Here is a 461,373-nt window from a genome sequence, read left to right on the forward strand (position 1 = left end):
TTGATTTACAGACATGGTTAATGTATGCCGTCGGTAGTAGAAAATCTGTGGGCCACTGGAACGTGGTGGACACGACTTGAAGCTAATAATTTTACACTTCGTGCAAAATTATGGATCTCCAAGTTCGGTCTTCTGGTAACCTTGCTGCGCAAGCCAACCAGAATTTCACCACTGAGGGCCCACAGATTTTCTACTACCGACTATATCCTGATCCTAATATTACTGACTAAATTCACAGTGTTTGACTATTTAAATACCTATTTTTGAATTAAAAGTAATTTTTAAAATAGAAAGGATAGTGAATTAAATAATTCATATCAAAATAAATAAGTAAAGTGCTGTTTAGTCCGGAGCAAAAATTGGGAATGCGTTCAGCTATGAGATCATTGTTACCGGCTTTGCCGGTTACAATGAGGCCGACTTTGGAAATCCATTATTTTGCACGAAGTGTAAAATAATTAGTTCCAAATCGTGCCCATAGCGTTCTAACAGCATTCTCAATTTTTGCGGAGGACGGCAAGGATACACTATAACCGATTTTTGCTCTCTATTTTTTGTCCTTAACGATATAGATAGGGCGTTTTTTAACTTCAAGAAAAATTTTGCCGATGTATTCTCCAAGAATACCGATACTTAATAGTTGTATCCCACCTATGAGAAGTACGATGGAAACTATTGAGGCCCAGCCATTTACGCTACTTAATGGACTAACTATTTTTCTAATGATAATTGCAATAATAGCGACTATTGAGGTAATTGAAAAGAGTGTTCCCATCCAAGTGGCGAACATCAGAGGTCCTTCTGAGAAATCAACGATACCTGTAACGGCGTACTTGAATAGTTTCCAGAAATTCCAAGACGTACTACCAGCTACTCGTTCACGATTCTTGTATGGTAAGTACTTGGTCTTGAATCCAACCCAACTGAAAATTCCCTTTGAGAAACGGTTATACTCGGTCATTGATTTGATGGCTTCTACCATTTGACGGGTCATTAAACGATAGTCTCTGGCGCCAGGGATGATTTTAGTTTGCGACATTTTGTTGATGACTTTGTAAAAGCTATTGGAGAAGAAAGAGATGATCTTGTTTTCACCTTCACGGTCCATTCTAGCTGTACCGACGCAGTCATATTCCTTTTCTTCAAGGATATCGAACATCTCCGGCAACATTTCTGGTGGGTCTTGTAGATCGACATCCATAACGGCGACATACTCACCAGTGACTTCATTAAGGCCAGCATAAAGGGCAGCTTCTTTACCAAAGTTTCTGGAGAAGGAGATGAAATGCACTTCATCGCTATGATCTTTTTGAAGGTCTTTCAAAATAGAGTAAGTCTTGTCTTTTGAACCATCATCGATAAACCAATATTCTAAATTGAACTTATTGGTTTGTTCTTTGATTTTAGTCATTGCGTCATAATAAATATTAATAGATTCTTGTTCGTTGAAACACGGAACGATAATAGATATAGTTTTCATATTTTTTTCCACTTTCGCCAAATTATAAAGATATGTGATCATAACAAAAAGATCAAATCCATTTAGTATGAACTTGGTCTTTTCACAATTAAATGGAGAGATTGTGTCTATATCACACATTCATACTGTAGTTACAGTCCCCCAAAAATATTAAATTTTAAGTGATTCAGGAAGTGATAAAGTACCATTGCTTGCAGTGTTGATCACACTAACACTGATATCACGGTTTGTTTTGCTTTCAATGGCGTGTAGGTCATCTTCAGTTTGTACAAGAAGTTCGGTGATATTCTCTTGTTCATCTAACAACTTGATAACATCGTCGATCCTCTTGGCGACATTTTGAAGAAGCAGAATAGTATTCTTGCTGTCAATTTCGTTAACACTGACAATTAATTGATATAAGAGATCAGCGTGGTTACCAACGAAAACGGCATTTTCAGTATTAGGTTCAATACTCTTCAACCACCAAGTGATCAATTCAGATTTTTCATTGAAGTCATGTTCAAGTAAGCCATTCTTATCGAATAATTGGTAACTGACAGGTTTATTTTTATCGAAAATAACTGTTAGAACAATGGAGCCATCAGTACGGTAGAAGTTCTGTTCTGACAATTCCTTATTCTTGTTAAAGTTTTGCATTGAAGATAATTGACCCTTGCTGTTGTAAATATTAGTCTTCACAATTTGATCATTCTTGTAGTAGTTAATACGGTCGATCATCTTGTCGAAGTATTCAGCAGTCATCAATAAGTTTTGGTTCTTATCGTAGATAAAGGTATCTTGTGTTTCGACATCAGTTCTAGTTACCCAATCAGGATTTTCAGGAATAGCAACACGCTTGCCATCGGGATTAGGACTTGTCTGTAATTGGTCAAATAGGTTAACAACATTTGGAATTGAAATGTGTTGATCTTTAGCTTTTTTATCAATGATTTCATGAATATGATTGTCGTAGAAAGTTGATACGACAGTGACTGGTTTTTGTAATTTGGATTCAAGATAGTTGATCATTCCAAATAGATCGTTTTTGGCTGTATCAGAACCAAAATCATCGGCCGTTACGTAATATTCTTTGTCCTTATCAAGATAAACATCACGTACTAGATAAGCTGAATGGAAGACATCCTTGATGTATTTAGTTAAGTAATCAATATTGTTGTTAACTTCACCCAATTCATCATCGATCTTCTTGTGTTCTTCGCCAAGACTTTGAATGTGACGTTCTAGACCGGCAATAGTTTCGATACGATAATTGTGATCGCTCTTCATTTGGTCATCGATGTTACGAGCTTTTTGTTGCAAGTTAGCAATTTGTTTATTAATGTCGCTGATCTTGTTATTCAAATCAGCAGCCTTGCTGTTTAAGTTAGCGATATCTTCTTGAGAAGAATTGATTTGTTCCTTGAGGTCCTTACGTTCATCGTAAAGAGTGTTGATAGATTTCTTTTGCTTTTCCATCAAGACCATCATCTTTTGAAGGTCTTTTTCTTCCTTGATGGAAGTGGACATATCAGTTTCAGATTGTTCATTTTTTGCAAGATTTGTTTGAAGCGTTTCCAAACTTGCTGTCTTTGTGTTAATCTCGGAGTTAAGGTCGTTTAACTGTTCTTGTAATTCACTGAGTTTTTGCTCTTGTTCTTTGCGATCAGCGTTCACAACGGCTAAATGTTCTTTAGCAGCGTCATCGTTTTGTGCTTTTGTATCAGCTAGTTTGTCGGCTGATTCTTTTTCATCACGTTTTAAAGTTTTAAGATAATTATCTAGGGTTTCCTTCTTAGCTTCAAAATCGTCTTTTTCAGAGAAAAGGTTCGTTTTTAAATCATTTCTTAATTGAGCATATTGATGAGAAAGGTCATTCATTTGCTCTTCGATATTTACGCGCTTGTCATGAACTGACATGGGAAGTTGTTCCTCTTTTTGTTCGTTTTCAGTAGCAACCTCAGTTGATTCGCTGTCGTTAGATGCTTGAGATTGAGCGGAACTTTGGTCACTTTTAGGAGAATCTGGAACCGATTTGTCGGCCTCTGGTTTCTCATCAATTTTGCGTAGCATGTCTAAAAATTTCACGAATGAATTCCCCCATAAAAAGACTTATAATAGTTACTAAAGAGTAGCATTTTTTTATATCGGTGTAAAGTTTGATATAAAGCTATTTGTAGAGAATACCTAGACCCAAAAAAGGAGAGTTTTTGTATGAAGATCATGGCTATAAACGCAGGTAGTTCAACCTTGAAATGGAAACTTTTTGAAATGCCTGAGAAAAAAACAATTGCTTCTGGAATGATTGATCGTTTGGGAACACCCAAATCAATTTTTAAATTGAAGTATAACGGTCAAAAAATTGAACGTGAAGAAGCTATTAAGTCTAACGACATTGCGGTTTTATCTATTCTAGATGCTCTAAAAGATATGAATATCATTGAAAAATTCAGCGATATCGTTGCTTTTGGTCATCGTGTCGTTGCCGGTGGAGAGTACTTTAAAAAGTCAGAGATTATTACCAATGCTAACTTAGAAAAGATTGAAGAGTTGGCAGAATATGCTCCACTACATAACAAAATTGAAGCCTACTACATTGACGTCTTCAAAAAATTAGTTCCTAAAGCCATTCAAGTAGCTGTCTTTGATACATCATTCTTTGTCGATATTCCCGAAACAAATTACTTATACAGTATTGATCTAGAAGATTATAAAAAATACCATGTACGCCGTTACGGAGCACATGGTACAAGTCACCGTTATATCGCCCAACGGTTAAATGAAATCGTTGATGGTGGTATTGAGGATAAAAATGTTATCGTTCTTCATCTAGGTAGTGGTGCATCAATTAGTGCTATCAAGAATGGTAAAGCTTTTGATATCTCAATGGGCTTCACACCACTAACTGGTATTATGATGAGTTCAAGAAGTGGGGATATTGATTTTTCAGTGGTTTCATACTTGATGAAGAAATTAGGTCTCAGTGATATTTCAGATATGATCGATATTTTCAATCACAAGTCTGGATTGTTGGGAATTTCCGGAGTATCACCTGATATGCGTGATATTGAAGCCGTTGAAGACACTAACGAACGTGCTGAGTTGGCTCTACAAATGTATCGTAATCGTATTCTTAAATTTATCGGTTCTTACACAGCTGAAATGGGTGGCCTCGATGTCATCGCCTTTACAGCGGGTGTAGGTGAAAATTCTGCCGAGGTTCGTGAAGATATTATGTCAGGTCTTGGATATATGGGACTTAAGATCGATAAAGAAAACAATAAGGTAAGAGGTTCTGAAATTAAGATTTCAACCGACGATTCTAAAGTTGCTGCATATACGATTCCAACTAATGAGGAATTAATGATAGCCCAAGATACTTATGGATTTGCGAAATTATTGAATTAAAAATTAAAGATTACACCGAGAATGAATGTAACAGTTTCTGCCAAAGTGATCAGTAACAGATTCTTAATAATTAGAGGGAAAGTCTTCTTTTTGATAGGATTCTGGCTGAATGCTTTGGCATTTTTATATACGATGGGTGTTATCAAAAATGTAAGAAGCATCAATTTTGGCAATAGGCCTAAGATTACGGAACAAACTAAGGCTAGATATCCGAGAACATAAAGTGATTTGAGAATAAAGATCGAATTATCTTTGCCTAGATAATAAACCAGTGTTTTCCGTCCTAAATTGATATCTTCTTTTTGATCGGCAATGTTATTAGCAAGTAATAGGTTAGAAATTGCAAAGACGGTTAACAATGATGAAAGCAAGGCATCTCCGTAAAATTTAAAATCTAAAATGACATAAGGATTGTGTACGACGTTGATGTAGATGGCTATCAGATAAATAACGTATCCCATGGTAAATCCTGAGAAAAATTCTCCTAAAGGTCCACGGTTAATAGGCCAAGGACCACCAGCATAACAGAAGCCGACGGCAAAAGAGAATAGTCCTAAATAAAGTAAAGGTAAGCCGGTGCGATAAACAATAAAGAGACCGATAATGGCAGCGATAGCACTAAATGAAAAGTCTAACCAACCGACTAAATGTATATTAAGGTGGTTAACGCCGATGACATTAGTTTTTCTACGAAAACTTTCATCACCAGTGGCGTTTTTATAGTCCCAATAATTGTCATTGATATCAACGGCCATATTGAAAAGAAACATAGCGATAAAAAATAGAATCAAATCAAGAGCGTTAATAGAATGCCAGTGATAATATGAATACAAAGTTCCCATCAAGAAGGGGAAAATACTAGCAGTCTTGGCTTTTATTTCAACAAGCTCGAAAAATACTGAAGGTTTCACAGAAATCATTCCTTTGGATTTGATAGGTTCTATTATAGAATTATTTTGGAATACAACAAAGTGATACAGGGGTAATAAATATTTTATGGCGAACTCAATTTGGAAAAGCTATCCTCAACTAGGGGAGAAATTGGATTTAACGACGGATTATATTCATCAAATGGTGAAGATCAATAATCTCGATATCAGTTCAATGATTATAGATTTAACTTCGGGTGGCAAAATGTTGCGTCCAGCCTTCTTCTTATTGTTCAGTGAATTTGGCAATGAGAAGAAATCAACAAAAGAATTAGTTCCTTTGGCAGCATCTTTAGAAATTCTACATGTAGCGACTTTGATCCATGACGATGTCATTGACGATTCGCCAATGCGTAGATCTCAACCCACTATCCATACTAAATACGGCCGTAGAAATGCTATTTATGCTGGCGATTATTTGTTTACGGTTTATTTTGAATTGATCTCTAAACACTTGGAGCGCAATACTGATATTTTGCGTAACGCTTTAAGTATGAAGCATATTTTGATTGGTGAACTGGATCAAATGTGCATTAATTTTAACGTTAAAGCAACAACCGATATGTATTTAAACGAGATATCTGGCAAGACGGCGGAATTGTTCAGTTTAAGTGCTACTATGGGTGCTATTGTTAGTGGCGGCAATCAGGAATTAATTGAGCGTTGTAAAGAAATCGGTCATGATATAGGGATGGCCTTTCAAATTATCGACGACATTCTTGATTTCAGTAACTCCTCAGAAACGGGAAAGCCAGTTCATGAAGATTTGCGTAACGGTGTTTACTCGTTGCCATATATTTTAGGATTAGAGGCTGGGAATAAAAATCTAATTGCAATTCTATCTAAAGAGGTGTTAACTGATTCCGACGACGAGCAGGCCACTAACATCGTTATTGACGACGGCTATTTAAATCGTGCTAAGGAAATTGCCCAGGGATTTACGCAACATGCTTTAGACGAGATTGCTAAGTTACCTAAAAATACTAGTCGTCGCGTTTTAACGGAAGTAGTTAAACGCTTGGTAAATCGGATTAAGTAGTTTCGGGGAGAATTAACAAATGAATCAAGATAAGAAATTGGCTTTAATTGAAGATGTAAATGATCTTTTAGGAAAAATGAATAAAACAGTTGATACTGATGGTGAAGTGAAGGCTCTCATCCAGACGGCCTATAACACTATTAATAAGCCAGAAAAGACAACACAAAAGTACAATCAAATCTCAGACGCTATTAGGGAAATGAACGGTACTTTTCAAGAGTTGGCTGTAGCAAAAAAGTATCACTTTAGTGCAGAACAAAATGAGATTATTAATAAATTAAGAACTCTTTCACGTGAGCCAATGTCACAAAAGGGAATCGGAACTATCAATGGAGCAGTTTGGTAAAATATGCTTAAGTTTCCGTCCTCCACAAAAATTGGGAATGCTGTTGGAACGCTATGGACACGATTTGAAACTAATTATTTTACACTTCGTGTAAAATAATGGATTTCCAAAGTCGGCCTCATTGTAACCGGCAAAGCCGGTAACAATGATCTCATAGCTGAACGCATTCCCAATTTTTGCTCCGGACTAAATAGAGCTCTGATTGTTTGGTTGAAGATAAATTGATTTTAGTTCATTATTTTTCATTCAAAAAATAAAAAAAGGTGTTCATATCAGCCATTGATCTAGCCAATATGAACACCTTTTTAGTATTCTTAAATATTTTTGTAGCGTTATAACGATTATAATCCCTGATCCATTTGATAAAGTTCACGGAAATGTTGATTATTTTTATAGAGATCGGTTGGCGAGCCTTGCATCTCAATCTCCTTACTATTGATAAAGACAATTTGATCAACATGATTAACACCTTGTAAGTGGTGTGTTACCCAGATAATAGTTTTGTCGGCTAGTACGTCGAAAATGGTCTTTAATAAATCATTTTCAGTGATTGGATCTAGTCCAACGGTTGGTTCATCTAGCAAAACAATAGGAGCGTCTTGTAATAGGATACGTGCTAAGGCAATTCTTTCTTGTTCACCACCGGAGAAGTGGGAGCCATTTTCACCAACGATTGTATTGTATTTATCTGGTAAGGATTCAACTAAATCTTTTAGTCCTACACGTTCTAGGGCTTTTTTAACTTCAGCATCGGAACGGTTCTCATTTCCTAAACGAACGTTGTTCATCAAAGTAGTATTGAACAAAAATGGTTTTTGATTAAGAACAGAGAAAATCTTTTCTCGATTCTTTTGAACTTTATTAACGTCTATTCCGTTAAGAGTGATATGTCCTTTTTGTGGGGATAGATCGCCAAGAATCAATTGTAAAATGGTTGTTTTTCCGATGCCACTAGGTCCTAACAGAGCTAGCTTTTCTCCACGAGTGATTGTTTGTGAAAAGTTTTTGATCAGAATTGGCGAATCGGTATCGTATTCAAAATTTACATTGTCTAACTGCAATTCTTGAAAGTCTTCTGGATTCAAGTTTACTTGTTCAGGTAGATTATTCTTGATGGGTTTAAGCGTATTTAGACGGACAATGGAGTCTTTATACAGAGGCCACTCTTCGAATCCTTGGCTGACCGGAATAATAGCATCTGACAGTGGGAAAATGGCTAGAACAACGGCCGAAACAAAGTTAGCTTGTTCTTGGTTGTTAGTCATTGTCAGATTAGTAAAGATCAAGAAGCAAATAGCTAAAGCGACAAAGAATAACTGCAAAGCAAAATCACGATTACGTCTGAAAGCTTTGGATTTATTCTTGGATTTGTCTAAGTCGCCGATATTTTTAGCGGTTAGATTTTGAAAATCATTTTTACGGCCAGAAATAATCCAATCATCAACGCCCATGATGTTGTCAGTTAATTGAACATAGAGATCACTCTTAACCTGTTTTTGGTAAGCTCTTCTAGCACTTTCAATTGTTACCGAGAATAGTGGAACTAGGAAGACTTCAACAAATAGTAATAAGAAAACGAAGAAACCAAAGGACGGATTAAAAATTCCCAGGGCGACTGAAGCGATGATCGTAACTAAATAAGCGATAACGGAAGGGAAAATAGTTCTTAAATATAAATTTTGTAAATGACTGATATCCTCGGATAATAATCCCATGATATCACCAGTTTTGTGATGTTCATTAAAGAATGAAGCGTCACTTTCGAGGGTCTTGTAAAGTCTGGTTCGCAAATCCGAGGTAACGCGTAGAACCCAATTATGGCTCTTTAATCTTTCAACATATTTGAAGACTGGACGTCCGATACCAAAGGCTCTAGTCAAAAGAATTGGTACATAGATCAAGAGAATGTTGACTGGATGAGTTGCGGCCTTATCAATGGTGTATCCAGAAGTGAACATTAGAGCGGCAGCACAGAAAGAGGTCAGTAATCCTAAAAGTAAGGCAGTAATCAAAAGGCCTTTGTATTGCTTAATGTAAGGTTTGACCCAAGTATCATGTTTGAATGTTTTGAAGAAATTCATAGTTGGTCACCTCGCATATTCTTAATTAGTTGTGAATAGGCACCGTTATGATTACTTAACTCGTCAGGAGTACCTTGTTCAGCAATTGTTCCGTCATCCATAACGACGACATAATCCATTTCTTTGATCCAGTGTAGTCGGTGAGTAGCGAAAATGACTAAGTGATTCTGGAATAATTTTTCCATTGGTTGCTTAAGGGCGTACTCAGTTTCAATATCCAAGTGAGCAGTAGGTTCATCAAAAATTAAAACATGACGATTATTAGCTAAAAAGGCACGAGCCAGCATGATCCGTTGTTGTTGACCACCAGAGATACCACGACCGCCTTCACCAATGAGCGTTTCATAGCCATCATTTAAAGTGGCGATAAACTCGTCCAGACCAGCAGCTGAGGCAGCTTTTTCTATCTCCTCTTGTGAAGCTTCAGGGCGATAAAAAGCAATGTTCTTAGCAATAGAACCGGCAAATAAATATGGATCTTGTGGTAGAAAGGTTAATTTGTTCTGCCAATTAGCTTGTTTGAAATTAGTGACTTCTGCTTGATTTATTTTAATATCGGCCTTTTCAGGAGTGATGAAACCACCAATCGTGCGGATTAAAGTAGTTTTACCGGAACCTGATTTACCGATGACACCGATTTTTTGATAACCGTGTAAGCTTAATTTATCAATATCGAGGCTGACTTCATTCTGACCAGTTCCGTTATATGAAAATTGTAAATTATTGATATCAATTTGTGAGTCCTGATTCCAATCAAAAGCCTTGAGTTCAGTACTTTCGGATTTGCTAGGACGTTCTAAAATTTCAAAAATAGAGTTTAAAGCATTTTTACCATTTAAGGTAGCGTGATAGTCTCCCGAGAAATCGCGTAATGGTAAAAAGTATTCAGGTGCCAAGATCAAAGTAACCAAGGCAGGGAAAAGTGGAAAACTGTTGTTAATCAGTCCTAAGCCTAGGAAGACGGCCAAAATAGCGATACCTAATGTGGTTAGCCAATCGAGGGCGAAAGTTGATAAGATGGCAATTCTAAGGGTATTCATAGTTCGACGACGATATTCGTCACTGACGGTATAAATGTTCTTAGCATAGCGTTTACTTAGACCCAACATTTTTAACGTTGGTAGACCTCTTAAGGCATCTAAAAAGTGATTGGAAAGAATTGTATATTGCTTGTATTGGGAGTCAGCTTTGGCCTGAGCAGCCAGTCCTAAAATAATCATGAACAGAATTACTAGAGGTACGATAATTGTTAGCGTAATTCCCGAAGCAATATTTTGCATATAAATATAGACCAGTAAAACTGGCGGAATGATACACATATTCATCATTTTTGTAAAAATCAATTTGAAGTAGTTTTCGACTAAGTCGATCCCATCAAGAGATGAAGTAACTAAGTTGCCAGTACCCTCATCAGAAATCATTTCAGGTCCGGACTCATAGACCTTCTCAAGTAATTGGGAACGGATATTTTCAGAAGTTTTACTGGCATAGCTTTCAACGATTTTAGTATTAATCAATGTAAAGAGATGTCGCAAAATAAAGGCAATAGCAAACAAGATCATCGGATTAACGATGGTTTGCAAAGCTTTTTGTTCCCACGAATTAACTAGTGCTTCTGCTAAATACTTACCTTGGAATAAAACAACAAATGCTTGCAAGAGAGTTAATCCTGCAAGCATCAATAGAAGTTTTTTTGTTCCTGGTAAGCGAAATAAACGCTTATCAATCATTAATATTTCACCGCATTTTCCCTTGGATTTATTCTCTTTGTAAATAGAGAGTATGACCAGATGAAGTATATAGCCACAATTGGAACCAAGATACATGCGACAATCGTCATAATTGTTAACGTGTATTGTGAGTTAGCGGCATTTTTAATCAATATACTGTGTGCTGGATTTGTAGCAATCATGACACGTGGGAATAGTCCGTTGAATAATAAGACGATGACCATGCTGAGTGATAAACCACTACCAACAAAGCTCCAGCCCTCTCTATCCTTTAGGACTCCATAGTAACCTAATAATGAGAACAAAACAATTAGAGCTGTAATGAGAAGAGATGATCCAAATCTCTTAGTAAAGAAGTCTGTTTGTAGAAATACAAGTACAGCAAAGACAACTTCACCCAAGAAAAGAATTGGATATAGAATTTTATTTAATTTACGAGCACGTTCACGTAATGGTCCTTCGATTCTAAGTCTGATAAAGTTCAAACCATGTACGAGTGAAAGAAGTGTTCCGGCAACACCACCGACAATTGAAAGTAGGTTAACTACTTGGAAAAATGATGGTGTAGCGTTACCTTGAGCATCAATTGGAATACCTTGAACCATGCTCAAAAGGATCATACAGAGGAAGAATGGAGCCATGAGACTTCCACAGAAGAAAGTCCACATCCAAAGATTCTTTTCTGTTTTCGATTCGGCATGCTTGTGGAATTCAAATGATACTCCACGAAGAATCAAGCCAACTAAAACTAAAAGGAACAAGATGTAATAACCAGAGAACAATGATGCATACCACAATGGTAAAGAAGCAAACATTGCACCACCGGCAGTAACTAACCATGTTTCATTACCGTCCCAGTGAGGTCCGATCGTTGACATGATTGCGGCTCTTTCTTCATCGTCTTTGGCAAGGAATCTGGTTGACATTCCGACACCAAAGTCAAAGCCTTCAAGAAAGAGGAAGATTGAAAATAGAAGCCCAATTACGATAAACCAAAGTGTGCTGAGTGTCATTTTCCAAAGGCCTCCTTTGCAAATGGATCAACGTTTTGTTTAGAGTCAACTTCTTCATAGTAGGGACCATGATGAAGGGTACGACGACAGTAAGCAACCATAACGCCACCCAATAGTGTGAAGAGCAAGAAGTAAACAATATTACTGAATAATAGACTAGCCACAGTTGAAGTTGGTGAAACAGCTTGGGCGATTGTGAAGAGACCATAAACGATCCAAGGGTAACGACCAAATTCAGTGATGAACCAACCAGCAGAGTTAGCGATAAATGGAACCCAGATGCAGATTCCTAAGACAACTAACATCCACTTGTGACTCTCGATGGTATCTTTTCTCTTTCTTGAGAAAATCAAACCAACGATCGAAGTTAACATGATCAAAGCGTCAAAGCCGGTCATAACTCTAAAGCTCCAGAAGAGAGTCTTAGGTGGGACATAGTAGTTCATATCCTTGCCAAACTTTTTATCATATTTAGCATGTAATTCTTTGTTGATAGTGTTCATACCTTTAACAGAACCACTGAGTTTGTGGTAAGCCAAGATACTCAAGACACCAGGTACGTCAACTTGAGCGGAAGCTTTATGATTCTTAGCATCAATCAATTCAACAACTGTCCAAGGAGCTGGATCCTTAGTGTCTTTATAGATACCTTCAGTAGCAGCAAATTTCATTGGTTGATCTTTGATGATTTGTTGTGTTTGAAGATCTCCGGCACCGGCAGAAAGAATTGCAAAAATTAAACTAGCCCAAAGGCCAAAACGAAGTGATGTCTTGAAGAAGTGATTTTCATCCTTCTTCTTACGTAGTAGTCCCCAAGCACTCATACCTGTAATAACAACTCCAGCTGTCATAAAGGCAGCCAAGATGACATGTGGAAAGGCTCTCCAGAGTTGAGGGTTACTAATAACAGCCCCGAAGTCAGTCAATTGAATCCGACCGGTAGCATTGTTGATCTTGAATCCTGTAGGAGCTTGCATGAAACTATTAGCAGCCAAGATCCAAATAGCAGAAAGCATGGTACCTATAGAAGTCATCCAAATCATGAATGCATGAACGCCTGGTTTGAAACGATCCCAAGTGAACATCCAAATTCCGATAAAGACTGATTCAATAAAGAAAGCAAGAAGAGCTTCAATAGCAAGTGGAGCACCAAATACATCACCCATGAAACGTGAGTATTCCGACCAATTCATACCGAATTGGAACTCTTGAATAATACCGGTAACTATACCAACGGCAAAACTTAGAAGAAAAATCTTTCCCCAGAACTTTGCCATATCTAAATAAACTTTGTCTTTTTTAACGGCGTAAATTGTTTCCATGATAGCAACTAAAAAGCCCATTCCGATTGAAAATGGAACGAAGAAGAAATGGAATACAGTTGTCATTGCGAACTGAAAACGAGCCAAAGAGACAATGCTTAAACCCATAGTAAGCATGGTAAAAACCTCCTTAGAACATATAATAAAAACCCTAATATATACAGATTTATCATATGATTAATTAATATTATAAGCAACAAAAGTGACTTGTGAAAAAACCGTTTCCATTGTTGAAAACAGTGACATAAATTAAACTTTAACAAGCGATTATTACTTAAATAAAAATCCACATATCGGATAATATCCTAATTAAAATATAGTCCTTTGAAATCGTTTTTATCATCATTATTGGCAAGATTTTTTTACAAAAAAGAAAGTGATTTGGTCAATTACCGTTATAACGATGTGATGAATAAAAAATTTTGGAATTAGAAAGACATTGGATGTATTTTGGGAGCAACAATTGTTAGTTTTGAGGAAAGAAAGGGGAAACAATGGCATTAAATCAAATCTTACGTAAGAAACGCAAAGAATATCAATTTACTCAAGAACAATTGGCGGAGAAATTATTGGTTTCACCAAAAACAGTTTCTAACTGGGAAACAGGTAAAACTTTTCCTGATATTGAGAGCTTGATCAGAATTGCAAAATTGTATCACCTTTCTTTAGATAACCTATTGGTGGAAGGATCTGATGTTGTGAAGGATATTGAAAAAAAGACACGTTTAGCAACTTTAAAAAAGTATGTGTGGTTACCAAGTATTTTGAATATAATTTTGGTACTGGTGGTTTCGCAGCAAAGAATTTTTGGAAAATTATCGAACATAACGACTGGATTAATTCTTGTTAGTATAGTTTTGAATGGGGCCGTTATACTTTATTTTTCTAATGAGGTCAGTAATGAAAAAGATGAGAAGCCTGATTTTAGAAATAAACAGCAAGTAAAGGGCTTGCTTGTCTTTGCCATTTTATTCATCGCATCGGTAATTGCCGGATACATAATGAAATATGGAATTTAAAAAGAGGTGTTCATATTGATTATCAGTCAATTATGGACATCTCTTTTATTTTTTATCTATAAATGTTTTGCTAGCATCAATAGCGAACTTCCAAAATAACTCAACTATTTTGGAGGTATTATCATGTTGCTTCATAAATACTAGCTGGCTGTTGATTTTTGGTACGAGTGGGACGACTTTAATGTTGTCAAAGCCGGTGAGATCAAACGACTTATTCATTACTATTGAAATTCCAGTACCTTGGTTAAGCATCTCAAGAATTAAATCAATTCTTTGGCCGTTGTAAGTAACACGTGGTTGTAATTGCATGCTTTGAAAGGTCGAATAGAGAGGATTGCTCTTACTTATCGTGTTACTCAATAGTAATAAGGATTCTTTCTTGAGCATATCGGGAGTGACATAATCTCGGTTTGCTAAATGATTACTTTTGGGTACTAACACAACGAATCTGTCAGTTTCATTGACGATTACATCATAAGAAGGAAAATCATTATCAAAGATTCTTGTGAATACTATATCCACATTTTTTTGATCGAGTGAATGTTCTAGTTTATCAACATTTTCTTCACTAAATTGTAATCTTATTTTAGGGTAGCATTTTGCAAAAGCCGTTATGATATGAAAGGCTTCGTATTGGGATAAGGAAGGCAATCCTTGAATAACTAAAGGACGTTCTTCTAACCAAGCCTCATCGGCTATTAGTTGATTCAATTCAGCTTCTTTTTCTAAGACGTCTTTTACTTTAGGCAGGATTAATTTTCCGACTCTAGTTAACTTGATTTGACGATGGGCCCGAACAAATAATTGAACTTTCCAGCTTTTTTCCAATTCCATAATATATTTTGAAATTGTTGATTGTGATAAAAACATTCTTTGAGCTGTTAGACTATAATTTTGCGTCTTTGCTAGGTCTAGAAAAACTGCTAATTTTTTAGTGTCCACCGTATACTCCTAACTATTATTATTCTGAATAGTTTAACACTAAAACAGAATTGTTCTTTATCTTACCAGTTACTAGACTTTTACTTGTGAGTAATTTTATTCAATACAAGGAGTCTTTTTATGCCAATTGGAATTATAACGAATGTATGTGCCATTCTTTTCGGTGGAATTGTTGGTGCACTTGGCGGTGAAGTAATGTCCGATAACTTCAAAGAAGGTCTTAATATGACTTTCAGTATCTGTTCTATCTGTATGGGAATCTACGCTATTGCTCCCATGAAAAATTTAGCTGCGTTTGTTTTTGCTGTAATACTTGGAACCAGTCTTGGAATTATTCTTCATGTAGGAAAAGCCATTAACCGCGGTGCCAAAGATATGCAGCATTTTATTTCGAAATTTATTAAAGCACCATCTAAAATGGATGAGCAAGCTTTTGAAACCACGTTAGTGACCGTGATCGTACTTTTTTGTGCTAGTGGGACTGGAATTTACGGCACGCTTACTGAGGGTATTAATGGCGATGCAACAATCTTAATATCAAAATCAATACTCGATTTTTTTGCTGCAGTCATCTTTGGCGCTAATCTGGGGGCAGTTGTTTCACTGATTGCCGTCCCACAAATTGTTATTTTAATGATAATATTTTCTCTTGCTAACTTTATCGTTCCTTTAACGACACCAAATATGATTCTTGATTTTAAGGCGGCTGGTGGCGTTTTAATGTTAGCTAGTGGTTTTAGAATTACAAAAATAAAAATGTTTCCGACTGCGGATATGATTCCTATCATGGTTGTTATCATGCCAATTTCGTGGTTATGGACTAATATGTTATTACCGTTAATACATTAAAAAACACCAATTCTATATTCAGAATTGGTGTTTTTTAATTGTGACGATTGCTACGACTTCTTGAACCAACGTTGCCATTATTCTCTGGTCTTTGACCATAAGGATTTTGTGGTTGACCTAATTGCTGTTGTGGATTGGAATTTTGGTTTTGACCCTGATTCCCGTATCTCTGTTGCAAAGTAGGTCTAGGTTGATTGAAGTTTTGATTATTTTGTGGAGCAGAATTTTGACCATTGAATTGACGATTGCCATTCATTGGCTGTTGATTTGGAGTTTGTCCAAAATTATTTTGTGGTTGTTGGAAATTGCCACGACCATTTTGATTCATTGGTCTATTAGGCATTTGACTATTATTCATTGGTTGATTTGGAAATTGTTGTTGATTGTTATAACCGTTACCCATTGGTTGTTGTTGATTGTAACGACCATTGAAATTACCATTTGGATTTTGGTTCATTTGATTTGGAGCTTGCGGACCGTATCCTGGTTGATTCATAGGTTGTTGGTTATATTGTCCTTGATATTGATTAGGATTAGGTTGTTGATTAAAGTTTTGATTATTTTGACCTTGATAAGGATTATAACCATAGTTTTGTTGATTAAAATTGTTCGGTTGTGCATTATATTGCCCTTGGTTCATTTGATTCATAGGATTCTGATCATATGGATTATTTCCATATTGATTCTGATTGTCCTCAGGTTCATCTTCAGGTATTGGATGAATGATCGTATCGACGATAACGATGATCAAATCAATAGCACCAATAATAATACCAACCCAAGCCCAAATTTTTAGAAAACCTGCACCAGGCATGTTGGCATTGAAGAGTCCCATAAGTCCACCCAGAATTAAGATGATGAAACCTACGATATCAGGAACCATACTATAAGTACGGTTAGTTAGGATATAGATTGCAGCCGAGATAATATAAGTTATTGCCATAAGAATACCAGCAGCACCACCAATGGCACCTGTACCAACTAGAGCGGCAATAAAGCCTTCAAATCCGGACTTAACCATTAGGATAATAGATAGTATAAGCAATAAAATACCGGCAGAAATTTTTGTTATTCTTACCATAAAGAAACCTCCGATTTTACTAACAAATACTATTGTATCTCATCCTTTATAAAATGGTTAATAGGACCATATTTATGTCCGACATCAATTTCATTCTTGATAGCATTGTAAGTAAATGTTTTAGCGATTCTAATGGCATCTTCCATGCTCTTGCCCTTAGCAAGTTCAGCTACGATACATGATGACAATGTGTCACCAGTTCCGTTAACATGATCAGTTTTTACAAAGGGTTCAGAGATCCAGAAAGATTCGCCATCTTCTAGTAGAACATAGTCTTCAACTTCACTGATGGAGTCGTCACTATGTTCACCCTTTATCATAATATTTTTTGGACCTAAATTGCGTAATTTATGCGCAGCCTTAACAATTTCTTCTTTATTGTTTAGTTCTAACCCAGAAAGTTTTTGAGCCTCGTAAAAATTAGGCGTGATCAAGTCAGCCAATGGGAACAATTCATCGATCAAAGTTTGATAAGCTTCAGTTTCTAGAAGCATGGCACCATGCTTAGTAATGATGACAGGATCAAGAACAAAGTAGCCAAAAGGTTTGTCCTTAATAGCTTCTGCAATGGTATGAATAATTTCGGAATCAGAGAGCATTCCGGTTTTGAAAGCAGAAACTTTAAAATCGTCTTTGATATCTTTGATTTCACTGTTGATAAATGAAGCTGGCATGTTGATACTGTCATGAATACCGTAAGAATTACCAGCAACGGCTGCAGTTAAAACTGACATACCGTAAACTCCACGAGACATAAATGTCTTTAAATCAGCTTGTGCGCCGGCACTCCCATCAGAATCAGAACCAGCAATAGTTAGTACTTGAATAAACTTATTCAATTTTAGTCACCCACCCATTCATTGTTTCCTTTATAGTAACAGAAAACCCTGAATTTATGAGGAAGAATTAGCATATTTTACTTGACCTTAACGTTGCGTAATCCTTTAGAATCAAAATTGTTAGGAGATCAATTTATGAAATATACAATAAAAAAATTAGCGGATTTGGCTGGAGTTAGTACGCGTACACTAAGATATTATGATCAAATTGGCTTGTTGAAACCGAGTGAAATTAATGATAGTAATTATAGAATTTATAATGAAAAAAACGTAAATAAATTGCAACAAATCATGTTTTATCGAGCTTTAGATTTTCCGTTAAATCGAATCAAACAATTGGTCAATGATCCTGGTATATCTCGTTTAGAGGCATTAAAAGAGCAACAAAGATTGTTAAAAATCAAACGGGATGAACTCGATGGTCTTCTAACAAACATTGATGTAACAATTAAGGATTTTCAAGGAGAAATAAAGATGACAGATAGTGAGAAATTCCAAGCTTTTAAACAAGAAAAATTAGAAGAAAATGAACGTAAATTTGGACAAGAAATTCGTGAAAATTATGGTGAAAGAACTGTCCGTGATGCAAACAATAAATTTGCCAACTTAACTGAAGAGAAGTATCAAGAAATGAATGATTTGGAAGCACAATTGATTCAAAACTTAGTAGAATTAAAAAAACATCCTGATTTAGATTCAGATTTAGCGAGAACAATATTTGAAGAACACAAGCAGTGGTTAACTTATACTTGGTCTAAATATGATAAAAATATGCATCGTGGTTTGGCAGATATGTATTTGCAAGATGAGCGCTTTGCCAAATATTATGATGATAAGGCTAAGACAAAGGTAGTAAAACTTTTGAGAGACGTGATTTATCAATATACTAAATAATATATAACGCCGTTACAAAAAAGGAGCGAATCATTTACTGATTTGCTCCTTTTATATTTCTAAGCGTTATTAGCTTCTTTTTTATCAACTAAATCTTGATAGAAATTAGCCATAGTCAATTTGTAGTATGGATAGATCCAGATGAACCCAATTCCTAAAGTAATACTACCAAGAATCCACCAACCAATAAAACTCAATTGTAGTACGAAATAACGGCCTTTATTGCCAACCATCAATTCACGACTACGAGTAATGTAATCAGTTAAAGAGTAGTTATCAGCTTCACCACGATCGTTAAGATCTTTGTATACGAAGTAGGTTTGAGAATAAGCCATCAATTTGATGATTCCAGGTACAACTAGTAACAACATCCAGAGGAATGAGAAAATTCCCATAATGATGTAGATTAAAATTAATTTCCACCAATCAGGACTACGGAAATAAGTAAAGTTGCTCTTGAAAGGTTCAAAATCTAATTTTGGATCCTCAATCCAATCAAGTCCTCTAAATGATGCAGACAGTGTAACTAGTAGGATGATTAAGCTGACGATGTAAGAAATCAAGCCAGATGATAATAAGTTCGAGAAAATATTTCCGTTTCCATAAACAGCATCTTTCATGGCGTCAGTCGAATTGGAACGGTTCACGTTAATATTAATGATCATTACAATTACAGGGATCAAATAAAGTTGAATAGCTTTGCCCCAATTTCCCCGTAAGAGTGATTTTACTTCTGTTTTTAATTCAAGCCTTGATTTATAACCTTGCATAATATTAATTCCCTCCTAAAAAATTAATCATACATTAATTATGAAAATTTCGAAACTAATTAAGAATGGATATTGTTACTATTATAAATTGATTTTCGTTTATAATGAAAACAATAGACCTACAAAGGAGAAGATTTTTATGATTGGATTTATCGGAGCTGGTAGTATCGGTGGAGCCGTTATAACGGGTTTAATCAAAAATGGCTTTAACGCAGATGAAATAATTGTTAAGGGTGGTCATTCTAATCATGCAGCACTTTTAGGCGATCAACTTGGATTTAAAGTAGTCAAAAAAGTTAAGCAATTAGAAGACGCCGATGTTATCTTTATTGCAGTTGGTGCCAATGCCTTGGATGGTGTCTTAAAAGAATTAAAAGAGATTGCTGCTGGAAAATTGGTTGTGGCATTTACAGGTAGTGCAACAATCACACATTTGAAGCAAATATTGGGCGATGTTAAAGTGGCACATGCTATTCCTAACACACCAGTTAAAGTTGGAGCTGGTTTCACAGGAATCACTTATTCAAGTGACTTTGAAGATGCTGACAAGAAGAAAGTGGCTTCAATCATGGGTTACACTGGTCAAATTGTTGAAGTTCCTGAGAACCAATTAGGAATTCTTGGTACAGTCGCTGGCTGTTCTCCTGCCTTTTTAGATGTCTTCATCGAAGCTTTGAGTGATGCAGGTGTAAAGCACGGCTTGAATCGTAAATTGGCTTATGATGCTGCAATTGGTATGGCTATTGGAGCAAGTAAATTGGCTAAACAATCAGAATTGAATGTTTCTGCTTTGAAAGATGAAGTTACTTCACCAGGTGGTTCAACAATTCGTGGCGTGGCCGCTTTGGAAGAACATGGTTTTAGAAATGCTGTTATTAAAGCAGTTGACGCAGCAGAAGAATAGGAAAAAACTAAATAAATTTAAAAATAGAGATAGTAATCACACATTGATTATTATCTCTATTTTCTTTTATAGTTATTGTTTTGTTCTTTTATGATTAATCGGGTAAAATTAAGAAAATTGAATTAGGATGTGAAGACAATTGCAAAAAAGAAATGCTTATCGCACAGCAATTTTAGGAATTCTGATGGCGATTATTCTTGTGCAATCAATGGTGCCATTTTTAGGCTTTATTCCAACAGGTTTTATTAATATAACAATTATCCACATTACCGTTATCGTAGCGGCAATTGTGCTTGGACCTAAGAATGGAGCTATCGTTGGATTAGTCTGGGGAATTGGAACAATAATCCGTGCCTTCACCAGTCCAACATCAATTATTGATACAACGGTATTTACCAACCCTGTTGTAGCAGTTTTACCCAGAGTAGCAGTAGGATTGATTGCTGGTTGGATCTACTTGTGGTTTAAAAATCATACAAACAAAAAAGTGCTAGGAATGGCAGTGGCGTCAGGCGTTGGTTCACTAGTTAATACCGGATTGGTTCTAGGATTGATGCGTATGATGTATGCCAGCACAATGGCACAGGCATATGCCACACAAACGGATCTTTTAAATAAATTATTGTTAGTAATTGTAGGAACCAACGGAGTTCCCGAAATGATAGCGGCCATCATTATAGCGCCAGCAATTTCCAGTGCTATTTTGAAGACTAATAAGTTTTTGGATTAGAGAGCGTAACAGGGGCGGTCAGCCCACGAGGATTTGCCTAAGTCTTGGAATCGCACGCGTACTTTGCGGGCAATTTCAAGACTGTAGCAAACCGCAATAGGTTACCCCTGTGTAGCTCGTTTCCACTATAAAAAATAGAACAATGGTTATTTTGTTGAAGAAAAGCCACAATAAAAAAGCAGTGAGAGAACTTTGTAGTTTTCTCACTGCTTTTCTGTATTCTAGTTTTTATAACCATGGTTCTCTGCAATATAGTCAAAATGAGTTCCGTAGGCCAGATTCCAGTACTTAGGCAAATGCTCGGAATCTAAGCGGGCCTGCGCCACTCTCTATTTGGTAACTGCAGCCATGCGTTCTTTATGAGATTGGATAATTTTGTCGGCGATAGCACGAGCAACATTTTCATTCTTCAAAATGGGACCGTGAGAATAACTTCCAATAACGTTCTTGTAACGCATACCTTCTTGCTTTTCATCAGGGTTGTTACCGTAGCCTTCAATCATTGTACCGAAAGGTTTAAGCATCTTTTTATCATCAAAGTAAGTACGGCCACTGTGGTTCTCAAAGGCTCTTACAGTACCCCATTCAGTCTTATATTCTGTATCGCCGATCATACGACTATCGGCCTTGAAAACGGTGTGTAATGGAAGAATATCGAGGCATTGGATAGTTTCACCACCACTTGTTTGGTAATACTTGCCAAGAAATTGATAACCACCACAGATGCAAAGCATAGGTTTGTCGGCTTCGATATAATCTTTAATAGTTTGACGGTGTTTTTGAATATCAGTTGCGACAACTGATTGTTCGAAATCTTGACCACCACCGAAGAATAGGAAATCGTAGTCAAAGGCATTGAAGTCCATATCTAGACTGATGTTATCGACTTGAGTGTCATAACCTTGTTCTTTGAGAAGAAAGCTTAGGATTTTAACATCGCCGCTGTCTCCATATGTATTCATTAAATCTTCGTATAAGTAAGCAATTTTAATAGTATCAGACATAATTTCTCCAATTTTATATTAGAAACATTGTAATTTAGTTAAATAATTGTAATATAGTTTAATAACGAGGTGATGGAATTGACAAAAGAAATCAATAAAGAAATTTTAGCAGATTTTAACAAGAACTTAAATCAAGATGCAAGTAATAATGTTTTGAAGAATGCTGTAGCACAAAACGGTATTTACAAAGCTTCAGAAGATCCAGAGGTAAAAACTAAGTTGAACCCATCATTCAACATTATGGTTAACACCGGAAAAGTCTCCAACCAGAAGCAATCTGGACGTTGTTGGCTATTCTCAGCACTCAATACTTTGAGAACTGAATTTGCTTTGAGAAATAATATGAAAGATTTTGAATTATCTCAAAATTATTTATCATTTTGGGATCGTCTAGAAAAATCTAATGCCTTTTACCAACAAGTTTTAGAAACCGCTGATTTACCAATTGAAGATCGTAAGGTAAATGACTCTTTCAGTAGTCCTAATGGTGATGGTGGTTTCTGGAGTTCTGCCGTTAACTTGATCAACAAGTACGGAGTTGTTCCTAACTATGTAATGCCAGAAACATCTGCTTCTGAAAATACACGAGAATTCGATGCTGTTCTAAATAAATTATTACGTAAAAACGGAATTGAATTGCGTCAATTAGTTAAGGATGGAGCTGCTCAAGCAGATATTGATAAACGCGTCAACGAAATGTTGTCAGAAGTTTATAAAATTTGTGTCTACTCATTCGGCTTGCCACCAAAGAACTTTGAATTGTCATTACAAACAGATAATGACAAGTTAATTGAGGAAGCAAGTATTACACCAAAGGATTTTCTCAAGAACTACTTTACAACTAATGTGAATGATTTTGTAACAATTGAGAATTCTCCACAAAAGAGTAAGAAATATCATCAAGTCTATTCTATCAAGAATGCGAATAACGTTATCGGTGGGGAAGAACATAAATTCTTGAATCTACCAATGGAACGTCTTGAAGAATTAACAATCCAACAATTGAAGAACAATCAACTAGTTTGGTTCGGTAATGATGTTTTGAAACAATCAGATCGCAAGAAAGGCTACTTGTTAGGTGACCTTTATCAATATGACGAACTATTTGGTATTGATAGCCAAATTGAAAAAGGCCTTGCTCTAGATTATGGTGAAGCTGAAGTTTCTCATGCAATGACAATTACTGGAGTTAATTTATTGAACGGACAACCTAATCGTTGGAAAGTCGAAAACTCTTGGGGCGAAGATAACGGCGTTAACGGTTACTACATGATGGACGAAAAGTGGTTCAAAGATAACACCTATGAAGTTATTATCAATAAGAAATACTTAACTGATGAAGAATTGGCCGAGTTCAACCAAGAACCAGTCGTACTACCAGCTTGGGATGCCTTAGCATAAAAATAGAGAGCGAAGCAGGGGCGGTCAGCTCCCGAGGATTAAGACTACTTTCTCAGTCGGCAACGAAGTGCCGGCAGAGAAAGTTGACTTAACCGGAAGGAGTTGCCCCTGCGTAGCTCGTTTCGGATAGAGAGTGGAACAGGCCCGCTTAGATTCTGAGCATTTGCAGGACTTTGCGAATTGACTGCGTAGCAGGCGGTTTGCGAAGTCAGGCAAAGCACAGGAATCTGGCCTGTGGAACTCGTTTCCACTATAAAGCATAGAACAATGGTTATTTAACAATAAATAAAGCAGGTAACAACTCAAAACAAGAGCTGCTACCTGCTATTTTTATCTAAACCAAAGCGGGTTTGCCATAAAGATATCCTTGTTGAATATCGATACCATATTTCTTAGCTAATACCTGATCCTTATAATCTTCGACACCTTCAATTACCATATCTAAACAGTATTTTTCAGCTTGATCGACCCAAAAGGAAAGGTATCTGGGAATTAATTCTGCATGACCACTCATACGAAAATTTTGCATGGCAAACTTGATTCGATCAACATAGGGTAGAGACTTTTTAATATTCTCGTAAGTATTAGACCCAGTTCCTACATCATCGATAACTAAAGAGATATTATTTTGATGGAGTAGGACGCTTAGCTCTTTAACTTTATCTAAAGAAACTGCTTCAGTTAATTCAATAGTGAGAGATACAGGAGCAATTCGTTTTTTTAAAGAGATAATCTCACTAAGTGTGGTTGGATCATTGGCCTGATCACAATTGAGATTGAAGGAAATCATACGATCATCTTTACCAGTGTTTTTTTCCAAAGATTTTACAGTTTTTTCGAGCAGTTGAACTTGTTCTTCAATAGAAAGTTCTGTAAAGTCATCTGGCAAGTGCCAAGAACCATTGTCTTCCCTACGTAAAAGAACCTCATAACCGAAAATTGAATCATTATTTTTATTAATTTGGGGTTGAACAAAAAAACTATATCTCGTAATTCTTTCCTCCTTTATGTATATTTACGCGATGTATTACCTATCGACCTATTTTATGACTCTTTGAAAAATATGGCAATTAATCAGCAATTTAAAAAATATAACGGCGTTACAGAAAGAAAAAAGAAGAAATGCTTGCTAATAACCTTACGTAATAAGGTAAAAAGTAATTACAGAAAGAGGTGATAATCTATGTCAGAATATACAACTGGTGAATTGGCCAAATTAGCATCAGTATCTGTCCGGACACTACAATATTACGATAAAAAAGGTTTATTAAGACCCAGTAAAATCGTGGAAAGTGGTCGGAGAATATATACCGATATAGATTTGAGTAGGTTAAAGCTGATTCTTTTATTAAAAAAGTTAGGTTTGTCGTTAAAAGCAATCGATGAAATTCTTGATAGTAAGAATTCTATTACTGTTTTAAATTTACTCTTAGAACAGCAACAAAAAGCCATTAAAGATACATTGAAAGATTCACGTGAACAATTAAAAACAATAGAAGAGTTGAGAAAAAACCTACCTCAGATCAATCAAGTATCGCTTAAGACAATTGATGACATAGAGGATATTATGAAAAATAAAAAAGAATTGCGTAAAGTTCACTTGAGAATGGTTTTATATGGGATTCCATTCAATATTTTAGAATACGGCACATTAGCTTGGGGAATCATTAAAGGTCAATGGATACCATTTATCGTTGCAATCTTTATTCTGATTATTGTTGCAACATTAGTGACAAGATATTATTTTCATAAGACTAATTATATTTGCCCAAACTGTGGAGCTGAATTTAAGCCACGTATGAAAGATGCCTTCTGGGCCAAACATAACATCAGAGCTCGTAAGTTAACTTGTCCAGTATGCGGTCAAACGAATTACTGTGTTGAAGTTTATGACGATGGGCAACTAAAGAACTCTTAAGAGGATATGGATAGTGCTAGAATTGTCCACAACAAAACCGATTTTTAAGGAAGAAGCCAAAAGTATTCACAAACTAATCAAAGTTATGTTATATAATTAGTTTATCAAGAGAGGAAGATTTTGATGGATACTGTGGCAGTAAAGAAAGAACAGAAAAAAGTTGAAATTTCTTCAGCGGAATGGCAAATTATGCGAATCGTGTGGACTTTAAAACACGTAACTAGTACAGAAATAATCAATTTAATGCAACAAAAACAAGATTGGTCAGACTCAACGATTAAGACGCTAATAACTAGATTGACAAAGAAGCAATTTCTCAGTCGTAAAAAGAAAAATGGGCGTTACATCTATTCAGCAACGGTCTCCGAACAGGACACGATGGATGAATATGCTAACAGTTTGTTCAACGACTTTTGCGCACACAAGACGGGGTCAGTTTTGAATGAATTGATCAATTCGTTAGACATTAGTAAGAGCGATATAGAGTCGTTACAAAAAACGCTGGATACCAAATTAAAAACAGCACCGGAACAGGTAAGTTGTAATTGTTTACCTGATGGGTGCGAGCATATGTGCTAAGGATGAGTTATAATTAAGTTCCTTGGCAGGGGCAAATGAAGTGCCACTTTGAGTACTTCATTGAGTCAAAAAGAGCGATACATTTCACAAGTGTGATTTGTATCGCTTTTTGTTATAGCTTGAGTTTCATAATCAAGTCTTTTTGAAGCAGACCGTTTAATTTGAAAGGAACACTGCTAGCTTTCTGAAAACCAAATTGTTTATAAAAATGGAGTACGGAATCATCATGTTCCCAGACACGACTCCAAATTAGGTGTTGTTTGAGTTTTTTAGCTTTGTGAAGGGTAAATTGAAGTAGCTTTGTTTCTAAACCAATGTATTCAAAGCCTTTACGTAAATAAAAGCGATCAATCTCTAAGGCTTCTGCGGTAAAGTTCAATTTCAAATAACCAGCTAATTTGTGATTGTAGTAAACAAAATAAAATTTAGAATCTGGATTTAACATTTCCTGTGCTAGTTGTCCGTAGTTGTAATTTTTAAAAGTATAATTGGAAAAATCTTTCGAGGCCTTAAAATGACGAAAACTATCATTAAATGTTTCAATGCTCAACTTCTGCAGTTTAGGCAATTCGGCATAATCGATTTGCTCAATATTAATGGGAAGAGTAGTTATATTCATATATGATCACCTCTAATTGTTCTCTAGTAGCATGTCTAGATGCGGAATATTGTCTTCCAAATAGACTTCAGAAATGGCCTGAAAACCAAAACTAGCATAGAAATCTTGCAAGTATGCTTGGGCTTGGATCTGAATTGGTTTATTAGGAAATCTTCGTCTTATTTCATCAATGGTGGCTTGGACAATTTTTCGACCCAAATCATCTTTTCGATATTCTTTAACTACTAGTACGCGGCCAAAAGTTATATGGTCACCTTTGTCAATAATGCGGGTATAGGCCTTGAGATGGTGGTCTTCTATTAAGCAAACATGGAGATCATCAAAGTCATCGTTGTCAACTTCTTGATAAGGGCAATTTTGTTCAACAACGAAAACAGCTACTCTTTGTTTAAGAATCTCAATCAGTTCTTTTGGCGTAAGTTCATTTGTGTGTTTGACAGTTATCATGATTTGCCCCCCAGAATTTAAATTGATTTTAGTATATGATTTTATTGTTGTAAATGCAACTATATTTTGGTGAAACTTCTAGAACTCATCATTGAATTAAGTGTCTCATTAATATAGGATTAAAGAGTGTGAAACAGTGTTTCACGAGTGGAGGTATTTAATGAAACCGGAAGAATTTTTTGAAGCTTTAGCCCAAAAGGGTATTGAATTAAGCGATGTTCAAAAGGAACAATTTGCGACTTATTTTCATGAACTAGTTGAGACCAATAAGGTAATGAACTTGACCTCAATTACTGATGAAGACCAAGTTTATTTGAAACATTTTTATGATTCAATCGTGCTCGGTTTTGTTGACGAAAAGATTTTAAACGAAGAATTAACTTTGTGCGATGTTGGATCAGGTGCAGGTTTTCCATCTTTGCCATTAAAAATTATTAATCCTAAATTAAAAATTACAATCGTTGATTCATTGAATAAACGAATCAAATTTTTAGAGGGATTAGTTAATAAACTTAATTTAACTGATGTTAGTTTAGTTCACGGACGTGCTGAAGAAGTAGGCAAGAACCCACAATTTCGTGAAAGTTTTGACGTTGTGACAGCTCGAGCAGTGGCAGCCATGAATGTTTTAACTGAATTTTGTTTGCCATTAGCAAAAGTTGGCGGTCAATTCGTAGCTATGAAGTCTGAAAAAGCTCCTGAAGAAGTAAAAAATGCTGAATACGCAATTAAGACTTTAGGCGGAGAAATCAAACAACAAGAATCAGTTGAATTACCAAATGATGCTGGAATTCGTAATTTTATCTTCGTTGAAAAAATTTCTAAGACACCTAAAAAGTACCCTAGAAAGCCTGGTACTCCAGCTAAAAAACCGCTCGTGAAATAATTCCAAACTATTAAATAATATTGTAAAAATGATAAGATTGTATAGTTATGGCAAAAGCGCCAAAAAAGTGATTACCATAGATAATATTTTTTGAAATTGTCGAGCAATTTCTAGAGATAGGGGAATAAAATGGCACGAAAAATATCTGTTGCAAATCAAAAAGGTGGTGTCGGAAAAACCACAACCACCATCAATTTGGGAGCATGTTTAACTGATCTGGGCCAAAAAGTATTAATAGTAGATACTGATCCTCAGGGAAATGCCACTAGTGGATTGGGTATTAAAAAGGCCAACGTGGAAAAAGATGTCTATGACGTTTTAGTCAATGAATATCCACTTAAAAAGACCATTATTCATACCAAACATAAGAATCTTGATATCGTGCCAGCCACAATCCAATTAGCTGGTGCGGAAATGGAATTAACTTCAATGATGGCGCGTGAAACTCGATTACGTGCTGGACTTGAAGAAGTGGATGCTGATTATGACATTATCTTGATTGATTGCCCACCTTCATTAGGTCAGTTATCAACTAATGCTTTTACAGCCAGTGATTCAATCATTATTCCTGTTCAAAGTGAATATTATGCTTTGGAAGGTTTGAGTCAATTATTGAACACGATCCGCTTAGTTCAAAAACACTTTAATACAAACTTAGCCATTGAAGGCGTCTTGATCACTATGTTAGATGCTAGAACAAACTTGGGTGCGCAAGTTGTAGAGGAAGTAAAATCATATTTCGGCGATTCGGTTTATAAATCGATCGTACCTAGAAATACACGCCTAGCTGAGGCTCCAAGTTACGGACTACCAATCGTTGATTTCGACGACAAGTCAAGAGGTGCGCAAGCTTATCGTGATCTTGCCAAGGAGGTGTTAAAGCGTAATGGCATCAAGCAAAAATAAAAAGGGTTTAGGTAGAGGAATCGACGCTATCTTTTCTGAATTCGAAGCCATTGATGAAAATAGTGAGACTGTAGTTGATCTATCAATCGATGATATTCGTCCTAATCCATATCAACCTAGAAAAACTTTCGATGAACACGCTCTAAAAGAGTTGGCTCGTTCAATCGAACAAAATGGTGTCTTTCAACCTATCATCGTCCGTGAAAGTGTTAATGGCTTTGAAATTATTGCTGGTGAACGTCGTTTTAGAGCAAGCAAAATTGCTAAGAAGACAACGATTCCTGCAATCATTCGTCCCTTAAGCGAGTCAGGCATGATGGAGATTGCTGTTTTGGAAAACTTGCAACGTGAAGATTTAACACCGTTAGAAGAGGCTGATGCATATCAAACTTTGATAACCAAATTAAATTTGACTCAAGAACAAGTTTCTCAAAGATTAGGCAAGAGTCGTCCTTACATTGCCAATTACTTGCGTCTATTGAATTTGCCAGAAGCAACTAAGAAATTAGTACAGAATGGTAAATTATCAATGGGACAAGCTAGAACTTTACTTAGTTTGAAAGATAAAGAACAAATTGATAAACTCGCTAAACGTGCAGTGGAAGAGGATTTAACAGTTCGCCAACTTGAACAATTAGCAACTGAATCCAAACACGATAGCAAGAAAAAGAAACGTATTATTCAAAAATCACCTTATATCAAGGCGACTGAAGAAAAATTAGTCGAAAGATTTGATACTCCTGTTACTGTTAGAGAAAACAGAAGTGGTCATGGAAAACTTGAAATTGATTTCTCAAATACGGATGATTTGAACCGTATTTTAGACATATTAGGAATCCATTTAGATTAGAGGAATTGTATGTTTAAACTTGGAGATATTATCTTAATGAAAAAACCTCATGCTTGTGGGGTAAACCGCTGGGAAGTTATCCGAATGGGTGCGGATATTAAAGTTAAATGCTTGGGATGTGGTCATATCGTCATGATTCCACGTGCTGAATTTAAGAAAAAATTCAAAAAAGTATTAACACAAGCCGACCAGGTGAAAACGGAAAACGAGCAACATTATTTGACTAAAAATCAACTAATGCCACCTAATTTTATTAAAGGAAACGAGGAATAACTAATGGCTTTAACTGCCGGAATTGTAGGACTACCAAACGTTGGTAAGTCAACTTTATTTAACGCTATCACAAAGGCTGGTGCCGAAATGGCTAACTATCCTTTCGCAACAATCGATCCTAATGTTGGGATGGTTGAAGTACCAGACAAACGTCTATCAAGAATCGATTCTTTGATTCCTGCTAAAAAATTAATTCACACAACTTTTGAATTTACAGATATCGCTGGTATCGTTAAGGGTGCTAGTAAAGGTGAAGGACTTGGTAACAAGTTCTTGGAAAATATTAGACAAGTTGATGCTATCGTTCACGTTGTTCGTGCATTCGATGACGACGATATCACAAGTGTTACTGGTAAAGTTGATCCACTAGATGATATCGAAACAATCAACCTAGAATTAGGTATCGCTGATTTGGACAGTATCAATAAGCGTTACACAAGAGTTGAAAAAGCAGCTAAGAGTGCCAAGGATAAAGAGGCTCAAGCTGAATTTGCTGTTCTAGAAAAGATCAAGCCAGTTCTTGAAAAAGGTGGAGCTGTTCGCTCAATCGAATTCAATGAAGAAGAACAAAAGATTGTTAAGGGATTATTCCTATTAACTTCTAAACCCGTTTTGTACGTTGCTAATATTGCCGAAGACGACATGGCAGACCCTGAGGGTTCAAAGTACTACAAACAAATTGAAGATTACGCTAAGAAAGAAAACGCTCAAGTTATCGGTGTTTCAGCTAAGACTGAAGAAGAAATCGCTGAATTAGATGATGACGAAAGAAAAGAGTTCCTTGAAGCTGAAGGTGTTACAGAATCAGGACTTGATAAATTGATTAGAGCTAGTTACAAGTTATTGGGACTTAGAACTTTCTTTACTGCCGGTGGTAAGGAAACACGTGCATGGACATTCCATGAAGGTATGAAAGCACCACAAGTTGCCGGAATTATTCATTCTGATTTCGAACGTGGATTTATCCGTGCTGAAGTAATGGCCTTTAGTGATCTAGACGAATTAGGTAGTGAAAAAGCCGTTAAAGAAGCTGGTAAGTTACGTGTTGAAGGTAAGGATTATGAAGTTCAAGACGGCGATATTATCGAATTTCGTTTCAATGTCTAGTCCAGGGGGAGCAAAATGTCAGAGGATTTAAGAGAAAAGAATAAAAAGGCTGCTGAAAAGCAAAAAGTTGCTTCAGCTAAAAATGAGAAAAAAGAAGAAGTCACAAGCCAAATTTACAGCGCCGACGCTGACGATTTGAGTAAAAAGTTAAGTAACAAGAATGCAGAATATGTTTTCAAACTTAACAAACACTTGTTAGACGATGGTTTCAAAGAAGAAGAAGCCAAAGAAGTTATCGACGGTTTACTACCTGAAATGATTGATAACCAAATTAAGGGTATTCCAGCCAATCAACTTTATGGACCAGTTACTCAAAAGGCTAAAGAAATTGCTCATCCAGTTAAGAAGCCTAAGAAGACACCATTCTGGGGACTATGGATCGATACAGCTTTGTTATTCTTTGCTTTGTTTGGATTACTATACGGAGTCGTTGCCTTAACTTCCAAGAAGACAGATCCTAACAATCAAACAGGTATCTTAACATTGATCGTCTTGTCATTAATGTGGGGTGCATTGTTAACATGGTTCAACAACCAAATGAGACTACCAAAATCAGAGAGACCTGGTTGGGGTAAGACAATCGGTTACTTAGCACTAGGATTAGTACTAATGTTCATTTTCTTAGGAGCAATGGCATTCGTACCAACAACAATTAATCCAACACTTAATGCGGTCGGTTACTTCGTAGCTGCAGTAGTAGCATACGGAATTAGATTTGCTTTCCGTCGTTATATGGGAATCAAAGAAAAGACGTTCTTCTAGAGAATAGACTGTAAAAGAAGATGTGCTAAGAATGTCGTCTTCCACAAAAACTGGGAATGCATTGGAACGCTGTGGGCGCGCTTTGGAGCTAATTATTTTACACTTCGTGCAAAATAATGGATCTTCAAAGTCGGCCTCATTGTAAATGGCAAAGCCATTAACAATGATTTCACGGCTGAATGCATTCCCAGTTTTTGTTCCAGACTAAAGAGAGCTTCGACTTTTTGATTTAAAGAAAATTATTTAATTGAATATGTTTTAATTAAAAGAACAGCCTCTATTGGGTATTTCAAGACGAATCATTCGTACTTGAATACTTAATAGGGGCTGTTTTTATTTGTTATTTAAAGCTAAGTAACGGAGTAGGATTAGTTCATGCCAACGAACCTGAGTCGGAACGCGGATGCTTCTTCTGGGTAAAAAAATTTCTAAATCATAAAAGAAGTACTGGATTAAATACTCTATCTCAAATCAAACAATAGAAGTACTCTTTAGTCCGGAGCAAAAATTGGGAATGCGTTCAGCTATGAAGTTATTGTTATCGGCTATGCCGATTACAATAAGACCGATCTTGGAGATCCATGATTTCGTGCGAAGAACGAAATTATTAGCTCCAAGTCGTGTCCATAGCGTTCCAACAGCATTCCCAATTTTTGTGGAGGACGGCAATTCCACCGCTACTATTTAACTCTGAAAAACTGCACTAAACCATACAAACCATAACCACCAGCAGCGGCCTGCAAAATAGTCATGATCGTGCCAACTTTTTTAATATTCAAATTATGATCAAAATGTAATTCGTATTGAACGAAGGCAATCACGGCAACTGAAAAGACAATAATCAAAACAAACTTTAAACGCTTTTTTAAATAATCCATAAAAACTCACTTTCACGGTCTAATTAGTAATCTAGTTCTATCTTATTGTATAATACTAACTAGTTGTATACTTGTAAATATATGTACGCTTGAGAGGTCTATTAGATGAAAATCTTAGTGGTTGATGATGATAAAGAGATTGTAGAACTACTTAGTATTTATATTAAAAATGAGGGTTACGAGCCTATTACGGCTAACTCTGGTCAAGAAGCGTTGGACCAATTAGCAGCTCATAGCGATATAGCGCTGATGGTCTTGGATATCATGATGCCTGGAATCGACGGGATTGAAGTCGTTAAACGAGTTCGTAAGAATTCACAGATTCCAATCATTATTGTTTCTGCCAAAACGACCGATATGGATAAGATCCAAGGACTAATAACGGGTGCCGACGATTATGTAACGAAGCCGTTCAATCCATTAGAAATAATGGCACGAATTCGGTCACTACTACGTCGCAGTTCCCAACAGACAGCCAAGAATGTACCTGATAAATTGGAAGTGGGACCAATTACTATTTATAAGGATTCACATGAGGTAGTAACGGACTCTGATCAAAAAGTTCAATTGACGGCACTAGAATTTGGTGTGCTCTATTTATTAGCTAGTCATCCGAACCGAGTTTTCTCTGCCGACGAAATTTTTGAAAGAGTTTGGAAACAAGAAAGCGTCGTTTCGGCAAAGACCGTTATGGTCCATGTCAGTCATTTGCGCGACAAATTAGAAGAAGCAACCAATGGTGAGAAAGTTATCGAAACCGTTTGGGGTGTTGGCTACAAAGTGGAGGTTTGATTTTGAATAAACGAATCAAACTGAATGTAAAAGAAAAAGGTGTCCTCCTTTTTGAAGGAATAGGCACCTTTCTTTTATTTCAGATTATCAATCTTATTTTAATAGGAGCGGTCGGCAAAAATAGCTTTGTCGAAAATATCAAAACTAATCTGTCCAATCTTTTTAGTGAAAAACTTTGGATCTTAGTTTTGGTCCTTTTGATACAGCTGATTTTGGCGGTTATGATGTCTTTAACGATGTATCATCGCTTCGAATTGCACCAAGTTCAACAAATTCTTCAAAGTAGCGCCACAACTAATTTGCCCAAGCCAATTGAAGTTAAAGTTAATCAGAATTTACAAGGAATTATCGATAATTATAATTTATTGATTTCAAATATGAATCGTCGTTCTAAGGAACAAGAACAATCTGAGAAGAGTAAAGACGAATTGATCAGTAATGTTAGTCATGACATTAGAACGCCTCTAACCTCAGTTATTGGCTATCTAGGACTAATTGAAAGCAAAAATTATAGTGATTTGGGTCAAATTTTGAAATATACTCATATTGCCTATAAAAAATCTTTGGAAATGCAAAATTTGGTCAATTCGTTGTTTGAATTTGCTAACGTCCAACATGCGACAAGTCGTCTGAATATGACTCAATTCGACATGGCACAAATGTTAGATCAATTGTCAGCTGACTTCGAATTGGAAGCCAATAAACGTGGGATGGAAATTATCGTTAATTCACGTCCTGACAAGATAATGATGAAGGGCGATACTGAAAAATTAGGCCGAGTTTTCAATAACTTGATCATGAATGCCTTTAAATACGGTAAAGGCGCCACTCATATCTGGTTAACCGCTGAACAAAAAGAAAAAGAAGTCGTTGTAACGGTGGCTAATAATGGCCCAGCCATTCCTGAAGAGTCTTTGAAACATGTCTTTGACCGCTTTTATCGAGTTGAGGATTCACGTTCCAAAAAGACTGGTGGAACTGGCTTAGGCCTAGCGATTGCTCAAAGTATGGTTAAACTACACGGTGGGACAATAGCAGTTACATCTGATAAGGAAAAGACGTCATTTGTAAGTCATTTTCCGATAACTCAATAAAGATTGATTTGCGAGGTTTAATAATGAAAAAGTTCTTTAAAAAGTTAACATTGGTAATATCGTTAGTTATTTTGACGTTACCTTTGTTTGCATCAACTGTTCAGGCTGATTCACAATCTAGTTTGGACTTAAATGCAACTGCTGGAATGGCTTTTGATGAAAAAACAGGTCAGGTTATTTACAGTAAAAATGCAAATCAAAAAGTTGCTATTGGTTCGATTACTAAAATAATTACACTTTACTTAGTAACTAAGGCTTTAAAAGATGGTCAAATTACTGAACAAGATACACTCCAACCAACGCAAGCACAGGCTGATATGACTAAGGACAACGAATTGACTAATGTAAAACTTGATGTTAACCGTTCCTACACAGTCAAGCAGCTTTACGAAGCAGCATGGATCGTATCTTCCAATTCAGCGGCTATGATGTTAGCTGATAAAGTTGGGGGCAGTCAACACGCCTTCGTCAAAATGATGCGGAATACTTTGAAGGATTGGGGTATTAAGGATGCTGAAATTAACAACGTTTCGGGATTAAATAACTCTGATCTGGATTCAAGTATGTATCTTGGAAATGCTGACGGTGAAAATAAATTGTCGACGAACGATATTGGTGTCATTGTTAAACATGTTTTGGACCAGTATCCTGAAATTTTACAAACCACTTCTATGGCTAAATTAGATTTTCCCGCTGACAATGAAACTAAGACTTATAATTCGTTGAACTTATTATTAAAGGGTCAACGTGATTATCAAGAGGGCTATGAATTCGATGGTTTAAAAACGGGTACTACTAAACAGGCTGGAGAATCATTTGTTGGGACATTGCCGATGGATGGAACTCGTATCGTAACGATCGTAATGAATGCTCAAGGTGAAAGTGACGATGTCGATAAACGTTTTAGAAGTACACAAAAATTAGCTCACTATGTAAAAGATAACTTTGAATACAAAGAAACTTTGAAAAAAGGTTCAGAAGTCACAATTAACAAAAAAAAGTATGAAATTAATCAATCTAGTTATATTTGGGTGCCAAAGAATTTTAATGTTGAAAATTTAAGTTATAATGAAAGTAGTAACGACTTAGGTTTTACTGCGAAACGTAATAAGCAAACGGTAAAATTAATTGCTGCTAATACTGCTAGTGGTTATCTTCCGTTCAAAAAGGCAGATGTTAAAAAGATAATACACAAGAAGACTAGCCAGAAGTCTTGGTGGGATCAGATCGTTGAATTTTTTGATCATCTATTTAAACATCTATTTTAGGAGCAGGTGAAAGAATGAGTTTGAAAGTAAGTAAAGCTATTGAGATTTTGAAAAATCATGACTTACTAGTTTCTGATTCAGTAAGCGATGAAAATCTCGAAGTAACAAAGATCAGTTACAATTCTAGAGAAGACCAAACCAATGGAATTTTCTTCTGCAAGGGGAATCAGTTTAAAGCAGAGTACTTAGACCAAGCAATTAAAAATGGTGCCAAAATCTATGTTTCCGAAAAGGAATACAGTACTGACATTGATCGTTTAATCGTTAAGGATGCTTCAAAGGCTTTGGCATTATTGAGTGCAGAGTTTTATGGCAATCCTCAAAATGATTTATTTATCGTAGCCTTCACAGGTACTAAGGGTAAGACGACAACTTCATACTTTACATATGATATTTTGAATAGTGCTTATCCTAAGAAGGTTGCTTTGTTCTCAACAGTCGACAGAATTGTTGGACCAAAGCCAAGCGACGAGTTTAAGTCAGATTTAACAACTCCTGAATCAATGGAATTATTCCATGATATGAGAAGAGCTGTTGATAATGGTATGAAGTACTTAGTTATGGAAGTATCTTCACAAGCCTACAAGAAGAACCGTGTTTATGGTTTGAAGTTTGATATCGGTGGTTTCTTGAATATCACTCCAGATCATATCGGACCTAATGAACATCCTACATATGCTGACTATTTGAATTGTAAGAAACAATTAATGGTCAACTCGAAAGTAAATATTATTAATCGTCAAACAAACGACTACGATACAGTTCTAGCCGCTGCCAAAGAAACAAGTGCTGACAAGGATATTTACAGATTTGCTAAAAATGAAGTCGGTGACACTGACTTTAGTATCCGTAACAAAGAATCTAATCTAAACGACTCCGTCTTTACCTATACAGCTGAAAGCGACAAAGCTGAAGACTTACAAGATCATGGTGAATATACTTATCAACTAGGTCTTGTTGGTGACTTCAACGAACTAAACGCTGGTGCTGCAATTACTGCAGCTAAAATTATGGGTATTGATAACGAGGTGATCGCTGATAGTTTAAAAAAAGCGTTCGTCCCGGGGAGAATGGAACATATTAATACCAAGAACCACGGGACAATCTTTGTAGATTACGCCCACAACTATGCTAGTATGAATGCTTTATTAAGTTTTATTAAGCGTGAATACCCTGAATCAAAAGTTAAAGTTGTAGTTGGTAGCCCTGGTGATAAAGGGGTTTCTAGACGTGCAGGCTTTGCTAGAGTCCTAACGGAACTAGCTGATTCAGCGATTTTAACAACAGATGATCCTGGATTTGAAGATCCAGCTAAAATTTGTAAGGAAATCGATGATCAAATTGACCACGAAAAGGTTTCCGTCAAAACGGTACTTGATCGTCAAGACGCTATTCGTGAAATGATTACCTCAAGTAATGATGGTGACATTATTGTTCTTGCTGGAAAGGGCAATGATCCATATCAAAAGACTAAGGGTGTCGATGTACCTTATCCAAGTGATCCAGTTGTAGCTAAGAAAATTTTGAAGGATATCGAAGGTTAGAAACATGAGGAAATTCTTTACAGTAATTGGCGGTATGGGTAGCCTTGCCACTGAAAGCTATATACATTTGCTAAACGAGAGGACTCCTAGCAAGAAAGACCAAGATTACTTAGATTATATTTTGGTCAATCACTCAACCGTACCTGATAGAACCGCACATATTTTAGATCACAGTAAACCTAGCTTTTTACCTCCTCTAACAGAGGATATTAAGCAACAAAGCTTATTGAAACCTGAATTTATGGTAATTATTTGTAATACAGCTCACTATTACTATAAAGAATTGCAAGCAGCGACTGATATTCCGTTGATTCACATGCCACATATGGCAATCAGTGTGATGAAGAATAAGTATCCTAAGGCCAAGCGAATCGGATTGATCGCTACTAAGGGAACAATTGCTGACCACATTTATGAAGATGAAATTAAGAATGCCGGTTTTGAATTGAGTCTGGGTGATCAAGCCGTTCAAGATGAAGTCGAAAGTTTGATTTATGACGACATCAAAATTAAGGGTAAAATGAATGCTCCTAAGTATCACAAAATTTTACAAACGATGCATGACAAGTTTGATTGCGACGTTATTGTTTTGGGATGTACTGAGTTATCATTTGCCCAAGAGAAAGCTCCAGACCATCCTTACCAAGTTATTGATGGACAAGGAATTATCGTTGATAAATCAATCGAACTTGGTCAAAAGATTCGTAATGGCGAAAAAATTGATTATACGAAGATTTATGGATAGATGTAGGGCGGAATATGTTTAAATTGCCGTCCTCCGCAACAAATGGGAATGCTGTTGGAACGCTATGGGCACGATTTGAAACTAATTATTTTGCACTTTGTGCAAAATAATGGATTTCCAAAGTCGGCCTCATTGTAACCGGCAAAGCCGGTAACAATGATCTCATAGCTGAACGCATTCCCATTTGTTGCTCCGGACTAAACAGCACTTTGAATGTTTGGTTTGAGGTAAATTATTTAATCTAATGAATATTTTTGAGTTAAAGAGGTACTCATATCGATCGAATTCAATTGATTGATATGAATGCCTCTTTTATTGTTTCTTACTCAAACTTGGTTGTAGTGAAAAACTTGTCGTTTCGGACTAAGTTCAGCTTTTTTATCAATCGTTTTAAAATCTAAATACTAAATAGAAAACAGCTTCTATTAAGAAGTTCAGGCATATCTGTATGTCTTGAATACTTAATGGAAGCTGTTGTTTTTATTTAGAGATTTGATTATGTAGCACTAGAAAATCTCTAAACACTGTCATCTAATTCTTACGGTTCGGTAATGTTTCTCGTGGAACATTGCAAAAAAATACTTCGTTCCTATATAATGATTAATACAAGGAGGTACTTTTAATATTATGTTTAAGAGATTATCGCTTTTTACAGTGATTTTGTCAGGGGTTTTATTAGCGGGTTGCAGCAGTCAACAAGCTACAAGTACAAAATCAAATACTGGATCTGAACAAACAGAAAAGAGTACTAAGAAGTCAACTCCAGAGAAATCTGAGGGATCTGACCAATCAAGTTCTACTTCATCTTCATCGGATTCATCAAATGATGGTAAGCAAACAAATAGTGACAGTAATGACACTAATAATAACAGTAACAATAGTGGAACTACTAAGAGCAGTGACTCTACACAAACCGATCAAAGCTCAACAAGTAGCAATGATAGTAATAACAGTAGCAACACAAACAATACGAATAACAGTCAATCATCACAAAATCAAAATTCTACACAAGCACAAGGAGTTAACATTACGACATCTGACCAAGCTGTTTCTTTCTTAGCTGACAAGTTGAGTTCAACTTACGATAAAACTACTACACAATATGTAGCAAATGGTAAAGTTACTTGGAATAATGTTAATGGTTATCAAATAAATATTTATAGCAAGAATTCAGATTCACCAGTGGGAAGCTATTTAGTACCAGCTAATGGTCAATATTTCCAAATCTGGTAAACTTTAATCACTTGCCTTTATAATAAGAATTAGTTATATTTTTCAGAGGTCGGATCAAAACTTTGTTTTGTTCAGGCCTCTATTTTAGTTCAGTAATTATTTGAATAGAGGGAAAGAATGCGAAAAAGAAATTTCATTTTACTAGCTTTACTTTCGCTGTTGATAGTTTTAGGGGGTTGTAGTCGTCGCGATACTTCACAAAAGATCATTACGACCACAGTCAACACATACAAAGAACCGATAAAAAGTGTTGTTGGAAATAAATATCAAGTTGAATCGATCATCAAGTCAGTCAATGTTGACCCGCACAGTTTTTCGGCTTCAAGCAATGATGCTAAACAAGTTGCGGATTCACAATTGATTGTCGCTAATGGTTTGGGGTACGATGATTGGGTTGAAAAAATTGTCGCGGCTAATAGTCAAGAAAGCAACATGATCGATTTTTCTCGGGATGTTTTGAAAAAAGAAAATGGCGATAACGAGCATGTCTGGTTTGGCGTTAAGAACGTTCAAGAACTGACTCGAGCTGTTTATAAACATATGTCAAAAGTGGATCCAAAAAATCGTGCTTATTATCAAGCTAATTTTAAGGAATATAAATTAAAATTAAATCGTTTAATCCAAAGAGAAAAAGCATTGAAGAAGTACACGGCTGGTAAAAAGGCTTATGTAACTGAACCACTACCTTACTATCTCTTGAAAGATCTGGACGTGAAAATTGCTAATCAACATTTTGCCAAAGCCATTGAAGAAGATACGGATCCTTCTATTAAGGATGTCAAAAGTATGGAAAATGGTTTGAAGAATCATAAGGTTAGTTTCTTAGTTGTTAATAAGCAAGTTACTAGTGGAATCATCACTAAGATGACGACTCTTGCTAAGAAAAATCATGTACCAATTATTTATTTCACGGAAACATTACCAAGTGATTTAGGATATTATAGTTGGATGGATCAAAATATTAGTCAGATTGAAAGGATAGTGAAGGAATAATCGTTATTAAGGCAGTTAATTTAGCCAAGCGCTTTGGTAAGCAACTGGTTTTTCAAAATTTAAATTTTCAAATCAATGATGGCGACTTTATTAGTTTGATTGGGCCGAATGGTTCTGGTAAAACAACTTTAGTCAAAATGATTATGGGTTTGGAAAAGAAGTCTAGTGGTGAACTAATCGTTGATCACAAGCAAACTATCGGTTATGTACCACAATTTAGAAATATTGATATCGATTATCCTTTGAATATCGAACAATTTGTCCGTTTGAATCTTAAATTCACTTTAAGCCCTAAAAAGAGACACGCTGACAATCAATTGATTAAACGAATTCTGGATAAGACAGGTTTGATGGAATTAAAAGATCGTCCTTTGGGATTAGCTTCAGGTGGAGAGAAACAAAAAGCTTACTTAGCACAAGCACTTTTGAATGATCCTAAAGTACTGATTTTAGATGAATCAACGGCCAGTTTGGATGTTGAAGTTAAGATGCAGTTGATGGATCTAGTAGAGGAATTGAATCAAAAAGAGAAATTGACAGTTATTTTTATAACCCATGATTATGAGTTAACTAAGAAGTATACACATCGAGCTCTATTTTTCAGAAACCATGAATTACAAGAAGTCGATGTGAAAGATGTTTCAGAAGATATGTTTGAGATGGGAGGTTAAACATGTTTGAATACGAATTTATGAGGGAAGCCTTCATTGCTAGTACTTTCATCGCAATCACAGCCGGTTTAGTCGGTGTTTTCGTTGTTTCTAGAAATATGTCTTTTCTTTCTCATACATTATCTGAAATTGGCTTTGCGGGGGCTTCTTTTGGAATTTTAGTGGGAATATCACCTTTAGCGGGGATGATTATTTTCACTCTAATTAGTTCTGTAGCCGTTGGTAGTTTGAGTAGTGAATCGTCAAGGCGAGAGGCATCGATCAGTGCGATATCGTCATTATTCATTGGTTTAGGAATTTTATTCTTGTCGCTATCTTCGGAATCAAGCAGTTACGCTACCAATATTTTATTCGGTAGTATTGTCGGTATCAGTTCCAAAGAAGTTAATCAGTTGATGATTTTGGCCTTATTCGTCATTTTTGTCTTTATTATTTTCTATAAGCCATTGTCGTTTGATTCATTCGACCATATTGGCGCTCGTGCCGCTGGTTTAAAGACAAGACTATTATCTGTAGCCTTTTTAGTAACATTAGCTCTGAGTGTCAGTATTGGGGCTCAGATCGTGGGTTCATTATTAGTCTTTGTTTTATTGACTTTACCGGGAGCTACGGCCAAATATTTAGTACATTCAGTGCCAAAATTAATCATGGTTTCAGTAGGATTATCGTTAGCCGGAGTTTGGTTAGGTTTATACTTAGCATTTGTAACCAACTGGCCAGTGACCTTCTTTATTTCAGCTTTTGAAGTAATTGCTTACTTCTTAGGATTAAGCTATAAAAATTGGAAATTAAACCATTAAGGACGTTAGTGAATTATGAAAGAATTATGGAATAAATATAAAGATATGATTCCCTATGCTTTTTTCGGAGTCTTGACAACAGTAGTAAATTACGTGGCTTTCGCTTTATTGTGGCGCGTGATGGGAATGAATTCGCAAATTGCTAATGCGATTGCGTATTTGATCTCGGTTATCTTTGCCTATGTAACGAATAAATTATGGGTATTCAATTCTCATACAACGACATGGAAAGCTTTTTTCCAAGAAATGGGTTCGTTCTTCCTATTTAGGGGTGGTTCATGGGTCATTGATCAAGGTACGATGTTTGTCGGGATGATTTTACTGCATGGTAATGGATTTATCGTTAAATTGATTGCTAACGCCGTGGTCATTATTTTAAATTACGTATTTAGTAAGTTTATTATTTTCAGAAAAAGAAAGTAAACAGTGAAAAAGGTACTTTATTAGATAATGTTGTCTAATAAAGTACCTTTTTCATTTTCTGGCTGTAACGATTCGTTGATCACGACGGATGACTTCACATAGTCCAAATAGTAACAATAAAATTACAACGGCTATAATTACGGCTTTAGTATTACCAAAAATTAACTCATCACCACCGAAAGCATAAAGAAATGAGACTGGTAGTGATCCAATCAAAATACATAGAATTTTGTTTTTTAACGACATCTTTAACTCTAAGGATGCATAATTGACTAATAATGTTGGCAACATAGGAATGGCATAACCAATACTCAATCCGATTCGAGGGTGGTGCATATTTTTCAATTTATCAGTGAGATAACGAAAACGACTGGGCTTGATTTTGTGTGGGAATGATTCGAGAATATTAATGGCTAATAAATTACCAATAACGATTCCAGAAATATTGATACCAAAACCGATCCAACGTCCAAAAAGTACGCCTGATAAGATGGCAACTGCAGCAATGGGAACACCAGGAATGGCTGATCCAATCGCAATCACTGCCATGAATAAAACGGCGTTATGTTTACCTTGATGTCTCAAAAGATTGATCAGAGTTTTTCGGTCGAGGGTGTAGTTAAAAACATTTATAACGACGTTACGATAATTGAGCCAAAGAATAGCAAAAAGAATTATAAGCGCAAGCAAACCGATAGTAATAAAGAAAATTTTATGACGAAGTTTCATATAAACACCTCAGAGTTGGAGTGTGAAAAAATCCCAGTATGGACCATTGATGGTTTCCACACTGGGATTTTTAGTAATACATAAATTAATTATTCTTGTAATTCGCGGATAGCCAAGGCGAAATCACCTAGTGTAGCTGAACCGTTATTTTTAATTTCTGGCATTGTAATATATTTTTTCAAATCTGGTACTTCAACGTAATCGTTTAGTAAGTTTTTGAATTGGGCACGAACCTTATCTAGGAATGGTTCACTGACAACACCGCCACCAAAGACGATCTTGTCAGGTCTAAGGATAAGTGTAGCTTGTAGAGCTGCTTGAGCAACGTAATAAGCCATGATATCCCAAACATGATTTGTCAAAGGAACATCTTGTCCTTTAATGCCTAAACGAGCTTCGAATGTAGGGCCAGCAACTAGTCCTTCAAGACAGTCACCGTGGAATGGACAAACACCCTTGAAATCTAGATCGTCAGGATGACGTTTTACAAGTGTGTGCCCCATTTCTGGATGTCCAATACCACCAACAAATTTACCCTTATCAATAGCACCGGCACCAACACCAGTACCAACAGTGTAATAAACTAATGAATCAATCTTTTCATTAGATAGGGTAGACATGACATATTCACCATAAGCTGAACCATTAACATCAGTTGTCCAGAACATTGGAACATCAAAAGCTTCTTTCATTTTGCCAATGAAATCAGTATCTCTCCAACCTGGCTTAGGTGTAGATGTGATGTAACCATATTTTGGTGAGTTCTTACGTTGTTCGATAGGACCGAATGATGCAATTCCTAAAGCCTCAATATCAAATTGTTTAAAATAATCGATTGTTTTTTGCAATGTTTCTTCTGGTGTAGTTGTTGGAAAATGAACGCTATCCTTAATACGATAGTCTTCGTCACCAACAGCACAAACAAATTTTGTTCCACCTGCTTCAATACTTCCTACTAACACAATAATCTCTCCTCAATCTTGGTAATCGTTTTCAATACTAATAAGATACTATTAATTTTTTTCAACGTCAAATCAGATTAATGAAAGAATGAAAATATATTATTAAATAATTTGAAAATTATGAATATAAAATGACCAAAAAATACGTTTAGTATTAACTATAGATTTAAATAATCAATGCCATTCTTTTTGAGAAACGCCAATGCCTTTTCTCCTATTAGGTGGTTGCCTATGAATTTAGCAAATGAATAGGCCTGAATCGTATATTGAATAGCCTCAGAATGTTTACCTTGTTGTTCTGCCATCTCTGAAAGTAGGTAGTAGAATGATTCAACAAAATATGAGCTGCCATTTCTTTGGGCCAAATTTAAACCAGAAGTAGTAATATCTATACATTTTTCAAGCTTGTCATTATTGGCATAGTACATTCCCAAATTATCGTAAATTAATAGAGACCAAAAGAGATTGTCATTAGTATTGTAGTTTTTAAATAATGATGCAGTTTGTTCAAAATAAAAATTAGCCTTCGTAATATCGTTCTTTTGACTATAGGCTACACCTAATTCGCAGGTTGCAAGAATGGTAAATATGTCAGAGATGTCATCGTGAAGTAGCAATAACTGATTGAAACCAAATATTGCATCATCAGAGTTATTAGTGAGCCACATTTCGGCATCCGTTTTTAAGAATTGATAATGAGCTTGCTGGTCTTTATCGTCAGTTTGTTGAAAATTCTTTAATGAGTGTATAACCTCTTGATATTTATAATTCATGCTAAAATGGTCTGCCTGCATTAAAATCTGATCATTTTCAGTAGCAATATCGTTAATAACAACATCACTTAATTTTAAACCTAGACGATTCAACAGTTTAACTAGGATAGTACTTCCTGGAGAAGTAGAATTTCTTTCCAAGGAACTGATGGTTCCCTGTGTAGTAATATCTTTGGCTAAATCAGATTGAGATAAACCTATCTTTTTTCTGGTTTGTTTTATTTTATTTCCATCTATCATTTGAATACCTCTAAAAAAATATTAATTTTTAAATAGTTATATGTGAAAATATTGAAAGTGATATTGATAATAATTTAATTATATACTACTTTTTACTTTTATTTTTACAAAAAAGGTAAATTTATTATTCTAATAAACAAATAATACTAAAGAATCACACTTTAGTTTTTAAAAGGCAAAATTCATCATCAAAGTTTTAAATAATATAATACAATTAAAAAAATATTAGTATTCTATTGAAAATGGCTTTTTAGAGAGTTATAACTGATATTAACAAATTGATGTGAATGGGGTGGGTGCATGGAATTGGTGGAATCGGATACGACGAAGCAATTGATTAAAGCTGGAATTACGACAGTTGTTAATGATTTGGGGGCATCGATATTTAACTACGCGCTGTCTTTAAAATTGTTACAAGTTACCGGATCAGCAATGGGATATGGAACAAGTTTAATTATTGGACCATTGATTGGTGTACTTGTTGCTCCTTGGGTAGGAAATACTGTTGATAGTTATCAAAGAAAACATATTGCTTTGATTGCCGAAAGTGCACTTATTTTGACCCTCATTGTATATTTCTTTGTTTTTGAATTATTTCATACCAATATTCTCATCTCAGCGATTGTTGTTGTGTGTTTGAATAATATTACGGCTCGTTTTTTTACTATCTCATATTTGTCGTCGACCCCGCAGATTGTAACGGGGGATCATATTCAGAAACTTAATTCCATTGAATCAACTGCAGCAACGGTATCAAGCATTTTGGCGCCGGCGATAGCGGGATTTCTATTTGGTATTATGGATTTTAAATGGATGATTGTTTTACAAATTGTGACGGAAATAATGACTTTATTTTTAACGATGGCAACTCACTTTGATAGTAATCCGGTAGATAAAACTAAAAAGAAAATTCAAAACCTAAATATTTTTAAATCACTAAATAAATATCCAACAGTGCTTTTCTTTTTAATAGTAACGATGTGTCTCAATATTACTAGTACTGCTCTTGTTATAGGTATGCCTTATGTTGTTATACATACGTTGAAATATTCAACAACAATCAGTGGAAATATTGAAGGAATTTATTCAATTGGAGCTCTTATTGGTGGAATCATCATTACAATAGTTAATTTAAAAAATACTTTTGGATTTATAAGAAATATGTACTGGGCAACTAGTACACAATTACTTATTTTAGGTTTGATGTTATTTACCTTGCCACGCTATGTTTTATTCATTTTTGCATTTTTTGAATTTGTTATTGGCGTGTTGGACGCTATGTCTCAACCTCCAATGTTTACATACATACAAAGAACAGTTCCGGAGGGAGATCTTGGTAAAGTTAATACTTCAATGTATACTGCTGCGCAAATACTTACGCCAATTGCAGTATTCATATTCAGTATTGTATTTTCAAAAGTCAATTATCAAATGATTTTCTTGATTAATGGAATAATTAGTCTGCTTTTGACATTTTTCTTATTAGAAGTTATTGGTAAGAGAGTGGCAGAGTAGATATAAAAATACCTCATAATGATTAGGTTGGCTTCTAATTATTATGAGGTATTTTAAATTAATTAGTAAATAGTATGTGATGAATCCTCTTTAAAATTCTTAAAAGCCTTAATAGTAGTGTCTCGATCGTGTTGTTCAAGGTTTAAAACGTTCTTATCATTTAAACCATCAGATAAAAATTTGTAAATGAAATCGTCTCTAAAGCCTATATTCTTAGCGTCTTCGGCAGTATTACCGTAGTAACAAGTTTTGATATTTGACCAGATGATAGCTCCTAAGCACATTGGACAAGGGTAAGCATTGGTATACAATTCGCAACCTGATAGATCGTGTGTTCCAAGTTTTTGGCAGGCTTTTCTGATAGTTGTAATTTCACCATGGGCTGATGGATCATGATTTGCTAAGACGTGATTGCGTCCTTGAGCAATTATCTCGCCATCTTTAACTATCACAGTACCAAAAGGTCCACCGATTTGTGTTCCTACATTACTTTGTGCTTCTTTAGCTGCTAGTTCCATAAATTTTTTGTCGTATGCCATAAATAGTATCTCCTGATTAATAATATTTTGATACCCGATTAGTATACTTCTAATCATAAATTCATAAAAATAATGATTTTGTGAATATATTCCTGGTTATCAAAAATGTACAAATATTTTTGCCTGCTTTGAGTAATATTCATAGAACGGGTCATTTATAATTAATCATAATAATTATTCTTTATTTAGATAGGTGGAGGATATGAAAACCAAGGGAATACGACAAATAGTATGGACAATATTATTATTTCTGGTGGCGGTTTTTGGTGCGACTTCAATTCAGAATGTGAAGGCCGCTGAAATAAATGATGGGATAGATAACTGGTATGCACCGTCTGGACAAATGACGCAGGTCGGATTATTGCCAATGGGAGATAATTTGGATTTAGGTTATACCTTTGGCTTGGCTCAAAGCTATAATTCCAATACTAGTCAGCTGCCTTACTTCTTAAACGGTGGTGACGATTCAATCGTTAAGGATTCCTATGCATCAGGTAATTCCATTCAATATTCCAAAATGGATGTTTTTTTGAAAAAAGGCGATAAGTACGTCAATGCTCTTTTTCAGAACCGTGCAGGAACTAACGTTGAAACAAACCGTAGTTTGGCCTCGTCTTTATCTCCGGATTTTATGATCGTCCCTTCGGATTCGACGACAACTAAAGTCACAGCGGCTGAATATTCAGTTTTACCATCACAATTTGCCGGAACAGACCCAACTAATCGGTTATCGAATAAAAAGTATTATGTCGGAACTGATGCCAATGGCAATCCAGCCTACAAGATTGTGGGTGACTTAAAACGTAACAGTAAAACTTATGGCGTTTTCGATTTGAAAATTGAATTGTTAATGCGAGCTGATCCTAATAATTCAGCTATCGTGCAAAGAGAAATGTACGTCTATAATTCCAGTTCGACCACGCAGAAATTTACAACAATGTTCGCTGAAGATACAGCGCTAGGGTTGATGGGGAAAACCGATCAATCCTATATTTACGATATGGGTGAAAAACGTGGATTGATCATTACTTCAAGAGCTGATTCGACGGATAAATATACACTTTTGATCACTAATAAAGTTAAAGATGGATTTGACCAATATACCGGTGTGGCAAAGGATTTACTAACTACGCCAACCAATTGGTTGGATGGTTTCAAGAATAGTAAAAATCAAAGTAGTATCGATGGTGCTGGTGCTGAGGAAGCTGGAAATCCTTATGGAACTTCACTTTTCAAGACAAGTGACGGTTCTGCAAGAGTAGTTGATACTGCCTACGCTTTGAAGTGGAATCCTACAACGTTAGCACCAGGAGAAACGGCTCACTTTGTTTCTACAATGGGTGCGATGCCACAGTCAGCTGCTTCACCAGAGGTTTCAAAAACTTATACTAATAAAACTGATTCAACTGGCAAAAATGAAGTCGGTGATCGTTTGAAGTTTACGATGAAAGTAACAAATAATGGTTATGGTTCACAATGGTCTTACGATAAGTTAGTTGATGAAATTCCTGAAGGACTACAAATAGATACATCGACCATTAGAAAATCTCAAAATAATGGTGACTTTACGGAAGTTCCAGCAAGCAGTTATGATGATTCAAGCCGAACACTGACCGTTATGCCAGGTTATTCTTTAAAGGATAACGAATATGCAACGATAACTTTTGAAGCGATTGTTGAAAGTGGGGCTGGAACAACGATTAAGAATACAGCCCAATTCTTTGGAACCGATCAGAAGGTAACTGGAGCCACACAACAAAAATATCAAGCTTCAGTCGACGTGCCAATTGAGAAATTGAATTTTGATTATAAATTTACACGACAAGTGAAAAATGAGAGTAACAATGAAACTGACTACGCGGACCAAACTACTGCAAAAGTGGGAGACATTCTTAGCTATAGAACAAAATTTGAAGTTACTAACAACAGTACTCATTCATTAGCAAGTGCCACCAATTTAATCAGTAATTTACCAGATAGCTTAGGTACGCCATATGATACTTATGTTACAGGGGCCGATGGAAATGGGTATTATCAAAATGGGACTAGTACAGGTTTAGTTAAAGAGGTTAAAGCTGGGGAGTCAGTTACCGTCGAAAATAAAGCCAAAGTTACCTCAGCTGCGGTTGGTAAAATCACAACTAACGCCACTTTAAAAGGTGGAATTTCAGCTAATAAAGATCTAGGTGACCTGATTTCCAACAATGCGGAAGTCTCAATAGAGAACGTTGATGGCATAACCTCCGTACCTAATTTGATAGATTTTGGAACACATAATTTTTCCGGATCTAGCATAGAGACCAATAATGTTAAAACCGATGGCGAATTGATCGTTAACCATCCAACGAATAATCCATTTATGATCTCAGTTTCATACGACAATGATGATCCTGATTCTCGAATGAAAAATAATAACGGAGACACTTTAAGTAATAATTTGGAAAATATTTTATTCTTCCGTCAGAGACAAACAAGCGTCACTGATTCTGGAACGTGGCAACCGATTCTGCCAAACGGAACAAGGATTCAGTCGGCGGACTTCTCAGGCGGTCAAGATAATTTAGACTTATCTGAGTATATTGGTGCCGGATCGTGGAAATTAAAGATGGACAGTGGCACTAAATCAGGAAGTTATAGCGGTACTATAACGTGGCAAATGGTTGATTCAGAATAGAGCAATAAAAAAGGAAAACCGCTAGCGGTTTTCCTTTTTCTATATCATTATTAGTAAATTTCAGTATCACGAATTTCTTTAAGAATCTTGAGTGAACCATCTTTGTAACTGAGGAAGCCATAGACCAAAATACCGAGGATTCCACAAATAGCAATATCAATAATGGCACCAACCTTAGTAGCATCTGAAATGACATAAACAATTAAGAGGTTGGCGACTACCACAACGACTAACATAATAATGCCATCGATGAGAATATGAATCAGTTTCTTACCTAATTCCTTATCAACGATTTGGAATTCTTTGTTGATCAGTCTAAAGGCAAAGTGACTCATAATTACAAAGGCAATGGTTGTCGCAACAACGGGACCATACACGCCTAGAGCTAGTGTTAGAGGCAATTGAAGTACGATTTTTAGTAGGTAAGCAATTGCCAGGTAAATCATCGATTTCTTCATGTGATGAGTAACCTGAAGAATGTTTTCCAAAATCATGAATAAACAATAGAAGAAAGCTTCAAAACAGGATACAATCAAGACTTTGGAACCGAGAATACTTTGATCATAGAAGACGAAAGCAGTCCAGAGTTGACGACTGATAGCCATTACTCCAAATGTAGCTGGAAGAATGATGAAGACAGTGAATTGAACGATTTTACGCATGAAGTTTTGAATATATTCATTGGAAACTTTCTTGCTGACCATGGCCGACAGAGCTGGAATAACTGAAGCAGATACGGAGATGGCAAGGGAAACAAGGACCATGATGATCTTGTTAGCCTGGAAGCCAAACATCGCATAGAGATTGTCGATTGTTTTTTCACTGGCGTGAAGAATCAATTGATAGATCCATGTGAAAGTAGTTTGATCGAATAATTGTAGGACGGTCATGATGGTATCGACTAGTAGGAAAGGAATAGCCGAACGCAACATGGAACCGAAATTGATGTCGATCTTTTCGTCAGTTGGCAAATCATCCTTAGTCTTGAGGTCATCGATCGTAACAGAACGTCTAACTTTGATACGTATCCAGAGTAAGAAGATGTAAGCTAATGTGGCACCGATAAATGAGGCTAGGGTTGATTGATTGACAGCTGATACGTAATTACCCTTTTGCAAAATCATGATTGTGTATGTCGCATAAAGCATGTAAGCAACACGAGCAATCTGTTCGATAACTTGTGAAAAGGCTGAGTAAGAAATAAAAGCATATCCTTGAATATAGCCTCTTAAGATACCTAGAGCGGGAATAATCAACATTGCGATACTCAAGTATTTAATTGGCGTTACAACACGCATATCGCCCGCAGCTAAGACAATGGCAACATACTTGGCACCAAAGAACATAACGGCAGCACAGACAGCACCGACTAAAGTCATATAAATACTGTATTTTTTGAAGAGTTTCTCACTTTGATCAAAACGTCCTAAGGCATTGTGAGCGGCAACTTCTTTAGAAATAGCCGATGGAATTCCGGCTGTAGCAATAATCAAAAAGAGGTTGTATATGTTGTATACTTTCCCGTACATGGCATTGGCCGCATTAACAGCTAGAGGACCAATCCAGATATTCCAAGGAATGATATAAACAACCGCTAAAATACGAGAAATAATTCCACTAATGGAAATCCACAGGGAACTTTTTAGTAGTGAATCTTTTTTCATTTTTTTATCCATTCTTTATAAAATTACTTATATTATAGAAGCTTTTGATTAGCGGTAAAAGAAGAGTACGAAAATCAAAGCTATGAAAGCAGGCAATCCCTGTAGAAAAATAATCTTTCTAGTAGCGGTCATGGCACCATAAACGGCAACAATAATGACATAAAGCATTAATAAAATCATGATGATTTTCAAAGTAGTTCCAGTAAAGAAAAGAATCATTGCTAGAATTAGAACACCTAACAGGCCGTTGTAAATTCCCTGGTTGGCCAAGGCAGTTTGAGCGTGTTTGTCTTTGACAAAGTCTAAAGGCATGTCGAAAGCCTTAGCTTGTTGATCAGGTTTACCAAACATTTCTAGACCAGCAATACCGATGTGCTCTAAGGCAACTAGTGCGACTAAGAATAAAGTTAAGATTTGCATTTTAATCTTCTTTCTATATTAAAAAGTATAAGTATAATATTAGCTTGTTTTAAAATATCATACAATGGAAACAAAAAAGAAGAACCATAATCTTATGATTCTTCGTTAGTATTTATCATAGCAAACTTTTCAATAAATTTACCTTTTTGATTAATTTTAGCATGTCTAAGACTATCCATTTCTTCATAAGTAATGGAAGCATCATCAAGGATCGCACGAATAACTTCTTCCAAGTCCCCTAATTCTTCGACTAAGTTGGCGCGAGTGGTAGCGGCCTTTACTTCGGTAGCTTCTTCTACTACTTTGTCACGTAAAGAGAGACGGTAATCGTCATTTGAAAGTACTTCAAATTTAGAATCGTCATTGATAATAGTGGGTATTTTATCCCGAACCAATTTTCTCATAATATGAATTCCCCCTAAAACGTTGTGTAAAAGAATCTTACCACAGAAAGTAAATAGAAGCTGGGAATTTGATAACAATAATCTCGCCATGATATTATTTAAATAATTAAAATAAATATAAAAGTGTTGATTATTATGAGTATTTCCGGCGTAGAAATAACAGAAATATTTGGTGGTCTGTTATTACTAGTAATGATAATTATAATTATTTTGCTAGTAGGTAATGACCTAATCAGAAAGAGGATGGAGTTTGCTTGTCAGGATGCTTTGGTACATCATGAGGTAATTGATAATATAGCAGTAGACGAGAAAACCTCTTCTTATTTGAGGAGAAATAATAATCATGAACTACATCGACTAAATGAATATATTTCTAAACAAAACGGCGTTATAAAGTATAAGCTGTATTTGAAGAAACGTCGATTTGATTTTTATTTAAAAAAACAAAATTTATGGAATTATAAAGTTATTGCAATAAAAATGTATGAATGAGACTACCGTTATGACGATGGTCTCTTTTTATTTCACAAACATTGATTGACTATCAGAGAAAAATCAGATAACATGTTTATAAATTTTACCTATATTTAGGCAAAACAAATAATTAGGAGGAAGATCATGTCGGCATGGGATACAAAATTTGATAAAAAAGGATTCACTTTTGATGACGTTTTATTAATACCAGCAGAGAGTCATGTTTTACCAAATGAAGTAGATTTATCAGTTCAACTAGCCAAGAATATCAAGTTAAACACACCAATTTTGAGTGCAAGTATGGATACAGTTACTGAAGCACCAATGGCCATTGCGATGTCTCGTCAAGGTGGCTTGGGTGTCATTCATAAAAATATGAGTGTTGAGCAACAAGCTGATGAGGTATCAAAAGTTAAGCGTTCCGAAAATGGCGTTATTATTGACCCTATTTACTTAACTGCAGATGACAAAGTTAGTGAAGCAGAAAAATTGATGAGTACTTACCGCATAAGTGGTGTTCCCATTGTAACTAATACAACTGATTTGAAGTTGGTTGGTATTATTACTAATAGAGATTTGCGTTTCATCACTGATTTCTCAGTTAAAATCGGTACAGTAATGACAAGTGAAGAGCTAATTACTGCACCAGTTGGAACATCTATTAAAGAAGCAGAACAAATTCTCCAAGAACATAAGATCGAAAAGTTACCTTTGATTGATAAAGACGGTCGTTTAGGTGGCCTAGTTACAATTAAAGATATTGAAAAAGTTAAAGAATTCCCTAATGCCGCAAAAGATCAATATGGACGTTTATTAGTAGCCGCTGCTGTTGGTGTTACTAGTGATACTTTTGAACGTGCTGAAGCCTTACTTAAAGCTGGTGCCGATGCTATTATCATTGATACAGCTCATGGTCATTCAGCTGGTGTTCTAAGAAAGATTTCTGAAATCAGAGCTAAGTTCCCAGAAGCAACTCTAATTGCAGGTAATGTCGCTACTGCTGAAGGTACAAGAGCACTTTACGATGCTGGGGTAGATGTTGTTAAAGTTGGTATCGGACCTGGCTCAATTTGTACAACTAGAATCGTTGCCGGTGTCGGTGTACCTCAATTGACAGCCGTATATGACGCAGCTAGTGTTGCTCACGAATATGGTAAGACAATTATTGCTGATGGTGGTATCAAGTATTCAGGTGATATTGTTAAAGCTCTAGCAGGTGGTGGTAACGCCGTTATGCTTGGTTCAATGTTAGCTGGTACTGATGAAGCACCTGGTGAATTCGAAATTTATCAAGGTCGTCGTTTCAAGACTTACCGTGGAATGGGTAGTTTAGCTGCCATGTCACATGGTTCATCAGATCGTTACTTCCAAAGTGGCGTTAATGAAGCTAATAAATTGGTTCCTGAAGGTATCGAAGGACGTGTCGCAGACAAGGGTGCTGTTGGCGATGTAATTTATCAACTACTTGGTGGTTTACGTTCAGGTATGGGTTACGTTGGTGCTCATAATTTGAAAGAGTTACAAGATGCTCAATTCGTTCAAATTTCTAACGCTGGACTAAGAGAATCACATCCACATGATGTAACAATCACAAAAGAAGCACCTAATTATTCAGTTAAATAATTAGATAAAAAATAAGAATGGCCTCTATTAAAGGATTCAACATATTTTGAATACTTAATGGAGGTCTTTTTTTTGATTTAAGGTTTAAAATTTCTATTAAGGGTAGATTTTTTTATAGGAGGGGAAAAGATGAATAATCAAATGGGGCAATCTAGATCAGAAAACATGAAATTTGGCAGATACTCATATTTTGACGGGGGACTTTTTGAGTTAATTTTACTGAGTATAGGTGGATTTATTATGACTGTTTTTACAATCGGAATCCTTTATCCATGGGCACTATGTTTGGTTTACGGGTGGAAAATCAATCATACGGTAATTGAAGGTCATCGGATGCACTTTGATGGAACGGGCCTAGAACTATTTGGCAACTGGATCAAGTGGTTCTTATTATCGATCATTACGATTGGTATTTATTCCTTTTGGGTCAACATTAAATTGGAAGATTGGAAAGCTAAACATACAACTTTTGTAAATTAATCGTTATAACGATAAAAAGGCTAGTGTAGCAGCCATTATAGCTGTTGTACTAGTCTTTTTTTAAACTATGGGTCTATGTAATATAGTGGAAACGAGCTCCACAGGCCTGCTCTGCTTTCTAATAAAAACGAGCTACGTAGGGGCAACCTCCTGTGGTTTGCTACAGAACTGAAATTGTCCGTAAAGTACGCGTACAATTTCAGTTCTTAGGCAAATCCTCGGAGGCTGACCGCCTCTGCTCCGCTCTCTATGATAATAGCAAGTCGGCTAATGTTTCTGGTTCGATTTTACCTAAGTTAGCTGCCAAATCAACTTTTCCAAGTGCGGTTGTTAGGCTATCTTTAGTGAAGTCAGTACCTAGAAGAGCTTTTTCAATTAAGCTGATATCTCCACCTGTAATGAAGTCACCATAAATTTTAATGTTGGAAATTTTGTTATCTTTTAGTGAGAAGTTAAATGCGACGGTTCCAATGTCGTAATGTTTAGAAACATAGTTAGTGAAACCGGGATTCTTACCGTAATTCCAAGCATCTGTATCGTATTTGTCCTTTAGACGGGAATCGATGATGTCCCAATCATGATCATTCAAAGTATATGTCTCAATATCGGAAAGTTTGTCGACGTGGTAGATTCGTTTCAATAACTCTTCCTTAAATTGATTAGCATCCATACTTCTGAAGGGTTCATCGAGATATGGTTTGATGTTAGTGATTCGCTTGTTAACTGATTTAACACCTTTGGATTCAAGTTTATCTTGTTCAGGTGTTAGGACTTCGCTGGCAGTGTCCATGTCCAAATCAAACATCAAAGTACCACCGGCAGCGTAGGAGTCACCGACTTTAAACATTGTCATACCAGAGAATTTCTTGCCATCGACAACGATATCGTTACGGCCACGCATTTCAACTCCAGTAGCTCCCATATCGTGAAGGGCGTCGATGATTGGTTGAGCAAAATAAGCATAATCTCCAAAATGTTCGTCGTCACCGATAATAATATTTTCGAAAATTAGATTTCCATAATCGTGGTAAACAGCACCGCCACCTGAAGTTCTGCGGACTAGTTGAATCTTATTTTTCTCTAGGTAAGGGAAGTTGACCTCGGCGTAGGCATTTTGATGAACACCAACGATAACTGATGGATTATTGATATAAAGAATCAAACCGTGACCTGGCAAACGTAGATCATTTACTAGATAGTTATCCAAAGATTGATTCACTATGGCATTATAGACGGGTTTTCCATTTTTAGACGTATCGATAAAGAACATATACTTCACTCCTTCTTATTTGACTAACTTTATTGTAAGCCCTTTCGAAGAATGAAGATATAAAATTTCACAAAAAAAGCTCACCAACTAAATGGCAAGCTTTATTTGATTAAAACCATAATGATAGGCACAACGATCAAACTCAATAATGTAGTCTCAGTAACCATAATGGCCGCATAATTGGAGTCAGCATGGTAAAGCTTTGCTACAACTGGGGCGTTGGTCATAACGGGCATAGCTGCTTGAACGATGAAGACTTGTCTCATTAAAGGAGTGGCTGGAATAAATAGGAAGAGTGCAGCCATTAATAGAGGGGCGCACAAGAACCTTCCAAAAAGAATAGCCAAGTTATCTTTGTGAAATGAGATATTCTTCAGGCCGGCGTTATAGATAGAAATACCGATAAAAATCATGGATAACGGAATAGTCAAATTACCCAAATATTCAAAGTCTGACATCAAAAACTTAGGCAGTTGAATATGGAGCATGACTAAAATCAAACCGATAATAAATCCCATCAATGGTGGTGAAAAAATCTTCTTAAGGGTGGTCTTTAATTTGAATTTACCCTTGATCTCGCCATCCATCTGAATTAAGTAGGTACCTAGGGTCCAGAAAAAAGTCGTATTAGCCATGTAATAAACCAGTACGTATGGCAAACTTTTTTCACCGAATAAGGCCATATTTACCGGTAGACCGACAAAGACAGTGTTGGAATTGAAAAACATTGATGAAAATAGGCCTTTATGCTTAGGATCAATTTTCAAAATTTTGATTAAAATAATAGAAATAAAAATTAAAATGGTCATCGACAAAACAGGAATTGCCAAGTCGGGCAACAGTTTAACCAATTTTTCAGCCGTAAAATCCTTAGTGATAGTTGAAATCATATAGGTTGGTAAAGCAACCTGTGTGACCAATTTTGCAATCAAACGCGTTGAGTTTTCTGAAAACCAACCGAGATGAGATAGACCGTAACCAACAGCAATGAGACCAATGATGATTAAAATTCCTTGAATACTTGAGAAGAATACACTCATAGAAAACACCCTTCAATAATAAATATACTTTCTATACTACTCTTTTTTGAAAGTATCGGTAGATTTGGTGAAAAAACTAATCTTATTGCAAATGAATTGGTCCAGAGAGCAATTCGGTCAAGTAAGTTTCGGCTTCATCTAAGGTGACTTTATGTTGACCTAGATAGATCCAACGCAAAATTTCGATAATGGTTGTACTACAATGTTGTGCCACTAACTCTGATGGAGTGTGGGTATTTTGAGCATCAACATTTTTTTTAACAGAGGCGTAAATGACATCTGTAAAATGACGAACAAAGTGATTAACCAAGGGACTATCGATTGGATTGTTCTCGATGATACTTAATAGTAGAGATTGTTGATCTTTGAATAATTTATAGATCTGAGCAAAAGTTTCTTTGATGGTTAATTTACCCTTTTGGGTATCACTGACATCGAGGTGAGTGTCTTGCCCCAATTTGAACCAACAGAAGTTCAAGAGATCAAATTTATCATCAAAGTAGTTGTAAAAAGTGGCACGTGGGTAATCGGCTTTTTGGCAGAGCCCATTTACTGTAATTTTGTCAAAGGGTTTCTGTGCTAAGGAATCGAACATGGCGGTTGCAAATGCCCGTTGGGTACGTTCGATACCACGTGATTGTTTAACATTTGGATCATATTTCAAAATGTAAGCGCCTCAATTCTGGACAATTTTCATAAAGTGTCAAAGTTTAGACAAAACGACAATAGTTGTCTCTTGCCCAAATTCGTAATTAACCTTATCATTACATTTGTATTTTTACAACTGTCCAAGTATGGATAACTGAATTTGATTAAGGGAATGTGATTTTTATGAAAGATTTTCGTCGTAAACAGTGGCCAGCACTGATAACATGGCTGGTTGTAATCTTGATTGCAATCGTCGCTATGCCTAATGTATCAGAGTTAGTCAGAGAAAATGGTGGGATAAAGCTACCCAACACAGTGGAGAGTGAAGTAGCTAATAAGATTCAGAAAAAAGCGAATAACAATAAATCGGTTCGTACATATACGGCTGTTTTTAGTAATGGAAATCAAGAGCTTTCTTCCAATCAAACCAGAAAAATTAAAGATATTTTAGCTGATTTAGAGGATGAATCAGGTTTAAGTATCACAAATGTTATGGGACCAACTGATAATGCTGAAACAAAGAAGCAGTTGGTTTCTAAGGATAAGACAACTCAATTAGCTCAAATTACGGTTAAAGCTAATGGAACTGTCAAACATCAGGTAAAGGAGCTTAATAGTCAATTAAAGACATCTGGTATTAATACCTATGTCACAGGTAGTGATGCTTTAAATGATGACTTCTCAACCGTTACTGAAAAAGGTATCCAGAAGACCGAAGTTATTGCGGTAATCTTCATCTTTATCGTTTTGATTTTAGTTTTCAAATCACCAATCGTACCAATTATTTCCTTATTAAACGTTGGTGTGGCCTTTGTAACCAGTTTGAGTGTTGTTATGAATCTAGCTCAACATGCTGGATTCCCAATCTCTAACTTTACCCAAGTCTTCTTAGTTGTTGTCTTGTTTGGTATTGGTACTGATTACAATATTTTACTTTACGATTACTTCAAGGGAGCGTTGGCTGATGGACTAGATCCGGTTGATGCGATGAGGTCAACTCGTAAACACGGTGGTCGTACAGTTCTTTATTCAGGAATTTCAGTTCTAATTGGATTCTCTGTTTTATGGCTTGCTAAGTTCTCGTTCTATCAAAGTGCTTCAGCCGTTGCCATTGGTGTTCTTGTCCTATTGCCAGTTCTATTGACTTTGAACATGTTCTTCATGGCCGTACTTGGTCCAAAACTATTCTGGCCAAGCAAGATTTCAAATGGTAGCAGTTCAAGTCGTTTATGGCATGGATTGTCTAAGACCGCTTTAGCACAACCAGCTATTGTCTTAGGTGTAATTGCTATTTTAGCTATTCCATTCGTTATGACGATGAATGCTGATTTGAACTTTAACAATGCCGATGAATTACCAAGTAGCTATAAGTCAAAAGCAGGTTACGAAATAATTCAAAAGCACTTCTCTAAAGGTATGACAGCCCCAATCACAATTTATATTCAAAGCGATAAGAAATTGAATACTCAAGCAAAATTAGCTGCTGTCGATCAATTGACACAATATCTTCAAAAAGAAGATGGCGTTAAGACAGTTGCTTCTGTAACTGAACCTGGTGGTAGTAAGATTGGATCAATGTACTTAAAGGATCAATTAAAGACCATCACTAAAGGTTTGGATTCATCCAAGAAAGGTTTAAATACAATTAAATCTGGTTTGGATAGTGCCAATACTCAATTAAGTAATGCCAATATCAGTGGTAGCATGAGTCAAGTTCAACAATTGGCTGATGGTACTCAAGAATTACAATCTGGTACACAACAATTGCAATCCGGTATTAGTAACTATACTGCTGGTGTTTCAAGCGCTAATTCAGGAGCCCAACAATTAGCTTCAGGTAGTAGCCAAGCCGCTAGTGGTGCTAATACTTTGGCTTCAAGTACACAAACTTTGGCAAGTGGTGCTAGTCAAGTTGCTAGTGGATCAAATCAATTAGCATCTAGTGTCAGCGGTGCAGCTGCTAGTTTGCCTACATTAACAGGTCAAGTTCAACAATTGAGTCAAGGTAGCAATACTTTAGCTACTGAAATGAATCAATTGACAGCAACTGTTAATCAATTAAGACCATTACTTGTTCAATTACAAAGTAGTGGTGCATTGAATCAAGCAACTGGCGGTCAACTAAATGCCAGTCAAATTGCTACATTAGTAAGCAGTATTAATCAATTAAATAGTGGTGCCGGTACTTTGAATAGTGGCATCAATCAATTTACAGGTTCACTTCCAGGCTTAACAAGCCAAGTTAGTCAATTAACTAGTGGTACACAAACTCTAGCTAGTGGCGCTAACCAAGTTGCTAGTGGTGCCGGTCAATTGTCATCAGGTGCTAATAGTCTTGCCAGTGCTAATTCACAAATTGCCAGTGGTGCAAGTACTTTAGCTAATGGTACTAACACCTTGAATTCATCTAGTTCAACTTTGAATAGTGGTGCAAGTTCTGTTGCTTCTGCTAGTCAACAAGTTAATGCTGGTGTACAAACATTGAATACTAAGTTACAATCAATGTCTTCACAAGTTGAACAGTTGCAACAAGGATTAGGTAGTGCTTCTGACGGTCTAACAACGTTAGCCGACGGTAGTGATACGATGAATCAATACTTGACTGAATTACGTAAGTCATATATCGGTGACGATTTCTATCTACCTAAGGCAACCATTAAATCTAAGGCCTTCAAACCAGCTTTGGATACATACATGGCTGATCATCATAAGATCACAACCTTAACTGTTGTCTTGAAAGGTGATCCAAATTCAACTAAAGCTAATACACAATTCAAACGTATGCAAAAAGATTTGAAGTCTCAAGTTAAACATGGTGCTTTAGCCGGAACTAAGGTTGCTATCGGTGGTCAAACATCACAAGATAACGACTTGAGAACTCTTGCTAATGGTGACTTTAAACGTACAGCTATCATTATGTTGATCGGTATTGGACTTGCTTTGATCGTTGTTATTAAATCAATCTTGCAACCAATGATGATCATCGGTACATTGCTAACTGCATATGCCGTTTCAATGAGTTTGACAAGAATGATTTCAGCAACCTTCTTAGGCAGACCATTATTGAGTTGGAATACACCATTCTTCACATTCATTATGTTGATGGCGTTAGGTGTTGATTACAGTATCTTCCTAATGATTCGTTACAGGGATGATCATGATGATGCCAACTTGAAGAGTCAGATGTTAAGAGCTGCTACAGCAATCGGTGCGGTTGTTATCAGTGCTGCTATTATTTTGAGTGGTACCTTTGCCGCTTTGATTCCTAGTGGTGTTACAACCTTGATCCAAGTTGCACTAGGTGTAATTATTGGATTAGTTGTATTAGTCTTCATCTTACCAATGACTATGTCCAGTTTGATCAGTTTGGCCGAATGGCATGAAATGAGCGAACATGGTGATCTTAAGAAAAAGAAAGCTTCAAAAGAAACTAAATAGTTAAAAAATTTGATCCAGTGACTCGAAATTGAGTTGCTGGATTTTTTGTTTGGGGTTTTTATGGAAATAACCATGGTTCTATGTTGAATAGTGGGAGCTTGCCGTCCTCCACAAAACTTGGGAATGCTGTTGGAACGCTATGGGCGCGATTTGAAACTAATTATTTTACACTTCGTGCAAAATAATGGATTTCCAAAGTCGGCCTCATTGTAAGTGGCACAGCCACTAACAATGACTTCATAGCTGAACGCATTCCCAAGTTTTGTTCCGGACTAAATAGAATTTTGATTGCTTAGTTCGAGAAAATGAAAGATAGCGAATTACTAAGGTAAGTTTCATAAGTGAGACAATTTTCCCGTTGCTCTGGACCGGTTTATTGTTCTGATTTTTTATGTTTTAAATCATTAGATAGTGGACTGTATCTATTGAGAGTGTCGAGTACTAGCTTGTTTACTAATAATGTACGCTGATAAAACGGTGGTCATGCTATCTATTTTGCCAGATGATATTGAATTCAGAATTTATCTCTAATCTTTGATTTGAAGTATGGTGAATTAAAAATTAATTCTAAATAAGAAAGTAGAAGTACTCTTTAGTCCGGAGTAAAAATTGGGAATGCGTTCAGCCATGAGATTATTGTTATCGGCTATGCCGATTACAATAAGACCGGACTTGGAGCTAATAATTTCGTGCGAAGTACGAAATTATTAGCTCCAAGCCGTGTCCATAGCGTTCCAATGCATTCCCAATTTTTGCGGAGGACGGCAATTTAAGAACTTTAAACTCTATCTAAAATCCTTGTGAAAATGTTTACAAAGGTCAACTACGGCGGTAGAATTAAGTATGACAAAGATTTGGAGATGAAGTTTAATGGATGAAACAAAGAATTTAGTTAACAATAATTTTAAAGATATTATGTTCGATCGTCATTCATATAGAAAGTTCCAAAGTGATGTAAAGATTCCTCGTGAGGAAATCTCTGAAATGCTTGAGGAGACTATCACTGCTCCTTCTGCATGTAACCTACAATCATGGCACTTTGTTGTCTGTGATAATGAAGAAGGTAAGAAGAAAGCTCATTCAGTTATGATGCCTTTCAACTACCCACAGGTTGACAGTTGTTCAGCGGTTATTTTTGTTTTGGGTGACACTCAATCTCATTACAAGTATCGTGATGTTTGGAACAAGGCTTGTGAGAATGGACAAATTAGTCCTGAAGAACGTGATAAAGTTTTCAAGACTTTCTTGCCTTTGTATGAACATGCTGACAGAAGTTTCCTTGAAAAGGATGCAACAATTGATGGTAGTATGGCTGCTATGCAATTGTTACTAGTTGCCCGTGCTCATGGATATGAAGCTAATCCAATGTCAGGTTATGATTTTGGTAAAATTGCTTCAACCTTTGGCTTGGACAGTGAGAGATATATTCCAGTTACAGCTGTTGCTATTGGTAAACCAGAAGGTGACTATACTAAGTCAGTTCGTTACGACGTTAAAGAAGTTACCGATTTTATGTAGACACTAAAAAAGCTTAATGCACTACTATTTGATAGTAGTTGCATTAAGCTTTTTTTGATTAATCTTCATTTTCTTCAAAATCAGAAACTGGTGCTGCTTCTGCATCTTTAGCAGGAACTTTGCCACGTTCTTTAACGAAGTAAACAATCGACATTACGACTAAGAAAATAACTCCGACAAGTAGAGAAACGGTTGTTTCTGGGTTTAAGAACATGAACACTAGAATAACTAGTAAAGAGGCAATTGCTAAGTAGTTACTGATAGGGTAGAAAGGCATTTTGAAAGGATGATCTTTCATTTTATCTTTATTGATTTTTCTGAATCTTAATTCACTGAAGAGGATAACGAACCAAGGAACCATACCAGGTAGAACACTAGAACTATAAACGATAACGAAAATGTTACCGGAAGTGTGTAATAATACTGGCAATGTATAATTCAAAATCAGTCCGATTAGAATACCGATGGAAATGGCTAGGACTGGGATATATGGAACGTTATGACGAGATAGTTTAACAAAAGACTTAGGTAAGTGTTTTTCAATTCCCAATGTATAAAGCATTCGGCTAGAACTGAAAATACCTGAGTTACAACCAGACATTGCAGCTGTCAACATAACGAAGTTGATGATTTCAGCGGCAAATGTGATACCAACTTTTGAAAATGTTTCAACGAAAGGTGATCCGATAGTACCTAATTTATCCCAAGGGTAGATAGCAACGATAACAAAAATTGCTCCGATGTAGAAAATTAAGATACGGCCGACGATAGAACGAATAGCTTTGACAATATTTTCTTGGGGATTTTCAGCTTCACCAGCTGTAATACCAATAACTTCAATTCCTTGATAGGAAGCAACAACAATTGATAGTGCAAATATGAATCCTTTCAGACCACCAGTGAAAAATCCACCGTGTGTCCAAAGGTTACTGATACCAACAGGATGACCGTTATTACCAACTCCGAAGACGATAACGAAGAATCCTAAGATGATCATCATAATGATTGTTAAGACTTTGATTAAAGCAAACCAGAATTCCAACTCACCATATGCTTTGACAGATGTAAGGTTAGCCAGGCATAATGTAACAACAACTACCACACCAGCTATCCATTTTGGCATAGTTGGGAACCAAAATTCTAGATAGGTTCCGACCGCAATAACTTCACTAATTCCTACTACTAAGTATTGGAAGACATTGCTCCAAGCAGTTAAGTATCCAACAACGGGATGTAAGTATTCAGTTGCGTATTTGGCAAACGAACCAGTTGAAGGATCAACATACAACATTTCTCCAAGAGCTCGCATGACCATATAAAGAATGACACCGGCTAGTCCATAAGCTAATAGGACAGAGGGACCGGTCCATTTGATGGTTGAAGCGGATCCCATAAATAATCCAACTCCAATTGTTCCACCTAAGGCGATCATTTGCATTTGTCTAGACGAGAGACTACGGCTCAAATTTTTCTTTGCCATATTAACTTCACTTCTTCTTTCCATTCAATGTGTTCACAATTCATGAACAACTGTTTTTTTAACATGGACTATATGATACCGCAGTTTAATGAAATTGTCATTTATTTTTTCAGATAGATACTAATTGGTCATATATGGACAATTAAAGCAAAATATGAATTGTGTTATTCATAATTTACGATAAAAATTGATTAAATATGATTCAATATAAATATAATGATATGTATTTACAATTTAAGATATAAATTAGATAATGATAGTGTATAAGTAAAGGAATTTTTTAAATCTGATGATGTGCGGAATATAGGGTAGCTAAAGACCTTGATATCCCGCACAAAATATTTATAGATTTAAAAATAATAGGATGAGATTATGGATATTAATATATTTATTGAACGAAGAAAATCTCTGAAAATATCCCAAGTGAAACTGTGTAAAGGTATTTGTACACAATCAACTCTTAGTAAATTTGAAAATAATGGTCGAATACCTTCCTTGGCCATTTTAAGTAAGTTATGTGAGAGGTTGGGACTTTCTGTAGATGATCTATACAGGAATTCAATAGCTTCAACAACCCATATGAAATCAGTTTTAGACAGAACAGAAAGCGAACTGATGATGGAAAGCTATTCGAATGTTTCAAAAAGTTTGTCAGAGATTGACGCAGATGAAATTCATAATAATTCGCTGAAAATGCAATATTATTATCAATGGGGACTTTTCAATGCGTTAAAGAATGACAAAATAGAAGATTCTTTTTATAGTTTTGCACGTATTTTAGAAGATTTGGATGAGAAACATCAAACCATCTATACTTATTTAGCTTACGTTGGCCTAGGTTTGTACTATTCAAAAATGGATTTAATGAAAGAAGCCGACTTCTTCTTTGAAAAGGTCTGGGATTATATTAATATACACAAAGATGAGACTTTTCAAAAAGGTAGCGTCAACGTTTACTTAAGAATCTTGACAATTGTTTTTTATACAGCCGAATTCTATATAAAAACTGAAGACTATGTAAAAAGTAATGAACTGGTATTTAGAGGAATAAAGTTATGTTCTGAGCAGCACATCACTTATTACTTGCCAAGATTAAAATTCCTATCAGCCAAGATAGCTATTAATGAAAATAAACCGCATAAAGAGATTGAAGATTTGTTGAGTGAATCTTTGGCTTTCGCGAAAATTAATCATAATGTGGCTATTGAATCTAGGATAAAAACTTTGCGTGAGAAGTATGATAAAAATTCTAGCCTCGAAAAATAGTATTACTCATACTAGAAATAGAAAAATTTAATAAAAAACACTCCATCATGACTTATGAATTACATGATGGAGTGTTTTTTTATTTACCAAGATTTCATTTCAATAACTTTTTTGGCATATGTAGATTTTATGGAATTAAGCCCTGTCATAAAGGCATTTTTGGTAGACGTTGGCGAATCAGACTTATCTAATTCAACTGAAATTTTACTTTCAGTATGGGGATCTATTAATGTGGCAACAATAAAATCATCTGGATTGTGTTGTTGCCGAATGAAGGTCACCTCTGAATTCTTAAACTCGTCTTTGTTTAGTATTTCTACTAAGTATTTTTCCTTCAAGACGGAATATAACTCGCTAGTGTTTATATTCGAATCCAGAACCGCATTAGTGCGATTAGTGGATTTGTTGATACCTACACTTTCAAAATTATTTACAAAATAATCAAAATAGTCAGTTGCAGTTAGTTCTGAGATAGCATTAGCCACAATAATCAACTCCTTAATTAATTTGAACAATTAAGATAAGTATAACGTAGTTATAAGTATTTCTCTGCTTTAGCGGGTCGATAAGAATAAAAGTAGAATTTAGCTATCGCTATTTATTTTTAAACTGTCTTTTTGAATAATTTATAAAGTACTAAAGAAATAAGAACAAGTAGACCGACTAAACTAAGTATCCAAGTTGCTTGATTACCAGTTTGTGGTAGTGATTCTTTAGAAGATTCATTTTTTGTAGTATCAGGATCACTAGTTTTTGCTGGTGTTGTAGGATTATTTGGCAATAGGGATGTGGAATCAGTAGTGGTAGATTCGTTATTATTGCCTTCTGATGGAATTAAATTAGTATCCGTAGAAGAGTCAGGGGTACTTGGTTGAACCGGTATAACAGGAATTATAGGTTGAGTAGGCTCTGTTGGCGTAGTTGGTGTTGTGGGTTTATCAGGATTTATCGGAGTGTTGACTAAATGAGTATTAATAATAGAAACATTTCCATCTTCAACTTGTTTGATTTCCGTTGTATAACCGGGAACAGGAACTTCTTTAATAGAGTATTTAGTGTTTTTATCGAGGTTGTTCCATGTATAAGACCAGTGGTTGTCGTTATTTAGAATAATAGGATCACCGAAGACCTTGTCATTGGCCAATAATTGAACTTTAACTTGGCTAGGACGAAGATTGTCCTGATTGTTTTTATCGTTCCAAGTTTTTGTAACGGTCAATTTATCCTTATTATCTACCGGTGGAGTAATTGGAATCAAAGTATTAGTAATCGTTGCACCATCGTTAGTTTTATCGATATTAGTTGTGTAACCATTAACTTTGATCTCTTTTACAGAATATTGAATATCTTTGTTGTCACTTTGCTTCTTAAGATTTGACCAGGTATAGGTCCAACCGTTTTTGGCATTTAAAGTGATAGGAGTACCACTGTCCTGACCATTAGCAGTTAATTGCACTTTGATTTCAGTTGGACGAGTTTTATCAGCATTATTATAGTCAGACCACTTCTTTGTAACGGTGAAAGTACGCTTGTTGTCAGAAGGAGTAACGGTCTTTGGAGTATGTTTATTGATGATAGTTATATGATTAGAATCGATTGAATTGTAAGTGGCGTTATAACCATCTACGGATACTTCTTGAACAGTATAGGTGATGTCTTTATCGTTCACTCTTTTATCCAAATTGGTAAAGCTTTGTGACCAATTATTTGTTACGTCAAGAATGACAGTTTTGCCCGTATTCTTACCATTTGCAAGAAGTTCTACAGTAACACTAGTAGGACGGATTTGATCTTTATCGTTATCATCGTTCCAACTCTTTGTAACGGTTAAATTAGTCTTTTCAGTGGTTTGTTTAGGCGTATTCGTAATCGTAAAACCACCGTTAGTTGGCGTGATAGCTGATTCATATCCTTGCGGTGTATCCTCTTTAACAGAATAGTTGATACTCTTGTCTAAATCAGTGAAACTGTCACTCCATTTATTGCTATCACTCAATGTAACGGTCTTACCAGTATCTTTATCGTTAGCTAATAAGTGGACGGTAATAGGATTATGTGTTGACTTGTTGTCTTGCCATACTTTCTTGACGCTTAGACTGGTTGTTTCAGGTGTCTTTGATTCGTAAGTGTTCGTAATCGTTTCTTCAGTGTCATTGGAATTGATAGCAGTTTTTTGCGAGTAATCGGATGGAACCGCCACTTCCTCAGCGGAATAAGTGATTTTCTTGCCATTGTCGTCGTATTTAGGTAGCTTAGTTTCATTCGTGGAACCACCACCGAATTTATGTGACCAGTTATTGCTTTCATTCAATTCGACAGGATTTCCAACTGCTTTTTTAGTTTTATCAGTGTCAGTTTTTGAATAAAGCTGAACTTCTATTTTAGTTGGTCGTTTGGAAGCATCAGTATCGATCCACTTCTTGTTGACAGTAAAGGTCGTGGCTAAGGTATTAGTAACTACTTTATTATTTGAATCGCCATTTGGGTAGCTATCTGTGGAGATGTAGTCGGCGGGGGTGTCTAATTCGGAAACGTACCAAGTGATATCAGGGTCTAGTCCTGTATAAGTGTATGTCCAGTTATTTTTGGCAGATAGCTCTGCTTGATTGTTATAGTTTTTTGGGCCATAACCGTGTTCATCATATAAACCGATCTTAATTGGAGCGTGATCATTCTGATCCTTACCATCATTCCATTTTTTGGTAACAGTGAACTTGGTCATGGAGGACTTCGGAACATTAATTAAATCGTTACCACTGGTTGAACCGATAAACCCATCAACGGGATTTTCAGTTACGGTATATTTATACAAATTACCTTTATCATCATATTTTGGCAGATTATTGAAAACATATGACCAACCGGAAGCAGCGGTTACTATTTGACTTGGCTGGTTGGCTAAAGAGTGTCCGTTTTGTAATAAATTAACGGTAATACTTGTGGGAATTTTTTGATCAGTTGGAACATTTTTCCAAATCTTATGCCCCATTAGAGAAGTGATCTGTTCGCCAGAACTGGCGTCGCTTCCTAAAGTTGTTGAAGAAATATTAACAGGAACGTTTACTACTTCATCTTTATTAGAGAGTAAGTCACCGGTATTTCCGTAAGAACTAGAAATATTATCGTAGTTGGTGATCTTAGTGTAATAAGTAATGATAACAGGTTGATCGATATCACCTAAATTAACGGTAAAGCCATCCTTAGTTGGTTCTGCCGTGGCTTTAGCAAATTTATTATTAGAATCATTAGTGATGGTGCCGGTGGTGTGATCAGCCGTAGCCGAATTAACTGTTACCGGATGTTCGTCATCAATTAATAAAGCCTGATTTTTACCTAATGTATCTTTATAAACGGCGTCTTTTATTGCTACACCGGCATAGTTGATACGGACCGTCCATTGAATCGTATCGTGGATATAACTACCATATTTGAATAATTTTTCCTTAGTATCAGGTACTTGAGGATTCGAGACTGTCGCTGAACCTGTAGAACCAGGATCGTCGACAGTGGTACCATTCAAATTCCAATCTATTGGAACCTTTTGATTAACAGTTACGACGCCTAAATCCCAATGAGTCATAGCGTTGAAAGAACCAACCACAGACGAAGTTTTGGATTCATTGGCGGCATATTGATTAAATGTTACAGTGATTGTTCTAGTACTTTTTATCAAAGTAGCCGTACCGATCTCCCTGCCACCAGGAATTTCAGTAACTGGTTGAGGCGTAAGAATATCATTAGCAACTGTTAGTACTTTTGGAACGGTGACTGTCATAGTATCGCCGTTATGAATTATATGATTGTTAGTTGAAAATTCCCAATAAGCTTTGATCGTGTCATATTGACCAAAAGAAGCCTGAGGATTTCCATTTTCATCTTGTAATTGAGTCTTAGTTATCAACTGACTACCCCAATTAGTTTTGTCAGATTGATTTGAAGCAGTGGTAGCAGTGGTTTCAGGAGAAGAAGTTCCAGAAAGACTGTCGGCATTAACAATATTAGTTGTACTGGTCATGAAAATAGATAAAACGATGACTAATAGACTAAATATGTTTTTTCCCTTTTTAAACATATTCAATTCACCCTCAAAGAATAATTTATATAATTATAATACTACTTTTATTAGAAATATTATTGTATATAAAGAAGAGACCTAACAAAAAAAATATATTTTTGTATAGGCAAATTTAATATGAAAAATTCTCTGAAGCATTAAAGTGATTCAGAAAAGAGATAAACGGTAAGATATCGTTTATCTCTTTTTTTATGAATTTTATTCCATTCCATAATCATATAATCACTACATATGAATACGTTTATGAGCAAAATAATGAGTGCTATTCATAAAAAGAACATAAAAATCATAAAAGTATACATAATGTGCATAAAACGTCATTGAAAGCGCAATCATATGAACCTATCATAAAAAGCGTAAAGAAATATTATTAAATTTATTGGAGGCAACAATATAATGGCTAAGGCAACAAATATTAATGAAGTATCAAAAGAAAGTTGGATTCTAAATACATTCCCAGAATGGGGAACATGGTTGAATGAAGAAATTGAAAATAAGAAAGTTAAACCTAATACATTTTCAATGTGGTGGTTAGGTTGTACAGGAATTTGGTTGAAGACAGCTGAAGATACCAATATTTTAGTTGATATGTGGTGTGGGACTGGTAAACAAACTCATGGTAACGGCATGATGCGTAAGGGTCATCAAATGCAAAGAATGAGTGGAGTTCAAAAGATGCAACCTAATTTGAGAAACCAACCATTCGTTATTGATCCTTTTGAAATTAAAAATGTTGATGCACTATTTGTAAGTCATATTCACTCAGATCACTTGGATATTAATACTGCCGCTGCGGTTAATAAGAACTGTCCAGATGCTAAATTCTACGGACCAGAACAAGTAGTTAAGATTTGGCAAGGTTGGGGTGTTCCAGCTGAGAAAACTGTTGTTGTAAAACCAGGAGACTCCGTAAAGATTGGTAAGACAACTGTTAAGGTTCTTGAAGGATTTGATAGAACAGCTCTAGTAACAGAAGATGATCCTAACGTAACTCTTAAAGGTAAGATGCCTCAAGATATGAATAAGATTGCTGTAAATTACCTATTTGAAACAACAGGTGGAAATCTTTATCATGCAGCTGACTCACATTATTCAAATATGTTTGCTAAGCATGGTAATGAAAATGAAATTGATGTTGCCCTTGGTGCATATGGTGAAAACCCAAGAGGTATCACAGATAAATTAACATCTTCAGATATTCTCAGAATGGCAGAATCATTGAAGACTAAAGTTATTATTCCTGTCCATTATGATATTTGGACAAACTTTATGACAGATCCTAAGGAAATTGAAAATCTTTGGAAGTTCAGAAAAGATCGTTTGCAATACAAGTTCAAACCATTTATCTGGCAAGTAGGTGGAGAATTCACATATCCAGATGACAAAGACAGAATGGAATACAACTATGATCGTGGCTTCTCAGATGCATTTGCAATTGATAATGACACACCATTCCCTTCATTCCTATAAAACAAAGAAACGCGGTGTAAATAAATATGATGTTAAACGATATGTTAGATAAAGATTTAGTTGAAATTACTGATGAAGAACCAAAAGACTGGAGAGAGGCATTAAAGATAGCTGCTAGAAAACTGGTTGAACACGGATATATTAAAGAGGCTTATATCGATGAAATTATTAAGAATGTTGAAGATAACGGTCCATATATCGTCATCGTTCCCGGAGTTGCTATGCCACATGCTAATGCTAAAAGTGACAACGTACTAGGAACAGCAATTGGATTTACCAAGTTTAATAAATCAGTCAATTTTGGTCCTGATTCAAATGCCAAATTGTTCTTTACTCTAGCAGCACAAGATCCAGATGAACATTTGAAAAATATCGGAGAATTGTCTGACATGTTAATGACAGATGGTCTTATAGATAGATTATTGAATGTTGAGAGCATTGATGATTTGAAAGAATTAGTTTGATCTGACAAATAAGGGCAGGTGAGTATAAAGATGGATACCTTTGTAAGTGTTCTTCTGAAGATTTGGGATTACTTTGCTACAAATATTTTGACCCAACCAGCATACATGATTGGTTTTATCGTTCTATTAGGTTATATCTTGGAAAAGAAACCAATTTATGAATCAATTGCTGGTTTTATGAAAGCTGTAATTGGCTACATGATCTTGATGGTGGGTTCTGGGGGATTAGTTAATAGTTTTAGACCAATCCTTACAGGATTAAAAACAAGATTTCATTTAACTGCGACAGTTATTGACCCATATTTTGGACAAAATGCTGTTACAGATGGTGTTGTAAAGACTTTCGGGAGAACCTTTGGGGATGTAATGTTACTTCTACTGTTTGCCTTTGTCTTTAACATCATATTAGTAAGATTTCAGAAATTCACAAAATTACGTTCTGTATTTACTACTGGTAACGTACAAGTACAACAAGCGGCTACAGCCTTTTGGCTACTACTATTCTGTTTCCCTCAAATGGGCAGAATGGAAGTTTTACTAGTAATGGGAGTTATCCTAGGTTTGTATTGGGCCGTTGGTTCAAATATGACAATCAGATATACTCAGGATTTAACTGATGGTGGTGGCTTTGCCGTTGCCCACCAACAAATGTTTGGTATTGCATTAGTTTCTTGGTTAGCAGATAAGATAAAGAAACATGATGAAAAAACTCATAAAGAGCCTAAGAGACTTGAAGATATTGAATTACCAGGCTTTTTGAAGATATTTAATGAGAATATGGTTGCTACCGGTATTCTGATGCTATTCTTCTTCGGAATTATTATGTTGGTCTTAGGACGTCCATATTTCAATGAACTTTATATAACCAGTAAAGGTGTTTCAGGACTAGCACCTAATGGTAGTTTCTTATTCTATATTTTGACAACATCCTTAGGATTTGCTGTTAACTTAGCAATCTTGCAATTAGGTGTTCGTACCTTCGTTGGAGAACTAACAGAAAGTTTCAGTGGTATTTCAGATAAACTATTACCTGGTTCAGTACCTGGTATTGATGTTGCTGCTACGTTTGCCTTTGGTGAACCTAATGCTGTAACAATTGGATTCTTGTTTGGTGCTTTAGGACAATTCTTAATGATTGGTGCTTTGATTGTATTCCATTCACCAACAATCATTATCGCTGGATTTATTCCATTGTTCTTTGATAATGCAGCCTTTGGTGTATATGCCAATAAACGTGCTGGAGCCGTTGCTGCTATGCTTCTACCATTTATCAGTGGTATGGTTCAAGTTCTTGGTGCCGCAATTATTGCTAGCTGGGTTGGCTTGGCTAAATTTGGTGGTTACCTTGGCATGTTCGATTGGGACACATTATGGCCAATATTCACAGCAATCATGAAGTACTTAGGTATAGCAGGTATTGTAGTAGTTATTGTTATTTTGGTTGTTATCCCACAACTCGAATATAGAAAAGATCCTAAGAATTATTTCTTAATGGTTACTGATTACGACAAATATAAAGAAAACGTTAGCAAAAAATAATTTATAATAACATGGAGGCTTACTATGAAAGTTTTAGTATCTTGCGCAAATGGATCAGGAACAAGTTTGATGATGATGAGAAGTGTAAAGAAGGCTTTTGAAAGATTAAATATCCCTATTACTAATATTGAACATACAAGCATTGCTGAAGGAACAAGTACAGCTAAACAGTATGATGTTGTATTTACTCCAATGAACTTCGTAAATATGTTTGATGATGCAAAAGCAAAAGGCGTTGTAGTTGTTGGCGTAAAAAATGTTTTGAGTGATAAAGAAATTGAGCAAAGAGTTAGAGAAGAAACTGAGTTTGCTAAATAGGGAGAAAAATCATGAAACCAAATTTACAAGTAGCTTTGGATAATAATACTTTAGAGAGTGCTTTGGCCGATGTTAGAGAAGTTGGTAATATTGTCGATATTGTTGAAGCAGGAACAATCTTGATTCTTCAAGAAGGGACTATTGCAGTTAAATCATTAAAAGCTCTATTCCCTAATAAGACAGTTATCGCTGATACAAAGTGTGCTGATGCCGGTGGAACAGTTGCTAAGAATATGGCCGATGCTGGAGCCGATTGGATGACTTGCATCTGTTCCGCAACGATTCCAACTATGGAAGCAGCTAATAAAGAGATTGGCGAAATTCAAGTTGAGCTCTACGGCAACTGGACTAAAGAAGATGCTCAAAAATGGTTAGATGCTGGAATTTCACAAGCAATCTATCATCAAAGCAGGGATGCACTACTTTCAGGTGAAACTTGGGGCGAAAAGGATTTAAATAAAGTTAAAATGCTTGTTGATATGGGCTTTAGAGTTTCAGTGACTGGTGGATTAAACGTTGATACGCTTAAATTGTTTAAAGGGGTAGACGTATATACGTTCATTGCTGGTAGAGCAATAACCAAAGCAGCCGACCCAGCAAAGGCAGCAACTGATCTCCAAAACGAAATCAAACGCATTTGGGACTAATAAAAAAGACGTTTTGAGGATGATCATATGAAAAATTCAATTTCGAATGTACAGGAGAGAAGAAGCGAACTTCTAAAAATAGTTAACAAAAAAGGCTCTATGTCAGTGGAAAATCTGGCGGGGAAACTTAGTGTTTCCGAGATAACAATTAGAAGAGATTTGAAGATATTATCAGAAATGGGAGTAATTGAATGGAGAAGTGGGATAGCTACGTCTGCTGACGGTAAATCACTTTCTTCAGATCCATTAGATGTGAATGCGGGCAGTAGAGTTGATCAAATCAAAATGAAAATTGCTGCCGCTGTTCCGGGCTTCATATCGGAGTCTAGCACGATATTCGTCAATTCAAGTTCTCTATGCTGGTTGGCAATTAATCAATTAGCATCTAAAAGATTAACTATTATTACTAATAATGCACATGCGATTGAATCGGTACATCATCCTCAGACAATAATTATTTTGACTGGTGGAGAAATTAGATATCCTAAAGAATCATTAGTTGGAGGCGTTGCGATCGAATTATTATCTAGCATGCAATCTGATTATACGATCGTAGGACTTGATGGTGTCAGTGTAGATGGTGGTTTGACCACGCATAATCTATACGAATCACAAGTTAATGCAACGATGATAAAACGAACGAAGAAGAAGGTAATTTGTTTAGCTGATTATCGAAAGATAGGAGTTACTAGTAATTACCATGTAGCCGATATTGATGATATAGATATCTTAATAACTGATAGTTTTGCGAACGAGAAGGTAATTAAATCGTTTCGTAAACGAGGTATTGAAGTGGTTCAAATACAATTAGGTCAATAGGGAGACATGATTATGAATTCATTAGGTATATACGAAAAGGCGCTACCAAAAGATTTAAATTGGCATGATAGATTAGCATTGGTACACGAGTTAGGATTCAATTTTTTAGAACTTTCGATTGATGAAAGTGATGAAAGATTGGCAAGACTTGACTGGACTAAGGAACAACGTGAAGAAGTTCGAAATGCGATTTGGGATACAGGAACACGTATACATACCATAATGCTGAGCGGTCACCGTAGATTCCCATTGGGTTCATATGATGAAAAGACAAGGAAACAATCCCTTGAAATGTTGTATAAAGCTGTTGATTTAGCCGTTGATTTGGGTGTAAGAAATATTCAAATGGCTGGATACGATATTTATTATGACAAGAAAAGTGTTACTTCAAGAGAATACTTCGTAGAGAATTTGAAGAAGTGTGTAGCTTATGCTGCTAGTCATGAGGTAATGCTTGATATAGAAATAATGGATGATCCTTTCTTAAATTCTATTGAAAAAGTCGTACATATGAAAAAAGAAATTCATAGTCCTTGGTTGCAAGCCTACCCTGACTTGGGCAATATCAGTGCTTGGCCGGAAAATGATATAGGAACAGATTTAGAAAATAATATTGATTCTATTGCAGCAATTCACTTGAAAGATACTTTACCAGTTACTAAAGATTTTCCTGGTCAATTTAAGAATGTTCCTTTTGGCAAAGGGACGGTCGATTTTAAAGGTTGTTTGAAAGAATTAAAACGTTTGAATTATAACGGTGCTTACACGATTGAGATGTGGAGTGAAACTTCAGATGATCCAATCGAGCAAGTTAAAGAAGCAAAGAAATTCTTTGATAATATTTTTGCAGAAGTTGGCGTAGAACAGGAGGCTATTAAATGCTTGAATCTTTAAAAAAAGAAGTATATGAAGCAAATATGCAATTGCCTAAATTGGGTTTGGTAACATTCACATGGGGCAATGTATCAGGCATTGATCGAGAAAAAGGATTATTTGTTATAAAACCATCAGGCGTTGAATATGATAAGTTAACTCCTGACGATATGGTTGTCGTTAACCTTAAAGGTGAAGTTGTTGAAGGTGATTTAAATCCTTCTAGCGATACGCCAACACATACGGTTTTGTACAATAAATTTCCTAATATAGGTGGTATTGTACATACACATTCTCCTTGGGCAGTATCATTTGCCGAAGCGGGAATAGATTTACCAGCTTTAGGAACAACACATGCCGATACATTTTATGGTAAGGTTCCGGTTTCCGATGCTTTGACAGAAGAAGAAATTGAGACAGCGTATGAAAAGAATACAGGGGATGTTATTGTCAGAACCTTTAAAGAACGTAATATTGATCCAGAAGCTGTTCCGGGAGTTTTGGTAAGACAACATGGGCCATTTACGTGGGGCGCAACGCCTGATAAGGCCGTATATAATGCTAAGGTATTAGAGGTCGTCGCTGAAATGGATTATCATGCATTACAATTAACACGTGACAATATTGAAGTTCCACAGTATTTATTGGATAAACATTATTATCGTAAGCATGGTAAAAATGCTTATTATGGTCAAAAAAAGCAAAAGACCGGAGTTTAAAGCTCCGATCTTTTTTTATTAAAAACATAACTTTATAAAATAAAAATACTGTAAACGTTTAATAAATTTCCTTAATATAGCTTGAAACATATGTTTGACTCAACTAATATTTAAGGTGTTTAGTACAGATACTATGGAGGGATTATTTTGAAAAAAAGTACATCATTACTACTTAGTGGAATTTTAGTTTCTGGAATGGTTCTAGGAACAATTGTGACTCCTGTAACAGTCAATGCTGCTACTCAAGCAACAACACAAGCAGATCAAACAGTTACTAATTATGTCACATTCGTTAATGCTGATGGCAATACTGTTAGATCATCACAAGCACTTCAAGGAACAAAGGGCCAAAAGATTACATTTGCACCAGATGGTTATACAAGTGCTGATAGCAGTAAAGCAGTTTTCGGCAATAACGGAGATAGCAAGACTGTAACAGTTGCTAAGATGATTTCTGTTAAGGTTAACTATGTTGATCAAAATGGTAACCTAGTTAATTCAGAAACAGTTAATGGCGGAGAAGGTAATGATTACAAATTAACTAATTTACCTGCTGGCTGCACATGGAACAATGACGCAGAACAAACTATTAACTTAGTTGACGGTAAAGAATATAACGTTCCCGTAACGAAGAAAGTTTCTAATACAGTTATCTTCAAGACAGCTGATGAAACTGAAGTTGGTAGAACACAAATCTTTGGTGATAAGGCCGGAGTTAAGGTTTCACTAACAGATGCTCAATTGCCAGAAGGCTACACAACAACAAGTAAGGACTTAACTTTACAAAACGAAGGTAATACTCAATTTGTTACTGTTACAAAGAGCGCTACTGATGGAATCACACCTATTAAGGGTGTTGTAAAAGTTAACGTTACAATGGCTCATTTGTATGATAAAGATGGAAAAACTTTGAGTCGTTCATTGGGTAAAAACTCAAGATGGCAAACAAATAATAAGATGGTTCTAAACGGAGTAACTTATTATCAAGTTTCAACAACTGAATGGTTGAAGGCATCAGATATTATCGTTGAAGGTTCAACAAATACAACACCTGATAAAGATAACAATGCTACTGATACAACTGCTCAAAAGCCAGATGTTAAAGCTGTTACTACAAAAGACAAGGGTATGGCTCAATTGTATGACGATAACGGTAAAATTATTGAAAGTCTTCAATTAGGACCAAACACACCATGGGCAACTGATTTAATGAAGACCTTGAATGGTGAAAAGATGTATCGTGTTGCAACTAACGAATGGGTCAAAGTTAGCGAAATTAAGTAATTTATAGTGATACCAAAAGGGACAATCCGTAATGGATTGTCCCTTTTCTTTTAGAAATATTGTAGTAAATCTTTCTCTTTAACTTTATCTTTTTCTTCTTTGTTTAAATCAAGGATTATTTCACCTTTTTTCAAAACAATCAGACGATTTCCGTATTTCATAGCATCAGATAAATCGTGCGTGATCATCATGCAAGTTAATTCTTTTTCAAGGATGATTTTGTTGGTTAATTCCATTAGATCCTTACTAGTTTGTGGATCTAAGGCAGCTGTGTGTTCATCTAAGAGCAGTAGCTCAGGTCTTTGTATGATTGCCATCAAGAAACTTAAAGTCTGTCTCTGACCACCAGATAACTTTTCAGTGAAGGTGTTAAGGCGATTATCCAAGGTAGGCAAGTTAGAGATTAATTTTTGAAACTCTGGAAGGTTTTCTTTTAGGTGACGTAAATGTAGTCTTCTAGGTAATCCACGACGTTTAGCCAATAATAAATTTTCAGCAACGGTCATTCTAGGAGCGGTACCAGATTTTGGATCTTGATAGACACGACTGATATTACGACTACGTTTAGCCAAGTTTTCATCGGTGATATCCTTGCCATTCAATAGAATTTTTCCAGAGCTTAATTCGTTGGTTCCGGTAATAGCATCGAGTAATGTTGATTTCCCAGCACCATTCGTTCCCAAAACTACTAAGAAATCTTTAGGGTTGATTGTTAAATTGATATGGTTAAGAATATTTAGATTTTCATCGTCATTATAAATCGTTTTGACGGCATCTTTTATTTCTAGTAATGGTTTCATTTAGTTTTAACCCCATTTCTTAAAGTTTTTAGAAATTGTTCACGAATTGTTGGTAGAGCAAGACATAGCGCCAAGATAATTGCTGAAATCAGCTTGAGATCATTGGTATTGAATCCTAGTTGAAGTACGACCATCAAAATCAAACGATAAGCAATACTACCAATTACGATAGTGATTAAACGGATACTTAACGGTACATCGGGATAGATAACTTCACCGATGATAATGGCAGAAAGTCCGATAACGATGACGCCAATACCCATATTTACATCGGCAAAACCGTTTTGTTGGGCAATTAATCCACCTGTTAAAGCGACGATTCCGTTAGAAACCATCAATCCGATAAATTTCATGACAGTAGTGTTGATACCAAGTGAAGCGGCCATGGTCTCATTGTCACCTGTGGCGATAACGGCTTGACCTTTTTCAGTATTAAGAAAGATTATTAATAGGAAGATAATTATTGCGATGATAATTATTCCCAAAACGATTCCGTTGAAATTAGTAGGAAGTTTATCCAGACCAAATTCAGTGAAAATATTGTTCGATTTGGTCAATGACATGTTAGCTTTGCCCAGAATTCTTAAGTTGATTGAGTAAAGAGCTGTCATTGTTAAAATACCAGCTAAAAGAATAGGAACATTCAATTTTGCGTAGAGAAAGGCTGTTGCAAATCCTGCAAAACAACCAAAGATAAAGGCCATAAGTAGTGCAAAGAGTGTTGAGTGGCCGGCTTGGATCAAACTAATAGCGGTAACAGCTCCAAGTGGGAAGCTTCCTTCAACGGTCATATCAGGAAAATCAAGAATTCTGAAGGTGATGAAAAGACCAATGGCCATTATTGACCAGATGAAACCTTGACTGATAGTAGATACGATTAAATTCATTTTATGATCTGTCCTTTCTTTTCAGCTTCTTTAACTAATGAGTCAGGAAATTGGATATTCAATTTCTTGGCCATTTTTTCGTTTAACATCAAATGTCCTTTTTGCATGAAGGTAACAGGGGTTGTGGCAGTTTTTTCTTTGCCTTGTAAAATTCTTACAACGTGTTCACCAGTCTTTTGTCCCAATTCGTACTGACTTAAACCGACGGTAGCTAATCCACCATCTTTAACCATGGTAGTTGCGGCTGGGAAAACAGCAATATTCTGTTTAGCAGCGATGGAAGATAACAATTTCATACCACTGGCAACGGTATTGTCAGTTGGTACGTAAACTGTCTGGACCTTTTGAGTTAAAGCAGTTGCAACTTGTTGTAGGTCGTTAACAGAATTGATACTGGAAACTTCTACTTTCATACCATTTTGTTTAGCCAACTGTTTCATCTTTTTCATTTGACTAGTGGCAGAAGCATCGCTAGAAGTATAAATAATACCAATAGTATTCAAATTTGGAACTACTTTTTTCATTAAATCAAGTTGAGCTTTTAAAGGTGCTTGATCGGAGACACCAGTGATATTGCCACCGGGTTTCTTGTTGTTAGAAATAATTCCGGCACCTTCTGGATCAGTGACAGCTCCCATGACAATGGGAATCTTACTAGTAGCATTCTTCAATGATTGAACTGAAGGAGTAGCAATACCCACCGCTACATCAACGTTATCCTGAACGAATTGTTTACTGATAGTTCTTAAATTACTTTGATCCCCTTGAGCATTTTGAAATTCGATTTTGACGTTCTTGCCGTCAATATAACCGTGCTTTTTCAAAGTGTCGTCAATACCCTTATTGATCTGGTCCAAAGCCGGGTGTGACATCAATTGTAAAACTCCGACTTTTGGAATGGTATTCTGTTTTCGGGCATCAGCGTGTCCAGTGTAAAAGAATGAAAAAATTAGAAATGCTGCTAAGGCAACTAGTGTCGCGTAAAGTCTTCTCGTATGTTTCATCGTTTAAATTCCCCCAAATTAAAAAGGCAACCCCAGAGTTTGTGGGATTGCCTAAAAAAACAAAATACCCACATGGTTTTTTATACAAAATTCCATGTGGGCTCTAAAATTATCATAGTTTAATAAGCCGACATGGATACAATCCTTTCAGATTGAATCCATATCGGACCAATCTGAGTTATCGGCTTTGCCAACGAATATTCGCGATGTTGAGAGAGTATGATTTATTCATAATGAAATCTCCTAACGAATTTGATGTTTCAAATATATTTCATAAACCAAAGATTGTCAACTACAAAATATTCATGAAAAAGTCACAAATATTTTTCTGAAAAAAACATATAATGTAGATATAAGCAGAAATGCGAGGAATTTCTTATGAAAAAAAATATACGTCTGCTCATTATTGTGGGTTTGATTGTCTTATTAGCAACCGGATTAACTTATTTTGACAGTTTTTTGTATCATGATCCAGTTGTAAAGATTGAGAAGATTGCAATAACTAACAAGCAGACATCAACGGATGAATATAAGAATACCGATACTGAATACACTCAGAAAATTAGTGCCAAGCTATTGAACACCGATAAAAGAGGACAAACGGTACGATTTAGAAATACTTATTACAATTCACAATTGACTGATACTAAGTATCGTGTTGGTCAACAAGTAATTCTGACTAAGAGTGGCAAAGGGTATACAGCTAAGAATATCAAACGTGATACACCGTTAGTATTTACCTTTGGCTTAGTAACTTTCTTGTTATTCTGTATGAAGTTCGATCGTCGAAAATTGTTTATCAGTGTTTTGATTAATGTGGTAATTTATTTTGGATATTTACAGATTATTATTGGGACACACAATAGTATTTTGCTTCCTTTAACCGTTGTAACGGCATTATTAATATCTGCAACGGCGCTATTAGTAATTTTAGGACCGACATATTCAGCGGTGATGGCTTATTCAAGTACAGTCATATCAACGACTGCTGCAATTTTATTAAGCGTTTTTGTCTTAAGTATGACAGGTTACAGTGGTATGCACTTGGAGTTAGATGATTTTGAATTACAACCTTATCTGGGAGTCTTTCTTTCTCAAGTCTTATTCGGTGTTTTAGGAGTCATTCTAGATGAAACTATGGATATTTCTTCTTCATTGATTGAAATGAAAAAAGAAGTAGTAGATGTTTCAACTAAAACTTTATTTAAATCGGGTATTAATATTGGCCGAGAATTGATTGGTCCACTAATCAACATTTTGCTTTTTATCGTTATAGCGCAAAATTTAAATGTTGTTTTGCTTTACTTGAGTAATGGAAACTCAGTTAGTTATACCTTAAATATGACTCTTAGTTTAGGGATTGCCCAGTTGCTGATCAGTGCGATTGGGATTGTTTTAACGGTTCCAATAACTAGTTTTATTTCCAGTAGAGTAATCACGAGGAGGTTATAGTCATGCTATATTTATTTGCAACTTTTGTAGTTTTATTGTTGATGGTAACTGGTACTCGTGGCTTAACCTTATTATTCGGTTTAGGTATTAACGTTATATCGGTAATTGCATTATTAGTTTTAATAGCTGACGGCTTTAATATTCTGATTACAACAGGAATCATTGCCATTGTGATATTAGTGGTAGCCATTTATATGAATGTTGAAAATGGTGACACCGCTAATACGGCCTTTCAAACGTCACTATTGATTATGATTTTTATCTTGCTGATTACGATACCTTTGGAATACTGGGCTAGTGCGCAAGGAATGGGCCCCGAAAATCAAGATGAGTTGGAGTCATTTTCTCTGGCAGCGGGGATTTCGTTTCCACAATTAGCGATTGCTATCATCGTGATAAATAGTTTGGGGGTTATTTCGGAAACTAGTGTTGCCATTACTAGTGGCTTGAATGAGATAGTATTAAATAAACCCACTTTGACGCCGACAGAGATTTTTAATGATGGATTTTCAGTGGGGAATAAAATTCTTAACACACAGACAAATACATTATTATTTAACTTCTTTTCAGCGACATTTCCATTGTTCTTTTTAATACATTCATTGGGATACAAATTTACCGATATTTTAAACGATAAATTAGTTGTAGCCGAAATTTTAACAACATTGATTTGTACGATTGGTGTCATTTTAACGGTTCCCATTACATCCTTTTTGGTCTACCACAAAGCTGAGAGATTGAAACTAAAGAAAACCGATAATTAAATTTTATAGAATAGTAACAGAATGTTGATATACTCGAAAAATCATGCCATTGCTAGCATGATTTTTTTTGTTTGAATTTGATTGCTGAAAAACTAATTATTTTAGTAAAATTTTCCCATAATCTAAATGAATAAATCATCGAGGAGAATTTTTTCATGGCTTATAACGATTGGTGGAAGAAAACAGTAGTTTATCAAGTTTATCCAAAGAGTTTTCAAGATAGCAATAATGACGGTATTGGTGATCTACGAGGAATCACTAGTCGTTTGCCATATATTAAGAAATTGGGTGCTGATGTTATCTGGTTAAATCCAGTTTATAAATCTCCTGATAAAGATAATGGCTATGACATCAGCGATTATTATGCAATCCAACCTAATTACGGAACGATGGCCGATTTTGACGAAATGTTGGAAAAAGCTCATTCACTAGAACTAAAAATAATGATGGATTTAGTAGTTAATCATACTTCTGACCAACATAAATGGTTTCAAGAAAGTCGTAAATCAAAGGATAATCCGTATCGCGATTATTATATTTGGCGTGATCCAGTTGATGGCCATGAACCAAATAATTGGGGATCTCGTTTTGATGGATCAGCTTGGCAATTTGATGAAACAACAGGCCAATATTATCTTCATCTCTACACAAAGGAACAGCCTGACTTAAATTGGGAAAATCCTAAGGTTCGTAAAGAAGTCTGGAATTTGATGCGTTTTTGGTTAGATAAAGGAATTGATGGTTTTAGAATGGATGTTATCAATCTGATTTCTAAACCGGAGGGATTGCCAGATGGAAAGAAAAAACCAGGTGCTATGTACGGGGGAACAGGTCTAGTCGCTAATGGATATCGATTAAGTGAATTTTTGGAAGAAATGAACGCTGAAGTTCTATCTAAATATGATGTGATGACAGTTGGTGAAATGCCAGGCTCATCACCCAAAGATGCTATTAAATACGCTGGCTTAAAAGAAAATAAGTTAAATATGGTTTTCCAATTCAATCATATGAATGTTTCTTCTAATCCAGATAAGCGTTTGGGTCATTGGAATAATCAGCCGATTGATTTAGTAGAGTTAAAAAAGGTTTTGAGTAAGTGGGAAATTGCTTTAAACGGTAAGGGTTGGAATAGCTTGTATTGGAGTAATCATGATCAATCAAGGGCAGTTTCAAGGTTTGCTACGGATGATCCCAAGTATCGTGTGCTGGCGGCTAAAATGTTAGGGACTACTTTGCATATGTTGCAGGGAACACCTTATGTTTATGAAGGTGAAGAGATTGGTATGACGAATGCTCACTTTACTGAATTGTCACAGTACGAAGATATTCAATCATTGAATGCCTATAAAGAGTTTGTCGAAATTGAAAAAATTGTTGATAAGAAAACCATGTTGAAATATTTGGCTTATCGAACACGTGACAATGCTAGAACACCAATGCAGTGGGATAATGGCACAAATGCCGGATTTACTGAAGGAACGCCGTGGTTAGCCTTGAATCCCAATTACGAGCAGATTAACGTTGAGGAAAATTTGGTAGATAGTGACTCTATTTTTTACTATTATCAGAAATTGATTGAACTTCGACATAACAGTGATTTGGTAGTTTATGGAGATTATGCTGTAATAGATATGGATGATGAGGAAGTTTTTACTTATAGACGCCGTTATAACGATGAAACATTACTAGTTATTAATAATTTCACGTCTCATGATGTAATAAGAGATTATGGTCAAGAGAATGGAGCTCTTCTAATCGGCAATTACGCAGATGACAAAAATACTAGGTTACGCCCCTATGAAAGCAAGGTTTATTTATTGAAATAAAAAGAGCTCGATCTCTATTTGAAATCAAGCTCTTAAAATTAATCTTTTGCGGATAATCTTTGTGCCAACTCCTTATCAGGGTTGACTGTTAGGGTATCGGCTTTGCCATTAAACATGACGAGTCCTGATTTAGCTCCCTTAGGTTTAAATAATTGGCCTACTTTTAAAACATCAACAGGAACTTGTTTGAGACCACGGCCTTTGCTGTAATAAGCAGTAAGGTTGGCAGCTTCTAATAAGGTCTGCTTGCTAGGATTGACACTATGTACAACTACATGAGAGCCAGCCAGTTCACTGACGTGCATCCAGTAATAATCTTTATTGGCAGTTAATGTTAAATGATCATTTTGATCACTATTTTTTCCAACTTCCACTAAAACATGATCGGTTGTATAGAATCGACGAGGATGTGCAGGTTCAGGAGCCTTAGATGAGTGTAAAATCCCTGTTTTTATAGCATCTTCAGCAATTAGTTGTTTTTTAACCAATTGAACTTGTTCAGAATCTTGTGGATCAAAGTTTTTCTGACGTGTGATTTGCTTTTGTAGATTTGTCTTGGTTTTATTCAAGTTGTCCTGAATAGTTTTTAAACCACGTTTATCTCGATGATATTGATGGAAATAAGTTTCAGCATTATCAATAATTGATTTCTTAGTGTCTAAGTAAATAGTTACTTTTTCTTGATTACGGTAATCGGGTAAAATGACATATCCCTTTTTGGTATCAATTTGGTTAGCGTAAGTTTTAAGTAAAGTGCCTTTCATATTTAATTGTTCGACGTCACCGATACGTGTGATGGCTTTGTTAAGTGATTCGATTTGTTTCTTTGTATGGTGTATTTGCCATTTCATAGCTTCAATAACTTTGGTAGACTCTGATTCAGTTTCCATTGATAAACCTCGATTTACTTATTAATGGTTATAACGATATGCATTAATAATAACACTAACTAATGGTTAGCAAAAAGCTTCTATATCCTTGATTAATAGGGTATAGAAGCTTTTTTGTTAGAATTCTTTAGCTGCTTGTTCGGCTCTTTCGAAGGCTGCGTTTAAAATCTTTTCAGCATTTTTAGGATCATGATCCATTCCTTCAGCAAAAACGCCTTGGTAGTCATCGATACCCATGATATGAAGAATAGTACCGATATATTGATGGCCAAGATCTAAAGAACTTGCATCTGGGGCACCATTTGATCCGTGATAATTCCCACCAGTAGCTTGTAAGTGAATAGCTTTTTTATTGTGTAAGTTACCTTCAGGAATGCCCTCACTTGTGTAATGGAAGGTATCAGGGACCTGCATAACAATGTCAATGTAGCTCTTCATTTCAGCGGGAATAAAGAGATTGTACATCGGATTTACGAAAACATACTTATCAGCATTGACAAATTCGTCAATCCATTTTTGTCTTGAGTCCTTGAAACGTTCTTCATCGGCATTAAGTGGTTGGCGAGCCATTGATTTATTGTAGATTGAAATAGCAATTTTGTTTAACGGGAAAGGCATGTATTCAGAAACATTGTGTTCAATAATTTTGTCATCTGGGTGACTGGATTTATAGGAATCTATGAAATGGTTATAAAGGGCCTTGGTAGATGATTCTTTGTCTGATTGTGGATGTGCATAAATAACTAATACTGTTGACATGAGGAGATACCTCTTTTCTTTTAATGATCAGTACCATTATATATCTTATTCAAGAAATCGGTTGCAAAATAAAAAAGCAAACCTGCATGAGGCTTGCTTTTTTAAAATTTTAAGGCAAATCATTACCAGCAGCAAAGTAAATGTCATACCACTCTTGTTTAGTAAGGTTGACATCCCCACCCTTAGCACTATCAGCAATGTGTTCAGGGTTCATAGTACCAATAATAACTTGAATATCGGCTGGATGTCTAAGAATCCAAGCGGCAGCAATGGCGTTCTTACTTACGCCGTATTTGTCCGCTAATTCTTGTAATTTATCGTTTAATTCAGGGAATTTATCATTATTGATAAAGGTTCCAGCAAATGTTCCGTATTGGAATGGTGACCAAGCTTGAATAGTTACGCCCATACGTCTTGAAAAGGCTAATAAACCACCGTCATGATTAATTGAACGGTCGTCTGCCATATTGGTATGTAGGCCAAAATCAATCATCCCAGAATGCATGATACTAAATTGCAATTGATTGATAAGAAGTCTTTGATCAATATTTTCTTGTAAAAATAGAAATTGTTGAGGATTGAAATTAGAAACTCCGAAGTGACGTACTTTACCTGATGTTTGTAGTTCGTCAAACGCTTCAGCAACATCATCTGGTTCCATTAATGGATCTGGTCTGTGAAGAAGGAATGAATCCAAGTAGTCAACGCCTAATCGTTTCAAAGAACCATCAACCGCATCAATTAGATGTTGTTTAGAGAAGTCATATCTTTTTCCAGATACAATTCCACCTTTAGATTGAATAAATAAATCTTCTCTTTTAACACTACTTTGTTTCAAGGCTTGACCGAAAACTTTTTCAGAATCTCCATCGCCATAAATGTCAGCGGAGTCGATAAAATTGATACCACTGTCGTAAGCAGTGTCAATGGCCTTGGCAGCTTGTTCTGGACTTAAACTGTTCATACGCATGATACCTAAAGCCACGGCAGAAGTTTGCCAGTTGGTTTGACCAATATAACGTTGTTTCATATGATTGCCTCCAATTATTCAATAACACCTTAATTATTAGTGGCTTGAAAGGATAAGTCAACGAAAAAGATTACGCTTACAAAAGATTGTATTAAGTGTTGTTATTTTTCCGCAATAAATGTTTCTTTTGTGAAATAATATTTTATATTTCTAAAAATATTACTGATTATCTTGAAATTTTATTTTAACGTTGTATGATTTATTTGTAAGCGGTAACAAAAATATTTGGGGGTAATTATTATGAAATCATGCGTTAAAAGATTTTTAGTTATTTTATCCGGCATAATTGCAATGCTGGGAATAGCTACTTTTACCAGTTCTACTGTGCAAGCTGCTGCTACTAAAGTTTCACCAATTAGTACAGTAACTACAACAACGATGTATTCCAAGAAATTGCATCTTGATTGGAATTACGATGTTTATCTACCAGGCGGATATAATCCAAAGAGTAGTAAGAAATATCCTGTCGTTTACATGATGCACGGATTATACGGAAATCATAGAAATTTATTGGAAAGATTCAATTCTCAACAAATGCTTGATGGAGCTATGAAGAGAAACAATCAAAAGGCAATCGTGGTCTTTATTGATGGTTTTAACAGTTTCTATGTTAACCAAAAAGGTGGCATGCAAATGGAAAGTGCCATTATGAAGGATCTAGTACCAAAGATTGATTCGACTTATAAGGTATCATCATCAAGAAGTGATCACGCTATTGGTGGTATTTCAATGGGTGGTTACGCTGCTGCCAGATTATCATTGAAGTATTCTAATTATTTCTCTAAAGCATTATTGATCTCACCATCTGTTTGGTACAGTTTACCAAAAGATAATCCTATTAGAATGAACATGCACGCCTTTACTAATGGTAAGACTAATTGGTCTGATAAAGTTTATGACGGCTTGTTCCCAACAAAATATATCAATAAAGATACAAAACCAGTTAAATTCTATGTTGAAACAACATCAGATGATACAACTGTTCCAATTAAGAATGTTAATAGATTCGTTAAGACTTTGAAGAAAGATAAGTATTCGGTCAAATATGTTAAAGATACTGGTGACAACCATAACTGGACATATTGGACTAAAGCTACTCCAAAATCATATAACTGGTTGATGAAAGAATTCAAATAGGGGGTAAACAAACATGGACGCAAAGAATATAGCTAAAGAAATTCTTAAAGATGTCGGTGGTAAAGAAAATGTTAGTGCCAACGTCGCATGTATGACTAGATTAAGACTAGGCATTAAAGACAACGATAAAGTCGATGTCGATGCTTTGAAACGAATTGATGGTGTCCTAGCTGTCGTTCAGGCTGATACTCTTCAAGTTGTTTTAGGACCAGGAAAAGTTAACAAGATTGCAGAACCATTTGCTGAACTTACTGGAGTTGCTTTAGGGAGTGACAGTGATGATGGGGATGTTTCATCTGATTCACAATTAGATCAAGTTAAAGATATCGCTAAAGAAAATAAAAAAGAGAATAAAGCCAAGCACGACAAACCATTACAACGTGGTTTACAACATATTGCTAATGTCTTTATTCCATTATTACCAGGTATTATTGCTGCCGGATTAATCAACGGTCTTGCTAATGTTATTGATTATCAAACAGGACAAGCTTTTGTTACTGATTGGTGGTACATGACTATCAAAACAATTGGTTGGGGACTATTTACTTTCCTACCAATCTTTGTTGGTATGAATGCTGCTCGTGAATTTAAGGGTAGTGCCATCCTTGGTGGTATCGGTGGTACGCTTTGCTTAGGTGTCACAATTACAGGTTCACCATTAAGTACACAGGCTATTTCAATGCCATTCACACATGCACCATATACAGTTGGTGTTGGTGGTTTGATTACCGCTTTGTTAATGGGTATCTTCTTCGCTTTCTTGGAAAAGAATCTTCGTAAGATCATGCCTAGTGTTCTAGATACATTCTTTACTCCATTATTGACAGTTATTATTGGTTCATTGCTTGCCGTTGTCTTCCTACAACCAGTTGGTGCATGGTTAACAACAGCTATCTATCTTGTCATGGACTTCATCTACACGAAGTTGAGTGTCTTTGGTGGATTCCTTCTATCATCAACATTCTTGGCTTTAGTATCTGTTGGTTTGCATCAAGCTTTAACACCAATCCATGTTCTATTGAACGATCCTACAGGTCCAACAAAGGGTATTAACTACTTGCTACCAATCCTAATGATGGCCGGTGGTGGTCAAGTAGGTGCCGGATTTGCACTTTACTTCAAATCAAAGAATAAGAGATTTAAGAAAATGGTTATGAGCTCAATTCCAGTCGCTATCTTGGGTGTTGGTGAACCATTGATGTACGCTGTTACATTGCCACTTGGTAGAGCCTTTATCACAGCAAGTATCGGAGCTGGTTTTGGTGGTATCGTTGCTTCACTATTCCATTTAGGTGCCGTATCACAAGGTGTTTCAGGTTTGTTTGGACTATTGATCATGCAACCTGGACAACAATGGGTATACTTGTTAGCTCTACTTGTAGCTTACGCTGGAGGATTCATCGTAACTTGGTTCTTTGGTGTTGACGAAGATCGAATTAACGAAATTTATCCAGAATAAAGGAGAATAATATGCTAGGATTTTCAGCTTATCTGCACAGTTCATTGACTAAAAAAGATATAGATATGTTCAATCAATTTGTTAAATCCGGATTTAAAGGAGTCTTTACATCTATTAATTTGCCAGAAGATGATCCTGAAGTTTTATTGAAGAATTTGAAGGCTTTGGGGAAATTGTGCGATGACAATGGTTTGGAGTTAACTCTTGATATTGCATCAAGTTCATTAAAGAGATTGAATTTAAATCTAGATAGCGATTTATCAATTTTCAAAGATTTGCATGTTACTATGCTAAGAATCGACGATGGAATCGATAATGCTGGCATTGCAAGACTTTCTAATGGTGTGAAAGTTGCTTTAAATGCAAGTACAATTGAACAATCAGATATTGATGAATTAAAAAAAGCTAAAGCGGACTTTGAGAATTTGGAAGCCTGGCATAATTATTACCCTCGCGAGAACACGGGATTAGATAAAAAATGGTTCTCTGAAAAAAATAAGTGGTTAAAAGATAATGGATTTACAGTAATGGCCTTCATTCCGGGGGATGCAAATTTGAGAGCTCCCGTCTATAAAGGGTTACCAACTTTAGAAGAACATAGGTCTCAAAATCCACTTTACGCCGCTATAGATTTTAATAAAATGAATGTTGATCGAATTTATGTTGGTGATCCAGCCTTAAAGGATTCAACATTCGAACAATTTAAAAATTATTTTGTAAATAATGTTTTGCAATTGAAAGTTCAATTAAATAACAATGCTCCAACATATATGAGTAATATTTTCCATCAAAGAGCTGATGTAGCAAGAGACGTTGTTAGACTTAGAGAAGGTAGACCCCTCAATAAGTCAGAGATAAAACCTGATAACAATACTTTGAGAAAAGTTGGTTCTATTACACTAGATAATAGTTTATCAGGACGTTATCAAGGTGAATTACAACTGATTAAGTACCAACTTCCAGCTGATGCGTCTGTGAATGTAATAGGAAGAATTATTGATTCCGACGTTAAGCTATTAGACTATTGTGAGGCTAATCAAGCAATCCAACTGGTTGATATTAGAGATAAGGACTGAGTTTAATATGGACATAAAAAAATTATCAACAGAGAGTCGTAATCCGGCAACAATGAACTTGGACGAAATGAGTGCCGAAGAAATTGTTACCATTATGAATAGTGAAGATAAAAAAGTAGCTGTGGCCGTTGAAAAACAATTACCTCAAATATCAGCAGCTGCAAATAAAATTGCTGAATCATTTAAAGCCGGAGGGCGTCTATTCTACACTGGAGCAGGAACTAGTGGTCGTTTAGGCGTATTGGATGCAGCGGAGTGCGTTCCAACCTTTGGAATTGAACCAGAAATGGTACAGGGATTGATTGCTGGTGGTGCCAAGGCTATGACGATTGCCGTTGAAGGTGCTGAAGATAGCGTTCAAGAGGGCGCTGATGATTTAAAGAGTCATAATTTGAGTGATAAAGACGTAGTAGTCGGTATTGCAGCCAGTGGTAGAACTCCATACGTTGTGGGAGCGTTGGATTATGCTACAAAAGTAGGTGCCGATACGATTGCTTTATCATGTAATAATGATGCTATTATTAGTCAACATGCTGAGACAGCGATTGAAGTGGTTGCAGGTCCAGAAGTACTATCGGGATCAACTAGATTGAAGTCAGGGACAGCACAAAAAATGGTTTTGAATATGCTATCAACAGCTTCAATGGTTAGAATTGGTAAAACGTATGGCAACTTGATGGTGGATGTTAAACCTACCAATAAAAAGTTAGTTCAACGTTCATTGAATATCATTACGGAAGTTACAGGAGTTGATGAGAATCTTGCTTTAAAGACTCTTAAAGAAGCTGACTATTCAGTCAAAGATGCCATCGTTATGATTGCAACAAAGACTGATAAAGAGGCAGCTCAACAAAAATTATCTGAAGCAGGTGGATTTGTACGTCAAGCAATTAAGTGAGGAAGCAATATGACTAATAATACGATTTTACTAACAATTCGAACTAGTATGGAAAATGCGAGTAAAGCAGAAAAAATTTTAGGCGAGTATATTTTAAAGAATTGCCAAGAGATTCCTAATCTAAGTGTGGCCGATTTATCGAAAAAAAGTGGTGTCAGTCAAGCTACTATCGTTAGGTTTTCTAAAAGCTTAGGACTCGATGGATTCAAGGGCTTAAAAGTTGAATTAGCACGTTCATCAAATGATGTTGATACGGGGCTATATGATGAAATATCCCCAAATGATGGTGTTGATGAATTGAAAGACAAATTAGCGCTCAAAGTTCAACACACGTTGGACAGTACTAATAAGGATTTAAATTCTAAATACTTAAATCAAACAGTTGATGCATTTAAGGATGCCAATGTAGTCTTAGTTTATGGTTTAGGTGCATCACACTTAGTAGCGGAAGACTTTACTCAAAAATTTTCACGAATTGGTAAAAACGTAATTAATACACCAGACACTCACTTGCTGGTATCAAATTTATTAACGCAACAAAATAAACAAGTACTGTTTCTAATTTCTGATTCTGGTGAGACACAGGAGACTGTAACGATAGCTAAACTAGCAAAACAAAATAATGTAAGGGTTATTGGATTGACTTCTAATGGACATAGTAGATTAGCTAAAACATCAGATATTAGTATTTTGACAAGTAATACAGTACCTAGAGATCAAGTAAGATCCGCCGCAACAACTTCCTTAATAAGCCAATTATATGCAGTTGATTTGATTTACTATCTCTACTTGCAACGCGATTATGAAAGTAATATACAAAAGCTAAAAGAATCCCATCTTTTAGTAGAAAAATATTTCTCCCCGAAAAAATAGAAAAATACTGTTTCCTATATAAGAAGATAAGATTAGGAAAATTTAAAGAGTCCTGAGCAAAGAAGATATTCTTTACTTGGAACTCTTTTTTCTGTCTAGACCATTGCAAATATCATCAATTGGTTTATAGTAAACGTAAGTAAACAGTGAGGTAAACAGATGGCAAGTATAAGAGATATTGCAAAAATGGCTGGTGTTTCGGCGGCAAGTGTTTCGCGAATTCTTAATAATGACGAGACCTTCAGTATCAATGAGAATACTCGCAAAAGAGTGATAGACATCGCCAATCGTTTGCATTATTCAAAGGAAAAGAACATTCGTAGTCCTAAAAGTGCAAATTCAGATATGTCGATTGGCTTAATCTTGCGTCACAACAGCGATTCGGAATTGAGAGATCCTTATTTCTTGGCTATTCATCGCGGAATTGAAGAGGAAGCGGCTGAATGGCGTCTACAAGTTACTAAAGTCTTTGGAATGCGTGATGAAAAGAAAGATTGGGATCAATTATCGAATTACGGAGCCATTATTATGGTCGGTCAGATGACTGATACAGCAATGGATATTGTTATGGATAAGAATCCCAACTTAGTATTAGTAGATAATTATATTAGTGATGAAAAATACGACCGTATCCAAACTGATTTTATAGCCAAGACTTATAAGGTTTTGGATCTTCTCTATGAAAAAGGTCATCGTAATATTTCTTTTGTTGGCGGTCGTAGCAGTATTGTAGATGTGGATGGCAGTCGTATCAATAGTAGACATGAAGTTAGAGCTGATGCCTATAATAGCTGGATGCATTTGCACAATTTGTCAAAATATACGGATATCAATATTGGACAGTGGTCGGCTGAAGATGCTTTACAAATGACAAGTGAAATTTTACAAGGAGACGATCTACCAACGGCTATTGTCGTGGCAAGTGATCCGATGGCGATGGGTGTTTACAAAGCTATTAATAACGCTGGTTTAAGAATCCCTGATGATATTTCGGTAGTTAGTTTTGATGATGTGGAGATAAATCGTTATCTAACACCAACACTCTCGAGTATTAAAATGGATTCCGAGGAAATGGGCCGTATCGCTGTCAAAGTTGCACGCGAGAAGATGATTGGTGATCGTAAGATGCCTATTCAAATAGTCTGTTCAAGCGAGTTGAAGGTTAGAGATTCGATTCGTGATTTAACTGAAAAAGAATAAATATATTTGAAATATCTGTTATTTGGGAAAAATAATAGGTATTTTTTTATTTAGGGTTGTGTAAACGTTAACTAAACAGTTATAGTAGTTCTTGTAAACGTTTACACAATAGTGAAGAGGGGAATCATGAAATGAAAAACTTTTTAAATGCATTTCAGAAGAAAATGGGACCAATTTCCGAACTAATTGGTGCCAATAAGTATCTTCTAAGTTTACGTGATGGCTTTATGTTAGCTTTCCCAGCCACAATGTTTGGCTCCATCATGGTTATTTTGCAAAACTTGCCCACAACGTTTGGTTTTAGAGGTTTCTTGCCAAAGTGGTTTAATACCTTTTTGACAGACTTCTTTGGACCTGTTGGTAACGCAACAATGTCAGTTTCAGCACTATTTATTGTCTTTGGTATCGGATATCAATTGGCCGGACACTACGGTCAGCAAAAGATTTTCGCTGGTGCTATTTCACTTTCTAGTTTTTTGATGTTACTACCTATCGGTACTGATAAAAAGATGGGTGCATTCATTGCTATCAATGATTTAGGTGCCCAAGGTATGTTCGTTGGTATTATTGTCGCCATTATTGCTACAAAGATTTATTGCGCTATCAGTGCAGCACATATCACGATTAAAATGCCTGATTCTGTTCCTCCAATGATTGCTGAATCATTCGTTGCCATCATTCCTGGTGCAGCACCATTACTACTATTTAATATTATTCGTTACATTTTCACATTCACACAATGGGGAAATGCAGTTGACTTTGTTTATGAAATTTTACAACAACCACTTATGGGATTAGGTGGAACACTTCCAGCCGTCCTAGTAGCTGTCTTCTTTACACAACTATTCTGGTGGTTCGGTGTTCATGGTACTTTGCTTGTTAACTCAATCATTGATCCTATTATGGGAGCTTTAGCTATTCAAAACTACAACGCTTATAAAGCCGGTGCAGCTCACCTTCCACATATTATTAACACAACATTCATGGGTGTTTTCGTTAACCAAGGTATGCAACTAGGTTGTGCGATCGTCTTTGCTTTCTTCTTGGCTAAGTCAGTTCGTATGAAGACCACTATGAGAACTGTTTTTGCTCCAGCTATCTTCAATGTTTCAGAACCTATGACTTATGGTCTACCTATTGTTTTGAACCCTGTTTTGCTAGTTCCATGGATTTTAGCACCACTTGTTTCAACAACAATTTCTTACTTTGCCATTGCGGTCGGACTAGTTCCAAGACCAATTGGTGCGACAGTTGTTTGGACGACACCTATTTTCTTAGCTGGATGGTTAGGTACAGGATCAATTGCCGGTGCTATTTTGCAAATTGTCGATGTTGTCGTTATGACTTTGATTTGGATTCCATTCTTGAAGTCAATGGATAATGAGTTCTTGAAAGAAGAGCAAGCAGCTGCTAATCAACAAGAAGCAGGCGCTACTGATAAATAAAAGGAGTAATAACTATGAGAACTGATACGTTGAAATATAAATATTCATATAATGCTAATCAAGCGGATTTGTACCAAACTTTAGTCAATGAACAATTGAAGTATTTTCAACGTACAGATCCCAGAATTAGACACTTAGAAAAGGGCACCAAGATTCAAGCCCAATTAACAACGAAAATGAAGAAATTTACTACGACAAATACGATGACTGTCAAAGATATCGTCAAAAATAAACTGTTTCAGTTTGAGACCAAACAGCCTGATGGCGAGATCTTGCAGACTTACAAATTTGAAACAAATAAACGTGGTAAAAAAGTTTTAATTTATTCAGAACAAAACACTTTTAACAATGCACGTAATCAAACTAATTTTATCTTTATTGAAATGTTCTACAAATTCTTTTATAACCGTGGCGTTAAGAAAAGAATGCAATATTTAGATGATTTGGCTATTGGTTAAAGGAGTACGAGAGTAGAAGGGGACGTTTCTCACATGATTGATGTAATCTCAAACAAAATATTTCATTTGCACAACGACAAAGTTAGTTACTTATTCAATGTTATGGAAAATAAGCAATTAGGACATCTTTATTATGGAAAAAACCTAGGTGACCTTGAAGAAGACGATCTTGATTACTTATTGAAGCATGACAGTAAATCAGCGGGAACAGTAAAATATTCTCCGGAGATTAAAAACTTTACTTTAGCTGATCATGAGTCGGAATATCCCGTTTATGGTTCCTCAGATTATCGTGAGGGTGCTATTGATGTTTATCGTGCAGATGAACCTTGGTATTTGGACTTTCATTTTGAAAATTACACAATTAAAAAAACAAAGACACGTGATTTAAAGTTTCCAGCTAGTTATGCTCAAGGTGACAATGACGCCGAAACTTTGATAATTACTTTGGAAGATCAAGAGCACAAATTGCGTTTGCTTGAATACTTCACTATTTTTGCCGACTACAGTGTTATCGTCCGTAGTCAAAGATTGATCAACTTGGGTGAAACGACCGTTCAAATTCACAATATGATGAGTGGAGTTTTAAGTTTGCCAACGGCTGATTATGATTTTCTTAGTTTGTCAGGTGCTTGGTTAAAAGAACGTCATATTAAGCGTCGTCCAATTGAACAGGGAATTACTTCAGTTGAATCGCTTAAAGGAGCATCTAGTCATCAACAAAATCCTTTTGTGGCGCTGGTTGATAAGAATGCCGATATTAATCAAGGCAATATTTATGCTGCCAACCTCATTTATTCAGGCAACTTTTTGAGTCAAGTCGAGGTTAATGAGTGGGACAAAGCTAGATTATCGATCGGTATCAATCCGAAATATTTTGAATGGCAACTGGCTAAGAATGAAGAATTCACAACTCCAGAATCAGTCTTCTATTACAGTGATCAAGGTTTCAATGGTCTGATTCAAGAAACTAATGGTTTTGCTGAAGATCACGTGATAGCCAAGAAGTGGAAAGAAAACTCACGTCCAATCGTCTTTAATAATTGGGAAGCTACTTATTTTGATTTTAATGAAGATAAATTACTCTCCTTAGCTAAAGAAGGTCAAAAGTTAGGCATGGAATGCTTTGTCTTAGATGATGGTTGGTTTGGTCATCGCGATGATGATCGTTCTTCTTTAGGCAACTGGGCTGTCGATCGTCGTAAATTCCCTAATGGTATGGGAAGTTTTGCTAGAAAGATTCACGATATGGGCTTGGAGTTTGGACTTTGGTTTGAACCAGAAATGGTTTCGCCGGACACTGATATGTATAAAGAACATCCTGATTGGGTCGTTCGTCATCCTTATAAACGTGTCGGAATTGGTCGTGGGCAATATGTACTCGATTTTGCTAATCCTGAAGTAGTTGAAGCAGTCTATCAACAAATGAAACCAACGATTGCGGAAACAAATTTGGATTATATCAAATGGGATATGAATCGTAATATTACTGAAGCTTATTCGCCATATTTGGCTAAAATCAATCGTCCACAGGGTGAATTTTTCCATCGTTATATTTTAGGAGTCTATGACTTGTATCAAAAAATCTTAACAGACTTTCCTAATATTCTAATCGAAGGTTGTTCTGGCGGTGGCGGTAGATTTGACTTAGGGATTCTCTTTTACAGTCCCCAAATTTGGCCTAGCGATGATAGTGATGCCGTGGAAAAACTGGATATTTTGACGGGAACAACGTTAGCTTATCCGCTATCTGCCTTTAGTAATCACGTTTCGGCAATTCCTAATGATCAGGTTAAACGTAATACGCCATTGGCTTTGAGACAAGATGTCAGTGACTTCGGACCTTTAGGTTACGAATTGGATATTACGGAATTAAATGATGAACAGAAACAAAAAATTAAGAGCAATATCGAATTTTATAAGCAAAATCGACAACTGCTTTTGTACGGTAGACTGCAACAACTAGTTTCAGTTGATCCTGCCAGCAATGTGGTGTCATGGGGCGTAACTGACAATCAGAAGAATGAGTCATTTATCGGCTTTTACCGAAAAGTTGCCCAACCTAATTCGGCAGTGGTCAGACATATTACGGTTCCGTTCTTGGATGAAACTAAGCATTACACAGTTGATAACAAACACAAAATTTCTGGACGAGTTTTGAAAAATGTCGGTCTCTTAGAACCATTTGAATTTAACGGAGCTAACTTAGAAACAGCTCAAATCAGTGGCGATTATCAATCCTGGATGTATCATTTGGTAGCTAAAGAGTAAAGAAGGTGAGTTAGTGAAAACCACAGATAAATTTTTATACGGTGGCGATTATAATCCTGAATAGTGGTTAGATCGGCCTGAAATTTTAAAGCAAGACTTAGAATTAATGAAACAGGCCAAGATAAACACTGTAACGTTGGATACTTTCTCCTGGGCAACGATTGAACCACGTGAAGGTGAATATAACTTCGAATGGTTGGATAAAATTTTTGACGATATTTATCGAATTGGTGGTCACGTTATTTTGGCAACACCTAGTGGCGGACGTCCCCAATGGATGAGTCAAAAGTATCCTGAGGTTAATCAAGTTGACGAATATGGACGTAGACATACTCACGGTTTCAGACAGAATCACTGTTACTCTTCACCGATATATCGCCAAAAAACCCGTCAAATCAATACGATTTTGGCCAAGCGTTATGGTAAACATCCAGCACTATTAATGTGGCATGTCTCTAATGAACTAGGTGGTCAATGTTTCTGTAACTTATGTCAGGACAATTGGCGTCAGTGGCTAAAAGATAAATATCATACCTTGGATAATTTGAATCAAGCTTGGTATCTAAAAGTTTGGAGTGGCCTGTATAGTGATTGGAGTCAGGTATTGCCGCCTAATCCGCTTGGTGAAACAAAGGTTCACGGGATGGATTTGGATTGGAAACGATTCGTTACTGATATGACGATGGATTTTTATGAAAATGAAGCTCAGCCTCTAAGAGAAATTACGCCAAATATTCCGATTACAACTAATTTTATGGCTGAAGGATTAGATAAAGGTGATTATTATCCAATCACAGGGCTAGATTACAGTCGTTTTGCTAAAAAAGTTGATATTGTTAGTTGGGATAGCTATCCTGCTTGGCATAACGATTACGAAACGCTGGCTGACACGGCGATGAAGTCCGCCTATACACATGATTGTTTCTATTCCTTGAAGCATAAACCGTTTTTAATTATGGAGTCGACGCCTAGTTGTATTAATTCGCAACAGTACAATAAGGCCAAGCGACCTGGGATGAATATTCTCAGTTCCTTGCAACAAATTGCCCATGGATCTGACAGCACACTGTATTTTCAGATTCGACAAGCTCAAGGAAATTCAGAGAAATTCCATGGTGGCGTGATAGGACATGATAGTTCTGGTCAAAATCGTGTTTATCAAGAAGTAGCGCAATATGGTCAAAAATTGAATAACATTTCGGAAATTAAAGGTGCTGTCAAACAGCCTAAGGTTGGTATTTTGTATGATTGGGAGAGTAACTGGGCTTTCAATCGTGGTGGAGCCTTCGGTCGGCCAACTAGATTAGGTATTCAGACTTTGCAAAAACACTATTCCATCTTTTGGGGGCAAGATATTGCCTGTGAAATAATTAATGGGAACGATGATTTTTCCAAATATGATTTGATCGTGGCGCCAATCTTGTATATGGCTAAGAAAAAAACGGTCGACAAGCTGACTGATTTTGTAAAAAGTGGTGGCACATTGATTTCCAGCTATTTCTCAGGCATGGTGGATGAATATGATCGTGTAATCTTAGGAGGCTTACCAACTAAATTACGTACTTTATTTGGAATTAACACTAAAGAAATTGATACGCTATATCCTAAACAACACGGTCACGTTGAGTTCAATGGAAAATCATATGAAACTAAGGACTACAATCAGGTGATCGAAGCTACGACTGCAAAAGTATTAGCCAAATATCAAGATGATTTCTATCAAGGGACACCTGCAGTAGTAAGCAATGAGCTGGGTTCCGGTAAAACTTATTACTTAGCCACAAGGTTGGGAACTGATTTCTTAAAAGAGTTTTATCGTCCAATTATTGATCAGTTACATTTAGCTAATGATTTCATTGTTAAGCCTATTTATGAAGTTTCTTGTCAGACTAGAAAGAAAAATGGTGTGAAATATCACTTTTTAATGAACTTTTCTGAAGATGAACAGGAAGTCTTGACTAGCCGAGAATCAATCAATGTTGAGAATGGGTCGACTGTTGGCAAGAGGATTGTTTTAGGTAAGTATGGAACTTTAGTTGTTAAAGAGAATTGATATTAACTGATTTGGCGTAAGTATGCCCGTCGGTAGTAGAAAATCTGTGGGCCACTGGAACGTGGTGGACACGACTTGAAGCTAATAATTTTTCACTCTGTGAAAAATTATGGATCTCCAAGCTCGGTCTTCTGGTAACCTTGCTGACGCAAGCTAACCAGAACTTCACCACTGAGGGCCCACAGATTTTCTACTACCGACTATATCCTTGGTTTTAATGTTATTGAATGAGTTGCAGCAGTGAAAAACTTGTTAATTCTGTATAATCAGATGGTTTATAAGAAATAAACTTCTAAAACAAAAGCGTTCATATTTCCTTATAAGGTTGATATGAACGCTTTTACTATATTGGATTGATGTTAGATTTGAGATGGTAGAATTTCTGACAATAGTCTTTACGAAATTCTATCGAAGGATAAAAATAGCGCCTATTCAGAATCTTCACACAATATATGTAGTGAAAATTTGAATAGACGCTATTATTCTTAAAGATTTAGAAAGGCAAATATTAAATAGAATTACTATTTAAGCCCGGAGCAAAAATTGGGAATGCGTTTAGCTTCGAATCGCGCCCATAGCGTTCCAACAGCATTCCCAATTTTTGTGGAGGGCGACATATTTAACTTCTCTAAAACTCTACTTAATAAAGTAAATTCCGTAAGTTCTAATTTCTCCTGGCTTGAAATCATTAAGTTCAAACTCAGTAGTAGATGTTTCTAAAGTACTTAGAACTTCTGAATTAAGGTTTAGACTATCAACGGCTGCTTTCTTGGCAAGCTTAACAATTCCAGCGTGTTCAACTGTTTCATTTGTTGGATTGTAAACTCTTAAAGCGTATCCGGAAGAATCTTTTGTTAAAGCTAAACTACTTAAAACTAACTTATCAGTATTTAAGTTGATCAATTGCTCAGTTTCGTCCTTGAAGTCAACGGCTTTATTTACCATGAAGTATCTCAAAGGATTAGTAAATCTATTGAGTGACTGTTCTTGATAAAACAGGGGAGTTGAAGTTAATAGTAAATGTTGTTTTTGTAGGTCGGCAACGTTGAATTCATTTCCAACGACGATACCGCCTTTAAATGTATATTTACCTTGTAATTGACTATGAGGAGTTTCAACATATTTTGACTCTAATCCAGAAGCATCTGAAGGTCGACGTAATAAGTCTGGTCTGCCTAAGTAACCGACGCCTCTGAACATTGTAATAGCTAGTTTATTGAAATCTTTGCCAACTACTTGGAAATCTTTGCTACCTAATCCAATAAATGACCAACTAGAACCATTTGAATGAATATTGGCAAAGTGAATCATGGGTCTCATAGAAGTTGGTTCTTCATGATAGCCGATATCTTGCCAATCATTTAGATGTGGGTCAACGACCGGACGACTAATGAAGCCGAATGGTGTATCCGCAAAGGATTCTTTAGCATTTACATCCGTGTTGAGAATTAATCTCAAACGATGATCAAGAGTTTGATTGTCGGTATCTAATTGATACTTAATAGTTTCGGAATCTTTTTCCAAAGTTAGAGTTAATTTGTACTCTAAAGTTGAATCGAGCATCTTTTCTTTTCTTGAATCCAAATCATGCGGAAGTTTCCAAGTACCTTTAAGGGAGATCTTGTTTGTATATTTCCCAGAAATAACTTTTACGTCAGCATCTGAGAAGTCTAAATTGATGATCCAATCGTGGAATGAAGGTGAGTAGTCATAAGTATCACCAGCATCTGCGCCGTCTTCGAAGGAAAGAAAGTTCGTATATGTTTGATGATTTTGCTTATTAGTTAGATCAAGTTGACCGTCATTAAAAGCAATTTGGTAAAAGTTATTTTCAACTGAATCAGAAGTTGCTGTCACGCTTGTTTGTTTTGCGTTGTCAGTCTCTTCAATGTTTAGCCCGGTCCAACTGGTTGCATTGATGGCAGCTTTAATAGAGATAGTTGAAATGTAGTAAAGTTCTTGTTTTCTCTCTTCAACATTTCGACGAAGAGGAGCTGAATTTTGAACTTCTTGGTTCAATAAATCGTAGTCAACGGGTTGACCACTAGCATCTAAAATGTTGAAATTCTTTGATTTTGTGGAAATTTGAATCGTTTGGACTTTATCCATCTCGATTGGAAGTGGATTCCAGAGATAAATATCATATGGTGAATTTTCGGAGATACTTAATTTTCTAACTAAGTAATCGATAATTGAGTACGATAATTGATCAGCCACTTTGGCACGATGAAGGATATCGTCATTGGTCTTATCACTGTTGCAGCCCCCAGAGCTGTCATGAGCTTGTCCACGGAAAATGGTTTTCCAGATGTCATCGACAAGTCCTTGTTTTGGTTCAATACCATATGATTTAGCTAGAGCCATTAATGGTTCTACTTGATAAGTCATACGACGTTCTAAGCGGTCATAAATTTGTTTGAGATCGGCTCTTGAAGAGTAAATTCCACGATGAATTTTTGAAGCTGAAGGATCAATGAATTCACCATCGTAGTCAGGCAGATTCTTGACCTTTCTCAAGTTTTCGAAGTATTGGGGATAGTTACTTTCACGAATAATATATTCATCGGATAATTTCTCATTAGCCAAATTTATTCTATCTTTAAGATTGTAATCAACTGAACGTTGATCGCCACCAATAGGTAGGACTAATTCGTCTGATTCAGTATCGGTACTAACACGGTCGAGTAAATCTTTGAAATCGTCATTCTCAACTAGTTGGACGCCGGCGTAGTAACCATTCTTGATGTTGGCAGTAAGGACTTTGGAACCATCGTTACTGTTCCAATAGAAGTAGCGAGCGTTCTTTTCTTTAGGCATTCCTCGCCAGAAGACGGCACTGTAGATGTCGAATCCGTTATAGATTTTAGGCATATCTTGACCTTGTCCAAAGGAGTCAGGAAGATAAGCTACCTTCATTACGCCACCTAAATCGTTAGCAATTTGCGAACCAATGGCTAAATTATGGACAATTGATTCTCCAGAAGTAACCATTTCGTCGATCTGTGTATACCAAGGCCCAATAAATAATCTTTTTTCAGTGACAAATTTTTTAATAGTGGCCTTTTTTTCGGGAAAACTACTCAAGTAGTCATCCACGATAGACATTTGACCATCTAATAGATAGTAATTTAAATCATTATTTTCTAGGGCATCTAAGACTTCATCCATATGGTAAGCAAACTGGACACGAGCTTCTTGCCTAGTAAAATACCATTCGAAATCCCAATGCGTATGTGCGATTGCATAAACTTTTTTCATTTGAAATTAACTCCCTTAGGCTGCTGCAGGTTCAGCATTCTTTAGTGCTTGTTCACGTTCATTTCTTTGGTTGATAATTACAAATGGTGAGTAAAGAATAACATCCAATACTACAAGGACAAACGTTAGAACAACTGGACTTAGATGGAAGGCACCTAAAATCCAAGTACTGATAAAGATTGGTTCGTTACCAGAATTTAGAACAACAAGTGGAACTACCCAACCGATTTTTGTTACTACATAAGCGATTACGGCGTTTGTAATTGGAACAAGGATCCATGGAATGAACATGATTGGATTTAGAACGATTGGTAAACCGAAGATAATAGGTTCATTGATACCGAATAGTCCAGGGATAAGTCCAAGTTTAGCAACTTCACGTTCCTTTTCACCTTTTCTGGCAAAAATCAACATGGCGATAATTAGACCAAAGGTTGCACCAGAACCACCGATCATGGCATAAACGTTAGTCATAGTGTTAGGAGCAATAGAAATACCAGCAAAACTTTGTGTCTTAGCAAATTTAGCAACGTCTTGTAGGAATAGAGGTAGCCAGAATGCTGAAACAACACCCCAAACGATATTGAAACCGTGAAGGCCAAGGAACCAAAGAATTTGTTCTAGTAAAATAACAACGATGATAGCAGGTAATCCAGTACCAACACTCAACATTGGTTTGATAATTACAACGGAGATCAATTCGATTAGAGATGTGAAACCAAGTGATTGAATAGCAATTCTAACAACACCGAAAATCAAAAGTACTTCGGAAATTGGAATTAGTGAGAAGAAAGAATCAAAGACGTTCTGTGGTACGTTTCCGGGCATTTTGATAGTGAATTTACTATGTGAAAACTTGTTGTACATGAATACGGCAAGCATACCAACGATTAGAGCTGTAAACATACCTTCATAACTGAAGAAGGAAGTAGCGAATCCTTCGACAATTTTTGCTTTAGGATCGGCAAAGTTAATATTGTTTGGAACCATGATGAAGTAAGCAGCTAAAGCTAATAATGTCGCTAAAATAGGGTTAAGGTTTTTGTTTGCAGGTTTGCGTTTCAATTCATTAGCATAGGAGTAAGCTGATGATAGGACAACGATCAGTGCAACAATACCTAATGTAGCAGTACCAAGATAACCGAATAAGTTACTTGTATTTGTTAACCAGATGTTGTCGATTTTTTGTGCTTTGATCAAAGCATCGATTTGCATTTTGATCAAATTTGAGAATGAACCAACAACGGTAAATGGAATAGTTCTAATAAAAGCATTCTTTATGGCTTGAAGAATGGTATTTTTTTCTACCCAAGAGGACATCTTTAGCAATGGCCCTTGGAATTTATCAAGATCAAATTTCATGGTAATCCCTCCAGATTTTTTAAGTAAGCGCTAACTTTCAAAACCAATTATATATGCTAAATAAAATTTGTAAAGGAAATTTTATTAATTTGTATAATCAAATTATCAAATATGATATAATTTGAGTAAGCAAATTAGTACAAGAGGTAGTTTATGTATAGATACAAAGAAATATATTCAGATATAAAAAATAGCATCTTAACGAATCACTATAGAGCGGGTAAACCTCTGCCTACTCAAGAAATGTTGTCTAAAAAATATGACGTCAGTAGATTAACTTTGAAGAAAGCTCTCAATCTTCTTTTGGATGAAGGATTAATTGTTAGTAAGCAAGGTTCAGGAACCTATGTAAGGAATCAACCATTGTCAAAAAGCGATGAGTTATTGCCTTTGGATATGCCCATAGGTGTTACATATTCTCATCGAGGTCAAAAAATAACTAGCAAGGTTATTGAGTTTGGGGCCAGATTGCCGACTGAGGAAGAAGCCAAGAATCTGTCTATAAAGGCGAATGAACCTGTTTACGAGATAAAGCGAGAACGATTTGTAAACGGAAAAACCTATAGTTATGAACACACGATTATGCCTACTAGTGTTGTACCTTTGGATGAAAAAGTTGTAGAGGGTTCGATCTATGATTTTCTGGGGGAACATAAGATTGCAATGACAGATGCTCGCAGAATCGTATATGCACAAGGTGCGGATGAAGAAATAGCTCAGGGATTGGGTATTAATGTTAAGGATCCCGTGTTAACGATTGAACAGGTTGTCTTCGATCAAGATGGCAGAGCTTTTGAGTATTCGCATTCCAGCTTCCTAAGTGAGAAGAGCAAGTTTGTCTTTGATGTACACCGTACAGACCAATGGTAATTTTAGATTTTGTTGAGGTGTAAAACTGCCGTCCTCCGCAAAAATTGGAAATGCTGTTGGAACGCTATGGGCACGATTTGAAACTAATTATTTTACACTCCGTGCAAAATAATGAATTTCCAAAGTCGGCCTCATTGTAACCGGCAAAGCCGGTAACAATGATTTCATAGCTGAACGTATTTCCAATTTTTGCTCCGGACTAAATAACACTTTGACTATTTAATTTGAGATAAATGTATTAGTTGATATATTAGGTACGACTCGATTTTTGGACAAAAACTGGATTGTTTGGAGGATAAGATTTTGGAAGAAAAAACTATTTCACCAGCTGTAAAAGAATTCATGGACGAAGTCACAAAAAAAGCCAGTCAGAATCATGCTGACTGGGCTAAAGTTTTTAATGTGACTTATGCAAATACTTTGGAAACAACGGTTAAAAAGATTTCTGACAATGACATATTTATTTTGACAGGGGATATTCCTGCTATGTGGCAGAGGGATTCAACTTGTCAGGTACGTCCTTATCTAGTGATGGCACAAGAAGTACCAGAGATTTCTGATTTTATTAGAGGTGTAGTTAAGCGCCAATTCTTCAATATGAATCACGATCCATATGCAAATGCTTTTAACAGTGAGCCTAATAATGCCGGTCATCACAAAGACCATACTAAGATGACGCCTTGGATCTGGGAGCGAAAGTTTGAAATAGATTCACTCTGCTTCCCAGTTCAATTGGCTTACTTACTCTATAAGAATACCGGTAGAACAGATCAATTTGATGAAGATTTTGTAAGTGGAATTCAAAAGTTATTGAATGTATTCGAGACGGAACAACATCATACTACAAAATCAGAGTATCGATTTGAACGGGATGAAGATAGACCGGAAGATACTTTAACTAACAATGGAATGGGTTCACCTGTTGCGGAAACAGGAATGATCTGGTCTGGATTTAGACCTAGCGACGACGCATGTGTCTATGGATACTTAGTACCTGCTAATATGTTTGCAGTCCTTATTTTGGACTATATTCAGGACATCTTCAGTACTGTTCTTGATGATGAAAAGATTGTAAATAAAGCTAAAAAGATCCAAACGGAAGTTAAGAATGGTATTGAAAAGTACGGTACAACGACAAATAAAGCTGGCGAGAGAATTTATGCTTATGAAACTGACGGCTTAGGACACTATTTGATTATGGATGATGGGAACGTCCCTAATTTGTTGAGTACACCTTATCTACACTACACAGCAATGGATGATCCAACCTATTTGAACACGAGAAGAACAATTTTGAGTTCAGAAAATCCATATTATTATGCCGGAAAGTTTGGCAAAGGCTTAGGTAGTCCGCATACACCAGAAAATTATATTTGGCATATTGCACTTGCTATCCAAGGATTGACGCAACCAGATAAAGCCGAAAAAGAGCGTCTTCTAAATAATATGGTAGCCACAACTGCGGGTACTAACATGATGCATGAAGGTTTTGATGTTGATGATCCTAACAAATTTACTCGTGAGTGGTTCTCATGGGCTAATATGATGTATTGCGAATTATTTTTAAATTATTTCGACTATAAAATTAAAGAATAATGAGGGATGATAATGCTTAAATTTCCTAACAACTTTCTCTGGGGTGCAGCAGCGTCCGCACCACAAACAGAAGGACATAGTCTTTTGAACGGTAAATCAGCGACAACTTGGGATAAATGGTTTGAAATGAATCCTGAGAAATTTAACAACAATCAAGGGCCAAGTGACACTTCTAATACTTATGAAATGTATCATGAGGATGTTCTCGATATGAAGAAAATTGGGATGAACTCGTATCGAACATCAATTTCATGGGCTAGATTATTACCAGATGGAAAAACATTGAATCCAGAAGCGGTCGAGTTTTATCGGTCATACTTCCAAGATATGTTGGACAATAATATTAAGCCAATAATTAACCTTTTCCATTTTGATATGCCTTGGTGGTTGATGGAAAAAGGTGGCTGGGAGAATCGTGAGTCTGTAGATGATTTTGCCTTTTACACAAAGACGGCCTTTGAACAATTTGGAGATTTAGTTCATGATTGGACAACTTTTAATGAACCAATGGTGCATGTTGAATGTGGATATTTATACGGATTCCACTATCCAGCTATTGTTGATATGAAAAAGGCTGTTCAAGTCGGTTATCATACTTTGATGGCTCATGTTATGGCTACAAAAGCTTTCAGAGACAGCAAAGTTAAAGGCAAAATTGGAATAATTTTGAATGTGTTGCCGGCTTATGCAAGAAGTGAAAGTAGCGAAGATTTAAAAGCAAAAGCAGCTTCGGATTTATTGAATACAAGAAGCTTTTTAGACCCAGCTGTTTTAGGAAAGATTCCTGAAGAATTGGTTGATTTATTAAGAGAAAATAAATTATTACCACAAGTGGAATCTAGTGATCGACAGAATATTAAAGAAAATACTGTTGATTTCATTGGAATTAACTATTATCAACCAAGAAGAGTACAAGCACCAACCAATCCTAAGGTGCCAGCTGAAATGCCTGAAGATTTGTACGAACCATATGACTGGCCAGATAAGAAAATCAATCCGTATAGAGGTTGGGAGATCTATCCTAAGGCACTCTATGATATTGCAATTATGATGCGAGATGACTATAAGAACATTCCTTGGTATGTGAGTGAAAACGGGATGGGTGTCGCCGATGAAGAAAGATTTATGAACGATGACGGCATGATCGATGATCAATATCGAATAGACTTCATCAAAGAACATCTGGAGCAATTACATAAAGGAATTGAAGCTGGAAGCAACTGTTTTGGTTATCATATGTGGACGTTCAATGATTGCTGGTCTTGGCTAAATGGCTATCGAAATCGTTATGGCTTTTACCGAGTTGATTTGGATAATCATTTTAAGAGAACCGTTAAGAAGAGTGGTTTGTGGTTTAAAGAATTAGCTGAAAATAATGGATTTTAAGTAAAAGAAGAAATTAGAAGTTGAAGAATTCCAGAATTTTGGAATTCTTCAACTTTTTTTTATGCGGAATTTTTTAAATTGACAGATTTAACTGAAAATAGTGATTATTTAAATAATAAGAGAATTTGAGATTTCAGAGGTGTTCAGATTTTTAATAAAAAAACTGAATTTTTTTGGTCTACTCCGTACAGTATCGATATACTACACTTCTAATTGAAGGTGATAACTTGAAAGCAGAACAAAATTTAAATAGTAAAGATCGTAAGTATGTTATTTTGCTCCGTTTACTAAATGGCGAACATCTAAGTTATCAACAATTGTCAGATGAGTACTTGGTTTCCAGAAGTAGTATTGCTAACGATATCGTTGGTATAAAGAAAATACTATCTGAAGACAATATGGTACTGACGTTTGATAATTCAGGGTCATATTTAAATGGAGGTGAGATACCAAAACAGCGAGTCTTAAAGCGTTTGATTGTAGATTTTATAAATGATTCGAACATGGATAAGAGTTTACTGCCATTATTTTTAGACGAAAAATTGTATGGAAAAATAAAGAAAATTTTCCAAAATATTTTACAGCAATCCAGTTTAGAAGTTCCTGAAAGTTACTTGCAAGATATACTAATTTCTACTGTGATAGTAATCCAACGAGGCAAATTAGGACTTCATGTCGAGTTACCTGATAAACGCCAATTTGGAAAGCTATTTTTTCAGTTTGATAAATATCCGTTAGTTTATGAATTGTTAAAGGCTATAGAAACAAACAATATATATAAATTTATTGAACCAGAATTTAGATATTTGTCGTATGTAATTTTAGGTAATGGATTCAAATATTTTATGACAGATGCCAAGATTCCAAACGAATTCAGAATCAAAGTTAGAAATTTGATTTCTAAAGTTGGTAATGGAATAAATGTTGATTTTAAACAGGATAGTCAATTGGAATCAGATTTGTTAATACACCTTTATCAATTGGTACTTAGGTTACAGGCACATACCTCAGTAGTAAATCCTCTGTTACCCGATATAAGAAAAAACTATAGGAAATTATTTGGAGTTGTATGGTATGCACTAAATGATTTCGGTAATGAGAATGATTTAAAGATATCTGCTGATGAAGTTGGGTTTGTTACGATTCATTTTCAAGCTGCTTTGGAACGAAATAAAAAGGTCAAGAAAATCTTATTTGTTTGTCCTAATGGAATTGGAACTAGTTCATTCATTACTGCAAAATTAAGAAGAATATTACCTGATGTCACGTTGATAGAGATAGTTTCAATTCATAATTTGGCAAAACAAGATTTATCAGATGTGGATTTAATTATTTCAACTGTCGATATTCAGAATAAATCAATTCCAATTGTTAGAATTTCTCCAATCATAACGGACCAGGATATAAAGCGAGTTATGAGTAAATATATTGATATAACCTTAGCTCAAAGTAATAAAGAAATTATAGAGAATGACGGATCTTTGATTCCTACAGTGGATAGTCTAAAAGGTCATGTTTTCTTTGGAAGCGTTAAGGATTCCAATGAAGCAATTGATTTTTTACAAAAGAAAAATCATTGGAATACCAGGGAACGTGCTGAAGAATTTAAAGAATCAGTTATTAAGCGTGAAGAAATTCAGTCTACATATTTAGGAAATGGTTTTGCAATCCCACATGGGAAACCAACGTTAGTAGATAAAACAAATATTTCAATTTTAATTTTGGACAAACCAATTTTATGGGGGTCATCACAAGTTGATGTGGTGGCACTATTAATGATACGTAAAAATGACAGCGCTTACATAGAGCCGTTTATGAATCTTTTAATGAAAGGTATCGAGGATAAAAGCTGGTTTGTGTCGAAAATGATGGAGGTTAAATAGATCGTGTTAAAATCAATTCTTTCAAAAAACTCAATTCAAGTTGTCGATTCGGTTTCTGATTGGCAGGATGCTTTAAAAAAAGCTAGTCAACCGTTACTAGATTCAGGAGTAATAACTGGAGAGTACGTGTCTAACATGATAAAAAGTGTGCAAGATAACGGGCCATACATGGTTCTTACTGACTATTTTGCATTGATGCATGCTCGACCAGGTGAAGGTGTTTCTCAAAATGGTATGTCGTTATTAGTTACCAGAAATCAAGTTGATTTAGAAGGTAAACCAATCAAAATATTTTTGGTTATGGCGGCTACAGACAATACAAGTCATCTAAAAAGTTTACAAAATGTTATGAGCGTTTTTATGGATCAGAAAGCTTATCAAACAATATTGGATGGCAATCGAGATAAAATTATTGAACTTTTCAATTAGGAGGGAATTATTATGAAATTTTTAGCAGTATGTGGTTTTGGCGTTGGTAGTTCAATGGTATTAAAAATGACTTTAGATAAAGTGGTTAAAGAAATGGGAATTGATGCAACTGTAGAGAATACAGATATTGCAACAGCTAAGGCAACAGATGCCGATGCGTATTTCACTAGTCAAGAATTATTACCTGATTTGAAATCATCAGTAAAGAATCCTGTTTATCCAGTGAAGAAATATATGGATAAAGAAGAAGTTGGTAATCAGGTTAAATCTTATCTTGAAAGTGTAGGGGGAGATAAATAATGATTAATTGGATTGCAACAAATATTCTGCAAAATCCACCTATTCTATTAGGTTTGATTGCTGCATTAGGTTTAGCAATTCAGAAGAAACCATTTGCAGATATTATAAAGGGAAGTTTAACTGCTGCCTTTGGTATGCTGATCTTGACTGAAGGGGTCAATATGCTAACTGGTATTATTTCTAATATTAATACTGCTGTTCAAACTCAAATGGGTTTGACTGTTTCTAAAGGTTTATCAGATATATCATTTACTGCTGATTATGGTGGGGCCGTTGGTATGGCCATGTTCTTTGGCCTAATCATCCATCTATTAATAGCTAGATTTACACCTGTTAAAACAATCTTTTTAACAGGACATATGCTTTGGTGGGTTCCATTTGTTATTATTGCCGGCTTAGTTGAAGGTGGCGTTCGTGGACCTTTGTTAGTTGGTGTAGGTGCTCTTATTTCAGCATGTTATTGGTCATTTATGCCTTGGATCATGCGTAAATATGTTTGGGATGCAACCGGTGACGATTCATTCCTAATTGGACATCCGACAGAAATTCTTTCAATGATTTCTGGATTTGTGGCTAAAAGAGTTGGTAATAAAGACCATTCAACCGAGGATTTAAATATTCCTAAGGGACTTTCTTTCTTCCGTGAAATATCCATTACTGGTGGATTGGTAATGTTTCTAGTTGATATTGTTGTTGGAATTATTGCACCATCATTGATTCCTAAGGGTAGTAACCTAGTAATGTTTTCTATTAATCAAGGTTTAACTTTTGGTGCAGGACTGTTGATCTTACTTTATGGTGTAAGACTATTAATCAATCAAATTGTTCCAGCCTTTCAAGGAATTGCTGAAAAGGTTGTTCCGGGTGCTAAACCAGCATTTGATGTTCCTATTTTATTCAATTACCGTCCTAATGCTGTTATTATTGGATTCCTAACAGCCATGATTACTTCTACAATCTTAGTTATTGTAGCAAATTCAATGCATCTATTTAGTGTTTTGATTGTTCCGTTAGTAATTACTAGTTTCTTTGAGTGTGGTGGTGCTGCCGTTATTGGTGAAGGCCAAGGTGGTATTCGTGGAGCTATTATTGGTACAGCTGTTGCATCAATCGTAATGGTTGCCTTAGTTGGATTATCAGCTATGGTATTAGGTTCTACAATTCGTAATTGGATCTTGATATTTGGTGGTAATGATTTGTCATTATGGTCAATGATTTCAGCAGGTATCGGTAAGTTGTTAGGAGGATTATAATGTCATATCAATACATGAATAAAGTACGTAACCTATTAGATATTGTGGAAACTAAAGAGAAGAATAATATTGATGAAGCTATTTCTTTATTAGTTAAAACAAATCTTGATAAAAAATCCGTATATATATTTGGTGCTAGTCATGCCGGAATTTTGTCTGAGGAAATGTATTATCGTGCCGGTGGAATGATGACTATTAATGCCATCTTTGGTCGTGAGGTTATGTTAGATCGTAAGCCAATTACTTTTACTAGTAAGATGGAAAGACTTGAAGGTTATGGAACAGCCTTGGCAAGTACGGTTAACTTTAAAGAAGGGGATGTATTAATTTTACATTCCGTTTCTGGACGTAATCCAGTTATTATTGATTTAGGATTAGCAGCCAAAAAGAAAGGCGTTAAAATCATAGCACTAACAAATTTAACGTATTCCAAGTCTGTAACAAGTAGACACTCTTCTGGTAAGAGATTGTTTGAAATTGCTGATATTGTTATTGACAATCATGGAGATATCGGAGATGCAGCCTGTACGATTAAAGGTGTTGATCAGAAGGTTGGACCAACATCGACTGTTATTGGTGCGTCAATCCTGAATTCTATTGTTGTAGAGGTTAATCAACAACTTGTAGAAAGTGGAATTAAGAATCCTCCAATATTTTACTCAGCTAACCTAGATGGTGGAGATAAACTAAATCGTCAACTTTATGATGAATATAAAAACTCTATTCACTATGCTTTTTAATTTTATTAAGTAAAAAAAGATGTCAAACGTAAAATTGTTTGACATCTTTTTGCTATTTATCTGAGAAAAAGAAGAACACCCATGCCGGCGAAAGAAAGTGCAACGGCAATAACAGTGCTGGACCACAATGTTGCAAGGGCAAATGGCGAAGGATCTTTATCGTTTCCTTCTTTTAATCCTTTAAAAGCGTGGACGGTTTGATAAAATTGATAAGCCGATAAAGTAATGAATAATGACCCTAATAAAATACCAAGCAACTTGATCAACCCCTTTTAGGAGATTTATTGGTTTGATTTTATACCCGATGTACCTAAAAATACGAGTTGCCAGTTTTGTAAATGACTAAATGTAAATATTGACTTATGTTACGGGGATTGTTATTTTTAGAAAATACGCAGCATCATTTTAGAATTCGCTTTCATAAATAAGAATAACGGGTACTATAATAAATACTATAATGAAAATAGAAATATTAAAAATGGAGAAATATTTATATGGCAATGCAAATTTTATATCAGAAAGTTGCTGACGATATCAAGAAGAACATTTTGTCAGGTGACTATGAGGTTGGAACCTTGATACCGACTGAAAATGAATTAGAAACAAAATATGAAGTTAGTAAAATAACCGTTAGAAAAGCTGTAGAACAGTTAGTATCTGAGGGTTATTTAGTTAAAAAAAGTGGTATTGGAACTCGTGTCATCAGTAACAATCTTTTTAACAAGTTATCTAAAGCTAGGTCATATAGTTCAATCGTTAATGAACAGGGAAATCTGTCCAAGAAGATTCTTGAAGTTGAATTATTAAATGCGGAAGAAACGCCATTAAAAGAAAACTTCAAGAATCAGAGTATTTTGTATATTAAACGTCTATATTCATTGAATAACCAACCTTTTATTGTCGTTAATCATTACTTGCCTACACTCAGTGCCCCAGACAAAATAGAAGAACTTGAAAATCAATCCCTTTACACATTTTTGAAAAATAGTGGACGTGAGATCAGCAATTTTAAGGATGCTTTTAGTGCTGTCAATTTGAATTCAGAAAATCAAAAATTGCTGAATAAAACAGAATCCTTAGCGTTGAAGCGTGTAAGACGTGGTTACGATAATAAGGGGAATTTAATTGAATATACAATTTCTATATACGACAGTAATAAAATGCCATACGAGATTGAATACGAAATTTAATTCTCTTTATTTAAGCGTTTACATCATAACATTATAATGTTATGATGTTTTTGAAAAAAGGAGGGTACGAAATGGACAACCTAGTAAGTTTTTTAAATGCCAAGATTCTACCGTTTGCCAATAAAATGGGCAACCAACGTCATATGACAGCTATCAGAAAGGGTATTATTTCCACACTACCACTAACTATTGTGGGTTCATTCTTCACATTAATAAATAATATTCCAATCGAATCAGTTGCTAATATGCTATCGCCTTATAAAGAAATATTAGATATACCTTTTCGGTATACGGTCGGGATTTTAGCTCTTTATGCCACATTTGGAATTGCTTCATCACTAGCTGAAAGTTATAAATTGGATAAATTAACTAATGGTGTTTTAGCAGTTTTAGCATTTCTTGTTTCAACAGCAGCACCAATTCACGTTACAGATAATGTAAAAGGTGTAATTGATGCTGGTAGATATATCAATATCGCCAATCTGAGTGCTTCATCGCTATTTGCTTCAATTGTTACTGGACTACTGACAGTTGAGATTTATCGTTTCTTCAAAGTAAAGAACATAACTATCAAAATGCCAGATGGAGTTCCACCAGAAGTTTCTAACTCATTTGTAGCGTTAATTCCAGCTGCGTTTATCTTACTTTTCTTCTGGATCGTACGTTACTTGTTAGGTTTCAACATTGCCGAATTCTTAAGCATGATTCTAATGCCACTAAAAGGTGTCTTAGTTGGTAACAGTCTCTTCGGTGGATTACTAACAATCTTCTTAATCACAGGTTTCTGGACATTAGGTATTCACGGTGCTGCCATTATGGATCCAATCGTTAGACCATTCTGGGAAATGTCAATTGCTCAAAATATGACAGAATTCGCTTCAGGTACTAGTGCACATCATCTTTCAACAATCTTCACTGAACAATTTCTACAATGGTTCATCTGGATCGGTGGTGCCGGTGGTACTTTGGCACTTGTAACATTGTTCCTATTCTCAAAATCAGCTTATTTAAAAGATTTGGGTAAATTAGCTTTCTTACCTGGACTATTCAATATTAACGAACCAATCGTTTTCGGTGCTCCTATCGTTATGAATCCAATCTTAGGTATTCCATTCATCGTGGGACCATTGGTAACCGGAACGTTATCTTATATCTCAACTATCACCGGAGTTGTACCGATGATGATGATGAGATTGCCATTTACAGTTCCTGGACCATTAGGAGCCTTGATGAGTACAAACTGGAGTATCCCAGCGTTCATCTTAACTTGTGTCAACTTCTTGATTGATCTAGCAATTTACTATCCATTCTTCAAAGTCTTCGAAAAACAACAATTAGAAAAAGAATAAATTCAGAGGTGATTATATGATTATTTTTCTATTCCTTTTAATATTTTTTATTGCGAGCGAAGTATTAGTTCAAAAAGGTATTACACCTAAATTCATAAAAAAATTATCGGCTGGAAAATTAATTTTATTTTCACTCCTGACGATTCTAGGATTTGCGGTTGTTAGTTTCTTAATCAAACAAGCTGTTATCTTAGTACTTCTAAGTACGATTTACTTATCAATTGTGATTTCAAATTACTATATGAACGGATTTACCAAGATGGAAAGAGGGAAAAAGATATGACCAAACGAACTTTAGGTGTTTCGCTTTATCCAGATCATAGTGATTTGAATGAAGATAAGAAATATTTGGAATTAGCTAGTAAATATGGTTTCAGCAGAATTTTCATGAGTATGCTGGAAGTTTCTGAAGGTAAAGAAAAAGTAGCTGCTAAATTCAGCAACCTGATCAATTTTGCCAAAAGTTTAGGCTTCTCAACGACCCTTGATATTGCTCCTAATATTTTTGATCAATTGGGAATTTCTTATGATGATTTGTCATTCTTCCATGAATTAGGTGCGGAATCATTGCGTCTGGATCAAGGATTCGATGGACAGAAGGAAGCATTGTTATCATTCAATCCTCAAAAAATGAATATTGAACTAAATATGAGTAATGATGTGGCCTATCTAAATAACATTTTGAGTTATTCGGCTAATAAACCCTTTATCCAGGGATGTCATAACTTCTATCCTCAACGAGGAACAGGATTGCCACTAGATTTCTTCATCAGTGCTTCACAACGCTTCAAGAATCAAGGTATTGATACAGCCGCCTTTGTAACTTCACAAACAGGACAGATTGGACCTTGGGATATTAATGATGGTTTACCAACCTTGGAAATGCATCGTGACCTACCAATCGAAATTCAAGCTAAACATTTATTCGCAACCAACTTGATTGACTGTGTGATCATCGGAAATGCCTATGCATCAGAAGCCGAATTGCAAAAGTTAGGTGCCTTGAATCGTTATCAAATAACTTTCGATGTTGAATTGGCAGAAGATATCAATAATGTTGAACAGGAAATCCTTTTGAATAACCAACATGTCAGACGTGGTGATATCACTGATTTGGTGATTCGTTCAACTGAAGTTCGTAAGAAATATAAAGATTACGACAATCCAGTCGTGGCAACACATAGCTTTGAACGTGGTGACGTCGTGATCGGTAATAATGATTTTGGTAAATACAAAAATGAGTTGCAAGTTGTATTGCAAGCTCACAAAGACATTCGTAAAAATAAAGTTGCTGAAATTTCCAAAGACGAATTATTCTTATTGGATTACATCGGACCTTGGGACAAGTTCCAGTTTGAGGGGTAGAAAAATTGACTAGTATATATATCAAAAATGGGAAAGACGTCGATAATAAACCGCTAGAAGTGTATATCGTGGACGACAAGATTAAAGAAGTTGGAACTCACTTGGATGTAGAGGCTGACTCAGTTGTTGATCTAAAAGGCGAATCTTATATTAGTGCTGGCTGGATCGATGATCACACACATTGTTATGAAAAATTATCGTTGTACTACGATGATCCTGACAAAGATGGCTACACGACAGGTGTAACGACTGTTATTGATGCGGGATCGACTGGTGCTGACAATATCGGTGATTTTTATCAAATAACCAGAAGTAAAAAAACCAATGTTTACGCCATGATCAATATCTCAAAGACTGGTATCTTGGCTCAAGATGAATTAGGCGATATGAATCGGATTCAATTTGAACCCTTCCAAAAGGCAGTCGATGACTATCCTGATTTCATCATTGGTATGAAAGCCAGAATCAGTAAATCAGTCGTGGTTGGAAATGGCGTTAAACCCTTAATTGAAGCTAAGAAATTTCAAAAGCAGCTGGACAAAGATTTGCCACTGATGGTTCATGTAGGAACTAATCCACCAGATTTATCTGAAGTCATGGAAATAATGGAAAAAGGCGATATCATGACTCATTGTTTCAACGGTAAAGAGAATGGAATCGTAAATTCTGACGATGCTATCAAACCATTCGTCAAAGAGGGCCTAGCTAAGGGAATTATTTTCGACATCGGTCACGGAACAGATAGTTTTAACTTCCACACTGCCGGAATCGCTACTGAAGATGGTATAACTCCACAAAGTTTGAGTACCGATATTTACCACACTAACCGTGAAAATGGTCCAGTTTATAACATGGCTACTTGTATCGAGAAAATGCTTTACGTGGGTTACGATTTAAAACAAGTTTTGCCTATGATCACAACCACTCCCGCTAAGAATTACAAATTGACAGCTAAAGGTGAATTGGCTGTTGGTAAAGATGCGGATGTCACAATTTTCAATGTGAAAAAAGGTAAGAAAGAGTTAACTGATTCTAATGGAAATAAACGTACGACGGATACTTTAGTAGAGCCAATTTACAGTGTTGTCGGCGGTCAATTATATTCAATAGGAGATTAAGATGGATATTTATGAGAAATACAATCTAAAACACGTAATTAATGCCGATGGAAAGATGACCATTTTAGGAGTTTCCAAAGTTTCTGACGACGTAGTAGAAGCTCAAAAATTAGGTGCTCAAAATTTCTTTGAAATGGCCGATTTATCAGTTCAAACAGGTAAATATTTAGCCAAATTGATTGGTAGTGAAGATGCTTTAGTAGTTAATTCTGCATCAGCCGGAATTGCGGAAACTATTGCCGGTATCATCGGTCAAGGTAGTGAATATCACTTATATCACCCTTACACTGAAAAAATTACTAAACGTGAAGTGATCCTTCCCATGGGACACGATGTCGATTATGGAACACCAGTAGATGTCATGCTTGGTGTGGCTGGAGCTAAGATGGTTCAAGCTGGTTATGCCAATATGTGTAAACCAGAACACATCGAGATGCAGATAAATGATCAAACTGCAGCCGTGTTGTATATCAAGAGTCATCACACGGTTCAAAAGAGTATGTTATCAATTCCTGAAGCTATCGAAGTGGCACATCGTCACAACTTACCTTTAGTTCTAGACGCTGCAGCTGAAGAAGATATGTTGAAATATATCAAGATGGGTGCCGACGTAGTGATTTACAGTGGTGCCAAAGCCATCGAAGGTCCAGCATCAGGGGCTATTTTTGGAAAAGAGAAGTACATCCGATGGGCTCGCATGCAAGGTGCTGGAATTGGTCGTTGTATGAAGATCGGTAAGGAAAATATTATCGGATTGACCGCCGCAATTACCAAGTATCTTGAAGAAGGTACAGAAACCGGTAAGCAAATGATTCAACGACTAGAACCATTTGTTAAAGATTTATCTGAACTACTCGATGTTGAAGTTGAGATTGTTCAAGATGGAGCCGGCCGAGACATTTATCGTGCTGACGTCAAACCGGTTGGTAAGTTGACTGCCAAAGAAATCTGCGACCAATTGCGTAACGGTAAAATTGCTATTTATGCACGTGAGTATCGTGTTAATGAAGGTATTATCGAATTTGATATCAGATCCGTTAATTCAGAAGAAATGAAACAAATTATTTCAAGACTAAAAGAAATCCTCGGAGGAAAATAAAATGACTTTACTACCAAATTATTTAGAAAACGGAATTTGTTTAAATGTTTTAGCTAATTCAGTTCAAAATGCCAAAGACTGTTATGAAGCAGCTGAAGGACACGTCGTTTTAGGAGTATTGACTAAAAATTATCCTAGCGATGAAGCCGCAATTGAAGATATGAAATTGTATAAAGCTGAAATCAATAACGCTGTTTCTGTTGGTCTTGGTGCCGGTGATCCTAAACAAAGTGGCATGGTAACTCGTGTTTCTAAAGTTATTCAACCTCAACACGTCAACCAAGTTTTCACAGGTGTAGGCGCAACTAGAGAAGCACTTGGACAACATGAAACAATTATTAATGGTTTGGTTTCACCTACTGGAAAAGTTGGTGTAGTCAACATTGCTACTGGTCCTTTAAGCAGTCAAACAACACCAACCGAAGTACCGATCGAAACTGCCATTGCTTTGCTAAAAGACATGGGTGGATCATCTATTAAATTCTTCCCAATGAAAGGCTTGGCTCACGAGGAAGAGTTCAAAGCAGTTGCCAAAGCTTGTGCCGAAAACGACTTTGACCTTGAACCAACTGGTGGTATCACTTTAGACAACTTTAAAGAAATCGTTAAAATTGCAGTTGATGCTGGTGTAAAGAGAATCATTCCGCACGTATACAGTTCAATTATCGACAAGGAAACAGGCAATACTAGACCAGAGGACGTTGCTAAGCTCTATGAAATAATTAAGAAATTCTAAGAGGTTGAAAAATGCATATATTAGCTTTTGGTGAAGTCATGTTGCGCTTTACTGTGGCTGACAAAATGATGTTGGAGCAATGTGATAATCTGCACCTGACGACTGTGGGGACGGGCGTTAACTTGCTAAGCAGTTTGGCTCATTTCGGCTATGATACTTCTATTTTGACGGTTCTTCCGGATAATCCTATCGGTAAAAAAGCTGCCGCAGATTTAAGAAAAATGGGAATCTGTGACAAGAAAATAATGTATCAGGGCAAGAGTATGGGTAGCTTCTTCGTAGAATTAGGACAGGGAGCACGACCAGAACGAGTAACATATCAAGATCGATTATCTAGTTCCTTTAGCCAGATGCCAGCACAGAATTATAATTTTGAAAAAGCTCTAGCCGGGACTGATATCGTCCATATTTGTGGAATTGCCCTCAGCTTAACGGAGCAGACCCGTACAGCAGCACTAGAACTTGCTAAAATGGCTCATGAAATGAAAAAAATCGTTTGTTTTGATTTCAACTATCGAATGAGTCTAAATGAAAATAATACCCATGAAACAATGAAAGCACGTTACCAAGAAATATTGCCATACGTTGACACTGTTTTTGGTAGTAAGAGAGATCTAACTGATTTACTAGATTACGAGGAGCCTGACGAAACCAAGTTGTATCAACAATTTTGTCAGGATTACAAGATCAGTTTCTTTGCCGGAAGTAAGAGGACTTTTATTAACGACAAGAAGTACTTTGAGGGTTTCATTTTCCATCATGATAAGATCTACGAGTCATCCCCAAAAGAATTGAATATCTTAGATCGAATTGGAAGTGGGGACGCATTTGCCAGTGGTGTTATAACCGGACTGTTAGAAAAATGGGATTTTGTCGACACATTAGAGTTTGCGATAGCTAATTCAGTATTAGCCCAAGCTTCAATGAACGATGCACCAATTTTTGAAAAACAGGATGTTTTTAATTATATAGATAGTAAAGGTAACAATGATTTGATTCGTTAAAAAAGCCACCAATTTTGGTGGCTTTTTTATTGTAATTTTTTTCACGAGTCAATGGACAAAGCGTAAATAGAACCTAAAGCCTTTGAAACCGTATACATCAACTAGTTATTCCCTTATCATCGAAGTATAGAAAATGAAAAGGGGATAAGAGAATGGCTAAAAGAATTGTTGCTGTCACCGCGTGTGCTGCCGGGATAGCTCATACTTATATGGCTGCCGAAGCAATCGAAAAAGCAGCTAAAGCAATGGGTTATGAAGTTAAGGTAGAAACTGATGGTGCCATGGGTGCTGAAAATAAATTGACAGCCGAAGATATTGAGAATGCTGATTTAGCAATTATTGCTGCGGATATCAAGATAGATCCAATTCGTTTTACCGGAAAAAGATTATTAATTGCTAGTTCTAATGATGCAATCAATGATGGGGAAGCTCTAATTAAGAAGGCCGAAAAAGAGGCTACCGTTTTTGGTAAGAAGGGTAGCAAAGTAGGTAAGATTCAAATCGGTAACAACAAAGAAAAAACAACTTTCTTTACACATGTTATGAGTGGTATTTCCTATATGATTCCTATGGTTATTGCCGCCGGACTTATTTTAACTATTGCGAACTTATACGCTTTCCAAAAAGATGATTTGGGAAGAATTGTTAAATGGGGATTTGATACAAAAACTTCAATGGGAATGTTGATGTCTAACTTGTTCCAAGTTGGTCAAGTTGGATTCAAATTGATGATTCCACTATTTGCAGGATTTGTTGCAATGTCAATTGCTGATAAACCTGCCATGGCTCCAGCAATGATTGGTGCTTATATTGCCAATGATGCAGAACTATTACATGCCAAAGCTGGTGGTGGTTTTATTGCTGCCTTGCTAGTTGCTTTTATTGTTGGATACTTTGTTAAATTATTGAAGAAGATCAAATGGCCAAAGTTTATTCAACCAATTGTTCCCATTATGATCATTCCAGTTATAGCGACATTATTTATTTCGTTAGTGGTATTTTATGTAATTGGTAAGCCAATTGCTGCAGGTATGGATGGACTATATTCATGGCTAAATTGGATTAATGAGAATTCAAGTAGTGCTCCAATTATATTAGGTGCTGTCATTGGTGCCATGATGGGATTTGATTTAGGTGGTCCTGTTAATAAAACTGCTTTGATTTTCGGTACAGCCGTATTTACAGATACAATGGCAAAATATGGCCCTATGCATGCAAACTTCGTTCCACAAACAGCTTCACAGGCTGCCATTTCAGTTGCCCCATTAGGTGTTTGGTTAGCTTCAATTATTTGGAAGAATAAATTCTCTAAGGATGAAAAAACAGCCGCTAGTGCTGCTTTAGGTATGGGTCTAGTTGGAGTTACAGAAGGTGCTATTCCATTTGTTGCCGCAGATCCTATCAGAATGATTATTGCTAACGTTGCTGGATCAGCTGTAGCCGGTGGATTAGTTGCCGCAACAGGATGTAAGTTCTACGGAGGAATTGGGTCTCCATTAGGAACATTTATTGGATATATTGAACAACCGATTCCTTTTATTACGTGGATATTATGTGTATCTGCCGGAATTGCTGTAACAGCGTTGATAATTGGTCTTACTAGAAGTGATGCCGTTATTGAAGCTGCAAAGAATGCTGAATAGTAGGTGTAAGTATGGATAAAGAAATTTTTAATAAAGAAAATATATTTTATGATCAAAGTAGTGCAACACAAGATGATGCTTTTAAAAATATTGGTAAATTTGTAGCTGAAAAAGGTTATAGCAATTCAGCGGATGCTTTTTATGAAGGTTTAAAGGCACGTGAGGTGGAATCAACAACAGGTTTTAAAGATGGAATCGCTATCCCACACAGTAATGATGATAGTGTAGAAAAACCAGGACTATTTTTGATCAAGTTTTCTAACGGTATCGAATGGAATGCCTTAGATAATAAACCAATTAAAGTGGCCTTTGTCTTGAGTATTCCTAAAAACGGATCAACAGAACATTTAAAATTATTAAGCAAAATTGCTAGAAAATTAATGGATGATGAGTTTAGACAAAATATTCTTGATGGTAATGATCAAGACGTTTTATCTGAAGCAATTAATCAAATTTAATTTCAAAAAGGGAGATTATTTGATTCTCCCTTTTTTACTAGGAAGGTAAATTATGAAAAGAGTACATGTAATTCAGCATACACATTGGGATTTCGAATGGTATTTCACCCGCAATGAAGCTATGGTTCAGTTTGTTTATCATATGGATGAGGTGTTTGAAGCCTTAAAAAATCAAGTCGTTGACTATTATTTATTAGACGGTCAAATGAGTATTTTAGATGATTATTTGGACGCATATCCAGAAAAAAAATCAGAATTAAAAAAATGGGTCAAAGCCAAAAGACTATTTATTGGTCCTTGGTACACACAAACTGATGAGCTTATAGTTACTGGTGAATCGATTATAAGAAACTTAAGTTTAGGTATGAAACTAGCGGATGATTTGGGTGGCAGTCAACGAATAGGATACTTGCCAGATTCATTTGGACAAGGCGCCGATATGCCTAAAATTTACAATGGTATGGATATTCATGATGCTCTATTCTGGAGAGGACTTCCTAAAGAAAAAACTAGTAATCGCGAGTTCAATTGGCAGTCAGAAGACGGATCTGAAGTCACAACAATCAATATAAAAGATGGTTATTTTGTTGGAGTTGGATTAATTGATGATGACAATGCTGAGAATGTGATGAAGACAGTTATCGCTGATGCGTCTCTAGATGATATTGCTTTGCCAGTTGGAGGAGATCAGAGATATGTTGACTATAATTTAAAAGATCGAATTACGTTATATAACGATGAATTAAAGGATAAAAATGTAAAGTTATTTGAAAGCAATTATCCTAAATTATTTGAAGCGGTGAATAAAAGTAAAGCTGAATTGGATAACATTTCAGGTGAATTTATTACTAGTTCCGTTTCTAAGATACATCGGTCAATCTATTCTTCACGATACGATCAGAAGTATTTGAACGATAAAGTCGAACGTCGCATGATTTATCAGTTAGAGCCCCTAATGGCAATGGCAGATAGATTAGGAATACCATATAAAAAGTCGTTATTGGACAAAATTTGGAAACTTATTGTTCGAAATCACGCTCACGATAGCGCGGGTGGGTGTAATAGCGATAAAACCAATCAAATTATTTTGGAAAGACTTAGAGAAGCAGACCAACTATCTTACTCCACGGTGGATTATTTAGTTCGTAAGATATCAGAATCAGAAAAAAATAAACAAGCTAATGATTTAACATTTTTCAATACCCTACCTTTTGCAGTAAAGAAAAATATTCATTTTAAAGTATCGTTAAAAGAGAAGAATTTTAGAATTGTTAATGGCAATAAACCAGTTGATTACGATGTAGTCGGCATTACAAGAAAGTATTGCGGTCAAATAAAGCGAGACGAGAGTCAGTATGAGGATAAGGATTATTACTATATTTTTGATTGTGTAGCTAATATTGAGATACCTGCTTTGCAGTGGATCAAATTATCCATTGAATCCTTAGGTGGCGAGCATGATTTAGTAACTGAAACTACAAAAAATAAGATTGAGAATGATACTCTTCAAATAGAATTTAGTGACGGAACTTTGAATCTAGTGAATAAAAAAACACATGAGAAAATAGAAAACTTCTTAGAGATTGTTGACGACGGTGATGAGGGCGATACTTATGACTACTCGCCAGCTTATAATGACATGACACTTAAATTAGATTTCAATGATGCACAAGTGAAATGCAATAAGGGAAATCAATTTCAATCAATGCGATTAACTGGTACTTGGAATTTACCAGTAAGTCTAAAAGAACGTGCTACAAAAGAATTAAACGGTAAGATATCCTATGAATTAACTTTGACCTTAGATAAAAATGACAATCTGATTAAGAACCATCTGCTAATCAACAATAAGGTTAAAGATCATCGTATGCGAGTGGTTTTCAATTCTAATATGAAGACGCAAAAATATTCATATGCAGATACAGCCTTTGGCTATATTCAAAGACCAGTAGTAGATGAACATCTTTCTGATTGGAAAGAGGCTGGCTTACATGAAGAGCCAACTTCGATATATCCAATGTTGCATTGGACTAACCTACATGATGATCAACAGAGTTTTACCGTTATGTCTAAAGGGATTAAAGAATACCAAATGATTGGCACAGAGTTTAACAAAGTGGCATTGACTCTATTCAGATCGGTAGGATTCTTGGGACGCCCTGATTTAATTAGACGTCCAGGTGTCGCTTCAGGAAATCAATTCACATATATTCCGACACCTGACAGTCAGTTACAGGAAGAATTACATTTTAAATTTGCCGTTTCTTGGGATGAGATATTTGAACCGGCTCAAATTATGAGACAATTTCAAACTTATGCCATCTCTAATCCTTATTATCAGGTGCAAGGAATCAATCAATTTACTAATACATTGAAATACTTTGTTATGCATCCTTTGAATAAACAACTTCAAAGTAAGCCTTTCTTAGAAATTAAAAACGGTCAGTTAATATTTAGTAGTTTAACGGAATCTAAAGACAATGCTGGTTGGTTAGTACGTGTTTATAATCCTAATAAATTTAAAATTCAGGGTGATAGTATAATTAAATTAGATAGTGAAAGCACTATCAGTTTAACTAACTTTACTGGTGAGTTAATTGAAGACTTAGGACTACAAAGAGATGTTTCCGTGGGTAAGTTTGCACCAGGTGAAGTTAAGACTATAAGGATAGAGAAAGGATTTTAATGTCAGATAAAGTAGATGATTTATTTCTTTTAATTGAATCAAAACGCAATACGTTAACAGCAGTGGAACAGATTATTGCGGATTACTTTATTAGTAAGAGAAAGATTCTAAGTATAAGTGAACTGGCGCGAAAAATATCGGTATCACCACCATCGATTACTAGGTTTAGTAAAAAGCTGGGTTTGAATAATTATAAGGAATTAGTTTTCCTATACAAGATGTCTTTGAGTGATCAGACGAAGGATGCCAGCTTAATTTCTACTCCAGTAACAGCCAGTTATCACGCTTTGGCTACTCGTAGTGATGCTTCCTATAGAAGTGAAGCAGTTAAGAATTTTTGTGACATGATTTATTCAACTAGAATTATATTATTCTGGGGATTAGGATTTAACTCCTTTGCAGGACAAGACTTTGAATTTAAATTTACTCGTTTGGGAAAGTTCATTCAGGTGTATAGTGATCAACATTCCATTTCACTTTCAGCAAGCTCACTAAGAAAAAATGATGTCGTATTAATATCTTCTTTGAGTGGTGAAGATCCTGATATTTTGGAAGCTATTAAACAGGGGAAAGAGAAAGGTGCTCATTTTCTATTGATTACAACAAATGAAGATTCACCATTTATAGATTATTGTGATGAAACGATTTATGCAGCCAGTTTTTCTTCGAATGAAGCTTTGGGAAATATTTCTCCACAAATTCCAGTATTAATTCAATTGGATATTATTTATTCAAAATATGTTAGTATGCATCGAAAAAGTGTTAATAGATGGCTATTATCTGAGAACATCTTAAAAGGATAAAAAAAACATCAAAACCAATTGGCTTTGATGTCTTTTTATTCTGTTCTGAAATATTTGAGAATATTCGTATAATTTTTTTCGATGTCAGTCTGAGAGACTTGTTTCTTGTTGAGAATTTTATATAAGTAGTTGAAAAGCTGCTTGTAATCATCGTTTTTGTCATTAACTATCACTATTAAAATAAGATAAATATCCGTTTTATTTAATTTTAAAGGTGTCTTTAGATCAACAGCAAACATTCTACTAAAATCAGTTTCATTAACTGCGTGAGGTAAAGCAACATGATTGATCATAAGCTGATTGCCCTCTTCTTCACGATTCAATAGTTTTACAGACATCTTTTGATCTAGTTGGCCTTCGTCAATAAAGTACTTAAGAACATTCTTTAGTACTTTGAAATAATTGTCAGATCTATTTTCATAGAATAAATAATTTTCCTTGGGCAACATTTGAGTAAGATTATTGTGAAAATAGTTATCACTAACCAGTTTTTTAAGTCGAGAAATAGTTGCTTCATCGATTAAACCATTGATAACAACATCTGGGGCATGTTTAAGGCCGTCATTGAAGCCGTTGGTAACTAGAATATCATACGATTCATTTGTAACTTGCTTATTGAATTCATCAATATTGAATATACTAGTCATAGATATGTTGCCGACGGCATCGGTGATTAAATTCTCATTGATATACGCAATTGATCGTTGTGCTGTATACATTAAAATTTTTACAGGTTTAATGGAGGTCTTGATTTCCATACAATTAATAATGTAAAGAGCCAGAAAATCACTATTTATTAAAATTGATGGATCATTCTTTTCTATTTCAGCTTGTAAATTTTGAGCCATTTCGAAAGCAAAAGGTTCTTTTTGTTTTAAATCGCTCATTTGTTTCAATAGAAGGTTAGAGATAAATGTTGGGAAAAGATTGTATCTTTTTAAATGTGTGGCAATATTTTGAGCCAAACGCTTTTTGGAAAGTTTGATAGAAAAATTCTTTGAAACTAATTCAATTTGATTTTCAATCGTTGATTCTTTAATATTTCTGAGTAAATCCCGTTTATGATTATAAAAATCATCAAAGTTGGCTGAAGAAATTAAGGATATTGCCTGTAATTGTGCAGTTGATTGATTGTCAGTTAGATACTCTCTCAAATCTTTTGGAAAGGTATCCTTCAAGGTGTTCGAGTCGGTGTCTTTAGGGATTACTGATATTAAATAGGCTAATAAATCAACTTTAGTGGCAAAATATAAATCAACAAAGTAACCTAAGCCTACTTTAGATTTTATCTCGAGAATGTCTTTATTGCGTTGATTAATTCTATCAATGCTATTGGTAATATCAGTTTTTGATAAAAATGATTTGTCCATTAATTCATCGATACTCAAAAAATCGTTTATTAGCAAATAATACAGAATATTGCGTTCTTGATTTTCAAATTGAGTAATTAGTTCCTGGAATTGAGAATAATTGTGAATTTCCAAGCTGTATTTTCCTTCAGAATTGATAACAGCCGTATTTTTAATAGATAGTTCCTGATTTAATGCGCTTATATCTCTAATTATTGTCCGTCGAGAACTATTAACCTCTTTGGACAGGTATTCTCCACTATGATCTTGATTCCAGAGCAGTAGCAATATTTGTACTTGTCTAGCATTAAGCATAATTTTTAGTTGAAACTATTCTTCAACCGTTTTAATCCCTCCTCTAGTTTTGATTTAGGGCAGGCGATGTTCATTCTAAGATAATTGGAATCACCGTAGGTAGAACCGGCCATAATTCCCACTTTCCCAACATTGATCATTTTGTCCTGCATTTCTTTCATATCCATATCCACATTAGAAATGTCGATCCAGGCCAGATAGGTTGCCTCAGGTTTAGTAAATCTGAAATTAGGTAAGTTTTTATCTAGAAATTCTTTTACCATATCCATATTTTTATCAGTGTAATCGACTAATTGTTTTACATAATTGAGACCATCTTCACTATACGAAGCCATTTGTGCGTACATACCTAAAATGCTTACTGATGATAGAGCATTTTTAGACTTTAGTTCGACAAGAAATTGTTCTCTTAATGTCTTGTCAGGGATTAAGATATAAGAACCGATTAGTCCAGGAGTGTTAAAGGTTTTTGATCCTGAACAACATAAGATTGTACTTTCAGTTGTGACGCTAGTGATTGGTGTGTATTGAGTTTGAGAATAAACAATATCCTTGTGAATATCGTCAGATATTAAGAATACATTGTTTCTTTTACATATGTCATTAATTCTGTTCAATTCAGTTTGAGAAAAAACTTTACCAGTCGGATTATGTGGATTAGTTAGTAAGAAAATCTTGGTTTGTTCTTGTGATAAAACTGTTTCAAGGCTATCCCAGTCAACTTGATAACCTTGTTGTGCGCTGCCTAATCTAACGGGAGATAAGTTACGTTGATTTGATTCAATTACTTTGTAAAAAGCGTCATACATTGGTGTGAATGTGGCCACGGTTTCATTAGGCTTTGAGAGCATTCTGATAAAGGTACCAATACTGAAAACGACACTGGGACTATAAACAATCCATTCTGGATTGATGTCTACATTATTCATTGTTTTGAACCAGTAAACAATACTGTCTTTATAGTCATCATGATTCCAACGGGAATAACCATAGATGGGATGTTCAATACGTTTTTTGAGAGCTTCTTGTACGGAATCGGGAACGGCAAAATCAGTGTCGGAAATTGAGAAGGGAAGTATATCATTTCTGCCAAAACGGTCGGCAATATAATCCCATTGGGTGCTGTAAGTGTTCTTTCTATTAATTACTTGATCAAAATCGTACTTTTTCATAATCTGTTCCTTTCAAAAGCTTAATTAATAATAAAAATCCCATCAATTCAAACTGCGAATTGATGGGATTCTTTTCATTTTAAGAATGATATTATCCCTTTAAAACTAATACTATGCAGCTTGTTTTTCTTTTTCTTCTTTACGTTTTAACCAAATACCTTTAAAAATAATTATGAAGGAAACGTTTAAAACTAAGCCAATAGCTACACATAGATAGAACCAATACCATGGTGATTCAAGACCTAGCAATGGATCGAAGATACCAATACCAGGAGCAGTACGTTCTACGTTTAAAAGAATTGTTATAGCACCAGTTATACCACCGGCTAATGTATTTGCTGTGATCATTGGAAGTGGAGCAGCTAGAGCGTATGGAATTGCTGGTTCTGTGGCAACAGTACTACCAACAATAAAGGCACTCCAACTAGCAGCACGTTCTTGTTTGGTAAATAGATTTGGTTTGATCCATGTAGCAATAGCAGCGGCCATAGGTGGTAGCAAAGTTACAACACCAACAATACCGTACCAGTTGAAGACATGGGAACTTAGAAGTGAAAAACTAAAGAACCAAGCAGTTTTGTTGATGGGACCACCCATATCGAAAGCCAACATGGCACCTACGATAAATCCGCCGACAATCTTCATTGAAGTAGGAATATTTTGTAGGAATGATAGTAAGACTGACATCAACCAAGCCATTGCTGGACCTAATAGGTAGTAGGTCAATAGTCCGAATATTAATAGCGTAACGAATGGAATAATCATGAAAGGTAAGATGGATTGGAAATTCTTACCCAATTTAATTTTCTTGAAGTACTTAACAAAGTAACCAATAGATAAACCAATAACGATGGCACCTAAGAAACCGGCACCTGATTTTGTACCAAGTAAATCGGAATCATTTGCTAAGAAGGTTACAAGAAAAGCTGGAGCAAATGCGGGTTTGTCTGAAATAGCGTAGGCGATGTAAGCACCCATGATTGGAATCATGAATTGGAAGCCTAAATTACCAATGCTAGTGATAACCCAAGCAATTGATGGAGATGTGCCCTTTGCTAATGACGTATTTGGCATCCCAAATTGAACCATCAAACTACCAATAGCAATAAGAAGACCACCACCGATAACAAAAGGCAATGCTGCAGATACACCAGCCATAAGGTAGCTCATGATACCTTCGGTAACTACTTCTTGATCTGAACCTAATTTGACTTTAGAAGATGTCATTACATGAGAATTACCCTCTAAATCATCAAATAGTGTGTCGATATGTTTTAGAGCTTCAGATACGGGTAGTTCTACGACTTTCTTTTGATCAAATCTAGCTTTATCTGAATCAGTAAGTCCTTTTCCGATTGCTAAAATTACGTAATCAGCTTCAGCAATTTGTTGTGGTGTTAATTCGTTTTCAACACCACTCGCACCTTGAGTTTCAACGTGTACTTCATAACCAAGTGACTTAGCTTTTTCTTCAATTGCTTCTGCAACCATGTATGTGTGAGCAATACCGGCTGGACAATTAGTTACGGCAACAATTTTAGTCATAATAAATCCCCCTTATAAACTAATTTTCTAGGACATTGTTAATAGCTTCAAAAACTTCTTCTTTAGTGCCAGTCTTTAAAATTGATACGAAATCTTTATGTACTAATTGACGGCTTAACTTAGCAAGTAATTTTAGATGTGTATCTCCTTGATCGTTAGGAACTAATAAGCTAATAAAGGTGTTAACAGGTTTTCCATCTAGAGAATCCCATTCAACGTCTGAACTACTTCTACCAAATAGGATGGCTGTAGTCTTTACATTATTTGTACGTGCATGAGGAATAGCAACTCCGTTACCAAATCCAGTTGTGGATTCTTTTTCTCTTTCTAGATAATCCTGAACTAGGGTATCTTCATCTGAAACAATATCTTGACTCTTTGCAAGAGAAGCAAGTGAAGAAAGTATTTCTCTTTGAGTAGTACCATTTAAGTTCATATTTATGTGATCGATATTAAACATAGTCATTTTTTTGACTCCTCTCATCCTTGATTGCAAACAAATTATATTTGAAAACGATTACAACATTAATGATCAATTTGTCACATGAGAGTGACAAAAGGCCACATTCTTAATATTAAGAATGTGGCCTTTTAGTGAGATAAAGTTTTTTTAGTTAAAAGGATCTTGCATTTGAGTGACATAAATTGTCATACGTTCGGAATAACTAGATTTATCGAATAAACGATGAATTTCACCATTCAATTGACTTAGATTATCCGTTATAACGCCGTCAGAACCTAGGAAGATCATGCGATCCATTGATTCCTCATCATTAGCAGTCCAAGCATAAACTTTCTTTTTCTGTAGGTGAGCTCCTTCAATGAATCTGGAATTCAAAGTCGTATATTCCATAGTAAAAGCATCGGCTTTAGTGATAGGAATACCAGCAAGATTGAATGATAAGATGTAGCTGGCTTTGACATTAGGCATGTCTTCTTTACTTTGTTCAATATAGTTATAACTGAGTGAATGAACCATGTCTTTGTTCTTAGCTAAACGAGTGCCGTATTTTTGAGCAAAGAGTTTAACGAAACTCTTACTGTTGCCGGAAACGGGCTTCAATTCAACTAATAATCTTTGATTCAATTTTTCAGAAGCTGTTAGGTAATCATCAAAGCTAGCAATATTAGCTGTTTTACCGTTCTCATGGATCTGAGTAGCGGTTAACTCATCAAGTGTCATCTGACTAGGTCTCTTATTGACACCAGCTAAATTGTTTAAAGTGTTGTCATGATAGACTACAAATTGATGATCTTTAGTTTCTTGAACATCCATTTCAATATAGTCTGGTTTTTCTTTGGAAGTTGCCTGCATAGCAGATATAGTGTTTTGAACGCCATTACCATCATCGACACCACGGTGTGAAATAGTTACAGGTGGTTCAAGTAGCCAATCGTTAAAGTAAGTTACATTGTAAGTTACAAAACTGACTACCACGATTACTCCTAAGATACCCCAGAACCATTTGTGTCCACGATGGTCTCTCTTGGGATAGAAGTAGTGAGTATGTGTATGACTCAACATAATTAAAACGGCAACGCCAGAGGCATAGATACTAACGACAATGTTGATAAATTGGATCAAGGTCATATTGATAACAGCCATGGTAAAGTCAATTTTAACTAAGAAGGCTGCCTGATCAATCAACCATTGGAACATAATAACGACACCGGTTAGAACGGTTGCCATGATAGAAACAACTGCAATTAATACTAGGAAAATACCTAAATAGTGAAGTGTTCGGCCACGAGTCATTTCCCAACTGCGGTTGATAGCAAGTTTGATTGGTTTATTCTCAAAAATCATCAGTGGCAAGACAAATAGCCAGCGTAAACCAATGTAGAGAACGAATAGATAAATTATTCCCAGTAGAATGGCTAAAGGAAGGTGTTCTTGCAATAACCAATCTAAGATAAATTGTGGAATTTTTACTTTATTTAATAAGGTAGAAGAAATACCCAAACTACCGAATGGCGTAATGATCAAAAAGTAGAGTAGGAAGAAACCAAAAGCTTTAAATGGCAATCCAAGAACGTTTTTGGAAACACGTTTTAAATAATCCCACCAGCTTAAACTGGCTTTGGATTTGATTGCTTGAAAACTAATTAGCAGTAACGTGAATTGCGTGAATACTAACAAAAGTATCAGCAGTAGAATAATTATTAAACCAATGACGACTAATGGCTTTTTAGTAATTAGATAAAGCACATTAGTATAGGAAATATATTTAACATTTCCTAAGTAAGTTATTCCGTTAGCCAAGTAGTTGAGAACTGGTACTAGAACGTAGGTGATCATCAGTTGAATCAAGATGATGATTTGACTGTACTTCCAGAAGTAGCGCCAAAAGTTGCTATTTTGTTTCCGAAATTCGGAAATTATCCCCATGATAATTTTTCCCCCAAAGAATTGTTGTGTACTTCGTTATTATATAATTAATAGTATTAATTGAAAGAAGGAATTGTGATATGCAAATGAGTTTGTACGACCAACCGTTTGAAGCCATCAAATCAGGTGAGAAGACTATTGAAGTTCGGTTGAATGATGAAAAGCGTTCACAGTTGCGGGTCGGTGACTTGATTGAATTTACAAACTTGACCACCGGAGAAACTTTAAAAGTTAAAGTGTTAGGTCTAGAAAAGTTTCCCACTTTCAAAGATCTATTTGCTAAGTACTCCGGTTCAATGATTGGAGCGCCTGAAGATGAATCAATCGAAGCACTGGACCAGGAGAACCAAGCCATATACTCACGTGAACGTGAACAAAAGTATGGTGCTTTGGCTATAAGAATTGAAAAAATCACGCATTCATAATAGATGAACGCGTGATTTTTTAGTTGTCTAGCATGAAAGAAACAGGATTAGCATCGTTTTGATCATAGAAGATGAATTTGTCTGGTCGATGATGAGAAACCGTATATTCAAACATGGTTCCGTCATTAGTGAAGGAATAGTTTGTAACGATAGGAACGGCGTTATAACCATTCAAATCTAAATATTTTTCATCTTGTTTGTTAGCTAAACCAAAGGTTAGAAGCCTTTTCGTAGTGGCAATTGGCTCATTTAGAACCTCAGTTAAATATTTATAAATCGAATCTTCGGCAATACTAATAGTTAAATCTTTAACGACTTTTTGCATGAAATAATTTTCTTCAACAATGTAGTTTTCGTCATCAATAGACCGAAGACGTTTGATGTAATAGACGGGAGTCCCTATTGGAAACGTACTCTCTGAGGCTAATTTTTTATTTACCTTGATTTCATCAAATAAGAGAACGCTAGTCTTGAACTTGATTTTATTACGTTCGGCCATTTGACTGAAAGAAGGACTGCCTTTTTTTATCAAAGTATTCTCTAGACTAGCGTTATAAAGTACTATAACGCCTTTTCCTCGAATGCTTTGCACATAACCGTCGGCACCCAGTTTTTTAATGGCACGACGTAAGGTGTTTCTTGAACAATCGTATTCCAAGATTAGATTGGTTTCTGAAGGTATTTTATCTTGGTATTTATATTCTTCATTTTTAATTCGTTTCTTCAAATCCTCATAAATCACATCATATTTGTTATTTGCGATAAAGATCACCCCTCCAGAAATCGTTATATTTATAATTATTACTGTTTTGATGCAATTTTACAAATGCAATTCGTTAGCAAAATAAAGGAAAGCACTGGCTGTCCATGAAAATGATTTATCACGTAATCCAACACCAGTTTTAGCATTGAAATTTTCAGCAAAACCGTATGCCTTCACAGTTTTACAGAAACTTTCGGCAATCTGGTGAGCCAATTCTTTTTCACCAACGTCTTTTAAAGCCTCATACATGATAACTGAGGAAGGTCCCCAGATCGGTCCGCGCCAATAGGCGTCATCTTGATAAAGAGGACTATCGATAGCTTCAGTTGCGATACCAAATTCAGTAACGAAATGCTCCTTAATAGTGGAGAGAATAGTTTTAATCTGTGATTGAGTTAAGGCGTTACCTGCAATCAGTGACACTAGTGGCAGAAGTCCCTGAGATTCAATTTTTTTACCAGTGAACATTTCCCTAGCAAAAGGAAGGTTATCTTCATCAAAGAAATAGTTCTCAAATTTGGAAGTCAGGTTCGTCTTTTTCTTTAACCATACTTTTGTGTCAGTGGGTTGATCAAGTTGTTTACTTAGTTTAATCAAGTAGTCCATGGCAAAAATCAAATAAGCGGAGAGATCAGGTGAATCAATCACAGTATTTTGAGCGAAGACGGTGCTGTTATCCTGTCCACTATCATTGCCATGGTCGTATTCACAGATACCATCTTCGTTGGAGTCTTTATAGTTTAAATAGAATTCAACTTGTTTACTGATCCAATGGTAAATTTCTTTTAATTGTTCATCAGTAAAAGTCATTTTTTGAGCCATTTTGGCAAATGTATAAGCGTGAATTGGTGGTTTCGAGAAGTTCCAGCGAATAGTTGAATCGCTAACTGAACCAGGTAATTGTCCGAATTCGTCTTGATGCTGGAAAATAACTTTCATTTGATCCCAAGCTAATTCATTATCAACCCCAGCTAGAGCCAAGGCCATGAAACAGTGATCCCAGCTCCAAACTCCAGGGAATTTATTGTTAGAAGCATAAATAGCGGGAAGTTTTAAGTTACCATCAGGAAAGACTGTAGCCGACCAGAGGGTATAAATAGCATTCAATTGAATATCTTTATAACTTGATTGAACAAGTTGAAATTGTTGAGCAAAATTAGAAAAATTCTGCTCGGCATTTTTTTTGATATCCGAAAAGTTTAATACTTCTTGATTAGGCTTTTGCATATTAGTTGGTATATCTTGAATGACGGCAATAGTGGCTTTATCGCTCTTTGGCATTACATCGATAAAGGAACTATTATTGGCCGTTTTGTTGCTACCGGTACTATCGACAGAGAGTGACTGAACTAATTGGGAGGGATTAGTAGGACTGTAAACAAGATACTTAGTTAAGTTCTTATAACTATTAATTACGTAGTAGGGAGCATCTTTTTTACCCAATTGAAAGTTATATTCAAAATTGAATTTTGGATGTGAGGCAAAGCGGATGCCCAAGTTGTCATCACTATGAAAGACGATTTTTTGAGCAGTATCAAAGCATATTTCGACGGTTCCGAAATCGGAGATCAATTCCAATAATGTATGATTCTCCACCACTTTGAAAGGAACGGGATCACCATTGTGCGTAATTAAAATTTCGATACTGTCCATATTTGCTTTTGATTTTCCATGGAGCGATTGCAGCCATAACTTGTCATCATGCCTAAAAAGAGACATGTAGGAGCCATAATAGCTAAAAGGAACTAAATCAATATTCATCATATTATTCACCAACTAATTTAAACATATTTTTATTATAATACTTATTTTACAAGGATTTAAAATGTAAATACATTATACCTTGCCAAACTAGTTTAAACAAGATATACTAATTTTGTTCTTTGAAAGTATACAAATAATAGGGGAGATGATCTTATGGCTGATATCAAAAGTGATGTTACGAAAATCATCGAATTAATCGGTGGCAACGATAATGTCGAATCAGCAACTCACTGTATTACCAGATTAAGACTCATTCTTAAAGATCAATCAAAAGTTAACGATAAAGAATTAGAAAAGCTTGATATTGTTCAAGGTACTTTTTTAGCAGGTGGACAATTTCAAATCGTGATAGGACCAAGTGTGCCGAAAGTTTATGATGAATTCATCAAGCAAACGGGCGCAAAAGAAGCATCAGTAGAAGCAGTTAAAAAAGAGGGTCGTAATAAACAAAACTCTTTGCAACGTCTAGTAAGATTACTGGGTGACATCTTTATTCCTATCATTCCGGCAATTGTAGCTGCTGGTTTATTGATGGGTATCAACAATGTTTTAAGTAACAAGGGAATCTTTTACCCTAACGCATCATTCATTCAAATGCACACAGAATGGCAAGGGGTCAATGATATTATTCAATTGATCGCCCAGACGTCGTTTGCGTTTTTACCAGCATTGATCGGTTGGTCAGCTGTAAAAAAATTCGGTGGGAATCCTCTATTAGGTATTGTTTTAGGATTGATTTTGGTTAATCCAGCCTTAACTAGTGCTTACGATTTCGCTGCACATCCAGCGGCAACTCCAACATGGAATTTGTTTGGATGGCATGTATCGCAAGTTGGATATCAAGGTCAAGTTATACCTGTACTCGTGGCGGCTTGGCTGTTGGTTAAGCTACAGAAATATTTTGAAAAACATATTCCTGATACACTGCAATTGATTTTAGTAGCACCATTAACGCTTTTAATTACCGGATTCGCTTCTTTCTTAGTAATCGGACCAGTGACAATGGCTGGAGCAAATTTGATTACTGATGGAATTGTTTCACTTTTCAATGCTGTACCAATTCTCGGTGGTGCATTGTATGGATTTATCTGTGCACCGTTGGTTATTACTGGTATGCATCATTTATTCTTAGGTGTTAACCTACAAATGGCCGGAACTCTTGGTTATGTGACACTTTGGCCTGTTGGTGAACCAGTAACGATGGCGCAAGGTGCTGCGTGTCTAGCTATGGCTTATATTTTTAGAAAAGATGCAAAGAAGAAAAATGTTGCCTGGTCTAGTGGCTTGTCTTCTTTCTTAGGCATTACAGAACCAGCTATTTATGGTGTTAATTTGAAAAATAGATATCCTTTTATAGCCGTTATGTTGGCCGGTGCCTTTGGTGGTGCTTGGATGGGATTCTGGCAAGTACGTTCTTCAAGTGTCGGTGTTGGTGGAGCTTTAAGTTTTCTGAGTGTCTTCCCTAAACAATGGGGACTCTACTTGATTGGCGAGGTTATGACTTTCGTTCTAGCAATTGTTTTAACCTTTGCTCTTTCTCGAACCAAATTGAATGCAGATAGAAGTATTGGCAACGATGAAATAGCTCGTGATTTATCAGCTTTTGCCTCTGGAAAAACTGTAGCAATCGAAGATGTTCCTGATGAAATGTTCTCCAAGAAACAGTTAGGTGATGGGATTGCTATTATTCCTACAAGCGACAAATTAGTTGCGCCAGCCGATGGTCAAGTTACTGTCGTTATGCAAGGCAGTAATCATGCAGTTGGTTTAACTTTAAATGATGGTACAGAAATATTACTTCATATCGGTGTTGATACCGTTGATATGAAAGGTGATGGTTTCAAACCATTAGTTGAGGTTAATGATCACGTTAAATCTGGACAGACTTTGATTAAGTTTGATAGTAAAAAAATTAAAGCTGCTGGACATAGTAATATTGTAATCATGGCAATCACTAAGCAAGGTGACGATATTGATACGATTACTTATATGAAAGCAGATCAAGAAGTAGTAGCAGGTAAAAGTGTTGTCGGCGATATTGATTATTTAGCTAATGATGCAAAAATTGTTACTCCATAAAAATAAGGTCAAACTCACATTCGAGTTTGACCTTATTTTTTTGCTTATTTTGTACTATCAAGAAAGTCGATAAACAATTTTTCGTAGATATTGATGAAGTTGAAATACATTTGTTTATCAACGTGTTCGTTAACTTGATGGGGTGTGTCGTTACCGGGTCCAGTAATTAAGAATGGTAAATCCTTGGGCTTGTTTTTAACCAAGTTGGAGGCGTCAGTGACTGGTGAAATAGGACTTACGTGGACTTCCTCATCAGTATATTGTTCCATTAATTTTTTCATTGGTGCTACAAGAGCATTCTTAGGATCCATCAAGACAGGATACTCGTTCATGTATGGATCAAAACTAATTTGAGCACCGTGACTGTTATATTTCTTGATTAAATCATTCAAAACATCAATAATTTTTTGATTGTCGTATTCAGGGATTGTTCGAGCATTGATTTCAGCTTCGGCGTGGTCTGGAATAGAATTGACCTGATCACCGCCACTGATCAAAGTTGTATTGAAAATCAATGGGCCAACAGAATCGTGCTTAATATTTTCATCACGGAAAATAGTATTAGCTTCAATTAAAAGATTCATCAATGGATCGATGGCGTTAAAACCTTTTTCAGGCATAGAACTGTGACTAGCTTTACCCTTAGAAATAAATTTGATATCCATTGAACCCTTTTCAGCATAACCGATGTTGTAACCGGAAGGTTCGCCAATAACTAAACCATCAACATCATCCATTGAGCCATCTTCAAGAAAGTAACTAGAACCCTCTTCGCCGACTTCTTCACCCATAGTAGCCATCAGACGGATAGTACCTTGCTTGGGAAGGCCTTGATGATGCAACTCGATCATTGTAATCACTAGAGCGGCTAAACCGGATTTCATATCGGTAGCACCACGACCGTAGAGTTGACCATCTTTTTCGGTAAGCTGATAAGGATCACTGTCCCAGTCGTCAAGATTGCCAGCAGCGACTACGTCCATATGACCTGAAATACCAAGAACTGGTTTGCCATGACCAATTTCCGCAACCAAATTAGCACGGTTACCACGAATAATTTTAATTTCCGATTCAATATCGTATTTAGCTAGTAAGTCCTTGAGATAAGAAGCAACTTTTAATTCATCGTCGTTATCTGATTTGATTGCGACTAAGTTCTTTAAAACGTCTAAACTTTGTTCCTCAGTAAAAAATTTCATGCCGATTTCCCTCCAAATTGTAATTTACTCAATAATATCGATATATTTTTCAATATCTTAATTATTTCACGTTGCTATAATTTCATGGTAACAGAGTTCTGTGCCGAAAGTTTGAAGAAAGACTTTAACAGCGGGATTTTAAAAATAGATAATTAATTTTAAATTAGATTATTTAATCTATAGTGTTGAGGAGACGGTTTTTAAGTTTAAATTACGAAAATTTAATGATATTGGGTTTGAAAGATTACTTGAGCAATACCTTTTTCTCTAATTTTTCAAATCCAGATATCTGGTAAGATGCTAAGTGAAAGAGGTGTAGTCGATGATTCAACCCAAAATTTCCGAAGATTATTTAGAAAAAGGTTCTTTTTTCGATATTTACGAGGAAGAGGACTTTTATTTAACAGGACTTTTGTTAAAAGGAGAGTTCTTAGAAGATCAAGAGATTCAACATCCGATGATTGAAAAAACAGTTTTTGATCATATGACTTTTAGCAACTGCCAATTTGAAAAAATTGAGTTAACCGATGTGATTTTCAAGGGATGCGACCTATCTAATTGTGTGTTGGATGAAGCCAGTTTATATCGAGTCGAATTTCGTAACTGTAAATTAGTAGGAACCAACTTCGATCAGTCGTATTTAAATAATGTAGAATTCAATAATTGTTTGATGGATATGTCAGTGTTAAATCGAATGAACTTAAAAGATGTCAGTTTTATTAATGCCAGTTTAAAAGACGTTAGTTTCAATGAGAATAAACTGAAGAAGACGCTCTTTGATAACTGTGAGTTGAATAAGATGAATCTCTTAGGTACTGAGTTAAAAGGCGTGGACTTGAGCAGTTGTCGTTTTGAATCAATTGATATTGATGAGTTTTCAGCTAAAGGTTTGAAAGTTAACAGTAACCAAGCCAGCTTCTTTGCTCGGTATTTTTTGGGACTAGTTATTAAGTACTAAAAAACGGGATTGATATCAACTGATGTAGTGGAGGTATACCGTCGGCAGTAGAAAATCTGTGGGCCACTGGAACGTGGTGGACACGGCTTGAAGCTAATAATTTTACACTTCGTGTAAAATCATGGATCTCCAAGTCCGGTCTTCTGGTAACCTTGCTTCGCAAGCTAACCAGAATTTCACCACTGAGGGCCCACAGATTTTCTACTGCCGACTGTATTTCAGTTTCTAATATTATTGGTTAAAATTACGATATTTGAATAGTTATTTATGCTATGTAATGAAATAAGGATAGTGAGTTTTGGTTTAATAAAAAAGAACAGTGTTTTTTAGTGAGCGTAAAGTATGCGGAAATCTAGTAATAATGCTATTTTACGATCCGATATTTTAAGAGTATACAAATAATAGAACAACAAACTAGTCCGGAACAACAAGCTCGATTGGTCTCAGCCGTGAGATTATACTTAGCGATTTATCGCTTAGTATAAGACCTGTATTTGAGACAATTGTGAACTTCAATTGGCTCAAATCAGTGTCCACAGCGTTCCAGACCAATCGAGCTTGTTGTGGAGGACGGCATACAGAACCCCAAAAAAATATTTTTCTCTCAAAAAGGCAGTAAATTTACCCACTACAACGCTATATATCTAATATAGGAATATTTTTTTGAGCAAACGTAATCGTCTGAACCGTCAATCATTGCCATTCATGTAACGACGATTTGTGAACGTGCTCAAGTGATGATTTTACTGAATTTGAAATAAGACTACCAGATATGGTATTGATGTGTTATATATCACAACATCTAGTATTTGGTAGTCTTATTTTTTTTATTATAATTTTGTAAAATGATACCAGTATTTAATTAATTAGGGGGAAGATTATGACTACTGAATTGCAAAAATTAGTTTCGATTCCTGTAGAAAAAAGAAGTGGGGCAGTGACTAGTTTTTATCCCTATAAAATAGAATTTGTTTTGGACAAATTACAATTGAATGATCACCAAAAAGAATTAGTGACTTCAAAATTAGTTGCTGAAGTGGCTAGTTTAGAACGTCTGACAACTACTCAACTCCATGGTCTTATTTTTCGTGTCTTGAATGATAATGATATGGAGGAACAGGCTGAAGCTTACGAACGTTACTTCCAAGAAGATCAAGATAAGTTTTCACGTGCAACCAATGTACAACTAAATATTGAACGTTTGTTTAATCGTAATGAGGATGTTGTGCACGAAAATGCTAATAAAGATAGTAATATTTTCAATACCCAACGTGATCTAGAAGCTGGAGTTGCCAGTCGTGCGATGGGTTTAAAAATGTTGCCTGAGTTAGTTGCTAAAGCTCATTTACGTGGTGATATTCATTGGCATGATTTAGATTATTCACCAGTCACACCAGAGACTAACTGCTGTTTAATCGATTTTGATGAAATGTTGAGTAACGGTTTTAAGATTGGAAACGCCTGGGTTTCTTCACCACGTTCTATCCAAACTGCTACAGCACAGATGTCACAAATTATCGCTAACGTTGCTTCATTACAATATGGTGGTTGTTCCGCTAATCGTATCGACCAACTTTTGGCACCTTATGCGGAAATCAATTATCAAAAACATCTTAAAGATGCACGTAAATGGATTGCTGAAGATAAGCAAGTTGAGTTTGCTAAGGAAAAGACTCGCAAGGACATTTACGATGCCATGCAGGCCTTGGAATATGAAATCAATACACTTTACTCTTCTCAAGGACAAACGCCGTTTACGACGATTAATTTCGGTTTAGGAACAACTTGGATCGAGCGTGCTATTCAAAAATCAATTTTAGAAATTAGAATTAAAGGTTTAGGTAAGGAACACCGAACAGCTATTTTTCCTAAGTTAACTTTTACCATTAAACGTGGCTTGAATTTGAATCCTGGCGATCCTAATTACGATATCAAAATGTTGGCTTTGGAATGCTCTACAAAGCGGATGTATCCTGACTTATTAATGTACGACAAGATCAAAGAACTTACAGGTAGTTTCAAAACTCCAATGGGTTGCCGTTCTTTCTTACAAGGTTGGAAAGATGAAAATGGTAAAGAAGTTAATTCTGGCAGAATGAACCTCGGCGTTGTAACGGTCAATTTACCAAGAATTGCCTTGGAATCTCAAGGAAATACTGACCTATTTTGGGAAATCTTTGAAGAAAAGATGCAAATTTGTCACACCGCTTTGGCTTATCGAATTGAACGTACTAAGCAAGCTAAACCAGAGAATGCACCATTGTTGTACATGTATGGAGCTTTCGGCAAACACTTGAAGAAGGATGACAGCATTGATGAGTTGTTTAAGAACGAACGTGCAACGGTATCACTAGGTTATATCGGCTTGTACGAAGTCTGCACTGCCTTCTTTGGCGACAAGTGGGAAAACAACCAGACCGCTCATGACTTTGCAGAAAAAATTGTTAAAGCGTTACACGATAAATGTGCGCAATGGGCTAAAGAAAGTGGCTACCACTATAGTTTGTACTCCACACCAGCTGAATCGCTGACGGATACATTTTGTCGCGACGATTTGGAAAAATTTGGTTCCATTCCTAATATCACAGAAAAAGAATACTACACTAATAGTTTCCATTACGATGTTCGTAAGCATCCTAATCCATTTGAGAAGTTAACTTTTGAAGAAGTCTTTCCTAAGTACGCTTCTGGTGGATTCATTCATTACTGTGAATATCCTAATTTACGCCAAAACCCTAAAGCACTCGAAGCAGTGTGGGATTGGGCTTATGATCACGTTGGATATTTGGGAACGAATACTTCCATTGATCAATGTTTCAAGTGTGGGTTCAAAGGTGAATTCAATGCGACGGCACGTGGATTCGTATGTCCAGAATGTGGCAACCACGACCCTCAATTTTGTGATGTGGTTAAGAGAACTTGTGGTTACTTAGGTAATCCTCAACAACGCCCAATGATTCATGGACGTCACGTCGAAATAGCTTCACGTAGAAAAAATATGACTTCGGAGATGATAAAACATGCGGCAGAACATGAGAGAGCCAAACAATCCGACTCCCAAAGAATGGTTAAGCAAGGACCACAGTCTTAAGAGAATCGCTGACTATAAACCATTTAATTTTGTTGACGGTGAAGGAGTTAGGTGCAGTTTGTACGTCTCAGGCTGCTTGTTCAGATGTCCGGGCTGTTATAACGTAGCGGCTCAGGATTTTCGATATGGAAAACCCTACACGAAAGAATTAGAAGATAAGATCATCAAAGATTTGGGACAAAGTTATGTCCAAGGACTGACCTTATTAGGTGGGGAACCATTTTTAAATACGGAAGTCTGTATATCGTTGTGTAAAAGAATTCGAAAAGAATACGGTCATACGAAAGATATTTGGTCATGGACCGGCTATTCTTGGGATGAAATGATGAAAGAGTCAGACGACAAGTTAGAATTACTATCATTGATCGATATCTTAGTTGATGGAAGATTTCTATTAAGAAAGAAAGATCTAACCTTACAATTCCGAGGCTCTTCAAATCAAAGAATCATAGATGTACCTAAGTCACTAGATAGTGGTGAAGTTGTTATTTGGGATAAGTTAGTTAAATAAATTCCCGACCTCCACAAAAACGGGGAATGCATTGGAACGCTGTGGGCGCGATTTGAAGCTAATTATTTTACACTTCGTGCAAAATAATGGATCTCCAAAGTCGGCCTCATTGTAAATGGCAAAGCCATTAACAATGATTTCACGGCTGAATGCATTCCCCGTTTTTGCTCCGGTCTAAATAGTACTTTGGTTATTTGATGGAAGAAAACTTATTTAATCAGTTAATTTCTTTTCGAAAGATATTTTCAAGCTTGATATTATTAGTTAAATTTGCAGTGTTTTAAAGTTTTTTTGTTTTATATAAGTAGGGGATTTTTATTTAGATGAAGACGAATATAGTAATATCTGAATCTCTTAAATAAGTATTATTTACTATCCAATATTCTAAGAGAATAAAGAATAGAACAAGGTATTAGTCCGGAGCAACAAGTCCGATTGGTCTCAGCCGTGAAATTGTACTTAGCGATTTATCGCTTAGTACAAGACCTGTATTTGAGACAATTGTGAACTTCAATTGGCTCAAATCAGTGTCCACAGCGTTCCAGACCAATCGGGCTTGTTGTGGAGGACGGCAGTTTACCACTATAAAATATAAAACTACGGTTGTTTAAAATAGAATACCAACCCAAGAATCGCGACAAAATCAAAACATTGTCGCGGTTCTTTTTAATATTAAAGTTGACAAACGTAAACTCGGAGAATAATATAATAAGTGAAGTTTACAAGTGTAAACAAAAAGATGAGGGATTGAGGAGAGATAGTTATGACAAAGGTGATCGTACTAATCGTTGGTTTAGCAATTATAGGTTTTATTCTTTGGTGGTTCTTCGGCAATCATCAAGTAGCCCAAGAAACAGCTGATGTGAAAGATAACAGTCAAAGTATTGATGTTGAAGTTAACGGTGGATACTCACCTGAAGTCGTTACTTTGAAAAAAGGTGTTCCCGCCACAATCAATTTTACGAGAAAAGATGCTTCTAGCTGTTTAGACCGAGTGGTCTTCTCAGACTTTGGTATCAATCAAGAATTGCCACAAAATGAAAAACAAACAGTAGAAATCGATACTAGCAAGTCTGGCGAATTCAGTTGGGCTTGTGGTATGGATATGTTCCATGGAAAAGTAATTATTAAATAAAGAGGAGAAATTATTATGGCTGAAAAAATTCAAAAGGTTAACGTTACAGTTGCAGGAGGATATGATCCAGCAGTTGTTACCTTGAAAAAAGATATTCCCGCAGAGATAACTTTTACTAGAACTAATGCTCAAGGATGTTTGGACGTGGTTCACTCTAAAACTATGAATTTTGAAAAAGAATTACCATTAAATACTGCTCAAACCGTTTCCGTTGCGACTGATAAAGCAGGTGAATTTGAATTCAGTTGCGGTATGGACATGTTTTCTGGGAAGGTAGTGATTCAATAATGACAATTACAAAACGTTTTTGGATTGCTTTGATCTTTTCGTTGCCAATGCTAGTCGGGATGATCTTGATGCCTTTTGGAATCATGATTCCCGGTGGTGAATGGACACAATTTATTTTGACGACTATCGTTATGGCGGTAGCTGCACGTCCATTTATCCAAAGTGCTTGGGCTTCTTTTAAAAAACACCATTCTAACATGGATACTTTGGTAGCAATTGGTACTGCTACAGCCTATATCTACAGTATTTATGCAATGATCACTCATCAAGCCGTCTTCTTTGAAAGTGCAGCCTTCGTTGTAACGTTTGTTTTGTTGGGACAAGTTTTTGAAGAAAGAATGCGTAATAACGCTTCGAATGCAATTGAGAAATTGGTTGATTTGCAGGCCAAAGAAGCTGAAGTTGTGCGTAACGGTAAATTAGTTAAAATACCTTTGGCTGAAGTTGTTGCGGGTGATTTGATCAAAGTTAAACCAGGTCAAAAAATTGCCGTTGACGGTGTAATTACTGAAGGTAGTTCAACGGTTGATGAATCAATGGTTACCGGTGAAAGTATGCCTGTAACTAAAAAGATTGGCGATAAGGTTATCGGATCGACTATCAACAGTAACGGAACATTCATGTTCAAAGCTGAAAAAGTCGGTAGCGATACTATGTTGTCACAAATTGTTGAATTAGTTAAAAAAGCTCAAAATAGTCATGCCCCAATTCAAAATTTAACTGATAAAGTTTCCGAAATTTTTGTACCAGTAGTTTTGATTCTTTCAATTTTAACGTTCTTAGTTTGGTACGTATTCTTAGGTGCCACAATTGCTCAAGCCTTGATCTTTGCAGTTTCCGTAGTTGTAATTGCTTGTCCATGTGCTTTGGGATTGGCCACACCAACAGCTTTAATGGTTGGAACTGGCCGTGGAGCTAAAATGGGTATTTTGATCAAGAATGGTGAAGTTCTTGAAGAAGTTAACGATATTAAAACAGTCGTAATGGATAAGACAGGTACAATCACTAATGGTAAACCAGAAGTTACTGATGTTGTTGGTGATGCACAAAAGGTTTTGAAAATTGCCGCTGCTTTGGAAGAATCTTCAGAACATCCTTTAGCCACAGCCATTTTGGATAAAGCTAAAGCAGATAGTATTCAAGCTGATAAGGCTGAATCCTTCCAAGCTATTGAGTGTAAAGGTGTTGAGGCCATCATTAATGGTCAAAAAGCTTTTGTTGGAAATGATAAATTACTGAATGATGTTAAAATTACTGCCGACTTAGAAAATAAGATGGTGGAATTACAAAACGAAGCTAAAACAGTTGTCTTCGTTGGTTTGAATCAAGAAGTTATCGGTATGATTGCCATTCAAGATGCTCCTAAAGCTACCTCTAAAGAAGCCATCGCAACATTGAAGGCACGAGGTTTGAGAACTGTTATGTTAACTGGTGACAATGAACGTGTTGCTCAAGCTATTGCTCAAGAGGTCGGCATTGATGAAGTTATCGCTGATGTTTTACCAGGTGATAAGGCCGATCATGTTGAAGAATTACAAAAACAAGGCAAAGTCGCCTTTGTTGGTGATGGTATCAATGATGCCCCTGCTTTAACGATGGCTGATGTTGGGATTGCCATGGGTTCAGGAACTGATATTGCGATTGAATCTGGTGGAATCGTTCTAATGAAGAACGATTTACGAGATGTTGCTAAAGCTCTTGAATTGAGCAAGAAAACTTTCAACCGTATCAAACTCAATTTGTTCTGGGCTTTTATCTACAACGTTTTAGGAATACCAGTTACGGCCGGTTTGTTCTTTGCCGTTGGTTTAACCCTAAGTCCTGAGTTAGCTGGATTGGCTATGGCTTTCAGTTCCTTGTCAGTTGTAACTAGTTCTGTCCTACTCAACAAAGCTAAAATCGATACTAAGGTTAAAATAGCTTAATGTTTACAACAAAAAGCGACGTCCTTAATTAAAAGGATGTCGCTTTTTTGATTGATCATTAACTTAATTACCTTCGACTCCGCCAAGTTCTTTATCAAAATGATCTTTAGGTTGATCTTGATCGACCCAGTGCAAATCGGCATGTAGATCGTATAAGAAATCTAGAAAGGCAGAATTGATACCAAGTGAATCTAATTCTGTTTCGGATAAGGTGTAGTTGATAGAGTTTTCTTGACCCAATTCAACTTTTTGAACCCAATTAGGTTCTCTGATCGACTCACGACCGATGGCAGCAAAATCGATGCCTGCATCCATAATTTTTTCAGCATCAGCAGGCTTTTCAATTGAACCTACAGAGATTATTGGTAGACGATTGTTGACCACTTGCTTGATTTTTAGAATGATTGGTTCAGTGTCCGACTTATCATTCAATGAGGTTCTCCAAGCATAGCCCATTGAGATGTGAAGATAGTTGATTGGTTGCTCAGCTAAGAGATCAATAAACTTCAAGGTGTCATCTAAACGAATACCGGGCTCTTCAATTTCCTCAGGGGAAATTCGATAACCAACGATAAATTTCTCATCAGCATATTTTTCAACGGCTTGATGAACACTCTTGATAATTTCTAGGGCAAAACGAGTTCTGTTTTCAAAACTACCACCCCATTTGTCAGTACGGCGATTTGAATGTGGAGAAAAGAATTGTTGCATCAAATAGGTATTGGCACCATGTAATTCGATTCCATCAAATCCGGCTTGAATGGCACGACGAGTTGCTTCGCCGAAGTCCTTAATGATCTGTTCAATTTCATCTTCAGTTAACTCACGAGGAGTTTCAGCATTAGGACGTAAGGCTGCTACGGCACTGGCGGAAACAGGTTGAGTTCCGCGCAAAATCTTAGAATTAGACATTCTACCAGCGTGAAAAATTTGAAGAATAGCTTTAGTACCATCTTGTTTCATGGTATGAGCTAATTTAGTTAGTCCAGGAATGAATTTATCGTCAGCAACAGAAGGTTCACCCTCAAAACCTTTGCCATCGGTTGATACATTCATAGTTGGGGCAATAAACATACCGGCGCCACCAGTGTGAATATCAAAATAACGTAATTCATCACGAGAAATCGCACCGTTTTCTAGGGCTGCTGCCTCTGTCATTGGTGGAATTACGATTCTATTTTTCACTGTAACGCCGTTTTTAAATGTATAAGGCTTTAAAAATTTATATTTTGTTGTCATAAATAAGGACCTCACTCTTATAAGTTTTAACAAAATCATTTTAAAGTCTTATATGCTAGAATCATAGTACGCACTTTTTAGTAACTACAAATTTGAATGAGGAGTCTGGAAATGGCAGAGAAAAATTATCATATGAGTCTTGATCTTACAATGTCGATTATTAATGGAAAGTGGAAATCCTTAATTCTCTGCAAATTAGGCATGAAGTCACGTCGTAACGGAGAATTATTACGTAAGATCCCTGATATTAGTCAGAAGGTTTTGACACAACAGTTAAACGAATTGATAGATGATGGGGTAGTGAAACGTGTCAGATTTCCAGGACTGCCTTTGCACGTGGAATATTCTTTGACTGATGAGGGTAAGTCATTACGAAAAGTTCTGATCGATATGTCAATTTGGGGTGAAAAACATGCTGCCAAGTTACAAGAAAATGGTCAACAAGTTTCGTTTGTATCTGATAATTTTAATGGGTATATAAAGATGAATCAAAACGAAAAGGATGTTAGTCAGCAATTTAGCTGAATTGGTTTAGCTTTGATCATTAAACGTCATGAACGTGTAAAAAATGATGCTCCAGCTGTTAATTTAGAAAATTAATTTAAACAAAAAAACTCTCAAACGATTAGATATTTTGAAATCTAACCATTTGAGAGTTTTTCTTTAATCACGATTTTTGAAAATAAAGAACTTAGAAAGAATATAGTTACCAACAATAGCTAATATTTGTCCGACAACTTTTGAGCCAGTACCATTAGCACTTAATAATGAAATACCAATCCAAAGCGTAGCACTTTCAATTAAGAAAGTTAGGATACGAGTACCATAGAAAGCCAACATTTCTTTAAAAGCTGTGTTGGATTTATGACGGAAGACAATAATTCGATCAACCCAGAATCCAACTTGGACCCCTAAAAACCAAGCGATAACATTGGCAATCTGGTAATTAGCCTTGAGTACACGATAAAGGATAAAGAATGTACCAAAGTTAACGACAACTGAGAGCAAGCCCCAAAGTAGATAACGAACAGCTTGTTTACCATCGCTTTCGGTATCAGAAGCATAGTCCTCAGTAGTGAATACAGGACCAGCATCATTAATACCCTCAGAAACGTCATCGACAATTTTTGTTAGTGAACTTTCTTCTTCATTTAAATCAGTTTTTTTATTCATAGCGTCAACTTCTCCTAGAAATTGTGAATATAATACTATCTTAAACCTTTTTGGGTATGGAAAAGCAAATATTATTGTTTTAGGGATCCTAAATGTAGATTAAATATCTAAGATTCCTAATTTAATTACGTTCGATATCAACTAAGAGATGCGCTAAGTATGCCCGTCGTCGTCGTCCGTAGAAAATCTGTGGGCCACTGGAACGTTGCGGACACGGCTTGAAGCTAATAATTTTTCACTCTGTGAAAAATTATGGATCTCCAAGTCCGGTCTTCTACTAACCTTGCTTCGCAAGCTAAGTAGAATTTCGCGACTGAGGGCCCACAGATTTTCTACGGATGGACTATATTTCTGTATCTAGTATTATTGGTCAACGTTGCTGTATTTAGATATTTATTTCTAAAAATAACAAAAGTGAAGATCATAAATTTCTTATAGAAAGATTTTCCAAATGATATTCTGAGCTTTCGTATTCAATTAACTTGGATTTAAACTTTCTTTTTTGAAATGAACGTATTTTTTCAAAGCAGGAGATAGTGTCTTAAATAGTTTTATTCAGAACAAAAAATTGAAATACTATTTAGTCCGGAGTAAAACTTGGAAATACGTTCAGCCGTGAAATCATTGTTAATGGCTATGCCATTTACAATGAGGCCGACTTTGGAAATCCATTATTTTGCACGAAGTGTAAAATGATTAGTTCCAAATCGTGCCCACGGCGTTCCAACGTATTTCCAAGTTTTGCGGAGGACGGGAATCAAATCATATCCCGGTCCTGAATAACGATGTTTTAGAATTAAAACAAAAGAAAACTGGAACACAATATATGGTATTAAGTGAGTATCTGAACACTATATGTTCCACATGAAACAATTTGAATTTCCATAGAGTTATTTGAAGAAAACAGATAATCCTATAACTGGAAATGTTTAAACATCATGAAGTATAATTCGAATAAAGATGATTTTAGAGGTGACATGATGAAAATTGACGTGGACAAATTAAGGTTCGGCCTGGATACTTTCGGTGATGTTGCGTATACGGATACTTTCCATACAAAGATGTCGTATCGTGAATCTTTACAAAACCTGATTAAAGAAGGGCAATTGGCTGATCAACTAGGATTGGATGTAATAGCTTTAGGTGAACATCATCGAGAAGAGTTTTCGATTTCTAGTCCGGAAGTAGTTTTAGGTGCTTTAGCCAGTACAACAAAAAATATTCATTTAAGCACTGGAGTTACGGTTTTGAGTTCCGATGATCCAGTACGAGTTTATGAACGTTTTGCGACAATTGATGCTATATCAGATGGACGAGCTGAAATTATTTTAGGTCGTGGTTCTTTTACGGAGTCATTCCCACTATTTGGCTATGATTTGAAGGATTATGATGATCTGTTTGTTGAAAAAGTTGGTTTGTTCAATGCTTTGCTTACTCAAGATCACGTCGATTGGGAATCAAAACACGTTCAAAAATTAGAGAATGTGCGCACATATCCACGTATTGAAGGACATCAATTACCGGTTGCCATTGGTGTCGGTGGTACGCCAGAATCTGTTCTACGAACTGCTTATTATGGTTATTCTTTAGTTTTAGCAATTATTTCGGGTGATGCCGATCGTTTTGCTCCTTATATTAAACTTTATAAAAAAGCTGCCGAAGAATATGGAACTAAGGTTGGTGAAATCGGTGTTCATTCTCACGGAATTATTACAGAGGATGACGACGATGAAGCTTACAATATCGGTTGGAAATACATCAAGAGTAGTATGGATCGAGTGGGTAAGGATCGTGGCTGGCCGGAAATGACTCGAGAACGTTATAACTACGAAGTTATCAAAGGTGCTTTGTATGTTGGTTCTGTGGAGACGGTTGCTAAGAGAATTGCTACAACTATTTCGGATTTAGGCATTGATCGTTTTGATCTTGTTTACGGAACTGGCGGACAATTGGAAAGTGATCGGATGCGTACAATCGAGCTTTATGCTACGAAAGTAATCCCACGTGTGAAAGAAATTTTACAGGAAGCTAATGAAAATGAGTAAATTAATCGTAGGAATCCTTGGAGCAGGAAAATTAGGTATGACTTTAGCCAAATTAGGACTCGATGCAGGTTATCAGGTCAATATCGCTGGTTCGAAGGATCCCGCTAAAATAGTTTTGGCAACCAGTGTTTTAGCTCCTGGAGCACAACCGATGTACGTTCAAGATGTTATTGAAAAGTCCGATATTATTTTTCTGGCTTTACCACTCAGCAAGTATCAAAATAATGATGCTAAATGGTTCGCCGGTAAAACGGTAGTTGATTCGATGAATTACTGGTGGGAGATTGATGGCAAAACTAGCAGTTATTACTATGATGAACAACAGACTTCTTCTGAAAAAGTTCAGGCCTACTTATCTGACAGTATCGTGGTAAAAGCCTTTAATCACATGGGCTATCATGATTTGGCTGACGGAGCTCATAAAGACCGTGTAATTGTTTATGCAGGAACTGATGAGACCGCCTTGGCAAAAATTAAACAGATAATTATTGATTTTGGTTTCGTACCTTACTATATAGGTGATTTACATGCTACATCACAACTACAACCAAGTGGTGTTTTGTTTGGCGCTGACGAAGATATGGCCGGTATAAAAAGATTATTAAACAAATAAAATTCCACCTCTTAATTGAAGTGGAATTTTTAGATAGTGGTTAATTATTTATCATAATAACCGGCTTTAATTGCCAATCTGACGTAATTATTTTCGAGATAATCATAACTTTGGGTGCGATTTGATAAATCCATATGTTCGATATCAAAGGGATCTTCTAGTGGAAAACCGTGATCTCTTAGTAAATGACTGTAGTCAAAGTAATGACGAATAGAGTTATCGATCATGCCAAACTTAAAAGAATTTTTCTCTTCAACGTAAACGAGTAAATAATACATATTAGTGGGTACGGAAACAAAGCTACCAAGTAAACGGACGATGCCAAATTGTACATATTCAATTTGATCGAAAGGAATGTCCATGATTGGCTTATGAACATCATTGATATGAATACTATCATTAATTTCAACGTTCAATTTGTAAGTCATCCCTAGAACCTCATTGGAGTACTTATAGACGGTATCACGGAAAGCATTACTGTTGTTGAGACGTGTCTTAAAAAGCTTGTTCTCAATGCGACCATCGTCAGTGTAAAAGTTGTCAAAGTTTAGAAGCTGTTTGTCGATTTTATGCATAATTAACACCTGCCTCTTTGAAGTTAGGCTCATTATATAGCCGATTGAAATAAAAGCGTCTTTTGAGGATTGCGTCAAAAACCAACTTTGAGTAAGGATGTGATATATTTAATTCGATTAACAGTAAGGGGAAATTCTTATGGAACTAATGGTTTCGTCGTTCATTTTGATACTCACATCAGTTGTCAGTATTTTTTTAGCACAAGTTTTTTCAAAAATATCGGTTAATTATATCAGTATGGTTATCGGTGCCATCATTTTTTTCATCCCTGTTATGGGAAAAAATATAATGACTTTTAATTCAGATATTTTCATCGGCCTGATTGTAGCGCCGTTGCTATTTTTTGAAGGTCAAGCCACACAGCTAAATGCCGTTGGTAAAGAATTCAAACATATCATTCAGATGACGGTATTCTTAGTTATTATCTGTATGATTTTGGCCGGCTTCGGAGTTAGAGAAATTGCTGGAATCAGTTTGCCCCTGGCTTTCATTTTGGCTGCAATCAGTACACCAACCGACGCCACAGCGATGGAATCAGTAACTAATGGCTTGAAGATGCCAAAAAAAGAAGGAACTCTCTTAAAAATGGAGTCGCTGTTTAACGATGCATCCGGAATCATCCTTCTTAATATGGCAATACTTTGGTACATCAATGGCTATATCAATTATGGAGAAACGTTGGGGAATTTCCTTCTATCAGCCGTTGGTGGCGTATTGTTTGGTTTTGCATCGGCTTGGGTGATGGTGTTGTTCCGACAGATCCTTTTACGCTCATCTTATAATTCGTTGAATGCGCAGAGTCTAATTTATATTCTGACACCGTTTGTTTTGTACTATGCAGCTGAAGGATTGAATGTTTCAGGAATTATTGCAGTCGTCTGTGCTGGATTAGTTCACAACGCAGAATCGCAGCGAAGTCGTTTGATCAATGCACCACAGGTTCACTTAGGATTTGATTTGGTTTCAATGATCACAGAAATTTTTAATAGTACCGTTTTCGTGATTTTAGGGTATATGTTTACCAAAATTATTTCGGAAGAAAAATTTACAAATGCTTCGTTAACTTGGGTGATGATCGGGATAACGCTTTATCTAGTCAATGTCTTAGCCCGTTATGTTTATGGTCGATTACGTCTAGACTTCAATAATAAGTCAGCCTTGATTTTTTCACTAGGTGGTGTTCACGGTGCCGTAACCTTGGCATTAGCTTATACGTTGGCTGAATTCCATGTCAAAAGTGGTGACTTCAACCTCGTTTTGATGTCAGAAAGTGTCCTCATCATTTTAAGTTTGATAGTTCCTACCATAGCATTCCGTTTTCTGCTGGAAAAAGATGTTACGGATGAGGATGCTAAAAAAGAGGTCGACACAATTCGGGTAGCAATGGTACATCGTGCTATCGAATCTGTTAATAAGATGTATTTGCCGGATAATGTTAAGAAGTCCGTTATCTTTGACTTGATGGCACAGAAACAACGTACCAAAACTAGAGATTTCATCAAAGCTTGGGTCGATGTAGTTCGCCATCCTGAATTTACCGGAGCTGAGAAAGAATTGGAAATGCGGGCTTTTATGAACGCATTTGAACAAGAACGAGATTACTTAGATATGATTTCTCAGAGTGAAGTTAAGTATCAAGATTATGTTTTTGAACTCTACAACGAAATTCTTTTGGCGGAAACTCTAGTTATAGGACCAACCGTTTCGGAAAGTGAAGAAGAAAAGAATTAAGTTATTTCCTTTTTGTCTACGATAAATGTAAAATTATAAAGCAATCATCGAAGACTGGGAGGGATTTATCATAGATAAGAAAGCTTTGAGACAACAACAAATTCAAAAGTTAAAGGCCAATCAAGCAAAAACTAAAGTTGAGGGTGCCAAGTTATTAAAGAAGTTAATGGCAACAACTGAGTGGAAAAAAGCTAAAAGTATTGCGACAACTGTCAGCAGTCCGATTGAGGTACCAACACCAATTATTGTTGAAGCAGCACGAAAAGAAGGCAAGAAAGTTTATCTACCAAAGACAATGCCACATCGTCAGATGGCCTTTTTACCATTTGCTAGTCGTGAAGATTTAATTACCAGTAAGTTTGGAATTCCTGAACCAGTGTACGATGAAGACTTGGTCAATCAAGAACCAGATCTCGTTATTGTGCCAGGATTAGCCTTTGCGCAAGATTCAAATTATCGAGTTGGCTTTGGTGGTGGATATTACGATCGCTTTTTAGCGCAATATTCCGGTGCCACTGTAGCTTTAGTTCCCTCAGCAATGCATTTTGATACAGCTGATTGGGAGATTGAGGATCATGATATTAAAATACAAAAATTGATTTTAGCTGATTAAATAAAAATAGTTCACCCTGGATAAAAATCTGAGGTGAACTATTTTTTTAGGAATAAGTAGGATTAAATTTTTGAAAGAGATTCTCTTTTTGGACCAAAGCAAGGAGGACTTTCTCTGGATCATAAACATCAATACCTTGGTAATTAAACTCGATAACTAAGTCTGGAAGATTTCTTTCCAAAGATGCATTGATATCGATTGATAATCTTTGATTATTTTTTAAAGTACAAACTAGTTGAAAAATATCGGGATTAATATCAAAAGGACTATTACGAATCCTTTTTTGATAACTAATGTTGATGTGATCAATTTCTTGATAAGAAATCTCCTTTTGTGAGGTAGGTGTTAAATGGAGTAATTGTGCAAACTTAGTAATACCGAAAGTACTAAATTCAATTATCTTGATACCATTTTTACCAATTAACCAATAATTATTAAAGCAACTAGGCAGTGTTATGAGTAGGCCTATTGATAAAACTAATAGAAACACCCAGAAAGGCTGATATCCAAAACCGGTGAATAGAAGACTGACAAAAATAATGAAGATAATGGAAATAATAACTCGACTTAATTTGATTGGATAATTTCCGATCAGAAAGATTGGATGTTTTTAAGATCTCACTAAAATCTATCAACATAATAAATTCCTCCAGACTAATCGAAACGTTTATATCTGTAAGCATAAATTAGAACGACAGAAAAAATAATGAACCAAATAATCAACACACTGATGTCGGAAATGCTCCAGATAAAATTATGTTTGAGTAAACTTTGATTAATGAATTTTGTAATTATTCCCGAGTATAGAAAATCCGATATGGTAGAAATAGTCTTATTGAAGCCTTTAAACATTGGTATAAAAGTAAAGATGATAGTTGGTAATAGACTCAAAACACCGGCACTGGTCTGATTACGAGAGAAAATGCCGACTGTAAAACCAACTAGAATACTGATGATCGTACAAATAGTAGTAATGATCAAATAGTTAACAATAGATATTTGCTGCCAAGAAGTACCACTTAACGGTACGAGAATAATACTAGTTAAGGTAAGAATTAAAAGTGCTGGTAACAGAGTACCAATGAAGTATTCAACTGCATTGACTGATGAGGTCATTAGGACTCTTAAAGTGTGATGTTCTTTTTCCTCAGCCAAAGGGTAAGAACCAAACATAATTCCTCCCATGGTTATATTTAGAACGATACCCATATTTAAAGTTAGGGTTCTAATAGTTATTAAATTGGAAGGAAAGAAGTTCTTAAAAGCAATAACGTAGCCGATTGCCATCAGTGGCGCCATAAGTAAGGAAAAATTCTTTAAAGTTAGTTGTAATCTCAGAATGAAGATTGCATTTATTTTTCGCATTGATATGTTCATTTTAAATTTCTCCCCGTTACTTCTAAAAAGACATCCTCTAAAGTGGGTTCACAGGAATGAATCGTTTGTAACTCCTCATTTTCCATCCACCAGTTTATTTTGCCTCGTGTCTCTTCGGAATCAATTAATTTCATTGCGGTGTTGTTTTTTAAAAGAATCTTGTATTGAATTTTTTTGTTGTACTTCAAACTTAAAGCTTGCGGTGAACCTATTTCAGCAATTTTCCCATCATTTAGTAGAGCCACTCGATCACAGAGCTTAGCTGCTTCATTCATGTTGTGGGTAGTTAGAAAAACGGTAGTACCAGAATCTCTCAATTCTAAAATCAGTTGATGAATCTCCTGAGTCGTTCCTGGATCAATACCGTTTGTCGGTTCATCGAGAAAAAGTATCTGGGGATGATTGAGAATAGCTCGTGCCAAGATGAGACGTTGTTTCATACCCTGTGAGAATTTTTTGACCAACTTTTTTTTATCGTTATGAAGATTGACACGTCGTAATAGGGTATCAACCATTGATTTATTAACTTTAAAAATACGAGCGAAGGTAATAAGGTTGTCATAAGCAGAAAGATTCTCATATAGGCCACTATCATGCGTTACGACACCGATATGCTCATAGATATTTTCCTTTAAGTGTTGACTATTGTTGCCAAGCACTGTGGCGGTTCCTGAGCTGGCAACAAGTTGTCCAGTAAGAATCTTGATGGTTGTAGTTTTACCAGCTCCAGAAGGACCTAGGAAACCAAATATTTCACCAGCTTGAATTGAGAAATCGAGATTCTTTAAGGCCGTTTGATTGTCGAAGCTTTTATAAAGATGCTTAACTTCTATTATTGGTACGGATACCATTTTGTTCTCCTCCTTGTTTTACAACTACAGAATACAAGGAAAGTTTAAAGAAGTTTTCAAAAATCAGTGAGTTGTGGATGTGAGGGGCTGAAATGTACCCACGTTATTGAAGCAAGTCCTTGAGTTGATCGAGTTTAGCACGAGATAAGGGGAGAGTCTCCTTACTATCTTTTAGAATTAATGTGTAACTGTTCTTAGAGTAACTGATCAGTTCAGAGATGCGTTGCAAGTTCACGAGATAAGAGCGGTGGCATCTGAAAAATCCGAAGTGAATGAGCTTTTTTTCTAGTTCTTCCATTGTTAAAGAGGACGGGAAATATTCAGAATTGACAGAAAAATTACTGACACCATTGATACTTTCGATAAAGTCGATCTCATTAGGACTGAAGAATATCGTTTTATCATCGAGATGACTAGAGAGACGGAAGATATTTTGTGGTTTGATTGAATCCTTACCCAGTTCCAAATCAACTTTTTCTAATTTTTGATCGACGCATTGATAGATAGTGGTGCTTAATTGTAAAAGTTCTTCCATGTATGAAGAAATCACGACAACAGTCGACTTTTGACGAATAACTTCGAGAGCTTTGAGATAGAGTTTGCTACCTTCATTGGATAAATCACGGAGAGGACTTTCAATAAAGACTAAATCAGGCTGAAAAAGGGCAATACGAAAGAGATGCAATCTTTCAATCTGATCAGTGGTCAAAGTATTAGTTTTCATATTAAGGTTGTCTCCCAAAGCAAATTGAGGAGCCATTTTCTCTATCTTAATGTGGTTATTAGCTAAGCAATTAAAGAAATTGAGATAACTTTTAACGGTCATTTTCTGATAGACATTATCGTTATGACGCTTGATAGCCATATTATGGGTGCTATATTTTATTGAACCACCACTGGGGAGTGTTCTTTGTTCTACTAAATCAAAGAAGGTATCTATTTCAGTGTGGGTCATCTGCAAACCTATTTTTTCCTGTGAATCAATTTTTAACGAAAAATTACTGAGGATGCTTTGGTTCTCTATTTGTTTAGTCACATTTTCAAATTCAATTAAGCTCATTTGCCGCTCCATAAGTAAGATTTTGTTGTCAGTTCAATTTTAGCAAATACCGTCTTTTTAAAATTCCATTTCGAATAAAAAATCCCACTTTTCAAAATTAATTGAAATAGTGGGATTACAGTTTTAACTAGCTTTTTTAATTGAATCGTTAAATGGCCCTTTGATTTTCACCTTCGTGCCACTTGTAATAGATTTTGATCCGTCCTTAAATACCGAATCATTTTCGATAGTTAGATTGAGCAGATCATTCTCGTCGGGAATCTGGTTGACGGTAAAACGGTGATATCCTCGAACACCGTGAAATGAAATCAAATAGAAGTCACCAATTTCAGGTACGGCCTTTAGGCTATCCAACTTAATATATAAGTTGTTTTGAGAAGCAGATACTGGTAAATTATCGATAACAAATCCTGTCTCAATTTGTTTGGAACCTTGCTTGCGAAACTTTGTTAATTTCATGAATTATCCTCCCCTCGAGTAATAATTAATATTATATTAATACCTAAAGTGGGGATTAAGTCAATATAAATTTAGAATTATTTTCATTTTATTAAAGGAAACATTACTTCTGGAAAATCGATAAATATTTGAAACGTCAAAGTCCGGCAAGTACCCATGATTATCTTTTCGAGAGGTACCCAATGACGACGAAAGATGTTGGCATAAATTTCAATTGAAAATGAATGCCTTGCTATGTAATTGAAATAAGTGTTAACATAAATAGCTGTGAAGAAAAAAAGACACTAAAAAACCGATCATGATTTTCATCATAATCGGTTAAGCGATAATTGCTATGGGTGGTTGGGGGATCGAACCCCAGACCCACGGATTAAGAGTCCGTTGCTCTGCCAGCTGAGCTAACCACCCATTGGATTTGAATTGATTGATAAGTTGTTTCCCTCTCAACCAACGAGATATATCTTACCATAAGCTCCAAATTTATGGCAAGTACTTTTTTCAAAAAAGTTTAAAAAATTTAAGGTGGATTTATGGGTATTTTGTTTTAATAGGGAATAACTAGTATAATAATTGTGTCAAGGAGATATAAAATGGCTAAAAAAATTCTAGTAGTAGATGATGAAAAACCAATTTCCGATATTGTTAAGTATAATTTGGAAAATGAAGGCTACGAAGTCATAACTGCTTTTGATGGACAAGAAGCTTTGGATAAAGTTGATGAGGATAATCCAGATTTGATTTTGCTAGATTTAATGCTTCCAGTTATTGATGGTCTCGAAGTAGCTAGAACTATCAGAAAAACTAAAGATACTCCAATCATTATGTTAACAGCTAAGGATACTGAGATTGATAAGGTCATCGGCCTAGAACTTGGGGCTGATGATTATGTTACAAAACCATTCTCAAATAGAGAATTAGTTGCTCGTGTTAAGGCACGTCTTAGATCGCAAAGCCATATGCAAAGTGATGATAAGAAGAGTAGTGAAATTAAGATCGGCGATTTAACCATCCTTCCCGATGCATATACAGTAACTAAAAATGGAAAAGAAATTGAATTAACACACCGTGAGTTTGAATTATTACATTATTTAGCTCAACATATTGGACAAGTTATGAAGCGTGAACACTTACTTCAAACTGTCTGGGGTTATGATTACTTTGGTGACGTTAGAACAGTTGATGTGACTGTAAGACGTTTACGTGAAAAAATCGAAAATAATCCAAGTCAACCAGAATGGTTAATGACCAGACGTGGAGTTGGATATTACTTGAGAGATCCTGATGGAGAATAGAGAGGGCGCAGTGAGGGTGGCCAGCCCACGAGGATTTGCCTAAGTATCGAAATTGCACGCGCACTTGGCGTGCGATTCCGATACTGTAGCAAACCGTAATGGGTTACCCTCACGGAGCCCGTTTGTACCACAACTTTCAAAAAAGTAAGTAAATCCTTCCAATCAAGGATTAAAAACATAAGTTTCAAGAGAAATTGAATAATTTCATCATTGAAAATCGAAATAAAACTAAAAAAACTGATTGGCATGGGAAATGTCCGTCAGTTTTTTTGTTGTAAATATAGCTGTATAATAAAACTAAGTCTGTATTGTTTAGGTGGAAATATTTTGAAAAATAGATTTGCTTTTTTACATTCAATTAATTTCAAAATCGGATTATCCTTTATCCTGATTTTGATAGTCACAATTGAAATCATTGGGGCCTATTTTGTACGTCAGTTGGAAGATCAAAATGTTGCAAACTTTGAAACTTCCGTCTCAATTCCGGCGTATACATTAAACCAGATTTCAGAAAATTTGACTGATAACGATGACCATACACGGGATAATATCAGCAATGCGATTCAGGATTATTCTCGAGTCAGCACGGATATTACTGATGTTCAGGTTATCGATCGTAGTGGAATCATTGTTGGGGCCAAGGATTCCGAAAGTAATAGTATTATCGGTACACAAACTTTGAAAGATAATATCAAACAAAGTATTCGAACTGATAAACGAATTACACAGATTTACTACGAAAGAGATAACGGTAGTTCTTATGAATCGATCGTGCCAGTGACATCTACAGATAATAGTACAGTTGTGGGAGCAATTTATGTTCGTGCCAGTATGGAATCAGTTTATACCGGCATTAATAACATTATCTTGATCTTCCTAACAGCTTCACTAGTAGCTGGGCTTTTGGGTGCGGTGATCGCAATTTTCATCTCCCGAGCTATTACGAGACCGATTGATGAAATGAAGCAACAGGCTGTCCGTATGGCCGAAGGAGACTATTCTGGTCAGGTTCGTGTTTATTCACCGGATGAGTTAGGTCAATTGGCTATGGCTGTTAATGATTTGTCAGTTAAAGTTGAAGAAGCGACCGAAAACTCGGAATCTGAGCGACGAAGGCTAGATAGTGTCCTGACGCAAATGTCTGATGGTGTTATTGCGACGAACCGTCTCGGTAACATAACGGTTATTAATGAAATGGCTCAGGAATTCTTGGATCGAGATGAAGACGAAGCTATCGGTCAACCATTAGTTGATGTATTGGGGATTAAAGATCGGACGAGTTTTGACGATTTGTTGGAGAATCCTGATCCAATGGTAATTGAAACAAATGATTCAAATGAGGATTACGATGACGCCAACGGTGATAATTCACTGATTTTAAACGCTGATTTCTCGTTAATTCAAAGAAACAGTGGGTTCATTAGTGGTATGGTTTGTGTTCTACACGATGTCACAGAACAACAAAAAATCGATAGTGAACGTCGCCAATTCGTTTCCAACGTTTCTCATGAGTTGAGAACACCATTAACAAGTATCAGTAGTTATATCGATGCTTTAAATAATGGCGCTTGGAAGGATCAGAAGTTGGCACCCCAATTCTTGGGCGTTACAGCTGAAGAAACTGATCGTATGATTCGTATGATCAAAGATCTATTGAGCTTGTCACGTATGGATCAAGGTCGTTCGAAATTGGATAAGGAGCTAGTTAACTTTAACGAATTCTTCTCTTATATTCTGGATCGTTTTGATATGATGTTGAAAAAAGAGAAGGCCGATGCTAAAGAAAATGGTTCTAAGATTGCCAAAAATTATCGCATCAAACGTATTTTTACTAGCAAAGATCTATGGGTAGAAATCGATACTGATAAGATGACACAAGTGATCGATAACATTATGAATAATGCTATTAAATATTCACCTGATGGTGGAGTTATCACTTGTCGTTTGTTGGAAACTAATAAACACATTATTATTAGCATCTCTGATGAAGGATTGGGTATTCCTAGAAAGGATATCAAGAAGGTCTTCGAACGTTTCTATCGTGTTGATAAAGCACGTTCTAGAAAACAGGGTGGTACTGGACTTGGACTTTCTATCTCCAAAGAAATCGTTGAACAACACAAAGGTAGAATTTGGGTAAATAGTGCCGAAGGTAAGGGATCTACATTCTACATTTCCTTACCATTTGACCCTAACGAGACAGGAGGAGAATGGGATGAAGTTTAGTCGCTTGATCATTCAGATCTTATTAGTTATCGCCGTTATAACGAGTATCGTACTCTCCTTCTTTATATGGACGAATACAGCCCGTTATCAACGAGGACGCAACATCGACGTTACATCGACACAATCGAACAAAAATGAAGTACCAATTAATCAGGTCATCAGTGCCACATCAGTAATTTGGCATGATGATGATAGTCAAAAGTTAATTTATAACAGTAATGATAGTATTGCTTTGAGCATTCAAAAAATTATGCAGGACTGGAAAATTGATAGTCCTAAATTAGTTTCTAAGAAAGATGGAGCTTACTATCAAAAAGTCATTCAATCAAAAGATGTTATTCAGCTGGTTTATCCAACTTCAGTTTCAAGCAGTATTTTGGGTTATTTATTGAACAATAACAGCTTGCGAAATGACAAATCGTATTCTTTCAATCGAATTTTAATTAATTTGAAAGATAAAAAGGATAGCAACATCTATCTAGCTAATGATAGTAATTATGCTGTCTACAAGGCATCGGTTAGAAACGCGACATCCGCACCAATTTCTAAGTTAGTTAAGAAAGCTAATATCAATTTGAAGATTCGCTTGAATATCATGAAGCATGGTGTTTTCACTTTCTATACTGAGCCTATCAAGCTCAAGTCGTACTCATACGTCATCAGCAGCAAGGAAGATGGCGAGTATACAACGGCGTTGTTCGATTCAAATACCAATGGCTTGGTAACATCTGAAGACAATGGCGTCTATACCTATAATTATGGTGAGTCGAAGCGTCTGGTTTCTGATCATAATTCAGGAGAATTGAGTTTTGAAGATTATACGGATACTTCGGTTCCAAAGACGCAGTTGGCTTTCCTACAACGTGGTTATCAAAAAGTAGTTAATCTGCAAAATTCAATTTCCAATTTACGCTTGTACAGCGCTGACTGGAGTAATAAGAATCTGATCTTCCGTGAGTATGTTGAAGGTTTCCCAATCTTTAAGAAGAGTGAATTTGGTTCAATCAGAATCAAATTTAGTCGTAAAGGTAGTACGGAACATTTCTTGAATAAAGTACTAGAAGTCCCAGTCCCATCAGATCAAGCTGCAACTAAGTTGAAGTCAACCAGCGATATTTTCAAAGGCTTGGAGAGAGCCGGATATTCACCTAATGATGTCCAAAATATTGAAGTCGGCTATCAATGGGAAAGTGAGGCTGATAATGAAAAAGTTGTCGATTTGAAGCCAACCTATTACATTAAGATTCAAAATCACTGGAAACCATATAGCGACTGGGCAAATGATACGGCGGAGGATAAATAGATGGATTTTAGAAGAATTGAAGTAATTTTCTTAATCGTTTTTTTCTCATTAGATATCTTTTTATTCTTGTCTTTTCGAAACAGTCAACAATTGGTCAGCAGTTCTAGCACCAATACGTCGACCGTTGCAGAAATGCGAAAGCGTAATATCAGTTTTGGAACCTTGGATACTAAGAATGGGAGTGCCTATTATTTAGGTTCCCAACCTGATAATTCCTTGGCTCAAAATGTTAACAAATTGCGTAATCAAGAAGTCCAATATGATGAAAATGATCGTAAGATCACAAGTAGTTTGAACAGCACAATTGCTGTGACAACCGCTGACAGACAAAAGATCATGGATAAATTTATCAAAAAAGACTCGAATGTATTATTCGGCAGTGATTATAAGTATGCGCCACAACTGTCGACCACGTCGCAAATGGTTTATGTCGGTACAGGTAGTTTAGGTGAAATTTATGATAAAACCTGTGAGCTGACCTTTACAATTGAAAGTGGTCGCGTTGTTAGTTATACTCAGACTCATGTTAAGTCAATGATCATTTTGCACGAAAGTCAGACGATTAAGAGTGAAAAAGAAGTCATTACTAACCTTTACGCTAACTCTGAAATACCGAATAATTCCAAAATTTCTTACGCTAATTTAGCCTATACGAAATTGTTGGTAGCAAAGAATAGTACGATCTATATTCCAGTCTGGTTTGTAACGATTAGAAATAAAGATAGTAAAGTTAGTTCCGTTAAGAAGGTTAACGCCTTTACGGGCAATATTATAAAGAATTCAGCAAATGGAGATAGCAGTTACAATGCCCAATGATGATGAAGATGATTTAAAAATTAGTGTGCTTGCTAGCAGCAGCTCAGGTAATGCTACATATATTGAGACCCCTAAACATCATGTTTTAGTTGATGCCGGGTTATCAGGGAAAAAGATTAAAGAGGCAATGGAGAGTATCGGCAAAGATATCAATACAGTTGATTCTTTGTTTGTGACGCATGAACATACCGACCATATTAAAGGTGTCGGCGTGTTGGCGAGAAGATACAATCTAAATGTTTATGCCAATGAAAAAACGTGGCAAGCAATGTTGCCAAAAATTGGCAAGGTACCTGAAGATGAAATCAATGTCTTTGAACATAATAAGATTATGTTCTTAGATGATTTAGATATTGAGAGTTTTGCGGTTTCTCATGATGCGGCAGACCCACAGTTTTATAAGTTTTATCATAATGGCAAAGAATTTGTTATTTTGACGGATACCGGTTATGTCTCTGAACGTGTCCAAAAGACGATTGAGAACGCTGATGGTTATTTGTTGGAATGTAACCATGATGTAGAAATGTTGCGCGAGGGCTTTTATCCTTGGCCACTGAAGCAACGTATCTTGAGTGAAAAAGGCCATCTTTCTAACGAAGACGGTGCTCACACTTTAATGGATGTCATCGGTAATAATACTAAGCAAATTTATCTAGGTCACTTGAGTCATGAAAATAACACTAAACAAGTTGCCCGAACAGAGGTAACACAAGTGTTAGAGGACCACGATTTTGCAGTTGGCCATGATTTTCAGATCAACGATACTGACCCAGCGATTGCCGATCCGTTGATTGCATTGTAGTTCTTTATAAATAAATCATATGTCGTTCATAATTTTTTCATAATTGAAAGTTATATTATAGATAAAAAATATGGGGAGTGAATATTACATGAATAACGATGAAAAAAAGGACAAGTCTGAATCAAGAGTAGAAGAAAAAAAGCGTAATTCCAATGGTAAGGAATCAGGCGGCAATTCTTTACTTAAGACAGGTATTGTAGCTTTTATTTCAGCCGCTTTAGGTGTTGTTATTGCCTTCGCAGGTTTCACTTACTTTGGTGGTGGTAATAACTCCTCAAACTCAGCTGCGGTTGGTAATACCGCCGGAACGACTCAAGTAAGCAATACTAAAGTAAATACTTCTAGTTCAATGTCAGGTGCTTACAAAAAAGTCAATGGAGCGGTTGTTTCTGTAATTAATCTTCAAAAACAAAAGGAACAACAATCTAGCGATGGCAGCTTGTCATCAATTTTTGGAGATTTGTTTGGTGATAGTGGAAGTAGCGACAGTAACTCTTCTGACAGTTCCCAATCTAGTGACAGCAATTCTTCAGATTCCAATTCATCTGATTCTAATTCAAGTAGTTCTTCTAGCAATAGTAACCTGCAAGAATACAGTGAAGGATCAGGTGTGATCTACGCTAAACAAAATGGTAAAGGTTATATCGTAACTAATAATCACGTTGTTTCTGGCTCAGATTCTTTGGAAATCATTCTTGAAGATGGTACAAAAGTTTCCGCTAAATTAGTTGGTACTGATTCCACAACCGACTTGGCTGTTTTGGAAATACCTGGAAGCAAAGTGCCAGCCACAGCTTCATTCGGTAACTCAGATAACGTAACACCAGGAGATCCAGTAATCGCTATTGGTTCACCATTAGGTAGCGAATATGCTACAACAGTTACACAAGGTATCATTTCTGCTACAAACAGAACTGTTACAACACAAGATCAAAATACCGGACAAGCAACCGGTGAAGCTACTGTTCTTCAAACCGATGCTGCAATTAATCCTGGTAACTCAGGTGGTCCTTTGGTTAACGCCGCTGGACAAATTATTGGTATCAACTCAATGAAACTAGCATCAAGTACGGATGGTTCATCTGTTGAAGGTATGGGCTTTGCTATTCCAAGTAACGAAGTAGTTAAGATCATCAATCAATTAGTTGAAAATGGTAAAGTTGAAAGACCTTCATTGGGTATCAAAGTACTCGACCTAGATCAGATTACTGATGATTCACAATCAAGTTTGAAGTTACCAAGCAATGTAACCAAAGGTGTAGTTGTTTATAGTACAACAAGTGGTTCTGTAGCTAAGGCCGCTGGTATGAAGAAATACGATGTTATCGTGAAGTTAGGCGATAAGACAGTAACATCCGTCGCTGACTTACATACAGCCTTATACTCACATTCAATTGGTGATACCGTAAATGTTGAATACTACCGTAACGGTAAGTTGAATACAGCTAAGGTACACTTAACTAAGAAAACTTCAGAATAGAATGAAAAGACGTGAAAACAAGTGAATGCTAGTTTCACGTCTTTTTTTGAACATTTTTTTCAATATAATAGATTTTCTTCGGTAATAGAGATGACTAATGAACAAGAGTTATCCACAAGTGTTGATAACCTGTGAATAAGTCGATAAAAAATTGTTATATCGTTGTAGAAAAGTTTTCCACAATTTTACCCACAGCTGTTAATAACTTTTAACTATACAAAATATCTATTGACTAAAAAAGCCTTACACCAGTAAGGAAGAGTGTTACACAAGTATGGACAAACTTTTATTTTTCGGTGCAAAAATAAATTGTCATGATAATTCGTAATTTAGAAAAATTTGGCAATTGGTCATTAGTTTCGTATGATATTTAATTGAGGAGATTTTTTGATTATGAATATAAAAATGGTTACTGTTGGTAAATTAAAAGAAAAGTATTTTAAAGCAGGAATTGCAGAATACGCAAAGCGTTTAGGCGCTTTCTGTAAGTTTCAAATAGTGGAGTGTCCGGATGAAAAAGCTCCTGAAAACCTTAGTGAAGCACAAGATGAAAAGGTGAAACAAATAGAGGGAGAACGAATATTAAGTAAAATCAAGGATAAGGAATATGTAATTTTACTTGATTTACGTGGTAAAGAATTAACCTCAGAGGAAATGGCCAAAAAGATTGACGACTTATCCACATATGGAACAAGTGATATCACTTTCGTAATCGGTGGATCACTAGGAGTTAGTCCAGAAGTAACGAAACGTGCTGATTATAGTGTTTGTTTCGGTAAGTTTACTTTGCCTCATCAGTTGATGCGTTTGGTTTTAACGGAACAGATTTATCGTTCATTTATGATTATCAATCATCGTACGTATCATAAATAAAATTACGTAAATAGTTTGGATAAATATCAACTGATGTGGTGGAAGTATGCTCGTCGGTAGTAGAAAATCTGTGGGCCACTGGAACGTGGTGGACACGGCTTGAAGCTAATAATTTTCCACTTCGTGAAAAATCATGGATCTCCAAGTCCGGTCTTCTACTAACCTTGTTTAAAGAAAAAACGGCATTTATTAAGAGTGAGAGATTCAGATATATTTTATATATCTGCTCGTTTAATAGATGCCGTTTTTTTGCTGTCTGAAATTCTAATTAAAGACAATATTCAAAATAGAAAGGATATCGAATTAAATAATTTATCTCAAATTAAATAATAGAAGTGTTGTTTAGTCTGGAACAAAAATTGGGAATGCGTTCAGCTATGAAATTATTGTTATCGGCTTTGCCGATTACAATAAGGCCGACTTTTGAAATCCATTATTTTGCACGAAGTGAAAAATAATTAGTTCAAAATCGCACCCATAGCGTTCCAACAGCATTCCCAATTTTTGTGGAGGACGGGAATCAAGCACTATCCTTCCTCTCTTTATTAAGAATTTGTTTTATTTTTGAATAATATATTGTTAATAAAATATTTTCTCTTAGAATTAAAGTTGAATAAATAGAAACTTAGGTAATTTCCTTTGGGGATGTAAAAAACAATGAAAAATAGTAAAAAGATTTTAGCAGCTTCTGCTGTAGCAATTATGTTGGCACCAGCCGCAATTTCTGCCATTCCACAACAAACAATTCAAGCTAGTGGTTTGGTTGGATTAGTAGGAACAATTAGACGTGATGGTGGACAAATTGTTGACGATAACGGAAATATCACTAAATCAACTTTGCCTAACTTTAGTTCATGGAAACTAGGTCAAACAAAACAATTACGCGGTAAAACTTATTATCAAGTTGGTAATAACGAATGGGTCGCTTTTGACTCAATGGATATCGCTGTAAATGGTAATAAATTAAATAGTTACGCAACTAATTACAACGCTGACGTCCGTAATGTTGCCACAGTTGCCGGTAATACAAAGATTGTTAATAGTAATGGTCAAAGCACTGGTCGAGTTTTGCCAAAGGGTAGTCAATGGCAACTAGGTGATATTGCTACTATCAATGGCACTGCCTATTATGAAGTTGGCACTGATCAATGGATTGCTGCTAGTTCTGTAACTAATATGGTTTCTAGTGATACTAGTAATCAAGCCGCTGGTAAGCAAACTCAAACAAATACAACGACTACAACTACTAATACAGCAGCTAAGAAAATTGGAACTTTGAATTCAACGGCTTCAATTTATGGTTCTGATGGAAAACCAATGGGTATGACTTTACCTCAAGGCAGTCAATGGCAATTAGGTGCTTTAATTACGGTTGGTAGTAAAAAGATGTATCAAGTTGCAACTAATGAATATATTGACGCTTCCTTAGTTAATGTTGCTGGACAAACACAAACGCCAACAACTTCTACTGACGATAATAGTTCGGCTGGAAAAGTTGGTACAACAACTTCTAGAGTTAATATTGTTACTGCAGATGGAGTAGAAACAAGTATGACTTTAGGTCAAGGTACACAATGGAAGCTCGGCAAGACTATTAAGATCAACGGTGTTTCTTATTATGAAGTTGGAACAAATGAATATGTCGCCGCTACTAGCTTTACGTTTAACGGTGGCAATACTACAACTACAACTTCAAAGCCAAGTAATACTCAAGTCACAATAACAGCTAATCCCGATGCAGGTGAAGTTGGTACAGCAACAACTGATCTAGGTATCGTTAATGATGCTGGAACAAGTACTGGTTCTTCACTTCCAAAAGGTAGTCAATGGAAATTGGGCCGTATTATGAATGCTAACGGTATGGTTTATTATGAAGTTGGTAATAATGTATGGATTCCTGCCAGTGATATAACAATCACTAGATCAAACGGTTCAACAAGTACTTCAACGACAACAAACACAACTACGAATACAACAACAACTAATCCTGGAATCCCAACTCCAGGTAATGGTTTGATTGGTACTACAACAGTCGCTCAAAAGACTTATGATCCATCAACTAATTCCTATGGACAAATCTTGCCAGTTAACTCATCATGGAAAATTTCTAAGTTAGTTGTAAATAAATATGGCTCATACTGGGGTCAAATTTCATCCAACGAATGGGTTTGGATCAGTACAGTTAGATTGAACAGTGGTCTTAATTTGAAGACATATGCTGTCAGTGAACCTGAATTTGCTGTAAAAATTAATAAGTGATTATAAAAATACCCTCACGAAAAATCGCGAGGGTATTTTTGTGGAGATTTACTTTTCATAACTTTGAATTGAATTAAACAGGAACTTGACGAAGGCTTCACGATCGACGTCCTCGAGAACTTTAATACTGTTCTTTTGTGGAGCATCGGTTCTGCGGTCTGGATACGTCATTCCACGGTATTGATCGTTACTTAGAGAAACATCCATTGAATAGTTTGTACTCTTAGTGAACAATTCAGGAGCAATCAAACTCATGACAGCACAAGCATCGTGAATAGGAATCTTAGTCATTCCTTTTTCTAACTCAGCCTTTGTATAGAAATTAAGTATCGAACTTGCCATAACGCCGACATGACCTAAATCTTTAATCTTATTGATCTCATCCATAGTTAGATAGGCTTTATTTTCAGTCAGATTGAGTCCGGAAAGTGTGATTGGTAATCCGGAATTAAAGACAATATCCATTGCTTCGGGGTCAACATAGGCGTTAAATTCAGCAGCTAAAGTAATGTTACCTTGTAAAGTTGAACCACCCATAATATAGATATGCTCGATATTCTCTTTGACGTCAGGGAAAGTCTTCAATAGTAGGGCGACGTTAGTCAATGGGGCCGTAGCGACAATGTTGACTTTTTCATCACTTTTAGAGATACGGTCGTACATGTATGTAACGGCGTTATGACTAGTTAATGGATAATCTTGGCTGTTTTCGGGAAAATCATAACCGTCCATTCCTGTCTTACCGTGAATTTCACCCGCAGTTTCAACTTCTTTAACTAAAGGTGTTGCTTGTCCGGAAGCCAATTCAGCGTGTGACCCTAAGAAAGTTAATAATTTCTTGGCGTTCTTAGTCACGTAGTCTAATTTTACATTGCCACCAACAGTCGTTACTCCGATTAAATCGGCTTTCTCGGGATGGGCTAGTAGAACTGTCAATGCAATGGCATCATCAATTCCGGGGTCACAGTCCATAATTACTTTTGTCATTGGTTTAAACCTCACTTTTTAGTTTTTGGGGAATCTTTTTCAGTGCATGAACGAAACTACGACGTTCTAAAGTTCCTAAGGTTGATAAAATTTTCTGATTATTATCTTCAATAAATTCATCAATCACTGGTAATAATTTTTTTGCTTTATCAGAAAGGACAATGGTTTTTAACCGTGAATCGTTTTTAACTGGTACACGAGAAATTAATTCGTCTTTTTCCATAGTTTTAAGAATATTAGTAGCCGTGGGACGACGGATATTGAAGTCTTCTTCAATATTTTTTTGGTAAGTGTCAGTCTTGCAGTGAGCTACAAAATGAATTATTTGAACTTGTGTACCGGTCAAATCATACTTATGCGCAAAAGTATTGATATCACGGGAGATTTCGTTGGATGCAACTTTGATTAAGTGAGCAACATCGTTCGTCATAAAACCCCTCCTTTGAGATTTAGAATACGAAGCAATTATAACATTTCAGAGCACTTGAAATATTTGATTAAAAGTCATTTATAGCTGATATTATTTCAATAATATTTATATTTTTAAAAAATCATAATTATTCTGACTTAGCGAGAAACATTTTTTGTAATAATTTCAAAAGAACTCTATATTGGATTATGGAAACTAAAAACAGGGGGAAAAATAAATGGCTAAAGTTTTGATTTTAGGTGCTAACGGTAAAATTGCTCACTTAGCAGAACATATTTTTGTTGATACGACGGATACAAGTTTGAAGCTCTATCTTAGAAATGCAGAGCGTTTGGATGATTTCGTCGATTTACATGACAAGTTGACTGAAGCAATCGAGGGTGACTCAACTGACGTTCAAAATATGGTTGAATCAATGAAAGATGTCGATCTTGTTTATGCTAATTTAGCCGGTAATAATATTACAGAACAAGCTAAGGCTGTTGTTGAAGCAATGCACACTGCTAATAAGACACGTTTAGTTTGGATTTCAACACTAGGTATTTATGATGAAGTACCTGGCAAATTCGGTGACTGGAATAAGAAGATTTTAGGTGACTATATTACAAATTACGCAGCCGCCGCCAAAGTAATTGAAGATTCTGACTTGGATTACACAATTATTCGTCCAGCTTGGTTGACTGATAAGCCGGAAGTTGATTATGAAGTTACCCAAAAAGGTGATGACTTTAAGGGTACTGAAGTTTCAAGAAGATCAATTGCTCAAATTGTCGTAGATATTTCTCAAGATCCTGACAAATTTAAGCGTGAATCAATTGGTGTTAATAAACCTAATACAGATGGTGACAAACCAGCTTGGTATTAATTTAAAGAAATAAGTCGAAATCAAGAGGTGATTTCGACTTATTTTTTTGCAATGTTACATACAAAAAAACAAATTCCTACCGTTATGATAAATTTTTAACAACCTTTGAAATAGCCGTTGGAGTGCATGAAGTATTGGCGTTATGCGATACTTCTTTTTTTATGAGAAAAATTAATTCGTCAGTACTAATATTTTTATAAAGTATAAAAAATATTTTTTCTAAAAAAACAAGATGCTATTGAATGGACTATACCACCATGTTATGGTTCTTCCTGTAACCGGTTGCAAAAAATTCTGAGGGAGCAAATTATTATGGCTAACAGTAAACAAGGCGGAGGTTTTACAGCCTTTGTTGAGAAACATCTAATGCCAATCGCAGTTAAAATGGGACAAATGAAACCATTGATTGCGATTCGTGATGGTATTGCGATTTCGATGCCACTTATCATTATTGGTTCTGTATTTATGATTGCTAACAGTTTTCCTATCCCTGCTTGGACAACATGGCTAGCTAATACTGCTATCAAAGGGGTAACAATTTCCGCTATTTTTGCCAAGATCGTCAATGGTTCATTCGGTTTAATCGGACTTATCAGTGCTTTCGGTATAGCTGCAAGTTATGCTGAACAATATAAGACAGATGGTAAGTCAGCTGGTGTCATTGCCGTTGCTTCATTCTTCGTCGTAACACCAAGTATTATGAGTGGCGACAAAGTTCCTCTAGAAGGAATGCCTTATGGTTTCTTAGGAAGTCAAGGATTATTCGTTGCTATTCTATTAGGTCTACTTACAGGTTGGATTTTCCAATGGTTTATTAATCATGATATCCAAATTAAGTTACCTGAATCAGTACCACCTGCAGTTGCAAAGAGTTTCAGTGCTTTGATTCCAGGCGCTCTTATTATTACAATCTTCGGTGCTATCTATGCTTTCTTAACATGGACAGGACTAGGAAATATTCACGAAATTTTAATGCATGTCCTATCAAAACCATTAGGTCTATTAGGTGATACTTTAGGTGGTACACTTGTTGCCATCATGCTTAACAGTCTATTCTGGTTCGTTGGTATTCATGGTGGAAATGTTATTAATCCTATTATTTCACCTATTTGGTTAATGAATACTGATGCTAACCGTGTACTTTTCCAAGCTGGTAACTTGGATTTAGCTCATCATGGTCACATTATTGCTCAACCATTTATCGATAACTTTGTATATATGGGTGGTGGTGGTGCCACTATCGGGCTTGTATTCTGTATTGGTATTTTAATTATGATGCACAAGGCAAGTAAACAATCACAAATCATGGGTCCTTTGACAATCACACCTGGTATTTTTAACATCAATGAACCAACAATGTTTGGTTTGCCAGTTGTTTTGAATACTACTTTGATTATTCCATTTATTATTGCACCAATGGTTAATGCCATTACGACATATATTGCTATGTCAACAGGTTTTGTTCCTCTATGTACCGGTGCCGTTGTTCCTTGGACAATGCCACCTATTATTTCAGGATTTTTGGCTACAAATAGTTGGACAGGTTCACTTATTCAAGCTATTAATATTGTGCTTGATGTCTTAATTTATATGCCATTTATGATTACAATGAATAAGCAACAAAGAATTCAAGAAAGTGCAGATGAAGCTGCAGCAGCAGGTATTAAGGAAAACGATTCTGGTATAGATACTAGCGCTGCCAATGCAACAGTCTAGCTTTTATTAAAAGGAGAAATTTTCAATATGGTGAAACGATTAATCAGTGCAGATACTAGCGACATGCTAGCAATGGACGGAGCTGAACTAAAGCAAAGTATCAAAGCTAGTGAAGGCCGAGTAGTTCTGAGCGAAAACGTTGTTGGACATGAACCAATGGACGGTATCACAACTTCAGAAATTGCAGCTGCATTTGGAGCTGACTTGATTCTACTCAACGGTTTAGATGTTTTAAATCCTATTATTTTAGGACTTTATCCTGGTGAGGAAACTTTGGCAACAGCTAAAGCTCATCATGATGGTGAAAGTATTCACCATCTTCAAAAATTAGTAGGACGCCCAATTGGTGTTAACTTGGAACCAGTTGATCCTAACGCTAAGATGGCCGAAGATCGTTTGATCATTCCTGAAGGCCGTATGGCAAGTGAAAAAACTTTGCAAGAAGTAGAAAAATTAGGTTTCAACTTTGTTGTCTTGACTGGTAATCCAGGAACTGGTGTTACTAACGCTCAAATTGCTGCCAACATCAAAGTTGCTAAGAAGAACTTCCACGGACTAGTTATTGCAGGTAAGATGCACGGTGCTGGTGTTGATGAACCAGTAGTCAGTGAAGAATCTGTAACAGCCTTTCTAGAAGCCGGAGCTGATGTGATTTTAGTTCCCGCAGTAGGAACTGTTCCAGGATTTGACGATGACGAACTCAAAGCCGTTGTTAAATTAGCTCATGACAAAGGTGCACTAGTTATGAGTACAATTGGAACAAGTCAAGAAGGTTCAGGTAGCAGCTACATCGAAAACGTAGCAATCAGAAATAAAGTCGATGGCGTTGATATCCAACACGTCGGAGATGCTGCTTGGGGAATTCAATCACCATTTGAAAATATCTTTGCAATGAGCAGAGCTATTCGTGGTGAACGTCATGCAATCGTACGTATGGCTCGTTCAATCAATCGTTAGAAACTAACTCAAATAGGGATGTTATTAGGTTTTGATACCTAGTAACATCCCTATTTTGATCAATATTATAATTGCCCATGAAAGGGATTATAATATTGATATGAATAAAAAATATTGGTTGGTCTGGAGATGGTAAGTATGACAATAAAAGATTTCTCTTCAAAGATAAGTGTTAGTAAAAAGTTTGGATATGATTATTTAGTAGAGCTAAAAGATGTAAATAAGCTGAATGATTTGTATAACACATTAAAGAATATTGGAACTTATGTGATTCCTTATGGAACAAAAGGTTACAGACTTACATCAAAAAAATCTAAGGACTTTATTACTCAATATATTTATGAAAATACCAATTTGGAAAAAAAGGATTATACAGTATTGTCGACACTTGAATTCAATTCACTTAGAATGTGAATTTAAACTTTATTAATCAGGGATGCAATTAGATTTTAACGTCTATTTGCATCTTATTTTTTCGCATTTTTACCTATTTTAAATGAAAAATATAAAAAAATTTCAGAAAACACTTACGAAGAAAATTTTTTTCTGGTATATTAATCCACTGTTGCAACAATTTGGAGGTAATTATGAGTCAGTCTCAAAAAATTAATACAAGACCCGAACATCCAATCTTGTCACTATTGGGTGTCTTAATCGGTGGATTTGTAGGAATGTTTAGTGAAACTTCATTAAATATTGCCCTTCCATCAATCATGAAAGCTTTTAATATCGAAACAGGAACTGCACAGTGGCTAGTTACAGGTTATATGCTTGTAATTGCGATTGTTTTACCACTTTCAAGTTTATTAACAAAACATTTTTCAACACGTGGATTAGTTAGATTTGGTTTGTTAGACTTTATCGTCGGTTCAGCAATCTCTGCATTAGCAATGAACTTCCCAATGCTTTTGGCAGGTAGAATGATTCAAGGTATCGCTACCGGAATTATTTTGCCACTTATGTTCTCAATTGCTATGAGAATTTTTCCACCTGATAAATTAGGTGCCGCTTTAGGTATGGCTGCCTTAGTTATCATGTTTGCCCCAGCTATTGGACCTACAATTTCAGGTATCATCTTGGGCGCATTATCATGGAGATATATTTTCTGGTCATTCATCATCTTCCTATTGATCGGTTTGTTCATTATGGAAAAGAATTTGACTAACGTTTTTGAAGTAACTAAGCCAAAAGTTGATTGGTTAGCTATTGCTTTATCAACTATAAGTTTTGGTTTGATCGTCTTTGGTATCAGCTTCTTGAGCAAAAACATCGCCACAGCCTTGATTGCTTTAGTTGTAGGTATCATTTTCTTGATTGTCTATATCAGACAACAGTTACATGCTAAAACTCCAACCTTGGATTTCTCAGTTTTGAAGACTCCAGAATTCTTAACAGGTTCCGTTCTAGTTATGTTGAACTTTGGTATTACATTGTCAGCTATGTATTTGTTGCCAATGTACTTACAAAATGGTTTAGGCGTTGCTGTAGCTTTAACTGGTGTCGTAATGTTGCCAGGTGGTGTTATCAATGCCGTTGTTTCATTTGGTGCAGGTCGTGCCTACGATAAAATTGGTGCTAAGATGATGTCTCGTTTAGGCTTCCTAATTTCTATCGTCGGTTCAGCGATGTTCCTATTCAGTAATTCAAATAGTTCCTTAGGTTATATTATCGTAGCCCATATCATTTTAATGATCGGTGTGCCATTAGCTATGTCACCATCACAAACATATGGACTTAATTCATTGGATGCATATCAATCCGCAGATGGTTCTGCCATCATCAATACTTTCCAACAAGTTATTGGTGCCGTAGCAACTGGTATTGCCACAATTCTGTTGAGTACAGGTCAAGCTAACTACTTCGCTAATGGCGGACATTCAGCTAAATTAGCTTTCACAAATGGTGCTCATTATGGATTCATGTTTACATTGATTTTAGCTGTCTTCGGATTTATCTTGGCATTCCGTGTTCACAATAAGAGCAAAGAAACTGTCACAGTTGAAGAGACAGAAGAAGCAACTTCTAAAGACAAAGAAGCTGTCACTGAGTAATTAATAAAATAGAAAACAATTGATACTTGTTTAATCTCGGCTATGCGCTTGCTTAGTCGAGATTTTCTATTTCAATCTAAATTTGTGAAATATTTCTGATGATTTTACTTGAAATTGAACGCAAAAAATGGTTGAAATATCTCAATAATTCCTTTACAATAATAGGGTTAATAAATAAGTTAAATTGTAACGGGAAGGAGGGTTTTTAGATGTCACAAAATACACATAAAGGTATGACTGGCCACCGCCGTCCTGTAAACCAAAAAAATGGTGCAGAAAAACGTGCCCATACACAAGCTGTTCTTGACTTCCTAAGAGGTCGCGACGCAAAAGAATCTAAATAATTAGATTAAAAAGAGCTAACAGACAATCGTCTGTTAGCTCTTTTTTTATATAATAGTAATTTCTTTACGACCATTACGTTTGGAATGATATAAAGCTTTGTCGACTCTAGAATAAAAGTCATTAACGGAAACATCTTTTTTACTGATTTCAGAAACTCCAACTGAGATAGTAATGTGAATTCTTTCTTGGCCGACGTCGACTTCTGTGTGATTAACAGCTTCGAAAATTTTCTTAACGATAACCTGAGTATCTTGAACTTGATAGTGGGGGAAGATGATATTGAATTCTTCACCACCGGTACGATATAACTTAATGTTCTCATCATTATCAGCGAGGACATTTTGAACGACATCAACAATTGTTTGTAAAACTTTGTCGCCTGCTAAATGGCCATAGGTATCGTTGATATGTTTGAAATGATCAATATCAAACATCATCATAGTAAATTTTCCATCCGAAAGAATATTATCTTTAAAGAGTGAACGAAAATCGACATCGAAGGCATCGTAGTTATAAGCGTGTGTCAGTTTATCGTGAGTGGCGTCCCGAAAGAGTGCAGCTCTGGATTCCACATCCGTATAAAGGATTGCGATATAGCCAAAAGTAAACAGTTCGATGATACCGAGATAAATGACTTGTTGAAAGAATGTCGGAGTATTGATTGCATATTTAATTTTGATGAAGAACCAGTAAAGAAAGCCGGAAATAAAGCTGACGGTAAAATATAGGAAAAAGGGAAATTTGCTTTTGGTGTTATTTTTGATGTAATTCAGTGAATAGTAGAATATTAATAAAACAATTCCTGAACACCATGATTCCCAACTCGTGAAGGATGAATTGAAGAACATAAACGCGATGACGATTGGCGTAAAAAGATGATACTTAGATGGAACGCTCAAAATAATAGTGTAAAAAATAATGGAAACTAATTGAAAATTGATATAGATCCAAGATTGACCTCTACCACGGATGGTAATTTGCATGATGAGTAACAGAACCAAGATATAAATGATTCCTAAAATTGAGCGTAATACGTATTTATCAATACTTTTTTTCAAAACTTTAAAGATTAACCTAACTCCAGCAAAAAGTATTTGGAATACAACGAAGGCTCCCATAATGAAAAAGAGGCTAGTGGTTAATGGTGCACTATTTAGAAAAATATTAGTTAACAAATTTATGTCTCCTCCTGGAACCTTTCTATTAGTAGCTGTCATAGAATAATTATAATCATTTATTATCAATAAATTAATAGACAGATTTAGTAAATTATTGGAAATTCTTACGAAAAATAATAGCACCTATTCAGAGTCCTAAGGGATTTTGGATAGGTGCCGTTTTAAATTGTATATCGGTAATTAGTCGAAGTCAGGACGATGTAATTTGTGTGTCATGATCAAGGCGACGATTAAAAATCCTAAACAGGCTAGGAAACCAGCTTGAATACCAGTGGCTTGGTTAACAGTACTACCGTTCATGATCTTATCAGCCATAGTGATGACGGCAATGATGATTGCAGTTCCAAAGGATGCAGCTATTTGTCTTAAAGTATTAAAGGTTGCTACACCGTCAGAAATATATTTTTTAGGTAGCGAACTTAAAGCGTGAGTTTGAATTGGAATTAAAATCAGAACTAATCCTAATTGACGAATCGTTTGTCCGACCGTCAACATTAGAACAGAAGCATTAACGTCAATAACGGCTTGCATAAAGGTACCAAAGCAGTCGATTAAAACCCCAGTGACGACGATTCGTTTAATAGGATATTTATCAAACAATTTTCCACTGACAGGTGACATAAAGCCGGTCAAAGTTGCTCCGGGTAGTAATGCTAAACCTGATATTAAGGGGCTTTTATGCAGGATAGTCTGAATCATAAGCGGTAAAAGAATAGTATTACCATACATAGTTAAGACGATTAACATATTGATAACAGTCGCAAAGGTAAATTGTGAATGCTTAAAAATTTCGAAATTAATAATCGGCTTACTAGATTTATTTTCCATGACGGAAAAGATAACAATCAAAATTAAACCAATAACGGTATATCCGAGGACGTTGAAGGTGAAGAGATTTGATTGGCCGATGTTGGAGAAACCTGTTAATAGGAAGAGAAGTCCAAAACTGATTGTGATTAGACTAACGGTGTCAAATTTTGGATTCTCGGTTGTCTCAATTTGTGGTAAGAGAAAAATTGATAGGAGCACAACGGCTATAATGAATGGCAGGATCAAGATGAACAGGTATTGCCAAGCAAAGTACTCTAAAATGACTCCAGACAGGGTTGGTCCAATGATAGGGGAGAAATTAAAGGCTAAGCCAATAATCCCCATAACCGCCCCTTGTTTGCTTCTATCGGTATATTGCATGGCTAGTACGTTGACCAAAGGCATCATCATACCAGTACCGATAGCTTGAATCATTCGTCCAACGATAACGAGGATAAATGAGTTAGCCACGGCACCTAGTAGAGTTCCGACTAAAAAAATAGAAGAAAAGGCAATGAATAAATGTCTAAAAGAAAATTTCTTTATAAAATAGGCACTAGTTGGAATCATGATGGCATTGACTAAGGTATAGCCATTGGTCAACCATTGAACGGTGGAAGAGTTAACGTTGAAAACTCTCATAAAGGTTGGGAGAGCGGTATTCATCAAGGTTGAACACAAGACACCGAAGAAGGTTCCAAAGACCATGATGTAGAGAGATTTTTTGATTTGTTTTGACATAATTTGAGCCCCTAAAAGAAAAGTAGTAACTTATCCATTTTAGTTATCAAATTTGTTAAGGTCAAATTGAAGATGGATGTCGTCCTCCACAAAAATTGGGAATGCTGTTGGAACGCTATGGGCACGATTTGAAACTAATTATTTTACACTTCGTGCAAAATAATTGATTTCCAAAGTCGGCCTCATTGTAACCGGCAAAGCCGGTAACAATGATTTCATAGCTGAACGCATTCCCAATTTTTGCTCCGGACTGAAGAGTACTTCGATTATCTTGTTCAAAAAGGCTTCCAAATAGCGCAATATTTATTCAGTCTGGAGTGACTAGATTCCTGGCTCTAATATTATCGAGGGAAATTGCAGTGTTTAGAAAATTTTTAGCTCTATATAATCAAAATAATCAAATGGAAATTCTAATTCTTAAATAAAAATAATAGCGCCTATCTAGTATTCTCTTGTACATCTGTTGTGTGTATCAATGGAATACTAGGTAGGCGCTATTTTGATTTTTATAAATTCAATTTAGTGTAGACATCGCTAGGCATGTCTTTTTTGAAGACTTCTTTATATGAATAGACGTAACTGCCTTTTGTATCAAGTTTTAGGTAGTGGCCTTGTTTTAATTTGCCCATACCCATGAATTCGATGGGATGTTCTTTGCCATCTTTGTCGTAACTCTTCAAGTTGTACGTGTAATTGCCGTAGCCATCTTTATCCTTGGCATCTTTGTTATCAATTTTGACATATCTAGGTTCACGTTTGACCAAGATGTTGTAGTTATTGAATGCCTGTGAAACTTGACTGGTGCTGTCTTTGGTGTAGAAACATGCACCTAAATATCCTAATCCTAAAATAACAATGCCTAAAAGAAAAACCCTTAGAAAACTTCTCATTTGCGTTACCTCCTGAGAAATATACTAAAGGCTTTAGTCATTTTTTTACATTTGATCTACTTACATTATTCTTACAGATTTGTAAGCCGGTTTACCACCAATCAAAGTGAAGTGTGTAGTCTACAATCCTGTTGAATAAGTCTGCTAAAATTTTCATCATAATCAGCACCTCCAACACAGATAAACTTTATTTCTTACTTATATTATAGTTCTTGTTGAAAGCGCTATCAATAATTATTAACCCCAAACTTCGTCTTGAATGGATTTAACCAATTTTAATTTGGCCCATTCTTGTTGTTCGGTTAAAACGTTGCCTTCTTCAGTTGAAGCAAAGCCACATTGAGTTGATAGCCAGAGTCGATCAAGTGGCAAATATTGGCTAGCTTCTCTGATACGATTAATGACTTCTTGGCGGTCTTCGAGTTCACCAGATTTAGTAGTGATCAATCCTAAAACAACTTTTTTATCACCAGAAACTTTTGCTAGTGGTTCGAAATTACCAGCGCGTTTAGAGTCATATTCCAAGAAGTAGGTATCAACGTTCTCTTTAGCAAATAAGGTATCGGCGACAGGAGCGTAACCACCAGAAAAGGCAAAGTCAGAATGATAATTGCCGCGGCAAACGTGGGTATTGATTGTTAAGTCCTCAGGAAGGTTCTCAATGGCTTTATTGTTCAAGTTAAGTAAAATATCTTGAATACCAGAATTGGCGTAGGCTTTACCGTCAGGGGTATTTAAAAAACTTTCATCTAGGAATAATCCCCATGAACAGTCATCGAGTTGGATGACACGGGCACCTTTATCGTAAAAAGCTAAGATGGCGTCATGATAGGACTTTTCGATGTCTAAATATAAGTCGTTGATGTTGGGATAGAATTCTTTGATTTTTTCATCGTTAGTACCACGAATTAATTCGATATAGAGTTGTGAAGGGGCCGGAATAGTCTGTTTAGGCTCGATACTTAGATCGTCAGTTAATGATTTGAGAAATTCGAAATCCTTAATGAATGGGTGAGTTTCAGGATTGAATTTGATATGACCGGATAGGATAGCTGTATCATCACGAGTTTCTTCATGTGCAAAATGATAGCCTTCTCCGTAATGAATATGACTGATACCTTCAAAGCCCCAGAAGAAGTCTAAATGCCAATAAGAGCGACGAAATTCACCGTCAGTAGCGTAATCTAGTCCGGCATTTACTTCTTTGTTAACGAGATCTTTGATGGATTCATTTTCAACGGTTGTCAGTTCTTTTTGAGTGATTTGGTTATTGAAATAATCTTTACGAGCTTGTTTGAGTACGTCTGGTCTGAGAAAGCTTCCTACATGTTGGAATCCGATTTTACTTGCTGTTTTTACTGTCATATTAAATCCTCCTGAGTCTGTTTAATCTTTTTTGTGGTAGTTGGTTGATGAGATTGGGATTAGGGCATGGATGGTAAGTGTCCTTTGGACACTTGCCTAATGGAATCTAAGCGACAGAGTCACTAAGATTCCATAAAGAACGACTACGTTGCGAAGAAATAAAGGAATGCGAACGTCTGGGACGTTCCCATAACTCTCTCTACAACGACGAAGTCGTTGAGAGAGAGTAAAAAAAATAATCGTCCCTACAATACAGAATTTACCTGCACTGTAGGGACGATTACTCGTGGTACCACCCTAATTTATATCTTGCTTACACAAAATACCTCAACGACACTGTCATGTCCGGGATGATATCGCATCCTTGCGTATTCCTAGCTCGCACTGGGATATAGACTCCAAGCTCATCTTCAATTAATCTTTCGTTCCGTCTTTTCACTAGTTGGCGGTCACTGATAAACTACTAAATCAATCTACTCTTCTCTTCAACGTCTAATTAGATTAAATAGATTTTAATTATTTGATTGGTGAATAAGTTACACCTAGGATTATTTTTTGTCAAACACTTATTTAATACTGTTAATGACGTCCCATTTAACAGTCCCATTATATTTACCAGCTTCACTTGGGCCGGTTTGTTTTAATAGGGGACCGGTATTGTTGGTCCAATCTTTTGAAATGGTTGTGGTAACTAATTGATTACTGACAACATTGTTTGTAGCAATAGGGACTTCGTCGGAAGTAAGGTCATAAGTGGTGCCATCTTTCCTTTTATAGATTAGGACGCCGTTAAAATCGACGTTACCTTTTTTTATTTTTGAAGTGGAGACGGACAAGGTCCAAGCGTTACGTAAACTTGTAACGCTAATGGAATAATCACTTTTCCGTTTTAATATCTTATCGCTAGAGAAATAATTAACATCTTGAAAATTTAAATATTCTGATGCTTGCACATTTAAGTATCTGTCTTGGAGCACATTGATCGTGTACGTAACGGTGTTTGATTTTATGTCGTCTTTGTCCGTGGCAGTGACGGTGACTTTTTGGGTGGTTTTTTCTTTAAAGATGTCCCAAAAATCATCACCAATAATACTTTTTAGAGGGATGGTCCCTGTTGCGGAAGTATCAGTCGAATTGGCTTGAGTGCTTGCAGTATAAGTTTTACCACCAACACTGATGTCATAACGGATAGGGTCGTCTTCTTTAAAATGATGATTCTTGTCGTAACTTAATTGTGTTGGCAAATTTAATTTCTCGTCGGCATCGTTATAAACAATGTCAATTGGATCAGGATCTTTGAAGGTCAGTAACCAATTTTTTTGATAAGTAACAGTGAATTTCGGTGTACTAGTTGTTGAAATTTGATTTTCACCTGAGAAATTAGCTGGTTCTTCAGGGACGTCAATGTCGTGGTCAGTCGTGTTATCGGCGACACCGTTAATTATGATATCGGCACTCGTATAAGCGGTATTACTAACTTTACCAAGATTCTCAGCTAGGGCAAATTTTAATTGTTGGGCGCTTAGATTAGAACCGCTGACGTATTCAGTTTTAGTGTTGTCATTCAAACTATTCTTGTAATTGATCGTAGCGATATTTCCGTTCGTGTCAGACGTATAGTTGATATTTGTTGGTAGGTCAATCTTAGCTGCAATCTTATTCCAATCAGTACGACTATTTTCAGTATCATAATCAAGATTGTAATCAATGGTCAATTTATCGCCATGGGCAACAGTTTTATCTGTTGAATCATCAGTAATGACTTTTCCCAAAGTGTTATCGGTGATAGAAGTTTTTGCCTCAGCGTGAACTAGGGCAGGGATTGATTCAAACACGACTAATTTACTGTAGACTTTGGAGGACTTTCCGTTTGCTCCAGTGAAGCCCCAATAAAGCTTATTATCTTTAATATTACCGAAAACACTTGGATCGACATCGACGGTTTGATCAACTCGAGGATATCCCCCAAGGCTACTAGTGTCTTGGTTAGTTGTTCCGTCTAGATATTTGTCATTAAAGGCATATTGAATTTGTGCAGATTTACCGTCGCGAGCATGTTTCCAAGTGAAAGTAACGTGGTGCCAGTAAATAGGATTCTGATATGTTCCGGCATCAACAAGTTGTGCATCTTTGGCCCCCGAATGAATAATGGAAGCCGCTGTTTTGAATCCTTTCCAAGCAGAATCAGACTGGTTAGCACTTCCTAATGGCATTAAAGCGTAGCTGCTTGCTAAACCGGGATAAGTAACTGCAATGTGTCCATAACTACCACCAGCTCCAAATTTAGAGTCCGTTGGATAATTGGCAGGAATCTTATTTTCACTTCCAGTATACTTAGTATCATAACCATTGAGTGTGTAGAAAATAGTTCCAGGTTTAGCTGGAACTATTTGTCCAGGGATGAAGTTGACCTGTATTGGAGGTTCATCTTTTTCTGATGTTACGTCATTTTTTTGACTATCAAATTCCAAGGCCATGCTATTTTTTACAGAGGTACTTGCAATATAGGCAGTATCGAATGTGGTAGCGGAATCCTCAAATCCACCATAATAATGCGCGGTGGTAGCCTTGTCATAACCATAAACTCCGAGACCCTGATAACCAGCACCCATAGCTTTGGGTCCACGAGGATCGTTTTGAAGAACTAATGCCATACCTTCGCCGTTCAAAAGAGGATCATCAACGGCAGCCCCAAAATATAGCCAAGCGGAGACGGTTTGATCTTTGTTGATATCAATAAAGTTTCCAGAATCTAAATTTGACCAAACAGCGCCATATTTTCCAGAACCATCGGCGAGATCTAGAACTTGATCTGTAACTTTCCGAGCATCGTTGGCTATAAACGGATCATCACTTACTGGTCTCTTATCGGGCGCATAAGTTGTGAAGAACTTATGGATATCTAGACCTGTGGGAGCAGTGTCAATAGCTTGCTGGACATCAGTTGAGTCAGCAGCTGAAGTAATAGTTGTCGTTGTAATCAAAGAAAAAATAATAAGGCTGAATAAAAAGGTAGACCAAATAAAAAAGTGTGATAGTACCTTGAGTACATGCATACAACTTACTCCTTCCCTCAAAGAATTAAATGCAAATGTAAAGGTTATCACACTGATTATAGCAACGTTATAAGCAATTGATAGTTGTTCAAAATCATAACGACGTTATAAAAATAGCAAGAATTCTACAGATACACTAGGTAGAGAAAAAATAAGCAAGTATAAATTTATTTAATTCTATAAAACAAAAATATTATCTATAAATGTTGCTGTAATAGGTTATAAAACTAATATTAATATGCAAATTTAAATTATTAATGAATAGTATAATAACACTTGTGATCACCATCATAAATTTCATAACGCTACACAAAAATGCTTAGACGTTACAAAAAAGGGGACACTATCTTGATTAAGATAGTGTCCCCTTTAAATTTCAATCTTATTTAGTTGTATCGACAATATTATTTGGTTTAAGACCCTCAATTAAGGCCTTGTTGGAATCAAATGAAGTCGTAATCATATTATGAATAGCAGTTTCTGTATAGAAAGCACTGTGTGGAGTAATGATAACGTTGATTCTCTTAGCAAGATTCTTGATCTTTTCGTCGGGAATATTTTCAGGACTACTCCAAACTTTACCAAAGACAGAATTTTCATTATCAAGAACATCAAGTCCAGCGCCGGCAATTTTACCACTGTCTAAGCCCTTAATTAAGGCATCAGTATCGATTAATTCTCCACGAGCACAGTTAATAATGTAAACACCATCTTTCATTTGTGAGATGGCTTTGTCATTGATCATATATTTATTGGAATCAAATAATGGTACATGCAAGGTAACGATATCTGATTGCTTGTATAATTCTTCCAAACTATCAACGTATAAACCTTGTTTTTCGATGTCGTCATTATGATAAACATCGTAGGCAACAACTTTAGCACCGAAGCCTTGCAAAATCTTGATCACTACGCGACCGATATGGCCAGTACCAACGACACCAACTGTTTGTTCACGGTATTCCTTACCAATGGTAGGAGCCCAAGTGAAGTCTCCGTTATCGAATTTTTCATCGAATTCGGGTACACGACGTAGTAAACGACCCATCAAAAGAACGGTATGTTCAGCGATGGCATTTGGTGAATAAACAGGTACATTTGTTAAAGTAAATCCAAGATCATTGAGATCCTTGAAGTTGAAGTTATCGAAACCGACGTTACGGATTGAAATATACTTAATACCTAATTTATTAAGTACTTCCAAAGCCTCTCTAGTGTATGGCGAAGTTTGAAGTGTTACGACACCGTCAGATCCTTCAGCCAATCTAGCTGAGTCAGCTGTTAAAGTGTATTTTGTAAAGCCCACTTCAACGTTAGGGTTAGCTTCTTCCCATTTCTTTAAAGATGGTTCTTCGTCTTCACGAATACCATATGCAAATATTTTCATCAGCAAATCCTCCTTTTAACTCACAACTCCATTAAAACAAAATTGTGAAAAAAAAAGAAGCCGAATCCATTATTCGACTCCAGAAAAATATTATTCAGTATCGTAGCGATTAAGTACATAGATAGCTAGGACGACGATAATAGCACCGATAACTTCGGCAAAGTTAACTGCATAGTGTAGGAAAAGCACACTAAGAACTAATGTTGTAAAAGGCTGTACTGCATCAGTAATACTTACAATAGCGGCGGTTGTGTATTTAGTACTGATAACCATTAGCAGGAAGGCTAGAACAGTACCAAGCAAGATAACTGTTCCGATTCCCAAGATACTTCCAGTGGTCATCTTGGGTGCGTTAACCCAAATTGGATTGAAAATATTAGAAATCAATCCTGCAATCAACATACCCCAGCCGGTAATTAAAATCCCATGATATTTGGCAATTAGTTTTTGTGGAATTGTAATGTAAAGAGCAGCGGTGATACCACTACCAATTCCCCAAACAAGGGAAATAAATGGAATTGAAAGGTGTCCTAAGTCCCCACGAGTAATCATAAGAACAACCCCGATTAAAGCGATAACGAAAGAAATAACATCCACACGAGAAGTTTTCTTTTTAGTAAAAATTATGGCACCAATCATGATGAACAATGGTGATAGATATTGCAAGATCGTTGCTGTTGATGAATTACCAGTTTTAACAGCGTGAAAAAAGGTAAACATATTAGCTAATAAACCAAAAACGGAAAAACTAAGTAGAGTTAGAAAATCTTTTTTATTTTTAAATACAGCAAAGAATTCCTTTTTAGGTAAAACGACTAAGCCAACTGCTAGTAAAAGGATACCAGCTATAAGAGTTCTGGTACCAATGAACCACATTGCGGGAATATTCAAGTTTTTAGCAACGAATTGCAAAACAGTACCTGAAACTCCCCAAAGAGCAGAAGCACAAAATGCCAACCAGAAACCACGGTCAAGAGTTTTCTTGGCTAACTTTTTACTTTCATCCATTAAAAAATCTCCTCCTAAAAAATCAATACTTTATTATACCCGTGCTTACAAAGGTTTGACTATTCTTTTTTTTATACCATGACGTTTATCAAGAATAGGTATGCAATCCATCTAGCGGAGAACAGGCATTTCTTCAAATTGGTATGTACCATATTTAAATTATTATAAAGTTACTTTATTTTGATTTCGACAATTTTGACTTGATAAGAGCCAGCAGGTGCACTGACCGATACCACATCGCCGACCTTGTGATTTTCCAAAGCACTACCAATAGGAGAAGCAAAAGAAATCTTATTTTGATCCAAATTAGCTTCCTGTTTACCAACTAATTGATAAGTAACTTGATCGTGATCATCCAAGAATTCAATAGTAACGAATTTACCAATATCTAAGATGTCATTATCGGCAGGTACTACAACATCAGCGTATTGTAACTGTTTTTGAAGAAAACGCAGACGCCCCTCCAAATGACCAAGATCTCTTTTAGCAGTTGAGTATTCAGTGTTTTCCGAACGGTCACCCAAAGCAGCAGCCGCAGCCAGTATTTTGATTTTTTCAGGACGAATGTCCTTTAAATGACGAATTTCCTGTTCAATAGCCTTGTATCCAGCAGGAGTCATCTTGTTAAAAGTTGGTTCCATTTTTATCAAACCTCACAGAGAGCGAAGCAGGCCCGGGAATTTCCGAGGATCAAGACTACTATCTCAGTCGGCAACGAAGTGCCGGCAGAGATAGTTGACTTGACCGGAAGAAATTGGCCTGCGCAGCTCGTTTTTACTAGAGAGTGGAACAAGCCGTTTAGATTCTGAGCATTTGCAGGACTTTGCAAATTGACTGCGTAGCAGGCAGTTTGTGAAGTCAGGCAAAGCACAGGAATCTGGCTTGTGGAACTCGTTTCCACTATTCAGCAAAGAACAGTGGTTATTTTAAAAGAAAGTTTAGTTATCTTCATACGCAGACACTATAAAACATAGCATCCCAGTAATCAACAAAACAAAAATCCCTCCAACAGTATGTCAGGGGGATTAAAACTATTTAATTAGCAGTGACTATAGATTAGCATCCATGTTAAATGTAAGTTTTGAAAGGTTGATACCCTTTGTATAAAGTTCGCCAAAGAATTCATGAGTCTTTTCTCTCATTTCCTTAACAACCTTTTGGTTTCTATCAGTTAAGAATTCAACTAATTCATCACCAGAGTAGTTAGCTGCAAGCTTGTCAGTTTCAGCAACTGAGGCACGTAATTGTTGACGGATGTCTGTTAAGTAGTCGATATCGTCTTGGATGAATTCACTGTAATTTGATTCAACAAGTACTGATAGAGCGTTATACATCCAGTATGCATCTTTGAAGTTGAACTTGAGTGAAGCGTCGTTATATGAATCATCTGTTTCATTCATGTTTGTATAGAATGGAATGTATGGAGTAAATGTTGGGAATCCGATACATAACCACATGATAGCGGCAAATTCTTCAGGAACGTCGTTTCTGATTTGAAGAACGTGTGAGTTTTGTGTTCTGTTCAAACCGATTGGACGGTAACGATGCTTGTCGTCTTCTGAGGCATATGGGCTATATGGATCGTAAGGTGTTTCGTTATAGTGTGAACCTAGAACGTATTCAATATCATCAACTGTGATCTTGTGATCTGTCTTCATGATGAATGGTAATTCACCATCTTCTGGATCTTGTTGGATCTCAGGGTTAAAGTATTTTTGACCATACCAAACACGTGGTGTGTTGTAGTGACGATCTTTAAGATTGTCTGTACCAAAGATATGTCTGAAGTTCCAGCCAGTCTTGTCTGTGTTCAAGTGGTTTGTTTCAACAAATTCTTGAATTCCTTCGGACCACATGAATTCATCAGGGTTGTTGAAATCAACTTGTTGGATAGATACACGGTTAGCACAAACGGCGTAACTGTCATCAGGGATTCTTTGAGCTACCCAGTGATGACCTGTAACGATTTCCATGTACCAAACATCGTTGTTATCACTGAATAAAACTGAGTTACCAGCAGGTGAACCAAACTTTTGAATAAGTTCACCAGTACGTTGAACAGCACCTTTAGCTGAATCAACATAAGGAAGAACCATACGAACAATAACGTCTTCGTCCATACCATCTTTAACAAGTGGATCAAAAGCTAGGGCACGTTCGTTACCATAAGTACTTTCAGTAGCTGACATAGCAACGTTCTTACCATTGATACCACTTTCGTCGTAGTAACCGAACTTCTTGTAGTCAACGTTAGGAACTGCAGGCCATTTGTAGCCATTTTCGGGAACTTCAGATTCGAAGCCATTCAACCAAGATTTAACTTTACGCCCCTTTTCGCCTTTAACAGCAGGGTTTAATACGAAACTGTGTGGGGCAACGGCAAAAAATGTATCGTCATTTCTGGCAATCATTGTGGAACCGTCGATACTGGCGTCTTTACCAACTAAGATAGTTGTACAAGCGTCATCTAAATGATTTTTATTCATCTCTTAGAATTCCTCCTAATTTTATACTGCTTTTATTCTATCATAGTTAAAGTAGTAAATAATCTAAACTTCGCCTTTAATAACTTTCAGAAAAGATGTTATAATTTTCTAAATATAGGAGGGGCAATAATGGATCTTAATATGAATGATAAGAGCGATTCGTTTTTTAAGAATCTGCTATTAGGATTTCAACATTTACTAGCCATGTACTCGGGAGATATTTTGATACCGATCTTGATCGGTGCATCTCTTGGCTTCAGTGGCAAGGAAATGACGTACTTAATCTCAGTAGATATTTTTATGTGTGGGGTAGCCACACTCTTACAGATTAAACGAACACCCTTGACTGGGATTGGATTACCGGTTGTTTTAGGATCAGCCGTTGAATACGTAACGCCGTTACAGAATATAGGACATCACTTCGGAATAGCTTATATGTACGGTGCAATCATTGCGGCTGGTATTTTTATCATGTTAATTTCGAAAGTATTTGCCAAATTAAAGAGATTTTTCCCACCAGTCGTTACTGGTTCTTTAATAACTTTGATTGGGTTTACTTTGATACCTGTAGCTTTTCAAAATATTGGTGGCGGAGATGTCGCTGCCAAAGGGTTCGGTAACCCAACTAATTTGATTTTAGGATTTTCAACAGCGTTGATTATCGTAATTGTAAGTATTTGGGGTCGTGGTTTCATTCAACAAATCGCAGTCCTAATTGGTATCGTAGCTGGATATTTGATGGGAATTGGAATGGGACAGATTGGCTTTGCAAGTGTTAGCTCAGCTCATTGGTTCCAAATTCCACGTCCATTTTACTTTGCAACGCCTAAGTTTGAATGGTCATCAATCATCGTTATGCTGTTAGCAGCGTTGACATGTATGATTGAATCAACTGGTGTTTACTATGCTTTAGCTGAATTGACAAAACGTGATTTGGATGAGAATGATTTGCAACGTGGTTACGCTTCAGAAGGATTGGCTGCCATTCTTGGTGGGATTTTTAATACCTTCCCATACTCAACTTTCTCACAGAACGTTGCGGTTGTTCAATTGTCAGGAATTAAAAAGAATAAACCAGTTTATTTTTCAGCCTTTCTATTGATCATCTTAGGGTTGATCCCTAAGGTTGGAGCCGTGGCTGAATTGATTCCTAACGCCGTTTTAGGTGGAGCCATGTTGATCATGTTCGGTACAGTTGGTATCGAGGGAATCAAGATGCTCTCTAAAGTTGAAATGAATAACAATAATATTATGATTATGGCTGTTTCAATCAGTTTGGGACTTGGAGTAACAGTTCAACCAACTTTGCTTCATTTCCTACCATCAACATTACAAACTATTTTAAATAATGGTTTAGTTGTCGGAAGTTTTTCTGCAATTATTTTGAATTTACTTTTGAATTCTAATAAAGAGAAAGCTTAATTTTTTTCACAAACTTTGGTCATATTTTCATCACATTTAGTACGTATACTTATCGATAATTAGATGAGCATACGTATTTTTTTTACACAAAGGAGTGAAGTTATATGACTGAACATAAATATATGAGTACCGTTTTAAATAAATTCGATTTACCGCTGGAAATCAAGCTGGCAGTGCCTAAAGAAGCAACTTTTGATAAAATTATTTTGGATCAAACAGTTCAACAGATTGATCTTAAGCTTAAGGAATACGATGAATTATTCTCTGTTGAAAATAAAGATTCTCTTTTAAGTAGATTTCAAGATGGCGAAGAAACTGCCCTGATGATTTCACAGACTTTCAGAGATGTTTATGAACAAACAATCACCGCTGAACAGATGACGCAACACTATTTTAGTTCTTACTACAATGGTAAATATGATCCTGTCGGCCTATTGAATGGATGGATCATTGATCAAATTTTTAATCAATATCTTGTTAAATTACTTAGTGTCGACGGTATCGATGGCGTATCTTTGAGATGTGGTGAAGACGTTCGTCTTGCAAGTCGTCCTGACATTGATTTTAATTGGCGAATTGCTATCAAAGATCCTAACAATCTGGATATTCTTTTAGCAACATATTTTCTACAAAATGGAGCGGTTTCTACTTCTAATGAAATCCACAGTTTACGTAGAGAAAGTAGCAATATTGAACAAGTAACGGTAGTGACGAATAGTGCACTGGATGCGAAGATCTGGTCTTCGGCTGGAATCTCATCTGGTACGAGTAAGTTTCCTGAGTTTATTGAGAGATATCATTTAACAGGAATGATTGTTGATAAGAGCCTGGGAATAGAGAATTTTCGCGATGGGTTCATGGATAAAGTAGCTTTGAAGTGAGACAAGATACATAACGACGTTATGTATCTTGTCTTTTTTTATTTTTAGTCTAATTTTGGTCATAAATAATTCAAATATAATCTTTATACTCAGCTTTAAAATAAAATTAAAGGTGATTTTAATGATTAAAAAAATAGTCGGCGTAACATTATCATTTGGTGTGGCCGTGGCTATTGCCATTGATGGATATATCGTTTTTTTCAAAAATCAACAAACAACCAATGGAACAACTACAACCACTGCAAGTAAAACTACTACTAAAAATACGAATTCTGATAATAAAACTGAAACGACATCTACAAAAAGTACTTCAACTAGTAAATATAAAGACGGAACGTATACAGGAACTTCGACGAGTACTCGTTGGGGTGATGTTCAAGTTAAGGTGACCATTTCTGGTGGAAAATTGACACAGATCGATGTTTTAAGTTCACCGGATTCACAGCAGAAATCAATACAAATCAATGAACAAGCTCTTCCAACTTACAAGTCTGAAGCTATCAGTGCACAGAGTGCTGATATTCAACAAATTTCGGGAGCTACTGAAACGTACAAAGGTTTCACAGGCTCACTACAAGATGCTTTAAATCAAGCAAATAATGAGGTGTAATTGAATGCAAGAAATTAAATATTTTTTCCCTAATAAAGTAATCAACCAAATGAATATTCCTTTTACAATTAAAATTGCCACCAATAATCCTGATGAAGTGGTAATGCAGGAACTGGAAGAGGTAACAGAGAAAATCGATAAACGGTTGGCTCAAATTGATACGGATTTTTCTCCATTCCGATATGATTCATTAGTTTCAAGATATCAACGGGGCGATAGGAGTCCTATCTTAGAATCAACTGACTTTCAAGCTATTTATGGCCAAACAATTTTGGCTGAACAAATGACTGATGGAATCTTCACACCATTTTTCGCTGGTCGTTACGATCCAACCGGATTAGTCAAAGGCTGGGCTATTGAACAAGTTTTTGATGAATATTTAAAACCATTGTTAGAGGACATCAATATTGACGGTGTATCACTCAATGGTGGTGGCGATATTAAATTTGCTACTAAAGATAAATCAAATTTCAATTGGGGAATTGGGATTGAAGATCCTGATAATCTCGAAAAAATTCTTGCTACTTACTATTTAAAAAATGGTGCTATTGCCACATCTGGTAACAGTAAGCGTGGAGAACATATTATTCGGAAGTATCCTAACGATACGAAACAGGTCACAGTAGTTAGTGACAGTTTAGTTGATGCCGATATTTGGGCTACTGTTGGTGTATCCGCTGGATTGGAAAAGTTTGCCGAGTTTGTTGAAGAGCATGATCTTTCTGGAATATTAATTGATGATAATCATTTACCTATAAGTTTTAATAAGGGGGCGGTCTCTAATGCTCAAGAGACACCGTTATAGTTATGGGATTTTTTGGCTAATTGCTATATTCTTAGTACCGTTGCCATTTCTGCAAACTTTATCAAATGGATTACCGATAATTTATCAAAGCGAATTTAGAGCTATCTACTATGGAATAATTGCCTATACTTGGATGTTATTTGCCATTTATCTGAGTACAAAGCCTAAGTGGTTGGATCGATTAGTCGGTTTACCAGAAATGTATATGGTTCACGGAATGTTGAGTATCGCAGCCATTGTTTTAGCTTACTTGCATAAAAGCGGCACCGTATCAACAGGCTGGATCAAAACGACAGGTGATTGGGCTTTTGACCTGTTTTTAGGCTTGATGATCTATTCGCTGATCTTTATGGCAGGCTGGTTAACAAATCGAGTTCCCCTTCTAAAAAAGATAAAAAGAAGTTTGGAAAAATTTTTTAAACACGAATTGTCAATTTGGATTCATCGTCTAAATATTGTGGCTGTAGTATTGGTTTTTATCCACGTACAATTGATTAGTTACGTGACTGCTATTAAGCCATTTATCTATCTATTCGATGCAGTCAGTGCGTTAGTTTTAGGACTTTACTTGTTCAGTAAATTTGTTAAACCATTAACTTATGAGCAAGGGATGTTAATCTCCAATCGAACCGTAGCTGATAACGTACAAGAATTGACCATCAGATTGCCACGAAGTTCGCATATTAAACTTTTAGCCGGAGACTATGTATTTATGGCATTTCCAGATTCTTCTGGACTAAAAGAGATGCATCCATTTTCAATTGCTAATACGCCAGATGAAAATAGAGAAATCGTGCTATTGATCCGTGGCGATGGTGACTTTACTAGAAAGTTAGCCGATGTACCTCTAGAGTCACGAGTGAATATTGATGGAGGATATGGCCGTTATCAAGCCTTTTTAAATGACCAACCTTCAGACGTAAACATTGTTATCCTAGCCGGAGGTATCGGTGTAACGCCGTTATTGTCGACAATAGCCGATAACTTGAATCGAAATATGACCATTTTCTATACAGCGCATCGTCAAGATGATTTGTTGTATTTGGATAAATTTGATCAATGGCAGCAACGAGATAATATCAATGGAACCATTCAAGTTGGCAGATTTAATGATGATCAAGTCTTGAATAATTTGCCGAAAGATTGGACCAAAAATACAGTATTTTTGATAGGCGGGCCTAGTTCAATGATGCACCACTGGAATCGTTTCTTGAAAAAGCACGGTGCCGGTAACGGTCAAATCTATTTTGAAGAATTTAGTTGGTAAAAAATAAACGAAAAAAGAAGCCAGAGAATCCAAGCAAGATTCTCTGGCTTTTTCTTTGTTTAAGGCGATTTTTGACTCTCACTCGTTCTTGTTGTTTTGATTGGAAAAAATTACAACAAGTTCAATTTTGTACACTGATTCCAAAATTGTAAGACAAAAGACGAAATGAAAGCGCGTTCCAATTTGCTATTTTCTGGTCTAATCTATAAGCGTGGAGCGGAGGTGAAACATTGGATGACAGGGAAACAGTTGTTTTAAAGCAAATAATTCATTTTCAAGTCAATAAGAGTTTTGAATTGGAACGTAAATTAAATTTAACACCTAGACAACTTTCTTATTCGTTGAAAAAAATAAATATTGAGTTAGACAGAAATAATTTGGCTTCGATTACCAGATCTAATGCAGGACAGTTTTTTATTCCTAATGAATCGAAAAGCTTTTTAGAAAAACAGATACAAAGTATTCCTGATACCAACAGATATTTTAATGAAAATCAACGAATGTATTTAACCATCTTGTACCTTCTCACAAGTGGGGAAATCGTATCGCTTGTTCATATATATGAGTTCTTAAATGTAAGTAAGACCACAGCTACTTCAGATTTAAAGAACGTTAAAAAGTATCTAAAAAAATACAGTTTAAAATTAATTTACTCAAGAAAAGATGGTTATAGAATAACCGGATCAGAATTAAAAGTTAAGCAAATTATAAATGAATTGGTTGCAACAATTTTACATTTTGAAGACGGAATGGAATTGATCGTAGAAATATCTAATATTTCGGTAGGCTCAATAATTCATTACACACATAAAATTGAACAGTATTTAAATATTACTTATTCAGATCAATCGTTTAATCAATTAGTTTATTCTCTGATGATTTTAATAGCTAGAAATCGTTCATGTCAGGTGTCAAAGGAACCATATTTCAAAGCAGATATTCGTGATACCAGTGAGTATGACTTTATTTCTAATGTAATTCCGGAGAAGTGGATCGCTAATAAGGATGATTATAAGTGGATTTTGTTGTTATTTATTTCAGCAAATACCGTTGAGGGACAGATTCAATATCAAAATTCTGATCTATTGGAAATAGTCCATGAAATGGTACAGCAGTTTGAGTCTTTGACATATGTGGAAATAAAAAATAAACCTGATTTTGAGAAAAGATTAGTGGCACATATTCAACCTATGATTTTGAGAATTAGGTATGGATTGCACCTAAAGGATTCTGGAATCAAATCAGCAGTAAAGAATGTTAAAAATCATCAAATGTTCGTTGATACAGTGAGTCAAATAGTAAAGCCTTTGGAAAAAGAATTAAAATCTAGCTTACCTAAAGATGAAATTGAGCTGATATCATTCTACTTTGGTTCTGAACTTGAGAATTGGAAACCAGAGGAGAAGAAAAGAGCAGCAGTTGTTTGTAGCAACGGGGTAATCGTATCTAGATTGATGTTTAAGAAGTTAAGAGAGATGTTTCCTGAAATCAGTTTTGTCTCAGCTTCCTCTGTTAGAGAATTTCAAAAGTTTAAGAATGATTTTGACATAGTTTTTACGACCGTACATTTAGAAACAGATTCTAGACAGTATATTATTCATCCAATTATGACTACAGATGAGTCATTGAATTTAAGATATCGCGTACTTAGAGATATTGGCTTTGGAAATTCCGAAGAAATGTTAGATGGAATAATGAATATTATTAGTCGCCATGGACAAATAGATGATGAGATTCAATTACGGAAAGAGATACAGTTATTTCTTTTAAGAGGTCAGGATGATGGAGTTAAAGAAAAAGAATATTTACCTGATTTATTAAGTTATATAAAGCCAGAATTTATTAGTTTCACTGATCAAACTCTTTCATGGACGGAAGCTCTGGAATTGGCAACGAGGCCACTTATGAAAAAGGGAATCGTAACTGATAAGTTTTTGAAACAAATCATCAAAGAGAGTTCATCAATGAGTAACTACAGTTATTTTGGAAAGAATATGGCCATTCCACATACCACTCCGGACATGGGAGTTAGTGGAAATGGATTTGGTTTTTTGATTAGTAAAAAGTCAATAAAATTTCCAAACAATGATGATGTTCATATTATTGTTCCACTGGCTGTAGGAGATACAACAAGTCATTTCAAAGCTGTAGAACAATTAGCCAATATTGCAGCTAATTCAAAGGCAATGAAGTCATTAATCAATGCAGATTCTAAAAATAAAGTAATTAATGAAATAAAAAGAAGAATTAAGGAGTGATTTATTTATGGATTTAAAGAATTATCCTAAATTTACAATCATTATGCGTGGTTATACTCAAGATCAAGCCATGACAATCATGGAAGCGATGGATGGTTTTGAAAATGATTTTGGTATAGAAGTGACAATGAATACTGAACATTGTCTTGACATCATTAGAGATGGATATCGTAAGTTTGGTAATAAATATCAGATTGGTGCCGGTACGGTTATGGACTTGGAAGATACCAAGAAAGCTATTGAAGCCGGTGCAAAATTTCTTTTAGGACCTCAAGCATTTACTAAAGAAATGATTGATTATGCACATGATCATGGAGTAGTGACAGTTCCTGCTGCAATGACTCCTACAGAAGTGACAGAGCTATTTGATAAGGGAGCAGATATTGTAAAGATTTTCCCTGCTTCGACAGTAAGACCAGATTATTTCAAGGCTATTCAAGCACCATTAGGTAAATTACCCTTAATGGCAGTTGGTGGTGTGTCTTTAGAAAATGCCGGTGAGTTCTTAGATAACGAATGTGATTATTTAGGAATGGGTTCGAAATTATTTAATAAAGAAGATATTAAAAATAAGAATATTGAAGGATTAGCCAATTCCTTAGCTACATTTGTTAAAGACTTTAAGAAAAGAGGAGCACTCGTTTGAAAGTAGATCTTGATTTAGATAAAAATTTATTTGTTCCACATTTAGAATCCAACGATAGCTCTGATGTTATTGAACGGCTTTCTTCACGGCTTTATGAAAGCGGTTACGTTAAAAAGGAATATATTAATGCAATAAAGAAAAGAGAGCTCGAATATCCCACAGGGTTGCCATCAGCAAGTCCCGCGGTAGCAATCCCCCATGCAGATTTCAACCTTGTTAATAAGACAACAGTGGCAGTAGCAACATTAAGTAATCCAGTAGATTTTCACGACATGGAGGATATCAAAAAAACAATTCCTGTTCAAATCGTTATTATGTTGGCTATTGGTGAGCCACATGGTCAAGTTGAAATGTTACAGAGAGTTGTTGGAATTATTCAAGATGAAAAATTGAGAAAAGATATTTTAAATGCCAATACTTCAGAAGAATTATTGAATCTAATTGAACCATCATTATTAGGAATTTTAAATTAAATATTTGGAGGAATTATATTATGTCAGCACGTATTTTAGTAGCATGTGGAAATGGAATCGCAACATCAACAGTTGTTGCTTCAAAGATTAGAAGTTTCATGGAAGATAAAGGATTACCTGTAGAAACAACACAGACTAAATTAATGGAAGTCCCAGGCAAAGTTGAAGGATTTGATTTATTGGTCACAACAGGGGAATTTGATGGAAAGACACACGGAGTACCTTACGTTAAAGGGATGCCAATCTTAACAGGTATTGGTGCAGATAATACATTTAATGAAATTTATGAAATCATCAAGAACAAAGAAGGCTAAGTAACTATTAATTATTAGGGGTGAATAAACATGCATATAATAATGGATGTCTTTAACTGGTTGATTGCTGCCGGACCGACAGTATTGCTACCAGTGATTATCACAATTATTGGTCTTATATTTGGATTAAAAATTACTCGTTCATTTAAATCTGGATTAACGCTTGGTATTGGTTTTGCTGGTATTAAACTGATTTTGGATTTTATGACAACTAATGTTGGACCTGCTGCCAAAGCGATGGTAGACAGGACTGGTGTACATTTGACCGCATTGGATGTTGGTTGGGGATCAATTGCTGCTGTTACATGGGCATCTCCAATTATTGCTATTTTGATTTTTGGAATTCTTTTAGTAAATATTGTTCTATTGATTTTAAAAAAGACACATACCCTAGATGTTGATATTTGGAATTATCATCATATGGCTATTGTCGGAGTAATGGTTTATTTCGTTACTAAAAACATTTGGCTAGGTATTGGTTCATCAATTTTAATGGCTTTGATTACTTTCAAACTAGCTGACTGGTCCCAGCCAATTGTTGAATCGTTCTTTGGAATTCCAGGGGTATCTTTGCCAACTGTTTCAGCCTTGTCATCATTGGTTATCGCTTGGCCTTTAAATTGGATTTTGGACAGAATTCCTTTTATGAGAAACAATAAATTCTCTATAAAAGATGCTCAAAAATATTTAGGATTCTTTGGAGATTCAATGATCATGGGATTAATTATCGGTATGGTCATTGGATGGTTAGCTGGATATGATCTAATGAAAGTTATGCAATTAGGTGTTTCAATGTCAGCTGTTCTGGTATTGATTCCAAAGATGACTTCATTGTTCATGGAAGGATTAATGCCAATTTCAGATGCTGCACAAAAATGGTCTGAAAAGAGATTCAAAGGTAGAAAACTATTTATTGGTTTGGATGCTGCCGTTGTCGTTGGTAATCAAGATGTTATTACTACAGCTTTGATTATCATTCCATTAACAATTGCAATGGCTTTAATTTTACCCGGAAATTCTGTTCTACCATTTGCTGATTTAGCTGTTGTTCCATTCAGAGTTGCTTTGGTTGTAGCACTTACGAATGGTAATTTAATCAAGAATATTATTATTGGACTAGTTGTAACGGCCTCACTTCTATGGTGTGGTACTGCGACTGCTCCAGTATTAACAGCAATTGCTAAATCCGTTGGTATTAAATTAGGAGCAAATTCACTATACATTAGTTCATTTGCTGCTACATCAATGATTCAAAGCTTCATTGTATACTTTGCATTCACATGGCATCCACTTATTTCTATACCAGTATTAATTATTGCTTTCGCCGGAATTTGGTACTTCTTTGACGGTGTAAAACATGTCAATAAGAATATGGAAATGCAAGATGCCGTAACTGACTAATAGATTAAGGGAGTAGATATTTTGAAAATTTCTGATATTAAAATTTATAAAGTAAAGCCACGTTGGATTTTTATTAAGATCTTAACTGATGAAGGCATTACCGGTTGGGGCGAAATGATTTCAGGAACTAAGACTGAAACAGTAGTGGCCGGTGCCGAAGAAATGGGTAAGAAGATTATCGGACGTAACCCATTTGAGATTGAACGTATTTGGCAAGAATTGCATCGTTCATTCTTTAGAGGTGGTCCTATTAATGGAACTATCATTTCAGGAATTGAAATGGCTCTATGGGATATTAAAGGAAAGGCTTTGAATGTTCCAGTTTATGAACTGTTAGGTGGAGCCGCTAGAGACAAGATCAGAGTATATTCATGGATTGGTGGAGACCGTCCTAGTGATGTAGCTAAACAAGCCAGAGAACGTGTTGATAAGGGATTTACTGCAATTAAAATGAATGCAACTTCAGAATTGCACTATGTTGATTCTTACAAGAAGGTTCAGGCAGTAGTTGATCGTGTTGCTTCAATTCGCGATGAAGTCGGAGATGATCTTGAAATTGGAATTGACTTCCACGGTCGTGTTCACAGACCAATGGCAAAAGTTTTGGCAAAGGCTTTGGAACCATATCATCCTATGTTCTTAGAAGAAGTTGTTTTACCAGAAAACTGGGAATCATTTGATGATATTGCTAGAGAAGTTTCGATTCCGTTAGCTACTGGTGAAAGACTCTACACACGTTGGGCCTTTAAGAATCTATTCAGACAAGGTGCAGTTGATATTGTTCAACCTGATGTAGCTATGTGTGGAGGTATCTTAGAAACTAGAAAGATTGCCGCTGAAGCGGAATCGTTTGATATGGCTTGTGCACCTCATGCACCATATGGACCAGTTTCATTGGCTGCAACTTTACAAGTTGATGCATGTACACCAAACGTGTTTATTCAAGAACAAAGTTTAGGCATCCACTATAATCAAGGATTTGATTTATTAGATTTTGTTAAGAACAAAGAAATCTTCCAATACAAAGATTCATATGTTCAATTACCTAAGAAACCAGGATTGGGTATTGAAATGGACGAAGATATGATTAAGGACGTTGCCCAACAAGGTTTGGTTTGGAGCAATCCTTCTTGGAAGAACTATGACGGTACAATTGCCGAGTGGTAATTAACAGGAGGTAACAATAATGGGAGAATCTATCATAATGATAGTTTTAATAGGTGCTTTGTTAGTGTTCGAATTTCAACAACAAGCATCAATTAAAATAAAAGCCAAGTCATCAAATATGAAATACTTAATAGCAATCGTTGCAGCAATATTAATCGTCGCTTTATTTTGGTCACACTCCATGCAATCAAATATAAAATTAGTTTTAATCGCTGTATTATTTGCTAGTGTCGCATTTTACAATCAGGGACTTGGAAATGATAAGGTCGTTACTTATGGTTCACTGTCAAAGGCGTCTGATTATGGTAGGTACGATCAAATTATTGTTGAACCTGTAAAAGAAGATACCATGGTGACCTTTGCATCCAAAAAAGGTGGTAGTTATTCTTTGATCTTTACGGCTAATGAAGAAGAAATTAGACATTTTATTCGTAAACGTGCCCCTAAAACTGTCAAAGTGTTAAGTGGCGAAGAATATCAAAGACAACTGGATGTTAAAAATAGGAAACATAGAAGCTTAGAATCTAAACAACTTGAAATGATTAGGAATAGACCCAATAGAAATAAATTTGTTGCGATCAGAAAAAAGAGCTAAGTAAAAAAATAAGCTAGAAAAATCCATAACAGATTTTTCTAGCTTATTTGAGTTAATTTACTTTTCTGAGTCGTCCCATTCTTCAACAGAATCAACGTAACCATCAGGGTTACCGCTCCAGAAGAAGTCACCATACCAAAGACTTCTCTTATCGTTATCGAAGCCGTTGATTTCTTTCATATCGGCATCACTTAATTCGAAGTCATAAACATCTGAATTTTGAACAATTCTTTCTTCGTGAACTGACTTAGGAATAGTAATAATACCATTTTGTAAGTCCCAACGAAGAATAACTTGAGCAACTGATTTGTTATACTTGTCAGCAATCTTCTTCAATCTAGCATCACCTAAAACAGAGCCACCACCAAGTGGAGACCATGCTTCAAGTAGAATATTGTTCTCGTCACAGAAGTTCTTGATATCAACTTCTTGGCAAAGGGGATGATATTCCATTTGATTTACGGCTGGTTTGATTGAACCGTTCTTAAGAATGTCCTTTAATCTTTCAATATTGAAGTTAGAAACACCAATAGCACGTGCTTTACCTTCTTTGTAGATTGTTTCCAATGCACGCCATGTATCCAAGTATGTGCCGTCTACTGGCCAGTGAATCAAGAGAAGATCTACATAGTCTGTTTGTAATCTCTTTAATTGACCTTCAAAGTTGTCGAGTGTTGATTGATAGCCTTGGTCGCCATTGAAAATCTTTGTTGTTAAAAAGATATCTTCACGTTTGAGACCATTATCTGCAAAGCCCTTTTGTAATCCTTCGCCAACACCAGCTTCATTACCATATTGTTTTGCAGTATCAATAGCTTTATAGCCGTGTTTCAAAGCCCATTGGACAGATTGGGAAGCACCCGTATTGTTTACTTTCCAAACACCCATACCTAATTGGGGCATTTCAACACCATTATTCAAAGTTACAGTAGAATCCAATTTTAAATTCATATTCTAACCTCCTATAAGTATAATTTTAACTCAAATATAACTGGGATACTTGGAATATTGCACATCGTTTGGTATAGTTCAATTTGAATGCGCTATCATTAATATAGAACGCATTGCCTTTGGGGGAACATATTAATGAGGAATAAATTTACAAATACAGTCGAAAACGAAAATGAAATCAAATCTAAAATTATTAATTTATCTGCTACACTAAATTTGCCAAAGGGGACAGAAGCCTTTATCAGCGACGTCCATGGTGGCTATGACCGCTTCTCACATATAATGCGAAGTGGTGCTGGTAATATCAGTAAAAAGGTGTCAGAAGTCTTCTCTGGTAAGTTGATGCCGGTCAATCAAATGAAGTTATCCTGTTTGATTTATTATCCATCAGAGGTCCTAAAAGAGACGAAAAATAAGATTACTGATGCGGACGAATTAGAGCAATGGTATATGGACTCTTTCAACAATTTGATTGAAATGTTGCGTTATGTGGCTAATAAATATCCTAAAGATCTTGTGCAAAAAGCTATCCAACCGGATTTTTGGAATATTACTGAGAACCTATTAATGATCGACACTAATTTCAAAGATAAACGTCTCTACTATCAAGGTTTATTGTCGAGTATTGAACGTCTGAATATGGCTGATGATTTTATCATTGCTATCAGTCATGCAATTCAGCGGTTGGCTATTGAACGAATTCATATTGTCGGAGATATTTACGATCGAGGCTCACATCCCGATTACGTGATTAATTATTTGATCAATCACTGGCAAAATTTTGACATTGAATGGGGTAATCACGATATTCTGTGGATGGGAAGCATGGCCGGATCAAAATTGTGCATGCTTAACTTAATTCGGATTTGTGCTCGATATGACAATCTGAAATTATTGAACGAAGCCTACGATATTGATATGACTTCAATGATCAAGTTGGCTCGTCACAGTTATCGTCCTTTACCAAATTTTGATCCTAAAGTCGATTTAACCCAAATATCAGAAGAAGATCGTATGACCGATAATTGTGTTCAGCAAGCTGCCGCCATCATGCAATTTAAGCTTGAAGGACAAGCAATCAAACGTCGTCCAGAATTTGAAATGGATGACAGACTATTATTAGACAAATTGAGTCAAGATAAGAAATCAATTACGATTAATGACAAAGAATATCCGATTGATAATGGCTGCTTCCAGTTAGTTAATCCTGGAAATCCATATCAAATATCACATCCCGAACAAGTAGTTTTGATCGATTTGATCAATCAGTTTATCCACTCCAGTAAGCTAAATGAGCACATGTGGTTCATGTACGATAATGGCGCAATGTATGTGAAACATAACGGTAACCTCTTACTCCATGGCTGTGTACCAACGGATGAACAGGGTAACTTTGTTAAGTGGCAGATCGATGGACGCAAATATTTAGGTAAAGATTTGAGCGATTATTTCCAAATTATTTTACGGGATGCAATGCGCCATCCAACAACAGGAGACTGCTTTAATTCCGATGTATTATGGTATCTCTGGTGTGGTAAAGATTCGCCACTATTTGGAAAAGATAAGATGACTACATTCGAACGTTACTTTATTGACGACGAAGACCTGCAAAAAGAAACCCTGAATCCTTTTTATGAATTACGCAAGAAAGAATGGTTCGCTGACAGAGTTAAAGATGAGTTCGATATCGAAGAAGAGGGCCATATAATTATTGGACATACACCAGACGAAAACGAAGAGAATCTTCCCATTATGTCGAAAGGAAAGATAATTCAAGTCAACGGTGGACGACCAAAGATGGAACATAACGGTGGATTCACATTATTGTACGATTCTTATGGAATGCAGTTGTTACAGTTGAAACCATTTATTTCCCTATCAACATCATTGAAAGATTTAAACGATGTAATTTTGAAACGAAAGATCGTTGAGAATTCAGTTGAACGAAAAGTAGTCATGGATACAGACCGTGGCGATAAGATAAAACAAAGAATAGCCGATCTGTCCGCAGAGCTAAATGATTAGAGAGCGTAGCAGGGGCGCCCAGCTCCCGAGGATCAAGACTACTATCTCAGTCAGCAGCGAAGCGCTGGCAGAGATAGTTGACTTGACCGGAAGGAGTTGCCCCTGCGAAGCTCGTTTTAGGTAGAGAGTGGAACAAGCCGCTTAGATTCTGAGCATTTGCAGGACTTTGCGAATTGACTGCGGAGCAGGCAGTTCGTGAAGTCAGGCAAAGCACAGGAATCTGGCTTGTGGAACTCGTTTCCACTATAAAGCATAGACCAGTGGTTATTTAGAGTAGGAACAAGGACATCTATAAAACATAGACCAATGGTTATTCCAAAATAGAACCACAACCCCAAAAAAGCCCAATGCAGCAACTATCCCACAAAAGGAATAGCAGCCAACATTGAGCTTTTTAATTTACATCAATTACAGAAGAGAACCAATTAAGCGTCCTCTTTTTTCTTCCAATCATCTTGTTTTTCATCCCAGTTTTCTGAGAGAGCATGTTTAGGAAGAATCAAGTTAAGAACGATACCAACAACTGTGGCAACACCAACTCCAGTGAATTGGAAGGAGCCCATTTGAAGATAAGCATTACCAATACCGATAACAAGGATAACAGAAGCAATCATTAAATTACGTTTTTCATTAAAGTCAACTTTGTTATCAACCAAGATTCTCAAACCACTTGATGAGATAACACCGAAGAGCATGAAACTGATACCACCGATTACAGGTCCGGGGATAGTTTGGATCAGGGCACTTAACTTACCAACAAATCCGAACAAGACAGCGAAGACAGCGGCACCGATAACAACGTAGACACTGAAAATCTTATTAACAGCCATAACACCAATATTTTCACCGTATGATGTGACAGGAGGACCACCAAGGAAGGCAGCCACGATTGAAGCTGTACCATCACCAGCTAGAGTTTTGTGCAGGCCAGGATCTTTGAAGAAATCACGATTAGTTAATTCATCTAGCACCATGATATGACCCAAATGTTCGGCCATCGTGACAAAGGCAATTGGGGCAAAACTCAGAATTGCACCCCAGTAGATTTGATGAGGCATGTAGTTAGCAAACATAATATCAAAAGCTGGTAGTTTGAACCAAGGCGTTGTAGCAACCTTAGAAAAATCAACGATACCGCAGAAGACGGAGAGAATGTAGCCTCCGACGATACCTAGAAGAATAGCAATGTTACTCCAGAAACCGCGAAGATACATGTTTAAAAGCACAGTTAGAAATAGAGTGAACATAGCGATTCCAAAATACTTCAAGTCATAATGTGAACCATTCATCATGGCATTGTCAGCGGCACTTCCGGCAACAGACATACCAATAACAACGATAATAGGTCCAACAACGATAGGTGGTAAAGCTTTATCGATCCAGTCAGAACCGGCAAAACCAACGATAATAGAAACAATCAAGTATACACAACCAACGGCAATGGTACCTTGAGCGACACCTGGATAACCGACCGTTTTCATCAGCGAAACCATTGGAACAATGAAAGAAAAACTAGAACTCATATAAGCTGGAATTTTTCTGTGTGTGATCAAAATGTGAAGCAAAGTTCCGACACCGGAACTGAATAAGGCAATACTTGGATCCAAGCCTACCAATAAAGGCACTAGGACAGTGGCACCAAACATTGAGAATAAGTGCTGTAATGATAAGAAAGCCCAACTGCTTAATGGTGGCTTTTCATAGACATCCAAAACGGCGTCTGGATTACGATATTGTTCTTCGTCTTTACTCAAAAAAACATCCCCTTAATATTTTTTTTGCAAAAAAATAGTCCTTTACCCCGTGTATGCGAAATAAAAGACTGAACGTGTTTCCTTATTAGCCTCACGGGACCAAAATTTAAAGGATCATTTATTTAATTACACTTAATATAATTGAGTTGCATTGTAAAGTCAATAATGAAATACTAAAAGGAGAATTTAAGCGGTAACAAAGAGGAGATTTTTATGGTTGAATTATATATTGTAAGACATGGTGAAACGGACACTAACTTTGAAGCTCGAATCAACGGAATGTCTACTGACAAGCCCCTAAATGCCAAAGGTATCAAGCAAATTGAGGAATTAGAAAAACATATTGATATCACTGATTTTGATGAAGTTTATGCAAGTCCAATGAAGCGTGCATTGCAAACAGCTGAAATTTTAAATCAAGGAGCTCACGAAATTCAACAGGACAAACGCCTAGTTGAAGCTGACTATGGTTCATGGGATGGCTTAAAAGAGGAAGAATTGATCGTTGAACATCCTGATGCTTTCGACGAAAATAAATATTTACTACCAAATTACACTAAATATGCGGTCAACGGTGAAGAGTACGCTGACGTCTATAAACGTGTCGAAGATTTCATGAATGATATGGCTAAAAAAGGTGACGAGAAAATTTTGGTAGTTTGCCACGGATTTGTTAGTCGTGCATTTGTCAAAGTTACAACTGGCGCAGAAGATATTTCAAGTATCATTCAACCTAACAATGGTGGTGTATCGAAGTATATGGTTTCTGCTAGCGGCAAGAAATATCTCATGTATTATGGACGTTTAAATAATATCGACTAGAGGTAAGACTATGAGTCTGACTAATAAAGTTCCCGAAAAGGATGTTCAGAAGACTTTTAATAATATTGCGGGAAACTATGATAAATTAAATTCCATTATGAGTTTAGGAACTCATCAAAAGTGGCGTAAGAAAGCAACTATTAAAATCGTTAACCGTCCCCAAAAGATTTTAGATCTTTGTTGTGGGACAGCCGATTGGTCCATTATGTTGGGTCAAAGATTTAGTCATGCACAAATTGTGGGTGTCGACTTCAGTCAAGAGATGCTCAAATTGGCACAACAAAAAGTTGCTAACTCCAAACTAACTAATGTCATCTTGGAAACTGGTGATGCCATGCAATTAAATTTTGCCGATAACAGTTTTGATGCTGTTACGATTGGTTTCGGTTTACGAAATGTTCCAGATGCCAATAGGGTATTGCGCGAAATCTATCGGGTTTTGAAACCTGGTGGACAGTTGATTTGTTTGGAAGCCTTTAAAGTGGAAACACCTATCGTCAAAATTGGTTGGAAATTGTATTTTAATAAATTAATGCCTATCATGGGCAAAGTTTTTGCTAAGAATAAATCTGATTATCAATACTTGGATGATTCAGTTAATCGTTTTGTCAGTATCAAACAATTGTGCCAGATGATGCAGGATGCTGGATTCAAAGACATTGAAGTTACCGATTTAATGATGAAAGCAGCAGCTATTCATTCAGCAATTAAGAGTATTTAGACAAAACAAAAAGAACACCCGGGGAAGGTGTTCTTTTATTTTTTAGGGGATTAAATATATATGTTATAGGGGGGATGAGATGAGATATCTCTCATCTACAAGTAATACTATAACCAATAAGTGTGAACCAATTATATTGAAAATGTGAAGAATTTGTGAAGTTCTACTTTTTTAGAATTATAGAATTATTAGTGCTGTAGCAAGCTAACAATCAAAAAGGGGTGCGTAAAATGTCAAATATCAGAGATGTCGCCAAACTATCTGGTCATTCAGTTTCAACAGTTTCACGAGTTATTAATAACCAAAGTTACGTTGCCACAGATACCAAAAACGAGATCCTCAAGGCCATGAAGGAACTGAATTATCATCCCAATGACATTGCCAGAGCCCTAAGTACTGGTAAAACTTACCGTATTGGCGTCGTTATGCCATACAGTAATCACCCATATTTCCAGAAGTTAGTTTCAGCAATCACTCAGGCCGCCTTCAAAGAGGACTATCAAGTGACGTTACTACCATCGCATTATAACGTTAAAAGTGAAATTAAATATTTAGAGATGTTGAAACATCAAGCATTTGATGGCTTGATTTTTACTTCCCGAGCAATTTCATTTGAAAAAATAGCTGAGTATCAAAAGTACGGTTCAATCACATGTTGTGAAGATACATTAGAATATTCAATATCGTGTGCCTACACTGACCGAGAAAAATCGTATGTTGATGGATTCAAATTATTGAAGAAATTAAATTTTCAACATATAGGCGTTACAATCAGCCGTAACGAACAAACAAGCCGCAGTGCTAAATTAACTGTAGCTTCCTACCAAAAAGTATTTGGCAAAGATTGTCCAGAAAAATTGCTAGTGAGGAATATGCAGTTTTTCAAAGACGGAATTAGAGCAGCCAAGGAATTGACGACAAATAATTCAGATTTAGATGCTATTCTTGCCAATGGCGATCAAGTTGCGGCTGGAATTATTTATCAATTGAATAAATTAAAAATAGATATTCCCGTTATTGGACAAGAGAATTTGGATTATAGTTACTTGATGAACTTTTCAACGATTGATCATAAATTAAGTGAGATTGGTGAGTATGCTTTTTGGTCCATTTTTGAAAAAGAGGTAGTGAAGAAATTGATTCCTTCCGAATTTATTCTTCGAGGTTCATTATTAGAAAAAAATAAGTAAAAATAAAAAACACCCTTTTTTTGGAAAGGGTGTTTTTCTAGGGGATTAAATATTGTTTATAGGGGGGAGATGAGAGAAGAGTATACGCTCTTGTCTACAGTTTATATGTTGGCTTATCAGAAATTTATAGTTGTTCGTAAATCATAAAACGTTTTGGATAGCCCATTATTGATAAGTCTTTTTATATTTTTATAAATTCTTTGTCCTTTTGTAACTCTTAAAGTTACATCCCATGAGAGCAGAAAAAACTACTCTGCAAGGAATAGTATATCGTATTTTACGTCCAACTACTACCAACTGATACGTAAAAGACAATAAAAAAAGTACCTCGGGGAAAGGTACTTTTTATTTAGGGGATTAAATATATATATGTTATAGGGGGGTGAGAAAAGGGATTACTTATATCTCTCATCTACAATTTATATAATACTCAACCTTTATGAATTAAATATTTATAAAATGTGAAGATTTTGTGAATTTGTATAAAAATTCCTATTTTAGGATAGTGAATGTGGTGGATGCCGTCGTCCGAAAAATCTGTGTGGGCCGCTGGAACGTGGCGGACGCGGCTTGAAGCTAATAATTTTGCACTTCGCGCAAAATTATGGATCTCCAAGTCCGGTCTTCTACTAACCTTGCTTCGCAAGCTAAGTAGAATTTCGCCACTGAGGGCCCACACAGATTTTTCGGACGACTAGATTTGTTTCTTAATTTGATTCTTGGAAATTGATGCTGTATCTATTAACCATAAAAAGGACATTTACAGTCTGTGAATGTCCTTTTGAAATCAAACTATTTTATCAATCAAAAAATTGAAATGAAATTTAGTCTGGAGCAAGAATTGGGAATGCATTCAGCCATGAAATTATTGTTACCGGCTTTGCCGGTTACAATAAGGCCGACTTTGGAAATCCATTATTTTGCACGAAGTGAAAAATAATTAGTTCCAAATCGTGCCCATGGCGTTCCAATGCATTCCCAATTCTTGTGGAAGACGGGATCATAATCTATCCCCTGTCTTAACCATCAAAACCTACTCAATATCAATATGGTGCTCTGAGTTAGATTTCTCTTCTAACTTAGGGAGGATAACTTTCAAGACACCATTATCGTAGTTGGCTTTGATATTCTCAACCTCAGCTGCTGGCAAATGGTATTGTCTCATGAAACGACCACTTGAACGTTCGGACATGATCATATCGCCGTTCTTATCATTATGATCATTGAAACTGTCACGGTGTCCACTGACTGTCAAAACATCATCTTGATAATTAATATCAATGTTCTTCTTATCAAAGGCAGGCATATCAATATGTACTTGATAATCCTTGTCTGTTTCCTTGATATCAGTCTTCAAATTTGAACCTTCAAGAGCATTGTCTTCAAATAATGATGGAAAACTGTTCATCCATTTGTCTCCATTGAAAAAGTCTCTCATTAAATTGTTACGATTTGTAATTTCATTTACCATAAATACTTACTTCCTTTTTAATTAAATAATTCACTTGTTGGCACTCGATATGATGGAGTGCTAATTGAATTTCAAAAAAATAAGCTTAAAACTTTAGTCGATTTCGATGTGATGTTCGGAGTCAACTTCCTTATTTACCTTTGGAAGGGTAATTTCCAAAACACCTTTGTCATATGTAGCTTTGATATTATCTTGGTCAACTTGTGGCAATCTGTATTGTCTCATGAAACGGCCGCTTGAACGCTCAGACATGATCACGTCGCCATCTTTATCATTATGATCGGTGAAACTGTCACGGTGACCACTGATTGTTAGAACATTGTCATTGTAAGTGATATCAATGTCTTTCTTATCAACTGCTGGAAGATCAACGTGTACTTCATAATTTTGATTATTTTCTGTAATATCTGTTTTTAATGTTGAATCTTCTGGGAAATTATTGTCAAATATAGATGGAAAATTATTCATCCAAGAGTCACCATTGAACCAGTTTCTCATTAAATCGTTACGATCCATAATTTCATTTGCCATATCTCGTTACTTCCTTTCCCTTCATTACAAATACAGTATAGAACCTGAATTTTGGAAGTTCAAGAATTTAGCACTCTTAATTGTCGAGTGCTAATTTTGGCAAAAAGTAAGTAAAATGTAACCGTATATTATGTGATACAATTAACTTGGTAAAGAAGAGGATGTTAAAATGACTAAATTAGTTATGAAACGTATTTACGACAAGGACCTACCAGCAGGGTATCGGGTTTTGGTAGATCGACTTTGGCCACGTGGCATGTCTAAAGTACGTGCAAACCTTGATTTATGGGCAAAAGAGATAGCCCCATCAGCAGAATTGCGTAAATGGTTTGGACATGATCCAGAAAAATATTTAGAGTTCAAAAATAAATATTTGGATGAGATTAACAATAATCCATATACAAAAGATTTTTTAAAGGCCTTAAAAGAGGCTCTTCAGACACAGGATGTACTGATATTATATAGTGCAAAAGATGAAGAACATAATGACGCTGTAGTGCTAATGGAATATCTAAATTCAAATATTTAAATATTGTAGATTGGTTGGCTAACAATTATGGAAGAATTTGATTTGCAGTCTTTATTATCTAGTAGTGATAAGTTATTGATCCATCTGTTGCAATCATATGCACAGACTAATGATATAGCTATTTTTGTGTTGAACAATGAGGATCATTTACAGGCTGGAATTTTTGGTAAGCTAACAAAAAAGAGTGAACTGACGAAGGCGAATAAAATAAAAGATTTGTCAAAGTTGAGTGTCAATAAATATAAGTATGATATGGAGTACGCCGATGCCCCATTACGAATAGCTGTGATCAACCAACGGATAGGCAAGATTGGAGTTGCTCGGGATACAATTAACTCTGATCCGAGTAATATCGTGGTAATGCAAAAGCTGAGGCAACAGGCTGAGTACTTACGATACTTATTCGAAAACGTTTCTAAATTGATCATCAAAGAGAGAGGTATTGATGATTTTATCATTAAATATTCGTTGGATGTCGATGAGGCCATTGATGATCTTGATAATGATGAGAGTGGCGCATTGAAAAGAATCAGACACTTGTCGACTTCAAACGAATCAATCATTTCTGCAATTGAATTTATTGATAATAATTTAGATAAGCGCCTGACACTGGATCAGGTCGCAGGAAAAGTCTATTTGTCAGATTATTATTTCAGCAAACTGTTTAAGAGGGAAACAGGTTTGAGTTTTTCAGTATATTTAAATGCTCGGAAGATTCAAAAAGCGATGATTCTACTAAAAGAGTCAGATGATAGCATTAATGAAATTTCAGATGCACTCGGTTTTACGAGATTGAGTTATTTTAGTCAGACCTTTAAAAAGTATACCGGCTATGCACCAACAAAATATCGTATTGACGGCAAAGATTGATAGCAAAAATGTAGGAGGGACATCTATTACTTGATGTTTTCCTACATTTTTTTGTTTGGCTAATCATTATTTTTATGTGTAAGCGACAACTATACTTGTGTATAGGATTAGTATACAAATAATCTTTTTTTATGAAAAAAATTGTAGTAAAATTTAGGCTTAATGTAAATTACTGTTCTATTTTAGGTAATTTAAGGAGCGATATTTATGAAGAATGTCTTTAAAAAAGAATCCGTCGACACATATATCAAAGCGGATTCGAGACTAACAAGAAGTTTAGGTGCAAGAGATCTCTTGTCACTTGGGATTGGAGCTGTAATCGGAACTGGTATTTTCATCTTACCAGGACATGAAGCGGCGTTACATGCTGGTCCAGCAGTAGCAATTGCCTTCTTGATTGCAGCGTTAGTTTCCGGATTAGTCGGCATGGCTTATGCGGAGTTTTCTTCGGCAATGCCTGTCGCAGGTTCGGCTTATTCATTCGGTTGTATCATTTACGGTGAAATAGTCGGCTGGATTCTAGGTTGGGCTTTAATTTTGGAATACTTCTTAACTGTTTCCGCAGAAGCAGTTGGTTTTGCATCCTACTTTAACAACAATATTTTGGGAGCTTTTGGAGTACATCTACCAAAGTTCTTGTCAGCAGGTCCCATGGAAGGTGGCGGAATCAACATTTCTGCGACGCTAATCGTTTTGTTGATAGCAATCATAATTTCTCATGGTGCCAGTCTTTCTAAGAAAGTCGAAAACGTGGCTGTTGTTATTAAGGTAGCGATTATCGTACTTTTCGTTGTGGTCGGTTTCTTCTATATTAAGACCAGCAATTATGTGCCATTTTATCCTAAAGAATTCCACACATCGCCATTTGGATTAGGTGGAATTTCCACAGCCTGCGCCACTGTCTTCTTTGCTTTCGTTGGATTTGATGCATTGGCAGCCAATTCAGCGGAAACCATTAATCCTAAGAAGGATATGGTTAAAGGGATTTTGGGAACAGTTATTGTCGCAGTGATCTTGTACGTTTCCTTCTCACTTGTTTTGACCGGAATCGTTAATTATAAAGACTTAAATGTTGATGATCCCGCAGCTTATGCGTTGAAAGTCGTACATCTGGATACTTGGAATAAACTGATTACCATTGGAGCCTTAGTCGGTATCTTCACATCATTGTTGACGATGTTCTTTGGTGGCTCTCGTCTAGTTTATGCTTTGGGCCGCGATGGTTTATTGCCTAAAAAGATGGGTGAAGTAGACTTCAAATACTCAGTTCCAAAGAATGCAATTTTAGTAGCGACAGTCGTTCAAGCATTCTTTGCCGGATTAGTTCCGTTAACAGAACTAACATCATTGATCAACGCCGGAACCTTATTGGCTTTCGTCTTTATTTCTTTTGGTATTATTCCGTTACGCCATCGTAAGGACATTCCTAACAATGGATTCAAAATGCCTTGGTATCCATTCCTACCAATTTTTGCCGGAATAGCAAGTTTGTACTTCTTATTGATGTTACCAGCTATTTTCAAAATTAGTGTTGGAGTTTGGATCTTAATTGGAATTGTTGTTTACTTCACTTACAGTTTGAAACATTCTAAATTACAGAATAAAAAATAGCTTCCTGACGGAGGCTATTTTTTATTGCTCTTGGGAGCTCTATTATTGTTGATAACATGAATAATTAGGGTAACGATGATAGCACCGATTAAAACGCCTACGAAGACTAGATTAGGTATTTCGATATCAATTGCCGGGATCGACAAGAATAATTTTACCGAAATGAACATAATCAGGAAGTAAGCCATTCCGTTTAATTCTGGGATCTTGCTCATTAAGCCCATAATCAATTCGGCGATCCCTCTCATGGCTAAGATACCTATCATACCACCAATTAGAACGATTACTGGGTTGCTAGAAATGGCAAGAGAAGCTAAAACTGAGTCGATTGAGAAGACAATATCCATCAACTCAATTGAAATAACAACTTGCCAGAATTTGGAAATGTGTAGGTGCTTTTCAAACATGTTTTCCTTTTTAGGTTCAGTTGGAACTTCCACTTTTTTATTCTTACTGAAAAAGAAATGGTTCAAGAAGAGATAGAATAGGTAAGCAGCACCGAAGACTTTGATCCACCAGAAATTAATCAGGTAAACTCCGACACCGATAACTAAAAATCTAAAAATGTAAGCACCAAAAAGTCCGTAGAATAATGACTTCTCCTGTTCCACTTTGTTAGGTAGTGACTGTGTTTGGGCAGCTAAAACCACCGCATTGTCGACTGACAACATACACTCCATGACTACCAATGATAAGATAACTAACCAATCTTCCCCCGATTCAATAACGGTTGCCCAGTTATGAAGATCAAAGAATGGACCATACATATTTACTAATGCATTCAATCAGTATTCCTTGCTTTCTATTTGTATTGTTGGGTAAATGATACCAGATTAGGGGATTGATTTACAATTGAGTATTGAAAAAGAAAATGGAAGTATACTTCCATTTTGATATAAAGAGTAACCAAAAAAGCAGTTTCTTCATTTTCGAAGAAACTGCTTTTTTATTTTTAAGCTGTTGGTACAAATGTTGTATAGATCAACCAAATGTTTAAGATGGTTAGAACTATCGCAACAAAGTAACCTAGATATTCAATAAATTTGTTATTGGCAAATTCACCCATAAGTTTCTTGTTACTGGAGAATTTGATCAATGGGAAGATCGAAAATGGTAGGGCGACACTCAAGAATACTTGCGAGAATGTCAAAAGTGATTCGATCTTGGCTTCGTTACCGTGGAAAATAATAGCAAAGGTGATAACTGGAATGATGGATAGAAGACGAGTAATAACACGTCTTGCCCAGAGCTTCATCTTCATGTGGATGAAACCTTCCATAACGATCTGTCCAGAAAGTGTACCAGTAATAGTTGAGTTTTGACCAGATGCCAATAGGGCAACGGCGAACAAGATACTTAGTACAGGACTGGCAACAGCACCGGCAACTTTTGGATCTTGGAGGGCATTGAACAAGTCAACGAAACGACCTAGATCACTGTTTGTTCCATAGAATAATGCGGCACCTAGTAGTAATAGCAATGTATTAACAACAAAGGCCAGTGTTAATTGGATATTTGAATCCCAAGTTGAGAATCTAACGGCTTGGTGAACACTCTTTGGATCATCGCGGTCGTATTTTCTAGCTTGTGAAATGGATGAGTGCAAGTACAAGTTATGAGGCATAACCGTTGCACCAACAATACCTAATGATAGGTAAAGCATACTTTGATTTTGTAAAATCTTAGGGTCGGGAACGAATCCAACCATCATTTGACCAACATCTGGTTTAGCCAAAATAACTTCGTACAAGAAAACTAATAGAATAACCATAATAAGTGTGGCTACAATAGCTTCAATTTTTCTGAATCCTAGTTTCATCAAGACCAATAATAATAGAACATCAAAGGCCGTGATGATAACGCCCCATAGGACCGGTATATTAAATAGCAATTTTAAGGCAATCGCTGAACCAATGATCTCGGCAATATCGGTTGCCATGATAGCCAATTCGGTAATGATCCATAAACAGAATCCTCCGACTCGACTAGTTCGATCTCTCGTTAGTTGTGCCAAATCTCTTCCGGTCACGATACCTAGTTTAGCTGACATGTATTGTAGAAGCATCGCAATTAAACTAGAAATCAGGATAACGGATAGTAATTTGTATTTGAATTGGGCACCACCGGCGATGGATGTAACCCAGTTACCGGGATCCATGTAACCCACGGCGACCAAGGCACCTGGTCCACTATATGCTAACAATGTTTTAAAGAAACCTGCGTCTGTCGGAACATCAACGGTATCATTAATTTCTTCCAAGGAAGGGCCGTTAGCGTAATGAATTAGGCTTTCGTGTTTTTTATTTTTTTCACTCAAGCTTTTCTCCCCCTTTTTATTCTCAACATATAATATCATGTTAGAGGTGTCTTTTAAACCCAGTAAACTTAATAATTAGGACAACTTAACAAAAGAATATTAAAAGCGGTGTTTTCTAGGGTTCGGTGTCAATTTAGGTTAATAATTTGGTGCCAATAATGATATCAATAAACAATTATTTCTGTACAAATGAACAATTTTTCGTTTCTCGCACGCAACTTCATGTATTTGTCACACGGTTACGATACAATATAGGGGTAATGGAAATGGTAAGGAATAATATTTTAAATTTTTAAGAAAAGGGATAAAGTCAAATGAATGTAATTTTAATAATAGTTGATATCATCTTTTTCCTTGGTGCAGCCTTCAATGTGTATTGGCAGTCCCAAATTGAAATCAAATCAATTTATAAGGTTTCATCGCTGATCTTCGCTGCCTTCATTGGAGCTTGGCTACTTTTCTCACCAACAAATCAATTATCTTACATCATCATGGTTGCTTTATTCATGTTACTTAATATTATGAATGGTGTTGGAGGAATTGGTTCGAAGAAAATCGTCATCAACGGATTCTATTCGGGTGTTTTGGATTACTCCCAGATCATTCATGTAACCTTGATACCAATCGAGTTGCAAGGTAGTAAGCCAAAAGTAGCAGTTATTTTCAACACAAAGAGACCACAACAAGTGGAAATGAATTTCAATATGTCTTACAAAGATATTCAAAAATTTTTAGATACCAAGTTATCCAACGAAGTTTCAGTTGATGTTGGACAAATATAGAAAATAGAAACAAAAGAAGGCCTCAGTTTTGGGGTCTTTTTTAGTTGGTAAAGTATATAAAATTGTTGGAAATATGCCGTCTTCCGCAAAAAATCTGTGGGCCGCTGGAACGTAGCGGACACGACTTGAAGCTAATAATTTTACACTTCGTGCAAAATCATGGATCTCCAAGCTCGGTCTTCTACTAACCTTGCTTCGCAAGCTAAGTAGGATTTCGCTACTGAGGGCCCACAGATTTTTTGCGGAAGACTAGATTCTGTTTCTAAACCTAGAATTAAAAACGACGTCTATTCAAGAATCTCAATTCACTCTAAGTTTTGTGGATTGGGTAATCTGAATAGACGTCGTTTGTTTTAGTAACCGTATCTTATATTTGATAATTGAGTTAATTGTTGTAGTTTTGCTTGTTGCTCTTTAGTTAATGAAATTTTGTTTTTATGAAGAGCGTTAGAAATTGATATGTTCATTCTACTTAAAATGTAGGGAACGGCCGATTCTCTTTTTTCTAGTTCATCTTTGAATTCGATTAATACCTCTTGTAAAGGTTGTCTGGTGGTGTCGTTGTCTATGTCATTGAGCAAGTTATCAATGATAGAGATTGCTTCGTCACCACGATCTTTGCCAGTTGCGAACCAAGTTAGTTTACCCATTTGTTTTGTCACCTCCTTATGATGCTTCATTTATAGAAAGAATAAGATTGTCGATATTACATTTAGTAGTTGGTGTGAAAGAATATTACTGTAAATATTTTTAGTTTTCTCGAAGATAAAGGTTAAAAGAATACTAGTGATAAAGTAATTTATTGAAAGTATTATTCCTTCGTCATGGAGGAGAGCAAAAACAATCGAAGAAATGATTGCACCAACTATTCTGGAATTAAAGATATCGGCTGAATATTGAAAAATTATTCCTCTCATAGTCAATTCTTCTAGGATTGGTCCAGTTATGTTGATCGTCAACATGGTTACAATTATGATCCAAATGGATTTGTTAGATAAGCGTGCCATGATTAGGGGATCGGGTTGTGTTTTGGTGACTAATTGATTGAGGTAGTTGAGTAATAATGAAATGACCTCACAGATTACGGTTAAGAAAATGGTAAGTAACAGTGCTCTCCAATCAAACTTCCTACGTATCAATGGTAACTTGTATTTCTTGATAATCCGCATTAGCACATACAAAATAACACCAAACATAATTAATGAAAAGACTATGTTACCCGATTTGCCAATCATTGGTAGAGCGTTTAATTGAATGAAAATTGGTAATAGTAGAAATAGCATTAGCTGTAATACTTTTTTCGGCATTATTACGTCCTTATGTAATGAAGATTTAGAACCAGTTGAAAAATGCTGCAAGTCCAATGAAGATGAAAATAATTGATAGAACTAAGGAGAACCAAAGTGCTATGAGTGAAAATGGTGAGGTAGTTTTATTGCCATTTGTTTTGATTTCCTTAAAGTACTTTGTTGTGGCAAACATTTGCCAAATACCGATAATAATGAATAATGTTCCTAAAATATATTTCATGATATTCACCCCATATCCATAATAATTGCTTCTTTATACTGACAATTCTAGCAACTGGATAATCAGCTAGGGGTGAAATGTCTTGGATGGGCTGATTTTATGTCTTAAGCACCGTGATATAAAGCGGATCTAATTGAAGATTTTATTTTTCTACTTTTGCCTAATGGAAATTTATATGTAGATTCGTTTTTGAATGTGATTTTTCTACTGGGAAAATCGGCTTTCCTAATGTTTAATGGATTTATTAAACAGGAACGATTTAAGCGTAGTAGAAATGGATACTTTTTTTCTAAGTTAGCGATTTTATCATAGAACTCATAATTTCCATTGATTGTTTCCAGGTTTAATCTATGTGGAATTTGCGACGTCTCTATCAATATGATTTCTGACTTGTCGAAATTAAACATTTGATTACCAATTTCGAATGTAAAATTAGTACTCTCTTGTATCATTGATCGGTTAGTTATATTCTCAGCATACTTTAATGCGCTGTATATATTGTCGCGGTACGTAGTTAGTTCAACATCTTTATCGATAAAATCAATAGCACCGACTCGATTTTTTAACGTTATTGGAGCCATTTCATCATGTGTAGTTGTGAAAATAATATTTGCTTGGACATCAATCTTTCTGATTTTCTTAGCGAGTTCGATACCGTCTATTTTTGTACCTAAATCAATATCTAAAAAATAAATACCTCGAGATATTTTTTTATTGATAAGATGAGTAATTACTTGATTAGGAGTTTCGGCGGATAATTCCATTATCAATGGTTCGTCGTGAAACATAATATAATTCTCAAGCATGACAGTAATGTTTTTTAATTGAGTTTTATCATCCTCACACACAATTATTGGATAAGTCATAAAATTCTCCTATTCATTCGTAAGTATTATTTGGACATGAAAGTAGTTGTCTTCTCTCTGGTAGTTAATCATCAAATTGGAATTTTGCTTTTTTAATTCTTCAATATTGGATAAACCCAGTCCTTCATGCTTTTTCTTTGTAGTAAATCCAGAATTCTTCATGAGAGAAATATTGGTTTTTTCAGAATTCCTGATAGTGTTATCGATTAAGAAAGTTATTTGGTTGTCATTGTTTATCGACGTTATTTTAATTTTTCCGTGACGTTGGTTTTGAACTTCTTCAATTGCATTGTCTATTATGTTTCCCAGCAGTCTAACAAAATCAAATATATTTATTTTTAATTGATTTATTTCTGTTTTGCATTCAAATTTGTAGTCTATATTGAGAGTTTTCATTTCTTTGAATTTACTAATGAATAAGCTCTTTATATATGGATTAGAAATATATTCTAAATCTTTGTAAAAATTCATGGATGTATTTTCAAAATAGTCATTGGAGTAAATATTCAATTTGTTTAATGTTTCTTTTAATTCATCATTACTTTCGGATTTAGTAAGTTCCTCGAGACTAAGAATTATATTTCTATAATCGTGTTTGAATTTATGCATGTTTTTCTGATCGACATCCAGCTGATTAGTGTACGACCTTAGATTATTTATTTGTTCGACAAGTAATTCCCTTTTTTGATTTTCTTTCTGATTCTTAATCTCAGCGGATGTATATAGAAAGGTCAATATTGTCTGTATTATCAAAAATAGTATAATCGCAATAATTAATTCTTTGTAAGCTTTAAAATGCTGAATTAGAGTCATAAATAGAAATAACGATATGTATAGATATGCCAGTAAGAAGCTAAGTTTTAAATCCTTTTGTTTTCCTATAAAATTAGAGAGTTTGAAATATCGGAATAAAAAGATAAATAAGGATGCCAGTAAAAAACAAGTTATACAATCAATTAAAATTAATAGTTGTTCATTTAAAATAAATATTCTATTAAGATAAATAATCACTGATGAACTAATCACCGATGATGATAATGCTAATGAGGCAGTTATTATAATTGTATTTATAAGGTAATAATTCATTGCTCCTTTTTCATTAAGTAATAGGTACATGATGATAAAAAGAGAAACAATCATCCAATTAGGTAAAAAATATTCCACAAAGAGAGCGTATATAAAGAGAAAAAGAAATATTAACGACTTTTTCCAAGTAAAAATCTGTTTTTCATAGTAAAGACTAATGAAAATATAGAAGAGGATTAGACTGGAAAAAAAGGAATCAATTATAGTTCCGATGATGCTTATTACTATCATGAAAAATGTCTCCCATTGGTTATATTAAATTTATGATTCTGAAAAAATTGAAGGAAGAATCTCCTTATTTGTTTAAAGTTGTAAATAGCAATTGTTGATCTATTAGTAAGATATTACAAAATGCAGATATTTTTTATCAAATGTCATAATTATGTTCAAATCAACTCTTGAGTAAAGCTATTAGGTTTTAAATCCTGTTTAAGACATCAAAAGAGACGGTTTAGGAAGAAAGCCCATAAAAAATATTCCTTGGAGTAATTCAAATTAAGGACATTAAAATATTGAATATATTTAGTTTTCCATTCAGGACACCGAAAACTATTGATTGAGACATTGTTAACAAAGTTGAATTGAATCTTGATAGAATACAATTAGAAAGATATATATCAGAGCTCTTTAAAAATATTGTGGAGGGATGACTATGCTTAGTAAGATCAAAAAGATGAGTATACCCATGAAAGATTGGATAAGTATGGCTATTGTGATTCTTATAGATGTTGTGACAGGAATTGTTTTTAACTTGATTGATGGTTTGCCGTTGTTCGATTTAGATTACGCTCAATTGTTTAAGGTGATGTTTTCGATGTTTATGATTGCTCCATTTGTTCAAATATTTGGACTCTATATTAGTCCCAAACTTTTAGACAAAAATAAATGAAAAAAAGAGATTTGAGTGTAATTGCTCAAGTCTCTTTTGTTTAGACATTGGTTATTGATTGGAGTTTTTTCTTTAATTTGGTAGCTTTACCCATGGAAAATTTTTTAGTGGTGCCATTTTTTAGTAGTGTCTGACGGGATGGAAAATCAATCTGTCTGATATTAGTTGGATTAATAAGGCAGGAGCGACTGATCCTAAATAGAAAAGAATACTTTTTCTCCAGTTCATTGAGTTTCCCATAAAACTCGTATTGCCCATTATTAGATATGAAAATTAATTGATGAGGAATTTTGGAAGACTCAATTGAGAAGACTTCAGTTTGATTAAAATTGAATATTTGTGTACCAATTTCAAAAATGAAATTCTGTTGGTGATATTCAACTGATTTTTTTATCAACTTTTCGATATAAGCAAGTATGTCATAAATATTATCACGATAGGCTTCAAGCTTTTGTTGTTTCTCAATAAAAGCAATGGCGCCAACTTTTCGTTTCAATGTTTCGGGAGCCAATTCTTCATGTGTAGTAGTGAAAATAATACTGGCTTCTATATCGGATGCACGGATTTTTTCGGCTAGATCGATACCGTCAATATTGGCCTGTAAATCGATATCCAAAAAGTAAGTTCCACGATGTGGTTGGGATGTTTGCAAGTACTTTAGGACATCTTGTGGTTTTTGAGCAGTACATGCAATATCAAAAAAATTATTATGAAAGAGGAGGTAGTTCTCAATTAAGGTATTAAGTTGTTTTAATTCAATTGGATTATCTTCACAGATAACGATGGGATAACTCATTTTTTGCCTCCTAATTTTGTGATAGCAATTTGCATGCTGAACCAATTGTTGATGGTATTGTAATAGATCAACAGGTTATTGTATTTCTTCTTGATATCTTGAATATTGACCATACCCAGCCCGTCGTGATTTTCTTTAGACGAAAAGCCATATTGATCAATTTTGGCAACAGCGATTGGTTTGATGATGGTGTTTTTAATCGTAATTTCCAATTGTCCGTCAGTATTGATTAAAATAATTTGGATTTTACCGTCATTTTGCTCCTTAACTGCTTCAATAGCGTTGTCGATGCTGACCCCCATTAACCTTATTAGGTCAAAAATATTGATATTCACATTACTGATATTAGTTTTACATTCAAAGTAGCAGTCAATATTGTTCGCTTTAATCGTCTTTAACTTGCTGATCAAGAGTGACTTGATATAAGGATTGGAAACATATTCTAGATCCTTAAAGTCATCCATGGAAATATTACTGAAGTATTTGGTTGAATAACCTTCTAATTCCTTTAAAGAATCTTTTAAATCATTGTTGTCATTGGCAACAGCAATTTCATTTAAACTATTAAGAATATTTTTATAATCGTGTCGAAATTTGTGCATTTCCTTTTGGTCACTGTCGAGTTGCTTGGTATAATCGCTTAAATTGTCTAGCTGTTCGGACATTAGTTTCTTTTCGTAAATTTCTTTTTGACGATTATTTTCATGAATAAAAATGAAGGTGATTGCAATTCCTTGAACGATTAAAAAAATCAGAATACCTGTTGTCAGATCTAAATAGGCTTTGAACTTTTGTATGAAGTACATGAAGGCAATTATAACCATGGATGAATAGGTCAGGATGATGGTCAGTGATGGTGAGTTAAAATTTTGAACGATACGATTCAAATGTGATTTCTTGAATATAAAAATAATTGTTAGCAATATAATGAGCTGAATTAAAAGCATACCAGTCATTAATATTAAATCGTTCATTTTGTGAATAAGATAAATTTTTGTAAGAATTACAGAAGCAACCGTTGAGGAAGTGAATTCGAATAATAGTGCCAATAGTATGGAATTCACGAGATAGTATTTGTTGGAGTTTTTGTTTTTCAGAGAGAAGTAAATGACTGTCAGTAGTACTAAATAAACAGTATCGTTGAGAAATGTGGCAATTAGAATGGCAGCAAAATAAAAAGTGGGAAGAAAGAGTATCTTTTTATAAAGTGGAATTAACTTCATATTGTAAATAGTACTGAATGCCAAAAAGTAAAATAGATATGATAAGAATATCTCCAAGATATACAATCGAGTATCCACAGTAATCATTGCCATCACTCCCCCAGTGGAAAAAGTATATTTATATCCTAACAATGAAAAGATGAGTTGACCAATACCAATTTTTTCATTGAGGATATTAAAAGATACATTCGGGGATGTTTTTCACAGAAAATTTGAAAATAGAATTACAATTATTATGTGAAATAACTAAGAAAGAGGAGTCAACCATGTCTAACAAGAATGAAGAAGAGCAAGTTTTGTTAAGTGAGCTTTATGATTTTGTCTTGAATCCCAATATTTCAGATGATGAACGCAAAATTGGTCTCTTGGCCAAGGCAGATTTAGAAAAGGGCAGATATACTGTGGCCGTGCTTAATCAAATAATTGTTAGTTTTCAACAATTGGATTTGAGAAATAAGGGTTTAACGCCAGATGCCTCTCACTTCTATGATGTGGTCAATCCGATTTTGATTAAAATGAAACCTATCGGTACTAACTTAGGATATATAGGTTTCAACAATAGTTATTTGAACTAAGAATTGGGGGATATTGATGTTAAAAAATCGAAAATTGAAGTTAGAAGATTTAATAACTACAGCTTTGGATGATAAGGCTGTACAAAATGATGGGGAACTAACAGAGATTTTACGAAATGCGCAAAGTAAATTAGATAAAGGTAACGCTGAAAATATAGTAGCTACTAAATTGGAACACTCTATTAGTACTTATACACTTACACATAATTTGAAAGCACCTAAATCAATTGTTGAACTATCACAATTTTTACAAAACGATGCTAACAAATATAAAGGATTCATGTCGATACTGACTTGGTTCGCCAATTAATTTATAAAAGGAGATGCTTATGTTAGATATAGATAAGACAAGGAAAGTCATTCATGAGTTGTATGATTCTCTACACAAACACCCAGACCAATCACCTTATTTGTTGAATATAACAGATGTGTTAAGTCAGGTTTATGTGAAACTGGACATAGTTGATAATCCCGAAGCTTGGTTGAGTAGACTAGTAAATTACATATACATGGAAGCTTTTGGTCGCGTTCATTTTTCTAGGGATGAGGATAACCTTTTAATTGAATTGGGTGACCTTTCGAAGAGATCAGGACTTAATGGTAGAAATCGAGCTAACTTTAATGACAAATCTCAGTTTTATAGTTTGTTTGAAAGAATGCCTCGTCGTTAGTTAAGTAACAATATTCAAAAAAGCTCTTAAAGTTGTTAGATTAATCCCATCTAATGATTTTAAGAGCTTTTTTGATTTATTTTGTTCATTATAAGTTGGTAACTTCCATATTCTTTTGAATTAAAAGATAAAACAAATTTAATTGTTGTGGAGTAAGAGATGAATGATATTAAAAATATTTTGAGGAAACCATGTATAAGATAAATTTTGAAGAATATATTGTTTATTTGATTTTCTATAGTTTTCGATAATATGAAAAAATCTAACGTTAATATTTTTTTGAATCTATTTTCCTATAGATTCTTATAATGAAGTTGTGGTAAGGATATTATCATAAAAAAGCATAGATTGGAAGCGCTATTATGGAGAATGTCAAATTTACAGCTATCAATGAATCTCAATTGAATAAGGTAATTGGTGGAAGAGGTAAGAAACAAAGTGTTTGGACACATATTGGGGATGCCGTTGGAAGTTTTGTTCAGGGGTTTATAGGGGACTAGGTATTAATTCTTAATATGAAAAAAATACAATTTACACCATATAGTAAATTAGATAACAAACATAGAATTGTAGCATTAGTATTGGTGGTTTTTAAACTTTTAACATTAATTTTTTGATTAAAAAAGGAGAGAATTAAAATGATGAATAATTTGAATAAGTACGAAATCGTATCTAATAAAGAATTAGGTAAAACAAATGGCGGATTTAATAAGCTTGCTCATACTCTTGGAAGAGCTACGTTAGTTGGGTTAACTTTTGTTCCATTTTTCTTTTAATTAAGAAATTGAAAATGAATCGAGGATATTATCAATGGATAGTCAATTTGGTAGGAATTTGAATATGTTTAATGATATTGATGATCAGAGACTTTTGTCAGTAGTCGGAGGACATTGGTATAATGATTTTATTAAGGGATTTAATGAACATCATAGATTTTGGTAAATAAAATAATATGGCTTCAAAAAGTATCAATTTTTTGAAGCCATATTATTTTTTGTAATTAAAATTGATATATTAAATTTATCGTAGTATATTTATAATGCTTATTTTCAATGGGAGGAAAAATTATATGTTTAAAACAATATCAATAAAGGAATTAAAAAATATTTCGGGTGGAAAATTACAAGAGAGCGTATCTTCTGAATTTATTAATGAACTGTCTGAAGAGAAAAGTTTTGGAAAAAGGTCCAATGCCTTTATAAAAAATTTGCTTAATGAATGGATTAAGAAATAATTTAAAATGATTACGTTACCGATACCAGTTGAATATTTTATTGATTCAATATTTATTTTTTTATGTTTTCTACTGTATCAACAGTTGATCGCTAAAAGTAATGTACATTTAATGAATAGATATGCTATATATTCGTTATTTTGGGGGCTAATAAGCCTACTATTTGAAGATTATAGTTATATTTTATTTTTAATGTTTTTTATTATATGGAATTCAATTAAACAAAAAAAGATAAATTTTGATAAAGGAAATATAAACTTAATTATATTTTCTGTCGTTATTCAAATGATGTTGTCTTTATTATGTGAAGTCTTTACGAATTTGATTTATTTAATCCTATCAAAATTATTTAATATCAGTTCTTTCTTTGTTAGTCATAGTTTTAGAAGCATTTTATCTTCATTTGTTAATATTATATTTGTTTTAATAATTGTTAAATTGATAAGAGAAAATTATACAAAGGTAAATGAAGTTGAGGAAAAAATATTATCTTTAAAATTAAATAATAAGTTTTTTCTAATGTTAATGTCCATTTTTTTGTCTTTTGAAATTATACTTTTCGTTGGTAATATTCAAGGGATTACTTATTTAATGAACGTGACAATATTATTTTCTTTTATGTTTTTTGCATTTCTTTTATGTTGGCAGATGGTTGAACTAGTGCAGTCATTTTCTATTAGGCAAAAAACTATTAATGATATTGAGCAGAATAGACAAATGCGTGAATATCTTACTAATATTCAAGAGCAATATGATGATTTGAGAAAATTTAAACATGATTTTAAAAATATAATGCTTTCTATAAATACCAATTCTAAAAAAAATATGAATAAAGATTATGATGATATTTATAAAGGGCTTATTCAGCAAAAGGAATTTGTTTCGGATTTAGATGGAAAGGCCATCTTGGGATTGAAAAGAATTGCAAACGAGCCTGTAAGGGGATTGATTATTCAAAAGTTTTTTAAAGCAAGATCTAATAATATTAAAATGAATATAGAAATAGTAGATGATTGCATAAAGTTTACTAAAAACTTGCTGGAGATTATAAGAGTGGTCGGAATTCTTTTGGATAATAGCATTGAAGAAGCTGTTAGTGGCGATAAGAGGGAAGTTAGAGTCGCCTTTATAAAAAGCCAAGATACTATTGAAGTTTCAGTAGAGAATCCAATCAATCACCTTATAGATATAAGAAGCATGTTTAAAAAAGGATATTCAACAAAAGGAAAGAACCGAGGCACTGGCTTAGCTAATGTTTCTGAAATCATAAATAGAAATTCTAATCTTTTTTTAGATACGGAAATAAAGGACAAATTTTTAAGAATTACTTTAATTGTATTGGAAGTGTAGTTAAAATGTTTTCAATATACCTATTCGAAGATAACGATAGTCAAAGAGAATATTATAAAAATATCATTAATAATATTATTATGATTAATGATTATTCTATTAAGCTAATTGAGACTAGTAGTGTTGAGTCATTTAATCGTGCTTTTGTGAAAGAGCAATATGGATTATTCTTTTTAGATATGGAAGTTGGAGATGATATTAAAGCTGGATTAAAAATTGCGGAAAACGTTAGAAAAAAAATGCAAGATGCAAAGATAGTTTTTCTAACAACTCATGAAGAACTTTCTTTTTTAACATTAGAAAGAAAGATATCACCAATGGATTATATATTAAAAGATAATAAACTGGATTTTGTGAAGAAACGTATTATACAAGATATTGAATTGGCAAAAAATTATTATGTGAATTCACTTTATCAAAGGGAGAAAATTTTTGGATACAAGATTGGATCTAGATATTTTTCTGTTCCTATGAAAGAAGTAGTCTTGCTATATACTAAAAAACAATTTCCGGGTAAAGTAAGTTTAGAGGCTGACAGTCGTAGCACTTCTTTTCCAGGAAATTTGAATTTATTGGAGTCTAAATATAATAATTTATTAAGAGTAGATAAGAGCTATTTAATTAATAAGGATAGAGTAGTGTCATATGACCTGCACAATAGGATATTGTATTTAGATAATAATATTCAGTGCAATGTATCATACAGAAGGTCCTCAGAAGTGAGTAACCTTTTTAAATAAATATGTGTAAGTCCTGATACTGTGTAAATAGTGTCAGGACTTTTTTAGGTCTAGTTGAGAGCACTAAAGCGTGCGAAACAAAAACCACCTGCTGTGCGGAGGCTTTTATTAACGTTAATACCATATAGTTAACGTTAATATTTAAATTATTTATTAAATGTTAATGAATGAGAGAATATAAAAGGATACTAAACAAGGGAATAGATATTAATGTTTAAAAAAAATATATATATAGCACAGGTTGATGAAAATGATTGCGGTGTAGCCGCATTGGCAATGATTTTAAAAAACTATGGATCTAAATATTCTATTGCAAGGTTAAGGAATATCGCCAAAACAAATAAAGAAGGAACAACAGCTTTAGGTTTAGTGAAGGCGGCCCAAAAGCTTCATTTTGAGACTAAAGCGATTCAAGCAGATATGCGTTTATTTGAAGAAAAAAATATCCCATATCCTTTTATAGCCCATGTAATAAAGGATAAAGCGATTGAACATTATTATGTGGTTTTGGGGTGTACTCAAAAGTATATCTTGATTGCAGATCCAGATCCAACAGTTAAGATAAAAAAAATGAGTTATAACGATTTTGCTTCTCAATGGACTGGGGTAGCATTATTTTTTGTACCTACTTCAGAATATAAACCTGAGAAGATTGATAAAAATGGATCTCTTTTCTCATTTGTCCCTGTTCTTTTTAAACAAAAAAGATTAGTAGTCAATATCATTTTGGCAGCATTTTTGATAACCATTATTAGTATTCTAGGATCCTATTTCTTACAGACTGTCATCGATACATATATTCCTAATAATATGAACAATACCCTAGCAATCATTTCTCTAGGATTAATTATTCTTTATATTTTTCAGTCTATGTTTACTTATTCTAGAGATTTTCTATTATCAATACTGGGTCAGAGGCTTTCTATCGATATTATTTTGGGGTATATTCGTCATATTTTTGAGTTACCCATGGATTTTTTTGCTACTAGAAAAACAGGAGAGATTGTTTCTAGGTTTAATGATGCCAATAAGATTATTGATGCTTTAGCAAGTACGATAATTTCTATATTTTTGGATGTGGGAATTGTAATTATTATGGGAACCGTTTTGGCAATTCAAAATGGAACATTATTTTTAATAACTCTTATTTCTTTACCCGTTTATGTAGTAATAATTTGGGTATTTTCCAAACCTTTTGAAAGGTTAAATCAAAAAGAAATGGAAAGTGGTTCAGTTTTGAATTCTTCAATCATTGAAGATATTCATGGAATTGAAACAATCAAAGCCCTAACCAGTGAAAATCAGCGTTACTCTAAAATCGATAGTGAATTTGTGGATTATTTAAAGAAAAGTTTGAGTTATATAAAGGCCGACACATTACAACAGGCATTAAAGCTATTTATTCAATTAGTTTTAAGTGTAGTTGTATTGTGGGTTGGAGCTCTTATGGTAACTAAGAATCGATTGTCCGTTGGACAATTGATGACTTATAATGCGTTACTTACATATTTTGTTAATCCTTTACAGAATATTATTAATTTACAACCCAAATTACAATCAGCCAAAGTTGCTAATAATAGGTTGAATGAAGTTTATTTAGTTAATTCTGAATTCAAAGAAAATCGTTCGGTTAAAAACTCTACCCTATTAGTAGGAGATATCAAATTGAAAAACGTTGATTATAGTTATGGATATGGAGAGAATGTTTTAAATGATATTAATTTAAATATTCATTCTGGTGAAAAAGTAACTATTGTAGGAATGAGTGGGTCTGGTAAATCAACGTTAGTTAAATTATTGGTAGATTTCTTCAAACCTAACAAGGGTGAAGTTTCTATTAATGAACACAATGTTCAGAATATTGATAAACATGTACTGAGAGGATTTATTAATTATATACCTCAGTCACCATACGTTTTTTCAGGAAGTATTCTAGAGAATTTAACTTTGGGAAATAGAGAAAATATTAGTAATGAAGATATTTTAGAAGCATGTAAAATTGCCCAAATAGATGAAGATATTGAAAAAATGCCGTTGCAATTTGAAACTGTTTTGGACGAAAACGGTAATACATTATCTGGTGGACAAAAACAAAGAATCACTATTGCTAGGGCGTTACTGTCTCCAGCCAAGGTATTAATATTTGATGAATCTACCAGTGGGTTAGATTCGATAACCGAAAATAATATTATGAATAATTTGATGAAGATCAAAGGATTGACAGTTATTTTTATTGCTCATAGACTGTCCATCGCAAAAAAGACAGACAATATTGTGGTATTGGATAAAGGGAGAATTGTAGAAAAAGGAAATCACCAAGAGTTAGTAAATAAGAAAGGTTATTATTTTGATCTTTTGAATAATTAGGGGAAGTTATAATGAATAAAAAATTTTTAGAGAGCAGTGAATTCTATAATAAAAGGTTTAATAACTTTTCCAGTTTGTTGATAATTCCCATCTCTTGTTTGTTTCTTTTAGTGGTTGTCTTTTCTTTTTTCATGAAACGTGAAGTTACAATTGAATCTTTTGGAGATCTTGGCAGTAGACAAAATATACCTATCATTCAGTCACCTTCTAATAGTGCAATTCAAAAAAACTATTTATCTGAAGGAAAATACGTAAAAAAGGGAGATATTTTACTTTCTTATAAGAATACTGGGAATGATATTAAGATTAATAATGTTCAGGATCAACAAAAGGATATAAATGATCAAATTGCCAGTCTACAAATCTTTCAAAGGGGTGTTGAATCTAATCAAGATACTTTTGATGGTGATGATAAATTTGGATATCGAAATTTATTGAAAAGTTATATAAATCAAAGAAATATTTATGGTATTGAAAGTCAGATGTTACAAGATAAATCTTCTTTTTCCAACGGAAAAATTAAGCAGCTGACGAATTTATATGATAGTAATTTAAAGCAAAAGGAAAATGAATTAAAATCCTATCAGAGTATTTTTGATGCCATAAAAAATGGTAAAAGTTATGCTTCTAATGCTAGTTATGGTTACTTGTATGATGGTTATAGTGCCGAATTAAAAAGTGCTTCTGATACTGATTCTAAAGCATCTGTTAAGAATAGTTACTTAAATAATTTGCGACAACAAATTGATAGTATCAATGATGAAATAAGTAATGTCAGTGAACAGAAAGATTCTTTGAAGGATTTCGATGATAGTAAGTATAATGTTGATTCGAATAACACCAAATTAGAGTCTTTGCAAAATGAGCAGTTAAAAAGTATTTCAGAAGAATTGGTTAAATTAAAAAGTCAAAGTAGAAATTTGAAATCTAATTTAAAAGAACTGGATGATTTAAAAGATAACTCATATATTAAGGCCAAAAAGTCAGGTGTTATCCATATGAATAATCAATCGGTAAAAGGTGCTAAATATGTTGGAGCTGGTTCTGAAATAGCTGAAATATATCCGATTTTGAGAAGAGGTAATACATTAAAACTGCAAAGTTATGTCTCTTCTAGAGAGATTTCATCTATAAAAAAGGGTCAACATATGCGGTTAGAAATAACTCGTAATGTACCGAGACCAATCCTTATTGATGGAGTGATTAATAATATCAGTGTTGCTCCTGTCCCAGTGAATAAAGGAACATATTATATTGTGACTGCAGAGGCTAAAAGTGAGCCTAGTATTGCTCCTCAGATCCATTATGGAATGAGCGGAAAGACAACTATTATTACAGGAAAAGAAACTTTCTTTAAGTACTATAAGGATAAGTTGTTGGATAAAAATTAATTATGAGTTTAGTGATTGATTATAATAAAAAATAGAAACATTTTATTTTGAACTCTAACTATATATAATTGACTTATATTTTAGTAGAAATCGAAAATTATTATTTGTGTTGTCTCATAAGGGCATTCTAAAAAAGCCTTTAAACCTCCAACTAAGGTTTTAAGGCTTTTTTGTTATTTTCATAATTTTTAAAATCTGAATTCAAATTAAAAAAATTCATCTGTCAAGTTCCAATTTGATGGATGAAATGGTCTTAATACAATGATGGCTAGAACTACATAAGTAGTTAAAGGAAGAACAAGTCCGATTATTAGATCAATTGGGTCTGTTGAATTATTAGCAGTTGAGTTAAAAAGAGAGATGGAATAATCGATTGTAAAGTGGATAAAGATGGGGAGCGCTAAACTGCCTTTTCGAACATAAAGACTGCAGAACATAAGACCCATTCCAAAGGTTTGTACGACTTGAATCAAAGTTAAAGTGAGACTATGCGTACGAAGATTCTCTAAATGACAAATGCTAAATAAAAATGAAGCTATAATTATACAGAAGAGAACATTTTTAGTCGTTAATTTATCTTTGAAAATAGTTAGTAAACTAGTTAAAACAATGCCTCTGAATATATATTCTTCTGGGATTGCTGCTAATATTCCATTTAGTAATGAAAGCGGAATGCGCTGAAAATGACTGACCGATAATAGTATTAAAATCAGTATGATGATTGAAGCAATAAAAATAGTTTTTTTGCCTATATTTAATTTCCAGTAAATTCTTTGATGAAAGAATAAAAGATTGGCAATAATGCCAAAGGCCAATTCGGTTGTTTTGAATAAACTAAGATATAAAACCTTATCTAAATTCAGCTGTCTTAAAATTGACCCTGATATGAGAAGGTCAAAAATGATTAATGCTATAGCTAGTAGGAACAATTTTGTTATTGGTAATATTTTGTTTTTCATAAGATACCTCGCGTAATTATTTTCAATAATTAATTATAATGTGGCATTAAGAAATGAATTAGAAAGAATATTAACGTTAGAAAACTCTGTATGAACGTAAATTTTTTAATATGTATAGAAAATAGAATTGGAGTGTGAGTATGGAAAACAAAAAGTTATTTAATTTAATTGATGCTGCATATAATGAAAACCTTTCTGAACAGCCGAAGGAATACAAGGATTCTCTCTTGAAAGCTGCTCAAAAATTGGTGGTTGGTGCAAAAGAAGTCGAGGTATGTGTTGATATTTATCAGAGCTATCACGATAATCACATTGTTCCTATGGGATTACCCAGAAATAATAGGGTTCTCTATCAATATGTAAAAGATAAATTGAATGATCCTACTCAAAAGGAGTTACGAGATTTAAATATTGGATATGGATTAAGTGCAACTCACTTTACATTTGGTCCTCTAAACTAAAAAGGCAAATCCGTAGAGGTTTGCTTTTTTTTATTCTATGCATGATTAAAATAAATTTAATATAGTTGTTTTAATTCTAATTATCGAGTAGTAGAATGTATAAATAAATCAAGAAAATATTTATATATTAATATTTGTGGGGATATCGATTATTAGATATTTTTAATACTTGGTTGTTGAATAAAGTGGAATATCTCTCGTCATGATATTTGGAAAAGGGGAACTATGGCAAATTTATCATTACGATTTACTTCCAAAGGTAAACTGATATTGTATTTCTTGTTATCAATCGTGTATGCCTTTGGAAATGTAGTCATCGCGTATATTACTAAGATTATGTTGAATATGGCTCAATATCGTCAGGGAAGTATCAAACAATTAACAGCCGTTGCGATTGGTGGTGCTCTGGCAATCATTTTAATTATGTTTTTCAACTTTGCCTATCGTTACCTCAAATTTGATATTGTCAAAGATATCAAGATCCATTTGAAAGCAAAGACGATGGCTTATCTTATTGAGCAACAGGATGACTCACAAAAAGATGGCTTGAGTCTGATGACTAATGACGTTAAGCAAATCGAAACTTTAAAAATTCTAAACGAACTAACTATCGTTACCGAGTTTATGTCCTTTGTAGTCTCAGTCGCAGTTGGTTTGCTTAATTCCTGGATCTTAACCTTACTTTTCATCGTTACAACGATAATACCAGGATTTGTTCAGAAATTTTTCACTAAACAGATTCAATCTAAATCAGAGATTTGGGAAAAAGCTAATGCTAGCTATACTCAAAATGTTAGTGATGGCTTAAATGGTGCCGCAACCGCTGATTTGTACGATGTCCAGATTCCAATCGTTGGTAGAGTGGTTGATGGCGCTAAAAGAATGGAAACAGCACTGAAAAATCTGAATTACACTCAGGCCGTTGCGGGTGAAATTATTATGGCAGTCGCAGAAATATTCAGTTTCATCGTTCCATTTTTAGTCGGAGCCATTCTAATGTTTCAAGGTCAGATTGGTGCTGGTACTTTGGTTATGGTCGTTCAACTTTCCAATGATTTTGTAAATCCAGTAATCAATATTTTCCAACAGATTAATTCAATTAAATCAACTAAGCCCATGTGGGATAAAATTGAACAGGCCTTGGAATTTAATGAGACGAAGCCAACTCCAGCAAATAATGCTGAATTCACTGGTCTAAATGTTGATAATCTAACTTATAAGTTGCAGGATAAGACTTTATTCTCGAACTTAGAGCTTTCAGTACAACCGAGTGAAAAAGTTTTATTGATGGCGCCAAGTGGTTGGGGGAAAACCACACTGTTGAGATTGATTCTTGGGAAACTCCAACCTAGTGATGGAGAAATTTATATCGATAAGAATGATGTAACTGGAAATTGGCAAAAAGCCCATGATAGTTTTAGTTATGTAAATCAGAAACCGTTTATTTTCGATGATACATTAAGATTTAATATAACTCTGGGGAGACAAGCAGATGATTCAGAATTAGAACAAATAGCTGAACAGGCTGGCTTAGCTGATTTAGTTCAAGAAAAAGGTTGGAATTATCAAGTTGGGGAAAGTGGAGCCAATCTTTCAGGTGGACAAATTCAAAGAATTGAAATAGCCCGCGCATTATTATCCAAACGTCCAATTCTGTTGGCAGATGAGGCAACCAGTGCCTTAGATCCTAAATTGTCATTAGAAGTCCACAATACGATATTGAAGAATTCGCAAGTCGCCGTTATTGAGGTGGCACATAAGATTTCCGAACAAGAGAAGTCAATGTTTGATCGAATAATTCAACTTGATAGATAAAAAAATTGTGGCTAAAACAAATAATAGCAGGTAATCAAAATATGATTACCTGCTATTATTTTTCTTAATATTCTATTTTTCTATTGAAGAATATTTGTGATAGCTGCTACTTCATCACTACTGAAATCAAGATTATCTAGTGCTTTGAGGTTATCATCTAAGTGATCAACATTAGTTGTTCCAATGATAACACTGGCAACTACAGGATCTCTCAACAACCAAGCTAGTGATAGCTGACTAAGAGTTTGGTTACGGTTATTGGCAATGTCGTTAAGCTTATTCAACTTTTCAACTAGTGCCTCTTTACCATTTGCCAAAAGTTCTTCATTAGTAGGGTGAATCTTGAATGTATCGGGAATGCCATTAAGGTATCTGTCTGAAAGTAATCCTTCAGCTAGAGGACCGTAAGCAATAGCACCGGCACCAGCATCTTCAAGGGTATCTAGTAGGCCACTATCTTTAACATGATGGTTCAAAATATTCATACTCATTTGATCCAACACGAATGGTGTACCTAGTTCTTTAAACATTTTAATGGCTTGTTTCATTTCGGGAACTTCAAAATTAGAAACTCCAACGTATAAGGCTTTTCCAGATTTAACGATGTCGTCTAGTGCTCTGACGGTTTCCTCAACTGGAGTTGTATCGTCATAACGGTGAGCGTAGAAAATATCAACATAATCTAATTGCAATCTTTCAAGAGAGCCATCAATGGCTTGCAACAATGATTTTCTTGATGTACCAACACCATAAGGACCGTCGTGAATTTCATAGCCAGCCTTAGTTGAAATAACTAATTCATCACGATAAGGTTTCAAATCACTACTCAAAATTTGTCCCAATAAGGATTCTGAACTACCTAAGCCATCTTTAGTACCATCGCCATAGTGATTAGCAACGTCAAAATGAAAGACACCCTTGTCGAAAGCATGCAAAATAACTTGCTTACGTTCACTCAATGGGTCAGCACTACTGAAATGGTGCCAGAGTCCAAGTGAGATTGGTGGTAACATAAGGCCAGTTTTACCAGCATGACGAATGTGATTTCCTTGATAACGATTATCTGAAGCTTTGTACATAAAATCATCCTTTCGTAAAAAGATTCGTTAGCTCAATAATATGTCACTGGAAACGTTTACGCAAATATAGACTACATCCATATACAATCCTTAAATATCTGTTTAATTGATGATCAGATCTCGACGACGATATCCTAAGTAGCCAACGATAATCAGAACTACTGCTAATAATAGCTGCCACCAAAAAGTGGCGGGATCAAAATTCTTAACGGGAACTTTAGTGATATATCCAAATGGTGTCAATTTGCTTAACCAACCTGGTAATTTGAGTAGTTTTCCAAAGTATTGAATGAAGAAAGCTGCAATCAAATATCCGTAATTTAAACTGATGAGTTTTGGCAACCAACCGACCAAACAGATTGAAATCCCTAAGAAAATCATGAGTGCAGGTAAGTAACCCCAGAAACCACGCATGAAAATACTCCAAGTTAAATGTTGCTTCATAACGGCGTTACCGCCAGCGTATAAACCATAGTTTCCGGCTAAAAGGACTAGTAAACTGGTAATGGTAGCGAGAAGAACAGTTGAGAAAAAGAGTCTAAATCGACTAGTAGAGGTAGAGTGAATAATTTCTAAGTAGCCCTTACTTTCACCAGTTTTGAGATAATTGATCAATGATATTCCTGGTATCAAAGCTAAAACGGCGAAGACAATCATCAGGATTGCGAGAAACTGTTTGATAATCAAAATATTCGCAGCGTTAATGGCTTTAGTATCAAGCAGTTGTTTGAAAAGTGGATTAGTTTTGACAATATCACCGATGGTATTGAAAACAGAACCGTAGGTTGCCCCGAGAATCATCACACCGAAGATCCAGACTAAAATACTTAGTCGATTTAAGCGCCACAGTAAGGAAAGTGGACCACGTAATAAGGCACTAGCTTCTTTTCGACCAGGTTTAGTAGCAATCAATCCTGAACCGATATCACGGCGTTCGTTAAGTGTGAAAGCAATTAAAATTAAAATAATTGATAGTAGCAACATCAAGAGAACTGGGAGCCAATTATTATTTTTGTAAGTTGAAAATTTTTCTACCCAACCCATGGGAACGAACCAAGTATAACTGGGTTTGGTTACATCAGTGATCATACGTAAAATGTACATAATACCAAAGACACCATAAGACAACATAGTGGCTGTTCGAGCATTATCGGTTAACTGAGCTAGCACTGCCGCAATGCTAGCAAACATAAATCCGCAAGCACCGAGTCCCAAACCTAATAGGAAATTACCATTAGTATCAGTACCAGTCAGGTTGGCAAATTGGAGACCTAAAGCATAAATCAATCCAATTCCAAAATTTAAAATGAAGCTCTCTAATAAAGTTGCGAGCAGATTTGATAGACGTCCCACTGAGTGGGCTTGAATCATTTCGAGAATCCCTGATTCTTCTTCGCCACGGGTATTACGAATGACGAAATAGTAATTCATGATTGCTGAAACGATAGCCATAAAAACAGTCATTTCTGAAGCGAAAACATCAGCTGAAGTATAAGGACCAGCCGGCATTTTTCCAAAGAGAGAGACCATAGCCGGGGACTTCAGAGTTTTAATAATTTGGTCAATTGAAGCTTTGTCACCATAGAGACTAGTGAATTTGCTAGCAACACCAACAAATAATCCAATGAGAACAACTGCCCACAATAAGAGCTTGGCCCAGTCTCGTTTGAAATTAAAACGGGTTAGAAATACCGTTTTTTGAAATTTATTACTTTGCATTATCAGATACCTCACCAGAATCATAATAACGAAGGAATAAGTCCTCGAGTGTAGGTGGCGTTACTTGAAGGGAGAGAATCTGTCGCTGTGTCAGGAAGCTCATAATATTGTCCAATTCTTCAGAATCAACTGACAAAGTTGTAACGCCGTTATCCTCGGAACTGACATTATGGACACCGGTTAAATTCTTGATATTATTCAGAGGATTCTTAGTTTGAACTTTAATGATTGTTCGAGTTAGATGTCGCATTTGTTCCAAAGTACCAGTTTCAACAATCTTACCCGTGCGAATGATTCCGATACGATCACACATCTTTTCAACTTCAGAGAGGATGTGGCTAGATAAAAGAACAGCCTTGCCAGCAGCCTTTAGTTTGAGAACTTCTTTTTGAAAAATCTCTTCATTTAAAGGATCAAGACCACTAGTTGGTTCATCAAAAATATAGAAATCAGCATCCGTTGAAAAGGCCGCAATTAGCGCCACTTTTTGACGATTACCTTTAGAGTATGTTCGAGCCTTTTTAGTGGGATCTAGTTGGAAATCCTTAATTAATTGATCAGTTTTTGCAGAATGATTAGTGTGGCTCAGTTTTAAAAAGAGGTCGATGATCTCGCCACCACTGAGATTAGGCCAGAGATAAACATCACCGGGTACATAGGCTAAACGTTTGTGAATCGAAACGGCATCTTTAAAAACATCTTGCCCAAAGATAGTTGCTTGTCCACCACTTGCACGTAATATGCCGAGTAGTGTACGAATAGTAGTCGATTTACCAGCACCATTAGGTCCAATAAAGCCGAAAACCTCGCCAGGATAGATATCAAAAGTGATATCCTTTAGAGCTTGAAATTTACCAAAGTTTTTTTGAAGATGTTCAATATGTAAAGTTGGAACATTTGCATTATTCATAATAATTACCCCTAAAAATGAAATATATATCTTGAATAGTTCATTATTTACCGAGTATATTAGAGCTAGGGAATAGCCCTGTCAACAAGAAAGAAAGCGGTAAATGAACTATTATAGCAGCTTTTTTACAGAACCTTGGTGGGGTACTTTAAAAACTGAACTATTTGATTAAAAAAATTGAGGAAATTATTATGACTAACAATTTAAAACGAAAAAAAGATAAAAAAGAATCGATTTTGAATGCGGCTATGATTGAATTTACTCGTAATGGATACAAAAAAACCTCTATAGCAAAAGTCGCTAAAGAGGCACATGCGTCGCAAGTAACACTGTATAAATATTTTCCCAGTAAGATTGTCTTGGCTAGGGCGGTCGTAACTCAATTGATCGTTGGCGGTTATCAACAATACTATGATGCATTGGACAATTCTCAAAAGAGTTTTGTCGAAAAGATGAAAGATATGATGAATAACAGTACCAGTTTAGCCAATAGTATCAGTGATGATTTTGTGGTTTTTATGTATGACGAATTCAGTGGTAAAAATGGTGACAACACCGTTATGAAAGCTTATAACGATTATAAACGCCGTTTTTGGAAGAAATTGTTGGATCAGGGACGTCGAGAAGGTGCCGTTAGTCCAGACGTTACTGACGAAGGGGCAATGTTATTTTTGGATATGTTCATTGATTATGCAATGAATCCCAGTCCCTATAATCCCCACAGTGCTGTGGAAGTGAAACGTCATGAAGATGATATTATTCACCTATTTTTTTACGGTATTATGGGCCGTTAGGTAGGGTAAACGTAATTCATAATCGTCGAAGAAGTCACTTTTGAGTTTACCAAATTCATCAATTAGAGCATGGAATTCCTCTGCTTGAGTAGAAGTGAAATTGAAATCATGTTCAACTGCTTCTTTCAATTGCATGTAAGTCGGTTTTTGCGTGAAGGTATGCAGACTACTGAACAGTTTCATCGCATAATTATCGGAAACGAAAACAGGACGATGAAAGTAGTAAAGTAATAAGACATCGGCCGTCTCATTACCAATACCTTTGAGGGCAATTACTTTTTTCCGTAATAGATTGGTTGGTAATTTTTCCCAGTCATCGAAATTGTCCCGATAAGCAGTTAACAAGGAACGGATATAGATGGCTTTGTTGTGGAAGAAGCCACTAGGTTTAATTAATTCCTGCAATTGTTCTTGGGTCAAAGCCAGAATCTTGTCTATCTGAAAATTGGTAGCTTGTCTTATATTGTTTAGAGATCTATCGACATTTTTAGAATTAGTATTTTGAATTAAAATCATCCCAATTAGCATTTCCTCAGGATGATCAGCGGGCCACCAATGTTGATTGCCCATCTTTTGGTGCAAAATATTAAATAGGTCATAAATTGTAATTTGCTTATACAAGGTTAAGTTCCCCCTTAAAGCATATTATCCACTTGATAATGAAATTTGTCTGGAATTATTCCTTGGAGACGTTTTCATGGACATATGGTTTTATTTCTGAAAATAAATTATGTTATCATAATTAGCGCTGAGTTAATTATGGGGGTGTAATTATGTTAGGGGTAATTTTTGTAATTGGTTCAATAGCCTCCTTGATTCTTGAGAAATATGTTTTAGCAAATAATTCACATGTATGGTTAGGTGCTATCGAACCAGTATTATCGATTGTTTTCATAATTTGGTTGATGTTAACTGATCTAATGCAATTCAACGCTTTAAATATTTTACTTGCGATCATCTACGTGTCGCTAAGTTTCATTTTCTGGGGACAAGGAAACGACTTATATCATCAAAGAGTCGTTCATAAAATTTTTGAATCTAGTAATTTATAGGAGAGAAGTTCTGAGCAAATTTTTGCTTGGGGCTTTTTTTGTTCTTGTCAAAGTTTGGTTAGATTGAAAAATATGTTTAAATTCCCGTCCTCCACAAAAATTGGGAATGCTGTTGGAACGCTATGGGCACGATTTGAAACTAATTATTTTACACTCCGTGCAAAATAATGGATTTCCAAAGTCGACCTCATTGTAACCGGCAAAGCCGGTAACAATGATCTCATAGCTGAACGCATTCCCAATTTTTGCTCCAGACTAAAGAGTGTTTCTATTGGTTTGTACGTTTTTAAATATTAGATAGTAAGACAGCAAATTACAGTTATTTTGTTAATATGTATTTTAACCAAATTTTTTAAGAATCACTTTTTTGATTGAGTAAATCCGTTCTTGAATTATTGTAGTATACTTAATAATATTAAAAATGTTTTAATATTATCAAATGGATATGATAATAAGATTTCGGGGCTAAATATGTATAAAAGGTTATTCAATCAATTAAATAAGATCCTCCTAGTGAAATTTGCGGGGACATTTGGTAGTGAAATGCTACAATTTGCAATCAGTCTTTATATTCTGAAACGTACGGGGTCGGCTCTTAGTATGGGTGTTTCATTGATTACAGGGCCACTTGTTGATGTGGTTATAATGCCATTTGTTGGCTATGTGGTTGATACGTTCTCTCATAAAATGATTATGATCGTAGCTCAAATTGTTACTATTGTTTCACTACTAGTATTCAGCCTTTGTTTCAATTTATGGCCTGCGGGATATTTCTACATTTTGATTGGATTGATTATCATGTTGGAGATTACAGATTGTTTCCTAAGTACGACAATTCAATCTAGCTTAATTCAACTTTTTCCTAGTGATGAGTTACAGAAAGTAAATTCATTAAGTCAGTCAATTACATCATTGGCAGAATTCTTAGCACCGATTCTAGGTGCAATGCTCTATACAATGGTCAATATTGTTATATTTGCTGATTTAGAAATTATTTTTGAAGTGGTTGCTTTATTGGGAATTCTAGTCTTGAAATTTGATTATAAGAAAACTGAAAAAATAGCGAATGAGGAAGCCTCCGATGAAACTGTTAATAAGACCTCGATAATAGGAAACTTTTTAGATGGCTTCCGTTATATGTTGAAGCAAAAACTGATTTTTCTTTTGACGTTATCTTCGGGAGCGTTAAATTTTTTCTTTGCGTCGATGAATATTGGATATCCATACTTGTTAGTTAAGACATTAAAGCTATCCAATGTACAATATGGTATGACTGATTCTGCGATGGCCATCGGAATGATACTTGGTGGTTTGATTTTAAGTAGAATCCATCTACGTTTCAATCCAATCATGTTTTCTTATGTGGCACTGATAATATTTTCCATCATCGTGTCAGCAGTCGGATTATCGACAGTAATGAACTTCGAGACTCAAATCATCACGATTATTTTCATCATTATCAATGCTATCAATGGCTGTCTATTAACATTTATGAATACACCGCTAGATACTTTCTTGCAAGAGAATGTACCACCGGATATGCAAGGACGAGTATTCAATATAGATGAGACCTTAAGTACTGTTTTAATGCCCGTTGGAACAATGTTCTTTGGGGTGTTATTTGATCATTATAATGCCGTTGTAATATTCTTCATGGCAGGGGCAGCTATGTTGTTGTTGGCAATAGTTACGATTGGAATAATTCTGAAGAAAAATTACTTAAAAGGTAATGCAGATACTAATGAGTAGAAAGATAATTCTGAACTTTATTAGTTAAATTTGTAAACTTTGTTTAGGACAAAAGGCAACTTTCATAAAATGGCTTCATCAAAGAGGGATATCTAATCGTTGCATTTTTTTCGATAATATAAGAAACTGGTGTCTAGTCGGTAGTAAAAAATCTGTGGGCCCTCAGTGGTGCCATTCTACTTAGCTTGCGTAGCAAGGTTAGTAGAAGACCGGACTTGGAGATCCATGATTTTTCACAGAGTGAAAAATTATTAGCTTCAAGCCGTGTCCACCACGTTCCAGTGGCCCACAGATTTTTTGCGGACGACGGCATATTTCAACTACATCAGTTAGTATTAATGCTACAACCAGGTTTGAGTAAGAAGCATTCCAACACATTTCCAATTTTTGTGGAGGACGGCAACATTAATATTTTAATCGCCTTTTTGGATAATCTAATATCAAAAAATTTACACGGTTATTATCCAGTTGGTATCATTCTCATAACCAGACAATGTTGGAGATGATACTATGGACAAGAATTCAACTTACACATTAAATAATGGTTATCAAATTCCTATTGTAGGTTTCGGAACGATTATCCCCAAGGGTGTGGAGACGGTCGATGCTGTTAAGAATGCGATTGCGAGTGGTTATCGCTTGATCGATACAGCCACAGCTTATGACAACGAAGAAAGTGTTGGTCAAGGAGTTCGTGAAGCCATAGATGAAAATGGTTTGAGTCGTGATGATATTTTTGTAACGACCAAAGTTTGGAATGATCACCATGGTTATAAAAAAACTAAGCAATCGATTGAAGATTCATTAGAACGTCTGGGGCTAGATTACTTAGATATGTACTTGATCCATTGGCCAGCCAACAAAATGTGGCATGAAGATTGGCGTGAAATCAATGCTTCAACTTGGCTTGCTATGGAAGAATATTATAAAAAAGGTTTAATTAAAGCTATTGGGGTTTCTAATTTCGACGGTTCACAATTGAGTTCCTTGATCGTGGATTCTGAGGTCAAACCAGTGGTTAATCAATTGGAATATCATCCCGGTTTTGCTCAAAGAAAAGCTGCCGATTATAGCCGTGATTTAGGTGTGAACGTTGAAGCCTGGCGTGCTTTTGGTGGACCAGGTAGCGGTGTTTTACATGATTTAGATATCATCAAGATTGGTAAAAAGTACAAAAAAAGTGCTTCTCAAGTTGTGATCAGATGGCTAGTGCAAAAGGAAATTATTCCACTGGCTAAGTCAACGAATCCTGATCATATTTCAGATAATCTGGATGTTTTTGATTTTGAATTAAATCCAGAGGATATGCAGATAATTGATGGAATTTCTTATCGAAAGACGACCTTTTTTGATCCAGAAACTTATCATTCATAGAAAAATAAAAATAGCGACTAACTAGAAAATTCAGTTAGTCGCTATTTTAGTGTGGTTAACTCAAACTTCCACCGATAACTTCAATATCATTTTTCCCATCACGTTCAACGATAGCTTTTATAGCAGCGGTGATTCCTTTGATATCATCTGCTAAAGATAAACAAGGGGTGTTTGGACGTTTTAAAACTTGATTGGGTAAGAAGGGAATGTGTATGAAACCGGCTTTTAAATCGGGAAATTCTTTATCAATCATATATTGAACTTGGTACATGATATGGTTGCAGACGTAAGTTCCAGCGGTTGTGGAAACGTAGCTAGGAATACCCGCTTCAATAATAGCTTGAGTCATGGCCTTAACCGGCAATTGCGTGAAATAAGCGTTTTGTCCATCTGCATGGATCGTTTGATTGAGTGGTTGGTAACCGGCATTGTCTTTAATACGGCCGTCATCGAAGTTAATAGCAACTCTCTCAGGAGTCAATGCAGAACGTCCGCCAGCTTGGCCGATATCCAAAACATAATCGGGTTTGTAATCAATAATAGCTTGATGAACGACTTCGGCACATTTGTTGAAGATGGTCGGAATCTCTACTTTAATAATTTCGGCGCTGGAAATGGTATCGGGTAATTTCTTTACTGCCTCGATGGCTGGATTAATTTTGTCAGTACCGAAGGGGTCAAAACCTGTTACAAGAATTTTCATAGACAACTTCCCAACTTTACGAAAAAACACAACCAAGAATGATTGTGTTTATCGTAATTTAATTTTAAAGGATAGGCGATAACAAACGAGAGAAACGTTGTTTGAAGTGGAGCCACATTCCTTGTTCTTTAATAATTTCTGGTGTTAGTAATAGTGAGTCGTTCATATCTTTTTCAAATGAACGAGCAACCTGATGGGCAACTTTGGCGTCGTAGATAAAGGCATTGGCTTCAAAGTTTAATGAGTAACTTCTGAAATCATGATTCATAGAGCCAACGGAACAGATCTTGCCATCGAAAACGGAAGTCTTAGCGTGTAAAAATCCCTTTTGGTAGCTGTAGATCTTAATGCCATAAGTTGTTAACAGATTGGCATAATATTGCGTTGCACGGTAAATGAAGGGATGATCAGGCATACATGGGATCATGATCCTGACATCGACTCCAGATCTGGCCGCAATTGTTAAAGCTGTGAACATCGCATCGTCTGGAACTAAGTAAGGTGATTGAATCCAGACACTCTTCTTAGCACTGACGATCATATCGATGAATCCATCTTTTAAAATTTCCTCACGGCTATCGGGACCATCAGAAATAATCTGAATTGGTAAGTTAGCATCGGAATTGAATTTGTCAGATGGAAAGTATTTTTCCAAGAAAGCTAGTGGCTCAGCGTTACGGTCGAGCGAAGCATTCCAATCACGAAAGAACCTCTCTTGCAAAAGTAAGGTAGCGGCACCAAAGATTCTAGAATGGGTGTCACGCCAGTAACCGAATTTTTCAGTGGTATTAACGTATTGATCGCCAACGTTGAATCCACCGATCCAACCAGTTGTACCATCAATAACAACGATCTTTCGGTGCAAGTGATAGTTCAAACGAGTTTTAGCAATGACATTTTTGGAAGTGATAAAAGGTAGGACTTCACCGCCAGCAGCCTGAAAGTCTTTGAAGTATTTTGGCTTAGTTCCACCAGAACCCCAAGGATCGTAAAGGATACGAACTTCCAAACCTTCTTTAGCTTTTTGTGTCAAGAGATCAAGAAACTTGTCCCCAATGTCACTTTTAATAAAGGCATAGTATTCGACATGAACGGTTTCTTTAGCTTGACGGATATCTTCGAACATACCTTCGAATTTTTCTTTTCCGTCGAAGTAAAGTTTTATTTCGTTATGACGAGTTAACGGTGCTTCCTCAGTCTCATTGAAAAATCTAATTATATGGTCCGCATAGTGTGTTTCATCGTAACGTGAAGCATTCTGTGGCCGTTTTTGAGCAGCTATCGCCATTCTTTTTAACTGACTTAAACTGTAATGCTCTTGTTTACTGATATTAAATATCTTTTCTTGAGCAATTCCACGTCCCAGAAATGCGTAGATAAGGAAACCTACGATTGGTAGTAAGACAAGGACTAAGATCCAGGCCCAGGTAGTAACAATATTACGAGGCCTGTGGAAGACAGTTATAAGTGCCGAGATGGTATTGACCGTTAAAATTATGAGAATTAGCCAGATGATCCAAGTATCAATCATAAAATAAATTCCCCTCTATTTATTTATAAGGAAAGTTTACTTCAAAATACTAATAAAATCTAATTTTTGCCTATTTATTTTGAAAACAAAAAAAGCCGCTTTCGCGACTTTGGCTTAATTTCTATGATCACCGAAAATCAGAATCAAACGTAATAGTTGTAGAGCAGTTGAGATTACAGCAGCTACATACGTTAAGGCAGCGGCGAAAAGAACTTGTCTGACCATCGGTATTTCATCACTATCAACTAGTGTACTGCCACTCAAGATCTTAACGGCACGGCCAGAAGCATTGAATTCAACTGGCAATGTAACAACTTGGAACAAAACAACTAAAGCGAATAACCAAATTCCGATTTGAATTAAAGTTTGGTTAGCACCTAAGATTACGCCTAATAGAATCAAAGGAATAGAGAAGTTGGAACCGATATTTACGGCAGGAACCAAAGCTGCTCTCAATCTCATTGGTGCATAACCTTTTTGGTCTTGGATAGCATGTCCACATTCATGGGCCGCTACACCGATGGCAGCGACAGACGTTGAATCAAAAGTAGATTCAGAAAGATTCAACGTTTTGTTGGTAGGATTATAATTATCGGTTAATTTACCGCCAACTCTTTGAATTTGAACATTTTGAAGCCCAGCGTTATCAAGAATAAATCTAGCAGCATCAGCACCACTAGTTCCGTGGTGACTAGGAACTTCATCATATTTTTGGAAATTATGATTTACATACCATGATGCCCAGAGACTGATAACAAGACCAATAATTATCAGAAAATAGCTGGGACCGAAGAAACCATATGTGTACATATATTTGTTAACTCCTCTTTATTAACTTGTTGTTAGAGATAGTATAACCATTATTTGTGAAGTTTTCTTGAACTAAGCGGTCTAAATCGTTAATTGAAATCTCTGTTAAAAGGATTTGGTCACGTAAGAAGACTAGTAATCTATCAGCGATTTCTTTTTTACCTGCGTCATCTAGATATTCATCTTTGAAGGTTACTAATAAAGCCCCGGAATGCTCACGTAAGTTAATGTCACTGACACTAATCAAAGCAGAAAGTTGTTCCATACCCTTTTTCTGAACGAACCAGTAAATACCGTTGTTCTTCATGATGACTTTTGCAGTGTTAGAAATATATTGGGTTGTCGGATCGATATCCTCATCGAGAAATTCACTAACCTCTTTTAGACTATAGCGGCTAGGGAAGTCCCAGCAGAAGTTGTTAGTGAAAAAAGGTCGATAGTCTCTCAATTTTTGATTTGTCATTAAAAAATTTCGTACGAGGACTGCTCGTATTACTTCTCTCCCTTTTTTTATATTTTTTGGATGGGATTCTGGATCTACGGGAATTTAGTTTGGTGGTTCTGTTGGTTTATAACCATTGTTCTATGTTGAATAGTGGAAACGAGCTTCGCAGGGGCAACTCCTTCCGGTTAAGTCAACTTTCTCTGTCGTCTGCTTCGCAGCCAACTGAGAAAGTAGTCTTAATCCTCGGGAGCTGAGCGACCCTGCTACGCTCTCTATTCAATAATCATGCTCTTTTTAGCGCTCTTATGTAATTTATGCATAAATGGTTTCAATGGTTCTGTACATAGCAATCCTAATAGATAGAATCCGATTCCGAATGCTAACAATATAATAATATCTTTGGTTGCATTAGGCCAATATATTCCACCAACGGCTTCTCTTATTAGATTTACCGCGTATGTGAACGGTAAGTAAGGGTTGATGACTCTGAAGAATCCGTCTGATAGTACTACTGGGAAGTTTCCTCCGGCTCCGGATATTGATAGCACTAGTATGATGATTCCTAAGCCTTTTCCGACGGTTCCGAACATCTGGACTAGTGAATACAATATGGATATGAAGACGAAGCTGACTAACATACAGAATACGATTAGCCAAATCTTTTCCTTAGTGTAAGCATGCAAGATGAAGAGGTTACCTAAAGCGGCTGAGATGGCTTGTAATTGGTTTAGGAAGCCAAATGTTAAGTAACGTCCGTTGAATCTTTGTCTGAATGTATAGAGATACTTCTGTTTATCATCTAGTTTGAAATGGACGGTGAAGACACTGGATAGCAATAGTGCTCCGACCCAAATACAGAGGGCTAGATAGAATGGGGCACTGGCTGATCCGTAATTTGGTACGTCATAAAGATTGTCTTGCTTCAACTTAACTGGGTTAGAGAAGAAGTCGGATTCCTTGTTGGCATCGGATTTCATTAAACGAATAATGGCACCGAGGTCAACGTCTTTCTTACCTTTCTTCAATAAGGTAGCAGAGTGATGAATATCTTTCTTCAACTGTGGCCAGTCGTTTTCGGCAAAGTCATTAGCAGTTGATAGAGCCTGTTCTAGTTCTGGCGTCTTTGAGTTAACTAAATTCAAAGTAGTTGTTAATTCATTTTCGATTGATGGCAATTCATATTGAACGAAGAAGGTAGCTTTGGCTAACTTGTTCTTCAATGTTGGATAGTCATTGTCGTAAAAGTCGTTCAACATACCAATTCCGGTAACAATATTGTTCATGTTACCGTTCAATAGTTGGTTGGCATCGTGAATCTCATTTCCAACGGCAGGCAATTGTTTTTGATACTTTTGTAGATAGCTGAGGGCAGTATTTAGAATGCCTTCGGTATTGTTCAAAAGTCCTGGGATTGTTGGGATGATGTCCGTGTTGAATGTTCCTAATGTGGAGCTGAGTTCTTTAAGGAAACTGTTGATATCGGAAATAATTGTAGAAACAGAACTCATGATATCAATGTTCTTGATTGTATTTACGCCGTCAGCAACTTGGTTTGCATGTGTTTGTAAATCAGTTAACTTACTTTGTAATTCGGTCGTATCTAAGCTGTCATAATTGTTCAAAATGTCATTAGCTTTAGCAGCTAAAGTATCATTTAACGTAGCTAAATCGTTTAGATGTTGAATAGGTGTATCGAGTAAGGTCAACTTATCTTTGCCTAATTGTTCAGCTAAGCGGTTGAAGAAGTTTTGGAGATCAGTTAAGGCTGAAGCTACCTGACGACTGACTTTTGCCAAATGGGTTGAGTCAGTGGCAATATTTTGAATAACTGTCTTCAATTGTTCTTTAAACTGTTGATTAGTTGGATCTTCTTTGATCTTGTCGATTAAAGTATTGATCATTTCGGCAGAAGAACTGATTTGCTTACCAAGGTTGTAAACCATTGATAAACCAGTATCGATAGTTGTCTTGATAACTGGCAAGGCTTGTTGAATCTTAGGAATCAATTCAGAAGTTGTCTTGTCAGTAGCGTTCTTAGCGTCTTCACCAAGTTTTTGAACTTCAGGCATGACGTTTTGAACTTTTTGAATAACTTGCAAGCCGTTTTCGACTTGGGTGATACTTGTGCTCATTAAGCCAGAAATCTTACTAAAGTCGGAATCGACCTCATTGATCTGAGTACCGGCATTTTGGATTTCTGGAATCTTATTTTTAAGTTGTTTAGCAGCTGTGCCACCAACATCGGCTAATGGCAAAACATTATTGACATTAACTAGTTTGTTAGCATCTTCGTTCAATAATGGCAAGTAGCCGTACATATCATTAACTTGATTCAATTTTTGATTCAAGTTAGGAACCAAAGTATTAGCTTTTTGTACTTTGTCCATGATGTCTTGTAATTCGGGCAGATTGTCATCAGTGGTTACTAATAGAGACTCGAATCGTCTTAACATTGGAAGGTTATCTTTGATATCCATTCCCGACTTATTCAAAGCTTGTGTAATAGTTTTACTGATGGTTCCTACGAATTCAGAAGAAATCGTATTCTGCAGCGTCGTCGCCCCGGTTTCGGTCAATTTCGGGGCTATCGCATTGATTTTCTGGTTTACCTTAAATACCAATTTCGGTTTCTTGATCGTTCCAGATAAGAAACTGATGATATCCTTAGAAAAAGTTTTTGGAATATAAATTCCAGCATAGTAAGAACCATCTTTGACACCTTGGTCTAACTCTTCTTTAGAGTTGACAAAAGTCCAACCTAGTTTATGATTCTTTTTAAGGTTGTCGATTAATTGATCACCAATTTCAATTTTTTGACCTTGTACTTCAACTGGTGTATCGGCTGAATAAACAGCAACTTTTAGACCACTAGTGTTAGAGTAAGGGTCCCATAGGGCCCAAACATTAAACCAGCAGTACAGACATGGCAAAATAACCAAAGCCAGCATCAATAACGTTGCAGGCTTGGATTTTAACGTCCTCTTTAAATCTAATTTGAATAATTCCCAAGCTTTGATAGAAATCCCCTCCAAATCTCTGTTAAAACTGTAGTCGTAATGTAATTATATAACGTTATGACAGCGGATTATAATAAATAAACCCGTTGACCATATTTAGAATCTCTGAATCATCGTGAAGCATTGAGTGTTCTGCATTGGAGCCCTTAATAAGATATTCGGTGTATTCTTTTACTCGCGGTTTGAGAATGTAAGAAATAGACTTAGCAGATGTAACGGAAATGTATTTGTCAGTATTAGAATGATCATCAACATTTCCAAAAATGTTCAAAACGCGTAAATCGTCTGAAATACTTTTTTCATTCATAAAAATTCTAAAGTAGGTTGGACTCATGAAAGCTGGACGTCCATTCGGCTTGATTCGGTTGATGTTGGGAAGATCTCCCAAACCAATAATGCCGTTAAATGGGGCAGCGATGAGTACTAATTTTTTCAACCTAGGCATATAGGGACGCATTTTCTCTTTCAAATTGACCAGTACCAGTGAAACGGCACCTAGAGAATGGCCAATTGCATCATAAGTTGTGAACTCGTGCTTTAAGCGCAAGTCAAATAATAGCTTGGCTAACCAATATGCCATTTGGTTACTACCAACCCATTTGTTTTGAAAAACAACTTGAACAATGGGATGTTCATCCTCAGTCCAAGTCCCTTCGTATGTGATTTTTCCCTTCCAATCAATGATTGCTTTGAGAAACTGACTTTTATCCTTACCGTTACACTTTAAAGCAGATTCGATCATTTTCTTGGTCGTATAGTCTCCACCACGGAATCCGTGGATGTAGAGAATTGGCCATTGCCCTTTTTTCATAAATTCACCCCAACAAGATATTATTATATAATTATTATTGAGAAAAATTAACCAAATGAGGTATGACATTGCAAAAATATTATGCAGTACGACGCGGTAAAAAACCAGGAATCTATTTAACTTGGGCTGACTGTAAGGCTCAAGTCGATGGTTTTGCCGGAGCTAGATATAAAAGTTTTCCAGATAAAACACAAGCACAAGCTTTTCTAGATGGAAAAGATTCTTATAATAGTAGAAAAACAACCACAAAGAAAAGTTCCAATAAAGTTTCGAATATTGAAGATTTTGACGTAGTTATTTATACCGACGGTGGTTCCAGAAATCATGGTAACTTTAAGGGTGGTCATGTTAAGAGTTCTGATAAAGCCGCTTGGGCCTATCACATCAGTAATCATGACCAGACATATGAAGGAACTGGTGGAGAATTCGGAGCGACAAATAATCGCATGGAGATAATGGCCCTGATTCAGAGTATTAAACGATTAAATGAGCTTAAAATCAACCAACAAAATGCGATATTTGTCTTAGATTCTCAGTATGTCCTTAACGCTATCACTCAGAATTGGCTCAATGGTTGGAAAAGGAGAGGCTTTAAAAAAGCTGATGGTAGTACGCCGGTGAATGTCGAATTGTGGCGTGAATTGGATCAGCTTTTGCCAACCGTTCCTAAGAAGACTTTTGAATGGACTAAAGGTCACGCAACTAATGTAGGTAACAATCGTGTTGATGCTTTGTTGAATAAAACTATGGATAATATGTAAAAGGCAATTTAAATGGTAGAAATACCGTTTAAGTTGTTTTTTTATTTGTAAACCACCTTATAAACTTCACAGACGCAGGGAAGTTCCTCATTGAAGGGATGATGCTCATCGGCATACTCTTGTTTGAAGAATTTCCAATGATCTTTACGCCATTCATCCAAACCCCGAGTTCCTTCACCTTCGTGATAAGCGTGTTCAGCTGAGACTTGTAGGAAGGGAACGATTTCTACGACAACTGTTTTAGTGATGCAGGTAGGTTGATTGTGACCATCTAAAATGATTCCGTATTCACCTACTTGAGGTAAAGGATCAGTTTTGTCTTGTTTATAAAGATCATAGGCTGATGTTGTGGCAGTTTTAATGCCATTTTTAATTAGGTTGGCTAACAAGTCCTGTTCCTTAATATCGTCTTCGCCACCTAGTGAGAAGGCTTCGTAATCGTTGGTTGTGACTTTTGGATGTTGTTTTTTGAAATTGTTCCAGTAAGTTTTAATATCCATGAATTTGTACTTCCTATACTTGTATTGATGTAATCATAGACTTCACGGGTATAAAAAAACAACATCTTCTAAATAAGAAGATGTTGTTTATAAATTATTTAAACAAACCGCTGAAGAATGAAACGATACTGTCCCAAATTCTTTGTAAGAAGTTACGATTTTCTTGAGTGTTTAGGTTGTTAAATACGTTTTTAGCCTTACTCATGATATCGCTACTTAGTTTTTGAGCTTGTTCCTTAAAGTTTGAATTCTTCAAAGCACCAGAATCTCTGATTTGTACCATTAAGTTAATGATTTGTTGCTTTTGGTTGTTGTTGATAATGTTTTGTAGATTGTTCTTTTGTAAATTATTATTAACGATTGTTGTGATTTGATTTACTGTGACGTTATCGCCTTTATTTGCTAAATCTGATTTCATACCAGCAACGGCATTGTTCAATTGTTTATCTGAATATCCATCAGTACCCTTATTCGCATCAGTAATATTACTTAAAACATTCATTTCCTTTTGCGCAGCGTTGACTTGGCTTTGATTTAAAGCGTCGCCACTATTTGCGTAGGCTGCGTAGATTCCGGCTAAAGCACCAGAACCGTCGATTGGTGTAGCTGAAGTTACATAGATATTAGCATCGCTGATACCAGCTGTAACGGCGGCATTACGATATTGATCGGCTGTAATAGTGGTAATGTTGTTCTTTCCATTATAATCGACGATCTTAACATTAATACCAGAACCGGATGAAGTCTTTTGAATCAAGGCTGATGACCAAACTCCGTTAGTACTTGTGAAATTACTACCACTAGGGTTCAAATATTTCACCAGAGTGTCACCGGTAACAGTGATGGTCTTATAATTTCCACTGACTTGTGAAGAAAGAGCATCAATTGTTCCTTGTCGCTGACTTGATGTTAATGAAGTTCCTAAAGTCATTACAGGCTGATCATTTAAATCATCCGCTTTGACGTTCTGAGTTGAGAAAATTCCAACTGTGATTAAAGAAACTAGTCCTAATAAAATGATATTTAACTTTTTCAAGGTTTTAAATCCTCCTTAAGTCCATATTAAACCAAATATGTATGAAGAATTCGAGAAGTTAAGAATAATTTTTGAAAATTTATGCGAATTTATCAGGGAATCATCAAAAAATGGAAGAATAATGAATTCATTTTGAACTAATATATATAGTTTAGTAAATTTGGTATATACCTATTGAATAATAGCGCTTACAAGAATATACTTTCTCTGTTGCAAGATCGTTCTACAACGGAAAGAGGGGTACGGACTTTTGAAAAACTTCATGGATTGGCTACAAAATACGATTATGCCACCGATGTCAAAAGTCGGTAATAATAAATATTTAGTTTCTATACGTAATGGGTTAGTGCTAACACTTCCAGCTATTATCAGTGGTAGTATATTCCTAATTGTTGGTAACATTCCAATAACGGCGTGGGAAAACTTCATTAAACCATATATGAATATGATTGGAGTAGCCGTTAACGGTTCTTTTGGAATAATTTCATTGCTTGCTGCTATCGGAATTGGTTATGAATTAGCTAAAGAGCTGGGGGTTGATGCTATTTCAGGTGCCGGACTATCAACGATGGCGTTTGTGATTGTTTCATTCAATGACAAGTTCAAATTAGATACCAATAATTTCTCATCATCTGGATTATTTACTGCTATTATAACTGCTATGATATCCGTCACAATTTTAAATTTCTTTATTAAAAAGAATATTATTATTAAGTTACCAGACGGAGTACCAACAGCCGTTTCCAATTCATTTGTTTCATTATTACCAGGATTCGTTATTTTAGTTCTATTCTGGTTTATCCGTATGCCATTGCATATTGATATTAATTTAGTAATTCAATCAATTTTCCATCCATTATTGTTTGCGATGAACACATTGCCAGGTATCTTGGTTTACACATTCCTAGTAAGTTTGCTCTGGGTCTGCGGTATTCACGGTGATATGACTTTGGAAGGAATTGCTGATCCAATTTTTCTACAATTTTTAGCTGCTAACGGAACTGCTTTTGCACATCATCAACCACTTCCTTATGCCACAGCTGCTGGATTCTCCAGTTTGATGGTTAATGTTGGTGGTACTGGTGCCACAATTACTTTAGTTGCATTAATGCTATTCTCTAAAAGTAAAACTTATCGAGATCTTGGACGAGTTGCTTTCCCTGGAGCCTTGTTTGAAATTAACGAACCAGTTATTTTCGGATTCCCTATCGTTATGAATCCATTGACAATGATTCCATTTATCGTAATTCCTTTGATCTTAGCTACAGGAAGTTATCTCCTAATTCAATTAGGTTTGATGAATGCACCTGTTGCCATGGTTCCTTGGACAATGCCTCCAATTATTGGACCATTGATGGCTACTGGTTGGGATTGGCGTGCTGCCGTTTGGTCAGCTGTCGAACTAGTTTTGGCCGGAGCTATGTACTATCCATTCTTCAAAGTTGCTGAAAAAGGTATGCTTGCTAAAGAAAAAGCTTCTACAGATGAACAAGTTGCTGAAAAGTAATTTGCATAATGTTATTAAGTTAAAAAGAACGATGATCAGTCAAAAGAGGCTGATTATCGTTCTTTTTGTTATCTAATTTAAAAGCGTGCGAATTGCTTGCTTTTTCGCACGCTTTTCGCACGCTTTTTTTATTTTAAATTATGCCTTACGCCAAAACACTTGGTATCTATGAATTTTTAACTTATATTAATAATTTGATTGCGAAAAACAATTGCTTGTTTTTTTACTTATCTTTTTATTTTAAATTATGTCTTGTAATAAGGTATCTTGTCTTAACTGATTTACCAGTTCGTTTGATGATGCCTTGATTTATTAGTATGTTTAACGATTTTCTGATATTATAGTTCGACATATTAAGATTTTGTTGAATTTCTTTTTTTGATTGACTACCATTCTGTTTAAGAAATTCAACAATTAAATCTTCATTAGTCTCTAGGCTGCTATTAGTCATATTAGATACGGTACTATTACTCCAATTAAGGTTAGGTAGTGTAACTTTGAATGAGTTAGGGCGCACCTCAAATATGGGCTTTTTATCAGTTCCATCGTAGACATTATACATTCTACGGATTCTAGTTCCATAGTTTTCAATGTATTTTAATTTATCCAAAATGTGAACCAACTGAGGATTTCGTACAGCCGTCATACCGTCCGTGATTTCTTCTAAAGATAAGCCATCAGGAATGCCACCAGGGGATAGGATTTCCATTCGATCATCAAATATTTCGACCTTTATAGTTGAATGAAGTAAGTAATCTCTATGAGCAAATGCATTTACTACAGCTTCCCTAACTGCAGCTTCGGGGTAGTCTTTCGTCTCATGACGCTGGGGAGCACCATCAATCTTTATTTTAGTGTGATTATTCAGACTAATGAAATATAACAATTCGTCAATTTGTGAAGTTAAGGCACCTTTGATTTCCCTTTTATCTTTAAACACCATTACGTTGGTGCCTTGATAAATGGCCACCTTAGTAATGATGTCATTTTCATCACTAACGAGAAATGCAGCATTATTATAGATGCTTGATTCCTTTAACATATGAAGAGCTTTGATACTGAAACTCACATTTTTAAGTGAAGATCTTTTCTTTAGTTCAGAGAAATTTAAATTTTGATTTACAGACATTTCCGAGTCAAATTCGTTATTATCACTGTTTTGTTGTAACATTCTTTTGATTTGTTCATTAGTGGCTTTAACTGCAGAACTACCATACCTGATATAAACACCTTTAGAAGTATATCCTTCACTGTCAATAGCATAAGGGACGTGTCGACCTGGTCTCACTTTAATTGTAAAAACTTTTTCATTCGGGAGAATATCAATGAGGCTAAATGGAGTAGGATAAAATGCATTCATATACCAATGGTTTAGTTTTTCTTCCCACTCATGTTTTTGAGATTCAGATACAGGTAATGGATTGTGTGTCTTGTCGTCAACACCTAAATAGATAGTTCCACCATTAGTATTTAAGAAACTAACAATTTCACGTTTTAGTTTATTTGTGAATTCACTTTTGTATTCGACGTTTTGATCTTCATTCATAGTCCAAGATTCACTTTCATCAATTTATATTAATTATACTAAATTTTTATTATTATGATATTCTAGATGGTTAGTTTTGAAAGTTACTGAAAAAATATATTTGCCAAAGGAAAAACTTTCACAAATCAATTTTATTTTTTCCTATTTATTTAATGATAAAAATGGAATTCAACGTTGTTTTATGCTATTCTGTAGGTTCTAGGATTACGCTTAAGTATAATTAAATAAAAAGGATTAGGTGAAACACAATGAAAATTGTCGTTCTTTCAGGTGGAAGAAGTACAGAAAGAAATGTTTCTTTATCTTCCGGAGTTAAAATCACCAACGCACTACGTAGTAAAGGTTACGAAGTAGCTTACGTTGATTCATTCTTAGGTAAGGATATTGAAGAAGATAAAATTGATGATCTCTTCACTACTGAACCTGAAGATGAAGGAAAATTAGTCATTGATGACGAAGTTCTTACTGATGAGAAGATCAATGCATTGAGAACTGATGGCACAAGAGGTCTTTTAGGTAGAAACGTTCTTAATATTTGTCGTCACGCCGATATTGTCTACATGGGACTTCACGGTGAAGATGGTGAAAATGGTAAGATGCAAGCGGTATTCGATGTCTTTGATATCAAATATACAGGTAGTGGTTCATTAGCTTCAGGACTAGCTATGGATAAGAAATATTCTAAAGAAATTTTTGTACAAGATAACATTCCAACAGCTCAATACACAACAACTAAAACTGCTAAGATTTTGTCAGAAGATATTCCATTCAACTACCCAATGGTTGTTAAACCTTCAAATGGTGGTTCAAGTGTTGGTACACATATTGTTAACAATGCTACAGAGTTGAGAGAATCAGTTGCGGATGCTTTGAGATTTGATGACGAAGTCTTGATTGAAGAATATATCAAGGGACGTGAATTCTCAGTTGCTATCGTTGATGGATTAGTTCTTCCAGCCGTTGAAGTTACGGTTGATACTGGTTGGTACGATTTCCAACACAAATTCCAAGCTAACAACGTAACACACTTCATTACTCCCCCAGATAACTTGGATGATAAGATTCATGCAAATATGCAAGCATTGACTAAGAAGACTTTTGAAGCCTTGGGTATGAGCAATTACGGTCGTGTTGATTTCTTATTACGTGACGGTCAATTGTATGTAATGGAAGCTAATACTTTACCTGGTATGACACCATTGTCATTGATGCCAAGAGAAGCCGAAGCTGCTGGTATTTCATACGCTGACCTATGTGAAAGAATCATTAAGAGCAAAGTTAAGTACTACGAAAAAAGAAAGTAATAATTAGTTTAATTCAAAGGCCATCTTCCTTAATTGGAGGATGGCCTTTTTTGTATAGATTTTTAGACTGGTTAAAGCGATTACAAATATAGAGTATAATCGGGATATGAACTATTCTTAAAAAATTTGATTGCGAGGTATGATTCATGACAAGAAAAATTGGAATTGTTGGAATGGGAAATGTTGGTGCTGCTTGTGCACATTATATTGTTGCCGGCGGATTTGTCGATGACTTGGTACTAATTGATAAGAACGAGAAGAAAGTTAAGGCTGACGCTTTAGATTTTGAAGATGCGATGGCTAACTTACCAACACATACTAATATTTATGTAAATGATTATTCTCAATTAGATGATGCCGATATTATTATTTCAGCCGTTGGACACATCAAGTTAATCGGTGGAGAACATCCAAACCGTTTCGGAGAGTTGAAACCAACTGGTGACTCTGTAACCGATGTTGCCAATAAGATTAAGCAAACTAAATTTAATGGCATTATGGTAGTAATCAGTAATCCAAATGATGTTATGACTTCAATGTATCAACAAATTCTTGGCTTCCCTAAGGAACGTGTAATTGGTACAGGTACATTACTAGATTCTGCCAGAATGAAACGTGCTGTGGGTAAGGCTTTTGATGTCGATCCACGCTCGGTTTCAGGTTATAACTTAGGAGAACACGGAAATTCTCAATTTACAGCTTGGTCAACAGTAAAAGTCATGGATCAGTCAGTAAAAGATTTGGCTGAAAAGAATGGCCTAGATTTAGATCAAATTAATGAAGACGTAAGAATGGGTGGTTTCACAGTCTTTGATGGTAAAGGATATACCAACTATGGTGTATCAACCGCTGCTGTAAGACTATCATTAGCAATTTTAAATGACGCTAATATTGAACTTCCTGTATCTAACTATCGTGAAGAATACGGCGTTTACCTATCATACCCAGCTATTGTTGGTCGTGACGGAATTGAAAAACAATTACAATTAGATTTGCCACAAGATGAGTTAGATAAACTTCAATATTCAGCTGATTATATCAAAAAAAATCTAAAGTAATTTAGAGGTATAAGTCATGAAAAGAACTATTGCAAATAACGCTCCTGCAGCAATTGGACCATACGTCCATGCCACAGAAGCTAATAGTATTATTTTTACTTCGGGACAAATTGGTCTGAATCCTCAAGATGGTAAATTGACTGAGGGAATTGAAGGACAAACAAAACAAACTTTGGAAAATTTAAAGAATATTTTGGAGTCTGCTAACAGTGATTTTGAACACGTTTTGAAGGCTACAATTTATTTAGATGACCTAGCCAATTTTTCTAAGGTAAATAATATTTACAAAGATTATTTCAATGGAGAATTTTCTGCTAGAAGTGCAGCAGAGGTTTCCAAATTGCCTATGGGTGCAAAGGTAGAAATAGAACTGATTGCGGAAGCTAAATAATAAATGTAAAGGGGAATTCAGAAATGTGAATTCCTCTTTTTACTTTTATAAAGCCATTCGCAATGTAAAATTTTAGATAAGTCGTCCTTTTTAACAGAAATTTTTGCTACCATGTAACTGGTACAGAAATGTATCATCTTTTTGTTAATAAAGTAACTAATCCATGTGGTATAGACCGATAAACAATGCTATAATGAGATTGTTAAAATTAGTAAGGAGACTAGATAATGTCATATTATATTCATGCTAAGAAGTTCTTTTTAAAAAACACTACTGAAAATGGCGGCTACTTAGAAGTTACTGATGACGGTAAGTTCGGTAAGTTCGGTAAGTTCTATCATGCTGACGAAGAAAAACCTGAAGGTAAAGTTGTTGATTATTCAGACAAATTCATCGCCCCAGGTCTAGTTGACACACATATTCATGGTCTTGTAGGTCATGATGTTATGGATGATGATTTCGAAAAATTAAACGAAATGTCAGAAGGTCTACTTAAAGCTGGTGTTACTTCATGGTTGCCAACAACTTTGACAGCATCACACGACCAACTAAAACATATTTGCCAAACAATTGGTGATAACTACAAGAAGGCTACTGGTGCTAAGATTCAAGGTATTCATTTTGAAGGACCTTTCTACACAGAAAAGCACAAGGGTGCCCAAAATCCTAAGTACTTCAGAGATCCAGATGCCGAAGAATTCGAAGACTGGCAAGAAGCTGCTCACGGCATGATCAAGAAGATTTCTATTGCTCCTGAAAGAAAAGGTTCAGTTGAATTCACTAAAGCTGTTGCTTCAGATGATGTTGCTGTATATCTTGGACACAGTGATGCTACATTTGAACAAGCAAAGGCTTGTGTTGAAGCAGGTGCTACAGGATTCACACATACATACAATGGTATGAGTGGTTTGAACCACAGATTACCAGGTATGGTAGGTGCAGCTCTTTCAATGCACTTAGTAGATGATGAATTAATCTGTGATGGACATCACGTTAACCCATTCGCAGCAAGAATCGTTGTTGAAAAGAAGGGTGCAGAACACGTTGCCCTAATCACTGATTGTATGCGTGCCGGTTTGATGCCAGATGGTGACTACGTACTTGGTGAATTGCCAGTTGTTGTTGCTAACGGAACAGCCAGATTAAAGGATGAAACACACAACTTAGCCGGTTCAATCTTGATGCTAAACGAAGCTATCAAGAATGTTGTTGACTGGAACATTGCTACAGACGAAGAAGCCGTAGAAATGGCAAGTTATACAGCTGCTAAGAGTTCAAAAGTTGCCGACAAGTGTGGTATTATCGCTGACGGTAGAGATGCCGACTTCATCGTACTTGATGATGATATGACATTATCAGAAACATACCTTGACGGTGTATCAAGATATAAAGCTTAGAAAAAGAGAGTGTAACAGGGATTGCCCCTGTGCAGCTCGTTTTCACTATAAAACATAGAACATTGGTTATTTACCAAACAAAGATAGCTAATCAATAATAAAACCAAAACTAAAAAACTGAGGCAACCAATAAAGTCACCTCGGTTTTTTGGTCCCTTGCATGGCTGTTGTATACTCTACATATCGGGAGGATTACTATGAATAAAAAAATTGTTGCTCATAGAGGAATACCAACATTAGCACCTGAAAATACTATGGCCTCATTCAATGAGGTAGTAAATCATGATGTTAAATGGATCGAGACTGATTTAAGCATCACTAAGGATGAAAAGGTTTTTGTCATTCATGATGACAAATTAGATAGAACGACAAATCAATCTGGTTCAATCGAAACTGTTGATAGTGAAACAGTCGCAAGTGCTGATGCTGGATATTGGTTTGCGGAGAAATTCCGTGGTGAAAAAATACCAACTTTAGACCAACTAATTGATTTTCTTAATATCCACAAAATTAATGCCAATATCGAGTTAAAGGGTGTTGTGGGGGACAATGCCAATTATTTAGCTGATAGATTGGTTGAAGAGTTTGTTAAGGCGTTGGATCGATTGGATGAGCATGTTGAGTTAATTATTTCTAGTTTTAATCCAATTATGCTGGAAAAGATGTACAAGTTAAGACCAGATTTGAAATACGCGGTCTTGTTCAGTCGAGCAACGCTTGGTGATGACTGGAATCTAGTTATGCAAGCATGTCATGCCAAAATTGTTCATCCAGATGGGGCTTCATTAACTGAGGCAAAAGTTAAAAAGATGAAGGATTATGGTTATGAGATCAATGCTTGGACGATTGATGATGTTAATCGTGCTCAAACACTTCTCAAGTGGGGCGTTGACGGAATAATTACTAATATTGCTGATAGAATGAGTTTCTTAGAAGAATAATACAAAAACAGCCTCGTAGAAGTTAACGCATTGACTTCTACGGGGCCCTTTTTGTCTAGACTAAGTTATTGTATCAGAGGATTCATCACGATGAATGACAATTCTGTAGTTCTCCAAGGGAAAAGAACTATTCAAACACATGGTACATTTAAAATCATTTATAGATACAACAAGATCTCTCACAAGTTTGATCTTGCGTCATCTCTATTTCAACCCATTCTCTTAATACTATCCCATTCAATTTACAAGTACCTTGACTACGATTTCTTTAAATCGGTGATGTTTTGGTAGATGTAAGCTCACAAATACTATGTGAGACTTCGAGAAATGAGGAAACAGTTTCTTTCCATTTCTCTTACCGATAAGTATAAACAGAATGAAGACTAATCCAAGAATGTACTGCTATTCATACCCTTTGTATAATGGGTTATTGGTTATGAATACTGTCGCTAAATTGCCAAGTTAATGCTGCACTGTATTTTCCCTCCATGAGATTCCCTTTATTTACATGTAGAAGTGGACCCTGGTTTTTGTGCCATTTAATGGATTTGAAAATTTCTCCAGGTGTAGTTTCATGAACAAGAACTGTATTATAAAGTGATTTAAAAGAATCTCCCTCATAATAACGTAAATCAACTGGCAGCTCCGTTGTACCATTTATGAAACTAGTATTTTGAGTTAGATAGAGTGCGATATGCTTTCGATCACGTCTTTGGTCATCAATAGAAATCATCTCATTGGGATCATTTTCTTCAGGTAGACGATGCTTTAAAGTATTCTGATCAAAAATCGTAATTGGTTCGAAATTCAGACTTTTAAGTGAAAAATTCAATTTATTGTTGATGTAATTAATATTTAAATCTTTACCCTGGCTAGTATATTCATCGGAATCAGGGTCTAAGCCGAAGAAATCGACTCTGGAATCAAATGACTCACGTTTATTGATGTTTTTAACAGTTGTTGAAATAAAGACTTTCTTTTCTTTATGAGAGTTGTCAAAATCACCTAATTTGATATTCAATAGTTGATTCTTTTCGTTTGTAGTCAGTGAATAATCAGAATTAGCGATTTCTATGCCATCAATTTTAATATTCTCAATTTGAGTATCTAAATGAAGTGGCAGAGTGATGTAAGAGTTGTGAATATCTCGTTTACTATTATTATATAAATCGATGTCATAATTTAACTCGTCATCATTAATTACATCATTTAATTGAGTATCAGTATTATTTTGAGACGATGTTTTATTAATCAAAGTGGTTGAAACTTCCAATCTGGGATCATTTGGTGGCAAAACTTTAAGTGTTGCTGGGCCAAGTAAAACGTTACTACTATTTTTTCCTTGTTTAGCAATGATTTCAGCGTAGTATTTTTTTCCATTATCTTTGGGATGAACGCGGGGAGTTTCATAGAAAGCCTTGTCAGTAGGGTTTGTCTGAGTTTTGACTAGTTTTTTTTGCTGCGAACCAATTTGTTCGTACCAGTTAACCACTACGTCGCCGACGGTATCTTCACGCTCATCATCATTTGATCCTTGAATTTCAAAATAAGTTTTTTTACCCTCGGGTACAGATTGGTTTAGTAAACCATTACCAACAATTATTTCTTTAGAGGCAGATACCTTAGTATTATCTTTGTTATAAATTGTTCCAGTAATCTTAGCAATACCAGAGTTGCCTTTAGTATTGGCAAAAACATGACCATCTTCGTCAACGGTCGCCAAATCTTTTTTATCGATATTCCATTGAGGAGATTCTGTTGCGTTAAGAGGGTCTGAAATTGAGTAGGCAAAAGTAGTATTGCGAGTAATATTGCTGTCGATGTTGAATAAATAATTATCTCTGGTATTAATTTCCATTCTTTTAGCAGCTACAGGTTGAGGTGAAACGTCAACAGTCGCTACTTTTGAATAAAAAGTACTTCCAGCAACGGTGGTATAAGGAATAACATAAGATGTGTCTAATTGGTAATATGCTCGACCTGTTCTGGTAGGAACAAAATTAAGTGAAGATTTACCATTTATTCCTTTCTCAACTACAAACCATGTTTCCCCATCGAAGGATTGCCACCAATGATAACGTGGCGAAAGTAAAAAATTAGACCAAGGTGTTCGATCAACTTCAGTTTTAATATGAAGTTTGTCACCAGATGTGATGTAGTAATTATCTCTAGGTTGTTCGGAGTAACCACTAACCCTTGTTATTCCTAGAAACCTTTTGAGATCAGGACTAGGATTAAACTTATGCGGTGTGTCAGGGTCTTCTGTCCCGGCGATTGTAGTCTGCTCATTGGTAATTAAAGAAAAACCAGCTGTGAAAAGTACAATGAAACCAAATAATAACCTGATTCTAAAATTTGTATAAATCATTATAAATTTCTCCCTGTTGTTCTAAACTATAATCCATTGTATAGAATGTTGAATTTTTAATAAAGCAAAATTTGCAAGTTTTTAGCACTGAAAAGTGATTAAAAATAATTATAATTAGGTATAAAAAAACACGGAACATTATCCGTGTTTTTTTATTGTTTAATATTTATAAACTAATCAAAATTTATTTGATTCTAGGACGTAATGAGTATGACATCAATAATGAAACAATTGATGTAACCAAGATTACGTAGAAACTAGTACCAAAGGAACCATTAGTTGTTACGGCAACTTGTCCGGTAATAGCAGTTGAGTTTACCAAGCCGGCATAAAGGGCTCCGTACAAAGCTGCATATAGGATAGTTGGTAAAACGGTAAAAATTCTTACTAATCTGATTGTGCCACGTTTTCTGAAGTTGGCGGCAATCAAGGTAATGATTGGCGACAAGAAACAGATAATACGGATGGCGGAAAATCCATTAGTGATCCAAATAGATTGAGCACCAATATTAGCTGTGTAATTAGCAGCGGTTGAAATAGTACTTGTTAGTGAAACTCCATTTAGGAATGGTCCACCGATAGAAGCAATAAAACCGATAATTGAAGAAATAATAATAACTTTTTGAGCAGTTGTTTTCTTATTAGTTTGAAGTTTTTCAGCCGCAATATCCCTCTTATTATGAGCAGGTTTTTGATATCTATCTTCAGTGTAATTATCGTCAGCACTGTCAGGATTCTTTTTCTTTAAAGAAGTTTCGCGCTTTAAAGCCTTATTGGCACCAGTTTCGTTACCATGACGTAATTGTGATAAGAGGAACCAAGCAATAAGGACGATGGCTAAGGCGATGAATCCATAGTTTCGTTTGAAAACTAATAGAATAGCCACAATAATAATAGCGATGATACTTACAAAAGCATTGTTCTTCGCAAATTTGATCATATTATGGATAAAACCATCGTTAGGATCTTCTTGCTCGGCCGCTTGTTTAGCCTTAGCAGCACGTAGTTCGCTTTCAGTAGGTTTGAAAGGATCACTTAATGGTTCTTTGATAGGATCATCAAAGGTATTAGCATTAGCCTTATATGGCTTTTGTGAAATAGGATTGAAATCATTTTTATTATAAACTTGTGTCCGGTCATCTAAAGGCTCGTCATTACTAGTGTTATTAAATGATGAACGGTCAGATTGTTTAAAAGTTTTCATCTCTGGTTCTGAATGTGGAACTTCTTGTTTGTGAGGTTCGAACTCAGGTTCAGACTGATTATTATCGTATTCACGTTTTTGAGCAGGAGCTTGTTGTAATACAGGTTTTTCCTCAGCTTTTTTAGTTGAGGGATCTTCCTGATTCAGTTCTTTTTCAATTTCGGACAAAGAACGGATTGAATCATCGTCTTTAGTCTCAGTTGTTTCAGCATTATTCTTTTTTAGGGCCCAACCACAGTTATCACAAAATTTCTGATCTGGATCAACTTTGTGGCCACAATTTGGACAAAACATTATTCGCATTCCTCCATTATGTTGACAAAATAAGTATACAAGACACTGATATGGATATGAAGACATTTGGTGAAAGTTCACAAAAAGGTCACATGTTATATACATCCGAACCTTAATTATACAAAATATTTTTAAAGTTTGCTTAAAAACATCCTAATCATCCATATTATACTCATTTTAAAGAAAAGCTAGTTCGAGAAAATTTGATAGTGGAAGGATGCCGTCGGTAGTAGAAAATCTGTGGGCCTCTGGAACGTGGTGGACACGACTTGAAGCTAATAATTTTGTACTTCACACAAAATTATGGATCTCCAAGCTCGGTCTTCTGGTAACCTTGCTTCGCAAGCTAACCAGAACTTCACCACTTAGGGCCCACAGATTTTCTACTACCGACTAAAGTTTTGATTCTATTGTTAATTCTTAGTATTGCAGTGTTTGAATAGTATTTAATCCTCTTATAATTAGGTGAAAATTATGAATTTGGGTCTAAAAGAAGAATTAAAAGCATTGTTATACCAAAATATCTCTCATCACACACTATTTTTACTATTTAACATTTGATAGTGTACAGACAAAAGAACAGGATTTAGTCCGGAGCAAAAATTGGGAATGCGTTCAGCTATGAGATCATTGTTACCGGCTTTGCCGGTTACAATGAGGCCGATTTTGGAAATCCATTATTTTGCACGGAGTGTAAAATAATTAGTTCCAAAACGTGCCCATAGCGTTCCAACAGCATTCCCAATTTTTGTGGAGGACGGGTATTAAAAAGACGTTCATATCAACCATAATGGTCAATATGAACGTCTTCTCTATATAAAATTAAGCTTCAACTTTAGTTTTAATCTCTTCAAGAACTTTATCAGCACCGATTCCTGTTAATAAAGGAACACCGTTGATAACTTTGCTTTGAATTGAACTTGGAACCATTGTTGTTGAAACAACGATATCGTATTCGTCATTGCCGATAGCACTAACTTCGTCAGCAATCTTTGATTGTAGGAAGTGAACTTCGGAACTTAATCCTTGTTCATCCAAATAACTTTTAATTTTACCTGTAGCAACTGTAGAAGTAGCAATACCAGTACCACAAACGACCATAAGTGACTTTGCCATGTTTTAAACCTTCTTTTTAATTATTTTCTGCGGCGACTTTCTTGTCATGGAATTTGTTGAGCCAAATCATCAAGGCAAGAACGATAATACCTAAACCTATTATACCTGTCCAAGTTAGTAATTTACCAAGACCAACGATCATTAATGTTGTCCAAGTACCACCATCGGAAAGAATAGAGATAGAAGTTGCACCTTTCATTGCAAAATGAGCTGATTTAGCAGTAATTGTTAACAATGGAGCAGCCCATGAAGCAATCAATAGGGAAATGGCGATATCAATAATACCACCGATAACGATTCTAAAGACGTTACCACCAAAGACGGCAGCCATAACGGCAACCATGAATGGAATTGTAGCCAAATCACCGAAAGGTAGAACTCTGTTACCTGGTAGGATAACGGCGATTAATAGTGAAAGAGGTACAAGTACTAGGGATGCAGACAAAACGGCTTCTTGACCAACGGCCAAAGCTGAATCCATTCCGATGTAAAGACTGCGTCCAGGGAATTTCTTTTGAACCAAAGCATTAGCAGCTTCAGAAATAGGTTGTAGACCTTCCATTAGAAGTGCAACCATCTTAGGCATCAAAATCAAAACAGCAGCTGTTGACATACCTAAGTTTAAAATCTTTGTAACGCTGTATTGAGCTAGAGCACCGATAACAATACCAATGATTAGACCCATAACGGCGGAATCACCGAAAATACCAAGTCTCTTTTGAATTGTTTCAGGAGTCCAGTGAATATTTTTAACACCAGGGATACGGTCTAGCAACCAGTTAATAGGTAAGGCTAGAACGAATCCAGGGGCTGAAGCACCTTGTGGGAAAGAAATACCAGCAAGGCCATAATGTTTTTGAATTGTTGGAGCAGCAAGATCAGCTAGGAAGTAGATCCACATTGCGTGAACGACCATTGTAGCAAGACCTAATCCAAATTTGTTTGTTGCGGCATAAACTAGTGAACCAGTGAAGGCAATATGCCAGTAGTTCCATAAATCGACATCTAGTGTCTTTGTAAGTCCGAAAATCAAGAGAACAACGTTTAAAGCAACTCCGATAGGAATAGCCAAACTTCCTAAGGTAGTACCGTAAGAAATTGCGGAAGCAGCTGGCCAACCAACATCAATAGTGTTCAAACTAAGATGGAAGTTTTTAACCATTGCTTGAGCGGCAGGTCCAAGATTATCAGTCAACAATCCGATAACCAAGTTCAAACCGATAAAACCAATACCAACCGTAATAGCGGCCTTGAATGCACGACCCGGTTTAATTCTAAGAATCAACGCGAAAACGAATAACAACATTGGCAAGAATACTGTTGGACCAGCACTCAATAACCATTTAATAACAGCCATAATGACATCTCCTCATAATATTTAACCCTAAAAATTAAAGATCATTTTCTTTTAATATATCAATGATGCTTTTTGAATCTTTGGCAGCAATTAATTCAGATACAGCAGTTTCGTTTTGAATTAGTGCTACTAATTTTTGCAATGTTTCTAGTTGAGCATGTGGTTCTTTTAAAGCTAACATGAAAATTAATTTAGCTTCGACATCAGCTCCGTCCCCCATTTGCAAGAATTTAACTGGTTGAGCCAATCTAGCAATAGCAATCTGTGGTTTGTTAACGTGAATAGCATCAGTATGTGGAATAGCGATACCAAGACTTGGTGCATTTAAACCAGTAGGAAACTCTTTTTCACGTTTAATAACGGCGTCTTTGTAACTTTCTTTGACGACATCTTTTTTGATCAATTCGTCAGCGACCATTCCTAAGGCTTCAGTGCTATCCTTTGGTGCAATATCAAGTAAAACAATTTCTTCGTCGAACATTTTTTTCACTCCTCTACGATTTTTTGTAAGTCAGCGGTGTTTCTACAATTGCGTAATTTATCCAATCCTGCATCATTTAAAATGCCACCTAAGAATTTTTCCAGATCCTTATCAAGATAGACAACGTTTAAAATTATAAACAAAGATGTGGCATAATAATAATTTATTTTGTAATTTACCAAAATAATTCCCTGCATTTGGCCATCATACTCAATGTGTGGTAGATCAAAGTTATCGCCGATTTGCACAGAACCTAACTTTTCTCGTTCAGTAACTTTAGTTAAAACTTCGTCAGCCTGAATATTGTAAAGCGAGGCAACCTTTTTACTAATGATGCGATTCAATTCCTGTTTTGAGTCTACATTGTCGATTTGGTAGTAATTGTACTTAAACATTTAAGAACGATTTAACCCTTTGTAAATCTAATTCATTTAATAAAGGACTGACTACGACGATGGGGACTTTACTTTGCTCAGGAATAGCAACGGTACTGATGATGAGATCCACTTCGGCATTGTATTTGGCCATATCTTCACGATAACTGTAAGAGGAAATCACATCAGTGATATTTAGATTAGGTATGGCATTCAACAACTTAGTTCTAAGCAATTGAGCCGTTCCGATACCGGTGGTACACATTAGTAAAATTTTATTTGTTTTAGCGCTTTCTTCAATAGACTTAACCACATACAGAGTAATGAAACTAATTTCATCTTCCGATAATTTCAATTGGTACCGCTTCGTTGTGTAACTATCAACTATCTGTTTCGTTTGTTGGAACTCTTGACTGTAACTGTCTTTTATTTCATCGACCAGGGGATTTACAACGACAAGACTTGATTTCAAACGATTGAGCATTGGTTTGATGTGGGCGCAAAGATCAGTTAGCAAATGTTGCTTATTGATGATTTTCTGGAAAGGATAACGGTTGATGATTTCGTTAGCAAAATCAATTACCGGCTTCTCAAATTGAGTAGTAGGCGCGGCGTTATTGATTTGCTGAATATCATTACTGTGCATGTATCGTAAGGATAACAGATATTGTGATAGGTATATGATCTCGCTGGCATCAATCGTACGATTCGTATAACGGGAAATGTTCTCAATAATCAACCGTGCGGTTTCGTAAAACTGATCGTATTTAATATCAGTTGTCTCAATTTTCTTAGGCTTATCCGCATGAGCTACTGATCGAATTCTTCCCATTAAAATGTATAAGTGAGAAAAAATATTTAAAGTATAGGGATCGACTAAGACAACGTTTAACTCATCTTGAATTAATGTTAATTGGGTAATCAAGAAGCTACGGTCGTTGTTATTGATGGAAGGGAAGATTTCTGAGATGGAAGTAAATCCTTCAGAAACAGCACCCTTGCGAATTAAGAAGAAATTCAGAGCCTGACGAATATTGATTTCACTACCATTGACGATTAAATGGGCGCTTTTGCGAGTGATTTTAATTTTAAATTTGTCGACGATTGAATTTATTTTTTGAATCTCTTTATTTAAAGCTGATTCGGAAAGATAGAACTTATCAGCCGTGTTGAAAAATTTTGGTCCAACTGGTTGATTAAAAAGAATGTAAACACCGATGGCATAAGTACGTTTCTTATTTTCCGTTAAGTCGTCAAAATTCTCAGCCCATTCGGAATCGTTGCCAGGTTCAATAGTGTAACCAAGACCACGTTGGGAAGTAATGATTTCTTTGTCATTATTTATCTTTTTAATGGTTCGATAAATTGTTTTAGTGGATACATTCAATTCTTTGGCTAAATCTGTGGATTTAATATAGCCAGTATTCTTAGAAAGAAACATGATAACTTTCTTTGCGAGTGGATCCATGGTAGCCCTCCTTCTTAACTATAAGTATATGACGATAAGTCTAATTATCTTATAATAGAATGTCCATTGGAACGGACATTTGGTCCCTCTTTAGTCCTTCTTTAGTCCCTCTAAGTGACAAAGTCAAAAAAGGAGCGTATGTGTTCTTCGAACACATGCATAAGTCCCTCTAGGTGGTGAAGCCACTGAGAGGGACTAAAAAAAACCTCATACATTTTTATGTATGAGGGAAACGATGTTTTGGTTTTGTTATTCAGTCAAATAAAGATAGATCATGCACGGGAAGTCTGTAGGATTTGTAGTCAGATAAATCAGTGAGGTTACGTCTTCCCACAAATATTATAACGAAATTTGTTTACTTCTCGCCAACTTAGTTTGATATAAAAAGATATTAGATTTATTTTTACTCAGTATAAATTCGTTTGAGTTCTTCTAATTTAGCTTGATCAATTCCTAAGGCTTTATCTAGGTAGTTCTCGAAGCTGCCGTAGTAATGTTCAATGGCCTCAAAAATGGAAGTGATACTTTCCAAATCACCTTTGGTCATGTTCATTTTGTTGATATCTTGATCACCATTGGCATCGTTTAAAGTGGCTTCAATTTCGTCACTGTCTTGATACATTAAGTTAGTTAATAGGTAGTCTCTGGTAATTGTTTCGTCATCAACGCCTAAAGCTTTTAGAATCAAGAGGGCACCGATACCGGTTCTGTCTTTTCCAGCAGCACAGTGGAAGAGTAGGGATTGATGTTCTTTATTATTTTCTAAAAGACGGTCGAATAGGAATTTATAGGCTTGTTGTCCGTGTTTGTCCAGAACAACGCTTTGATAAATTAAACCTAAATAGGAATAATCGCCACGGTTGATAGCTCCAGCTAGTTTATCGCCGTTACCGGTTAAGGGGTAGACGGGATCAGAATAGATGCGGTAAAAACTGGAAGGGATGTCTGACCATGCTTGTTGTTCGCGTTCAGAACGAAAATCGACAACATATTTTAAACCATAGTTTTTAAGGTAGTTTAAAGAATTAGTTGTTAGATTACTTATATCCCCTGAACGAAGAAGCTTATTATATTTAATTGTCGTACCATCCTTAGTGGGATATCCACCAAGTTCACGTAGATTTATGGCACCTTCAAGATTTAAGATACGTTTCATTTTTATCCTCCCCTGTCTTGTTGCGTATTTTGGGTCATTAGAAGTAAAATAATATTAAGGTGACTTATGGTGAAAAATAAACTTTCAATTATTATGACGGCTTATAACGTAGCTAGCTATATTTCTAGCTCGATTGAATCGGTAATCGCTCAGACTAATCGTAATTTTGATTTAATCATTGTGGACGATTGCTCCTCAGATCAAACTCAGAAGATAATTCGCTCCTATGAAAAAAAGTATGATTGGATCTCTGTTGTTTGCCACGAACAAAATGCAGGTGTTTCGGCTGCCCGCAATACTGGATTAGCCAATGCCGACGGTAACTTAGTAACTTTCATTGATGGAGATGATTGGGTCGAACCTGATTACGTCGAACACTTTCTTTCCAAATTTGAAGATTACGATGTAGATATGGTTACCTGCGGATTCTTTAATGAAGGCGAAAATGGCAAAGTAAAAAATAAAGTATCGAATCGTCAAACCTCAATTGTAGGGCGTGATGAAGCTGTTAAACAAATAATCAAAATGACTGGCACAGTGATGGGTTATACCTGGAACAAAGCCTATGTCCGTTCGATTATTGCTGATAACAATTTAAGATTTCAAACTGATTTAGATTTAATGGAAGATCAGGTTTTTAACGTTGAATATGCGACTGTTGCGCGTCAATTTTATTTAGACAATCTTCCTTTGTACCATTATATTTCTAGGAAAGACAGCATTACCAAACGTTTTGCCGTAGAAAATGTGCGTGACGTTGGAGTCGCTAGAATGAAAGTTTATAAAACAATTCGAGACAGCACTCGAAAAGAAAAAGATCAAATGCAGTAGTCGAGCTTAGCTCGGCTTTTTTTGTCCGAATTACAATTAAAGAATAGCACTTTAGTAAAGATTATCTGCGCTATTTGGCAATTTTGTAGTACTGAATAGGATAAAATAATTCTTCATTTTTTAGAATGTCTTTATTATAATCTTTTAAAAATTTTGGGGATGATTCCTCAGATTGCAATATACTATATATCATTAAGTTTCTTAAAAGAAATGCAGGATTTGTTGGGATTAATGGGATTTTTTTTGCTGGAAGGGTCATAAAGATTTTTTCTAAAGAACATAGTAATTCAAATTTTGTTGTTTTTGTAAGTTCTTGATTGGTTCTGTTGAACTCGTACCATCTTAGGAAGAATAGTTTTGCAGTTTTACTTAGTTTTAAGTTTTGTGAATCGTTAATATCTTTAGTAATAGAATATTGCGATATTAATTTTAAAAAATCTTCTGATGATTTTTTTGGAAGCAATAGTGTAGATTCTTTCTCACAGATATTGTAATTATTCCAGAATTCCAACGGAGTATTGCAATTTGATAGTTTGATAATTTCTCTGCCTAAGATTCTATAAAGTTCCTTCTCCTCATTAGTCATGGTATTTTCTTTAAGAAAGTAATCCATACTTTTGTTAAAAAATTGGGAAAGCAAATAACAATGTTTGGGCGATGGCAGATTTTTTCCAGATTCCCATCTTCTAATAGATTCCGTGGAAACTTGTATCTCTTCCGCAAGTTGAGCTTGTGTTAATTTATAAAATTTTCTGTTTTTCCTTAATTTTCTAGATAATCCCATTTTGAAATTTCCATTCCTTTCAAATTACTATTCTCTATAAACATTGCTAGGTCTTCGAGTATGTATTCTTTATTTTCTAAAATGTGTGTTATTTTTATTGGATCGCGTTTATCTTTTATACTTAAATGACCTGACGAATCAGTATATAAGTTTTTAATAATTCTATCTTCCTCCGACTCACCTTTAGAATTATATTCAGTTTGCTTCATCCATATTCTAGAACTTTGGTAGATAGAATCTAAGGTAAAGGGATTACCATGATCTACATTTAGGAGATAGTCGTAATAGATTCTAAATATAAAATCGTATTTGGGAGTTGCAATCCAATTTATTTTGTTAAAAATTGTATATCTTTGAAGAAAACCAGTTATGTCATGAATTCCACAAAGTTGTGATATTTGATATCCAAATTTTTCAAATTCTTCGTTCAGATCAATTTTTGGATCTACGTCTGGGTTGTAGAGATCATCAATACTTATACCATAAAAGTTGCTGACATCAATTAGTGCTTTGGATGATATTTCATGATTTTTTATTTCCCAAGAATTAATTGTTGATTTTGTATAATGATGATTAGTTTTTTGTTCTATTAGCTTTTGTAACCCTTGAATTGAGAGTCCGAGATGGATCCGTTCGTATTTTAATTGTTCGTTTAATTTTATATGTGTTTCCTTTCGTTGTTTATATTGATTATTATGATTAATGTTGGGTGAACATAAAAGGAACACAATTGGTACATTTCGTAATAATAAGGTTGTTATATTTATAAAGTGAATATTTTGCTTTCAAAAAAACTTTGAAACTATCCCTTGACTGTAACGCAACGTGACAGTTTAAAGTATTTAATTGTTGAGAGATAAATACATTAAGTACACGAGGAGATATTAAATATGAAAGCAGTAGTTATTCGTAAGGCCGGTGGCCCAGAAGTTTTGAAGATTGAAAAACGTCCTATTCCTAAGGCAACTGAAAAGGAGACTGTAATTCACATTCGTGCCTTTTCCGTTCACCGTTATGAAGTTTTAACTCGTGAGGGTGGTTCTCCTTCAGTTAAGTTCCCAAGAGTTATTGGAGTTGAAGCTGTTGGTGAAGTTTTCGAACCTTCAAAGAACAGTGATTTAAAGAAGGGTCAAAAAATCGTTATCATCAATGGTGGCTTTGGTCGTGAATTTGATGGTAGTGAACAACAATACGCTTTAGTACCTGACGACATCGTTCGTCCAGTTGAATTCGATGGTTCATGGGCTGATTTCGCAATTTACCCTGAAACATTCTATACAGCTTTTGGTGCTTTGAAGACAACTAAATTACAAGCTGGTCAAACACTATTAGTTCGTGGTGGTACAACTGGTGTTGGTATGGCTGCAATGGTTTTGGCTAACGCAATGGGTATCAAAGTTACTGCAACAACTAGACGTGAAGAGCGTCGCCAAATGTTACTAGATATGGGTGCAACCGATGTTGTGATCGATCAAGATGGTAAACTAGAAACTGAAAAAGCTTATGATGGTTTACTAGATATGGTTGGTGCTCCCGTTGTCAGTGATTCATTAGCTCATGTTAACCGTGGCGGTATTTACACAGTCGTTGGTTTGTTAGCTGGTGAATGGTTATGGAAGAACTTCGATCCATTTGAAAATATTGGTGGCAAATACATTACAGCCTTTGATGGTGTTGATATTAGTAATGAATTAGTAGCTGATATGTTCAGGTTGATCAATGACAATCACTTAACAATTCCCGTTTCTAAGGTCTTTAAACTTGATGACATTCAAGCAGCACAAGAATATGTAATGAAACATGATCGTCCAATGGGACAAGTTATTGTTACAACAGACTAAAAAGAATTTATACATCTCGTGAGAGGTGTATTTTTTTTGCTAATTTAGCATATAATTTTAGTAATATGAGGAAAACGAAATGTTAAAAATTAGTGAAATGGCACAATTGGCAAATACAACAAGAAGAACTTTGATATTTTATGATGAAGCAGATGTATTTCATCCTAAAGAACGCAGTGATAATGGCTATCGTTATTATGATTATGATCAACTGTACGATCTATTATTTATTTTAGGCATGAAGAATCTAGGCCTACCGTTGGAAAAAATTAAAGGATTGCAAAATAATTCAAGTACTGAAGTCATGGATGAATTATTAAATATTCAGAAAACAATAGATGGGAAAATTACAGAATTGTCTAAAATCCAATCAGTAGTTTCTAAAAAAGTTGGCGAGGGCGAACAACTTTTGATTCAACCTTATCAACCAGTAATTGTTAAACGTCCTAAGATTTCATTTTGGTGCTCGCAAAAATCAGTTTCCTGTACAGATGAAGAGATTGCGGAATTGTTTGGCTCATTTTACAAGGAACTAGATGCTCTTGCTTTAATGGATGGTAATCAATCAGGCTTTTTAACTGATTTACCTGATGCAAATGCTAAGGACTATCCAGATGCTTCTTTTCGAGTTATCAAAGAATGCTCTACTAATAATAGTGGTAAGGCTATGCCAATGATTGAAAAACCAGCCGGCGAATATGCAGTTGTTAAAGTTGGCAATGGTACTGACGAAGTCTGTCAGGGATTAGAAAAGCTGGAAGATTTCTGTCAAAAAGGAAATTTGAAGATTAATACTGATTTATGGCAAATGAATGATAACAGCGTTTTAACAAATCGTGGTGGATCAGATTTTATATTTTTGGAATATCAATTAAAAAATAAATAAAATGTTTTTTGCGGTACCTCTCAAATGTCATAATGTGGCGACCCTCAATGCTAAACTTTGAATTGTTATGAAGGTTAGGAGAGGGGGCCGACTGTTGACTAATAGCAAGGATAAAAATAGTCAAGAACGAGTGTTAACTATCATGGGGAGAATGATGCTCGGAGAAAAAATTGATATCAACAATGACGCTGAAAGATATGGTGTCTCTAGGCGCACAATTTTACGCGATTTGAGTACAATTAAGCATACGTTAATAGATAAAGAAGTAGGGAATTATCAATTACAGATCAAATATAACGAGAAGCAAAACAATTATAGTATGTTTGATCATGGAAAATTATCTTGTACAGAAGCAATAATCACACTTTTGCCGTTATTAGGTAGTGAGTTAAAGGCAGATAATAAGTTAATTAATAAAATACAAAAGAATATAATATCGTTAGTAGCAACTGATGAAAGAAAGGCTGTAGGCACTCTACTGGCTAGTTCTTATGAGTCTAATGGCTCAGCAAAGCGTAATAAGGATGTCTTAAAACTGATTCATCAATTTATAGATGCAATAATTAATCGAAAAACTGTTCAATTTACATACAATGGTCAAACGCAGGTATTGAAGGGTGTGCCAATATCGATATTTTCCAAAAGAGATCATTATTATATATTGACGTATGTGGAGAGCGGACTGAGTAAGAACGTTGTTTATCAAATAGATCAATTCAAAAATATCAAAGTATTAAATAACGAGATAAAAGTACCCCGAGAGAAGCTAGAGGATAGAAGTCAGATTAGCAATAAAAACTATGTTTCTAATAGCGGTGAAGAAATACACTATCGTTTCTTGTACCTTGGAGATCCGCAAGACGCTTTAAACAGATTGCCCGATTTTCATATTTCGGAACATAAAGAAAATGGAGTTATTATTGAGGGGAATATAATTTATGCTAAGGATTTAGTTTGGGTATTGGATCACGGCAAACAGGTGAAGATAGAAAAATAAATATATTTTGGAGGATATTTTCAATGGACGATGAGTTAACAGAAGAAGAAAAGCGTATTAAGGAATACGGAAGCCGTTATCGAATTGTAGAATTACTTCTTCAGTTGCTTTCTGGCGAAACCTTTAATATCGATGAAGCGATGGAACATTATGGGGTAAAGAAGAAAGCCATTCAACTAGATTTGAAATATATGAGATTTTTATTAGATAGATATATGCCTGATCGAAAAATTGTTTACGATCCGAAAGAACAAGTTTATCGAGTTGAAAATAAAGGCGTGGTCACATCGGCCGAGGCACTGATGGTCTTGAAAATGATTATTGGGACACGAACTTTCAGTAAAGATGAGCTAGAGGATGTTGAAGAAGGAATTCTTGACTTAGTTTCTTATAAAGAACGTTCAAGTGTGAAGACGTTGTTAGCAACGACTTTAGGTAAGTATTATCCCGTTAAAACAGAGGATAACTTAATAGAACGAATTGATAAATTTGCTAACTGGATTCTCAAACATAAGACGATTGAATTCACATATAATAGTAGTAGAAAAGACAGTGATCCCGATAAAACCTTTATAGGTGTACCAATCAATCTGTATTTTGATACTTCATTTTATTATGTGATGGTTTATTTGCTAGAGGATGAAGACGATAAGAGCAATCCACGTGTCTTTAGAATCGATAGATTTGATTTTCCGATTATGGAAAAACGTAAATCTTACAACATACCATTTAATAAAAAAGTCGATGAAGGCGAAGAACTTAAAAAGACTTATCTACTAAGAATGGGCAATGACGTACACTATAAATTTCAATATTGGAATTATCCTCAAACGGCTTTGGATAAGTTGCCAGGATCAAGAATTGTTGAAACCAAAGATGATGGTAGCGTAATTATTAAAGGTGAAATCTTTTCAGAAGGTGCGTTGTTATGGATTTTTAGTCAGGGAGATGGATTAAAGGTTCTAAAGCCTGAATCATTAGTTCGAGAAGTTAAGGAACGCTTGAAAAAGGCAGTTGAATTATACGATAACTAAAAAATCGTTTGGAAATTAATCCAAACGATTTTTCTAGTTGTTCAGGATATCTTCGATTTGACCGTGAACTTTTTCAGCTTTCCACCAGCCATTTGATCTTGAGTAATGATAGATTTTTTTAACATCACGTTTAGCAAATTTCTTTAGTGCGTCAAATGTCTTTGTGCCTAAGGCAATTATAGTAACATCGTCAGGAATGTTTAACTCGTCAAGATGTTTTTCAAATTTTTCAACATCATTTTGAGTTATTTTGACTTTGTCACTTTTACTTTCTATTGTAGAGGAAACATCGGTCATAAATGAGCCCCAGATCTCAGTATTGTAAAGAGCAGCTGCTAAGCGATAGTCAGCACTCTTTTTAGCACCATGAAAATTTGAAAATGGTTCGGCTGGCTGTTCAGAAGCCGCATTACCGGGATTCATTCCAGCAATAACATATTTTGAAGACTTAAGTTTGGAGTCTAAATCCTTATTTAGTTTTCCAGATGGGAAATGATTTGGTTGATAATTATCACCAAAAATACGTTGGCGTTCATCAGGTGTTTTATTTGTAAGATCAACGTCTGGAATATCCCAAATTGCCCAACTGTCCATAGAGTTAAATTTTGAATTTTTCATAGTAATACCTCTCTCATAAATTTATTTAAAACCTTTGTTATCATTTATAAATAAAGAATATCACTGATAGCCGTCATAATATGTCACTCTTTGTGTCTTCAAAATAAAATTTGTTTTTTATTAAAAAGTTTCATTGGTATGTAAAAGGTACATGCTATAATATTCTCATCTTGGGCAGTTGCAGGCGATACCCAGTCAAACATTGCCGTTGATGTGAAAGGATTTATATGAGAATCAATGTTTTACAGCACACTCCAAATGAAGGTCCAGGGATGATTCAGGACTGGTCGCAGTCACATAATCATGAAATGTACACCTATCATCCTTATCAATTTGGATATTTGCCAACCGCTGATGAGACTGATATGTTAGTCATTCTAGGTGGCCCAATGAGTCCCAATGACGATTTACCTTGGATCAAACAAGAGCGTGAATTGATTGCTAAAATGATTGAACAGGATAAGCCAATTTTTGGTGCTTGTTTTGGAGCTCAACAGATTGCTAAACAACTTGGCTACAAAATCAGTAAGGCACCGGCTAAAGAAGTAGGCTGGGCACCAGTTTATTTACAATCACAAGTAATTCCTGATTTGCCTCAACAAATGAACATTTTACATTGGCATGAGGAAATGTTTGAAATTCCTGATAAGGCTGAATTACTCTTTTCCAGTGATAAGGTTAAGAATCAGGGTTTTGTGATGAATCATCGAATTATCGGACTACAATTTCACTTTGAACCCAAAGCGGATAATGTCCGTGAAATGGTGGTAAACGATTTTCCATATATCAAAGGTTCAGTTTTGAATCAGACGGCGGAAGATATATTGCAAAGGCCCGTTCCAGTTGAGAATCGTGAAATTCTATTTAAATTGTTGGATTATATTAATATGAATTAAGTTCATATAAGTGAAGATTAGATTCTTCACTTATTTTTTTTGAGAAAAATTGAAATTAATCCTTGTCCTGAAGTCAACTCCAGGATATAAAATGACTTTATTCTTAAAAAAGAGGACAAAAAATTATGAAAACAATTAATTGGTCTACAGACTATTTACCAGGAAAAACAGATAATTTTGTTTCTAATGAAGTTATCACTGACAAAGTTAATATTGAGGATATTTGGAATAATCTGGTCGACACTTCCAAGTGGGAACAATATTACGACAATGCAGCAAATATTGATTTAAGTATTAAAAATGACTCTAAACTTCATTTTGCGGAAACATTTCATTTTGATACTTTTGGATTTCCAATTGACGCTCAGGTTATGGAATTGGTGGAGCCTAATGATGGGAAAGTAGCACGTTTAGCATGGCATGGATGGCAAGATGGCGATGCCGATACACAATTTGACGTCTATCATGCTTTCTTAATTGAAAAATTAGACGATGGTCGAGTTCGTTTGTTAACTCAAGAATCACAGATCGGTAAACCGGCAGCGGAACTGTCACAACAAGACCCTAATCCGATGCTCAATGGACATCAAAAATGGTTAGATGGTCTAGTCAAATTTACCAAGAATAATAATGTGGAGGAATCTAAATAATGAAAAAGACATGGTTAATAACAGGTACTTCTAGTGGTTTTGGAAAAGAATTGGCTAAAGTAGTCGCAAGTCAAAAAGACACTAATCTGGTTGCAGCAGCAAGAAAAATGTCAGATTTGGATTATTTGAATCAGTTTGATAACGACAAAATTGAAAAAGTGATCGTAGATGTGATGGATAAATCGGAAATTGAGACTGCCGTTTCGAAGGCAAAGGATAGATTCGGAACAATTGACGTTTTAGTGAATAATGCAGGACTAGGCTATTTTTCCACAATTGAGGAAAGTGATATGGATCAAGTTCGCTACATGTTTGAAGTTAACGTGTTCGGACTGGCCAATATGACTAGTGCTGTCTTACCAATTATGCGTTCACAAAAATCAGGTGTTATTGTAAATCTTTCATCAGCATTGGCATTGACGACTTTGCCTACAATGGGCTTTTACAGTGCTACCAAGTATGCAGTGGAAGGTTATGCGGATACTTTACGACAAGAAGTAGCCGATTTAGGTATTCAAGTTATGAATGTTGAACCTAGTGGCGCCAGAACCGATTGGTCTGGTCGTTCATCAAATAAGGTCACTCCTAAAATTTCTGATTATCAACAGTTTGGGGATTCAATCTCACACGTATCTGATTCCGTCACAAATGCACCTGGAGATCCTCAAAAAATTGCCGAAGTGATTTATAATCAAGTTACAGATAATGAAGATATTCCTAATCATCTGCCTTTAGGTCAATTTGCGTATGAAGGTGGTTTGAAGAATTTAGAAGGAATAACTTCCGAGATAAAGAGCCGTCAAGCAATTTCTTTATCAACAGATGACTAATAATGGGAGAAAATTATGAGTTATAGTATAGGACAGGTATCAAAAGAGTTAGGTGTCACGATTGATACAATTCGTTATTATGATAAATCGGGCTTATTGCCATTTGTTAAAAGAAATGATATTGGTCGACGAGAGTTTACAGATAATGATATCCATTTAATGAGAACGATTATTTGTTTGAAAAATGCCGGTGTTTCAGTAGCTGATATCTCAAAATTTATTGAGTATCGTCTACAAGGGGACAGCACTCTAGAAAAAAGATATCAATTATTGGAAGAACATCGTCGAGACCTGCAGCAACAAATTACGGATCTAGAAGATACAATGAGTTATTTAAAGTTTAAAGAATGGTACTATCAAACTGCTGTCGAGGCGGGAACAGAGACGATTCATTTTGTTCCAGGTACGAATGAGGTTATTCCAGATTTAGATAAAGAATATAGTCAGCATTTGAAGAATGAGGGAAATTTAAAAGAATTACAAAATTTTGCCAATGTTAAGGACTATCGTAATCGAAATAATTAAAATGAAGAAAAGAGTTTTTGTTGGAGGCCAAAGTTTGAGAAAAGTCATTATTTACGTTCACGGCAAAGGTGCGAGTGCGGCCGAAGCTGAACGTTTTAAAAAGATTGTTCCAGATTATGACATTGTCGGAGTGGACTATCAGGAATATTTGCCTTGGATCGTGGAAAAACAGATTAAGGAAGTCTATGATCAAGTGCGTCCTAATTACGATCAAGTTATGATATTGGCTAACAGTATTGGTGCTTATTTCTCAATGTTGACTAAAGGTATGAAGCTAACGAAAGCTTTGTTCATATCACCGTTATTAAATATGGAGAAATATTTATTAAATTCAATGGAAGAAAATGGTATTTCCGAAGATGAATTACAAAATAAAGGCGAGATAACTATTGGTCGAGAAAGATTTTCTTGGCAATCGTTACAGTATGTGAGAGATCACCCGATCGATTGGCAGGTTCCGACTGAGATTCTCTATGGAGAACGTGACGATCATACTTCAAAGGCAGTATTGAATGAATTTGTTCAGCATCATAACGTTGATGTAACGGTAATGAAAGATGGGCAACATAGATTTCATACCAGACCACAGGTGGCTTTTCTAGATAACTGGTTAAAAGAAAAATTAGAGAAATAAAAAAAGTCGAATCATTGCGATTCGGCTTTTTGTGTCGTTAAAGTCCTGATGTGTAAGGTCGAGTACTGTCAGCGAGAACTTCAGAATTATCGTCAAAGTACCAGGTGATATTTTCAAGATCAGGTTCAAATTCATTAACATTGAGATTAGATTCAGCAACACCAATTGTTGGAGCAGAACTGGTAGTTTTTAGAAGTTGACCAGTGACTTTTGAATTATTCAGAGCGTAGAGTTCGCAGAAAGCTTGGTTGTCATTGGAGTTGATGGTGAGATCAACAAATTTAAGCGTACTGTTATCGTCTAAATAAATTGTGTCATCGATAATTGCATTTTTCACGGAAGAATCAGTTTGTTTAGTAATCAGGCCAGCAACATGGGTGTTTTCAAGATAAAGTTGGCAGTCATATAAATCGAGGCTAGAGGAATTCAAGTTATCAATGTCGATTTTAGAATCGACTAGTGAAATATGAGCACTTTTACCATAGACACAGTCCCATTTGTCTTTCGAAGTGTGGGAAATGTGAAGATTACGACCAAATAATTCAGAATTATCGTACATCGCAATCGTGTTAAAGTGTTCACCACCGAAAGATAAAGCAAAGTTTTGAGCAATAAGAGTTGCGCCTTCGCCTAAAAGAAAGCCAAGGTTTAATTGGATAGCGTCAGGATTGTGCGTTTGACCAATTATAGTTAGATTATGTTTGATGGTAAAGACACATGGGCGAGATTGTGAAAAGTAAGTTCCAGGTAGAAGTTTGATAGTGTCACCCGACTTAGAATTTTCGATAGCATGATATAATTCAGTTTCATTGTCATTTTTGTTACCAATCGTAATAGTTGTCATATGACGACCTCCAATTAATTTATACCTTTATTCTAATCGGCTCAGTGTCAGAATATGGCATTTTGGAGGAGTGCAAAGAACTAAATGGAATAAAATAAAAATAACAGTTTCCATTAGGCATTCAAGACATATATATGCTTGGATAATTTTACGGAAACCGTTATTTATTTTGGTATTTAAACTTTACTTCTATCTGTTATATTTTCTTTTTCAAATGATAAGGAACTACACTCTTATCAGAGTCTTTAACGTTTGATTTCTCGTCTTTTGCGAAGTATACGACAAAAGATTTATTGTCACTAACATCCTCAGCAACGATAAGGGATGATTCATAAGGATCTTTAGCTTTGTAAATTTGTGCTCCACGGACGGCCTCACCAAAGTCTTTAGAGTTGGCAATGGCATCGCCTGGGTTAAAAAATACCATCTCATCCATAAGTAACACATCCTTTCTTTACACACATTATACAATTTTACGTGTCGAGTAAGGAAGAATTGTCATTCTTTTATATTATTACTTTCTCCGCTATACTATGACGTATGGAGGGTAAAATATGACTAACGTTGAAGATTATATAAAAAAGAATATTTTTGGCAAGCCACAGTTAAAGCCTGATGAGAAGAATAAGTTCTTGGGAAACTTTGCTGAGAGGGTAGCGATTGCTTTAACCGTTTCACAAGTGAAAAATCCAGACAATGTAAATATTGTTGAAAACGTAATGAAAAAGTATCCGGACTACCATTTGTATTTAAATGGAAAAATAGATTCATATTTACTGGATAATTATCTCCAATTGAGTGTAAAATTAAAGTATAAGTTTACAATAGTTTCACAATCGGGAGTTAGGACTAAAAATAAGTCATTGTCTGAAAATGACATGGGCTTAGTAATTGCTGACGAGAGTAAACCTGTTGGTAGACCAGTACTTATATAATTTTTTGGAGGACAAATATGTCTAATAGTACATTAGATAACGTTGCTTTACTTTCTTTAAATGGTAATAAACCATTAGCTAAGAGAATTTCTGACTACATGGGTATTCCATTATTGGATGCAAGTGTTTCACATTTCAGTGACGGTGAAATTAACATTCAAATCAATGAAAGTATTCGTGGAATGGACGTTTACATCATTCATTCTGTTTCAGATCCCGTAAATGACAATTTTATGGAATTGATGATTGCTGTAGATGCTCTTAGACGTGCAAGTGCACAAAACATCAATTGTGTATTGCCTTACTTTGCATATACTCGTTCAGATAGAAAGTCTCGTTCAAGAGAACCTATCTCTGCCAAGTTATTTGCAAATATGTTGGAACTAGGCAAGGTTGATCGTGTAATCGCCCTTGATATGCATGCTGATCAAATTCAAGGATTCTTCGATATTCCTGTTGATCACCTACGTGCTATGCCTATTTTCGCTAGTTACTTTGAAAAGAGAATCAAGAATCCTGATGATTTTGTTTTCGTTGCTCCAGATCACAATTCAACAAAACGTGCTCGTGCCTTAGCCGAAGTGTTTGGCTCACAAATTGCTATCGTTGATCAAAGATCTACTGAAGATAATAGTGTTGTTCCTGACATCATTGGTGATGTTGATGGTAAACAATGTGTTATCGTTGATGATTTGATCGATACTGGTACAAGAATGATCAATAGTGCCGAAGCTGTTAAAGTAGCTGGTGCTAAGACAATTTCCGCTGTCGCAACACATCCAATCTTTTCAAAAGATGCTGCTAAGAGACTTGAAGCCTCAGACCTTATGCAAGTTCTAGTTTCAGACTCAATCGTGGTACCCGATGATTGTAAGTTCGACAAGTTAAAGATCCTTTCTGTAACTGATCTTGTTGGTGACGCTATTAGAATGACAGAATTGAATGAATCAATTGATTCATTGTTTACCGTTCGTGATAGCTACACAGAAATCTAAAAAACTTAATAATAGATCCAATCGTAATTGACGATTGGGTCTATTTTTTTTGGATTCAATTGCTATTAAATAAATAAAAAATTATGATTTAAATATTAAATATATACGATTTGTATAGAATCATGAATAAAAAGGGAAAAAACTTGTCTAGTTTTAGTTTGGTTAAGCTCTCGGCGTTTGTAAACAACTTGTCTAGGTTTTTCCATAAATGCCTTTAAAACGTTGATGTAAGCGCTTTTTATTCATGCTAGTCTTAGGTCGTTGGAGGTCATATGAAAAAGTACTTGGTAATATATCACGATTTGTTAAGTGGTATTCAAACACAGAAATATCAATCTGGAGAACTTCTTCCCAGTAATCAACAGTTGGTCATGCGTTACCACGTATCCCGGGAAACAGTGCGTAAATCAATGCAGTTACTAGCGGATGAAGGATATATCCAAACCATACGAGGCAAAGGGAGTTTAGTTTTAAGTACGAAACGGTTTTCCTTCCCAGTCTCATCGATAAAAAGTTATAAAGAAATAGTTAAAGAGAATGGCATGGATTCCAAGAATAGAGTGATTAAGATTCAAAATCATGTTTTAGTGCCAGAAAACCTACTTTTTGGATCAGATCAAATTTATGCACAATTAATTGTCCGTGAAAGGATCGTTAATGGGATACCTACCATTCTAGATTATGATTATGTGAATGAAGACATAGTAAAAGATATTCCTGTGGAAGAGGCTGAGAATTCGTTGTTTCACTATTTTGAACACAACTTGGGATTAACAATTGATTATGCGATTAAACATTTAACCGTTGAGAACCCCGAATACGATGATTGTAATCAATTAGGAATTTCATCATCTGTACCAATGGTTGTGGTTCGAAGTGAAACACATCTCACAGATAGCCGGATTTTATCATATACCGAGTCAAGACATCGGGCAGACAAATTCAGCAGTGTTGAGTTTGCCAGACGTCATCATTAAGTACCAAAAATAAAATAAGTTTGAGGGAGTAAGAACAATGGCAAAGGGGAAAGATTATTCAGAGTTAGCTTCTCAGATCATCACTTATGTCGGTGGACCTGAAAATATTAATAAAGTCATTCATTGTATTTCACGTTTGAGATTTTACTTAAAAGACGAGAAAAAAGCTCAAACAGAGAAAATCACCAATTTAGATGGTGTTGCCGGTGCCTTATATAACGCCGGTTTAGGTCAGTACCAAGTTGTCATTGGACCAGCTGTTACTGATATTTACGATCAAGTAATTGCCCAATTGGGTGAAGAATTTTCTGATGAGGATGCTACTGAATCAGCTGTTGAGGAAACTAATGGTCAGGCCGAGTCTGAAAAGAGACCGACGAACCTTTGGGGCTGGATCTCTAAAGGGTTCCAAGTATTAATTGGAACTATTACTGGTTCAATGATTCCTATCATTGGATTATTAGCTGCTTCAGGTATTTTAAAGGGATTTTTAACATTATTTACATTTAACTTGAATTTGATCGATACCAAATCAACAACTTATATCATTATTAACGCTATGGGCGATTCAGCCTTTTACTTCTTACCAATTTTAGTTGGTTACACCGCTGCTAAACAGTTACGTTCTGATCCAATTGTTGTGGCTGCAATTGCCGGTGTATTGGTTCATCCTACGATTGCTGCATTATGGGCAGCACCAACTAAGGGAATGGCTACTTTCTTAGGTATTCCAATGAACGCTGAATTCTTTGGTATGCCAATCCATATCCCACAGTACACATATTCAATTTTCCCAATTATCTTTGCTGCTTGGTTAGCAAGACCAGTTGGTAATTGGCTCAAAAAAGTTCTACCACTTAGTTTACGTTCGATTTTCCAACCATTATTTACGCTATTCATCGTTTCCGCTGCTGTTTTAGTTATCATGGGACCAGTTATTTCCTTGATTTCAAGTGGATTAGCCGCTTTGATCAATCTATTAGTAACAGCTAATGAAGCCGTCGCTGGATTAGTAATCGGTGCTTTCTATCAAGTCTTAGTAATCTTTGGCTTGCATTGGATGGTCGTTCCTATCGTTTCAAACGATATTGCTATGACAGGACATTCAGTTTTGAACGCTTTGATCAACTTTACAATGATTGCTCAAGGTACTGGTGCTTTGGCCGTTTGGGCTAAAACAAAGAATGCTAGTGTTAAAGGTTTATCATTAGCTGGAGCTTTATCAGGTTATGCCGGTGTTACTGAACCTGCTATGTATGGTATTAATTTGAAATATGGACGTGTTTTCTGGATGTCTAATATTGGTGGTGCTGTCGGTGGTTTCTTAGCCGGATTAATGAAGATCGATATGTTTGGTTTCACAGGTTCATTGATTGGTTTCCCATCATTCTTCTCAAAGACAAATCCTAATAATATTTGGGCTTTCGTAATCGCTAGTGCTGTAACAATCGTTATCTCATTCGTTTGTGTTTACCTATGGGGCTTCAGCGATGCTGACTTGAGTAAAGTTAAAGCAGCACAAAAGAAGAACGTCTTTAAAGATGCTGTAAACTAGGAGGTCGTTATGACAGAAAACTGGCAAATAATCTATCAAGATACGCCAAAGGGCGTTAAATCCTATGGTCAAGAAGCTTTGTTAACTCTGGGCAATGGCTACCTTGGTTGGCGGGGTGCTCCATTGATGAGTCGTTATAACGATAATCATTATCCCGGTTTGTATGTTGCCGGAATTTTCAATCAAACAACGACTAAAGTTAATTCTCGAGATATTGTGAATGAAGATCCAGTTAATTTTCCTAATCCTCAATTGTTAAAAATTAAAGTTAATCAAACTGAAATTACGGTTCCGTATGACCAACGTAAAGCCGTGCTGGATATGCGCGAAGGTAATTTAACAGAAGAATTAGTTTATCCAGTTGATTCAGGACATTTATTCGTTAAGACAATAAAAGTTTGTGACCCAGTCTCATATCATCGTTTGGCTCTAAAAGTGGAAATATCACTAGATTTTTCAGCTCAAGTGAACGTTGAAATGGTATTGGATGGTAAAATTCAAAATCAGAATGTTGCTCGTTATCGCAAGTTTAACAGTCAAGAATTCAAAGTAGTCAAGACGTCGGACCATATTTTGCAGGCAAAAACTTTACAATCAAATATTAAGTTTGCTGTAGGAGCTAAAACTACCAGTCCCAATGCTGATTTTGAAACGACTTATAATCAGGATTCAATTGTGGATCGTACGACGTCTAAATTATCTGCTAAAGAAATTTTGAGCGTTGAGCGAGTTATGACAGTAGCGACTGACTATGAAAGTTCGAACTATTTAAAGATTGTCAAAGATGCTCTTGATCAAGGAACCTTTGATAAAGTCAGTCAAAATAGCCATGAGCATTGGTCAGAATTCTGGAAAACTGCCGATGTCGAAGTGAAAACTGATGATAAAGATATTCAAAAATTGATTCGATTAAATATTTTCCAATTACATCAGGCAGCACAAAAATTGGCCAATCCAGATTTAGACGCCTCAGTTGGTTCACGTGGATTAACAGGTGAAGGCTATCGTGGTCATATTTTCTGGGATGCATTATTCTTTGTTCCTTACTACACGACTATTGAACCCGAAACGGCTAAAGCTTTGATGAAGTATCGAATCAAACGTTTGCCAGCTGCTAGAAGAAATGCCGAATTACAACGAGAACATGGTGCCATGTATCCTTGGCAGTCAGCTAGTATCGGGGATGAACAAGCACAATTGATTCATTTAAATCCCATGACTAATGAGTGGTATCCGGACAATTCACGATTACAACGTCACGTATCTTTAGCTGTCGTGTATGATATTTGGAGTTACACGCAAATGACTGGTGATAACAGTTTGTTGAAGCAAGGCGGGTTAGACGTTCTTTTACAAACAAGTAAATTTTGGCTAGAAAAGGCTCAATACGACGGTGAAAACTATCATCTATCCGGTGTTATGGGACCAGATGAATTCCATGAAGCTTACCCTAATACGAATCAAGGTGGTTTGTCAGATAATGCTTATACTAATTTGATGGTGGCCTGGTCATTGACCTGGCTATTGAAATTACGTAAAGAAATGCCAGAAACTTTTAAAAAAGCTTGCGAGGAATCTAATTTTGACGAAACATTAATTCGTAAAGCTGATGAGATGTCTCATAAACTGAAAATCTATATCAATGATCAGGGTATTATCGAGCAGTACAATCACTATTTCGAATTGAAAAATTTGAATTTAGCTGACTATGAAAAAGAGTATGGCGATATTCATCGAATCGATCGAATTTTGACAGCTAAAAATAAGTCGGCTAATGATTATCAAGTTGATAAACAAGCTGATTCATTGATGATGATTTACAATTTAGGTCCACAAGTGATGCAAAAAACTTTAAAACAGTTAGGCAATAATTTACCAAGTGATTGGTTGAAAAAGAACCGTGACTATTATTTAGCCAGAACGGTACATGGTTCAACGGTTTCTAGACCTGTATATGCTAGTATCGATATTGCTTTAGGGGATGTCGATAAAGCTTGGAACAAATTACAAGTAGCAATCCGTTCCGATTATGACGATATCCAAGGCGGAACAACTGCTGACGGTATTCATACTGGTGTCATGGGTGCAGTACTAACTGTGATCATGCGTGATTTTGCCGGTGTAAGCTTTGTGGATGGTAAGTTGAATATTGATCCGCAATTGCCAAGTAAATGGCAGAAACTATCGTTTGCTCAACAATTTCAAGGTATAACGTATCGACTGACTTTTGAAGATAATACAATAAAGGTCAAAGCTGACCGTGGCTGTGTTGTGAAAGTACGTGGTCACGAATATCAGTTGGAAGCTAATAAAGAAGTTAACTATTAAAAAATATCCAGAGATCATTAAATTGATTTCTGGATATTTTTTATAGGATACATAATAATGGCAAAATTAAATACTTATTGTTAGAGTGAAGTTACTCGAGGAGGTATTTGTAATGAAAGTACTTATTATTGGTGCCCATGGTAAAGTGGGACGCTTATTGATTGATGAACTTCAAAACAAACAGATTCATTTTGTGGCTGGCTTGCGTAATGAAGAACAAATCAAGGCCTATCAAGCAGAGGATATTGCAACACAATATATTGATTTAACTGCACCGATAGCAGAAATCAAGAACTCGATTGAAGCTTCTGGAGCTGATACAATCGTATTTACCGCTGGTGCTGGTGGAGCTGGATACGATTTGACGATGGAAATCGATTTAGATGGTGCCATCAAGACAATGGATGTCGCCCAAACATTAGGAATCAAGCGTTATGTAATGGTCAGTGCCGTTTACAGCGATGATCCTAGTAAGTGGGAAGCTTCCGGAATCAGACCATATTACATTGCTAAACACTATGCGGACAAATATCTTCGTAGCACAAACTTGGATTACACAATTGTTCATCCAGGAATGTTAACGAATGATGATGCTGTTGGAAAAATCAATATTCAAAGCAATTATGAAGGTGGCAGTGTTCCAAGAGCCGATGTAGCTAAAGTTATTACACAAGCTTTGGAAACACCTTCTACAATTAAGAAAGATATTAACTTTGTTACTGGCGATGAAGATATCGTTAGTGCCGTTAGATAAATAATAAGGTCCAGAAATCAATTAAGATTTCTGGACCTTATTTATGTCCTAAGCGAGTAAAGTTTCTGGGACAGTGGTTGTCTTCTTTTGAAGACGACGAGAGATATTTCTTCTGAGCTGTTCATTTTCAAAAACAACTTGATCATAGTTGTTCTTAAGCAAGTAGCGGGCAACTTGTTTAGAGAAATAGTTAGCTTTGACAACGTTCTGCTTATTTGAGCGTTTCATAAAAGTATTGAAAAAGTTGTTCATCATTGAATTGAGAACATTTGTTAAAAAGGGGATTCTAATCTGTTTAGTGTTGGCGGTGTACCAAACTTTTTGATTATCGAGTGTGATGATAAGTTCATTACCACCGACATAGGGAATCTTCTTGGTATTCATAGCTACGACAGCAATTTTCTTTGGCATATTCAAGACTCCTTAGTTTGTTTAATTATTAGCATAATATCATGATAAAAAATATATTAATAAAAAACGATTTTTTTGCTTGCTGATATGATGCCCTAAGCCCTGTTAGGTCAAGTATAACGAAGTATCTGGACAATTTGTAGCGTTTATTCAATACTTATTAATTGACAACGTTTACATTATATTTGATCAATTTTTTGACCAAGATTATCTAACCAAAGTAAGTTTAAATGTGCCTTAAAAAATTCACTTTTTACAATAATATTTGATACTTTTATAGCTTAATTTCAAAAAGAGACTTGACGTCTTATAAAGAAACCGCTATCATGGTTCCTGTAAACGATGTGTGTTACTGATTCGATCAGGCATAAACCTACTAATATTGTGCATATTTTAGTGTGCAATTAGTGGGTATTTTTTTTAGGAGGGTAAGTCATTGAAATTTATAAGAAATTATAATAATAATGCGGCCCTCGTAGTTGATGACCATCATGTTGAATGGGTAGTTATTGGCAAAGGCATCGGATTTGGCAAGAAAACGGGTGATTTGGTGGACGCATCAAAGATAACCCAACGTTTCAAGTCGGAGAATACAGCAAACATTGATAATTTAGGGGAATATGATAAATCTATCATTGATGTAACTTCTGATATAGTTAACGATGTCGAATCTTTTTTAAAGGTTAAATTTAATGATTATCAATATTTAATTTTGGCTGATCACATCAATTTTGCTTACGAACGGGCAAAAGAGCACATTGAGTTTACAGATAGAGCAGTTAACTGGGAAGTAAAAAAATTATTTCCTAAAGAATATCAAGCAGCGTTAAGGTCAATTAAAATTATCGATAAGGATTTGAAAATTAAGTTTGCTAAGGATGAATTGGTCTTCTTGACTTATCACTTTGTTAATTTGGAGAATGAAAAAGAATCCCTTCAGGACACGATCCAAGTTTCCAAGATAATTGCCGATATCATCAATATTATTCAAATCAGTTACCACAAGACTTTGGATGATGAATCATTCAGCTATAGTCGTCTGGTATCGCATTTGAGATATTTCTTAATTAAAAAAATCAAATCCAACAAGCCTGCTGGTGAACAATTGGACCCTAGTTTGTTGAAATTAATGATTGCTAAATATCCTCAAGAGAATCAAACTGTTCAAAAGATTTCTACATTCTTACGAAATACTAAAGGGTGGGCGTTGTCGTCAAATGATCAAATGTATTTGATCTTACATGTTTGGCGAGTAACCCATCGGGAAAATTAAATACTAGCGTGTTACTGTTCGGCAGGCATTAGCTCAAGAAACCACATTACTATTGGTGAATAGTAGTGTGACCTCTTGAGCTTTTTTGTTTGCCTGGTAAAGGAGAAAATATTATGAAAGACTACGATAGTTTAGCTAAAAAAATTGTTAAATTAGTCGGTGGCAAGGATAACGTTAAAAGTGTTGTTCACTGTGCCACGAGATTACGTTTTAAATTAAAAGACGAAAAGAAAGCTAATACTGAAGAATTGAAAGATACTGACGGTGTCGTAACAGTTGTTCAAAGTGGTGGCCAATACCAAGTTGTTATTGGTAATGAAGTTGCTGATGTTTACGATCATGTCGTCAAAGTAGGTGGTTTCCCAGATGGTGGAACTGTTCCTGACGATTATGGCGAAGACGATGAAAAAACTAGTTTGTTAGATAAATTCATTGATCTGATTTCAGGAATTTTTGCCCCAGCTTTAGGTTGCTTGGCTGCAACTGGTATGATCAAAGGCTTGGCAACAATTCTAGTAACAACAGGATTGGTAACTAAAGCTTCTGGTACCTACGTTATACTTTACGCAATTGGGGATGCTTTCTTCTACTTCCTACCAATTATCTTAGGATTATCAGCCGCTAAGAAATTCGGCGTTGATCAGTTTATTGGATTATCAATTGGTGCAGCACTAGTTTATCCAACCATTGTTGCTTTGAATCCAACTGCTGTAACTGGTAAACCATTATTCACTTTATTTGCTGGTACAGCGTTATCTTCACCAATTCACATTACTTTTCTAAAGATTCCAGTAATCATGATGAACTATACTTCATCAGTTATTCCTATCATCGTAGCTATGTGGATTGCTTCTAAGGTTGAAAGATACCTGAAGAAAGTTATTCCAAGTGTTGTTAAAACTTTCTTAGTTCCATTCTTTACTTTGATTGTTGTTGTTCCATTGACACTTCTAGTTGTAGGACCAATTACTTCATGGATCAGTGACGGATTAGCCGCTGGTGCTTCAGCTCTTTACAACCTAAGTCCAATCATTACGGGTGCTGTTATTGGTGGTTTGTGGCAAATTCTTGTCATCTTTGGCTTACACTGGGGACTTGTTCCATTGGCAATGTTAAATATTCAAAATCTTCATTATGATCCAATTCTTGTTTTAACTGGTGCCGCATCTTTCGCTCAAATTGGTGCTGTTCTAGCCGTTATTATGAAAGTTAAGAGTAAGAAAGTTCAAGGCCTTGGTTGGTCAGCTTTCTTGTCAGGTATCTTTGGAATTACTGAACCAGCCATTTATGGTATTACTTTACCTCGCAAAAAGGTTTTCGCAATGAGTTGTATCGGTGCCGGTATTGGTGGTGCTTTAATGGGACTATTCGGTACTAAGTCTTATATGGTCGGAGGACTTGGTGTCTTCTTATTCCCTAGTTATATTGGTGCTAGTGGTATGGACATGTCAGTTTATGGTGCTCTTATTTCATGGGTTGTTGCCTTTGCGATTGCACTTGGTCTTTCATTAGTCTTTGGTTTCAGCAAAGAGGATCTTAAGAACGAAAATTCCGTTAAAGAACCAGTTTCAAATGATGCAGAACCACAATTAGCCACTGCTATGGCTAGTTCAGCAACAGCTACAACAACTGCTGCTCCAGAAACAGTTGAAAAAGAAGCCGTTGCACCAGAAACAATTATTAGTCCTATTAAAGGTTCGACAGTTCCATTAAGTGATGTTAAGGACGAAGTGTTTGCTTCAGAAGCACTTGGTAAGGGAGTCGCAGTACTTCCTGATGAAGGAAAAATTTATTCACCAGTTGATGGAACAATCAGTGTTGTTTTCCCAACTAAACATGCTATTGGTATTAATTCAAAAGGCGGCGCCGAATTATTGATTCATATCGGTATGGATACCGTTCAACTAGAAGGTAAAGGCTTCACTAGTCACGTTGAACAAGGTCAAGAAGTACATCAAGGTCAACTGTTAATGGAGTTCGATGTTGATGGAATCACTAATCAAGGTTATGACGTTACAACGCCAATTATTGTTACTAATTCGAAGAACTATAACGATGTTAAAGTCTTGGTTGATGGTCATGTTGAACCTGGTGACAGTATCATTGATTTAAAATAAACTTTAATTTTTATGCCAGAAAGCGTTAACATATAATTATATTGAAAATGAAGGAGTAAGGACTATGACAGAATTTCCAAAGAACTTTTTGTGGGGTGGAGCTACTGCCGCCAATCAATATGAAGGTGCCTGGGATGTTGATGGTAAAGGAGCTAGTACCGCTGATCTTTTGCTAGGTGGAACTTATGAAAAACCACGTACATTTACTAAAGAGTTACAACCTGATGGCTATTATCCATCACATGAGGGTAGTGATTTTTATCATCACTACAAGGAAGATATCAAGTTACTAGCCGGTATGGGCTACAAGACTTACCGTATGTCAGTTGCTTGGACAAGAATTTTCCCTAATGGTGATGACGCTGAACCTAATCAAAAAGGTTTGGATTTCTATCGTAATGTTTTTGAAGAATGTCGCAAATACGGCATTGAACCATTAGTTACAATTTCACATTACGAAATGCCTTATCATTTAACAGAAGCTTATGGTGGCTGGGATAATCGTAAGGTTATCGACTTCTACGTTAAGTATGCTCAAACTTTGTTTACAGAATATAAAGATTTAGTTCACTATTGGCTAACATTTAATGAAATTAATATCGGTATGATGTTCGGTGGTTATATGTCATTAGGATTACCAGTTAAAGATGGTGCTGCTCCATTTAACGGTGAAATGACTGATGAAGATATTCAAAATAATCTTCAAGGTTTGCATCATCAATTCGTTGCCAGTGCTTTAGCTGTTAAAATTGGTCACAAGATCAATGCTAAAAATATGATTGGTTGTATGATTGCTGGTAATGTTAACTATCCATTGACATCAAATCCGGATGATATTTTGAAGGCTCAACAAGCTAACGAAATTAACAACTATTACTGTGGTGACGTTCAAGTCCGCGGTGCTTATCCACACTTTGCACAACGTTTCTGGGATGAACACAACGTTAAATTGAACATCACAGCTGAAGATAAAGAAGTTCTTAAAGAAGGAACTGTTGATTACTACACATTCAGTTACTACTCATCAAACGCTTTGACAGCAGATCCAAGTAAAGCCGAAGCTGCAGGTAACTTCAGTACAGGTGTTAAAAACCCTTACCTCAAGTACAGTGAATGGGGCTGGGCAATGGATCCTAAGGGACTTCGTTGGTATCTAAATGACGTTTATGGACGTTATGAAATTCCCGTTATGGTCGTTGAAAATGGCTTAGGTGCTCGTGATACTGTTGAAAAAGATGGATCAATCAACGATGATTACCGTATTGAATATCTCAAGGGTCACATCGAACAAATGAAAGAAGCTATCAAAGATGGTGTCGATTTGATTGGTTACACTCCTTGGGGCTGTATTGATTTGGTATCTGCAGGTACTGGTCAAATGGCAAAACGTTATGGCTTCGTTTATGTTAACCGTGACGATAATCAAGAAGGTGACTTCAGCCGTACACCTAAGAAGAGTTACTACTGGTACAAGAAAGTTATCGAATCAAATGGAGACGATTTGGCAAATTAACAAGCGTCTTAATTGCGTAACTGGAAATTTGCTTTCATAATTAACCTAGAAGTTCAAAAGAGGTATGACATTATGAAAGATAAAGTTCCCAGAGTTACTTTAAGAATTTCAATATTAGTTTTAGTATTGTTAACAATTTTGTTGCTGATAATGAGACAGCCACATGCTGTTTTAGCAATGTTTGCCGTGATAGTATTGTCCATCGTCTATTTGATGGGAATGCAAAAGAATCACAGTGAGTTTATGCAACATCATAAACATGAAGAAGAATTTAAATAAAAATAGAATAAAAAAGGGAGACACTTTTCTGAAAATGTGTCTCCCTTTTGCTATCGTAACTGCTATTCTAGAGGTGTAGATTCATATAAGAATATCAGGGAGATATGTTTTTATGAAAAAATATGAAATGGTAGCTTTAACTGGGGTATTGCTATCCGCAACAATTCTGGGTGCTAATACTTCAGTCGTTGAGGCTGCAAGTAAATCAAAGGAAATTCATGTCAAAAATGAATTGAAAGAAGACCCCGTAATTGAGGCAACCAGTTCTTTATCGGATGCGGTAACGACGGGTAAACAAAAGTTTTCTGATTTGAAAGATGGACAGACACTTGAGGTTTCACCAATCTTTCAAGAAGACGTCGATAGCAGCAATGAAAAATATGAGACTTTACTGCAAAATAAATTGGGAATTGTTGATGATAAGGGAAATCCATTAACAATGACAATTGAACAACGCGATAAAAAAACTAACTTTGCATCAAAAGTCAGTTATAAAAATGGCGAACAAACTAAAACTTTCAATTTGAAATATAATTATTTCAAACCAGAGTTAATTTCAGGACGAGCAGATCCGATGAACTTTAAAGGAACCAGTTTGCCAAGTTCATTTAATGATGCAATTACTAGTGGGGATCATTTAAATGATTCCAGCACTAATGTTTCCAAGTTATCGCGTAACAAAACAGACCTAAATGGACATAAAGCTGTTGTTGAAACTAAAATAACCCAGATAAGTCCGGATATAGATACTAAAGGTGGAGAAATTGTATTTGTTCCAACTGATACAACGTATAACGTGGAAGGTGCTCCTTTAATTCGTCATGTAAAAATTTTTCAAGAACCAAATTGGCAACAATTGAGTAATAGAACTTTACAGTTAAATGATAAAACTGGATTAGCTAAGCCAGTTACGATTACTGATTCTAATGGCAATAAGTACTCCGTTACTATAAAATCGGGTACGGTCGATATCACTAAGCCTGGAAAATATACTGTAACTTATGAGGCTACTGGAATTGATGATAATGGAACTCCAGTTATCGACGAAGGTAATCATGTTGTTGGACAAAATATTATTTATACAAAACAAAACCAATCAATAACTGTTTCAGGTGATACAACACAGGTTAATTACAATTTTATTATTAAGGATAAAAATACTGGTGATGTTATCGATACACAATCTGGCCAAGCAGCAGATGGTTCAACCATAACGGTAGACACATCTAAGCTTCCTAGTGGTTATACTTTGAGTAACGCTCAAAAGACGTTTAAAGTAGATGCTAAGAATCCATCTAAGACTATTGAAATTGCCAAGAGTGTTAATTACGATATTAAATATTTAGATAAAGATACTAATAAACAAATTGGTAAAGATGTAACTGGTACAGGGGATGAAGGAAGTTCGATTGTCTTACAGGTTCCAAGTGGTTACGACTTTGCGAATGCTTCAGATATGATGCTCACTTTGAACAGTAAGACTCCTCAGAAGACTATTTATTTAACTAGAAAGTCGATTCCTAGCATTCCGGCTGAAAGATTGGATTACACGATTCAATACAAGGATTCAAAGACTAGTGAAGTAGTTGATAAAACTACAGGCCAGGGCAACCTAGGCGATTATATCAACGTTAAAGCGCCAGATGGTTATAGTTTGGCCGACTTATCTTCATATGGGTTTTTGCTCAATAAGGAGAATATGACCTTTACTAGCTATGTAACAAAGGCTGATACTTCGTATAGAATTTCTTATATTGACGAGAATACTAATAAAGAAGTAGGAACTCAGACGGGTGAGGGTGCAGTTGGCTCAAATCTCAATTTGAAAGTTCCGACAGGATACACATTAATCAACGCTGATGATGCCATTTATCAGATTAAGAATGGTAGTAAAGATGTCCAAATCCTTGTGAAGAAAGCAGAAGACAGTGATGATTTAGGCTTAGTTTCAACCTATCCTGATGGTGGTTCCGTTCAAGTTTACGATGCTAACGGTAAAGCAATAGATGTGGATTTAGCACAGGCTAGCGATTGGGTAACCGATCAGCTAAAGAGTATCAACGGTGTTGAATATTATCGGGTGGCAACTGATAAGTATATCAGGACAGATAAAGCTTATAAGTACGTGCCATTCAGTGATGTAATTGTAACTTCGAAAGAGACACCAGTTTATGATTGTAAGGGCAAGTTGAATACTGAAAAAGTACTAGGAAAGAATACACCTTGGTATACAGATCGAATTGCCGAGATCAATGGAATTAAAATGTATCGAGTCGCCACTAATATGTGGGTTAAGGCCGGTGAAGTAAAAGATTAATAGTGGTAACAAAAAATCTCAGTCCAAAATGGATTGAGATTTTTTTACTTCCAATTAATTTTAGAAAATACTCTTCGACCTAAGACTTCACGCATGAACATGAATAGTGGCCAAGCAATCAAGAAGATGGCTACAAAGAGATATGCGTATTTCAAAGTCAAAATACTTTGCAATCCGAATGGTTTGTTTCCAAAGATAAAGGTAATAATGAATAAAACAAACGAGATAGCAATCATAACTTTCTTTCTTACAATCAATGGATTACTAATTGAGATCAAGGCACAGTAACCGATAATACCGATTGTGAAGACACAAAGAGTTGAAGTTGTCGCAAAATTATAATTAAAGTGTCGACCTAAAATTGAAATGGCCACGATGAAAATAATATTACAAATGGCAGACGGTAAAGCTATTTCCATAACGTTACGCATGAAACGTCCAGCTGGTGGTGTGTAATTTGGTTCCAAAGCCAGAATGAACGTCGGAATACCAACTGTTAGTGCATTGATTGGTGTCAGTTGTGATGGTTGGAAAGGATAGCCAGTTCCTAAAATAATGAAGAAGATCGACAAAACAACGGAATAAATTGTTTTGATCAAGAATAGTGAAGCTACTCTTTCAACATTATTGATAACTCGACGACCTTCATTCAACATGAAAATCATTGAATCGAAGTTGCGGTTTAATAAAACAAAATCAGCTGAAGCTTCAGCGGCATCACTTTCACCAGCAATGGCAACACTACAATCAGATTGGCGCATGGCCAAAACATCGTTGACACCATCCCCAGTCATACCGACAGTAAGACCATTGTCTTGCATGGCTTTAATTAAATCGGCTTTTTGATTAGGACGAACACGACCGAAAACTTTATACTTTTTAACCAAATCATGATAGTCTTCATCATCTTTGACACTGCTCATATCAATGTAATTATTCCCTGTGGAGATGCCAGCTTGTGCAGCTACATTGGCAACTGTCACGGGATTATCACCAGAAATGATTTTTAAATCGATTCCCTGGTTCTTAAGATATGAGAAGGTAGAAGGCGCTTGAGGTCTGACTTCATCAGAAATCAATAACAAACCTAAAAGGGTCTGTTGAGAAGTTTCTTTAAGAATAGCAATCACACGAAAGCCCTTTTCAGCAGCTTTCTCTACAGTCTGAGTAACTTCGGGAGCGGGGTTCTTGATAATGAATTCAGGAGCCCCCATAATGTAACGAACGTTTTCTTCATCTATAAAGCCAGAATATTTAGTTTCGGATGAGAAAGGAATAACTTTTTTAACTTCAGTCTTAAATACTTCAGCGTCTAAATTTTTAATCGCCAAGGCAGTCGCGTTAGTTTCCTGGGTTGCTTCGACAATTTTACTTACGATGGCCTGAACTTGAGCGGTACTGAAGCCGTTATAGGTGATGGTCTTTTTAACCGTCAACTTACCAGTTGTGATCGTACCGGTTTTATCGAGGCATAAGGTGTCGACTCGAGCCAGAGTTTCAATTGCACTAAGTGATCGTACCAAGATATTACGTTTGGATAAGTTGTAAGAACCAGTTGCCAATGCCACAGCAGTTAATAGAACTAAACCTTCAGGAATCATCCCGATAACGGAAGCGGAAGTTCCTAAAATTGATTGGGAAACATCGCCATTCTTTAAGAATGAGCGGAAAAATAAAAGAAGTCCAATAGGGATGATAGTGTATGTTAAAATTTTAATAATGTTATTAATTATTTTCATTAAAACGCTAACAGAACGTTTTTCCTTACCGACGGCTGATGACAATTTAGAAACGAAGCTCTCATGACCGACTTGAGTCAATTGAATTTTAGCTTGTCCAGCAATGGCAAAGCTACCAGAGAAGACTTCATCGTCAACTAACTTGTTGATAGTATCTGATTCACCAGTGATACTTGATTCGTTGATCTGTAATCCGTTAGAATAACGAACAATTCCGTCAGCAGGAATCGTATCGCCACGTTTAACCAAGACGATGTCATCTTCAACTAATTGATCGATAGTAATTTCTTGTTTGTGTTTGTCACGGATAACGGTGAAACTTTGAGTGTTGACGAGGCTTATTTTATCGACAGTGATTTTAGCTCTGATTTCTTGATAGCTACCGATAATAATGTTAGCAATTACTGGTCCTAAGAAGAATAAATTCCGATAAGAACCAGTCCAAAAAATCAAAATAGCGATGATTAAATTTAGAAGATTGAATAATGTGAATAAGTTATCGGCCAAGATTTTTGGTATTGGACGCGATAATTTTTTGATTTGTACGTTTGTCAGTCCCTTTTGAGCTTGGGTGGCGACTTGCTGACCCGTGAGCCCTTCTTCGAGGCTGGTATATGTTTTCGGTTTTTTAATTTTTACCATACTCTACCTACGACTGTTAGTTATTTTTAATTGAATGCTATATAATCTTTACATAACTTAAATTTAACATAAAAGGATGAATTTAATTTGAACAATTTATTTTTTGATCTCGATGGAACCATTATTAATTCTGAAGCAGGAATTATGAAAAGTTTGAGATATATGTACCAACATACTTTGGGATATATTCCTCATGATGATGAGACATTACATACTTTCATTGGACCAACTCTGGGTGCCTCACTTCAAAAATACGATCATTTAGCACCAGATGATCCGATGATTAATCAAAGTATAGCCGCCTTTAGGGAATATTATCAAGAAGAAGGCTGGATGCAGTACACTGTTTATGATGGTGTTCTGGATATGCTTAAGGAATTAAAAGAGGCTGATAAGCAACTGTTTATTGCCACTTCTAAACCTGAAGTTTTTGCTAAAAGAATTATTGACCAATTAAATATGAAAGAATATATCAGACATGTTTTCGGTGCAGCCGAAGATGAGTCCGTTCGTTCATTAAAAGAAGATGTTATTTCTTATGGAATCGACAAAACTTCCGTTGAATTAGATACAAGGAATCTTGTTATGGTTGGGGATCGTAGCAGTGATATTGTAGGGGCACATAAAAACAATTTGAAAGCTATTGGCGTTACATATGGATTTGGCGACTATGACGAATTAAAGGCCGCTGACTCTGAATGGATCGTCAACAAGCCTCAAGAGATTGTTAATCTAGCTATGGAGAAATAATTATGAGCAAGTCATTGTCTTACAATAGGCACGGTTTTACATTAATTTTGTTATCAATTTGTCTAATGGTAATTGTCTTTTTGGGTATCACTCTGTCTACTGTTCTGAATAGTAATTATGTGAAGAAAGTTGTCAGCAGTGAAGCTAACGTAACGTTGATCAAGAATTATACCAATCAGCGATTGGGACGACTAGTCAACAGTTACTCCATTTCGGCTAATTTATCATCTGTTAACTTAACTAATAAAGATGTCAAAAAGATAATCAATACCTCCGTGGATGAGGTGTATAGCGATGACTCGCAATTAACAATTGGTAGTGCCATCTTGGCTACTATCAGTACTAAATTAAAAGCTGAAGCACAAAGTTACGGTCTGAATATCGATAATGAAATCGATACGGTGATAAAAAGTAATGAAGATATGATGAACCAAATTGTCGATAACGATTTAGGGCCGATAGAGTCGGTGATCGTCAGAATTCAAACAATTAAAAAGTTGATCAAGACCGTTATGGTAGCGGCTGCCGGAATTTTTCTGCTGTTGGCGATACGGTTACGTTCCAAGGTTAGCTCGAATATGTTGTTCTTCCATCATTTGGGAACAGTCGGTATTTGTACCTCAATCTTGTTAGCAATCGTATTAGGTTGTATTTACTATCCGTTACAAGATATTATCGTAAGCAATATTGACTATAATGTCAGGGATGTATTATACAATGTCCTCAATGGGATATTTTTAAGTTACATAACAATTATATTTATGGTATTTATTCTCAGTTTGATCGATTGGGGAAGTACGATGAAGTATAAGTATTGAGTTGAGGTCGCTAATGAAAATTGAATTAAGCAATGAGGCACAAATTAAATTAAAAAAATATTTTGACGCTGGTAAGAATCTTTTGCTAGATTTAGATGATGGATTTGGACGTTTTTCAGATGAGGGTACTTGCGCACTCTTAACCAAATTTCGAATTATCGTGGTCGATTCAAATGAAGATTTATCAGATTATACAGTCCATTTGGACAGTGCTTTAGGAACGATTTATTTTAAAGACAGTGCAAAAGATTTTCTGGATGAACACTTATCATTGAAAGTTGATCCTAAAACACAGCTGTTAACTTTTAGTAATTCAAAAGAGTTAATCGATAAGAGTGTCAATATTATTGAAGAATAGAAAAATATCTTGAGGGAGTTTGAAGACTGATGTCTTTGAACTTCCTCTTTTTGTTTTAGGTATGAAACTATGAAAAAATTCTTTGAACAGCACAAAATGATTTCTATCTGGGTCTTATTTCTCGTTATGAGCGTGGCAATTATTTATACAACGGACTTGAAGAATGGTCATATTTGGTCTTATTTGGATATTGATACGGATGGTCGTTTTCACGTGTTGAGAATTGAAGGTTTATATCAAGCTCTTAAACAGGGACAATTATTTCCAGTTGTGAATATGGCATTCATGGGTGGATTTGGTTATATTTCTAATGTCTTTTACGCTGACTTGTGGCTCTATCCAGCGGCTATTTTAAGATTGATTGGTTTGACCACAGCCCAAGCTTTTGTGACATATTATGTCATCCTTAACTTTGCTACTTTTTTGATTGCTTTTTATGCTTACCGTTATGTTAGTCATAACGATGGTAAGAGCTTATTGTTTAGCTTTATTTATACGTTAAGTGCCTATCGGATCTTTGACATGGTACGACGTTTTGATATCGGTGAAACGCTAACTTTGACATTTTTGCCGATCGTTATTTTGGGAATCTATGAGATTTTTTACGACGACTCTAGTAAGTGGTACTTTCTAACTTTGGGAATGGTCATGGTAATTTATGCTCATGCCTTATCACCAATATTGATTGGAATGTTAATCTTTTGCGTAATTTTATTTAGAATCAAAATTTTAATTCGAGAACCACGGCGGATTTTAAGATTAGTCTATTCGGGATTACTAGCTGGAGTGTTCAGTTTGGCATACTTTTTGCCAATGTTTGAGCAACTTAATCAAACTAAATTTAAATTAACTTCGCCATTGGTGGATGTGGCACAGAGGAGTAATTCTCTTAAAGATATTTTCACGTGGAGTTTTAATAATGATCTCTATCAGGAAGGCATCGGTCTGGTTCTGATTATTGTTGCTATCGCCATTCCGTTTGTTGTTTGGAAAGTGAAGAATCCGGCTGTTCGAGATTTTGCCATTATTGGAGAAATATTTTTAATAATGACTAGTAAGCTGTTTCCATGGGGAATGTTGGAAGATACACCTTTGAGGATAATTCAATTTCCCTGGCGTTTGAATATGTTGATTACAGTGTTATTCAGTATTTTTTTGGCAGCCGATCCGTTACATCTCTTTGCTAAAAAGCAGTTAAAAGTTATTCTCGTCGGTTTTATATTAGTGTTGACGTTAAATTCAGAATTATTGTTAGTCAAAAATTATCCTCACGAATATGATACCTATACTTCGTTTAATCACTTAGATTCTTATAGTATTGGTAGTGGGGAAGAATATCTGCCTAAACAAGCTAGTTTGAAGAAATTAGAGGGAATGGCACACGTTCCCACTGTTGAAAAAGGTACCATTGAAATTACTGGATTTAAACAAAATGCCTCTAAAATTAGTTTTAATTTTAATGATGCAAACAACGCTAGAATCAATCTACCGATAATTGGTTATTATGGATATTCGGCTAAAAATTCACTTGGCAATGTGTCAGCTTTAAAAATGAATCCTCAAACTGGCTTAGGACAAGTAACACTGAACGGGAAGGGTACTGTCAGAGTTGATTATTATCAAACGTGGATTCAAAAAAGTAGTAGAATTATTTCGATATCTAGTTTGTTGATTTTCTTTTTGACTTTTTATAGTAAGAAAAAAAGAATGAAAAAATGAGTATCTTTTACAGGAAGCTAGTTAGTATAATAAACGTATTGTGTTTATTACTAAGAAAGGTATTTTGTTATGCAATTAACATTTTTGAATAAAAAGAACTGGAAAAAGATAGCAATTGTAGTCGCTACTATTGTTCTTTTCCTACTGGTCAGCATTTTGGCCGTCTATCAAGCACAGATTTTTCAAGATAAGATTTGGTCGTTTTTAGGAACAAGTGATGATCGGTTCCATAATATGCGAATTGAGGGACTATATCATTCGCTACTGCGCCACCAGTACTTCCCATTTATCAATATGTCGTTTATGAATGGTTTTGGATATATTGTTAATATCTTTTATTCTGACTTCTTGCTTTATCCAGCCGCCTTTTTACGTTTGATGGGTTACTCCAGTGCTCAAGCAATTATTAGTTTGAACATTTTATTAACCTTTTTGACGATGGGCGTGTCGTTCCTTTGCTTTTATAAAATTAGAAAAGAATATTGGAGCAGTCTAGTATTCAGTTTCGTCTACACGTTATCAACTTATCGAATGATTGACGTCTTGTATCGTCATGACTTAGGCGAAATAGGGGCTTTTGTCTTTCTACCGATAGCATTATTAGGTATTTATGAAGTCTTCTATGGTGAACATAAGAATTGGTTGTATCTAACTTTTGGTATGACGGGAGTAATTTATTCACACGCCATCACACCATTATTATTGGCTATTTTGATTGTTATAGTAGCAATCTGCCAAATTGCTGAATTACGAAAAACGCCAGCGCGTCTCTTATCACTTTGCTGGGCTACGATTTGTTCATTACTTCTAACGGTGGCTTATTTCTTACCAATGTTGGAACAGATGAAACATACCAAGTTTTTCTTAACGCAATCGAATCCAAACTTAGTAGCAACCGCACCAGATTTTTCTGATATGGCTCATGCTAGTTTGAATAATATTTATGATCAACCAAATCCGGGAATCGTAATGTTATTTGCGGCAATAGTGGTCTTTATTTCCTTAACTAAAATTGAGAATAAAGCCGTTCGTGATTTCTCATTGATTGGTGCAGGAATGCTGCTCTGCAGCACTAAGTTGTTCCCTTGGGAATTATTGAATAAAACACCACTTAAGATGATCCAGTATCCATGGCGTTTTTACATGATTGCTTCATTATTATTAGCAGTCTTTATTGCGGCTGATCCATTGGGATTATTTAAGAAACGTACGATGAAAGTTGTCTTGATGCTATTCGTTATGCTGATAGCAGTTTCGTCTGAATACCGTTTAGTAAATAATTCACCGCTTCAAAGAAATACTTATGAGACTTACAATCAAGCCGAACCTTATAGTATCGGCGGTGGTCAAGAGTATCTACCTGTTGGCACTAATTTAAGTAAGTTACAGAGAAGTAAACACAAGCCTAAGGTAATGACAGGTAAGGCTAAAATTACTGATTTCAAACAGTATGGAACACGTTTAAGCTTTAACTTTAAGAATGCAAAGAACGCCAAAGTCGATCTACCAATTATCGGCTACTATGGTTTCCAAAGTACGCAATCGAAGGGTAAAGTATCAGAACTACGTGTTGATAAGACCAATAATAACTTGGCCCAAGTAACTGTTAATGGTAAAGGTAAAGTAGTAGTTGATTACTTTGAAACGACGACGCAAAAAGTAGCTCGTCGAACTTCATTCTTATCATTACTTGTAATTATTGCAATCTTGTTTATTAATAAATTGAACTTGATCGATTTCAGTAAAATTGAAGGTTTGAAAAGTAGTAAAGAAAAATAATATTTAAGTAACCAGTCGACGCTATGTTGGCTGGTTATTTTTGTTGTTATAGGAGAATATTAATTCTATAATTATAGAAATTTTACAAGTGAGGGTAAAGCCAATGGATTATACAGATTTCAATTCGAAAATTATTGATCAGTGGGTTAAAGAAGGCTGGGAATGGGGCACACCTATTTCTCATGAAGAATACGTTAAGGCACAAAAGGGCGAATTCCGTATGGTTTTGACACCTAATCGAGAAATACCACGTGACTGATTTCCAGAATCATTAGTTGGCAAAAAAGTTTTAGGATTAGCATCCGGTGGTAGACAACAAATGCCAATATTTGCGGCGTTAGGTGCTGACTGTACAGTCTTCGATTACTCACAAAAACAATTAGATGCCGAAGAATTAGTCGCCAAGCGAGAAGGATATGATATCGAAATTATCCGTGGCTACATGACTAAACCTTTGCCATTTGCGGACGACAGTTTTGATTTAATTATTCAACCAGTCGCTAACTGTTACATAGAGGACGTTCAACATGTCTGGAAAGAAAGCCAACGTATTTTGAAAAAAGGTGGTCGCCTGCTAGTAGGGATGGATAATGGCATCAACTATATCTTTGATAAGACAGAAACTAAACTCTATCATGCTCTGCCGTACAATCCGTTAAAGGATGATAAGATCAAAGAAGAGTTCCCACTTGAAGAAGAAGGTGTTCAATTTTCACATACATTGGATGAACAATTACGCGGACAAATCCAAGCCGGTTTTCAAATTGTTGATTTGTATGAAGACACCAACAGTGAAGGTAAACTTCATGATTTCAATATTCCAACGTTCTGGGCTAGTTATTCTGTAAAGAAATAATATCAACCGATATGGTATAAGTATGCTGCCGGCAGTAGAAAATATTCAGATTCTATTATTATTTGCTAAAATTGCGGCAGTTAGATGGTTATATGTAATTAGGTGAGGATTATGAATTTTGGTTTAAGAAATGTTTATTAATTATAGGAACTTACCTGAAATCCCTAGTAGATGTTATCTTTACTATTTAATATTTGAAAAATATACAAGCAATAGAACAGGAAACTAGTCCGGAACAAAAATTGGGAATGCGTTCAGCTATGAAATTATTGTTATCGGCTTTGCCGATTACAATAAGGCCGACTTTTGAACTAATTATTTTGCACGAAGTGTAAAATAATTAGTTCAAAATCGTGCCCATAGCGTTCCAACAGCATTCCCAATTTTTGTGGAGGACGGCAAATTTATACTATATGGATTCAAAAAAATAACCAGCAACTCATAATTGAGCTACTGGTTATTTATCTAGTTTTAATCTTTTAAATCATCAACATCAGTAAGTGATGCTAAATTATCTTGCTTGGTAACGGCCGTTTTATCAACAGTAACTTTAAACCAGTTAACGAATCCGTGATCGAATTCAGCAACCTTAAACTTAAAGTTATCCATTTCGAACTCAAAATCCTTTTGAATGTTAGGATACTTTTCAATGATATAACCACCAACGGTGATAATATCGGAATCCTGGAATTCAGGAATATCGGATCTGAAGTAACGTTCAAAGTCATAAAGCGTTGTCTTACCAGAAACATTGTAAGAGCCGTCAGGATTTTTGACGATATATTCATCAGAAACATCATCAATTTCATCCTTAACAGTACCGAATAATTCTTCGTAAATATCCTTATCGGTAACGATACCACTGGTACCACCATATTCATCGACAACGATGACGATAGGTGTCTGTTTCTTGATCATCTTAGATAGGATATCTTGGATTGGCATTGTTTCAGGAACGGTATTAACTGATCTTAAAATACGGCTGATGCCAACGTTACCGTCAACTTGATTCTGACGGACAATATCGTAAGCATAAACGTAACCTAAGACTTTATCTTTATCGTTATCGGCTACAACAGGGAATCTTGAAAATCCTTGTTGTAAGTAATCCTTGATAACATCTTTAACTTTATCGGTAATATCGACAACGTAAAGACTAGTTCTATCAACCATGATATCCTTAGCAACTTTGTCGTTTAATTCGAAAGCACGTTGCATGAAGATAACATCGTCAGGTTCCATATCGCCACCCTTAATAGATGACTTGGAAAGTCTAAGAATTTCTGATTGGGAGAAAACCTCGTTTTCAGAGTCAGCGGGCTTCATTCCCATTAAACGGACGATACCTGAAGCAGATACGTTTAGTAACCAAACGAATGGATAAACGGCAATGTGGAAGAATCTAAGCGGTGTAACGACAAGCATTAACATCGTCATTGGCATATCGATTGAAATGTTTTTAGGAACGATTTCCGTTAAAACAACTTCTAGATATGTTAGTAAAAGCACACCGACAATGGAACTAACAGCATGCAAACCGCTACTGCCACCAGCTGAGATATGGGCGACACCCAATACTTCAACCAGTAGATATTCGATTGTACTTTCACCGATCCAACCTAAAATGATACCAGCGATACTAGTACCAACTTGAGTCGTTGATAGGTACTCATTGAGGTTATTGACCATCATCAGAGCACGTTTTAATTTTTTGGTATTACCATTGCCCTTGGAAATTGCATCTTCCAGTTGACTAGATCTGGTTTGAACTAAAGCAAACTCAGCAGCAACGAAGAAGAAGGCAAAAATGAAAGTAAGCAAAATGATAATGAAATTTGTTGTAATTGTAGAACTTGACAATATATGATTTCCCCTTCTGTTCTTGTAAGATGAATTATACACCAAAGAAAAACCGACTGTGTCGGCTAAGAGTAAATATTTTTGTTATTACGTCTTTAGTATATCCAATTTCAAGGTTAAAATATAGCAAGGATGATTTAAATTTGAACTACATTGATTTTGTAGTTGAACTTCACAATTATTATTTTTATAATGAAGAGAATGAAACAACCTTGGGGGAATCCTTTTGACTAAAGTAAAAAGCAACAATTTATTAACTCCTGCACAAGCTGCCAAAGATTTAGGGATAAGTGTAGCCACACTGCGTAAATACTCTTTGATCGTTGAACGCACGACTGAGAATAGTAAATATTTTGAACGTAATAGTCAAAATAATCGTTTGTATACGCAAAAGAACATCGAAGATTTTAAGGAAATGGTTAAGTTGAGCCATGGTCCTAAAATGACTCTGGAAACATCTGCAATGCAAATTTATCCAACCTCTGAAGTAAAGAAAGACAAGGCTGAAGTTGGACAAGACGCAGAAAAAGTTAAGGAACTACAGGTAACTGTTGCCAAATTAGAGTCTGAAAATAAAAAACGCGAACTTACAATTAAAGAATTGCAAGATGAGCTTAATGACGCCCAAAAGGCTAAAGAAGAATTACAAGTTGAGTTAGATACTTTGAAGCAACAAGATGCAGAAAAAGTTGAAACTACAACTTCTAATAACAGTGAAAATCTTAAAGAACGTGTTAATGAAAAAGTTAACGACGATAAAAAAGGTCACTGGTGGAACAAGTTCATGGGCTAGACAGCCAATTAAGTCTATGATATCAACCTTTCTAGCAATCGGGTCGTACCAAAATGTTGTTTTTGGTGCGGCTTTTTTATGTATAATTAATCCTTGTGATAACAAATTAGGAGGATTTATTTTGAAATTAGCAATGATTGGGTTAGGCAAGATGGGAATCAACTTAACAGAGAACTTGATTCGTAATGGAAATGAAGTAGTAGCGTTTGATTTAAGTGACGCTGCCAGAAATGATGCCTCAACACTAGGTGCACAAGTAGAACAAACTTTGGAAGATGCTATCAAACAATTGCAAGCTCCACGTATTGTTTGGGTAATGTTACCAGCAGGAAATCCTACAAATGAAACAATTGATAAGCTTAGCGAAATTCTTGATCCCAATGATATTGTAATTGACGGTGGCAATTCATTTTTCGAGGATTCATTGAAACATAACCAAATCTTGAAAGATAAACAAATTAAATTCTTTGACGTCGGTACTTCAGGTGGTATGAGCGGTGCTAATCGTGATGGTAACTTCATGATCGGTGGAGACGATGAAAAAACTTTTGAATATATCGAACCAATTTTCAAAGGAATTGCTCAAACAGACGGATACTTGTATACTGGTAAAGCCGGTAGCGGTCATTATTTAAAGATGGTTCACAATGGTATCGAATACGGAATGATGCAAGCAATTGCTGAAGGATTCGATGTCTTGGAACACAGTCAATTTGATTACAACAAAGAAGCAGTTGCCAAAGTTTGGGAACATGGTTCAGTTATCCGTGGCTGGTTGATGGAGTTAACACAATCTGCCTTTTCAAAAGATCCTAATTTGGACGAAATCAAAGGAATAATGCATTCATCAGGTGAAGGTAAGTGGACTTTGGAAGAAGCCTTGAAACTACAAGTACCAACACCAGTTATTGCGGCGTCATTGATGATGCGTTATCGTTCTTTAGAAGATGATACCTTTACCGGTAAAGTTGTGGCTGCCTTGAGAAATGAATTTGGCGGACATGATGTTGATAAAAAATAACAATTGAGGAAGCTTGCCAGTGACAAGCTTTTTTTGTTCTTGAAGGTGATTTTTTATGATGAAGGAAAAGGGAAAAGTATTCTTACTCCTCTTGATAGGGGCATTTATCGGGAGTAATTTGCGTTATGCAGAGAGTCTGATTTTCAAAACAAGCGATGGTTTTCCACTGGGGACCTTAGTAGCTAATCTGAGTGGGGCATTATTACTACCATTCTTGATTCACTATTTACAGGATAAGTACAATTTGTCATCGCAAGTTGTTTTGACATTAAGTACTGGTTTATTAGGATCTTATACAACTTTTTCAACATTTACAGCTGATACTTATCGACTATATGAGAATGGACAATGGCATCTTTTGTTGATATATCTGACATTTACACTTGTTGGAGGATTTTTGTTGGCACTATTAGGTAATTATTGGGCCGCAAGTGAGGCATTTAATGATTATGTAAGGAGTCGAAAACGACAATGAATTTTTTAATCGTAGGCTTTGGTGCTGCCATTGGCGCCTTCATCAGAAATGAGTTAACCTTATTGCAATCCAAAATACCAGTTGATTTTCCAGTAATTACACTATTGATCAATATCTTTGGTGCCTTGTTATTAGGAATCTTCACTGCACAAATTCATAATGGTGCGATATTATTACTGTTAGGTACCGGATTTTGTGGAGGCTTCACAACATTTGGAACCTTTAGTATGGAGTTAAGTCAGTTATGGTTTCAACATCGATTTGTTAGATGCTTGCTATACTTTGTCTTAACATACATTTTCGGAATTTTAGGATTCATTATTGGTATTCACATTTAGGAGAAATCAAATGCAAATGAAAGAACAAGTATGGAATGAAAGTTTTCATCCAGGAATAATTTCTTCCACAAAATTATATTTTCAAGATCTATTCGTAGGTGCAAAAAGAATGAGCCGTAAAGATTTCTGGTGGGGATTATTAGGAATGAGCATCGTATCCGGAATCATCATGGGAATTTTGACCTTAATAATTATAAAATTGCCAGTAACAGACTTTTACTGGAGTTCAATAGCAGGCGTAGCGCTAGCCATAACGATGGGATACTATATGATTTCCGTATTTACAGCCGTTATTAGAAGACTACATGATAGAAAAATGCGCGGATGGTGGGTATTGTTACCAATAATTCCATTCGTCGGCGATATAGCGTTATTAGTTTTATTGTGCTTACCACAAAAAGACTTTGGAAATTCTTGGGCAAAACAAATATAGAGAGCGAAGCAAGGGTGCCCAGCCTCCGAGGATTTGCCTAAGAACTGGAATTATCCGCCGAACTTGCGGATGATTTCAGTTCTGTAGCAAACCGGAAGAGGTTACCCTTGTGTAGCTCGTTTCCACTATTCAGCAAAGAACCATGGTTTTTTCGAATAGAACAAAGCAAATTATCAATCCAACCTAAAAAAATTCAATTCGAATTGGAATTGAATTTTTTTTAATGCATAATAAGTGAAAGATACAAGCAGGAGGAAAATTATGTGCGGACGATATATGTTTCAACCAGATAAAAATCCTGAAATAAAACGAATCTATCAATTAGCAGTTGACGCCGGCTATAATCCCAAAGTTGGCGAAGTTTTCCCTACCGATGAAACAGCTTTGATTGTTGCTGGAGAAAAGATGGTACGAGTAGTCGGTATGAAGTGGGGCTTTCCAGGGTTCAAGACAGGACAGTCCCTCATTAACGCACGTTCAGAAACAGTTCAACAAAAGCAAATGTTTGCGGACTCGTTTCAAAAGAGACGTTGTGTTTATCCAACAACGGGATTTTTTGAATGGAACAAGTCAAAGCAGAAATATAAATTCAATTTCAGTAATGACCCTGAAACACTTTTTATAGCTGGCTGTTATAATTATTTTGATAACGTTCCACAGAGTATTCTTTTTACGACTCAACCCAATGAATCAATGGTTCAAATCCACGACCGGATGCCATTGATCTTAGCCAAGAACCAAATTAACGCTTGGATATATAACGATGACTTTGCGCGAAATTTTTTGGATAGTGCAATGCCTCAGTTGATATCGAAAGCAGAAGAATAGGTGCTTTTTAATGAATGACAAGATTCAAAAATTTAACAACAGCAGTAATTTTTTTCAGTGTCCACTTTGCGGTGAAAAATTAACTTTAAATGGCAATAGTTTAACTTGTGATCAAAATCATACTTTCGATATTTCTAAAAAGGGATTCGTCGACTTCGTTTTGAACAGTAAACAACAAAAAAATTATGACTTGGAATCATTTGAAAACCGACATTTGATTTTGGAACACGGAATGTATGATCACATCGCTGATAAAATTGTGAAATTAGTGGATCAACTCAAGATTAAAAGTATTCTCGATGTCGGCTGTGGTGAAGGTTATTATTCTAAGAAAATTGCGGAAATGGAAAGTAAAGATGTCTTTGCTTTTGATATTTCCAAAGATTCTATTCAGTTAGCAGCTAAGGGTCCCAATACACCTGTAGAATGGTTTGTAGGCGATTTAGCTCATTTACCAATTCAGGATCAAACAATTGATGGAATCATCGATATTTTTTCACCAGCCAATTATCATGAGTTCAATCGAATTTTACAGCCATCAGGATACGTTTTGAAAGTTATTCCGAACGAATACCATGTTCAAGAACTTAGAGAGCAAGCTAAGGATCAACTAAAACAGGAAAAATACTCCAATCAGAAGGTTTTAGACTACTTCGAGGAGCATTGTACGCTGGTGGATCAAATCGACGCTACAAAGACGTATAACGTTACTGAGGAAGAACGCACAGCCTTTATCAATATGACACCGTTACTTTTTAACGTTGATAATAGTTTGATTGATTGGAATCAAGTAAAACAAATAACAGTGGGTTCGACAATCTTAGTTGGACAAATCAAAAACGCCAATTCCTAGGAATTAGCGTTTTTTTTAGATTTATTTACTATGTGGTGCTTTAGGGTGCAAGATTGATTCCTTGTGTGGAACGGTCTTGTCACGGCCTAAGTACATTGTGTAATATGGTGGGATATTATTTACATAGTGTAATAATTCTTCTGTCACAGCAGGGAGTTGATCTGGAGTTAACTGTGGCAACATATCAGGTGTGATCTTGCCTTTGATACCATTGAAACGTTTAACTCTTTCTAGCAAGTATCTGATATCGAATCTTGAAGGGTTAACTTCAAGGACATCTTTATCGATATCAAGTAGTTCGTAGACACTTTCCAAACCAGTTCTAACTGAAGTTTCAACGGTGAAGACAACATCGTCGTCTACTTCAACGAATTGACCTAAGAATGCTAGGTTCGTACATCCTTCAGGAACAACCTTAGGACGGTCGCCCAACTTACGAGGCATGAATTGGCTAGTTGCATAAGGCATCATAGCTGTAGACATGTAAGTATGTTTTAGTACCTCGTCTTTGATGTCGAGCATACCCAAGTGGTAAAGAAGTTCAGTCATAATTTCATCACCGGTACAGTCCCACATGCGTTTCTTGATGTAGTTACCAACATTTTCGCCGTAGAGACCATAGCCCCAACCAACTTCCTCATCATCAGCTTGGTATGGGAAGAATGGTTTGTGGTGAATTTCAAATGACATATCCCAATTGGAATCTTTAAATGTCATCAAACCACCAGTACCGGCTTTACTTCCAGATAACTCTTCGATACGTCTGAAGAATTCAGGATAACCTTTTACAGTTGGGAAGAATGAGATCCATTTTGTTTGGTCAATCTTGCCTAAGAACTTATCAGGATGACCAAATTTATCATCTTTTTTAGCCAAATTCTTCCAAATTGTGAAGGTTCCCATGTCCTCAGTATCAGTGTTAGTTTTAGCAACGGTGTTGTTGTCACCGAAGCAACTGTTTTCACTGATAGAACCACTAGTTACGAAGACTAGATCTTTGTTTGAGACAGGGACAGTCACGTCTTGACCGTTTTGATGAGCTAAGATTGCTTGAACAGTGTCGTTCTTCACATCAAGAGTTAAATCGTAAACAGAGAAGTTGTTAACGAAGTGAACTCCATGATCAATCAACCATCTTTCGATAGGTAAAATAATTGCGTCATATTCGTTATATTTAGTATGGATAAATCCTTCAAGATATTCATGACGGTTGATGAAAGTAAATCTTTGCCAGTAACGACGGCATTCAATGGCACTGTGATAATGTTTGAAGGCTAATTGACTGTGGAAGCAAGTCCAGAAGTTAGTCTTGAAGAAGTCTTTGTCGAAAAACTCATCGATACGTTTGTCAGCTAATTCTTCTTCTGTAGAAGAAATGATTTTTGCCATAGCGGTAACATAACGTTGAGGCATCTTGTAGTTATGATATTGTCCATCGATTTCTCCTTGGTTGACGATAACTCTAGCTTCAGTATGAATAGGTTCGTCACGGTTGAAGTCAACGACATCATCAAGAACGGTTCTACCTTCATTTTCGAGTGAAGGAATCTTACTGCATAGATACCAGAGACATTCCATGTAAGGCTCTAGTTCACGTTCAGCACGGCAAAGGTAACCTTCATTACCTTTAGTTCCGTCCATTGAACCACCCATAACAGGTTTTTTCTCGTAAATAGTGATATTACGAGCTGGCATTTTAGCATCGTCGATTAGAAAAGCTGCGGTAGCTAGTCCGGCGATACCACCACCGATAATGTTGGCCTTGCGGTCATCGATACCAGCTGGTTTATGAGGATGATACATTGTTTTATAAATGTTCATTGTTGTTGCCTTCTTTCAAAAATGTAAAAGGAACTTCGTCCTTGCATCCAAGATAAGATAAACTCAGTTGATGAACAATTGACAAAAAAATAGAAGTGTAAACATTATTTACACTTCCGAAAATTTGTAAAATTATTTGGCATACTTATTTAGTGCTTTTTTGAAATCGCCATGTACCAACACGCCAATCTGATCCACAATTTCTCTAGGATCATCTTTCATGTCGTTTCCGATCCACTCAAAAATAATGGCAATGAAGGCAAGACTGTAGAAATGAGCGATAAAATCCTTGTGTTTTTGTGAAACGGATATACCTTCGGCCTGTTTTTCAACAACCTGAATAATATATCCATAGAGGACGTTATAAATGTATTTTTCCATTAGATCACGATAAATTGAATGGTAAACGTTTTGTGCAATGGACTTGTTTTCTTTGATTTTGATCATGATATTGTAAAAGCCTTCTTGCCAATTGTCGTAATCGGAGGCCTTATCTAAATATTTTTTAGCATTTTGACAAGCGGAGTATTCCACTAATGCGTAAATATCAGAGAAATGATTGTAAAATGTTTGTCTGGTTAAGTCACATTCGGAAACGATGTCTTTTACAGTGATCTTATCAACCGATTTACGTTCTAAAAGTTTGTTCAGTGAATCAATCAAAATATCCTCGGTACTAATTTGCATGAAATACATCCTCAACTAAATTGATGATATTAATTATATTATTTTTTGATTATAAAAAGTTGCTGAGAAAGGTCAATAATTTAGCGAATCCTTATAAAATATTTACAGACAAAATCGAACGTATGTTTTACAATGTTAAATAGTAATTTACAGGAGGTAGTCTATGGCAACTAAAATTGGAATTCGACAGTTAGTTGAGTTTGTGCTGCGTAGTGGCGATTTGATGGAAAATAAGAATAGCCAAAATACAGCTCAAAACGGTTCACGAATCCACCGTAGACTACAAAAAACACGTTCAAAAAATTCTGAGTACGAAAGCGAAGTCTATCTAAAGACCGAAGTTACAATGAACGATAATCAGTATGTCATTTCTGGACGTGCTGATGGAATAACGACATCTGATAAAAACATCTTAATAGAAGAAATTAAAACTTCTGATCAACCTTTTGACGAATTGAGTGACAATACTTTGGAGTTGTATTGGGGTCAGGTCAAAGTTTATGGATATATCATTTTAAAAGAACATCCAAAGTTAGACCATGTGAACTTACGGTTGACCTATTTTCAAGTCAGTACCGAGGCAGTTACTAGTGATGATAAAACTTTTGATCGCGACGAATTGAATGAGTTTTTTCAAAATTTAATTGATGAGTACGAATATTGGCTGGTGTTACGAGCTAAATTACGTAAAACTCGCAATCAATCGATCCAACAATTGAATTTTCCATTTGATAATTTTCGGGCTGGTCAACATGAATTGGCCGCAGCTGTTTACAAAACTGTTTATTATCAAAAACGTTTATTCGTTGAAGCGCCGACAGGAACAGGAAAGACAATCTCTACTCTATTCCCAGCCATCAAGTCGATGGGAGAAGAGAAAATCCAGCGTTTATTCTATCTGACTGCCAAACAGAGTACTCGCCGAGTCGCTGAAGAAACGATTGCTTTGATGTCCAAGAAAGGCCTGCAACTAAAGAGCATTACGCTGACAGCTAAAGATAAAATACGTTTCAAAGAGCAGGATGTACCACCGGAAAAAGATCCTTATATGATTGGCTATTATGATCGACTAAAACCGGCTTTAGCGGATTTGCTGACGAATGAAGATGCAATTACCCGTGAAGTTGTGGAAAAATACGCTAAGAAACATACAGTTGATCCATTTGAATTTTCCCTCGACGCTTCATTGTTCTGTGATGTTATTATTTGTGATTACAATTATCTATTCGATCCGCTAGTTTATTTACAACGATTCTTCGTTGAAAAGGATACGGATAATTTCTTCTTGATCGATGAAGCCCACAATTTGGTCAGTCGTTCACGGTCAATGTATTCTGCAGAAATAAGTGACTTTAAGATTGCCCCATTATTGAAAGCAGCCAAAAAGATCGAGACTAAGGCTAGTAAAGACTTTCAAAAACAATTAAAAAAAGTTCGCCGTGTTTTCAACCAAATCAAGAAGCAGTTACAGGTTGATGATTTAGAAGAAAGAATAACTTCAGATGCACCGGATGATCTTATAAAAGTTTTAGGAAAATTCGATGACTTTATGGGCGAATGGATGCAGGATCAACAGCCTTCAGATTTCTTGGATAACGCTAAAGATTACTTCTTTGATTGCTTAACGTTTGTGAAGATCGGTGCGTTATATAACGATGCCTATAAGACGCGAATTGTTATTGAAAATAAGCGTTTGACCGTCAAACAGTTATGTCTCGATCCGAGTCATTTCATTGATCAGTCATTGGATCTAGGATTAGGAGCAGTTCTGTTTTCGGCCACATTATCGCCAATGGATTATTATCAAAGTGTTTTAGGTGGTGAAGACAATAGCTTAGCCTATCAATTGCCATCACCGTTTCCGATTAATAATCAAGCCATTTTGATAACGCAGTATATTCAGACCACTTATCGTCAACGTGAATTCAATGAAGAGAAAATCGTCAAAAGTTTAAAGACCTTGATTGATGGTAAAAAAGGCAATTATCTCTTTTTCTTCCCGTCATATGGGTATTTAGAACAAGTAAGATCAAACTTTGAAAAAAGTTATCCACATGTTAATACAATCGCTCAAACTGGTGAAATGGATAACACAGCTCGCCAAGAATTTTTGGATCAATTTGATAACGAGACAGATGAGACTCTAGTTGGTTTCTGCGTTTTAGGTGGTATTTTCTCTGAAGGAATTGATTTAAGAGGCGATAAATTAATCGGTGTAGCTATTGTCAGTGTCGGTTTACCAGGATTGAGTGCTGAAAATAATTTAATTCGAGATTATTATGATGATAAGAATGGTCATGGATTTGAGTATGCTTATCAGATGCCAGGGATGAATAACGTTTTACAAGCAGCTGGTCGTCTGATTCGTAGTAGTCACGATCACGGGATCGTAATGTTAGTAGATCAACGTTTTGGTAGTATGCGGTACACAAAACTTTTTCCACAGCATTGGCAAAACTATCGTCGGATTGCATCGTTACAACAATTAACAGGCACGGTGGATAACTTTTGGAAGGAACAAGATGAAAACTAAGTTAACGAAAAATTTAGAGAGTACGCTCTATCAATATTGTAAGGAACAAGGTTCTTACGTTGTTGAAGAAGTCTCAATGCCAGACGATAAAGGAATTGTCGACACCTTGAGTTATCAACAATTGAGGGATGGCCAGATTGAGTGGCGTTGTTACGAATTGAAGGTTACTAAGTCGGATTTTCATTCAAAAGCCAAGCTGTCTTTTATCGGTAATTACAATTATTTCGTATTACCCCAAGAATTATTTGAAGAAGTTAAGGATGAGATTCCTAACCACATTGGTGTATTGATGTATCGACCTTTTGATGAAAAAGCTATGGAAGCATCTCCACAGACGTTAGTGGCTCCAGGCTTTTTAACAGTGGCTAAGAAGGCCCAATTTCAGGAGTTACAAGTTGATGAAAAACAATTAACTAGCCATTTTGTGGCTTCATTATTTAGAGAAGTCGATAAGGCTAAGAAAGTTGAAAAAGGCTTGCAGTTGTACTCTGAGGATCGACTGTTTAAAGAATTAAAGAAGCGTCAAAAGGCTGGTTATGACGTTTATAATCCAGATCATAATTTATATGATCGTTTTATTGAAGAGCTTCAAGCAGATGCCGTAACGGCGTTACAAGATGAACTAGATGCTAGAAACGCTGAATATCAAGAATTGAAATTACAATTACAAAAGTTAAAGGAACCGAATTTGGAGGATAAGATATGATCTATTATCCTTATTTTCGTGGCCGAATGTATGATTTATTGGCCTTAAAAGAGTTGTGTGAAGGTAATTGGTTTAATTCGCAAATCGTACCAATAATTGAACCAGTGCGAGATTCAAAAGAATTACAAAAGACGGTACAAATCTTTATCGATAAAAAACAACCGTTCAGTGTGATTGCTAATCCGCAGGTCAGCGTCTATGGATTGAATGATACAAAACTTTATCCACTACCAGATGTGTATAACTTAGATTTTTATGTACCGAGTGCAATTTTGGCAGCGGATTTTCGAAGTGATTTCGTTAAAACCTTGCCGCAACAACAATCACTTTTGATCGCCAACAACTATGAATTGCTGAAAGCATATCAAGATACTGACGTTTTAAATAATGTCGATAGAGTATTAATTCCAAATGTCGCAAAAATGCATCGTTTAGTAAAAGACAAGGCAGCCAGTTTAACTGATCCGTTCACCTTTCATCATCATGTAGAAGATTATAGCCAGTTAGATGATGAATTTTTTGAAGCTGCCGAGTGGTATGAACAGGTGGATAACTTTCAAGGCTTTGGCGACTATTCAATGTTGGGCCATGTTTATTTTGATAAAGGAATGTTTTCCAGAGCGATTGCTATTCATATTATCTATGTAACTAAAGACGGCAGTTTACGAGTGCACCATTTTGTTTCTGACAGTAATGAAAGCATGCGTGGACAGAAACAAAAATTCTTTGAAGCTATGAATAAAATGGTTATGTGGGTGGATAAAAATATTAATGGACTTAATTTAACCCCTGCATTAGAAGAGCTACTAAAATACAGTCAAGGAGATAAGTTTCCAGGATTAGGAGTCGTAAAGAAACTCTCAATCATGCATCATTTGGAGTTAATGAGTTGTTTATCGGAATTAAAGTAGGTGGTGTAAGGATGCCGTCGGTAGTAGAAAATCTGTGAGCTTGGAATGCGGTGGACGCGGCTTGAAGCTAATGATTTTACACTTCGTGCAAAATCACGGATCTCCAAGTCCGGTCTTCTGGTAACCTTGCTTCGCAAGCTAACCAGAACTTCACCACTGAGGGCCCACAGGTTTTCTACTACCGACTAAATTTCTGAGTCTATTATATATTTACTATATTGCAGTATTGATGGTTCCTGATCTTCTTCCTTTAATGGTAATGGTCTAAGAGAGGCGTGAAATTTAAATTGAGAGTACAGATATATCTAGATATATCTGATTAAATGCCATTTAACAGTTAATGGTGTATGAGCAATAGAACGGAATATTAGTCCGGAGTAACAAGCCCGATTGGTCTCAGCCGTGAAATTTTACTTGGTGATTTATCACCTAGTAAAAGACCTGAATTTGAGACAATTGTGAACTTCAATTGGCTCAAATCAGCGTCCACAGCGTTCCAGACCAATCGAGCTTGTTGCGGAGGACGGGCAAGTAAAGCAAATTTAACTAGCTATTTGTATTTTTAGACATCAAAAATAAAGAACCTAATAACTGACTAAGTTATTGGGTTCTTTTCTCTAGATTATTAGTTTGTAAGTATTACCACCACAATTTAATGAGACCTTGAGTGCCGTCGTTGCCTAAGTCCTTCTCATCAACAAGCGTTTCATATAATTTTTTGGCCTGTTTAGTAGCAGGTAAGTCGAGATTCATTTTTTCACTTTCATCCAAGGCAATTCGTAAGTCTTTCAAAAAGTGTTTGGAGTAAAATCCGGGTTTGAAATCACCCTTCAAAATACGAGGTCCGTAGTTTTCTAGACTCCAGTTATCGCCACTGCCACCACTAACTGTCTCTAAAACAGACTGTAAATCGAGACCGGCAGCCTTAGCGTAAACAAACATTTCCGTTAAACCAGTCATTGTGCCAGCAATCATAATTTGATTAGCCATTTTAGCATGTTGGCCAGCACCATATGGACCAAAGTAGTGATTGGCTTTACCAATGATTTCAAAAATTGGTAGCAGTGTCTGGTAAGCCTCTTTGGAGCCACCGACCATAATTGTTAATTTACCATCACGGGCACCGACATCGCCACCAGAAACAGGTGCATCCAAGGCTTGTACATCAATTGTTTCAGCCTTTTTACCAATTTTCTTAGCTAGTGTAGGTGTGCTAGTTGTCATATCGACAATAATTTTACCAGTTGATAAGCCGGCAAAAATACCGTTATCTTTGAAATAAACATCTTCAACATCTTGTGGGAAGCCGACCATTGAAAAGATGATATCAGCACTTTCAGCCACGTCTTTAGGATCAGCGTACCATTTTGCGCCACTGTTAATTAGTGGTTCAGCCTTTGACTTTGTTCGTGTATAAATATCGACAGGATAGCCTGCCTTTAAGAGATTGTTTATAACGCCACTACCCATGACGCCAGTACCGATGAAACCAATTTTTTGCATCATTAACATCCTCCAATCGTTGGTTCAATTATAATATATACAAAAAATTTGTCAGTAGTGATATATTTGACCTGTTTTAAGTAGGATTAGGTCTGCTATAATTCATATAACATATAATATGAATATATATTTACAGAAAAGGAGGGGGAGTTTCATGAAATTTGTTAAAAACTATTATAAAAGTATCTTTGCAGCTCTTTTCTATGGAATTACCTCGGCTTTAGGAATTCAATTATTGCTACAGCCGGCAAAGCTTTATACCAGTGGTGTCACTGGTGCAGCACAGTTGATCGTCAACTTGCTCAATGAATTTGCAAAAACGAGTACACCAGTTTATTTCTGGTATGCCTTGTTGAATCTGCCATTGGTAATCTTGGCTTGGTTTAAATTAGGTAAGAAATTTACAATCTTGTCGATTATTTCCATCGTTTCGGCATCGTTATTCATTTTAATAATCCCATTACATCCGTTGACAAAAGATCCACTATTATCAGCCGTTTTTGGTGGAATTCTTTCTGGATCAGGTATTGGCCTTTGCTTCCGTTATGGATTCTCAACCGGTGGAACAGATATCATCGCTTTGATTGTTCAAAGAAGTACTGGTAGAACTGTTGGACAAGTTAGTTTTGCAGTTAATACTGTTATTATCACGATTGCAGGATTTACATTTGGTTGGGAATTGGCTCTATATACAATTATTTCTATCTATATTACAAATATGGTTATCGATAAGATGTACATTCAGCAACAGAAGATTACCGTTACCGTTTATACGCACAAAATTGATCAGATTTCTCAAGAATTACTCAAATCACTCAATCGTGGTTTGACCCTGGATTATCATTTGAAGGGTGCCTATTCTGGTGAAGAAATCGGTTCTATTACGATGGTTTTAACGAAGTATCAATTATTCTTTGCCAAAAAGATAATTCTTGACGTCGATCCAAGTGCCTTCATTAATATCCAACCAACAATGTCAATTGCTGGTAAGTTCAATGATAATTAAAATCAAATTAGAAAATAAATTTAGGTATTAATTGATGACTAAAATCTCCTCAGAGATAATATACTGGAACCAATAAATCATGAGGAGATTTTAGAGATGAAAACAATTATTTATACTCATCCGAGTGCAAGTAGTTTTAATCATGAGATTCTAAATACATTGTCGAACTATTTTTCCCGAAATGATGCAGAATTTCAAGTAATCGACTTGTATGCGGATAAATTTGATCCGATTCTTTCAGCTGGGGAGCTGAAAGTTTATAGTCAGGGACAAACAGATGATGAACTAGTAAAGAAATATCAACGTCGAATAAATAATTCTGACGAATTGTTATTTATATTTCCAATTTGGTGGCACAATATGCCAGCTATGTTGAAAGGATTTTTTGATCGTGTAATGTTGAGTGGCTTTGCTTATGATGAGAGTAACGGTTGGAAAGGCTTATTAACACATATTAAGCGTGTTACCGTAGTCACAACTTCAACAACGACTAAAGAGTATTTGATCAACAATTGTGGTGATCCGATTCAATCAGTTTTCATCAATCGAACGCTAGCTGATGTAGGGTTAAATCCCGCTAATACAACTTGGATTCATTTTGGACAAGTTAACGTTACAACCGATGAGGCTCGGCAAAAATTCTTAGTAGATTTAATAACGGAATACGAAAGTGCAAATTCATGAAAGTGAGTTTGCACTTTTTTAGTTGGCATTAGGTGCCAACTGTAGTACCAAATCAAATAATAAAAAATGAAATTAAAAATTATGACTGTTTTATAATGAAAATAAGGATTAAAAAGTATATCGAATAATTTTTTTTTGAATTTAATTCAAGTTAAACCTAGATATAAATGTAATTTGGTTTAATATATAATGTAATTATATTGAGGGATATTAATGAGGACATTTTAAATGCAAAAGAAATTTAACATATTGGGGATAGTGCAATTTGTTTTCATAATTGCATCAGCTTTTTTGGTCGGCTTTATTTTGAATTACGCCCAAACTGGCGACATTGTTTTCTCCAAACAGATTGTTTTTCAAAGTAATTTGAACACCTATCTATTAACGGTGTTGATTCTATTTTTAATTTATTTAGGTTTGTATGGTATATGTAACCGCTTCTTTTATGCTTCAGCCATTTTCTACGTATTTTTTGCAATTTACGCAGTCGCTGACCGTTTAAAGGTTAAGTCTCGTTCTGAACCGATTTTACCTAGTGATTTGAGTATGTTGAAGAATATTAAAGGCTTGTTGTCGATGGTGACTCCTAAAGTAATCACTATTGTCGTGGTGCTATTAGTATTCTTGATTGTAGCGGCCATCTTGTTTGAAAAGTTTTTAGGCAAAAAGATGCTTCGCTTTGGTTACATAACTAGATTGATTTTTATTGCTTTAGCAGCTGTCAGTATCGGTTGTTTTTACACGGCTAGTGATAATAATTCCTTTACCAATAAGGTTTTAGCCAAGGCAGGATACACTAACTATGCCTCTAATATCAATCAATCGGCTAACAGTAACGGACCGATGTTGACCTTCTTAGGTAATATGTATGTCGATGTGATGGACAAGCCTAAAGGTTATAGCAAGCAAAGTATGGAAAAAATTGTTAAAAAGTATCAAGGTGTTGCGGACGATATTAATGAAGATCGTTCTAACAATAACTTGAGTAAGCAGACACTAATTTTTGTTCTGAGTGAAAGTTTTGCGAACCCTAATCGAGTTCCCGGCGTGAAATTGAATCAAAATCCAATTCCCAACATTGAAAATATTAAACAGAATACCACCTCCGGTTTGATGATGAGTTCCGGTTACGGTGGGGGAACTGCTAATATGGAATACATGGCTTTAACAGGTCTAGCCATGAACCAGTTCTCGGATTCTCTGCAATCACCTTATACGCAGGTCGTTAACAAGCAAGATAATCCAATCAATATTGCCAATAGTTTCAAGACAAGTGCTGCTATTCATCCGTTCCATGGTAATTTCTACAATCGTAATTCGGTTTATAAAAATTTTGGTATTCAATCATTTAGAAACTTGGATACTGCCAAAACTGAACCTTTGAAATATACTGATACCTTGCCAGAAATGGAATATGTCAGTGATGAATCAGCTTATAAAGATACTTTATGGCAAATTAATCAGGCTAAGGGTGGTCAATTTATTAATTTAGTCACGATGCAGAATCACATGCCTTACACCAATAACTACACTAATAATCCATTTAAGGCCAGTGGTTCAGGTGTCAGCGATACTTCTCGTACACAAATTGAGAATTTTGCTAAAGACATTAATATTACTGACAATTCAACTAAAAACTTTTTGGCAGAGTTAGATAACATCAAGAAGCCAATTACAGTTGTTTGGTATGGTGATCATTTACCAGGTATTTATGATGGAGTAGATATTTATAAATATAATGTTGAAGAACATCAAACTGATTACTTTATTTATAGTAATAAGTACGCTAGAGAACATGGTCAAGGGACGACTAAATTAAATAAAGCTACTAAGGTAACTGATCCAAATGGTTTCATTCCATTAGCCTTAGAACAAATGGATCAAAAAGTGACTCCTTACTATGCTTTATTAACGAAGGTTCAACAAGAAGTACCAGCGATGGCTAAGAGTATTGATGAAGGTACTAACAATCTCTATGTCAATCAAAATAGTAAGAGTGTAGATAAGTTAACGAAGAAGCAACAAAAAATCGTTGATGATTACCGGATGGTTCAATATGATTTGACCGCCGGTAAAGGCTATTCAAAATCCGTTATTAATAAGTAAAAGGCGAGAGAGCGAAGCAGGCCTGCGTAGCTCGTTTCCACTATAAAACATAGAACCATGGTAATTAAAAAAGACAGCTACTAACTCAGCAGAGTTATTAACTGTCTTTTATTTTCTAAAATAATAAATGAGTTATTATTAATATAATGTTATATATCTACTAAAGGGATGTTTTTTTTATGAAAAAGAAAAAAATTGCATATTTAGGGCAAGGACTATTTATTGTTTTATCAGTTTTCTTGATGGGCTACCTATTAGATTATGCACAATTATCGTCAGTTTCATATAGTGCTCAGATGGTCTTTAAAGATAATCTACCAGTATATCTGATAACAGTCATAGTTTTGTTGATCGTATATTTAGGACTATATGGCCTAACCAATCGTTTCTTCATTTCTACAACAATCTTCTATGTCTTTTTTGGTATCTATGGCATAGCGGATCATTTGAAAGTTCAATATCGTTCTGAACCAATTCTACCCAGTGATTTAATGTTTTTGGGTAACATTAAAGAACTGTTATCAATGGTTAAGTTGAGCTTGATTATTTGGGTTATTGCCATAATTTTAGTATTAGCGGCTCTTTGTTTCGTACTGGAAAAACAATATGGTAAAAATCTTATTCGTTTTAGACCAATACCTAGAGTTCTACTGGTCTTATTAACAATTTTAAGTTTAGGTAGTTTCTATACGTCTAATCGTGAGGGAACTTTTAATCATTTCGTTCTCAACAAGGCTGGTTATTCAGACTTTGCGGCCAATATTAATTGGTCGGCCAATAGTAATGGACCATTGTTGACGTTTTTAACGAATATGCATATCGACGTTATGGGCAAACCTGCAGACTACAACAAAGTAACTATGCAACGCATCGTTACAAAATATCGTAACGAAGCAAATAAAATTAACCAAAATCGTCCTAATAACAATCTACAAAAACAAACGTTGATTTTTGTTTTGAGTGAGAGTTTCTCTGATCCTAGTCGAGTTCCCAATATTAAGATGAATCAGGAAGTAATGCCTAATATTAAACAAGTTAAGAAGAATAATACCTCTGGTTTAATGATGAGTTCTGGTTATGGTGGGGGAACAGCCAATATCGAATATATGACTTTAACTGGACTAGCTTATAATCAATTTTCCAAATCGTTGAGTTCACCCTTTACGCAATTGGTTATTAAACAAAAACAGCCACTCAATATAGCCAACAGTTTCAAAACTACTGCCGCAATTCACCCTTATTACGGTAATTTTTATGATCGCAGTACAGTCTATCAAAAATTTGTTATTCAAACTTTTAGGAATATCAATACTTCGGGTAATCTTGGCCTTCATTACACCGCTACGGCCGATGGTGGCCAATATATCAGTGATGATTCCGCCTATAAAGAGGCTTTGTGGCAAGTTAATAAGGAAAAAGGTGGTCAGTTTATCAATCTTGTAACGATGCAAAACCACATGCCCTATACCACTAATTATGCTGGTAACCAGTTTAAAGCCAGTGGTAAAGGTGCCGGCAAGAATTTACAACAAGTCGCTAACTTTGCCAAAGGTTTGAATATGACTGATGAAACGACCAAAAACTTTTTAGATCAGATTGATAAGCTTAAGAAGCCAATTACAATCGTTTGGTATGGTGATCATTTGCCTGGTATTTATGATGGGAACAAGATGTCGCAATATAACGTTCAACAACATGCAACCGATTATTTTGTTTACAGTAACCGTTATGCTTTGAAACATAATTATGGTACAAAGAAACTTTCCAATGCTACTGAAGTCACAGATCCAAATGGTTTTATTCCATTAGCTTTAAGACAAATGAAGCAACAAGTTACACCTTATTACGCCTTGTTGACTAAAGTGCAAGAAGACGTTCCAGCCATGGCCAGAAATAGTGTTGGTGGAAATGAGAATCTTTACGTTAATAATAAGGAAAAACAAGTTACGCCTAATAATTTGACCAAGAAACAAAAGCAAATCATTCATGATTATCGTTTAGTTCAGTACGATTTGACTGCTGGTAAAGGTTATTCTCGAAATGTTATTAATAAGTAGATTAAGAAATGCAGTTCTTATTTAAGTTTGGTTGTAACGAGATGCTACCAACTGAATCCTTGGCTCTATAGAAAATAAAACGATAGTCTCTATTTGTTATTTAAGACACATATATATGATTGAATACGTATGTTGTAGAAAAGATACTGGATAAATAAGCAAAGTACTCTTTAGTCCGGAACAAAAACTGGGAATGTATTCAGCTATGAAATTATTGTTATCGGCTTTGCCGATTACAATAAGGCCGACTTTAAAAATCCATTATTTTGCACGAAGTGTAAAATAATTAGTTTTAAATCGTGCCCATAGCGTTCCAATACATTCCCAGTTTTTGTGGAGGACGGGAATTTAAGCACATTCTTTTTTTAGATTGGAAACACTTTCATTCAAATAGACCCCAAAATCAGGAGTACACTTAGAATATTGACTTGCAAAATTGGGGGATGAAATTAAGTTTTGAATTTAAAGAGTTTCTTTTATATATTGATACCAACATTTCTATTCAGTTCTATGGAAATTGCCTTGAAGATCGCCGGAGGCCAATTTAATCCTATTGAATTGAATTTTGTCAGATTCTTAATTGGTGGTTTGGCATTGTTGCCTTTCACTCTGATGTACATGAGAAAGCACAGTGTTAGATTATCCAAATCTGATTTTGGACGTATCGCTCTAACTGGTTTTGTTATTGTAGTTTTGAGTATGACGTTGTATCAATTATCTATCGGGATGACCACTGCTTCTGTTATCGCTATTATGTTGAGTGCTAATCCTATCTTTGGTTTGATTATTGGTTTCGTGTTCTTAAAAGAAAAGCTATCTAGAACTAATGTCTTAGCTTTGGTTCTAACTTTGATCGGACTTTTGATCATTATTAATCCGCTACATTTAAGCGGTGCTATGGGTATCATGTTAGGATTATTGTCATCAATTCTTTTCGGTGTTTATGGTGTTATGTCACGTGTAAATGGTGGAAAAATTGGTTTAAATGGTCTTTCTATGACTTGCTTATCATTCCTATTCGGTTCAACTGAACTAGGTATCTTGATGGGTCTAAGTCATTTACCAATTGCACAAAATATTCCAAGTAACTATTCTGAATTTGTTAACATTCCTTTCTTCAAGGGAATTAGTTTACAAACATTGCCATTGATTCTATACATTTCTGTTTTGGTTACTGGTGTAGCTTTCGGATTGTACTTCCTATCAATGGAAAAGGTTGGTATTCTTCAAGCTTCATTGATCTTCCTAGTTAAACCAGCCTTGGCTCCAGTCTTGGCTTTAATCATTTTAGGTGAAGCTATGAAAGTCAATACCATCATTGGTATTGTTGTTATCTTGTTAGGTTCATTCGTTACTCTTATGGGTGAAAAGATTGCTTACAGTGTTATGGCTATTTTCAGACGTAACAACCCTGAAGCACACCAAGAAGTCGATGAATTGGCTAAAGTTAAAGAAGAACTTGAAAATGGTGAACTTGCTAAACGTGGACGTGCTACTGAAGAAGCAGTTCGTGAATCAATTGAAGAAAAACGTCAGGCACATGAGTTACCATCAGAAAATTAAAATATAAATTTATCAAAAATAAGATTACTAATTAGACGTAATCTTATTTTTTTTGGCATAATTGAGCTATTATAAAGGTAACGGTTTCAGAACAGCGAGGTGAACGTATGACTGATTTAGTAAAAATTGGTAGCACAGATGTAGTAAGCAAAAAACTTGGCTTAGGAACTAATAAAGTTGGCGGCCATAATATTTTTGCGGGTTTAAATGATGAAGACGGTTATGCGGTAGTAAAAGAAGCTATCGAAAGCGGAATTACTACTTTGGATACTGCTTATATGTATGGCTTGGGCCGTTCTGAAGAAATTATTGGCGATGTTATCCAAAATTATGATCGTCATAAATTGATTATTGCTACAAAGGCAGCACAGGATTCTAGTAATGGAACGATCAATAATAGTCCTGAGTTTTTAAAGAATGCAGTTGATGAAGCTTTAAAGAGATTAAAGACAGATTATATCGATATTTTTTATATTCATTTTCCAGATGAAAAAACACCTAAGGATCAGGCAGTTCAAGCTTTGAATGAATTGAAAAAAGCCGGCAAGATCAGAGCAATTGGTGTATCTAACTTCTCATTGGATCAGATCAAAGAGGCTAATAAAGATGGTCTCGTTGATATTGTTGAGGATAATTACAGTTTGCTGCATCGTGATGCTGAAGCAGAGTTATTCCCATATTTGAAAGAAAATAAAATTTCTTTCGTTCCGTATTTCCCACTAGCGTCGGGCTTATTGACTGGGAAATACAGATTCGGCGATAGTAATAAGTTCAATCAATACAGTCGTGAAAGATTTGGTGATATCATCACTTCATTGGAAATCGTAGAAAAGATTGCCGATAGATATGAAGCGACAGTTGCTCAAACAATTTTAGCTTGGTATATGCAAAATCCTAACATTTCAATCGTGATTCCAGGTGCAAGAAAACCGGAACAAATCGAGCAAAATGTTAAGTCATTAGATATTAAATTAAGCGATAGAGACTATCATACAATTGACGAAACTTTTAAAGATGTCGAATCAACTTTTGACTAATTGAAAGAGGGATAAATTATGACTAAAAAAGCAGTTATTTTAGGAGCAAACGGATTCGTGGGCGGCGAATTTGCCCAACAATTATTGGAAGATGATTATACAGTTACAAGTATTTCTAGAACTGGTGAACCGGTAGGTAATGATGCTTGGCACCGTAAGGTCGACTGGAAGATTGGAAATGCTCTATCAAAGGGATTCTGGACACAATATTTGAAAGATGCCGACGTAGTAATCGATACAATTGGCGAATGGCGTGAAGACCCTAATGAAAATCTTACTTTTGAAAAAGTTAATTATGAGAGTGCTGTAAATATTGCCAACGCGGCAGAAGAGAACAAGGTTCCGGTATTTGTTTACTTCTCAGTTGATGACATTCCTAACGCCAATAAGAGATATATTCAAACAAAACGTGACGCTGAAGAAGATATCAAGAAACGTAGTTTCAGACACGTTATTTTAAGACCAGCTACAATGGTTAGTGACGATGATGCAGTTGATAGTGATGCGCCACACAGAAGCTTACCTGTCAGCATGGTTGTTCTAGCAGCTTTAGATGCTGTTGATAATGCCAAAGAGAGTGTTACTTTAGGTATTGAAGATATTGACCAATAAATTAGAACCACAAAACAGGCAAATCAAAATGGTTTGCCTGTTTTTTGTGTTCAAAAATAAACACCTTAACAGTCAATTATGACCACTTATCGACAAATTAAACCACAAGAAAAATTTTCTGGTTATAATGACCTCACTTAATTAAGGAGGTCGAAATCATGTTCTTACAAGTTCAAAATCTTACTAAAAAATTCAACCATAAGACAGTTGTTAATAATATTAATTTATCAATCAAAAAGGGTGACTTAGTAGCTTTTTTAGGACCAAATGGAGCGGGGAAATCAACTACGATCAATATGTTGATTGGCATTATTCAGGCAACTCAGGGACAAATTTCTTTAGATGGATTCACCCCTCAGGATAAACAGTACCATCAAAGGATTGGTGTTGTTTTTCAAAAGAGTATTCTGGATGATGATTTAACAGTCAAGCAGAATTTAACGATTCGTCAGGGTTTATATCAACATTTAAATCGTAATTTAAATTATTGGATTGAAAAGTTTTCTCTACAAAAGATTATTAATCAAAAATACAAAACCCTATCCGGTGGTCAAAAGCGCCGCGTAGATATTGTCAGAGCTTTATTGCATGAACCAGAGGTCTTGTTTTTAGATGAACCAACGACGGGATTGGACATTCAGACACGAGAATTGATTTGGGGAGTGCTTAATGAATTACGCCAAGAAATGAATTTGACCATAGTTTTGACAACTCATTATTTGGAAGAAGCCGAGGAAGCTGATTTTGTCTACGTTATTGATCACGGAAAAATTATTGCTTCAGATACCGTGGAAAATTTGCAAGCTAGATTTGCCCAAAATTGCTTAACGATGCAAGTTAAATCCGCAGATGTTCAGTTGCCAAGCGGTTATCAATTTCAATGGGAGGGAGATAAGGTTTCTGTATTTGTTTCGACAACGGACTGTTTAAAAATTTTAAATCAGTTGGCGGACCAGATAGTTACCTTTGATTATCGACGGGGCAATATGGATGATATCTTTTTGAATTTAACGGGAAGGGAAGTTGAATAAAATGAAAAGTTTAATTGAACGTAATCTAAGATTGTTTTTCTCTAGCAAAAGTAAGATATTCTTTTCGCTGTTAGGAGCATTGATTTCATTTGTACTGTACTTAGTATTTTTAAGACAAAGCATGGAACAGAGTTGGTCTGCCATTAAAGAGTCACAGAAAATACTGGATTACTGGTTAATTGGCGGAACTTTGACGGTTACCGCAATAACTACTACCGGCGGGGCAATGACCAATTTAGTCAGTGATCGTGAAAGCAATCGATTGGCTGATTTAGTTTTGACCGATACATCCTATACAAAAATCACGTTGTCGTATCTATTGAGTGCCTGGATAATTGGATTTATTATGCAAGTTTTCATGTATGCTATTATGCAGATCTACTTTATGATTCAGGACCAGATAATTTTTGATGGAATAATTTTCTTAAAACTATTGGGATTAATGATCTTAAGCAGTTTATTGTGGTCGGCGATTAACCTTTTGATCTTTACCTTTGTGAAGACTGCCGATACTTTTGGGAAAATTAATACCATTATTGGTACTGCGGCCGGCTTCTTTGCAGGAGTTTATTTCCCCATCGGGGCGATGCCTGACTTTGCAAAATCTCTGATTAAATTAACACCAGCTCCATATAACGCCGCAATGTATCGTCAGATAATAATGGGTAAAGCACTAAACAATTCACTGAAAGGATTACCTGTGGATAAAATTTTAGATTTCAAAAAAACTATGGGAGTCGTCATTGGCAAAGGATTTTCCACAGAAACATTGAATATGGGGATAACTTTTATAATCGTATTGGCCTTTATTCTGGGATTTTACCGATATAATAGGAGCATAGTTCTAAATAAAATCTGACGGGGAAACTCATGAAAATAGAGATTAATTATCAACAGAAAGATGATATGCCAACCGACAAAGCCAAAGTAATCGTTGAAGCACGGAGCTTTTCTGATGATGTGCAGAGTTTATTGAAGACAATCGAAAAGTTGGATAGTCACACTGATGTTGTGCCGTTAGCGGTAGATGATCGTGTAGTGATGATTCAATTGGATGAGATTATTGCGATTGAAGTATACAAAAATGAATTAACCGTTTATACACAGACTAAGGTGCATAAATTAAAGGGAAAGTTAAAAGAAATATATCAGCGCCTGAATAATGGTGACTTCATTCAGATTTCTAAAAGTGCACTGATAAATTTGAATCATTTGAGCTCGTTGGAAGCATCGTTTTCAGGTAACATGCTGGCATTTATGGATAATGATGAGAAATTAACCGTTAGTCGCAAGTACTTGCCACAATTAAAAGAAAGTTTGGGGATGTAAGGATGCTTAGAAAACTTTTTCGTCATGGTCTGATTGGAATTCTGATTGGATCATTAACTTATTTAGCAATTCTCGTTATTCAAGGCACTACCACAGTTACGCCTCAAAATATTATTAGCATTTGGCTGATGAGTCTCTTTATTGGATGGATATCGATGATATTCGAATACGATTGGAATTTTTGGCTAGAAATAGCGATTCATTTTGTGGTGACATTAACGTTAGTAATATCGATGACTGCCTACAATGGCTGGCTTGATAATTTATCCAAGCATAGTTGGGTTAATCTGTTTAGATTCGTTATTATCTACCTCTTTATCTGGTTAGGAATATATCTCAATCAAATGATTGATGCTAAAAGATTAACTAGGTTAGTAAAAATGCGTAATAAAAAATCTTAAGCGTAATGATTTAAGTTGTTACTCGAATTTGGTTGTAGCGTTAATAATAACTGATATAGTTGAAATATGCCGTTGTCCGCAAAAAATCTGTGGGCCGCTGGAACGTGGTGGACACGACTTAGAGCTAATAATTCCGCACTTCGTGCGCAATCATGGATCTCTAAGCTCGGTCTTATACTAACCTTGCTGCGCAAGCTAAGTATAATCTCACCACTGAGAGCCCACAGATTTTTTACTACCGACTAGATTCCTAGTTCTAATATTATCGGAAAAAAATACAGCAATTAGATATCATCTAACCTCACATGGTAAAAATAGCAACTTTTAAATTCTAAACTAAAAACAGACCCATTAAGTATTTCAAGACATGCAAATATGTCTGAATCTCTTAATAGAGTCTGTTTTTTAATATTTAAATTTTACAATAACTGATAAATAGAACCGGATTTAGTCCGGAGCAAAAATTGGGAATGCGTTCAGCTATGAGATTATTGTTATCGGCTTTGCCGATTACAATAAGGCCGACTTCGGAGATCCATTATTTTGCACGAAGTGTAAAATGATTAGCTCCGAATCGCGCCCATAGCGTTCCAACAGCATTCCCAATTTTTGTGGAGGACGGCAGTTTTACACCACAACATGTTTGAGAAGAACTATTTAGTTACTTTCTTCAATTTACCATCCTCAATTTGCCAAAGCGTATCGACTAAATCGAGAACACGTTCATCGTGCGTTACCATTACGGCAGCCTTGTTTTGTTCATGAACGGTTTCTTGAATAATTTGGACCACTTCACGGCCACGTTTTGAATCTAAACTGGCTGTTGGTTCGTCGGCTAAGATTAAATCTGGTTCATTGATAAAAGCTCTAGCAATAGCGACACGTTGTTTTTCCCCACCGGATAGAACGTTAGGATAGCTGTCTAAACGATTGCCGAGGCCTAACTTTTCCAAAATGGCGATGGCGTCAGCGGGTTTCTTTTTGGAAATTTTTTGAATAAATTGCAGTTGTTCAGAAATTTTTAGATATGGAATCAAATCAGAGTTTTGAAAGATAAAGCCGATTTCATTTAACCTAATTTGTGTTTGTTTCTTCTTAGAAAAATTACTGATATCTTGATTATTCAGTAGAACGGTTCCGGAACTAGGTGAAAGCAGAGCCCCCATAATTGTGAGTAAAGTACTTTTACCAGCACCACTGGGTCCCATGATAGCCGCAAATTCACCTTTTTCTACTTGAAAAGAGATATCTTTTAACACTTCATTGATATTTTGTCCGTCAGGATAATTCTTTATAATATTTTTCAATTCTAGAACTGACATTATTTGTTACCTCCAATAGCGGTGATAGGGTCAATTTTGACAACTTTGATGAGCGACAAGAGAGCACTCAGAATGGCGATGGCGAGAAATAGTAGCCCAGTACCTAATAGTGTCGTTAAACTGAGACTGAACGGCATTGAAGCCGGCATCTGTAGTTTTATCAGATAAGTTACTAAGAATGAGACGAGGATAGCACCAGCCGACAATAGTCCCATTTCTGTAAGAACGTGTCTAACTAAGTAAGAAGTAGTAGTTCCCAAGGCTTTGAGTGTTCCGAAATCGCTGATTTTTTGTAGGTTGATGATATAGAAGAAAACCGCGAGAACAAATAGTGAAATGAGATATAGGAAGCCAATCATCAGGTAAAGGGAGCTTTGTTCAGCTGAGTAACCGGGAATATTGTTGATCAATGTTTGTTTGCTGATGACTTGGTAGCCGGATCTCTTAGTTAGATTCTCCTTGAGTGCGACAGCGTTGAAACTTTGAGAATCGGGAAGAATATTTTGCGCCTGTTTGTTGTTCAAGTAAATGACAGGAGAGTGAGAATAGGATTCGTTACTAGTGAAACCAGCGATTTTAAAAGTTTTGCCACTGTTGGAATCTTTGAAGTTATCACCGACTTTGTATCCGTCAGCTTCTAACTTACGACTGACATAGACTTGATTGCCGGTCATATTTTTAACAGTGTTAGGAGCGAGAAAACTGTTCTTATCAATTACAAAATAAGCAATATCGGTTTTCTTACTGGCATTATTTTGTCTTTGGATCGTCATTTGCGCAATACTTAGTTTTGTAGCGGCGTTATGATATTTATTTTGAAATTTTTGCCAATCTTGGTTAGTTAATTTAGATCGATTTAATCGAGCTTGTGAGCCTTTTTGTAGAATGAAGGTTTCGGCGGGAGTCTCTTTAATGGCAGAACCACTGTCGTTGGCTAGGCCATTGGCTAATCCTGTGATAAAGAGCACGAGGAAAACAATCAAAAAGATGATCAATCCTAACGCACCGAATTTCCATTTATCGTGTCTGAGTTCTTTTAAAGTTAAATACATGATATGTACCTCCTTGACTAATGGCTATATAATATTAAGAAGATGCTTTGTGAACAATAAACAAAGTTATTAATTTCGTGTCTTAATACACGAAAACAACAAAGTTGTGCAGTAAAGGAGGGGACAAATTGAACGAAAATGATCGTCGAACTAGACGAACACAGAAATCGATCCGTGATAATTTTATTGATTTGATGTCAGTCATGCCAATTGAAGAAATAACGATTCAAAAACTCACAGACAAGGCTGATATTAATCGTCGTACTTTTTATCTTCACTATGAAGATATTTACGATCTACTCCACAAGACCGAAGATTTTGTCATGAACCGATTTGGTGAAATACTGAAGGATTTTGAACCTCCCAATGAAGAGCGTGATATAGGGCCTAAATTCTTTAAGGTCGTCATGTCTTACATTGAAGACAATCAGAAAATGATTGGTGTCTTATGCCGCAACCCTGATTCAGAATTGATGCAAAAATTGATTCAGTTGACAGTTACCAATGGTGAACAAATAATTCCTTTTTCAAATCAAGAGGAAGCCGAATATATTTTGAATTACTGCTGTTGGGGAATGGTAGGAGTATTGCACACGGCGATGCGTAAAAAAGATTTTGATATCACTCAGTTGTCGAATTTGGCAGATAAATTATTAATGTCGACGATTGAAATTGATAAATAATAAATAATTTAATTAAAGAAAACGTTTTTAGGCTCTATGTATATAAATTGAAAAGTGTAAAATATAAAATTGTGCTTAATATGTATATAAATTTATAGGAGCTTATTATGGAAGATTTAGAACCAAAAAAGAACTATATAAGCTGGCCTATTCTTGCCTTAATGGATTTCGTTACCGTAATCGGTTTTGATGACTTAACTTATAACTTCCAAAACCAAGGTATGGGTGTTATCACTTCTTGGGTTATCATGCTATTTCTATATGTTATTCCATATTCATTAATGGTTGGTCAATTGGGATCAGTTTTCAATCATGAAGGTGGGGGACTTACTTCATGGGTTCGTGGTACAAGTGGCGAATTTCTAGGTTACTTTACTGCGTGGACTTACTGGGCAGCTTCAATTCCTTATGTTGTTGATACTGCTAATTCAATCGTTGTTGGACTCGGATGGGCCTACAACGGTAATGCCAAGATGCAAAGCCAAATGTCAAACGGCTGGTTCGCATTTTGGACATTAGTAACTTTTATTGTCTTTATTTTTGTACAATCTCGTTTCAAACGCTCACTCGAAGTTTTGAGTACTATTGGTGGTATCGCCATGTTTGGAATGACTGTATTGTTTGTGTTAATGACTTTTGCCGGACTTGCTGCTGGTGGTCATATTGCAACACAACCAATGAATCTGCATACAATCGTACCTAAGCTCGATTTGCATTATCTAACAACTATTGGTTTGTTGATTTATGCGGTTAATGGTGCGGAACTTATTGCACCTTTCGTTACAAAGATGCGTCATCCTAAGCGTGAATTCCCTAAAGCTATGATCATGTTAGCCGTTATGACGGCCTTCTTGACTATCTTTGGTTCATTCTCATTGGGTGTGTTCTTTGATGGATTTAACTTGCCAAATGACTTGAAGATGAACGGTTCTTACTACGCCTTCCAAGCATTGGGTAAACAATATCACATGGGTAATACTTTGATGTACATCTTTGCTTGGACCGAAGTATTCTACCTAGCAGCCTTGTTAGCCGTTCTATTGGACGCTATGACAAGAATGTTGATTTCTGACACGGGTGCTAAGTACATGCCTAAGGTCTTACGTAAAACTAATTCCAACGGTCTACCAGTTAATGGTTACTTACTAACTTGTGGTTTGAGTGCTTTCATTATGTTACTAGGTATTTTCTTACCAAGTATGAATGATATCTTCAACTGGCTATTAAACTTGAACGGAATTATTTCACCAGGTGTTACTTGCTGGATCTTCTTTGCTTTCATCAAGATCAGACAAGACAGTCAAAAATTCCCTTCAGACTATGTCTATATTAAAAATGATAAATTAGCTCTAGCTGTTGGTTGGTGGTGCTTGATCATCACAGCCGTAGCTACGATCTTTGGTATCGGACCTCAAGATGTTAAGTTTGCCTCACCAACATGGTGGTACGAATTAGTAATTAACTTCGTTGCTATTATCGTCTTGATCGGTTTAGGTGTCGTCTTGCCATACGTAACACGTCGTGAGGGTAGAAGTACAACTGGTTCGGCCTTTACACGTCTACAATGGACAGGAATCCTAGCAGCTTTGTTCCTAACAATCGTTGGTGACTTGGCTCTAGGTGGTTCTAATTACGAACATAATATCGTTTCAATCGTGCTTATCAGTATAATCGGAATTGCTCTGGTTATTGCATTCGGTTGGAAAGAATATAATCTGAAAGAATCATAATAAGGATTACGGATTAAGTTTGGTTAGAGGAAAAATGGATTTAAAATTCCGCCTTCCGCATTTTCAATTTTTACTCCAGACTAGTAAACATTTCTACTTATTATCTTCTTTCTAAATTTTTAAGATAAAAATAAACGGTTTCTGTTTAGATAAACGTATTTATACGTTTCTAACCAGAAGCCGTTTTTCATTTTTGAATAAATGATATTAGATTAATTCAATATGTTTATTAAATTTTTTTAGAACAGTTTGATCAATGCTGTGAGTTATTACAAATAAGGTCAGTTTAGTGTTGCTGGTCAAAATGTTCATAACTTGTTCCGCATTCTTTTTGTCCAAGGCTGAGGTACCTTCATCGACAATTAGAATCGGCTGTTGACGGATAAAAAATCGAGCTAGAGAGACCCTTTGGAGTTCACCACCAGAGAGAACGTCACTATCATTACCGATTATTGTATCTAAACCTTGAGTTAAAGAATTTACCTTTTGATCTAGTTGGGCTGATTTAATAGCAGTTATTGCTTGATCCTTGCTGAAATCTGGATTGTGCAAGGTGATATTGTTGAGAATCGTGTCGTTAAAAATGTGATAGTGTTGCGGTTGCAATCCGATGATATTGAGGAAGGCATTTTTTGAAAAATCTGTGTAGTCGTGATTATTGAGTTTTAAAGAGCCTTGATAATTGGAAAGATGACCAGTTAGAAGATTGATAAGAGTAGTTTTACCACTACCACTAGGGCCGGTAATTAAAACTTTATCGCCAATATTAACCGAGAAATCGGGATAATGAATAGATTCACCATTTTGATATTTATATGATAAATTTTTAGCCTCAATGGATTTGAAGTTATTTAATTCCAATTGATCGACGTTAATATCTTTTTTATCGGTTGGCTTAATTGCGGTGACAATTTTATCACGTAGGGAAGTTCCCGACTGTAACATGATAATACTGTCAGTGGCGACGGAAACAGCGCCAAACATTTGAAAGGCAAAGTTACCAGCACTAACAACGACACCAAGTGAAACAATATTTTTAATAGCCAAAATACCGGCTAGGGCTATCACCGCAGCTTGAGAGGCCACATTGATGTAGGCTTCAAATTGGGAAACATTTTGTTGAGCCTTTTTTTGTTCGATGTAGGAATTCTCCAAATTATTAAAAGCGGGACGTGTTTGATTCCATATCTGGGTTAATGCCTTATTCCAAAATAAATCTTGATAACCTTTGAACCAATCATTTAGAGTGTGTAACAATTGGTCGTTGTTGTTAGAAATATTTTTAGTGGTTCGTTGAAGTCTCTGCCCCATCAATTTAGGTAATAACATTAAAGCAACCGTCATTATGACTGACAGTAAAAAGAGGGACCAGTGTAAAGTGATTAGAGCAACAGATGAAAAGACAACACTGAAAACACAGTTAAACAGTTTGAAGAAACCTTTTAGGTATTGTTGGTCGAACAATAAAATATCGTTAGTTAGAAGGTTGATGGACTTATCAGGATTGATAGTGCCATTCATGGCTAGCCGTTCCTGCTTTTGAATATAAATTTTTCTAATGTGATGGTTTTCATTTTGAATCAGCTTTTCTTCCAACACATTGGAGAAATAACCAGCAATCGAACAAACTAAATAAGATACCAGCATCCCTAAAATCAGTAGAATAAACAAACTAAGTTTTTTATCAGTAATGGCATTGATGGCATAAATCAGAATTAGATTGGCGAAGGTTGTTAAGGCGCTTGTAGCAACTGCCAAAATTAAAGTCAATAAGGTTAGTAGTTTATGTCGATTGATGAGATCTTTGATCATAATTTTTCTCCCAAATTAAACATCTTTAATTACATTGATAATACTCTAATGACTGTTGAAGGAAATGTTTTTGATTGGGGAAAATTTTGTATATCCAGCTGATGGCTTTTATGGTAGAATATTTCGAGTTGCTAACTTTCCAAATTGTACACAAAATAGGCAACAGTTACTGTTGCGGTCATGTCGGGGAAGTAAGCGCTTAAATTTTTTTATATTTTTGAATCATTTTTTAATTTATTTCGCAAAAAATATTGTATATTTTAAGTAGCCGTTTGGTGAGTAAATTAAGAAAGTATGATTTATTTTCACTGAGGAAAACGCCATGACAGATTTGGGAACAAAGAAGAAGTATATCAGCTGGCCAGTGCTAGCTTTAATGGATTTTGTAACTGTGGTTGGATTCGACGATCTAACCTACAATTTCCAAAATCAAGGGATGGGCGTAATTACGTCCTGGATCATTATGATTCTACTGTATGTTATTCCATATTCATTGATGGTAGGCCAGCTGGGTTCGACCTTTGATGATGACGGTGGTGGATTAACATCGTGGGTCAGAGAGACTAGTGGAGAATTTTTAGGATATTTTGCAGCCTGGACGTATTGGGCCGCTTCGATTCCTTATGTCGTTGATACAGCTAATACGATTGCTGTAGCTATGGGCTGGGTCGTTAACGGTAGTGATAGAATGCAGACACAGATGTCGAACAGTCATTTTGCACTATTTACATTATTGATTTTTATTTTCTTCATTATCATTCAATCAAGATTTGAACGTTCGTTGGAAGTACTGAGTACAATTGGCGGAATTGCCATGTTCGGTATGACTGTTTTATTCGTAATAATGACCGTTACTGCTTTAATGATGGGAGGCCACATTGCGACTAAACCATTAACATTCCATACAATTGTGCCATCGTTCAATCTACATTATCTAACGACTCTAGGATTCTTGATCTTTGCTATTAATGGAGCCGAAAGAATTGCGCCATTCGTTACAAAGATGCGTAATCCTAATAAAGATTTTCCTAAGGCTATGATTATGCTGTCAGTAATGACTGGCTTTTTGACAATCTTTGGATCATTCTCTTTGGGAGTGTTCTTTAACGCTTATCATCTACCAGACGACTTGAAGATCAATGGATCATATTATGCCTTCCAAGCTCTAGGAAATAAATTTCATATGGGTAATACGTTAATGTACTTATTTGCCTTCACCGAAATTTTCTACCTAGCAGCCTTATTGGCAGTCCTATTGAATGCGATGACTAGAATGTTGATTTCTGACACTGGTAATAAATACATGCCAGAATTCTTGAGAAAAACTAACTCAGCTGGATTGCCTATTAATGGTTACCTACTAACAGTTGGTTTGAGTGCTTTTATCATGTTCTTAGGCATCTTGTTACCAAACATGAAAGATATTTTCAATTGGTTATTAAATCTGAACGGAATCATTTCACCAGGAGTCACTTGTTGGATCTTCTGGTCCTTCATCAAAGTTAGAATGAGGAATGATATCTATTCGTCAGGATATGTTTATATTAAGAATAAAACCATGTCATTGATCGTTGGCTGGTGGTGCCTAGGATTGACAGGAGTAGCTACAATCGCTGCTGTAGGTCCACAAGACGTTGCTTTCGGATCATCAATGTGGTGGTATGAATTAGTTATTAATTTTGTTGCTATCTTTGTATTGATTGGCTTAGGTTTTGTATTGCCATACATAACTAAGCGTGAAAAGAGAAGTCAAACCGGAACAGCCTTTACTAGAACTCAAAGAATTGGTATTTGGGTCACAGTTTTAGGAACTCTCTTGGGAGACTTGTATCTTGGAGATACCAACTTCAGTAGAAACGTTGGTTATATCGTCTTATTGACAGCGATTGGCATTATTATGACCGTTGCTTTTGGTAGACGTGAATATAATTTGAAGGAAAGTCTTGAGTGATTTAAATTCTTGCTCCAGACTAAATCCAAATACTAAATGAAAACAGCCTCTATTAAGAGATTCAAGCATGTCTTGAATTTCTAATGGGGCTGTTATTTTTTTACAATCCGATATGGTCCCAAATCAAAATATGATATTCTATGACTACTAGGGAGGGGATTATTATGTTTTATGATTTTTTGATTTTGACGCTGAAATTTGGAATACTATCGTTCTTGCCAATGATTTTAGCGATAGTTTTTGATAAGAAACATACAGCTTTTTATGTTGGCTTACAGTTAATCATTTTTTTGATCCAATATCTATATGTGTTTATATTCTTACCAGGAGCTTATTTGTATAATATAATTTTTTACAATCTTATTAATCTATTACTATGTACAATTATCTTTGGATTACTATTCTTAATCTTTAGTCCAAATAAGGTTAGTGTCAGAAGTGCGCATGGTGGATCGACGGTAAATCTTAAATATATTGCTAAACCAGGGTTCGGTATTATTTTGGCCTTAGTTATTGTGGTTGCACTGGGTACTATCGTCAATATGGGACCTTTTGCAAAAGCAATTGCTAAGACAACAAACGTCCAACAGTCGCAACAAGTAAAAGATGCACCGATGCCGGTAATCAGCTCCAGCAAGAAGGAAGTTCCGGTTGTTAATTCGAACAAGACTGTCAGCAGTCAGTTGCAAAATTCTCTTTCCAACGTAAAAAACTCAAACGTTTATAGCTTGAATCATTTAAGAGTTCAGTTTTATCATGGAAAATTAGTTTACATTGCACCACTAGACTTTGAAGGGGATTTCTTTAGGTATGTACACTATAAGAAAGTACCTGGATATTTTATTGTCGACGCAACTTCAAAGAATTCTCATCCCAAATTTGTAAAAAAAGATATGGCTTATACACCGTCAGCGTATTTCGGACATGACGTTAACAGACGTATTTATTCAGCAATTAAAGGTTCTAACTTAGTGCTGACAGGCGGGGATGCTCAACTAGAAATCGATGAAAAAGGTAAACCATACTATGTAAAAACACTTTACAAAACGTATGGAATCACTAGATCGCCTAACTATAAAAAAACTTGGTTAGGTATGGTTGACGCAGAAACGGGAAAAACACGAATCATTGAACAAAAGAATGCACCTAAATGGTTAGATGTAACATTTGATCCCGGCATTGCCTCAAGCAAAGTTGAATCCTTTAGCAGCGACAGAAATGGTTGGTGGAATGCTCATGGAATCGGCGGTTCAAGAACCGGAGTTATGGAAGCCGTTGATGATGTGGGAACAGAAGGAGTAAATAAAGAATTTACACCGATTTCCTATAAAGGTCAGGTATATTATTTTGCTTCAATGACAAGTAAGAATAAGAAACAAACCTCAGTATTAGGCTACATTTATGTTAATGCTAGAAATGGTAAAACGTATTTCTATCGTGAAAAAGAAGATGCGATGACACCAAATAGAGCCAAGAGCCTCGCTGAAAATAGAATGAAACAGACCCAATGGAAAGCAAGTATGCCGCTACTTTATAGAATTGACGGCAAACCAACCTGGATCGTTTCAATGATAGATTCAAATGGTGCCTTCATGTCGTATGTTTATCTTTTAGCAAATGGTAACGGAACTCAAAGCAGCGTTTCCGTAGGCAACGATGCTAAAACCACTTTGACAAAATATCGTGCATTAGTTTCCAACGGACTGACCACAGCCAGTTCGTCCGATACAAGCGTTGAAAAGACATTTAGTGGAACCGTCAAACGAGCAGTTATTGATGGCGACAATATCATTTTCTTATTGACCAATAGCGATAAAGTTTTCTATGCTTCAAGTAAGAATGATTCTAAAAATATCTTTGTGAGAGACGGAGACAATGTGAAATTCTCAGGGTCAGTATCAGGAAATACAGTTAATATCTCATCGTCAGTAACAATCAGTGGATTGGATGATAAGTAAAAGGATTGTGGCAAAAAAGAATCATTGAGTACTAAAGAAACGTTCGTGTTTACCTATATAAGGTGATACGGACGTTTTTTGATATGGAAAATAAAGCATTAAGATATTTATTCCAAGTGAACAATCGAATTACTATTTAGTCTGGAACAACAAGAAAATTAGCTCAGCCATGAGGTTTACCTTAGCAATTTATTGCTTAGGTAAAGGCCGAGCTTGAAGATCCATGAATTTGCACAAAGTGCAAATTTATTAGCTTCCAGGCCGCCCTGCGTTCCAGCCAAATTTTCTTGTTGCGGAGGACGGCAATAGAACACTAACTTTACCCACTCATCTATCTAGTTTTGATTACTAGATTGCATAGTTTTAATAATTATGATAAATTATATTGGTAATTACAAAAGGAGTGCGTGTTCATGGATGAGTTACAAGAATGGTTAGATAAACTAGAAAATTATCGATTACCAAGGTTTGAGGATCTACCCGAATTGGACCTGTATCGAGATCAACTACTAACATTAGTTGATAAGTACATTGGACCAATTTGGTTAGAAGAAGGACCAGTTGTAACAACATCGATGGTCAATAATTACGTCAAAAATGGCCTATTGCCACACCCCGTCAAGAAACGTTATACACGCGAACACTTGGCATATTTGATTGCAATAACTTTTTTGAAACAAGTAGTGTCGATCAATGAAATTCAATCAGGTTTGGAAGTTCAAACTAATTTGAATGGGGGCATTGCCAAAGCCTTTGATTTTTTCTGTGATAAACAAGAATTAGCCTTAAAAATGCTAAATCACCGTGAAGAGGGGCAAATCCTCTCAGAAAAGAATCAGTCCTCAGCCTATTTAATGGTTGAAATGGCAACAATGGCTTTCGCAACGAAATTAATTACTAAAAAAATATTAATGATTGAATGTAATAATCAAGACGAAAAGAGCGAATAAAATGGAAAAGATTGCTGTATTGGTAGATTCTTGTTGTGATTTACCGAAAGAATACCGTGACAAAAATGGCGTTTATGAGTTACCAATGCAAATCGCATATCATGATAAGACTTATCTTGATCGTGTCGACATTTCCGCCGAAGAAGTTTATCAAGGCCTCTCAGTTGAAATCCCAAAGACTTCATTGCCTTCAGGTGAATCAATTCAAAAGACCTTAGACCAGATTGCTGAAGATGGTTACACACACATTATCTCTATATCCGTGTCATCGGGATTGAGTGGAACCTTTAACTTTTTGAAAGTCTTTTTAGATGATGATGACCGTTTTACGGCTAAGTATTTTGATACAAAGCAAGTTGCTATAGCTTCAGGATTAATCGCTGTCGGAGCTAAGAACCTAATTGATGAGGGCAAGAGTTTTGATGAAGTGGGCGCTCAAGTAGAAACTATGATCAAACACGCTGTCGTTTACTTCTGTATTCCCACACTAACTTATTTAAGAGCGGGTGGTAGAATCAGTGCTGCCGCTTCAGTCGTTGGAGGGATGTTGAAACTAGCACCAATCATCAGTTGTAAGGAAGATGGTTCTTACACAATTGCCGCTAAGGCTCGAGGTATGAAAAAGGGTCAAAAGATGATGTTAGATTTTGCTCAGAAATTTATTGAGGAAGACGACAACTATCTTATCGGTATCGGTCATGGAGCTGACGAAGTCGGTGGCAAGAAGATGTTAGACTTGTTGCACGACAATGGCATCCAAGGAAAACAAGAATTTACAGAACAAGTTGGACCAGCCTTAGGAGTACACACAGGTCCTGGTTTGATTGGCGTTGCAGTAGTTAAAATATAAAACAAAAGCGATAGATCATCATTTTGGTGACCTATCGCTTTTTTGATGGAGATGATAAGCTTAAAGAACAAAAGGGGAGCTGTAAATGGATAAAGTAAAGAAACTACCAGAAGATATCAAAATGATTTGGCGCTTAAATGCACTGATAGATTGCATGATTTCGTTGATAATTGCTGTGGCAATATTCATTGGTAAAATGTTTGCACCAAAGGGGATGCAGACATTTTTGTTAATAGCCGGAATAATTTTTTTAGTATTAACCGCTCTTGTACCTCTAATTGAAATATTATTAATTAATTATCACTGGAATTATTGGACCTATTACATAGATGATCAACAAGTTGAATTGCATCATGGATTCTTCTTTAGAAAGCAGATTATTATTCCTATTGCTCGAATTCAAAATGTTACTTTGAAGCAGGGTCCCATTTTAAGATGGAAAGATCTTCAGAAAGTTATTGTCGAAACAGCTGCTGGGGCCAGTGATATTTCAGGAATTAAAAGTGCTGAAGCCGATGACCTCAAGAAGTTAATCATGAGATTAGCACGGGAGGCTCGCAATGACCTCTAATCCGCAGCGAATGCATCCCATATCACTGTTAATGTTTGTCTATGAATCAATCAAGAAAATGGCTTTTCCACTAATCATTGTACTTTTGGGGATTGGCAGATCATTACCACTAGTTTGGATAGTTGCCGTCATAGTAGGCTTAATAGTTTTGATTGTCGCGTTAAACCTTCTCAGTTATTTGATGTTTACTTACCAAATTCTGGACGATGAGATCATTATTAAATCAGGCGTATTCGTCAAAAAAATCAATCACGTTCCTTATGACCGAATTCAGAATGTAACGACGAATCAGTGGTTCTTTTTGAAGCCCTTTGGACTAGAAGAACTGGAAATTGAGACGGCAGGACAATCAGAAAAAGCTGAGGTTGCATTAAAGGCTGTCCCAGATTCACTCAAAAAAGAAATCAATCAGTTGCGGAATAACGATACCGTAACGGTGAATAGTGATCGACCACAAGAGAATATCTATACGATTGCTTGGCGTGATTTGTTGAAATTTTCGCTAACTTCACCAGCTTTTTTTAGTGCTTTGTTAGCGGTAGCTGCTGTGTATGGAAAAATAAAAGATGTCATCAATGACGATCTTTACCAGAATGTGACGAGTCAAATGACTCATTTAGGAGTTCTATTTATAACGGTGGGTGTTTTATTGATATTAGCTGTTTTCTATCTGATTTCAACGTTGATTCTGATTTCAAAATACTATCATTTTCAGTTAGTAGAACGTAACGGGCAATTGGAAATGACGCGCGGATTATTTCAATCGATAAAGACTAGTATTTCAATGAAAAGAATTCAAGCAGTTGTGATTAAACAACCGTTATTGAGAAGCTTCTTGAAGATTGCCACGATTCAGTTAGTAATAGTTTCCAATTCGACAGAAGGCGACACTGAAAAAGATATTGTCATCATGCCAGTGATTGCGACTAACCGGATTGAAAAATTTCTGAAACAATTTTTGCCACAGGTACCAGTGACGAAGATAACGTCCAAACCACTTGGCTGGACTTACTATTATGAATTACGTAACGCTACTCTTTGGGCTATCCCGACAATTGGTTTTCTTGTTTGGATTGCCTTTCCCAATCCTTGGCTTGTCACGGGCGTAGTTATTCTAGGATTGTTCTTTTGGTATGTGCCTGCAATTTTGGTGGCAAAACGTTCTAAAGTGCAAATTTTAAATGAGGAGTTTTTAGTGCTTCAGAATAATAGGTTTATGACTAAGGAAGTTAATTATATTCCCAAATCCAGGATTCAATATATGGAGCGACGTTCGAGTCTTTGGTTGGATCATAAGGGACTTGCTAGCTTATTGATTTATGTTCGTTGCGGTAATAGTCAGCGTACTTTTGCCATTAGTTATCAGGATGAAAGGGACGTCTCTTCAGTTTGGAATTGGTATAAATCTTAGAGAGTGGAGTAGGCTGTTAAGATTCTGAGCATTTGCCTAAGTACTGGAATCGTACGCGTACTTTGCGTACAATTTCAGTGCTGTAGCAAAGCACAGGAATCTAGCCTGCGGAACTCGTTTTGACTATGTTGCAAAGTATTATGGTTATTCAGAAGAGTATACAAAAATAGCAGTTAGACAACTTATTGAATTGTCTGACTGCTATTTTTTTGTGTTTTCTTCTTTATGTGAATAACCATGGTTCTATGTTTTATAGTGGAAACGAGCTGCACAGGGGCAACCCATTGCGGTTTGCTACAGAACTGAAATCATCCGCAAGTTCGGCGGATAATTCCAGTTCTTAGGCAAATCCTCGTGGGCTGACCGCCCCTGCTTCGCTCTCTATTCTGATCTTAAAGCGGTGGCTGCATCTTTTCTTGCTGCCATTCTGGCTGGAATATGTCCACCGATAACCGTCAAAATTGTACTGATAACTATTAAGACTATCGCATGGACTGGGTTTAATTGAGCTACGCCGTTAAGATCGGTTAGTCCTTTCAAAATTGCATTGATAGGGAAGGTTGCTAACCAGGCTATTACGATACCTAATACACCTGAGGAGACTCCTAAGATGGTTGTTTCGGCATCGAAGACGCGGGTGATATCTTTCTTTCTAGCACCTAAGGCTTTCAAGATACCAATTTCTTTAGTTCTTTCAAGAACGGATGTGTATGTGATAATACCGATCATTATCATACTTGTTACTAATGAAATTCCGGCAAAGGCTACTAAGACATATGTGATAGCGTCCATTAGACCACCGGTAAGGGTTGAAACTTGTCCGGCTAAGTCGGTATAGATGACTTTGTCTGCTTTCTTCTTACCCTTATTGTATTTATCAAGATAACTTAGAACTTTATCTTTAGTCTTGAAGGTACTTGGGTAAATTAGGATGCTGGATGGTGTAGCAGAACCACCTAGGTAACTAACTAGGCTTTCTTTTGCAGTAGCATCATCAATACTTGCACCGGTTAAGACGTTGTTATCGCTACTCTTTTGAGCAGTAACGATATCAGAATTTTTGTTAGTGTCAACGATATCCTTAGTTAGTTTGTCACTATAAGCGATACCAGATGAAAGAATATTTTCTGATGATTTAGATTTAACTTTTAAAATACCTGAGATCTTCAAAGTCTTGTTATTGGAATTGTCGTAAAGGCTTGTAAGGTCAGAGTTTGGTGTGTAGAGGTTAGTTGTTACTTGTCTGTAGTAATCGTTGTTAGAAACAACTTTGAATTCTTGTCCAACAATCTTGTTGAAATCTAATTTTTGATTGTCCTTAACTTTCATACCGATATTCTTCAAAGCATTGATATTAGTAGAATTATCACGATCAACGATTAAGACAACATCATTCTCACTCTTAGGAAGTGAGCCAGAAATCACTTTGTAGTGTTTTTTTAAAAAGTTAGTTCCGTTGTTATTTGAAGAAGGGTAAACAGAACTGCCAATTCCTGTGGATGAAGCCATAGCGGCGGACATGCTACTCATTGAGTTTGAACTGCTTGTATTTGAGAATTGAGCTGTTTTGACTTTGCCATCAACTTTACTTAAAAGATTCATCCCAGTTGAATAATTGTAAGTGATATCCTTACTCAATTCGGGGTCAAGTTTCTTAATGTAGTTGACGTAACTCTTATTCAACTTGTTAGTGTGAGTCGATTTTTCTTGTTGGCTAAGTTTAGCAGTGACTTTTTTCGAATTAGAACTCTTGACCTTAGTGTCTGGAGTTGTTTGCTGAGAAGCTGTCTGTGAAATAGTTACCGGGAACTGTGCCAAAGTATTACCTTGAGTCTTATCGATTTGTTTTTGAAAACCAGAAGATAAGGCTAAAACGATGGCGATACTGATGATACCGATACTGGAAGCAAAGGCTGTTAAAGCTGTTCGAGCCTTTTTCGTCTTTAAGTTAGTGAAGGATAATTTCAAAGCGGTCCAGAAGGTCATCTTAGTTTTCTTAAGTTCGAAGTTATCTTTAGTAGTATCTTCAACAAAAGGATTAGAATCGTCTAAAATTTTTCCATCGGCGAAGTTGATAATTCTATCAGCATATTCTTTAGCCAAAGTAGGATTATGAGTAACCATGATGACAAGGCGTTCTTTTGAAAGTTCCTTGATCAATTTCATGATTTCTTCACTGGTCTCAGTATCTAGGGCACCGGTTGGCTCGCCACAAAGCAGAATTTCAGGATCATTAGCAATAGCACGGGCAATGGCAACACGTTGAAGTTGACCACCAGATAATTGATTAGGCTTCTTGTTAATGTGAGGACCTAAGCCAACTCTTTCCAGTGCTTCACGAGCCTTACGTTTCTTTTCATCCCCGTTAACACCACTAAGTGTCATTCCCAATTCAACGTTATCGATAATACTTAAATGACCGATAATATTGTAACTTTGGAAAATGAAACCAACGGAATTATTACGATAGGCATCCCAATCGGATTCGGAAAAATCTTTGGTAGATTTACCATTGATGACCAAGTCACCAGAATCGTAAATATCCAAACCACCGATACCGTTCAGCATAGTAGTTTTACCGGAACCACTAGGTCCCAAAATAGCGACGAATTCTTGTTTTCTAAAGGAGACGGAAACATCGTCTAAAGCTTTAGTAACTGAATCGCCGACATAGTAATATTTTTTAATATGTTTTAATTCCAGCATTTATTGAACTCTCTCTAATCTCTAAATTTTTAATGGCATTAAATAAAATTTCTGTTAGAATGTCATTATTGCAACACTATGTTTCATATAATAAAAACAATTTAATAGATTTTCAATCATCAATTTGAGACAAAGTGTCATTAATTAAACGAAAACTATTTATTTGTTGCACTTAAGGAGAAGTCATGGTCGGAATAAAGAATAATCGTCGGGCCCAATATACCAGAAAGATCATTAAAGAAACAGTTTTATCACTTTTACAAACAGAATCGATCGATTCTATAACTGTTACAGAAGTATGTAAGGCTGCTGATGTTAATCGAACTACTTTTTATCGTTATTATGATGATGTTTATTCATGTGTTGATAGTATTGAAACAGATTTTTTAGACAACTTAAAAATCCCTCAAGGCACTTCAATGATAGAAGGTTTGAAAATCATGCTTGGGGAATTTTATAAAAGTCCGGCTTTGAGCAATTTAGTTTTTGTGGAAGGCAAAACGAAGTTATTGGATCGTATGAGTCATTTCCATGATCATGCAGAACTAGTCAAGTCGACAACGGATGAATATGAGGCCACCTACATCATGTTGGGTGTGCAAGGAATCATGAAACATTGGGTTAAGCGAGGAATGAAAGAGTCACCAGAACAGTTAACCAATATTATTGTCAAAGTTGTTTTTGCGGATAATTTACAGGATAAAAAGTCTCTTTTTGATTTGCATGAAGTTAAAGAGGAACAGACTGATTTCTCTGAAGCTTAGTTGGAGTGAGAATAGATCTAAATTCCCGTCCTCCACAAAAATTGGGAATGCTGTTGGAACGCTATGGGCGCGATTCGAAGCTAATTATTTTACACTTTGTGCAAAATAATGGATCTCCGAAGTCGGCCTTATTGTAATCGGCAAAGCCGATAACAATAATCTCATAGCTGAACGCATTCCCAATTTTTGCTCCGGACTAAAGAGTAATTCAATTGTTTGGTTTAAGATAAATTATTTAATCTAGTATCTTTTTTATTTTGAATGTTACTTTTAAATCAAAAGGTAGCTACTGAATCTTAGGTTTCTAATGTCATTGACCAGGGGTGCATTATTTGGGAATTCTTATCCACAATAAAATAGAATTTTTAAACTAAAAGGACGACCACTATTGGGTATTCAAGATATAAATGTATGTTTGAGTATCTTAATAGAGGTCGTCCTTATTTATTATTTAAATATTACAATAATTAATCATTAGAGTTGGATTTAGTCCGGAACAACAAGAAAATTGGCTCAGCCATGAGATTTACCTTAGCGATTTATCGCTTAGGTAAAGGCCGAACTTGAAGATCCATGAATTTGCACAAAGTGCAAATTCATTAGCTTCTAGTCGGCCCATGGCGTTCCAGCCAAATTTTCTTGTTGTGGAGGACGGCATTTTTAGTGCTACAAATTCTTTGATTCAGAACGCCAGAGTTTCAAATCTGATTTCTTGTTGGAGAGTTCTTTTTGAATGATCAATTCTCGTCCGAATTGTTCGGGATGATGAACTACTTCGGTCAATTCCAACTCTAATTGTGCTACTTCTAATTTTAATGTCTGTTGTCGTAACTCTAGTAGTGGTTTCAAAATGTCGGTATGTTCCTTGCCTAAAAAGTGAAGGCGTAAGATGAAATCGTCGTTGTTTAATTGAGTTACTTCCGGTGCTAATGGTAGTTTTAGCCATGCTACAAAAGTATCAGTTCCTAATTTAGTTAGTTGATAAACTTTTCTCCGAGAATTGTCTTCGGTTGGTTCTACTAGACTGATCAATTCCTTCTTTAGGAGTCGATTCAATTCGGGATATATCTGACTGAAGGGTGCAGTCCAGAATTCAGCTTTTTCTGTATCAAAAATTTGTTTGATGTCGTAACCGGTCATTGGTTGGCGAGTTAATAAGCCTAAAATCATATATTGCAGAGTATTAGAACGTGCCATGGGATGCTCCTTTACAAATTTTAACTATGTATTAAACTATATATATTAATATATAGTATAGAGGATAATTATGGAAACTGTTCAAAAAAAGAATTTAACGATGATCCTGATTGGTGTCGGGATCGTTATTTTTATGTCTACTCTTGATAGTAGCATTGTCACTGTGGCGCTACCAGTCTTGAGTAAGGCACTTAATACTAATATGAGTTTGATCAATTGGGTCGTGACGATGTATCTGATCGTGATGAGTAGTACTCTGATGATTTTTGGTAAATTGGGTGACAAGTACGGGAAAATTAAATTTTTTCAGTGGGGGACTTTGTTGTTTGTCGTCAGCTCAGCATTATGTGCGTTATCTGTTAGTTGGTTGACTTTGATTATTGCCAGAAGTTTACAGGCAATTGGAGCCGCAATGACAATGGCTACTTCCAACGGTATCATTGTCGAAGTTTTTCCTGATGATCGTCGTGGTCAAGCACTAGGCTGGATGGGATCATTCGTTTCCCTAGGTGGTATTATCGGACCAAGCTTGGGTGGTATCTTGTTGAATTTCTTCCCTTGGCATATCATTTTTTGGTTGAATGTACCGATTGGTTTTATTGCTATTTTTATTTTATTTAAGTATTTACCAAGTAGTTTGGATAAAAAGTTTGCCAGTGCTAAATTTGATTTGTTTGGCTCAGTCTTATTGATTATCGGATTCACTAGTATGTTTGTCGGTATTCTCTTGAGTCAACAATTGGGCTGGGGTGACTGGCGTATCTTAACTTTAACGGTTGTTGGAATTATTTTGTTAACGTTATTGTATCGTTATGAAACTAAACAGAAAGAACCGATTTTGCCAGTAGAATTGTTTAAGAATAAGTGGTTCTCAGTACAATTGTTAACTTGTTTCATGGTCTTTATCATTGATTTCTTCTTTGATGTGATCGCACCGTTTTACTTACAAAATGCTCGTGGATTCAGTCCACTATTCAGTGGCTTTTTCTTATTGATATTCCCAGTTGTGCAATTGTTTGTAGCCCCAATTTCCGGAAGTTTAGCTGACAAACATGATCCGTTCAAGATTACGTTGATTGGTTTAGCAATTATTAGTTTTGGTCAAATATTCTACGTTCTCAGTGGATTACAAAATACCGTCTTGATTTTTGCTTTCGGAGCCGCAATGGCTGGTTTAGGAAATGGGTTGTTCCATTCACCAAATAATGTATTAGTCATGAGTACCGTCGATGAAAAAGATTATGGGTCAGCTGGTAGTATTTATAGTTTAGCCAGGACAGTAGGGATGGTAGTAGGTTCTGCCATGTCGACAACCTTGTTATTCGGTTCAATGTCGATATTGAAGGGCTCACGAGTAACGTCTTATTTGCCAAGTGATCCACAGTTATTTATAGATGGGATGCATTTAACCTTTGGATTATCTTGTGCTATCAGTGTTCTATTGTTAGTCGGTATCTTTTTGTGGCATCAGAAAGTGACAAAAGAAAATCCATCAATAAAATTATAATTATTAGAGTTAGAATTAAGGCAGCCACTATGGCTGCTTTTTTTGAATAATGACAAAAGGATGGAAAGTATGATACTAGAAAGATCCAATACTATTAATTTGCGGGAATTAAAGTCACAATTAGGGGATTTGGATAACCGACCTGATGTACAGGAACTATCTAAAATGATTAAGATGTACCAACTTTATCAATCAGGTCAAAAAGAAATCAGTACTAAATTGGAGAATTTGGATTCAGAATTTCAAGTTAATTACGACTACAATCCGATCCATCATATGGAATCACGTATGAAAAAGATTCAAAGTTTGCTTCAAAAGGCTGAGCGTAAGGGGTACGATTTGACAGCCGAGAGCATTCAAAAAAATATTTATGATATTGCCGGTATTCGTGTGATCACCAATTATATCGATGATATTTATAAAATTGAAAAGTTGTTAACTAGTCAGACGGATGTCACGCTACTAAGACGTAAGGATTACTTGAAACATCCTAAGGAGAGTGGATATCGCAGTTTGCACATTGTTGTTAAGGTACCAGTTTTTCAATCTAAGGGACCAATCGACGTACCAGTCGAAATTCAGATTAGAACTGTTGGTATGGATATGTGGGCTAGTTTGGAACATAAATTACGTTATAAGACTAATAGCGATAGTAATTTGGTTGATAAGTACGGTGATCAATTGAAGGGTTACGCTGATGAATTAGAGAATATTGAACGTGGTATGCAAGATATTCATAAGGATTTGATTTAAAACAAAAGCAGGTATCTACTAGTTGTTTGGGCTAGTGGATACCTGCTTTTTTTGTGGTTGTTCTTTATGTAAATAACCATGGTTCTATGTTTTATAGTGGAAACGAGCTCCGCAAGGGCAACTCCTTCCGGTTAAGTCAACTATCTCTGCCAGCGCTTCGCTGCTGACTGAGATAGTAGTCTTAATCCTCGGGAGCTGACCGCCCTTGCTCCGCTCTCTAAACTGCGGGTTCTTGTTCCGCTAAATTCCATTCTTCTTTATCTAGGGCATAAGCCATGATATAAATCTCATCTTCGGTATCTGCGTTGCGTGTTTCTACGATACCTAATTTGTGCATGCCCATCTTTTCCATGACCCGTCCAGATCGTGGGTTTAGATGAGCATAGTGGGCTTCTATTTGGTCAAAGTGTAAAGTGTTGAAGCCATATTCCATCATTGCACTGCCTGCTTCGGCTACATAACCGAATCCCCAAGCATCTTGGCTGAGCGCATACGATAGGATTCCGACACCATTTTCGGGATGAAATTCGTAGAATCCTATTAGTTTATGACTTGTTTTTTCCTCAATTCCAAAGGTGAAGCCGAACTCCTTTAGGAAATGATCTTTAAATAGTATTGCAAAGTTAGAGGGAGTCTTGACGTCACGGTATCTCATATATTTCACGATAATTGGATCTAAAATAATTGCTTGTAGTTCGTCGTAATCCCTCTGATTAATCGGACGTATGATTAATCTCTCAGTAGTAATTTGACGCATCCTCTTGTTCTCCATTATTTAAAGTAGAACAAAAATATAAACTATTTTTTTGCGAAAGTAAAACATTTTATTTAGAAAAAATCGTTGACTTTTTAAATTTTTACGATTAATATAGTTCGCATACGAACAAAAGAGGAAACGAACATGTTAAATTTTAAAGAGACGATTGTTTACAATGTTAGAGATTTATCGATTCATATTTCCCACTATATTAAAAACAATGATGAAGAGAAGGTCGGTGAGAATGTGTTTGCTACACATGGAAGTGAACGTATTTCACGATTACAAGGCATGACAGCGGGCTTTTTGTACACTCATCAAGATGGACAAGTCATTCAAAAGGATTTAGAAAAAGCAATGTCGATCAGTAAATCAACTGCTAGTGGCTTGGTACATCGTATGGTCAAAAATGGATTGATCTATACGACGCCTTCACCTGATGATGCTAGAGTTAAATGTCTTAATCTGACAACTTATGCCAAAAATGCTATGGAAGCAATTAACGCTCAAGCTGAAAATACGGAAGAAGTACTGAAACAAGGCATCTCACCAGAAGACTTAGCAACATTCTTTAAAGTTATCGATCAAATACGAAAGAATACAAAGTAAAAAAATTTATAGTTATAGTTCGTATGCGAACCATAGGAGGAACAATGATAAAATTATTTAAAAAACTTAATAAAAAAGAATATTCAATGATTTTTATTAGTCTAATTTTTATCGTCTTGCAAGTTGGCTTGGAACTAGAGATTCCTAGTTACATGTCAACAATTACGGAAAGATTGGAAAAACAAGGAACAACTATCAACCAGATTTTGCAACCAGGGATGATGATGATTCTCTTATCAATTCTGAGTGTAGTGGCTTCAATTATTGTTGGTTATTTGGCAGCACATGTGGCAGCTGGATTTACCGCGCGTTTGAGAAGTCAGATCTTTAATCAAGTTATGGATTACTCGACACAAGATATTAAGAAGTTTTCCGTTTCAAGTTTATTGACACGTTCAACGAATGATTTGACCCAGTTACAACAATTTATCGCCATGGGTCTTCAAGTTATTATCAAAGCACCGATCACAGCTATTTGGGCAATTACTAAGATTGCTAACAAAGGTTGGCAATGGACGACTGCAACGGCTGTAGCGGTCATCGTTTTAATTGTAATGCTGACATTTATTTTGGTTATGGTCCAACCCAAGTTCAAGATGGTTCAGAGTTTGACTGACCGTTTGAATTTAGTAACAAGAGAGAACTTATCTGGTATTCGTGTAGTTCACGCTTATAATGCTGAGGATTATCAAAATGATAAATTCAATCAAGCCAATAAAGATTTAACTGATACCAATCTGTTTGCCAACCGAGTTTTAGCTTTAATGAACCCTGGAATGAGCTTCATTTCTAGTACCTTAACCTTGTCAGTTTATGCTATTGGTGCAATTATCATCAATCAAGCAACCGCCAGTGCCACTAGATTGACGCTCTTCAGTAATATGATCGTGTTCTCGTCATATGCCATGCAAGTTATTTTAGGATTCTTACTATTGTCGATCATCTTTATTCTGTTGCCTCGTGTAACAGTTTCAGTTTCCAGAATCAACCAGGTCCTAGATGTAACACCATCAGTTGTTAGTGAAAAGGAGACAACTGAAGATGTTGAACAAGCGGGAACAATAGAATTTAAAGATGTAAGTTTCAGATATCCACACGCCGAAGCCGATGCCATTCACGATTTGAGCTTCAAGGCAGAACAAGGACAGACTATCGCTATTATCGGATCAACTGGTAGTGGTAAATCAACCGTGATGAATTTGATTCCTAGATTGTACGATACAACTGCAGGTCAAGTTCTCGTTGATGGTGTCGATGTAAAGAACTACGCTACCGAAGATTTGAATAATCGTTTAGGTTATATTCCTCAAAAGGCTGTGTTATTCAGTGGTTCGATTCGTTCCAACATTGATTTTGGGCAAACAGATGCAACTGGCAAAAAGTCAGACGGACAGATCAATCAAGCTTTGGAAATTGCGCAATCACGTGATTTCGTTGATCAAAAGAAGGAACAACTAGATAGCAAGGTAGCGCAACACGGTGACAATTTCTCTGGTGGCCAAAAACAACGTTTGGCTGTTGCCCGTGCTATTGCTAGAAAACCGGAAATTCTGCTTTTTGACGATTCATTCTCAGCTTTGGATTATGAAACTGATAAGAAATTGAGAACAGCCTTGAAAGAAAAAGCTGCCAAGACAACTAAAGTTATCATTGCTCAAAGAATCAGTACCATTATGGATGCTGACGAAATTATTGTTCTAGATAACGGAAAAGTCGCCGGACAAGGTACTCATCAAGAACTACTTAAGAATAATAAAGTTTATCAAGAGATTGCTTATTCACAATTGTCAAAGGAGGAACTCGCTTAATGGGAGTAATTGAAGGAATTAAGAAGTATGGTTCTGAATACATCAAGCCACTGATCATCGCAATCATTTTTGCCATGGCTGGTAGTATTTTCACAATTGTGGGCCCTAGCCAATTGAGCAAGATCACGGATTTGATCAGCAAAGGTCTATTTGGAAAAATTGATTTAACGCAAGTAATGCATATTGTGGTGATCCTGGCCGCTATCTACGTAGCTGCAGCTGTTCTGTCATATGGTCAGGGCTACATTATGGCTACTATTACACAACGTTTTACACAGAAATTAAGAACGAAGATAACTGAAAAAATTAATAATTTACCGTTACAATATTTTGATACACATAACGAAGGTGACACTTTAAGTCGAGTAACTAACGATTTGGATACGGTCGGACAGTCATTGAACCAAAGTTTAGGCCTATTAGTTTCAGCCGTAACTTTATTGTTGGGTAGTATCGTTATGATGTTTACAACGAATGGAAAATTAGGATTGACAGCTGTTTTGTCAGTACTATTGGGATTTGCTTTAACAATTCTATTGATCTCGAAGTCACAACGTTACTTCTATAATCAACAGAACAAACTAGCCGATGTTTCTGGTTACTTGGAAGAAATCTATGCTGGACATGACGTTGTTAAAACCTATAACTACACAAATCAAGCCAAGCAAGAGTTCACTCAAATGAATGATGAGTTACAGACTAATGTTTGGAAATCTCAATTCTTATCAGGAATCATGCAGCCACTGATGAATTTCATCGGTAACTTTGGTTATGTAATGGTCAGTGTTGTTGGTGCCTTATTAGTTTTGAAAGGCCAGATCAGTATTGGTGTGATCGTCGCCTTCATGATTTATGTGCGTCTATTTACACAGCCTCTATCACAAATAACCCAGGCTTTTACAAGTTTGCAGTCAGCTCAAGCCGCCATGAAACGAGTTTTTGATTTTCTTGGTGAAAAAGAAGTTGAAGAAGAAAAGAGTAAACAAACGTTGGACGGTACTAAAGGTAATGTCGAATTTGATAACGTTGAATTCGGATACTTACCAGGCCAAAAGATTATTAAAAACTTCTCTATGAAAGCTAAAGCTGGTCAAAAGGTTGCCATAGTTGGACCAACTGGATCAGGTAAAACAACGACAGTTAATTTATTGATGCGTTTCTATGAGACAAATGCTGGGAATATCAAGATTGACGGTGTCGATATTAAAGATATGAAACGTTCTGATGTCAGAAAACAATTTGATATGGTACTTCAGGAAGCATGGATCTTTGAAGATACAGTTAGAAATAATTTAGTTTACAATCAAAAGAACATCACAGATGAGCAAATCAAAGCCGCAACTAAAGCAGTTGATTTGGATCACTTTATTGAAACACTACCAAACGGTTACGATACCGTTTTGGACGATTCTGTGAGCCTCTCCGTGGGACAAAAACAATTGTTAACAATTGCGCGGGCCTTGATCAGAAATGCTCCTATGTTGATTTTGGACGAAGCAACCAGTTCTGTGGATACCAGAACCGAGGAACAGATTCAAAAGGCAATGGATGTTTTGACAAAAGGCAGAACTTCATTCGTAATTGCGCACCGACTTTCAACTATTAAGAATGCTGATTTGATTTTGGTGGTTAAAGATGGTGAAATTATTGAACGAGGAACACATGAAGAATTAATGGCGGAAAATGGTTTCTATACTAATATGTATAATAGTCAGTTTACTAAATAGGAATGGTTCAGTTCTCTAGTTTAGCTAGTGCTGGATGCCCGTCGGTAGTAGAAAATCTGTGGGCCGCTGGAACGTAGCGGACACGGCTTGAAGCTAATAATTTTTCACAAAGTGAAAAATTATGGATCTCCAAGTCCGGTCTTCTACTAACCTTGCTGACGCAAGCTAAGTAGAATTTCGCTACTGAGGGCCCACAAATTTTCTACTACCGACTATATCCTGGTTCTAATAGTTATAATTGGAAATACAAGATGGTGATTTGTCTCTAAATAATCAAAAAAGAGGGAACTTGATATATAAAGTTCCCTCTTTTTTGTGATTTTATGGTTAATAAATGAAATTAGATGAATAAAATAAGTGAATCACTTCTATTACTTTAAAGATTTAGAAAACAAAAATAAAGAATAGAATAAGGATTTAGTCTGGAGTAAAAACTGGGAATGCGTTCAGTTATGAAGTCATTGTTAATGGCTATGCCATTTACAATGAGGCCGACTTTTGAGATCCATTATTTTGCACGAAGTGTAAAATGATTAGCTCAAAATCGTGCCCATAACGTTCCAATGCATTCCCAGTTTTTGCGGAAGACGGCATATTAAACACACCAAATTAATCTAATTTCTATAAAAAAACAGAATATATATAAATTAATTTTTCACCTGAAAACAGTGCAGGAATAGTCATGTTTGCTATATTCCATTATTCCATCCGGTATAGAACAATTGACAGATGTATAAACATATTATAAAATTGCGTCGTTAAGTGAGGACCTATTTAATATTGAGGAGTATTAAAATGAAGGAATGGCAAAAAGAAACTGTTTATCAGATCTATCCGCGCAGTTTTCAAGATTCTAACGGGGACGGCATCGGTGATATCAACGGTATTATTTCGCGTCTCGATTATTTAGAGAAATTGGGCATTGGTTTGATTTGGTTAACGCCAATGTACCTTTCGCCGGGAAATGATAACGGCTATGATATTGCTGATTATTATAAGATCGATCCTGTTTTCGGAACGATGGATGATTTTGAAAGATTGTTGTCGGAAGCACATAAACGAGATATAAAAATTATCATGGATATGGTATTGAATCATACTTCAAATGAGAACCCATGGTTCCAAGAGGCTTTGAAGTCAAAGGACAATCCATATCACAATTATTATATTTGGCGTGATCCAGTTGATGGACATGAGCCTAATAACTGGGTATCAAAATTCAGTGGTAGTGCATGGAAATATGTACCGGAATTAGATCAGTATTATTTGCATCTCTATGATGTAACGATGCCTGATCTTAATTGGCGTAACGAAGGTTTGAGAGCTGAAATCTTTAAAATGTTGAAATATTGGGCTAATAAGGGGATCGATGGTTTCCGTTTGGACGTCATCAACAATATTTCTAAAGATAAAGATATGCCTAACGATACTTTTGACACACCTTTAGATGATGGACGAAACTTCTATACTAATGGACCACATGTACATGAGTATATTCATGAAATGTACGAAAAAGTCTTTGGCCCTAATAACTTCGTGACGGTTGGTGAACTATCATCAACCCCTATTTCGGAGGCAGTTAAATACACTAATCCTAAACGTCAGGAATTATCGATGGCTTTTACGTTCCATCATGTGAAAGTTGATTACACTAATGGTAAGAAGTGGACATTGGGTCATTATAAGTTAACTGATTTGACTGGTATTTTGAGTGAATGGCAAACACAAATGCAACGTCATGGCGGTTGGAATGCCTTATTCTGGAATAATCATGATCAACCTCGTGCTATTTCTAGATTCACTAATGATGATAAATATCGTGATGAATCAGCTAAATTATTGGCAATGGTAGAATTCGGTCTTCAAGGGACACCTTATATTTATCAAGGTGACGAAATAGCCATGAAGAATGCGTATTTTACTGATATCAAACAGTACAAAGATCATGAGTCGATCAATGCCTATCATGCCATGTTGAAAAATGGGATGTCTGAAGATTTAGCAATTAAAATTTTGCAACAGAAGTCACGTGAGAATTCACGACTACCAATGCAATGGAACTCTAGTAAGTATTATGGGTTTACTACTGGACAACCATGGTTGAAGCCACAACATCATGATGACTATTCAGTTGAAAAAGTTTTGAAGACGAAGAATAATATTTTTGATTTTTACAGAGCTTTGATTTTTCTACGTAAACATAAAACAGTACTTGTTGATGGAGAATATAAGTTATTGAATCCTAATGATAATAGTGTTTACAGCTATGAAAGATTTAATAATAAGCGTAAAATTTTAGTAATGGCTAATTTTACTGAGCAAGCACAAAAACGTGATATAGCTACTGGTTTCGATTTAATTTTGGGGAATTATGGGGATATGCAGCTTAATCGTGGAGAAGTAACTTTGCGTCCATATGAATCAGTCATGTTAGAAAAGAAGTAATCTTCAAATAGATGAGGTTATTGCTTGTAAGCAATTATATTGAGGAGAAATTATGCCAAAAAATTTATATTCAGACATATATCACATATTGAAAGGTGAAATTGATAGTGAGGTATATCCGCCTAAAACAATTTTGCCTGGTGAAGAAGAATTATCCGAACGTTTTAGCGTTACCAGAAATACGATTCGTCGTGCTTTGAAGAAATTACAATCCGAGGGTCTGGTTTATACAGTTAAAGGACGTGGAGTCGTCGTATTAGAACCAGTTACTGATAATCGAATGGTTTTCTCAGCCGCTAATCACTTTGGATTCCAAGATTTGATGAGTTTTCCACAAAACAAATCAATTAGAGAACTAGCTACTAAGGTTTTGACCTTTGAGGAAGTTGAAATTGATAGTGACCTATCCGAACATACATCCTTTAGTTTAGGTGAAACGGCTTATCATATTGAGAGACTAAGAATGGTAAATGGTAAAGCTATGGCATTAGATATCAGTTATTTTAGAAAAGAAAATATGCCTAACTTAACTGAGAACGATGCCCAAAAGTCAATCTATCAATACATACGTGATGGTAATTTATTCAAAGTTGCGGCTGCTCGTTCAGTTGCGACAGTTGAAACCGTTGATGAAAAAACAAATGAATTGTTAGATCTAGGTGAGGCCAACTGTGTTGGTGTATTGAAGAAGTATGTTTATACCGACCTAGGTAGTTTATTTGAATGTACCGAAACTAAATATATTCCTAACAACTTTTCATTAGTTGGATTTGAATCATATTAATTGAAATCAAAAAAGTGCGTATCCGCTATTGGGTACGCACTTTTTGTTTGTTATGATTAGAACTTGATGATCTGATTAAAAATAAAGTTGTCAGGGATGAAATGTGATTCAGTATATTCGAATTGTTTACCATTATCATTGAAGGCAAAACTGATCATGTTACCGACACAATTGTTAATTCCTAGATTGAGATGTTCGTAATCGATTTGTGAAGCATGCTCAATTCGTAATTGACGCTTGACGACAGCAATTTTCATTTCCAAATCATTTTTAATGTAATCGTAGATGGAACCTGAAGCAATTTCAGGTGTAATGTCAGGAACAATCTGAGCATTGAAATAATTGATGTCTAATACTGCACTCTTAGTATTGATCCTTCTAATACGTTTGATTGCATAAACTGGGACACCAACAGAAAAAGAAGTTTTACGATGGAGTTTTTCGTCAACAATGACCTGCTTAAAGTCGGCGATAATTGTTTTATGGTCGATCTGTTGATCACTATTGAGAGATTGAAGACCGTTTATTTTTGCCAAACTAAGATTGATCTCTTTAGTTTGAGGAGTCTGTTCTAAAACGACTACTCCCTTACCTTTAACACTGTAAACAAGGCCCTCATTGGCCAACTGTTTAATAGCTTTTCTGATTGCATAGCGACTAACGTTGAATTCTTCAATCAGAGCATCTTCAGTTGGCAAACGCATCTTAATGTTATATTGCCCGTTTAAGACACGCTCTTTTAATACCGTATAAATATCATTGTTAGTAGTTTCAACCATTATTAAATCTCCAGTAACTATAATTGATCAATATATACTATTCATATTACATTATATTAAAAATGATTTAAACATATTACCTAAAAACTTAATTATAAACATAAGAATATATTCCAAAAATTGGTGTGATTTATATATCATGGAATATTAGCTAAATCATTTTTTTACGGATCAATTGCTCTTCTACGAATTTGGCAACTTGCTTGCCGCCTTCTTTAGATATGTGCACATGATCTCCGTAATCAAACTCTGCTTTAAGCTTATTATCTTCACCAACGAAACTAGCAATATCAATTACATTGGGCAGTTTTAAAAGTTCATGGTTGACTGCTAAACGAATTTTTTCCTTCTCGTCTGACCATGCAAAGACACCACCATTGATATTTCCAAAAGCTGGGGTAATGGTCATTGGAATAAAGATAATACCGTGTTTTTTACACTTCTTCTTAAGCAGGTGTATGGCCTTGATCAGAGCCTCTGCACTTGGTAATTCACTAACTGGTGAACCGGTACCGGGATGAAGCAGGTCGTTGACACCTTCCATAAAAATCACAATGTTGGGTTGGTAATCCGCAATCATATGATCAAAACGTGTAAAGCCAGCTTCTCCAAAGCTAGTCGACCATTGAGAAGTACTGTGGCCAGGGTGAAGAAGACGATTTCCCGAAATACCATAATTGGCAGTTACACAGTGAAATATTGTTTCCAAGTCAGTTGATAGTGGAGCAGCATAATTACCTTGATTGGTTAAAGAATCACCAAATAAAGCAATTCTTTTATGAGAATGTTCAGTCTTGACTTGAATTTCAGAAACTCCAAAGAAATATTTCGTTTCTACAGGGTCAGTGTTTTCAGTTCTTATTAAGTCGTTAGAAATTGTTAAACCCAGAGTATGGATACCCTTAGTGGGAGAAACAATGTCAATTGAAAGAAATGATTCTGCTGGTAAGTTGAAGTCTATCCAGTCAGACCATTCGACTAATCGAGGTTCGATGGTAAAAGATTCTTTTCCATCTTTCGTGACCAGAACTTTTTTCTTGGAATCGGTATAAATTTCTAAACTTTCGATTTCTAGTGGTTTTTCGTCGTATAAGTTATTTAGCTGTAATCTGATTTTCTTGCTAGCGAAAGGTTGGAATATTTGTAAGTGTTGATGACCGTTAGCATTAATGTGATCAAGGTTGATATAGTTACTGAAGTTATGTTTCCATGTGGTAGTTTTGATCATAAGGAATCCCTCTTTTTCTAGTACCTTTTAGTATTATCATAGCATGTTTAAACAATTATAGTTACAGATAAATTCGAGAAATCAAATGGTATAGATGAATTATTAGACTTATCCATACCGTGAGTTATAATTACTTATAGATCAAGTAAATATTTGTTATGACAAATATTGGATTTAGTTCGGAGGCAAATACATGAAAGAGACGCCCAAATATGTGATTGTGGCGAATCGTTTGAGACAGCAGATTTTAGAGAAAGAATATCAAATTAATGAGCAGCTTCCTCAAGAAACATCCATTGCAAAGTCATTAAATGTAAGTCGTATTACTGTTAGAAAAGCGCTAGATATTTTGGTAAATGAAGGGTTGATTTATCGGATACAAGGTTCAGGAACTTTTGTCAAGGATAATCAACCGGGCGAGGGCGTTCAGAATAAGCAATCTCTAGAAATATTTGATTTTAATAAATATTCCGTAAAGTTAATCAATTTTGGTGTGAGTAAGCCTAGTCCAACGGTGATGGATCAGATGAATATCAATCAGTTTGATTTAACTTATGAAATTGAACGTTTGATTATGAACGGCAAGACTATCGTTGCTTTGCAGAACATTTTTATGCCAGTAAAGATTATTCAAGGTATGCAGATGGATTCTTTAATGGGCTCAATGTATGACTTTGTTGAGAAAGAGTTAGATTTGAATATTGATAGTGCCATTAGAACCGTATCATCGGAAATATCAAATGATGATACATCTAGATTATTGGACCTAACAAAACCTGAACCCTTGCTAACAGTGGAACAGCGGTCGTTTCTAGACAATGGGCAAATCTTTGAATATGCGTATACTTACATTCGATCATCACAATTCTCGTTACATGAGTCAATTTAAGACAAATATTAAATATTAGAAAGTGCAAATCTTCCAAATGAAGTTTGCACTTTTTTTGTCGCGTATATAATAGACCCCTTGGTAATAGTATCTTTACGGACTAATGCTGGGAAAATAAAAGTAAATAGGGATCTATTAAATGAGAATGTTAATCAAATATTTGTTATAACAAATTTAGAAATGGTATTGACTTCAAATGTATATGCTTTTATACTGAAAGCGTTAACAAATGAAGGGGGTTTCATTATGAAACAATTAAAGATTGCGATTTTCTGTAGTGGAGGTTTTTCCACAAGTCTAATTGGCTCAAAGATGCAGAAAGTTTATGACGCCGAAGGTGCCGATGTAAAAGTTGATGCCTACGACTTCGGTATGGTTGATGAAGTTGGAGATGATGTTGACGTTATCTTGCTAGCTCCACAAATCGGTTGGGCATACGACCAAACTAAGGAAGCTCATCCAGATACAAAAGTGATCCTATTGACTATGCAACAATTTGGTAGCATGGATGGACAAGTTCTTGTAGACGTATTGAAAGAGAAGGGAATTGGCTAAAATGGGGAAAAGCAAAGGAAGCGGAACACAAAAGTTCCAAGCAAACTTTACTAGAATAGCTGGTAAGATTGCCGCTAATAAATTGTTATTAACTTTACGTGATTCATTTATCATTGTTGCTGCAACATCAATGATTGCTGGTTTTGCTATTATGATTCAAAATGTTTTCGTTGATCCAACTAATGGTTTGATCTTCGGTAAACAAGGTCTAGGTTTAGGTCGTTTGATCAGTGGTTCATGGTCTGCATGGGCTACCTCAGGTTTGTTTAAAGGTCTAACGACTACAGGTAATTTAATTGGACTTATTTCAAATGGTTCATTGAATACCTTTGCTGTATTACTAGTTGTTATTTTTTCACACACATTTTCACGCAAATATTTCCCAAAGAGTAAGGAACATATGACTTCTGTTCTATACGCTCTAGGTGCATTCTTCATCTGTATGCCATGGAAGTTCCAATACACACCTGACGGCGCTAAAAAGCCTATCGATGTTTTGAACTATATGGATACAACATTCTTTGGTACTAAAGGTGTTTTCGCCGCATTACTAATCAGTGGATTCGCTGTTTGGATCTACAATAAGGTACTTGAAAAGAATATTACTATTAAAATGCCAGATTCAGTCCCACCAGCCGTTGCACGAAGCTTCGAATCATTGATTCCCGGTGTTATTACAATGGGTGTCTTCATTATTTTGACAGGATTAAGTACAACATTCACTGGTGAAACAATGCCAGAACTACTTTTGACAGCTCTACAAAAACCCGCTATTGCTATTTCTGGTACTGGACTATTTGCCTTTGTATCACAAGCAACATGGAGTTTGCTTCAATGGTTTGGTATCCATCCAACATCAATTTGGGGACCAATCTTCGGTTTAACATGGAATATCAATGATACTCAAAATATGTTAGGCCAAGCACATCACATTTACTCAACATTATTTATGAACTTCTCAACTGTTGCTGCTGGATCATGTTCAGTATCACCAGTACTAGCTTTGATCCTATTTTCAAAGAGAGCCGCTGCAAAGAAAGTTTCTAAGATTTCTTTGATGCCAGCTATCTTCAATATTTCAGAACCTGTTACTTTCGGTTTACCAATTATCTTGAATCCTTTGTACTTCATTCCATGGGTAGTCGCTCAACCATTGGCTTTCTATATCGGAATATTGTTTACAAAACTTGGATTCATCGGACCTATTGTTAATAACGTTCCATGGACCGTACCAACATTGCTTTCAGGACTTCTATATACAGGATCAATTAATGGTTTGATTGTTCAAGCTGTGATCGTTGCAGTCACAACAGCCATTTACTACCCATTCGTTAAGATGGATAACAAGTTGAATCCAGATGTTGTTAAAGAAGAAGAAATGAACGCAGCACATAAAGAATCAGAAAAGGAACTAAAGACAAGTCAAGCATAGGAGATGTAATTAACTTGGATGAAAAACAATTAAAACGTGCAATGGAATTGATCTCAGTTGCCGGAACTGCTAAATCAATGTGTATCAATGCTATGAATCAAGCAGAAAAAGGTGAGATCGAAACTGCTAGAACAACTTTGAAAGATGCCAAAAAGACTTTACACGAAGCACACAATATTCAAACTAAATGGATGACTGATGAAATGAATGGTGAAAAGGTTGAAAAATCAATTATGTTGATTCATTCTCAAGATCATTTCATTTCGGCTGATATTATGATGACCGTTGCCGAAAAAGTTATCAATTTGCATGATGAAATCGCTCAATTAAAGGCTAAGGAACAAGTAAATGGATAGAGTTTTACAAGTAGACGGCATCTATACTGATAAGATGGTTGTTCCCGAGAATAAAGCCTTTAAAATAAGTGGTCGAGCCATTCGCAATACGACCGTTACTGCCAAAGTATTGAATCAAGTTTCTACTACTAATACTGATGACGATGGCTTATGGACAATTGAGATTTCAGCTTTACCAGAAAAGACGGTAACTAATATTGAGTTGAAAAATCTAGATGAGACTTTAACACTCAATGATGTTAAAACTGGAAAAGTTATTCTTCTGACCGGTCAATCCAATATTGAATTCAAGTTTCGAGACGATGCTGAATATCAGGATCAAATTGACCATTTGAATTTGCAGAATGTTTATTTCTACAATGTTCCGCAACTAGAATATCAGGATGAGAATTTAACTTTGCCCAAAGGCTTAACAACATCGAAGTGGCAAGCAGCTGATAAAGACACGCTTTGGGAAATGTCCGATATTGGATATTGGATTGCTAAAGAACTGAACGGTTCTAATCCAAATGAAGTAGTTGGTATCATCGACTGTTATAAAGGCGGGACGTCAATTTCCTCATGGGTTCCGGAAGATGTTTTGCAAAGTGATAAAGAGCTGGTAAAACGTTATATCAAGCCTTTTAAAGAAGCTACAACTGGTAAAACTCAATCGGACTATGATCAAGAATTTGCTGACTACAATGCTTCAGTTGAAAAACATAATACTGATTTAGCTAAGTTTCAAAAAGAAAATCCTAAAGTTTCATTGAGTGATGCTAAAGATCAAGTTGGTCACACACCATGGCCACCTCCAATGACACCAACATCGTATTTACGTCCCAATGGATTGTTCCATACGATGATCGAGCAAGTACGTAACTATTCTTTCAATAAAGTTGTTTGGTACCAAGGTGAAAATGACGCTGATAATCCTGATGTTTATGCCATTATGCTTCGCGGTTTAGTCTCAAGTTGGCGTAAGTTGTTTATGGATCAATCATTACCGTTTTATATTGTGCAATTACCAGGCTATTACGACGAACCAGAAGATGCTTGGCCAATTATTCGGCAACATCAATTAGAAATTACGCAAGTTTTGAATGATGTTCACTTAATTTCTATTGCTGATACAGGTGAGAAACATAATATCCATCCCACTCATAAACGCATTGCAGGAACAAGAATTGGTAAAATCCTCTCTGATAAAAGTTACAATTCAACACCATACGTTTATCGAACACAAGCAGCGGGTAATCAGTTAATATTGTTTGTCGCCTCAGTAAGCGCTTTAGTTCAACGTGGAAAAGCAGAAATGGAAGTAAGAAAGGCCGGCAAGTGGTCGACACACGAAGTTTCTGTAATAGGCAATGTTATCGTAATTAATAACGCTCAAGATGTTGAAAAGATTCGCTATGCTTATGCAAATTATCCAACATGTACCTTATTTAATGAATTTGGTGCTCCACTGGCACCTTTTGAAATGGAGATTGAATAAAAATGAGTAATCTAGGTTTGATTGATATTGGTGGAACATCTATCAAGTTTGCGGTAATGAAAGATGGTCAACTAGAGAAACTAGAACCAGTTAAAACGCCACAAACGCTTGATGAGTTTTATCAGGCTTTAACAACTAAAGTGGATTTGATGAAAAATCAGTATCAAATTGTTGGTGTTGGTATCAGTTCACCAGGTGCCGTGAATAAGAAGACCGGTGTAGTTGAAGGTGCTTCCGCCATCCCTTATATCCACAATTTTGAGATTCAACAAGCTTTGAGTGAACGTTTCGGTTTACCAGTTAGCATGGAAAATGACGCCAACTGTGCAGCCTTAGCTGAATTGGATTCAGGTGCGGGTAAGGATGTTTCGAGTTTGTTGTTTTTAATTATTGGTACCGGAGTTGGTGGTTCAGTAATTATTAATCATCAAATTTGGCACGGTGCACATTTATTCGGTGGTGAGTTTGGCTTTACTTTAGTTGATGATGAAAATACATTGAGCAATTTGGCTACGTCAGTTGGTGTAGCTCAAAGATACAATGCCAATTCCAAACCGGTTACGAATTACAGCGGTAAAGAAGTATTCGATTTGGCTGATCACGGAGATGCACGCGCACAAAAAGAAGTACAGACGATGTATTACTCCTTAGCCAAGGGAATCTATAACTTGCAATATAGTTTTGATCCCGAATTGATTGTTCTGGGGGGAGCAGTGTCGAATAATTCACATCTGATTCCCGAAGTTGATAAGGAAATCGAAAAGATTCGTAAAGTTGTTAAAATTGCTTCGATCAAACCAAAAATCGTACCTTGCAAGTACACTGATGAAGCTAATCTGCGTGGTGCAGCAGTGGATTTTGCTCAAACATATCCAAAGGAGAATGCTTAAATGATAAAATTTCCAGATGATTTTGCCTGGGGAGCAGCTACTTCAGGTCCACAATCGGAAGGTAACTTTCACAAGCCTAATCAAAATGTTTTTGACTATTGGTTTGAAAAGAAACCGGATGATTTCTACGAAGGTGTTGGCCCTGATGAGGCCTCTAACTTTTACAATGATTATCAAAAAGATATTCCGTTAATGGCTAAAGCTGGTATCAAAGCTTTAAGAACTTCGATTCAATGGACACGTTTGATCAAAGATTTGGATACTGGTGAGGTCGATCCTGATGGCGTTGATTTCTATAACAATGTCATTAACTGTTTGATTGAAAACGGAATTGAGCCATATATCAATTTGTTCCATTTTGATTTACCAATTCAGCTCTATCAAGAATTTGGCGGTTGGGAGTCAAAACATGTGACTGATTTGTTCGCCGACTATGCCGAAAAATGTTTTGAACTATTTGGTGATAGAGTGAAGAACTGGTTTACATTCAATGAACCTAAAGTTATTTTGGATGGTGAATATTTGTATCAATTCCACTATCCACTAAAAGTTGATGGTCCCGCTTCAGTTCAGGTTGCCTATAATTTGAATTTGGCTTCTGCGAAAGCCATTAAGAGATTCAGGGCATGGAAGAAAGCTAACAATTCAGATGCTAAGATTGGTACAATTTTGAATTTAACGCCGGCTTATCCGGCCTCTAATGATCCTGAAGATGTTAAAGCAGCTAAGTTTGCTACTATGTGGGATGACAATATGTTCTTGGACCCTGCTGTTTTAGGACATTTTCCAGAAGAGTTAGTGCAGATATTAGATGAAGCAGGGGTGTTGTTCCAAAGCACTCCAGAAGAGTTGAAACTGATTGCCGATAATACGGTCGATGTTTTAGGAGTTAACTTTTATCATCCTGAACGGGTTAAGAGACCTAGTGTTTCGCCAAAGAGCTTGCAAGATTGGATGCCAGATATTTACTTCGACAATTATGAGATGCCAGGTCGTGTTATGAATGTCGATAAAGGTTGGGAAATTTATCCACAGACGCTTTACGATATTGCAATTAATATTCGTGATAACTATAAAAATATTCCATGGTTCGTTTCCGAAAATGGTATGGGTGTTTCAAGAGAAGAACGTTTCATGAAAGATGGCGTTATTCAAGACGATTATCGAATTAATTTTATTCATGATCATTTGGTTCAATTGCATAAGGGTATCGAGGCGGGTTCTAATTGTCACGGTTACTTTGTTTGGACGGCGATTGATTGTTGGTCATGGAAGAACGCCTATCGTAATCGATATGGTTTGATTCGTGATGATATCCATACACAAACGAAGACCTTGAAAAAATCAGGACACTGGTATGCTAAAGTCAGTGCTGACAATGGATTCTAAATAAAAAATAGCGATAGTAATCAAAGAAGATTACCATCGCTATTTTTTTGTATTCGAAATTTTAATTAGTTGTTACAGTTGGTTTTGCGGTTAAAGTCCAAGTTACTACTGCATTCATATCTTTAGAAGACTTGTCGTAATTGATATTCGAATCTTTAGGAAGAGTCATGCTTGCGGAATCGGGTGTATTGAAGTTAGCTTTAACAACACCAGGATTGTATGCCCCCTTATCTAAATTTATAACCGTTGAAGTAGTACCAGTTTTGGAAGAATCCAATGAAGCTGATTTAGTGAAAAGATTTGAAGAGCTGCTGGATACGTTATTGTTATCAGCGTCTAATAAAGGTACTGGGTTCAAGTCAAGAATAGCATCGAGAGATGTTTGACTATCTTGACTAACTAATGGACTCATTTTTGCAGTCAAAGTGAAGCCAGGGATATCTTCCTTGGCTGTTAAATTACGTGAATCAGTGACTTGAAGAAGGCCCTTGCTGTTACCATCCTCTGCGGAGCCAGTTGCTACATTACTCTTTAACTTAACCGTAGATCCTAAGGAAATGTTACCAAAATTGAAATCAGGTACAGCATCAAGTGTCAAGATACCTGAAAGAACTGTTACATTAACAGTAGAGGTCTTAGAATCAGTTATAGTACCATCACTAGCTGCTTCAGTAGAAGGATCAGTACTGCTTACGGTAATAGGGGTAGCTTCGGCAGCCTTAGCAGTTGTTAGGGGAGTTAAAGGCAAGCTAAGACTAGCCAAAGCTAATACGCGAACAATATTTTTAAGTAATTTCATTAGCTAACCCCCTAACTATATTAATATGAATCTATTTCATACTTAGAGTTTATCAAAAGAAGCCATACGGTTTGTATCTAAATTTATAAATGTTTTTTATCTAAATTGAAAAATGATTATGAATAAAAATAAAGATTATTCTACTTAGAAATTATAAATAGTCTTTTTTTATGTTTAAACATCATTATATAACAAAAAAATGTTATTTTTAACGCTGTTGAACGTTTTGTCTATATCTATGGTAGTCTAGAAGTATTAAATGAAAACGATTGCACTGGGAGAGATAGAAATGAAAGATGTTGCTTTAATTGATGTTGGTGGTACTAGTATTAAATATGGACTATGGGATAGTCAAAAAGACCAATTAGTTGAGAAAGGTGCTTTTGATACACCTAAAGATCTTGCTGGCTACTATGCAGGCCTAACAAAGGTGATCGACAACTATAAAGCTAACCATGAATTGGCCGGAGTGGGGATGAGTACTCCTGGAGCTGTGAATAAGGAAACTGGTGTTATTGAGGGTGCCAGTGCGTTGCCTTACATTCATAATTTTAAGATACAAGACGAATTGGAAAAACGCTTTGGCTTGCCAGTAAGTATGGAAAATGATGCCAACTGTGCGGCACTAGCTGAAATGGATCGAGGAGTAGCTAAGGGTCTAAAGAATTTGATCTTCATCGTTATCGGAACTGGTGTTGGTGGCTCAGTAATTATGGATGGTCACGTTCATCATGGTAAGCATTTATTCGGTGGTGAATTTGGTTACACCATTGCTGAAGGCTACAAGACGTTAAGTAATGTTGGTACAGCTGTTTCATTAGCCAAACGTTACAATGACGCCAATGGAACTAACTATTCTGGTAAGGATATTTTTGACTTAGCTAAGAATGGTGACAAGTTGGCTCAAGAGTATGCTCAAGATTTGTATCATCATTTGGCTGTAGCAATTTATAATTTACAATATGGCTTTGATCCAGAAATGATCGTGTTGGGTGGAGGCATATCACAGTCTGAAACTTTGATACCTAACATTGAAAAAGAGATTCAAGTAATACTGGACAAAGTGGAGATTGCTCCATTTATGCCAGTCATCAAAGCATGTAAGTATCGTAATGATGCTAATTTGATTGGTGCTTACGTTGATTTTAAGCAAAGCATTTGAAAAGCTATGTAATTGCTGATACTTTGGAAGTGACGTAGTGGGCAAGTGTAAGTCCATACGTTTCGAGAAATCATCAGTAATGACTTCCTAACATTTTTAAAAAAGAGGTTAGGTTAATATGGCTCGTAAAGCTAAAATTGAACGTGAAAAAAGATTACAAATGACGGTCGCGTATTATGCGCCCTTACGTAAGAAATTAAAAGCTGAACATAATTATAAAGCTTTAAGCTTGTTGCCTCGAGATGCTTCACCAGTTAGGTTGCACTCAAGGGATAAGATAGACGGACGTCCACACGCATATCTCAGAAAGTTTGGGATGTCTCGGTTGAACTTTCGTCGTTTAGCTCATGAAGGTAAGATCCCAGGCGTTAGAAAAGCTAGTTGGTAAAAAATATAAATAGCATCTACTTAGAAAATTTATGGTACGTATAAAATTACGTATAAAGAATTTTTAAGTGGATGCTATTTTTTGTTTTCAAAAATACCCGAATAAACAAATATGAGAATTGTGATTTTTGTTATTTCATGTAAATAAACTAAAAAATATATCGTTGTATTGTAAGCGCATTATCTTACAAAAATGTCACATGAGACTAACACTTTAGTAATTGTGGCGATGATTTATTTACTTTTGATTTGGGTTGTTCATAATGAAAAACGGTAAAGCAATTTGAAATCATAATTTATTAATCATAAAAGGACTAATTTGTTGTGAAAAAGCTTACCGATTACGAAGCGTATATTGTGGAAAGTCAATGTTAATTCAATTATAATAAATTTGTTTAAACAGATAATTAATCAATCCTATGTCGGCGTTGCGATTGGTCAAAAAGCAATAAATCATTTTATAAAAAAAGCCTACTTATGATATGGAAGATTTTATTATAATGTTTATACAAATGATATAGAAATAAAAATAATCAATTATTTTAATTAATTTTCTAGTTTGACACCATTTATATAGAATGGTTAGATAGTTTTCGCATAAAGCAAACTCTTTTTTAACGAGGTGTTAGTTATGAAAAATAGTCTACTTGTTTTTCTAAAAAAGCCAGCAACGGTTTTTGTCATTAAAACAGTCGTATTTTTTGCTATTTTCTTAGTGCTTTTATACATATATGGATATAACGGTGTTGGTAGTGCCAAATTTATTTATAACGAATTTTAACGGGAGAAGGTAATATTAATGAATAAAATCATTGAAAAAATAACCACCGTCGCATTACAAAACCCTAACAAAGTTTGCTACAAGAATGGGTCAGAAACACACACATATCAAGAACTTATGCAGGAGTCAGATCGTGTAGCAAGTTTTATTCAAGAAAAATTCTTACCTGCAAAAAGTCCATTGATCGTCTACGGTGGACAACAATTTGAAATGTTAGTAATGTTCTTAGGCTCAATCAAAGCGGGACATGCTTATATCCCAGTCGATGATGGATCAGATCCACAACGAATTGTTCAAATCAATTCAGTTGCAAAGCCTTCTTTGATTCTTAACTGGAGTGATGTTACTGATTTTGGAGTTGATACTCCACAAGTAAGTAAGGCTGAACTTTCTGAAGTATTAACTTCAGAAAATAACATCTATGACAACAACCTCAGCGTTGGTCCAGATGATAACTTCTATATCATTTTTACTTCAGGAACAACAGGTACTCCTAAGGGTGTACAAATTAGTACGAACAACATTCTAGATTTTGTTCAATGGGCTGAAAAAGAATTTAATTATTCAGACAAGATGAACATGTTGTTGCAAGCACCATTCTCATTCGATTTATCAGTCTTTGATATCTACCCAGGCTTGATAAATGGCGCTACATTGAATGTAGTTGACAAGAATACAACTCAAAACTTTGGTAAGTTGCAAGAAGCTATTCTTAATTCAGATTTCAATACTTGGGTTTCAACACCATCATTCTTCGAAATGTGTCTACTATTTAGAGGATTTGATGAAGAACACATGCCACAATTGAACAAATTTATCTTCTGTGGTGAAGAATTAACTCACGCAACTGCTAAGAAGTTGTTGAAGAAATTCCCTAGTGCTGAACTTTATAACACTTATGGTCCAACAGAAAATACAGTTGCTATTACATCAATTAAGATTGATCAAGATGCTTTAGAGAAATTCGACCGTTTACCAATTGGTTATTTGAAGTCAAATATGGACCATCAGATTCTCGGTGCGGTTGATGAAAAAACTGGTCTTATGACGGGTGAATTACTAGTCAGCGGTCCAGATGTTTCAAAGGGTTATCTCAATAATCCTACACAAACTGAAAAAGCTTTTGAAGAAATTGACGGCAAGATGTTCTATCACACTGGCGATATGGTCAGTGAAGCCGATGATGGCTTATTGTTCTATCATGGTAGAACCGATTTCCAAATCAAGATGCATGGTTACAGAATTGAATTAGAAGAAGTGGATTCAATGCTTGGTAACTTGATGCAAGTCAAGCAATCATGTACCGTTCCTTTGTACAACAATAAGAAACAAGTAAGTAAGATGATTGCTTGTATCGTCTTGGAAGATGAATTTAAAGACAACGATGCGAATGATTTAAATTCTGATATTAAAGATTCCTTGAGAGAAACGACAATGGAATACATGATTCCTAACGTTTTGAAATTCGTAGAGCAACTACCTATTAGTAAAAATGGAAAAATTGATAGAAAGACTTTAATAGGTCAAATTAATGAATAACATTACACCTTACAGTAGTCCTCATTATTTTATCTATTTAATGTTGCTCTTGTTACCGATCATGATCGGATTGTGGTTCGGTAAACGTTTCAGAGTTTATGATTTCTTCGCAACGGTTGTTATCTTAATAATAACGTTCTTTGGTGGCAATATGTCACAAGGAATATCACTGATCTTCTACGTTCTTTACGAAATGTTGTTGGTCTTCACATATCTGTCGTATCGCAAGAAGCACAACAATTTCTGGATTTTTACCGGTTATGTAGTTTTGGCAATTATTCCACTAGTTTTCGTAAAGCTAGACCCACTTCTTAAGAATCAAACAATTTCACTATTTGCCTTTTTGGGTATTAGTTATTTAACTTTCAAGGCTGTTGAAATAATTATGGAAATCCGTGATGGTGTGATCAAGGATATTAAACCTTACGAATTCGTTCGTTTCTTACTATTCTTCCCAACCATCTCATCTGGACCTATTGATAGATTCAGACGTTTCCAAAAAGATGTTGATAATGTTCCTAGTCGTGATGAATATGTAGAACTTTTGCACACTGGTGTTAACAGATTGATGCAAGGTTTGTTGTATAAGTTTATCATCGGTTATTTCTTTGGAACATTGTTATTACCAAAAGTTGAAGTTTTGACTCTATCATATAGAGGCGAAACTCCGTTAGGACTTTCTTGGGCACTGTTAGCCTACATGTATGTATATAGTATGTATTTGTTCTTCGACTTTGCTGGTTACTCACTTTTTGCGGTAGCAATCAGTAATTTCATGGGTGTTAAGACACCGATGAACTTTAGAGCTCCATTCAAATCCCATAACATTAAGGATTTCTGGAATAGATGGCATATCACTTTATCATTCTGGTTCCGTGATTTCATCTACATGCGTCTAATGTTCACCGTGATCAAGCACAAATGGTTGAAGAATCGTGTCACAATCGCCAATGTCGGATATATTACTTTATTCCTAATTATGGGATTCTGGCATGGTGAAACTTGGTACTACATCGTTTATGGTATTTTCCATGCCGGTGCAATGATTACCAATGATGCTTGGCTAAGATATAAGAAGAAGCATCGTAAACAGATTCCAAGCAATAAGTTTACTGAAGCATTTGCTATCTTCTTAACGTTCAATATTGTATGTTTCAGTTTTATGATTTTCTCAGGAATTTTAGATAAATTATGGTTCGTTTAAATATAAAGGAGAATTTTAATTATGGATGATATTAAAGAAAAAATTGTAGGTATTTTGCAAGATGTTACAGGTTTAGATAATGTTGGACAAGATGCTGATCAAGATTTATTCAAAGATGGTGTTTTAGATTCAATGGCAACGGTAGAAGTACTAGTAACACTCCAAGATGACTTTGACATCCAAGTACCAGTTTCAGAATTCGACCGTTCACAATGGTCAACAGTTAATAAAATTGCTCAACGTGTACAAGAATTGGGCTAGACTATGAAAAAAAAGTTATGGATGATTTTTGGACCTGTTATAGTTGCCATTGCTGCTTTACTGCTCCTTCTCTGGGCGCCAATCAACTTTAAGACGGTTACACCGCAAAAAGTTAAACAGGCCGCTACTTCATTGGACATCCGTGTTTTGAAGGGTGAAAGCGTGAAGAATGCTGCTGAGAAGGAAAACTATATTCCTATTATTGGTTCGTCAGAGCTTTCTAGAATGGATCCGTTCCATCCATCTTCCATGGCGCAAAAATATCATTGGAAGAATAAACCATTTTTACAAGGTAATCCTGGTACTGCTTCATTGACACAAGCAATCAATGTCGGTGGAATGTCCAACCTTGCAGGAAATAAGGCCGTATTCATTATTTCCCCACAATGGTTTAGTAAATCCGGTGTACAAGCTGATGCTTTCAAATATTTCCTATCACCATTGCAATTGACAGGTTTCATATTGAAATCCAACACTGGTGATAAAGCAATGAACAAATATGTTGCTGGAAGGATTCTTGATTTGGGAGTCAGCAAAGGCCCCATCGAGGATGATGCTCTAGAACGTATTTCCGAAGGTAAACAGATTACTAGTTTCCAACGTTTCTATATTGAGACATTCGTACGTTCAAGCTTGCAAAGTCAAGATAACCTCTTCGGATCATTATCAATGAATGATCATGAAAAGATGATTGACGATGCCTCAGCCAAGTTACCAGATAGTTACAATTACAAAGATTTAAATAAATTAGCTACTAAGATGGCGAAAAATAATTCACGTGATAATGATATGCAAATCGGTGATTCTTTCTATAGACGTCAGTTGAGAAAGAGAATTAGAACTTATAAGAATACTCACTGTCACGTAAAATATACTAGCTCACCAGAATACAATGATTTTCAGGCACTACTTTATATGTTTGCTCAAAATAAAGTAGAAGTAATGTTTGTTATTCAACCAATTAATCCACATTGGGTTAAATATACAGGAATGCCAAAGAGTTCTATTACTAACTTCGATAAGAAGATCAAGTATCAATTAAGAACTCAAGGCTTCAATAACATTGTCGATCTTTCCAATGTTAAAAATTCCAACTATATCGCTGAAGATACTATCCATATGGGTTGGCGTGGCTGGTTGATGCTAGATCACCACTTAAAAGACTATTATAAGGATAAGAAAGCAAATCCAAAGAATACACAGTATAAGATGGATAATTACTTCTTAACCAATGAATGGGCACAAACTAAAAACGTTACAAAATAAAAAGATGCAGAATTTTGCATCTTTTTTTGTTTTTCAAGTTTTTAATGGTAACATCATTCTAATACCTAAACTTAGCTTTAGGTCAAAGGCATATGGAGGTTTTTTTATGCAAGAGATGGAGACTACTTATTCAATCGGAGAAGTAGCGGAAAAATTTGGACTCAGTTTACCAACAATTCGTTACTATGATAAGGAAGGCTTAATTCCGAATCTTAATAAAAATGAGGCTGGCGTTAGACGTTTTACAGATGAGAACGTTGGCTCATTACAAATGATTGAATGTTTAAAGAATGCAGGGATGCCAATTAGAGACATTAAACAATTCATGCAGTGGACTCTTGAGGGAGATGCTAGCTTGGATAAGCGCTATAAGATGTTCCAAGAGCTACGTGTTTCGGTTTTGAAACAAATGGAAGCTATGCAAAATACACTCAATACGATTGATTTTAAATGTAAGTACTATGGACAAGCTAAAGCCGATGGAACAGAGAAGTATGTAAAAAGCAAAATGCATTTAGAGAGACCCTAGCAAGCAGTTTTAGAAATTTATTGGTCCAATATAGATAAATGGGAATTTTAACTCCTGAATAAAAATAACAGCTTCTATTAGGTGTTCAAGGTATGAGTATATACTTGAATGTCTTAATAGAAGCTATTTTTAGTTAATGTTTGAATTCTTACAAGGATTTGTTTAGCGCCAATATTAATAAAATAGATGTAATTAACCATCTTTCATTTTTTTCGAACTAAATATTCGAATTAAATAATAGAAGTACTCTTTAGTCCGGAGCAAAAATTGGGAATGCGTTCAGCTATGAGATCATTGTTACCGGCTTTGCCGGTTACAATGAGGCCGACTTCGGAGATCCATTATTTTGCACGAAGTGTAAAATGATTAGCTCCGAATCGCGCCCATAGCGTTCCAACAGCATTCCCAATTTTTGTGGAGGACGGCAATTCACAACAACAACCAATCTCGAATAAGAACTGAATTTAAATATAAGTGCTATCCTTTTTGTTCAATGAAAAAATAGAATAATATTATGAAAATTTTAGATTATTTTTTCATAAATTTTTCTGATGACTTTGTGAAAGCTCTTAAGCCTATACGGTAATTGAGGTTGAACGATACTTGAAAATGCCGAAAATTGGGACTTTTTAGTTGTTTAAACGGCTTACATAAGGTTCAAATATTTGCACAAGCTCGAAATATTTGTTAGGGTTATAAAGGTCGCTGTTATTTATTTGTTAAATAATAGCTTTTTTATTTCTAATTAATGAGCATAGGAAAATATGTTTATTTCAATTCCAAGAATGGGGGATTTAATGAGTACTAATAAGAGTACAAAAGTAGAAGTCAAAAACTTGACGAAGATCTTTGGTAAACACATCAATAAGGCCAAAGAACTAAGTAGGCAAGGTAAAGATAAATCGGAAATTCTCAAGGAAACAGGTGCCACACTTGGTGTAGACCGTGCAAACTTTAAAATTTATAATGGCGAGATCTTCGTTATTATGGGTCTATCTGGTAGTGGTAAGTCAACATTGGTAAGAATGATCAATCGTCTTATCGACCCCACTGAAGGGGAAGTATTGATTGATGGCGAGAACTTAATGAAGATGGATAAAAAAGAACTTCGTGAAGTCCGCCGTAAGAAAATGAGTATGGTTTTCCAAAACTTTGGATTATTACCTAATAGAACAATTTTGGAAAATGCCGAATATGGCTTGGAAATTCAAGGTGTAGATAAAGATACACGTGAAAAGAAAGCCAAAGAAGCCTTGGAAACTGTTGGTATTACTGGTTATAACGAAGAATATCCTGATCAATTGTCAGGTGGTATGCAACAACGTGTCGGTTTAGCCCGTGCTTTAGCCAATGATCCAGAAATCCTATTAATGGATGAGGCTTTCTCAGCTCTTGATCCGTTAAATAGAACTGATATGCAAGATCAACTTTTGGATATCCAAGAGAGATTGCATAAGACAATTATCTTTATCAGTCATGATTTGAACGAAGCCTTAAAGATTGGTGATCGTATCATGATTATGAAGGATGCTCGAGTTATTCAAACAGGTACACCGGAAGATATCTTGACACATCCTGCTAATGAATATGTTGAAGAATTTATTGAAAATGTTGATAGAAGTAAGGTCTTGACTGCCGGAAACGTAATGATTCGTCCTATGACAATCAATATTGAAAAGGCCGGTCCTCGTTTGACATTGAAGATGATGAAAGCTAACGAAGTTTCAACTGCTTATATCGTCAACAATGAACGTAAATTACTTGGCGTAGTCGATGCTAATGATGTTATTAAACTAGTTCGTGAGAAGAAAGGGGATATTACACCTATTATTCAAACTAAAGTTCCAACAACCGAAGAAGATACACCAATTTCTGAATTAATGGATGATATTTCGCAAACAGGTATTCCATTTGCCGTTATCAACGATAAGAAGCAATTGAAGGGAATTATCGTTCGTGGTGCCGTTCTAGGTGCCTTAGCCGGAAATGAGGTGAGCGATTTTGAATAGTCTTTTATTAGGTAGTATTCCACAAATTCCGTTAGCACATTGGATCGATGGCTTTGTCGATTGGTTAGTACAATTCACTGGCTTCTTCAATGCCATCACTAACTTTATTGGATCAATTAACAATGCCTTTCAATGGGTATTCGATATTATTCCAATCTGGCTCTTTATTGTTTTAGTTATCGCTTTAACTTATTACGTTAATCGAGATAAACAAAATTGGGGCTTACTGATTTTTGAATTCTTAGGTCTCTTATTGATCTGGAACTTGAATTATTGGCGTGATATGACGCAAACATTAACCTTAGTATTAACTTCAAGTTTGATTGCGTTAGTTATTGGTATTCCACTAGGAATTTTGATGGCCAAAAGCCACATTGCCGAAGTTATTTTGAAGCCAGTTCTTGACTTCATGCAGACAATGCCAGCCTTTGTTTACTTAATTCCAGCCGTTGCCTTGTTTGGTATCGGTATGGTTCCTGGTATCGTAGCTTCAGTTATTTTCGCTATGCCACCAACAGTTCGTATGACAAATATGGGTATTCGTGAGGTTCCTGATGAATTGATCGAAGCAGCTGATTCATTTGGATCAACTGAATGGCAAAAACTATTTAAGGTTGAATTGCCAATTGCCAAAACCAGTTTAATGGCTGGTGTTAACCAAAGTATGATGCTTTCACTTTCAATGGTTGTTATTGCTTCTATGATCGGTGCTATGGGACTTGGTACTAAAGTTTACTTCGCCGTTGGTAGAAATGATGCTGGTAATGGTTTCTCAGCAGGTTTAGCTATTGTTATCTTGGCTATCATCTTAGATAGATTAACTCAATCATTAACTAGAACACGCAGAAAGAACTAGGAGGGATTTTTTGAAGAAACAAAAGTTTATTAAACTTTTCTTGTTAGCAATATTAATCATCCCAATTATTTCCGCATGTAGTTCCCAAACAGCTCCGTACAATAGTAAGGAAAAGTTGGGCCAACAAATTAATTACACTATTACAGGTATTGATGCCGGTGCTGGTGTAATGGCTTCAACCCAAACAGCTTTAAAAGATTATGGTTTGGAAAATAAGAACTGGCAATTACAACCTAGTTCAACTTCAGCCATGACTAGTACTTTGGATAAAGCATATAAAAATAAACAACCAATTGTGATTACCGGTTGGCAACCACATTGGATGTTTACAAAGTATAAATTGAAATTCTTAAAAGATCCTAAAAACGTTTATGGTAAAGCAGAACATATCAATACCATCGTTCGTAAGGGTTTGAAAAAGGATAAGCCCGAAGCATATACTATTTTGGATCGTTTCCATTGGACACCTAAACAGATGTCGAGTGTTATGTTGAAGGTCAATGGCGGTATGGATCCAGATAAAGCTGCCAAACAATGGATCAAGAAGAATCCGAAATTAGTTCAACAATGGACTAAAGGTGTTAAGAAAGTTAATGGTAAGTCGCTAAAAATCACATATGTTGCATGGGATTCTGAAATTGCTTCAACTAATGTGATTGCTCAAGTATTGAGAAATCAAGGTTACAAAGTAACTATTCAAGCTATGGAAATGCAACCAGTTTGGGCTTCTATTTCTACTAAAGCTGCTGACGCGACTGTTAGTGCTTGGTTACCTAAGACATCAGCTAAGTTCTATTCTGATTACAAAGGTAAGTTTGAAGATCTTGGAGCTAACTTAGAGGGTGCTCAAGTTGGATTAGCAGTACCAACATATATGACTAATATTAATTCCATTAATGATCTAAAAAATAAATAAATCACTTAAAGATTGGAAGAAATTCCAGTCTTTTTTGCTTTAAATAGCTTTTTAATATATATATGGAATAAAATTGACGATTAATCAGGGATTCAATTATATAAAATAATATTGCTAACGTTGGTCTAGACATTATGACAACTTTATAGCAATGACACACCTTAAATAAGGGTATATAATTATATTAATTATATATAAAATTATTATACAGGGGCGATGGCGTGGATATTCAAGCGTTTATTGATAGAAGAAAAGAATTAGGTCTCTCACAAAAAGAATTAAGCAACGGTATCTGTACTCAAGCAACTTTAAGTAAGTTTGAGAATAATGGTAAAATTCCATCATTGAAGATTCTAATTAAGTTATGCAATCGTCTTGGATTATCTTTAGACAGCATTATTGGCGTAAATGATAGCAGCAGTAAAAAGGTTGCTAAAGAGATGAGTCAAGCAGAGTTTAATTTGATTATTCAAGAATACGATGATGCCTGGACAATTATCAAGAAGATTGATCCGGACATGTTGAACAATGATAAAAACCTCTTAATGCAATATTATTATCTAAGAGGTTATTTGAACGTGCTAGATGATGGCGATCTATTCGATGCCGTATTTGATTTTAATCGTATTTTGTCCGAATTGGATATTCGGGGCGAAACGATTTTTACCTTCTTGTCATATGTAGGTATGGGAATGGTTTATGGCAAGCAAGGCGATGATTCGAAGAGTGAATACTACTTCAGCAAGGTCTTCAATAATATTTATACAATGTCAATTGATGATGTAAGCAAAATTTGGCGTTATATCAATATAATTTTCTATTGTGCAATTTATTATTCGGAGAAACAGGATTTGGAAACGGCTAATACGTTGTTAAATTACGGTGTGAAAATTTGTGCTGAGAATCATGTTACGTATTATATTGCTCGAATTTATGCGCAGTTGGCAATGAATGAGAGTCGAGTTAATGGTAACAATGACAAGGTGCAGGATTTCATCAACAAGGCATTAGTTTTCTCAGAGTTTAATGGCAATAAGAAAGAAATCGAAGTTATCAAGCGTTGGGTACAAGCTAATAAGCTTTAAATAAAAAGAGACGTCTGTATGACCAATATATGTTGGTTGATATGGACGTCTCTTTTAATATTGATGATAGCTGCGTCCACCGCAAACATTAGTGAAGAATAACCTAAATACCATGACATCCTCTTTTGTGATATATTAGTTAAACTAAGTAAATAAGGAGTATTCTATGAATCTAAGTCGAAAAAAGTTGATTCAGTATGGAATAATCATCGTTCTAGCGCTGTTTATCTTGATATACCCAGTTCAAATTTATAATATCCTTTTAAAGATATTTGGAATTGCTATGCCATTGATTCTGGGTGCTGTGATGGCGTATGTCTTGAATATTTTGTGTGTTAAGTTGGAAAAATATTTCTTTCCTAATACCAAAATCAAAATTTTACAAAAGAGTCGTCGTGGACTGGTTATCTTGAGTACGCTGGTTATTGTTACATTGGTGATGACAGGGGTATTTCGTTTGGTGTTGCCACAATTTTTCAACGCTTTGGCTGACTTTTTCAAGAATATTCCTTCGTTTGTAGACGGACTTTCGAAGCTATTAGAAAAAATAAATCATAATTCAGTTGTCTCTGATCAATTGGAATCACTCAATATTGATTGGTCATCAATTCAGAGTCGGGTTATGAAGTATCTAACTAGTGGGGTAGGTGGCGTCTTTGGTTCTACCTTTAAGATAGTTACAGGAATTACTAAGGGTTTTGTCAACTTTATTTTGGCTTTAACGTTTGCTATTTATATTTTAGCTACAAAAGAAAAGCTTGCTAGTCAATTCAAAAAATTAGCTAATGCTTACATGAAAGAAAGTTATCTAAAGAGAGTTAACTACGTTATTGGAATTGCTGACAACATGTTTAGCCACTTTATCGCTGGGCAAGTAACTGAAGCGATTATTCTAGGAAGTCTTTGTTCATTAGGAATGCTGATTTTTAGATTTCCTTATGCACTGTCAGTTGGAGCTTTCGTCAGTATCACGGCCTTGATTCCAATTCTAGGAGCTTGGTTAGGCGGAATCGTTGGTTTCTTATTGATTGCTGTTAAATCTCCAATAGAGGCGATATTCTTTATCATCTTCTTACTGGTCTTGCAACAATTTGAAAGTAACGTAATTTATCCAAGAGTCGTTGGAACGTCAATTGGCTTACCAGGGATTTGGGTTTTGGCCTCGATTACCGTCGGTGGTGGTCTTGGTGGAATCGTCGGAATGCTTTTGGGAGTGCCAGTCGCCGCAACTATTTATCAAATACTTAAGAATGATACAAATCGCCGATTAAATACGGCAGAAAAAGTAAAATAGTTATATAATTTACAAAATTGCACTAAGGAGAGATTGCTTTGTGGAATAATTATTTTGATTTTGTGTTAATTTTCGTAGCTATTTTTACTTTAGTTCCGTACTTAACATCGCTAATAACTTCTTGGTTAGGACATCTTTCTAAAATCACCTTGGTGAATAATTTAGGAAACAGCAGCCAGTTAGTCGTTGGTGGAGTGGGTGTCGTTATTCATGAATTAGGACATGCTATATTTGCCTATTTATTTGGACACCAAGTAACAAAAGTTCAGCTATTGAATTTAGATTATCGTCAGTCAGGCTCATTAGGTTCAGTCGACCATCGATGGAATGATCGTAATGTCTACCAGATGTTGGGAAATTTCTTTATTGGCTTGGCACCTTATTATATGTGTTCGTTAGCGTTGTATTTATTGCAAAAGTTTTTATTGAGGGCACAATTTAGTTTTAGCACTTTGATCCAGAGTTTAAATGTTAATAGATCAGTATCCATTGGTGTTATTTTTGATTCTGTTTTAGATAATATGAAATCCAGTTTTGCCAATGCTTCGTGGTGGATGATCTTAATATATGTAATTTTAACGATCATGATTGCCAGTACGGGATATGATTTAAGTAAGAATGATTTTATCACTGTTAATAAAGGTATTTTGCCTTGGGTCGTCGTTTTAATTGTTTTAGGATCAGTGCTTTACTTGTTCAATTTGAGAGCAGCTGTGATGACTGGAGCAATTTATTTCGTAGCCTTTTCAATTTTGTTTATGTTCCATGCCATTATTAGTATTGTGCTAGCGATGGTAGTTATTAAAATCTTAGGATTTATCTAAATTAAGAAGCATCCATTTTTATTAATGGGTGCTTCTTTTTTATCCTAAAATGACTGTACGGTTTGTCTCATGCAAACAGTTTTATTTATAAAAGTGATTTAGTTTGTCGATAAAATCATCTTGTACAGCGTAAGGACAGAATTTGCTGTCACAGTTATTATTGCTTTTTAAAACTTAAGAAATTAATTTTTTGACTAAATAATAAACGTAGTTGCATTTTCGTTTTTGAAGAATTGGATTATTTGAAGTTCGACTATAAATATCAGATTATTACTTTTGCAATAGTATTATTCTTTGAAAAGGAGATTCAATTATGACAAAAATGATAGCCGGACAAGCTTTAATTAAGGTTCTGGAAGACTGGGGTGTAGATCACGTTTACGGTATTCCTGGAGGTTCGATTAATCATACTGTTGAAGGGTTGTACTTAGAAAGAGACAAGGTAAAATACATTCAAGTTCGTCACGAAGAGGTCGGTGCTATGGCTGCCTCCGCTGACGCTAAATTTACTGGCAAAATCGGAGTATCATTTGGTTCTGCAGGCCCTGGTGCTACTCATTTATTTAATGGCCTATATGACGCTAGACAAGACCACATTCCAACACTTGCTCTAGTAGGACAAGTGGGACAAGGTAAGATGAATAGGGCTTCTTTCCAAGAGATGGACGAAGATCCAATGTTTGCGGATGTGTCAGTCTACAACCGTACAGCAACGACTGCTGAACAGATTCCTTATATTGTTAATCAAGCAATTCGTGCCGCTTACGAAGAAAAAGGACCAGCTGTGGTTATTCTTCCCGAGGATTTGACAGCTGAAGAAATAGATTACGAGCCAAGAAAGACTCCAGCAATTAGGGGACATAAGTATGCTGAGAGCGTCGACCCAGAACAAATTGCTACGGTCGTGAAGATGATAAAAGAAGCTAAACATCCAATCATTTATGCTGGTCGTGGTCTTTTAGGTGCAAGAGATACATTGACAAAGTTCTCAGAACAATTCAGTCTTCCTGTATTCAATACTTCAATTTCTTCAGGTGTCATTAGTACCGATCATCCTAACTTTATTGGTACATCCGGACGCTTAGGCAATAAGCCAGGCTATGAAGTTTTAGACCATGCCGATTTAATTTTATTTATTGGTTCAGAATTTCCATTTGCTTCATATTGGTCATCGAAGATCAAAGTTATTTCGGTTAACAATAATCTCTTTGATATTGGTAAAACAGTCGATGCAGACTACGGTGTTTTTGCTGATGCTAAGACGTTCTTGCAAGGGATGATTGACACAGGCGAAAGTATTCCTACAACGGATTGGTTGGAAGCTAACCGAGAAAATAAGAGAAATTGGGATAAATGGTTGGATAAATTAGCCGCTGATGACAGTGATGGCTTGCATCCAGAAGCCATTATGAAGAAGATCACTGAAATCTCAGGTCCAAATGATACTTTTGGCGTTGATACAGGTAATGTTACTGAATTTAGTGTCAGGGGGTTACCAATGAACAAGAATCAAAAACTAGCTATTTCCGGATTGTTTGCGACAATGGGATTTGGTTTGCCAGCCGGTTTATCTGGAGCTTTGAGTGTTCCCGATGCACAATCATGGTCAATTTCCGGAGATGGTGGCTTTTCAATGGTCATGCAAGATATTATTACTGAAGCTAAGTATGAGTTACCAGTAATCAATGTTGTGCTAACCAATGAAATGTTGGGTTACATTTATTATGAACAGTTCAAATCAAAACAACATATTTTTGGAGTTGATCTGCAAGGTGCTGATTGGGCTAAAGCAGCTGAAAGTTTAGGTGGAATAGGTTTCACAGTTTCGACTGTTGCTCAAGTTGACAGTGTCTTTGATAAAATCATGGCTCTTCAAAAAGCAGGCAACAAGAAACCAATCGTAGTCAATGCACTCATTCGTCATAATGATCCAATTGGAACAGGCTTCGTTCCTGTTGATCCTAAGTTATATGACCAAAAGGTTATTGATGAATACGCAAAACGTTATGAACTTGATCCTAAGGAACAACCATCATTAGGTGAAATTCTCAGAGCTAAAGGCGATAACGAGTAAAAAAATAATCTCAGTCCATTGGAATGGATTGGGATTATTTTAGTTATAAAATTAAAAATACATATAGTTTTAGATTAGGCATGACTAGTAACGGTGCCGTGAATAACATTATCGCTAGACTGGTTGGAAGCATTTAGTAAATTATCACCATGTTCAATTGCTTGATTGGATTTTAGAATACTTATATTTGTAAAATCATTGGAGTTGGTGATGATGATTGGAACAGTGATATCATAACCATCTTTTTGAATGGCCTCATAATCAAACTTCTCCAGAAGTTGACCAGCTTTAACAGTGTCTCCTGCCTTAATCTTTGTATCAAAGTGTTTACCTTTTAGATTAACAGTATCTAAACCAATATGGATTAATAGTTCTACACCGGAATTGGATTTTAAACCGATAGCATGTTTTGTAGGAAATACCGATACGACTTCTCCGTCAAATGGGGCATAAACCTCACCGAGACTAGGACTAATGGCAACACCTTTGCCCATAAATCCTTTTGAAAATACTTCATCATTTACTGATGAGAGTGGCATAACTGTACCTGATAGTGGTGATTCAATATTAGAATCTGTTACTTCAGTAGTTTCTTTTGTATCTTTTTTACTTGGTTTAACACTAGGAACTAAAATCAATGTTAAAACTAATGCGATTGAGAATGCTACTACTAATGAAATTAGGAAACCGATGAATGCGGAGTTAATACCATGGTTACCAATGAACATTGGGATACCAAAGACACCACCTGATGCAAATCCACCAAACATTTTAGCACCAGAGAATCCAGCAATAGCACCACCAAAAGCAGAACCGATAGAAGCCATTAAGAATGACTTCTTGTGTGGAAGTGTAACGCCATAAATAATTGGTTCTGTAATTCCAAGGAATCCTGAAATTGTTGCTGAAATAGATAATTCTTTAAATTTAGGGTCTTTAGCTTTAATGGACATAGCTAAAGCGGCACCAACTTGACCGAAAACGGTACAGTAAAGCATAGCATTAATTGGATCAAATCCCTTTGTAGCAATATTGTTTAGGAAGATGGGAATGAATGCCCAGTGTAATCCCAAAAGAACTGCTAATTGCCAAATACCGGCTAGTAGGAATCCAGCAATAACTGGGGCGACTCCATAAATCCATAAGACTGCGTCGGCTAACCATTGACTCAAAGTACTTGTAACTGGACCAACGATAAGAAATGATAGTGGGACAACGATAACTAGTGATAATAATGGGACAAAGATACCCTTCAATTGTTTTGGAACAATCTTATTCAAATACTTTTGAACGATGGAGAGTAAATAGACAGCGGCAACAATAGGAATTAATGTTTGGGTATAGTTCATAAGAATAACAGGAATTCCCATGAAATGTAGAGCTTTGCCGGCACTGTATGCACTCACCATAGTAGGGTAAACTAATGCACCACCAATAATAGCTGAAAGAAATGGATCTGTTTTGAAAGCTTTAGCAGCAGAGAAGCCCAAAACAATTGGTAAGAAATAGAATACGGCATCTGAAGCTGCATATAAAATCATGTAGGTGCCTGATTTTTCAGTTAGAAGACCTGTAACTGTACATAAAACAAGAATACCTTTTAGAATACCAGCTGAGGCTAAAGGTCCAAGAACAGGCATGAAGAGGGATGATAGTAATTCAACCAACGAATTCCAGATATTTTTCTTCTCTTTCTTTTCGTTAGTGGATGCACTTGCACGATTTTCATCGACCTTTAAACCTAATATAGGCATTACTTGATCATAGATGTCTGCAACTTTATCACCAATAACTACTTGATATTGGCCACCACTTTTAATTACGGTCATTACACCGTCCAGATTTTTAATATCATCCGTCTTGGCAATATTTTCATCTTTTAATTTGAACCTTAATCTAGTTACGCAGTGGATTAAACTATTAACATTATCTTTTCCACCAACTAAATTAACAATTTGTTGTGCTAATTCTTTATCAGTCATGATCTTACTCCTTTGTGAGAATAATTATGCAATCGGATTGAACATTACTCATATTTAGAGTTTTGGGTTTAAACCAATCTAAAATTTTAGTGTTATGTGTTAATAAATCGATAACTTTTGCTTGAGAATTTTCCTCACTGAAATCAAAGTCTTTCAAATTTACTTTAGTGTTAGTAGGTAAATAGATAATCAATTTATCTTTTTTAGAATTTGTTGCTGAACGAATGCTATTTTCATTGTTAATTTTGATATTTGTTGGATAGCAGCCATTTGGAAATTCTGTTTCCATAATTTGTTTTAAAAATGCAATGTCATTAGCGCCATTGAAATGAATTGCATCATGCCAATCAAATGGAGAATCAAATCCTTCACCCTCAACTACACCAAATGTTGCACCAGTGTGATGCCAACTCCAAATTCCGTGTGCACCATAGGTGATACCAGCATTAGCACCTGATAAAACGGAACTCCAAGAAGCGGTTCTGACGTCTTTAGCAGAATAACGTCCATACATGTTACGACTATAACTAATTTGTTCATAACATGGTTCTGTGTTGATTATTGGCTTGTCAAAACCTAGAGACCTTTGATGCATTGGAATGTCATAAGCAGTATGTTGACCTTCAAAGTTATGACCAGATTGATAACTGAAGAAATCAATATCTTTTTTGAATTCTTCAGGTAATTCTTCAAATCTTCCTTTAATGTGGAATGTATAGATTGCATTAGGATCAGTTTCTCTAGCGACTTTAAATACTTTTCTATAATATTTAACAGTTTCGTCGGTTGGAAAATCAGTATCGCCACTTACAAAATAAATTGGATTGAACTTCTTAAATCTGTTTGTAACATATTTAACGTAGCTTTCAATTTGTTCATATGGAAATTGATTATTAATGGCTAAGTGTGAAGCCCAAGTTCCAGGAACATAATTACACCACATAAGAACTAAAACAGGGACCATGTCACGCTTTTGCATTTCGTATAACATCTGTTCAGCACGATCAAAATATTCTTGATTTATTTCTGAATAATTAAATGAATAACTTCCATCCTCATGTCTAGTGATGGGAAATGGATATAGATTTAAATCATCTCCACTGGCATCCCATTGTTTAAGAACGTTTATTTGTATTGCATTAAATCCTTGTTGTTTACGGTAGTCCAAGTAATATTTCCAATCACTATTTGAAATATTGGTAAAAGCACTCCAACAAGTGTCTGCTAAGTAGAAAAATGGCTTATCATCTTTGTAAAGTTGATGATGATTTACTTTAAGCATTGTTGTCCTCCTTTTTTTGTATCCGCTTTCTTTTAACAGCTTTAAATTACCACATAGATTATTAAACATCAAGTGTATTTTACTAAAATAAAGCTAAAACAAATTAACTAATTTATATAATCGTTGATTTAACCACGGTTTTAAGCAATAAAAAAAACCAAAACTTTTTGTTTTGGCTTAAATAGAATTGCGTTTAATTAGTTTAGTTGAGATAAGAGTTTTTTGTGGAGACCAGTTTGGAGTAAACAATCGTCTTTGAAGTTGGAACAATGCTTGTTCAGCCATTTGACCAACTGGCACGTGAATTGTTGTTAGTTCAGGACTGATCAGAGAACTTTCATAGATATCATCAAAACCAACAATTGCTAATTGCTTAGGAATTTTAATATTCTTTTGTTGAGCAGCTTTGATCAATCTTATAGCAATATAGTCATCTTCACAGAAAATTACTTCAGGCAAATCTTTTTTTGTTATATCTTCAATATCTAATCCCTTAGGATTAACTTCTGTAGGTGAAACAGAATAGAAGTGATCATTATTGATTTTAATATTAGCCAATTTAAGTGCATCACGGAAGCCACGTCTACGTTCGATAAAATTAGAAATTATTTTATCAGAAGCAAAGTAACCGATATCTTTGTATCCCTTACTTAAAATATAATTTCCAGCTAACATAGCACCTTGATAATTATCCATTGTGACAAAGTCAGCAGTGATGTTGTCAAAGTAAGTATCAACAAAAATGACACTGCCTAGCTTACTGTTTATTAATTCTGCCTGAGTAGCATTCAAATCAGTCCCCAAGACGATAGTACCATCGTTTTGATCCTTTTTGATCTCATCTAATGTTTGAGGGAGCGATTCACTGTCGGTAGTAATTATTTTTAAACTTCCACCAGTTTCACTGACTTTCTCGGATAAGGATGAAATAAGACTGTCAAAGAAGGGCAGCGAACGATAATTTCCACTGACCAAACCGGCTGCTTTAACAACTAAGAAATTAACGCTGGTAAGGACTTTGTCAGTATTTTTTCTGTTCTTTCTTAAAGGTTTGTAACCATATTTGTTTACTACGTCAAAAATTTTATCTCTAGTTTCCTGACTTACACCGTCTTTACCATTTAGGGCTAAGGATACGGCCGACTTAGAAACGTTGGCGAGGCGGGCAATGTCATCCATTTTTACTGTCATGAGATGACCTCCTATCATCTAAAATAATACTAAATTAAAAACACTATTGCAAAATTTATTATGCTTTTTATGTAAAATAATCTAATTTGTTTAGTAAAACGTTTACAGGAATGCTTAATTTGCGGTATCATTACATTAAATAATTTATTTTGAGGTGAATCTAATGACAGAATTTCCTAAGAACTTCTTGTGGGGCGGTGCCACAGCTGCTAACCAACTAGAAGGTGGCTATAAGGAAGATGGACGTGGTCTATCTATCGCTGATGCTTTACCTGGTGGCAAGAAGAGATTCCAAATTGTTCAGAGTCCAGACTTTGATTGGACAATTGATGAGAGTAAGTATAAATATCCTAATCACGTGGGAATTGATTACTATCACCGTTTTAAAGAAGATATTAAATTATTCGCCGAAATGGGCTTCAAGTGTTATCGTTTCTCCATTGCTTGGTCCAGAATTTTTCCAAATGGCGACGAAACAGAACCAAATGAAAAAGGCTTGGAATTCTACGATCAAGTAATCGACGAATGTTTGAAATACAACATTGAACCTGTAATTACTATTTCTCACTATGAGTTGCCATTGAACTTGGCTAAAAATTATGGTGGTTGGAAGAATAAAAAATTAATTACATTCTTTGAAAGATTCGCCAAAGTCGTTTTGACTCGTTATTACAAGAAAGTTAAGTACTGGATGACTTTCAACGAAATCAACAGTGCTGCTCACTTCCCAGTTATGGGCCAAGGCTTAGTTCCATCAAATGGTGCCAATGATAAGAAGAATGTCTTCCAAGCATGGCATAATCAATTTGTTTCTAGTTCTAAGGCTGTTAAAATTGGTCACGAACTAGATCCAAATTTGCAAATTGGTTGTATGATTCTTTACGCTACAACTTACAGTTACGATGCTAATCCGGTTAATCAATTAGCTACTTTGCAACAAAATCAAGATTTCAACTTCTTCTGTGCTGACGTTCAAGTTCGTGGTAAATATCCAAATTACACGAAGAGATTATTAGACAAGTACGATTTGAAGTTCTCTGACTTAGACATAACCGATGAAGAATTGGAATTGCTCAAGAAGTATACCGTTGATTATATTGGATTCAGTTATTATATGTCTTCAGCAGTTGAAACAACGCAAGTAAACAACGAAACTGTTAGTGGTAATTTGCTCGGTGGAGTTAAGAATCCATTCCTTGAAGCCAGCGAATGGGGTTGGCAAATTGATCCCGCTGGTTTGAGAATTGCTTTGAATCAATTGTATGACCGTTATCAAAAACCATTGTTCATCGTTGAAAATGGTTTGGGTGCTATCGATAAACCTGACGCAAATCATTATGTTGAAGATGATTACCGTATTGAATACTTGAAGAAACATATTAAGGCAATGGCTGGTGCTATTGACAATGGCGTTGACTTAATGGGTTACACTCCATGGGGTTGCATTGATTTAGTTAGTGCTTCTACTGGTGAAATGTCGAAACGTTACGGCTTTATCTATGTTGATTTAGACGACAATGGCAACGGTACTATGGACAGATACAAGAAAGAATCATTCTACTGGTATCAAAAAGTTATTGAATCAAATGGACAAGAATTGTAATTAGAAGATTGGGTCAAAATGGCTCAATCTTTTTTTATTTTGGAAAACAAAAAGGTGATGACTTTTAAAAAGTACATCACCTTTTTGCATGTCTGGATTACTTAATGATTGAAGAAGTGTCACCACGAAGGTAGGCTTTAACATCATCTTCGATAGGATCGTAGAAGTCGGGTGTAACACCTAAATACTTACATGCTTCGTAAAGAACAGGCACAACGTCATCACGAACAGCAGCCATGTGATGGATATATGGTCCATAAACTAGTTTAGTTTCAAAGCGGTTGAGGTTAGCAAATTGTAACCAGATATAAGTACCTTGTTCATATGGTCCTTCACAGGTTTTGGCATTGCCCATTAGCATTGAGTACTTGCCATTATCGCCATCGAAACGGCAGAGAGTATAGTTACCATCTTGTGCTTGGAAGCCGACTGACCCTGGGTAATCGAAAACAAAGTGAGATTTTGGCAAATAAGGTTTGTTCTTAGCAGTTGAGTAAGGAAAGACGCCCAAGTGTTGTAGTAATTCGCCATTAGGATTTTCGGGATGACGACAGTTAACATCAGCAAAGATAGCTCTGTGATCACCCATAGTTGCGGCCTCAACTAGCAATTCAGAAATAACACCATGAATATCAGTTTCACAAGTTACAGGTAGGCCTTCATCTTGGAGCAATGATTCAGAAGCATAAGGAAGAATACCAATCTCATCCTGAAGAGCAGTCCAGCATTGGATGGCAGCAGAGTTACATCCATATTCCTTGGCAAGTCTCTTGATGGCGACTTTAAGAGCAGCTACCATTTGCAAATCTTTATCAGAAATTTGAACATCAGCGACTGAATTTAGAGTATCTTCAGTTTCGACAATTTCAGGATCTTCTTTATCGATCAATTCGTGGATCTTCTCAACTAGTTCAGTGATAGGAATAGGTGATAGTGAAATATTGAATTTCTCTAGTAATTCGCCTTCGTTGACCATTGTGCTCCAGAAATCGAAAGGACGAGGTCCAATTTGCAAGATACGGGTATTCTTGAATGTCTTAACAACATTACATACTTTGATGAAATCATTGACTCCTTGTTCAAAAGCAGGGTCGTCAAGGTCACAATTTTTTACATATGTGAATGGGATTTGGAAGCGACGTAAAACTTTACCGATTGCAAACAAACCACATTGAGTATCTCTTAAACGTGAGCCATCCGGTGCGGGTGCTTCATCTTTTGGTCCCCAAAGTAAAACGGGAACGTTCAACTTCTTAGCTAGACGAGCACATTCGTATTCAGTACCGAAGTTTTCATTAGCTAGAAATAGTCCGTCAATATTGGCATCTTGGAATTTCTTGGCAATCTTATTCATACCTTCATCATCGTAGAGAAGACCGTCATCATTAACATCTTTGATATCTACGTAATCAACGCCCATATCATCAAGCTTCTTACGTGTGTAATCAGCAAACTCAATAGCAGCGTCAGCTGAGAAAATATTTCTTCTAGTAGGTGCGAAACCTAATTTGATTTTATCTACACTCATAAATAATTACTCCTTAATTTAATAAATTAATTATTTGGAAAGCGTTTCCACAACTAAACTATAAAACTGATTTAACTATTAAGCAATAGTTTATTAAAACTAATTACTAAACATAAATGAAAAATTTACAAGCAAACACTGTTATAACAGTACTCTTAAACAATAAATTAAAAATGAATGATGCTTGAATATTCGTATCTCTTAACTAAACTATTGAAAAATTTAGGTAAACGGTTTAGTATACTTGTTGAAAGCGATTGCTGAAATTGACTGTAAGGAGAAATTACTATGGATGTCGAACAACTAGAGAAAAAAGCTATTGAAATGAGAAAGGCAACGTGGGAAATGATTTATCGCGCCAAGACTGGACACACTGGCTCGGATCTTTCATGTACAGATATTTTAGTTGCCCTCTACTATAAGGTACTGAATCAAACTCCAGAGACTTTTAAGAATGAGGATCGTGATCGTTACATTCAATCAAAAGGGCATGCGGTAGAAATTCTTTTGAATGTTTTAGCTGATCGTGGATATTTCCCTAAAGAAGATCTTCTAACATATTCACAATTCAAGTCACCATATATTGGTCATCCCAATAATCACATTAAAGGAATTGAAATGAATACTGGTTCACTTGGCCATGGACTAGCTTTGAGTGTTGGAATTGCTAAAGCAGCTAAGATGGATGACAAAGATTATCATACCTATGTTTTGATGGGTGACGGCGAACAAGCTGAAGGTTCTGTTTGGGAAGCAGCAATGGCAGCCGGAAGTTTCAAACTTGATAATTTAACCGCTATTATTGATCACAACGGACTTCAAATTACCGGTAAGACTAAAGATGTTATGAACAGTGAACCTTTGAAAGCTAAATATGAAGCTTTTGGTTGGAACGTGATTGAAATTGATGGTAATGACATGTCGCAATTGGTTGATGCCTTTGACTTGAAACCAGTTCAACACAAGCCAACATTGATCTTAGCTGATACTGTTAAAGGCTGTGGCGTTTCATTTGCGGAAAACAAGGCTGAATGGCATCACAAGGTACCAACTGAAGAACAATACAAAGAAGCATTAGCTGCATTTGATAAAGAATTGGAGGAAAGAAAATAATGTCAGAAGAAAAAGCACGTAAAGTTGGAGAAGTAATTTGTGAACAATTAGTAGATGCTGGAAAGAAGGATTCTGATATTGTTGTCCTAACTAGTGATTCTAGAGGTTCAGGTTCTTTAGTTCCTTTTGCCGAAGAATTACCCAAACAAATTGTTGAAGTAGGTATCGCCGAACAGGATCTTGTTACGATCAGTGCCGGTTTAGCTCACAGTGGCAAACGTCCTTTTGCCGTATCCCCAGCCGCTTTCTTAACGATGAGAAGTATCGAACAAGTTAAAGTGGATGTTTCATATTCAAATACCAACGTTAAATTGTTAGGTATCAGTGGTGGTAATTCATACAGCGTTCTAGGCAGTACCCACCATTCACTACAAGATTTGGCAATCACCAGAGCTATTCCTAATTTGGAAGTTTACATGCCTTGTGATCAGTATCAAACAATTGGTTTGTTTAAGTATTTAGTTAAATCAGATAAACCGGCCTATATCAGAATTGGTAAGAAAGCTTTGAGCAATTGTTATAACAATCCTGAAGAAGCTTTTGTAAAACCAGGCAAGGCTAATGTTTTGAGAAATGGTAAGGACGTTGCTTTAGTAGCGATGGGTGAAACAGTTCCCGAAGCCTTGAAAGCTGCCGATTTGCTTGAAAAAGAAGGTATCAAGGCTACAGTGGTTGATTTAGTCAGCTTAAAGCCATTGGATACGGAATTATTGAGTAAAATCAGTAATGAGTTCTCAGATATTTATACAATCGAAGAACACAGTATTTATAACGGTATTGGTTCAGCTGTAGCTGAAGTAGTTGCTACATCTGGCAGTGCTAAACTACATATCCTCGGATTCCCAGATGCTCCTGCAATTGCTGGTACTCAAGATGAAGTCTTTGGTTATTACGGATTAGATGGTGCCGGAATTGCCAAAAATGTTGAAAAATCAATTTCTTAATTACGAGGAGAAATTATTATGAAGTATTTGTTGGGGATTGATCAGAGTACGCAAGGTACCAAAGTAGTTTTAGTCGATCAAGATGGTCAAATTTTGAGAAAAGTAACAAGAAATCATCAACAGATTATTAGTAAACAAGGTTGGGTCAGCCACAATCTACGTGAAATCTATCAAAATATTTTGTTCTTAGTTAGAAAGTTACTCGATGATCCTAAGGTGGATTCCACCAAGATTGTTGGGTTAGGAATCACCAATCAAAGAGAAACGGCCACCGCTTGGTCGAAATCAACTTGTGAACCACTGTCAGAATCAGTTGTTTGGCAATGTTCACGGGCGAAGGATATCTGTGCTCGAATCGAAAAAACAGGTGTTGGAAAAGCCGTCTATGAAAAAACAGGAATGCCGCTATCACCTTATTTCACAGCCGCTAAATTTACGTGGATGTTGGAGAATGTTCCAACCATTCAAGAGGCAGCCAAAAATGATGACCTATGTTTGGGCACAGTCGATAGTTGGTTGATCTATCAATTAACCAAAGGTCAAAGTTTTAAAACGGAACCTTCTAACGCTTGTAGAACACAGTTGATGAATTTAAATAGCGGTGATTGGGATGATGATCTACTTAAAATCTTCGGCTTGAAGAGATCATATCTAGCTAAAATTGTTGACTCAAATGATGAGTTTGGAATGACTGATTTTGAGGGGATTCTAGATCATCAAATTCCAATCTATGGAGTTTTAGGTGATTCGCAAGCTGCTTTATTTGGTCAAAGATGTATTGATTTTGGAGATGTTAAATCTACCTATGGAACAGGTTCATCTATCATGATGAATATTGGTTCTAAACCAGTTATGTCGTCAAATGGTTTGATAACTTCGGTTGCTTGGAGAATTAATGGTCAGTCAAATTATGTTTTGGAAGGTAATGTTAATTATTCAGGAGCAGTCATTAAATGGTTGAAAGACGATTTGGGTTTAATTGAACATAGTGCCGAAACTGAAGAAATGGCCTACCATGCTAATAAGAGTGACAAAACTTATTTAGTCCCAGCCTTTACCGGATTGGGTGCTCCTTATTGGAACGACAACGCTACAGGAACTATTGTCGGCATGACTCACAAAACACGTAAAAACGAAATTGTTAAAGCAGGTTTGGAGAGTATTGCTTATCAAATTAACGATATTTTGCAGCTGATGAAGAAGGATACTGGTGGTCAGATCAATCTTTTGAAAGTTGATGGTGGTGCCACATCGAATAATTATTTGATGCAATTTCAATGCGATTTGTTACAGGCAACTTTACAGATTCCGAATGTAGAAGAATTAAGTGTTTTGGGATCGGTCTTTTTAGCAGGATTACAATTAAACTTTTATGATGAAAAGATTTTGGAGAATGCCATCGAATATCGCAGCTTTGAACCTCAAATGGCAGTCGATGAATGTAATGAAAAAGTTGAGGGATGGCAGAAAGCTGTCTCATTAATAAATGTTTAAGCATAATAAAAAATCACTCAAATTGATGAGTGATTTTTTTAGCTGATCATTTCATGAGTCATCTTCAAATGAGGAGTGTGGTTAAAGAGGAATGGGGCACCTTGAGTTTGAAAGTGGAATTTTTGATAAAATTTCTCTACTTGAACTTGTGCTTCAATCTCGACTTCTTTATTAGGAAAATCTTTTTGAATAGTATCGAGAACATGTTTCATCAATTCATTGCCCAGACCTTTTCCACGATAAGCGGGATTAGTGAGTACACGACCGAAGGTGACATTTTCATCTTGCTTGAAAACTCTAGCATAAGCTACGATTTGACCATCCTCCATGTCGAAAACATGAATAGATTCAGGATCGTGTTCATCAACTTCTTGATAGACTCGATTTTGGTCAACTACGAAAACCTTTGTGCGTAAATATAAGATTTTGAATAATTCGTCGGTACTTAATTCGGAAAATGTTTTAGAATACCACATTAGAAAAGCCTACTTTCTATTGAATAATAATTTGTCTAGTACTTCTACGGCACTGAAAAATTCCTGTTGCTGTGGGGGAGTTAAATCAACTAATAGATCTTTGATCTGTTGATCAGAACTTTCATCTAATTGTTTGGCCAATTCAAGACCTTTGTCGGTTAGATGAATTTTTTTTGAGCGGAGATCAGTGGATGATTGTGATTTATAGAGTAATTCATTTTTTTCAAAACGTTTGAGGATTCGACTGGTGTAACTTTTGTCGAGATTTAGGTGGTTGGCGACTTCGATTGGCGTTTTATCTTGGTTGAAATAAATCTCTAAGATGACACGACCCTCGGTCCAACTGAGCGGTGTATCGAAAACTTTTTTGTTAAGGATGCCTAGTAGTTTTGTGTAGTCACGGTTGAAGCTACGGATTGAGGTGATCTCATTTTGGTTTAACAATTTAATAACCTCCTGTTTGAATTGAGAATAGTATAGCATAATAGTGGACTTTGTCCACTAGTTTATCAAAAAAATTCCAGTAACTAGTTTTTTTTATTAGTTACTGGAATGGTCTTTATGTAAATAACCATGGTTCTATGCTTTATAGTGGAAACGAGCTTCGCAGGGGCAACTCCTTTCGGTTAAGTCAACTATCTCTGCCGGCACTTCGTTGCCAACTGAGATAGTAGTCTTAATCCTCGGGAGCTGACCGCCCCTGCTCCGCTCTCTAGACTTCTGTAATTCGTCCTTCTACGTCTGCACGAATCATTTCATGATAAAAATCACTTTCAACGGGTGTTGTATGTGTGAAATCAACATCTGTAATAGCGGGGAAGGTTTCTAAATATGTTTTGTCATTTTTTTCTTGAGAACACATGATGATCATTTGGTCATCATCGATGTCTGTTGAAGATACTAATTCACAATCGTCGGGATGAAATTTTTCTTCGAGTTGTGTTGTTTGTCCATTTCCGACGTTTTGCATGAATTCGTTGTACATCTTCGTGTATTCTTTACCATTTGTGATGCCTAAGTCTTTAAACTTACCACCGGCCCAAACTTTTTTAACAATCTTGAAATAATCGTCTGATGAAATTTCTGCCATAATATTTACCCCTTGAATAAAAGTCTATTAGTTTTAATATTTGTTATGACTATTATAATAATACTTTCGATTCAATGATAGGGGAGGACTGAGTAAATGAGCGGTAAAACTTTTCATTTTGCTTTTGGATCTTACGGTATCATTCATAGATCTAAGGAGCTGTTAGTGATCAAAAAGAATGGCGGTCCATATATTAATCGTTATGATTTGCCTGGCGGTAGTTTGGACGAAGGGGAACCTTTGGATAATACGGTGATTAGAGAAGTTGCCGAAGAGACAGGGTTAAAGATTACAAAATCATAATTGGAAAGTTTTATCGTAGACTTTTCACAAAATCTTCAATAAATGTTGACGGAATGTCAACATTTTTTTTATATCGTAAAAAGGTTGAGAAATTATTTTTTTATTGAGGAGTAATAAATGAGGAGAAAGAAATTATTTTTATTGGGAATAATTCCACTAATATTGTTGATTTTGGTGGGATGTTCTAACAGTTCTAAAGATTCAGAAGTTTTATCGACTGCGCAGATTAAAAAGAATATTGGTTCTAAGTTGATTTCGACGAGAGAGGATGCTCAAAAGAAGTTAACTAAAAAATACCAAAGTGCAACTAAAAACAAATCGTATACGTTGAGTGATCCATACGTGAAAGTCAATCCCTACAAGGATTCACCGTTAACAGCTTTAGTTATTTTTAAAACTGATAAAGCTGCTAAAGTCAGTTATACCGTTACAGGTAAGACTGATAAAACAAGCATTACTAATCAGGTGAAAGGTTACCAAAAAACACATCAGGTTCCTATTGCTGGATTATATGCTGACTATAATAATACCGTCACGATGACGATAACCTATAAAGATGGCACTACCGAACAAAAAGTTTTACATCTACAAACCGAAGAGTTACCTAAATATATTAAGAATGCCAAAATCAAGGTTTCTAAAAATGACAAATCTAAAATGGATATTGGCGACAATAAATTAACTTTGATGAATCGAACAACTAAAGAACCATTTGCGATTGATTCCGATGGAGAAGTTAGATGGTATTCGACGAATTATTCGCAACACACAATTGAACAAACTAATGACGGACACTTTTTGATTTTGACTAAGAAAAATGTTGATTCAACTGTTTATAATGACTTGATTGAGACCGATGTATTAGGTCGTGTTTACCATGAATATAGTTTTAACAGTAAAGTGAAATCCAATGACAGTGGTAATGCCAAAGATGAGACAACAGTAATTCATCATGATCTTTTGGAGTTACCCAACAAGGATATTTTGGCAACTGTAAATGATGGTTCCAAGTATAAAGAAGATGTTATGGTCCAGATTTCGCATAAGACTGGGAAAATAGTTAAAGTGATCGATTTGAAGAAGATTTTACCTAGTTCAATGTACAAAGATTATAAAGCTGGTTCAGATGGTAAAGTTGACTGGTTCCATCAAAATGCTGTTGATTACGATAAGACTGATAACACAATCATGATTTCGGGACGTAATCAAGACATGATTATGAAATTAGATTATAAGACTAATAAAATCATTTGGATCTATAGTGGAAAATCCCAGAAGAGTTGGCCTAAGAAGTATCGCAGTAAATTGTTGACCCCAACGAAGGGAACAACGATAACCGGTGGACAGCATGGACTCTATCAATTAAGTAAAGATAAGAATGGCGAGAATATTTTACTTTATGACAATAATGTCGATGTTACTAATGGAAATAAAAAGACATCAGGTAAGTATTCTCAAGCTGTTCAATACCATATTGATACTAAGAAGATGACGATAGATCAAACGTGGGCCTATGGGAAATCTCTAGGTAAGACCAATTTCACAAATATTATTGGTTACGCTGAACGAGAGAGTAACGGCAATACGTTAGTTGATTTTGGTTATAAGAAGAATGGGTCCGAAAGCAATATTATTGAAGTCGATTCCGATGGTAATCAAGTATTCAATGTAACGGTCGAAAATGCTTCTTCCAAAGCTTATGTTTATCGAGCTTATCGATTAGAATTTTATCCACAAGGATATGTCTTTAATGTTAATAAATAAAAAAGTCGACCAGATGGTCGGCTTTTTTTAGTTATTCATTCGTTTATCCATAATTGAACGCAAGGCTTTTTCACGAAGAGAAACAGCATCCACACCGTTTTGTCTTTCATAACCACGAATTAAAACTTCACAAACATAAAGTTGCGATAGTTGACCGGCTAATGAACCACCGTTAAGGAATTCCTCAATTGAAGTTCGTAGCGTTATATCGCTAATTTGTGCAATAGAAGAAAGATTGTTGTTGGTAATTGAAATAACATGGGCGCCACTCTTTTTAGCTATTTGGAGTGAGTCGTAGGTATCTTTAGTTTCACCAGATAAAGAAATACCAATAACAAGATCGTTATTCGACATCATAGCAGCCATTTGTGATTGGAAGTGAGGATCAGTTTCAGCTTGCACAATCAATCCGATTCTCAACAGCATCTTTGAAAAATCTTTTCCAATCTCGCCACTATGTCCGACTCCAAAAATATAGAGTTTACGACAATTGGTGATTAATTGGATAGCCTTATTTAAATCATCAGGATTTATAAGCGAGGCAGTGTCCTTGATTGTTGTGATCAAACGGTCAGCAATATCATCGTAATAATCGTGACTGGAGTCAATATTATTTTCCTCTAACTCAGTTTTGGCTAAGTCAATTTTTAAGTCATTGAAACCAGAGAAACCTAATTTTCTTGAAAAACGTACTATTGTGGCATCACCCACAGAGACGTTTTTTTTGATAGTTTCCATTGTCCCATAAATAATGGATTTCTTATTATTCATAATATATTGGGCAATTTTCTTTTCTGACTTAGTTAATGTTTCATATTTATCTTTAATTAAATTATCAATATTCATTTTGAAAATTCTCCAATTATATTTCGGCTTTTGCTTAATTTGGTGGAGGATGCCCGTCGGTAGTAGAAAATCTGTGGGCCACTGGAACGTGGTGGACACGACTTAGAGCTAATAATTCCGCACTTTGTGCGCAATCATGGATCTCTAAGTTCGGTCTTCTACTAACCTTGCTTCGCAAGCTAAGTAAAATTTCACCACTTAGGGCCCACAGATTTTCCACTACCGACTGTATTTCTGGTTCTATTATTATTGGTCAGATTTGCAGTATTTGGAGATTCTCTAATTTCATGTAATCAACAAAGATTATGAATTCTAATTTAAATGAAGAACGATTTTAATTACGCGTATGAGTAATGTTTGGAAATCTCCCAGTGATACTATTTAGTATTTAAAAAATAGACAAGCAATAGAACAGGACATTAGTCCGGAGCAAAAATTGGGAATGCGCTCAGCTATGAAATCATTGTTACCGGCTTTGCCAGTTACAATGAGGCCGACTTTGGAAATCCATTATTTTGCACGAAGTGTAAAATGATGGATTTCCAAATCGTGCCCATAGCGTTCCAGCAGCATTCCCAATTTTTGTGGAGGACGGCAAATTAACCAAATTAAAGCAAAACCTGTATTCACTTGATAATTATACATTTTCTAGCAATTATTTAGAATCTTAAAAAAGAAAGGGTTTACAAATCTTAAATAATGTTTTATATTTCTTTCTGGAGAATATAATCCAAATTAATTAATTTTGGAGGAAAAATGAAGAATGAAAAAAGAAGATTTTGTAAAACAAATTAAGGGCGGTTTGATTGTTTCTTGCCAGGCACTTCCCGGGGAACCACTTTATACAGAGCAAGGAGGAATCATGCCACTAATGGCAGTTGCCGCTAAGCGAGCTGGTGCCGTTGGTATCAGAGCCAACTCAGTTCGTGATATTAAAGAGATCCAAGCAGCGGTTGATTTGCCCGTTATTGGAATTATCAAAAAGGATTATCTACCAGAAAAACCATTTATCACGGCCACAATGAAAGAAATTGATGAACTACACGAAACTGGAGTCGCAGTAATTGCTTTGGATTGTACTTTACGTAAACGTCACGATGGCAAAACAGTTTCTGAGTTTATTAAAGAAATTAAAGCTAAATATCCAGATCAATTATTGATGGCTGATACTTCAACGTTTGAAGAAGGCAAGAATGCTTATGAAGCTGGTGTTGATTTTGTGGGAACAACTTTGAGTGGCTATACCGAAGAAAGTAAAGAACAAGATGGTCCTGACATGGATTTGATCAAAGCCTATATCGATGCCAAGATGCCGGTAATTGCTGAAGGTAAAATTCACACTCCAGAACAGGCTAAAGCAATTCAAGATATGGGTGCAACTGGAATTGTAGTTGGTGGGGCAATTACAAGGCCAATGGAAATCGCACAAAGATTTATTTCAGCACTTAATTAAAAATAAGGGGTAAATAAAAATGTTTAAAAAATTCTCTCAGTTAGGAAGAGCCTTCATGCTACCGATAGCGATTTTACCGGCAGCTGGTCTTTTATTAGGTTTAGGTGGTGCGTTAACAAACGAAGCCGCTGTTAAGGCATATCCATTCTTATCAATGCCGTGGTTACAAACTATTTTGAAGATTATGAACTTTGCGGGTAGTGCCGTCTTTAACAACATTGCGTTAATATTTGCCATTGGTATTGCGGTCGGATTGGCGAATGGTGATAAAGGTACTGCTGGTTTGGCCGCTGGTGTTTCTTTCTTAGTTTATACAGCTACAATTGCCGGATTTATTCAAATGTTCTCGCCAAAGGGAACCACAATTGATACCGGTGTAGTTGGTTCAATCGTTATTGGTGGTATGGTTGCCTATCTTCACAACCGTTATCGTAAAATTGAATTGCCACAATTCTTAGGATTTTTCGGTGGTTCAAGATTTATTCCTATCATTACATCTTTTACAGCAATTTTTATCGGAGCATTATTCTTTATGATTTGGCCACCAATTCAAGGTTGGCTAGTAATAGTTGGTCATAACATTGCCAAAATGGGTAGTATTGGTACTTTCTTCTATGGCTTCTTACTTCGTTTACTAGGTGCCGTTGGTTTGCATCATACTATTTATCCATTATTCTGGTATACATCACTTGGTGGGACTGCATCTGTTGCAGGACATACCGTCGTTGGTGCACAAAATATTTTCTTTGCTCAATTAGCAGACGCTAATCACACTGGTTTATTTACATACGGAACACGTTTCTTTGCTGGTCGATTCGCCACTATGATGTTTGGTTTGCCAGCTGCAGCTTTAGCTATGTATCACTGTTTACCAAAGAAAAATAGAAAGAAAGATGGCGGACTTTACTTGAGTGGCGGTTTGACATCATTCTTAACAGGTATCACTGAACCACTTGAATATACTTTCTTATTCGTTGCTCCATGGCTCTATGTGATTCACGCCTTTCTAGATGGATTATCATTCTATTTTGCAGATATTCTTAATATCAGAATTGGTAACTCTTTCTCAGGTGGATTAATTGATTACTTACTATTTGGTGTTTTACAAGGTAAAGATAAAACTAATTGGCCTACTGTACTTTGGTTTGGATTGATTTGGGCTGTCGTTTACTATGTAGTCTTTAGATTCTGTATTTCAAAATTTCATGTAGCAATTCCTGGTATGGAGGACGACGATACACCTTCTTCAACTACTGAATCAGCTGCTGACAAAAACTCTAGTTTGCATGATCAGTCACAACAAATTATTGGCGCATTAGGTGGAGCTGAAAATATTCAAAGCGTTGAAGCCTGCGCTACTAGATTACGTATTGCTGTTGACGATAATACTAAAGTTGATAAAAAAGTATTGAAAGATTTAGGTGCCACAGCCGTCTTAGATGTGAGTGGTGGCTTGCAAGCTGTTTATGGTGGAAAAGCTGATCTATACAGTCAAGAAATTAATGGTATTTTAGGAACCGATGAATAGAGGTAAAGTAAATGGGACTATTTGGATTTGGAAAGAAAAAACTTACTGAAACAATTTATGCTCCAGTAAGCGGGAAGTTACAAACTTTAGAAAATGTCAGTGATCCAGTTTTTGCACAGAAGTTAATGGGGGACGGATTTGGAGTTGTACCAACTCAAGAAGATATTTATTCTCCAGTAGAAGGTACAGTTACTTCAGTTTTTAAAACTAAGCATGCTTTAGGATTAAAGACACCAAACGGATTAGAAGTTATGGTTCATATGGGATTGGACACGGTAGAACTTAACGGTAAACCATTTGAAATTTTAGTAGGAGAAGGAGACAAGGTTAAGGCTCAAACTCCAATTGCTAAAATGGATCTAGAACAAGTGAAGGCTGCCAATAAAGATACTGTAGTTCTAACGATTATAACTAATACGGCAGATAAACTTGATAAAGCTGATTTGTCTGTAACAAATAATTCGGATTTGAAAGTTGGTACAGAAGTACTCGCAGCAACGCTTAAATAGAATAGCAACAAAAAAGCCGACCGTTTGGTCGACTTTTTTAGTCTGTAAATGATTGATTAAATTTGTTCAATTCGGAATCATTGAATCTGATATCATCCAGTTTGTCAGCATTTTCGTTAACTTTGTCAGCAATATGATTCTTCAATTGATCGGCATCTTCTTGACCAGCACCATCAGGCAATACACCAACGATCATGTAGTCAACAGGAACCTTGTCATTGCCCCAAGCAATAGGATCTTTGAAAGTTAAAGTCATTGAATGGGCCTTATGTTTCTTGTCACTAGTAACGAACATATAAACGACACGATTATTTAGAATAGTAGGTTCCTGAGCAGCACTAGCAAATAAACTACTTTGAACCGTTTGTGCGTCCAAACCGAACTCATCGGCAGTCTTTTCAGCGGCCAGTTTCAAGGCACCCAATTGATTGTTATCCTTTAATTCGATGTTAGCAGTAGTATGGTTTTTTCTAAAAATTTTGAATAGCATAATATTATATCTCCTCTGTTTTATTTAACGAAGGAGCTTCGACATGTCTCACTCTCTTTACAATTATTATGTTACTTTATCGAACCCGTTTCATATCAAGGGAAAAGCTCAAAATTTTTGAAAAAGTTTAATAGCTACATTGCTCGAATTTCCGAAGGTATTTCAGTTGGATCTTCTAGAATTGATTCAGCGCCGGCATCACGGAGTTCAGCGTAATCTCCAAATCCATATGTGATACCTAAAGTGTGGACATTATTAGCAATTCCACCTTGAACATCGGTTGAACGATCACCAATGATAACAGATTCGCTAGCAGAAGCATTGGCACTTTCAAGAGCATATTTGAGGATATCCGCTTTGGTTGAACGAGTGACTTCATCTTCTGAAGCACCATAAAGTCCAGTGAAATACTTATCTAACTTTAAATAAGTGATTAATTTTTTGATGAGTGATTCAGTTTTAGCAGATGAAATGTAGAGCTGATAACCATCATCTTGTAAAGCAGCCAGAACGTCAGCAATTTGTGGATAAAGTGTCAATTGATAAAGGCCTTTATTTTTATAATATTCATCATAAGCGGCAATAGCTTCTGAGAAACGTTCCTTAGGAAGGTCAGGATAGTATTTGCCAAAACTTTCAGTAATAGCAGGGCCAATAAATTTTTGGTAAGTATCGGCGCCTAAATCAGTGATATTCAGTTTTTTAGCCATATACTGAAGGGCTTTGATAGTTCCAACTTGCGTATCGGCAATTGTGCCATCGAAATCGAAAAAGATATATTTCATAATATTAAATCCTCATTCCTTAATTGGTTTGTGACGTGCAATAAAAATTCCTGATAATGTCAGTAAAATTGATAATAAAATTAAAATAATAATTATTAGGCTCCATGACTGCGTTGTGCTCTCTAAGAAACCAAAGAGCGTGGGACCGATTGCGGCCAATAAGTAACCAGCAGATTGTGCCATTCCGGAAACCTCAGCGGTTTGGATAGGATTGGTCGTTTTTTCAGTGAAGAAAACTACAGCCATGTTGAAAGCTAGACCAGATCCAAATCCAGTCACGACGGTGACAATGATTAGAAAAACTAAATTACTAGTGGAAATCAAGTATCCTAGTGGGGCTATAGCGTAACCAATGAAAAGCATGGTTAAAAGTTTTTTGAGACCGCCTTTTCTAACTGAAAGAAAGGGAACGATGAAGGAGCAAGGTAGGCCACTCAACTGTAATAGTGTTAGTAAATTACTAGCCGTGATACTGGCGAGACCGTTACTTTCAAGAATTGATGGTAACCAAGTGATGAAGGAATAGTAAACAATGGATTGGAGTCCAAAGAAAGCTGTAATCAGCCAACCCAAGGATTGATTCCAAACACTACGATAGTTTTTTGACTCAGTCTGTTGGCCACTGTCTCTTTGATTATTTTTAAGATTAGGAAGCCAAAAGACAGTTGCGATGATTCCCATAATTGAAAGTAAACTTAAAGTCATTTGTAGACTAGTTTTAGTAATCAAAATGCCTGACAAAGCTGTCCCAATAGCGCCAATCAATAACATCGAAAGAGTATATAAACTAGTCCCCAAAGGAATTTCGTTTGGCATCCGGTCTTTAATGATAGCTGGAACTAAGACATTACCACTATCAATTCCGATTCCAACTAGAAAAGTCCCAAACAATAAAGCAGCGATAGTTGGAACGATACGTAAGTAACTACCGATAATTAATAGTAGAAAGAAGATAAAAATCGTCAGCTCGTTGCCCAATTTTTTAGCGACTTTAACAATTATTGGTGAGAGAACAGCAAAAGTTATCAGTGGAATAGAGGTGATCAAACCAGCCATAGATTTAGGCAGTCCCAACTGACTTTCAATTGTTTTGATCAATGGAGGGATGATCATGATTGGCAAACGTAAGTTAGCAGCAATCAACATCATACTTAATAGGAAATATTTTTTAGATTTGGTATTGGCAGTTTGCATCAGATTTTCCCCCTCGAAATAAACACAATATTATCATTCTAAAACAGAAAAAGAATTGTGCCAACATTAGACACAATTCTTTATTGTAGATTCTTACTAGATTGGGGAATGTGCTTAAATTCCCGTCCTCCACAAAAATTGGGAATGCTGTTGGAACGCTATGGGCGCGATTCGGAGCTAATTATTTTACACTTCGTACAAAATAATGGATCTTCGAAGTCGGCCTCATTGTAACCGGCAAAGCCGGTAACAATGATTTCATAGCTGAACTCATTCCCAATTTTTGCTCCGGACTAAAGAGTACTTCTATTATTTTGTTTGAAGTAAAGTATTTAATCTTTAAATTGCGTTTAAATCAAAAGAGGCACCCACATAGCCGACGTAGGTGCTTCCTTTATTATTTATATTTGGATATTAGTTAAAAATGCAGAGAATTACAAAATTTTTAGTAGATGTTATTTTTGCTACTTAACACTACAACCGCATTCTCACTTCGACCATTTAGCAAAGATGCCTTCAGTAAAGTCGATAAATTTCTCGTAGGAAACGTTGAAATCATTATCTTCTAGGTACTCTACTAAACCGATTAAGCCACCAACGATGAAACTGATCATCAACTCTGGAGTATCGGAATTAGTTATCATTTTTATCAATGGATCATTTTGACTTTCGGGATCCTTGCTTTTTGCTTTGACAATATCTCGTAGAATACTTCTGAATTCAGGATAAAGGTTAGCTTTAGTTTGATATTGTGGAGAAATATGATGCATGAATTTAGCATTCTTTTCCATAAAATCAGCAATTTGGGAAACAATTGTTTTGGCGTTAGAAGTATTATTCAATAAATCATCTAATAAATATGAAAAGACAGAGTGCAATAGGGAGTATTTGTCGTTGAAGTAACGGTAGAAAGTACTGTGGTTGATCAAAGCCTCATCACAGATATCGCCAACAGTGATCTTTTCGAATGGTTTCTTTTGAAGTAGAGAAATCATCGCTGTGATAATTGATTTTTCTGTTCTTTTTGTTACTTGTGACATATTTCCCTCCTAAAGTACCTTTACATTTTCATATCTTGTCATTAATTTATTGAAGTCATAATCTTTAATTTGTTTGATACTTTCGGCTCCGTTAAAGAATGCTGTTAAACTACCGGCAAGCATTAAGTTAAGAGGTTCGTCTTCAACATTTCTGACACCGATAACAGGAACATTATTGGCTACTGCATAACCGCATTCCCACATTGTACCAGAGTCTGGTTCTAGTTCGTTTTCTTCTATTTTATAATCTAGCATTGCTACGACAACGTCAGAATTATTGATGTTATTGATATCATGTTTATAGACGGCTGTTTGCCATTCAAATGAGCCAAACTCGGCTGCAGTGTATTCATCGTCTCCGGGTCTAAATACATCACCAATTGTAGGATTGGCCTCTAGTAATTTTTGTATTTCATTTAAACGTTTAATTTGATTTTCACTAAAGAAAGGTCCAGCCAAATATACTCGATTTGTCTTATTCATGGTTAAGTCGATAACTCCTTTGTGTTTATAGTTTAATTATACTTAAATATTTGCTTAATAAGTGAAAAATAATATTGAGATTAAATATTTTTGAAGTTAAAATGTAGTTTAATCAAAAAACGAGGAAATATTATTGATATTTTTTTCAGAAAAAACCTTTTCATAGTGGAGATTAGATGATATAACGAAGATGGCACGGAGGAATGATACTTATGGATAAAAATGGATTGCGAAAAATTCATGATGATAAGAGAAAGGTCAGCATGCTAGCAGTATTTGGCATTTTCCTGGCGTTTATTTTATTGATCTTTTAGGATTATACGTGCTATAGATGGGATAGAAACTCTAAAATATAAATGATAACTGAGACTGAATTTATTTTGGTCCCAGTTTTTTTGACCGGAGATGCAATTATGGAAGCTAATCTAATAAAAAATATTTTGTATGCAGGTATTGTGGGTGATGCTTTGGGTGTTCCCGTGGAATTCAAGAAACGTGATACTTATTATCTTGACTCAATGATTTCTGGTGGAACTTGGGAACAAGAAGCTGGCAGTTGGTCAGATGATACTTCTTTTACTTTACCTTTAGTAGAGAGTTTAACTGAAAAAAGCGATTATGAAGCTCTGATGCAAAAATTTGAGAACTATATGTTTCACAATGAGTACACACCTAAGGGAGTAGCCTTTGGAATTGGAGCTACTTGTGCAAAAGCTGTGCGTAATTGGTCGATCAATCATTATCCAGCATTGGAATGTGGTGATCCGAGTGAATATGCTAATGGCAATGGCGCTTTAATGAGATTGGCACCTTTAGCTATCTATTTACAGAAGGAATCCAGTTTAGAAAAGCGTCTAGAGTTAACCAAAAATTATACTAGTTTAACTCATCGTCATCCAAGAGCCATTATGGGAAGCTACATTTATTTAGAAATTTTACATGGATTGTTGAATGATAAAGCTTTATCTGAGGTTTTGAGCGAGTTGCCAAAACAGTTAGAGCATGCGTTGCAAAATAAGCCTGGGGAATGGTCAGAATTTATCTATTATAAGGATATTTTCACACCGGGTTTCAAAAATGTTAGTCGTGATAATATCAAGTCAACTGGTTATGATGTCGATACCTTGTTAGCCTGCGTTTGGAGTGTTTTAAACTCTAATTCGATCGATGAGGCTATTCTATTGGCCGTAAATTTAGGTGAAGATACTGATACGGTTGCAAGTATTACTGGGACTTTGTCTAGTTGTGTTTATCAAAAACAACAAGTTGATCCGAAATGGGTAGCACAATTACAGAACAAAGAACTAATAGATAGCATTATTGATCCATTTGTGAAGAAGAATTCTGATCGAAAATTCTGATTAATAAAAAAGCTGATCAAATTTAATTGGTCAGCTTTTTTACTTTGGCTCGATTAAGGAATTATCGGAATTCCCAAACCATTTCTTATTTATCTTTTGAAGTTCTCCTGTATTGGCGAGGTGTTGTAGGCCGTTATCGATTTTTTTCTTAAGGGTCTTATCACCTTTACGCATACCAACGGCGAAATCTTCTCCTGTGAATCCGCCACGAGTTATTCGATAAGATGCGGGATCTTTTTCTTTACTGATGTAGTAGCCGGCATAGACACTGTCGATCAGTAGACCTTGGATTCTTTGATCATCTAAATCCATTAAGGCATTGTTGAAAGAATCGTAAAGGACAGGGGTTCTATTCTTGATATAATTCTTCAATTTAGTGGGATGTTCATCTAAGAGGCTGGCACCAGAAGAGCTGGTTTGAACGCCTAGAATTTTATTTTGCATATCTTTAAATGAAGTGATGTTCTCGTTTGTTTTGGTAACTAGAACCTGTTGATTAGCCATATAGGGACGTGAAAAGGCCAACTGCTTCTTTCTAGCAGGAGTGATAGTGTAGCCGTTCCAAATCAAATCGATGGTTTGATTACGTAACTCAGTTTCTTTCATATTCCAGTCGATTGGTTGAAAGTCGGCTTTAATACCATACTGTTTAAAAACAGCTTTGGCTAAATCAATATCGTAACCAACTAGTTTTCCGTTCTTTTCACGAAAGCCCATCGGTACAAAGGTATCGTCTAAACCAATAATGACACGTCCACGTTTCTTGATGTGATTCCAAGTGTCCGTAGTGTTGGCTTCTTGAGCAACTGATTTTTTGTTGTCGCTACAACCACTTAATCCTAAGGCAAGTAAGAATAATGCCATGAATATTAATAATTTTTTCTTCATATTTACTCCCCTTCGTGATTAGTTATTGATAGGTTTAACTTCGAGCAATTGATCAGCAATCTTTTTGGCAAAATCGGGATCATGGGTGATGACGATTTGTGTGATACCAGTTTTTTTCAAATCTAAAATTACTTGGGCAACTGTGTCACGCAAACTAGGATCAAGTGCTGAAGTTGGTTCGTCGTAACAAAGAATTTGTGGTTGCATGGCTAAAGCTCTGGCGATGGCAACACGTTGTTTTTGACCGCCTGATAATTCAAAAGGATATTGATTTTTCAAAGAAGTAAGTCCTAATTGTTCCAAAAGTTTATCCACATTTTTTTGCACAGTGGCTTTGTCTTGTTTCAAAACTAATTTAGGAGCCAAGGAAATATTTTCCATAACTGAAAGATGAGGGAAGAGATTGAAGTCTTGGAAGACAACGCCAATGATGCGTTCTTTAACTGACTCATCGAAAGGATCAAAAGGCTTATCGTTGAGTATGAAAGTTCCAGAATCAACTTTTTCCAAACCGGCGATACAACGTAGTAGAGTTGTTTTACCAGCACCACTAGGGCCAACAATGCTGAGAATTGAGTTGTCTTTAACTTCAAGATTTAAATTATCTAAGATGGTTTTACCATCAAAACTTTTAGTGATATTTTCTAATTTCAACATAATTTTTCTCCTAACGGTAATAACTGAAACGTTTTTCTAAGACCTTCAAAATCCAAGTACAGATCAGGGTCAACAACAGGTAAATGATTCCGACCAATACTAATGGCAAGAGTGTGACATCCCTTGAACTAGCAATATTACCAGCACGAAGCAAGTCGCCTAAACCGATAACATAAACTAAAGATGAATCCTTAACTAGATTGATTACTTCGTTACCAATTGATGGCAGCACGATTTTAACTACTTGTGGAATAATAATTTTTCTTAATGTTTGCCAATAATTAAGACCTAGAACTTTAGCTCCTTCAAATTGTCCCTTGCTGACGGTGCTGAAGCCACCACGGAATATTTCGGCGAAGTAGGCTGTATAGTTGAGAATGAAGGCGAATAATGCGGCATCATATCTTTCGAAAACGATATGAACGAATGGCATGTTTGGTAGGCCGTAGAAAACAAAAATTAATTGTAGTAACAAAGGTGTTCCACGCATAACCCAGATATAGAAAGAAACCAACCAACTCAGTGGCTTGAATTTCGAACTACGTCCAAGTGAAACAAGAACTCCTAGTGGCAATGAACAGATCAATGTCCAAAAGAAAACTTTTAAAGTCATGGCTGTACCGCTTAAAAGCGATGGTAAAATTTCAAAAATATAATTCATCATAATCTTTTTCCCCTTTAACTAAAGACACAAAAAAACGTCCTTCAGCAAATTTGCTAAAGGACGTTTTTAACGTGGTTCCACCTTAATTTGTTAATAGCTCACGATATTAACCTCAAGAAGTTATTGTCACTAAATAAGGGTTATCCCAAATAAAAAACCCTCTCGATCCAAAAGGACCAAGAGGGCGAATATTCGCGGTACCACCTCTGATTTCTAATATCTCACAATATTAGACTCATGAAGTTACAATAACTTCAGCTGTAACGGTGCTACCGAAATGACCTACTTGTTTCAGTCATTCAACTTACAGATGTGTTTCGCTGAGGATTAGGTTAACTTCACATCATCGTTAACTTTCTGGACTAATTAACTCAGTTACTCTTCTGTCGTCGTTTTTAGATTTGTTTTTAAAATGTTGCAATTATCGTACGACGTAGAAAAAAGATTGTCAAGTCTTTAATGTTGAATATTATTTTGTTAAACGTAAAGATGCCCGTCGGCAGTAGAAAATCTGTGGGCCACTGGAACGTGGTGGACACCACTTAGGGCCCACAGATTTTCTACTGTCGACTATATTCTGTTTCTATTTGGTTTTAGTCAGGAATACAGTGGTTGAAGATATTCTTGTTATAAGGAATGGAAGACTCACACTATTGGATTTGGTGCCGACAAGATCGTACATCAACTACTGAAAAGTTATTCTTCAAATTGACTTATACTATTTTTTATCATATATTATTAATTGAACGATATTATACGTCGTATAATATAACGGAAATGAGGAGATAATATGGCAATTCAAGTTTCAACTGAGATACTTGAGGGTTCTGTTTTAGCTCTGCTTACAAGTGAAGATTATTATGGGTATGCACTTACTAGGAAAATCCAGATGGTATTTCCTATTTCTGAATCAACTATGTATCCAATTTTACGTAGATTGAAAAAGGAAGGCTGGTTGAGTACCTACGATGAGGCTTACGAAGGTAGAAATCGTCGATACTATAAGATTACTGATTTGGGTAGAGAACAATTAGAACGTATTAGAAGTAATTGGCAAGAATTAAAGACAGCGACTGATACTATTTTGGAGGGGAATAATGAGTAGCAAAACAATCGATTCATACATTGATGAATTTAAAATATATCTGCATCAATTGAGTGAAGATGAACAACAAGATGTGATTGAATTCTATCGAGAATATATAATCGATGCAAAATTGAACACATCTGATGCGATAATCAATGAACTGGGGACACCAAAGAACTTGGCTCGTAAAGTATTAGCGGACTATTCGATTAAAATGTCTGAACAAAATTATCAGAATGTCGATAATGGACATATTTCGAATAATGATCGTTTTAAGAGAAATTTAACGATGATTGGTTTGGTCTTATTAGCACTGATGGCCTCTCCGATTGCTTTGCCAATTGCATTCATCGTAATTTTGATGTTGGCATTAGTGATTGGTTTAGGAGCGTTGTTTATTTTCCTATTCCTCTTTTTGGTCGCTGTTTCAGTGGTCTGTGGTATTGGGGCTATTTTCATAGGGTTCTCAGTTATTTTGCAATCATTTGCCACGACTATTTTTTATGTAGGTGCAGGATTGTTGATTTTAGGTGTCGACTTCTTCTTGATTCCTATCACAATTGCTTTATTCAAGTGGTTCTTTAGCGTAGTTGTCATTTTCTTCCGTTGGTTAGGTAAGAAGTTACTTCACGGTAGAAAGACTCCAATGAAGGGGGAAAAAGAGAATGCGTAAGTATTTTGTGACTGGATTTTACTTATTAATAATTGGTGGTCTACTGCTGCTGGGTGGCTTCATCATGGGTGGCAACAAGTCGGTAGTTTGGAATCATGGTTTTAAGGTCGTTGAAAAAATTGATGAGACTTATCCTTTAGATAATTTCAAGAATGTTTATATCGAAGGTAGAAACGCCAATGTCGTGATTCGTTTAGGTGACCGTTATAAGATTCGTATCGATGGCGAAAAGAGTTCAGTACCTAGTTATAAAATCAAAAATGATACTTTAACGGTTACAGGCCAAGAGAGAAAAGGTCATGTTGGAGTAGATATGTTGGATGAGAATAACGTAACGATAACGATCCCTATGAATAAGTCATTGGATAATGTTAACGTTCGCCTAGCGGATGGATACATTAGAATGAACGATGTAACGATAAATAACTTAGTTAAATCCGCTAAAGACTTGGATTATGACTCTAATGTTTACTTGAATGACGCAACGATAAATAATATTGAAAAAATGAATTTATACGATGCTACTTTAACAATGAAAAATAGTAAAATTTCTAACGCTAATCTGGTTGCGAGTGCTTATTCAGGAATTGAAGCTAATAATTCAACTATCTTGAAGTCTAGTTTTAATTTGGATGAATCTAAGATGAACATCAAACAATCTAATATAGATACTTTAAAATCACTAGCTAATCACAGTAAAATTAATATTTCCAAGACAACTTTGATGAATCATAACGAATTCAGAATGTTTGGTTCTGGTCATTTCGTTGGTTCCGCAATTAGTGTTGAGGGAATGGATCTAACTACTGAGAATGGTTATGTTCGATATTTTGATAAGAAGTCTGGCAACGCCTATCAAAATAAGGTTGATGCCAATAATTTGTTAATGGTCAAGACTACTAAGGCACCAATTACGATAAAGTAAATTAGTTTAGATAATATATCTTTGTTATAATGGCGTTATCTAATGTGAGGGATGTTAATGAATAACGCTAATTACAATCGAATATCTGCTTTTGAGGTCAGACGTGAAGCACATCGTGCTTTTAGGAAGGATATTAAGGGAAATGTGGCGCTTAATATCGTTCCGATTCTGTTGAGGTTTCTAGCAGTGTATTTTGGAATGAAAATTTATACAACTTGGATGGCTAATATAAATGTCAATTTAGCTGATCCAGAACAGGCTAGCCGTCGTCTGTCAGAGATTTCAATGAGTATGGCAAATGATCCGGGTTCAGCATCACAGTACATGTTGAGTTTAACTCCACAAAGTAACGTTGCAGTTTATGCTTTCTTTTTCTTTTTCGTGATGGTTTGTGCCGGTGTTTCTTATGCTTTGATCGATAAGTTAAGAAATCCTGATTATCAAATCAACGCTATCAAGGATAGTTTACAAGCTTTTAGTGGTAAATATTTCTTCCCACTGCTTTTCATAACGGCGTTATTAGGACTGTTCTTGGAAGCTGGCTTCATGCTTTATATTCTTCCGGGAATTTGGTTCTTAGTGATTTTCTCGCAGTCATTCTTGGTTTTCAAAGATGATCAAGCTGACCAAGGAAGATGGTCGTTACGCATGGCATTTGCCAGTTTCAGTTGCAGTACTATCGTGATGCGAGGCTACAAGTGGACTTACTTCTCAATTATTTTTGAATTTTTCTTCTGGGAAATTCTTAATGCGATGACACACGAACTGTTATCCGTTTGGTTACAACCATATGAACAGCTAGTTATGGCTGTTTTCTATAAAAAGATCGATGAGAATAATCGACTAACACAAAAGAAATAACAAAAAGCAGCTAATTCAATTGAATTAGCTGCTTTTTAGATTCTATTAACGTAATTCTACGAAAATGTAGTCGATGGCTTTAGCACCGATAGTCAATTTCGAGCCGTCTTCTTTTTCAACAACGAGTGAATTATCGAATTTTTCATGTTTAAGAACGGTAATTGTATCATCGATTTCAAGAGTTAAACTGCCGAAATACTGTAAAAAGTCATAATTATCAGAAACTCTGACAATTTGAACCTTAGTATTATCGGGAATCATGCTTAACAATTTATCGTCAGCATCAGTTTCACCTTGACCATTGCCAGGAATAATCCCACCATGTGGACAACGTTGGGGATGACCCAAGAAATCATTTAGGTGTTCGACCAAATCATCATCTGAAGAATGTTCCAATGCATCAGCGTTATGATGGACGTTATCAACAGGATACTTTAAACATTTGTTCAAAAATACTTCCCAGAGACGGTGCGTCTTAACTAACTTTTCGGAAACCTTATTTCCCTTAGGAGTTAAGACAATCTTATTGTAAGGGCTATGTGTTAAATAGCCTTCACTTGATAAAGCATTCAACATTTCGGTAACTGATGGAGCGGAGACGTTCATGATCTCAGAAATACGTTTATTCGTAATTTTAGTGAAATCATAATTTAATTCGTATATAGTTTTTAAATAATTTTCTTTGTTAGGTGACAATTTTTCAACCTTTCGTTTAGCCTAATAATTTTATTAGCCATTCTATTATAGCGCATATCATTCAACTTTGATAACTCTTAATGTTAAAATATTGTTGTTATTGGAAGGGAGGGACAAATATGAGTCAACCAAAGAAGCGTTTTGATTGGTTTGGTTTTATTATTGGCTTGCTTTCGTTGTATGCAGGCTATTTAGTAACATGGTATCCATTGAGAAGTTTATCAACCATTGCCGTATTATTCGGATTTTTCGCCATTTTACGTGGAGTCTATCAATTATGGTTCGGTTCACAAATGACTAAATATTTAGGTGTTAGAAGTGGATGGACGATTTTTGGAGCAATTGTTGATATTATTATCGGTATTATTTTTATTGCCCATGTTCAAGTTGGAGTCGTAGCAATTGTTTACATGTTTGCCATTTGGTTCTTGCTAGATGCAATTTTGCAAATAATGACATCACGTTTTTACCATTTCTTCGGTAGAAAATATTACATCTTTATTGTGATCTTAGCGTTCTTGAACCTATTGTTTGCGGTAATTCTATTGTTTAATCCAGTACTAGCTGGAGGATTTATCGTCTTCATGTTGGCATTCTTCTTCTTTGCCACAGGTATCGCAGAAATTATTGAAGCATTTTAGTTAAAAACATTTTCTACATGAGCTAAATTTGATAAAATGTAGGAGATGAATGCCGTCTTAGCTCAGATAGGTAGAGCATCACCATGGTAAGGTGGGGGTCGTCGGTTCAAATCCGATAGACGGCTTTTTAAGAACATCGATTAGTAAAATTTATAGCATCTAAATGTTGATATAACAACGTTTAGGTGCTTTTTATTTATTTGAAAGTATCAAAATATTTTGCATGAATTTTGCACGGAGGACAGTTTTGAAATGATTAGAAAAGATGTTGTGCAAACTAAATCGCTGTAACCCTTGGGAATTGCGGATTTTGCACGCACGGCTGTGGGGGTCAAAAAAATACCCACTTAATCAAAGAGGGTACGGGCCAATAATGATGAACTCTGTACAAAACTTTAGATTTCCGAATTCGATCTTTGTATAAAATCCAAGAATCTTCTACGGATGGATATATGATTACATTTCAATTCCTATTTACTATTTACCAGTTGCTATTTTAAAGGCAGACAAAAAATAGAACAGAACATTAGTCTGGAACAACAAGCCCAATTGGTCTCAGCCGTGAAATGTTACTTGGTGATTTATCGGTTCTTAAAAAGGTTTAGTTAAAACACATATTAATAAAATAGGTGTAATTCACTATCTTTCAATTTGTCTCAAATTAAACAAGCGAAGTACTCTTTAGTCCGGAGCAAAAATTGGGAATGCGTTCAGCTATGAAATTATTGTTATCGGCTTTGCCGATTACAATAAGGCCGACTTTTGAAATCCATTATTTTGCACGAAGTGTAAAATAATTAGTTCAAAATCGCGCCCATAGCGTTCCAACAGCATTCCCAATTTTTGTGGAGGACGGCAAATTTAAACTATCTCTCCATATAAAATAATTAGCGGAAAGAATCTAAATACAACATCTATACTATCTTTTACTGTTATTATGAATTCAGTAGATACAATGTATATTATTTTGATAAATGGTAATATTATAAAATGAATTTATAAGAACCTTTAGGGGGTCGTAAAATGTATCAAATTTTAACTGATTCAGAATGTGATTTGCCAGCAAAATTTTTAGAAGAAAACAATGTTAAGGCAATTTATTTTCACACAGAAATCGACGGGCAGGAACTCGTGAATGATTTCGGAAAGAGCTATCCATTAGATAAATTTTACGAACAGATCAAGGCGGGGACTTTACCATCTACAACTCAGGTTAACGTGGGTGAGTATTTGGAATTCTTTAAGAAATACGTTGAAAAGGGAACACCAATCGTCTATGTTGGATTTTCAGGCGGTTTAAGTGGTTCTATGTCCAGTGCTCGTCAAGCTAGGGAAATCCTATTGGAAGACTTCCCTGAAGCTGATATTCGTATTGTCGATACACTGGCTGCTAGTGGTGGTGAAGGTCGTTTGGTCCTCGAAGCCATCAGGTTACAAAAAAGTGGTGCCAGTTTAGATGATTTAGTTGCCTGGTTTGATCAAAATAAGCTTCGTCTACAACAATGGTTTACAGTAGATAACTTGTCGTATTTATATCACGGTGGTCGAATTTCTAGGGCTTCCGCAACATTAGGTACATTGTTGAAAGTAAAACCTCTGCTAGATGTTGATCCCAACGGAAAGTTACGTTTTGTCTCTAAGATCAGAACACGTAAGAGATCATTAATAACTTTGGCTGAGAAAGTAGTTGCGGCGATGGAAAATGATCCTAAGCAACCAATTATTATTACTACTAGTGGCGATTGGGATGCAGCGGAAACTGTTAAAAAGCATATTGCTGAAAAGATTTCCGACGCTGATATTCAGATTAATCCTATTGGCATGACGATTTCTAGTCATACCGGTTTCGGTTGTGTGGCCGTCTTTGTATTAGGGACAGAAGACAGAAAATAAGTACATTTATAAAAGTTCTAACTAAATAAAAGTATTGATAAAATCAGTTGCGCCATTTTTTTGAAATCGATAATGTTAAGTTATCAAAAACATTGGAGAAAAGCGCATGTCACTTTTATATACATTATTTCTGATTTTATATCCATTAGTATTGATTTGCTTAATTGATCGTCATTTTCACGTTATGGATATGAAGACACAGAAATTCGACTTAGATTTAAATCTGATCATCAGTAAAAGCTATGTTTATACAGTTGTTTATCTTGTCATTATTATTCCAATAATTTTTGTCTATTTCTATTTTTCCCTAGGCCTGATGAAGGATATGTGGAGTACAGTTTTGATCGTGTTAAAAGGAGTCGACGTGTTGTTGACAGGGTTGATTTTAATTTTCTGTGGTTCACAATTGTTGATCTTTAATCGAAGTATAAAAAAACTGATCTAGTCGGTTCTATCCAGAGCTTCCAAATATACTTGACCCCAGTTATCCATAGCTTTGATGATCGGCACCAGTGACTGTCCTAAGTCAGTTAAGTGGTAACTGGTTTTGATTGGGACAAATGATGTGTCGATTTCTTTTTTGATAATGTGATCATCTTCTAATTGAGCTAGTTGTAGGGATAACATACGTCTTGTACAACCGGGCAAAGTTTTGAGAATCTCACCGTAACGCATCTCTTTTTCCATCAAACGACAGAGAATAATAGATTTCCATTTACCATCAAGAATCTTGAGGGTACTGTCTAAAGGACAGCGCTCACCGTGTCTAGTGCTCATGTCAGCTGCAATCATAATGAACCTCCAGTGGTTGAATTCAGCTGAATTGTATCATCAGAAAAGATGAGAACCTAATAATTTGAAAGTGCAATATGGGAATTTTTTGATACCTAGTATCATTAAATTCTCGTATTGTGCTTTTTTATTTCTGGATTTATATTGTTATAAAATTTGGAAAGAAGTATTGATCATGAAGCAGAATAATACTTATAAAATTAAGGATATCTTGTTGGTGATTGGCTTATTCTTGGTGGTTTTTGTTATCGGTGCCGATTCGTTTATTATTTCGCCATTGTTACCAGCAATTGAGAAGGATTATGTAATTACAACCGCACAAGCAGCCTTATCGGTAACCATTTATGCCTTGTGTTACGCCGTTGGCAGTCCTTTCTTCGGACCTTTGGGAGATAGATTCAATAAAAGAAAACTTTTAATAGTGGGGTTGTTGGTATTTCTAGTAGGTAGTCTTGTCTGTGCCCAGGCTACTAACATCGTAGTATTTTATATCGGCAGAGCTGTAGCAGGAATTGGTGCCGCCGTGACAATGCCTAATATCTGGGCTACGGTCGGCGGCTATTTTACCGATAAAAAATTAAATACTGTAATGGGAATTACTATGTCAGCTTTATCTTTGTCAATTGCGGTTGGTGTGCCTATGGGAACTTTGTTATCACAATTATCTAATTGGCATATGGCCTTTTGGGGTTCAATCTTGTTAACTTTGTTAGCTTTTGTCGTTTTGTTATTAGTTGTTCCCAATTTAACGGGCAATCAGAAAGAACTAAAATATTTAGCTAGTTTTCAAACTTTGATCAAGTCGAAAAAAGCTCTATTGTCTCTATCAGTTAATCTAGTTTGGATGTTTGGATTTTATTTGATCTACACTTTTTTAGGAACATTCTTAAATCAGAATTTTCATTTCAATACTGCTCAAACCGGTAATATCTTTATTGCTTATGGTTTAAGTAATTTCATTGCCAGTTTTTGTGGTGGTCAGTTGCTATCTAAAATAGGAGCCATGAAGGATGTCATTCTCAATGGTTTCTTATCAATTATTTTCATTCTTGGCTTGGTGATTTCTCAAAACCATTTATGGGGAATAATAATTTTTCTTATATTATTGGCACTGGCACAAGGACTAGGTGTAACAGCCTTGACGACGTACATTGTTGGTGTTGTTCCAGACAAACGTTCAACGGTAATGTCATTTAACAGTTCATTTCTCTACTTAGGGCTGACATTTGGTTCATTAATTGGAGCAATTTTATATTCCAAAGTAGGTTTTACGGGATTAGGGATTATCTCTGCCATGGCGTTGGGAGTCGCAATTTATCAAACCATGAGACTAAAAAGGTAATAAATTCTCATTAAATAAATCGCTATTTGACAATAAAAAACAGTAGCGTAATAATCGATATAAATAAAATTATTACCAGGTTTATTAGATAATAATAATTATTCTAAATTCAATGAGGGAGATTTAGTTAATTATGTTAATGAGAAAAGGGAAAAAATGGGCTTTGTCGTGTGTGGCTATAAGTGCGGTAGTGCTAACAGGGATGAGTGCTACAACTGTCAATGCTGATGAAACTGACAGTGCAACGGCAACAACTCAAAGTACTGGTAATCAAGATCAAAACCAAGCAAATGATAATAATGCACAAGCTGATAAGGGAACAGCTACACAAGCTGCAGTGCAAAGTCAAAGTCAAAGTGCTACAAATGCAACACAAAATGTTTCTACTCAAGATTCAAATGCAAATCAAACACCAGTTGCTACTAGTGGAGTAGCTACACAAGCTGTTAATAATGATGTTCGAGATGGTGGACATGTTTCTGATGATTTCCCAGACGTTTCCAATAATATGCTAGGTTATGCGTCAAAATTCCATATCTTTGCTAATGAAGCTACTTTAAACACACATACCAATGGTAACGTCGCTGTTGGAACATTAAATGGTAAAGTTAATTTTGGTACTAGTGTACACGAAGGCTTAGTTAGCGAGGATATTTCATATATTCAAAATGTTAATGATTTAGCAAATAGTTCATTCGTTAGTAAAACCGATGGTAGGGTAAATAAGATTATATTTGGTGCTAATAACGATGTTAATGTCACTGACAGTACTCGTACTAACGTTAATGGAATAAATATTGATCATCTAACTAAGGATGAAACTTATCAGGACAAAAATGGAAATCAGTACATCAATTTTGAAGAATATTTTAAAGAATTAGAATCTCAATCAGTTAAGTTATCAGAAATGGATCCAGCCGTAAGCATTAAAAATAGTGATTTTCCAGATTTTAATACAAGGGTTATTAGTTTGGAAAAATATGAACCTGACGAGAATAATAGAATCGTTATCAATTTGGATCCCGATGTTTTGACATCAGGAACACCAATAATGATTGTTGGTTTGTCAGGCGATGCGGGTGGAACTAATGTTGTTATGAACGTTGATACCAAAGGACAAAATCCGTATACTGTTACTTCACAAGTGAAGTTATTCTTCAACGATGGAAAACATTATGATGATGATAATTATTATGGTGATGAACGCCCTAATAAGGAAACTGAATATTTTGACGATAATCATTTATTGTGGAATTTCTATGATAGTACAGCTGAAGATAAACAATTTGCGGGTGATTTGAATATTGACCGTCCTTTCCAAGGGAGCGTATTGGCACCAAAAGCCAACACAACCGTTAATGCTAACTTAGATGGTAATATTGTTTCGGATAAGGTCACAATTAAGGCCGAATCGCATAGATGGGATCTTCAAGATCATTCAGAAATTGAAACCGAATATGAAAGACCTATGATTCTTCCTGGTTTGGTAGATTCTCTTCCTGGTGAAGATGATAATGATGGTTCAAATATCGATAAACCTGATGAAGAGGAAGAAATGGAGATCGATGAGGACGGTAATTGGACTGAGAAACCTGATGAAAACAATAACAATGAGGGTAATGAAGGAAACACAACAGATCCCGAAAATCCAGAAGAGCCAAATGGTGGTAATGAAGGAAATACTACGGATCCCGAAAACCCAGAAGAACCAAATGAAGGTAATGAAGGAAACACTGTAGATCCTGAAGAACCTAATGAAAATAACAACGAAGATAACGACGATAAGGAACCTGACACTGACAAGCCTGGTGAAGAGGATAACGGTGGCAACACGACATCCCCAGAAACTCCAGATACTGACAAAGAAGAAGATTCTGATTCTGAAGAAGCAACAACTGATGAAGATAACAATCAAAATCTAATCACTAATGGTGGTTCTGAGAGCAATCAATCTGAAAACAATGCTGAAGAAGGTTTACTACCAAATACTGAAGGCAACAAGGGTGAATCAGAAACACCTGCTGCTGGTACAACTGACGAAGCTGGAACATTGCCACAGACTGGTGAGGCAACAAGCATCTTTGCAACAATTGCAGGAGTTATTTTAATTATTTTTGGTTCTTTCTTAAAGACGACCAAGACTAAAAAAGATTAGTGCATAATAACTATGTTTATCTATGATATTGCAGCATAAATGCGGAACAAAAGTACATCATCTTCCGCTTAATTCAAATAAGGACGGTAACTCAAAATAGAGTTATCGTCCTTATTTTTTGAATATTAATACTCGGAAGCTGAACGTGTTTTGTTCCGCTCTTTTTTTGACCTTGTGTGACCGATGAGTAAATAGTTAATACCAGGAATGAAACTAATCAGCCAAATAATTACAGTGGTGATGATAATCACAACAATGTAACGTAAGAAAGTTGCAGGGATGCCACGGAGATCAATATTTTTGAAAAACCATGGTTCAACGAAAAAGATAACTAAATAATGTAATAAATAAATTCCAAAGACTAGTGGTGACAAAGCTTCGAAAAATCTAATTGTTCCTCTTGAGCGGATGCTGCTGCCCCACTTTTGCAAGAGAATGAAGGCAGCAATCGACATGATAGGGATGAATAAAGATGTCACATAGTAACTATTGTTAGTGTCAAAGGTTTTAGGCACAGATTCAGAAAAGAAATTACCGAAAGTTCCAATTCCGATGAACAAAGTCAGAAGAGCAAAACTACTGATATTTCTAAAATCCATTTGGCTCAACAGATATCCCAAAATGAAGTAACCAGTAAAACCACCAATCAGTAAAAAGTTAGAAACTGGTGAAAGCTGAAAAACATGTTTCATATCTTTAGACATCATGACGTTGACAGATGGTATCAATGAACAAGTCACCAACCAAACACTGGTAACGTAGAATAACATTTTGAGATTAGCATTATCGACAAAGGTTTTAATGATTGGAGCCAAAATATAAATTCCAATCAAAGGGTACATAAACCAGAGGACTGGTATAGTTGGTTTGCCAAGAATAAATTTCAGTCTTCCCCAGACATCCTTAGTCGACAACAAATTGGAAGTTAAATTAATAACTGTGGGTAAAATAATTGACCAAAGGATAAATGGAATAACAACTCGAGGTATTCTTTTTTGCCAAGTGTACTTTAACGATAAAGTCTTTTGACTGTTGAGAATTAAAGTGCCAGAAATCATGAAAAAAATAGGGACACTGATATGGGCAAAATAATTAAGCATTTTAACGATTTGCCAATCAGTTGTTCCAATATGTTTAGTAGTGTCAATCGTTGATACATGGATGAAAATAACTAAAAGAATGGCGATGACACGAATAAAATCTAAATAAAAAATCCGTTGCTTTTTATTCATGAGCAAAACTCCCCTAGGTAACTCTCTTCATAATAATGTAAAACGCCCCTAAAATGAAGTATTACCGTATGATATAATGGCAAAGTAAAATTATTGATTGGAAGATATTAATTATGCGTGTAGGAGAATCCCCAAGTACAGATTTTGTCAGATATATAATTTGGATAGTATTTTCTGTTGTTACCTTAATGTTTAAAAACGCAGCCGCAACCCAAAAGGGATTGAATATACCGATTACGGTAATATTCTTCCTAATTGGACTTTTTACTTTGTTTTTAATGATTAGAAAATATGTCCGTGAAGAGAATTCATTTTCAGATACAGCAGAGGGCTTTGCCTATTCACTAGTTTCAAACATTGGTTTAGTTAGTTTGATGATCGTGATGGTTTGCTTGTTAAGAATCATGGTTAGTTATTTACAAGTAACCGGAAAATTACCAAGTTTCCAAAACGATGATATAGCTAGTTCTGATCAAAAAGTATTTGTGTTCAATATGATTGCTAACGTCTTTATTGTTGCAATTCAACAACAGTTAGTACAAACAGGCTTTTTCTTTAATTATTTCTTCAGAGAAAGCTCAGCATATAGCGCCGTAATGGGAATTATTTTTAGTGGAATTATAGCCGGATTAATTAGTTTACCAGGGTCAATCTTACAATTCTTAATGATGATGGCTCTAGGTTGGTGTTACGCTTTGACATACCTGTATACCAAAGATGAAAAAATGGCAATATTCGTTGCCATGGTAAGTGCCGCAGTCGGTACGATAATAATATAGAGAGAGCGAAGCAGGGGCGGTTAGCTCCCGAGGATCAAGTCAACTATCTCAGTCGACAGCGAAGCGTCGGCAGAGATAGTTGACTTGACCGGAAGGAGTTGCCCCTGCGTAGCTCGTTTCCACTATTCAGCAAAGAACAATGGTTAATAAAATAAGAACGAAAAAAAGTCGACCAACAATAAATTGGCCGACTTTTTGTTAGGAAAAATTTAGTTAACAGAAATCAATTTTTGAGGTTCCTTTTGTAACAAAGGAGAAACCTCACTGTCAACGCAAAGCGTCAAACTATGCATAGCACGAGTACAGATAGTATATAGAACATCGGTACTACGAAGATCCGGATAATTTTTAGCAGAGATATCATGACCAATAACAGCGTCGAATTCCAATCCCTTAGCTAAATAAATCGGTAAAATCAGAATTCCCTTAGGAATAGAACGGAAGTCAGCATCTACCAGTGTGACGATTGATTCATCACTAAAGTGAGTATAGATTTGTTCCGCTTGAGCCTGATTACGGGCCAAGATAGCGACTGTATCATATTTTTTATTCAAATCTTTAGCAGTTTCTTTCAAACCTTGATAGTAGTTATCATCCTTGAAAACTTTAATAATTGGATCTTCACCTTGACGGGAGAAAGCTTTGACCTCATCGCCATTAGGCAATAATTTTTTAGCAAAATTAGTGATCTCAGCAGTTGAGCGATAACTCTGATTCAAAGTAATAGTAGTAATACGTTTCTTTTTAAACAATTCGTTAACTTCAGTAACTAAATCATTTTTACGATAAGAACTAGTTAAAACATCCTGTGAACGATCGCCTAACAGAGTCATCTTCGCATTAGGGAAAGCGTGGGAAATATATTTTAGCTGGGCCATCGTGTAATCCTGAACTTCATCAATGAAAATATGTTGGATAGCGTGATTGACACCACCATCAGTAACGAAGTCACGTAGATAAAGGACGGCAACAGAGTCACTCAAATTCAATTTATGAGTTTCAATTTGATGGTCGATAGATTCGATCATAGTCTGCCAAATGCTATCGGAAACGAGTGTTTGTTGCATCTGATTTAACAAGAAAAGATACTCTTTATATGGGTTGAAGAAATAGTTGTTGATCAAAGCGTTATAAATCGGTGCATAGCGTTCACGTAGGAATTCTTCGGCAATGATTTCACGCTGGTTGGAAGACTCTTCTATGTTGTGATCGGTAATGATCTGTTGGAAATCTTCATCAGATAAGTTGTCGATTTCATCTTGAACCCAATCCTCGTTACGGTCCTCATGAATTCGTCTTTGTAGACGTTTGATTAAAGCATTTTTAGTTTGTAGGAAACGGTCAGGAATATGATAGGCCGGATTAGTAGCTTGATAAATTTCAGCAATCTCATCACCTGTGAAAAATGGCTTACCTTCAAAAATAATATCTTCGAAATATGGTGTGTGCTCGGGATGGTCGTTTTCAAGTTGTCCCAAATGTTCTAAGAAATCGCCGCTTTCTTTGTATAAACGCATCTTAATAGTTGCTTCTGGCAGATTGCGTTCATCTTTTTCGTAACGTTCGAAGAGTGTTTCTACTTGAACGCCACTTAAACGTAGAGAAATGAATTCATTAAGGGTAACTTGGCGCATATTTCTTTCACCTAAACTAGGTAGAACTTCAGAAATATAATTACTAAATAATTTATTAGGTGAGAATAAAACAATATTGTCGGCATTCATTGTTGAACGGCTGTGATAAAGCAAGTAAGCTACACGTTGCAAAATAGCAGATGTCTTACCAGATCCAGCGACACCTTGAACTAAGAGAACATCAGAACGGACGTCACGGATAATGACATTTTGTTCATGTTGAATGGTTGCGACGATACTTTTGAGATATTCATCACTGTATTCACTCAAGACAGATTGTAAAATTTCATCACCGACAGTTTCGTTGGTATCGAACATATTACGAATCTTATTGTGGACAATTTGGAATTGACGTTTCTTTTTCAATTCAACTTCAGCGGTCCCGTTAGGAGTAGGGTAGGTAACATTTCCTAAAGTCCCGTTGTAGTAAATACCAGAAACAGGAGCTCGCCAATCGTAAATTAAGAATTCTCCGTCATCATCTTGAAGCGTTGAAGTACCGATGTAGAGGGTATCTTCTTCACCATCTTCGACAATATCGATACGGCCAAAGTAAGGGGAGCCTTGGAGATTTTGTAATTTGAGTCTATTAGAATTTAAGATGTTTTCATTTTCAACAGCCAAAGCAACCAATTGTTTCTGTTGTTGAACAGAAGCGTTAGTTTCCATTTGGTCATCGACTTCAGTCGTATTAACTTTGGTATTTTCACCGTAGTTTCGTTCGATACGACTAGTTTCTTTATGTGCCTGTTCAATACTGGCATCGACACGTTCAATTCGTTGGTCGATTTTTTCAGCGACTTGATTGACACGTGTTTGTTCTTCGTCTTTAGATTGATTAATCGTCATTAAAATCCCTCTCGTTGACAATTTGTCGTTTTTTAATTATGCTAATAGCAATTAGAGTACATTAAAGCATAAGCATTTTTGAGTACTAATTCAAGTAGTTGAATCTAGAGAATAACTTCACGGCTGAAAAAGTTATCAACCTTGTTTTAGGAAATGGGTATGGTTAGTTACCTTATAACTTCAAGTGGTAGAATAATATTCTACAAAACAGGTGGCACCACGTTAAAGCGTCCTATTATTTTGATATAATAGGACGCTTTTTTTATGGAGAGTCATTATACCACCTCAGAAATGTTTTTGCATTAATGAAGCCAGGAGGAGAAGTATGAAAACAAATACTATTTTGACAGGGGATCGTCCCACAGGAAAATTACATATTGGACATTATTTAGGTTCATTGAAGAATCGTGTTAAGTTACAAAATGAAGGCAAGTACAAGATGTTCATCATGATTGCTGACATGCAAGCTTTTACTGATAACGCTAGAAATCCTGAAAAAGTTCGTAATAGTTTGATTCAAGTAGCTCTAGATTACCTTTCTGTAGGAATTGATCCAGCTAAGACTAACATCTTAGTTCAATCACAAATCCCTGCATTGAATGAATTGACAATGTACTATCTTGATCTTGTTTCCGTATCTCGTTTGGAAAGAAACCCAACAGTTAAGACAGAAATTAAGCAAAAGAGTTTCGGCCAAAGTATTCCTGCTGGATTCTTAACTTATCCAGTTAGTCAAACAGCTGATATCACAGCTTTTAAGGCCGACACAGTACCAGTTGGTGACGATCAAGAACCAATGATGGAACAAGCTCGTGAAATCGTTCGTACATTCAATAATACTTACAATGTGGATACATTGGTTGAGCCAGAAGGCTACTTCCCACCTAAGGGTCAAGGTAGATTACCTGGTATTGATGGTAACGCTAAGATGAGTAAATCACTTGGTAACTGCATTTATCTATCAGATCCAGCTGATGAAGTAACTAAGAAAGTTATGTCAATGTACACTGACCCAGATCACGTTCACGTTGAAGATCCAGGTAAAATTGAAGGTAATACAGTCTTCACATACTTAGACGCCTTTGGTACAGATAAAGAAAAGATTGCTGAATTAAAGGAACAATATCAAGCTGGTGGTTTAGGTGATGTTAAGGTTAAACGTTATTTGAACGATGTTTTACAAGAAATCCTAGAACCAATCCGTAATCGTCGTGCTGAATATGAAAAAGATATCCCTGGCGTTTACGATATTCTTAAAAAAGGTAGCGACAACGCTAACATCGTTGCTAACCAAACTTTATCAGAAGTTAGAAAAGCAATTGGTGTTAACTATTTCGATTAATTTCTGAAAAATAAAAACGTTTTTACAGAAAAATGCTATGCTTAACTCTTGATTTTATCAAGAGTCGGGTGTAGCATATTTTTTGTTCTAAAAAAATTAAAGTTTTTTTTGAGAAAAATGAGGTGATTTTATGGATGACTATAATTTGATTGGTTTTGTGATGCGATACACCATGGTCAGAAAACGAATTGCAGCCAGCTATTTGAAGAAAGAAGATTTAAATGCTTTTGAGAGTATCTTGCTAGCCATTGTCTATAAAAGACGTGAATGTACCCAAGATAAAATCGGTGAGATCACCTTATTTGACGGAGCTAGTATTGCTCGTTCTCTAAAAAAACTTGAGGATCGCGGATTTGTATCCCGGCAAGCTGATCCTAATAATCGTCGTAAGAAGATTGTTAGTATTACTGATGCAGGCTCAGAACTTTATGGTAAAGTTCGCAAAGCTTTCAGCGAGAGTAATGAAACAATCTTTAAAGGCATAACTTCTGAGGAACAAACAGAATTAGAGAATATTTTGATGAAGGTTTATAAGAATCTCGATAGTGTCAAAATACCATCTAAATAAAAAAGAGAAGAGGAATTTGTTATTATGGCGAATAATGATAAAGCAATTGTGGATGCACATGGGAAGCCCTTCAACCGTAACCTTTTGGTTTTAGTGCTTCTTGTTGGTACATTCTGTACGGTTTTAAACGGTACAATTTTGACCACCGCCTTTCCAACCTTGATGAAGGAATTTAGTGTTACTACTTCCGACGTTCAATGGTTAACAACTGGATTTTTGATGGTTAACGGAATTATGATTCCTGTTACTGCTTGGTTAAGTAACAATTTCAGTACAAAAATTTTGTATATTATCGCAATGTCGACTTTCTTAGTCGGTACAATTATGTGTTTTACAGCACCAAACTTCGGTACTATTTTGGCTGGACGTTTGATTCAGGCTGTCGGTGTTGGTATCACAATGCCACTTATGCAAGTGGTTATGTTATCAATTTTCCCAGCTAATCAACGTGGTGCTGCCATGGGTCTGGGTGGTTTAGTTATCGGACTTGCCCCAGCTATTGGACCTACACTTTCAGGTTTTATTATCGATAACTCTTCATGGAGACAACTTTTCGGAATGATCATTCCTATTGTCATCATCGTTTTGATTTTGGCATTCTTCTTCATGCGTCCAGTTATCAAGACACGTCGTACTAAATTAGACGTGCTTTCATTAATCGAATCAACACTTGGTTTTGGTGCCATTCTTTATGGCTTCTCGTCTGTTGGTGATGATGGTTGGGGTTCAATGAAAGTTATTGGCTCAATCGTTGTCGGTGTTATTTTCATTCTATTATTTGGTTATCGCCAATTACATATGGATACACCATTCTTGGAATTACGTGTTTTCACAGAAAAGAAATTCGCAATTGCGGCCGCTTTGTCATCAGTTACTAACATGGCCATGGTCGGAGTTGAAATGGTACTTCCATTGTATCTACAGATCGTCAAAGGCATGTCGGCATTCCATTCTGGATTAACATTATTACCAGGTGCTTTGATGATTGGTGTTATGAGTCCAATTACTGGTAATGCATTTGATAAGTATGGACCTAAGGATTTGGCACGTATGGGAATGTTCTTGTTAACAGCTGGTACAATTCCTTTCTTATTCTTAACAAAGAGTACGCCAGTTCTAGATATCGTTGTTCTATACATGATTCGTATGTTTGGTATTTCAATGGTCCTAATGCCTGTTACAACTGATGGTATGAACGCTTTACCATTCAACCTAATGAGTCATGGTACAGCCGTTAATAATACTGTTAGACAAGTTTTCAGTTCTATGGGTACAGCCATCTTAGTCAGTGTCTTGACTAACGTTACAAATAATTTGAAACCTGGAAAATCAATTCTTAAAGCCACACCATTGGCTTATCAAGATAAATTTTTCAATGCAACATTGAGTGGTTATCATGCAGCCTTTGGTGTTGCCATCGTCTTCTGTCTAATCGGTTTCTTGATTACATTTATGGTCAGAAACAGTGCTAAATCAAAGACAATTGATACTGATCAATTGAAGAAAACAGAATTGGCAGGTGAAAAATAATGATTCTAATTACAATTTTAATCTGCGCAGGACTAGCTTATTTCTTCGCTGTCTTTTTAAAGAATAAGAAAGTTGGATATGGATTATCATTCACATTCATCGCTCTATTCATTATCAGTTTGATACTATTGATTTCCAATGAGTATGGACATTTTGGAATGAAGCAAGTAACTAATGAAAAGACATATCAAATTCAATCAGTTCAAAAAGGATCTAATTTACTTTTAGAAAAGAAGTTAGGTACTAGTGGCAAAGAGAACGTGTACGTTTACCGCACACCAGAAACAGCTAAAGCTAAGAAACCACAAACAACCAAAGTGGATGTTAACGTTAAAAATGTAGTCAAGACTGGAAATTATTCAGCCGCCACATTAACTAAGAAAACAACACGTTGGGAATATAAGAACAATTTCTATTCATTCCTATTTGGAATTTCGGATAATAATAAAGAATTTGTTAAACAAACAAATACCTTCAAAGTTGGAAATGATTGGTTAGTATTGACAACAACACAGGCCAGCCAACTTCAAAAGAAAATGAAGAGTAAGACTTTCAAAGCACAGATGAAACAAGAAGGAGAGGCTTACGTAAAAGCTGCCGTAACCAAGGCAATGCAAGCAAATCCAACAATGACATCAGCTGAACAAAAGAAAGTCATGCAACAAGCTCAAAAAGAGTTCAAAGCAGAAGCACAAGCTAAGTTAATACAGGAAATCAAGAAATAAGAGAGCGAAGCAGGGGCGGTCAGCTCCCGAGGATTAAGACTACTTATCTCAGTCGGCAGCGAAGCGCCGGCAGAGATAAGTTGACTTAACCGGAAGGAGTTGCCCCTGAGTAGCTCATTTCAAATAAGAGAGCGAAGCAGGCCTGGGAATTTCTGAGGATTTGCCTAAGACCTGGAATTATCCGCCGAACTTGCGGATAATTTCAGATCTGTAGCAAACCACAGGAAATTGGCCTGCGTAGCTCGTTTCCACTATTCTGCATAGAACCATGGTTATCTAGAATAGAAACCAAGTTCATTAAACTAAAGAAACGAAAAAACAAAAAAGCGAGTAACTCACCCCTGGAAGTTACCCGCTATTTTTGTGTCCAAAATACAGACAAAAAAGCATGAAATCACTGCTCTACCTATACCGGAGACGAAACGTCTATCAAATCCGCGCCTAAATATTTAAGTAATATTAAATATGATGTTAAATTTATTACGAAAAAAATTATAGCTTTATAAATTAATAAATCCCAATTGGTTAATTAACGCCGGCAGTTAACCAGTCGTTATTTATAAGGAAGAGGTACAGACAAATGAGTAAAAGACTGAAAATTGCTTTTGTTTGTGGTTTAGCTTTATTGATGATGTCTCCACAAAGCGTTAAAGCCGATACAACCAATGCATCAAAAATTAATTCTCAAGCTATCGTTAATACTAAGACCGTTACTAATTTGTATACGAAAGATGGTCAACTGATTCAAAATAGGAAGTTGGGAGCCAACTCTTCTTGGATGACGGATCAGGTGTTGACATATCAAGGTCAAACTTATTATCGAGTAGCAACCAACGAATATTTGAGATCTAAAGATGTAGTAGTAAATTACGGATATGCAAAATCTGGAACAGTTGTGATTAAGAGTTGGGGTGGAGCTAGTTTTTCCCATAACGGAACTGGTTTTGAACGTAACGGTCAAGCTAATTTTGCTGCTGGTTCACTTTGGAAATACAATCGTATCGATAAAAGTAATGGATTGATTTATTACCAGATTGGTAATAACACGTGGGTCAATAGTGACGATGCCACTACAGCAACAATTTATCAAAATCCAAGTGGTTGGTTGCAGATTCAAAACACGCAGATTAAACCCGTAGGAACTGTAGGTTATGATCTTTATAACGGTGTCGAAGGTATCAAAGTTTGGATGGTTAGAAGATATTTTGGCTACTCCAATGTTCATACAATTTATGATAGTTCCGTTGCAGCCAGTGTCAGAAGTTTTCAAGCACGCAGAGGACTGTCGGCTACTGGAGCTGTTAACCTAGCTACATGGAAGAGTATGGGCTTCTCTGAAGCTTCTTGGTACAATATTGATTCCTATGTAGCACCATTGCAAACTAATCAAACCAGTACTAGATCTGAACACGTCGAAGCCATGATCAATGAAGCATACAAGTATTTAGGTCAGCCATGGATCTCGGGTGCTGCTAGTTCACCACAATATGGATTGGATTGTTCAGGGTTGGTAACACAAGCAATGTACGCTTCCGGAATCAATCCAACCCCAGTGTCAGCTATTCAACACGCTCAACCGGGTAATGAGTGGAATAGTCGCATGCTTTGGAGTGATGGTCGTATACCAAATGTTAGTTTTAATGATCGTCAAAGAGGAGATTTGATTTTCTATACAGATCCCTCAACTGGTCTGATTTGGCACGTAGGAATTTTATTGAACCGGGATACAATGATCGAATCATGGCCAGGTTCCGTACAAGTACACTCGATTTATTCGGGACGCGGGAACATCGCCGGTGTCAAACGTGTATTTGCTTAATTAAGATTATCAACTGGGATAGAATATGTTCAATTTTGAATCGTAGCAAATGTCAACTGATGTAGTGGAAGTATGCCCGTCGGTAGTAGAAAACCTGTGGGCCGCTGGAACGTGGTGGACACGGCTTGAGGCTAATAATTTTTCACTGCGTGAAAAATCATGGATCTCCAAGTTCGGTCTTGTACTAACCTTGCTTTGCAAGCTAAGAAATCTCACCACTGAGGGCCCACAGATTTTCTACTACCGACTATAATCCGGATTCTATGTATTATTTGTTAGGATTATAGTGTTAGAGTAGTTGTTAGTTTCATGTAGTCAGATAAAAAATAATAGATTTAGTACAAGAAAATAAAGACACTTATTTAGAACTCAAAATACGTAATTTTACGTATTTTGTAGGCTTCTAGATGAGTGTTGTTTTTGTCTTGAAGACTTAAGAATGGGAAATAATCCGGAGTAACAAGGGAATTGGTTCAGCAACGAAATTTACCTCAGTGATAATTGGTTCTTAAAAGGTTTGATTAAAATAGTTATAATTAACTATCTTTCATTTTTCTCGAACTAAACAATCGAAGTACTCTTTAGTCCGGAGCAAAAATTGGGAATGCGTTCAGCTATGAGATTATTGTTATCGGCTTTGACGATTACAATAAGGCCGACTTTTGAAATCCATTATTTTGCACAAAGTGTAAAATAATTAGTTCAAAATCGCGCCCATAGCGTTCCAACAGCATTCCCAATTTTTGTGGAGGACGGAAATCTAAATCTATTTATCAAAAATCAATTTAAGAAAATAATCATATTGCCTATCACTTTATTTATAAGCCGATTATTATGTATTATAGATAAGCATGTTGATAATGGTTAATAAGTTTATAGAAGAGGTGAGATGACTGTGGAAAAGGTTTTTGATGTACAGGATTTATCGTATCAGGTCGGGGATAAAGAGATTTTAAAGCATATCAGCGTTGGAGTTGAGAAGGGAAAGTATATTACCGTAGTAGGACCATCAGGAAGTGGTAAGAGTACTTTCATGCGGATTTTGGCTTCGATGATCAGCCCCACTTCGGGGAAAGTATTGTTTGAAGGCAAATCAATCGATTCCTATGAGCCAACAAAATACCGTCAAAGAGTTTCTTATGCGTTTCAACAGCCAACTTTATTTGGCAAAAGTGTCCGAGACAATTTGACTTTTCCATTCGAAGTTCGTAATGAAACTTTTGATGAAGAAAAGGTTAAAGAGTATTTGAAGATGGTCAATTTGGATGAAAGTTATCTAGATAAAAGCGTTAATGACGTTTCTGGTGGGGAGAAGCAGCGAATAGCCTTGTTGCGCAATCTAATTTTTCCACCGGAAGTGTTGATAACTGATGAAGTTACTGCCGGTTTGGATGTGGAAAATAAAAATATCGTTCATTCAATGTTAAGTGAATTCAATCAACGTGGTTTAACAATTTTGCGTGTCACACATGATGAGTCAGAGATTGAAGCTTCGCAGGACAAGATAACGATCAAAGATGGGGAGGTAGTGGACAATGGCTAATTTAACAGTTTCTAATTCAACCTTAATGTTGGGCTTCGTATTAGTCCTTGTAGCCTTAATAATTGGTTATATTGAAAAGTTACATATTGATAAAGATATTATAATCGGTGTTATCCGAGCAATTGTTCAGCTGTCAATTGTTGGTTATATTTTGAAATTCGTTATCAAAGCCAACGATATCTGGTTGACCTTAGCTTGTTTTGTGATCATTGTAATCAACGCTTCGTATAACGCCGGCAAGCGTGGCAACGGAATCCCCAAAGCCTTTCAATCATCACTCTTAGCAATTTCTGTAGGGACGATCGTTACTTTGGGAACCTTGGTTTTGACTGGTTCAATCAAGTTTATTCCTGAACAGATCGTGCCCGTTACCGGAATGATTGCTAGTAATGTCATGGTCGCAATCGGACTTTGTTATCGTAATATGATGCAGACATTTACCGACCGTCATCAACAAATCTTGGAGAAATTGGCTTTAGGTGCAGATATTAAACTGGCTTCACTCGATATTTTGCGAGATAGCATCAAGAGTGGTATGCAACCCACGATCGATTCAATTAAGACGTTAGGGTTGGTCAGTTTGCCTGGAATGATGTCCGGTTTGATCTTTGCCGGAGTTGATCCTGTTAAAGCAATTAAATACCAGATCATGGTTACCTTTATGCTGTTGGCATCCACTAGTATTGGTTCGATTATTTCGTGTTATTTAGGTTATCGTCAGTTCTTTAATGAAAGAAAACAATTAAAGAATGAACTAATTTCTTAACTTTGTGAAAAATAGGTCTACTATATAGGCCTATTTTTTTATATAATTGATACAATGGGATGTGATGTAAATTTGAAGTTAGCAGTTATTGAAATTGGATCTAACTCCATTAGAACATCGGTGTATCGATCTTCAAAAAAGAATCGCTTTAAAACTTTGGATCGTTGGCGTGAGCCAGTTCGACTAGGTAAATCGATTGCTCAAAGTCGTTTATTAACTAATGATCAAATTGAAGAGACCATTGATGTTTTAAAGAAATTTCAAACTCGAATTGAAAGGTATCAAGTAGATCGAACTAGTTTAATCGCCACTGCAGCGGTTAGGATGGCTAAGAATCAGGAACAATTGATTTTTGCTGTACTTAAAGAAACTGGTCTGCAATTAGAAATCATTAATGAGCAAGAAGAGGCTTATTATGATTACGTGGCTGTACGCAGCACTATGCGAATCAAGGATGCATTAATTGTTGATGTCGGTGGTGGTAGCAGTGAAATCAGTTTGGCTAAAAAAGGTCGCTTAAAACACGGTCTCAGTATTCCAATCGGTGCTATTTCAATTTCGGATTTGTATTTAGCAAGTGATCCAATAAAAAGTGAACAACTACAAGCGGCAAGAAAAGATATCAGTGAACGTTTAGATCGACTTAATTGGATGGAAGCCAAAGCTACTTTTGTCGGTTTAGGTGGCACGTTAAGAGCCGTAACTAGTATTTTGAACCGTGACAACAGAAGAAAGAAGACACTTCACAATTCTGTCATTACGGTTGATCAGATTGATGACCTATTTAATCAGTTGATCCATGCTTCCTTAGAAGAAAGAAGCCAGATCAAAGAATTAAGCGATGGTAGGTATGAAGTTATATTAGGTGGAATCCTAATAATTTCTGAGATAATAAAAAAGACCCCCTCTACCGAGATTCGTTTTTCCAATTTCGGAGTTAGAGAAGGCTATGTTTTTAATTATTTCCACAAGATGCATTTAAAAGAGTAAACAATTATGCGCGACTTGGGATGGTTATTTGGGCACTGTCCAAAATATGGCCATCCATTTGGTGCAATAATTCGTTCATCCAAAAACCATTTTCCAAGTTAAGATTATCATCTAGAGCAAACACCTTGAGAATGTAATCATGGGTTTGATCTGGTGGATAAGGTCCATTGTAACCAGTGGCCAAATCTTTGGGGCCATCAAGTAATGGACTGGCTGAACTGTTCTTTCCTTGAACAATCGGACGCTTAGCAAGACGACTGAAGTTTTCAGGAATTTCTAGCTGAGAACTAGGTATATTTGCCATTGTCCAATGAATCCATTCAAATCCGCAAACAGGGATTGAATCAGGATCAGTAAAAGTCAAAGCAATAGTTTTTGTATCTGCCGGTAGATTGGATAATTGAATTGGGAAACTAATTAGAGGTTTCCCATTTTTTATATCCTCAGGAGCAGCATATTTGCCGTATTTGTCAGGCAAGAGGTTATTCGGTAAAGATACATTGACATCCATAAAAAAATCTCCTTTAAGATGAGGTGTAGTAATGAAACAAATAGAAAAAAGTAATCTATCTACTAATATTGTAGAGCAGGTTCAAAAAATTGAACAAGAATATAATAAGAAAATCGAAATTTACTCCGATTATTCAGCACATGACTATTTGACGTTAGATCAAGCTAGTCACGAGATTAAAGGCGACGTAGTTAAAGTTATTATTACTAATGAAAAGTACAGTGAATTTGTCTTAGCACATGAGCTTTATCATATTGCGTTAGAGCTATCTGACGAACCAAGTATCTCTTGTGCAGTGACATCAGGTAAACCAGATTATGATGGACGAATTTTAGCCATTGCCAATTCAGTCTTTGAAACACTAGAACATATCTCCGTTTTGAAATCACAAAAAGCTGATGGTACTTATACAGATGAAATTAAAGAAGAATACCTCAAAGGTATTGAAGTAGCACTTAATCCCAAAGTTTCATTAGACCTAGCTAACATGCGCTTTTACCGTACTCTAATCATATTTGATGGTATTATCTTTGGTGAACATGCCCAAGATGATAAGTGGAAAGATGAATTTCCCACCTCATTTAAGTATGCCGATAAATTGGTTAAAATCGCTGAAGCACATGACTTATCGGACGCCTTCCATTTCAGACGTGCCTTGGTCAATGCATTAGATGCTTATAATGAAATCATTTTATCAAACGGCTACGAAGGCTTGGGTTATCATGAATTCTTGAACATCACACCAGTATTGTCAGAGCGCCAATTACGTTTGTCATTGAATCAAGTTTACCAAGTAAAACACTCAGCCTTTAAGAATCGTGCTACAGGTAAAGATGCTTTTGTACTGTTAGGTATCAATGATGGTCAAAGTGTGACAACCTTAGACATCGATCCTGCTAAAGTGACACCAGAGTTTTATAAAGCATTCTATCAATATAAGATTATTGATGTTTTTGAGAAGGAAGAAGTTAAGTACTTAACAAGATAAGGTGTTCTGGCTTAAATTAACAGATGTGAATTAAGGATGCCCGTCGGTAGTAGAAAATTTGTGGGCCACTGGAACGTGGTGGACACGACTTGAAGCTAATAATTTTGTACTTCGTACAAAATCATGGATCTCTAAGTTCGGTCTTCTACTAACCTTGCTGCGCAAGCTAAGTAGAATTTCACCACTGAGGGCCCACAGATTTTCTACTACCGACTATATTTCTGGTTCTATTATTATTTACTAAAATTGCGGTATCTATTAAGTACATAAGTCTGTTTAAAATTTTACTTGGGGATTGATTTGTTGGTTCTTAAAAAAATCGGTTAAAAGTAATTTTTAAAATAGAAAAGATACCGGATTAATAATTTATCCCGAACAAAATAATAGAAGTACTCTTTAGTCCGGAGCAAAAATTGGGAATGCGTTCAGCTATGAAATTATTGTTATCGGCTGTGCCGATTACAATAAGGCCGACTTTGGAAATCCAATATTTTGCACGGAGTGTAAAATATTTAGTTTCAAATCGTGCCCATAGCATTCCAATGCATTCCCAATTTTTGTGGAGGACGGGTAATTACTCTATAACTGAACTTGAACCAGATTCTAAATAAGATAAGAGGAGAATATTGTGCAAGATAAAATTGAAGAGTTTAAAGAATTGCTAGATAAAGCTAGTTTCGTGACTTTTCTAACCGGTGCAGGCGTTTCTGTACCGTCAGGAATTCCTGACTATCGTTCTAAAAATGGACTGTATAAACGTGAAAAATATGATTTTCCACCAGAATATATGTTGAGCCACGATAATTTAGTTGAACATCCCGATGTTTTTCACGATTTCGTAGTTCACAATATGTACTTTCCTGATGCACAACCAAATATCATCCATCAAAAAATGGCCGAGATCAGTAACCAAAAGGGTGCCATCGTAACACAAAATGTCGATAAACTTCATACAAAGGCAGGAGCCAAAAATGTGGTAGAGTTTCATGGCAATTTGTATGATAATATTCATTGCTTAACTTGTGGAAAAGAATTCAGTTATCAAGAATATTTGAAAGATTATCGACATCACGAAGACAACGGGATTATCCGTCCTGGTACGACTGTTTTGTATGGAGAGAATATTAACCCAAAGAACTTTCAAAATGCTGCCTTGGCAGTTCAAAAAGCTGATTTGTTAGTGGTAGTGGGAACCAGTTTCAAAGTCTATCCTTTTGCAGGATTACTTGGATATAGTTCTCCACAAGCTAAATTAGTGGTTATCAATAAAGAAGATTTAAATATCGATTCGTCAATTTTAGCAATTGATGATGATGCAACGAACGTTTTTTCACAAATATAAAAAAATGCTATACTTAATATCAATTTGAAAGCGGTGGAGGTTAATATATTGACTGAAGAAAGAAAAACTTTTTACATTACGACACCCATTTATTATCCATCAGGAAAATTAACAATTGGGAACTCATATACAACGATTGCAGCGGACACTTTGGCCCGTTACAAGCGTAATGAAGGCTATGACGTTTTCTTCCTAACAGGAACTGACGAACATGGTCTTAAGATCGAACAAAAAGCCGAAGAAAAGCATATGGAACCACAAGAATATGTTGATATGATGGCTAAAGGAATCAAAGAGCTTTGGAAGAAGCTTGATATCTCTAATGATAAATTTATCCGTACAACTGATGAATATCACGTTAAAGCGGTTCAAAGAATTATCGAACGTCTAATTAAACAAGGGGACATTTATTTAGGCGAATACGTTGGCTGGTACTCAGTTGACGATGAAGAGTACTTTACTGAATCACAAATGGCTGAAGTTTATCATGATGAGAATGGTAAAGTCATTGGTGGTAAGGCACCTTCAGGTCACGAAGTTCAACTTGTTAAGGAACCATGTTACTTCTTCAAGATGAGTAAATACGCTGACCGTCTATTGCAATATTACAAGGACAATCCAACCTTCATCGAACCAGAAATTCGTAAGAATGAAATGATCAACAACTTTATCAAACCAGGTCTTGAAGACTTAGCTATTTCAAGAACTACTTTCAATTGGGGTGTTAAGATTCCAAGTAATCCTGAACATGTGGTTTATGTTTGGGTCGACGCCTTGTTGAACTATATTACAGCCTTGGGTTACGAAAGTGACGACGATTCACTCTTCAAGAGATACTGGCCTGCCAATGTTCAATTCGTTGGTAAGGAAATCGTTCGTTTCCATACTATTTACTGGCCAATTATTTTGATGGCTTTAGGTGTTGAATTGCCTAAGCAAGTCTTTGGTCACGGATGGTTATTGATGAGAGACGGTAAGATGTCTAAGTCTAAGGGAAATGTCGTTTATCCAGAAATGTTAGTTTCTAGATATGGCCTAGATTCACTTCGTTACTACTTGATGCGTGCAATGCCATTCGGTAGCGATGGAACATTTACTCCTGAAGATTACATTGATAAGATCAACTACGATTTGGCTAATGATCTAGGAAACTTATTAAATAGAAGTGTTTCAATGATCAATAAATATGACGATGGTCAAGTTGTTTCCGTCGCTGCAGTGACAGATCTTGATAAGGATCTTGAAAAAGCATATGCCGAAACTTTGTCAGCTTACAGAGAACACATGGATAAATTTGAATTCCCTGACGCTTTAGCTAGTGTCTGGTCATTTATCAGTCGTGCTAATAAATATATTGATGAAACACAACCATGGGTCCTTGCTAAAGATGACAGTAAGAAAGCTGAGTTACAAGCCGTTTTAGGTCATTTAGCAGAGTCATTACGTTTGATTGCCCTATTGATCAGTCCTGTTATGACACAAGCACCAGTTAAGATGTTTGCTCAATTAGGCCTTGACTATAATAGTGACAAGTCACTCGAATTTGGCGACACAGTAGTTGGTAAGACTGTTACTGCTAAGCCAGAACCAATCTTCCCACGTTTGGATGCTGAAGAAGAAGTTAAGTACATCAAAGATAAGATGGCTGAAGAACAAGCTAAGAATGGTGCCGGTAAGTTAAGTAAGTCTGCACAAGCTAAGGCTAAAGCTCAAGAAGCTTCTGAAGATGATTTTCCTAAGGAAATTGAATTCGATGATTTCGCTAAGGTTAAGATGGTCGTAACTGAAATTCTTGATGTTAAACCAGTTCCTAAGTCAGACAAGTTACTTCAATTCAAGTTGGATGATGGTTCAGGCGTTGAACGTCAAATTCTTTCAGGAATGCATAAATTCTATCCTGATTACAAAGAATTGATTGGTAAGAAAGTCCTTGCTGTTGTTAATTTGAAGCCACGTAAGATGGTTGGTGAATGGAGTAATGGAATGTTACTATCCAGTGAAAAAGGTGACGAGGTAAAACTTGCCATTGTAGATAATTCACATAAAAATGGAGCTATTTTAGGATAATGAAAATCTTTGATACGCATACACATTTAAATGATGAAGCCTTTGCTGGTAAGACCCAACAGTTTATCGATAATGCTAAAGAATTAGACGTTGTAGAGATGGCTATCATTGGTTCTAATGAAGAATTCAATATTGAAGCCATTCGTTTAGCTCAAAACTATCAACCGCTACATGCAGTGATCGGTTGGCATCCTGAGTTTGCTAAAGAATACAATGAAGAACAATTGGTCAATCAGATCAAGTTGCCTGAAGTTGTTGGTATTGGTGAAATCGGATTGGACTATCATTGGGAAGAAGATCCTGATCCTAAGATCCAACAGAAAGTTTTGATTCAACAATTGGATGTTGCTAAGCAATACAATATGCCCGTATCGATTCACTGTCGTGATGCCTTTGATGATATGTACGAGATTTTAAAGAATCATGATATGTCTAAGTCAGGTATCATCATGCACAGTTTCAACGGGGATGTTAAGTGGCTCAACCGTTTCTTAGACTTAGGGTTATGGATTTCATATAGTGGCGTAGTTTCATTTAAAAACGCACCTGAAGTTCATGAATCAGCTAAGAATACACCCCTTGATCGTTTGTTGGTGGAGACTGACGCACCTTATCTGACACCAGAACCATATCGTGGTCATTCTAACCAACCGGCTTACACAAGATATGTCGTCGACGCAATTGCCAAGTATAAAGATATTTCCCCCGATGAAGTGGCTGAACATACCTTCAATAATGCCCATAAAGTGTATAATCTATAATCATGAAAAGAATAAAAGAAATTATAGTAGTAGAAGGTAAGTCAGATACGAACCGGTTGAAAGATTGTTTCGGTGATATTGATACTATCGAGACAACCGGTTCAGCACTCAATCAAGAGACGATTGATCGAATCAAGATTGCTCAAGAAAAACGTGGCGTGATTGTTTTTACCGACCCAGATTTCAATGGAAACAGGCTTCGAACAATTATCCAAAAAGCAGTTCCGAATGCTAAACAGGCCTTTTTACCAAGGGCCCAAGCCGTTCCCAAGAAAAGTGATGGCAGTTTAGGAATAGAACACGCCAATGATACTGATATCAAGGCCGCTTTAGCAGCTGTTTATACCAGAGTAGATAATGATTTTAAAGATTACGATCATGATGACATGGTAAACCTTGGTTTAGTTGGACAAAGTGATTCGCATTTACGTCGTGAATTCGTCGGTTCAGAACTAAAAATCGGTTATACTAATGCTAAACAATTTTTGAATCGCTTGAATATGTTTCAAATAGCACCACAAGATTTAGTCGCTGTAGTTGAAAAATTTGATAAAGGAAGTACACATGACACAAAATAGATTAAGTATCGCTGACCCTATTCGCACCAATGACATAATGCGTAAGTATAAATTACGTGCTAAGAAAAGTTTGGGTCAAAATTTTTTAACGAATGAAAAAGTTCTAGATGGAATTGTGGATGCTAGTGGTCTGAAATCAGATGAAATTGCAATTGAAATTGGACCTGGTATCGGTGCTTTAACTGAAAAGCTAGCACAAGTTGCCGAAAAAGTTTATGCTTTCGAAATTGATGAAAACTTGATTCCCGTTTTAGCAGATACGTTGCAGTATTACGATAATATCGAGGTTATCAATCAAGATATCTTGAAAGTTGATTTAGATGAATTCGTAAAGGAACATGATTTGGTAGGTAAGACGATTAAAGTCGTTGCTAACTTGCCTTATTACATCACAACACCAATCATGTTGAACTTGATCAACAGTGATTATCCTTTCCAATCATTAGTTTTGATGATGCAAAAAGAAGTAGCTGAAAGAATCACGGCCAATCCGGGGCATCGTGAATATGGTTCTTTAACTATTGCTGTGCAAACACAAATGGATGCAAAAATTGACCGTATCGTTGGTCGAAATTCATTCATCCCACGTCCAAAGGTAGATTCAGCCGTTGCGGTATTGAATCGTTTACCCAAAGAAGAAGTAGACATCAGTGATCCAGCATTTTTCAACAAAGTAGTTCGTTCAGCTTTTGCCCACAAACGTAAGAGTTTGATGAATAATATGTTGAACTGGTTAGGTCGTACTGATGATAATCGTGCAAAAATCAAAGCAGTTTTTGAAAAATGCAATATTGCTGAGAATGCTCGAGCTGAAGAAGTATCAATCGAACAATTTAAACAGATGGCAATAGAGTTTGCAAAATAGAGTATTTCTCTAGTTTTGTTGGTGATAGATGCCGTCGGTAGAAGAATTTCTGTGGACCGCTGGAACGTGGTGGACGCGACTTGAAGCTAATAATTTTACACTTTGTGCAAAATTATGGATCTCCAAGCTCGGTTTTTTGACTAAACGATGAATCGTTAAGTCAAATCTCACCACTGAAGGTCCACAGAAATTCTTCTACCGACTAAATTCCATTTTTTATTGTTTACGAAAGATATAGAAATTAAATAGCAGTATCTATTCAGAGTTCAATGTTCACTAAAGATAAGTGAGTATTAAACCATTCTGAATAGAACTGCTATTTTTGTTATAAATATTTAGAATAATAAATAGAGGGCGAATCGCGCCCATAGCGTTCCAACAGCATTTCCAATTTTTGTGGAGGACGGCATCCAAAATAATTTTATGCCAAGTGAATATTTTTCTTGAAAAAAACAATAAAACGTGGTAAAATTTCACTCCTAAGGAGTGATTATTATAATGCCAACATCATTGAAGACAATTAAGAGTCGTTTGGATTCACACTTAGGTGAGAATTTGACCATTGTCGCACAAGCAGGTCGTAAGAAAGTAATCCGCCGTCGCGGAACTTTATCAGAAACATTCCATTCAGTTTTTGTAGTAGATTTGGATCAAAATGAAAATTCTTTTGAAAGAGTTTCATATAGTTACGCAGATCTACTAACAAAATCAATTGACATTCATTTTGATAATGAAGAAGAAGCAACTGAGACTGATTCTGACTCAGAGACTGAGGCAGAAGCTGAATAATAAGAATTCATTAGTTGGATAGTTGAATAGAGTAAATTCAACTTCCAAAGCCAAAAGCTAATAGGTCATGGTAATCAGATTTGATTATCGTGACCTATTTTTTTAACTAATTCTTTATTTAGAACGTCGTTACATATGTGATAGAATTATTTGTTTGATTCAAAAATATTGTCGAGACGAAAAATGGCTAGATTATATTTTTGGAGATAAGAAATCGAAGTGTTGTTTAGTCCGGAGCAAAAATTGGGAATGCGTTCAGCTATGAGATTATTGTTATCGGCTTTGCCGATTACAATAAGGCGGACTTTTGAAATCCATTATTTTGCACGAAGTGTAAAATAATGGATTTCAAAATCGCACCCATAGCGTTCCAACAGCATTCCCAATTTTTGCGGAGGACGGCAAGTAATTTTTATACAAAAATTTATAAAGTTTGTGGAATGATACAGGATACATCCAAAAAAACATGAATTGTTCATTGTTTTGCTTTATAATCTTGTAGTGAGATATGTTTTAGGAGAAAAAAAGATGAAAACACGAAGAAGCGAACGTTTAATTGATATGACTCGCTATTTACTTGAACGAGCACATACGCTAATTTCTTTAGCATTTTTTGCCGATCGTTACGAATCAGCTAAGTCATCAATATCTGAGGATTTAGGAATTTTAAGAAGAACATTTATGATCAGAGGGATTGGTGTTCTAGAAACATTGCCCGGTGCTGGTGGCGGTGTGATCTTTACACCTGGAATTTCTAAGAAAGAAGCAACTGAATTTGTCGAGGAAACATCTAAAAAATTAGTTGAACCCAACCGTATTTTGCCGGGGGGATATTTGTATTTAACTGATTTATTGGCTGATCCTGAATTATTGAGAAATGTTGGTCGAATGATCGCTACTCAATATTCACAAAGCTCAATTGATGTCGTTATGACGGTGGCTACTAAGGGTATACCAATTGCCCAAAGTGTCGCTAATTTCTTGAATATTCCATTTGTGATCGTTCGTCGCGATTCAAAGATCACAGAAGGATCCACGATTAGTGTCAACTATGCATCAGGTTCATCTGATCGAGTTGAAAAAATGGAATTGTCCAAACGCAGTTTGAAAGAAGGATCACGTGTATTAGTAGTTGATGACTTCATGAAAGGCGGCGGGACCATCAATGGCTTGCGCAGTTTGATTTCTGAATTCAATGCTATTTTTGTTGGGGCAACTGTTTTTGCAGAAAATATTAACATCAATAGTCAATTTGGTGATTCAGATGTAACTTCAATTTTTAAAGTTACAAAAATTGATACCAAGAATCGAGTTTTAAATGTGGAACCGGGAAATTATTTAGCAAATACCGATTTCAGTTATTTTGAATAAATTCTTGATTGAGCAGTTCTATATAATAATGCTATTATATATAAGGATATTTGAATGACTGAAGGGAGTTTCTGATGTCGAATCGTTATGTAATAATTCTTGCTGCCGGTAAAGGTACAAGAATGAAGTCGAGATTATACAAAGTATTGCATCCTGTTGCTGGTAGAGCAATGGTTGATCATGTTTTAACACAAGTTGAAAAGATCGAACCAGACTTGATTGAAACTGTTATTGGAAATGGTGCCGATAAAGTTAGAGATCTACTTGGTGACAGAACTAACTATGCTTTGCAAGAGGAACAATTGGGAACAGCAAATGCTGTAATGCAAGCTGAAAAAGATCTAGGTAATAAAGAGGGAATAACTCTGATAGTTAATGGTGATACACCATTGTTTACTGCCGAGACTTTTGAAAATTTGTTAGATTATCATGAAAAAGAAGAAGCAGCCGTTACAATTTTGACAGCGCATGCTGATAATCCATTTGGTTACGGTCGTATTGTCCGTGATAATGGTGGCAACGTTGAAAAAATTGTTGAACAAAAAGATGCTTCAAGAAGTGAACAAGAAATACAAGAAATTAATACTGGTGTATTATGTTTTGACAATAAATTGTTGTTTGAAAACTTACATAAAGTTAACAACGATAACGCTCAAGGCGAATATTACTTACCTGATGTAATTTCATTGCTTAAAGAACAAGGTGAAAAAGTTTCAGCTTATGAAATGGCTGACTTAAGCGAATCACTAGGTGTTAATGATCGTGTTGCCTTGTCACAAGCTGAAAAACTTATGCAAAGAAGAATCAACGAAGCTCATATGCGTGATGGCGTTACAATCGTTGATCCTGATAATACATATATCGACATTGATGTAGAAATTGGTAACGATACTGTTATTGAACCAAACGTAAAGATTTTTGGTAAAACAACTATCGGATCTGAATGTGTTATTGGCTCTGGATCAAGAATTTCTGATTCAGAGATTCAAGATAATGTTGAAGTAATCAGTTCTACAATCGAAAGTGCCATTATGCATAAAGGTAGCAATGTTGGACCTAACTCACATTTAAGACCTAAAGCTGAAATTGGACGCGATGTCCACATTGGCAATTTCTGTGAAGTTAAAAATGCTAAAATTGGTGACAGAACTAAAGTTGGTCATTTAACATATGTTGGTGACGCAACTCTAGGTACTGATATCAACGTTGGCTGTGGAGTTGTCTTTGTTAACTACGATGGTGTTAAGAAGTGGCACAGTGATATTGGTGACCATTCATTTATTGGAAGCAATTCAAATATTATTGCTCCAGTAGAAATGGCTGATCACTCATTTATTGCTGCCGGTTCAACTATTACTAAAGACATTCCAAAGCATGCAATGGCTATTGCACGTGAAAGACAAACCAATAAAGAAGATTTTTGGGAAAGATTACCACTATCAAAAAGTGAAGATTGGAAATAAGGGTGAATAAATTAATGTCATGTCAAAATAATGAACAACCAATGAAAATTTTTGCATTGAATTCTAACAAGCCTTTAGCAGAAAAAATTGCTAAGGTTGTAGGAATACCACTAGGAAAGTCATCAGTTACACGTTTTAGTGATGGCGAAATCCAAATTAACATTGAAGAAAGTATCCGTGGTTCAGAAGTTTTCTTGATTCAATCAACTTCAGCACCAGTTAATGACAACTTGATGGAATTATTGATCATGGTTGATGCACTAAGACGTGCTTCAGCTAGTGTTATCAATGTTGTTATGCCTTACTATGGTTATGCAAGACAAGATCGTAAGTCACGTTCACGTGAACCTATTACAGCTAAATTAGTTGCTAATATGTTGGAACGTGCTGGTGTTGACCGTGTCCTTGCACTTGACCTTCATGCTGCACAAATCCAAGGATTCTTTGATATTCCAGTAGATCACTTGATGGGTGCTCCATTATTGGCTGACTACTTCCTATCAAATCATCTAGAAGAAGATGCCGTTGTTGTTTCACCCGATCATGGTGGTGTAACACGTGCCAGAAAACTAGCTGAATTCTTGAAGACACCAATCGCTATTATCGATAAACGTAGACCTCGTGCTAATGTTGCCGAAGTTATGAACATTATTGGTAATGTTAAAGGCAAACGTGCCATCATTATTGATGATATGATCGATACTGCCGGTACAATTTCACTAGCATCTCAAGCACTTATTGATGCCGGTGCTACTGAAGTTTATGCTTGCTGTACACATCCAATTCTTTCTGGTCCAGCTATCGAAAGAATTGAAGCATCACCAATCAAGACTTTGGTTGTTACAGATTCAATCAATCTTCCTAAGGAAAAAGTTATTGACAAGATGGTTCAAGTTTCAGTTGGACCACTTATCGGTGAAGCAATTCAACGTGTCCACGAAAATGAACCTGTCAGTCCATTATTCAATACACGTTTCAAGAATAAGAAATAAAGTTAAAATAAAAGAACCCAATAACTCGATTTGAGTTATTGGGTTTTTTATTTTTAAATTTTTAGTCCAATTCCTTGTTTAGTGTTTCTGATGGTAAGACTATATTAGAATTTTTTCTTTTATGTCCATGAATTAATAAGTACCAAATCAATCCGACTATCACCATGGCACCCATTGATCCAAAGAGTCCACGGTAACCCATGAATGGTTCGACTATTCCTAATGCGTAAGGACCGACACCTAAACTTAAATCAAAAAGGATGAAATAGGTTGCTGTAGCTTGAGAGAGTCGTTCAATCGGAACGCTTCTGGCAGCGACAGTTTGACAAGTTGACTGAAAGTTTCCAAAACCTAAACCAATTAAGAAAGCGGAAAGTAACATCATCCAACCTGAATTAGTGATTGCTAGTAAGCATAGGCCTAACATATTGATAATAGCAGAAGGGACAATGATAGCATTTTCTCCAAATCGATCAATAGCCTTACCAGTGAAAGGGCGAGAAATTAGAATGGCAAAGGCATAAATTAAAAAGAAAATTGAGGAATAAGTTGCTAAATGTAATTCAGTAGAATAAAAACTTAAATATGCCTGAATAGCAGCATATCCTAATCCTACAATAAAAATTGTGCTGGCAATCGGCAATGCCTTGGGTTCGATAAAATTTTGAATCGATATTTTGGGATGTTTTTCAGTAAAGTGAAAAGCAATCTTTTGACCATTAACTAGTAAGCAAAAAAGTAGTGCTAGAACTGCTAAAATAGTTTCCATGATAAACATGGCACTGAAGCCGAAAGTCTGTTCTATTAATAGTCCTGCAAATGGACCTATAGCAGTTGCTAAAATGGTACTTAAACTGAAATAGCCAATGCCTTCGCCGGTCCGGGCCTTGGGGAATAAAAGAACAACGGCAGTATTAGTCACAGTACTAATAAGTCCAATTGCAACTCCCTGAATAAGTCGAACAAGAATTAAGAAAAAAACTGATCCTGCCAACTGATATAATAAAGTAGCAGGAACAAGTAGGATTGTACCTGCAACCATCAGTTGTTTGTTACTGAAGATGTGGGTTAAATAACCGCTGGAAAACCGTGAGATAAGGATACCAATTACGGTGATTCCAACAATCAATCCTGAAATACTAGTTGGTGCTTGAAACTGATTTACGGAATATAAACCGATAGTTACCATAAGACTGTAATATCCAGTCATTACAAAGAAATTAGTTAGTGCTAATAGCCAAAAGTCACGACTAAAAAGTGAATTGTTTGTATTCAATATATTATGTCCTCCATTTTCTGAAAACAACAGAACCTATCTTACATAATGGAGTTGAGTCCATGTCAAATAAAAAATTATATTCAATAGGAGAATTTTCACAAATTACAGGAATAAGCCCAGATACAATCAGATTTTATGAGAAGAAACAACTTATTCATCCACATCACGGGCCTAGAAGATTACGATTGTATACCCCTGAACAGGTAAAACATGTTGCTTTGTTATTACGTTTAAAGGCAGCTGGCTTTACATTGGATGAAATATACGTGTATACAACTTATCGTGGACAGGGTTCAGAGACCATCCCAACTCGCTTGCGATTAATGAATGAGAAGATTGTAACATTACAAAAGAAACAAGAAGATATTACTGCTAGCATTAAATATCTAAAAGAAAAAATTGATTTTTTGGAGAATCAAAAATAGAAACTTATTGAGTATATATAAAATAAAAAAGCCCCGGCATGCCGGGGCTTTACTAAATTGGATAATTTTCGTCTAGTATCTGTTATTGTTATTTCTTTGTTGATATCTCAATAGGTCACGGATTTGTTGCAAGTATTCAGTTTGTGGGTCAGGTATTTCCTCACCATTTTTATCAAACTTACTACGTGAACCGTCACGACGCATTTTATTCATCATTTTAACAATTACGAAAACAACGAACATAATGATCAAGAAATTGATTAAAGCATTGATGAAGTCACCAATTAGGAAGTTTGCTCCTAAAACTTGGAACTTCATATCTGATAAATCAATTTGTCCAATAATGAGACCGATTAGCGGATTTAAAATGTAGGTAGTTAGCGCTGATACCAAGCTATTGAAAGCAGCACCAACGATAACACCGACGGCTAAGTCAACAACACTACCACGGGAAATAAACTCTTGGAATTCCTTAAACATTTTCGCCAAATCTCCTTCATTGATTTTACCTTTTTCAAAGTACAAGACTCACTCTACTATATTTTGGAAAAAATGAAAGAGGCGACATAGATATTTAGCTAAAATTTAATGGAATTATCATGTTTGATGTTAACTAAGGTGGTGAAAGATGCCCGTCGGTAGTAGAAAATCTGTGGGCCGCTGGAACGTGGTGGATACGGCTTGAAGCTAATAATTTTGCACTTCGCACAAAATCATGGATCTCCAAGTCCGGTCTTCTGGTAACCTTGCTTCGCAAGCTAACCAGAATTTCACCACTTAGGGCCCACAGATTTTCTACTACCAACTGTGTTTCCGGTTTTATTATTGGATGAATTGCAGTGTTTGAATAGTTTATCCAGACAATAGAATAAATTAAGAAAGGAAATCTAACTATATAGATATGCTTGAGTCTCTCGTTAGAATGCTACTATCGCTATCTAATATATTAAGAAATACCTACACATTAAAAATAACGGTATTACTTAGAATTAACTCTGAATAATACCGTTATTAATTTTACTTGTTAATATATTGTGCATACTTTTTCTTAATATCTCTTAAATCGGTAAGGGCTAACTTGGCGTCGACTTCATCGGTCATTGCCTGTTTTGTGTCGTCGTCCCAACCGTAATATTTAGCCATGCATTCAATAACAGGTGTTTTGATTGAACGCATGTGTTTCATGTCGAATAACATTTGACTGCTACGACGTAAGAGATAGTCGATGGGGTGTTCAACCATTTCGTGTTCCAGGCCGTAAGTTAGCATTGCCCAGTCAATTCTAGGCAATCTGGTCTTAGTTTTGGTTTCAGGTAGTAGTTGATAAATATCATTGACGTTTGAACCATAACGTTGAACTAATTTTTCGGCCTGATTGCGAGTTAGATCATGATTAGTAACACCTTCATGAACGGCTTTATCGAAGAAATCCATCCAATGTTCTTCTCCACCAACGTCTCCACCGCCAAGAGTGAGATTCTTGGTCTGTGCTGGTTGAAAATCATAATTAGTTTCAACTGATAATTGTTCGGCTACACGATCGACGATTTTTTCAGCCATTTTACGATAGCCAGTTAATTTACCACCAGCAATTGATAATAGATCACTATCAGATTGGAAAATTTCATCTTTACGAGAAATCTCTGAAGGTGATTTGCCTTCTTCCTGAATTAAAGGTCTAACTCCGGACCAACCAGCTTCAACGTCGTCAGGTGTTAGGTACTGAGGTAAGTCGAACATTTGATTTGCGGCAGCTAAGATATAGGTAACATCAGTTGCTGTAATATCTGGTTCCTTAGGATCTTTTGTCCAAGTAGTGTCAGTTGTACCAATGTAAGTTTTGCCTTCACGTGGAATGGCAAACATCATGCGATGATCGTGAAATGGTGTATCAAAATAAATTGAATTGGAAATAGGGAATTTATCATGATCGATGACTAGATGTACGCCTTTGGTTAAATGAAGGTGCTTGCCTTTATTGGAATCGTCCATTTGTCTGATTTCGTCGACCCAAGGACCAGCAGCGTTGATGACTTTTTTAGCATGAATTTCACCAATATCGCCTGTGATTTGATCTTCGTAAGTTACACCACAGACACGTTTATTGTCGTTGTAGAGTAAACTAGTAACTTTGACGTAGTTGGCAATCTTAGCACCTAAGTCATTAGCTTTTTTCAAAACTTCTAAAGTTAGACGAGCGTCATCGGTTCGATATTCTACATAGACCCCAGCGCCTTTAAGATTTTCTGATTTCAAGTAAGGTTCACGTTCCATAGCGTCACGAGGTTTTAACATGTATTTGCGTTCAGAGTATTTAACCTCTGCTAAACGATCATAAACGTCCAAAGCAGCAGCGGTTGTGAATGGACCAAAAGTTCCGCCTTCATAGAAGGGCAACATCATCTTTAGTGGTGTCGTAATTTGTGGAGCATTGTTATAAACAATGGCACGTTCACTGCCGACTTCATGGACTTCTTTAATGGCCACTTGCTTCAAATATCTCAAACCGCCATGAACTAATTTAGTCGAACGACTAGAAGTTCCGGAAGCAAAGTCACGCATTTCTAACAAACCAGTTTGAATGTGTCGACTTTGAGCATCTAGAGCAATACCGCTACCAGTAATACCACCACCGATAACGAGAAGATCTAGTTCATTAGCTTGCATATCTTGTAGATTGTTGGTTCTTGTATTATTTGAAAATTCCTTCATGGTACCCTCCAATCGTTTGACAATGATCATTAATTTAAAATAATCATAATCTCACTAAATAAGAATTGCACGAGTGAATCGAATAGTTAATACATTTATTTTAATTAAATTTTGGGGAATTTGAAAGCGCTACGACTAAATAATCTTGTCATTGTGAATGTGTTTTTGGAATTCTTCATATTCAGCACTGAAGATATCGTCATTGTGTTCTAATAACATTGATTTAGGGAAGTAGAAACGTTCGTCACCAGAAATCTTACCGGTTAGAGCATTGACTAGGCGACTGATTGTTGACAATTCGATCAATGAACCGTCATTTTGCATGATCTCAATTTGAGTTCGACTCTTATTAGAATTAGGGTTGTAGACATCGTATGGCAAGTCATAACTAGTATTAGTAGCTGTGTAGTATTTCTTTTGGAAACCAACACTTTCGACAATATCAGCTATTTCTGGCAACAGATGTTTAGTCTTTTTGTCATACTTGGCTGATTTAAATGGTTTACGAGCTAGGAATCGGTAAGATAGATCTTTGAGTATTTCATCAGGATAGCTTTGCCAAAGTGTGAAGTAGGTGTTAAGAATGCCGTCATCCAAAAGTAGATAGTCGTCGATGTTGACTTTGTTTTCAAAGAATGGGATCAACAGACTAGGCATTTCAAAGCCGTTCATGTGGTTATGTTCGTATAAATCTTTAGCACGTTGTAGGAGTTTTGTTAAGACTACTTCCATTCCTCGAGAAACAGGATGGAAATAAACTTGTTGATACATTTGAAAACGGCTAAGAACATAGTCTTCAACTGCATGCATCCCATCGTAATCGAAAGCAATTCCATTCTTATAAGGACGCATTACTCTCAAGATTCTCGTTAAATCGAACATCCCATATTTAGTACCTGTGAAATAAGCGTCACGAAGGAGATAATCCATACGGTCAGCGTCAATTTGACTAGAGATCATCTGCACAACTTGGGGATTGGGATAAGTGTGAGAAATGACACTAGCGACTTTTTCAGGGAAATCGTCGGAAACTTGTCTTAAAACCTGATTGATCTCAGTTTCGGGTGATGTGATGATCTTTCTAGTCCACATTTCGTGGTCGGTATCGAAGATGTGTTCAAAAGTGTGTGAATATGGTCCATGTCCAACATCATGCAAAAGGGCGGCACATAAAGCGACGATTCGTTCGTTATCATCCCAAAGACCGTCACCAGGGGTTTTACTGGAATAGTTTCTTTGAAAATTATCACAGATTTGACGAGTTATTTCGTAGACACCAATGCAGTGACCAAAACGAGAATGCTCAGCACCGTGGAAAGTGAAGGAAGCCGTTCCCAATTGTTTAACACGACGAAGTCTTTGGAATTCTTTAGTGTTGATTAGATCTAAAATGACTTTATGTTGAACATGAATATAGTTGTGAATTGGATCACGGAAAACTTTTTCTCGTGGTAACATTTCGATATTATATGACATTATTTTTCCCCCAATATTTGTTGATTACGTTTAATTAGATCTTTTAAAGTTGTATTGTAAGCTTCGCGATAGGGCAAAGAGTTTTGGATGATAAAGAATTCCTTCTTGTCGATCGTATACTTTTTTGCCAAAGTCGCGATGATTTGTTGTTTAGCTTGCTCGATAGAAAGCTCACGTCCTAATAAGACGTCTAGATTTTCCATTGAACGGATATCAATTTGTGGATAACCAGGTTTGAATGGATAATTGCTGACTTCATAAAAATCTTTCATCAGCTGACTGCGATTTTTTTGGTCTCCATTGACGCTAATATAGGCCATAATGGCAACGGCGTTACCTGATCGTCTCTGGGAGATCCCAGCAAATTTCTTTTGATCAATACTGAGGTCATAAGTTCCAGGACAATAGGAGGTACTGATTTCGCCAGTTTCTATTTTGGAAGAGAAGCTTTCTTTGAGAACGGTAAACATTTTCTCGTAAGCGTCGTCGATCAACAAGTTATCTTTGTCTGGTAAAAAGATAGAAAAGTTGAGAATACCGGCATCGGTAACGACTCCCAATCCTCCCGAGTTGCGAAGGTAGAAAAGATAGTCTTTTTCTGATAACATTTCTAAGCCAGCTGATAAATTATTGAGACGTTTATCCTGCATTCCCAAAATAACGGTTGGTGGGGTAACCCAAAAGTGGATTACGGGTTGATTATTTGCGGAAACAAATTTTAAAATAGCTCCAGTATCTGAAAAAGGAACGAGCAGATCTTTGCTAGAGCTTATTTTTTGGTCGTATAATATAATAGTATTGTTCACTTAATCACTTCTTTTAATTAATTAATATAATTTTATCATGCAGAGGCGGTAAGGATTGGAAAATAATAGTATTGATATAAATGTGGATTTGAATATTGAGACTTTACAGTCAGGTGAATTAACTCGGACAAAGATTTCTGAGCCGGGCAAGTTTACTCAAATCGGTAAGTCGATTTATTTAAAATTTAATGAAAGCTTGGAAAATGGTGCAAGTGCATCCATTTTGGTAAAAGTTGGTGCAAACGGCGAAATACACATTAAACGTGTGGCTAAGTCGACTAATTTATCCTCACTTTTATATTTTACACATCAGAAGCACAATAATGGACAATTGGAAACAGAATATGGTGTTCTACCACTAGATACATTTACCAAGGATTCAAAGGTTGAAATTGTAAGTAAACCACTTTCTGGAAAAATAAACATTGATTATGATTTGATTTACGACAATAATGTAATAGGTAATTATAAGTTTAGATTGATTTTTGGCGTATAGGTAGATATGATTATAAGTAAGACGCTGCGAAAGGACGTGTACACGTTTGAAGTTTGATAAATTCAAGGATCAAAATAAAGACGAACTCTCATTGATTGAGGTTGCATACGAGATTCTTAACGAAAATAACAAAAAAGTTATGAACTTTTCTGATATCGTTAATGAAATACAAGACTACTTAGGCAAGTCTGATGAAGACATCAAGGAATCACTTCCACAATTCTACACAGATTTGAATAATGATGGTAGTTTTCTTTCACTTGGTGAGAATGTATGGGGCTTACGTAAGTGGTATCCATACGATTCCGTTGATGAAGAAGTAAATCATCCTGAGGATAACGGAACAGAAAATGCTCACAAGGCAGCTCAAAAGGTTAATGCCTTCTTGAGTGATGACGATGAAGATGATGATGTTGTCGATTATGATGATGACGCTGATTTGGACGTTAATAATATGGATGACGACGATGATGAGAGCGATGGTTCAGAAGGTGGACCTGACTTATCTAAGTTCACTAACTCAGATTTAACATCCGTTGACGATGACGACGATGATCCTCATGATGAAGGATTAGACGACGGTATTGAAGGTCAATTATCTGAATTCGACGCAGACGATGATGACGACGAAGACATCGATCTTAGCGACGACGATGATGAAGATGATGACGACGACGAAGATGACGATGATAAAAATTAAGTTTAATTTTTTGAATTAAAAGTTTGACGACTCGAACATATCACGGTATTATATAGTTCGGGCTCTATTAGATAGACAACTTTAAGTTCCCTGTTCATGCTGAATAGGGAACTTTTTTATTTTTGTGAGTTAAGAAATCCCTAGAATTAATATGTGGAGGAAGTTATGACTAAATACATTTTTATTACAGGTGGAGTCGTTTCATCATTAGGTAAGGGAATCGTTGCCGCATCCCTTGGTAGATTACTAAAAAATCGCGGACTTAAGGTAACAATGCAAAAATTTGATCCATACATTAACGTGGACCCAGGAACAATGAGTCCATATCAACACGGTGAAGTTTTTGTTACAAATGATGGTACAGAAACTGATCTCGATCTTGGACATTACGAAAGATTTATCGATAATGATTTGAACAAGTATTCAAACGTTACTACAGGTAAAATCTATTCAGAAGTTATTCGTCGCGAACGTCGTGGTGATTATAACGGTGCAACTGTTCAAGTTATTCCACATATTACAGATATGATT

General features: G+C 35.8%; 420 protein-coding genes, 2 tRNA genes, 4 pseudogenes and 1 other annotated feature (1 of these 427 cut by a window edge). Of the genes and pseudogenes, 278 read left to right on the forward strand and 148 right to left on the reverse strand.

The window, feature by feature from the left end; genetic code table 11:
* Positions 1–547 precede the first annotated feature (547 nt).
* Positions 548–1,480, reverse strand: coding sequence for a glycosyltransferase family 2 protein (locus U8526_RS03910; RefSeq protein WP_334340660.1), 933 nt, complete (start codon positions 1,478–1,480; stop codon positions 548–550).
* Positions 1,481–1,630: 150 nt separating this feature from the next.
* Positions 1,631–3,547 carry a hypothetical protein gene (locus tag U8526_RS03915; RefSeq protein ID WP_334340661.1) on the reverse strand — a complete coding sequence of 639 codons (1,917 nt, stop codon included), beginning with the start codon at positions 3,545–3,547 and terminating at the stop codon, positions 1,631–1,633.
* A gap of 126 nt (positions 3,548–3,673) precedes the next feature.
* Between U8526_RS03915 and U8526_RS03920 the strand changes: the two genes are divergently transcribed.
* On the forward strand, positions 3,674–4,867 hold the full coding sequence (locus U8526_RS03920; protein ID WP_334340663.1) for an acetate/propionate family kinase: 1,194 nt from the start codon (positions 3,674–3,676) through the stop codon (positions 4,865–4,867).
* Here the strand turns inward: U8526_RS03920 and U8526_RS03925 are convergent.
* Positions 4,864–5,778: a 1,4-dihydroxy-2-naphthoate polyprenyltransferase gene (locus tag U8526_RS03925; RefSeq protein ID WP_334340664.1), complete on the reverse strand. Its 915-nt coding sequence runs from the start codon at positions 5,776–5,778 to the stop codon at positions 4,864–4,866. The genes U8526_RS03920 and U8526_RS03925 overlap by 4 nt on opposite strands.
* Before the next feature lie 130 nt (positions 5,779–5,908).
* Between U8526_RS03925 and U8526_RS03930 the strand changes: the two genes are divergently transcribed.
* A complete protein-coding gene (locus tag U8526_RS03930) occupies positions 5,909–6,835 on the forward strand; it encodes a polyprenyl synthetase family protein (protein ID WP_334340665.1) in 927 nt (308 codons plus the stop codon).
* A 19-nt stretch (positions 6,836–6,854) separates the two neighbouring features.
* Entirely contained in the window at positions 6,855–7,181 is a 327-nt protein-coding gene (locus U8526_RS03935) for a hypothetical protein (RefSeq protein ID WP_334340666.1), read from the forward strand.
* A gap of 341 nt (positions 7,182–7,522) precedes the next feature.
* On the opposite strand, the gene cydC is transcribed toward U8526_RS03935, so the two are convergent.
* From cydC to U8526_RS03955, 4 genes are read right to left on the reverse strand one after another with little or no spacing between them, the layout of a single operon-like run.
* Complete coding sequence (gene cydC / locus U8526_RS03940; protein ID WP_334340667.1) at positions 7,523–9,262, reverse strand: thiol reductant ABC exporter subunit CydC; 1,740 nt, start codon at positions 9,260–9,262, stop codon at positions 7,523–7,525.
* Entirely contained in the window at positions 9,259–10,992 is a 1,734-nt protein-coding gene (cydD, locus tag U8526_RS03945) for a thiol reductant ABC exporter subunit CydD (protein ID WP_334340668.1), read from the reverse strand. Before cydD ends, cydC begins: the two co-directional genes overlap by 4 nt.
* Complete coding sequence (gene cydB / locus U8526_RS03950; RefSeq protein WP_334340669.1) at positions 10,992–12,005, reverse strand: cytochrome d ubiquinol oxidase subunit II; 1,014 nt, start codon at positions 12,003–12,005, stop codon at positions 10,992–10,994. The genes cydD and cydB overlap by 1 nt, the downstream gene beginning before the upstream one ends.
* Positions 12,002–13,444 carry a cytochrome ubiquinol oxidase subunit I gene (locus U8526_RS03955; RefSeq protein ID WP_334340670.1) on the reverse strand — a complete coding sequence of 481 codons (1,443 nt, stop codon included), beginning with the start codon at positions 13,442–13,444 and terminating at the stop codon, positions 12,002–12,004. Before U8526_RS03955 ends, cydB begins: the two co-directional genes overlap by 4 nt.
* A 377-nt stretch (positions 13,445–13,821) precedes the next feature.
* Here U8526_RS03955 and U8526_RS03960 point away from each other — a divergent pair, with 377 nt between their 5' ends.
* On the forward strand, positions 13,822–14,346 hold the full coding sequence (locus tag U8526_RS03960; protein WP_334340671.1) for a helix-turn-helix domain-containing protein: 525 nt from the start codon (positions 13,822–13,824) through the stop codon (positions 14,344–14,346).
* A gap of 45 nt (positions 14,347–14,391) precedes the next feature.
* On the opposite strand, the gene U8526_RS03965 is transcribed toward U8526_RS03960, so the two are convergent.
* Complete coding sequence (locus U8526_RS03965) at positions 14,392–15,288, reverse strand: LysR family transcriptional regulator (protein WP_334340672.1); 897 nt, start codon at positions 15,286–15,288, stop codon at positions 14,392–14,394.
* A 120-nt stretch (positions 15,289–15,408) separates the two neighbouring features.
* On the opposite strand from U8526_RS03965, the gene U8526_RS03970 reads away from it, so the two are divergent.
* The gene (locus tag U8526_RS03970; protein ID WP_334340673.1) at positions 15,409–16,137 is read left to right on the forward strand and encodes a DUF554 domain-containing protein; all 729 of its coding nucleotides are present in this window, start codon (positions 15,409–15,411) and stop codon (positions 16,135–16,137) included.
* A 34-nt stretch (positions 16,138–16,171) separates the two neighbouring features.
* Here U8526_RS03970 and U8526_RS03975 read toward each other — a convergent pair whose 3' ends face one another.
* Together U8526_RS03975 and thiD are read right to left on the reverse strand one after the other, a co-directional pair.
* Positions 16,172–17,218, reverse strand: a complete 1,047-nt coding sequence (locus U8526_RS03975) for a hypothetical protein (protein WP_334340674.1) — start codon at positions 17,216–17,218, stop codon at positions 16,172–16,174.
* 29 nt (positions 17,219–17,247) lie between these two features.
* On the reverse strand, positions 17,248–18,057 hold the full coding sequence (gene thiD / locus U8526_RS03980) for a bifunctional hydroxymethylpyrimidine kinase/phosphomethylpyrimidine kinase (RefSeq protein WP_334340675.1): 810 nt from the start codon (positions 18,055–18,057) through the stop codon (positions 17,248–17,250).
* A 135-nt stretch (positions 18,058–18,192) separates the two neighbouring features.
* Here thiD and U8526_RS03985 point away from each other — a divergent pair, with 135 nt between their 5' ends.
* Positions 18,193–18,951, forward strand: a complete 759-nt coding sequence (locus U8526_RS03985) for a MerR family transcriptional regulator (protein WP_334340676.1) — start codon at positions 18,193–18,195, stop codon at positions 18,949–18,951.
* A 59-nt stretch (positions 18,952–19,010) separates the two neighbouring features.
* On the opposite strand, the gene U8526_RS03990 is transcribed toward U8526_RS03985, so the two are convergent.
* Complete coding sequence (locus U8526_RS03990; protein WP_334340677.1) at positions 19,011–19,721, reverse strand: DUF975 family protein; 711 nt, start codon at positions 19,719–19,721, stop codon at positions 19,011–19,013.
* A gap of 139 nt (positions 19,722–19,860) precedes the next feature.
* Here U8526_RS03990 and proC point away from each other — a divergent pair, with 139 nt between their 5' ends.
* Together proC and U8526_RS04000 are read left to right on the forward strand one after the other, a co-directional pair.
* Positions 19,861–20,625 carry a pyrroline-5-carboxylate reductase gene (proC, locus tag U8526_RS03995; RefSeq protein WP_334340678.1) on the forward strand — a complete coding sequence of 255 codons (765 nt, stop codon included), beginning with the start codon at positions 19,861–19,863 and terminating at the stop codon, positions 20,623–20,625.
* 139 nt (positions 20,626–20,764) lie between these two features.
* Positions 20,765–21,355, forward strand: coding sequence for an ECF transporter S component (locus tag U8526_RS04000; protein WP_442886191.1), 591 nt, complete (start codon positions 20,765–20,767; stop codon positions 21,353–21,355).
* Positions 21,356–21,684: 329 nt separating this feature from the next.
* Here U8526_RS04000 and U8526_RS04005 read toward each other — a convergent pair whose 3' ends face one another.
* Positions 21,685–22,359, reverse strand: a complete 675-nt coding sequence (locus tag U8526_RS04005) for a type 1 glutamine amidotransferase (RefSeq protein WP_334340679.1) — start codon at positions 22,357–22,359, stop codon at positions 21,685–21,687.
* Positions 22,360–22,431: 72 nt separating this feature from the next.
* On the opposite strand from U8526_RS04005, the gene U8526_RS04010 reads away from it, so the two are divergent.
* On the forward strand, positions 22,432–23,760 hold the full coding sequence (locus U8526_RS04010) for a C1 family peptidase (protein ID WP_334340680.1): 1,329 nt from the start codon (positions 22,432–22,434) through the stop codon (positions 23,758–23,760).
* 334 nt (positions 23,761–24,094) lie between these two features.
* Here the strand turns inward: U8526_RS04010 and U8526_RS04015 are convergent, their stop codons facing one another.
* Positions 24,095–24,775, reverse strand: coding sequence for an EAL domain-containing protein (locus U8526_RS04015; protein ID WP_334341132.1), 681 nt, complete (start codon positions 24,773–24,775; stop codon positions 24,095–24,097).
* 168 nt (positions 24,776–24,943) lie between these two features.
* On the opposite strand from U8526_RS04015, the gene U8526_RS04020 reads away from it, so the two are divergent.
* Positions 24,944–25,678 carry a MerR family transcriptional regulator gene (locus tag U8526_RS04020; RefSeq protein ID WP_334340681.1) on the forward strand — a complete coding sequence of 245 codons (735 nt, stop codon included), beginning with the start codon at positions 24,944–24,946 and terminating at the stop codon, positions 25,676–25,678.
* Positions 25,679–25,801: 123 nt separating this feature from the next.
* Positions 25,802–26,257, forward strand: a complete 456-nt coding sequence (locus U8526_RS04025) for a CopY/TcrY family copper transport repressor (RefSeq protein WP_334340682.1) — start codon at positions 25,802–25,804, stop codon at positions 26,255–26,257.
* A 112-nt stretch (positions 26,258–26,369) separates the two neighbouring features.
* On the opposite strand, the gene U8526_RS04030 is transcribed toward U8526_RS04025, so the two are convergent.
* Positions 26,370–26,876, reverse strand: a complete 507-nt coding sequence (locus U8526_RS04030; protein WP_334340683.1) for a GNAT family N-acetyltransferase — start codon at positions 26,874–26,876, stop codon at positions 26,370–26,372.
* Positions 26,877–26,888: 12 nt separating this feature from the next.
* Positions 26,889–27,323: a GNAT family N-acetyltransferase gene (locus tag U8526_RS04035; RefSeq protein WP_334340684.1), complete on the reverse strand. Its 435-nt coding sequence runs from the start codon at positions 27,321–27,323 to the stop codon at positions 26,889–26,891.
* A gap of 160 nt (positions 27,324–27,483) precedes the next feature.
* On the opposite strand from U8526_RS04035, the gene rsmG reads away from it, so the two are divergent.
* The 6 genes from rsmG to U8526_RS04065 all read left to right on the forward strand — a co-directional run bounded on the left by rsmG (position 27,484) and on the right by U8526_RS04065 (position 32,107).
* Positions 27,484–28,209, forward strand: a complete 726-nt coding sequence (gene rsmG / locus U8526_RS04040; RefSeq protein WP_334340685.1) for a 16S rRNA (guanine(527)-N(7))-methyltransferase RsmG — start codon at positions 27,484–27,486, stop codon at positions 28,207–28,209.
* A 129-nt stretch (positions 28,210–28,338) separates the two neighbouring features.
* Positions 28,339–29,115, forward strand: a complete 777-nt coding sequence (locus tag U8526_RS04045) for a ParA family protein (protein ID WP_334340686.1) — start codon at positions 28,339–28,341, stop codon at positions 29,113–29,115.
* Positions 29,096–29,965 (forward strand): ParB/RepB/Spo0J family partition protein, encoded by an 870-nt coding sequence (locus tag U8526_RS04050; protein ID WP_334340687.1) that lies wholly within the window; start codon positions 29,096–29,098, stop codon positions 29,963–29,965. Before U8526_RS04045 ends, U8526_RS04050 begins: the two co-directional genes overlap by 20 nt.
* A gap of 9 nt (positions 29,966–29,974) precedes the next feature.
* Complete coding sequence (locus U8526_RS04055; protein WP_334340688.1) at positions 29,975–30,238, forward strand: DUF951 domain-containing protein; 264 nt, start codon at positions 29,975–29,977, stop codon at positions 30,236–30,238.
* Positions 30,239–30,241: 3 nt separating this feature from the next.
* Positions 30,242–31,345, forward strand: coding sequence for a redox-regulated ATPase YchF (ychF, locus tag U8526_RS04060; protein WP_334340689.1), 1,104 nt, complete (start codon positions 30,242–30,244; stop codon positions 31,343–31,345).
* Between the two features lie 15 nt (positions 31,346–31,360).
* The gene (locus tag U8526_RS04065; protein WP_334340690.1) at positions 31,361–32,107 is read left to right on the forward strand and encodes a DUF1129 family protein; all 747 of its coding nucleotides are present in this window, start codon (positions 31,361–31,363) and stop codon (positions 32,105–32,107) included.
* A gap of 680 nt (positions 32,108–32,787) precedes the next feature.
* Here the strand turns inward: U8526_RS04065 and U8526_RS04070 are convergent.
* Positions 32,788–32,985, reverse strand: a complete 198-nt coding sequence (locus tag U8526_RS04070) for a hypothetical protein (RefSeq protein WP_334340691.1) — start codon at positions 32,983–32,985, stop codon at positions 32,788–32,790.
* A gap of 105 nt (positions 32,986–33,090) precedes the next feature.
* Here U8526_RS04070 and U8526_RS04075 point away from each other — a divergent pair, with 105 nt between their 5' ends.
* From U8526_RS04075 to U8526_RS04120, 10 genes are all read left to right on the forward strand, one after another.
* Positions 33,091–33,777, forward strand: a complete 687-nt coding sequence (locus U8526_RS04075) for a response regulator transcription factor (protein ID WP_334340692.1) — start codon at positions 33,091–33,093, stop codon at positions 33,775–33,777.
* Between the two features lie 2 nt (positions 33,778–33,779).
* On the forward strand, positions 33,780–34,871 hold the full coding sequence (locus U8526_RS04080; protein ID WP_334340693.1) for a sensor histidine kinase: 1,092 nt from the start codon (positions 33,780–33,782) through the stop codon (positions 34,869–34,871).
* A gap of 23 nt (positions 34,872–34,894) precedes the next feature.
* Entirely contained in the window at positions 34,895–36,139 is a 1,245-nt protein-coding gene (locus tag U8526_RS04085; RefSeq protein WP_334340694.1) for a D-alanyl-D-alanine carboxypeptidase family protein, read from the forward strand.
* Between the two features lie 14 nt (positions 36,140–36,153).
* The gene (locus tag U8526_RS04090; protein WP_334340695.1) at positions 36,154–37,683 is read left to right on the forward strand and encodes a UDP-N-acetylmuramoyl-L-alanyl-D-glutamate--2,6-diaminopimelate ligase; all 1,530 of its coding nucleotides are present in this window, start codon (positions 36,154–36,156) and stop codon (positions 37,681–37,683) included.
* A 4-nt stretch (positions 37,684–37,687) separates the two neighbouring features.
* Complete coding sequence (locus tag U8526_RS04095) at positions 37,688–38,428, forward strand: aspartate/glutamate racemase family protein (protein ID WP_334340696.1); 741 nt, start codon at positions 37,688–37,690, stop codon at positions 38,426–38,428.
* A 627-nt stretch (positions 38,429–39,055) separates the two neighbouring features.
* Entirely contained in the window at positions 39,056–39,661 is a 606-nt protein-coding gene (locus U8526_RS04100) for a hypothetical protein (RefSeq protein ID WP_334340697.1), read from the forward strand.
* A 117-nt stretch (positions 39,662–39,778) separates the two neighbouring features.
* Positions 39,779–40,654: a metal ABC transporter solute-binding protein, Zn/Mn family gene (locus U8526_RS04105; protein ID WP_334340698.1), complete on the forward strand. Its 876-nt coding sequence runs from the start codon at positions 39,779–39,781 to the stop codon at positions 40,652–40,654.
* Positions 40,654–41,325 (forward strand): ATP-binding cassette domain-containing protein, encoded by a 672-nt coding sequence (locus tag U8526_RS04110; protein ID WP_442886207.1) that lies wholly within the window; start codon positions 40,654–40,656, stop codon positions 41,323–41,325. Before U8526_RS04105 ends, U8526_RS04110 begins: the two co-directional genes overlap by 1 nt.
* Positions 41,326–41,327: 2 nt before the next feature.
* Positions 41,328–42,125 carry a metal ABC transporter permease gene (locus U8526_RS04115; RefSeq protein WP_054642695.1) on the forward strand — a complete coding sequence of 266 codons (798 nt, stop codon included), beginning with the start codon at positions 41,328–41,330 and terminating at the stop codon, positions 42,123–42,125.
* Between the two features lie 15 nt (positions 42,126–42,140).
* The gene (locus tag U8526_RS04120) at positions 42,141–42,548 is read left to right on the forward strand and encodes a GtrA family protein (RefSeq protein WP_334340699.1); all 408 of its coding nucleotides are present in this window, start codon (positions 42,141–42,143) and stop codon (positions 42,546–42,548) included.
* A 51-nt stretch (positions 42,549–42,599) separates the two neighbouring features.
* Here the strand turns inward: U8526_RS04120 and U8526_RS04125 are convergent, their stop codons facing one another.
* The 3 genes from U8526_RS04125 to U8526_RS04135 form a co-directional block, all read right to left on the reverse strand.
* The gene (locus tag U8526_RS04125) at positions 42,600–43,277 is read right to left on the reverse strand and encodes a TVP38/TMEM64 family protein (RefSeq protein WP_334340700.1); all 678 of its coding nucleotides are present in this window, start codon (positions 43,275–43,277) and stop codon (positions 42,600–42,602) included.
* Between the two features lie 89 nt (positions 43,278–43,366).
* Positions 43,367–44,239 carry a fructokinase ScrK gene (scrK, locus tag U8526_RS04130; protein ID WP_334340701.1) on the reverse strand — a complete coding sequence of 291 codons (873 nt, stop codon included), beginning with the start codon at positions 44,237–44,239 and terminating at the stop codon, positions 43,367–43,369.
* A gap of 158 nt (positions 44,240–44,397) precedes the next feature.
* On the reverse strand, positions 44,398–45,252 hold the full coding sequence (locus U8526_RS04135; RefSeq protein WP_334340702.1) for a helix-turn-helix domain-containing protein: 855 nt from the start codon (positions 45,250–45,252) through the stop codon (positions 44,398–44,400).
* A 300-nt stretch (positions 45,253–45,552) separates the two neighbouring features.
* On the opposite strand from U8526_RS04135, the gene U8526_RS04140 reads away from it, so the two are divergent.
* Entirely contained in the window at positions 45,553–46,767 is a 1,215-nt protein-coding gene (locus U8526_RS04140) for an MFS transporter (protein WP_334340703.1), read from the forward strand.
* A gap of 62 nt (positions 46,768–46,829) precedes the next feature.
* Here U8526_RS04140 and U8526_RS04145 read toward each other — a convergent pair whose 3' ends face one another.
* Positions 46,830–47,306, reverse strand: coding sequence for a nucleoside deaminase (locus U8526_RS04145; RefSeq protein WP_334340704.1), 477 nt, complete (start codon positions 47,304–47,306; stop codon positions 46,830–46,832).
* A gap of 202 nt (positions 47,307–47,508) precedes the next feature.
* On the opposite strand from U8526_RS04145, the gene U8526_RS04150 reads away from it, so the two are divergent.
* A complete protein-coding gene (locus U8526_RS04150) occupies positions 47,509–49,980 on the forward strand; it encodes a G1 family glutamic endopeptidase (protein WP_334340705.1) in 2,472 nt (823 codons plus the stop codon).
* Between the two features lie 50 nt (positions 49,981–50,030).
* Here the strand turns inward: U8526_RS04150 and U8526_RS04155 are convergent, their stop codons facing one another.
* The 3 genes from U8526_RS04155 to U8526_RS04165 all read right to left on the reverse strand — a co-directional run bounded on the left by U8526_RS04155 (position 50,031) and on the right by U8526_RS04165 (position 52,468).
* Positions 50,031–51,644 carry a polysaccharide biosynthesis protein gene (locus U8526_RS04155; protein WP_334340706.1) on the reverse strand — a complete coding sequence of 538 codons (1,614 nt, stop codon included), beginning with the start codon at positions 51,642–51,644 and terminating at the stop codon, positions 50,031–50,033.
* Positions 51,645–51,692: 48 nt separating this feature from the next.
* The gene (locus U8526_RS04160) at positions 51,693–52,064 is read right to left on the reverse strand and encodes a DUF1304 domain-containing protein (protein WP_334340707.1); all 372 of its coding nucleotides are present in this window, start codon (positions 52,062–52,064) and stop codon (positions 51,693–51,695) included.
* Between the two features lie 92 nt (positions 52,065–52,156).
* Positions 52,157–52,468 (reverse strand): nucleoside triphosphate pyrophosphohydrolase, encoded by a 312-nt coding sequence (locus U8526_RS04165; protein WP_334340708.1) that lies wholly within the window; start codon positions 52,466–52,468, stop codon positions 52,157–52,159.
* 135 nt (positions 52,469–52,603) lie between these two features.
* On the opposite strand from U8526_RS04165, the gene U8526_RS04170 reads away from it, so the two are divergent.
* The 3 genes from U8526_RS04170 to U8526_RS04180 all read left to right on the forward strand — a co-directional run bounded on the left by U8526_RS04170 (position 52,604) and on the right by U8526_RS04180 (position 55,045).
* Complete coding sequence (locus U8526_RS04170) at positions 52,604–52,960, forward strand: hypothetical protein (protein WP_334340709.1); 357 nt, start codon at positions 52,604–52,606, stop codon at positions 52,958–52,960.
* A gap of 126 nt (positions 52,961–53,086) precedes the next feature.
* Positions 53,087–54,565, forward strand: coding sequence for an IMP dehydrogenase (gene guaB / locus U8526_RS04175; protein ID WP_334340710.1), 1,479 nt, complete (start codon positions 53,087–53,089; stop codon positions 54,563–54,565).
* A 165-nt stretch (positions 54,566–54,730) separates the two neighbouring features.
* A complete protein-coding gene (locus tag U8526_RS04180; protein WP_334341134.1) occupies positions 54,731–55,045 on the forward strand; it encodes a DUF898 family protein in 315 nt (104 codons plus the stop codon).
* Between the two features lie 247 nt (positions 55,046–55,292).
* On the opposite strand, the gene U8526_RS04185 is transcribed toward U8526_RS04180, so the two are convergent.
* The 3 genes from U8526_RS04185 to U8526_RS04195 form a co-directional block, all read right to left on the reverse strand.
* On the reverse strand, positions 55,293–56,315 hold the full coding sequence (locus U8526_RS04185; RefSeq protein WP_334340711.1) for a lipoate--protein ligase: 1,023 nt from the start codon (positions 56,313–56,315) through the stop codon (positions 55,293–55,295).
* Between the two features lie 101 nt (positions 56,316–56,416).
* The gene (locus U8526_RS04190; RefSeq protein ID WP_334340712.1) at positions 56,417–57,355 is read right to left on the reverse strand and encodes an AEC family transporter; all 939 of its coding nucleotides are present in this window, start codon (positions 57,353–57,355) and stop codon (positions 56,417–56,419) included.
* Between the two features lie 82 nt (positions 57,356–57,437).
* The gene (locus U8526_RS04195; RefSeq protein WP_334340713.1) at positions 57,438–58,019 is read right to left on the reverse strand and encodes a TetR/AcrR family transcriptional regulator; all 582 of its coding nucleotides are present in this window, start codon (positions 58,017–58,019) and stop codon (positions 57,438–57,440) included.
* A gap of 167 nt (positions 58,020–58,186) precedes the next feature.
* On the opposite strand from U8526_RS04195, the gene U8526_RS04200 reads away from it, so the two are divergent.
* Positions 58,187–61,441, forward strand: coding sequence for an MMPL family transporter (locus tag U8526_RS04200; RefSeq protein ID WP_334340714.1), 3,255 nt, complete (start codon positions 58,187–58,189; stop codon positions 61,439–61,441).
* A gap of 870 nt (positions 61,442–62,311) precedes the next feature.
* Complete coding sequence (locus U8526_RS04205; RefSeq protein ID WP_334340715.1) at positions 62,312–62,959, forward strand: nitroreductase family protein; 648 nt, start codon at positions 62,312–62,314, stop codon at positions 62,957–62,959.
* A gap of 58 nt (positions 62,960–63,017) precedes the next feature.
* On the opposite strand, the gene U8526_RS04210 is transcribed toward U8526_RS04205, so the two are convergent.
* A complete protein-coding gene (locus U8526_RS04210) occupies positions 63,018–64,439 on the reverse strand; it encodes an amino acid permease (protein ID WP_334340716.1) in 1,422 nt (473 codons plus the stop codon).
* Positions 64,440–64,811: 372 nt separating this feature from the next.
* On the opposite strand from U8526_RS04210, the gene U8526_RS04215 reads away from it, so the two are divergent.
* Positions 64,812–65,705: a helix-turn-helix domain-containing protein gene (locus U8526_RS04215; RefSeq protein ID WP_334340717.1), complete on the forward strand. Its 894-nt coding sequence runs from the start codon at positions 64,812–64,814 to the stop codon at positions 65,703–65,705.
* Between the two features lie 83 nt (positions 65,706–65,788).
* Here U8526_RS04215 and U8526_RS04220 read toward each other — a convergent pair whose 3' ends face one another.
* Positions 65,789–66,190 (reverse strand): hypothetical protein, encoded by a 402-nt coding sequence (locus tag U8526_RS04220; protein ID WP_334340718.1) that lies wholly within the window; start codon positions 66,188–66,190, stop codon positions 65,789–65,791.
* Positions 66,191–66,309: 119 nt separating this feature from the next.
* The gene (locus tag U8526_RS04225) at positions 66,310–69,777 is read right to left on the reverse strand and encodes a Cna B-type domain-containing protein (RefSeq protein ID WP_334340719.1); all 3,468 of its coding nucleotides are present in this window, start codon (positions 69,775–69,777) and stop codon (positions 66,310–66,312) included.
* Between the two features lie 399 nt (positions 69,778–70,176).
* On the opposite strand from U8526_RS04225, the gene ulaG reads away from it, so the two are divergent.
* The 9 genes from ulaG to U8526_RS04270 all read left to right on the forward strand — a co-directional run bounded on the left by ulaG (position 70,177) and on the right by U8526_RS04270 (position 77,913).
* Positions 70,177–71,250, forward strand: a complete 1,074-nt coding sequence (gene ulaG, locus U8526_RS04230; RefSeq protein ID WP_334340720.1) for an L-ascorbate 6-phosphate lactonase — start codon at positions 70,177–70,179, stop codon at positions 71,248–71,250.
* Positions 71,251–71,276: 26 nt separating this feature from the next.
* Positions 71,277–71,714 carry a PTS sugar transporter subunit IIA gene (locus tag U8526_RS04235; RefSeq protein WP_334340721.1) on the forward strand — a complete coding sequence of 146 codons (438 nt, stop codon included), beginning with the start codon at positions 71,277–71,279 and terminating at the stop codon, positions 71,712–71,714.
* Positions 71,715–71,744: 30 nt separating this feature from the next.
* Positions 71,745–73,253 carry a PTS ascorbate transporter subunit IIC gene (locus tag U8526_RS04240; RefSeq protein ID WP_334340722.1) on the forward strand — a complete coding sequence of 503 codons (1,509 nt, stop codon included), beginning with the start codon at positions 71,745–71,747 and terminating at the stop codon, positions 73,251–73,253.
* 24 nt (positions 73,254–73,277) lie between these two features.
* Complete coding sequence (locus U8526_RS04245; RefSeq protein WP_334340723.1) at positions 73,278–73,571, forward strand: PTS sugar transporter subunit IIB; 294 nt, start codon at positions 73,278–73,280, stop codon at positions 73,569–73,571.
* 8 nt (positions 73,572–73,579) lie between these two features.
* Entirely contained in the window at positions 73,580–74,218 is a 639-nt protein-coding gene (locus tag U8526_RS04250) for a 3-keto-L-gulonate-6-phosphate decarboxylase UlaD (protein WP_334341135.1), read from the forward strand.
* A gap of 27 nt (positions 74,219–74,245) precedes the next feature.
* Positions 74,246–75,037, forward strand: coding sequence for a DeoR/GlpR family DNA-binding transcription regulator (locus U8526_RS04255; protein ID WP_334340724.1), 792 nt, complete (start codon positions 74,246–74,248; stop codon positions 75,035–75,037).
* A 12-nt stretch (positions 75,038–75,049) separates the two neighbouring features.
* Positions 75,050–75,931, forward strand: coding sequence for an L-ribulose-5-phosphate 3-epimerase (locus tag U8526_RS04260; protein WP_334340725.1), 882 nt, complete (start codon positions 75,050–75,052; stop codon positions 75,929–75,931).
* Positions 75,916–76,629 carry an L-ribulose-5-phosphate 4-epimerase gene (locus U8526_RS04265; protein WP_334340726.1) on the forward strand — a complete coding sequence of 238 codons (714 nt, stop codon included), beginning with the start codon at positions 75,916–75,918 and terminating at the stop codon, positions 76,627–76,629. The genes U8526_RS04260 and U8526_RS04265 overlap by 16 nt, the downstream gene beginning before the upstream one ends.
* A 147-nt stretch (positions 76,630–76,776) precedes the next feature.
* Positions 76,777–77,913 (forward strand): SLAP domain-containing protein, encoded by a 1,137-nt coding sequence (locus U8526_RS04270; protein WP_334340727.1) that lies wholly within the window; start codon positions 76,777–76,779, stop codon positions 77,911–77,913.
* A 50-nt stretch (positions 77,914–77,963) separates the two neighbouring features.
* On the opposite strand, the gene U8526_RS04275 is transcribed toward U8526_RS04270, so the two are convergent.
* The 3 genes from U8526_RS04275 to trpX are packed head-to-tail and all read right to left on the reverse strand — an operon-like array spanning position 77,964 to position 80,604.
* Complete coding sequence (locus U8526_RS04275; protein ID WP_334340728.1) at positions 77,964–78,713, reverse strand: ABC transporter ATP-binding protein; 750 nt, start codon at positions 78,711–78,713, stop codon at positions 77,964–77,966.
* Positions 78,710–79,600: an ABC transporter permease gene (locus tag U8526_RS04280; RefSeq protein WP_334340729.1), complete on the reverse strand. Its 891-nt coding sequence runs from the start codon at positions 79,598–79,600 to the stop codon at positions 78,710–78,712. The genes U8526_RS04275 and U8526_RS04280 overlap by 4 nt, the downstream gene beginning before the upstream one ends.
* Complete coding sequence (gene trpX / locus U8526_RS04285; protein WP_334340730.1) at positions 79,597–80,604, reverse strand: tryptophan ABC transporter substrate-binding protein; 1,008 nt, start codon at positions 80,602–80,604, stop codon at positions 79,597–79,599. The genes U8526_RS04280 and trpX overlap by 4 nt, the downstream gene beginning before the upstream one ends.
* A gap of 378 nt (positions 80,605–80,982) precedes the next feature.
* On the opposite strand from trpX, the gene U8526_RS04290 reads away from it, so the two are divergent.
* The 3 genes from U8526_RS04290 (at position 80,983) to U8526_RS04300 (ending at position 84,646) form a co-directional block, all read left to right on the forward strand.
* Positions 80,983–82,056, forward strand: coding sequence for a YibE/F family protein (locus U8526_RS04290; protein ID WP_334340731.1), 1,074 nt, complete (start codon positions 80,983–80,985; stop codon positions 82,054–82,056).
* A 2-nt stretch (positions 82,057–82,058) separates the two neighbouring features.
* Positions 82,059–82,820 carry a YibE/F family protein gene (locus U8526_RS04295; RefSeq protein ID WP_334340732.1) on the forward strand — a complete coding sequence of 254 codons (762 nt, stop codon included), beginning with the start codon at positions 82,059–82,061 and terminating at the stop codon, positions 82,818–82,820.
* 155 nt (positions 82,821–82,975) lie between these two features.
* Positions 82,976–84,646, forward strand: coding sequence for a glycoside hydrolase family 13 protein (locus tag U8526_RS04300; protein WP_334340733.1), 1,671 nt, complete (start codon positions 82,976–82,978; stop codon positions 84,644–84,646).
* Between the two features lie 38 nt (positions 84,647–84,684).
* On the opposite strand, the gene U8526_RS04305 is transcribed toward U8526_RS04300, so the two are convergent.
* From U8526_RS04305 to U8526_RS04315, 3 genes are all read right to left on the reverse strand, one after another.
* On the reverse strand, positions 84,685–85,536 hold the full coding sequence (locus tag U8526_RS04305) for an NFACT RNA binding domain-containing protein (protein ID WP_334340734.1): 852 nt from the start codon (positions 85,534–85,536) through the stop codon (positions 84,685–84,687).
* A 117-nt stretch (positions 85,537–85,653) separates the two neighbouring features.
* Positions 85,654–86,295 carry an FMN-dependent NADH-azoreductase gene (locus tag U8526_RS04310; protein ID WP_334340735.1) on the reverse strand — a complete coding sequence of 214 codons (642 nt, stop codon included), beginning with the start codon at positions 86,293–86,295 and terminating at the stop codon, positions 85,654–85,656.
* Positions 86,296–86,404: 109 nt separating this feature from the next.
* A complete protein-coding gene (locus U8526_RS04315) occupies positions 86,405–87,325 on the reverse strand; it encodes an aldo/keto reductase (RefSeq protein ID WP_334340736.1) in 921 nt (306 codons plus the stop codon).
* 240 nt (positions 87,326–87,565) lie between these two features.
* Between U8526_RS04315 and U8526_RS04320 the strand changes: the two genes are divergently transcribed.
* The 10 genes and pseudogenes from U8526_RS04320 (at position 87,566) to U8526_RS04365 (ending at position 100,195) form a co-directional block, all read left to right on the forward strand.
* Positions 87,566–88,462, forward strand: coding sequence for an alpha/beta hydrolase (locus U8526_RS04320; RefSeq protein WP_334340737.1), 897 nt, complete (start codon positions 87,566–87,568; stop codon positions 88,460–88,462).
* A gap of 13 nt (positions 88,463–88,475) precedes the next feature.
* Positions 88,476–89,921 (forward strand): PTS transporter subunit EIIC, encoded by a 1,446-nt coding sequence (locus tag U8526_RS04325; RefSeq protein ID WP_334340738.1) that lies wholly within the window; start codon positions 88,476–88,478, stop codon positions 89,919–89,921.
* An 11-nt stretch (positions 89,922–89,932) separates the two neighbouring features.
* On the forward strand, positions 89,933–90,997 hold the full coding sequence (locus U8526_RS04330) for a MupG family TIM beta-alpha barrel fold protein (protein WP_334340739.1): 1,065 nt from the start codon (positions 89,933–89,935) through the stop codon (positions 90,995–90,997).
* 7 nt (positions 90,998–91,004) lie between these two features.
* Positions 91,005–91,895: an N-acetylmuramic acid 6-phosphate etherase gene (murQ, locus tag U8526_RS04335; RefSeq protein WP_334340740.1), complete on the forward strand. Its 891-nt coding sequence runs from the start codon at positions 91,005–91,007 to the stop codon at positions 91,893–91,895.
* 9 nt (positions 91,896–91,904) lie between these two features.
* On the forward strand, positions 91,905–92,768 hold the full coding sequence (locus tag U8526_RS04340; protein WP_334340741.1) for a MurR/RpiR family transcriptional regulator: 864 nt from the start codon (positions 91,905–91,907) through the stop codon (positions 92,766–92,768).
* 159 nt (positions 92,769–92,927) lie between these two features.
* Positions 92,928–93,968: a LacI family DNA-binding transcriptional regulator gene (locus tag U8526_RS04345; RefSeq protein ID WP_334340742.1), complete on the forward strand. Its 1,041-nt coding sequence runs from the start codon at positions 92,928–92,930 to the stop codon at positions 93,966–93,968.
* A gap of 131 nt (positions 93,969–94,099) precedes the next feature.
* Positions 94,100–95,413 carry a PTS sugar transporter subunit IIC gene (locus U8526_RS04350; RefSeq protein ID WP_334340743.1) on the forward strand — a complete coding sequence of 438 codons (1,314 nt, stop codon included), beginning with the start codon at positions 94,100–94,102 and terminating at the stop codon, positions 95,411–95,413.
* A gap of 14 nt (positions 95,414–95,427) precedes the next feature.
* Positions 95,428–95,871 carry a DUF3284 domain-containing protein gene (locus U8526_RS04355; protein WP_334340744.1) on the forward strand — a complete coding sequence of 148 codons (444 nt, stop codon included), beginning with the start codon at positions 95,428–95,430 and terminating at the stop codon, positions 95,869–95,871.
* Between the two features lie 33 nt (positions 95,872–95,904).
* Entirely contained in the window at positions 95,905–98,142 is a 2,238-nt protein-coding gene (locus U8526_RS04360; protein WP_334340745.1) for an alpha-galactosidase, read from the forward strand.
* Positions 98,143–98,155: 13 nt separating this feature from the next.
* Positions 98,156–100,195, forward strand: a pseudogene (locus U8526_RS04365) (beta-galactosidase).
* Between the two features lie 636 nt (positions 100,196–100,831).
* Here U8526_RS04365 and U8526_RS04370 read toward each other — a convergent pair.
* Both U8526_RS04370 and U8526_RS04375 read right to left on the reverse strand, forming a co-directional pair.
* A complete protein-coding gene (locus U8526_RS04370) occupies positions 100,832–103,453 on the reverse strand; it encodes a glycoside hydrolase family 38 C-terminal domain-containing protein (RefSeq protein WP_334340746.1) in 2,622 nt (873 codons plus the stop codon).
* Positions 103,454–103,468: 15 nt separating this feature from the next.
* Complete coding sequence (locus U8526_RS04375; protein ID WP_334340747.1) at positions 103,469–104,815, reverse strand: PTS sugar transporter subunit IIC; 1,347 nt, start codon at positions 104,813–104,815, stop codon at positions 103,469–103,471.
* Between the two features lie 153 nt (positions 104,816–104,968).
* Here U8526_RS04375 and U8526_RS04380 point away from each other — a divergent pair, with 153 nt between their 5' ends.
* From U8526_RS04380 to U8526_RS04415, 8 genes are all read left to right on the forward strand, one after another.
* Positions 104,969–105,685, forward strand: coding sequence for a GntR family transcriptional regulator (locus U8526_RS04380; protein WP_334340748.1), 717 nt, complete (start codon positions 104,969–104,971; stop codon positions 105,683–105,685).
* 303 nt (positions 105,686–105,988) lie between these two features.
* Complete coding sequence (locus U8526_RS04385; protein ID WP_442886192.1) at positions 105,989–107,281, forward strand: glycoside hydrolase family 125 protein; 1,293 nt, start codon at positions 105,989–105,991, stop codon at positions 107,279–107,281.
* Between the two features lie 12 nt (positions 107,282–107,293).
* On the forward strand, positions 107,294–108,667 hold the full coding sequence (locus U8526_RS04390) for a glycoside hydrolase family 1 protein (RefSeq protein WP_334340749.1): 1,374 nt from the start codon (positions 107,294–107,296) through the stop codon (positions 108,665–108,667).
* Positions 108,668–108,894: 227 nt separating this feature from the next.
* Entirely contained in the window at positions 108,895–110,550 is a 1,656-nt protein-coding gene (locus U8526_RS04395) for a BglG family transcription antiterminator (RefSeq protein ID WP_334340750.1), read from the forward strand.
* Positions 110,551–110,979 (forward strand): PTS sugar transporter subunit IIA, encoded by a 429-nt coding sequence (locus U8526_RS04400; RefSeq protein ID WP_442886208.1) that lies wholly within the window; start codon positions 110,551–110,553, stop codon positions 110,977–110,979.
* Between the two features lie 12 nt (positions 110,980–110,991).
* Positions 110,992–111,279: a PTS sugar transporter subunit IIB gene (locus tag U8526_RS04405; RefSeq protein ID WP_334340752.1), complete on the forward strand. Its 288-nt coding sequence runs from the start codon at positions 110,992–110,994 to the stop codon at positions 111,277–111,279.
* On the forward strand, positions 111,279–112,532 hold the full coding sequence (locus U8526_RS04410) for a PTS ascorbate transporter subunit IIC (protein WP_442886193.1): 1,254 nt from the start codon (positions 111,279–111,281) through the stop codon (positions 112,530–112,532). Before U8526_RS04405 ends, U8526_RS04410 begins: the two co-directional genes overlap by 1 nt.
* Entirely contained in the window at positions 112,532–113,272 is a 741-nt protein-coding gene (locus U8526_RS04415; protein WP_334340753.1) for an SIS domain-containing protein, read from the forward strand. Before U8526_RS04410 ends, U8526_RS04415 begins: the two co-directional genes overlap by 1 nt.
* Positions 113,273–113,328: 56 nt before the next feature.
* Here U8526_RS04415 and U8526_RS04420 read toward each other — a convergent pair whose 3' ends face one another.
* Positions 113,329–113,529, reverse strand: a complete 201-nt coding sequence (locus tag U8526_RS04420) for a hypothetical protein (protein WP_334340754.1) — start codon at positions 113,527–113,529, stop codon at positions 113,329–113,331.
* Positions 113,530–113,766: 237 nt separating this feature from the next.
* Here U8526_RS04420 and U8526_RS04425 point away from each other — a divergent pair, with 237 nt between their 5' ends.
* The 11 genes from U8526_RS04425 to U8526_RS04475 all read left to right on the forward strand — a co-directional run bounded on the left by U8526_RS04425 (position 113,767) and on the right by U8526_RS04475 (position 126,723).
* A complete protein-coding gene (locus U8526_RS04425; protein ID WP_334340755.1) occupies positions 113,767–114,462 on the forward strand; it encodes a GntR family transcriptional regulator in 696 nt (231 codons plus the stop codon).
* 71 nt (positions 114,463–114,533) lie between these two features.
* Positions 114,534–115,811, forward strand: a complete 1,278-nt coding sequence (locus U8526_RS04430; RefSeq protein ID WP_334340756.1) for a PTS sugar transporter subunit IIC — start codon at positions 114,534–114,536, stop codon at positions 115,809–115,811.
* Positions 115,812–116,090: 279 nt separating this feature from the next.
* The gene (locus U8526_RS04435) at positions 116,091–117,176 is read left to right on the forward strand and encodes a DUF871 domain-containing protein (protein ID WP_334340758.1); all 1,086 of its coding nucleotides are present in this window, start codon (positions 116,091–116,093) and stop codon (positions 117,174–117,176) included.
* Positions 117,177–117,181: 5 nt separating this feature from the next.
* Positions 117,182–118,294 carry an amidohydrolase/deacetylase family metallohydrolase gene (locus U8526_RS04440; RefSeq protein WP_334340759.1) on the forward strand — a complete coding sequence of 371 codons (1,113 nt, stop codon included), beginning with the start codon at positions 117,182–117,184 and terminating at the stop codon, positions 118,292–118,294.
* Position 118,295: 1 nt separating this feature from the next.
* Positions 118,296–119,393, forward strand: coding sequence for a DgaE family pyridoxal phosphate-dependent ammonia lyase (locus U8526_RS04445; protein WP_334340760.1), 1,098 nt, complete (start codon positions 118,296–118,298; stop codon positions 119,391–119,393).
* Position 119,394: 1 nt separating this feature from the next.
* Complete coding sequence (dagF, locus tag U8526_RS04450; RefSeq protein ID WP_334340761.1) at positions 119,395–120,129, forward strand: 2-dehydro-3-deoxy-phosphogluconate aldolase; 735 nt, start codon at positions 119,395–119,397, stop codon at positions 120,127–120,129.
* A gap of 11 nt (positions 120,130–120,140) precedes the next feature.
* Positions 120,141–121,133 carry a sugar kinase gene (locus U8526_RS04455; RefSeq protein WP_334340762.1) on the forward strand — a complete coding sequence of 331 codons (993 nt, stop codon included), beginning with the start codon at positions 120,141–120,143 and terminating at the stop codon, positions 121,131–121,133.
* A gap of 152 nt (positions 121,134–121,285) precedes the next feature.
* Complete coding sequence (locus U8526_RS04460) at positions 121,286–122,776, forward strand: PTS fructose transporter subunit IIC (RefSeq protein ID WP_334340763.1); 1,491 nt, start codon at positions 121,286–121,288, stop codon at positions 122,774–122,776.
* Between the two features lie 11 nt (positions 122,777–122,787).
* The gene (locus U8526_RS04465; protein ID WP_334340764.1) at positions 122,788–123,234 is read left to right on the forward strand and encodes a PTS sugar transporter subunit IIA; all 447 of its coding nucleotides are present in this window, start codon (positions 122,788–122,790) and stop codon (positions 123,232–123,234) included.
* Between the two features lie 52 nt (positions 123,235–123,286).
* Positions 123,287–125,920: an alpha-mannosidase gene (locus tag U8526_RS04470; RefSeq protein ID WP_334340765.1), complete on the forward strand. Its 2,634-nt coding sequence runs from the start codon at positions 123,287–123,289 to the stop codon at positions 125,918–125,920.
* The gene (locus U8526_RS04475) at positions 125,920–126,723 is read left to right on the forward strand and encodes a MurR/RpiR family transcriptional regulator (RefSeq protein ID WP_334340766.1); all 804 of its coding nucleotides are present in this window, start codon (positions 125,920–125,922) and stop codon (positions 126,721–126,723) included. The genes U8526_RS04470 and U8526_RS04475 overlap by 1 nt, the downstream gene beginning before the upstream one ends.
* Before the next feature lie 35 nt (positions 126,724–126,758).
* Here U8526_RS04475 and U8526_RS04480 read toward each other — a convergent pair whose 3' ends face one another.
* From U8526_RS04480 to U8526_RS04500, 6 genes and pseudogenes are all read right to left on the reverse strand, one after another.
* Positions 126,759–128,093: a PTS sugar transporter subunit IIA gene (locus U8526_RS04480; RefSeq protein WP_334340767.1), complete on the reverse strand. Its 1,335-nt coding sequence runs from the start codon at positions 128,091–128,093 to the stop codon at positions 126,759–126,761.
* Between the two features lie 138 nt (positions 128,094–128,231).
* Positions 128,232–128,387 (reverse strand): annotated as a pseudogene (locus U8526_RS12995) (HTH domain-containing protein); the annotation flags it as partial.
* Between the two features lie 5 nt (positions 128,388–128,392).
* On the reverse strand, positions 128,393–129,559 hold the full coding sequence (locus U8526_RS04485) for a MalY/PatB family protein (protein ID WP_334340768.1): 1,167 nt from the start codon (positions 129,557–129,559) through the stop codon (positions 128,393–128,395).
* Positions 129,560–129,670: 111 nt separating this feature from the next.
* Positions 129,671–131,104: a PTS fructose-like transporter subunit IIBC gene (locus U8526_RS04490; protein ID WP_334340769.1), complete on the reverse strand. Its 1,434-nt coding sequence runs from the start codon at positions 131,102–131,104 to the stop codon at positions 129,671–129,673.
* Between the two features lie 19 nt (positions 131,105–131,123).
* Positions 131,124–131,570: a PTS fructose transporter subunit IIA gene (locus tag U8526_RS04495; protein WP_334340770.1), complete on the reverse strand. Its 447-nt coding sequence runs from the start codon at positions 131,568–131,570 to the stop codon at positions 131,124–131,126.
* Positions 131,571–131,714: 144 nt separating this feature from the next.
* Complete coding sequence (locus U8526_RS04500) at positions 131,715–133,493, reverse strand: glycerophosphodiester phosphodiesterase (protein WP_334340771.1); 1,779 nt, start codon at positions 133,491–133,493, stop codon at positions 131,715–131,717.
* 80 nt (positions 133,494–133,573) lie between these two features.
* Between U8526_RS04500 and U8526_RS04505 the strand changes: the two genes are divergently transcribed.
* Positions 133,574–133,918, forward strand: coding sequence for an ASCH domain-containing protein (locus tag U8526_RS04505; RefSeq protein WP_334340772.1), 345 nt, complete (start codon positions 133,574–133,576; stop codon positions 133,916–133,918).
* A gap of 19 nt (positions 133,919–133,937) precedes the next feature.
* Here the strand turns inward: U8526_RS04505 and U8526_RS04510 are convergent, their stop codons facing one another.
* Complete coding sequence (locus tag U8526_RS04510) at positions 133,938–134,690, reverse strand: GntR family transcriptional regulator (protein ID WP_334340773.1); 753 nt, start codon at positions 134,688–134,690, stop codon at positions 133,938–133,940.
* A gap of 48 nt (positions 134,691–134,738) precedes the next feature.
* Entirely contained in the window at positions 134,739–136,445 is a 1,707-nt protein-coding gene (locus U8526_RS04515) for an amylo-alpha-1,6-glucosidase (RefSeq protein ID WP_334340774.1), read from the reverse strand.
* A gap of 153 nt (positions 136,446–136,598) precedes the next feature.
* On the opposite strand from U8526_RS04515, the gene U8526_RS04520 reads away from it, so the two are divergent.
* On the forward strand, positions 136,599–138,524 hold the full coding sequence (locus U8526_RS04520) for a PTS sugar transporter subunit IIBCA (protein WP_334340775.1): 1,926 nt from the start codon (positions 136,599–136,601) through the stop codon (positions 138,522–138,524).
* 44 nt (positions 138,525–138,568) lie between these two features.
* Here the strand turns inward: U8526_RS04520 and U8526_RS04525 are convergent, their stop codons facing one another.
* A complete protein-coding gene (locus tag U8526_RS04525) occupies positions 138,569–139,723 on the reverse strand; it encodes an ArgE/DapE family deacylase (RefSeq protein WP_334340776.1) in 1,155 nt (384 codons plus the stop codon).
* 322 nt (positions 139,724–140,045) lie between these two features.
* Between U8526_RS04525 and U8526_RS04530 the strand changes: the two genes are divergently transcribed.
* From U8526_RS04530 to U8526_RS04555, 6 genes are all read left to right on the forward strand, one after another.
* A complete protein-coding gene (locus tag U8526_RS04530; protein WP_334340777.1) occupies positions 140,046–140,681 on the forward strand; it encodes a pentapeptide repeat-containing protein in 636 nt (211 codons plus the stop codon).
* 880 nt (positions 140,682–141,561) lie between these two features.
* Positions 141,562–143,772, forward strand: a complete 2,211-nt coding sequence (nrdD, locus tag U8526_RS04535) for an anaerobic ribonucleoside-triphosphate reductase (RefSeq protein ID WP_334340778.1) — start codon at positions 141,562–141,564, stop codon at positions 143,770–143,772.
* Positions 143,702–144,283: an anaerobic ribonucleoside-triphosphate reductase activating protein gene (gene nrdG / locus U8526_RS04540; RefSeq protein ID WP_334340779.1), complete on the forward strand. Its 582-nt coding sequence runs from the start codon at positions 143,702–143,704 to the stop codon at positions 144,281–144,283. The genes nrdD and nrdG overlap by 71 nt, the downstream gene beginning before the upstream one ends.
* Positions 144,284–145,046: 763 nt before the next feature.
* Positions 145,047–145,418 (forward strand): cupredoxin domain-containing protein, encoded by a 372-nt coding sequence (locus U8526_RS04545; RefSeq protein WP_334340780.1) that lies wholly within the window; start codon positions 145,047–145,049, stop codon positions 145,416–145,418.
* 15 nt (positions 145,419–145,433) lie between these two features.
* Positions 145,434–145,706: a cupredoxin domain-containing protein gene (locus U8526_RS04550; RefSeq protein ID WP_334340781.1), complete on the forward strand. Its 273-nt coding sequence runs from the start codon at positions 145,434–145,436 to the stop codon at positions 145,704–145,706.
* On the forward strand, positions 145,706–147,631 hold the full coding sequence (locus U8526_RS04555) for a copper-translocating P-type ATPase (protein WP_334340782.1): 1,926 nt from the start codon (positions 145,706–145,708) through the stop codon (positions 147,629–147,631). The genes U8526_RS04550 and U8526_RS04555 overlap by 1 nt, the downstream gene beginning before the upstream one ends.
* 63 nt (positions 147,632–147,694) lie before the next feature.
* Here the strand turns inward: U8526_RS04555 and U8526_RS04560 are convergent, their stop codons facing one another.
* The gene (locus U8526_RS04560) at positions 147,695–148,870 is read right to left on the reverse strand and encodes an NADH-dependent flavin oxidoreductase (RefSeq protein WP_334340783.1); all 1,176 of its coding nucleotides are present in this window, start codon (positions 148,868–148,870) and stop codon (positions 147,695–147,697) included.
* Positions 148,871–148,981: 111 nt separating this feature from the next.
* On the opposite strand from U8526_RS04560, the gene U8526_RS04565 reads away from it, so the two are divergent.
* Positions 148,982–149,395, forward strand: coding sequence for a winged helix-turn-helix transcriptional regulator (locus tag U8526_RS04565; protein ID WP_334340784.1), 414 nt, complete (start codon positions 148,982–148,984; stop codon positions 149,393–149,395).
* Between the two features lie 138 nt (positions 149,396–149,533).
* Here the strand turns inward: U8526_RS04565 and U8526_RS04570 are convergent, their stop codons facing one another.
* Complete coding sequence (locus tag U8526_RS04570) at positions 149,534–150,043, reverse strand: GtrA family protein (RefSeq protein ID WP_334340785.1); 510 nt, start codon at positions 150,041–150,043, stop codon at positions 149,534–149,536.
* A 980-nt stretch (positions 150,044–151,023) separates the two neighbouring features.
* Between U8526_RS04570 and U8526_RS04575 the strand changes: the two genes are divergently transcribed.
* Complete coding sequence (locus U8526_RS04575) at positions 151,024–152,088, forward strand: LLM class flavin-dependent oxidoreductase (RefSeq protein ID WP_334340786.1); 1,065 nt, start codon at positions 151,024–151,026, stop codon at positions 152,086–152,088.
* Positions 152,081–152,701 (forward strand): NADPH-dependent F420 reductase, encoded by a 621-nt coding sequence (locus U8526_RS04580; protein WP_334340787.1) that lies wholly within the window; start codon positions 152,081–152,083, stop codon positions 152,699–152,701. The genes U8526_RS04575 and U8526_RS04580 overlap by 8 nt, the downstream gene beginning before the upstream one ends.
* Before the next feature lie 44 nt (positions 152,702–152,745).
* On the opposite strand, the gene U8526_RS04585 is transcribed toward U8526_RS04580, so the two are convergent.
* Positions 152,746–153,276 carry a hypothetical protein gene (locus U8526_RS04585; protein ID WP_334340788.1) on the reverse strand — a complete coding sequence of 177 codons (531 nt, stop codon included), beginning with the start codon at positions 153,274–153,276 and terminating at the stop codon, positions 152,746–152,748.
* Positions 153,277–153,415: 139 nt separating this feature from the next.
* Between U8526_RS04585 and U8526_RS04590 the strand changes: the two genes are divergently transcribed.
* Together U8526_RS04590 and U8526_RS04595 are read left to right on the forward strand one after the other, a co-directional pair.
* The gene (locus U8526_RS04590) at positions 153,416–155,008 is read left to right on the forward strand and encodes a cation:proton antiporter (protein WP_334340789.1); all 1,593 of its coding nucleotides are present in this window, start codon (positions 153,416–153,418) and stop codon (positions 155,006–155,008) included.
* 67 nt (positions 155,009–155,075) lie between these two features.
* Positions 155,076–155,621 (forward strand): 5-formyltetrahydrofolate cyclo-ligase, encoded by a 546-nt coding sequence (locus U8526_RS04595; RefSeq protein WP_442886210.1) that lies wholly within the window; start codon positions 155,076–155,078, stop codon positions 155,619–155,621.
* Positions 155,622–155,667: 46 nt separating this feature from the next.
* Here U8526_RS04595 and U8526_RS04600 read toward each other — a convergent pair whose 3' ends face one another.
* The 6 genes from U8526_RS04600 to U8526_RS04625 all read right to left on the reverse strand — a co-directional run bounded on the left by U8526_RS04600 (position 155,668) and on the right by U8526_RS04625 (position 159,776).
* Positions 155,668–156,111 carry a hypothetical protein gene (locus U8526_RS04600; protein WP_334340791.1) on the reverse strand — a complete coding sequence of 148 codons (444 nt, stop codon included), beginning with the start codon at positions 156,109–156,111 and terminating at the stop codon, positions 155,668–155,670.
* A gap of 164 nt (positions 156,112–156,275) precedes the next feature.
* On the reverse strand, positions 156,276–156,998 hold the full coding sequence (locus U8526_RS04605) for an ABC transporter permease (RefSeq protein ID WP_334340792.1): 723 nt from the start codon (positions 156,996–156,998) through the stop codon (positions 156,276–156,278).
* The gene (locus U8526_RS04610; RefSeq protein WP_334340793.1) at positions 156,995–157,849 is read right to left on the reverse strand and encodes an ABC transporter ATP-binding protein; all 855 of its coding nucleotides are present in this window, start codon (positions 157,847–157,849) and stop codon (positions 156,995–156,997) included. Before U8526_RS04610 ends, U8526_RS04605 begins: the two co-directional genes overlap by 4 nt.
* Positions 157,850–157,952: 103 nt before the next feature.
* Positions 157,953–158,909, reverse strand: coding sequence for a LytTR family transcriptional regulator DNA-binding domain-containing protein (locus U8526_RS04615; RefSeq protein ID WP_334340794.1), 957 nt, complete (start codon positions 158,907–158,909; stop codon positions 157,953–157,955).
* 123 nt (positions 158,910–159,032) lie between these two features.
* Positions 159,033–159,368, reverse strand: coding sequence for a hypothetical protein (locus U8526_RS04620; RefSeq protein ID WP_334340795.1), 336 nt, complete (start codon positions 159,366–159,368; stop codon positions 159,033–159,035).
* Between the two features lie 335 nt (positions 159,369–159,703).
* A tRNA-Lys gene (locus U8526_RS04625) sits at positions 159,704–159,776 on the reverse strand.
* A gap of 182 nt (positions 159,777–159,958) precedes the next feature.
* Between U8526_RS04625 and yycF the strand changes: the two genes are divergently transcribed.
* From yycF to U8526_RS04665, 8 genes are all read left to right on the forward strand, one after another.
* The gene (gene yycF, locus U8526_RS04630; RefSeq protein ID WP_334340796.1) at positions 159,959–160,660 is read left to right on the forward strand and encodes a response regulator YycF; all 702 of its coding nucleotides are present in this window, start codon (positions 159,959–159,961) and stop codon (positions 160,658–160,660) included.
* 327 nt (positions 160,661–160,987) lie between these two features.
* Entirely contained in the window at positions 160,988–162,886 is a 1,899-nt protein-coding gene (gene walK, locus U8526_RS04635; protein WP_334340797.1) for a cell wall metabolism sensor histidine kinase WalK, read from the forward strand.
* Complete coding sequence (locus U8526_RS04640) at positions 162,876–164,189, forward strand: YycH family regulatory protein (protein ID WP_334340798.1); 1,314 nt, start codon at positions 162,876–162,878, stop codon at positions 164,187–164,189. The genes walK and U8526_RS04640 overlap by 11 nt, the downstream gene beginning before the upstream one ends.
* Positions 164,190–165,005 (forward strand): two-component system regulatory protein YycI, encoded by an 816-nt coding sequence (locus U8526_RS04645; protein ID WP_334340799.1) that lies wholly within the window; start codon positions 164,190–164,192, stop codon positions 165,003–165,005.
* Positions 164,977–165,807 carry an MBL fold metallo-hydrolase gene (locus U8526_RS04650; RefSeq protein WP_334340800.1) on the forward strand — a complete coding sequence of 277 codons (831 nt, stop codon included), beginning with the start codon at positions 164,977–164,979 and terminating at the stop codon, positions 165,805–165,807. The genes U8526_RS04645 and U8526_RS04650 overlap by 29 nt, the downstream gene beginning before the upstream one ends.
* Positions 165,808–165,895: 88 nt before the next feature.
* Positions 165,896–167,287: a S1C family serine protease gene (locus tag U8526_RS04655; protein WP_334340801.1), complete on the forward strand. Its 1,392-nt coding sequence runs from the start codon at positions 165,896–165,898 to the stop codon at positions 167,285–167,287.
* A gap of 393 nt (positions 167,288–167,680) precedes the next feature.
* On the forward strand, positions 167,681–168,160 hold the full coding sequence (rlmH, locus tag U8526_RS04660; protein WP_025085807.1) for a 23S rRNA (pseudouridine(1915)-N(3))-methyltransferase RlmH: 480 nt from the start codon (positions 167,681–167,683) through the stop codon (positions 168,158–168,160).
* Between the two features lie 657 nt (positions 168,161–168,817).
* A complete protein-coding gene (locus tag U8526_RS04665) occupies positions 168,818–170,419 on the forward strand; it encodes an SLAP domain-containing protein (protein ID WP_334340802.1) in 1,602 nt (533 codons plus the stop codon).
* 48 nt (positions 170,420–170,467) lie between these two features.
* Here the strand turns inward: U8526_RS04665 and U8526_RS04670 are convergent, their stop codons facing one another.
* Together U8526_RS04670 and U8526_RS04675 are read right to left on the reverse strand one after the other, a co-directional pair.
* Positions 170,468–171,406, reverse strand: coding sequence for a nucleoside hydrolase (locus tag U8526_RS04670; RefSeq protein WP_334340803.1), 939 nt, complete (start codon positions 171,404–171,406; stop codon positions 170,468–170,470).
* Between the two features lie 4 nt (positions 171,407–171,410).
* Positions 171,411–171,836: a MarR family winged helix-turn-helix transcriptional regulator gene (locus tag U8526_RS04675; RefSeq protein ID WP_334340804.1), complete on the reverse strand. Its 426-nt coding sequence runs from the start codon at positions 171,834–171,836 to the stop codon at positions 171,411–171,413.
* A gap of 217 nt (positions 171,837–172,053) precedes the next feature.
* Between U8526_RS04675 and U8526_RS04680 the strand changes: the two genes are divergently transcribed.
* The 6 genes from U8526_RS04680 (at position 172,054) to U8526_RS04705 (ending at position 177,769) form a co-directional block, all read left to right on the forward strand.
* Positions 172,054–172,701: an NAD(P)H-binding protein gene (locus tag U8526_RS04680; protein WP_334340805.1), complete on the forward strand. Its 648-nt coding sequence runs from the start codon at positions 172,054–172,056 to the stop codon at positions 172,699–172,701.
* A 312-nt stretch (positions 172,702–173,013) separates the two neighbouring features.
* Complete coding sequence (locus U8526_RS04685; protein ID WP_334340806.1) at positions 173,014–174,417, forward strand: PTS sugar transporter subunit IIC; 1,404 nt, start codon at positions 173,014–173,016, stop codon at positions 174,415–174,417.
* 27 nt (positions 174,418–174,444) lie between these two features.
* Complete coding sequence (locus U8526_RS04690; protein ID WP_334340807.1) at positions 174,445–175,374, forward strand: DUF7916 family protein; 930 nt, start codon at positions 174,445–174,447, stop codon at positions 175,372–175,374.
* A gap of 138 nt (positions 175,375–175,512) precedes the next feature.
* Positions 175,513–175,788, forward strand: a complete 276-nt coding sequence (locus tag U8526_RS04695; RefSeq protein ID WP_334340808.1) for a hypothetical protein — start codon at positions 175,513–175,515, stop codon at positions 175,786–175,788.
* A gap of 173 nt (positions 175,789–175,961) precedes the next feature.
* Positions 175,962–177,425 carry a DHA2 family efflux MFS transporter permease subunit gene (locus U8526_RS04700; protein WP_334340809.1) on the forward strand — a complete coding sequence of 488 codons (1,464 nt, stop codon included), beginning with the start codon at positions 175,962–175,964 and terminating at the stop codon, positions 177,423–177,425.
* Between the two features lie 209 nt (positions 177,426–177,634).
* On the forward strand, positions 177,635–177,769 hold the full coding sequence (locus tag U8526_RS04705; RefSeq protein WP_264372430.1) for a hypothetical protein: 135 nt from the start codon (positions 177,635–177,637) through the stop codon (positions 177,767–177,769).
* A gap of 45 nt (positions 177,770–177,814) precedes the next feature.
* Here U8526_RS04705 and U8526_RS04710 read toward each other — a convergent pair whose 3' ends face one another.
* The 9 genes from U8526_RS04710 to U8526_RS04750 form a co-directional block, all read right to left on the reverse strand.
* Positions 177,815–178,945, reverse strand: a complete 1,131-nt coding sequence (locus U8526_RS04710) for a GGDEF domain-containing protein (protein WP_334340810.1) — start codon at positions 178,943–178,945, stop codon at positions 177,815–177,817.
* 183 nt (positions 178,946–179,128) lie between these two features.
* Positions 179,129–180,502 (reverse strand): DHA2 family efflux MFS transporter permease subunit, encoded by a 1,374-nt coding sequence (locus U8526_RS04715; protein ID WP_442886211.1) that lies wholly within the window; start codon positions 180,500–180,502, stop codon positions 179,129–179,131.
* 503 nt (positions 180,503–181,005) lie between these two features.
* Positions 181,006–181,389 carry a YxeA family protein gene (locus tag U8526_RS04720; protein WP_334340812.1) on the reverse strand — a complete coding sequence of 128 codons (384 nt, stop codon included), beginning with the start codon at positions 181,387–181,389 and terminating at the stop codon, positions 181,006–181,008.
* Between the two features lie 237 nt (positions 181,390–181,626).
* Positions 181,627–182,754: a 5-methyltetrahydropteroyltriglutamate--homocysteine S-methyltransferase gene (locus U8526_RS04725; protein ID WP_334340813.1), complete on the reverse strand. Its 1,128-nt coding sequence runs from the start codon at positions 182,752–182,754 to the stop codon at positions 181,627–181,629.
* A 566-nt stretch (positions 182,755–183,320) separates the two neighbouring features.
* Entirely contained in the window at positions 183,321–185,810 is a 2,490-nt protein-coding gene (locus U8526_RS04730) for a hypothetical protein (protein ID WP_334340814.1), read from the reverse strand.
* A gap of 382 nt (positions 185,811–186,192) precedes the next feature.
* Positions 186,193–187,200 (reverse strand): D-2-hydroxyacid dehydrogenase, encoded by a 1,008-nt coding sequence (locus tag U8526_RS04735; RefSeq protein WP_334341139.1) that lies wholly within the window; start codon positions 187,198–187,200, stop codon positions 186,193–186,195.
* A gap of 87 nt (positions 187,201–187,287) precedes the next feature.
* Positions 187,288–188,205 (reverse strand): DMT family transporter, encoded by a 918-nt coding sequence (locus U8526_RS04740; RefSeq protein WP_334340815.1) that lies wholly within the window; start codon positions 188,203–188,205, stop codon positions 187,288–187,290.
* 170 nt (positions 188,206–188,375) lie between these two features.
* A complete protein-coding gene (gene greA / locus U8526_RS04745; protein WP_334340816.1) occupies positions 188,376–188,846 on the reverse strand; it encodes a transcription elongation factor GreA in 471 nt (156 codons plus the stop codon).
* Between the two features lie 408 nt (positions 188,847–189,254).
* Positions 189,255–190,691, reverse strand: coding sequence for a C69 family dipeptidase (locus U8526_RS04750; protein WP_334340817.1), 1,437 nt, complete (start codon positions 190,689–190,691; stop codon positions 189,255–189,257).
* A 129-nt stretch (positions 190,692–190,820) separates the two neighbouring features.
* Here U8526_RS04750 and U8526_RS04755 point away from each other — a divergent pair, with 129 nt between their 5' ends.
* From U8526_RS04755 to U8526_RS04810, 12 genes are all read left to right on the forward strand, one after another.
* On the forward strand, positions 190,821–192,113 hold the full coding sequence (locus U8526_RS04755) for a nucleobase:cation symporter-2 family protein (protein ID WP_334340818.1): 1,293 nt from the start codon (positions 190,821–190,823) through the stop codon (positions 192,111–192,113).
* A gap of 104 nt (positions 192,114–192,217) precedes the next feature.
* Complete coding sequence (locus U8526_RS04760) at positions 192,218–192,994, forward strand: FAD:protein FMN transferase (protein ID WP_334340819.1); 777 nt, start codon at positions 192,218–192,220, stop codon at positions 192,992–192,994.
* A gap of 121 nt (positions 192,995–193,115) precedes the next feature.
* Positions 193,116–193,604 (forward strand): FMN-binding protein, encoded by a 489-nt coding sequence (locus tag U8526_RS04765; RefSeq protein ID WP_334340820.1) that lies wholly within the window; start codon positions 193,116–193,118, stop codon positions 193,602–193,604.
* A 4-nt stretch (positions 193,605–193,608) separates the two neighbouring features.
* On the forward strand, positions 193,609–194,409 hold the full coding sequence (locus tag U8526_RS04770) for an FAD:protein FMN transferase (protein WP_334340821.1): 801 nt from the start codon (positions 193,609–193,611) through the stop codon (positions 194,407–194,409).
* Positions 194,387–195,676 (forward strand): FAD-binding oxidoreductase, encoded by a 1,290-nt coding sequence (locus tag U8526_RS04775; protein ID WP_334340822.1) that lies wholly within the window; start codon positions 194,387–194,389, stop codon positions 195,674–195,676. Before U8526_RS04770 ends, U8526_RS04775 begins: the two co-directional genes overlap by 23 nt.
* A gap of 230 nt (positions 195,677–195,906) precedes the next feature.
* Positions 195,907–197,934 (forward strand): BglG family transcription antiterminator, encoded by a 2,028-nt coding sequence (locus U8526_RS04780; RefSeq protein WP_334340823.1) that lies wholly within the window; start codon positions 195,907–195,909, stop codon positions 197,932–197,934.
* Positions 197,935–197,941: 7 nt separating this feature from the next.
* Positions 197,942–198,580, forward strand: a complete 639-nt coding sequence (locus U8526_RS04785; protein WP_334340824.1) for a bifunctional 4-hydroxy-2-oxoglutarate aldolase/2-dehydro-3-deoxy-phosphogluconate aldolase — start codon at positions 197,942–197,944, stop codon at positions 198,578–198,580.
* Positions 198,577–199,053, forward strand: coding sequence for a PTS sugar transporter subunit IIA (locus U8526_RS04790; protein WP_334340825.1), 477 nt, complete (start codon positions 198,577–198,579; stop codon positions 199,051–199,053). The genes U8526_RS04785 and U8526_RS04790 overlap by 4 nt, the downstream gene beginning before the upstream one ends.
* Before the next feature lie 20 nt (positions 199,054–199,073).
* The gene (locus tag U8526_RS04795; RefSeq protein WP_334340826.1) at positions 199,074–199,367 is read left to right on the forward strand and encodes a PTS sugar transporter subunit IIB; all 294 of its coding nucleotides are present in this window, start codon (positions 199,074–199,076) and stop codon (positions 199,365–199,367) included.
* 30 nt (positions 199,368–199,397) lie between these two features.
* On the forward strand, positions 199,398–200,768 hold the full coding sequence (locus tag U8526_RS04800) for a PTS galactitol transporter subunit IIC (RefSeq protein WP_334340827.1): 1,371 nt from the start codon (positions 199,398–199,400) through the stop codon (positions 200,766–200,768).
* A gap of 21 nt (positions 200,769–200,789) precedes the next feature.
* Entirely contained in the window at positions 200,790–201,935 is a 1,146-nt protein-coding gene (dgoD, locus tag U8526_RS04805) for a galactonate dehydratase (RefSeq protein ID WP_334340828.1), read from the forward strand.
* 19 nt (positions 201,936–201,954) lie between these two features.
* On the forward strand, positions 201,955–202,530 hold the full coding sequence (locus U8526_RS04810; RefSeq protein WP_334340829.1) for a hypothetical protein: 576 nt from the start codon (positions 201,955–201,957) through the stop codon (positions 202,528–202,530).
* Positions 202,531–202,587: 57 nt separating this feature from the next.
* Here the strand turns inward: U8526_RS04810 and U8526_RS04815 are convergent, their stop codons facing one another.
* Complete coding sequence (locus U8526_RS04815; RefSeq protein ID WP_334340830.1) at positions 202,588–203,481, reverse strand: aldo/keto reductase; 894 nt, start codon at positions 203,479–203,481, stop codon at positions 202,588–202,590.
* Positions 203,482–203,616: 135 nt separating this feature from the next.
* Here U8526_RS04815 and U8526_RS04820 point away from each other — a divergent pair, with 135 nt between their 5' ends.
* A complete protein-coding gene (locus U8526_RS04820; protein ID WP_334340831.1) occupies positions 203,617–205,506 on the forward strand; it encodes a fructose-bisphosphatase class III in 1,890 nt (629 codons plus the stop codon).
* A 425-nt stretch (positions 205,507–205,931) separates the two neighbouring features.
* On the opposite strand, the gene U8526_RS04825 is transcribed toward U8526_RS04820, so the two are convergent.
* Positions 205,932–207,260, reverse strand: a complete 1,329-nt coding sequence (locus U8526_RS04825) for a uracil-xanthine permease family protein (RefSeq protein WP_334340832.1) — start codon at positions 207,258–207,260, stop codon at positions 205,932–205,934.
* Positions 207,261–207,473: 213 nt separating this feature from the next.
* Between U8526_RS04825 and U8526_RS04830 the strand changes: the two genes are divergently transcribed.
* From U8526_RS04830 to U8526_RS04840, 3 genes are all read left to right on the forward strand, one after another.
* Complete coding sequence (locus U8526_RS04830; RefSeq protein ID WP_334340833.1) at positions 207,474–208,082, forward strand: histidine phosphatase family protein; 609 nt, start codon at positions 207,474–207,476, stop codon at positions 208,080–208,082.
* Positions 208,083–208,092: 10 nt separating this feature from the next.
* Positions 208,093–208,803, forward strand: a complete 711-nt coding sequence (gene ubiE, locus U8526_RS04835; protein ID WP_334340834.1) for a bifunctional demethylmenaquinone methyltransferase/2-methoxy-6-polyprenyl-1,4-benzoquinol methylase UbiE — start codon at positions 208,093–208,095, stop codon at positions 208,801–208,803.
* Positions 208,804–209,033: 230 nt separating this feature from the next.
* Entirely contained in the window at positions 209,034–209,993 is a 960-nt protein-coding gene (locus tag U8526_RS04840) for a LacI family DNA-binding transcriptional regulator (RefSeq protein ID WP_334340835.1), read from the forward strand.
* Positions 209,994–211,026: 1,033 nt separating this feature from the next.
* On the opposite strand, the gene U8526_RS04845 is transcribed toward U8526_RS04840, so the two are convergent.
* Both U8526_RS04845 and U8526_RS04850 read right to left on the reverse strand, forming a co-directional pair.
* Positions 211,027–211,464 (reverse strand): Hsp20/alpha crystallin family protein, encoded by a 438-nt coding sequence (locus U8526_RS04845; RefSeq protein WP_334340836.1) that lies wholly within the window; start codon positions 211,462–211,464, stop codon positions 211,027–211,029.
* 93 nt (positions 211,465–211,557) lie between these two features.
* On the reverse strand, positions 211,558–211,995 hold the full coding sequence (locus U8526_RS04850) for an Hsp20/alpha crystallin family protein (protein WP_334340837.1): 438 nt from the start codon (positions 211,993–211,995) through the stop codon (positions 211,558–211,560).
* 169 nt (positions 211,996–212,164) lie between these two features.
* On the opposite strand from U8526_RS04850, the gene U8526_RS04855 reads away from it, so the two are divergent.
* From U8526_RS04855 to U8526_RS04865, 3 genes are all read left to right on the forward strand, one after another.
* Positions 212,165–212,524: a DUF488 domain-containing protein gene (locus U8526_RS04855; protein ID WP_334340838.1), complete on the forward strand. Its 360-nt coding sequence runs from the start codon at positions 212,165–212,167 to the stop codon at positions 212,522–212,524.
* Between the two features lie 27 nt (positions 212,525–212,551).
* Positions 212,552–213,394: a helix-turn-helix domain-containing protein gene (locus tag U8526_RS04860; RefSeq protein ID WP_334340839.1), complete on the forward strand. Its 843-nt coding sequence runs from the start codon at positions 212,552–212,554 to the stop codon at positions 213,392–213,394.
* Positions 213,395–213,601: 207 nt separating this feature from the next.
* Positions 213,602–215,005 carry an APC family permease gene (locus U8526_RS04865; RefSeq protein ID WP_334340840.1) on the forward strand — a complete coding sequence of 468 codons (1,404 nt, stop codon included), beginning with the start codon at positions 213,602–213,604 and terminating at the stop codon, positions 215,003–215,005.
* Between the two features lie 14 nt (positions 215,006–215,019).
* Here the strand turns inward: U8526_RS04865 and U8526_RS04870 are convergent, their stop codons facing one another.
* Both U8526_RS04870 and U8526_RS04875 read right to left on the reverse strand, forming a co-directional pair.
* Positions 215,020–215,772 (reverse strand): TerC family protein, encoded by a 753-nt coding sequence (locus U8526_RS04870; protein WP_442886212.1) that lies wholly within the window; start codon positions 215,770–215,772, stop codon positions 215,020–215,022.
* A 185-nt stretch (positions 215,773–215,957) separates the two neighbouring features.
* Positions 215,958–217,322 (reverse strand): Nramp family divalent metal transporter, encoded by a 1,365-nt coding sequence (locus U8526_RS04875; protein WP_334340842.1) that lies wholly within the window; start codon positions 217,320–217,322, stop codon positions 215,958–215,960.
* 314 nt (positions 217,323–217,636) lie between these two features.
* Between U8526_RS04875 and U8526_RS04880 the strand changes: the two genes are divergently transcribed.
* Complete coding sequence (locus tag U8526_RS04880) at positions 217,637–218,104, forward strand: hypothetical protein (protein WP_334340843.1); 468 nt, start codon at positions 217,637–217,639, stop codon at positions 218,102–218,104.
* A 353-nt stretch (positions 218,105–218,457) separates the two neighbouring features.
* Here U8526_RS04880 and U8526_RS04885 read toward each other — a convergent pair whose 3' ends face one another.
* The 5 genes from U8526_RS04885 to U8526_RS04905 all read right to left on the reverse strand — a co-directional run bounded on the left by U8526_RS04885 (position 218,458) and on the right by U8526_RS04905 (position 221,817).
* Positions 218,458–218,754, reverse strand: coding sequence for a bacteriocin immunity protein (locus tag U8526_RS04885; protein WP_334340844.1), 297 nt, complete (start codon positions 218,752–218,754; stop codon positions 218,458–218,460).
* Positions 218,755–218,784: 30 nt separating this feature from the next.
* Complete coding sequence (locus tag U8526_RS04890) at positions 218,785–219,411, reverse strand: CPBP family intramembrane glutamic endopeptidase (protein ID WP_334340845.1); 627 nt, start codon at positions 219,409–219,411, stop codon at positions 218,785–218,787.
* 25 nt (positions 219,412–219,436) lie between these two features.
* The gene (locus tag U8526_RS04895; protein ID WP_334340846.1) at positions 219,437–219,634 is read right to left on the reverse strand and encodes a hypothetical protein; all 198 of its coding nucleotides are present in this window, start codon (positions 219,632–219,634) and stop codon (positions 219,437–219,439) included.
* A 104-nt stretch (positions 219,635–219,738) separates the two neighbouring features.
* Positions 219,739–220,500: a DNA-binding response regulator gene (locus tag U8526_RS04900; RefSeq protein WP_334340847.1), complete on the reverse strand. Its 762-nt coding sequence runs from the start codon at positions 220,498–220,500 to the stop codon at positions 219,739–219,741.
* 9 nt (positions 220,501–220,509) lie between these two features.
* Entirely contained in the window at positions 220,510–221,817 is a 1,308-nt protein-coding gene (locus tag U8526_RS04905) for a sensor histidine kinase (RefSeq protein WP_334340848.1), read from the reverse strand.
* A 421-nt stretch (positions 221,818–222,238) separates the two neighbouring features.
* Between U8526_RS04905 and U8526_RS04910 the strand changes: the two genes are divergently transcribed.
* Positions 222,239–222,475 carry a hypothetical protein gene (locus tag U8526_RS04910; protein ID WP_334340849.1) on the forward strand — a complete coding sequence of 79 codons (237 nt, stop codon included), beginning with the start codon at positions 222,239–222,241 and terminating at the stop codon, positions 222,473–222,475.
* 40 nt (positions 222,476–222,515) lie between these two features.
* Here the strand turns inward: U8526_RS04910 and U8526_RS04915 are convergent, their stop codons facing one another.
* Both U8526_RS04915 and U8526_RS04920 read right to left on the reverse strand, forming a co-directional pair.
* Positions 222,516–223,271 (reverse strand): LytR/AlgR family response regulator transcription factor, encoded by a 756-nt coding sequence (locus tag U8526_RS04915; protein ID WP_334340850.1) that lies wholly within the window; start codon positions 223,269–223,271, stop codon positions 222,516–222,518.
* Positions 223,268–224,158, reverse strand: a complete 891-nt coding sequence (locus tag U8526_RS04920) for a sensor histidine kinase (RefSeq protein ID WP_334340851.1) — start codon at positions 224,156–224,158, stop codon at positions 223,268–223,270. The genes U8526_RS04915 and U8526_RS04920 overlap by 4 nt, the downstream gene beginning before the upstream one ends.
* Before the next feature lie 602 nt (positions 224,159–224,760).
* Here U8526_RS04920 and U8526_RS04925 point away from each other — a divergent pair.
* The 11 genes from U8526_RS04925 to U8526_RS04975 all read left to right on the forward strand — a co-directional run bounded on the left by U8526_RS04925 (position 224,761) and on the right by U8526_RS04975 (position 232,822).
* The gene (locus U8526_RS04925) at positions 224,761–225,069 is read left to right on the forward strand and encodes a bacteriocin immunity protein (RefSeq protein WP_334340852.1); all 309 of its coding nucleotides are present in this window, start codon (positions 224,761–224,763) and stop codon (positions 225,067–225,069) included.
* 16 nt (positions 225,070–225,085) lie between these two features.
* A complete protein-coding gene (locus U8526_RS04930; protein WP_334340853.1) occupies positions 225,086–225,379 on the forward strand; it encodes a bacteriocin immunity protein in 294 nt (97 codons plus the stop codon).
* A 19-nt stretch (positions 225,380–225,398) separates the two neighbouring features.
* Positions 225,399–225,740 (forward strand): bacteriocin immunity protein, encoded by a 342-nt coding sequence (locus tag U8526_RS04935; protein WP_334340854.1) that lies wholly within the window; start codon positions 225,399–225,401, stop codon positions 225,738–225,740.
* A 362-nt stretch (positions 225,741–226,102) separates the two neighbouring features.
* Entirely contained in the window at positions 226,103–226,240 is a 138-nt protein-coding gene (locus tag U8526_RS04940) for a hypothetical protein (RefSeq protein ID WP_334340855.1), read from the forward strand.
* Positions 226,241–226,378: 138 nt separating this feature from the next.
* The gene (locus U8526_RS04945) at positions 226,379–226,516 is read left to right on the forward strand and encodes a hypothetical protein (RefSeq protein ID WP_334340856.1); all 138 of its coding nucleotides are present in this window, start codon (positions 226,379–226,381) and stop codon (positions 226,514–226,516) included.
* A 34-nt stretch (positions 226,517–226,550) separates the two neighbouring features.
* Positions 226,551–226,682: a hypothetical protein gene (locus U8526_RS04950; protein WP_334340857.1), complete on the forward strand. Its 132-nt coding sequence runs from the start codon at positions 226,551–226,553 to the stop codon at positions 226,680–226,682.
* A 127-nt stretch (positions 226,683–226,809) separates the two neighbouring features.
* The gene (locus U8526_RS04955; protein WP_334340858.1) at positions 226,810–226,974 is read left to right on the forward strand and encodes a bacteriocin; all 165 of its coding nucleotides are present in this window, start codon (positions 226,810–226,812) and stop codon (positions 226,972–226,974) included.
* A gap of 6 nt (positions 226,975–226,980) precedes the next feature.
* Complete coding sequence (locus U8526_RS04960; RefSeq protein ID WP_334340859.1) at positions 226,981–228,324, forward strand: sensor histidine kinase; 1,344 nt, start codon at positions 226,981–226,983, stop codon at positions 228,322–228,324.
* A gap of 5 nt (positions 228,325–228,329) precedes the next feature.
* Positions 228,330–229,064: a response regulator transcription factor gene (locus U8526_RS04965; protein ID WP_334340860.1), complete on the forward strand. Its 735-nt coding sequence runs from the start codon at positions 228,330–228,332 to the stop codon at positions 229,062–229,064.
* 210 nt (positions 229,065–229,274) lie between these two features.
* Positions 229,275–231,431: a peptide cleavage/export ABC transporter gene (locus U8526_RS04970; RefSeq protein WP_334340861.1), complete on the forward strand. Its 2,157-nt coding sequence runs from the start codon at positions 229,275–229,277 to the stop codon at positions 231,429–231,431.
* An 11-nt stretch (positions 231,432–231,442) separates the two neighbouring features.
* Positions 231,443–232,822: a bacteriocin secretion accessory protein gene (locus U8526_RS04975; protein WP_334340862.1), complete on the forward strand. Its 1,380-nt coding sequence runs from the start codon at positions 231,443–231,445 to the stop codon at positions 232,820–232,822.
* A gap of 206 nt (positions 232,823–233,028) precedes the next feature.
* Here U8526_RS04975 and U8526_RS04980 read toward each other — a convergent pair whose 3' ends face one another.
* On the reverse strand, positions 233,029–233,781 hold the full coding sequence (locus tag U8526_RS04980; RefSeq protein ID WP_334340863.1) for a CPBP family intramembrane glutamic endopeptidase: 753 nt from the start codon (positions 233,779–233,781) through the stop codon (positions 233,029–233,031).
* 140 nt (positions 233,782–233,921) lie between these two features.
* On the opposite strand from U8526_RS04980, the gene U8526_RS04985 reads away from it, so the two are divergent.
* Together U8526_RS04985 and U8526_RS04990 are read left to right on the forward strand one after the other, a co-directional pair.
* On the forward strand, positions 233,922–234,242 hold the full coding sequence (locus tag U8526_RS04985) for a bacteriocin immunity protein (RefSeq protein ID WP_334340864.1): 321 nt from the start codon (positions 233,922–233,924) through the stop codon (positions 234,240–234,242).
* 225 nt (positions 234,243–234,467) lie between these two features.
* The gene (locus U8526_RS04990) at positions 234,468–236,057 is read left to right on the forward strand and encodes an ABC transporter ATP-binding protein (protein WP_334340865.1); all 1,590 of its coding nucleotides are present in this window, start codon (positions 234,468–234,470) and stop codon (positions 236,055–236,057) included.
* A gap of 80 nt (positions 236,058–236,137) precedes the next feature.
* On the opposite strand, the gene U8526_RS04995 is transcribed toward U8526_RS04990, so the two are convergent.
* The 3 genes from U8526_RS04995 to U8526_RS05005 form a co-directional block, all read right to left on the reverse strand.
* Positions 236,138–237,136 carry an aldo/keto reductase gene (locus tag U8526_RS04995; RefSeq protein WP_334340866.1) on the reverse strand — a complete coding sequence of 333 codons (999 nt, stop codon included), beginning with the start codon at positions 237,134–237,136 and terminating at the stop codon, positions 236,138–236,140.
* Between the two features lie 102 nt (positions 237,137–237,238).
* Positions 237,239–238,855, reverse strand: coding sequence for an ABC transporter permease (locus tag U8526_RS05000; RefSeq protein WP_334340867.1), 1,617 nt, complete (start codon positions 238,853–238,855; stop codon positions 237,239–237,241).
* Complete coding sequence (locus U8526_RS05005) at positions 238,845–239,765, reverse strand: ABC transporter ATP-binding protein (protein WP_334340868.1); 921 nt, start codon at positions 239,763–239,765, stop codon at positions 238,845–238,847. Before U8526_RS05005 ends, U8526_RS05000 begins: the two co-directional genes overlap by 11 nt.
* A gap of 191 nt (positions 239,766–239,956) precedes the next feature.
* On the opposite strand from U8526_RS05005, the gene U8526_RS05010 reads away from it, so the two are divergent.
* Complete coding sequence (locus tag U8526_RS05010; protein WP_334340869.1) at positions 239,957–240,559, forward strand: TetR/AcrR family transcriptional regulator; 603 nt, start codon at positions 239,957–239,959, stop codon at positions 240,557–240,559.
* Here the strand turns inward: U8526_RS05010 and U8526_RS05015 are convergent.
* Positions 240,530–241,180, reverse strand: a complete 651-nt coding sequence (locus tag U8526_RS05015; protein ID WP_334340870.1) for an endonuclease III domain-containing protein — start codon at positions 241,178–241,180, stop codon at positions 240,530–240,532. The two genes, U8526_RS05010 and U8526_RS05015, sit on opposite strands and share 30 nt — an antisense overlap.
* A 152-nt stretch (positions 241,181–241,332) precedes the next feature.
* Between U8526_RS05015 and U8526_RS05020 the strand changes: the two genes are divergently transcribed.
* The 3 genes from U8526_RS05020 (at position 241,333) to U8526_RS05030 (ending at position 244,734) form a co-directional block, all read left to right on the forward strand.
* Positions 241,333–241,611, forward strand: coding sequence for a hypothetical protein (locus tag U8526_RS05020; RefSeq protein WP_334340871.1), 279 nt, complete (start codon positions 241,333–241,335; stop codon positions 241,609–241,611).
* Positions 241,612–242,082: 471 nt separating this feature from the next.
* Positions 242,083–243,360, forward strand: a complete 1,278-nt coding sequence (locus tag U8526_RS05025; protein ID WP_334340872.1) for an MFS transporter — start codon at positions 242,083–242,085, stop codon at positions 243,358–243,360.
* Positions 243,361–243,870: 510 nt separating this feature from the next.
* Positions 243,871–244,734: an aldo/keto reductase gene (locus tag U8526_RS05030; RefSeq protein WP_334340873.1), complete on the forward strand. Its 864-nt coding sequence runs from the start codon at positions 243,871–243,873 to the stop codon at positions 244,732–244,734.
* A gap of 55 nt (positions 244,735–244,789) precedes the next feature.
* Here U8526_RS05030 and pcp read toward each other — a convergent pair whose 3' ends face one another.
* From pcp to U8526_RS05060, 6 genes are all read right to left on the reverse strand, one after another.
* Positions 244,790–245,437: a pyroglutamyl-peptidase I gene (gene pcp, locus U8526_RS05035; protein ID WP_334340874.1), complete on the reverse strand. Its 648-nt coding sequence runs from the start codon at positions 245,435–245,437 to the stop codon at positions 244,790–244,792.
* Positions 245,438–245,501: 64 nt separating this feature from the next.
* Positions 245,502–246,968, reverse strand: a complete 1,467-nt coding sequence (gene cls / locus U8526_RS05040) for a cardiolipin synthase (RefSeq protein WP_334340875.1) — start codon at positions 246,966–246,968, stop codon at positions 245,502–245,504.
* 114 nt (positions 246,969–247,082) lie between these two features.
* Complete coding sequence (locus tag U8526_RS05045) at positions 247,083–247,778, reverse strand: zinc metallopeptidase (protein ID WP_334340876.1); 696 nt, start codon at positions 247,776–247,778, stop codon at positions 247,083–247,085.
* A 7-nt stretch (positions 247,779–247,785) separates the two neighbouring features.
* Positions 247,786–248,241 (reverse strand): hypothetical protein, encoded by a 456-nt coding sequence (locus U8526_RS05050; protein ID WP_334340877.1) that lies wholly within the window; start codon positions 248,239–248,241, stop codon positions 247,786–247,788.
* Between the two features lie 254 nt (positions 248,242–248,495).
* Complete coding sequence (locus U8526_RS05055) at positions 248,496–251,255, reverse strand: YhgE/Pip domain-containing protein (RefSeq protein WP_334340878.1); 2,760 nt, start codon at positions 251,253–251,255, stop codon at positions 248,496–248,498.
* A gap of 40 nt (positions 251,256–251,295) precedes the next feature.
* On the reverse strand, positions 251,296–252,051 hold the full coding sequence (locus tag U8526_RS05060) for an alpha/beta hydrolase (protein ID WP_334340879.1): 756 nt from the start codon (positions 252,049–252,051) through the stop codon (positions 251,296–251,298).
* Positions 252,052–252,113: 62 nt separating this feature from the next.
* Between U8526_RS05060 and U8526_RS05065 the strand changes: the two genes are divergently transcribed.
* Positions 252,114–252,812, forward strand: a complete 699-nt coding sequence (locus U8526_RS05065; RefSeq protein ID WP_334340880.1) for a ribonuclease H family protein — start codon at positions 252,114–252,116, stop codon at positions 252,810–252,812.
* A 41-nt stretch (positions 252,813–252,853) separates the two neighbouring features.
* Here the strand turns inward: U8526_RS05065 and U8526_RS05070 are convergent, their stop codons facing one another.
* Both U8526_RS05070 and U8526_RS05075 read right to left on the reverse strand, forming a co-directional pair.
* A complete protein-coding gene (locus U8526_RS05070; protein ID WP_334340881.1) occupies positions 252,854–253,312 on the reverse strand; it encodes an ASCH domain-containing protein in 459 nt (152 codons plus the stop codon).
* A gap of 94 nt (positions 253,313–253,406) precedes the next feature.
* Complete coding sequence (locus U8526_RS05075) at positions 253,407–254,333, reverse strand: DUF1002 domain-containing protein (protein ID WP_442886213.1); 927 nt, start codon at positions 254,331–254,333, stop codon at positions 253,407–253,409.
* 265 nt (positions 254,334–254,598) lie between these two features.
* Here U8526_RS05075 and U8526_RS05080 point away from each other — a divergent pair, with 265 nt between their 5' ends.
* Positions 254,599–255,855: a PTS sugar transporter subunit IIC gene (locus U8526_RS05080; RefSeq protein ID WP_334340882.1), complete on the forward strand. Its 1,257-nt coding sequence runs from the start codon at positions 254,599–254,601 to the stop codon at positions 255,853–255,855.
* Positions 255,856–256,090: 235 nt separating this feature from the next.
* On the opposite strand, the gene U8526_RS05085 is transcribed toward U8526_RS05080, so the two are convergent.
* Entirely contained in the window at positions 256,091–257,401 is a 1,311-nt protein-coding gene (locus U8526_RS05085; protein ID WP_334340883.1) for an ATP-binding protein, read from the reverse strand.
* 248 nt (positions 257,402–257,649) lie between these two features.
* Here U8526_RS05085 and U8526_RS05090 point away from each other — a divergent pair, with 248 nt between their 5' ends.
* From U8526_RS05090 to U8526_RS05110, 5 genes are all read left to right on the forward strand, one after another.
* Positions 257,650–258,705, forward strand: a complete 1,056-nt coding sequence (locus U8526_RS05090; RefSeq protein WP_334340884.1) for a D-alanine--D-alanine ligase family protein — start codon at positions 257,650–257,652, stop codon at positions 258,703–258,705.
* Between the two features lie 146 nt (positions 258,706–258,851).
* The gene (locus U8526_RS05095) at positions 258,852–259,763 is read left to right on the forward strand and encodes an L-lactate dehydrogenase (protein WP_334340885.1); all 912 of its coding nucleotides are present in this window, start codon (positions 258,852–258,854) and stop codon (positions 259,761–259,763) included.
* Positions 259,764–259,779: 16 nt separating this feature from the next.
* Positions 259,780–260,154 (forward strand): RidA family protein, encoded by a 375-nt coding sequence (locus U8526_RS05100; protein WP_334340886.1) that lies wholly within the window; start codon positions 259,780–259,782, stop codon positions 260,152–260,154.
* Between the two features lie 227 nt (positions 260,155–260,381).
* A complete protein-coding gene (gene nagA / locus U8526_RS05105; protein WP_334340887.1) occupies positions 260,382–261,551 on the forward strand; it encodes an N-acetylglucosamine-6-phosphate deacetylase in 1,170 nt (389 codons plus the stop codon).
* Positions 261,552–261,748: 197 nt separating this feature from the next.
* Positions 261,749–262,492, forward strand: a complete 744-nt coding sequence (locus tag U8526_RS05110; RefSeq protein WP_334340888.1) for a glycerophosphodiester phosphodiesterase family protein — start codon at positions 261,749–261,751, stop codon at positions 262,490–262,492.
* A 427-nt stretch (positions 262,493–262,919) separates the two neighbouring features.
* Here U8526_RS05110 and U8526_RS05115 read toward each other — a convergent pair whose 3' ends face one another.
* From U8526_RS05115 to U8526_RS05150, 8 genes are all read right to left on the reverse strand, one after another.
* Positions 262,920–264,860 carry a hypothetical protein gene (locus U8526_RS05115; protein WP_334340889.1) on the reverse strand — a complete coding sequence of 647 codons (1,941 nt, stop codon included), beginning with the start codon at positions 264,858–264,860 and terminating at the stop codon, positions 262,920–262,922.
* Positions 264,861–265,044: 184 nt separating this feature from the next.
* Positions 265,045–266,358, reverse strand: a complete 1,314-nt coding sequence (locus U8526_RS05120; protein ID WP_334340890.1) for a zinc ribbon domain-containing protein — start codon at positions 266,356–266,358, stop codon at positions 265,045–265,047.
* An 822-nt stretch (positions 266,359–267,180) separates the two neighbouring features.
* Positions 267,181–267,474, reverse strand: a complete 294-nt coding sequence (locus tag U8526_RS05125; protein WP_334340891.1) for a PTS sugar transporter subunit IIB — start codon at positions 267,472–267,474, stop codon at positions 267,181–267,183.
* Positions 267,475–267,490: 16 nt separating this feature from the next.
* Positions 267,491–268,831 (reverse strand): PTS galactitol transporter subunit IIC, encoded by a 1,341-nt coding sequence (locus U8526_RS05130; RefSeq protein WP_334340892.1) that lies wholly within the window; start codon positions 268,829–268,831, stop codon positions 267,491–267,493.
* A 34-nt stretch (positions 268,832–268,865) separates the two neighbouring features.
* Positions 268,866–269,312, reverse strand: coding sequence for a PTS sugar transporter subunit IIA (locus U8526_RS05135; protein WP_334340893.1), 447 nt, complete (start codon positions 269,310–269,312; stop codon positions 268,866–268,868).
* A gap of 5 nt (positions 269,313–269,317) precedes the next feature.
* Complete coding sequence (locus U8526_RS05140) at positions 269,318–269,707, reverse strand: PTS sugar transporter subunit IIA (RefSeq protein ID WP_334340894.1); 390 nt, start codon at positions 269,705–269,707, stop codon at positions 269,318–269,320.
* On the reverse strand, positions 269,700–271,154 hold the full coding sequence (locus U8526_RS05145; protein WP_334340895.1) for a BglG family transcription antiterminator: 1,455 nt from the start codon (positions 271,152–271,154) through the stop codon (positions 269,700–269,702). Before U8526_RS05145 ends, U8526_RS05140 begins: the two co-directional genes overlap by 8 nt.
* Before the next feature lie 403 nt (positions 271,155–271,557).
* Positions 271,558–272,310 (reverse strand): tyrosine-protein phosphatase, encoded by a 753-nt coding sequence (locus tag U8526_RS05150; protein ID WP_334340896.1) that lies wholly within the window; start codon positions 272,308–272,310, stop codon positions 271,558–271,560.
* Positions 272,311–272,376: 66 nt separating this feature from the next.
* On the opposite strand from U8526_RS05150, the gene U8526_RS05155 reads away from it, so the two are divergent.
* Positions 272,377–273,141 carry a glycosyltransferase family 2 protein gene (locus tag U8526_RS05155; protein ID WP_334340897.1) on the forward strand — a complete coding sequence of 255 codons (765 nt, stop codon included), beginning with the start codon at positions 272,377–272,379 and terminating at the stop codon, positions 273,139–273,141.
* A gap of 70 nt (positions 273,142–273,211) precedes the next feature.
* Here the strand turns inward: U8526_RS05155 and U8526_RS05160 are convergent, their stop codons facing one another.
* Both U8526_RS05160 and U8526_RS05165 read right to left on the reverse strand, forming a co-directional pair.
* On the reverse strand, positions 273,212–273,925 hold the full coding sequence (locus tag U8526_RS05160) for a helix-turn-helix transcriptional regulator (RefSeq protein ID WP_334340898.1): 714 nt from the start codon (positions 273,923–273,925) through the stop codon (positions 273,212–273,214).
* Complete coding sequence (locus U8526_RS05165) at positions 273,904–274,653, reverse strand: helix-turn-helix domain-containing protein (protein WP_334340899.1); 750 nt, start codon at positions 274,651–274,653, stop codon at positions 273,904–273,906. Before U8526_RS05165 ends, U8526_RS05160 begins: the two co-directional genes overlap by 22 nt.
* 162 nt (positions 274,654–274,815) lie before the next feature.
* Between U8526_RS05165 and U8526_RS05170 the strand changes: the two genes are divergently transcribed.
* From U8526_RS05170 to U8526_RS05185, 4 genes are all read left to right on the forward strand, one after another.
* On the forward strand, positions 274,816–275,766 hold the full coding sequence (locus U8526_RS05170) for a zinc-binding dehydrogenase (RefSeq protein WP_334340900.1): 951 nt from the start codon (positions 274,816–274,818) through the stop codon (positions 275,764–275,766).
* A gap of 79 nt (positions 275,767–275,845) precedes the next feature.
* Positions 275,846–276,652, forward strand: a complete 807-nt coding sequence (locus U8526_RS05175; protein ID WP_334340901.1) for a MerR family transcriptional regulator — start codon at positions 275,846–275,848, stop codon at positions 276,650–276,652.
* 94 nt (positions 276,653–276,746) lie between these two features.
* Positions 276,747–277,649: a WYL domain-containing protein gene (locus tag U8526_RS05180; protein ID WP_334340902.1), complete on the forward strand. Its 903-nt coding sequence runs from the start codon at positions 276,747–276,749 to the stop codon at positions 277,647–277,649.
* A 23-nt stretch (positions 277,650–277,672) separates the two neighbouring features.
* Positions 277,673–278,683 carry a helix-turn-helix transcriptional regulator gene (locus tag U8526_RS05185; RefSeq protein WP_334340903.1) on the forward strand — a complete coding sequence of 337 codons (1,011 nt, stop codon included), beginning with the start codon at positions 277,673–277,675 and terminating at the stop codon, positions 278,681–278,683.
* A 33-nt stretch (positions 278,684–278,716) separates the two neighbouring features.
* Here the strand turns inward: U8526_RS05185 and U8526_RS05190 are convergent, their stop codons facing one another.
* Positions 278,717–279,301, reverse strand: a complete 585-nt coding sequence (locus tag U8526_RS05190; protein WP_334340904.1) for a hypothetical protein — start codon at positions 279,299–279,301, stop codon at positions 278,717–278,719.
* Between the two features lie 227 nt (positions 279,302–279,528).
* On the opposite strand from U8526_RS05190, the gene U8526_RS05195 reads away from it, so the two are divergent.
* The 5 genes from U8526_RS05195 (at position 279,529) to U8526_RS05215 (ending at position 282,836) form a co-directional block, all read left to right on the forward strand.
* Positions 279,529–280,197, forward strand: a complete 669-nt coding sequence (locus U8526_RS05195; protein WP_334340905.1) for a type 1 glutamine amidotransferase — start codon at positions 279,529–279,531, stop codon at positions 280,195–280,197.
* A 125-nt stretch (positions 280,198–280,322) separates the two neighbouring features.
* Positions 280,323–280,847 carry an SRPBCC domain-containing protein gene (locus tag U8526_RS05200; protein WP_334340906.1) on the forward strand — a complete coding sequence of 175 codons (525 nt, stop codon included), beginning with the start codon at positions 280,323–280,325 and terminating at the stop codon, positions 280,845–280,847.
* Positions 280,847–281,677 (forward strand): SDR family oxidoreductase, encoded by an 831-nt coding sequence (locus U8526_RS05205; protein WP_334340907.1) that lies wholly within the window; start codon positions 280,847–280,849, stop codon positions 281,675–281,677. The genes U8526_RS05200 and U8526_RS05205 overlap by 1 nt, the downstream gene beginning before the upstream one ends.
* Before the next feature lie 15 nt (positions 281,678–281,692).
* On the forward strand, positions 281,693–282,202 hold the full coding sequence (locus U8526_RS05210) for a MerR family transcriptional regulator (protein WP_334340909.1): 510 nt from the start codon (positions 281,693–281,695) through the stop codon (positions 282,200–282,202).
* A 34-nt stretch (positions 282,203–282,236) separates the two neighbouring features.
* Positions 282,237–282,836, forward strand: coding sequence for an alpha/beta hydrolase (locus U8526_RS05215; RefSeq protein WP_334340910.1), 600 nt, complete (start codon positions 282,237–282,239; stop codon positions 282,834–282,836).
* Positions 282,837–282,873: 37 nt separating this feature from the next.
* Here the strand turns inward: U8526_RS05215 and U8526_RS05220 are convergent, their stop codons facing one another.
* Positions 282,874–283,680: a hypothetical protein gene (locus tag U8526_RS05220; RefSeq protein WP_334340911.1), complete on the reverse strand. Its 807-nt coding sequence runs from the start codon at positions 283,678–283,680 to the stop codon at positions 282,874–282,876.
* A 196-nt stretch (positions 283,681–283,876) separates the two neighbouring features.
* Positions 283,877–284,116 (reverse strand): hypothetical protein, encoded by a 240-nt coding sequence (locus U8526_RS05225; RefSeq protein WP_334340912.1) that lies wholly within the window; start codon positions 284,114–284,116, stop codon positions 283,877–283,879.
* Positions 284,117–284,234: 118 nt separating this feature from the next.
* Here U8526_RS05225 and U8526_RS05230 point away from each other — a divergent pair, with 118 nt between their 5' ends.
* The 6 genes from U8526_RS05230 (at position 284,235) to U8526_RS05255 (ending at position 291,224) form a co-directional block, all read left to right on the forward strand.
* The gene (locus tag U8526_RS05230; protein ID WP_054642827.1) at positions 284,235–284,615 is read left to right on the forward strand and encodes a YueI family protein; all 381 of its coding nucleotides are present in this window, start codon (positions 284,235–284,237) and stop codon (positions 284,613–284,615) included.
* 17 nt (positions 284,616–284,632) lie between these two features.
* Positions 284,633–285,610, forward strand: coding sequence for a ribose-phosphate diphosphokinase (locus U8526_RS05235; protein ID WP_334340913.1), 978 nt, complete (start codon positions 284,633–284,635; stop codon positions 285,608–285,610).
* Between the two features lie 272 nt (positions 285,611–285,882).
* Positions 285,883–286,587, forward strand: coding sequence for a trehalose operon repressor (gene treR / locus U8526_RS05240; RefSeq protein ID WP_334340914.1), 705 nt, complete (start codon positions 285,883–285,885; stop codon positions 286,585–286,587).
* A gap of 37 nt (positions 286,588–286,624) precedes the next feature.
* Positions 286,625–288,142: a PTS transporter subunit EIIC gene (locus U8526_RS05245; protein ID WP_334340915.1), complete on the forward strand. Its 1,518-nt coding sequence runs from the start codon at positions 286,625–286,627 to the stop codon at positions 288,140–288,142.
* A 9-nt stretch (positions 288,143–288,151) separates the two neighbouring features.
* Positions 288,152–290,470, forward strand: coding sequence for a glycosyl hydrolase family 65 protein (locus tag U8526_RS05250; protein WP_334340916.1), 2,319 nt, complete (start codon positions 288,152–288,154; stop codon positions 290,468–290,470).
* Positions 290,471–290,582: 112 nt separating this feature from the next.
* Entirely contained in the window at positions 290,583–291,224 is a 642-nt protein-coding gene (locus U8526_RS05255; RefSeq protein ID WP_334340917.1) for an SDR family oxidoreductase, read from the forward strand.
* A gap of 48 nt (positions 291,225–291,272) precedes the next feature.
* On the opposite strand, the gene U8526_RS05260 is transcribed toward U8526_RS05255, so the two are convergent.
* Positions 291,273–291,635 (reverse strand): hypothetical protein, encoded by a 363-nt coding sequence (locus U8526_RS05260; protein WP_334340918.1) that lies wholly within the window; start codon positions 291,633–291,635, stop codon positions 291,273–291,275.
* 436 nt (positions 291,636–292,071) lie between these two features.
* Here U8526_RS05260 and U8526_RS05265 point away from each other — a divergent pair, with 436 nt between their 5' ends.
* From U8526_RS05265 to U8526_RS05285, 5 genes are all read left to right on the forward strand, one after another.
* Positions 292,072–292,908, forward strand: coding sequence for a PRD domain-containing protein (locus U8526_RS05265; RefSeq protein WP_334340919.1), 837 nt, complete (start codon positions 292,072–292,074; stop codon positions 292,906–292,908).
* A 113-nt stretch (positions 292,909–293,021) separates the two neighbouring features.
* Positions 293,022–295,025: a beta-glucoside-specific PTS transporter subunit IIABC gene (locus U8526_RS05270; RefSeq protein WP_334340920.1), complete on the forward strand. Its 2,004-nt coding sequence runs from the start codon at positions 293,022–293,024 to the stop codon at positions 295,023–295,025.
* 64 nt (positions 295,026–295,089) lie between these two features.
* Complete coding sequence (locus U8526_RS05275) at positions 295,090–296,538, forward strand: glycoside hydrolase family 1 protein (RefSeq protein WP_334340921.1); 1,449 nt, start codon at positions 295,090–295,092, stop codon at positions 296,536–296,538.
* 72 nt (positions 296,539–296,610) lie between these two features.
* Entirely contained in the window at positions 296,611–296,817 is a 207-nt protein-coding gene (locus U8526_RS05280) for a hypothetical protein (protein WP_334340922.1), read from the forward strand.
* 112 nt (positions 296,818–296,929) lie between these two features.
* Positions 296,930–299,134: an SLAP domain-containing protein gene (locus U8526_RS05285; RefSeq protein WP_334340923.1), complete on the forward strand. Its 2,205-nt coding sequence runs from the start codon at positions 296,930–296,932 to the stop codon at positions 299,132–299,134.
* Positions 299,135–299,178: 44 nt separating this feature from the next.
* Here the strand turns inward: U8526_RS05285 and U8526_RS05290 are convergent, their stop codons facing one another.
* Entirely contained in the window at positions 299,179–301,515 is a 2,337-nt protein-coding gene (locus U8526_RS05290) for an HAD-IC family P-type ATPase (protein WP_334340924.1), read from the reverse strand.
* An 87-nt stretch (positions 301,516–301,602) separates the two neighbouring features.
* Here U8526_RS05290 and U8526_RS05295 point away from each other — a divergent pair, with 87 nt between their 5' ends.
* The 7 genes and pseudogenes from U8526_RS05295 to U8526_RS05325 all read left to right on the forward strand — a co-directional run.
* Complete coding sequence (locus tag U8526_RS05295) at positions 301,603–302,265, forward strand: HAD hydrolase-like protein (protein ID WP_334340925.1); 663 nt, start codon at positions 301,603–301,605, stop codon at positions 302,263–302,265.
* Positions 302,266–302,267: 2 nt separating this feature from the next.
* Positions 302,268–303,083 (forward strand): hypothetical protein, encoded by an 816-nt coding sequence (locus U8526_RS05300; RefSeq protein WP_334340926.1) that lies wholly within the window; start codon positions 302,268–302,270, stop codon positions 303,081–303,083.
* Positions 303,084–303,096: 13 nt separating this feature from the next.
* The gene (locus U8526_RS05305; protein ID WP_334340927.1) at positions 303,097–303,441 is read left to right on the forward strand and encodes an iron-sulfur cluster biosynthesis family protein; all 345 of its coding nucleotides are present in this window, start codon (positions 303,097–303,099) and stop codon (positions 303,439–303,441) included.
* A 69-nt stretch (positions 303,442–303,510) separates the two neighbouring features.
* The gene (locus U8526_RS05310) at positions 303,511–305,160 is read left to right on the forward strand and encodes a YfhO family protein (RefSeq protein ID WP_334340928.1); all 1,650 of its coding nucleotides are present in this window, start codon (positions 303,511–303,513) and stop codon (positions 305,158–305,160) included.
* Positions 305,161–305,229: 69 nt separating this feature from the next.
* Positions 305,230–306,939, forward strand: coding sequence for a hypothetical protein (locus U8526_RS05315; protein WP_334340929.1), 1,710 nt, complete (start codon positions 305,230–305,232; stop codon positions 306,937–306,939).
* 103 nt (positions 306,940–307,042) lie between these two features.
* A complete protein-coding gene (locus U8526_RS05320) occupies positions 307,043–307,198 on the forward strand; it encodes a methyltransferase (protein ID WP_334340930.1) in 156 nt (51 codons plus the stop codon).
* Positions 307,199–307,231: 33 nt separating this feature from the next.
* Positions 307,232–307,795: pseudogene (locus tag U8526_RS05325) on the forward strand (class I SAM-dependent methyltransferase); the annotation flags it as partial.
* A 471-nt stretch (positions 307,796–308,266) separates the two neighbouring features.
* On the opposite strand, the gene U8526_RS05330 reads toward U8526_RS05325, so the two are convergent.
* Positions 308,267–309,655, reverse strand: a complete 1,389-nt coding sequence (locus U8526_RS05330; protein WP_334340931.1) for a hemolysin family protein — start codon at positions 309,653–309,655, stop codon at positions 308,267–308,269.
* 226 nt (positions 309,656–309,881) lie between these two features.
* On the opposite strand from U8526_RS05330, the gene U8526_RS05335 reads away from it, so the two are divergent.
* From U8526_RS05335 to U8526_RS05365, 7 genes are all read left to right on the forward strand, one after another.
* Positions 309,882–310,448 (forward strand): hypothetical protein, encoded by a 567-nt coding sequence (locus U8526_RS05335; RefSeq protein WP_334340932.1) that lies wholly within the window; start codon positions 309,882–309,884, stop codon positions 310,446–310,448.
* Between the two features lie 121 nt (positions 310,449–310,569).
* Complete coding sequence (gene gnd, locus U8526_RS05340) at positions 310,570–311,469, forward strand: phosphogluconate dehydrogenase (NAD(+)-dependent, decarboxylating) (RefSeq protein ID WP_334340933.1); 900 nt, start codon at positions 310,570–310,572, stop codon at positions 311,467–311,469.
* A gap of 55 nt (positions 311,470–311,524) precedes the next feature.
* Positions 311,525–311,944 carry a fluoride efflux transporter FluC gene (locus U8526_RS05345; RefSeq protein ID WP_334340934.1) on the forward strand — a complete coding sequence of 140 codons (420 nt, stop codon included), beginning with the start codon at positions 311,525–311,527 and terminating at the stop codon, positions 311,942–311,944.
* On the forward strand, positions 311,941–312,282 hold the full coding sequence (locus U8526_RS05350; protein WP_334340935.1) for a fluoride efflux transporter FluC: 342 nt from the start codon (positions 311,941–311,943) through the stop codon (positions 312,280–312,282). Before U8526_RS05345 ends, U8526_RS05350 begins: the two co-directional genes overlap by 4 nt.
* A 10-nt stretch (positions 312,283–312,292) precedes the next feature.
* A complete protein-coding gene (locus tag U8526_RS05355; RefSeq protein ID WP_334340936.1) occupies positions 312,293–312,715 on the forward strand; it encodes a DUF805 domain-containing protein in 423 nt (140 codons plus the stop codon).
* 261 nt (positions 312,716–312,976) lie between these two features.
* Complete coding sequence (locus U8526_RS05360) at positions 312,977–313,543, forward strand: SOS response-associated peptidase family protein (RefSeq protein ID WP_334340937.1); 567 nt, start codon at positions 312,977–312,979, stop codon at positions 313,541–313,543.
* A 10-nt stretch (positions 313,544–313,553) separates the two neighbouring features.
* Positions 313,554–314,396 (forward strand): methyltransferase domain-containing protein, encoded by an 843-nt coding sequence (locus tag U8526_RS05365; RefSeq protein WP_334340938.1) that lies wholly within the window; start codon positions 313,554–313,556, stop codon positions 314,394–314,396.
* A gap of 21 nt (positions 314,397–314,417) precedes the next feature.
* Here U8526_RS05365 and U8526_RS05370 read toward each other — a convergent pair whose 3' ends face one another.
* Together U8526_RS05370 and U8526_RS05375 are read right to left on the reverse strand one after the other, a co-directional pair.
* Complete coding sequence (locus tag U8526_RS05370) at positions 314,418–316,217, reverse strand: oleate hydratase (RefSeq protein ID WP_334340939.1); 1,800 nt, start codon at positions 316,215–316,217, stop codon at positions 314,418–314,420.
* Between the two features lie 132 nt (positions 316,218–316,349).
* Entirely contained in the window at positions 316,350–316,904 is a 555-nt protein-coding gene (locus tag U8526_RS05375; RefSeq protein WP_334340940.1) for a TetR/AcrR family transcriptional regulator, read from the reverse strand.
* 163 nt (positions 316,905–317,067) lie between these two features.
* Here U8526_RS05375 and U8526_RS05380 point away from each other — a divergent pair, with 163 nt between their 5' ends.
* Genes U8526_RS05380 through U8526_RS05390 form a run of 3 tightly spaced genes read left to right on the forward strand, consistent with a single transcriptional unit; the run spans position 317,068 to position 321,054 of the window.
* Complete coding sequence (locus tag U8526_RS05380; RefSeq protein ID WP_334340941.1) at positions 317,068–319,437, forward strand: ATP-dependent DNA helicase; 2,370 nt, start codon at positions 317,068–317,070, stop codon at positions 319,435–319,437.
* Positions 319,427–320,143, forward strand: coding sequence for a hypothetical protein (locus U8526_RS05385; protein WP_334340942.1), 717 nt, complete (start codon positions 319,427–319,429; stop codon positions 320,141–320,143). The genes U8526_RS05380 and U8526_RS05385 overlap by 11 nt, the downstream gene beginning before the upstream one ends.
* Positions 320,140–321,054: a sce7725 family protein gene (locus tag U8526_RS05390; RefSeq protein WP_334340943.1), complete on the forward strand. Its 915-nt coding sequence runs from the start codon at positions 320,140–320,142 to the stop codon at positions 321,052–321,054. Before U8526_RS05385 ends, U8526_RS05390 begins: the two co-directional genes overlap by 4 nt.
* 639 nt (positions 321,055–321,693) lie before the next feature.
* Here U8526_RS05390 and U8526_RS05395 read toward each other — a convergent pair.
* Positions 321,694–322,557: an NAD(P)-dependent oxidoreductase gene (locus U8526_RS05395; protein ID WP_334341141.1), complete on the reverse strand. Its 864-nt coding sequence runs from the start codon at positions 322,555–322,557 to the stop codon at positions 321,694–321,696.
* 154 nt (positions 322,558–322,711) lie between these two features.
* On the opposite strand from U8526_RS05395, the gene U8526_RS05400 reads away from it, so the two are divergent.
* The 11 genes from U8526_RS05400 (at position 322,712) to U8526_RS05450 (ending at position 334,383) form a co-directional block, all read left to right on the forward strand.
* On the forward strand, positions 322,712–323,563 hold the full coding sequence (locus tag U8526_RS05400) for a YitT family protein (RefSeq protein WP_334340944.1): 852 nt from the start codon (positions 322,712–322,714) through the stop codon (positions 323,561–323,563).
* 96 nt (positions 323,564–323,659) lie between these two features.
* Positions 323,660–324,247 (forward strand): NAD(P)H-dependent oxidoreductase, encoded by a 588-nt coding sequence (locus tag U8526_RS05405; RefSeq protein ID WP_334340945.1) that lies wholly within the window; start codon positions 323,660–323,662, stop codon positions 324,245–324,247.
* Between the two features lie 228 nt (positions 324,248–324,475).
* Entirely contained in the window at positions 324,476–326,353 is a 1,878-nt protein-coding gene (locus tag U8526_RS05410) for an LTA synthase family protein (RefSeq protein WP_334340946.1), read from the forward strand.
* 179 nt (positions 326,354–326,532) lie between these two features.
* Positions 326,533–328,410 (forward strand): LTA synthase family protein, encoded by a 1,878-nt coding sequence (locus U8526_RS05415; RefSeq protein ID WP_334340947.1) that lies wholly within the window; start codon positions 326,533–326,535, stop codon positions 328,408–328,410.
* 456 nt (positions 328,411–328,866) lie between these two features.
* Complete coding sequence (locus U8526_RS05420) at positions 328,867–329,973, forward strand: DMT family transporter (RefSeq protein ID WP_334340948.1); 1,107 nt, start codon at positions 328,867–328,869, stop codon at positions 329,971–329,973.
* Between the two features lie 107 nt (positions 329,974–330,080).
* On the forward strand, positions 330,081–331,010 hold the full coding sequence (locus tag U8526_RS05425) for an aldo/keto reductase (protein WP_334340949.1): 930 nt from the start codon (positions 330,081–330,083) through the stop codon (positions 331,008–331,010).
* Between the two features lie 18 nt (positions 331,011–331,028).
* Positions 331,029–331,622: an NAD-dependent epimerase/dehydratase family protein gene (locus U8526_RS05430; protein ID WP_334340950.1), complete on the forward strand. Its 594-nt coding sequence runs from the start codon at positions 331,029–331,031 to the stop codon at positions 331,620–331,622.
* Between the two features lie 155 nt (positions 331,623–331,777).
* On the forward strand, positions 331,778–332,653 hold the full coding sequence (locus U8526_RS05435) for an ABC transporter ATP-binding protein (RefSeq protein WP_334341142.1): 876 nt from the start codon (positions 331,778–331,780) through the stop codon (positions 332,651–332,653).
* 1 nt (position 332,654) lies between these two features.
* Complete coding sequence (locus U8526_RS05440; protein WP_334340951.1) at positions 332,655–333,512, forward strand: ABC transporter permease; 858 nt, start codon at positions 332,655–332,657, stop codon at positions 333,510–333,512.
* A gap of 11 nt (positions 333,513–333,523) precedes the next feature.
* Positions 333,524–333,982 carry a LytTR family DNA-binding domain-containing protein gene (locus U8526_RS05445; RefSeq protein WP_334340952.1) on the forward strand — a complete coding sequence of 153 codons (459 nt, stop codon included), beginning with the start codon at positions 333,524–333,526 and terminating at the stop codon, positions 333,980–333,982.
* A 2-nt stretch (positions 333,983–333,984) separates the two neighbouring features.
* Positions 333,985–334,383, forward strand: coding sequence for a DUF3021 domain-containing protein (locus U8526_RS05450; protein WP_334340953.1), 399 nt, complete (start codon positions 333,985–333,987; stop codon positions 334,381–334,383).
* A gap of 653 nt (positions 334,384–335,036) precedes the next feature.
* Here U8526_RS05450 and U8526_RS05455 read toward each other — a convergent pair.
* Together U8526_RS05455 and U8526_RS05460 are read right to left on the reverse strand one after the other, a co-directional pair.
* Positions 335,037–335,708 carry an ABC transporter ATP-binding protein gene (locus tag U8526_RS05455; protein WP_334341143.1) on the reverse strand — a complete coding sequence of 224 codons (672 nt, stop codon included), beginning with the start codon at positions 335,706–335,708 and terminating at the stop codon, positions 335,037–335,039.
* Positions 335,705–336,757 (reverse strand): ABC transporter permease, encoded by a 1,053-nt coding sequence (locus U8526_RS05460; protein WP_334340954.1) that lies wholly within the window; start codon positions 336,755–336,757, stop codon positions 335,705–335,707. Before U8526_RS05460 ends, U8526_RS05455 begins: the two co-directional genes overlap by 4 nt.
* A 128-nt stretch (positions 336,758–336,885) precedes the next feature.
* Between U8526_RS05460 and U8526_RS05465 the strand changes: the two genes are divergently transcribed.
* Both U8526_RS05465 and U8526_RS05470 read left to right on the forward strand, forming a co-directional pair.
* Complete coding sequence (locus U8526_RS05465) at positions 336,886–337,440, forward strand: TetR/AcrR family transcriptional regulator (RefSeq protein WP_334340955.1); 555 nt, start codon at positions 336,886–336,888, stop codon at positions 337,438–337,440.
* Between the two features lie 107 nt (positions 337,441–337,547).
* A complete protein-coding gene (locus U8526_RS05470; RefSeq protein WP_334340956.1) occupies positions 337,548–339,170 on the forward strand; it encodes an APC family permease in 1,623 nt (540 codons plus the stop codon).
* A gap of 207 nt (positions 339,171–339,377) precedes the next feature.
* Here U8526_RS05470 and U8526_RS05475 read toward each other — a convergent pair whose 3' ends face one another.
* Positions 339,378–340,982 carry an ABC transporter ATP-binding protein gene (locus U8526_RS05475; RefSeq protein ID WP_334340957.1) on the reverse strand — a complete coding sequence of 535 codons (1,605 nt, stop codon included), beginning with the start codon at positions 340,980–340,982 and terminating at the stop codon, positions 339,378–339,380.
* Between the two features lie 322 nt (positions 340,983–341,304).
* Here U8526_RS05475 and U8526_RS05480 point away from each other — a divergent pair, with 322 nt between their 5' ends.
* The 6 genes from U8526_RS05480 to U8526_RS05505 all read left to right on the forward strand — a co-directional run bounded on the left by U8526_RS05480 (position 341,305) and on the right by U8526_RS05505 (position 348,673).
* Positions 341,305–342,933: an APC family permease gene (locus tag U8526_RS05480; RefSeq protein ID WP_334340958.1), complete on the forward strand. Its 1,629-nt coding sequence runs from the start codon at positions 341,305–341,307 to the stop codon at positions 342,931–342,933.
* Positions 342,934–343,097: 164 nt separating this feature from the next.
* Positions 343,098–344,891 carry a hypothetical protein gene (locus U8526_RS05485; RefSeq protein WP_334340959.1) on the forward strand — a complete coding sequence of 598 codons (1,794 nt, stop codon included), beginning with the start codon at positions 343,098–343,100 and terminating at the stop codon, positions 344,889–344,891.
* A gap of 413 nt (positions 344,892–345,304) precedes the next feature.
* Positions 345,305–345,841: a DUF1836 domain-containing protein gene (locus tag U8526_RS05490; RefSeq protein ID WP_334340960.1), complete on the forward strand. Its 537-nt coding sequence runs from the start codon at positions 345,305–345,307 to the stop codon at positions 345,839–345,841.
* 1 nt (position 345,842) lies between these two features.
* Entirely contained in the window at positions 345,843–346,691 is an 849-nt protein-coding gene (locus U8526_RS05495; protein ID WP_334340961.1) for a DegV family protein, read from the forward strand.
* An 85-nt stretch (positions 346,692–346,776) separates the two neighbouring features.
* A complete protein-coding gene (locus U8526_RS05500) occupies positions 346,777–347,262 on the forward strand; it encodes a PH domain-containing protein (protein WP_334340962.1) in 486 nt (161 codons plus the stop codon).
* Positions 347,252–348,673, forward strand: a complete 1,422-nt coding sequence (locus tag U8526_RS05505; RefSeq protein ID WP_334340963.1) for a PH domain-containing protein — start codon at positions 347,252–347,254, stop codon at positions 348,671–348,673. The genes U8526_RS05500 and U8526_RS05505 overlap by 11 nt, the downstream gene beginning before the upstream one ends.
* A 381-nt stretch (positions 348,674–349,054) precedes the next feature.
* On the opposite strand, the gene U8526_RS05510 is transcribed toward U8526_RS05505, so the two are convergent.
* Positions 349,055–351,379 carry an ABC transporter ATP-binding protein/permease gene (locus U8526_RS05510; RefSeq protein WP_334340964.1) on the reverse strand — a complete coding sequence of 775 codons (2,325 nt, stop codon included), beginning with the start codon at positions 351,377–351,379 and terminating at the stop codon, positions 349,055–349,057.
* 185 nt (positions 351,380–351,564) lie between these two features.
* Between U8526_RS05510 and U8526_RS05515 the strand changes: the two genes are divergently transcribed.
* Entirely contained in the window at positions 351,565–352,143 is a 579-nt protein-coding gene (locus U8526_RS05515) for a TetR/AcrR family transcriptional regulator (RefSeq protein ID WP_334340965.1), read from the forward strand.
* A 666-nt stretch (positions 352,144–352,809) separates the two neighbouring features.
* Here U8526_RS05515 and U8526_RS05520 read toward each other — a convergent pair.
* On the reverse strand, positions 352,810–353,340 hold the full coding sequence (locus U8526_RS05520) for a PadR family transcriptional regulator (protein WP_334340966.1): 531 nt from the start codon (positions 353,338–353,340) through the stop codon (positions 352,810–352,812).
* 70 nt (positions 353,341–353,410) lie between these two features.
* On the opposite strand from U8526_RS05520, the gene U8526_RS05525 reads away from it, so the two are divergent.
* Positions 353,411–354,847, forward strand: a complete 1,437-nt coding sequence (locus tag U8526_RS05525; RefSeq protein WP_334340967.1) for an MFS transporter — start codon at positions 353,411–353,413, stop codon at positions 354,845–354,847.
* A 69-nt stretch (positions 354,848–354,916) separates the two neighbouring features.
* Positions 354,917–355,600 carry a GTP pyrophosphokinase gene (locus U8526_RS05530; RefSeq protein ID WP_334340968.1) on the forward strand — a complete coding sequence of 228 codons (684 nt, stop codon included), beginning with the start codon at positions 354,917–354,919 and terminating at the stop codon, positions 355,598–355,600.
* A 217-nt stretch (positions 355,601–355,817) separates the two neighbouring features.
* Here U8526_RS05530 and U8526_RS05535 read toward each other — a convergent pair whose 3' ends face one another.
* Entirely contained in the window at positions 355,818–356,357 is a 540-nt protein-coding gene (locus U8526_RS05535) for a GNAT family N-acetyltransferase (protein WP_334340969.1), read from the reverse strand.
* 144 nt (positions 356,358–356,501) lie between these two features.
* Here U8526_RS05535 and U8526_RS05540 point away from each other — a divergent pair, with 144 nt between their 5' ends.
* The 5 genes from U8526_RS05540 (at position 356,502) to U8526_RS05560 (ending at position 363,730) form a co-directional block, all read left to right on the forward strand.
* Positions 356,502–356,966: a MarR family winged helix-turn-helix transcriptional regulator gene (locus U8526_RS05540; RefSeq protein WP_334340970.1), complete on the forward strand. Its 465-nt coding sequence runs from the start codon at positions 356,502–356,504 to the stop codon at positions 356,964–356,966.
* Positions 356,967–357,010: 44 nt separating this feature from the next.
* Positions 357,011–358,774: an ABC transporter ATP-binding protein gene (locus U8526_RS05545; protein ID WP_334340971.1), complete on the forward strand. Its 1,764-nt coding sequence runs from the start codon at positions 357,011–357,013 to the stop codon at positions 358,772–358,774.
* Positions 358,774–360,501, forward strand: a complete 1,728-nt coding sequence (locus U8526_RS05550; protein ID WP_334340972.1) for an ABC transporter ATP-binding protein — start codon at positions 358,774–358,776, stop codon at positions 360,499–360,501. The genes U8526_RS05545 and U8526_RS05550 overlap by 1 nt, the downstream gene beginning before the upstream one ends.
* Positions 360,502–361,296: 795 nt before the next feature.
* Entirely contained in the window at positions 361,297–362,946 is a 1,650-nt protein-coding gene (locus U8526_RS05555) for an alpha,alpha-phosphotrehalase (protein ID WP_334340973.1), read from the forward strand.
* A 52-nt stretch (positions 362,947–362,998) separates the two neighbouring features.
* Positions 362,999–363,730 carry a GntR family transcriptional regulator gene (locus tag U8526_RS05560; protein ID WP_334340974.1) on the forward strand — a complete coding sequence of 244 codons (732 nt, stop codon included), beginning with the start codon at positions 362,999–363,001 and terminating at the stop codon, positions 363,728–363,730.
* A 56-nt stretch (positions 363,731–363,786) separates the two neighbouring features.
* On the opposite strand, the gene U8526_RS05565 is transcribed toward U8526_RS05560, so the two are convergent.
* Complete coding sequence (locus U8526_RS05565; protein WP_334340975.1) at positions 363,787–364,509, reverse strand: GntR family transcriptional regulator; 723 nt, start codon at positions 364,507–364,509, stop codon at positions 363,787–363,789.
* 151 nt (positions 364,510–364,660) lie between these two features.
* A complete protein-coding gene (locus tag U8526_RS05570) occupies positions 364,661–365,737 on the reverse strand; it encodes a GDSL-type esterase/lipase family protein (RefSeq protein ID WP_334340976.1) in 1,077 nt (358 codons plus the stop codon).
* Positions 365,738–365,930: 193 nt separating this feature from the next.
* Between U8526_RS05570 and U8526_RS05575 the strand changes: the two genes are divergently transcribed.
* From U8526_RS05575 to U8526_RS05605, 7 genes are all read left to right on the forward strand, one after another.
* Positions 365,931–366,626, forward strand: a complete 696-nt coding sequence (locus tag U8526_RS05575; RefSeq protein WP_334340977.1) for a GntR family transcriptional regulator — start codon at positions 365,931–365,933, stop codon at positions 366,624–366,626.
* Positions 366,627–366,872: 246 nt separating this feature from the next.
* Positions 366,873–367,181 carry a PTS sugar transporter subunit IIB gene (locus U8526_RS05580; protein ID WP_054642887.1) on the forward strand — a complete coding sequence of 103 codons (309 nt, stop codon included), beginning with the start codon at positions 366,873–366,875 and terminating at the stop codon, positions 367,179–367,181.
* A gap of 1 nt (position 367,182) precedes the next feature.
* On the forward strand, positions 367,183–368,613 hold the full coding sequence (locus U8526_RS05585) for a PTS sugar transporter subunit IIC (protein ID WP_334340978.1): 1,431 nt from the start codon (positions 367,183–367,185) through the stop codon (positions 368,611–368,613).
* A 14-nt stretch (positions 368,614–368,627) separates the two neighbouring features.
* Entirely contained in the window at positions 368,628–368,969 is a 342-nt protein-coding gene (locus tag U8526_RS05590) for a PTS lactose/cellobiose transporter subunit IIA (protein ID WP_334340979.1), read from the forward strand.
* Positions 368,962–370,446, forward strand: a complete 1,485-nt coding sequence (locus tag U8526_RS05595) for a sialate O-acetylesterase (RefSeq protein ID WP_334340980.1) — start codon at positions 368,962–368,964, stop codon at positions 370,444–370,446. Before U8526_RS05590 ends, U8526_RS05595 begins: the two co-directional genes overlap by 8 nt.
* 2 nt (positions 370,447–370,448) lie before the next feature.
* Positions 370,449–371,336, forward strand: a complete 888-nt coding sequence (locus U8526_RS05600; protein ID WP_334340981.1) for an ROK family protein — start codon at positions 370,449–370,451, stop codon at positions 371,334–371,336.
* Positions 371,337–372,725, forward strand: coding sequence for a glycoside hydrolase family 1 protein (locus tag U8526_RS05605; protein ID WP_334340982.1), 1,389 nt, complete (start codon positions 371,337–371,339; stop codon positions 372,723–372,725). It begins immediately after the preceding gene.
* 61 nt (positions 372,726–372,786) lie between these two features.
* Here U8526_RS05605 and U8526_RS05610 read toward each other — a convergent pair whose 3' ends face one another.
* Positions 372,787–373,524 carry a WxL domain-containing protein gene (locus tag U8526_RS05610; RefSeq protein WP_334340983.1) on the reverse strand — a complete coding sequence of 246 codons (738 nt, stop codon included), beginning with the start codon at positions 373,522–373,524 and terminating at the stop codon, positions 372,787–372,789.
* A gap of 289 nt (positions 373,525–373,813) precedes the next feature.
* Here U8526_RS05610 and U8526_RS05615 point away from each other — a divergent pair, with 289 nt between their 5' ends.
* The 15 genes from U8526_RS05615 (at position 373,814) to U8526_RS05685 (ending at position 389,711) form a co-directional block, all read left to right on the forward strand.
* On the forward strand, positions 373,814–374,686 hold the full coding sequence (locus U8526_RS05615; protein WP_334340984.1) for an ROK family protein: 873 nt from the start codon (positions 373,814–373,816) through the stop codon (positions 374,684–374,686).
* Positions 374,687–374,804: 118 nt separating this feature from the next.
* Positions 374,805–375,074 carry a 30S ribosomal protein S14 gene (gene rpsN / locus U8526_RS05620; RefSeq protein ID WP_334340985.1) on the forward strand — a complete coding sequence of 90 codons (270 nt, stop codon included), beginning with the start codon at positions 374,805–374,807 and terminating at the stop codon, positions 375,072–375,074.
* A 630-nt stretch (positions 375,075–375,704) separates the two neighbouring features.
* Complete coding sequence (locus U8526_RS05625) at positions 375,705–375,854, forward strand: teichoic acid D-Ala incorporation-associated protein DltX (RefSeq protein WP_025085928.1); 150 nt, start codon at positions 375,705–375,707, stop codon at positions 375,852–375,854.
* Between the two features lie 18 nt (positions 375,855–375,872).
* Positions 375,873–377,393, forward strand: coding sequence for a D-alanine--poly(phosphoribitol) ligase subunit DltA (dltA, locus tag U8526_RS05630; protein ID WP_334340986.1), 1,521 nt, complete (start codon positions 375,873–375,875; stop codon positions 377,391–377,393).
* Positions 377,386–378,597 carry a D-alanyl-lipoteichoic acid biosynthesis protein DltB gene (gene dltB / locus U8526_RS05635; RefSeq protein WP_334340987.1) on the forward strand — a complete coding sequence of 404 codons (1,212 nt, stop codon included), beginning with the start codon at positions 377,386–377,388 and terminating at the stop codon, positions 378,595–378,597. The genes dltA and dltB overlap by 8 nt, the downstream gene beginning before the upstream one ends.
* 21 nt (positions 378,598–378,618) lie before the next feature.
* On the forward strand, positions 378,619–378,858 hold the full coding sequence (gene dltC / locus U8526_RS05640) for a D-alanine--poly(phosphoribitol) ligase subunit DltC (protein WP_442886199.1): 240 nt from the start codon (positions 378,619–378,621) through the stop codon (positions 378,856–378,858).
* A gap of 3 nt (positions 378,859–378,861) precedes the next feature.
* The gene (gene dltD / locus U8526_RS05645) at positions 378,862–380,124 is read left to right on the forward strand and encodes a D-alanyl-lipoteichoic acid biosynthesis protein DltD (protein WP_334340988.1); all 1,263 of its coding nucleotides are present in this window, start codon (positions 378,862–378,864) and stop codon (positions 380,122–380,124) included.
* Positions 380,125–380,239: 115 nt separating this feature from the next.
* Positions 380,240–380,653 (forward strand): MerR family transcriptional regulator, encoded by a 414-nt coding sequence (locus U8526_RS05650; protein WP_334341145.1) that lies wholly within the window; start codon positions 380,240–380,242, stop codon positions 380,651–380,653.
* A 797-nt stretch (positions 380,654–381,450) separates the two neighbouring features.
* Positions 381,451–382,662, forward strand: coding sequence for a quaternary amine ABC transporter ATP-binding protein (locus U8526_RS05655; protein WP_442886200.1), 1,212 nt, complete (start codon positions 381,451–381,453; stop codon positions 382,660–382,662).
* Positions 382,655–383,518 carry an ABC transporter permease gene (locus U8526_RS05660; RefSeq protein WP_334340989.1) on the forward strand — a complete coding sequence of 288 codons (864 nt, stop codon included), beginning with the start codon at positions 382,655–382,657 and terminating at the stop codon, positions 383,516–383,518. Before U8526_RS05655 ends, U8526_RS05660 begins: the two co-directional genes overlap by 8 nt.
* A 10-nt stretch (positions 383,519–383,528) precedes the next feature.
* Entirely contained in the window at positions 383,529–384,434 is a 906-nt protein-coding gene (locus U8526_RS05665) for a glycine betaine ABC transporter substrate-binding protein (protein WP_334340990.1), read from the forward strand.
* Positions 384,435–384,655: 221 nt separating this feature from the next.
* Positions 384,656–385,519 (forward strand): helix-turn-helix domain-containing protein, encoded by an 864-nt coding sequence (locus tag U8526_RS05670; protein WP_334340991.1) that lies wholly within the window; start codon positions 384,656–384,658, stop codon positions 385,517–385,519.
* A gap of 166 nt (positions 385,520–385,685) precedes the next feature.
* Positions 385,686–386,813 (forward strand): AI-2E family transporter, encoded by a 1,128-nt coding sequence (locus U8526_RS05675; protein ID WP_334340992.1) that lies wholly within the window; start codon positions 385,686–385,688, stop codon positions 386,811–386,813.
* 38 nt (positions 386,814–386,851) lie between these two features.
* Entirely contained in the window at positions 386,852–387,637 is a 786-nt protein-coding gene (locus U8526_RS05680) for a hypothetical protein (RefSeq protein ID WP_334340993.1), read from the forward strand.
* 313 nt (positions 387,638–387,950) lie between these two features.
* Positions 387,951–389,711 (forward strand): thiamine pyrophosphate-binding protein, encoded by a 1,761-nt coding sequence (locus U8526_RS05685; protein WP_334340994.1) that lies wholly within the window; start codon positions 387,951–387,953, stop codon positions 389,709–389,711.
* A gap of 74 nt (positions 389,712–389,785) precedes the next feature.
* Here the strand turns inward: U8526_RS05685 and U8526_RS05690 are convergent, their stop codons facing one another.
* The 3 genes from U8526_RS05690 to U8526_RS05700 form a co-directional block, all read right to left on the reverse strand.
* Entirely contained in the window at positions 389,786–391,693 is a 1,908-nt protein-coding gene (locus tag U8526_RS05690) for a beta-glucoside-specific PTS transporter subunit IIABC (RefSeq protein WP_334340995.1), read from the reverse strand.
* Positions 391,694–391,697: 4 nt separating this feature from the next.
* On the reverse strand, positions 391,698–392,975 hold the full coding sequence (locus tag U8526_RS05695; protein WP_334340997.1) for an apiosidase-like domain-containing protein: 1,278 nt from the start codon (positions 392,973–392,975) through the stop codon (positions 391,698–391,700).
* Positions 392,976–393,152: 177 nt separating this feature from the next.
* Complete coding sequence (locus tag U8526_RS05700) at positions 393,153–394,166, reverse strand: LacI family DNA-binding transcriptional regulator (protein ID WP_334340998.1); 1,014 nt, start codon at positions 394,164–394,166, stop codon at positions 393,153–393,155.
* A gap of 163 nt (positions 394,167–394,329) precedes the next feature.
* Here U8526_RS05700 and U8526_RS05705 point away from each other — a divergent pair, with 163 nt between their 5' ends.
* Positions 394,330–395,769 (forward strand): glycoside hydrolase family 1 protein, encoded by a 1,440-nt coding sequence (locus U8526_RS05705; protein WP_334341000.1) that lies wholly within the window; start codon positions 394,330–394,332, stop codon positions 395,767–395,769.
* Positions 395,770–395,866: 97 nt separating this feature from the next.
* On the opposite strand, the gene U8526_RS05710 is transcribed toward U8526_RS05705, so the two are convergent.
* Entirely contained in the window at positions 395,867–397,297 is a 1,431-nt protein-coding gene (locus U8526_RS05710; protein WP_334341001.1) for an L-fucose/L-arabinose isomerase family protein, read from the reverse strand.
* Positions 397,298–397,585: 288 nt separating this feature from the next.
* Here U8526_RS05710 and U8526_RS05715 point away from each other — a divergent pair, with 288 nt between their 5' ends.
* The 3 genes from U8526_RS05715 to U8526_RS05725 are packed head-to-tail and all read left to right on the forward strand — an operon-like array spanning position 397,586 to position 400,848.
* The gene (locus tag U8526_RS05715; RefSeq protein WP_334341002.1) at positions 397,586–398,410 is read left to right on the forward strand and encodes a transketolase; all 825 of its coding nucleotides are present in this window, start codon (positions 397,586–397,588) and stop codon (positions 398,408–398,410) included.
* A complete protein-coding gene (locus U8526_RS05720; RefSeq protein WP_334341003.1) occupies positions 398,410–399,354 on the forward strand; it encodes a transketolase family protein in 945 nt (314 codons plus the stop codon). Before U8526_RS05715 ends, U8526_RS05720 begins: the two co-directional genes overlap by 1 nt.
* Positions 399,355–399,372: 18 nt before the next feature.
* Positions 399,373–400,848: an FGGY-family carbohydrate kinase gene (locus U8526_RS05725; RefSeq protein WP_334341004.1), complete on the forward strand. Its 1,476-nt coding sequence runs from the start codon at positions 399,373–399,375 to the stop codon at positions 400,846–400,848.
* A 38-nt stretch (positions 400,849–400,886) separates the two neighbouring features.
* On the opposite strand, the gene U8526_RS05730 is transcribed toward U8526_RS05725, so the two are convergent.
* The 3 genes from U8526_RS05730 to U8526_RS05740 form a co-directional block, all read right to left on the reverse strand.
* Positions 400,887–401,324 (reverse strand): GNAT family N-acetyltransferase, encoded by a 438-nt coding sequence (locus tag U8526_RS05730; RefSeq protein ID WP_334341005.1) that lies wholly within the window; start codon positions 401,322–401,324, stop codon positions 400,887–400,889.
* A 9-nt stretch (positions 401,325–401,333) separates the two neighbouring features.
* The gene (locus U8526_RS05735) at positions 401,334–401,768 is read right to left on the reverse strand and encodes a MarR family winged helix-turn-helix transcriptional regulator (protein ID WP_334341006.1); all 435 of its coding nucleotides are present in this window, start codon (positions 401,766–401,768) and stop codon (positions 401,334–401,336) included.
* A gap of 268 nt (positions 401,769–402,036) precedes the next feature.
* Positions 402,037–402,414 (reverse strand): hypothetical protein, encoded by a 378-nt coding sequence (locus U8526_RS05740; RefSeq protein WP_334341007.1) that lies wholly within the window; start codon positions 402,412–402,414, stop codon positions 402,037–402,039.
* Positions 402,415–402,510: 96 nt separating this feature from the next.
* Here U8526_RS05740 and U8526_RS05745 point away from each other — a divergent pair.
* Both U8526_RS05745 and U8526_RS05750 read left to right on the forward strand, forming a co-directional pair.
* Positions 402,511–402,708, forward strand: a pseudogene (locus tag U8526_RS05745) (NUDIX domain-containing protein); the annotation flags it as partial.
* A gap of 126 nt (positions 402,709–402,834) precedes the next feature.
* Positions 402,835–404,481: an aryl-sulfate sulfotransferase gene (locus U8526_RS05750; protein WP_334341008.1), complete on the forward strand. Its 1,647-nt coding sequence runs from the start codon at positions 402,835–402,837 to the stop codon at positions 404,479–404,481.
* Between the two features lie 27 nt (positions 404,482–404,508).
* Here the strand turns inward: U8526_RS05750 and U8526_RS05755 are convergent, their stop codons facing one another.
* The gene (locus tag U8526_RS05755) at positions 404,509–405,327 is read right to left on the reverse strand and encodes a MurR/RpiR family transcriptional regulator (RefSeq protein ID WP_334341009.1); all 819 of its coding nucleotides are present in this window, start codon (positions 405,325–405,327) and stop codon (positions 404,509–404,511) included.
* 763 nt (positions 405,328–406,090) lie between these two features.
* On the opposite strand from U8526_RS05755, the gene U8526_RS05760 reads away from it, so the two are divergent.
* Genes U8526_RS05760 through U8526_RS05770 form a run of 3 tightly spaced genes read left to right on the forward strand, consistent with a single transcriptional unit; the run spans position 406,091 to position 408,817 of the window.
* A complete protein-coding gene (locus tag U8526_RS05760) occupies positions 406,091–406,780 on the forward strand; it encodes an N-acetylmannosamine-6-phosphate 2-epimerase (protein ID WP_334341010.1) in 690 nt (229 codons plus the stop codon).
* 19 nt (positions 406,781–406,799) lie between these two features.
* Positions 406,800–408,308, forward strand: coding sequence for a PTS transporter subunit EIIC (locus tag U8526_RS05765; RefSeq protein ID WP_334341011.1), 1,509 nt, complete (start codon positions 406,800–406,802; stop codon positions 408,306–408,308).
* An 11-nt stretch (positions 408,309–408,319) separates the two neighbouring features.
* Entirely contained in the window at positions 408,320–408,817 is a 498-nt protein-coding gene (locus U8526_RS05770) for a PTS sugar transporter subunit IIA (protein ID WP_334341012.1), read from the forward strand.
* Positions 408,818–408,854: 37 nt separating this feature from the next.
* On the opposite strand, the gene U8526_RS05775 is transcribed toward U8526_RS05770, so the two are convergent.
* The 5 genes from U8526_RS05775 to U8526_RS05795 all read right to left on the reverse strand — a co-directional run bounded on the left by U8526_RS05775 (position 408,855) and on the right by U8526_RS05795 (position 412,809).
* Positions 408,855–409,307 (reverse strand): PTS sugar transporter subunit IIA, encoded by a 453-nt coding sequence (locus tag U8526_RS05775; protein ID WP_334341013.1) that lies wholly within the window; start codon positions 409,305–409,307, stop codon positions 408,855–408,857.
* Positions 409,308–409,441: 134 nt separating this feature from the next.
* Positions 409,442–410,092, reverse strand: a complete 651-nt coding sequence (locus U8526_RS05780; RefSeq protein ID WP_334341014.1) for an HAD hydrolase-like protein — start codon at positions 410,090–410,092, stop codon at positions 409,442–409,444.
* A gap of 12 nt (positions 410,093–410,104) precedes the next feature.
* The gene (locus tag U8526_RS05785) at positions 410,105–411,286 is read right to left on the reverse strand and encodes an MFS transporter (protein ID WP_334341015.1); all 1,182 of its coding nucleotides are present in this window, start codon (positions 411,284–411,286) and stop codon (positions 410,105–410,107) included.
* 488 nt (positions 411,287–411,774) lie between these two features.
* Positions 411,775–412,326: a TetR/AcrR family transcriptional regulator gene (locus U8526_RS05790; protein WP_334341016.1), complete on the reverse strand. Its 552-nt coding sequence runs from the start codon at positions 412,324–412,326 to the stop codon at positions 411,775–411,777.
* A gap of 9 nt (positions 412,327–412,335) precedes the next feature.
* Entirely contained in the window at positions 412,336–412,809 is a 474-nt protein-coding gene (locus U8526_RS05795) for a nucleoside 2-deoxyribosyltransferase (protein WP_334341017.1), read from the reverse strand.
* 413 nt (positions 412,810–413,222) lie between these two features.
* Here U8526_RS05795 and U8526_RS05800 point away from each other — a divergent pair, with 413 nt between their 5' ends.
* Positions 413,223–414,170, forward strand: a complete 948-nt coding sequence (locus U8526_RS05800; protein ID WP_334341018.1) for an ADP-ribosylglycohydrolase family protein — start codon at positions 413,223–413,225, stop codon at positions 414,168–414,170.
* A 39-nt stretch (positions 414,171–414,209) separates the two neighbouring features.
* Here the strand turns inward: U8526_RS05800 and U8526_RS05805 are convergent, their stop codons facing one another.
* From U8526_RS05805 to U8526_RS05815, 3 genes are read right to left on the reverse strand one after another with little or no spacing between them, the layout of a single operon-like run.
* Positions 414,210–415,058 carry a transporter substrate-binding domain-containing protein gene (locus U8526_RS05805; RefSeq protein ID WP_334341019.1) on the reverse strand — a complete coding sequence of 283 codons (849 nt, stop codon included), beginning with the start codon at positions 415,056–415,058 and terminating at the stop codon, positions 414,210–414,212.
* Positions 415,059–415,076: 18 nt separating this feature from the next.
* Positions 415,077–415,715, reverse strand: coding sequence for an amino acid ABC transporter ATP-binding protein (locus U8526_RS05810; RefSeq protein WP_334341020.1), 639 nt, complete (start codon positions 415,713–415,715; stop codon positions 415,077–415,079).
* Between the two features lie 10 nt (positions 415,716–415,725).
* Entirely contained in the window at positions 415,726–416,379 is a 654-nt protein-coding gene (locus U8526_RS05815; RefSeq protein ID WP_442886202.1) for an amino acid ABC transporter permease, read from the reverse strand.
* Between the two features lie 177 nt (positions 416,380–416,556).
* Positions 416,557–416,778, reverse strand: a binding site (T-box leader).
* A 391-nt stretch (positions 416,779–417,169) separates the two neighbouring features.
* Here U8526_RS05815 and U8526_RS05820 point away from each other — a divergent pair.
* The 4 genes from U8526_RS05820 to U8526_RS05835 are packed head-to-tail and all read left to right on the forward strand — an operon-like array spanning position 417,170 to position 419,925.
* Entirely contained in the window at positions 417,170–417,484 is a 315-nt protein-coding gene (locus tag U8526_RS05820; protein WP_334341021.1) for a PadR family transcriptional regulator, read from the forward strand.
* Positions 417,477–418,139 (forward strand): DUF1700 domain-containing protein, encoded by a 663-nt coding sequence (locus tag U8526_RS05825; protein ID WP_334341023.1) that lies wholly within the window; start codon positions 417,477–417,479, stop codon positions 418,137–418,139. The genes U8526_RS05820 and U8526_RS05825 overlap by 8 nt, the downstream gene beginning before the upstream one ends.
* Positions 418,132–419,064 carry a hypothetical protein gene (locus tag U8526_RS05830; RefSeq protein WP_334341025.1) on the forward strand — a complete coding sequence of 311 codons (933 nt, stop codon included), beginning with the start codon at positions 418,132–418,134 and terminating at the stop codon, positions 419,062–419,064. The genes U8526_RS05825 and U8526_RS05830 overlap by 8 nt, the downstream gene beginning before the upstream one ends.
* A 57-nt stretch (positions 419,065–419,121) precedes the next feature.
* Complete coding sequence (locus tag U8526_RS05835; protein WP_334341027.1) at positions 419,122–419,925, forward strand: DUF975 family protein; 804 nt, start codon at positions 419,122–419,124, stop codon at positions 419,923–419,925.
* A gap of 45 nt (positions 419,926–419,970) precedes the next feature.
* Here the strand turns inward: U8526_RS05835 and U8526_RS05840 are convergent, their stop codons facing one another.
* Positions 419,971–420,621, reverse strand: a complete 651-nt coding sequence (locus U8526_RS05840) for a metal-dependent transcriptional regulator (RefSeq protein WP_334341029.1) — start codon at positions 420,619–420,621, stop codon at positions 419,971–419,973.
* A 119-nt stretch (positions 420,622–420,740) separates the two neighbouring features.
* Here U8526_RS05840 and U8526_RS05845 point away from each other — a divergent pair, with 119 nt between their 5' ends.
* The 4 genes from U8526_RS05845 to U8526_RS05860 all read left to right on the forward strand — a co-directional run bounded on the left by U8526_RS05845 (position 420,741) and on the right by U8526_RS05860 (position 423,600).
* Positions 420,741–421,262, forward strand: coding sequence for an HdeD family acid-resistance protein (locus U8526_RS05845; protein ID WP_334341030.1), 522 nt, complete (start codon positions 420,741–420,743; stop codon positions 421,260–421,262).
* Between the two features lie 51 nt (positions 421,263–421,313).
* Positions 421,314–421,387, forward strand: a tRNA-Thr gene (locus U8526_RS05850).
* Between the two features lie 898 nt (positions 421,388–422,285).
* Positions 422,286–423,155 carry a DegV family protein gene (locus U8526_RS05855; RefSeq protein ID WP_334341031.1) on the forward strand — a complete coding sequence of 290 codons (870 nt, stop codon included), beginning with the start codon at positions 422,286–422,288 and terminating at the stop codon, positions 423,153–423,155.
* A 106-nt stretch (positions 423,156–423,261) separates the two neighbouring features.
* Positions 423,262–423,600, forward strand: a complete 339-nt coding sequence (locus U8526_RS05860; RefSeq protein WP_334341032.1) for a hypothetical protein — start codon at positions 423,262–423,264, stop codon at positions 423,598–423,600.
* Here the strand turns inward: U8526_RS05860 and U8526_RS05865 are convergent.
* The gene (locus tag U8526_RS05865) at positions 423,597–423,947 is read right to left on the reverse strand and encodes a winged helix-turn-helix transcriptional regulator (RefSeq protein WP_334341033.1); all 351 of its coding nucleotides are present in this window, start codon (positions 423,945–423,947) and stop codon (positions 423,597–423,599) included. The two genes, U8526_RS05860 and U8526_RS05865, sit on opposite strands and share 4 nt — an antisense overlap.
* Positions 423,948–424,122: 175 nt before the next feature.
* Here U8526_RS05865 and U8526_RS05870 point away from each other — a divergent pair, with 175 nt between their 5' ends.
* Both U8526_RS05870 and U8526_RS05875 read left to right on the forward strand, forming a co-directional pair.
* Positions 424,123–425,289, forward strand: a complete 1,167-nt coding sequence (locus tag U8526_RS05870) for an MFS transporter (RefSeq protein ID WP_334341034.1) — start codon at positions 424,123–424,125, stop codon at positions 425,287–425,289.
* A gap of 133 nt (positions 425,290–425,422) precedes the next feature.
* Positions 425,423–427,444 carry a collagen-binding domain-containing protein gene (locus U8526_RS05875; protein ID WP_334341035.1) on the forward strand — a complete coding sequence of 674 codons (2,022 nt, stop codon included), beginning with the start codon at positions 425,423–425,425 and terminating at the stop codon, positions 427,442–427,444.
* A gap of 125 nt (positions 427,445–427,569) precedes the next feature.
* Here the strand turns inward: U8526_RS05875 and U8526_RS05880 are convergent, their stop codons facing one another.
* Positions 427,570–428,676 carry an acyltransferase gene (locus tag U8526_RS05880; protein ID WP_334341036.1) on the reverse strand — a complete coding sequence of 369 codons (1,107 nt, stop codon included), beginning with the start codon at positions 428,674–428,676 and terminating at the stop codon, positions 427,570–427,572.
* Positions 428,677–428,789: 113 nt separating this feature from the next.
* Here U8526_RS05880 and U8526_RS05885 point away from each other — a divergent pair, with 113 nt between their 5' ends.
* A complete protein-coding gene (locus U8526_RS05885) occupies positions 428,790–429,455 on the forward strand; it encodes a CPBP family glutamic-type intramembrane protease (protein WP_334341037.1) in 666 nt (221 codons plus the stop codon).
* Positions 429,456–429,664: 209 nt separating this feature from the next.
* Here U8526_RS05885 and helD read toward each other — a convergent pair whose 3' ends face one another.
* Entirely contained in the window at positions 429,665–431,938 is a 2,274-nt protein-coding gene (gene helD, locus U8526_RS05890; protein ID WP_334341038.1) for an RNA polymerase recycling motor HelD, read from the reverse strand.
* 325 nt (positions 431,939–432,263) lie between these two features.
* Here helD and trpS point away from each other — a divergent pair, with 325 nt between their 5' ends.
* From trpS to U8526_RS05930, 8 genes are all read left to right on the forward strand, one after another.
* Complete coding sequence (trpS, locus tag U8526_RS05895) at positions 432,264–433,280, forward strand: tryptophan--tRNA ligase (RefSeq protein ID WP_334341039.1); 1,017 nt, start codon at positions 432,264–432,266, stop codon at positions 433,278–433,280.
* Between the two features lie 130 nt (positions 433,281–433,410).
* Positions 433,411–433,848 (forward strand): MarR family winged helix-turn-helix transcriptional regulator, encoded by a 438-nt coding sequence (locus U8526_RS05900; protein ID WP_334341040.1) that lies wholly within the window; start codon positions 433,411–433,413, stop codon positions 433,846–433,848.
* Between the two features lie 24 nt (positions 433,849–433,872).
* On the forward strand, positions 433,873–435,378 hold the full coding sequence (locus U8526_RS05905) for an MDR family MFS transporter (RefSeq protein WP_334341041.1): 1,506 nt from the start codon (positions 433,873–433,875) through the stop codon (positions 435,376–435,378).
* Positions 435,378–436,103, forward strand: coding sequence for a DUF4811 domain-containing protein (locus U8526_RS05910; protein WP_334341042.1), 726 nt, complete (start codon positions 435,378–435,380; stop codon positions 436,101–436,103). The genes U8526_RS05905 and U8526_RS05910 overlap by 1 nt, the downstream gene beginning before the upstream one ends.
* 580 nt (positions 436,104–436,683) lie before the next feature.
* On the forward strand, positions 436,684–437,922 hold the full coding sequence (locus tag U8526_RS05915) for a C40 family peptidase (RefSeq protein ID WP_334341043.1): 1,239 nt from the start codon (positions 436,684–436,686) through the stop codon (positions 437,920–437,922).
* Positions 437,923–438,817: 895 nt separating this feature from the next.
* Positions 438,818–439,465 (forward strand): ABC transporter ATP-binding protein, encoded by a 648-nt coding sequence (locus U8526_RS05920; protein ID WP_334341044.1) that lies wholly within the window; start codon positions 438,818–438,820, stop codon positions 439,463–439,465.
* Complete coding sequence (locus U8526_RS05925; protein ID WP_334341046.1) at positions 439,458–440,231, forward strand: ABC transporter permease; 774 nt, start codon at positions 439,458–439,460, stop codon at positions 440,229–440,231. The genes U8526_RS05920 and U8526_RS05925 overlap by 8 nt, the downstream gene beginning before the upstream one ends.
* 72 nt (positions 440,232–440,303) lie before the next feature.
* Positions 440,304–441,221 (forward strand): Ppx/GppA phosphatase family protein, encoded by a 918-nt coding sequence (locus U8526_RS05930; RefSeq protein WP_334341047.1) that lies wholly within the window; start codon positions 440,304–440,306, stop codon positions 441,219–441,221.
* A 4-nt stretch (positions 441,222–441,225) separates the two neighbouring features.
* Here the strand turns inward: U8526_RS05930 and U8526_RS05935 are convergent, their stop codons facing one another.
* The gene (locus tag U8526_RS05935; RefSeq protein ID WP_334341048.1) at positions 441,226–441,732 is read right to left on the reverse strand and encodes a YbhB/YbcL family Raf kinase inhibitor-like protein; all 507 of its coding nucleotides are present in this window, start codon (positions 441,730–441,732) and stop codon (positions 441,226–441,228) included.
* 31 nt (positions 441,733–441,763) lie between these two features.
* Between U8526_RS05935 and U8526_RS05940 the strand changes: the two genes are divergently transcribed.
* The 10 genes from U8526_RS05940 to U8526_RS05985 all read left to right on the forward strand — a co-directional run bounded on the left by U8526_RS05940 (position 441,764) and on the right by U8526_RS05985 (position 452,948).
* The gene (locus tag U8526_RS05940; protein WP_334341050.1) at positions 441,764–442,720 is read left to right on the forward strand and encodes a hypothetical protein; all 957 of its coding nucleotides are present in this window, start codon (positions 441,764–441,766) and stop codon (positions 442,718–442,720) included.
* Between the two features lie 640 nt (positions 442,721–443,360).
* On the forward strand, positions 443,361–444,062 hold the full coding sequence (locus U8526_RS05945) for an NAD-dependent protein deacylase (protein WP_442886214.1): 702 nt from the start codon (positions 443,361–443,363) through the stop codon (positions 444,060–444,062).
* 48 nt (positions 444,063–444,110) lie between these two features.
* On the forward strand, positions 444,111–446,129 hold the full coding sequence (gene metG, locus U8526_RS05950) for a methionine--tRNA ligase (protein WP_334341052.1): 2,019 nt from the start codon (positions 444,111–444,113) through the stop codon (positions 446,127–446,129).
* Positions 446,129–446,890: a TatD family hydrolase gene (locus U8526_RS05955; protein ID WP_334341053.1), complete on the forward strand. Its 762-nt coding sequence runs from the start codon at positions 446,129–446,131 to the stop codon at positions 446,888–446,890. Before metG ends, U8526_RS05955 begins: the two co-directional genes overlap by 1 nt.
* A 2-nt stretch (positions 446,891–446,892) precedes the next feature.
* Positions 446,893–447,468, forward strand: a complete 576-nt coding sequence (gene rnmV, locus U8526_RS05960) for a ribonuclease M5 (RefSeq protein ID WP_334341054.1) — start codon at positions 446,893–446,895, stop codon at positions 447,466–447,468.
* Entirely contained in the window at positions 447,455–448,333 is an 879-nt protein-coding gene (rsmA, locus tag U8526_RS05965; protein WP_334341056.1) for a 16S rRNA (adenine(1518)-N(6)/adenine(1519)-N(6))-dimethyltransferase RsmA, read from the forward strand. Before rnmV ends, rsmA begins: the two co-directional genes overlap by 14 nt.
* Positions 448,334–448,831: 498 nt before the next feature.
* A complete protein-coding gene (locus tag U8526_RS05970; protein WP_334341058.1) occupies positions 448,832–449,122 on the forward strand; it encodes a Veg family protein in 291 nt (96 codons plus the stop codon).
* 528 nt (positions 449,123–449,650) lie between these two features.
* A complete protein-coding gene (gene purR / locus U8526_RS05975; RefSeq protein ID WP_334341059.1) occupies positions 449,651–450,493 on the forward strand; it encodes a pur operon repressor in 843 nt (280 codons plus the stop codon).
* A 74-nt stretch (positions 450,494–450,567) separates the two neighbouring features.
* Positions 450,568–451,956 carry a bifunctional UDP-N-acetylglucosamine diphosphorylase/glucosamine-1-phosphate N-acetyltransferase GlmU gene (glmU, locus tag U8526_RS05980; protein WP_334341061.1) on the forward strand — a complete coding sequence of 463 codons (1,389 nt, stop codon included), beginning with the start codon at positions 450,568–450,570 and terminating at the stop codon, positions 451,954–451,956.
* Between the two features lie 14 nt (positions 451,957–451,970).
* Positions 451,971–452,948: a ribose-phosphate diphosphokinase gene (locus U8526_RS05985; RefSeq protein ID WP_334341062.1), complete on the forward strand. Its 978-nt coding sequence runs from the start codon at positions 451,971–451,973 to the stop codon at positions 452,946–452,948.
* A 61-nt stretch (positions 452,949–453,009) separates the two neighbouring features.
* On the opposite strand, the gene U8526_RS05990 is transcribed toward U8526_RS05985, so the two are convergent.
* Complete coding sequence (locus U8526_RS05990; RefSeq protein ID WP_334341063.1) at positions 453,010–454,224, reverse strand: MFS transporter; 1,215 nt, start codon at positions 454,222–454,224, stop codon at positions 453,010–453,012.
* A gap of 62 nt (positions 454,225–454,286) precedes the next feature.
* Between U8526_RS05990 and U8526_RS05995 the strand changes: the two genes are divergently transcribed.
* Positions 454,287–454,652, forward strand: coding sequence for a MerR family transcriptional regulator (locus U8526_RS05995; protein WP_334341064.1), 366 nt, complete (start codon positions 454,287–454,289; stop codon positions 454,650–454,652).
* A gap of 72 nt (positions 454,653–454,724) precedes the next feature.
* Here the strand turns inward: U8526_RS05995 and mscL are convergent, their stop codons facing one another.
* From mscL to U8526_RS06015, 4 genes are all read right to left on the reverse strand, one after another.
* Positions 454,725–455,132 (reverse strand): large conductance mechanosensitive channel protein MscL, encoded by a 408-nt coding sequence (gene mscL / locus U8526_RS06000; protein WP_334341065.1) that lies wholly within the window; start codon positions 455,130–455,132, stop codon positions 454,725–454,727.
* Between the two features lie 537 nt (positions 455,133–455,669).
* A complete protein-coding gene (locus U8526_RS06005) occupies positions 455,670–457,364 on the reverse strand; it encodes a glycerol-3-phosphate dehydrogenase/oxidase (RefSeq protein ID WP_334341066.1) in 1,695 nt (564 codons plus the stop codon).
* A gap of 135 nt (positions 457,365–457,499) precedes the next feature.
* Positions 457,500–458,840, reverse strand: coding sequence for an HD domain-containing protein (locus U8526_RS06010; protein WP_334341067.1), 1,341 nt, complete (start codon positions 458,838–458,840; stop codon positions 457,500–457,502).
* A complete protein-coding gene (locus tag U8526_RS06015) occupies positions 458,840–459,646 on the reverse strand; it encodes a lipoate--protein ligase family protein (protein ID WP_334341068.1) in 807 nt (268 codons plus the stop codon). The genes U8526_RS06010 and U8526_RS06015 overlap by 1 nt, the downstream gene beginning before the upstream one ends.
* 55 nt (positions 459,647–459,701) lie before the next feature.
* Here U8526_RS06015 and U8526_RS06020 point away from each other — a divergent pair, with 55 nt between their 5' ends.
* The 3 genes from U8526_RS06020 to U8526_RS06030 form a co-directional block, all read left to right on the forward strand.
* Positions 459,702–460,142 carry a DUF1934 domain-containing protein gene (locus tag U8526_RS06020; protein ID WP_334341069.1) on the forward strand — a complete coding sequence of 147 codons (441 nt, stop codon included), beginning with the start codon at positions 459,702–459,704 and terminating at the stop codon, positions 460,140–460,142.
* A gap of 46 nt (positions 460,143–460,188) precedes the next feature.
* Positions 460,189–460,842, forward strand: a complete 654-nt coding sequence (gene rpoE, locus U8526_RS06025; protein ID WP_334341070.1) for a DNA-directed RNA polymerase subunit delta — start codon at positions 460,189–460,191, stop codon at positions 460,840–460,842.
* A 165-nt stretch (positions 460,843–461,007) separates the two neighbouring features.
* On the forward strand, positions 461,008–461,373 hold the start of the coding sequence (locus tag U8526_RS06030; protein WP_334341071.1) for a CTP synthase. The gene runs 1,248 nt beyond the window's last position; only the first 366 of its 1,614 coding nucleotides appear in the window; the start codon lies at positions 461,008–461,010; its stop codon lies beyond the right edge, outside the window.

This window comes from Companilactobacillus sp. HBUAS56275 (assembly GCF_036913655.1).
In the GTDB taxonomy this organism is placed as follows: domain Bacteria; phylum Bacillota; class Bacilli; order Lactobacillales; family Lactobacillaceae; genus Companilactobacillus; species Companilactobacillus pullicola.

What these genes read in the sequence shown, in the direction of transcription:
- U8526_RS04300 (WP_334340733.1), top strand. Translation starts at nt 82,976, where the DNA reads ATGGCTTATAACGATTGGTGGAAGAAAACAGTAGTTTATCAAGTTTAT.
- U8526_RS04585 (WP_334340788.1), bottom strand. Translation starts at nt 153,276, where the DNA reads ATGCATAAAATCGACAAACAGCTTCTAAACTTTGACAACTTTTACACT.
- U8526_RS04990 (WP_334340865.1), top strand. Translation starts at nt 234,468, where the DNA reads ATGGCAAATTTATCATTACGATTTACTTCCAAAGGTAAACTGATATTG.
- U8526_RS05800 (WP_334341018.1), top strand. Translation starts at nt 413,223, where the DNA reads ATGGAAGCTAATCTAATAAAAAATATTTTGTATGCAGGTATTGTGGGT.
- U8526_RS04455 (WP_334340762.1), top strand. Translation starts at nt 120,141, where the DNA reads ATGCATATATTAGCTTTTGGTGAAGTCATGTTGCGCTTTACTGTGGCT.
- U8526_RS04320 (WP_334340737.1), top strand. Translation starts at nt 87,566, where the DNA reads ATGAAATCATGCGTTAAAAGATTTTTAGTTATTTTATCCGGCATAATT.
- U8526_RS05135 (WP_334340893.1), bottom strand. Translation starts at nt 269,312, where the DNA reads ATGTTCGACGAAGAAATTGTTTTACTTGATATTGCACCAAAGGATAGC.
- U8526_RS05115 (WP_334340889.1), bottom strand. Translation starts at nt 264,860, where the DNA reads ATGATTTATACAAATTTTAGAATCAGGTTATTATTTGGTTTCATTGTA.
- U8526_RS05535 (WP_334340969.1), bottom strand. Translation starts at nt 356,357, where the DNA reads ATGCGTCAAATTACTACTGAGAGATTAATCATACGTCCGATTAATCAG.
- dltC (WP_442886199.1), top strand. Translation starts at nt 378,619, where the DNA reads ATGGATGATATTAAAGAAAAAATTGTAGGTATTTTGCAAGATGTTACA.
- U8526_RS05120 (WP_334340890.1), bottom strand. Translation starts at nt 266,358, where the DNA reads ATGTTTTGTCCAAATTGTGGCCACAAAGTTGATCCAGATCAGAAATTT.
- U8526_RS04720 (WP_334340812.1), bottom strand. Translation starts at nt 181,389, where the DNA reads ATGAGAAGTTTTCTAAGGGTTTTTCTTTTAGGCATTGTTATTTTAGGA.
- U8526_RS04475 (WP_334340766.1), top strand. Translation starts at nt 125,920, where the DNA reads ATGTCAGATAAAGTAGATGATTTATTTCTTTTAATTGAATCAAAACGC.
- U8526_RS05525 (WP_334340967.1), top strand. Translation starts at nt 353,411, where the DNA reads ATGGAAACTGTTCAAAAAAAGAATTTAACGATGATCCTGATTGGTGTC.
- U8526_RS04255 (WP_334340724.1), top strand. Translation starts at nt 74,246, where the DNA reads ATGAAAAATTCAATTTCGAATGTACAGGAGAGAAGAAGCGAACTTCTA.
- U8526_RS04465 (WP_334340764.1), top strand. Translation starts at nt 122,788, where the DNA reads ATGGATAAAGAAATTTTTAATAAAGAAAATATATTTTATGATCAAAGT.
- U8526_RS04165 (WP_334340708.1), bottom strand. Translation starts at nt 52,468, where the DNA reads ATGAGAAAATTGGTTCGGGATAAAATACCCACTATTATCAATGACGAT.
- U8526_RS04005 (WP_334340679.1), bottom strand. Translation starts at nt 22,359, where the DNA reads ATGTCTGATACTATTAAAATTGCTTACTTATACGAAGATTTAATGAAT.
- U8526_RS05545 (WP_334340971.1), top strand. Translation starts at nt 357,011, where the DNA reads ATGATAAAATTATTTAAAAAACTTAATAAAAAAGAATATTCAATGATT.
- U8526_RS04260 (WP_334340725.1), top strand. Translation starts at nt 75,050, where the DNA reads ATGAATTCATTAGGTATATACGAAAAGGCGCTACCAAAAGATTTAAAT.
- U8526_RS04210 (WP_334340716.1), bottom strand. Translation starts at nt 64,439, where the DNA reads ATGGCAAAGAAAAATTTGAGCCGTAGTCTCTCGTCTAGACAAATGCAA.
- U8526_RS04205 (WP_334340715.1), top strand. Translation starts at nt 62,312, where the DNA reads ATGGATGAAACAAAGAATTTAGTTAACAATAATTTTAAAGATATTATG.
- U8526_RS04340 (WP_334340741.1), top strand. Translation starts at nt 91,905, where the DNA reads ATGACTAATAATACGATTTTACTAACAATTCGAACTAGTATGGAAAAT.
- U8526_RS05200 (WP_334340906.1), top strand. Translation starts at nt 280,323, where the DNA reads ATGAAAACAATTAATTGGTCTACAGACTATTTACCAGGAAAAACAGAT.
- dltD (WP_334340988.1), top strand. Translation starts at nt 378,862, where the DNA reads ATGAAAAAAAAGTTATGGATGATTTTTGGACCTGTTATAGTTGCCATT.
- murQ (WP_334340740.1), top strand. Translation starts at nt 91,005, where the DNA reads ATGGACATAAAAAAATTATCAACAGAGAGTCGTAATCCGGCAACAATG.
- U8526_RS05650 (WP_334341145.1), top strand. Translation starts at nt 380,240, where the DNA reads ATGGAGACTACTTATTCAATCGGAGAAGTAGCGGAAAAATTTGGACTC.
- U8526_RS04035 (WP_334340684.1), bottom strand. Translation starts at nt 27,323, where the DNA reads ATGATAACTGTCAAACACACAAATGAACTTACGCCAAAAGAACTGATT.
- rnmV (WP_334341054.1), top strand. Translation starts at nt 446,893, where the DNA reads ATGAAAAGAATAAAAGAAATTATAGTAGTAGAAGGTAAGTCAGATACG.
- U8526_RS05675 (WP_334340992.1), top strand. Translation starts at nt 385,686, where the DNA reads ATGAATCTAAGTCGAAAAAAGTTGATTCAGTATGGAATAATCATCGTT.
- U8526_RS04670 (WP_334340803.1), bottom strand. Translation starts at nt 171,406, where the DNA reads ATGACAAAAGTAATTATGGACTGTGACCCCGGAATTGATGATGCCATT.
- U8526_RS05495 (WP_334340961.1), top strand. Translation starts at nt 345,843, where the DNA reads ATGGAAAAGATTGCTGTATTGGTAGATTCTTGTTGTGATTTACCGAAA.
- U8526_RS04215 (WP_334340717.1), top strand. Translation starts at nt 64,812, where the DNA reads ATGGATATTAATATATTTATTGAACGAAGAAAATCTCTGAAAATATCC.
- U8526_RS05605 (WP_334340982.1), top strand. Translation starts at nt 371,337, where the DNA reads ATGATAAAATTTCCAGATGATTTTGCCTGGGGAGCAGCTACTTCAGGT.
- U8526_RS04370 (WP_334340746.1), bottom strand. Translation starts at nt 103,453, where the DNA reads ATGAAAAAAGTTTATGCAATCGCACATACGCATTGGGATTTCGAATGG.
- U8526_RS05260 (WP_334340918.1), bottom strand. Translation starts at nt 291,635, where the DNA reads ATGCCAAAGAAAATTGCTGTCGTAGCTATGAATACCAAGAAGATTCCC.
- U8526_RS03935 (WP_334340666.1), top strand. Translation starts at nt 6,855, where the DNA reads ATGAATCAAGATAAGAAATTGGCTTTAATTGAAGATGTAAATGATCTT.
- U8526_RS05250 (WP_334340916.1), top strand. Translation starts at nt 288,152, where the DNA reads ATGACAGAAAACTGGCAAATAATCTATCAAGATACGCCAAAGGGCGTT.
- U8526_RS05790 (WP_334341016.1), bottom strand. Translation starts at nt 412,326, where the DNA reads ATGTCACAAGTAACAAAAAGAACAGAAAAATCAATTATCACAGCGATG.
- U8526_RS04770 (WP_334340821.1), top strand. Translation starts at nt 193,609, where the DNA reads ATGCAAGAAATTAAATATTTTTTCCCTAATAAAGTAATCAACCAAATG.
- U8526_RS05460 (WP_334340954.1), bottom strand. Translation starts at nt 336,757, where the DNA reads ATGTATTTAACTTTAAAAGAACTCAGACACGATAAATGGAAATTCGGT.
- U8526_RS04360 (WP_334340745.1), top strand. Translation starts at nt 95,905, where the DNA reads ATGATTGATGTAATCTCAAACAAAATATTTCATTTGCACAACGACAAA.
- U8526_RS04355 (WP_334340744.1), top strand. Translation starts at nt 95,428, where the DNA reads ATGAGAACTGATACGTTGAAATATAAATATTCATATAATGCTAATCAA.
- U8526_RS04935 (WP_334340854.1), top strand. Translation starts at nt 225,399, where the DNA reads ATGTTAGATATAGATAAGACAAGGAAAGTCATTCATGAGTTGTATGAT.
- U8526_RS04090 (WP_334340695.1), top strand. Translation starts at nt 36,154, where the DNA reads ATGAGTTTGAAAGTAAGTAAAGCTATTGAGATTTTGAAAAATCATGAC.
- U8526_RS05425 (WP_334340949.1), top strand. Translation starts at nt 330,081, where the DNA reads ATGACTGATTTAGTAAAAATTGGTAGCACAGATGTAGTAAGCAAAAAA.
- U8526_RS04650 (WP_334340800.1), top strand. Translation starts at nt 164,977, where the DNA reads ATGGAGATAGCAGTTACAATGCCCAATGATGATGAAGATGATTTAAAA.
- cydC (WP_334340667.1), bottom strand. Translation starts at nt 9,262, where the DNA reads ATGAATTTCTTCAAAACATTCAAACATGATACTTGGGTCAAACCTTAC.
- U8526_RS05150 (WP_334340896.1), bottom strand. Translation starts at nt 272,310, where the DNA reads ATGAAACGTATCTTAAATCTTGAAGGTGCCATAAATCTACGTGAACTT.
- dagF (WP_334340761.1), top strand. Translation starts at nt 119,395, where the DNA reads ATGACTTTACTACCAAATTATTTAGAAAACGGAATTTGTTTAAATGTT.
- U8526_RS03910 (WP_334340660.1), bottom strand. Translation starts at nt 1,480, where the DNA reads ATGAAAACTATATCTATTATCGTTCCGTGTTTCAACGAACAAGAATCT.
- U8526_RS04955 (WP_334340858.1), top strand. Translation starts at nt 226,810, where the DNA reads ATGTTTAAAACAATATCAATAAAGGAATTAAAAAATATTTCGGGTGGA.
- U8526_RS05540 (WP_334340970.1), top strand. Translation starts at nt 356,502, where the DNA reads ATGTTAAATTTTAAAGAGACGATTGTTTACAATGTTAGAGATTTATCG.
- U8526_RS04545 (WP_334340780.1), top strand. Translation starts at nt 145,047, where the DNA reads ATGACAAAGGTGATCGTACTAATCGTTGGTTTAGCAATTATAGGTTTT.
- U8526_RS05610 (WP_334340983.1), bottom strand. Translation starts at nt 373,524, where the DNA reads ATGAAATTACTTAAAAATATTGTTCGCGTATTAGCTTTGGCTAGTCTT.
- U8526_RS05685 (WP_334340994.1), top strand. Translation starts at nt 387,951, where the DNA reads ATGACAAAAATGATAGCCGGACAAGCTTTAATTAAGGTTCTGGAAGAC.
- U8526_RS03920 (WP_334340663.1), top strand. Translation starts at nt 3,674, where the DNA reads ATGAAGATCATGGCTATAAACGCAGGTAGTTCAACCTTGAAATGGAAA.
- greA (WP_334340816.1), bottom strand. Translation starts at nt 188,846, where the DNA reads ATGGAACCAACTTTTAACAAGATGACTCCTGCTGGATACAAGGCTATT.
- rsmG (WP_334340685.1), top strand. Translation starts at nt 27,484, where the DNA reads ATGAAACCGGAAGAATTTTTTGAAGCTTTAGCCCAAAAGGGTATTGAA.
- U8526_RS05195 (WP_334340905.1), top strand. Translation starts at nt 279,529, where the DNA reads ATGAGAATCAATGTTTTACAGCACACTCCAAATGAAGGTCCAGGGATG.
- U8526_RS05815 (WP_442886202.1), bottom strand. Translation starts at nt 416,379, where the DNA reads ATGATGAATTATATTTTTGAAATTTTACCATCGCTTTTAAGCGGTACA.
- U8526_RS05585 (WP_334340978.1), top strand. Translation starts at nt 367,183, where the DNA reads ATGGGGAAAAGCAAAGGAAGCGGAACACAAAAGTTCCAAGCAAACTTT.
- U8526_RS05345 (WP_334340934.1), top strand. Translation starts at nt 311,525, where the DNA reads ATGATGAAGGAAAAGGGAAAAGTATTCTTACTCCTCTTGATAGGGGCA.
- U8526_RS04705 (WP_264372430.1), top strand. Translation starts at nt 177,635, where the DNA reads ATGTCACAAAATACACATAAAGGTATGACTGGCCACCGCCGTCCTGTA.
- U8526_RS05030 (WP_334340873.1), top strand. Translation starts at nt 243,871, where the DNA reads ATGGACAAGAATTCAACTTACACATTAAATAATGGTTATCAAATTCCT.
- U8526_RS04460 (WP_334340763.1), top strand. Translation starts at nt 121,286, where the DNA reads ATGGCTAAAAGAATTGTTGCTGTCACCGCGTGTGCTGCCGGGATAGCT.
- U8526_RS04265 (WP_334340726.1), top strand. Translation starts at nt 75,916, where the DNA reads ATGCTTGAATCTTTAAAAAAAGAAGTATATGAAGCAAATATGCAATTG.
- U8526_RS04295 (WP_334340732.1), top strand. Translation starts at nt 82,059, where the DNA reads ATGCTATATTTATTTGCAACTTTTGTAGTTTTATTGTTGATGGTAACT.
- trpX (WP_334340730.1), bottom strand. Translation starts at nt 80,604, where the DNA reads ATGAAACATACGAGAAGACTTTACGCGACACTAGTTGCCTTAGCAGCA.
- U8526_RS05405 (WP_334340945.1), top strand. Translation starts at nt 323,660, where the DNA reads ATGAAAACAATTATTTATACTCATCCGAGTGCAAGTAGTTTTAATCAT.
- U8526_RS05175 (WP_334340901.1), top strand. Translation starts at nt 275,846, where the DNA reads ATGTTAAAAATTAGTGAAATGGCACAATTGGCAAATACAACAAGAAGA.
- U8526_RS05005 (WP_334340868.1), bottom strand. Translation starts at nt 239,765, where the DNA reads ATGAATAATGCAAATGTTCCAACTTTACATATTGAACATCTTCAAAAA.
- U8526_RS05860 (WP_334341032.1), top strand. Translation starts at nt 423,262, where the DNA reads ATGTCACTTTTATATACATTATTTCTGATTTTATATCCATTAGTATTG.
- U8526_RS05390 (WP_334340943.1), top strand. Translation starts at nt 320,140, where the DNA reads ATGATCTATTATCCTTATTTTCGTGGCCGAATGTATGATTTATTGGCC.
- U8526_RS04560 (WP_334340783.1), bottom strand. Translation starts at nt 148,870, where the DNA reads ATGACAACAAAATATAAATTTTTAAAGCCTTATACATTTAAAAACGGC.
- U8526_RS04945 (WP_334340856.1), top strand. Translation starts at nt 226,379, where the DNA reads ATGATGAATAATTTGAATAAGTACGAAATCGTATCTAATAAAGAATTA.
- U8526_RS04970 (WP_334340861.1), top strand. Translation starts at nt 229,275, where the DNA reads ATGTTTAAAAAAAATATATATATAGCACAGGTTGATGAAAATGATTGC.
- rpsN (WP_334340985.1), top strand. Translation starts at nt 374,805, where the DNA reads ATGGCTCGTAAAGCTAAAATTGAACGTGAAAAAAGATTACAAATGACG.
- U8526_RS04785 (WP_334340824.1), top strand. Translation starts at nt 197,942, where the DNA reads ATGGATTTAAAGAATTATCCTAAATTTACAATCATTATGCGTGGTTAT.
- U8526_RS04565 (WP_334340784.1), top strand. Translation starts at nt 148,982, where the DNA reads ATGGCAGAGAAAAATTATCATATGAGTCTTGATCTTACAATGTCGATT.
- U8526_RS05065 (WP_334340880.1), top strand. Translation starts at nt 252,114, where the DNA reads ATGACATTGCAAAAATATTATGCAGTACGACGCGGTAAAAAACCAGGA.
- U8526_RS05060 (WP_334340879.1), bottom strand. Translation starts at nt 252,051, where the DNA reads ATGAAAAAAGGGCAATGGCCAATTCTCTACATCCACGGATTCCGTGGT.
- U8526_RS04925 (WP_334340852.1), top strand. Translation starts at nt 224,761, where the DNA reads ATGTCTAACAAGAATGAAGAAGAGCAAGTTTTGTTAAGTGAGCTTTAT.
- U8526_RS05220 (WP_334340911.1), bottom strand. Translation starts at nt 283,680, where the DNA reads ATGACAACTATTACGATTGGTAACAAAAATGACAATGAAACTGAATTA.
- U8526_RS05530 (WP_334340968.1), top strand. Translation starts at nt 354,917, where the DNA reads ATGATACTAGAAAGATCCAATACTATTAATTTGCGGGAATTAAAGTCA.
- U8526_RS04375 (WP_334340747.1), bottom strand. Translation starts at nt 104,815, where the DNA reads ATGAAATTTGATCTTGATAAATTCCAAGGGCCATTGCTAAAGATGTCC.
- U8526_RS05400 (WP_334340944.1), top strand. Translation starts at nt 322,712, where the DNA reads ATGAAATTTGTTAAAAACTATTATAAAAGTATCTTTGCAGCTCTTTTC.
- U8526_RS05490 (WP_334340960.1), top strand. Translation starts at nt 345,305, where the DNA reads ATGGATGAGTTACAAGAATGGTTAGATAAACTAGAAAATTATCGATTA.
- U8526_RS04855 (WP_334340838.1), top strand. Translation starts at nt 212,165, where the DNA reads ATGACTAAATTAGTTATGAAACGTATTTACGACAAGGACCTACCAGCA.
- U8526_RS03960 (WP_334340671.1), top strand. Translation starts at nt 13,822, where the DNA reads ATGGCATTAAATCAAATCTTACGTAAGAAACGCAAAGAATATCAATTT.
- pcp (WP_334340874.1), bottom strand. Translation starts at nt 245,437, where the DNA reads ATGAAAATTCTTGTAACAGGTTTTGACCCCTTCGGTACTGACAAAATT.
- U8526_RS04030 (WP_334340683.1), bottom strand. Translation starts at nt 26,876, where the DNA reads ATGAATATAACTACTCTTCCCATTAATATTGAGCAAATCGATTATGCC.
- U8526_RS04505 (WP_334340772.1), top strand. Translation starts at nt 133,574, where the DNA reads ATGCAAATGAGTTTGTACGACCAACCGTTTGAAGCCATCAAATCAGGT.
- U8526_RS05010 (WP_334340869.1), top strand. Translation starts at nt 239,957, where the DNA reads ATGACTAACAATTTAAAACGAAAAAAAGATAAAAAAGAATCGATTTTG.
- U8526_RS05375 (WP_334340940.1), bottom strand. Translation starts at nt 316,904, where the DNA reads ATGCAAATTAGTACCGAGGATATTTTGATTGATTCACTGAACAAACTT.
- U8526_RS04940 (WP_334340855.1), top strand. Translation starts at nt 226,103, where the DNA reads ATGGAGAATGTCAAATTTACAGCTATCAATGAATCTCAATTGAATAAG.
- U8526_RS04185 (WP_334340711.1), bottom strand. Translation starts at nt 56,315, where the DNA reads ATGTTCTTTATCGATACGTCTAAAAATGGAAAACCCGTCTATAATGCC.
- U8526_RS05450 (WP_334340953.1), top strand. Translation starts at nt 333,985, where the DNA reads ATGCTTAGAAAACTTTTTCGTCATGGTCTGATTGGAATTCTGATTGGA.
- U8526_RS04315 (WP_334340736.1), bottom strand. Translation starts at nt 87,325, where the DNA reads ATGAAACAACGTTATATTGGTCAAACCAACTGGCAAACTTCTGCCGTG.
- U8526_RS04225 (WP_334340719.1), bottom strand. Translation starts at nt 69,777, where the DNA reads ATGTTTAAAAAGGGAAAAAACATATTTAGTCTATTAGTCATCGTTTTA.
- U8526_RS04815 (WP_334340830.1), bottom strand. Translation starts at nt 203,481, where the DNA reads ATGAATTTAAAATTGGATTCTACTGTAACTTTGAATAATGGTGTTGAA.
- U8526_RS04755 (WP_334340818.1), top strand. Translation starts at nt 190,821, where the DNA reads ATGGATCTTAATATGAATGATAAGAGCGATTCGTTTTTTAAGAATCTG.
- U8526_RS05765 (WP_334341011.1), top strand. Translation starts at nt 406,800, where the DNA reads ATGTTTAAAAAATTCTCTCAGTTAGGAAGAGCCTTCATGCTACCGATA.
- U8526_RS05830 (WP_334341025.1), top strand. Translation starts at nt 418,132, where the DNA reads ATGCGTAAGTATTTTGTGACTGGATTTTACTTATTAATAATTGGTGGT.
- U8526_RS05905 (WP_334341041.1), top strand. Translation starts at nt 433,873, where the DNA reads ATGGCGAATAATGATAAAGCAATTGTGGATGCACATGGGAAGCCCTTC.
- U8526_RS04685 (WP_334340806.1), top strand. Translation starts at nt 173,014, where the DNA reads ATGGCTAACAGTAAACAAGGCGGAGGTTTTACAGCCTTTGTTGAGAAA.
- U8526_RS04900 (WP_334340847.1), bottom strand. Translation starts at nt 220,500, where the DNA reads ATGACTTATCCAATAATTGTGTGTGAGGATGATAAAACTCAATTAAAA.
- U8526_RS05715 (WP_334341002.1), top strand. Translation starts at nt 397,586, where the DNA reads ATGGATGTCGAACAACTAGAGAAAAAAGCTATTGAAATGAGAAAGGCA.
- U8526_RS04490 (WP_334340769.1), bottom strand. Translation starts at nt 131,104, where the DNA reads ATGACTAAAATTGTTGCCGTAACTAATTGTCCAGCCGGTATTGCTCAC.
- U8526_RS04570 (WP_334340785.1), bottom strand. Translation starts at nt 150,043, where the DNA reads ATGAATAAAAAAACTGATTTAAATGAAGAAGAAAGTTCACTAACAAAA.
- U8526_RS05835 (WP_334341027.1), top strand. Translation starts at nt 419,122, where the DNA reads ATGAATAACGCTAATTACAATCGAATATCTGCTTTTGAGGTCAGACGT.
- U8526_RS05730 (WP_334341005.1), bottom strand. Translation starts at nt 401,324, where the DNA reads ATGTGGTATTCTAAAACATTTTCCGAATTAAGTACCGACGAATTATTC.
- U8526_RS04310 (WP_334340735.1), bottom strand. Translation starts at nt 86,295, where the DNA reads ATGTCAACAGTATTAGTTATTTATGCACATCCACAATCAGACAAAGAA.
- U8526_RS04840 (WP_334340835.1), top strand. Translation starts at nt 209,034, where the DNA reads ATGTCAAATATCAGAGATGTCGCCAAACTATCTGGTCATTCAGTTTCA.
- U8526_RS04695 (WP_334340808.1), top strand. Translation starts at nt 175,513, where the DNA reads ATGACAATAAAAGATTTCTCTTCAAAGATAAGTGTTAGTAAAAAGTTT.
- U8526_RS04610 (WP_334340793.1), bottom strand. Translation starts at nt 157,849, where the DNA reads ATGGTATCCGTACCAATAATAGAAGTTAAGCATCTTTATAAAAGCTTC.
- U8526_RS04730 (WP_334340814.1), bottom strand. Translation starts at nt 185,810, where the DNA reads ATGCATGTACTCAAGGTACTATCACACTTTTTTATTTGGTCTACCTTT.
- U8526_RS04830 (WP_334340833.1), top strand. Translation starts at nt 207,474, where the DNA reads ATGGTTGAATTATATATTGTAAGACATGGTGAAACGGACACTAACTTT.
- U8526_RS04050 (WP_334340687.1), top strand. Translation starts at nt 29,096, where the DNA reads ATGGCATCAAGCAAAAATAAAAAGGGTTTAGGTAGAGGAATCGACGCT.
- U8526_RS05565 (WP_334340975.1), bottom strand. Translation starts at nt 364,509, where the DNA reads ATGGTTGAAACTACTAACAATGATATTTATACGGTATTAAAAGAGCGT.
- cydB (WP_334340669.1), bottom strand. Translation starts at nt 12,005, where the DNA reads ATGACACTCAGCACACTTTGGTTTATCGTAATTGGGCTTCTATTTTCA.
- U8526_RS03975 (WP_334340674.1), bottom strand. Translation starts at nt 17,218, where the DNA reads ATGGTAAGAATAACAAAAATTTCTGCCGGTATTTTATTGCTTATACTA.
- U8526_RS04085 (WP_334340694.1), top strand. Translation starts at nt 34,895, where the DNA reads ATGAAAAAGTTCTTTAAAAAGTTAACATTGGTAATATCGTTAGTTATT.
- U8526_RS05785 (WP_334341015.1), bottom strand. Translation starts at nt 411,286, where the DNA reads ATGCAAACTGCCAATACCAAATCTAAAAAATATTTCCTATTAAGTATG.
- U8526_RS04390 (WP_334340749.1), top strand. Translation starts at nt 107,294, where the DNA reads ATGCTTAAATTTCCTAACAACTTTCTCTGGGGTGCAGCAGCGTCCGCA.
- U8526_RS05705 (WP_334341000.1), top strand. Translation starts at nt 394,330, where the DNA reads ATGACAGAATTTCCTAAGAACTTCTTGTGGGGCGGTGCCACAGCTGCT.
- U8526_RS05500 (WP_334340962.1), top strand. Translation starts at nt 346,777, where the DNA reads ATGGATAAAGTAAAGAAACTACCAGAAGATATCAAAATGATTTGGCGC.
- U8526_RS05825 (WP_334341023.1), top strand. Translation starts at nt 417,477, where the DNA reads ATGAGTAGCAAAACAATCGATTCATACATTGATGAATTTAAAATATAT.
- U8526_RS05580 (WP_054642887.1), top strand. Translation starts at nt 366,873, where the DNA reads ATGAAACAATTAAAGATTGCGATTTTCTGTAGTGGAGGTTTTTCCACA.
- U8526_RS04690 (WP_334340807.1), top strand. Translation starts at nt 174,445, where the DNA reads ATGGTGAAACGATTAATCAGTGCAGATACTAGCGACATGCTAGCAATG.
- U8526_RS04430 (WP_334340756.1), top strand. Translation starts at nt 114,534, where the DNA reads ATGGACAACCTAGTAAGTTTTTTAAATGCCAAGATTCTACCGTTTGCC.
- U8526_RS05020 (WP_334340871.1), top strand. Translation starts at nt 241,333, where the DNA reads ATGTTAGGGGTAATTTTTGTAATTGGTTCAATAGCCTCCTTGATTCTT.
- ychF (WP_334340689.1), top strand. Translation starts at nt 30,242, where the DNA reads ATGGCTTTAACTGCCGGAATTGTAGGACTACCAAACGTTGGTAAGTCA.
- U8526_RS05690 (WP_334340995.1), bottom strand. Translation starts at nt 391,693, where the DNA reads ATGACTGATAAAGAATTAGCACAACAAATTGTTAATTTAGTTGGTGGA.
- U8526_RS05725 (WP_334341004.1), top strand. Translation starts at nt 399,373, where the DNA reads ATGAAGTATTTGTTGGGGATTGATCAGAGTACGCAAGGTACCAAAGTA.
- U8526_RS04995 (WP_334340866.1), bottom strand. Translation starts at nt 237,136, where the DNA reads ATGTACAAAGCTTCAGATAATCGTTATCAAGGAAATCACATTCGTCAT.
- U8526_RS04895 (WP_334340846.1), bottom strand. Translation starts at nt 219,634, where the DNA reads ATGAAATATATTTTAGGAACATTATTCATTATTATCGGTATTTGGCAA.
- U8526_RS05280 (WP_334340922.1), top strand. Translation starts at nt 296,611, where the DNA reads ATGAAAGATAAAGTTCCCAGAGTTACTTTAAGAATTTCAATATTAGTT.
- U8526_RS04275 (WP_334340728.1), bottom strand. Translation starts at nt 78,713, where the DNA reads ATGAAACCATTACTAGAAATAAAAGATGCCGTCAAAACGATTTATAAT.
- U8526_RS05145 (WP_334340895.1), bottom strand. Translation starts at nt 271,154, where the DNA reads ATGGATCCACTCGCAAAGAAAGTTATCATGTTTCTTTCTAAGAATACT.
- U8526_RS05845 (WP_334341030.1), top strand. Translation starts at nt 420,741, where the DNA reads ATGAGTCAACCAAAGAAGCGTTTTGATTGGTTTGGTTTTATTATTGGC.
- U8526_RS04950 (WP_334340857.1), top strand. Translation starts at nt 226,551, where the DNA reads ATGGATAGTCAATTTGGTAGGAATTTGAATATGTTTAATGATATTGAT.
- U8526_RS04800 (WP_334340827.1), top strand. Translation starts at nt 199,398, where the DNA reads ATGCATATAATAATGGATGTCTTTAACTGGTTGATTGCTGCCGGACCG.
- U8526_RS04760 (WP_334340819.1), top strand. Translation starts at nt 192,218, where the DNA reads ATGACTGAACATAAATATATGAGTACCGTTTTAAATAAATTCGATTTA.
- U8526_RS05760 (WP_334341010.1), top strand. Translation starts at nt 406,091, where the DNA reads ATGAAAAAAGAAGATTTTGTAAAACAAATTAAGGGCGGTTTGATTGTT.
- U8526_RS05775 (WP_334341013.1), bottom strand. Translation starts at nt 409,307, where the DNA reads ATGCTATTCAAAATTTTTAGAAAAAACCATACTACTGCTAACATCGAA.
- U8526_RS04655 (WP_334340801.1), top strand. Translation starts at nt 165,896, where the DNA reads ATGAATAACGATGAAAAAAAGGACAAGTCTGAATCAAGAGTAGAAGAA.
- U8526_RS05740 (WP_334341007.1), bottom strand. Translation starts at nt 402,414, where the DNA reads ATGGCAGAAATTTCATCAGACGATTATTTCAAGATTGTTAAAAAAGTT.
- U8526_RS05410 (WP_334340946.1), top strand. Translation starts at nt 324,476, where the DNA reads ATGCAAAAGAAATTTAACATATTGGGGATAGTGCAATTTGTTTTCATA.
- cls (WP_334340875.1), bottom strand. Translation starts at nt 246,968, where the DNA reads ATGATTGATACTTGGATCATCTGGCTAATTCTCATAATTTTAACGGTC.
- U8526_RS04775 (WP_334340822.1), top strand. Translation starts at nt 194,387, where the DNA reads ATGCTCAAGAGACACCGTTATAGTTATGGGATTTTTTGGCTAATTGCT.
- U8526_RS05085 (WP_334340883.1), bottom strand. Translation starts at nt 257,401, where the DNA reads ATGAATGAAGATCAAAACGTCGAATACAAAAGTGAATTCACAAATAAA.
- U8526_RS04075 (WP_334340692.1), top strand. Translation starts at nt 33,091, where the DNA reads ATGAAAATCTTAGTGGTTGATGATGATAAAGAGATTGTAGAACTACTT.
- U8526_RS05440 (WP_334340951.1), top strand. Translation starts at nt 332,655, where the DNA reads ATGAAAAGTTTAATTGAACGTAATCTAAGATTGTTTTTCTCTAGCAAA.
- U8526_RS04665 (WP_334340802.1), top strand. Translation starts at nt 168,818, where the DNA reads ATGAAAAATAGTAAAAAGATTTTAGCAGCTTCTGCTGTAGCAATTATG.
- U8526_RS04515 (WP_334340774.1), bottom strand. Translation starts at nt 136,445, where the DNA reads ATGATGAATATTGATTTAGTTCCTTTTAGCTATTATGGCTCCTACATG.
- proC (WP_334340678.1), top strand. Translation starts at nt 19,861, where the DNA reads ATGATTGGATTTATCGGAGCTGGTAGTATCGGTGGAGCCGTTATAACG.
- U8526_RS04620 (WP_334340795.1), bottom strand. Translation starts at nt 159,368, where the DNA reads ATGAAATTAACAAAGTTTCGCAAGCAAGGTTCCAAACAAATTGAGACA.
- U8526_RS04020 (WP_334340681.1), top strand. Translation starts at nt 24,944, where the DNA reads ATGTCAGAATATACAACTGGTGAATTGGCCAAATTAGCATCAGTATCT.
- U8526_RS05885 (WP_334341037.1), top strand. Translation starts at nt 428,790, where the DNA reads ATGCGTGTAGGAGAATCCCCAAGTACAGATTTTGTCAGATATATAATT.
- U8526_RS05695 (WP_334340997.1), bottom strand. Translation starts at nt 392,975, where the DNA reads ATGCTTAAAGTAAATCATCATCAACTTTACAAAGATGATAAGCCATTT.
- U8526_RS04410 (WP_442886193.1), top strand. Translation starts at nt 111,279, where the DNA reads ATGATTAATTGGATTGCAACAAATATTCTGCAAAATCCACCTATTCTA.
- U8526_RS05045 (WP_334340876.1), bottom strand. Translation starts at nt 247,778, where the DNA reads ATGTACACATATGGTTTCTTCGGTCCCAGCTATTTTCTGATAATTATT.
- U8526_RS05190 (WP_334340904.1), bottom strand. Translation starts at nt 279,301, where the DNA reads ATGAAAAATTCAAAATTTAACTCTATGGACAGTTGGGCAATTTGGGAT.
- U8526_RS04010 (WP_334340680.1), top strand. Translation starts at nt 22,432, where the DNA reads ATGGAATTGACAAAAGAAATCAATAAAGAAATTTTAGCAGATTTTAAC.
- U8526_RS05130 (WP_334340892.1), bottom strand. Translation starts at nt 268,831, where the DNA reads ATGGCTGTTATTAAATGGTTATTGAGTGCTGGTCCAACAGTATTCTTG.
- U8526_RS05305 (WP_334340927.1), top strand. Translation starts at nt 303,097, where the DNA reads ATGAAAATTGAATTAAGCAATGAGGCACAAATTAAATTAAAAAAATAT.
- U8526_RS04680 (WP_334340805.1), top strand. Translation starts at nt 172,054, where the DNA reads ATGGCTAAAGTTTTGATTTTAGGTGCTAACGGTAAAATTGCTCACTTA.
- U8526_RS04120 (WP_334340699.1), top strand. Translation starts at nt 42,141, where the DNA reads ATGAAAGAATTATGGAATAAATATAAAGATATGATTCCCTATGCTTTT.
- U8526_RS04550 (WP_334340781.1), top strand. Translation starts at nt 145,434, where the DNA reads ATGGCTGAAAAAATTCAAAAGGTTAACGTTACAGTTGCAGGAGGATAT.
- U8526_RS05985 (WP_334341062.1), top strand. Translation starts at nt 451,971, where the DNA reads ATGTCATGTCAAAATAATGAACAACCAATGAAAATTTTTGCATTGAAT.
- nrdG (WP_334340779.1), top strand. Translation starts at nt 143,702, where the DNA reads ATGCGGCAGAACATGAGAGAGCCAAACAATCCGACTCCCAAAGAATGG.
- treR (WP_334340914.1), top strand. Translation starts at nt 285,883, where the DNA reads ATGAAAAAGTACTTGGTAATATATCACGATTTGTTAAGTGGTATTCAA.
- U8526_RS04640 (WP_334340798.1), top strand. Translation starts at nt 162,876, where the DNA reads ATGAAGTTTAGTCGCTTGATCATTCAGATCTTATTAGTTATCGCCGTT.
- U8526_RS05805 (WP_334341019.1), bottom strand. Translation starts at nt 415,058, where the DNA reads ATGAAGAAAAAATTATTAATATTCATGGCATTATTCTTACTTGCCTTA.
- U8526_RS05480 (WP_334340958.1), top strand. Translation starts at nt 341,305, where the DNA reads ATGACAGATTTGGGAACAAAGAAGAAGTATATCAGCTGGCCAGTGCTA.
- ulaG (WP_334340720.1), top strand. Translation starts at nt 70,177, where the DNA reads ATGGCTAAGGCAACAAATATTAATGAAGTATCAAAAGAAAGTTGGATT.
- rlmH (WP_025085807.1), top strand. Translation starts at nt 167,681, where the DNA reads ATGAATATAAAAATGGTTACTGTTGGTAAATTAAAAGAAAAGTATTTT.
- U8526_RS04150 (WP_334340705.1), top strand. Translation starts at nt 47,509, where the DNA reads ATGAAAACCAAGGGAATACGACAAATAGTATGGACAATATTATTATTT.
- U8526_RS04435 (WP_334340758.1), top strand. Translation starts at nt 116,091, where the DNA reads ATGACCAAACGAACTTTAGGTGTTTCGCTTTATCCAGATCATAGTGAT.
- U8526_RS05570 (WP_334340976.1), bottom strand. Translation starts at nt 365,737, where the DNA reads ATGATCAAAACTACCACATGGAAACATAACTTCAGTAACTATATCAAC.
- U8526_RS04160 (WP_334340707.1), bottom strand. Translation starts at nt 52,064, where the DNA reads ATGCAAATCTTAACTTTATTCTTAGTCGCACTAGTTGCCTTAGAGCAC.
- U8526_RS05225 (WP_334340912.1), bottom strand. Translation starts at nt 284,116, where the DNA reads ATGGATGAGATGGTATTTTTTAACCCAGGCGATGCCATTGCCAACTCT.
- U8526_RS05935 (WP_334341048.1), bottom strand. Translation starts at nt 441,732, where the DNA reads ATGGATGTCAATGTATCTTTACCGAATAACCTCTTGCCTGACAAATAC.
- U8526_RS04200 (WP_334340714.1), top strand. Translation starts at nt 58,187, where the DNA reads ATGAAAGATTTTCGTCGTAAACAGTGGCCAGCACTGATAACATGGCTG.
- U8526_RS05865 (WP_334341033.1), bottom strand. Translation starts at nt 423,947, where the DNA reads ATGATTGCAGCTGACATGAGCACTAGACACGGTGAGCGCTGTCCTTTA.
- nagA (WP_334340887.1), top strand. Translation starts at nt 260,382, where the DNA reads ATGTCATATTATATTCATGCTAAGAAGTTCTTTTTAAAAAACACTACT.
- U8526_RS05915 (WP_334341043.1), top strand. Translation starts at nt 436,684, where the DNA reads ATGAGTAAAAGACTGAAAATTGCTTTTGTTTGTGGTTTAGCTTTATTG.
- U8526_RS05170 (WP_334340900.1), top strand. Translation starts at nt 274,816, where the DNA reads ATGAAAGCAGTAGTTATTCGTAAGGCCGGTGGCCCAGAAGTTTTGAAG.
- U8526_RS04700 (WP_334340809.1), top strand. Translation starts at nt 175,962, where the DNA reads ATGAGTCAGTCTCAAAAAATTAATACAAGACCCGAACATCCAATCTTG.
- U8526_RS04590 (WP_334340789.1), top strand. Translation starts at nt 153,416, where the DNA reads ATGGAACTAATGGTTTCGTCGTTCATTTTGATACTCACATCAGTTGTC.
- U8526_RS05315 (WP_334340929.1), top strand. Translation starts at nt 305,230, where the DNA reads ATGCAATTAACATTTTTGAATAAAAAGAACTGGAAAAAGATAGCAATT.
- U8526_RS05560 (WP_334340974.1), top strand. Translation starts at nt 362,999, where the DNA reads ATGCCAAAAAATTTATATTCAGACATATATCACATATTGAAAGGTGAA.
- U8526_RS04890 (WP_334340845.1), bottom strand. Translation starts at nt 219,411, where the DNA reads ATGCCGAAAAAAGTATTACAGCTAATGCTATTTCTACTATTACCAATT.
- U8526_RS05855 (WP_334341031.1), top strand. Translation starts at nt 422,286, where the DNA reads ATGTATCAAATTTTAACTGATTCAGAATGTGATTTGCCAGCAAAATTT.
- U8526_RS05515 (WP_334340965.1), top strand. Translation starts at nt 351,565, where the DNA reads ATGGTCGGAATAAAGAATAATCGTCGGGCCCAATATACCAGAAAGATC.
- U8526_RS04965 (WP_334340860.1), top strand. Translation starts at nt 228,330, where the DNA reads ATGTTTTCAATATACCTATTCGAAGATAACGATAGTCAAAGAGAATAT.
- U8526_RS04520 (WP_334340775.1), top strand. Translation starts at nt 136,599, where the DNA reads ATGGCTGATATCAAAAGTGATGTTACGAAAATCATCGAATTAATCGGT.
- U8526_RS05880 (WP_334341036.1), bottom strand. Translation starts at nt 428,676, where the DNA reads ATGAATAAAAAGCAACGGATTTTTTATTTAGATTTTATTCGTGTCATC.
- U8526_RS05395 (WP_334341141.1), bottom strand. Translation starts at nt 322,557, where the DNA reads ATGCAAAAAATTGGTTTCATCGGTACTGGCGTCATGGGTAGTGGCGTT.
- U8526_RS06010 (WP_334341067.1), bottom strand. Translation starts at nt 458,840, where the DNA reads ATGTCATATAATATCGAAATGTTACCACGAGAAAAAGTTTTCCGTGAT.
- U8526_RS04155 (WP_334340706.1), bottom strand. Translation starts at nt 51,644, where the DNA reads ATGAAAAAAGATTCACTACTAAAAAGTTCCCTGTGGATTTCCATTAGT.
- U8526_RS04095 (WP_334340696.1), top strand. Translation starts at nt 37,688, where the DNA reads ATGAGGAAATTCTTTACAGTAATTGGCGGTATGGGTAGCCTTGCCACT.
- U8526_RS05140 (WP_334340894.1), bottom strand. Translation starts at nt 269,707, where the DNA reads ATGTTTAAGTACAATTACTACCAAATCGACAATGTAGACTCAAAACAG.
- U8526_RS05700 (WP_334340998.1), bottom strand. Translation starts at nt 394,166, where the DNA reads ATGACAGTAAAAATGGATGACATTGCCCGCCTCGCCAACGTTTCTAAG.
- U8526_RS04985 (WP_334340864.1), top strand. Translation starts at nt 233,922, where the DNA reads ATGGAAAACAAAAAGTTATTTAATTTAATTGATGCTGCATATAATGAA.
- U8526_RS04235 (WP_334340721.1), top strand. Translation starts at nt 71,277, where the DNA reads ATGATGTTAAACGATATGTTAGATAAAGATTTAGTTGAAATTACTGAT.
- U8526_RS05750 (WP_334341008.1), top strand. Translation starts at nt 402,835, where the DNA reads ATGAGGAGAAAGAAATTATTTTTATTGGGAATAATTCCACTAATATTG.
- U8526_RS05285 (WP_334340923.1), top strand. Translation starts at nt 296,930, where the DNA reads ATGAAAAAATATGAAATGGTAGCTTTAACTGGGGTATTGCTATCCGCA.
- U8526_RS05520 (WP_334340966.1), bottom strand. Translation starts at nt 353,340, where the DNA reads ATGGCACGTTCTAATACTCTGCAATATATGATTTTAGGCTTATTAACT.
- rsmA (WP_334341056.1), top strand. Translation starts at nt 447,455, where the DNA reads ATGACACAAAATAGATTAAGTATCGCTGACCCTATTCGCACCAATGAC.
- U8526_RS05555 (WP_334340973.1), top strand. Translation starts at nt 361,297, where the DNA reads ATGAAGGAATGGCAAAAAGAAACTGTTTATCAGATCTATCCGCGCAGT.
- U8526_RS05230 (WP_054642827.1), top strand. Translation starts at nt 284,235, where the DNA reads ATGACTAACGTTGAAGATTATATAAAAAAGAATATTTTTGGCAAGCCA.
- U8526_RS04055 (WP_334340688.1), top strand. Translation starts at nt 29,975, where the DNA reads ATGTTTAAACTTGGAGATATTATCTTAATGAAAAAACCTCATGCTTGT.
- U8526_RS05810 (WP_334341020.1), bottom strand. Translation starts at nt 415,715, where the DNA reads ATGTTGAAATTAGAAAATATCACTAAAAGTTTTGATGGTAAAACCATC.
- U8526_RS04960 (WP_334340859.1), top strand. Translation starts at nt 226,981, where the DNA reads ATGATTACGTTACCGATACCAGTTGAATATTTTATTGATTCAATATTT.
- U8526_RS04445 (WP_334340760.1), top strand. Translation starts at nt 118,296, where the DNA reads ATGGATATTTATGAGAAATACAATCTAAAACACGTAATTAATGCCGAT.
- U8526_RS04885 (WP_334340844.1), bottom strand. Translation starts at nt 218,754, where the DNA reads ATGGGTAAACTAACTTGGTTCGCAACTGGCAAAGATCGTGGTGACGAA.
- U8526_RS05090 (WP_334340884.1), top strand. Translation starts at nt 257,650, where the DNA reads ATGAAAATTGTCGTTCTTTCAGGTGGAAGAAGTACAGAAAGAAATGTT.
- U8526_RS04425 (WP_334340755.1), top strand. Translation starts at nt 113,767, where the DNA reads ATGGCAATGCAAATTTTATATCAGAAAGTTGCTGACGATATCAAGAAG.
- U8526_RS04795 (WP_334340826.1), top strand. Translation starts at nt 199,074, where the DNA reads ATGTCAGCACGTATTTTAGTAGCATGTGGAAATGGAATCGCAACATCA.
- U8526_RS05300 (WP_334340926.1), top strand. Translation starts at nt 302,268, where the DNA reads ATGAGCAAGTCATTGTCTTACAATAGGCACGGTTTTACATTAATTTTG.
- U8526_RS05485 (WP_334340959.1), top strand. Translation starts at nt 343,098, where the DNA reads ATGTTTTATGATTTTTTGATTTTGACGCTGAAATTTGGAATACTATCG.
- U8526_RS04915 (WP_334340850.1), bottom strand. Translation starts at nt 223,271, where the DNA reads ATGAGTTATCCCATCGTTATCTGTGAAGATAATCCAATTGAATTAAAA.
- U8526_RS05320 (WP_334340930.1), top strand. Translation starts at nt 307,043, where the DNA reads ATGGATTATACAGATTTCAATTCGAAAATTATTGATCAGTGGGTTAAA.
- U8526_RS04580 (WP_334340787.1), top strand. Translation starts at nt 152,081, where the DNA reads ATGAGTAAATTAATCGTAGGAATCCTTGGAGCAGGAAAATTAGGTATG.
- U8526_RS04380 (WP_334340748.1), top strand. Translation starts at nt 104,969, where the DNA reads ATGTATAGATACAAAGAAATATATTCAGATATAAAAAATAGCATCTTA.
- U8526_RS04750 (WP_334340817.1), bottom strand. Translation starts at nt 190,691, where the DNA reads ATGAATAAAAATCATTTAGATGACGCTTGTACAACTATCTTAGTTGGT.
- U8526_RS05505 (WP_334340963.1), top strand. Translation starts at nt 347,252, where the DNA reads ATGACCTCTAATCCGCAGCGAATGCATCCCATATCACTGTTAATGTTT.
- purR (WP_334341059.1), top strand. Translation starts at nt 449,651, where the DNA reads ATGAAAACACGAAGAAGCGAACGTTTAATTGATATGACTCGCTATTTA.
- cydD (WP_334340668.1), bottom strand. Translation starts at nt 10,992, where the DNA reads ATGATTGATAAGCGTTTATTTCGCTTACCAGGAACAAAAAAACTTCTA.
- U8526_RS05255 (WP_334340917.1), top strand. Translation starts at nt 290,583, where the DNA reads ATGAAAGTACTTATTATTGGTGCCCATGGTAAAGTGGGACGCTTATTG.
- helD (WP_334341038.1), bottom strand. Translation starts at nt 431,938, where the DNA reads ATGACGATTAATCAATCTAAAGACGAAGAACAAACACGTGTCAATCAA.
- U8526_RS04605 (WP_334340792.1), bottom strand. Translation starts at nt 156,998, where the DNA reads ATGAACATATCAATGCGAAAAATAAATGCAATCTTCATTCTGAGATTA.
- U8526_RS04525 (WP_334340776.1), bottom strand. Translation starts at nt 139,723, where the DNA reads ATGAAATTTTTTACTGAGGAACAAAGTTTAGACGTTTTAAAGAACTTA.
- U8526_RS05235 (WP_334340913.1), top strand. Translation starts at nt 284,633, where the DNA reads ATGTCTAATAGTACATTAGATAACGTTGCTTTACTTTCTTTAAATGGT.
- U8526_RS04820 (WP_334340831.1), top strand. Translation starts at nt 203,617, where the DNA reads ATGAGGAATAAATTTACAAATACAGTCGAAAACGAAAATGAAATCAAA.
- U8526_RS04065 (WP_334340690.1), top strand. Translation starts at nt 31,361, where the DNA reads ATGTCAGAGGATTTAAGAGAAAAGAATAAAAAGGCTGCTGAAAAGCAA.
- U8526_RS03990 (WP_334340677.1), bottom strand. Translation starts at nt 19,721, where the DNA reads ATGCAAGGTTATAAATCAAGGCTTGAATTAAAAACAGAAGTAAAATCA.
- U8526_RS04880 (WP_334340843.1), top strand. Translation starts at nt 217,637, where the DNA reads ATGAATGTAATTTTAATAATAGTTGATATCATCTTTTTCCTTGGTGCA.
- mscL (WP_334341065.1), bottom strand. Translation starts at nt 455,132, where the DNA reads ATGTTTAAGGAATTCCAAGAGTTTATTTCCCGTGGTAGTGTTGTTGAC.
- U8526_RS05355 (WP_334340936.1), top strand. Translation starts at nt 312,293, where the DNA reads ATGCAAATGAAAGAACAAGTATGGAATGAAAGTTTTCATCCAGGAATA.
- U8526_RS04125 (WP_334340700.1), bottom strand. Translation starts at nt 43,277, where the DNA reads ATGAAACTTCGTCATAAAATTTTCTTTATTACTATCGGTTTGCTTGCG.
- U8526_RS05720 (WP_334341003.1), top strand. Translation starts at nt 398,410, where the DNA reads ATGTCAGAAGAAAAAGCACGTAAAGTTGGAGAAGTAATTTGTGAACAA.
- U8526_RS05310 (WP_334340928.1), top strand. Translation starts at nt 303,511, where the DNA reads ATGAAAAAATTCTTTGAACAGCACAAAATGATTTCTATCTGGGTCTTA.
- U8526_RS05475 (WP_334340957.1), bottom strand. Translation starts at nt 340,982, where the DNA reads ATGATCAAAGATCTCATCAATCGACATAAACTACTAACCTTATTGACT.
- U8526_RS03970 (WP_334340673.1), top strand. Translation starts at nt 15,409, where the DNA reads ATGCCAATTGGAATTATAACGAATGTATGTGCCATTCTTTTCGGTGGA.
- U8526_RS04870 (WP_442886212.1), bottom strand. Translation starts at nt 215,772, where the DNA reads ATGTATGGTCCATTCTTTGATCTTCATAACTGGGCAACCGTTATTGAA.
- U8526_RS05155 (WP_334340897.1), top strand. Translation starts at nt 272,377, where the DNA reads ATGGTGAAAAATAAACTTTCAATTATTATGACGGCTTATAACGTAGCT.
- U8526_RS04740 (WP_334340815.1), bottom strand. Translation starts at nt 188,205, where the DNA reads ATGGATGAAAGTAAAAAGTTAGCCAAGAAAACTCTTGACCGTGGTTTC.
- U8526_RS05160 (WP_334340898.1), bottom strand. Translation starts at nt 273,925, where the DNA reads ATGGGATTATCTAGAAAATTAAGGAAAAACAGAAAATTTTATAAATTA.
- U8526_RS04850 (WP_334340837.1), bottom strand. Translation starts at nt 211,995, where the DNA reads ATGGCAAATGAAATTATGGATCGTAACGATTTAATGAGAAACTGGTTC.
- U8526_RS05820 (WP_334341021.1), top strand. Translation starts at nt 417,170, where the DNA reads ATGGCAATTCAAGTTTCAACTGAGATACTTGAGGGTTCTGTTTTAGCT.
- U8526_RS04975 (WP_334340862.1), top strand. Translation starts at nt 231,443, where the DNA reads ATGAATAAAAAATTTTTAGAGAGCAGTGAATTCTATAATAAAAGGTTT.
- U8526_RS04190 (WP_334340712.1), bottom strand. Translation starts at nt 57,355, where the DNA reads ATGAGTGTATTCTTCTCAAGTATTCAAGGAATTTTAATCATCATTGGT.
- U8526_RS05025 (WP_334340872.1), top strand. Translation starts at nt 242,083, where the DNA reads ATGTATAAAAGGTTATTCAATCAATTAAATAAGATCCTCCTAGTGAAA.
- U8526_RS04980 (WP_334340863.1), bottom strand. Translation starts at nt 233,781, where the DNA reads ATGAAAAACAAAATATTACCAATAACAAAATTGTTCCTACTAGCTATA.
- U8526_RS05595 (WP_334340980.1), top strand. Translation starts at nt 368,962, where the DNA reads ATGGATAGAGTTTTACAAGTAGACGGCATCTATACTGATAAGATGGTT.
- U8526_RS05205 (WP_334340907.1), top strand. Translation starts at nt 280,847, where the DNA reads ATGAAAAAGACATGGTTAATAACAGGTACTTCTAGTGGTTTTGGAAAA.
- U8526_RS04555 (WP_334340782.1), top strand. Translation starts at nt 145,706, where the DNA reads ATGACAATTACAAAACGTTTTTGGATTGCTTTGATCTTTTCGTTGCCA.
- U8526_RS05510 (WP_334340964.1), bottom strand. Translation starts at nt 351,379, where the DNA reads ATGCTGGAATTAAAACATATTAAAAAATATTACTATGTCGGCGATTCA.
- U8526_RS04025 (WP_334340682.1), top strand. Translation starts at nt 25,802, where the DNA reads ATGGATACTGTGGCAGTAAAGAAAGAACAGAAAAAAGTTGAAATTTCT.
- U8526_RS05925 (WP_334341046.1), top strand. Translation starts at nt 439,458, where the DNA reads ATGGCTAATTTAACAGTTTCTAATTCAACCTTAATGTTGGGCTTCGTA.
- dltA (WP_334340986.1), top strand. Translation starts at nt 375,873, where the DNA reads ATGAATAAAATCATTGAAAAAATAACCACCGTCGCATTACAAAACCCT.
- U8526_RS04325 (WP_334340738.1), top strand. Translation starts at nt 88,476, where the DNA reads ATGGACGCAAAGAATATAGCTAAAGAAATTCTTAAAGATGTCGGTGGT.
- U8526_RS05445 (WP_334340952.1), top strand. Translation starts at nt 333,524, where the DNA reads ATGAAAATAGAGATTAATTATCAACAGAAAGATGATATGCCAACCGAC.
- U8526_RS03955 (WP_334340670.1), bottom strand. Translation starts at nt 13,444, where the DNA reads ATGCTTACTATGGGTTTAAGCATTGTCTCTTTGGCTCGTTTTCAGTTC.
- U8526_RS05995 (WP_334341064.1), top strand. Translation starts at nt 454,287, where the DNA reads ATGTCAAATAAAAAATTATATTCAATAGGAGAATTTTCACAAATTACA.
- U8526_RS05365 (WP_334340938.1), top strand. Translation starts at nt 313,554, where the DNA reads ATGAATGACAAGATTCAAAAATTTAACAACAGCAGTAATTTTTTTCAG.
- U8526_RS04240 (WP_334340722.1), top strand. Translation starts at nt 71,745, where the DNA reads ATGGATACCTTTGTAAGTGTTCTTCTGAAGATTTGGGATTACTTTGCT.
- nrdD (WP_334340778.1), top strand. Translation starts at nt 141,562, where the DNA reads ATGACTACTGAATTGCAAAAATTAGTTTCGATTCCTGTAGAAAAAAGA.
- U8526_RS04180 (WP_334341134.1), top strand. Translation starts at nt 54,731, where the DNA reads ATGAAATTTGGCAGATACTCATATTTTGACGGGGGACTTTTTGAGTTA.
- U8526_RS05770 (WP_334341012.1), top strand. Translation starts at nt 408,320, where the DNA reads ATGGGACTATTTGGATTTGGAAAGAAAAAACTTACTGAAACAATTTAT.
- guaB (WP_334340710.1), top strand. Translation starts at nt 53,087, where the DNA reads ATGTCGGCATGGGATACAAAATTTGATAAAAAAGGATTCACTTTTGAT.
- U8526_RS05910 (WP_334341042.1), top strand. Translation starts at nt 435,378, where the DNA reads ATGATTCTAATTACAATTTTAATCTGCGCAGGACTAGCTTATTTCTTC.
- U8526_RS05470 (WP_334340956.1), top strand. Translation starts at nt 337,548, where the DNA reads ATGGAAGATTTAGAACCAAAAAAGAACTATATAAGCTGGCCTATTCTT.
- U8526_RS04500 (WP_334340771.1), bottom strand. Translation starts at nt 133,493, where the DNA reads ATGGGGATAATTTCCGAATTTCGGAAACAAAATAGCAACTTTTGGCGC.
- U8526_RS04865 (WP_334340840.1), top strand. Translation starts at nt 213,602, where the DNA reads ATGAAGAATGTCTTTAAAAAAGAATCCGTCGACACATATATCAAAGCG.
- U8526_RS04305 (WP_334340734.1), bottom strand. Translation starts at nt 85,536, where the DNA reads ATGGAAACTGAATCAGAGTCTACCAAAGTTATTGAAGCTATGAAATGG.
- U8526_RS05385 (WP_334340942.1), top strand. Translation starts at nt 319,427, where the DNA reads ATGAAAACTAAGTTAACGAAAAATTTAGAGAGTACGCTCTATCAATAT.
- U8526_RS04415 (WP_334340753.1), top strand. Translation starts at nt 112,532, where the DNA reads ATGTCATATCAATACATGAATAAAGTACGTAACCTATTAGATATTGTG.
- U8526_RS04575 (WP_334340786.1), top strand. Translation starts at nt 151,024, where the DNA reads ATGAAAATTGACGTGGACAAATTAAGGTTCGGCCTGGATACTTTCGGT.
- U8526_RS05275 (WP_334340921.1), top strand. Translation starts at nt 295,090, where the DNA reads ATGACAGAATTTCCAAAGAACTTTTTGTGGGGTGGAGCTACTGCCGCC.
- U8526_RS06005 (WP_334341066.1), bottom strand. Translation starts at nt 457,364, where the DNA reads ATGAAGGAATTTTCAAATAATACAAGAACCAACAATCTACAAGATATG.
- U8526_RS04245 (WP_334340723.1), top strand. Translation starts at nt 73,278, where the DNA reads ATGAAAGTTTTAGTATCTTGCGCAAATGGATCAGGAACAAGTTTGATG.
- U8526_RS05575 (WP_334340977.1), top strand. Translation starts at nt 365,931, where the DNA reads ATGAAAGAGACGCCCAAATATGTGATTGTGGCGAATCGTTTGAGACAG.
- U8526_RS04645 (WP_334340799.1), top strand. Translation starts at nt 164,190, where the DNA reads ATGGATTTTAGAAGAATTGAAGTAATTTTCTTAATCGTTTTTTTCTCA.
- U8526_RS04105 (WP_334340698.1), top strand. Translation starts at nt 39,779, where the DNA reads ATGCGAAAAAGAAATTTCATTTTACTAGCTTTACTTTCGCTGTTGATA.
- U8526_RS04860 (WP_334340839.1), top strand. Translation starts at nt 212,552, where the DNA reads ATGGAAGAATTTGATTTGCAGTCTTTATTATCTAGTAGTGATAAGTTA.
- U8526_RS05370 (WP_334340939.1), bottom strand. Translation starts at nt 316,217, where the DNA reads ATGAACATTTATAAAACAATGTATCATCCTCATAAACCAGCTGGTATC.
- dltB (WP_334340987.1), top strand. Translation starts at nt 377,386, where the DNA reads ATGAATAACATTACACCTTACAGTAGTCCTCATTATTTTATCTATTTA.
- U8526_RS04905 (WP_334340848.1), bottom strand. Translation starts at nt 221,817, where the DNA reads ATGATAGTAATAAGCATCATCGGAACTATAATTGATTCCTTTTTTTCC.
- U8526_RS05655 (WP_442886200.1), top strand. Translation starts at nt 381,451, where the DNA reads ATGAGTACTAATAAGAGTACAAAAGTAGAAGTCAAAAACTTGACGAAG.
- U8526_RS04135 (WP_334340702.1), bottom strand. Translation starts at nt 45,252, where the DNA reads ATGATAGATGGAAATAAAATAAAACAAACCAGAAAAAAGATAGGTTTA.
- U8526_RS04810 (WP_334340829.1), top strand. Translation starts at nt 201,955, where the DNA reads ATGGGAGAATCTATCATAATGATAGTTTTAATAGGTGCTTTGTTAGTG.
- U8526_RS05290 (WP_334340924.1), bottom strand. Translation starts at nt 301,515, where the DNA reads ATGGTAAAAATTAAAAAACCGAAAACATATACCAGCCTCGAAGAAGGG.
- U8526_RS05000 (WP_334340867.1), bottom strand. Translation starts at nt 238,855, where the DNA reads ATGCAAAGTAATAAATTTCAAAAAACGGTATTTCTAACCCGTTTTAAT.
- U8526_RS05095 (WP_334340885.1), top strand. Translation starts at nt 258,852, where the DNA reads ATGACAAGAAAAATTGGAATTGTTGGAATGGGAAATGTTGGTGCTGCT.
- U8526_RS04290 (WP_334340731.1), top strand. Translation starts at nt 80,983, where the DNA reads ATGAAAAAAAATATACGTCTGCTCATTATTGTGGGTTTGATTGTCTTA.
- U8526_RS04765 (WP_334340820.1), top strand. Translation starts at nt 193,116, where the DNA reads ATGATTAAAAAAATAGTCGGCGTAACATTATCATTTGGTGTGGCCGTG.
- U8526_RS05625 (WP_025085928.1), top strand. Translation starts at nt 375,705, where the DNA reads ATGAAAAATAGTCTACTTGTTTTTCTAAAAAAGCCAGCAACGGTTTTT.
- U8526_RS04140 (WP_334340703.1), top strand. Translation starts at nt 45,553, where the DNA reads ATGGAATTGGTGGAATCGGATACGACGAAGCAATTGATTAAAGCTGGA.
- U8526_RS05110 (WP_334340888.1), top strand. Translation starts at nt 261,749, where the DNA reads ATGAATAAAAAAATTGTTGCTCATAGAGGAATACCAACATTAGCACCT.
- U8526_RS05210 (WP_334340909.1), top strand. Translation starts at nt 281,693, where the DNA reads ATGAGTTATAGTATAGGACAGGTATCAAAAGAGTTAGGTGTCACGATT.
- U8526_RS05780 (WP_334341014.1), bottom strand. Translation starts at nt 410,092, where the DNA reads ATGAAATATATCTTTTTCGATTTCGATGGCACAATTGCCGATACGCAA.
- U8526_RS05430 (WP_334340950.1), top strand. Translation starts at nt 331,029, where the DNA reads ATGACTAAAAAAGCAGTTATTTTAGGAGCAAACGGATTCGTGGGCGGC.
- U8526_RS04845 (WP_334340836.1), bottom strand. Translation starts at nt 211,464, where the DNA reads ATGGTAAATGAAATTACAAATCGTAACAATTTAATGAGAGACTTTTTC.
- yycF (WP_334340796.1), top strand. Translation starts at nt 159,959, where the DNA reads ATGGCTAAAAAAATTCTAGTAGTAGATGATGAAAAACCAATTTCCGAT.
- U8526_RS05270 (WP_334340920.1), top strand. Translation starts at nt 293,022, where the DNA reads ATGAAAGACTACGATAGTTTAGCTAAAAAAATTGTTAAATTAGTCGGT.
- U8526_RS05900 (WP_334341040.1), top strand. Translation starts at nt 433,411, where the DNA reads ATGGATGACTATAATTTGATTGGTTTTGTGATGCGATACACCATGGTC.
- trpS (WP_334341039.1), top strand. Translation starts at nt 432,264, where the DNA reads ATGAAAACAAATACTATTTTGACAGGGGATCGTCCCACAGGAAAATTA.
- U8526_RS04725 (WP_334340813.1), bottom strand. Translation starts at nt 182,754, where the DNA reads ATGACAGTAAAAACAGCAAGTAAAATCGGATTCCAACATGTAGGAAGC.
- U8526_RS04350 (WP_334340743.1), top strand. Translation starts at nt 94,100, where the DNA reads ATGAAAAACTTTTTAAATGCATTTCAGAAGAAAATGGGACCAATTTCC.
- U8526_RS05050 (WP_334340877.1), bottom strand. Translation starts at nt 248,241, where the DNA reads ATGACAAATCAAAAATTGAGAGACTATCGACCTTTTTTCACTAACAAC.
- U8526_RS04675 (WP_334340804.1), bottom strand. Translation starts at nt 171,836, where the DNA reads ATGACGAACGATGTTGCTCACTTAATCAAAGTTGCATCCAACGAAATC.
- U8526_RS05550 (WP_334340972.1), top strand. Translation starts at nt 358,774, where the DNA reads ATGGGAGTAATTGAAGGAATTAAGAAGTATGGTTCTGAATACATCAAG.
- U8526_RS05185 (WP_334340903.1), top strand. Translation starts at nt 277,673, where the DNA reads ATGGACGATGAGTTAACAGAAGAAGAAAAGCGTATTAAGGAATACGGA.
- U8526_RS05795 (WP_334341017.1), bottom strand. Translation starts at nt 412,809, where the DNA reads ATGAATAAGACAAATCGAGTATATTTGGCTGGACCTTTCTTTAGTGAA.
- U8526_RS05600 (WP_334340981.1), top strand. Translation starts at nt 370,449, where the DNA reads ATGAGTAATCTAGGTTTGATTGATATTGGTGGAACATCTATCAAGTTT.
- U8526_RS05955 (WP_334341053.1), top strand. Translation starts at nt 446,129, where the DNA reads ATGAAAATCTTTGATACGCATACACATTTAAATGATGAAGCCTTTGCT.
- U8526_RS05415 (WP_334340947.1), top strand. Translation starts at nt 326,533, where the DNA reads ATGAAAAAGAAAAAAATTGCATATTTAGGGCAAGGACTATTTATTGTT.
- U8526_RS05350 (WP_334340935.1), top strand. Translation starts at nt 311,941, where the DNA reads ATGAATTTTTTAATCGTAGGCTTTGGTGCTGCCATTGGCGCCTTCATC.
- U8526_RS04045 (WP_334340686.1), top strand. Translation starts at nt 28,339, where the DNA reads ATGGCACGAAAAATATCTGTTGCAAATCAAAAAGGTGGTGTCGGAAAA.
- U8526_RS05125 (WP_334340891.1), bottom strand. Translation starts at nt 267,474, where the DNA reads ATGGCAAAGTCACTTATGGTCGTTTGTGGTACTGGTATTGCTACTTCT.
- U8526_RS04485 (WP_334340768.1), bottom strand. Translation starts at nt 129,559, where the DNA reads ATGAAAAAGTACGATTTTGATCAAGTAATTAATAGAAAGAACACTTAC.
- U8526_RS05380 (WP_334340941.1), top strand. Translation starts at nt 317,068, where the DNA reads ATGGCAACTAAAATTGGAATTCGACAGTTAGTTGAGTTTGTGCTGCGT.
- U8526_RS04615 (WP_334340794.1), bottom strand. Translation starts at nt 158,909, where the DNA reads ATGAGCTTAATTGAATTTGAAAATGTGACTAAACAAATAGAGAACCAA.
- U8526_RS05710 (WP_334341001.1), bottom strand. Translation starts at nt 397,297, where the DNA reads ATGAGTGTAGATAAAATCAAATTAGGTTTCGCACCTACTAGAAGAAAT.
- U8526_RS05870 (WP_334341034.1), top strand. Translation starts at nt 424,123, where the DNA reads ATGAAGCAGAATAATACTTATAAAATTAAGGATATCTTGTTGGTGATT.
- U8526_RS05615 (WP_334340984.1), top strand. Translation starts at nt 373,814, where the DNA reads ATGAAAGATGTTGCTTTAATTGATGTTGGTGGTACTAGTATTAAATAT.
- U8526_RS05755 (WP_334341009.1), bottom strand. Translation starts at nt 405,327, where the DNA reads ATGAATATTGATAATTTAATTAAAGATAAATATGAAACATTAACTAAG.
- U8526_RS04930 (WP_334340853.1), top strand. Translation starts at nt 225,086, where the DNA reads ATGTTAAAAAATCGAAAATTGAAGTTAGAAGATTTAATAACTACAGCT.
- glmU (WP_334341061.1), top strand. Translation starts at nt 450,568, where the DNA reads ATGTCGAATCGTTATGTAATAATTCTTGCTGCCGGTAAAGGTACAAGA.
- U8526_RS04115 (WP_054642695.1), top strand. Translation starts at nt 41,328, where the DNA reads ATGTTTGAATACGAATTTATGAGGGAAGCCTTCATTGCTAGTACTTTC.
- U8526_RS04470 (WP_334340765.1), top strand. Translation starts at nt 123,287, where the DNA reads ATGAAAAGAGTACATGTAATTCAGCATACACATTGGGATTTCGAATGG.
- U8526_RS04070 (WP_334340691.1), bottom strand. Translation starts at nt 32,985, where the DNA reads ATGGATTATTTAAAAAAGCGTTTAAAGTTTGTTTTGATTATTGTCTTT.
- U8526_RS04495 (WP_334340770.1), bottom strand. Translation starts at nt 131,570, where the DNA reads ATGACTATGTTTAATATCGATCACATAAATATGAACTTAAATGGTACT.
- U8526_RS05245 (WP_334340915.1), top strand. Translation starts at nt 286,625, where the DNA reads ATGGCAAAGGGGAAAGATTATTCAGAGTTAGCTTCTCAGATCATCACT.
- U8526_RS05940 (WP_334341050.1), top strand. Translation starts at nt 441,764, where the DNA reads ATGAAACAAATAGAAAAAAGTAATCTATCTACTAATATTGTAGAGCAG.
- U8526_RS05875 (WP_334341035.1), top strand. Translation starts at nt 425,423, where the DNA reads ATGTTAATGAGAAAAGGGAAAAAATGGGCTTTGTCGTGTGTGGCTATA.
- U8526_RS04480 (WP_334340767.1), bottom strand. Translation starts at nt 128,093, where the DNA reads ATGGACAAATCATTTTTATCAAAAACTGATATTACCAATAGCATTGAT.
- U8526_RS05100 (WP_334340886.1), top strand. Translation starts at nt 259,780, where the DNA reads ATGAAAAGAACTATTGCAAATAACGCTCCTGCAGCAATTGGACCATAC.
- U8526_RS04330 (WP_334340739.1), top strand. Translation starts at nt 89,933, where the DNA reads ATGCTAGGATTTTCAGCTTATCTGCACAGTTCATTGACTAAAAAAGAT.
- U8526_RS04405 (WP_334340752.1), top strand. Translation starts at nt 110,992, where the DNA reads ATGAAATTTTTAGCAGTATGTGGTTTTGGCGTTGGTAGTTCAATGGTA.
- U8526_RS05360 (WP_334340937.1), top strand. Translation starts at nt 312,977, where the DNA reads ATGTGCGGACGATATATGTTTCAACCAGATAAAAATCCTGAAATAAAA.
- U8526_RS04280 (WP_334340729.1), bottom strand. Translation starts at nt 79,600, where the DNA reads ATGAATTTAATCGTATCTACTATCAGTCAAGGTTTCATCTGGTCAATA.
- U8526_RS05070 (WP_334340881.1), bottom strand. Translation starts at nt 253,312, where the DNA reads ATGGATATTAAAACTTACTGGAACAATTTCAAAAAACAACATCCAAAA.
- U8526_RS05970 (WP_334341058.1), top strand. Translation starts at nt 448,832, where the DNA reads ATGCCAACATCATTGAAGACAATTAAGAGTCGTTTGGATTCACACTTA.
- U8526_RS04170 (WP_334340709.1), top strand. Translation starts at nt 52,604, where the DNA reads ATGAGTATTTCCGGCGTAGAAATAACAGAAATATTTGGTGGTCTGTTA.
- ubiE (WP_334340834.1), top strand. Translation starts at nt 208,093, where the DNA reads ATGAGTCTGACTAATAAAGTTCCCGAAAAGGATGTTCAGAAGACTTTT.
- U8526_RS03985 (WP_334340676.1), top strand. Translation starts at nt 18,193, where the DNA reads ATGAAATATACAATAAAAAAATTAGCGGATTTGGCTGGAGTTAGTACG.
- U8526_RS04910 (WP_334340849.1), top strand. Translation starts at nt 222,239, where the DNA reads ATGCTTAGTAAGATCAAAAAGATGAGTATACCCATGAAAGATTGGATA.
- U8526_RS04345 (WP_334340742.1), top strand. Translation starts at nt 92,928, where the DNA reads ATGGCAAGTATAAGAGATATTGCAAAAATGGCTGGTGTTTCGGCGGCA.
- U8526_RS04530 (WP_334340777.1), top strand. Translation starts at nt 140,046, where the DNA reads ATGATTCAACCCAAAATTTCCGAAGATTATTTAGAAAAAGGTTCTTTT.
- U8526_RS04100 (WP_334340697.1), top strand. Translation starts at nt 39,056, where the DNA reads ATGTTTAAGAGATTATCGCTTTTTACAGTGATTTTGTCAGGGGTTTTA.
- U8526_RS04145 (WP_334340704.1), bottom strand. Translation starts at nt 47,306, where the DNA reads ATGGCATACGACAAAAAATTTATGGAACTAGCAGCTAAAGAAGCACAA.